The 451,465-nt window shown below is 70.5% G+C and carries 428 protein-coding genes, 9 tRNA genes, 1 other RNA gene and 2 pseudogenes (2 of these 440 only partly in view); 217 read left to right on the plus strand and 223 right to left on the minus strand.

What is annotated here, in order from left to right; translation table 11 throughout:
- The 4 genes in view from NFX31_RS07230 to NFX31_RS07245 are tightly spaced (at most 4 nt apart) and all read left to right on the plus strand, a layout consistent with a single transcriptional unit that may run on beyond the window.
- Nucleotides 1-838: the 3' portion of an ABC transporter substrate-binding protein gene (locus NFX31_RS07230; protein WP_262957080.1), read on the plus strand. 782 nt of this gene lie to the left of the window's left edge; 838 of the gene's 1,620 nt are visible here — the last part of the coding sequence; the start codon falls outside the window, past its left edge; it ends in the stop codon at nucleotides 836-838.
- Nucleotides 839-842: 4 nt separating this feature from the next.
- Nucleotides 843-1,814, plus strand: a complete 972-nt coding sequence (locus tag NFX31_RS07235; RefSeq protein ID WP_091475872.1) for an ABC transporter permease — start codon at nucleotides 843-845, stop codon at nucleotides 1,812-1,814.
- Complete coding sequence (locus NFX31_RS07240) at nucleotides 1,811-2,623, plus strand: ABC transporter permease (RefSeq protein ID WP_091475877.1); 813 nt, start codon at nucleotides 1,811-1,813, stop codon at nucleotides 2,621-2,623. The genes NFX31_RS07235 and NFX31_RS07240 overlap by 4 nt, the downstream gene beginning before the upstream one ends.
- Nucleotides 2,620-4,143: an ATP-binding cassette domain-containing protein gene (locus NFX31_RS07245; protein ID WP_045252287.1), complete on the plus strand. Its 1,524-nt coding sequence runs from the start codon at nucleotides 2,620-2,622 to the stop codon at nucleotides 4,141-4,143. The genes NFX31_RS07240 and NFX31_RS07245 overlap by 4 nt, the downstream gene beginning before the upstream one ends.
- Here the strand turns inward: NFX31_RS07245 and NFX31_RS07250 are convergent.
- Nucleotides 4,140-4,784 carry a pentapeptide repeat-containing protein gene (locus tag NFX31_RS07250; RefSeq protein ID WP_262957081.1) on the minus strand — a complete coding sequence of 215 codons (645 nt, stop codon included), beginning with the start codon at nucleotides 4,782-4,784 and terminating at the stop codon, nucleotides 4,140-4,142. The two genes, NFX31_RS07245 and NFX31_RS07250, sit on opposite strands and share 4 nt — an antisense overlap.
- 430 nt (nucleotides 4,785-5,214) lie before the next feature.
- Between NFX31_RS07250 and ileS the strand changes: the two genes are divergently transcribed.
- The 4 genes from ileS to ndk are packed head-to-tail and all read left to right on the plus strand — an operon-like array spanning nucleotide 5,215 to nucleotide 10,745.
- Complete coding sequence (gene ileS, locus NFX31_RS07255) at nucleotides 5,215-8,550, plus strand: isoleucine--tRNA ligase (protein WP_262957082.1); 3,336 nt, start codon at nucleotides 5,215-5,217, stop codon at nucleotides 8,548-8,550.
- Nucleotides 8,547-9,902 (plus strand): bifunctional folylpolyglutamate synthase/dihydrofolate synthase, encoded by a 1,356-nt coding sequence (locus tag NFX31_RS07260; RefSeq protein WP_262957083.1) that lies wholly within the window; start codon nucleotides 8,547-8,549, stop codon nucleotides 9,900-9,902. The genes ileS and NFX31_RS07260 overlap by 4 nt, the downstream gene beginning before the upstream one ends.
- Nucleotides 9,899-10,327 (plus strand): DUF4233 domain-containing protein, encoded by a 429-nt coding sequence (locus NFX31_RS07265; protein ID WP_374703405.1) that lies wholly within the window; start codon nucleotides 9,899-9,901, stop codon nucleotides 10,325-10,327. The genes NFX31_RS07260 and NFX31_RS07265 overlap by 4 nt, the downstream gene beginning before the upstream one ends.
- Before the next feature lies 1 nt (nucleotide 10,328).
- Nucleotides 10,329-10,745: a nucleoside-diphosphate kinase gene (gene ndk, locus NFX31_RS07270; protein WP_045252282.1), complete on the plus strand. Its 417-nt coding sequence runs from the start codon at nucleotides 10,329-10,331 to the stop codon at nucleotides 10,743-10,745.
- Between the two features lie 74 nt (nucleotides 10,746-10,819).
- On the opposite strand, the gene NFX31_RS07275 is transcribed toward ndk, so the two are convergent.
- Nucleotides 10,820-11,446 carry a vitamin K epoxide reductase family protein gene (locus NFX31_RS07275; protein ID WP_045252281.1) on the minus strand — a complete coding sequence of 209 codons (627 nt, stop codon included), beginning with the start codon at nucleotides 11,444-11,446 and terminating at the stop codon, nucleotides 10,820-10,822.
- 262 nt (nucleotides 11,447-11,708) lie between these two features.
- Here NFX31_RS07275 and NFX31_RS07280 point away from each other — a divergent pair, with 262 nt between their 5' ends.
- Complete coding sequence (locus NFX31_RS07280; protein WP_262957084.1) at nucleotides 11,709-14,069, plus strand: Rne/Rng family ribonuclease; 2,361 nt, start codon at nucleotides 11,709-11,711, stop codon at nucleotides 14,067-14,069.
- Between the two features lie 33 nt (nucleotides 14,070-14,102).
- Here NFX31_RS07280 and NFX31_RS07285 read toward each other — a convergent pair whose 3' ends face one another.
- The gene (locus NFX31_RS07285; protein ID WP_262957085.1) at nucleotides 14,103-14,723 is read right to left on the minus strand and encodes a TMEM175 family protein; all 621 of its coding nucleotides are present in this window, start codon (nucleotides 14,721-14,723) and stop codon (nucleotides 14,103-14,105) included.
- Nucleotides 14,720-15,019: a DUF4031 domain-containing protein gene (locus tag NFX31_RS07290; protein WP_091475897.1), complete on the minus strand. Its 300-nt coding sequence runs from the start codon at nucleotides 15,017-15,019 to the stop codon at nucleotides 14,720-14,722. The genes NFX31_RS07285 and NFX31_RS07290 overlap by 4 nt, the downstream gene beginning before the upstream one ends.
- Before the next feature lie 269 nt (nucleotides 15,020-15,288).
- On the opposite strand from NFX31_RS07290, the gene rplU reads away from it, so the two are divergent.
- From rplU to rsfS, 9 genes are all read left to right on the plus strand, one after another.
- Entirely contained in the window at nucleotides 15,289-15,597 is a 309-nt protein-coding gene (gene rplU, locus NFX31_RS07295; protein WP_045252277.1) for a 50S ribosomal protein L21, read from the plus strand.
- A 20-nt stretch (nucleotides 15,598-15,617) separates the two neighbouring features.
- Complete coding sequence (rpmA, locus tag NFX31_RS07300; RefSeq protein ID WP_045252276.1) at nucleotides 15,618-15,875, plus strand: 50S ribosomal protein L27; 258 nt, start codon at nucleotides 15,618-15,620, stop codon at nucleotides 15,873-15,875.
- A gap of 126 nt (nucleotides 15,876-16,001) precedes the next feature.
- Nucleotides 16,002-17,537, plus strand: coding sequence for a GTPase ObgE (gene obgE / locus NFX31_RS07305; protein WP_045252275.1), 1,536 nt, complete (start codon nucleotides 16,002-16,004; stop codon nucleotides 17,535-17,537).
- On the plus strand, nucleotides 17,534-18,316 hold the full coding sequence (proB, locus tag NFX31_RS07310) for a glutamate 5-kinase (protein WP_045252274.1): 783 nt from the start codon (nucleotides 17,534-17,536) through the stop codon (nucleotides 18,314-18,316). Before obgE ends, proB begins: the two co-directional genes overlap by 4 nt.
- A gap of 63 nt (nucleotides 18,317-18,379) precedes the next feature.
- Nucleotides 18,380-19,678 (plus strand): glutamate-5-semialdehyde dehydrogenase, encoded by a 1,299-nt coding sequence (locus NFX31_RS07315; protein ID WP_082072500.1) that lies wholly within the window; start codon nucleotides 18,380-18,382, stop codon nucleotides 19,676-19,678.
- 48 nt (nucleotides 19,679-19,726) lie between these two features.
- Entirely contained in the window at nucleotides 19,727-19,954 is a 228-nt protein-coding gene (locus NFX31_RS07320) for a hypothetical protein (RefSeq protein ID WP_045252273.1), read from the plus strand.
- Between the two features lie 9 nt (nucleotides 19,955-19,963).
- Nucleotides 19,964-20,560 carry a nicotinate-nucleotide adenylyltransferase gene (gene nadD, locus NFX31_RS07325; protein ID WP_045252272.1) on the plus strand — a complete coding sequence of 199 codons (597 nt, stop codon included), beginning with the start codon at nucleotides 19,964-19,966 and terminating at the stop codon, nucleotides 20,558-20,560.
- On the plus strand, nucleotides 20,557-21,909 hold the full coding sequence (locus tag NFX31_RS07330) for a hypothetical protein (protein WP_045252271.1): 1,353 nt from the start codon (nucleotides 20,557-20,559) through the stop codon (nucleotides 21,907-21,909). Before nadD ends, NFX31_RS07330 begins: the two co-directional genes overlap by 4 nt.
- The gene (rsfS, locus tag NFX31_RS07335) at nucleotides 21,909-22,295 is read left to right on the plus strand and encodes a ribosome silencing factor (RefSeq protein ID WP_045252270.1); all 387 of its coding nucleotides are present in this window, start codon (nucleotides 21,909-21,911) and stop codon (nucleotides 22,293-22,295) included. Before NFX31_RS07330 ends, rsfS begins: the two co-directional genes overlap by 1 nt.
- 8 nt (nucleotides 22,296-22,303) lie before the next feature.
- Here rsfS and NFX31_RS07340 read toward each other — a convergent pair whose 3' ends face one another.
- The gene (locus NFX31_RS07340) at nucleotides 22,304-22,777 is read right to left on the minus strand and encodes a DUF1772 domain-containing protein (protein WP_045252269.1); all 474 of its coding nucleotides are present in this window, start codon (nucleotides 22,775-22,777) and stop codon (nucleotides 22,304-22,306) included.
- A gap of 67 nt (nucleotides 22,778-22,844) precedes the next feature.
- On the opposite strand from NFX31_RS07340, the gene NFX31_RS07345 reads away from it, so the two are divergent.
- The 3 genes from NFX31_RS07345 to NFX31_RS07355 all read left to right on the plus strand — a co-directional run bounded on the left by NFX31_RS07345 (nucleotide 22,845) and on the right by NFX31_RS07355 (nucleotide 26,740).
- The gene (locus NFX31_RS07345; protein ID WP_045252268.1) at nucleotides 22,845-23,411 is read left to right on the plus strand and encodes a TetR/AcrR family transcriptional regulator; all 567 of its coding nucleotides are present in this window, start codon (nucleotides 22,845-22,847) and stop codon (nucleotides 23,409-23,411) included.
- A 102-nt stretch (nucleotides 23,412-23,513) separates the two neighbouring features.
- A complete protein-coding gene (gene fdhD, locus NFX31_RS07350; RefSeq protein ID WP_045252267.1) occupies nucleotides 23,514-24,398 on the plus strand; it encodes a formate dehydrogenase accessory sulfurtransferase FdhD in 885 nt (294 codons plus the stop codon).
- Nucleotides 24,395-26,740 carry an FdhF/YdeP family oxidoreductase gene (locus tag NFX31_RS07355; RefSeq protein WP_262957086.1) on the plus strand — a complete coding sequence of 782 codons (2,346 nt, stop codon included), beginning with the start codon at nucleotides 24,395-24,397 and terminating at the stop codon, nucleotides 26,738-26,740. The genes fdhD and NFX31_RS07355 overlap by 4 nt, the downstream gene beginning before the upstream one ends.
- 26 nt (nucleotides 26,741-26,766) lie before the next feature.
- Here the strand turns inward: NFX31_RS07355 and lysA are convergent, their stop codons facing one another.
- From lysA to NFX31_RS07375, 4 genes are all read right to left on the minus strand, one after another.
- A complete protein-coding gene (gene lysA, locus NFX31_RS07360) occupies nucleotides 26,767-28,026 on the minus strand; it encodes a diaminopimelate decarboxylase (RefSeq protein ID WP_262957087.1) in 1,260 nt (419 codons plus the stop codon).
- Nucleotides 28,027-28,069: 43 nt separating this feature from the next.
- Complete coding sequence (locus NFX31_RS07365) at nucleotides 28,070-28,972, minus strand: universal stress protein (protein WP_262957088.1); 903 nt, start codon at nucleotides 28,970-28,972, stop codon at nucleotides 28,070-28,072.
- Nucleotides 28,969-30,471, minus strand: a complete 1,503-nt coding sequence (locus tag NFX31_RS07370) for an amino acid permease (protein WP_091475913.1) — start codon at nucleotides 30,469-30,471, stop codon at nucleotides 28,969-28,971. The genes NFX31_RS07365 and NFX31_RS07370 overlap by 4 nt, the downstream gene beginning before the upstream one ends.
- Before the next feature lie 62 nt (nucleotides 30,472-30,533).
- Nucleotides 30,534-32,102 carry an aminotransferase class I/II-fold pyridoxal phosphate-dependent enzyme gene (locus tag NFX31_RS07375; protein ID WP_262957089.1) on the minus strand — a complete coding sequence of 523 codons (1,569 nt, stop codon included), beginning with the start codon at nucleotides 32,100-32,102 and terminating at the stop codon, nucleotides 30,534-30,536.
- 120 nt (nucleotides 32,103-32,222) lie between these two features.
- Here NFX31_RS07375 and NFX31_RS07380 point away from each other — a divergent pair, with 120 nt between their 5' ends.
- The gene (locus tag NFX31_RS07380; protein WP_262957090.1) at nucleotides 32,223-33,158 is read left to right on the plus strand and encodes a LysR family transcriptional regulator; all 936 of its coding nucleotides are present in this window, start codon (nucleotides 32,223-32,225) and stop codon (nucleotides 33,156-33,158) included.
- Between the two features lie 121 nt (nucleotides 33,159-33,279).
- A tRNA-Ala gene (locus NFX31_RS07385) sits at nucleotides 33,280-33,352 on the plus strand.
- 305 nt (nucleotides 33,353-33,657) lie between these two features.
- Here NFX31_RS07385 and NFX31_RS07390 read toward each other — a convergent pair.
- Nucleotides 33,658-34,314, minus strand: coding sequence for a response regulator transcription factor (locus tag NFX31_RS07390; RefSeq protein ID WP_091475923.1), 657 nt, complete (start codon nucleotides 34,312-34,314; stop codon nucleotides 33,658-33,660).
- Nucleotides 34,295-35,581, minus strand: a complete 1,287-nt coding sequence (locus NFX31_RS07395) for a sensor histidine kinase (protein WP_045252262.1) — start codon at nucleotides 35,579-35,581, stop codon at nucleotides 34,295-34,297. Before NFX31_RS07395 ends, NFX31_RS07390 begins: the two co-directional genes overlap by 20 nt.
- 261 nt (nucleotides 35,582-35,842) lie before the next feature.
- On the opposite strand from NFX31_RS07395, the gene lanKC reads away from it, so the two are divergent.
- From lanKC to NFX31_RS07415, 4 genes are all read left to right on the plus strand, one after another.
- Nucleotides 35,843-38,461: a class III lanthionine synthetase LanKC gene (gene lanKC, locus NFX31_RS07400; RefSeq protein ID WP_262957091.1), complete on the plus strand. Its 2,619-nt coding sequence runs from the start codon at nucleotides 35,843-35,845 to the stop codon at nucleotides 38,459-38,461.
- A gap of 147 nt (nucleotides 38,462-38,608) precedes the next feature.
- On the plus strand, nucleotides 38,609-39,331 hold the full coding sequence (locus tag NFX31_RS07405; RefSeq protein WP_262957092.1) for an ABC transporter ATP-binding protein: 723 nt from the start codon (nucleotides 38,609-38,611) through the stop codon (nucleotides 39,329-39,331).
- Entirely contained in the window at nucleotides 39,328-41,256 is a 1,929-nt protein-coding gene (locus NFX31_RS07410) for an FtsX-like permease family protein (RefSeq protein WP_045252259.1), read from the plus strand. Before NFX31_RS07405 ends, NFX31_RS07410 begins: the two co-directional genes overlap by 4 nt.
- Entirely contained in the window at nucleotides 41,253-42,980 is a 1,728-nt protein-coding gene (locus tag NFX31_RS07415; protein WP_045252258.1) for an ABC transporter ATP-binding protein, read from the plus strand. Before NFX31_RS07410 ends, NFX31_RS07415 begins: the two co-directional genes overlap by 4 nt.
- An 11-nt stretch (nucleotides 42,981-42,991) precedes the next feature.
- Here the strand turns inward: NFX31_RS07415 and NFX31_RS07420 are convergent, their stop codons facing one another.
- Complete coding sequence (locus NFX31_RS07420; protein WP_045252257.1) at nucleotides 42,992-43,210, minus strand: hypothetical protein; 219 nt, start codon at nucleotides 43,208-43,210, stop codon at nucleotides 42,992-42,994.
- 85 nt (nucleotides 43,211-43,295) lie between these two features.
- Between NFX31_RS07420 and NFX31_RS07425 the strand changes: the two genes are divergently transcribed.
- Nucleotides 43,296-44,315, plus strand: coding sequence for a helix-turn-helix domain-containing protein (locus NFX31_RS07425; protein WP_262957093.1), 1,020 nt, complete (start codon nucleotides 43,296-43,298; stop codon nucleotides 44,313-44,315).
- A 35-nt stretch (nucleotides 44,316-44,350) separates the two neighbouring features.
- The gene (locus NFX31_RS07430) at nucleotides 44,351-45,421 is read left to right on the plus strand and encodes a flavin-containing monooxygenase (RefSeq protein WP_045252255.1); all 1,071 of its coding nucleotides are present in this window, start codon (nucleotides 44,351-44,353) and stop codon (nucleotides 45,419-45,421) included.
- 14 nt (nucleotides 45,422-45,435) lie between these two features.
- On the opposite strand, the gene NFX31_RS07435 is transcribed toward NFX31_RS07430, so the two are convergent.
- Nucleotides 45,436-46,725 (minus strand): threonine/serine exporter family protein, encoded by a 1,290-nt coding sequence (locus NFX31_RS07435; protein ID WP_045252254.1) that lies wholly within the window; start codon nucleotides 46,723-46,725, stop codon nucleotides 45,436-45,438.
- A gap of 125 nt (nucleotides 46,726-46,850) precedes the next feature.
- Here NFX31_RS07435 and NFX31_RS07440 point away from each other — a divergent pair, with 125 nt between their 5' ends.
- The gene (locus tag NFX31_RS07440) at nucleotides 46,851-48,056 is read left to right on the plus strand and encodes a glycoside hydrolase family 3 N-terminal domain-containing protein (RefSeq protein WP_262957094.1); all 1,206 of its coding nucleotides are present in this window, start codon (nucleotides 46,851-46,853) and stop codon (nucleotides 48,054-48,056) included.
- A 27-nt stretch (nucleotides 48,057-48,083) separates the two neighbouring features.
- Here NFX31_RS07440 and NFX31_RS07445 read toward each other — a convergent pair whose 3' ends face one another.
- Nucleotides 48,084-48,974 carry a 3-methyladenine DNA glycosylase gene (locus NFX31_RS07445; protein ID WP_420847434.1) on the minus strand — a complete coding sequence of 297 codons (891 nt, stop codon included), beginning with the start codon at nucleotides 48,972-48,974 and terminating at the stop codon, nucleotides 48,084-48,086.
- 23 nt (nucleotides 48,975-48,997) lie between these two features.
- Nucleotides 48,998-50,044: an App1 family protein gene (locus tag NFX31_RS07450; RefSeq protein ID WP_045252253.1), complete on the minus strand. Its 1,047-nt coding sequence runs from the start codon at nucleotides 50,042-50,044 to the stop codon at nucleotides 48,998-49,000.
- Nucleotides 50,045-50,256: 212 nt separating this feature from the next.
- Here NFX31_RS07450 and leuS point away from each other — a divergent pair, with 212 nt between their 5' ends.
- Nucleotides 50,257-52,785, plus strand: coding sequence for a leucine--tRNA ligase (leuS, locus tag NFX31_RS07455; RefSeq protein WP_420847435.1), 2,529 nt, complete (start codon nucleotides 50,257-50,259; stop codon nucleotides 52,783-52,785).
- 52 nt (nucleotides 52,786-52,837) lie between these two features.
- Nucleotides 52,838-54,568, plus strand: coding sequence for an SGNH/GDSL hydrolase family protein (locus tag NFX31_RS07460; RefSeq protein WP_181022825.1), 1,731 nt, complete (start codon nucleotides 52,838-52,840; stop codon nucleotides 54,566-54,568).
- A gap of 32 nt (nucleotides 54,569-54,600) precedes the next feature.
- On the opposite strand, the gene NFX31_RS07465 is transcribed toward NFX31_RS07460, so the two are convergent.
- The gene (locus NFX31_RS07465) at nucleotides 54,601-55,203 is read right to left on the minus strand and encodes an HD domain-containing protein (RefSeq protein ID WP_045252251.1); all 603 of its coding nucleotides are present in this window, start codon (nucleotides 55,201-55,203) and stop codon (nucleotides 54,601-54,603) included.
- Nucleotides 55,204-55,367: 164 nt separating this feature from the next.
- Here NFX31_RS07465 and NFX31_RS07470 point away from each other — a divergent pair, with 164 nt between their 5' ends.
- From NFX31_RS07470 to holA, 3 genes and pseudogenes are all read left to right on the plus strand, one after another.
- Nucleotides 55,368-56,015, plus strand: a complete 648-nt coding sequence (locus tag NFX31_RS07470; RefSeq protein ID WP_082072495.1) for a ComEA family DNA-binding protein — start codon at nucleotides 55,368-55,370, stop codon at nucleotides 56,013-56,015.
- 80 nt (nucleotides 56,016-56,095) lie between these two features.
- Nucleotides 56,096-57,988, plus strand: a pseudogene (locus NFX31_RS07475) (ComEC/Rec2 family competence protein); the annotation flags it as partial.
- Nucleotides 57,989-58,465: 477 nt separating this feature from the next.
- Complete coding sequence (holA, locus tag NFX31_RS07480; RefSeq protein WP_045252249.1) at nucleotides 58,466-59,518, plus strand: DNA polymerase III subunit delta; 1,053 nt, start codon at nucleotides 58,466-58,468, stop codon at nucleotides 59,516-59,518.
- 101 nt (nucleotides 59,519-59,619) lie between these two features.
- Here the strand turns inward: holA and rpsT are convergent, their stop codons facing one another.
- Nucleotides 59,620-59,880: a 30S ribosomal protein S20 gene (gene rpsT, locus NFX31_RS07485; RefSeq protein WP_045252248.1), complete on the minus strand. Its 261-nt coding sequence runs from the start codon at nucleotides 59,878-59,880 to the stop codon at nucleotides 59,620-59,622.
- 236 nt (nucleotides 59,881-60,116) lie between these two features.
- Between rpsT and NFX31_RS07490 the strand changes: the two genes are divergently transcribed.
- Both NFX31_RS07490 and NFX31_RS07495 read left to right on the plus strand, forming a co-directional pair.
- Nucleotides 60,117-61,472, plus strand: coding sequence for a GH1 family beta-glucosidase (locus NFX31_RS07490; RefSeq protein WP_262957096.1), 1,356 nt, complete (start codon nucleotides 60,117-60,119; stop codon nucleotides 61,470-61,472).
- Nucleotides 61,469-62,761, plus strand: a complete 1,293-nt coding sequence (locus NFX31_RS07495) for an MFS transporter (protein WP_262957097.1) — start codon at nucleotides 61,469-61,471, stop codon at nucleotides 62,759-62,761. The genes NFX31_RS07490 and NFX31_RS07495 overlap by 4 nt, the downstream gene beginning before the upstream one ends.
- On the opposite strand, the gene NFX31_RS07500 is transcribed toward NFX31_RS07495, so the two are convergent.
- The 5 genes from NFX31_RS07500 to NFX31_RS07520 form a co-directional block, all read right to left on the minus strand.
- Nucleotides 62,712-63,446: an alpha/beta fold hydrolase gene (locus NFX31_RS07500; protein WP_262957098.1), complete on the minus strand. Its 735-nt coding sequence runs from the start codon at nucleotides 63,444-63,446 to the stop codon at nucleotides 62,712-62,714. The two genes, NFX31_RS07495 and NFX31_RS07500, sit on opposite strands and share 50 nt — an antisense overlap.
- Nucleotides 63,447-63,547: 101 nt before the next feature.
- The gene (locus tag NFX31_RS07505; protein WP_045252245.1) at nucleotides 63,548-65,251 is read right to left on the minus strand and encodes an ABC transporter family substrate-binding protein; all 1,704 of its coding nucleotides are present in this window, start codon (nucleotides 65,249-65,251) and stop codon (nucleotides 63,548-63,550) included.
- Nucleotides 65,252-65,372: 121 nt separating this feature from the next.
- Nucleotides 65,373-67,427: an ABC transporter ATP-binding protein gene (locus tag NFX31_RS07510; protein ID WP_045252244.1), complete on the minus strand. Its 2,055-nt coding sequence runs from the start codon at nucleotides 67,425-67,427 to the stop codon at nucleotides 65,373-65,375.
- Nucleotides 67,424-68,344: an ABC transporter permease gene (locus tag NFX31_RS07515; RefSeq protein ID WP_045252243.1), complete on the minus strand. Its 921-nt coding sequence runs from the start codon at nucleotides 68,342-68,344 to the stop codon at nucleotides 67,424-67,426. Before NFX31_RS07515 ends, NFX31_RS07510 begins: the two co-directional genes overlap by 4 nt.
- A gap of 1 nt (nucleotide 68,345) precedes the next feature.
- Entirely contained in the window at nucleotides 68,346-69,329 is a 984-nt protein-coding gene (locus NFX31_RS07520) for an ABC transporter permease (RefSeq protein WP_045252242.1), read from the minus strand.
- A 340-nt stretch (nucleotides 69,330-69,669) separates the two neighbouring features.
- Here NFX31_RS07520 and lepA point away from each other — a divergent pair, with 340 nt between their 5' ends.
- Nucleotides 69,670-71,523: a translation elongation factor 4 gene (gene lepA, locus NFX31_RS07525; protein WP_045252241.1), complete on the plus strand. Its 1,854-nt coding sequence runs from the start codon at nucleotides 69,670-69,672 to the stop codon at nucleotides 71,521-71,523.
- A gap of 8 nt (nucleotides 71,524-71,531) precedes the next feature.
- Here lepA and NFX31_RS07530 read toward each other — a convergent pair whose 3' ends face one another.
- Entirely contained in the window at nucleotides 71,532-72,353 is an 822-nt protein-coding gene (locus NFX31_RS07530; RefSeq protein ID WP_262957099.1) for a LysR family transcriptional regulator, read from the minus strand.
- A 98-nt stretch (nucleotides 72,354-72,451) separates the two neighbouring features.
- Between NFX31_RS07530 and NFX31_RS07535 the strand changes: the two genes are divergently transcribed.
- Genes NFX31_RS07535 through hemW form a run of 3 tightly spaced genes read left to right on the plus strand, consistent with a single transcriptional unit; the run spans nucleotide 72,452 to nucleotide 75,342 of the window.
- Nucleotides 72,452-73,387 carry a DMT family transporter gene (locus NFX31_RS07535; protein WP_262957100.1) on the plus strand — a complete coding sequence of 312 codons (936 nt, stop codon included), beginning with the start codon at nucleotides 72,452-72,454 and terminating at the stop codon, nucleotides 73,385-73,387.
- Nucleotides 73,388-73,433: 46 nt separating this feature from the next.
- Nucleotides 73,434-74,084 carry a DUF1990 family protein gene (locus NFX31_RS07540; RefSeq protein ID WP_045252239.1) on the plus strand — a complete coding sequence of 217 codons (651 nt, stop codon included), beginning with the start codon at nucleotides 73,434-73,436 and terminating at the stop codon, nucleotides 74,082-74,084.
- A 13-nt stretch (nucleotides 74,085-74,097) separates the two neighbouring features.
- Nucleotides 74,098-75,342, plus strand: a complete 1,245-nt coding sequence (gene hemW, locus NFX31_RS07545) for a radical SAM family heme chaperone HemW (protein WP_262957101.1) — start codon at nucleotides 74,098-74,100, stop codon at nucleotides 75,340-75,342.
- 27 nt (nucleotides 75,343-75,369) lie between these two features.
- Here the strand turns inward: hemW and NFX31_RS07550 are convergent, their stop codons facing one another.
- The gene (locus NFX31_RS07550; protein WP_262957102.1) at nucleotides 75,370-76,809 is read right to left on the minus strand and encodes a carboxylesterase/lipase family protein; all 1,440 of its coding nucleotides are present in this window, start codon (nucleotides 76,807-76,809) and stop codon (nucleotides 75,370-75,372) included.
- A gap of 98 nt (nucleotides 76,810-76,907) precedes the next feature.
- On the opposite strand from NFX31_RS07550, the gene hrcA reads away from it, so the two are divergent.
- From hrcA to NFX31_RS07595, 9 genes are read left to right on the plus strand one after another with little or no spacing between them, the layout of a single operon-like run.
- The gene (gene hrcA, locus NFX31_RS07555) at nucleotides 76,908-77,942 is read left to right on the plus strand and encodes a heat-inducible transcriptional repressor HrcA (RefSeq protein ID WP_045252236.1); all 1,035 of its coding nucleotides are present in this window, start codon (nucleotides 76,908-76,910) and stop codon (nucleotides 77,940-77,942) included.
- Between the two features lie 46 nt (nucleotides 77,943-77,988).
- Entirely contained in the window at nucleotides 77,989-79,095 is a 1,107-nt protein-coding gene (gene dnaJ, locus NFX31_RS07560; protein WP_045252433.1) for a molecular chaperone DnaJ, read from the plus strand.
- A 4-nt stretch (nucleotides 79,096-79,099) separates the two neighbouring features.
- Nucleotides 79,100-79,828: a 16S rRNA (uracil(1498)-N(3))-methyltransferase gene (locus NFX31_RS07565; protein WP_091475977.1), complete on the plus strand. Its 729-nt coding sequence runs from the start codon at nucleotides 79,100-79,102 to the stop codon at nucleotides 79,826-79,828.
- 39 nt (nucleotides 79,829-79,867) lie between these two features.
- Complete coding sequence (locus NFX31_RS07570; RefSeq protein ID WP_262957103.1) at nucleotides 79,868-80,215, plus strand: HIT domain-containing protein; 348 nt, start codon at nucleotides 79,868-79,870, stop codon at nucleotides 80,213-80,215.
- 52 nt (nucleotides 80,216-80,267) lie between these two features.
- Complete coding sequence (locus NFX31_RS07575; RefSeq protein ID WP_258955323.1) at nucleotides 80,268-81,290, plus strand: PhoH family protein; 1,023 nt, start codon at nucleotides 80,268-80,270, stop codon at nucleotides 81,288-81,290.
- Complete coding sequence (gene ybeY / locus NFX31_RS07580; protein WP_045252232.1) at nucleotides 81,287-81,751, plus strand: rRNA maturation RNase YbeY; 465 nt, start codon at nucleotides 81,287-81,289, stop codon at nucleotides 81,749-81,751. Before NFX31_RS07575 ends, ybeY begins: the two co-directional genes overlap by 4 nt.
- Complete coding sequence (locus NFX31_RS07585) at nucleotides 81,748-83,064, plus strand: hemolysin family protein (protein WP_262957104.1); 1,317 nt, start codon at nucleotides 81,748-81,750, stop codon at nucleotides 83,062-83,064. The genes ybeY and NFX31_RS07585 overlap by 4 nt, the downstream gene beginning before the upstream one ends.
- On the plus strand, nucleotides 83,054-83,971 hold the full coding sequence (gene era, locus NFX31_RS07590; protein ID WP_045252230.1) for a GTPase Era: 918 nt from the start codon (nucleotides 83,054-83,056) through the stop codon (nucleotides 83,969-83,971). Before NFX31_RS07585 ends, era begins: the two co-directional genes overlap by 11 nt.
- A 2-nt stretch (nucleotides 83,972-83,973) precedes the next feature.
- Nucleotides 83,974-84,915, plus strand: coding sequence for an NADP-dependent oxidoreductase (locus NFX31_RS07595; protein WP_262957105.1), 942 nt, complete (start codon nucleotides 83,974-83,976; stop codon nucleotides 84,913-84,915).
- A 16-nt stretch (nucleotides 84,916-84,931) separates the two neighbouring features.
- Here NFX31_RS07595 and NFX31_RS07600 read toward each other — a convergent pair whose 3' ends face one another.
- Nucleotides 84,932-86,719: a DUF2207 domain-containing protein gene (locus NFX31_RS07600; RefSeq protein ID WP_262957106.1), complete on the minus strand. Its 1,788-nt coding sequence runs from the start codon at nucleotides 86,717-86,719 to the stop codon at nucleotides 84,932-84,934.
- A gap of 44 nt (nucleotides 86,720-86,763) precedes the next feature.
- On the minus strand, nucleotides 86,764-88,185 hold the full coding sequence (gene thrC / locus NFX31_RS07605) for a threonine synthase (protein WP_262957107.1): 1,422 nt from the start codon (nucleotides 88,183-88,185) through the stop codon (nucleotides 86,764-86,766).
- Between the two features lie 263 nt (nucleotides 88,186-88,448).
- On the opposite strand from thrC, the gene leuA reads away from it, so the two are divergent.
- Entirely contained in the window at nucleotides 88,449-90,203 is a 1,755-nt protein-coding gene (leuA, locus tag NFX31_RS07610; protein WP_045252227.1) for a 2-isopropylmalate synthase, read from the plus strand.
- Between the two features lie 169 nt (nucleotides 90,204-90,372).
- Here the strand turns inward: leuA and NFX31_RS07615 are convergent, their stop codons facing one another.
- Complete coding sequence (locus NFX31_RS07615; RefSeq protein ID WP_045252226.1) at nucleotides 90,373-91,059, minus strand: trimeric intracellular cation channel family protein; 687 nt, start codon at nucleotides 91,057-91,059, stop codon at nucleotides 90,373-90,375.
- Nucleotides 91,060-91,094: 35 nt separating this feature from the next.
- On the opposite strand from NFX31_RS07615, the gene recO reads away from it, so the two are divergent.
- Together recO and NFX31_RS07625 are read left to right on the plus strand one after the other, a co-directional pair.
- Nucleotides 91,095-91,823, plus strand: coding sequence for a DNA repair protein RecO (gene recO / locus NFX31_RS07620; RefSeq protein WP_045252225.1), 729 nt, complete (start codon nucleotides 91,095-91,097; stop codon nucleotides 91,821-91,823).
- Nucleotides 91,820-92,629, plus strand: coding sequence for an isoprenyl transferase (locus NFX31_RS07625; protein WP_262957108.1), 810 nt, complete (start codon nucleotides 91,820-91,822; stop codon nucleotides 92,627-92,629). Before recO ends, NFX31_RS07625 begins: the two co-directional genes overlap by 4 nt.
- Before the next feature lie 90 nt (nucleotides 92,630-92,719).
- Here the strand turns inward: NFX31_RS07625 and NFX31_RS07630 are convergent, their stop codons facing one another.
- Complete coding sequence (locus NFX31_RS07630; RefSeq protein ID WP_262957109.1) at nucleotides 92,720-94,192, minus strand: HNH endonuclease signature motif containing protein; 1,473 nt, start codon at nucleotides 94,190-94,192, stop codon at nucleotides 92,720-92,722.
- Between the two features lie 289 nt (nucleotides 94,193-94,481).
- Here NFX31_RS07630 and NFX31_RS07635 point away from each other — a divergent pair, with 289 nt between their 5' ends.
- A complete protein-coding gene (locus tag NFX31_RS07635) occupies nucleotides 94,482-95,483 on the plus strand; it encodes a TerC/Alx family metal homeostasis membrane protein (RefSeq protein ID WP_045252223.1) in 1,002 nt (333 codons plus the stop codon).
- A 34-nt stretch (nucleotides 95,484-95,517) separates the two neighbouring features.
- Here the strand turns inward: NFX31_RS07635 and NFX31_RS07640 are convergent, their stop codons facing one another.
- The 3 genes from NFX31_RS07640 to NFX31_RS07650 form a co-directional block, all read right to left on the minus strand.
- Nucleotides 95,518-96,372, minus strand: a complete 855-nt coding sequence (locus NFX31_RS07640) for a hypothetical protein (protein WP_045252222.1) — start codon at nucleotides 96,370-96,372, stop codon at nucleotides 95,518-95,520.
- A gap of 69 nt (nucleotides 96,373-96,441) precedes the next feature.
- Nucleotides 96,442-97,755, minus strand: a complete 1,314-nt coding sequence (locus NFX31_RS07645) for an LLM class flavin-dependent oxidoreductase (RefSeq protein ID WP_045252221.1) — start codon at nucleotides 97,753-97,755, stop codon at nucleotides 96,442-96,444.
- Nucleotides 97,752-99,047: an O-acetylhomoserine aminocarboxypropyltransferase/cysteine synthase family protein gene (locus NFX31_RS07650; RefSeq protein ID WP_045252220.1), complete on the minus strand. Its 1,296-nt coding sequence runs from the start codon at nucleotides 99,045-99,047 to the stop codon at nucleotides 97,752-97,754. Before NFX31_RS07650 ends, NFX31_RS07645 begins: the two co-directional genes overlap by 4 nt.
- A gap of 270 nt (nucleotides 99,048-99,317) precedes the next feature.
- Here NFX31_RS07650 and leuC point away from each other — a divergent pair, with 270 nt between their 5' ends.
- The 8 genes from leuC (at nucleotide 99,318) to NFX31_RS07690 (ending at nucleotide 107,400) form a co-directional block, all read left to right on the plus strand.
- Complete coding sequence (leuC, locus tag NFX31_RS07655; protein WP_045252219.1) at nucleotides 99,318-100,757, plus strand: 3-isopropylmalate dehydratase large subunit; 1,440 nt, start codon at nucleotides 99,318-99,320, stop codon at nucleotides 100,755-100,757.
- A 2-nt stretch (nucleotides 100,758-100,759) separates the two neighbouring features.
- On the plus strand, nucleotides 100,760-101,392 hold the full coding sequence (leuD, locus tag NFX31_RS07660) for a 3-isopropylmalate dehydratase small subunit (protein WP_045252218.1): 633 nt from the start codon (nucleotides 100,760-100,762) through the stop codon (nucleotides 101,390-101,392).
- A gap of 75 nt (nucleotides 101,393-101,467) precedes the next feature.
- Nucleotides 101,468-102,826 (plus strand): UDP-N-acetylglucosamine 1-carboxyvinyltransferase, encoded by a 1,359-nt coding sequence (gene murA, locus NFX31_RS07665; protein WP_045252217.1) that lies wholly within the window; start codon nucleotides 101,468-101,470, stop codon nucleotides 102,824-102,826.
- A 2-nt stretch (nucleotides 102,827-102,828) separates the two neighbouring features.
- Nucleotides 102,829-103,581 carry a lysophospholipid acyltransferase family protein gene (locus tag NFX31_RS07670; RefSeq protein ID WP_045252216.1) on the plus strand — a complete coding sequence of 251 codons (753 nt, stop codon included), beginning with the start codon at nucleotides 102,829-102,831 and terminating at the stop codon, nucleotides 103,579-103,581.
- Entirely contained in the window at nucleotides 103,571-104,722 is a 1,152-nt protein-coding gene (locus tag NFX31_RS07675; protein ID WP_045252215.1) for an NAD(P)H-dependent glycerol-3-phosphate dehydrogenase, read from the plus strand. The genes NFX31_RS07670 and NFX31_RS07675 overlap by 11 nt, the downstream gene beginning before the upstream one ends.
- Complete coding sequence (locus NFX31_RS07680; protein WP_262957110.1) at nucleotides 104,628-105,710, plus strand: D-alanine--D-alanine ligase family protein; 1,083 nt, start codon at nucleotides 104,628-104,630, stop codon at nucleotides 105,708-105,710. The genes NFX31_RS07675 and NFX31_RS07680 overlap by 95 nt, the downstream gene beginning before the upstream one ends.
- A gap of 73 nt (nucleotides 105,711-105,783) precedes the next feature.
- Nucleotides 105,784-106,707, plus strand: a complete 924-nt coding sequence (locus NFX31_RS07685) for a LysR family transcriptional regulator (protein WP_262957111.1) — start codon at nucleotides 105,784-105,786, stop codon at nucleotides 106,705-106,707.
- 129 nt (nucleotides 106,708-106,836) lie between these two features.
- The gene (locus tag NFX31_RS07690) at nucleotides 106,837-107,400 is read left to right on the plus strand and encodes a hypothetical protein (RefSeq protein ID WP_091476028.1); all 564 of its coding nucleotides are present in this window, start codon (nucleotides 106,837-106,839) and stop codon (nucleotides 107,398-107,400) included.
- A 28-nt stretch (nucleotides 107,401-107,428) separates the two neighbouring features.
- On the opposite strand, the gene NFX31_RS07695 is transcribed toward NFX31_RS07690, so the two are convergent.
- Entirely contained in the window at nucleotides 107,429-107,953 is a 525-nt protein-coding gene (locus tag NFX31_RS07695; protein ID WP_175491160.1) for a DUF3515 domain-containing protein, read from the minus strand.
- 23 nt (nucleotides 107,954-107,976) lie between these two features.
- Between NFX31_RS07695 and thiL the strand changes: the two genes are divergently transcribed.
- Entirely contained in the window at nucleotides 107,977-109,011 is a 1,035-nt protein-coding gene (gene thiL, locus NFX31_RS07700) for a thiamine-phosphate kinase (RefSeq protein ID WP_045252211.1), read from the plus strand.
- Nucleotides 109,012-109,064: 53 nt separating this feature from the next.
- Here the strand turns inward: thiL and rsmD are convergent, their stop codons facing one another.
- Nucleotides 109,065-109,655 (minus strand): 16S rRNA (guanine(966)-N(2))-methyltransferase RsmD, encoded by a 591-nt coding sequence (gene rsmD, locus NFX31_RS07705; protein WP_045252210.1) that lies wholly within the window; start codon nucleotides 109,653-109,655, stop codon nucleotides 109,065-109,067.
- An 80-nt stretch (nucleotides 109,656-109,735) separates the two neighbouring features.
- Here rsmD and NFX31_RS07710 point away from each other — a divergent pair, with 80 nt between their 5' ends.
- The 7 genes from NFX31_RS07710 (at nucleotide 109,736) to mutM (ending at nucleotide 115,812) form a co-directional block, all read left to right on the plus strand.
- Nucleotides 109,736-110,506 carry an alpha/beta fold hydrolase gene (locus NFX31_RS07710; RefSeq protein WP_091477420.1) on the plus strand — a complete coding sequence of 257 codons (771 nt, stop codon included), beginning with the start codon at nucleotides 109,736-109,738 and terminating at the stop codon, nucleotides 110,504-110,506.
- Between the two features lie 58 nt (nucleotides 110,507-110,564).
- Entirely contained in the window at nucleotides 110,565-112,739 is a 2,175-nt protein-coding gene (locus NFX31_RS07715; protein WP_262957113.1) for an ATP-dependent DNA helicase RecG, read from the plus strand.
- A gap of 90 nt (nucleotides 112,740-112,829) precedes the next feature.
- Entirely contained in the window at nucleotides 112,830-113,327 is a 498-nt protein-coding gene (gene coaD / locus NFX31_RS07720; protein ID WP_045252207.1) for a pantetheine-phosphate adenylyltransferase, read from the plus strand.
- Between the two features lie 146 nt (nucleotides 113,328-113,473).
- The gene (locus NFX31_RS07725; protein WP_045252429.1) at nucleotides 113,474-113,941 is read left to right on the plus strand and encodes a YceD family protein; all 468 of its coding nucleotides are present in this window, start codon (nucleotides 113,474-113,476) and stop codon (nucleotides 113,939-113,941) included.
- Nucleotides 113,942-113,973: 32 nt separating this feature from the next.
- Nucleotides 113,974-114,183, plus strand: coding sequence for a 50S ribosomal protein L32 (gene rpmF, locus NFX31_RS07730; RefSeq protein WP_045248451.1), 210 nt, complete (start codon nucleotides 113,974-113,976; stop codon nucleotides 114,181-114,183).
- Nucleotides 114,184-114,197: 14 nt separating this feature from the next.
- On the plus strand, nucleotides 114,198-114,911 hold the full coding sequence (gene rnc, locus NFX31_RS07735) for a ribonuclease III (RefSeq protein ID WP_262957115.1): 714 nt from the start codon (nucleotides 114,198-114,200) through the stop codon (nucleotides 114,909-114,911).
- Entirely contained in the window at nucleotides 114,904-115,812 is a 909-nt protein-coding gene (gene mutM / locus NFX31_RS07740) for a bifunctional DNA-formamidopyrimidine glycosylase/DNA-(apurinic or apyrimidinic site) lyase (protein ID WP_262957116.1), read from the plus strand. Before rnc ends, mutM begins: the two co-directional genes overlap by 8 nt.
- 22 nt (nucleotides 115,813-115,834) lie before the next feature.
- Here the strand turns inward: mutM and NFX31_RS07745 are convergent, their stop codons facing one another.
- The 5 genes from NFX31_RS07745 to NFX31_RS07765 form a co-directional block, all read right to left on the minus strand.
- Nucleotides 115,835-116,296: a phage tail protein gene (locus NFX31_RS07745; RefSeq protein WP_262957117.1), complete on the minus strand. Its 462-nt coding sequence runs from the start codon at nucleotides 116,294-116,296 to the stop codon at nucleotides 115,835-115,837.
- 127 nt (nucleotides 116,297-116,423) lie between these two features.
- On the minus strand, nucleotides 116,424-117,740 hold the full coding sequence (locus NFX31_RS07750; RefSeq protein WP_262957118.1) for an ABC transporter permease family protein: 1,317 nt from the start codon (nucleotides 117,738-117,740) through the stop codon (nucleotides 116,424-116,426).
- Complete coding sequence (locus NFX31_RS07755) at nucleotides 117,737-118,432, minus strand: ABC transporter ATP-binding protein (protein ID WP_045252203.1); 696 nt, start codon at nucleotides 118,430-118,432, stop codon at nucleotides 117,737-117,739. Before NFX31_RS07755 ends, NFX31_RS07750 begins: the two co-directional genes overlap by 4 nt.
- A 149-nt stretch (nucleotides 118,433-118,581) precedes the next feature.
- Nucleotides 118,582-119,703, minus strand: a complete 1,122-nt coding sequence (locus NFX31_RS07760) for a GNAT family N-acetyltransferase (RefSeq protein WP_262957119.1) — start codon at nucleotides 119,701-119,703, stop codon at nucleotides 118,582-118,584.
- Nucleotides 119,703-119,981: a hypothetical protein gene (locus NFX31_RS07765; RefSeq protein ID WP_262957120.1), complete on the minus strand. Its 279-nt coding sequence runs from the start codon at nucleotides 119,979-119,981 to the stop codon at nucleotides 119,703-119,705. Before NFX31_RS07765 ends, NFX31_RS07760 begins: the two co-directional genes overlap by 1 nt.
- Before the next feature lie 512 nt (nucleotides 119,982-120,493).
- On the opposite strand from NFX31_RS07765, the gene smc reads away from it, so the two are divergent.
- From smc to NFX31_RS07780, 3 genes are all read left to right on the plus strand, one after another.
- Entirely contained in the window at nucleotides 120,494-124,072 is a 3,579-nt protein-coding gene (smc, locus tag NFX31_RS07770; protein WP_262957121.1) for a chromosome segregation protein SMC, read from the plus strand.
- A 60-nt stretch (nucleotides 124,073-124,132) separates the two neighbouring features.
- On the plus strand, nucleotides 124,133-125,008 hold the full coding sequence (ftsY, locus tag NFX31_RS07775) for a signal recognition particle-docking protein FtsY (RefSeq protein WP_045252200.1): 876 nt from the start codon (nucleotides 124,133-124,135) through the stop codon (nucleotides 125,006-125,008).
- A gap of 68 nt (nucleotides 125,009-125,076) precedes the next feature.
- On the plus strand, nucleotides 125,077-125,577 hold the full coding sequence (locus NFX31_RS07780; protein ID WP_045252199.1) for a DUF2004 domain-containing protein: 501 nt from the start codon (nucleotides 125,077-125,079) through the stop codon (nucleotides 125,575-125,577).
- A gap of 76 nt (nucleotides 125,578-125,653) precedes the next feature.
- Here NFX31_RS07780 and lipA read toward each other — a convergent pair whose 3' ends face one another.
- Nucleotides 125,654-126,643, minus strand: coding sequence for a lipoyl synthase (gene lipA, locus NFX31_RS07785; protein ID WP_262957122.1), 990 nt, complete (start codon nucleotides 126,641-126,643; stop codon nucleotides 125,654-125,656).
- Complete coding sequence (gene lipB, locus NFX31_RS07790; protein ID WP_045252197.1) at nucleotides 126,640-127,278, minus strand: lipoyl(octanoyl) transferase LipB; 639 nt, start codon at nucleotides 127,276-127,278, stop codon at nucleotides 126,640-126,642. Before lipB ends, lipA begins: the two co-directional genes overlap by 4 nt.
- Nucleotides 127,279-127,363: 85 nt before the next feature.
- Here lipB and NFX31_RS07795 point away from each other — a divergent pair, with 85 nt between their 5' ends.
- The gene (locus NFX31_RS07795) at nucleotides 127,364-127,951 is read left to right on the plus strand and encodes a TetR/AcrR family transcriptional regulator (protein ID WP_045252196.1); all 588 of its coding nucleotides are present in this window, start codon (nucleotides 127,364-127,366) and stop codon (nucleotides 127,949-127,951) included.
- A 46-nt stretch (nucleotides 127,952-127,997) separates the two neighbouring features.
- On the plus strand, nucleotides 127,998-129,548 hold the full coding sequence (gene ffh, locus NFX31_RS07800) for a signal recognition particle protein (protein ID WP_262957123.1): 1,551 nt from the start codon (nucleotides 127,998-128,000) through the stop codon (nucleotides 129,546-129,548).
- 53 nt (nucleotides 129,549-129,601) lie between these two features.
- On the opposite strand, the gene NFX31_RS07805 is transcribed toward ffh, so the two are convergent.
- Nucleotides 129,602-130,003, minus strand: a complete 402-nt coding sequence (locus NFX31_RS07805; protein ID WP_045252194.1) for a hypothetical protein — start codon at nucleotides 130,001-130,003, stop codon at nucleotides 129,602-129,604.
- Nucleotides 130,004-130,317: 314 nt separating this feature from the next.
- Between NFX31_RS07805 and NFX31_RS07810 the strand changes: the two genes are divergently transcribed.
- Nucleotides 130,318-132,318 carry an endo-beta-N-acetylglucosaminidase gene (locus NFX31_RS07810; protein WP_262957124.1) on the plus strand — a complete coding sequence of 667 codons (2,001 nt, stop codon included), beginning with the start codon at nucleotides 130,318-130,320 and terminating at the stop codon, nucleotides 132,316-132,318.
- A gap of 73 nt (nucleotides 132,319-132,391) precedes the next feature.
- Here the strand turns inward: NFX31_RS07810 and glpK are convergent, their stop codons facing one another.
- The 3 genes from glpK to NFX31_RS07825 form a co-directional block, all read right to left on the minus strand.
- The gene (glpK, locus tag NFX31_RS07815) at nucleotides 132,392-133,906 is read right to left on the minus strand and encodes a glycerol kinase GlpK (RefSeq protein WP_091476078.1); all 1,515 of its coding nucleotides are present in this window, start codon (nucleotides 133,904-133,906) and stop codon (nucleotides 132,392-132,394) included.
- Nucleotides 133,907-133,935: 29 nt separating this feature from the next.
- Entirely contained in the window at nucleotides 133,936-134,691 is a 756-nt protein-coding gene (locus tag NFX31_RS07820) for an MIP/aquaporin family protein (protein WP_091476082.1), read from the minus strand.
- 87 nt (nucleotides 134,692-134,778) lie between these two features.
- Nucleotides 134,779-136,488 (minus strand): glycerol-3-phosphate dehydrogenase/oxidase, encoded by a 1,710-nt coding sequence (locus NFX31_RS07825; RefSeq protein ID WP_262957125.1) that lies wholly within the window; start codon nucleotides 136,486-136,488, stop codon nucleotides 134,779-134,781.
- A gap of 108 nt (nucleotides 136,489-136,596) precedes the next feature.
- Here NFX31_RS07825 and NFX31_RS07830 point away from each other — a divergent pair, with 108 nt between their 5' ends.
- Nucleotides 136,597-137,559, plus strand: coding sequence for a sugar-binding transcriptional regulator (locus tag NFX31_RS07830; protein ID WP_045252189.1), 963 nt, complete (start codon nucleotides 136,597-136,599; stop codon nucleotides 137,557-137,559).
- A gap of 42 nt (nucleotides 137,560-137,601) precedes the next feature.
- On the opposite strand, the gene NFX31_RS07835 is transcribed toward NFX31_RS07830, so the two are convergent.
- Nucleotides 137,602-138,741, minus strand: coding sequence for a glutamate--cysteine ligase (locus NFX31_RS07835; protein ID WP_091476117.1), 1,140 nt, complete (start codon nucleotides 138,739-138,741; stop codon nucleotides 137,602-137,604).
- A gap of 259 nt (nucleotides 138,742-139,000) precedes the next feature.
- On the opposite strand from NFX31_RS07835, the gene rpsP reads away from it, so the two are divergent.
- Genes rpsP through trmD form a run of 4 tightly spaced genes read left to right on the plus strand, consistent with a single transcriptional unit; the run spans nucleotide 139,001 to nucleotide 140,980 of the window.
- Nucleotides 139,001-139,435 (plus strand): 30S ribosomal protein S16, encoded by a 435-nt coding sequence (gene rpsP, locus NFX31_RS07840; protein ID WP_091476122.1) that lies wholly within the window; start codon nucleotides 139,001-139,003, stop codon nucleotides 139,433-139,435.
- Between the two features lie 6 nt (nucleotides 139,436-139,441).
- Nucleotides 139,442-139,672 (plus strand): RNA-binding protein, encoded by a 231-nt coding sequence (locus NFX31_RS07845; protein ID WP_045252186.1) that lies wholly within the window; start codon nucleotides 139,442-139,444, stop codon nucleotides 139,670-139,672.
- A gap of 2 nt (nucleotides 139,673-139,674) precedes the next feature.
- Entirely contained in the window at nucleotides 139,675-140,289 is a 615-nt protein-coding gene (gene rimM, locus NFX31_RS07850; RefSeq protein WP_091476126.1) for a ribosome maturation factor RimM, read from the plus strand.
- Nucleotides 140,279-140,980 (plus strand): tRNA (guanosine(37)-N1)-methyltransferase TrmD, encoded by a 702-nt coding sequence (gene trmD / locus NFX31_RS07855; protein WP_045252184.1) that lies wholly within the window; start codon nucleotides 140,279-140,281, stop codon nucleotides 140,978-140,980. The genes rimM and trmD overlap by 11 nt, the downstream gene beginning before the upstream one ends.
- A 55-nt stretch (nucleotides 140,981-141,035) precedes the next feature.
- Here the strand turns inward: trmD and NFX31_RS07860 are convergent, their stop codons facing one another.
- From NFX31_RS07860 to map, 3 genes are all read right to left on the minus strand, one after another.
- Entirely contained in the window at nucleotides 141,036-141,563 is a 528-nt protein-coding gene (locus tag NFX31_RS07860; RefSeq protein WP_262957126.1) for a hypothetical protein, read from the minus strand.
- A gap of 88 nt (nucleotides 141,564-141,651) precedes the next feature.
- Nucleotides 141,652-142,245 carry a histidine phosphatase family protein gene (locus NFX31_RS07865; RefSeq protein ID WP_262957127.1) on the minus strand — a complete coding sequence of 198 codons (594 nt, stop codon included), beginning with the start codon at nucleotides 142,243-142,245 and terminating at the stop codon, nucleotides 141,652-141,654.
- A gap of 48 nt (nucleotides 142,246-142,293) precedes the next feature.
- A complete protein-coding gene (gene map, locus NFX31_RS07870; protein WP_045252136.1) occupies nucleotides 142,294-143,076 on the minus strand; it encodes a type I methionyl aminopeptidase in 783 nt (260 codons plus the stop codon).
- Between the two features lie 102 nt (nucleotides 143,077-143,178).
- Here map and NFX31_RS07875 point away from each other — a divergent pair, with 102 nt between their 5' ends.
- The 9 genes from NFX31_RS07875 (at nucleotide 143,179) to NFX31_RS07915 (ending at nucleotide 150,471) form a co-directional block, all read left to right on the plus strand.
- Nucleotides 143,179-143,706, plus strand: a complete 528-nt coding sequence (locus tag NFX31_RS07875; RefSeq protein ID WP_045252135.1) for a hypothetical protein — start codon at nucleotides 143,179-143,181, stop codon at nucleotides 143,704-143,706.
- Nucleotides 143,707-143,891: 185 nt separating this feature from the next.
- A complete protein-coding gene (gene rplS / locus NFX31_RS07880) occupies nucleotides 143,892-144,242 on the plus strand; it encodes a 50S ribosomal protein L19 (RefSeq protein ID WP_045252134.1) in 351 nt (116 codons plus the stop codon).
- A gap of 120 nt (nucleotides 144,243-144,362) precedes the next feature.
- Nucleotides 144,363-145,145 (plus strand): signal peptidase I, encoded by a 783-nt coding sequence (gene lepB / locus NFX31_RS07885; RefSeq protein WP_045252133.1) that lies wholly within the window; start codon nucleotides 144,363-144,365, stop codon nucleotides 145,143-145,145.
- On the plus strand, nucleotides 145,126-145,785 hold the full coding sequence (locus tag NFX31_RS07890) for a ribonuclease HII (RefSeq protein ID WP_045252132.1): 660 nt from the start codon (nucleotides 145,126-145,128) through the stop codon (nucleotides 145,783-145,785). Before lepB ends, NFX31_RS07890 begins: the two co-directional genes overlap by 20 nt.
- A gap of 68 nt (nucleotides 145,786-145,853) precedes the next feature.
- On the plus strand, nucleotides 145,854-146,180 hold the full coding sequence (locus tag NFX31_RS07895) for a DUF2469 family protein (protein ID WP_045252131.1): 327 nt from the start codon (nucleotides 145,854-145,856) through the stop codon (nucleotides 146,178-146,180).
- Nucleotides 146,181-146,302: 122 nt separating this feature from the next.
- Nucleotides 146,303-146,665, plus strand: coding sequence for a YraN family protein (locus NFX31_RS07900; protein ID WP_420847430.1), 363 nt, complete (start codon nucleotides 146,303-146,305; stop codon nucleotides 146,663-146,665).
- The gene (locus NFX31_RS07905) at nucleotides 146,662-148,191 is read left to right on the plus strand and encodes a YifB family Mg chelatase-like AAA ATPase (protein ID WP_045252129.1); all 1,530 of its coding nucleotides are present in this window, start codon (nucleotides 146,662-146,664) and stop codon (nucleotides 148,189-148,191) included. The genes NFX31_RS07900 and NFX31_RS07905 overlap by 4 nt, the downstream gene beginning before the upstream one ends.
- Nucleotides 148,192-148,268: 77 nt before the next feature.
- The gene (gene dprA, locus NFX31_RS07910) at nucleotides 148,269-149,438 is read left to right on the plus strand and encodes a DNA-processing protein DprA (protein WP_262957128.1); all 1,170 of its coding nucleotides are present in this window, start codon (nucleotides 148,269-148,271) and stop codon (nucleotides 149,436-149,438) included.
- A gap of 130 nt (nucleotides 149,439-149,568) precedes the next feature.
- Entirely contained in the window at nucleotides 149,569-150,471 is a 903-nt protein-coding gene (locus NFX31_RS07915; RefSeq protein WP_045252128.1) for a tyrosine recombinase XerC, read from the plus strand.
- 12 nt (nucleotides 150,472-150,483) lie between these two features.
- Here NFX31_RS07915 and NFX31_RS07920 read toward each other — a convergent pair whose 3' ends face one another.
- Nucleotides 150,484-151,086 carry a murein hydrolase activator EnvC family protein gene (locus NFX31_RS07920; RefSeq protein WP_262957129.1) on the minus strand — a complete coding sequence of 201 codons (603 nt, stop codon included), beginning with the start codon at nucleotides 151,084-151,086 and terminating at the stop codon, nucleotides 150,484-150,486.
- A 284-nt stretch (nucleotides 151,087-151,370) separates the two neighbouring features.
- On the opposite strand from NFX31_RS07920, the gene rpsB reads away from it, so the two are divergent.
- From rpsB to NFX31_RS07965, 9 genes are all read left to right on the plus strand, one after another.
- On the plus strand, nucleotides 151,371-152,252 hold the full coding sequence (gene rpsB / locus NFX31_RS07925) for a 30S ribosomal protein S2 (protein WP_045252126.1): 882 nt from the start codon (nucleotides 151,371-151,373) through the stop codon (nucleotides 152,250-152,252).
- Nucleotides 152,253-152,331: 79 nt separating this feature from the next.
- Nucleotides 152,332-153,159 carry a translation elongation factor Ts gene (gene tsf, locus NFX31_RS07930; RefSeq protein ID WP_045252125.1) on the plus strand — a complete coding sequence of 276 codons (828 nt, stop codon included), beginning with the start codon at nucleotides 152,332-152,334 and terminating at the stop codon, nucleotides 153,157-153,159.
- A 108-nt stretch (nucleotides 153,160-153,267) separates the two neighbouring features.
- Nucleotides 153,268-153,984: a UMP kinase gene (pyrH, locus tag NFX31_RS07935; RefSeq protein ID WP_045252124.1), complete on the plus strand. Its 717-nt coding sequence runs from the start codon at nucleotides 153,268-153,270 to the stop codon at nucleotides 153,982-153,984.
- 98 nt (nucleotides 153,985-154,082) lie between these two features.
- The gene (gene frr, locus NFX31_RS07940; RefSeq protein ID WP_091476199.1) at nucleotides 154,083-154,637 is read left to right on the plus strand and encodes a ribosome recycling factor; all 555 of its coding nucleotides are present in this window, start codon (nucleotides 154,083-154,085) and stop codon (nucleotides 154,635-154,637) included.
- 8 nt (nucleotides 154,638-154,645) lie between these two features.
- Nucleotides 154,646-155,689 carry a phosphatidate cytidylyltransferase gene (locus NFX31_RS07945; protein ID WP_045252122.1) on the plus strand — a complete coding sequence of 348 codons (1,044 nt, stop codon included), beginning with the start codon at nucleotides 154,646-154,648 and terminating at the stop codon, nucleotides 155,687-155,689.
- Nucleotides 155,686-156,267 carry a DivIVA domain-containing protein gene (locus NFX31_RS07950; protein WP_091476202.1) on the plus strand — a complete coding sequence of 194 codons (582 nt, stop codon included), beginning with the start codon at nucleotides 155,686-155,688 and terminating at the stop codon, nucleotides 156,265-156,267. The genes NFX31_RS07945 and NFX31_RS07950 overlap by 4 nt, the downstream gene beginning before the upstream one ends.
- A gap of 94 nt (nucleotides 156,268-156,361) precedes the next feature.
- Nucleotides 156,362-157,012, plus strand: coding sequence for an aggregation-promoting factor C-terminal-like domain-containing protein (locus NFX31_RS07955; RefSeq protein ID WP_045252120.1), 651 nt, complete (start codon nucleotides 156,362-156,364; stop codon nucleotides 157,010-157,012).
- A 13-nt stretch (nucleotides 157,013-157,025) separates the two neighbouring features.
- On the plus strand, nucleotides 157,026-157,310 hold the full coding sequence (locus NFX31_RS07960; protein WP_045252119.1) for a hypothetical protein: 285 nt from the start codon (nucleotides 157,026-157,028) through the stop codon (nucleotides 157,308-157,310).
- 1 nt (nucleotide 157,311) lies between these two features.
- Complete coding sequence (locus tag NFX31_RS07965) at nucleotides 157,312-158,025, plus strand: alpha/beta hydrolase (RefSeq protein ID WP_082072483.1); 714 nt, start codon at nucleotides 157,312-157,314, stop codon at nucleotides 158,023-158,025.
- Nucleotides 158,026-158,056: 31 nt separating this feature from the next.
- Here NFX31_RS07965 and NFX31_RS07970 read toward each other — a convergent pair whose 3' ends face one another.
- A complete protein-coding gene (locus NFX31_RS07970; protein WP_262957130.1) occupies nucleotides 158,057-159,115 on the minus strand; it encodes an AI-2E family transporter in 1,059 nt (352 codons plus the stop codon).
- A gap of 186 nt (nucleotides 159,116-159,301) precedes the next feature.
- Here NFX31_RS07970 and NFX31_RS07975 point away from each other — a divergent pair, with 186 nt between their 5' ends.
- Entirely contained in the window at nucleotides 159,302-161,173 is a 1,872-nt protein-coding gene (locus tag NFX31_RS07975) for a DUF8094 domain-containing protein (protein ID WP_262957131.1), read from the plus strand.
- A complete protein-coding gene (locus NFX31_RS07980) occupies nucleotides 161,170-162,114 on the plus strand; it encodes a tetratricopeptide repeat protein (protein ID WP_262957132.1) in 945 nt (314 codons plus the stop codon). Before NFX31_RS07975 ends, NFX31_RS07980 begins: the two co-directional genes overlap by 4 nt.
- A gap of 17 nt (nucleotides 162,115-162,131) precedes the next feature.
- Here the strand turns inward: NFX31_RS07980 and NFX31_RS07985 are convergent, their stop codons facing one another.
- Nucleotides 162,132-162,701 (minus strand): AAA family ATPase, encoded by a 570-nt coding sequence (locus tag NFX31_RS07985; RefSeq protein ID WP_262957133.1) that lies wholly within the window; start codon nucleotides 162,699-162,701, stop codon nucleotides 162,132-162,134.
- Nucleotides 162,702-162,755: 54 nt separating this feature from the next.
- Here NFX31_RS07985 and NFX31_RS07990 point away from each other — a divergent pair, with 54 nt between their 5' ends.
- The gene (locus NFX31_RS07990) at nucleotides 162,756-163,439 is read left to right on the plus strand and encodes a DsbA family oxidoreductase (protein WP_045252113.1); all 684 of its coding nucleotides are present in this window, start codon (nucleotides 162,756-162,758) and stop codon (nucleotides 163,437-163,439) included.
- Between the two features lie 33 nt (nucleotides 163,440-163,472).
- Here the strand turns inward: NFX31_RS07990 and NFX31_RS07995 are convergent, their stop codons facing one another.
- Nucleotides 163,473-163,964: a glutathione peroxidase gene (locus tag NFX31_RS07995; RefSeq protein ID WP_045252112.1), complete on the minus strand. Its 492-nt coding sequence runs from the start codon at nucleotides 163,962-163,964 to the stop codon at nucleotides 163,473-163,475.
- Between the two features lie 77 nt (nucleotides 163,965-164,041).
- On the opposite strand from NFX31_RS07995, the gene NFX31_RS08000 reads away from it, so the two are divergent.
- Nucleotides 164,042-164,371, plus strand: a complete 330-nt coding sequence (locus NFX31_RS08000) for a hypothetical protein (protein ID WP_026095586.1) — start codon at nucleotides 164,042-164,044, stop codon at nucleotides 164,369-164,371.
- Here the strand turns inward: NFX31_RS08000 and NFX31_RS08005 are convergent.
- Nucleotides 164,352-165,198, minus strand: a protein-coding gene (locus NFX31_RS08005) for an IS5 family transposase (protein WP_233449959.1) whose coding sequence is annotated in 2 segments (ribosomal slippage) — nucleotides 164,352-164,891 and nucleotides 164,893-165,198 — 846 coding nt in all. Because the reading frame shifts where the segments join, the coding sequence is not laid out codon by codon here. The genes NFX31_RS08000 and NFX31_RS08005 overlap by 20 nt on opposite strands.
- A gap of 137 nt (nucleotides 165,199-165,335) precedes the next feature.
- Here NFX31_RS08005 and dusB point away from each other — a divergent pair.
- The 5 genes from dusB (at nucleotide 165,336) to NFX31_RS08030 (ending at nucleotide 171,050) form a co-directional block, all read left to right on the plus strand.
- Nucleotides 165,336-166,490, plus strand: coding sequence for a tRNA dihydrouridine synthase DusB (gene dusB / locus NFX31_RS08010; protein WP_045252111.1), 1,155 nt, complete (start codon nucleotides 165,336-165,338; stop codon nucleotides 166,488-166,490).
- Nucleotides 166,480-167,895: a deoxyguanosinetriphosphate triphosphohydrolase gene (locus tag NFX31_RS08015; RefSeq protein ID WP_045252110.1), complete on the plus strand. Its 1,416-nt coding sequence runs from the start codon at nucleotides 166,480-166,482 to the stop codon at nucleotides 167,893-167,895. The genes dusB and NFX31_RS08015 overlap by 11 nt, the downstream gene beginning before the upstream one ends.
- Nucleotides 167,895-169,775 (plus strand): DNA primase, encoded by a 1,881-nt coding sequence (gene dnaG / locus NFX31_RS08020; RefSeq protein ID WP_045252109.1) that lies wholly within the window; start codon nucleotides 167,895-167,897, stop codon nucleotides 169,773-169,775. Before NFX31_RS08015 ends, dnaG begins: the two co-directional genes overlap by 1 nt.
- A gap of 54 nt (nucleotides 169,776-169,829) precedes the next feature.
- Nucleotides 169,830-170,600: an ATP-binding cassette domain-containing protein gene (locus NFX31_RS08025; protein WP_045252108.1), complete on the plus strand. Its 771-nt coding sequence runs from the start codon at nucleotides 169,830-169,832 to the stop codon at nucleotides 170,598-170,600.
- Nucleotides 170,601-170,672: 72 nt separating this feature from the next.
- Nucleotides 170,673-171,050, plus strand: coding sequence for a VOC family protein (locus NFX31_RS08030; RefSeq protein WP_045252107.1), 378 nt, complete (start codon nucleotides 170,673-170,675; stop codon nucleotides 171,048-171,050).
- Between the two features lie 57 nt (nucleotides 171,051-171,107).
- Here the strand turns inward: NFX31_RS08030 and NFX31_RS08035 are convergent, their stop codons facing one another.
- Entirely contained in the window at nucleotides 171,108-171,998 is an 891-nt protein-coding gene (locus tag NFX31_RS08035) for a helix-turn-helix domain-containing protein (protein WP_045252106.1), read from the minus strand.
- Nucleotides 171,999-172,417: 419 nt separating this feature from the next.
- Here NFX31_RS08035 and NFX31_RS08040 point away from each other — a divergent pair, with 419 nt between their 5' ends.
- Nucleotides 172,418-173,155: a hypothetical protein gene (locus tag NFX31_RS08040; protein WP_045252105.1), complete on the plus strand. Its 738-nt coding sequence runs from the start codon at nucleotides 172,418-172,420 to the stop codon at nucleotides 173,153-173,155.
- Nucleotides 173,156-173,386: 231 nt separating this feature from the next.
- On the opposite strand, the gene NFX31_RS08045 is transcribed toward NFX31_RS08040, so the two are convergent.
- The 6 genes from NFX31_RS08045 to def all read right to left on the minus strand — a co-directional run bounded on the left by NFX31_RS08045 (nucleotide 173,387) and on the right by def (nucleotide 178,987).
- A complete protein-coding gene (locus NFX31_RS08045) occupies nucleotides 173,387-175,102 on the minus strand; it encodes a DUF2334 domain-containing protein (RefSeq protein ID WP_262957134.1) in 1,716 nt (571 codons plus the stop codon).
- Between the two features lie 64 nt (nucleotides 175,103-175,166).
- Nucleotides 175,167-176,342 (minus strand): non-hydrolyzing UDP-N-acetylglucosamine 2-epimerase, encoded by a 1,176-nt coding sequence (gene wecB / locus NFX31_RS08050; protein ID WP_262957135.1) that lies wholly within the window; start codon nucleotides 176,340-176,342, stop codon nucleotides 175,167-175,169.
- Entirely contained in the window at nucleotides 176,339-177,685 is a 1,347-nt protein-coding gene (locus tag NFX31_RS08055) for a glycosyltransferase family 2 protein (RefSeq protein WP_262957136.1), read from the minus strand. Before NFX31_RS08055 ends, wecB begins: the two co-directional genes overlap by 4 nt.
- A complete protein-coding gene (locus tag NFX31_RS08060; RefSeq protein ID WP_156156832.1) occupies nucleotides 177,682-177,876 on the minus strand; it encodes a hypothetical protein in 195 nt (64 codons plus the stop codon). The genes NFX31_RS08055 and NFX31_RS08060 overlap by 4 nt, the downstream gene beginning before the upstream one ends.
- Before the next feature lie 368 nt (nucleotides 177,877-178,244).
- Nucleotides 178,245-178,317, minus strand: a tRNA-Asn gene (locus tag NFX31_RS08065).
- A gap of 103 nt (nucleotides 178,318-178,420) precedes the next feature.
- Nucleotides 178,421-178,987, minus strand: coding sequence for a peptide deformylase (def, locus tag NFX31_RS08070; protein ID WP_082072480.1), 567 nt, complete (start codon nucleotides 178,985-178,987; stop codon nucleotides 178,421-178,423).
- Between the two features lie 43 nt (nucleotides 178,988-179,030).
- Between def and NFX31_RS08075 the strand changes: the two genes are divergently transcribed.
- Nucleotides 179,031-180,203: a DMT family transporter gene (locus NFX31_RS08075; RefSeq protein WP_420847431.1), complete on the plus strand. Its 1,173-nt coding sequence runs from the start codon at nucleotides 179,031-179,033 to the stop codon at nucleotides 180,201-180,203.
- Nucleotides 180,204-180,254: 51 nt separating this feature from the next.
- Here NFX31_RS08075 and pgl read toward each other — a convergent pair whose 3' ends face one another.
- Genes pgl through tkt form a run of 6 tightly spaced genes read right to left on the minus strand, consistent with a single transcriptional unit; the run spans nucleotide 180,255 to nucleotide 188,404 of the window.
- A complete protein-coding gene (gene pgl, locus NFX31_RS08080; RefSeq protein WP_045252101.1) occupies nucleotides 180,255-181,034 on the minus strand; it encodes a 6-phosphogluconolactonase in 780 nt (259 codons plus the stop codon).
- Between the two features lies 1 nt (nucleotide 181,035).
- A complete protein-coding gene (locus NFX31_RS08085; RefSeq protein WP_045252100.1) occupies nucleotides 181,036-181,971 on the minus strand; it encodes a glucose-6-phosphate dehydrogenase assembly protein OpcA in 936 nt (311 codons plus the stop codon).
- Nucleotides 181,968-183,515 carry a glucose-6-phosphate dehydrogenase gene (zwf, locus tag NFX31_RS08090; RefSeq protein WP_045252099.1) on the minus strand — a complete coding sequence of 516 codons (1,548 nt, stop codon included), beginning with the start codon at nucleotides 183,513-183,515 and terminating at the stop codon, nucleotides 181,968-181,970. Before zwf ends, NFX31_RS08085 begins: the two co-directional genes overlap by 4 nt.
- Before the next feature lie 34 nt (nucleotides 183,516-183,549).
- Nucleotides 183,550-185,169, minus strand: a complete 1,620-nt coding sequence (locus tag NFX31_RS08095) for a hypothetical protein (protein WP_045252098.1) — start codon at nucleotides 185,167-185,169, stop codon at nucleotides 183,550-183,552.
- A complete protein-coding gene (tal, locus tag NFX31_RS08100; protein WP_045252097.1) occupies nucleotides 185,166-186,278 on the minus strand; it encodes a transaldolase in 1,113 nt (370 codons plus the stop codon). The genes NFX31_RS08095 and tal overlap by 4 nt, the downstream gene beginning before the upstream one ends.
- 23 nt (nucleotides 186,279-186,301) lie before the next feature.
- On the minus strand, nucleotides 186,302-188,404 hold the full coding sequence (gene tkt / locus NFX31_RS08105) for a transketolase (protein ID WP_262957137.1): 2,103 nt from the start codon (nucleotides 188,402-188,404) through the stop codon (nucleotides 186,302-186,304).
- A gap of 262 nt (nucleotides 188,405-188,666) precedes the next feature.
- Between tkt and NFX31_RS08110 the strand changes: the two genes are divergently transcribed.
- The gene (locus tag NFX31_RS08110; protein ID WP_091476244.1) at nucleotides 188,667-189,599 is read left to right on the plus strand and encodes a heme o synthase; all 933 of its coding nucleotides are present in this window, start codon (nucleotides 188,667-188,669) and stop codon (nucleotides 189,597-189,599) included.
- On the opposite strand, the gene NFX31_RS08115 is transcribed toward NFX31_RS08110, so the two are convergent.
- Nucleotides 189,545-189,994, minus strand: coding sequence for a dinucleotide-utilizing enzyme (locus NFX31_RS08115; protein WP_262957138.1), 450 nt, complete (start codon nucleotides 189,992-189,994; stop codon nucleotides 189,545-189,547). The two genes, NFX31_RS08110 and NFX31_RS08115, sit on opposite strands and share 55 nt — an antisense overlap.
- 249 nt (nucleotides 189,995-190,243) lie before the next feature.
- On the opposite strand from NFX31_RS08115, the gene NFX31_RS08120 reads away from it, so the two are divergent.
- Nucleotides 190,244-191,209 carry a hypothetical protein gene (locus NFX31_RS08120; protein ID WP_262957139.1) on the plus strand — a complete coding sequence of 322 codons (966 nt, stop codon included), beginning with the start codon at nucleotides 190,244-190,246 and terminating at the stop codon, nucleotides 191,207-191,209.
- Nucleotides 191,210-191,228: 19 nt separating this feature from the next.
- Here the strand turns inward: NFX31_RS08120 and NFX31_RS08125 are convergent, their stop codons facing one another.
- A complete protein-coding gene (locus tag NFX31_RS08125; RefSeq protein WP_262957140.1) occupies nucleotides 191,229-192,116 on the minus strand; it encodes a COX15/CtaA family protein in 888 nt (295 codons plus the stop codon).
- Nucleotides 192,117-192,447: 331 nt separating this feature from the next.
- On the opposite strand from NFX31_RS08125, the gene sufB reads away from it, so the two are divergent.
- The 7 genes from sufB (at nucleotide 192,448) to NFX31_RS08160 (ending at nucleotide 199,265) form a co-directional block, all read left to right on the plus strand.
- Entirely contained in the window at nucleotides 192,448-193,866 is a 1,419-nt protein-coding gene (gene sufB, locus NFX31_RS08130) for a Fe-S cluster assembly protein SufB (RefSeq protein WP_045252092.1), read from the plus strand.
- A 1-nt stretch (nucleotide 193,867) separates the two neighbouring features.
- The gene (gene sufD / locus NFX31_RS08135) at nucleotides 193,868-195,067 is read left to right on the plus strand and encodes a Fe-S cluster assembly protein SufD (RefSeq protein WP_262957141.1); all 1,200 of its coding nucleotides are present in this window, start codon (nucleotides 193,868-193,870) and stop codon (nucleotides 195,065-195,067) included.
- Nucleotides 195,064-195,399 (plus strand): non-heme iron oxygenase ferredoxin subunit, encoded by a 336-nt coding sequence (locus tag NFX31_RS08140; protein WP_045252090.1) that lies wholly within the window; start codon nucleotides 195,064-195,066, stop codon nucleotides 195,397-195,399. The genes sufD and NFX31_RS08140 overlap by 4 nt, the downstream gene beginning before the upstream one ends.
- A gap of 76 nt (nucleotides 195,400-195,475) precedes the next feature.
- Complete coding sequence (gene sufC, locus NFX31_RS08145; protein ID WP_091476256.1) at nucleotides 195,476-196,246, plus strand: Fe-S cluster assembly ATPase SufC; 771 nt, start codon at nucleotides 195,476-195,478, stop codon at nucleotides 196,244-196,246.
- 10 nt (nucleotides 196,247-196,256) lie between these two features.
- Complete coding sequence (locus NFX31_RS08150) at nucleotides 196,257-196,586, plus strand: metal-sulfur cluster assembly factor (RefSeq protein WP_045252088.1); 330 nt, start codon at nucleotides 196,257-196,259, stop codon at nucleotides 196,584-196,586.
- Nucleotides 196,587-196,662: 76 nt separating this feature from the next.
- Complete coding sequence (locus NFX31_RS08155; RefSeq protein ID WP_262957142.1) at nucleotides 196,663-197,832, plus strand: MalY/PatB family protein; 1,170 nt, start codon at nucleotides 196,663-196,665, stop codon at nucleotides 197,830-197,832.
- On the plus strand, nucleotides 197,829-199,265 hold the full coding sequence (locus NFX31_RS08160) for an MFS transporter (RefSeq protein ID WP_045252086.1): 1,437 nt from the start codon (nucleotides 197,829-197,831) through the stop codon (nucleotides 199,263-199,265). The genes NFX31_RS08155 and NFX31_RS08160 overlap by 4 nt, the downstream gene beginning before the upstream one ends.
- Here NFX31_RS08160 and NFX31_RS08165 read toward each other — a convergent pair.
- The gene (locus NFX31_RS08165; RefSeq protein WP_045252085.1) at nucleotides 199,228-199,800 is read right to left on the minus strand and encodes a TetR family transcriptional regulator; all 573 of its coding nucleotides are present in this window, start codon (nucleotides 199,798-199,800) and stop codon (nucleotides 199,228-199,230) included. The genes NFX31_RS08160 and NFX31_RS08165 overlap by 38 nt on opposite strands.
- A gap of 95 nt (nucleotides 199,801-199,895) precedes the next feature.
- On the opposite strand from NFX31_RS08165, the gene NFX31_RS08170 reads away from it, so the two are divergent.
- The 5 genes from NFX31_RS08170 to NFX31_RS08190 all read left to right on the plus strand — a co-directional run bounded on the left by NFX31_RS08170 (nucleotide 199,896) and on the right by NFX31_RS08190 (nucleotide 204,127).
- A complete protein-coding gene (locus NFX31_RS08170; protein ID WP_262957143.1) occupies nucleotides 199,896-200,465 on the plus strand; it encodes a biotin transporter BioY in 570 nt (189 codons plus the stop codon).
- Nucleotides 200,455-201,135, plus strand: coding sequence for an energy-coupling factor ABC transporter ATP-binding protein (locus NFX31_RS08175; RefSeq protein WP_175491163.1), 681 nt, complete (start codon nucleotides 200,455-200,457; stop codon nucleotides 201,133-201,135). Before NFX31_RS08170 ends, NFX31_RS08175 begins: the two co-directional genes overlap by 11 nt.
- 10 nt (nucleotides 201,136-201,145) lie before the next feature.
- Complete coding sequence (locus NFX31_RS08180) at nucleotides 201,146-201,751, plus strand: CbiQ family ECF transporter T component (RefSeq protein WP_045252083.1); 606 nt, start codon at nucleotides 201,146-201,148, stop codon at nucleotides 201,749-201,751.
- Nucleotides 201,752-201,857: 106 nt separating this feature from the next.
- Nucleotides 201,858-203,456: an ABC-F family ATP-binding cassette domain-containing protein gene (locus NFX31_RS08185; protein ID WP_045252082.1), complete on the plus strand. Its 1,599-nt coding sequence runs from the start codon at nucleotides 201,858-201,860 to the stop codon at nucleotides 203,454-203,456.
- Between the two features lie 50 nt (nucleotides 203,457-203,506).
- Nucleotides 203,507-204,127 (plus strand): HAD family hydrolase, encoded by a 621-nt coding sequence (locus tag NFX31_RS08190; protein WP_045252081.1) that lies wholly within the window; start codon nucleotides 203,507-203,509, stop codon nucleotides 204,125-204,127.
- 45 nt (nucleotides 204,128-204,172) lie between these two features.
- Here the strand turns inward: NFX31_RS08190 and NFX31_RS08195 are convergent, their stop codons facing one another.
- From NFX31_RS08195 to NFX31_RS08210, 4 genes are read right to left on the minus strand one after another with little or no spacing between them, the layout of a single operon-like run.
- Nucleotides 204,173-205,003 carry an SURF1 family cytochrome oxidase biogenesis protein gene (locus NFX31_RS08195; RefSeq protein WP_045252080.1) on the minus strand — a complete coding sequence of 277 codons (831 nt, stop codon included), beginning with the start codon at nucleotides 205,001-205,003 and terminating at the stop codon, nucleotides 204,173-204,175.
- Complete coding sequence (locus NFX31_RS08200) at nucleotides 205,000-205,218, minus strand: hypothetical protein (protein ID WP_045252079.1); 219 nt, start codon at nucleotides 205,216-205,218, stop codon at nucleotides 205,000-205,002. Before NFX31_RS08200 ends, NFX31_RS08195 begins: the two co-directional genes overlap by 4 nt.
- Nucleotides 205,215-205,571, minus strand: coding sequence for a DUF3099 domain-containing protein (locus NFX31_RS08205; protein ID WP_262957144.1), 357 nt, complete (start codon nucleotides 205,569-205,571; stop codon nucleotides 205,215-205,217). Before NFX31_RS08205 ends, NFX31_RS08200 begins: the two co-directional genes overlap by 4 nt.
- 52 nt (nucleotides 205,572-205,623) lie before the next feature.
- Entirely contained in the window at nucleotides 205,624-206,241 is a 618-nt protein-coding gene (locus NFX31_RS08210; protein WP_052674477.1) for a DUF4190 domain-containing protein, read from the minus strand.
- Between the two features lie 117 nt (nucleotides 206,242-206,358).
- Between NFX31_RS08210 and NFX31_RS08215 the strand changes: the two genes are divergently transcribed.
- A complete protein-coding gene (locus NFX31_RS08215; RefSeq protein WP_262957145.1) occupies nucleotides 206,359-207,069 on the plus strand; it encodes a beta-ketoacyl-ACP reductase in 711 nt (236 codons plus the stop codon).
- Between the two features lie 23 nt (nucleotides 207,070-207,092).
- Here NFX31_RS08215 and NFX31_RS08220 read toward each other — a convergent pair whose 3' ends face one another.
- From NFX31_RS08220 to NFX31_RS08230, 3 genes are all read right to left on the minus strand, one after another.
- Nucleotides 207,093-207,785: an alpha/beta fold hydrolase gene (locus NFX31_RS08220; RefSeq protein ID WP_045252077.1), complete on the minus strand. Its 693-nt coding sequence runs from the start codon at nucleotides 207,783-207,785 to the stop codon at nucleotides 207,093-207,095.
- Nucleotides 207,786-207,845: 60 nt separating this feature from the next.
- Nucleotides 207,846-208,481 (minus strand): phosphoserine phosphatase SerB, encoded by a 636-nt coding sequence (serB, locus tag NFX31_RS08225; protein WP_262957146.1) that lies wholly within the window; start codon nucleotides 208,479-208,481, stop codon nucleotides 207,846-207,848.
- A gap of 62 nt (nucleotides 208,482-208,543) precedes the next feature.
- Nucleotides 208,544-209,788, minus strand: coding sequence for a glucose-1-phosphate adenylyltransferase (locus NFX31_RS08230; protein ID WP_045252075.1), 1,245 nt, complete (start codon nucleotides 209,786-209,788; stop codon nucleotides 208,544-208,546).
- A 46-nt stretch (nucleotides 209,789-209,834) separates the two neighbouring features.
- On the opposite strand from NFX31_RS08230, the gene glgA reads away from it, so the two are divergent.
- The 3 genes from glgA (at nucleotide 209,835) to NFX31_RS08245 (ending at nucleotide 212,209) form a co-directional block, all read left to right on the plus strand.
- Nucleotides 209,835-211,019, plus strand: coding sequence for a glycogen synthase (glgA, locus tag NFX31_RS08235; protein WP_091477434.1), 1,185 nt, complete (start codon nucleotides 209,835-209,837; stop codon nucleotides 211,017-211,019).
- A 16-nt stretch (nucleotides 211,020-211,035) separates the two neighbouring features.
- Nucleotides 211,036-211,821 carry an ABC transporter ATP-binding protein gene (locus NFX31_RS08240; protein WP_045252074.1) on the plus strand — a complete coding sequence of 262 codons (786 nt, stop codon included), beginning with the start codon at nucleotides 211,036-211,038 and terminating at the stop codon, nucleotides 211,819-211,821.
- A 130-nt stretch (nucleotides 211,822-211,951) separates the two neighbouring features.
- Nucleotides 211,952-212,209 carry a type B 50S ribosomal protein L31 gene (locus NFX31_RS08245; RefSeq protein ID WP_045252073.1) on the plus strand — a complete coding sequence of 86 codons (258 nt, stop codon included), beginning with the start codon at nucleotides 211,952-211,954 and terminating at the stop codon, nucleotides 212,207-212,209.
- 72 nt (nucleotides 212,210-212,281) lie between these two features.
- Here NFX31_RS08245 and NFX31_RS08250 read toward each other — a convergent pair whose 3' ends face one another.
- Complete coding sequence (locus NFX31_RS08250) at nucleotides 212,282-212,575, minus strand: hypothetical protein (protein WP_045252072.1); 294 nt, start codon at nucleotides 212,573-212,575, stop codon at nucleotides 212,282-212,284.
- Nucleotides 212,576-212,616: 41 nt separating this feature from the next.
- Nucleotides 212,617-213,363: an exonuclease domain-containing protein gene (locus NFX31_RS08255; RefSeq protein WP_262957147.1), complete on the minus strand. Its 747-nt coding sequence runs from the start codon at nucleotides 213,361-213,363 to the stop codon at nucleotides 212,617-212,619.
- Between the two features lie 115 nt (nucleotides 213,364-213,478).
- Between NFX31_RS08255 and NFX31_RS08260 the strand changes: the two genes are divergently transcribed.
- A complete protein-coding gene (locus NFX31_RS08260; RefSeq protein WP_262957148.1) occupies nucleotides 213,479-214,405 on the plus strand; it encodes an alpha/beta fold hydrolase in 927 nt (308 codons plus the stop codon).
- Here NFX31_RS08260 and NFX31_RS08265 read toward each other — a convergent pair.
- On the minus strand, nucleotides 214,365-214,850 hold the full coding sequence (locus tag NFX31_RS08265; protein WP_045252070.1) for an Lrp/AsnC family transcriptional regulator: 486 nt from the start codon (nucleotides 214,848-214,850) through the stop codon (nucleotides 214,365-214,367). The genes NFX31_RS08260 and NFX31_RS08265 overlap by 41 nt on opposite strands.
- Nucleotides 214,851-215,009: 159 nt before the next feature.
- Between NFX31_RS08265 and NFX31_RS08270 the strand changes: the two genes are divergently transcribed.
- The 3 genes from NFX31_RS08270 to NFX31_RS08280 are packed head-to-tail and all read left to right on the plus strand — an operon-like array spanning nucleotide 215,010 to nucleotide 218,513.
- Nucleotides 215,010-216,119, plus strand: coding sequence for a thiamine pyrophosphate-dependent dehydrogenase E1 component subunit alpha (locus NFX31_RS08270; protein WP_262957149.1), 1,110 nt, complete (start codon nucleotides 215,010-215,012; stop codon nucleotides 216,117-216,119).
- Between the two features lies 1 nt (nucleotide 216,120).
- Nucleotides 216,121-217,131, plus strand: a complete 1,011-nt coding sequence (locus NFX31_RS08275) for an alpha-ketoacid dehydrogenase subunit beta (protein ID WP_175491166.1) — start codon at nucleotides 216,121-216,123, stop codon at nucleotides 217,129-217,131.
- Nucleotides 217,128-218,513 (plus strand): dihydrolipoamide acetyltransferase family protein, encoded by a 1,386-nt coding sequence (locus NFX31_RS08280; RefSeq protein ID WP_045252068.1) that lies wholly within the window; start codon nucleotides 217,128-217,130, stop codon nucleotides 218,511-218,513. Before NFX31_RS08275 ends, NFX31_RS08280 begins: the two co-directional genes overlap by 4 nt.
- 14 nt (nucleotides 218,514-218,527) lie before the next feature.
- On the opposite strand, the gene NFX31_RS08285 is transcribed toward NFX31_RS08280, so the two are convergent.
- From NFX31_RS08285 to NFX31_RS08295, 3 genes are all read right to left on the minus strand, one after another.
- Complete coding sequence (locus NFX31_RS08285; protein ID WP_262957150.1) at nucleotides 218,528-219,841, minus strand: MFS transporter; 1,314 nt, start codon at nucleotides 219,839-219,841, stop codon at nucleotides 218,528-218,530.
- A 92-nt stretch (nucleotides 219,842-219,933) separates the two neighbouring features.
- Nucleotides 219,934-220,518, minus strand: a complete 585-nt coding sequence (locus NFX31_RS08290; protein ID WP_045252066.1) for a histidine phosphatase family protein — start codon at nucleotides 220,516-220,518, stop codon at nucleotides 219,934-219,936.
- Nucleotides 220,515-221,339, minus strand: coding sequence for a Sir2 family NAD-dependent protein deacetylase (locus NFX31_RS08295; protein ID WP_045252172.1), 825 nt, complete (start codon nucleotides 221,337-221,339; stop codon nucleotides 220,515-220,517). Before NFX31_RS08295 ends, NFX31_RS08290 begins: the two co-directional genes overlap by 4 nt.
- 100 nt (nucleotides 221,340-221,439) lie before the next feature.
- Between NFX31_RS08295 and NFX31_RS08300 the strand changes: the two genes are divergently transcribed.
- Nucleotides 221,440-222,261 (plus strand): TrmH family RNA methyltransferase, encoded by an 822-nt coding sequence (locus NFX31_RS08300; RefSeq protein ID WP_045252065.1) that lies wholly within the window; start codon nucleotides 221,440-221,442, stop codon nucleotides 222,259-222,261.
- A gap of 15 nt (nucleotides 222,262-222,276) precedes the next feature.
- Here NFX31_RS08300 and NFX31_RS08305 read toward each other — a convergent pair whose 3' ends face one another.
- The gene (locus tag NFX31_RS08305) at nucleotides 222,277-223,101 is read right to left on the minus strand and encodes an SGNH/GDSL hydrolase family protein (protein ID WP_045252064.1); all 825 of its coding nucleotides are present in this window, start codon (nucleotides 223,099-223,101) and stop codon (nucleotides 222,277-222,279) included.
- 134 nt (nucleotides 223,102-223,235) lie between these two features.
- On the opposite strand from NFX31_RS08305, the gene NFX31_RS08310 reads away from it, so the two are divergent.
- The 3 genes from NFX31_RS08310 to NFX31_RS08320 all read left to right on the plus strand — a co-directional run bounded on the left by NFX31_RS08310 (nucleotide 223,236) and on the right by NFX31_RS08320 (nucleotide 227,497).
- Nucleotides 223,236-224,978 carry a DEAD/DEAH box helicase gene (locus NFX31_RS08310; RefSeq protein ID WP_262957151.1) on the plus strand — a complete coding sequence of 581 codons (1,743 nt, stop codon included), beginning with the start codon at nucleotides 223,236-223,238 and terminating at the stop codon, nucleotides 224,976-224,978.
- Between the two features lie 157 nt (nucleotides 224,979-225,135).
- On the plus strand, nucleotides 225,136-226,245 hold the full coding sequence (locus NFX31_RS08315) for a VIT1/CCC1 transporter family protein (RefSeq protein ID WP_082072477.1): 1,110 nt from the start codon (nucleotides 225,136-225,138) through the stop codon (nucleotides 226,243-226,245).
- An 88-nt stretch (nucleotides 226,246-226,333) separates the two neighbouring features.
- Complete coding sequence (locus NFX31_RS08320; RefSeq protein ID WP_262957152.1) at nucleotides 226,334-227,497, plus strand: trypsin-like serine peptidase; 1,164 nt, start codon at nucleotides 226,334-226,336, stop codon at nucleotides 227,495-227,497.
- Between the two features lie 64 nt (nucleotides 227,498-227,561).
- Here the strand turns inward: NFX31_RS08320 and NFX31_RS08325 are convergent.
- A tRNA-Leu gene (locus tag NFX31_RS08325) sits at nucleotides 227,562-227,646 on the minus strand.
- Between the two features lie 109 nt (nucleotides 227,647-227,755).
- Between NFX31_RS08325 and NFX31_RS08330 the strand changes: the two genes are divergently transcribed.
- Both NFX31_RS08330 and NFX31_RS08335 read left to right on the plus strand, forming a co-directional pair.
- Entirely contained in the window at nucleotides 227,756-229,057 is a 1,302-nt protein-coding gene (locus NFX31_RS08330; RefSeq protein ID WP_045252062.1) for a M20/M25/M40 family metallo-hydrolase, read from the plus strand.
- A 62-nt stretch (nucleotides 229,058-229,119) separates the two neighbouring features.
- On the plus strand, nucleotides 229,120-229,944 hold the full coding sequence (locus NFX31_RS08335) for an undecaprenyl-diphosphate phosphatase (RefSeq protein WP_091476295.1): 825 nt from the start codon (nucleotides 229,120-229,122) through the stop codon (nucleotides 229,942-229,944).
- Nucleotides 229,945-229,975: 31 nt separating this feature from the next.
- Here NFX31_RS08335 and NFX31_RS08340 read toward each other — a convergent pair whose 3' ends face one another.
- A complete protein-coding gene (locus NFX31_RS08340) occupies nucleotides 229,976-230,827 on the minus strand; it encodes a PAC2 family protein (RefSeq protein WP_262957153.1) in 852 nt (283 codons plus the stop codon).
- A gap of 124 nt (nucleotides 230,828-230,951) precedes the next feature.
- Here NFX31_RS08340 and NFX31_RS08345 point away from each other — a divergent pair, with 124 nt between their 5' ends.
- The 9 genes from NFX31_RS08345 to lnt are packed head-to-tail and all read left to right on the plus strand — an operon-like array spanning nucleotide 230,952 to nucleotide 240,710.
- Complete coding sequence (locus tag NFX31_RS08345) at nucleotides 230,952-231,605, plus strand: HAD family hydrolase (protein WP_045252169.1); 654 nt, start codon at nucleotides 230,952-230,954, stop codon at nucleotides 231,603-231,605.
- Nucleotides 231,602-232,633: a tRNA (adenine-N1)-methyltransferase gene (locus tag NFX31_RS08350; protein WP_262957154.1), complete on the plus strand. Its 1,032-nt coding sequence runs from the start codon at nucleotides 231,602-231,604 to the stop codon at nucleotides 232,631-232,633. The genes NFX31_RS08345 and NFX31_RS08350 overlap by 4 nt, the downstream gene beginning before the upstream one ends.
- A gap of 10 nt (nucleotides 232,634-232,643) precedes the next feature.
- Nucleotides 232,644-233,531, plus strand: coding sequence for an FKBP-type peptidyl-prolyl cis-trans isomerase (locus NFX31_RS08355; protein WP_091476301.1), 888 nt, complete (start codon nucleotides 232,644-232,646; stop codon nucleotides 233,529-233,531).
- Nucleotides 233,532-234,518, plus strand: a complete 987-nt coding sequence (locus tag NFX31_RS08360) for a helix-turn-helix transcriptional regulator (RefSeq protein WP_045252057.1) — start codon at nucleotides 233,532-233,534, stop codon at nucleotides 234,516-234,518.
- Nucleotides 234,515-235,507, plus strand: a complete 993-nt coding sequence (locus NFX31_RS08365) for a helix-turn-helix transcriptional regulator (RefSeq protein WP_309599095.1) — start codon at nucleotides 234,515-234,517, stop codon at nucleotides 235,505-235,507. The genes NFX31_RS08360 and NFX31_RS08365 overlap by 4 nt, the downstream gene beginning before the upstream one ends.
- A 37-nt stretch (nucleotides 235,508-235,544) precedes the next feature.
- Entirely contained in the window at nucleotides 235,545-235,835 is a 291-nt protein-coding gene (gene tatA, locus NFX31_RS08370; protein ID WP_045252055.1) for a Sec-independent protein translocase subunit TatA, read from the plus strand.
- A gap of 59 nt (nucleotides 235,836-235,894) precedes the next feature.
- The gene (tatC, locus tag NFX31_RS08375) at nucleotides 235,895-236,650 is read left to right on the plus strand and encodes a twin-arginine translocase subunit TatC (protein ID WP_045252054.1); all 756 of its coding nucleotides are present in this window, start codon (nucleotides 235,895-235,897) and stop codon (nucleotides 236,648-236,650) included.
- Complete coding sequence (locus tag NFX31_RS08380) at nucleotides 236,647-239,121, plus strand: DEAD/DEAH box helicase (RefSeq protein ID WP_262957155.1); 2,475 nt, start codon at nucleotides 236,647-236,649, stop codon at nucleotides 239,119-239,121. Before tatC ends, NFX31_RS08380 begins: the two co-directional genes overlap by 4 nt.
- 17 nt (nucleotides 239,122-239,138) lie before the next feature.
- Nucleotides 239,139-240,710 carry an apolipoprotein N-acyltransferase gene (lnt, locus tag NFX31_RS08385; protein ID WP_262957156.1) on the plus strand — a complete coding sequence of 524 codons (1,572 nt, stop codon included), beginning with the start codon at nucleotides 239,139-239,141 and terminating at the stop codon, nucleotides 240,708-240,710.
- Here the strand turns inward: lnt and NFX31_RS08390 are convergent.
- From NFX31_RS08390 to NFX31_RS08405, 4 genes are all read right to left on the minus strand, one after another.
- A complete protein-coding gene (locus NFX31_RS08390) occupies nucleotides 240,707-241,090 on the minus strand; it encodes an RNA polymerase-binding protein RbpA (protein ID WP_045252052.1) in 384 nt (127 codons plus the stop codon). The two genes, lnt and NFX31_RS08390, sit on opposite strands and share 4 nt — an antisense overlap.
- A gap of 153 nt (nucleotides 241,091-241,243) precedes the next feature.
- Complete coding sequence (locus NFX31_RS08395; protein WP_420847432.1) at nucleotides 241,244-241,939, minus strand: glycerophosphodiester phosphodiesterase family protein; 696 nt, start codon at nucleotides 241,937-241,939, stop codon at nucleotides 241,244-241,246.
- Between the two features lie 74 nt (nucleotides 241,940-242,013).
- Nucleotides 242,014-243,009, minus strand: coding sequence for an SPFH domain-containing protein (locus NFX31_RS08400; protein WP_045252050.1), 996 nt, complete (start codon nucleotides 243,007-243,009; stop codon nucleotides 242,014-242,016).
- A gap of 21 nt (nucleotides 243,010-243,030) precedes the next feature.
- Complete coding sequence (locus tag NFX31_RS08405) at nucleotides 243,031-243,507, minus strand: NfeD family protein (protein WP_045252049.1); 477 nt, start codon at nucleotides 243,505-243,507, stop codon at nucleotides 243,031-243,033.
- 134 nt (nucleotides 243,508-243,641) lie between these two features.
- Between NFX31_RS08405 and NFX31_RS08410 the strand changes: the two genes are divergently transcribed.
- A complete protein-coding gene (locus NFX31_RS08410; RefSeq protein WP_262957158.1) occupies nucleotides 243,642-244,406 on the plus strand; it encodes an SDR family oxidoreductase in 765 nt (254 codons plus the stop codon).
- 59 nt (nucleotides 244,407-244,465) lie between these two features.
- On the opposite strand, the gene NFX31_RS08415 is transcribed toward NFX31_RS08410, so the two are convergent.
- Nucleotides 244,466-245,050 (minus strand): HdeD family acid-resistance protein, encoded by a 585-nt coding sequence (locus NFX31_RS08415; protein ID WP_262957159.1) that lies wholly within the window; start codon nucleotides 245,048-245,050, stop codon nucleotides 244,466-244,468.
- Nucleotides 245,051-245,154: 104 nt separating this feature from the next.
- On the opposite strand from NFX31_RS08415, the gene NFX31_RS08420 reads away from it, so the two are divergent.
- The 4 genes from NFX31_RS08420 (at nucleotide 245,155) to NFX31_RS08435 (ending at nucleotide 249,282) form a co-directional block, all read left to right on the plus strand.
- Nucleotides 245,155-245,592, plus strand: a complete 438-nt coding sequence (locus NFX31_RS08420; protein ID WP_091476317.1) for a helix-turn-helix transcriptional regulator — start codon at nucleotides 245,155-245,157, stop codon at nucleotides 245,590-245,592.
- Between the two features lie 10 nt (nucleotides 245,593-245,602).
- A complete protein-coding gene (locus tag NFX31_RS08425) occupies nucleotides 245,603-246,013 on the plus strand; it encodes a VOC family protein (protein ID WP_045252167.1) in 411 nt (136 codons plus the stop codon).
- A gap of 88 nt (nucleotides 246,014-246,101) precedes the next feature.
- Nucleotides 246,102-248,456: an excinuclease ABC subunit UvrA gene (locus NFX31_RS08430; RefSeq protein ID WP_262957160.1), complete on the plus strand. Its 2,355-nt coding sequence runs from the start codon at nucleotides 246,102-246,104 to the stop codon at nucleotides 248,454-248,456.
- Nucleotides 248,457-248,463: 7 nt separating this feature from the next.
- On the plus strand, nucleotides 248,464-249,282 hold the full coding sequence (locus NFX31_RS08435) for a TrmH family RNA methyltransferase (RefSeq protein WP_045252044.1): 819 nt from the start codon (nucleotides 248,464-248,466) through the stop codon (nucleotides 249,280-249,282).
- 37 nt (nucleotides 249,283-249,319) lie between these two features.
- Here the strand turns inward: NFX31_RS08435 and NFX31_RS08440 are convergent, their stop codons facing one another.
- Entirely contained in the window at nucleotides 249,320-249,550 is a 231-nt protein-coding gene (locus NFX31_RS08440) for a hypothetical protein (protein WP_262957161.1), read from the minus strand.
- 294 nt (nucleotides 249,551-249,844) lie between these two features.
- The gene (locus NFX31_RS08445) at nucleotides 249,845-250,198 is read right to left on the minus strand and encodes an ArsR/SmtB family transcription factor (protein WP_262957162.1); all 354 of its coding nucleotides are present in this window, start codon (nucleotides 250,196-250,198) and stop codon (nucleotides 249,845-249,847) included.
- 82 nt (nucleotides 250,199-250,280) lie between these two features.
- On the opposite strand from NFX31_RS08445, the gene NFX31_RS08450 reads away from it, so the two are divergent.
- Nucleotides 250,281-251,603, plus strand: a complete 1,323-nt coding sequence (locus NFX31_RS08450; RefSeq protein WP_262957163.1) for an NAD(P)-binding domain-containing protein — start codon at nucleotides 250,281-250,283, stop codon at nucleotides 251,601-251,603.
- A gap of 14 nt (nucleotides 251,604-251,617) precedes the next feature.
- Complete coding sequence (locus NFX31_RS08455; protein WP_262957164.1) at nucleotides 251,618-252,112, plus strand: GNAT family N-acetyltransferase; 495 nt, start codon at nucleotides 251,618-251,620, stop codon at nucleotides 252,110-252,112.
- 21 nt (nucleotides 252,113-252,133) lie between these two features.
- Here NFX31_RS08455 and NFX31_RS08460 read toward each other — a convergent pair whose 3' ends face one another.
- Nucleotides 252,134-252,808 carry an arsenate reductase/protein-tyrosine-phosphatase family protein gene (locus NFX31_RS08460; RefSeq protein WP_091476329.1) on the minus strand — a complete coding sequence of 225 codons (675 nt, stop codon included), beginning with the start codon at nucleotides 252,806-252,808 and terminating at the stop codon, nucleotides 252,134-252,136.
- Between the two features lie 77 nt (nucleotides 252,809-252,885).
- Between NFX31_RS08460 and NFX31_RS08465 the strand changes: the two genes are divergently transcribed.
- The 3 genes and pseudogenes from NFX31_RS08465 to NFX31_RS08475 all read left to right on the plus strand — a co-directional run.
- A complete protein-coding gene (locus NFX31_RS08465) occupies nucleotides 252,886-253,302 on the plus strand; it encodes an arsenate reductase ArsC (RefSeq protein ID WP_262957165.1) in 417 nt (138 codons plus the stop codon).
- Complete coding sequence (locus NFX31_RS08470) at nucleotides 253,299-253,949, plus strand: arsenate reductase ArsC (RefSeq protein ID WP_091476335.1); 651 nt, start codon at nucleotides 253,299-253,301, stop codon at nucleotides 253,947-253,949. The genes NFX31_RS08465 and NFX31_RS08470 overlap by 4 nt, the downstream gene beginning before the upstream one ends.
- Nucleotides 253,946-254,127: pseudogene (locus NFX31_RS08475) on the plus strand (aquaporin family protein); the annotation flags it as partial. The gene NFX31_RS08470 and the pseudogene NFX31_RS08475, both read left to right, overlap by 4 nt.
- Nucleotides 254,128-254,205: 78 nt before the next feature.
- On the opposite strand, the gene NFX31_RS08480 reads toward NFX31_RS08475, so the two are convergent.
- Nucleotides 254,206-254,853, minus strand: a complete 648-nt coding sequence (locus NFX31_RS08480) for a cation diffusion facilitator family transporter (RefSeq protein ID WP_091477443.1) — start codon at nucleotides 254,851-254,853, stop codon at nucleotides 254,206-254,208.
- Nucleotides 254,850-255,209, minus strand: a complete 360-nt coding sequence (gene cmtR, locus NFX31_RS08485; RefSeq protein WP_082072476.1) for a Cd(II)/Pb(II)-sensing metalloregulatory transcriptional regulator CmtR — start codon at nucleotides 255,207-255,209, stop codon at nucleotides 254,850-254,852. Before cmtR ends, NFX31_RS08480 begins: the two co-directional genes overlap by 4 nt.
- A gap of 182 nt (nucleotides 255,210-255,391) precedes the next feature.
- Between cmtR and NFX31_RS17460 the strand changes: the two genes are divergently transcribed.
- The 4 genes from NFX31_RS17460 to NFX31_RS08500 all read left to right on the plus strand — a co-directional run bounded on the left by NFX31_RS17460 (nucleotide 255,392) and on the right by NFX31_RS08500 (nucleotide 258,035).
- Entirely contained in the window at nucleotides 255,392-255,589 is a 198-nt protein-coding gene (locus tag NFX31_RS17460) for a cation efflux transmembrane domain-containing protein (protein WP_338101515.1), read from the plus strand.
- 65 nt (nucleotides 255,590-255,654) lie between these two features.
- Nucleotides 255,655-256,491: a hypothetical protein gene (locus tag NFX31_RS08490; RefSeq protein ID WP_262957166.1), complete on the plus strand. Its 837-nt coding sequence runs from the start codon at nucleotides 255,655-255,657 to the stop codon at nucleotides 256,489-256,491.
- Nucleotides 256,492-256,718: 227 nt separating this feature from the next.
- Nucleotides 256,719-257,693, plus strand: coding sequence for a hypothetical protein (locus NFX31_RS08495; protein ID WP_262957167.1), 975 nt, complete (start codon nucleotides 256,719-256,721; stop codon nucleotides 257,691-257,693).
- 108 nt (nucleotides 257,694-257,801) lie between these two features.
- A complete protein-coding gene (locus tag NFX31_RS08500; protein ID WP_262957168.1) occupies nucleotides 257,802-258,035 on the plus strand; it encodes a histidine ammonia-lyase in 234 nt (77 codons plus the stop codon).
- Here the strand turns inward: NFX31_RS08500 and NFX31_RS08505 are convergent.
- Nucleotides 258,011-258,688 (minus strand): GNAT family N-acetyltransferase, encoded by a 678-nt coding sequence (locus NFX31_RS08505; RefSeq protein ID WP_262957169.1) that lies wholly within the window; start codon nucleotides 258,686-258,688, stop codon nucleotides 258,011-258,013. The two genes, NFX31_RS08500 and NFX31_RS08505, sit on opposite strands and share 25 nt — an antisense overlap.
- Before the next feature lie 49 nt (nucleotides 258,689-258,737).
- Between NFX31_RS08505 and NFX31_RS08510 the strand changes: the two genes are divergently transcribed.
- Genes NFX31_RS08510 through NFX31_RS08520 form a run of 3 tightly spaced genes read left to right on the plus strand, consistent with a single transcriptional unit; the run spans nucleotide 258,738 to nucleotide 260,802 of the window.
- Complete coding sequence (locus NFX31_RS08510) at nucleotides 258,738-259,343, plus strand: helix-turn-helix domain-containing protein (RefSeq protein ID WP_262957170.1); 606 nt, start codon at nucleotides 258,738-258,740, stop codon at nucleotides 259,341-259,343.
- On the plus strand, nucleotides 259,336-260,298 hold the full coding sequence (locus NFX31_RS08515; RefSeq protein ID WP_338101510.1) for an EamA family transporter: 963 nt from the start codon (nucleotides 259,336-259,338) through the stop codon (nucleotides 260,296-260,298). The genes NFX31_RS08510 and NFX31_RS08515 overlap by 8 nt, the downstream gene beginning before the upstream one ends.
- A gap of 42 nt (nucleotides 260,299-260,340) precedes the next feature.
- Nucleotides 260,341-260,802: an SRPBCC domain-containing protein gene (locus tag NFX31_RS08520; RefSeq protein WP_262957171.1), complete on the plus strand. Its 462-nt coding sequence runs from the start codon at nucleotides 260,341-260,343 to the stop codon at nucleotides 260,800-260,802.
- A 30-nt stretch (nucleotides 260,803-260,832) separates the two neighbouring features.
- On the opposite strand, the gene NFX31_RS08525 is transcribed toward NFX31_RS08520, so the two are convergent.
- Genes NFX31_RS08525 through NFX31_RS08535 form a run of 3 tightly spaced genes read right to left on the minus strand, consistent with a single transcriptional unit; the run spans nucleotide 260,833 to nucleotide 262,534 of the window.
- Nucleotides 260,833-261,192 carry an MmcQ/YjbR family DNA-binding protein gene (locus NFX31_RS08525; protein WP_262957172.1) on the minus strand — a complete coding sequence of 120 codons (360 nt, stop codon included), beginning with the start codon at nucleotides 261,190-261,192 and terminating at the stop codon, nucleotides 260,833-260,835.
- Nucleotides 261,193-261,194: 2 nt separating this feature from the next.
- Nucleotides 261,195-261,731, minus strand: a complete 537-nt coding sequence (locus NFX31_RS08530; protein ID WP_262957173.1) for a GNAT family N-acetyltransferase — start codon at nucleotides 261,729-261,731, stop codon at nucleotides 261,195-261,197.
- A gap of 59 nt (nucleotides 261,732-261,790) precedes the next feature.
- Nucleotides 261,791-262,534, minus strand: a complete 744-nt coding sequence (locus NFX31_RS08535) for a formylglycine-generating enzyme family protein (RefSeq protein ID WP_045252027.1) — start codon at nucleotides 262,532-262,534, stop codon at nucleotides 261,791-261,793.
- A gap of 41 nt (nucleotides 262,535-262,575) precedes the next feature.
- On the opposite strand from NFX31_RS08535, the gene NFX31_RS08540 reads away from it, so the two are divergent.
- The 8 genes from NFX31_RS08540 (at nucleotide 262,576) to NFX31_RS08575 (ending at nucleotide 269,422) form a co-directional block, all read left to right on the plus strand.
- The gene (locus NFX31_RS08540) at nucleotides 262,576-263,088 is read left to right on the plus strand and encodes a DUF2127 domain-containing protein (RefSeq protein WP_052674472.1); all 513 of its coding nucleotides are present in this window, start codon (nucleotides 262,576-262,578) and stop codon (nucleotides 263,086-263,088) included.
- Between the two features lie 9 nt (nucleotides 263,089-263,097).
- Nucleotides 263,098-263,670 (plus strand): dihydrofolate reductase family protein, encoded by a 573-nt coding sequence (locus tag NFX31_RS08545; RefSeq protein ID WP_045252026.1) that lies wholly within the window; start codon nucleotides 263,098-263,100, stop codon nucleotides 263,668-263,670.
- A 54-nt stretch (nucleotides 263,671-263,724) separates the two neighbouring features.
- A complete protein-coding gene (locus tag NFX31_RS08550; protein WP_262957174.1) occupies nucleotides 263,725-265,167 on the plus strand; it encodes an adenosylhomocysteinase in 1,443 nt (480 codons plus the stop codon).
- Nucleotides 265,164-266,471, plus strand: coding sequence for an amidohydrolase family protein (locus NFX31_RS08555; RefSeq protein ID WP_262957175.1), 1,308 nt, complete (start codon nucleotides 265,164-265,166; stop codon nucleotides 266,469-266,471). Before NFX31_RS08550 ends, NFX31_RS08555 begins: the two co-directional genes overlap by 4 nt.
- Nucleotides 266,468-266,899, plus strand: a complete 432-nt coding sequence (locus NFX31_RS08560; RefSeq protein WP_045252024.1) for a cupin domain-containing protein — start codon at nucleotides 266,468-266,470, stop codon at nucleotides 266,897-266,899. Before NFX31_RS08555 ends, NFX31_RS08560 begins: the two co-directional genes overlap by 4 nt.
- Nucleotides 266,900-266,961: 62 nt before the next feature.
- Complete coding sequence (locus tag NFX31_RS08565; RefSeq protein WP_262957176.1) at nucleotides 266,962-267,825, plus strand: ABC transporter substrate-binding protein; 864 nt, start codon at nucleotides 266,962-266,964, stop codon at nucleotides 267,823-267,825.
- Complete coding sequence (locus NFX31_RS08570) at nucleotides 267,822-268,688, plus strand: amino acid ABC transporter permease (RefSeq protein ID WP_045252023.1); 867 nt, start codon at nucleotides 267,822-267,824, stop codon at nucleotides 268,686-268,688. Before NFX31_RS08565 ends, NFX31_RS08570 begins: the two co-directional genes overlap by 4 nt.
- A complete protein-coding gene (locus NFX31_RS08575; protein ID WP_262957177.1) occupies nucleotides 268,685-269,422 on the plus strand; it encodes an amino acid ABC transporter ATP-binding protein in 738 nt (245 codons plus the stop codon). Before NFX31_RS08570 ends, NFX31_RS08575 begins: the two co-directional genes overlap by 4 nt.
- A 21-nt stretch (nucleotides 269,423-269,443) precedes the next feature.
- Here the strand turns inward: NFX31_RS08575 and NFX31_RS08580 are convergent, their stop codons facing one another.
- The 4 genes from NFX31_RS08580 to NFX31_RS08595 all read right to left on the minus strand — a co-directional run bounded on the left by NFX31_RS08580 (nucleotide 269,444) and on the right by NFX31_RS08595 (nucleotide 274,509).
- The gene (locus tag NFX31_RS08580; RefSeq protein ID WP_045252021.1) at nucleotides 269,444-270,370 is read right to left on the minus strand and encodes a carbohydrate ABC transporter permease; all 927 of its coding nucleotides are present in this window, start codon (nucleotides 270,368-270,370) and stop codon (nucleotides 269,444-269,446) included.
- A complete protein-coding gene (locus NFX31_RS08585) occupies nucleotides 270,367-271,449 on the minus strand; it encodes a carbohydrate ABC transporter permease (RefSeq protein ID WP_262957178.1) in 1,083 nt (360 codons plus the stop codon). The genes NFX31_RS08580 and NFX31_RS08585 overlap by 4 nt, the downstream gene beginning before the upstream one ends.
- Before the next feature lie 81 nt (nucleotides 271,450-271,530).
- Nucleotides 271,531-272,856, minus strand: coding sequence for an ABC transporter substrate-binding protein (locus NFX31_RS08590; RefSeq protein ID WP_045252020.1), 1,326 nt, complete (start codon nucleotides 272,854-272,856; stop codon nucleotides 271,531-271,533).
- A 42-nt stretch (nucleotides 272,857-272,898) separates the two neighbouring features.
- Nucleotides 272,899-274,509 (minus strand): GH39 family glycosyl hydrolase, encoded by a 1,611-nt coding sequence (locus NFX31_RS08595; protein ID WP_262957179.1) that lies wholly within the window; start codon nucleotides 274,507-274,509, stop codon nucleotides 272,899-272,901.
- Nucleotides 274,510-274,704: 195 nt separating this feature from the next.
- Between NFX31_RS08595 and NFX31_RS08600 the strand changes: the two genes are divergently transcribed.
- Nucleotides 274,705-275,757: a LacI family DNA-binding transcriptional regulator gene (locus NFX31_RS08600; protein WP_082072472.1), complete on the plus strand. Its 1,053-nt coding sequence runs from the start codon at nucleotides 274,705-274,707 to the stop codon at nucleotides 275,755-275,757.
- A 55-nt stretch (nucleotides 275,758-275,812) separates the two neighbouring features.
- Here the strand turns inward: NFX31_RS08600 and NFX31_RS08605 are convergent, their stop codons facing one another.
- From NFX31_RS08605 to polA, 4 genes are all read right to left on the minus strand, one after another.
- Nucleotides 275,813-276,577 (minus strand): SGNH/GDSL hydrolase family protein, encoded by a 765-nt coding sequence (locus NFX31_RS08605; protein WP_262957180.1) that lies wholly within the window; start codon nucleotides 276,575-276,577, stop codon nucleotides 275,813-275,815.
- 52 nt (nucleotides 276,578-276,629) lie between these two features.
- Nucleotides 276,630-277,664, minus strand: a complete 1,035-nt coding sequence (locus tag NFX31_RS08610) for an LLM class flavin-dependent oxidoreductase (RefSeq protein ID WP_045252017.1) — start codon at nucleotides 277,662-277,664, stop codon at nucleotides 276,630-276,632.
- Nucleotides 277,665-277,749: 85 nt separating this feature from the next.
- Nucleotides 277,750-279,435, minus strand: coding sequence for a DUF885 domain-containing protein (locus NFX31_RS08615; RefSeq protein WP_262957181.1), 1,686 nt, complete (start codon nucleotides 279,433-279,435; stop codon nucleotides 277,750-277,752).
- A 92-nt stretch (nucleotides 279,436-279,527) separates the two neighbouring features.
- Nucleotides 279,528-282,158, minus strand: coding sequence for a DNA polymerase I (gene polA, locus NFX31_RS08620; protein WP_262957182.1), 2,631 nt, complete (start codon nucleotides 282,156-282,158; stop codon nucleotides 279,528-279,530).
- A gap of 94 nt (nucleotides 282,159-282,252) precedes the next feature.
- Here polA and NFX31_RS08625 point away from each other — a divergent pair, with 94 nt between their 5' ends.
- A complete protein-coding gene (locus NFX31_RS08625) occupies nucleotides 282,253-282,654 on the plus strand; it encodes a hotdog fold thioesterase (RefSeq protein ID WP_045252156.1) in 402 nt (133 codons plus the stop codon).
- A 9-nt stretch (nucleotides 282,655-282,663) separates the two neighbouring features.
- Here NFX31_RS08625 and NFX31_RS08630 read toward each other — a convergent pair whose 3' ends face one another.
- The 47 genes from NFX31_RS08630 to NFX31_RS08860 form a co-directional block, all read right to left on the minus strand.
- Nucleotides 282,664-283,215 carry a GNAT family N-acetyltransferase gene (locus tag NFX31_RS08630; RefSeq protein WP_262957183.1) on the minus strand — a complete coding sequence of 184 codons (552 nt, stop codon included), beginning with the start codon at nucleotides 283,213-283,215 and terminating at the stop codon, nucleotides 282,664-282,666.
- Between the two features lie 3 nt (nucleotides 283,216-283,218).
- Nucleotides 283,219-283,836, minus strand: a complete 618-nt coding sequence (locus NFX31_RS08635; RefSeq protein ID WP_045252013.1) for an ANTAR domain-containing response regulator — start codon at nucleotides 283,834-283,836, stop codon at nucleotides 283,219-283,221.
- A gap of 88 nt (nucleotides 283,837-283,924) precedes the next feature.
- Nucleotides 283,925-284,010 (minus strand) — tRNA-Leu (locus NFX31_RS08640).
- Nucleotides 284,011-284,086: 76 nt separating this feature from the next.
- Nucleotides 284,087-285,535, minus strand: a complete 1,449-nt coding sequence (gene pyk, locus NFX31_RS08645) for a pyruvate kinase (protein WP_045252012.1) — start codon at nucleotides 285,533-285,535, stop codon at nucleotides 284,087-284,089.
- Nucleotides 285,536-285,592: 57 nt separating this feature from the next.
- Nucleotides 285,593-287,056, minus strand: a complete 1,464-nt coding sequence (locus NFX31_RS08650; RefSeq protein WP_262957184.1) for a glutamate synthase subunit beta — start codon at nucleotides 287,054-287,056, stop codon at nucleotides 285,593-285,595.
- Nucleotides 287,049-291,566 (minus strand): glutamate synthase large subunit, encoded by a 4,518-nt coding sequence (gene gltB, locus NFX31_RS08655; RefSeq protein ID WP_262957185.1) that lies wholly within the window; start codon nucleotides 291,564-291,566, stop codon nucleotides 287,049-287,051. The genes NFX31_RS08650 and gltB overlap by 8 nt, the downstream gene beginning before the upstream one ends.
- 169 nt (nucleotides 291,567-291,735) lie before the next feature.
- Nucleotides 291,736-292,749 (minus strand): prolipoprotein diacylglyceryl transferase, encoded by a 1,014-nt coding sequence (lgt, locus tag NFX31_RS08660; RefSeq protein ID WP_091476426.1) that lies wholly within the window; start codon nucleotides 292,747-292,749, stop codon nucleotides 291,736-291,738.
- 29 nt (nucleotides 292,750-292,778) lie between these two features.
- Entirely contained in the window at nucleotides 292,779-293,567 is a 789-nt protein-coding gene (gene trpA, locus NFX31_RS08665; protein WP_045252008.1) for a tryptophan synthase subunit alpha, read from the minus strand.
- Nucleotides 293,564-294,793 (minus strand): tryptophan synthase subunit beta, encoded by a 1,230-nt coding sequence (gene trpB, locus NFX31_RS08670; protein ID WP_262957186.1) that lies wholly within the window; start codon nucleotides 294,791-294,793, stop codon nucleotides 293,564-293,566. Before trpB ends, trpA begins: the two co-directional genes overlap by 4 nt.
- Complete coding sequence (trpC, locus tag NFX31_RS08675; RefSeq protein WP_262957200.1) at nucleotides 294,790-295,566, minus strand: indole-3-glycerol phosphate synthase TrpC; 777 nt, start codon at nucleotides 295,564-295,566, stop codon at nucleotides 294,790-294,792. Before trpC ends, trpB begins: the two co-directional genes overlap by 4 nt.
- A 2-nt stretch (nucleotides 295,567-295,568) precedes the next feature.
- Nucleotides 295,569-295,799 (minus strand): DUF6704 family protein, encoded by a 231-nt coding sequence (locus NFX31_RS08680; RefSeq protein ID WP_262957187.1) that lies wholly within the window; start codon nucleotides 295,797-295,799, stop codon nucleotides 295,569-295,571.
- Nucleotides 295,800-295,891: 92 nt separating this feature from the next.
- Nucleotides 295,892-296,470, minus strand: a complete 579-nt coding sequence (locus NFX31_RS08685) for a Trp biosynthesis-associated membrane protein (protein ID WP_045252154.1) — start codon at nucleotides 296,468-296,470, stop codon at nucleotides 295,892-295,894.
- On the minus strand, nucleotides 296,470-296,844 hold the full coding sequence (hisI, locus tag NFX31_RS08690) for a phosphoribosyl-AMP cyclohydrolase (RefSeq protein WP_045252005.1): 375 nt from the start codon (nucleotides 296,842-296,844) through the stop codon (nucleotides 296,470-296,472). Before hisI ends, NFX31_RS08685 begins: the two co-directional genes overlap by 1 nt.
- On the minus strand, nucleotides 296,841-297,602 hold the full coding sequence (gene hisF, locus NFX31_RS08695; RefSeq protein ID WP_045252004.1) for an imidazole glycerol phosphate synthase subunit HisF: 762 nt from the start codon (nucleotides 297,600-297,602) through the stop codon (nucleotides 296,841-296,843). The genes hisI and hisF overlap by 4 nt, the downstream gene beginning before the upstream one ends.
- Complete coding sequence (gene hisG / locus NFX31_RS08700) at nucleotides 297,602-298,444, minus strand: ATP phosphoribosyltransferase (protein WP_045252003.1); 843 nt, start codon at nucleotides 298,442-298,444, stop codon at nucleotides 297,602-297,604. The genes hisF and hisG overlap by 1 nt, the downstream gene beginning before the upstream one ends.
- Nucleotides 298,445-298,480: 36 nt before the next feature.
- Nucleotides 298,481-298,744 carry a phosphoribosyl-ATP diphosphatase gene (locus NFX31_RS08705; RefSeq protein ID WP_045252002.1) on the minus strand — a complete coding sequence of 88 codons (264 nt, stop codon included), beginning with the start codon at nucleotides 298,742-298,744 and terminating at the stop codon, nucleotides 298,481-298,483.
- Nucleotides 298,741-299,436: a ribulose-phosphate 3-epimerase gene (gene rpe, locus NFX31_RS08710; RefSeq protein ID WP_045252001.1), complete on the minus strand. Its 696-nt coding sequence runs from the start codon at nucleotides 299,434-299,436 to the stop codon at nucleotides 298,741-298,743. Before rpe ends, NFX31_RS08705 begins: the two co-directional genes overlap by 4 nt.
- 66 nt (nucleotides 299,437-299,502) lie before the next feature.
- Nucleotides 299,503-300,981 carry an RsmB/NOP family class I SAM-dependent RNA methyltransferase gene (locus NFX31_RS08715; RefSeq protein WP_082072468.1) on the minus strand — a complete coding sequence of 493 codons (1,479 nt, stop codon included), beginning with the start codon at nucleotides 300,979-300,981 and terminating at the stop codon, nucleotides 299,503-299,505.
- Nucleotides 300,981-301,928, minus strand: coding sequence for a methionyl-tRNA formyltransferase (fmt, locus tag NFX31_RS08720; RefSeq protein WP_045252000.1), 948 nt, complete (start codon nucleotides 301,926-301,928; stop codon nucleotides 300,981-300,983). Before fmt ends, NFX31_RS08715 begins: the two co-directional genes overlap by 1 nt.
- Nucleotides 301,929-301,976: 48 nt before the next feature.
- The gene (locus NFX31_RS08725) at nucleotides 301,977-303,977 is read right to left on the minus strand and encodes a primosomal protein N' family DNA-binding protein (RefSeq protein WP_045251999.1); all 2,001 of its coding nucleotides are present in this window, start codon (nucleotides 303,975-303,977) and stop codon (nucleotides 301,977-301,979) included.
- A 29-nt stretch (nucleotides 303,978-304,006) separates the two neighbouring features.
- A complete protein-coding gene (gene metK / locus NFX31_RS08730; RefSeq protein ID WP_045251998.1) occupies nucleotides 304,007-305,200 on the minus strand; it encodes a methionine adenosyltransferase in 1,194 nt (397 codons plus the stop codon).
- A gap of 146 nt (nucleotides 305,201-305,346) precedes the next feature.
- Nucleotides 305,347-305,601 carry a DNA-directed RNA polymerase subunit omega gene (rpoZ, locus tag NFX31_RS08735; protein ID WP_045251997.1) on the minus strand — a complete coding sequence of 85 codons (255 nt, stop codon included), beginning with the start codon at nucleotides 305,599-305,601 and terminating at the stop codon, nucleotides 305,347-305,349.
- An 80-nt stretch (nucleotides 305,602-305,681) separates the two neighbouring features.
- On the minus strand, nucleotides 305,682-306,596 hold the full coding sequence (gene gmk / locus NFX31_RS08740; protein WP_262957188.1) for a guanylate kinase: 915 nt from the start codon (nucleotides 306,594-306,596) through the stop codon (nucleotides 305,682-305,684).
- A complete protein-coding gene (pyrF, locus tag NFX31_RS08745; RefSeq protein WP_045251995.1) occupies nucleotides 306,589-307,461 on the minus strand; it encodes an orotidine-5'-phosphate decarboxylase in 873 nt (290 codons plus the stop codon). The genes gmk and pyrF overlap by 8 nt, the downstream gene beginning before the upstream one ends.
- The gene (gene carB / locus NFX31_RS08750; protein WP_045251994.1) at nucleotides 307,458-310,745 is read right to left on the minus strand and encodes a carbamoyl-phosphate synthase large subunit; all 3,288 of its coding nucleotides are present in this window, start codon (nucleotides 310,743-310,745) and stop codon (nucleotides 307,458-307,460) included. The genes pyrF and carB overlap by 4 nt, the downstream gene beginning before the upstream one ends.
- Complete coding sequence (carA, locus tag NFX31_RS08755; RefSeq protein WP_262957189.1) at nucleotides 310,745-311,917, minus strand: glutamine-hydrolyzing carbamoyl-phosphate synthase small subunit; 1,173 nt, start codon at nucleotides 311,915-311,917, stop codon at nucleotides 310,745-310,747. Before carA ends, carB begins: the two co-directional genes overlap by 1 nt.
- Complete coding sequence (locus NFX31_RS08760) at nucleotides 311,914-312,435, minus strand: PH-like domain-containing protein (RefSeq protein ID WP_045251992.1); 522 nt, start codon at nucleotides 312,433-312,435, stop codon at nucleotides 311,914-311,916. Before NFX31_RS08760 ends, carA begins: the two co-directional genes overlap by 4 nt.
- The gene (locus NFX31_RS08765) at nucleotides 312,432-313,739 is read right to left on the minus strand and encodes a dihydroorotase (RefSeq protein ID WP_045251991.1); all 1,308 of its coding nucleotides are present in this window, start codon (nucleotides 313,737-313,739) and stop codon (nucleotides 312,432-312,434) included. Before NFX31_RS08765 ends, NFX31_RS08760 begins: the two co-directional genes overlap by 4 nt.
- Entirely contained in the window at nucleotides 313,736-314,725 is a 990-nt protein-coding gene (locus tag NFX31_RS08770; protein WP_091476464.1) for an aspartate carbamoyltransferase catalytic subunit, read from the minus strand. The genes NFX31_RS08765 and NFX31_RS08770 overlap by 4 nt, the downstream gene beginning before the upstream one ends.
- A complete protein-coding gene (gene pyrR / locus NFX31_RS08775; protein ID WP_045251989.1) occupies nucleotides 314,722-315,261 on the minus strand; it encodes a bifunctional pyr operon transcriptional regulator/uracil phosphoribosyltransferase PyrR in 540 nt (179 codons plus the stop codon). Before pyrR ends, NFX31_RS08770 begins: the two co-directional genes overlap by 4 nt.
- A gap of 117 nt (nucleotides 315,262-315,378) precedes the next feature.
- Entirely contained in the window at nucleotides 315,379-316,968 is a 1,590-nt protein-coding gene (locus NFX31_RS08780; RefSeq protein ID WP_262957190.1) for a Rieske 2Fe-2S domain-containing protein, read from the minus strand.
- A gap of 101 nt (nucleotides 316,969-317,069) precedes the next feature.
- Complete coding sequence (locus tag NFX31_RS08785; RefSeq protein WP_262957191.1) at nucleotides 317,070-320,036, minus strand: DEAD/DEAH box helicase; 2,967 nt, start codon at nucleotides 320,034-320,036, stop codon at nucleotides 317,070-317,072.
- A gap of 106 nt (nucleotides 320,037-320,142) precedes the next feature.
- The gene (gene nusB, locus NFX31_RS08790; protein WP_045251986.1) at nucleotides 320,143-320,553 is read right to left on the minus strand and encodes a transcription antitermination factor NusB; all 411 of its coding nucleotides are present in this window, start codon (nucleotides 320,551-320,553) and stop codon (nucleotides 320,143-320,145) included.
- Between the two features lie 3 nt (nucleotides 320,554-320,556).
- Nucleotides 320,557-321,120, minus strand: a complete 564-nt coding sequence (gene efp, locus NFX31_RS08795) for an elongation factor P (protein ID WP_045251985.1) — start codon at nucleotides 321,118-321,120, stop codon at nucleotides 320,557-320,559.
- Between the two features lie 105 nt (nucleotides 321,121-321,225).
- The gene (gene aroQ / locus NFX31_RS08800) at nucleotides 321,226-321,684 is read right to left on the minus strand and encodes a type II 3-dehydroquinate dehydratase (RefSeq protein ID WP_045251984.1); all 459 of its coding nucleotides are present in this window, start codon (nucleotides 321,682-321,684) and stop codon (nucleotides 321,226-321,228) included.
- A gap of 12 nt (nucleotides 321,685-321,696) precedes the next feature.
- A complete protein-coding gene (locus NFX31_RS08805) occupies nucleotides 321,697-322,212 on the minus strand; it encodes a GNAT family N-acetyltransferase (RefSeq protein WP_262957192.1) in 516 nt (171 codons plus the stop codon).
- Nucleotides 322,209-323,333 (minus strand): 3-dehydroquinate synthase, encoded by a 1,125-nt coding sequence (aroB, locus tag NFX31_RS08810; protein WP_262957193.1) that lies wholly within the window; start codon nucleotides 323,331-323,333, stop codon nucleotides 322,209-322,211. The genes NFX31_RS08805 and aroB overlap by 4 nt, the downstream gene beginning before the upstream one ends.
- Nucleotides 323,330-323,857: a shikimate kinase gene (locus NFX31_RS08815; RefSeq protein WP_262955501.1), complete on the minus strand. Its 528-nt coding sequence runs from the start codon at nucleotides 323,855-323,857 to the stop codon at nucleotides 323,330-323,332. The genes aroB and NFX31_RS08815 overlap by 4 nt, the downstream gene beginning before the upstream one ends.
- A complete protein-coding gene (gene aroC / locus NFX31_RS08820; protein ID WP_262955503.1) occupies nucleotides 323,844-325,073 on the minus strand; it encodes a chorismate synthase in 1,230 nt (409 codons plus the stop codon). Before aroC ends, NFX31_RS08815 begins: the two co-directional genes overlap by 14 nt.
- A gap of 56 nt (nucleotides 325,074-325,129) precedes the next feature.
- A complete protein-coding gene (locus NFX31_RS08825) occupies nucleotides 325,130-325,951 on the minus strand; it encodes a shikimate dehydrogenase (protein WP_262955504.1) in 822 nt (273 codons plus the stop codon).
- Nucleotide 325,952: 1 nt separating this feature from the next.
- Complete coding sequence (gene mltG / locus NFX31_RS08830; protein WP_045251978.1) at nucleotides 325,953-327,308, minus strand: endolytic transglycosylase MltG; 1,356 nt, start codon at nucleotides 327,306-327,308, stop codon at nucleotides 325,953-325,955.
- A gap of 1 nt (nucleotide 327,309) precedes the next feature.
- Nucleotides 327,310-327,783, minus strand: coding sequence for a Holliday junction resolvase RuvX (ruvX, locus tag NFX31_RS08835; protein ID WP_045251977.1), 474 nt, complete (start codon nucleotides 327,781-327,783; stop codon nucleotides 327,310-327,312).
- A complete protein-coding gene (gene alaS, locus NFX31_RS08840; RefSeq protein ID WP_262955506.1) occupies nucleotides 327,780-330,440 on the minus strand; it encodes an alanine--tRNA ligase in 2,661 nt (886 codons plus the stop codon). The genes ruvX and alaS overlap by 4 nt, the downstream gene beginning before the upstream one ends.
- A gap of 67 nt (nucleotides 330,441-330,507) precedes the next feature.
- Nucleotides 330,508-330,699, minus strand: a complete 192-nt coding sequence (locus NFX31_RS08845) for a hypothetical protein (RefSeq protein ID WP_045251975.1) — start codon at nucleotides 330,697-330,699, stop codon at nucleotides 330,508-330,510.
- A gap of 132 nt (nucleotides 330,700-330,831) precedes the next feature.
- Nucleotides 330,832-331,461 (minus strand): 30S ribosomal protein S4, encoded by a 630-nt coding sequence (gene rpsD / locus NFX31_RS08850; protein ID WP_052674487.1) that lies wholly within the window; start codon nucleotides 331,459-331,461, stop codon nucleotides 330,832-330,834.
- 158 nt (nucleotides 331,462-331,619) lie between these two features.
- Entirely contained in the window at nucleotides 331,620-332,945 is a 1,326-nt protein-coding gene (locus NFX31_RS08855) for an acyltransferase family protein (protein WP_262955508.1), read from the minus strand.
- 5 nt (nucleotides 332,946-332,950) lie between these two features.
- Entirely contained in the window at nucleotides 332,951-334,288 is a 1,338-nt protein-coding gene (locus tag NFX31_RS08860; protein WP_262955509.1) for a replication-associated recombination protein A, read from the minus strand.
- 174 nt (nucleotides 334,289-334,462) lie between these two features.
- Here NFX31_RS08860 and NFX31_RS08865 point away from each other — a divergent pair, with 174 nt between their 5' ends.
- The 3 genes from NFX31_RS08865 to NFX31_RS08875 all read left to right on the plus strand — a co-directional run bounded on the left by NFX31_RS08865 (nucleotide 334,463) and on the right by NFX31_RS08875 (nucleotide 337,044).
- The gene (locus tag NFX31_RS08865; RefSeq protein ID WP_045251974.1) at nucleotides 334,463-334,756 is read left to right on the plus strand and encodes a hypothetical protein; all 294 of its coding nucleotides are present in this window, start codon (nucleotides 334,463-334,465) and stop codon (nucleotides 334,754-334,756) included.
- Between the two features lie 87 nt (nucleotides 334,757-334,843).
- On the plus strand, nucleotides 334,844-336,397 hold the full coding sequence (locus NFX31_RS08870; protein WP_420847406.1) for a DUF349 domain-containing protein: 1,554 nt from the start codon (nucleotides 334,844-334,846) through the stop codon (nucleotides 336,395-336,397).
- An 89-nt stretch (nucleotides 336,398-336,486) separates the two neighbouring features.
- Entirely contained in the window at nucleotides 336,487-337,044 is a 558-nt protein-coding gene (locus NFX31_RS08875; RefSeq protein ID WP_262955510.1) for a type IV toxin-antitoxin system AbiEi family antitoxin, read from the plus strand.
- Nucleotides 337,045-337,080: 36 nt separating this feature from the next.
- Here NFX31_RS08875 and NFX31_RS08880 read toward each other — a convergent pair whose 3' ends face one another.
- From NFX31_RS08880 to pdxS, 11 genes are all read right to left on the minus strand, one after another.
- Nucleotides 337,081-339,342: a RelA/SpoT family protein gene (locus NFX31_RS08880; protein WP_262955511.1), complete on the minus strand. Its 2,262-nt coding sequence runs from the start codon at nucleotides 339,340-339,342 to the stop codon at nucleotides 337,081-337,083.
- Nucleotides 339,343-339,432: 90 nt separating this feature from the next.
- Nucleotides 339,433-340,434, minus strand: coding sequence for a protein translocase subunit SecF (gene secF / locus NFX31_RS08885; RefSeq protein WP_262955512.1), 1,002 nt, complete (start codon nucleotides 340,432-340,434; stop codon nucleotides 339,433-339,435).
- Complete coding sequence (gene secD / locus NFX31_RS08890; protein WP_045251971.1) at nucleotides 340,434-342,161, minus strand: protein translocase subunit SecD; 1,728 nt, start codon at nucleotides 342,159-342,161, stop codon at nucleotides 340,434-340,436. The genes secF and secD overlap by 1 nt, the downstream gene beginning before the upstream one ends.
- A 53-nt stretch (nucleotides 342,162-342,214) precedes the next feature.
- Nucleotides 342,215-342,646, minus strand: coding sequence for a preprotein translocase subunit YajC (locus NFX31_RS08895; RefSeq protein ID WP_045251970.1), 432 nt, complete (start codon nucleotides 342,644-342,646; stop codon nucleotides 342,215-342,217).
- A gap of 76 nt (nucleotides 342,647-342,722) precedes the next feature.
- Nucleotides 342,723-343,751 (minus strand): Holliday junction branch migration DNA helicase RuvB, encoded by a 1,029-nt coding sequence (gene ruvB / locus NFX31_RS08900; protein ID WP_045251969.1) that lies wholly within the window; start codon nucleotides 343,749-343,751, stop codon nucleotides 342,723-342,725.
- A complete protein-coding gene (ruvA, locus tag NFX31_RS08905) occupies nucleotides 343,744-344,361 on the minus strand; it encodes a Holliday junction branch migration protein RuvA (RefSeq protein WP_262955514.1) in 618 nt (205 codons plus the stop codon). The genes ruvB and ruvA overlap by 8 nt, the downstream gene beginning before the upstream one ends.
- A gap of 9 nt (nucleotides 344,362-344,370) precedes the next feature.
- A complete protein-coding gene (ruvC, locus tag NFX31_RS08910) occupies nucleotides 344,371-344,958 on the minus strand; it encodes a crossover junction endodeoxyribonuclease RuvC (protein ID WP_045251967.1) in 588 nt (195 codons plus the stop codon).
- A gap of 35 nt (nucleotides 344,959-344,993) precedes the next feature.
- Nucleotides 344,994-345,584 (minus strand): GrpB family protein, encoded by a 591-nt coding sequence (locus NFX31_RS08915; RefSeq protein ID WP_091476501.1) that lies wholly within the window; start codon nucleotides 345,582-345,584, stop codon nucleotides 344,994-344,996.
- Between the two features lie 20 nt (nucleotides 345,585-345,604).
- Complete coding sequence (locus NFX31_RS08920; RefSeq protein ID WP_045251966.1) at nucleotides 345,605-346,363, minus strand: YebC/PmpR family DNA-binding transcriptional regulator; 759 nt, start codon at nucleotides 346,361-346,363, stop codon at nucleotides 345,605-345,607.
- Nucleotides 346,364-346,548: 185 nt separating this feature from the next.
- Nucleotides 346,549-347,160, minus strand: coding sequence for a pyridoxal 5'-phosphate synthase glutaminase subunit PdxT (gene pdxT / locus NFX31_RS08925; protein ID WP_374700523.1), 612 nt, complete (start codon nucleotides 347,158-347,160; stop codon nucleotides 346,549-346,551).
- Nucleotides 347,154-348,056 carry a pyridoxal 5'-phosphate synthase lyase subunit PdxS gene (gene pdxS, locus NFX31_RS08930; protein ID WP_091476507.1) on the minus strand — a complete coding sequence of 301 codons (903 nt, stop codon included), beginning with the start codon at nucleotides 348,054-348,056 and terminating at the stop codon, nucleotides 347,154-347,156. The genes pdxT and pdxS overlap by 7 nt, the downstream gene beginning before the upstream one ends.
- A gap of 87 nt (nucleotides 348,057-348,143) precedes the next feature.
- Between pdxS and pdxY the strand changes: the two genes are divergently transcribed.
- Entirely contained in the window at nucleotides 348,144-348,998 is an 855-nt protein-coding gene (pdxY, locus tag NFX31_RS08935; protein ID WP_045251963.1) for a pyridoxal kinase PdxY, read from the plus strand.
- A 50-nt stretch (nucleotides 348,999-349,048) separates the two neighbouring features.
- Here the strand turns inward: pdxY and NFX31_RS08940 are convergent, their stop codons facing one another.
- The 8 genes from NFX31_RS08940 to NFX31_RS08975 form a co-directional block, all read right to left on the minus strand.
- Nucleotides 349,049-349,609 carry an HIT family protein gene (locus NFX31_RS08940; RefSeq protein ID WP_091476509.1) on the minus strand — a complete coding sequence of 187 codons (561 nt, stop codon included), beginning with the start codon at nucleotides 349,607-349,609 and terminating at the stop codon, nucleotides 349,049-349,051.
- Nucleotides 349,606-351,534, minus strand: coding sequence for a threonine--tRNA ligase (gene thrS / locus NFX31_RS08945; protein ID WP_052674486.1), 1,929 nt, complete (start codon nucleotides 351,532-351,534; stop codon nucleotides 349,606-349,608). Before thrS ends, NFX31_RS08940 begins: the two co-directional genes overlap by 4 nt.
- Nucleotides 351,535-351,780: 246 nt before the next feature.
- Nucleotides 351,781-353,052, minus strand: coding sequence for a low temperature requirement protein A (locus NFX31_RS08950; protein ID WP_220387404.1), 1,272 nt, complete (start codon nucleotides 353,050-353,052; stop codon nucleotides 351,781-351,783).
- A gap of 39 nt (nucleotides 353,053-353,091) precedes the next feature.
- Nucleotides 353,092-353,712 carry a YdcF family protein gene (locus NFX31_RS08955; RefSeq protein ID WP_262955518.1) on the minus strand — a complete coding sequence of 207 codons (621 nt, stop codon included), beginning with the start codon at nucleotides 353,710-353,712 and terminating at the stop codon, nucleotides 353,092-353,094.
- 91 nt (nucleotides 353,713-353,803) lie between these two features.
- Nucleotides 353,804-353,875: transfer RNA gene (locus NFX31_RS08960), tRNA-Val, on the minus strand.
- Nucleotides 353,876-353,904: 29 nt separating this feature from the next.
- A tRNA-Cys gene (locus NFX31_RS08965) sits at nucleotides 353,905-353,975 on the minus strand.
- A 48-nt stretch (nucleotides 353,976-354,023) separates the two neighbouring features.
- A tRNA-Gly gene (locus NFX31_RS08970) sits at nucleotides 354,024-354,099 on the minus strand.
- 96 nt (nucleotides 354,100-354,195) lie between these two features.
- Nucleotides 354,196-354,597, minus strand: a complete 402-nt coding sequence (locus NFX31_RS08975) for a nuclear transport factor 2 family protein (protein ID WP_175491170.1) — start codon at nucleotides 354,595-354,597, stop codon at nucleotides 354,196-354,198.
- A gap of 138 nt (nucleotides 354,598-354,735) precedes the next feature.
- On the opposite strand from NFX31_RS08975, the gene NFX31_RS08980 reads away from it, so the two are divergent.
- Nucleotides 354,736-355,566 carry a MerR family transcriptional regulator gene (locus NFX31_RS08980; protein WP_262955520.1) on the plus strand — a complete coding sequence of 277 codons (831 nt, stop codon included), beginning with the start codon at nucleotides 354,736-354,738 and terminating at the stop codon, nucleotides 355,564-355,566.
- 116 nt (nucleotides 355,567-355,682) lie between these two features.
- Nucleotides 355,683-356,039: a VOC family protein gene (locus NFX31_RS08985; RefSeq protein WP_211256074.1), complete on the plus strand. Its 357-nt coding sequence runs from the start codon at nucleotides 355,683-355,685 to the stop codon at nucleotides 356,037-356,039.
- 26 nt (nucleotides 356,040-356,065) lie between these two features.
- On the opposite strand, the gene NFX31_RS08990 is transcribed toward NFX31_RS08985, so the two are convergent.
- The 4 genes from NFX31_RS08990 to NFX31_RS09005 form a co-directional block, all read right to left on the minus strand.
- Complete coding sequence (locus NFX31_RS08990) at nucleotides 356,066-356,860, minus strand: SDR family NAD(P)-dependent oxidoreductase (RefSeq protein WP_262955522.1); 795 nt, start codon at nucleotides 356,858-356,860, stop codon at nucleotides 356,066-356,068.
- Between the two features lie 90 nt (nucleotides 356,861-356,950).
- Nucleotides 356,951-357,265, minus strand: a complete 315-nt coding sequence (locus tag NFX31_RS08995; RefSeq protein ID WP_262955523.1) for an ArsR/SmtB family transcription factor — start codon at nucleotides 357,263-357,265, stop codon at nucleotides 356,951-356,953.
- Nucleotides 357,262-357,744, minus strand: a complete 483-nt coding sequence (locus NFX31_RS09000; protein WP_262955524.1) for an SRPBCC domain-containing protein — start codon at nucleotides 357,742-357,744, stop codon at nucleotides 357,262-357,264. The genes NFX31_RS08995 and NFX31_RS09000 overlap by 4 nt, the downstream gene beginning before the upstream one ends.
- A 90-nt stretch (nucleotides 357,745-357,834) precedes the next feature.
- Nucleotides 357,835-357,910: transfer RNA gene (locus NFX31_RS09005), tRNA-Val, on the minus strand.
- A 139-nt stretch (nucleotides 357,911-358,049) separates the two neighbouring features.
- Between NFX31_RS09005 and NFX31_RS09010 the strand changes: the two genes are divergently transcribed.
- Nucleotides 358,050-360,053 carry an ATP-dependent helicase gene (locus tag NFX31_RS09010; protein ID WP_175491172.1) on the plus strand — a complete coding sequence of 668 codons (2,004 nt, stop codon included), beginning with the start codon at nucleotides 358,050-358,052 and terminating at the stop codon, nucleotides 360,051-360,053.
- Between the two features lie 18 nt (nucleotides 360,054-360,071).
- On the opposite strand, the gene NFX31_RS09015 is transcribed toward NFX31_RS09010, so the two are convergent.
- Together NFX31_RS09015 and pta are read right to left on the minus strand one after the other, a co-directional pair.
- The gene (locus NFX31_RS09015) at nucleotides 360,072-361,262 is read right to left on the minus strand and encodes an acetate/propionate family kinase (RefSeq protein ID WP_262955525.1); all 1,191 of its coding nucleotides are present in this window, start codon (nucleotides 361,260-361,262) and stop codon (nucleotides 360,072-360,074) included.
- Nucleotides 361,259-363,391, minus strand: a complete 2,133-nt coding sequence (gene pta, locus NFX31_RS09020) for a phosphate acetyltransferase (RefSeq protein ID WP_091476532.1) — start codon at nucleotides 363,389-363,391, stop codon at nucleotides 361,259-361,261. Before pta ends, NFX31_RS09015 begins: the two co-directional genes overlap by 4 nt.
- Nucleotides 363,392-363,474: 83 nt before the next feature.
- Between pta and NFX31_RS09025 the strand changes: the two genes are divergently transcribed.
- The gene (locus NFX31_RS09025; protein WP_262955526.1) at nucleotides 363,475-364,086 is read left to right on the plus strand and encodes a TetR/AcrR family transcriptional regulator; all 612 of its coding nucleotides are present in this window, start codon (nucleotides 363,475-363,477) and stop codon (nucleotides 364,084-364,086) included.
- The gene (locus NFX31_RS09030) at nucleotides 364,083-364,649 is read left to right on the plus strand and encodes a hypothetical protein (RefSeq protein WP_262955527.1); all 567 of its coding nucleotides are present in this window, start codon (nucleotides 364,083-364,085) and stop codon (nucleotides 364,647-364,649) included. The genes NFX31_RS09025 and NFX31_RS09030 overlap by 4 nt, the downstream gene beginning before the upstream one ends.
- Before the next feature lie 38 nt (nucleotides 364,650-364,687).
- Here the strand turns inward: NFX31_RS09030 and NFX31_RS09035 are convergent, their stop codons facing one another.
- The 3 genes from NFX31_RS09035 to zapE form a co-directional block, all read right to left on the minus strand.
- Complete coding sequence (locus NFX31_RS09035) at nucleotides 364,688-365,263, minus strand: type II toxin-antitoxin system PemK/MazF family toxin (RefSeq protein WP_262955528.1); 576 nt, start codon at nucleotides 365,261-365,263, stop codon at nucleotides 364,688-364,690.
- 40 nt (nucleotides 365,264-365,303) lie between these two features.
- On the minus strand, nucleotides 365,304-366,539 hold the full coding sequence (locus tag NFX31_RS09040; protein ID WP_045251938.1) for an ammonium transporter: 1,236 nt from the start codon (nucleotides 366,537-366,539) through the stop codon (nucleotides 365,304-365,306).
- Nucleotides 366,540-366,686: 147 nt separating this feature from the next.
- Entirely contained in the window at nucleotides 366,687-367,739 is a 1,053-nt protein-coding gene (gene zapE, locus NFX31_RS09045; protein WP_262955530.1) for a cell division protein ZapE, read from the minus strand.
- Between the two features lie 178 nt (nucleotides 367,740-367,917).
- On the opposite strand from zapE, the gene NFX31_RS09050 reads away from it, so the two are divergent.
- Nucleotides 367,918-368,811, plus strand: coding sequence for a sulfurtransferase (locus NFX31_RS09050; RefSeq protein WP_262955531.1), 894 nt, complete (start codon nucleotides 367,918-367,920; stop codon nucleotides 368,809-368,811).
- A 19-nt stretch (nucleotides 368,812-368,830) separates the two neighbouring features.
- Nucleotides 368,831-369,295, plus strand: coding sequence for a SufE family protein (locus tag NFX31_RS09055; RefSeq protein WP_045252144.1), 465 nt, complete (start codon nucleotides 368,831-368,833; stop codon nucleotides 369,293-369,295).
- 25 nt (nucleotides 369,296-369,320) lie between these two features.
- Here the strand turns inward: NFX31_RS09055 and NFX31_RS09060 are convergent, their stop codons facing one another.
- Entirely contained in the window at nucleotides 369,321-370,481 is a 1,161-nt protein-coding gene (locus NFX31_RS09060; protein WP_262955533.1) for an alpha/beta hydrolase family protein, read from the minus strand.
- A 25-nt stretch (nucleotides 370,482-370,506) separates the two neighbouring features.
- Between NFX31_RS09060 and NFX31_RS09065 the strand changes: the two genes are divergently transcribed.
- The 4 genes from NFX31_RS09065 (at nucleotide 370,507) to NFX31_RS09080 (ending at nucleotide 375,750) form a co-directional block, all read left to right on the plus strand.
- The gene (locus tag NFX31_RS09065) at nucleotides 370,507-371,088 is read left to right on the plus strand and encodes a DUF3000 domain-containing protein (protein WP_262955534.1); all 582 of its coding nucleotides are present in this window, start codon (nucleotides 370,507-370,509) and stop codon (nucleotides 371,086-371,088) included.
- Nucleotides 371,081-372,277: an HRDC domain-containing protein gene (locus NFX31_RS09070; RefSeq protein WP_262955535.1), complete on the plus strand. Its 1,197-nt coding sequence runs from the start codon at nucleotides 371,081-371,083 to the stop codon at nucleotides 372,275-372,277. The genes NFX31_RS09065 and NFX31_RS09070 overlap by 8 nt, the downstream gene beginning before the upstream one ends.
- Before the next feature lie 114 nt (nucleotides 372,278-372,391).
- Nucleotides 372,392-373,597 carry a thiolase family protein gene (locus NFX31_RS09075; RefSeq protein ID WP_045251932.1) on the plus strand — a complete coding sequence of 402 codons (1,206 nt, stop codon included), beginning with the start codon at nucleotides 372,392-372,394 and terminating at the stop codon, nucleotides 373,595-373,597.
- Nucleotides 373,598-373,605: 8 nt separating this feature from the next.
- A complete protein-coding gene (locus NFX31_RS09080; RefSeq protein ID WP_262957201.1) occupies nucleotides 373,606-375,750 on the plus strand; it encodes a 3-hydroxyacyl-CoA dehydrogenase NAD-binding domain-containing protein in 2,145 nt (714 codons plus the stop codon).
- A 53-nt stretch (nucleotides 375,751-375,803) separates the two neighbouring features.
- Here the strand turns inward: NFX31_RS09080 and NFX31_RS09085 are convergent, their stop codons facing one another.
- Genes NFX31_RS09085 through NFX31_RS09095 form a run of 3 tightly spaced genes read right to left on the minus strand, consistent with a single transcriptional unit; the run spans nucleotide 375,804 to nucleotide 380,005 of the window.
- Nucleotides 375,804-377,429: a GMC family oxidoreductase gene (locus NFX31_RS09085; RefSeq protein WP_262955536.1), complete on the minus strand. Its 1,626-nt coding sequence runs from the start codon at nucleotides 377,427-377,429 to the stop codon at nucleotides 375,804-375,806.
- Between the two features lie 4 nt (nucleotides 377,430-377,433).
- Nucleotides 377,434-378,330 (minus strand): diacylglycerol/lipid kinase family protein, encoded by an 897-nt coding sequence (locus tag NFX31_RS09090; protein ID WP_262955537.1) that lies wholly within the window; start codon nucleotides 378,328-378,330, stop codon nucleotides 377,434-377,436.
- A gap of 4 nt (nucleotides 378,331-378,334) precedes the next feature.
- A complete protein-coding gene (locus NFX31_RS09095; RefSeq protein WP_248700505.1) occupies nucleotides 378,335-380,005 on the minus strand; it encodes an FAD-binding oxidoreductase in 1,671 nt (556 codons plus the stop codon).
- 20 nt (nucleotides 380,006-380,025) lie between these two features.
- Here NFX31_RS09095 and NFX31_RS09100 point away from each other — a divergent pair, with 20 nt between their 5' ends.
- From NFX31_RS09100 to NFX31_RS09115, 4 genes are all read left to right on the plus strand, one after another.
- Nucleotides 380,026-380,625: a TetR/AcrR family transcriptional regulator gene (locus NFX31_RS09100; protein WP_045251928.1), complete on the plus strand. Its 600-nt coding sequence runs from the start codon at nucleotides 380,026-380,028 to the stop codon at nucleotides 380,623-380,625.
- A complete protein-coding gene (locus NFX31_RS09105) occupies nucleotides 380,622-382,148 on the plus strand; it encodes a glycerol-3-phosphate dehydrogenase/oxidase (protein WP_262955539.1) in 1,527 nt (508 codons plus the stop codon). Before NFX31_RS09100 ends, NFX31_RS09105 begins: the two co-directional genes overlap by 4 nt.
- A gap of 65 nt (nucleotides 382,149-382,213) precedes the next feature.
- Nucleotides 382,214-382,906, plus strand: coding sequence for a TetR/AcrR family transcriptional regulator (locus tag NFX31_RS09110; protein ID WP_091476571.1), 693 nt, complete (start codon nucleotides 382,214-382,216; stop codon nucleotides 382,904-382,906).
- Complete coding sequence (locus NFX31_RS09115) at nucleotides 382,903-383,478, plus strand: hypothetical protein (protein ID WP_045251925.1); 576 nt, start codon at nucleotides 382,903-382,905, stop codon at nucleotides 383,476-383,478. The genes NFX31_RS09110 and NFX31_RS09115 overlap by 4 nt, the downstream gene beginning before the upstream one ends.
- 28 nt (nucleotides 383,479-383,506) lie before the next feature.
- Here the strand turns inward: NFX31_RS09115 and dxs are convergent, their stop codons facing one another.
- Together dxs and NFX31_RS09125 are read right to left on the minus strand one after the other, a co-directional pair.
- Nucleotides 383,507-385,489: a 1-deoxy-D-xylulose-5-phosphate synthase gene (gene dxs, locus NFX31_RS09120; protein WP_045251924.1), complete on the minus strand. Its 1,983-nt coding sequence runs from the start codon at nucleotides 385,487-385,489 to the stop codon at nucleotides 383,507-383,509.
- A 61-nt stretch (nucleotides 385,490-385,550) separates the two neighbouring features.
- The gene (locus NFX31_RS09125) at nucleotides 385,551-386,852 is read right to left on the minus strand and encodes a citrate/2-methylcitrate synthase (protein ID WP_258955297.1); all 1,302 of its coding nucleotides are present in this window, start codon (nucleotides 386,850-386,852) and stop codon (nucleotides 385,551-385,553) included.
- A 129-nt stretch (nucleotides 386,853-386,981) separates the two neighbouring features.
- On the opposite strand from NFX31_RS09125, the gene NFX31_RS09130 reads away from it, so the two are divergent.
- Nucleotides 386,982-388,145 (plus strand): citrate synthase, encoded by a 1,164-nt coding sequence (locus NFX31_RS09130; RefSeq protein ID WP_262955542.1) that lies wholly within the window; start codon nucleotides 386,982-386,984, stop codon nucleotides 388,143-388,145.
- Nucleotides 388,146-388,322: 177 nt separating this feature from the next.
- Here the strand turns inward: NFX31_RS09130 and acnA are convergent, their stop codons facing one another.
- The 4 genes from acnA to dut form a co-directional block, all read right to left on the minus strand.
- On the minus strand, nucleotides 388,323-391,187 hold the full coding sequence (acnA, locus tag NFX31_RS09135) for an aconitate hydratase AcnA (RefSeq protein WP_175491173.1): 2,865 nt from the start codon (nucleotides 391,185-391,187) through the stop codon (nucleotides 388,323-388,325).
- 115 nt (nucleotides 391,188-391,302) lie between these two features.
- Nucleotides 391,303-392,088 (minus strand): DUF3159 domain-containing protein, encoded by a 786-nt coding sequence (locus tag NFX31_RS09140; protein ID WP_045251921.1) that lies wholly within the window; start codon nucleotides 392,086-392,088, stop codon nucleotides 391,303-391,305.
- Nucleotides 392,085-392,693, minus strand: coding sequence for a DUF3710 domain-containing protein (locus NFX31_RS09145; RefSeq protein WP_045251920.1), 609 nt, complete (start codon nucleotides 392,691-392,693; stop codon nucleotides 392,085-392,087). The genes NFX31_RS09140 and NFX31_RS09145 overlap by 4 nt, the downstream gene beginning before the upstream one ends.
- Nucleotides 392,690-393,163 carry a dUTP diphosphatase gene (gene dut, locus NFX31_RS09150; protein ID WP_045251919.1) on the minus strand — a complete coding sequence of 158 codons (474 nt, stop codon included), beginning with the start codon at nucleotides 393,161-393,163 and terminating at the stop codon, nucleotides 392,690-392,692. The genes NFX31_RS09145 and dut overlap by 4 nt, the downstream gene beginning before the upstream one ends.
- A 12-nt stretch (nucleotides 393,164-393,175) precedes the next feature.
- On the opposite strand from dut, the gene NFX31_RS09155 reads away from it, so the two are divergent.
- Nucleotides 393,176-393,673 carry a DUF3093 domain-containing protein gene (locus NFX31_RS09155; RefSeq protein ID WP_045251918.1) on the plus strand — a complete coding sequence of 166 codons (498 nt, stop codon included), beginning with the start codon at nucleotides 393,176-393,178 and terminating at the stop codon, nucleotides 393,671-393,673.
- Between the two features lie 92 nt (nucleotides 393,674-393,765).
- Here NFX31_RS09155 and NFX31_RS09160 read toward each other — a convergent pair whose 3' ends face one another.
- Nucleotides 393,766-394,059 (minus strand): DUF4193 domain-containing protein, encoded by a 294-nt coding sequence (locus NFX31_RS09160; protein WP_045251917.1) that lies wholly within the window; start codon nucleotides 394,057-394,059, stop codon nucleotides 393,766-393,768.
- Between the two features lie 193 nt (nucleotides 394,060-394,252).
- Between NFX31_RS09160 and sepH the strand changes: the two genes are divergently transcribed.
- On the plus strand, nucleotides 394,253-395,317 hold the full coding sequence (gene sepH, locus NFX31_RS09165) for a septation protein SepH (protein ID WP_045251916.1): 1,065 nt from the start codon (nucleotides 394,253-394,255) through the stop codon (nucleotides 395,315-395,317).
- Nucleotides 395,318-395,326: 9 nt separating this feature from the next.
- On the opposite strand, the gene NFX31_RS09170 is transcribed toward sepH, so the two are convergent.
- Complete coding sequence (locus tag NFX31_RS09170) at nucleotides 395,327-396,454, minus strand: alkaline phosphatase family protein (protein WP_082072463.1); 1,128 nt, start codon at nucleotides 396,452-396,454, stop codon at nucleotides 395,327-395,329.
- Between the two features lie 80 nt (nucleotides 396,455-396,534).
- Between NFX31_RS09170 and NFX31_RS09175 the strand changes: the two genes are divergently transcribed.
- Nucleotides 396,535-398,982 (plus strand): DNA gyrase/topoisomerase IV subunit A, encoded by a 2,448-nt coding sequence (locus tag NFX31_RS09175; protein WP_045251914.1) that lies wholly within the window; start codon nucleotides 396,535-396,537, stop codon nucleotides 398,980-398,982.
- Entirely contained in the window at nucleotides 398,979-399,500 is a 522-nt protein-coding gene (locus NFX31_RS09180; protein ID WP_262955543.1) for an AAA family ATPase, read from the plus strand. Before NFX31_RS09175 ends, NFX31_RS09180 begins: the two co-directional genes overlap by 4 nt.
- A 24-nt stretch (nucleotides 399,501-399,524) precedes the next feature.
- On the opposite strand, the gene NFX31_RS09185 is transcribed toward NFX31_RS09180, so the two are convergent.
- Genes NFX31_RS09185 through NFX31_RS09200 form a run of 4 tightly spaced genes read right to left on the minus strand, consistent with a single transcriptional unit; the run spans nucleotide 399,525 to nucleotide 403,555 of the window.
- On the minus strand, nucleotides 399,525-400,457 hold the full coding sequence (locus tag NFX31_RS09185) for a 3-oxoacyl-ACP synthase III family protein (RefSeq protein WP_262955545.1): 933 nt from the start codon (nucleotides 400,455-400,457) through the stop codon (nucleotides 399,525-399,527).
- Nucleotides 400,444-401,763, minus strand: a complete 1,320-nt coding sequence (locus NFX31_RS09190; RefSeq protein WP_045251911.1) for a F390 synthetase-related protein — start codon at nucleotides 401,761-401,763, stop codon at nucleotides 400,444-400,446. Before NFX31_RS09190 ends, NFX31_RS09185 begins: the two co-directional genes overlap by 14 nt.
- Nucleotides 401,763-402,560: an MBL fold metallo-hydrolase gene (locus NFX31_RS09195; protein WP_045251910.1), complete on the minus strand. Its 798-nt coding sequence runs from the start codon at nucleotides 402,558-402,560 to the stop codon at nucleotides 401,763-401,765. Before NFX31_RS09195 ends, NFX31_RS09190 begins: the two co-directional genes overlap by 1 nt.
- Nucleotides 402,557-403,555 (minus strand): NAD-dependent epimerase/dehydratase family protein, encoded by a 999-nt coding sequence (locus NFX31_RS09200; protein WP_091476606.1) that lies wholly within the window; start codon nucleotides 403,553-403,555, stop codon nucleotides 402,557-402,559. Before NFX31_RS09200 ends, NFX31_RS09195 begins: the two co-directional genes overlap by 4 nt.
- A 72-nt stretch (nucleotides 403,556-403,627) precedes the next feature.
- Between NFX31_RS09200 and NFX31_RS09205 the strand changes: the two genes are divergently transcribed.
- Nucleotides 403,628-404,845: a glycosyltransferase gene (locus NFX31_RS09205; protein ID WP_262955546.1), complete on the plus strand. Its 1,218-nt coding sequence runs from the start codon at nucleotides 403,628-403,630 to the stop codon at nucleotides 404,843-404,845.
- Here the strand turns inward: NFX31_RS09205 and NFX31_RS09210 are convergent.
- From NFX31_RS09210 to NFX31_RS09220, 3 genes are read right to left on the minus strand one after another with little or no spacing between them, the layout of a single operon-like run.
- On the minus strand, nucleotides 404,823-405,761 hold the full coding sequence (locus NFX31_RS09210) for an arginase family protein (protein WP_262955547.1): 939 nt from the start codon (nucleotides 405,759-405,761) through the stop codon (nucleotides 404,823-404,825). The two genes, NFX31_RS09205 and NFX31_RS09210, sit on opposite strands and share 23 nt — an antisense overlap.
- 12 nt (nucleotides 405,762-405,773) lie before the next feature.
- On the minus strand, nucleotides 405,774-406,247 hold the full coding sequence (locus NFX31_RS09215) for a GNAT family N-acetyltransferase (protein WP_220387406.1): 474 nt from the start codon (nucleotides 406,245-406,247) through the stop codon (nucleotides 405,774-405,776).
- Nucleotides 406,247-408,355, minus strand: a complete 2,109-nt coding sequence (locus NFX31_RS09220) for a DNA gyrase/topoisomerase IV subunit B (RefSeq protein WP_082072461.1) — start codon at nucleotides 408,353-408,355, stop codon at nucleotides 406,247-406,249. The genes NFX31_RS09215 and NFX31_RS09220 overlap by 1 nt, the downstream gene beginning before the upstream one ends.
- Nucleotides 408,356-408,536: 181 nt before the next feature.
- Here NFX31_RS09220 and NFX31_RS09225 point away from each other — a divergent pair, with 181 nt between their 5' ends.
- The gene (locus NFX31_RS09225) at nucleotides 408,537-408,749 is read left to right on the plus strand and encodes a DUF7455 domain-containing protein (RefSeq protein WP_045251906.1); all 213 of its coding nucleotides are present in this window, start codon (nucleotides 408,537-408,539) and stop codon (nucleotides 408,747-408,749) included.
- 134 nt (nucleotides 408,750-408,883) lie between these two features.
- Here the strand turns inward: NFX31_RS09225 and NFX31_RS09230 are convergent, their stop codons facing one another.
- On the minus strand, nucleotides 408,884-409,933 hold the full coding sequence (locus tag NFX31_RS09230) for an alanine racemase (protein WP_262955548.1): 1,050 nt from the start codon (nucleotides 409,931-409,933) through the stop codon (nucleotides 408,884-408,886).
- Nucleotides 409,921-410,643 carry an alanine racemase gene (locus tag NFX31_RS09235; protein ID WP_258955299.1) on the minus strand — a complete coding sequence of 241 codons (723 nt, stop codon included), beginning with the start codon at nucleotides 410,641-410,643 and terminating at the stop codon, nucleotides 409,921-409,923. The genes NFX31_RS09230 and NFX31_RS09235 overlap by 13 nt, the downstream gene beginning before the upstream one ends.
- Nucleotides 410,644-410,758: 115 nt before the next feature.
- Here NFX31_RS09235 and NFX31_RS09240 point away from each other — a divergent pair, with 115 nt between their 5' ends.
- Nucleotides 410,759-411,781: a sugar-transfer associated ATP-grasp domain-containing protein gene (locus NFX31_RS09240; protein WP_091476612.1), complete on the plus strand. Its 1,023-nt coding sequence runs from the start codon at nucleotides 410,759-410,761 to the stop codon at nucleotides 411,779-411,781.
- 66 nt (nucleotides 411,782-411,847) lie between these two features.
- On the opposite strand, the gene NFX31_RS09245 is transcribed toward NFX31_RS09240, so the two are convergent.
- The 3 genes from NFX31_RS09245 to NFX31_RS09255 all read right to left on the minus strand — a co-directional run bounded on the left by NFX31_RS09245 (nucleotide 411,848) and on the right by NFX31_RS09255 (nucleotide 414,960).
- Complete coding sequence (locus tag NFX31_RS09245) at nucleotides 411,848-412,552, minus strand: coenzyme F420-0:L-glutamate ligase (protein WP_045251903.1); 705 nt, start codon at nucleotides 412,550-412,552, stop codon at nucleotides 411,848-411,850.
- Nucleotides 412,549-413,838, minus strand: a complete 1,290-nt coding sequence (locus tag NFX31_RS09250; protein ID WP_248700515.1) for an RNA polymerase sigma factor — start codon at nucleotides 413,836-413,838, stop codon at nucleotides 412,549-412,551. The genes NFX31_RS09245 and NFX31_RS09250 overlap by 4 nt, the downstream gene beginning before the upstream one ends.
- A 186-nt stretch (nucleotides 413,839-414,024) precedes the next feature.
- Nucleotides 414,025-414,960, minus strand: a complete 936-nt coding sequence (locus NFX31_RS09255) for a proteasome assembly chaperone family protein (protein ID WP_262955550.1) — start codon at nucleotides 414,958-414,960, stop codon at nucleotides 414,025-414,027.
- Nucleotides 414,961-415,070: 110 nt separating this feature from the next.
- On the opposite strand from NFX31_RS09255, the gene NFX31_RS09260 reads away from it, so the two are divergent.
- The 3 genes from NFX31_RS09260 to sucB all read left to right on the plus strand — a co-directional run bounded on the left by NFX31_RS09260 (nucleotide 415,071) and on the right by sucB (nucleotide 419,726).
- On the plus strand, nucleotides 415,071-416,549 hold the full coding sequence (locus tag NFX31_RS09260) for a leucyl aminopeptidase (RefSeq protein WP_045252138.1): 1,479 nt from the start codon (nucleotides 415,071-415,073) through the stop codon (nucleotides 416,547-416,549).
- Nucleotides 416,546-417,919: a dihydrolipoyl dehydrogenase gene (lpdA, locus tag NFX31_RS09265; RefSeq protein ID WP_045251900.1), complete on the plus strand. Its 1,374-nt coding sequence runs from the start codon at nucleotides 416,546-416,548 to the stop codon at nucleotides 417,917-417,919. The genes NFX31_RS09260 and lpdA overlap by 4 nt, the downstream gene beginning before the upstream one ends.
- A gap of 97 nt (nucleotides 417,920-418,016) precedes the next feature.
- Nucleotides 418,017-419,726: a 2-oxoglutarate dehydrogenase, E2 component, dihydrolipoamide succinyltransferase gene (gene sucB / locus NFX31_RS09270; protein ID WP_262955551.1), complete on the plus strand. Its 1,710-nt coding sequence runs from the start codon at nucleotides 418,017-418,019 to the stop codon at nucleotides 419,724-419,726.
- 11 nt (nucleotides 419,727-419,737) lie between these two features.
- Here sucB and NFX31_RS09275 read toward each other — a convergent pair whose 3' ends face one another.
- Nucleotides 419,738-421,204 carry a hypothetical protein gene (locus tag NFX31_RS09275; protein ID WP_262955552.1) on the minus strand — a complete coding sequence of 489 codons (1,467 nt, stop codon included), beginning with the start codon at nucleotides 421,202-421,204 and terminating at the stop codon, nucleotides 419,738-419,740.
- 156 nt (nucleotides 421,205-421,360) lie between these two features.
- Between NFX31_RS09275 and NFX31_RS09280 the strand changes: the two genes are divergently transcribed.
- Nucleotides 421,361-422,071, plus strand: coding sequence for a DUF4191 domain-containing protein (locus NFX31_RS09280; protein ID WP_045250105.1), 711 nt, complete (start codon nucleotides 421,361-421,363; stop codon nucleotides 422,069-422,071).
- A 78-nt stretch (nucleotides 422,072-422,149) separates the two neighbouring features.
- Here the strand turns inward: NFX31_RS09280 and NFX31_RS09285 are convergent, their stop codons facing one another.
- Complete coding sequence (locus NFX31_RS09285) at nucleotides 422,150-423,346, minus strand: RimK family alpha-L-glutamate ligase (protein ID WP_045250104.1); 1,197 nt, start codon at nucleotides 423,344-423,346, stop codon at nucleotides 422,150-422,152.
- A gap of 17 nt (nucleotides 423,347-423,363) precedes the next feature.
- On the opposite strand from NFX31_RS09285, the gene NFX31_RS09290 reads away from it, so the two are divergent.
- Nucleotides 423,364-423,855 (plus strand): ATP-dependent zinc protease family protein, encoded by a 492-nt coding sequence (locus tag NFX31_RS09290; RefSeq protein ID WP_045250103.1) that lies wholly within the window; start codon nucleotides 423,364-423,366, stop codon nucleotides 423,853-423,855.
- 7 nt (nucleotides 423,856-423,862) lie between these two features.
- On the opposite strand, the gene NFX31_RS09295 is transcribed toward NFX31_RS09290, so the two are convergent.
- Entirely contained in the window at nucleotides 423,863-424,291 is a 429-nt protein-coding gene (locus tag NFX31_RS09295; protein WP_262955553.1) for an RDD family protein, read from the minus strand.
- 162 nt (nucleotides 424,292-424,453) lie between these two features.
- Here NFX31_RS09295 and glnA point away from each other — a divergent pair, with 162 nt between their 5' ends.
- Nucleotides 424,454-425,878, plus strand: coding sequence for a type I glutamate--ammonia ligase (glnA, locus tag NFX31_RS09300; protein ID WP_045250101.1), 1,425 nt, complete (start codon nucleotides 424,454-424,456; stop codon nucleotides 425,876-425,878).
- A gap of 104 nt (nucleotides 425,879-425,982) precedes the next feature.
- Here glnA and NFX31_RS09305 read toward each other — a convergent pair whose 3' ends face one another.
- The 7 genes from NFX31_RS09305 to NFX31_RS09335 all read right to left on the minus strand — a co-directional run bounded on the left by NFX31_RS09305 (nucleotide 425,983) and on the right by NFX31_RS09335 (nucleotide 433,561).
- Nucleotides 425,983-426,645, minus strand: coding sequence for a hypothetical protein (locus NFX31_RS09305; protein ID WP_262955554.1), 663 nt, complete (start codon nucleotides 426,643-426,645; stop codon nucleotides 425,983-425,985).
- A 161-nt stretch (nucleotides 426,646-426,806) separates the two neighbouring features.
- Nucleotides 426,807-427,658, minus strand: a complete 852-nt coding sequence (locus NFX31_RS09310; RefSeq protein ID WP_262955555.1) for a transposase — start codon at nucleotides 427,656-427,658, stop codon at nucleotides 426,807-426,809.
- A gap of 79 nt (nucleotides 427,659-427,737) precedes the next feature.
- Nucleotides 427,738-427,920, minus strand: a complete 183-nt coding sequence (locus NFX31_RS09315) for a hypothetical protein (RefSeq protein WP_139168251.1) — start codon at nucleotides 427,918-427,920, stop codon at nucleotides 427,738-427,740.
- Nucleotides 427,921-428,008: 88 nt separating this feature from the next.
- On the minus strand, nucleotides 428,009-428,932 hold the full coding sequence (locus tag NFX31_RS09320) for a diacylglycerol/lipid kinase family protein (protein ID WP_262955556.1): 924 nt from the start codon (nucleotides 428,930-428,932) through the stop codon (nucleotides 428,009-428,011).
- Nucleotides 428,933-428,978: 46 nt separating this feature from the next.
- On the minus strand, nucleotides 428,979-431,960 hold the full coding sequence (locus NFX31_RS09325; protein ID WP_262955557.1) for a bifunctional [glutamine synthetase] adenylyltransferase/[glutamine synthetase]-adenylyl-L-tyrosine phosphorylase: 2,982 nt from the start codon (nucleotides 431,958-431,960) through the stop codon (nucleotides 428,979-428,981).
- Nucleotides 431,961-431,972: 12 nt separating this feature from the next.
- A complete protein-coding gene (locus NFX31_RS09330; RefSeq protein WP_045250096.1) occupies nucleotides 431,973-433,310 on the minus strand; it encodes a glutamine synthetase family protein in 1,338 nt (445 codons plus the stop codon).
- A gap of 5 nt (nucleotides 433,311-433,315) precedes the next feature.
- The gene (locus NFX31_RS09335) at nucleotides 433,316-433,561 is read right to left on the minus strand and encodes a hypothetical protein (protein WP_045250095.1); all 246 of its coding nucleotides are present in this window, start codon (nucleotides 433,559-433,561) and stop codon (nucleotides 433,316-433,318) included.
- Nucleotides 433,562-433,627: 66 nt separating this feature from the next.
- On the opposite strand from NFX31_RS09335, the gene ppgK reads away from it, so the two are divergent.
- Nucleotides 433,628-434,371, plus strand: coding sequence for a polyphosphate--glucose phosphotransferase (gene ppgK / locus NFX31_RS09340; RefSeq protein WP_045250094.1), 744 nt, complete (start codon nucleotides 433,628-433,630; stop codon nucleotides 434,369-434,371).
- A 76-nt stretch (nucleotides 434,372-434,447) separates the two neighbouring features.
- Here the strand turns inward: ppgK and rnpB are convergent.
- Both rnpB and NFX31_RS09350 read right to left on the minus strand, forming a co-directional pair.
- An RNA gene (gene rnpB, locus NFX31_RS09345) (RNase P RNA component class A) lies at nucleotides 434,448-434,801 on the minus strand.
- Between the two features lie 12 nt (nucleotides 434,802-434,813).
- Nucleotides 434,814-436,544, minus strand: a complete 1,731-nt coding sequence (locus tag NFX31_RS09350) for a bifunctional 3'-5' exonuclease/DNA polymerase (protein ID WP_045250093.1) — start codon at nucleotides 436,542-436,544, stop codon at nucleotides 434,814-434,816.
- Nucleotides 436,545-436,692: 148 nt separating this feature from the next.
- Between NFX31_RS09350 and NFX31_RS09355 the strand changes: the two genes are divergently transcribed.
- Entirely contained in the window at nucleotides 436,693-437,532 is an 840-nt protein-coding gene (locus tag NFX31_RS09355; protein ID WP_045250092.1) for an aldo/keto reductase, read from the plus strand.
- A 30-nt stretch (nucleotides 437,533-437,562) separates the two neighbouring features.
- Here the strand turns inward: NFX31_RS09355 and NFX31_RS09360 are convergent, their stop codons facing one another.
- Nucleotides 437,563-438,318 (minus strand): zinc ribbon domain-containing protein, encoded by a 756-nt coding sequence (locus NFX31_RS09360; protein WP_262955559.1) that lies wholly within the window; start codon nucleotides 438,316-438,318, stop codon nucleotides 437,563-437,565.
- A 48-nt stretch (nucleotides 438,319-438,366) separates the two neighbouring features.
- A complete protein-coding gene (locus NFX31_RS09365; protein ID WP_045250090.1) occupies nucleotides 438,367-438,771 on the minus strand; it encodes a YchJ family protein in 405 nt (134 codons plus the stop codon).
- A 70-nt stretch (nucleotides 438,772-438,841) separates the two neighbouring features.
- Here NFX31_RS09365 and NFX31_RS09370 point away from each other — a divergent pair, with 70 nt between their 5' ends.
- Nucleotides 438,842-440,980 (plus strand): copper-translocating P-type ATPase, encoded by a 2,139-nt coding sequence (locus NFX31_RS09370; protein WP_420847407.1) that lies wholly within the window; start codon nucleotides 438,842-438,844, stop codon nucleotides 440,978-440,980.
- Nucleotides 440,981-441,005: 25 nt separating this feature from the next.
- Here NFX31_RS09370 and NFX31_RS09375 read toward each other — a convergent pair whose 3' ends face one another.
- Nucleotides 441,006-442,136, minus strand: coding sequence for an aminotransferase class V-fold PLP-dependent enzyme (locus tag NFX31_RS09375; protein WP_262955560.1), 1,131 nt, complete (start codon nucleotides 442,134-442,136; stop codon nucleotides 441,006-441,008).
- Nucleotides 442,137-442,178: 42 nt separating this feature from the next.
- Here NFX31_RS09375 and NFX31_RS09380 point away from each other — a divergent pair.
- The 7 genes from NFX31_RS09380 to NFX31_RS09410 all read left to right on the plus strand — a co-directional run bounded on the left by NFX31_RS09380 (nucleotide 442,179) and on the right by NFX31_RS09410 (nucleotide 450,013).
- Nucleotides 442,179-442,251: transfer RNA gene (locus NFX31_RS09380), tRNA-Val, on the plus strand.
- A 146-nt stretch (nucleotides 442,252-442,397) separates the two neighbouring features.
- Complete coding sequence (gene aceE, locus NFX31_RS09385; RefSeq protein WP_262955561.1) at nucleotides 442,398-445,121, plus strand: pyruvate dehydrogenase (acetyl-transferring), homodimeric type; 2,724 nt, start codon at nucleotides 442,398-442,400, stop codon at nucleotides 445,119-445,121.
- A 13-nt stretch (nucleotides 445,122-445,134) separates the two neighbouring features.
- Nucleotides 445,135-446,349 (plus strand): PucR family transcriptional regulator, encoded by a 1,215-nt coding sequence (locus NFX31_RS09390; RefSeq protein ID WP_045250087.1) that lies wholly within the window; start codon nucleotides 445,135-445,137, stop codon nucleotides 446,347-446,349.
- 112 nt (nucleotides 446,350-446,461) lie between these two features.
- Nucleotides 446,462-447,382, plus strand: a complete 921-nt coding sequence (locus NFX31_RS09395) for an ACP S-malonyltransferase (RefSeq protein ID WP_262955563.1) — start codon at nucleotides 446,462-446,464, stop codon at nucleotides 447,380-447,382.
- The gene (locus NFX31_RS09400; protein ID WP_045250085.1) at nucleotides 447,379-448,377 is read left to right on the plus strand and encodes a beta-ketoacyl-ACP synthase III; all 999 of its coding nucleotides are present in this window, start codon (nucleotides 447,379-447,381) and stop codon (nucleotides 448,375-448,377) included. The genes NFX31_RS09395 and NFX31_RS09400 overlap by 4 nt, the downstream gene beginning before the upstream one ends.
- A 64-nt stretch (nucleotides 448,378-448,441) precedes the next feature.
- Nucleotides 448,442-448,690, plus strand: coding sequence for an acyl carrier protein (locus tag NFX31_RS09405; protein WP_045250084.1), 249 nt, complete (start codon nucleotides 448,442-448,444; stop codon nucleotides 448,688-448,690).
- A gap of 81 nt (nucleotides 448,691-448,771) precedes the next feature.
- On the plus strand, nucleotides 448,772-450,013 hold the full coding sequence (locus NFX31_RS09410) for a beta-ketoacyl-[acyl-carrier-protein] synthase family protein (RefSeq protein ID WP_045250083.1): 1,242 nt from the start codon (nucleotides 448,772-448,774) through the stop codon (nucleotides 450,011-450,013).
- A gap of 279 nt (nucleotides 450,014-450,292) precedes the next feature.
- On the opposite strand, the gene NFX31_RS09415 is transcribed toward NFX31_RS09410, so the two are convergent.
- A complete protein-coding gene (locus tag NFX31_RS09415) occupies nucleotides 450,293-450,796 on the minus strand; it encodes a DUF3145 domain-containing protein (protein ID WP_045250082.1) in 504 nt (167 codons plus the stop codon).
- A gap of 145 nt (nucleotides 450,797-450,941) precedes the next feature.
- A protein-coding gene (locus NFX31_RS09420) for a hypothetical protein (protein WP_045250081.1) crosses the window boundary here: on the minus strand, nucleotides 450,942-451,465 show its 3' portion. It continues 79 nt past the right edge of the window; the window shows 524 of its 603 coding nt (coding positions 80-603); its start codon lies off the right edge, out of view; the stop codon is at nucleotides 450,942-450,944.

The raw sequence follows: 451,465 nt of genomic DNA on the forward strand, positions 1-451,465 counted from the left end.
GGAGATCGACCTCGCGTCGCAGCTGCCGCCGAATCTCGTCTCCCAGGTCAAGGGGAAGGCGGCCGTGACCTCGGTGCGGGTTCCGGGGCTCCCGTACTCGCTGTTCCTCAACGAGAAGAACGGGGTGTTCTCCGATCAGAAGGTGCGCGAGGCGTTCACGCGCGCGATCGACGTCGACACGGCCGTGGACAAGATCTTCTTCGGTCAGTTCCCCCGCGCGTGGAGCATCCTCGGGCCGACCACCCCGGGGTACGACAAGGGCCTCGAGAAGAGCTGGCCGTTCGACAAGGACCGCGCGAACGCCCTGCTCGACGAGGCCGGCTGGACCCAGCGCGGCGCCGACGGCGTCCGCATGAAGGACGGCCACCGTCTCACGGCGAACTGGATCGCCTGGACCCCGGTCTCGGACGATCACGCCGCCCTCGCGAACGCCGTGCAGTCCGACCTCAAGGCGGTCGGCTTCGAGATCACGCGCGAGACGCTCGAGCCCGGCGCCTACAACGCCAAGTACGGACCGAAGACCTTCGACATCACCGACTGGGACTTCTCCGGCGTCGACCCCGACCTGCTGCGTCCGCACCTGGCCACGGACGGCTTCCAGAACGCGTCCTCGGTGAGCGACCCGAGGCTCGACCAGCTCCTCAAGGACGGCATCGCCACGACCGATGACGCCGCGCGCGCGAAGGTCTACGCGCAGGTCCAGGAGTGGAATGCCGAGCAGGATGCGATCGTGCCGCTCTACGTCACCTCGGCGATCACGGCGGTGGGGGAGCGGGTGTCGGGCCTGACCTTCGACATCTACGGCCGTCCGCTGTTCTTCGGCACCAGCGTCAAGTAGTCGCATGCGGCCCCTGCTGCGCCGGCTCGGCGGCATCGCGCTGTCGATCGCGCTGGTGCTGTGGGGCGCCGCGACGCTGTCCTTCCTCGCCTTCCGAGTGCTTCCCGGCGACCCCGTGAGCGTCATGCTCGGGCCCCAGGCGCAGGTCGGTGAGGCGGTGAAGGACCGGATCCGCGCCGACCTCGGGCTGGACCGCCCGCTCTGGCAGCAGTACCTGTCGATGCTCGGGGATCTGCTGCGCGGAGACCTCGGCACCTCGTATCAGCTGCGGCTGCCGGTGAGCGAGGTGATCGGTCGCCAGCTCGGCGCGACGCTGCAGCTGACCGGCCTGGCGCTGGCCATCGCGGTGCTGCTCGCCTTCGCCGGGGTGCTCCTCGCGCGCCGGCCGTTCGCGCGCGGGCTGATCGCGACGGGCGAGCTGATCGTGCTCTCGTCGCCGGTGTTCTGGATCGGGCTGCTGCTGCTCACCGTCTTCGCGTTCGGTCTGGGCTGGTTCCCCGTCGCCGGCAGCCGTACCGGTGCGAGCCTGGTGCTCCCGGCGCTGACGCTCGCGCTGCCCGTCGCGGCGCTGCTCGGGCAGGTGGTCCGCGACGGGGTGGAGGCGGCGGAGCGCCAGCCGTGGGCTCTGACCGTCCGTGCGCGCGGGGCCGACCACGCCCGGCTCACCCTGCGGCACACGCTGCGCCATGGCTCGATCGGCGCGCTCACCCTCAGCGCCTACCTTGTGGGCTCCCTGCTCGGCGGGGCGGTGCTGGTGGAGACGGTGTTCGCACGCCCGGGCCTCGGCCGGGTCACGCTCGCGGCGATCACCGGCCGCGACCTGCCGGTCGTGACCGGAATCATCCTGTTCAGCGCGCTGGTGTTCGTCGTCGTGAACACCGCCGTGGAGCTCGCGGCGCCGTTCCTGGATCCGCGTCTGCGCGGTGCGCGCGTGCCGGCGGTCCCGGCGCTCGCACGCCCGGAGGAGGTGGAATGACGGCCCTTCGGCGAGCACTGCTCGTCCTCGCGCTGCTCGTGCTGGCCCTCGTCGTGCTCGCGGCCCTCGCACCCGGTCTGCTCGCCCCTGCGGATCCGGTGCAGACCCATGTGCGCGACGCACTGCTCCCGCCCGGCCCCGGGCATCCGTTCGGCACGGATCAGAGCGGGCGCGACGTGTACGCGCGCGTCGTGCACGGCGCGGGGCGCTCGCTCGGGATCGGCCTGCTCGCGACCGTGCTCGCCCTCGTCACAGGCCTGCTCGTGGGATCGGCGGCAGGTATCGCCCCCCGGGTGGTGGACGTCGCGCTCATGCGCACCAACGACGTGCTCATGGCGTTCCCGGAGTTCCTGCTGGCGCTCGTGGTGGTGGCGATCCTCGGTCCGGGTACGGCGAACGTGGCGATCGGCGTGACCCTCGCCGCGATCCCCGTGTACGTGCGCCTCGCGCGCGCCCAGACCCAGGTGCTGCGCCGGGCTGAGCACGTCGAAGCAGCGCGGATCCTCGGCGTGGGCGCCTTCACCGCGTTCCGCCGCCACGTCGCCCCCGGCGTCCTGGGCTCGCTCAGCGTGCTCGCCACGATCGGCCTCGGATCCAGCATCCTCGCGGCCGCAGGGCTCAGCTTCCTCGGCCTGGGTCCGACGGAGCCCGCGCCGGAGTGGGGTCTCATGCTCGCCGGCGGGCGCAACGTGCTGGGGCAGGCCTGGTGGATCGCCGTCTTCCCCGGCGTCGCGATCATGCTCACGGTGCTCTCGGCGACCTTCCTCGGGCGTACTCTGCGCGCCCGCGCAGAAGGGAGGCGCGGATGAGCGGTGCACTGTCCGGCATCCGTCCCGCGCTGCGCGTGGCGGACCTGCGGATCGCGATCGGCGGACGTGCGCTGGTCGACGACGTGTCGTTCGAGGTCGCGCCCGGCGAGTGCGTCGCTCTCGTGGGCGAGTCCGGCGCGGGCAAATCCCTCACCGTGCGGGCACTGCTCGGGCTCAGTCCGGTCGGCGCGGCGGTGTCGGCGGCGACGCTCGACGTGGGCGGGGTGGACGCGAGGGCGCTGCCGGACCGCGCCTGGCGCGCGCTGCGCGGAACCCGGGTCGCCCTCGTCTCGCAGGACGCGCTGGTGTCGCTCGATCCGCTGCGCCGCATCGGCGCCGAGGTCGCAGAACCCCTCGAGATCCACGCGCGCCTCACCCGCGCCGAGCGCAGCGCGCGTGTGCAGGAGCTCCTGACGGATGTCGCGATGCCGGATCCGCTCCGACGCGCACGGCAGCGCCCGCACGAGCTCTCCGGCGGGCTGCGTCAGCGCGCGCTGATCGCGAGCGCTCTCGCGGGGGATCCCGCGCTGCTGATCGCCGACGAGCCGACGACCGCGCTCGACGCGACGGTGCAGGCCCGCGTGCTCGCCCTGCTCCGTCTCATCACGGACGCGGGCACCGCCGTGGTGCTGGTGAGCCACGACATGGCCGCGGTGCGCAGGATCGCCGACCGGGTCGTGGTGCTGCGCGGCGGCCGCGTCGTGGAGCAGGGGACGGCGGCGCAGCTGCTCGCCGCGCCCAGGGAGGACTACACCCGGGAGCTGGTGCGCGCCGCGGCGCCGACGCCGCGAGCGCTCGACGGGGACGACGCCGAGGTGCTCGCCACCGTGACAGGGCTGCGCAAGCGCTTCGACCGGCCGGTGCTGCGGGACGTCGCGTTCTCACTGCGACACGGGCGCACCCTGGGCATCGTGGGGGAGTCGGGATCGGGTAAGACCACCCTCGCCCGCATCCTCATCGGCGTCGAGCGCGCGGACGACGGCGTCATCGCGTGGGCCGGGGGCACGCGGCCCAGGATCCAGCTCGTGCACCAGAACCCGCTCGGCGCGTTCGACCCGCGCTGGACGATCGGACGCTCGCTGCGCGAGGCGCTCGCCGCGGGAGGCGCGCCCCGCACGGTGCGCCGGGAGCGCGTGGCGGCGCTGCTGCGCGAGGTCGACCTCGACCCAGGGCTCGCCGCGCGGCGCCCGGCGGAGCTCTCCGGAGGGCAGCGCCAGCGTGCGGCGATCGCCCGCGCTCTCGCCGCGGATCCGGAGGTCCTCGTGCTCGACGAGCCGGTGTCCGCCCTCGACGCGACCGTGCGCGCACGGATCCTCGCGCTGCTGGACCGTCTGCAGCGCGAGCGCGGCCTGACCATGGTGCTGATCTCGCACGACCTCGCGGTCGTCGCCGCCGCGGCGGAGGACGTGCTCGTCATGCAGGACGGCGCGATCGTCGAGCAGGGACCGTCCGCCGCCGTGCTCCGCGATCCGCAGCACCCGTTCACCCGGGAGCTGGTCGCCGCCTCCGGGCTCGACTAGTCCTGCACGTCGATGCCGGCGGCCTGCGCGAACACGGAGGCGAGCGACTCCACCTGACGGCCGGTCAGCGTGGCGCCGCGCAGAGCCGTCACATCGAGGAACGCCAGGGCGTCGAGCCCGCGCAGATCCAGGGAATCGGCACGCAGACCGCGGGTGTCGACCTCGTCGACCCTGCTGCGCTCGAACCGCACCCGGGTCATCGTGGCGGAGGGGAGATCCAGCGTCACCACGGTGCAGTCGGCGATGAGGGAGTCCTGGACCCTGGCCGCGGCGAGGGAGAGGTAGTCGACGCGGGCGTGCTCGAGGATCAGCTCGGCGACGTGCGCGCCGGAGAGATCCAGCGTGCCGATCCGGCCTCCGGCGATGCGCAGCCGCCGGATCGTCGCGTCCCGGAGCGACAGCACGGGGGTCCTGGCGTCGGCGATCTCGACGTCGAGCAGGGTCGCGCCGGTGAGGTCGACCCGGTCCGCGGAGCCGCACAGCACGCACTGCTCGAACTGCGCGTGCGCGAGATCCTCGGCGAGCGGGATCCGCTGGCCCAGGTGATCGCCGTGCCGGCGGCCCTCGGCCTCGGCGAGCTCCTCCGGCAGGTCCGGGGGCGAGACGCGGGGTGGCAGGGGGCGTTCGGTGCTGCGGGCCATGCCACGACCCTACGGCGGCCCGCCGACAGCCGTACCCGGCCGGCGTGGCCGCAGTGCGGCACCGGGCTCCGCGACGACGCTCCGCAGGAGGCGGATCGACCGGCAGAAGGCGGATCCGCGCGGGATCTCCTCGTCCGGGGGCGATCCGCCTGATCGCGGTCGCCCCGGGAGGACGTAGACTGGGCGCACGAGCATCGATCCGGCCATCACCGGGGAGCTCTCGGAAGAACGCTTCGACACGCTCAGCGCAGGCGCAGCCGGCTGAGCGAGGGAGTCAGTAGAACCGAGCGGGGCAGGCCCGTCACAGCCGCAGTGAGAGTGGTTCTCGGCGCAGGCCGAGAGCAACGCAGGGTGGTACCGCGGTCCTCGGCTCGACGCAGCACGGGATCGTCCCCGCGAGCAGCATCCGCCACCGACACTGCGAGACACGATGACCTACCCGCGCACCTCTCCCACCGGATCCTCCTTCGGCCCGGCCGCCGTGACCCCGAGCCCGCGCTTCCCCGAGATCGAGCGCGAGGTGCTCGCGTTCTGGGAGGCCGACGACACGTTCCGCGCGTCGATCGCGCAGCGCGAGGGCGCAGAGGAATGGGTCTTCTACGACGGCCCGCCGTTCGCCAACGGCCTGCCCCACTACGGTCACCTGCTCACCGGCTACGCGAAGGATCTGTTCCCGCGCTTCCAGACCATGCGGGGCAAGAAGGTCGATCGCGTGTTCGGGTGGGACACGCACGGCCTGCCGGCCGAGCTCGAGGCGATGAAGCAGCTCGGGATCACCGAGAAGGACGAGATCGAGCAGATGGGCATCGACGTCTTCAACGCGAAGGCGCGCGACTCGGTGCTCGCGTACACGCACGAGTGGCAGGACTACGTCACCCGGCAGGCGCGCTGGGTCGACTTCGAGCGCGGGTACAAGACGCTCGACCTGAGCTACATGGAGAGCGTGCTCTGGGCGTTCAAGACGCTCTACGAGAAGGGCCTCGCCTACGAGGGGTACCGCGTGCTGCCGTACTGCTGGCGCGACGAGACCCCGCTCTCGGCGCACGAGCTGCGCATGGACGACGACGTCTACAAGGAGCGCCAGGATCCGTCCGTCACCGTGAGCTTCCCGCTCACCGGGGAGAAGGCGGCCTCCCTGTGCCTCGGAGGCGTGCGCGCCCTGGCCTGGACCACCACGCCGTGGACCCTGCCGACCAACCTCGCGCTCGCCGTGGGGCCGGAGATCGCGTACGCCGTCGTCCCGGCCGGGCCGAACGGAGCGGCCGAGGGTGCGCAGGGCGACCGCTTCCTGCTGGCCCGCGACCTCCTGGGCGGCTACGCCAAGGACCTCGGCTACGAGAGCGCGGAGGACGCGCTCGCCGCGGTGCAGCAGACGGTGACCGGAGCGGAGCTCGGCGGCGTGACCTACGAGCGCCTCTTCGACTACTACGCCGACACCGCGACCTGGGGCACGGAGAACGCCTGGCAGATCCTCGTCGACGACTACGTCACCACGAGCGACGGAACCGGGATCGTGCACCAGGCGCCCGCGTACGGCGAGGACGACCAGCGCGTCGCCGGCGCCGCCGGGATCCCGACGATCCTCTCGCTCGATGAGGGAGGACGCTTCCTGCCGCAGGTGACCGATGTCGCGGGCGAGCTGTGGATGGACGCGAACACGCCGCTCGTGCGGCTGCTCCGTGCGTCCGGACGGCTGCTGCGGCTGCAGAGCTACCTGCACTCGTACCCGCACTGCTGGCGCTGCCGGAACCCCCTCATCTACAAGGCCGTCTCGAGCTGGTTCGTCCGCGTCACCGACTTCAAGGACGAGATGCTCGCGAACAACGAGCAGATCACCTGGGTGCCGGAGAACGTCAAGCACGGCCAGTTCGGCAAGTGGCTCGAGGGCGCGCGCGACTGGTCGATCAGCCGTAACCGCTACTGGGGATCCCCGATCCCGATCTGGAAGAGCGACGACCCCGAGCACCCGCGCGTCGACGCCTACGGCTCGCTCGAAGAGCTCGAGCGCGACTTCGGGCGCCTTCCGCGCAATGCGGAGGGCGAGGTCGACCTGCACCGCCCGTACATCGACGAGCTGACCCGGCCGAACCCCGACGACCCCACGGGGCGGAGCACGATGCGCCGCATCGAGGACGTCTTCGACGTGTGGTTCGACTCGGGATCCATGCCGTTCGCGCAGGTGCACTACCCGTTCGAGAACCAGGAGTGGTTCGACTCGCACTCGCCGGCCGACTTCATCGTCGAGTACATCGGCCAGACGCGTGGGTGGTTCTACCTCATGCATGTGCTGTCGACGGCGCTGTTCGACCGCCCGGCGTTCACGGGTGTGAGCTGCCACGGCATCGTGCTGGGCTCCGACGGCTACAAGATGTCGAAGTCCCTGCGCAACTATCCCGACGTCTCCGAGGTGTTCGACCGGGACGGATCCGACGCCATGCGCTGGTTCCTGATGTCGAGCTCCGTGCTGCGCGGCGGCAACCTGTCCGTGACGGAGGAGGGGATCCGCGCCGGCGTGCGCGAGTTCATCCTGCCGCTGTGGAACTCCTGGTACTTCTTCGCCACCTACGCGAACGCGGCGGGCGGTCCCGACGGCTCCGGGTACGAGGCGCGCTGGCGCACCGACTCGACCGACGTGCTGGACCGGTACATCCTCGCCCGCACCGGCGATCTCGTGCGCGGCGTGCAGGAGGACCTCGAGGGCCTCGACTCGACCACGGCGGCCTCGCGCCTGCGCGACTTCGCCGAGGTGCTGACGAACTGGTACATCCGCCGTTCCCGGGATCGGTTCTGGGTGGGCGTCGACCCGTCCGACCCCACGACGACCGAGGCGTTCGACACGCTCTACACGGTGCTGGAGACGCTGACGCGCGTCGCGGCGCCACTCGTGCCGCTGGTCGGCGAGCGCGTCTGGCAGGGGCTCACCGGCGGGCGCAGCGTGCACCTGGCCGACTGGCCGGATGCCGAGCTGTTCCCGCATGCGGACGACGTGCGCGACGCGATGGACGCGGTGCGCGAGCTCTCCAGCGTCGGCAACGCGCTGCGCAAGAAGGAGAAGCTGCGGGTGCGGCTGCCACTGGCCCGTTTCACCGTGGTCACCCCGCAGGCCGCGGCGCTGGCGCCGTTCGAGGACATCCTCCGCGACGAGCTCAACGTCAAGGCGGTCGAGCTGGTCGCCCAGGGCGAGGGCACCGCCGCGGAGTACGGCATCAGCCACCGCCTCAGCGTCAACGCCCGCGCGGCGGGTCCGCGGCTCGGCAAGGACGTGCAGCGGGTGATCCGCGCCGCGAAGGACGGCTTCTGGACCGAGGAGGGCGGCGTGGTGACCGCCGACGGGATCGCGCTGGAGCCGCACGAGTACGAGCTCGCGCTGGAGACCACGGGGCGGCCCGAGGGCGAGGCGCTCGCCGTCGTGCCGACGGGCGGCTTCGTGCTGCTCGACACCGCGACGACGCCCGAGCTCGAGGCCGAGGGCCTCGCGCGCGACGTGATCCGCGCCGTGCAGGACACCCGCAAGAACGCCGACTTCGACGTGAGCGACCGGATCCGGCTGCAGCTGCGCTTCGACGACGCGGACGACGCCACGGCGGTCCGCAGCGCGTTCGACGCCGCCGGGGTCGCCGAGGAGACGCTCGCCGTCGAGGCGGTCGTCCTCGAGGCGGGGGCGGACTTCGCCGTGGCCGAGTTCGTGGCGGACATCGCCGCGGGCACCTACGCCAACCGCGGCGGGTTCTCCGTCGCCGTGAGCCGGATCGGAGACGCATCGTGAGCGATGATCGCGAACGCGCTGACGCCGTGTACGCCGCGCTGCTGGAGCGCGCGGGGGAGCGGTGGGTGCAGCCCCGCAAGGAGCGCACCGCGCGCCTGCTCGAGCTCCTCGACGACCCGCAGAAGACGTACCGCGTCGTGCATCTCACCGGCACGAACGGCAAGACGTCGACCGCGCGGATGATCGAGAGCCTGCTGCGCGCGCACGGCCTGCGCACCGGACTGTTCACGAGTCCGCACCTGGAGCGCTTCACGGAGCGGATCATGATCGACGGCGAGCCGATCGCCGACGCCGCCGTCGCCGACGCCTGGGAGGAGATCGAGCCCTTCGTGGGGATCGTCGACGCCGAGCTCGACGCGGCCGGGGATGCGCCCCTGACGTTCTTCGAGCTGCTGACGGTGCTCGCGTTCGTCGCCTGCGCCGACGCCCCGGTCGACGTGCTCGTGCTCGAGGTCGGCATGGGCGGATCCTGGGACTCGACGAACACCGCCGACGGCGACGTGGCGGTGTTCACGCCCATCGACCTGGATCACGCGGACCGGCTCGGCGACACGATCGAGAAGATCGCCGAGGTCAAGGCCGGCATCATCAAGGACGGCGCGGCCGTCGTCTCCTCGCGGCAGGCGCCGGAGGCCGAGGCCGTGCTGCGCCGTGCGGCGGCCGAGCGGGACGCCTCCATCGCGTTCGAAGGGCAGGACTTCGCGCTCGTCGAGCAGCGGCTCGCGGTCGGCGGGCAGCAGATCACCGTGCGCGGGCTCGCCGGCGAGTACCGCGAGGAGTACCTGCCGCTGTACGGCGAGCACCAGGGCTTCAACGCCGCGCTCGCGATCGCGGCGGTCGAATCGCTCATCGGCGGGGCGCAGCGCGCCATCGTCGGCGACGTGCTGGCCGAGGGCCTGCAGGGCGCGACCTCGCCGGGGCGCCTGCAGCTGCTCGGCGTCGCGCCGACCGTGATCGTCGATGCCGCGCACAACCCGCACGGCGCCAGGGCGCTCGCCGCGGCTCTGAAGGACAGCTTCGACTTCGACGAGTGGGGGCTCGTGCTCGGCGTGCTCGGCGACAAGGACGCGGCGGGCATCGTGCAGATCCTGCTGCCGGCCGTCGAGCACGTGTTCGCGACAGCGCCCGATTCGGATCGCGCCAGCGATCCGGACGCACTGGCCGATCTCGTCGAGCGCGCGGGAGGGCGGGCGACCGTGCACCCGGCGCTCGCCGAGGCGGCCGACGCGGCCCGCGAGTGGGCGGCGTCGGCGGATCGCCGCGCCGTCATCATCGCCGGATCCGTCGTGCTCGCCGGTGAGGCGATCGCCCTCGCCGAGGACGAGGACTGGAAGAGCGGATGGCGGGCGTGACGGGCGCGCCGCAGGGTCGTCGGCCGGCGGGCCGGCGCGCCCGTGCGCCCCGCGGGCTCGCCCAGAAGCTCGGATCGATCGTGCTCGTGTTCGAGGCCGTCGTCGTGGGACTGGCCGGCCTGACCGTCTTCGGGCTCAAGGCCCTGGGGCCCGACATCGAGCCCTGGTGGGGCATCGTGGGCGGCGCGGTCGTCGCGCTGGCGATGATCGTCGCCGCCGGCCTGATGGGCAGCCGGGCCGGAATCGTGATGGGATGGATCCTGCAGGTCATCGTCCTGCTGTCCGCCTTCCTGGTGCCCGCGATCGGTCTGGTCGCGATCGTCTTCGGCGGCATGTGGACCTACGCGATGATCGTCGGCGGCCGCGCCGACCGCGCCGCGGCCGCACATCCCTCAGCCCCCGCTCATCCGACAGAGAGTGACTGACATGCCCACCGAAGAGACCCTCGTCCTGGTCAAGCCCGACGGCGTCGCTCGCGGCCTCACCGGCGCGATCCTCGCCCGCATCGAGTCCAAGGGCTATGCGCTCGTCGACATCCGCCTGGTGGAGCCGGACCGCGACCTCCTCGCCGCGCACTACGCCGAGCACGAGGGCAAGCCCTTCTACGAGCCGCTGCTCGAGTTCATGCTCTCGGGTCCCTCCGTCGCGATCCGTCTCGCCGGCAACCGCGTCATCGAGGGATTCCGCTCGCTGGCCGGCACGACCGACCCCACCACCGCAGCGCCCGGCACGATCCGCGGCGACTTCGGCCGGGACTGGGGCCTCAAGGTCCAGCAGAACCTCGTGCACGGCTCCGACTCGCCCGAGTCCGCCGCGCGCGAGCTCGGCATCTGGTTCGGCTGAGTCGCCGACACGCAGAACGCCCTGCCGCTCCTTCGCTCTTGAAGGGCCGGCAGGGCGTTCTGCGTCGGTGCGGGTCAGCCGCGCACGAGGCGGACGACCTCGCCGACGAGGTCGACCCCTGCGGACTGCGCGAGCACCACGACGACGGCGAAGGCGAGGATCGAGGCCAGCGGCACCCAGACTCCGAGCTTGCGGGCCGTCTCCTGCGCGCTGCGGCTGATCGGGAATGTGCCGTTCGCGAACAGCTGCTGGATCGTGGCGAGGAAGGTGGGGATCACGACGATGTACGTGAGTCCGCACCAGGGGCACAGGGTGTGCAGTGCGAAGAAGCTCTGCCCGATCAGCCAGGCGATGAACACGAAGGCGCCCGTGATGCCGAGACCGAACAGAGCCCAGAACCAGCGCGGGAAGCGGGCACCCGCGAGGATCGCGACGCCGACCACGAGCGGTGCCATCCACCCGGTGAGTCCGATGAGCGGGTTCGGGAAGCCGAACACCGATCCCTGCCACGACTCCAGGTTCGCCCCGCACTGCACGAAGGCGCTGATGTCGCAGCCCAGGGCCGCCTTGGGGTGGGCCAGGACCTCGAGCTTGTCGAGGGTGAGCTGGAACGCCGCCCACCACCCGACCACGCTCGCCACGATGAGCCAGATGGCGTAGCCGACGGGGCGGTGGCCCGAGAGGTTGCGCTGTGCAGACATGTCGCGATTATGGCAGTCGCCCCTCTGTGCGGGATGCACGGGCGCGCATCCGTTCGCGTCGAGGCAGGCATCCCGCGCAGATGGTGCGATAATGGACGGGTCGCACCGCCAGGACGGCGGACGACGGATACAGACTTCGGGGGCTCCGGCCTCCAGCGATCAGAGCACACGCCGATCGCAGACCGATTGAGTTCGCGGGGCCGAGCGCACCGCACGAGAGAATTCACGACGGCAGGGCCGTCGTGCAGGGAGTACGCCAGAGATGGCCGACGAGAACAATGACAACACCCCTACCCTCGACCTCGACGCGCTGCTGCCGGTAGCGCTCGACTCCGCAGAGCGGACGACGGGGGAGGACGCCGTCGAGGCTGTGCAGTCCGCAACCGACGAGGTCGCACCGGCGCAGCCTGAGGCTGCGGAGGCCCCGGCCGAGTCCGAGGTCGCCGAGACCCCGGCCGAGCCTGAGGTGGCGGCTGTCCCGGCCGAGCCCGAGGCCGCCGACGGCGCATCCTCCGAGGCGAGCACCGAGCCCGCCGCGGACGCTGCGGCCGAGGCCGCGCCGCAGGCGCCGACCGAGCCCGAGGCGGTCACCGCGGTGAGCCTGGGGCTGATCCCCGAGGTGTTCGTGTCGCGGGTGTCCACCCAGCTGCACTTCTACGCGCCCACGATCGTGCCGCTTCCGGCGCGCACGCGGGAGAGCCGGGAGAGCGACGACCGTCGCGCCCGTGGCCGCGGCGAGGGCGGCGAGCCGCGTCAGCGTCAGCGCGTGGTCGAGTACATCACCGAGCCCAAGGCGATCAAGGGATCCACCCGTCTCGAGGCCAAGAAGCAGCGCCGCCGCGACGGCCGGGACGCCGGTCGCCGCCGCCCGGTCGTCACCGAGGCGGAGTTCCTCGCTCGCCGCGAGGCTGTCGACCGCGAGATGATCGTGCGCTCCAAGAACGGTCGCACCCAGATCGCCGTGCTCGAGGACAACGTGCTCGTGGAGCACTACGTCGCCCGCAACCAGGACGCGTCGCTCATCGGCAACGTGTACCTCGGCCGGGTCCAGAACGTGCTCCCGAGCATGGAGGCGGCGTTCGTCGACATCGGCCGCGGCCGCAACGCGGTGCTGTACTCCGGAGAGGTCGACTGGGACGGCGTCGAGACCGGCAACCAGCCGCGACGCATCGAGCTCGCCCTCAAGGCCGGCGACCGCGTGCTCGTGCAGGTCACGAAGGATCCGGTCGGGCACAAGGGCGCCCGTCTGACGAGCCAGATCTCGCTGCCCGGCCGCTACCTGGTGTACGTGCCGAACGGCTCCATGAACGGCATCTCGCGCAAGCTCCCGGACACCGAGCGTGCGCGCCTGAAGCGCATCCTCAAGGAGGTGCTCCCCGAGTCCAGCGGCGTCATCGTGCGCACCGCGGCCGAGGGTGCGACCGAGGAGCAGCTCACCAACGACGTGCAGCGCCTCACCGCGCAGTGGAGCTACATCCAGAAGCAGGTCGAGACCCAGCAGGCTCCTGCACTGCTGCACGCGGAGCCGGATCTGCTCGTCAAGATCGTCCGTGACGTCTTCAACGAGGACTTCACCCGCATGCGCATCCAGGGCGCCGACGCCGGGCGGACCATCCGGTCGTACCTGGAGAGCGTCGCCCCCGATCTGCTCGACCGGGTCGAGGCCTACGAGGACGAGCGCGACCCGTTCGACGCGTACCGCGTGACGGAGCAGATCGAGAAGGCCCTGGATCGCAAGGTCTGGCTGCCCTCCGGCGGATCCCTCGTGATCGACCGCACCGAGGCGATGACGGTCGTCGACGTCAACACCGGCAAGTTCGTCGGATCGGGCGGAAACCTCGAGGAGACCGTCACCAAGAACAACCTCGAGGCGGCGGAGGAGATCGTCCGTCAGCTGCGCCTGCGCGACATCGGCGGCATCATCGTCGTCGACTTCATCGACATGGTGCTCGAGTCCAACCGCGACCTCGTGCTGCGACGCCTCGTCGAGTGCCTGAGCCGCGACCGCACCAAGCACCAGGTCGCCGAGGTCACCTCGCTCGGCCTCGTGCAGATGACGCGCAAGAAGCTCGGCCTCGGCCTGCTGGAGACCTTCAGCGAGCCGTGCGAGGTGTGCGCGGGGCGTGGCGTGATCGTGCACCACGACCCCGTCGTGAAGCACCGTGCGGCCGCCCCCCAGCAGAGCTCCAACCGTCGTCAGCGCGGCGGATCCTCCAACGGCGGATCCTCCAACGGCGGCAACCCGCCGTCCGCCCCGGCGGCGCCGGCGAACGGAGGCACGCACAGCATCCCGGAGGGCGCGAAGTCGGCGCTCGCCCAGATCGCCGCCTCGACCCGACCCGCCGGTGAGGCCCCCGCCCCGGCCGACGCGTCCGAGGACGTCGCCGCGGAGGCTCCCGTCGCCGAGCGGCCCAAGAAGCAGCGCAAGAAGCGCGGATCCGACCGCGCCAAGGCGCCGCGCACCGAGACCGAGCAGCTGCTCGACTCCGTGCTGGACGCGCTGCCCGAGCCCAAGGCGCCCGGCCAGGGCCGCAACCGACGCCGGGTGAGCACGGCGGGCCTCTCCGCGGGCACCGCCGTCGTGCACACGACCGAGGCTGCGCCGCCGCGCGAGCAGGGCTGACCGGCACCCAGACCGTCCGAGGAGGGCTCGACGCTACGGCGTAGGGCCCTCCTCGTCGTCGGGGGAGCCGACGGCCGCGTGGGCGCGCAGGTAGCGCTCGACGCGCCGATCCGGCACGAGCCAGATCACGGCCACGGCGACGAACGGGATCAGGCCCAGCCACGGGGCGACGAAGACCAGCCCGATGCCGGCGAGATAGAGGACGAGAGAGGCGATGCCCTTCACGTCGCGCCCGAAGGCCTCGCGGACCCTGTCGCGATCGGGTCCGCGTGCGATCGTGCGCTGCAGGATCGTGTAGGCGATGGCCGCGCCCAGGAGATTGAGCCCGTACACGATCGTCGGCACCTCGGCGACGTCGGTCTCGGTGAGCCACGCCGTCGTGAACGGGTACAGCGACAGCCACAGCAGCAGGTGCAGATTGGCCCACAGCGCCACGCCGTCGACGGCAGGGCGCAGCTGGAACAGATGGTGGTGGTTGCTCCAGTAGATGCCGACGTACACGAAGCTCAGCAGGTAGGTGAGCAGACCCAGGCCCGAGGTCTGCACGAGGTCGGTCCAGGAGGAGCCCTTCGGCACGGCGAGGCCGAGCACCATGACCGTGATGATGATCGCGAGGACGCCGTCGCTGAACGCCTCGAGGCGCCCTGAGGTCATCGTGCGATCCTCGTGCCGTGGTCATGGCCGCCGACGCGGTCGCGCGCGGGCACGCGCAGCCCCGAGGCGATGAGGCGACGCGTGAGCTCCTTGCCGCCGACGTGCTCCGCGCCGCCGGCGACGAGCCGGGGAAGGGCATCGTCCGGCACGTCGTAGTGGTCCAGGTCGAACGCCCGCGCGGGGATGCCGTGCGCGGCGGCGAACGCGTGCAGCTCCTCGACGTCCGAGTCGCTGACCAGATGCGCCCAGAGCCGGCCGTGCGCGGGCCAGATCGGATCGTCCACGAGTATCGCCATGCGGCGATCCTAGGGCGCGGTGCCGAGGGCGGGTCCGTTTCCGCCGGCAGCGGAGGGAGAAGGCGGACACGGTCGCGCTCGCTTTGCGAGGTCGCCGGGCTTCCGGTAAAGTAGCTCCTTGGTGCACCGCGCCGGACGCCCCACTCGGCCGCCGCGGGATCATGCAACTCGCGCCCGCCACTGCGGATCCCTCTGCTGTGGCGCGATGCAAGCACAGTCTTCCCGTGAGATTACGGAGCAGTCCCGCTCCCCAACGAAACAGGTATGAAGTGGTTTACGCAGTAGTGCGCGCCGGTGGACGCCAGGAGAAGGTCGAGGTCGGCACGATCGTTCAGCTCGACCGTCTGAAGGCGGCCCAGGGCGACAAGGTCGAGCTCGCCGCGGTTCTCCTCGTCGACGGTGACAAGGTCACCACCGACGCCGACAAGCTCGCGAAGGTCAAGGTCACGGCCGAGGTCGTCAGCCACCTCCGCGGCCCCAAGATCGTCATCCAGAAGTTCAAGAACAAGACCGGCTACAAGAAGCGCCAGGGCCACCGTCAGGACCTCACGCGCGTCAAGATCACCGGCATCAAGTAAGCACGAAGAGGAGCTGAGAAATGGCACACAAAAAGGGTGCGAGCTCGACCCGCAACGGTCGTGACTCCAACGCACAGCGACTCGGCGTGAAGCGCTTCGGCGGCCAGACCGTCAACGCCGGCGAGATCATCGTCCGCCAGCGCGGCACGCACTTCCACCCCGGCGTCAACGTCGGCCGTGGCGGCGACGACACGCTGTTCGCCCTCGCCGCCGGCGCGGTCGAGTTCGGCGCGAAGGGCGGCCGCAAGGTCGTCAACATCGTCGCAGCCGCCGAGTAAGGCTTCGGCGGGCCCGGCCGGCGGCCGGGCAGGCTTCGGCAACGGGGCGGGCTTCGGCTCGCCCCGTTTCCATATCCCGGCACGAAACCCGTAGTCCCCACCCCGCAATTCCAGGAGGATCCCCGCATGGTCACGTTCGTCGACAGGGTGACGCTGCACCTGCGCGCGGGCAAGGGCGGCAACGGCTGCGTCTCCGTGCACCGGGAGAAGTTCAAGCCCCTCGGCGGGCCGGACGGCGGCAACGGCGGCGACGGCGGAGACATCGTGCTCGTCGCCGACCCGCAGACCGGCACGCTGCTCTCGTACCACCACTCGCCGCACCGCACGTCGCAGAACGGCGGCTTCGGCATGGGCGACCACCGCTCCGGCTACGACGGGGAGGACCTCGAGCTGCCGGTGCCGGTGGGCACGGTCGTCAAGTCGCCCGAGGGCGAGGTCCTCGTCGACATGGTCACCCCCGGCGAACGATTCGTCGTGGCGGCGGGCGGTCAGGGCGGCCTGGGCAACGCCGCCCTGGCCACGCCGAAGCGCAAGGCCCCCGGCTTCGCGTTGCTGGGTACCCCCGGGTTCGAGGGCGATGTCGTGCTCGAGCTCAAGACGGTGGCCGATGTCGCGCTCGTCGGCTATCCGTCCGCCGGCAAGTCGAGCCTGATCGCCGCGATCTCCGCGGCGCGCCCCAAGATCGCCGACTACCCGTTCACGACGCTCCACCCGAACCTGGGCGTCGTGCAGGCCGGCGACTCGCGCTACACCGTGGCCGACGTGCCCGGCCTCATCGAGGGCGCCAGCGAGGGCCGCGGTCTGGGCCTGCAGTTCCTGCGGCACGTGGAGCGGTGCTCCGCGCTGCTGCACGTGCTCGACTGCGCCACGCTCGAGCCGGGCCGCGACCCGATCAGCGACCTCGAGGTCATCCTCGCGGAGCTCGCGGCCTACGAGGTCCCCGAGGGTCAGGTTCCGCTGCTCGAGCGCCCGCAGGTGATCGCGCTCAACAAGATCGACGTGCCCGAGGCGCGGGAGCTCGCCGACTTCGTGCGCCCGGAGCTCGAGGAGCGCGGCTTCCGCGTGTTCGAGATCTCGACCGTCTCGCACGAGGGGCTCCGCCCGCTCACCTTCGCCCTCGGCGAGCTCGTCGACGCGCATCGCGCGGAGCTGGCCGCCGCCGCGGAGGCGCCGAAGGAGCGCGTCGTCATCCGCCCGAGGGGTGCGAAGCGCGAGTTCGAGATCCGCGTCGAAGGCGGCAGCTACGGCAACATCTACCGGATCCTCGGCGACAAGCCGGTCCGGTGGGTGCAGCAGACCGACTTCCAGAACGAGGAGGCGGTGGGCTACCTCGCCGACCGCCTCGAGAAGCTCGGGGTGGAGGACGAGCTCTTCCGCCTGGGAGCGGTGCGCGGATCCACGGTGGTCATCGGCCCGGGCGAGAGCATCGTCTTCGACTGGGAGCCGCAGCTGAGCTCTGCGGCCGAGCTCATTACGTCCCCGCGCGGTCTCGACTCGCGCTTCGACCCGAACACCCGACGCACCACGAGCGAGCGCCGCGAGCGATACCACGAGCGCATGGACGCGAAGGCGGCCGCGCGCGCCGAGCTCGAGGAGCAGCGCCTCGCCAGTCGTGCGGCGGAGGGCGAGGACGTGGAGGACGCCGGCGAGGACACGCTGTGACGGCGCTCACCCGGGCGGATCTGCCCGGGGCGGCGCGCCTCGTCGTCAAGGTCGGCTCCTCGTCGATCAGCGGCGAGTCCGCGTGGCGCATCCCCGTCCTGGTGGAGGCGCTGGCCGCGGCGCACGCCCGCGGCACCGAGATCGTGCTGGTCTCCTCGGGCGCCATCGCCACGGGGATCCCCTTCCTGCAGCTCGACGCCCGTCCGACCGACCTCGCCACGCAGCAGGCGGCGGCCGCCGTCGGTCAGAACCTGCTGATCTACCGCTACCAGGAGGCGCTGCGCCCGCACGGCATCGTGGCGGGCCAGGTGCTTCTGACGACCGGGGATCTGGAGCATCCCACCTCGCGCAGCAACGCGCGGCGGGCCATGGAGCGGATGCTCGGCCTGCGGGTGCTGCCGATCGTCAACGAGAACGACACCGTTGCCACTCAGGAGATCCGCTTCGGCGACAACGACCGGCTCGGCGCGCTCGTCGCTCAGCTGACCGGGGCCGACGCTCTGGTGCTCCTCAGCGATGTGGAGTCGCTGTACACGCGGCCGCCGTCCGATCCGGCCGCAGAGCCCCTCGACGTGGTCGCCGCGGGAGCCGACCTGTCCGGCCTGGAGTTCGGGGCGTCCGTCGTCAACGGCGTGGGCACCGGAGGAGCGGCGACCAAGGTCTCGGCCGCGCGGCTCGCGGCGGCGAGCGGGATCGGCGTGCTCGTCACGAGCGCGGATCTCGTGGGGGAGGCCCTGTCCGGCGCATCGATCGGCACCTGGTTCGAACCCGCTGTCTGACGCGCACGGGGCGGATCCGTCATCCCGCGCCCCGGCGGTGCGCTGCGTGGGTACACTGACCGCATGTCCACCGTGATCGCCGATTTCGCCGTGCCCGCCGAAGCCTCTGCCGGAACGGATTCCCCGGAGGCGCGCATGCGCGCCGCGAAGGAGGCGGCCCGCGAGACCGCGCGTCTGACGAGCGATCGCAAGACCGCCGCCCTGGAGGCCATCGCCTCGGCGCTCGTCGCAGCATCGGCCGACATCATCGCGGCGAACGCCCGGGACCTGTCCCGCGGGGCGGAGGAGGGCATCGGCGACGCACTGCTGGATCGGCTGCGCCTCGACGAGAAGCGCGTCCAGGCGCTGGCCGCCGCCGTGCGCGAGGTGGCCTCACTGCCCGACCCGGTGGGTCGCGTGGTCGGCGGTCACCGCATGCCCAACGGCGTCGCCCTGGAGCAGGTGCGCGTCCCGTTCGGCGTCGTCGGGGCGATCTACGAGGCCCGGCCCAACGTCACCGTCGACATCGCCGCCCTCGCCCTCCGCTCGGGCAACGCCGCGGTGCTGCGCGGAGGCAGCGCCGCGCGCGAGAGCAACACCGTGCTGGTGCAGGTCATGCGCGACGCCCTCGCCTCAGTCGGGATCACCCCCGAGGCGATCCAGACCGTCGACGACTTCGGGCGCGTCGGGGCCACCGCGATGATGCACGGGCGGGGGCTCATCGACGTCCTCGTCCCGCGGGGCAGTGCGGGACTGATCGAGACCGTCGTCACCGAGTCGACCGTTCCCGTGATCGAGACGGGCGCGGGCGTCGTGCACATCGTCCTCGACGACACTGCACCCCTGGACTGGGCACGCGACATCGTCGTGAACGCCAAGGTGCAGCGTCCGAGCGTCTGCAACGCGGTCGAGACCGTGCTGGTGCTGCGCAGCGCGGCCGATCGCCTGGTCCCCGCGGTGGCCTCGGCGCTGATCGCGCAGGGCGTCACGATCCACGGCGACGACGACATCCGGCGCCTGGTTCCCGACGCCGTCCCGGCCGGCGACGAGGACTGGGCTCTCGAGCATCTGAGCCTGGACCTGTCGATGCGCGTGGTGGACGATCTGGACGGCGCGCTCGCGCACATCCGGCAGTACAGCACCGGCCACACGGAGTCGATCATCAGCACCGACGCCCTCTCCATCGAGCGGTTCCTCGCCGAGGTCGACTCGGCCGTGGTGATGGCGAACGCGTCGACGCGCTTCACCGATGGCGGCGAGTTCGGCTTCGGCGCCGAGGTGGGCATCTCGACCCAGAAGCTGCACGCGAGGGGTCCGATGGGGCTCGCCGAGCTGACCAGCACCAAGTGGCTCGCGCGTGGGGCGGGGCAGACGCGCGCCTGAGGACTAGACTGAGGAGCTGAGATCCACCCTGATCACTCTGGAGAATCGATGAACCTCGTCGCACAGCTCGTGCAGACCGCCGCAGAGAACACCGAGCAGAACGGCAACGTGACGCTGGAGACGCTCCCGTTCTTCTTCATCGCGGCAGGCGTGTTCACGCTGCTCGGCCTGGTCGCGCTCTCCTACCGCAACGTCGCCAACCGCCACGCCGCGAAGGCGGAGGCGTGGGCGGCGGAGCACGGTCACGAAGGACACGGGGCCGGCCACGGTCACTGAGCTGAGCCGATGACGACCACTCCGGCGCCGCGGATCGGCGTGATGGGCGGGACGTTCGACCCCATCCATCACGGTCACCTCGTGGCTGCGAGCGAGGTCGCGCACTCGTTCGGCCTCGACGAGGTGATCTTCGTGCCGACGGGCCAGCCGTGGCAGAAGAGCGGCGTGTCGGACAGCGAGCACCGCTACCTGATGACGGTGATCGCGACGGCGTCGAACCCCTCATTCACGGTCAGCCGCGTGGACATCGACCGCGACGGTCCGACGTACACGATCGACACGCTCCGCGATCTGAAGGCGCAGCGCCCCGACGCCGAGTTCTTCTTCATCACCGGCGCGGACGCCGTGGCGCAGATTCTCAGCTGGAGGGATCATGATGAACTGTGGGATCTGGCCCACTTCGTCGCGGTATCCCGACCGGGGCACGTGCTGAGCACGGACGGTCTTCCCAGCGACGACGTCAGCCAGCTGGAGGTCCCCGCCCTCGCGATCTCGTCGACCGACTGTCGATCCCGTGTCCGTGAGGGAGACCCGGTCTGGTACCTGGTACCGGATGGGGTGGTCCAGTACATCGCGAAGCATCATCTTTATCGGAGCACGTCATGAGCACATCGGATCAGCACGGGCATGTTGCTGATCGGTCAGCGGGCAACGGCCAGCTGACCCGGAAGCAGCTGCGGGAGGCCCGCCTCACCGGATCGACCCCGATCGTCACGGAGGAGGAGGCGGAGGCGGCTCGTCTGCTGAGCGCGGCGAACGCTCAGCCGGTGGCGAAGACCGAAGCCGTCGACGCCGCGCCCGAGGTCGACGCGGTGGAGCCTGAGGCTGAGCCCGAAGCCGTCGAGGACGTCGAGGAGCCGCTCACCCGTCGCCAGATCCGGGAGCAGGAGCGCATCCGCACCGGGTCGCTGCCGGTGACCGATGGCTCGACGCCGTTCGAGCTCCCCGAGCCGGAGGCGCTCCCGGAGCCCGTGGCGCCTCTTGTCCCGGCGGTCGTCCCGGAGCGCCCCGCGCCGCCGGTTCCGTCTGCGACGCCCGCATCGGCCGCCGAGAGCGCACCGCAGGCTGCGCCTGCGCAGGAGGGGATGATCACCGACGTCCCGCGTCCGGCGTACCCGAGTCGTCGTCGTTCGTACGCGCCTGCCGCCCCGCTGACGCCCGAGCCCGCGCGCTCGCTCGATGAGCAGGACGGCGTGGACGATGCCGAGCAGGGTGTCGCCCCCGTGTCCGCCTCGGCAGTGATGCGGGCCGAGGAGGAGACCGGGCGCACCTGGCACGCCACCACCGCTCCGGAGGACTCCGGCGTCGACGCGCCGGCCGCCCAGCCCGAGACGCCTGCCGCCGCCGCGCCCGAGACCGCGCAGCCGGCCGCATGGTCGGCTCTCGTCGCGGAGTCCGAGTCCGTCCGGGCGACCCCGTCGGGCGCCGACGACGACCGCGCCCCGTCCGCGGGATCCGGATCCTCGCTCAACCCCGCCTTCGGCCAGCGGGTGCTGACGGAGGAGCCGAAGGCGCCGGCGATCGAGTCGTTCGACACGCTGATCGGCGATTCCACCGGATCGCACCACGCGGCGCCCAACGCGCTGATCTTCCAGCAGGCGCCCACCGCGCCTTCGCTGTCCGGCCCCGTCGCGTCGACCGGCGAGATCCTCGTGACCGGCAGCTACGAGCTGCCCGCGGGACTGGGCTCTCGCGGTCACGCCGACGGCGTGGCCGACGGCAAGGAGGTGGACGCGATCCTCGTCGACGGCGAGCTCGCCCCGGCGTCCTCGCCCACCCCGATCGCGGCGAGCGCCGCCATCGGCACCATCAAGCCTGCCGGCGAGGTCATCCGACCGCCGGAGCCCGAGAAGGGCAACAAGCTCATGCTCGCGCTGACCATCACCGCCGGCGCACTCGCGGTGGCCCTGGTCGGGGCTCTCATCGTCGCCATCACCACTGGAGCGTTCTCTTGATGCAGTCTCCCTCCGCAGCGGACATGCTGCAGATCGCCGCCGACGCGGCCCGATCCAAGGGTGGAGAGGATCTGCTCGCGCTGAACGTGTCGGAGCCTCTGCCGCTCGTCGACATCTTCCTGCTCGTCACCGGCAACAGCGAGCGCAACGTCGCCGCCATCGCGGACGAGGTCGAGGACAAGATGATCGAGGCGGGGTACAAGCGCGTGCGCCGCGAGGGTCGCAGCGAAGCGCGCTGGGTCCTGCTCGACTTCGGCGACCTGATCGTTCACGTCTTCCACGAGGAGGAGCGCACCTACTACGGCCTCGAGCGCCTCTGGAAGGACTGCCCCGTGGTGCCGATCGCCGAGCCCGCTCCGCTGAGCGCGTCCGTCGACCAGGACTGAGCACCGCGTCAGAGCAGGAAGAGCGTCGCGCACAGCAGGGCGATCGCCGCTCCGAGCAGCCCCGCGCGCAGCGGGATGATCGACTCCCAGCGTGCCTGCAGGGCGCGCGCGTCCGCGGGGATCTCTCCGGCGGCCGCGGCGGCGGTGAACCGTGTGTTGATGGGCTTCGCGACGCCGACGAACAGCACGAGCCACACGATCACCAGCGCGAGCGCGGCGGCGGCGAGCAGTCCGGTCCAGGCGATGCCCCCGAGGAAGGCGAGGAGTGCGGTCGCCGCGGTGGCGATGGTCCCTCCGATGCCGACGACCGGGAAGCGCCGGTCTCCGTAGTGGTGGCCGCGGCCGACGACCTGCACGAGGGTGCGGTCGTCGAGCTCGGCGTAGACGGCGCGCTGCACGACGGCGACGCTCATGTCGGTGCCGAAGATGACGGCGAGGCCGAGCACGGCGAGGACGGCGGTGATGCCGATGACGAGGGACATTGCTTCTCCGATCGAGAGGGATCCTGGTGTTAGCGATGCTAACTGTTAGCAATGCTAAGGTACGACCATGGCCCGATCAGCGCAAGACGCCGAGAGAATTCGCGAGCGCGATGCCCGCATCGTCCGCAGCGCCAGGGAGATCGCCGAGAGCGAGGGCTGGCCGGCGGTGACGGTGCGCCGCCTCGCGGACGCGGTGGGCGTCAGCCAACCGATCCTGTACCGGCACTTCCCGGGCGGACGCGACGACATCGTCGCCCGCGTGGTCGTCGACGGCTACGCGGAGCTGGCCGAGGCGATGGACGTCGCCGCAGACGGTGCGGACCGGCTCCGGGCCCTGGTCTCGGCGTACCTCGACTTCGCCCGCGCGCATCCGGCGGTGTACGAGGCCATGGCGTCCGCGCGCAGCAGCGTCGTCTTCGCGGCGGACGAGACGCCGGCGGTGCTCCGCCGCGGATTCCGGTTGCTGGAGGACGCGGTCGGCGGAGCGGACGCCCGCGAGCGCGCGGTGCGTGCGGAGCTGCTCTGGAGCACACTGCACGGAGTAAGCCAGCTCGACGCGCACGGCCGTCTCGACGCGGAGCTCGACGAGGCCCGGGGAGCCGCGATGGTCGCCTTGTTCGAACGCCGCGGCTGAGATCCGGCGCGCACCGGTGCCGGGCGAGCGCGTCCTTTGTCCTCGCTGACAAAGACGGTCGGGTGACCCCGCCGGACGGCGATCGACGGGTAGGGTCGAGCCGTGGGACGGATCACGACGCTGCGGCCGGTCACTCGGATCGCTCTCGGCGAGGGCGTACGACGCCGCGCCGACACTCTCTCGGTCGAGGAGCCGCTCGAGATCCGCATCGGGGGAGCACCGCTCGCCGTCACGATGCGCACGCCCGGGCACGACGTCGAGCTCGCGATCGGGTTCCTCGTCTCAGAAGGCGTGATCACCGACCGCTCTGACTTCCTCGCCGCGATCCACTGCGGAGGCCCCGGCACGGGCGGCGCGGAGAACACCTACAACGTGCTCGATGCGACGCTCGCGCCCGGAGTGCGCCTTCCGACCGCGGACGAGAGCCGGCGCTTCTACACGACGAGCTCGTGCGGCGTGTGCGGCAAGGCGAGCATCGACGCGGTGCGCACGATCTCGCACCACGATGTGATGCAGGACGACGTCACCGTCGACGCCGAGTGGATCTCCGAGCTGCCGGACCGGCTCCGGGCCGGACAGGCGGCCTTCGCCAAGACCGGGGGACTGCACGCGGCGGGACTGTTCGATGCCGCCACCGGCGCGCAGCTGGTGATCCGTGAGGACGTCGGCAGGCACAACGCGGTCGACAAGGTGATCGGCTGGGCGCTGCAGGAGGGACGGCTGCCGCTGCGCGGCACCGTGCTGCAGGTCTCCGGGCGTGCGAGCTTCGAGCTCGTGCAGAAGGCCGTGATGGCCGGGATCCCGATCCTCTCCGCGGTGTCGGCGCCGTCGTCGCTGGCGGCGGAGCTGGCTGAGGAGTCCGGGCTGACGCTGCTCGGCTTCGTCCGAGGGCGATCCATGAACGTGTACGCGCACGAGCATCGTGTGCGGATCGATGCGGTGACGCGGGGCGACGCCCCCGTTCAGGAAGGACGCGCACAGCGATGAGCGACGACGTGGACGCACGCGGAGGCACGGCCTTCGGCCTCATGCCCGAAGAGCCCCGCCAGGGCGGCTACGGGCCGCGCACGACGGCAGCCTGGTCCCGCAAGCCCTACCACCACCCGGCGGCCGGCTGGGGAGCGGCGATGTCGGTGGGGAAGGTGCTGCTGCGCGAACGCGAGCCGATCGCCGGGTCCGAGGCGATGCTCATCATGAACCACGGGCGCTCGGGCTTCGACTGCCCCGGCTGCGCGTGGCCCGACGATCTCGGCAACCTTCGGCTCGACATCTGCGAGAACGGCATCAAGCACGTCACCTGGGAGATGACGCACAAGCGCGTCGACCGGCAGTTCTTCGCGCAGCACACGGTCGCCGAGCTCGCGCAGTGGACGGACTTCGACCTCGAGGACCAGGGCCGGCTCACCGAGCCGATGAGCTACGACCCGGCCACCGACCGCTACGTCCCGATCTCGTGGGACGAGGCGTTCGCCCTGATCGGCGAGGAGCTGCAGGGGCTGGACAGCCCCGACGAGGCGAGCTTCTACACCTCCGGCCGTCTGAGCAACGAGGCGACCTTCCTGTACCAGCTGATGGTGCGCGAGTACGGCACCAACAACCTCCCGGACTGCTCCAACATGTGCCACGAGGCGTCCGGTCGCGCGCTGAAGGCCTCTCTGGCCACGGGCAAGGGAACCGCCGACCTGCGCGACTGGGAGGAGTGCGACGCGCTGTTCATCCTGGGCGTGAACGCGGCCTCGAACGCTCCGCGAATGCTGACCGCGCTGTCGGACGCGGTGCGCCGCGGAGCGCAGGTCGTGCACGTGAACCCGCTGGTCGAGGCCGGAGCGACCCGCACGATCGTGCCGCACGAGTTCGTCGACATGGCGCTGTTCAAGAGCACCGACACGAGCACCATGAACCTGCAGGTGCGCATCGGCGGCGATCTCGCCCTGATCCGCGGCATCGCCAAGGTCGTGTTCGAGGAGGCCAGGACGGATCCGACCGTGCTGGACACCTCTTTCCTGCGGGAGTACACGAACGGCGTCGAGCAGTACCGCGCGCTCGTCGAGGCGACGCCCTGGGGAGAGCTCGTGCGTCAATCCGGGCTGACCGAGGAGCAGATCCGTGCGGCGGCGGCGGTCTACCTCGGCTCGGAGCGCACCATCATCAGCTGGTGCCTCGGCGTCAGCCAGCACGAGCACGGGGTGGACACGGTGCGCGAGATCGTGAACCTGCTGCTCCTGCGGGGCAACATCGGGCGCCCCGGCACGGGCCCGTCGCCCGTGCGCGGACACAGCAATGTGCAGGGCAATCGCACGTGCGGGATCGACCACCGCCCGCCGGCGTGGACCGACCGGCTCGCCGAGGTCTGCCGCATCGATCCGCCGCGGCACGAGGGGCTGGACACGGTCAAGACGATCCGCGGCATGCACGACGGCACCGTCAAGGTGTTCGTCGGTATGGGCGGCAACTTCGTGCTCGCCGCCCCGGACACCCCGTACACGGCCGAGGGGCTCAGCAAGTGCCGCCTCACGGTGCAGGTCAGCACCAAGCTCAACCGCAGCCATCTCGTGCATGGGGAGAAGGCGGTGATCCTGCCGTGTCTCGGACGCACCGAGCGCGACCAGCAGGAAGCCGGCCCGCAGGGCGTGACGGTCGAGGACGCGATGAGCATGGTGCATCTCTCGATCGGACGCAAGCGCCCGGCGTCGGCCTACCTGCGCTCGGAGCCCGCGATCATCGCCGGGATCGCCAAGGCGACGCTTCCGGACACGCAGACGCCATGGGACGACTACATCGCCGACTACGACCGGATCCGCGACGTGATGGCTCAGGTGCTGCCCGGGTTCGAGGGCTTCAACCAGCGGATCCAGAGTCGGCACGGCTTCCGGATCCCGCAGCCCGCGCGGGAGCGGGTGTTCCAGACGGAGTCGGGTCTGGCCGAGTTCTCGCTCGCGCCGATGCCCGACGTGATCCCCGCCTCGGACGAGACCCTGGTGCTGCAGACGATGCGCTCGCACGACCAGTGGAACACCACCATCTACTCGAACAACGATCGCTACCGCGGCGTGAAGAACCTGCGCGAGCTGATCTTCCTGCACGCGGACGACATGCGCGCGCGAGGCATCGCCGAGGGGGATCTCGTCGACATCCGTTCGACGTCGAAGGACGGATCCACGAGGATCGTGCACGCCTTCCGCGCGGTGCCGTACGACCTTCCGCGAGGGAACGCCGCGGGGTACATGCCCGAGCTCAACGTGCTGATCGGGCATGCCGATTTCAGCGTGCAGAGCGACCAGCCGCTCATGAAGAGCATCCAGGTGACGGTGGCGCCCTCCGCAGCCTGAACCACCGCCGGGGGCGCCGACCGCTCTCAGAGATCCCGGTCGAAGAGGTCGTCCCAGGTCTCGCGGCGGATGACGGCGCGGGCCTGCCCGTCGTGCACGAACACCACCGGCGGGCGACGGTAGCCGTTGTAGTTGTTGGCCATCGTGTGCGTATAGGCGCCCGTCGCGGGGACCGCGAGGAGATCCCCGACGTGCACCTCGGGGAGCTGCAGCGGGTCGATGAGCACATCCCCGGATTCGCAGTGGCGCCCGACGACCACGACGTCCTCCGTGGCCTCCTCGTCGAGGCGGCCGGCGAGCGCGGCCTCGTAGCGCTGCGCGAACAGTGCCACTTCGAGGTTGTCGCCCATCCCGCCGTCGACCGCGACGAACGTGCGCGCGTCGCGCTTGACGGTGGCGACCGAGTAAAGCGTCATCGCCGAGTCGTTCACCATGCTGCGGCCCGGCTCGATGATGAGTTCGGCGTCCGCGGGCAGGTGCTCCCGGGCGGCGGCGAGGAGCGCCTCGACGTACTCGGCGACGGTGGCCGGATGCTCGTCGTAGGTGTAGCGCGCGCCGAGCCCGCCGCCGAGGTCGTACACCGGGAACGTGCCGAGCGCGGCGAGCGGGGCGACGGCGGCGGCCAGCTCGGACGGATCCATGATCTGCGATCCGACGTGGGCGTGCACTCCGCGCATCGAGAGCTTCGGGCTGGCCTCGATCCGAGCGATGAGCTCTTTCGCCGCCGGGATCGTCAGCCCGAACTTGGATCCGACCTGGCCGGTCTGCACGTGCGGGTGCGTCGAGGACTCGACCTCGGGGATGATGCGCACGAGCACGTCCTGCGTGCGGCCTGCGGGCACGAGCTGCTCGAGCCGGTCGACGTCGTCCGCGTTGTCGACCACGACCAGGCCGAGTCCGGCGTCGACCGCGATCTGCAGCTCCTCGGTCGACTTGGCGTTGCCGTGCAGGACGAGCAGAGCGGGATCCACGCCGGCGCGCAGGGCGCCGAGGATCTCGCCGCCGCCCGCGACGTCGAGTCCCAGCCCCTCCTCGACCATGACGCGCTGCACGGCGGTCGCGGGGAACGACTTCGAGGCGAACACCACGCGGGCCTTCGGCCAGCGCGAGGTCAGCTCGGTGCGGTACTCCCGCGCCCGCGCCCGCAGGGCGCCCTCGTCGACGACGATCGCGGGAGTGCCGAACTCGCGTGCCAGGTCGTCGACCCGGCACCCCCCGAAGCGGAGGGTGCCGTCGGCGTCGACGGTCGTCCCCTCGGGGAGGAGCTCGAGGATGGGGTGCGACATGGTCAGGTCCTTCGCGGTCGGGGTGGCCGGGACGACGGCCGGGTCAGGAGGGATCCAGGGCGCGGCGCGGGACGACCACGACGGGAACGGGGGAGTGCCGGACGACCTTGGTCGCGTTGGATCCGAGGAAGACCCGCGCGAGGGGCCCGAGACTGCTCGATCCCACGACGAGCACCTCGTCCGCGTCCCACTCGACGTCGTCCACCGCGGTCTCCCAGGTGTCCCCGATCCCGATCACGGTGCCGGCGAGCTCGGGGGCGCCCGGCAGGGCGGACACCTCCGAGAGGAGTTGCGTGGCGTGCGCCTGGATGTCGGCCGCCCACTGGTCGGCGATGATCCGCTCGGCGTCGAGCCCTGCCCCCGCCGCGCCCGACACGTTCGGCACGACCGCGAACGAGGCGATGCGCAGCGCGGCGCCCACCGAGCCGGCGACGGTCGCGGCGCCGAGCACGAGGTCCGCCGACGAGTCGGTGCCCCGGTAGGCGGCCGTGACGCGGCCCACCCGGGCCTCGCCCCTGGTGCGGAACCCGCGCGGCGCGATCGCGACCGGCACCGCCGAGGCGTGCAGGAGCGCGTCGCTCTCGGACCCCAGCGCGATGCGCCCGAGCGGCGCGGCAGAGGACGAGCCGATCACGATCATGCCCGCGTCGCGAGCCTCGGCCAGCTCGAGCAGCCCGCGCCGCGCGGAGGACGCCTCATGCAGGACGAACTCCGCAGGCACGGTGCCGCCGAGGACGGCGGCGGCGTGGTCGAGCACGGCGTTCGCGGCGTCGCGCGTGAACGCGTGCCACTCCGCGTCGTCGCGGGCGGTCGCCGCGCGCGGCCAGGTCTGCGGGACCACCGTCGTGACGATCAGGTCGGTTTCGGCGGACCGCGCCAGCATCGCCGCGAGGTGCAGAACCGACGCCGAGCGGCTCGCCGGGCTCAGACCGACGAGCAGGCTCATCGTTCGCCGTCCTTGCGGCGCGCGGCTGCGGCCTGGCGCACCTCGCCGGTGCTGGGCTGGGCGACGGCGGTGGTGTACGGCACGTCGGCCGCGGCGACGACCGGGTGCCCGACGGCCAGCGCCGAGTGCGTGCGGCCGTAGAACCAGTAGAAGACGAGGAACACGGCGGCCCACGCCAGGAACACCACGATCGTGATCCAGCGCAGCTGCGTGATGATCGCGATGCAGCCGATGATCGACAGGATCGGGATGGTCCAGCCGAGCGGCAGGCGGAAGCCGCGCTCCAGCTCGGGCTCGCGCACCCGCAGGATGATCACGCCGATCGAGACGACGAGGAACGCGACCAGCGTGCCGATGCTGGTCATCTCGGCGAGGAAGTTGATCGGGACGACGGCGGCGAGGACGCTCGTGGCGATCATCACGATGATCGTGTTGTTCACGGGCGACAGGGTGCGCGGGTCCACCTTCGCGAACACCGGCGGGATCATGCCGTCGCGCGACATCGCGAACAGGATGCGGGTCTGGCCGTAGAGGCAGACCAGCGTGACCGAGAAGATCGAGATGATCGCGCCGATCGCCACGACCGTGCCCGGCCAGGTGGATCCGATGATGTTCTGGAGGATCGCGGCGAGGCCCGCGTCCTGGTTCTCGAACTTCGCCGGGGCCTGCGCGCCGAGGGCCGCGAGGCAGGTGAGCACGTACAGCGTGATGATGATGCCGAGGGCGAAGATGATCGCGAGCGGCAGGTTGCGCTTCGGGTTCTTCGCCTCGTCACCGGCCGTCGAGACGGCGTCCAGACCGACGAACGAGAAGAAGATGATCCCGGCGCCGCCGACGATGCCCGCGAAGCCCGCAGGGGCGAAGTTCTGGAAGTGGTCGGCGTTCCAACCGGTGAAGGCGACGGCGCAGAAGAACAGCACCACCGAGATCTTGATGACCACCATGATGCTGTTCACCAGGGTCGACTCACGGGCGCCGCGCAGCAGGAGCAGGCCGCACAGCACGATCACGATGACGGCCGGCACGTTGATGATGCCGCCCTGCTCGGGGGCCTGCGAGAACTGCACCGGGATCTGCCAGCCGAACAGGTTCTGCAGGAGCTGGTTCACGTACTGCGACCAGCCGACCGCGACCGCCGCCGTGGAGACGCCGTACTCGAGGAGCAGGCACGCGCCGACCGCCATGGCCGTCCCCTCGCCGAGCGTCGCGTAGGCGTAGGAGTAGGTGGATCCGGACACCGGCACGGCGCCCGCCATCTCGGCGTAGCAGAGGGCCGTGAGGCCTGCCACGACGCCGCCGATCACGAACGACCAGATCACCGCGGGGCCGGCGACGGGCACGGCCTGCGACAGGATGAAGAAGATTCCGGTGCCGAGCGTGCCGCCGACGCCGATCATGGTCAGCGAGAACAGCCCGATGCTTCGTTTCAGGTGCACTTCGCCGGCGCCGACCGGCGTGGTCGGCTTCCGGCGCAGCAACTGCTGGGCGATGGTGGTCATTCCAGTCTCCTTTGATTGGATGTGTGATCCTGCGCGCGATGCGGGTTCGGCAGGATCGGGAGTCAGTCTTCTCTCGTCACCCGGAATCGCGCTACGTCCGGATCGACCGCGCCGCGGACGTATCCGCTGGGCGACGCGGCCACGGCCTGGAGGAAGGCCACGGTCTGCTCCGTGATCTCCTCGCCCGGGATGACGTTCGGGATCCCCGGAGGGTAGGCGGCGAGGGTGTCGGCCGAGATGCGGCCGACCGCCTGCGCGGCGGGGACGAGCTCGGTGGCCGCGAAGTACGCGTCACGGGGGAGCATGCGCAGCGCGCCGGAGGGCGGCAGCGGGGGGAAGCCGGCGGCGTCGGCCTGGGCGCGCTCGGCGTGCGCTTCCTCGGAGTCGACCGCTGCCGACAGCACGCGGTGCACGTGCGCGAGATCGGGCGTCTTGCCGGCGCCGATGAGGGCGACGAGCGCCGTGGCGGTCGAGATCTCGAAGTAGATGCCCTCGACCTCGAGCAGGTGCTGACGCAGCCAGTGGCCGCTCACGCCCGTGGCGGAGACGTCGATCGGCACACGGAGAGGATCGGCCCCGACGATGTCGTCGAACGCGCCGAAGCCGTCGCTGACCACCGAGAAGCGCGGATCCTCGCGCAGCGCCGCGCGGAACGCGTCCGCTCCGGCGATCGACCGGCCGATCGCGTCGGCACCGGTCATCAGCGCGTGCCGGGCGATGTCCAGGGATGCCGTCAGAAGCGCGGAGGAGGAGGTCGACGACGTGGTGGAGACGGCGCGTTCGATGAGCGGCTCGAGGCGATCGGCGAACGGTCCGTCGCCGAGGTGCAGCATGGCCGACTGGGTGAGGGATCCGGCGAGCTTGTGCGTGCTCGAGACGACCAGGTCGGCGCCGAGGCGGGTCGGCGACTCCGGCAGATCCGGGTGGAAGCCGAAGTGCGGCCCCCAGGCGCCGTCCACGATCAGCGGGGCGCCGTGCGCATGGGCGACCTCGGCGAGACCGGCGACGTCGGCGACGGACCCGAAGTAGCTCGGCGAGACGATGTAGACGGAGCTCGCCGGCTGCCCGCGGTCGGCGGCCGCCGTCAGGGCGTCGTCGAGCGCGGAGGGGGAGACGCCGTGCGCGATCCCGTACCGCGCGTCGACCGAGGGGAGCACGAACGAGGGGGTGAGCCCTGCCGTGAGCACGCCGTCGCTGAAGCTCGAGTGCGCGCTGCGCTGGGACAGGACGTTCGCGCCGAGACCGCGCACCGCGAGCGCCGCGATCCGATTCGCCTGCGAGGCGCCGCCGGCGAGGAACCAGGTGCGGCGTGCACCCCAGGCCTCGGCGGCGAGCTCGAGCGCCTGCGACAGGGGAGAGTTCTCGCCGAGGTCGATGTCGTCGAGGAGCATCGGCACGTCGAGCTGCAGGACGCGCTCGCCGAAGTAGTCCGCCAGACGACCGCTGATGCCGGAGCCGTTGCCGCTGTGGCCGGGCACCATCAGCTGGATCGGGGATCGGCTCGCGTGCCGTTCGAGGGCGTCGGCGTAGGGGGTCGCCGCGTGCCGGCCGGTGTCGCCGACCCGCGGGGTGCCCGGCTCAGACGCGCCAGTGGGCGACGGTGCGACGAGGACGGACTCGGAAGCGTGCATTCCCCCATGGTGAGGCTGCGGCGTTCGTCGAGGAATCCCCCGAAGTTCGCCCGCCCACAATATCCTGTATGTGACTCAGAGCTTCTGGGAAGCTGGATCAACATAGGAGGTTGGTGTCTCATGGTCGATCTCCGTCAGCTCGAAGCCCTCAGGGCGGTCCACGCGGAAGGCTCCGTCACGGCGGCCGCGCGCCGGCTCGGCTGGGGGCAGCCCACGGTCGACTATCACCTCAAGAATCTGGAGCGCCTGGTCGGCGCCGAGGTGCTCGTGCGCTCGCCGCGGGGGAGTCGGCTGACACCCGTGGGGATGCTCCTGCTGGAGCGGGCGCAGGAGATCCTCACCCTCAGCGAGCGCGCGATCACCGACGCTCGGGAGCTGACGCAGACGGGCCGGACGCGGCTGCGCTTCGGCACCTTCACCTCGGCGGCGCAGCTGCTGCCGCCCGTCGTGCTGCGGCTGAACGGTCAGGGGATCGAGGTCGACGTGGTGCTCGAGGAGGTGCCTTCCCTCGTGGACCGCAGCAACCGCGGCGAGGTCGACGCTGCGCTGGTCTACACGGTGCCGGGGTACGGGCTCGCCTTCCGCTCCACGGTGACGGCGATCGAGGTGCACCGGGAACCGCTCCTGCTGACGCTCCCGGTGGGGCATCCGCTCGCATCGCGCACCTCGATCGACGTCCCCACGCTGCTGACGCTGCACGAGGAGCGGTGGATGTTCGCGGCGGCGGGGGGCGACTCGATGGACACGATCGTCGTCGACACCTTCGCCGCCGCCGGTCACACGATCGAGATCGCGATCCGCACGGACGACTTCCAGGTGATGCTGGCCATGACCGGCGCGCGCATGGGGATCGGCCTGGTGCCCCGCATGGCCGCCGTCGGGGCGCACCCTGGGATCGTGCTGCGACCGATCGACGATCCGGCGTTCGTGCGATCGATCCTCGTGGCCGTGCCGGCGGCAGGGGCCGCCCGGCGTCCGTCTGCGGCGGTGCGCCAGCTCGTCGCCGCGGTCCGCGACGGCTTCACCGCTCTGCGCGCCGAGGCGGAGGCCGAGTGAGGGGCGAGGATGCGGGTCTCCGGACACGCCCGGCCTCCGCGATTCGCCGGGTCGATTCGCATCCGATCGAAGCGGTGTTGTAAGCTGAGGGAGTTGTCGCGGGAAGCCGCGAGCAGCAGATGGGCCTGTGGCGCAGCTGGTAGCGCACCTGCATGGCATGCAGGGGGTCAGGGGTTCGAGTCCCCTCAGGTCCACCGACAAGAAGCCCCGAGCACGCGCTCGGGGCTTCTCTCATTCTCGCTCACGCGCGGGGCGTTCGCAGAGGTGAAGTCGGACTGCGGCGTCGCGTCTGTCGCGCCGCGTCAGCCTCGTCGTCCGAATCGGGCGATCTCCTCATCCGTCGCTCCGGAGGCGGATGATCGGGCTCATCGGGGAGCGATCGGGGAGCGATCGAGCAGATGCTCGGAGAGGAAGGCGACGCGGACGAAGTCCGGCCAGCTCTCGTCCAGGGCGGCCGCCGGGATCGAGCGCCAGCGAACGATTCAACGAGACGTATGGCCTAGGGGGTTCGCGAGGCTTGTAGGTACGTGAGCACAGCCCTGACGCGCCGGTTTTCGTCCACCGGGCTGAGTCCGAGCTTTTGGAAGATGCGCCCGACGTGTTTGCCGACAGCGGGGTCGCTGAGTACGAGCTTCTCCGCGATGGCGGCGTTTGATTGGCCGTCCGCCATCAGGACGAGGACTTCCGTCTCCCGCGGCGTGAGAGTATCCAGTGGGCCTGGATGCGCCGCACTGAGGAGGTGCTGGACGACGTGAGGGTCGATGGTGGTTCCCCCGCTCGCGATGTTCTGCAGGGCGCCGGCGAAGTCGCGGACCCGGTTGATCCGGTCTTTCAACAGGTACCCGACAGCTCCTTCCGGGAGGGTGAGAAGACGGCGGGCATTCGTGTCGGCAAGGTACTGCGAAAGGACCAGGATCGGCTGGTGAGGCTGCAGCTCACGGATACGCAAGGCGGCCTGTAGACCGTCGTCTCTGTTTCCCGGGGGCATGCGGACGTCAGTGATGATGATGTCAGGCGCGCGCTCCAGAGCGGCGAAAGCCTCCTCCAGCTGTGGAGCTGTCTCTGCGGCGCCGACGACGGTGTGGCCGATGCGCTCGAGTAGGGCGATGAGGGCTTCACGCAGAAGCGCCGAGTCCTCAGCGATGAGTATTCGCATGCGACGTGTCTCCTTCGTGGGGGAGGGGCAGGTCCATCCGTACAACGGTGGGCCCACCAGCAGGACTTGTGACCTTTAGGCGACCATTCAGAGCTTCCGCACGGTCGGAGAGTCCTCGAAGGCCAGTCCCGTTGCGCTCGTCGGCACCACCGCTTCCGTTGTCGGTGACCGTGACGATGAAAGACTCTCCATCTGTGCCGGTCGCAACGACAGCGGATGTCGCTGAAGCATGTTTGGCGATATTCGTCAGAGCCTCGGCGACCAGGTAGTAGGCAGTGGTTTCAAGGGCGGCGGGGACGCGGACGCCGGGGCTTCCTTCGAGAGTCACCCGGATGTTGCTCCGCTCGGACAGCTCCTCCAGCGCCGCGCGTAGACCATAGTCGGCGAGCACGGAGGGGTGGATACCGCGAACGGTGTCACGGAGGGTGGACATCGCATGCTCCGCTTGGGCTTGCGCTTCGTCCACGGCTCGCTGAAGGTGAGCGGCGTCGATGCCTCGAGAGGCGAGCTCATCGACTTCTAAACCGATCATCCCGATGCGCGCGCCGAGAGCGATGAGCTCCTGCTGGACGCCGTCGTGGAGGTCGCGTTCGATGCGGCGGCGCTCCGCATCGGACGACTCAGCAAGGGCACGACGTGAATTGAGGAGACGCTGGACATCGGGGTCAAGACCACGCGCACGCGGACCGCACAGCGGTCTCAGAACCCACGCCTGTCCGATGGCCAAACAGGCGTTGATGTACCCGAACAATACGAGCGCGACGAGGGTGATCAGCGCGACCGGCCACCAATTGGTGGGAGTCATGATGCCTTCGGCATCCCCGAAGAACTGCGTCGGCGTCGGCCCGGTGATCCCCGCGACAGCGACCATTGCGAGCGCCAGAAGAGTGATCGTCTCGAAGAACAACACGGTAAGGGCGATGAGCGCGTAGAACAGGTCCCACACGAGCGCAAGCGTCTCCCGCCATGTCGCTCGCTCGGTCAGACGGATGTTGATCCAGTGGTGCCGTTCGCTCGCGTCGATGACACCATGGGCGCTCGCCTGTCGAGGAAACCCGACCAGGCTGGTGCGACGACGTTCAAGCGATCCGAGGATGAGCGCCCAGAACGGCACAAAAAGCAGCGTGAAAACCGCGAGCGGAACGAGAGCCGCGCCGATGAGCACACTCAGCATGAGGTACAGCAGCGCACGCCACGGCCAACCGCTGAGAGCGAAGCGCCAAGGGGGCAGCTTCATCGCCGCCCACACGTGACCCGCCGCCGTCATGGGTCCAGCCTAGGGATTCCCCGTGCCCCGCATCGCGAACGTCGTCAGAAGGTATGGCCAGCCCTACCTCAAAGAGGGGGGTAGGGGACATCGTGCCCACCGCCGCCGCTGGGTTCTATGGGTGTAGGACGCCGAGACCAGGAGGCGATCGGTCCACCACGATGCAGCGGAAGGGGATGCGATGACAACTCATTCGTGTTCCGCATCACCAAGCCTTGCTGCACCGGCGCCAGCATGTCTTGGCGGGCGAGGTGAGCCCTGATGTACCGCAACCGGTCGTTGATCCGGCTGCAGCACTGCGCGCCCGGCAGGGCGTTTTACGAGCAGACTACCTCCAGCGCGTCCACGCGAGGCTTCGTGCACCCCATGCCCGCCTCGTGGTCGTCGACACGATTCGGTCCTTGGACTGTCTTCCACCCGCACGATGGCAGTGCACTCCCTCGCCAAGGGTGGAAGATCCACATAAGCACCCACCCCGGCACCGCCCATGAGGCACTTCGTCTTGTCGCTGACATCTGCGTCGAGCGGCGCGTTCCTTTCAAACACCTCTCGGACGAGGCGGAGCTGCAGCGTACAAGCAATAAGTACGCCAACCGAGGCTCGGCCGGAAAGTTCATCACCGTCTTCCCTCGCACGGATGAGGAGTTCTGCGAGCTTCTGCCGCTGTTCGATATGGCCCTTCGCGGGTTCGACGGTCCGTACATCCTCTCCGACGTGAAGTTCGGCGAAAGCCCGGTCTACTTCCGTTACGGAGCGTTCTTCATGGACCGCCTTGATTACGCCGACGGCTCGACGGGGTACGCCATCCAAGCTCCGGACGGGCAGAAGGTCCACGACAACCGTGCCGCGGTCTTCACGCTCCCCACTTTCGTTGAGCCGCCAGACCTGATCCGTGCGCTCGTCGAGGAGCGCCTGAACCCTGCGCCCGGTGAACTGGAAGAGCTCCTTCACCCGTACGTCGTGCGTTCTAGCCTTCATTTCAGCAACGCCGGTGGCGTGTACCTTGCCGACTCCGACAGGGGTCGGTTCGTGCTGAAGGAGGCTCGGCGCTGGTCTGCTTTCAGCTCAGACTCCACCGACGCCACCGAACGTCTGCGCAACGAACATAGCGCCTTGACCGCGCTCGCCCATGTCGGTGCCGTCGTGGACGCGGTCGACTACCGGGTCCTCGGTGACCACGAGTTCCTCATCGAGGAGTACATCCCCGGTGTCACCGTGCAGGCATGGGTGGCGAGCAACTATCCGTTCAGCACCGATCCCACCGGTCTCAGCGCGTATGCCGTGAGAGCTCTACCGCTTGCCCAGCAAATGGTCGCGGCCCTGACGCAGATCCACGACGCCGGGTGGAGCGTCCTCGACTTGCAGCCGAAGAACATCCTCATCGACGGGAACCGTGTCCGTCTCATCGACATGGAAGCAGCTCGACCCTTGGAAGCGTCGGCTGTCGGCAGCATCGGCACTCCCGGGTTCGTCCCGCACGTGCGTACATCGAACCGCGACCGGGACAGATATGCACTCGCAGCGGTGGTCTTGCACCTCTTTTCGCCATCACTGGCAGGGTCGTTCGACCCGTCCGTGCTCACGTACCGGGCCCGGAAAGTCGAGGAACAGTTCCCCGCAGACGTGTCCGAGCTCGTGAACGCACTTGTCGATGCGGTGCCCGTGGACGCCGTGGCAACCTCGCACCCATTCCGGCACGCCGCAGGTAGCGCGCTCGTGCCGGCGAATCGCCTCGTGGACCAGGTGTGCAATGGCATCGAATGGTCCCGGCGCGACGGCCATCGGCGATACCCGGGCGACGCGACACAGTTCGCGGACGGCGCCGGTGCGCTCCTGAACATCGAGACCGGGGCAGCGGGAGTCATGCTCATGCTCGCGAGAGCGGGCCGCGACGTCACCGAGGACCGTAACTGGTTGAGCGCACGCCTGCGCGATACGGACCACATCCCCTTTCACGGTCTCCTCCGAGGCAGCGCCGGCATCGCGTCCGTCTTCGCCGAACTCGGGGATGCAGACACTGCCGAAGTGATTCTCCTCGCTGGAGCATCAAGCCCCGATCCGGGAGCCGATCTCTCGGTGCGCAGTGGCCTGTCCGGAACCGTCCTCGCCTTGTGCGACCTTGCCGGCGACCGGGATGGTGTGGCCCGCAGCTTGCTCGACCGGTGTGCGGCGTCGCTCGCAGCCCGCATCACGGGGACTGCGGACATCGTCAGCCCGCAGTCGGAGACGGGCAACGCGATCGGGTTGTTCGATGGATGGGTCGGAGTCGGGTTGGCCTGTCGTCGGTTGGCGGAAGTGACGGGAGATGACTCCTGGGAACACCTGATGGATATCTGCTTCCACCGCGAACTCGCCCAGCTCACCACGGCGGATAGCGGGGCCCTTCGCGTTGACTACTCCCGTGTCTCCTACGGCTACCTTTCCGAGGGCGCCGCGGGGATCGCGTTCGCCCTCGCACAATGCGCACCGGCCCGGTACCGGGATGAGATCGCACGGCTCACTCAGGCCGTGGACGGCCTCATCAGCATGAACGGCGGTCTCTTTCGGGGAACGGCGGGCGTCGCCTGTGCGCTCCTTCCCGTATCCGCTTCTGGCGGCGAGCGGGCGAGGCTGATGACATTCACCGCCGACAGCTTCCTGTTCTGCGGAGACGACCCAGAAACACGGATGGTGCTCGGCGACAACGGTCACCATCTCTCGGCAGATTTCTCCACCGGAGCCGCCGGATATGTCGGCGCGCTCCTTTCTCAGCTCGAAGAGGACCCGAACCGGTGGTTTCCGGTGACTCTTCCCACGCCCATCGACGATGACATTGAAGGAGGTGAACACAATGAGCGCATTGCTTTCTCTGCAGGGCCTGTCGAACGAGTCCGAGCCTGAGGCCGGTCTCTTCGGATCCGGCATCAGCATCTGGTGTGACGGCAACAACAGCGGTATCAGCATCTCCTGCGGACCGAACTGATACACGGACGTGTGGGACGCGCATTGATGCGCGTCCCACACGCTTCATCACTGAAAGGGTGAACAATGCTTGCGGCGACTGGACTGGGCCATACGTTCTCGAACGGACAGGTGGAAACGCGTGCTCTCGACGACGTCAGCTGCACGTTCGAACCGGGGTCGTTCACGGCCATCATGGGACCGTCCGGATCAGGAAAGTCGACCCTGCTGTACTGTCTCGCCGGCCTCATCCGCGCGTCCACCGGATCCGTGACGTTCGACGGAACCGAGCTGACCGCTGCGAAGCAACGTCAGCTCGACCTTCTGCGACGCGATCAGTTCGGGTTCATCTTCCAAAGCTTCAACCTCATCGAGGCTCTCACCGCACTGCAGAACGTCACGCTGCCATCCCTGTTCGGGGGAGCCGTGATCAGCCGAGACCAAGCGGAGGCAGCTCTCGCAAGCGTCGGCCTCGCCGGGAAGCTCAACTCGTACCCGGCAGAACTCTCCGGGGGGCAGCAGCAACGAGTGGCAATAGCGCGGGCCCTCGCCCAGACTCGACGGGTCATCTTCGCCGACGAGCCCACCGGAGCCCTCGACCGCAAGAGCGGGTTCCTCGTGATGGATCAGCTTAGGCAGTTCCGTGAGGTCGGCACCGCCGTCGTGATGGTCACCCATGATCCGAAGATTGCCGCATACGCCGACAGCGTCTTGTTCCTCGTTGATGGACGCCTCGTCGACGTCATGGAGGCCCCGAGCGCGGAGGCTGTCAGCTCACGGATGACAGGTCTGGAAAGCGCCGCCCGATGAGCGCGGCTCAGCAGCTGCCCATTTCCGTCGCGTTCGTTCGGCGGCATCGCTCGGCGTACCTAGGTGTTGCCGCCCTCTTGAGCATCGCTACGGTCGTCGCCACAGCGGAGATGGTCCTGTTCACCGGACTGGCGAGCGGACAGGCGCTGCGGGTCGGCGCATTGTCCGAGTTCGATGCGCGCGTCGTACGCGCCGCGGTGAAGGCGTCGCAGGGCATCTTGCAAGTCATGTGCTTCACCACCGTGGTGATTGCACTCGTCCTGGTCTACCTGGGCTTTCGGAACATGCTCGCCCTGCGCCGGCGGGAGCTCGGTCAGCTCCGCCTCGCAGGAGCCAGCGTTCTTCGCGTCCGCGTCATGGTCACCGGCGAGGCGCTCGTGTTTGCGGCGATGGTCGCCGTGCCGAGCGTCGTCATCGGAGGCGTCCTCGCCCATCCGTTTTACCTGCTCCTCCAGAATGTGGGCGTGTTCGGCAAGTCGTTGCGGGTGGACTTCGGGTTCCCCATCCTGACATTGATCGCCGTCGCGACCGGGATGATCCTCTGCTCCATGGTTGCCGCCTGGCTGAGTCTGCGTTCAAAGCAGACGAACGACGTCCTCGCTTCCCTTACCGCATCCGCGACCGGTACGCCCGCGAAGCGGATGAGCGTCGTCCGAGTCATCGTCGCGGGTGGGTCCGTCATCGGACTCGCCACCTTCCTCATCTTCATGCCGGACACCGGCAGCGAGAACCCCATCGCGTCCATCATCGTGCCGCTGCTCATCGTCTTCCCACTCGGAGCGCTCGCGCCGATCCTCGTTCCCGTCGTCGCCCGCGCCTGGGGATGGGTTCTCCGGCCGCTCATCGGAGGCTCCGGAGTCCTCGTCGCACAGCGCGCCTGGCGGGATTCGCAACGATTCGCTTCCAACGTCCTGCCGCTGCTCGTCCTCATGGCGGTGATGGGCGGTTTCGCCATTGGGGCTGGGCCTGATCAGGCCACAATGCAAGCCAGCTTTGAGACGCAGCTCGACGCTGACCTCATCGCCGAACCTGCCACCGTCCAGGAAGCCGACAGCATCGTCGCGCGGATCGTCGACGAGCAGGGTGTCGACGCGGCGATGCGCTCCGCGTCGACGACGCGGCTCATCGAGAAGGGACGTGCTGACGGCACTTTCCTCACCGTATTCAATTTCGTCGACCTCGACTCGTACCGGAGCATTTTCGATACTGGAGCGAAGTCCGGCGACTTCGACAGCGCCGGACACGGGGCCGTCGTCTCCACCCGGGAAGGTGACGAGGTCGGCGACACCGTCACGGTGGAAGCCCCGAACGGGAACACGACGACGCTCACGATCGCCGCCGTCGTCACATCCCGGCTCTACACAGGGCTGCTCATCGATTGGGAGATGCTGAGCACACTTGACCCGGAGGTATGGGACATCCGCGTGTTCGTGAAAGCGGACAAGCACGCTGTGGCGAGCATCGCCGCTTCCGTCGACGACCACGCCCCAACGATGTCGAAGAAGGAGTTCATCGACTCCCGAATCGCCCTTCGTAAGAGCAACGCCGCCACCGGCAACATCGCCTTGTTCGGCACCATCTACGGCCTCACCATCGTCGCCATGATCCAGGGGCTCGCCGCGTCCGTCTTGAATCGGCGAGACGAGTTCCGTTTGCTGAACCTGCTCGGCATCTCTCGTCTGCGCACGGTCGGTACGTTGCTGTCCGAGGCTCTCGTCCTCATCGTCTCCAGCGGCGTGCTGCTTGCCGGTGCATTCGCATTCATCGCGTGGCGTTACCTCGCCCAAGACCCGGAACAGATGGCGACCGCGTTCGGCGCCATCCCGTGGGGCGACATCGCGCTCACGTTCGTGGGAGTGACATGCCTGTTCACCCTCACAGTGCTCGTCGCAGGAATCATCGCGACTCGGAGGGCCAAAAGATGATCCGAAGCGCCACACTCCGGGAGTTCATCCGACGCCACCGCTGGCGACTCGGCGCGCTGGTCGTGTTGTCGCTTCTTGGCGCGGGCTTGGGACTTGCCCAGCCACTCCTTCTGCAGCAGATGTTCGACGGCCTCACCTCCGGCTCCGTCTCGGTGCCAGCGGTGCTGATCCTGACGGCGGTGGTGATCACCCAGGCGCTCCTTGCCGGCGTGGAGTCCTACGCTCTGGCGCGCACCGCGCATGATCTCGTACTCCAGTTGCGCACTCGTGTGGCGGGACGCATCCTCTCACTGCCGATGGTGCACCTGCAGCGTGTGCCGCAGGGAGAGTTCCTCTCCCGCATGGTCTCTGACACGGCTGCATCATCGACCGTCCTCACTACAGGCGTTTTCAAACTGCTGGCTGCGGTCGTCACCTTCGTCGTCGCCGCGACCCTCATGGCAACCATTGACCCGGTGCTGTTCGTGCTTTCGCTGGCGATCACCGTCTTTGCCACCGTGCTCTCCACCGTCATGGGGCGACTGGTGCGCGCGGCATCTGCGCAGACACAGGCCGCCACGGCAACACTTTCCGGCAGTTTTGAACGCACGTTGACCGCGTTACCGCTGATCCGCGCCTACAGCGTCAGCCAACAGCAGCTCGCCCTTGTCGTTGCTGATGCCGGTGACGTGAGGAACAACGCTGTTCGGCTGGCGCGGCTGGGTGCGTACATGCAACCGGTGATGACCCTGGCCGCTCAAGCTCTCCTCATCGTCACTCTCGCAGTAGGAGGCATCCGCGTCGCTGACGGCACCTTGTCGCTGGGTGAGCTCATAGCGTTCCTGATGTACCTGATGATGATGGTCGGGCCTGTATCGCAGGTGGGTTCGACGTTCGTCAGCATTCAGACGGGTCTCGCCGCCGTCGACCGCGTCGAGGAGATCGCCTCGGCGGCCGCGGAGGGAGAAAACCGGGCGGAACCCCTGCGGGGGAGCGTGGACGCGGGGGAGCGGTTGCTCGCGTTGGACCATGTGACTTTCGAGTACCCGCACACGTCCGTCGGAGATGTGACCGGCATCGGCCCGCTCAACCTCACCATTCGCCGGGGTGAACACGTCGCACTCGTCGGGCCGTCCGGGTCAGGGAAGTCCACGATCTTTGCGCTCCTTGAACGGTTCTATGAGCCGAGCAGCGGAAGCGTGCGGCTGCACGGTGTCGCAGCGCGGGACATTTCATTGACCGACTACCGTGACCGCTTGGCATGGGTGCCGCAGAACTCACCACCGCTAGGCGGCACTGTGCGTGAGAATCTGGATATCGAGCAGCGCGGACTGCCGGACGATGTGCTTCGCCAAGCGCTGCAGGACGTTGGCTTGTTCGTCGACCGCGATGCAGACGTGCTCGACCGTCAGCTAACAGCGTCCGGGAACAATCTGTCCGGCGGTGAGCGGCAACGGCTGGGGGTTGCGCGAGCTCTCCTCTCCGGCCGCAGTGTCTTGCTGCTGGATGAACCGACATCGAGCTTGGACGTCATCTCCGCGGAACGACTGTCTTCACTGGTTCGTGATCGTGCACGCGAGAAGACTGTCGTAATGGCGTCCCACCGACTCGCCGAAGTGCGCCACTTCGACAAGATTGTGGTCATCGATCGTGGCAGCATCGTGGACGCTGGAACACACGACGAGCTGATGGACAGGAATGATCTGTACCGCGACCTCGCCGCGCAGCAGAACGTTCGTGCCTGACTACGACTTCCTCACCAGTCGCTGCGGTCGCGGGCGGCCTCCAGGTCGCGGAGGGCGCGTACGTCGTCGCGGGTCGCGATGCCGCCGCGCTGCAGGATCGCGCGGGGGAGCCAGATCGGCAATCCGATCCGCACGCGGCGTGTGGACGTGGGCTGGGGGACGGAGCGAGCGCCGGCGTGCGCGCGGTTCAGGCTCCGGAAGGACGTGTGCGAAGCTGTGGTCTCAGTCATGGCTCTAAAGGTACGAGCGTGCATTTCCTGCCACCAGGTGGCGGAAAGACTTTCGTCATAAAGATCCAGCCACTACGCTGGTCGCATGCTGCACAGCATCACGCTTCCTGTCATCGACGGTCTCGCCGCCTTCGAGTTCGGCCTCCTGAGCGAGGTGTTCGGCCTGGATCGGAGCGTCTACTCCGACGTCCCCGCGTTCGACTTCCGCGTCTGCGGTCTCGAGGCAGATCGCCCGGTCACCACGCAGGTGGGCGCCAAGGTCATTCCCGCCTACGGCCTGGAGGCGATGGAGCACGCCGACGTCATCGCGGTCCCCGCCGCGCAGGTCCGGCCCGCCGAGGAGTACCCGGAAGAACTGCTCGAGGCCCTCCGCCGCGCGGCGGATCGGGGCGCGATCCTGCTCAGCGCCTGCTCGGGCGCTTTCATGCTCGGAGCCGCCGGCTTGCTCGACGGGCGCCCGTGCACGACGCACTGGCGGTACGCCGAGGAGCTTCAGCGCCGGTATCCGACCGCGCGGGTGGATCCGGACGTGCTGTTCGTCGACGACGGCGACCTCGTCACCAGCGCCGGCACCGCCGCCGGCATCGACGCGAGCCTGCACCTCGTGCGCCGGGAGCTCGGCAGCGCGATCGCGAACGTCATCGCGCGGAACATGGTGGTGCCCCCGCAGCGGGACGGCGGGCAGCGGCAGTACATCGAGCGGCCGGTGCCCCAGGTGTCCTCGGACGCTCTGGGCGACGTTCTCGCCTACATGGAGGACCGGCTCGCGGAGGCGCACTCCGTGGCCGCGCTCGCCCAGCGTGCGCACATGTCGAGCCGGACCTTCGCGCGCCGCTTCGTGGCGGAGACGGGCGTGACGCCGATGCAGTGGCTGGCCTCGCAGCGGGTGCTGCAGGCGCGCCTGGCGCTCGAGACCACGGACGCGTCGATCGAGGAGATCGCCGCGTCGTGCGGCTTCGGCAGCGCCACGCTCTTCCGCCATCACTTCACCCGCGAGGTGGGCATCGCGCCGAGCGCCTACCGCCGGTCGTACGCCTGCGAGGCCGCGGAGATGCTCGAGACCATCGCGGCGACGCCCGAACGCGACCTCGTCGCGGCGCACTAGGGAACAGGCGCCGCATTCCGGGCGTTGCACAGCCCGTGGACATCCTCGACAGCATCGTGATCGGCGCAGGGCAAGCGGGCCTGTCGAGCTCGTACCATCTGCGCCGGCTCGGTATCCCGCACCTCGTGCTCGACGCGGACGACGCGCCGGGAGGCGCCTGGCAGCACCGCTGGGACGCGCTCACCATGCAGGACGTGCACGGCGTCGCGGAGCTGCCGGGAGCCGTCCCGCCCCCGCGCACCACGGCGCACGCCAACCGCGCGGTGCCCTCGTACTTCGCGGAGTACGAGCGCGAGCACGAGCTGCCCGTGCTCCGGCCGGTGCACGTGGACCGCGTGACCGACGAGGACGGCGTCCTCCTGGTGCACGCGACCGAGGGCGAGTGGCGGACGCGCACGCTCGTGAATGCGACCGGGACCTGGACGCAGCCGTTCGTCCCGCACTACCCGGGCATGGAGACGTTCCTGGGCGAGCAGTTCCACACCGTCGACTATCCGGGCCCGGAGCACTTCCGCGGCAAGCGGGTGCTCGTCGTCGGCGGCGGAGCGTCCGCGGTGCAGTTCCTGGGTGCGCTCGCGCCGATCGCCGACGTCGTCTGGGCGACACGCCGGCCGCCGGTCTGGCGGACCGACGACTTCACGCCTGAGGCGGGGGCGGCCGCGGTCGCCCTCGTGGAGCAGCGGGTCGCGCAGGGGCTGGCTCCGCAGAGCGTGGTGAGCGTGACCGGCCTGATGCTGAGGCCGCAGGAGCAGGAGGCGGCGCGCCTCGGAGTCTACGACGCGCGGCGGCCGATGTTCGCGCGCATCGAACCGGACGGCGTGCGCTGGGCGGACGGCTCCTTCGAACGGGTGGACGCGATCCTGTGGGCCACGGGTTTCCGGCCCGCGATCGGCCATCTGGCCCCGCTGCACCTGCGCAGCGAGCTCGGCGGGATCCAGCTCGACCACGGGGGTCGAGGGACGACCGCCGTCAAGGATCCGCGGATCCAGCTGGTGGGCTACGGGCCCTCGGCCAGCACGATCGGTGCGAACCGTGCCGGACGCACGGCGGCCCGGGGCGTGCGTCAGTTCCTCACGCGCTCGCGGGTCGCGGCCGACGTCCGGTAGCGGATCCCGGTCGCTCAGCGGATGATGCGGATCGAGCCCGTGGCGGTCGACGGCGACACGGGGCGCGTGACGCGCAGCAGATCCGCGAGGAGGGCACCCACCTTGGTGCCGATGCACAGGCTGATGAAGATCATCGGCGCGGCGGCGAGAGCGGCGGCGTCGAAGGAGGCGAGCGCGACCAGTCCCACGGTCCCCGGCACGAGCAGCAGGAACGCGGGCTGGAACGACACGGTCGCGGGGACGGCCAGCGTCACCCTCTCCAGCACGCGGGCGGCGAAGAAGAGCAGGCCGGCGGTGATGCCGGTGGCGACGGTGCTGCCCGTGAAGGGGCTGAGCAGCATCAGCGCCGCATAGGTGCAGATCATCACGATCACGGTCGCGATGGTGAGCCGGAAGCCGGATCCGAAGCTCAGGCCGATCCCGATCGCGAGCACCACGACCCCGATCCAGCTCCCGGCCAGAGGGGGTACGGCCTCCCATCCGCCGTGGCCGGTGACGAGCGACGTCTCGCCCACCAGCGCCGCAGAATGCGGATCGACGCGGAGCCCGGTCGCGGCGGCGCCGGTGAAGATCCCCGCCGCCATGAACGTGAGCATGATCAGCCCGTAGACGAGCCGCGAGGCGCCGGTGACGATGTCGGCGGCGGTGAGCTCCAGCAGCGCGTTCGTGATGAGCGCCCCGGGGACCAGCAGCGCCACGGGAGCGCAGACGGCGAAGAGGGGCACCGCGCCGAAGTCGAGCCGGTCGGCGACCACTCCGACGACGAGCGTCGAGATCAGCGATGCCACGAACGGGATCACGGCGGCGGCGGCGCGGATGCGCTCGGTGATGAGGACGATCGACGCCACGAGCGCGCCCACGAGCAGCGCCAGCACGACCGCCCACCACGGACAGCGGAACAGCACCGCGAGCCCCGCGGACAGGAGCGCCCCGCCGAGAGCCGTCTGCAGCACCGGATGACGGCGCTCGAGGCCGCGGATGTGGGCGATGTGTGCCGGGACCTGATCCAGAGTGACCCGGCCCGCTTCGAGCCGGCGCGCGAGCAGCGATGCGTGCGCGGTCTGCCGGAACGTCAGACCCGGTCCGCCGCCGGCGGCGATGGTGGTCGCCCGCGGAACTCCGGGGCGGCTCACGAACACGTGCTCGGGGAGCACCGCGAAGGCCAGCTCGGTGTCGGGGGTGACGGCGTCGCGGGCGCGCTCCAGCGTGCCGCGCACGTCGGTGACGGAGACGCCGGAGTCGAGCAGCAGCGCTCCGAGATCGCCGAGCGCGACATCCGCGGAGACGGGTTCGGTAGGGGACATCACAGAGAATCGTAGAACCTGTCGGCTTCCGCCCGCGCGGCGGCCGTCGCGCGGGCGTGCCGCCCCCTCCAGACCGTACGGCTCCTGCCCGATGGCGTGCCGACGAGCCGCATAGGCTGGAAGGCATGCAGGGGCGATCGGACATGGCCGGCGAGCCCAGGCGCGGTCGCCGCATCGTCGCGGCAGGGGCCATCGTCGGGGCTCTGCTCCTCGTCGCGTCGTGCGCCTCTCCGGGGAGCGCGCCCGGGAGTGCGAGCCCATCGGCGCAGCGCACGGCATCGCCCACCCCGGCCGCGACGGCCGTCCCGTCCGTCGACGAGCGGGCCCGGCGGATCGTGGACCGCATGGACGTCGCCCAGCAGGCGGCGGCCGTGGTGATGGGCAACACGGCGGGCACCGACCCCGCGACGCTGCACGCCCTGATGACGGGAGGGTTCGGCGGCTTCATCCTGATGGGAGGCAACGTTCCTCCCACCCCGAACGGGCTCCGCGCCGTGACCTCCGCGCTCACCGTCGATCCGCAGCTGCCTCCGCTGATCGCGACCGACGAGGAGGGCGGGGACGTGGTGCGGCTGCCCTGGGACACCGAGCCCGGGGCCGACGTGCTGAAGTCGGAGCCGGCGAGTGCGGCGGGCACCGCGTTCGCGGCACGCGGGACGCTGCTCGCCCAGGCGGGGGTCTCGGTGAACTTCGGCGTGGTCGCCGATGTGGCGCAGGGGCCGGACTCCTTCATGTACGACCGCTCCTTCGGGACGGATCCGGCCTCGGCGGCGGAGCGCGTCGACGCGGCCGTGCGAGGAGAGGCGCCCTCGGTGCTCAGCACGCTCAAGCACTTCCCGGGCCACGGTGCGGTGGAGGGCGACTCGCACCACGCGGTCCCCGCCACCGGGATGGATCTCGAGACCTGGCGCGCACAGGTGGCGCCGCCGTTCCTCGCCGGGATCAGGGCCGGGGCGCCCCTGGTCATGATGGGGCATCTCGCCTACACGGCCGTCGACGCGCAGCCGGCCTCGCTCTCGCCCCGTTGGCACCGGATCCTGCGCGACGACCTGGGCTTCCACGGAGTGATCGTGACCGACGACCTCGACATGCTGGTCGACTCGGGGGATCCCGCGTATGCCGATGAGGTGGCCGACGCGGTCCGCTCGATCGCGGCCGGCAGCGATCTCGTGCTCGCCCTCGACGGTGCCGGTCCCGACACGGCACGGCGGATCGCCGACGGTGTGACGGCCGCGGTGCACGGCGGCGGGCTGCCGAAGGAGCGGCTCGCCGAGGCGGCGTCGCACACGGTCGCCCTTCGCCTGCAGATCGCGGATCAGCACCCGCGCTGAGCGTCCTTCGGCGCGCCGGCGGCTCGCTCAGGAAGCGGGGAGCGGAGCGGGGCCCCAGGCGTCGAGGATCCGCATCCGCAGGTCGTTGCCCCGCTCGGCGAATCCCCGCTGACGGCGCACGTACTCGGCCTTGCCCTCCGCCGTCTCGATGCGCACCGGTTCGACTCCCCAGTCCGAGAGGTCGTAGGGTGCCGCCTCCATGTCCAGGATCCGGATGTCCCGGGCCAGCTCGAACGCGTCCAGCAGCAGCTCGCCCGGCACGAGCGGGCCGAGCTTCATGGCCCACTTGTACACGTCCATCCCGGCGTGCAAACACCCCGGCTGCTCCAGGTGCGGCTGGCTCTCACGGGTCGGGGCGAGGCGGTTGCGCGGCACCGCCTCGGGCGTGAAGAAGCGGTACGCGTCGATGTGCGTGCAGCGCAGCTCGCCCTGCTCGACCACGGCGTCGGTTCCGGCCTGCCCGAGGCGCAGCGGGACCTCGTGGCGGTGCTCCGGCGTGCGATAGACCATTGCCCACTCGTGCAGGCCGAAGCAGCCGAACTGGCCGGGGCGCGCCGCGGTGCGCGCCAGCATCAGGCGCACGAGGCGCGCGAGCTCCGGCTTCTCCGCCGCGTACGCCGCGGCGTCGGGCGCGAACGCCTCGGATCCCGGGGCGAGGGAGTACCAGCGCCATGCGGCCCGCTCCGGCGCGTCCTCGAGCGTCACGCCCGCTCCCGGGTGCCACCGGCGCAGCTGACCCGGCTTGTAGCCGTAATAGGTGAAGAGGAAGTCGTGCACCGGGTGCTTCTCCCGCCGCGCCTGCCGTGCGCGATGCTCGGCGGTCAACGCGTCGGCGCGCGCGGCATGGGCCTCCGCGCGCTCGGTCCAGGCCGCGCGGTCGAGACGGCCGCGCGGACCCGGTGCGCCGGAATCCGGCATGACCGGCATCCCGGCGACGGAGGTCATGGCTCGGTGCGCACGACGCCGGCGTCGATGAGCTCGTCGAGGATCCCGGCCCCGTCCTCGGCGCTCACCCACGGGGCGAGATCGTCGGGCTCGGCCTGCTCTCCGTCGGCGCGCGCGGCGGCGCGTCGCCCCGCCAGCACTCCTTCGGCGGGAAGCAGGCGGCGGATCGCGACGGCTGCGACGCTGTCCGGGTGCTCGATGAGGAACTGGCCGTAGATCGCCTCGTCGTGCTGGCCGTCGTCGCCGATCAGGAGCCAGCGCACGTGCGGGAACTCCTCGGCGAGGCGGCCGAGGTTCTGCAGCTTGTGCTCGCGGCCGCTGCGGAACCACCGCTCGTGGGTGGGGCCCCAGTCGGTGAGCAGCATGGATCCGGCCGGGAACAGATGCCGGGAGAGGAACCGGTTCAGCGTCGGCGCCACGTTCCACGCGCCCGTGGAGAGGTAGATCATGGGCGAGCCGGGGTTGTCCCGCATCAGCCGCTCCAGGAGCACGGCCATGCCCGGAACCGGGGTGCGGGCGTGCTCGTCGACGACGAACGAGTTCCACGCGGCGATCAGCGGACGCGGCAGAGCGGTCACCATGACGGTGTCGTCGACGTCGGAGACGACGCCGAAGCGCACGTCTTCGGCGACGATGAACACGCGGGCGGGGATCGGATCCTGCCCTTCGACCGACATCGTCACCTCCTGCCATCCCGACGGGAGGTCGGCGTCGATGCGGCAGTCGACCACGCCTCCGCGGTCGGCGGCGACCTCGTGCGCGCGCCCGGCGACCGTGATCGTGACGGTCGCGAAGCTCACCGGGATCCCGACGAAGCTGCGCCAGCCGCGCACGCTCGCATCCCTGCCGCCGCGGCGGGTCTTCGGCAGGATCAGCACGCGTCCGACGACGCGGACCCAGCCCGGGCCGCCGTACCCGGGGAACGGCACGATCGTCGCGGTGCGACCGCGCTTGCGGGCACGCCGTTCGCGCCACGCGTGGAAACGGTGCTCCAGGCGGGCGAACCAGTGGATCCGCTCCGGTCGGGATGAGGAGGAGGGCATAGCGGCTCTAGTCTTTCATGCCCGCCCCGTTCTTTCCTTCCCCGCGGGGGATGGTGGGGGTGGCCGGGTGAGAAGCCCTGCCCGGCACGGCCTGGGATAATCTGGAGGTCGCCCTGTTCGGGGCGCTCTTCTCCGTGCCGTAAAGAATGGTCGTCGTGTTGTCTGAGAACCCGTCCCACACCGCCTCCCCGTCGAATGACGACTCGCTGTCGGTGCGCGAGCTCCAGGACAAGTGGCAGGCGTACTGGGCGCAGAACCAGACGTTCCGCGCCGGCGGCGCCGAGGACGTCCGCCCGCGCAAGTACGTGCTCGCGATGTTCCCGTACCCCTCGGGCGACCTCCACATGGGGCATGCCGAGAACTATCTGTACTCGGACATCGTCGCGCGGTTCTGGCGGCACCGCGGGCACAACGTGCTGAACCCGATCGGCTGGGACTCGTTCGGCCTGCCCGCCGAGAACGCGGCCATCCGCCGCGGCGCGGACCCGCGCGAGTGGACGTATCAGAACATCGCCCAGCAGAAGGCGAGCTTCCAGACGTACGGCGTCTCGTTCGACTGGAGCCGGGAGCTGCACACGTCCGATGAGGAGTACTACCGCTGGAACCAGTGGCTGTTCCTGAAGCTGTACGAGCGCGGTCTGGCGTACCGCAAGAAGAGCCCGGTCAACTGGTGCCCCAACGACCAGACGGTGCTGGCGAACGAGCAGGTCGTCGACGGACGCTGTGAGCGCTGCGGCGCCGAGGTCGTGAAGAAGAACCTCACCCAGTGGTACTTCCGGATCACGGACTACGCCGACCGGCTGCTGGACGACCTGAACCAGCTCGAGGGCTTCTGGCCGCACAAGGTGCTGCAGATGCAGCGCAACTGGATCGGCCGGTCGGTCGGCGCCGACGTCGACTTCGAGATCGAGGGACGAGAGGGCGTCGTGACGGTCTTCTCGACCCGTCCCGACACCCTGCACGGGGCGACCTTCATGGTCGTCGCCCCGGACTCCGACCTGGCGGCGGAGCTCGCCGCGGGGGCGGATGAGGATGTCCGCAAGCGCTTCGCGGACTATCTGACCCAGGTGCAGAAGACCAGCGAGATCGACCGGCAGTCCGCCGACCGTCCGAAGACCGGCGTGTTCCTGGACCGCTACGCGATCAACCCGGTCAACGGCGAGCGCCTGCCCATCTGGGCGGCCGACTACGTGCTCGCCGACTACGGGCACGGGGCGGTCATGGCCGTGCCCGCGCACGACCAGCGCGACCTCGACTTCGCGCGCGCCTTCGACCTGCCCGTGAAGGTGGTCGTGGACACCACGGCCCCGATCACCGGCGCGCTGCCCGTCATCGAGGTGGACGAGGACGGCGTTCCGATCGAGCCGCTGGAGTCGCTCGACGATCAGCACCCCGGCAAGACCGGTGTCGCCCTCACCGGCGACGGTCGCATGATCAACTCCGGCGAGCTGAACGGCCTGTCCAAGCGCAACGCGATCGCCCGTGCGATCGAGCAGCTGGAGGCGGCGGGCACCGGGCGTGCAGCCAAGAACTACCGCCTGCGCGACTGGCTGATCTCGCGTCAGCGCTTCTGGGGCACCCCGATCCCGATGCTGCACACGCAGGACGGCGAGATCGTACCGGTGCCGGAGGCCCAACTGCCCGTGCGCCTGCCCAGCGTCGAGGGCCTGGACCTCTCCCCGAAGGGATCGAGCCCGCTGGGCGCCGCGGAGTCGTGGGTGCGCACTGTCGACCCGACCACCGGGGAGCCGGCGCTGCGCGACCCGGACACCATGGACACGTTCGTGGACAGCTCCTGGTACTTCCTGCGTTTCCTCTCGCCGAACAGCGACACCGTCGCGTTCGACGTCGACGAGGCGCGGCGCTGGGCGCCGATCGACTCCTACATCGGCGGCGTCGAGCACGCGATCCTGCACCTGCTGTACGCCCGGTTCATCACCAAGGTGCTGTTCGACATGGGGCTGATCGACTTCACGGAGCCGTTCTCCAGCCTGATCAACCAGGGCATGGTGATCCTGGACGGCGCCAAGATGTCCAAGAGCAAGGGCAACCTGGTGCTGTTCCAGGAGGAGCTGGATGCCTACGGCGCCGATGCCCTGCGCGTCGCCCTGGCGTTCGCGGGTCCTGTGGAGGACGACAAGGACTGGAAGGACGTCTCCACCACCGGTGCGCAGAAGTTCCTGGCCCGCGCGCTGCGCGTCGCGCACGACGTGGCGAGCCCGGTCGACGTCGTCTTCGCCGGCGGTGACGCGGCCCTCCGCCGCGTCACCCACCACCTGCTGGCGGATGCCCCGGCGCTGGTCGAGCAGACGAAGTTCAACGTGCTCGTCGCGCGTCTGATGGAGCTGGTGAACGCGATCCGCAAGACGATCGACACCGGTGCCGGGGCCGCCGATCCCGCCGTGCGGGAGGCCGCGGAGACCCTGGCCGTGATGCTCGACCTGGTCGCCCCGCACACGGCGGAGGAGATCTGGGAGATCCTCGGCCACCAGCCGTCCGTCGGCCTGGTGACCTGGCGTCAGGCGGATCCGCTCCTGCTCGTCGAGGACACGGCCACCTGCGCCGTGCAGGTCAACGGCAAGGTGCGCGCCACGCTGGACGTCCCCGCCAAGATCGGCGAAGCCGACCTGGAGGCGCTCGCCCGTGCCGACGAGAAGGTGCAGCGCGCCCTCGACGGCAAGGAGATCGTGCGGGTGATCGTCCGCGCCCCGAAGATCGTGAACTTCGCCGTCAAGGGCTGAGTCCGTGCGCTCCGGGGGGAAAGGAGCGCGCGCCCTCCGGGTGATGAGGCGCGTGCTCGGCACGGCGGTGGTGATCGCGGCGCTGGCCGGCGCCGGTCTGCTGCTGGCGTGGCAGCTGCCGCGCCCGGTGAGCGACACCAGTGCGATCGGCGTGCTCTGGCACCGGCACAGCGATGAGCTGGGCGCCGCGTGGAACCGTGAGACATGCAGCGGCGGGGTGTGCTCGCAGGACTATCGCCGAGGGTCGATCTACGCGGGCCCGAGCGGGTTCGCGCACATCGTGCGCGGTGATGCCGTGGGCGAAGCCTTCGACGAGCTCGGCGGGGTCGCGTCCCTGGGCCTGCCGATCGCGGCCGAGAGCGGTTCCGCCGACCGGCCGTGGCAGGCCTTCCAGCGGGCCGGGATCTTCGCGGACGGCGAGGAGACGACCCTTGTGCGCGGCGCGGTCTGGCGGTCGTGGCTGCGGTACTCCGAGGAGCGCGGGGGGCTCGGCTTCCCCACGACGACGGAGCACGCGGATCGGCGCGGCGCCCGGGTGCAGGAGTTCGTGAACGGCGTCGTCTACGTCAGGGACGGGCGAGCCGTGCCGACGGTCTCCGACATCGCCGACGCCCATCGCCGTGCCGGCTCGGCCTCCGGCCCGCTCGGCTATCCGAAGAGCACCCAGCGCGCGTCGGGTGACCGGCTCGTGCAGGAGTTCGACGGCGGCGAGGTGTGGTGGTCGTCGGGCACGGGAGCGCACTCGGTCCAGACGCCGTTCCTGGCGTCGTACCGTGAGCGCGGAGGAGCCGATGGGGCTCTCGGCCTTCCGACGGCCGAGGCGTCGCGCTTCGAGGGCGGCTCGATGCAGTCCTTCCAGGGCGGCGTGCTGTACCGATCGGACAGCGACGGGACGATCCGCGCGACCACGGCGGGGGACATCCAGAACCGCTACGAGGAGCTCGGCGGCCCCGAGGGCGAACTGGGTCCTCCCACGGGCGACAAGGTCGACGTGCCCGGCGGCCGCTATCAGAGCTTCACCGGCGGCGTGCTGCTGTGGCACGAGGGCTCAGGGGTGTTCCGGCTGGATGCGGCGAACTTCGCGGTCTGGACGGCGGATCCGGCGAGGTTCGGCTGGCCGACGAAGGACTCCTGGAGCGACGACCGCGGATCGCACCAGGACTGGCAGAAGGGGCAGACCGTGCTGCGCGCGGGGCGACTGCTCACGATTCCCTCGACTCCGGTCGACGCATCCACGGCGGTGCTGCTGTGCGACTCCCAGTGCGGAGGGAATTCCTGGATCGAGCAGGGAGCGCAGGGAGCCGGGTTCTCCCACATCGTGAAGCTCGGCTTCGGCGGATCCGGCTACCTGGCGCCGATCAGCGGGCTCGGCGCGGGATTCACCGAGAGCGTGTCCAGCAACCGTCTCCTGCTCCCCGAGGGGGATCCTGGTGTCGTGATCGTGACACTGGGAGGCAACGACGCCGCGCAGAAGCGCCCCTCCACCGAGGTGGCGGCGGCCGAGGATCAGCTCATCGGCATGCTGCGCGAGGCCTATCCGAACGCCGCGATCGTGGTCAACGGCGTGATGAGCCGCAGCGACGCGGCCCATGCGGCGCGGCGGGCGATGGACGCGGCGGTGACGGAGGAGGCCCGGCGGATCGGCGTCCACGCCGTGTCGGTCGCGGGGTGGGTGAGCGACTACGCGGCGCCGCAGGCCGACAACGTGCATCTCACGCAGGCAGGGCACGACAGGATCGGCCCGCACTACGCCGACGCGCTGCGCGCCGCGCTGGGGCGCTGAGGGGGCGGCTTCGCGGGGGATCCCGGATCCGCTCAGAGGCGCTCGAGCGGGTTGGCCGCGAGCTTGCCGATCAGACCGCCGTCGATGAGGCGTCGCGCGTGGCTGTGCGGCTTGCGCTCCGACTGCGTGCGCACCGACCCGCCGAACTCGTCGGCCAGATCGAGCCGGGGGTAGGCGGCGAGCACCTCGCGGCGGAACTCCACGGGGATCTCCTCGTCGCGCCGTCCGGACACGTCGAGTCCGGTGGCGGTCTCCAGCAGGTAGCCCTCCACATCGAGATCGGGGTCGACCGAGGGCCAGTTGTGGCGCACGATGACCTCGTTGACGCGCCGCCGCCGCGTGGCCGGCCAGCCGGCGCCGGCGGCCAGCGCCTCCCCGACGAAGCCGCCCGCCTCCTCGTAGCCGAGCACGTGGTTGTCGTACTCGGGGGCGAGGCCGATGTCGTGCAGCAGCGCGGCGGTGTACAGGAGCTCGTGGTCGATGCCGGTGCGTCCCTCGACGAGCGCGAAGGCCTCGGCCCAGAGCCAGCTGCGGTGCACGTGGTTCGACAGCGCGGAGGAGTGGAACTGCGCGACCAGCTCTCGGGCGCCGCGGGCGGCGGCGGTGTGGGGCGGGAGGAAGTCGTGCAGGCGCATGGTCGCTCCGGTCGATCGCGTGTCGGGGGACGGGTTCAGCGTATCCGGTGCGGCACGGGCGGGCGGTCGCCCCTGCGCCCTCCACACGGCAGCACTCGCCGGGGTTGCGCACGGGTTCTGCGGGCGTCCCGCGCCGGACATGTCGCGGAGCCTAACGTCACCGTGTGACAGAGATCGCGGAGTCCGAGAGTACGGAGCCCGTCGTCGTCCCGGGGAGGCGGCGGCTCCGGCTCGGGCTCGGCGCGGCGGTGGTCGTGGCGCTGGCGGCCGTGTCGGTGACCGTCGGGATCGGGTTGGTGAGCCGCTCGACCGGCCCGGCCCAGATCGCCGTCACTGCGGAGCCCAGCGCCGGGGGCCGAGGGATCTCGGCGGGGAGCGTGTATGTGCATGTGCTGGGCGACGTCGCCACGCCGGGACTCTATGTGCTCGACGACGGGGCGAGGGTGGCCGATGCCCTGGCCGCGGCGGGCGGCACGCTGCCGACCGCCGATCTGGCTGCGGTGAACCTCGCGCGGCCCCTCACCGACGGGGAGCAGATCCTGGTGCCCGCGCAGGGCGGGACGCCGGACTCCGCCGGGTCCGCCGGAAGCCCATCGACGGCCGTCCCCGCGACGACGAGTGCGCTGATCGATCTCAACACGGCCGATGCCGCAGCGCTCGAGGAACTGCCCCGGGTGGGTCCGGCGATCGCGCAGCGCATCATCGAGTGGCGCACCGCGAACGGTCGGTTCACCAGCGTCGACGACCTGCTCGGCGTCTCCGGCATCGGCGAGAAGATGCTCGCCGGTATCCGGGATCGAGTGCGCGTATGAGCGCGACGTCGGGCGCCGTCCGCGGGCCGTCGCGGACGGGAGGGGCGCGCACGCCGCCTCGCCGGCTGCGGGATGTGCGGATGGTCCCGGTCGCCGTCACGGCCTGGCTGGCAGGGTTGCTCGTCTCGTTCCTGCCCGCGTCGGGAGGGCCGCTCGCGGGGGCGACGGCTCTCGCCGTGGTGCTGATCTTGTTCGCCCGTCGCCGACCAGGCAACGGCGCCGCGGCCCGGCTGCTCGCGCACGCCGGTCCGCTGGCCGTGGTGTGTCTCGCGGTCGCCGCTGCGATCGGCCTTTCGGCGGCGGGGGACGCTCCCGCACGCGACCGTGCCGCCGCTTTCGCCGGCCATGTGGTGGGCGCCGAGGTGAGCGTGCGCTCGCTGCCCTCGCTCGGCGCCGACGGGCGGCTCTGGGCCGACGCGGATGCGGTGCGGCTCGGCACGGGGGACGATCCGGCGCCCCTGTCGGTGCCCGTGCGCGTCGGAGTGCGGTCGGAGGAGCGCTGGAGCTCCCTCGGACCGGGAACCGTTCTGCGGTTCACGGCGCAGGTCAAGGCGGCCGACGCCGGAGAGCGCGCCGCGGTCGTGCTCTTCGCTCAGCAGCCGGTGGTGCAGGTGTCCCGCGGGGGTCCGGTCGAGACGATCGCCGGCGACGTGCGCGCCGCATTCATCGTCCGTGCCCAGCGGCTGCCGGAGCCCGGGTCGGAGCTGCTGCCGGGCCTGGCCGTCGGCGACGTCCGGTCGGTGAGCGCGGAGCTCGGCGACGCCATGAAGGCGAGCGGTCTCTCGCACCTGACGGCGGTCAGTGGCAGCAACTTGGCGCTCGTCGCGGCAGCCGCCTTCGGAGTCGTCGCGCTGTGCGGAGGGGGACGGAGGACGCGCGTCGCGGTCGCCGCACTCGCTCTGGCCGGCTTCGTCGTGCTGGTCACACCGCAGCCGAGCGTCATCCGGGCGGCGGCGATGGCGGCGGCAGCGATGACGGCGCTTCTGCTCGGCCGGCCGCGTGCGGGCCTGTCGGTGCTGCTGCTCGCCGTGACGGTGCTCCTCCTGACGGATCCCCGTCTCGCCGCGGCACCCGGCTTCGCGCTCTCCGCCGCCGCGACGGCGGGACTGATCGTGCTCGCGCCCCCGCTCTCCGACGGGCTCGCGCGATGGCTGCCCCGTCCTGTCGCGCTCGCCGTCTCGGTGCCGCTGTCGGCGCAGCTCGCCTGCGGGCCGATCATCGCCCTGTTCGCCGCGCAGCAGTCACTGGTCTCGGTCGTCGCGAACCTGCTCGCGGAGCCGGCGTCGCCGATCGCGACCGTGCTCGGTCTCCTCGCCTGCCTCACCCTGCCGATCCCGCCTCTCGCCGACCTGCTGGCGGCGACGGCGTGGCTGCCCTCGGCCTGGATCGCGCAGACCGCCGTCGTCACCGCGGGTCTTCCGATCGCGACCATCGAGGTTCCTGCAGGCATCCTCACGTCTCTCGCCGTGGCGGCGCTCAGCGCGGCGGCGTTCTGGGTGATCGCGCCGCACCGGCCGCTTCCGCACCCCTGGCGTGCGATCGTCGGGGGTGCGGTGGCGGTGCTGCTCGGCGTCTCGGTCGGATGGGGACTCGTCAGCGGACCCGTGGTGCTCCTGCAACGGCCCGCGGACTGGGGCATCGCGATGTGCGACATCGGGCAGGGCGACGCGATCCTGGTGCGCAGCGCAGGGAGCACGATGCTCATCGACACCGGGCCGGATCCGAAGCCGCTGCAGCGATGCCTCACGGATCTCGGCGTCGACAGGCTCGACGTCCTGGTGCTCACGCATTTCGATCACGATCATGCGGGCGCGTCCGACCTGCTTCGAGGACGCGCCGACGTGGTGCTGCACGGACCGGTCGACACTGCCGCGCACCAGGGGCAGCTCGATCGGCTCCGGAACGGGGGAGCGCGCCTCATCGACGCGGCGGCGGGAATGACCGGGCACCTCGGCGGCGCGGACTGGCGCGTGCTGTGGCCGCGCCGAGCCGAGAAGGTGTTCCCGCCCGGAAACGACGTCGGCGTGATCCTCGAGGTCGCCGGGGGAGGCGTGCCCCGGTCGCTCTTCCTCGCCGATCTCTCCGCCGCGTCGCAGGGCATGCTGCGCCGGATGGCGCATCCCCGCCACATGACGGTCGTGAAGGTGGCCCATCACGGCAGTGCAGATCAGGATCCGCAGCTCTACGCGGACCTGGATCCGGCGCTCGCGCTGATCTCCGTCGGGGCGGGAAACGACTACGGTCACCCGCGTGCGAGCACTCTGGAGATGCTCAGCGCCCTGCAGACGCCGGTCCTCCGCACGGATCAGCGCGGGACGATCCTGGTGGCCGAGGGCGAGGACGGCCTGCGCGTCTGGACCGCGCGCCCGGTGCCGGCGGAGACGCCGGGGCCGACCCCGGGGACGACGGCGAGCGCCGTGAAGGTCCGTGCCCGCCGGTACGCTGGTGGCATGCCTGCACCGCGCTCTTCCTCCGCCGCACGACGTGGAGGCAAGGGGACGAACATCCCGCAGGTGTCCTGGCGAGAGCCTCGTCCCGCCCCCATCGTGCTGGTGTCCGGCCCGGAGGAGATCTGCGCCGAGCGCGCGATCGCGGGCGTGCGCGCCTACCTGCGTGCGGAGGATCCGGCGCTCGAGGTGAGCGATCTCCGCGCCGACGACTACGAGTCGGGCAGCCTGCTCGGGCTCGCCTCGCCGTCGCTGTTCGGTGAGCCGCGTCTGCTGCGCATCTCCGGCGTGGAGCGGTGCACGGATGCGTTCCTCGCCGAGGCGGTGGCCTATCTCGAGCACCCGCAGGAGGGCGCGACGGTCGTCCTGCGGCACACCGGTGCGACCGTCCGCGGCAAGAAGCTGCTGGACGCGGTCCGCGCCGGCACCGGCGGCGGGATCGAGATCGCCTGCCCCGCCATCAAGCGCGACGACGAGAAGGCGGACTTCGCTGCGGGAGAGTTCCGGGCCGCAGGGCGCCGGATCGCCCCGCAGGCGCTGCGGGCGCTCGTCTCGGCCTTCTCCGATGACGTCACCGAGCTCGCCGCGGCCTGCCAGCAGCTGATCATCGACGTGCCGGGCGACGTCACCCCCGAGATCGTCGAGCGCTACTACGGCGGGCGCGTCGAGGTCTCGGCCTTCGTGGTCGCCGACACGGCGATCGCCGGACGTCTGGGTGAGGCGCTGGTGGCGCTGCGGCACGCGCTCGCGTCCGGCGCGGATCCCGTGCCGATGGTGGCCGCCTTCGCGATGAAGCTGCGGTCGATGGCGCGCGTCGCCGGATCCCGGGAGTCCAACGCCGCCCTCGCCGCGCGCCTGGGCATGAAGGACTGGCAGGTCGACCGCGCGCGTCGGGACCTCAGCGGCTGGAACGAGCGCACGCTCGGGCTCGCCATCCAGGCCACGGCCCGCGCCGACGCCGACGTCAAAGGCGCGGCGCGCGATCCGATCTTCGCGCTCGAGCGCATGGTCACGGTGATCGCGACCCGCGCGCCCTACGGTGCCGGCGGCCGCTGAGCGACGCCGAGCGACGCCTCCGGAGCCGGACGTGCGCCGGCCTCCGGCGGAAACGACGAAGGCCCGCCCCCAGCGGGGACGGGCCTTCGGAAGAGAATCGCTCAGAGAGCGGAGACCTGCTTCGCGATCGACGACTTGCGGTTCGCCGCCTGGTTCGCGTGGATGACACCCTTGCTGACGGCCTTGTCGAGCTTCTTGGTCGCCGCCTTCAGGGCGGCCTCGGCGGCCGCCTTGTCGCCACCGGCGATCGCCTTGCGGGTGTTGCGGACGGCGGTCTTGAGCTCGCTCTTGACGGCCTTGTTGCGCTCGTGCGCCTTCTCGTTGGTCTTGTTGCGCTTGATCTGCGACTTGATGTTCGCCACGGATGGAAACCTTCGTTCGAGTGATGGATGGTTGTGCCGGCCTGGCGGTAGAGGGGCGCCTCCGGCAGCGTGCAGGGGTGGGACCTGACACGCAAGCCAATCACCGATCTTATCAGGGATCCGCGCAGGAGCCGAACCGGAACACTGCGCAGGGAAGGGCCCGGATCCGGGCGCGTCGCGCGCGGGACGCAGGGACGCGATGGTGCATGCTGGCGAAGGACCCGAAGGAGTCGTCCATGCCCGTACCCCCTGCACACGGCGCACCGCCGCTCGATCGCGCGCTGCTGCGGCGCCTGGGATTCTCCGCGGCGACCGCGGCCTTCCAGATCGAGGGGGCGAGAGCGGAGGACGGACGCTCCCGATCGATCTGGGACGAATTCGTCGACACGCCGGGGCGCGTGCGCGACGGCAGCACGGCCGATCCAGGACCCGACAGCTATCACCGCGTCGCCGAGGACGTGGCGCTGCTCGCGCACCTCGGCGTCGACCAGTACCGGTTCTCGCTCTCCTGGGTGCGCGTGCTGCCGGAGGGCCGTCCGAACCCGCAGGGGCTCGCGTACTACGACCGCCTCGTCGATCGGCTCCTCGACGCCGGCATCACGCCCACCCCCACGCTGTACCACTGGGACCTGCCCTCGCGGCTGGAGGCGGACGGCGGCTGGCTGAACCGCGCGACGGCCGAGCGGTTCGCGCAGTACGTCGAGGTCGTGGCCGACGCCCTCGGCGACCGGGTGCGGCACTGGTACACGATCAACGAGCCCGTCTCGACGACGCTGCAGGGGTATGCGATCGGCGAGCTCGCGCCGGGGCGGACCCTGCTCTTCGACGCACTGCCGACCGCCCATCACCAGCTGCTCGCGCACGGATACGCGGTGCGGATCCTTCGCGGGCATGGCGCGACCCGGATCGGCATCGTCAACAACCACACCCAGGTGCTGCCCGCCTCCCGGTCGGAGGAGGACCTCCAGGCCGCGTACCTGTACGACCTGGTGCACAACAGGATGTTCGCGGACCCTGTGCTGCTCGGGCGCTATCCCGACCTCGAGCCGTACGTCTCCGCGCTGCCCGTGCACGACGGCGACCTTGCCCTGATCAGCGCTCCCTGCGACGTCTACGGCGTCAACTACTACAACCCCACGACGGTCGCCGCGGCCGCCGGCCCCGTGCCCTTCGAGGTGGTTCCGACGCCCGGCGCACCCGTGACCGGGTTCGGTCCGCTGTGGCCGATCGTGCCGGAGGCCCTCACCGCGTTCCTCGTCGACGCGAAGGAGCGCTACGGCGAGGCGCTGCCGCCGGTGGTGATCGCCGAGAACGGGGCGTCGTTCCCCGAGCCGGACCAGGTCGACGGTCCGCTCGACGACGCCGACCGCATCGACTACCTGCGCGGGCACATCGGCGCCGTGCTCGATGCCCTGCGCGCGGGCGTGCGTGTCGACGCCTACACGGTGTGGTCGCTGCTGGACAACTTCGAATGGGCCGACGGGTACACCCAGCGATTCGGGCTCGTGCACGTCGACATGGCCACGGGACGGCGCACCCCGAAGGCCTCTTACGCCTGGTTCCGCGCACTGATCGAGGAGGCACGCTCATGACCGAGCGCTCGGGTGCCGTCACCGGCGTGACTGCGAAGCGCGTCGGACCGGTGTGGATGGTGCTGTTCACACTCGCCTGGCTGGCGGTGTGGACGGTGCAGCTCACCCCGATCCAGCTGCTGCTGCCGCTGCAGCTCGACACCCACAGCACGGGTGACGACTGGATCTCCGGCGTGGTGTGGGCAGGGATCGTGCTCTCGGCCGGCGGGCTGGTCGGTATCGTCGCCGGCCCGGTGTCTGGGCGCTGGTCCGACCGCACCCGCTCGCGCTGGGGCCGTCGTCGTCCGTGGGCGATCGGCGGTTCCGTGCTGGCGGCCGCGGGGCTCGTGCTCACCGGACTCGCACGCGGCCCGATCGCCGTCGGCGGCGCGTGGATCGTGGTGTCGGTGGGCGTCTCGGTCGCGATGGCCGCGCTCACGGCCATGATCGCCGATCAGCTGACGACCCAGCGCGGTTCGGCATCGGCGGCCGCGAGCTCCGCCCAGGCGGTCGGCATCGTCGTGGGGGTCGGCGCCGTCGTGCTGCTCGGGCTCGACGTCTGGCCGGCGTATCTGCTGCTGGCCGCCGTCATCGCCGTCATCGGGATCGGCACCGCGTTGCTGCTGCCGGACGCCCCGGCGCACGAGCTCGCGCTGCCTGCGCCGCGTGCGGCCGGCCGACGCGCGTCCTGGCGCGACCGCGACTTCCTCTGGCTGCTGGTCAGTCGTCTCGTCGTGAACATCGGTAATGCGTTCGGCACGTCGCTGCTGCTGTTCTTCCTGCTCTACGGCGTGAGGGTTCCTTCCGCCGATGCGGAGAACGATCTGCTGCTGCTCATCGTGATCTACACCGTGTTCGTCGTGATCGCCTCGATCGTCGCCGGCATGCTGTCCGACCGCCGCTCGGCCGACCCCCTCCGCCGGCGGCGCACGCTGACAGCTGTGTCGGCCGTGGTGCAGGCGCTCTCCGGCGTGGTGATCCTGATCAGCCCGTCGCTCGTGATGACCTCGGTCGCCGCGGCGATCATGGGTGCCGGCTACGGCGCCTACATGGCGGTGAGCCTCGCCTTCGCGACGGACCTGCTCACGGATCCGGACGACCACGCGCGCGATCTCGGCCTCGTCAACGTGTCCGCGCAGCTCGGGCAGCTGCTCGGCCCGCTGCTGGGCGCCGGCCTCGTGGCCCTCGTCGGCGGATTCTGGCTGCTGTTCGGCGCCGCGGCCGTGCTGTCGGTGGTGGGCGCGGCGATGACCTACGCGGTCAGGACGACGTCTCCAGCGTCGCCAGCGCGAGTTCCAGCACCGCATTGAAGACGCGCGGGCGCATCGCGGTGACGAGGTGCGTGGTGCGCGGCACGATCACGAACTCCGCGTCGGGAGCGAGTCGCCGGTAGAGCGTCTCGTGGGTGCGGAGCTGGTCGAACTGGCCGTTGACGAACCAGGTCGGCACGCCGATACGGGGGACCGCGGCGACCAGGTCCAGCTCGGACAGCGCGCGCAGCGCCGCGTCCTGGGCCGCCATCGCGAACCCGCCCGCGCCGAAGTCGTCGCGCGTCGAGGCCGGGAGCGTGGCGTCGAGCACGCGGCGGCTCAACCACATCCCGCGGTCGGGCATCGCGTTGAGCGCGCCCGCGAGCATGCGGTAGGCGGCGAGTCCTGCGCCACGGGGGAGGGCGGTGCACGAGGCGCCGATGAAGCCGGCGATCGGGGCGGGCTCTTCCGCCCCCGCGTACGCGGTGCTCAGCAGGCCGCCCATCGAGTGCCCCACCAGCAGCACGCGCCCGCTCGCCTCGCGCACTGCGCTGTCGACGGTGCGCATCGCCTCCCCGAGGGTGAACGGCTCGTCCATGCGGGTGCCGTGGCCGGGGAGGTCGACGGCGACCGAGGGAGTGCCGCGTTCGGCGAGATACTCCTGCTGCGAGCGCCACATGGTCGCGGAGGTGCGGATCCCGTGGACGAAGACGACCGAGGCCGGCGGGACGGTACGGCGACGCATGGGCGCCAGTCTAAGCCGCACAACGCGGGTACGGCGCCCGCCCGGCACGCAGAAGCGGGGCCGGTGGCGAACCACCGACCCCGCTCCGGAACGGCGGGTGCTTACTTCTCCCAGCCGACGTTCTCCACCGGCTGGACGCCGAACCCGTCGAGGCCCACGTAGGGCTCCGGGGTCAGGTTCGACAGACCCTTCTTGGCGGTGACGATCCAGGGACCGTTGTAGAGCGGGATGACGCCCCAGGTCTCCTTGACGATCTCCGGCTCGAGCTTCATCGCGGCCTTGGTCCACGCCTCGGCCGTCGTCTGCGACTCGACGTCGCTCTTGATCTTCTCGTCGATCGCCGGCGTGCTCGTGCCGGACAGGTTCAGCGAGCTGTCCGAGCAGTAGAGCTGGCAGAAGTACGCCGGGCCGAACGGGTCGCCGTCGGTGAACTGCAGCGAGAACGCGTCCCAGTTCTTCGTGGTGAAGTCGGTCGAGAAGTCGGACGACGGACGCTGCTCGATCTTGATGTCGATGCCGATGGCCTTCTCCTGCTGCTGCAGGGCCTTCAGCATCGCGATCATGGTCGGCGAGTCGTTGTGGTTGGGGAAGACGACGGAGAGCTTGACGCCGTCCTTCTCGCGGACACCGTCCTTGCCTTCCTTCCAGCCCGCCTCGTCGAGGAGCTTCTTGGCGCCGGCGGCGTCGAACTTCAGGCCGGCCTCCTTGAAGGAGTCGGCGTAGCCGTCCTGGAAGCTGTAGAGGTTCATCGAGCCCACGGCGTTCTCGGAGTAGCCGAGACCGTTCCAGATGACCTTCTTCAGCTCATCGATGTTGGCGCCCAGGAAGAACGCCTGACGCACCTTGATGTCCTTGAACTGCGGCTTGGACGAGTCGACGATCAGCACCGTCTTCGACGTGCGCTGGGCGCGGTAGGTGACGACGTCCTTCATGCCGGCGACCTGCGCGAGAGCGTCCTTGTTGGGGGTCTCGGCGGCGTCGATCTCACCGTTCTTGAAGGCGTTGATGCGCGCGGTCGAGTCCAGCCCCGTGAAGGTGACCTTGTCGAGCAGCGGCTTGTCGCCCCACCACTTCTCGTTGGGCTCGAGCGTCGCGCTCTGGCCCTTCGTGTCGAACTTGGTGAGCTTGTACGGGCCGGCGCCCCACTCGGGGTGCGCGTTCTCCACGTAGGCGGTGTTGAACACGTCGGCCGAGTTGACCTTCGGGTTCAGGATCGTGGAGAAGACGGCCTCGGGCCAGGCGAACTTGCCCTTGAAGGTGACGATGACGTCCTTGTCGGTGGCGCCCTTGGTCACCGACTCGATGTTCTTCCAGTTGTCCGTCGAGCTGACCTTGTAGGCCTCGTCGGTGCCGTTGTTCGCCTTCCAGGTCGCCTCGAAGGCGGTCCAGTCGATCGGCGTGCCGTCGTTCCAGACGGCCTTGTCGTTGATCTTGCCGGTGATGACGGTGTTGCCGTCCTTCTCGCCGATGTCCCACTTGTCGAGGTACGCGGGGTTCGGCGAGACCTTGCCGTCTGCGCTGATCAGCAGCACCTGCGGGGTGTACCAGCTCGCCAGGCGCGTGGTGTCGGCCGACGCGTCCGCCTGGAACGGGTTCATCTGCGGCGTGATCTCGTTGATGCCGAAGTGGACTTCGCCACCCTGCTTGAGGTTCTCACGCGGCTGCGGGTTGTAGTCCGCGGTCTTGGTCTCGGCGGGCTTGTCGGTGCCGCCGTTCGAGCCTCCCGGTGCCGAGCAACCGCTGATGGCGATTGCCAGCGCCCCTGTGAGGGCGACGACGCCCCACAGCTTGTGCTGCCTTTTCATGGTTCTCCTTCGATGCCTTTCGGCGTTTTGGGGACAGGGGACAGTTAACCGGCGTGAACCGGAACCGCCCGGTACATCGACGCAACCGTTACCGTTCCGATGTCAACCGGAATACTCCGACTCAGCGCCAGTGGCAGGCGTTCGCCTGCGCATCCGTCCCGTGCAGGACGGGGACGACCGTCTCGCAGCGGACGCGCTGGTCCTCGGGGAGCATCTTGTACAGCGGGCAGCGGGACGTGAAGGCGCAGCCGTCGCGGCGGTCGGCCGGACTCGGCAGATCGCCCTGCAGCACGATGCGCTCGCGCGTGCGCTCGATGTCCGGATCCGGGACCGGGATGGCCGACAGCAGCGCCTGGGTGTACGGGTGCTGCGGGTTGTCGAAGATCTCGTCCACGTCGCCGTGCTCGACGAACTCGCCCAGGTACATGACTCCGACCCGGTCGGCGATGTGGCGCACCACGGACAGGTCGTGCGCGACGAACAGGTACGACAGCCCCAGCTTGACCTTGAGCTCGTCGAGGAGGTTGATCACGCCGGCCTGGATCGACACGTCCAGCGCGGAGACCGGCTCGTCCAGGACGACGATCTTGGGGTTGGTCGCGAGCGCGCGGGCGATGCCGATGCGCTGGCGCTGGCCGCCCGAGAAGGCTCCGGGGAACCGGCTGGCGTGGGCGGGATCCAGTCCCACGAGGTCCATGAGCTCGTCGACCCGGAGGTCGGCCTCCGCACGCGGCACGCCGATCGCGCGCAGCGGCTCGGCGATCACGTCCGCCACAGTGAGCCGTGGGTCGAGCGCGCCCATCGGATCCTGGAACACGATCTGCAGGTCGCGGCGGACCGTGCGCTCGGCCTTGCCGCCGTGCAGCTCCGAGACCTTGGTGCCGGCGATCGTGATCTCGCCGTCGGTCTGCGTGACCAGATCCATGATCTGCAGCAGGGTCGTGGTCTTTCCGCAGCCGGACTCGCCCACGATCGCCATGGTCTCGCCCTCGCGGATGTCGAAGGTGAGGCCCTTGACGGCGTGCACCTCGCCGACCTTGCGCTTGAGGAACGCGCCCTTGGTGAGCGGGAACGTCTTGCGCATGTTGCGGACGTCGAGCGTGATCGGACGCTCCTCGCGCGGAATGCGATCCAGCGCGCTCGTCGGCAGCTCGGGCACGGGATAGACCGGCACGCCTCCGATGAGGCCGTTCTCGATCTCGTCGGCGCGCACGCACGCGACCCGGTGCTCGCCGCCCTCGCCCGTCGTGATCGGCCGCAGCTCGGGCTCCCTGACCCGGCACGCCTCGGTGGCGATGGGGCAGCGGGCCACGAACGGGCACTCGTCGGGCAGGTTGATCAGCAGCGGAGGATTGCCCTTGATCGGCACCAGCGGCTGCTTCTCCGCCTTGTCCACGCGCGGGATCGCGCCGAGAAGGCCGATCGAGTACGGCATCCGGGTCTCGTGGAAGAGCTCGCGCACGGGCGCCTGCTCGACCGGCTTGCCCGCGTACATGACGAGCACGTCGTCGGCGGTCTTCGCGACCACGCCCATGTCGTGGGTGATCATGATGACGGCGGCGCCGGTCTCGCGCTGGGCCGTGCCGATGAGATCGAGGATCTGAGCCTGGATCGTCACGTCGAGGGCCGTGGTCGGCTCGTCCGCGATGATCAGCTTGGGGTTGTTGGCCATCGCGATCGCGATCACCACCCGCTGGCGCATGCCGCCGGAGAACTCGTGCGGGAACGACTTCAGGCGCCGTTCGGGGCTCGGGATGCCGACGAGGCGCAGCAGCTCGATCGCGCGCGCCGTGGCGTCCGCGGTCGACATGCTGCGGTGCACCGTGAGCGCCTCGATGAGCTGGTCGCCCACCGTGAACACCGGGGTCAGCGACGTCAGCGGATCCTGGAAGATCATCGCGATCCCGTTGCCGCGCAGCGCCGAGAGCTCCTTGTCGTTCTTGCCGACCAGCTCGATGCCGTCGAACATGATCGACCCGGTGACCTTCGCGTTCTCGTCGAGCAGGCCCATGATCGCGAGCGAGGTGACCGACTTGCCCGACCCGGACTCGCCGACGATGCTGAGCGTGCGGCCCGGCTCGAGATCGAAGGAGACGCCGCGGACGGCGTCGACGCGCCCGGACTCGGAGGCGAAGCTGACGTGCAGGTCGCGGACGGAGAGCAGAGGAGCGGTCATGCGCGGCCTCCCGCCGCCGAGGTGGGATCGAGGGCGTCGCGCAGGCCGTCGGCGATGAGCGCCATCGAGACGGTCAGCATCGTGAGCGCGAGCGCGGGGAAGTAGAAGGTCCACGGCGCGCTGGAGACGGAGTTCGCGCCGATTCCGATGAGGGATCCCAGCGAGACGTCGGGGATCTTGACGCCGAAGCCGATGAACGACAGGCCGGTCTCGGAGATCACCGCGCCGACCACGCCGAGGGTGAAGTTGATCACCAGCAGCGAGCCGATGTTGGGCAGCAGGTGCCGCAGCACGATCGTCATGCCGGGCACGCCCATGTAGCGAGCCGCCTGCACGTACTCGCGCTCGCGCAGCGACAGCGCCATCGTCCAGATGACGCGGGCCGGGAAGAACCAGCCGACGAAGATCATCACGAGCGAGATCACGCGCCAGTCGCCGCCCGCGTTGGAGGAGATCAGCGCCAGGATCAGGAACGTCGGCACGACCATCAGGAAGTGGATGATCAGCAGGATGATGCGCTCGGTCATTCCGCCGAAGTAGGCGGCGGCGGTGCCGACGATGGCCGAGAGCACCGTGGTGCCGATCGACACGGTGAGCGCGATCATGAGCGAGCGCTGCAGGCCCACCGCGGTCTGGGCGAACAGGTCGCCGCCGTCCGCCGCGGTCCCGAACCAGTGGGTGCTGTCCGGGGGAGTGCCCAGCGCGGTGAAGTCGAGGTAGATCGGGGTGAACCGGGCGATCAGCGGGCCGACGATGGCGAACACCACGAGCAGCGCGAAGATGATGACCCCGGCGACCGCGGGGCGGTTGCGCACGAAGCGCCGGTAGTAGAGCCGGAACGTGCCGATGCGCTTGCGCGGGATGCGGGCCGCGGTGGTGTCGGGCCCGACCGGGGGCTGAACCGTTGCAGAGGACATGTCAGCTCACTCTCACTCGCGGATCGAGGACCACCACGGCGATGTCGGCGAGGATGGCGCCGATGGCCGTGAGCACGGCGGTGAAGGCGGCGATCGCCACCACGCCGTGCACGTCGTTCTTGCTGATCGTGTCGATGAAGTACCGGCCCATGCCGTTCCACGCGAAGATCGTCTCGGTCAGCACCGCGCCGGTGAACACCGTCGGGATGTTGAACGCCAGCTGGGTCGCGACCGGGATCAGCGACGTGCGCAGCGCGTGCTTGCGGATGGCCTGCTGCTTGGTCAGTCCCTTCGCCCGCGCCGTGCGCACGTAGTCGGCCTTGATGTTGTCCAGCAGCAGGGAGCGCTGCAGGAAGTGGTAGCTGGAGTAGCCGATGAACACCAGCGCGATCGTGGGCAGGATCAGGTGCTGCAGGCTGTCGATCAGGACCGGGAAGAACCCGCTCACGCCGTCCGAGCTGGATCCGGTGACGTAGAAGAGCCGGAAGCCGACGGCGTTGTTGATGCTGATTGCGATCAGGACGATGCCGAGCGCGGCGACGATGATCGGGATGTTCATCGTGACGATCGAGATCCCCTGCCACACCCGGTCCGCGAGCTTGTACTGGCGCGAAGCGGTGTAGACGCCGACCGCGACGCCGAGCACGGCCGCGATGATCGTCGCGCCGAGCACGAGCTCGCCGGAGACCCACATGCGGTAGGCGATCTGGTCGTTCACGGACTGGCCGACCGGGCTCACGCCCCAGTTCCAGTGCAGCACGATGTCGGTGAACCACTTCCACCAGCGCTGCAGGATCGGCGCGCTGTCGTCGAGGTTGCGCGGCTCGAGCAGCCGTGAGATCTGGTCATGGGACAGCGGCGGCTTGCGGCCCACGTAGTTGCTGCGCGGGTCCAGGAAGGCCCATGCCAGGAAGTACGTGACATTGGTCGCCACCACGATCATGAGGAGCCAGCCGAGCGTTCGGCGCAGCAGGTACTTGATCAAGACGGTGTTCTCTCTCTTGTCACAGACGCCGTGCGGGATCTCCGACGCAGCGCTGGGTCGTTGTCATTCAACACGAACCGAACCGGTGACTCGGTGCTCCGCGCGCGCAAGCGGCGAGACGGAGTGCTGCCGACGCTGGGACCCGGTTCCGGATCGCGGCAACTTCGCGAGACTATCACCGCGCGGGCGCTGACCCGTATATCGCGCGCGGCCCCGTCCGAGCCCGTCCTGCGGTCGAGCCGCCTCCGCGCCCGTCCGGCGCTCCCGTAGAATCGTCGGGATACCCGGTTCGCCGGGACAGCCCGATCCGCCCGCCGGACCCCGCATCGTTCAGGACCCCATGTCACCTCGCGCCCTCACTCCGCTGCAGCCGGCCGCCACGCCGCCGCAGCAGATCCGCAACTTCTGCATCATCGCCCATATCGATCACGGCAAGTCGACCCTGGCCGATCGGATGCTCCAGATCACCGGCGTGGTCTCCGACCGCGACATGCGCGCGCAGTACCTGGACCGGATGGACATCGAGCGCGAGCGCGGCATCACGATCAAGAGCCAGGCCGTGCGCATGCCGTGGCAGGTCGACGGCGAGACCGTGGCGCTGAACATGATCGACACCCCGGGCCACGTCGACTTCACCTACGAGGTGTCGCGCTCCCTCGCCGCGTGCGAGGGGGCCATCCTGCTCGTCGACGCCGCGCAGGGCATCGAGGCACAGACCCTCGCGAACCTCTACCTGGCGCTCGAGAACGACCTCACGATCATCCCGGTGCTGAACAAGATCGATCTGCCCGCGGCCGAGCCGGAGAAGTACGCGAAGGAGCTCGCCGACCTCATCGGCGGCAGCCCGGACGACGTGCTGCGCGTGTCCGGCAAGACCGGCGCCGGCGTCGAGGATCTGCTCGACCGGCTCGTGCAGGAGATCCCGGCCCCGGTCGGCGACGCCGACGCCCCGGCCCGCGCGATGATCTTCGACTCGGTGTACGACGCGTACCGCGGCGTGGTGACCTACGTCCGCATGGTGGACGGCAAGCTCTCGCCGCGCGAGCGGATCCAGATGATGTCGACCGGCGCGAACCACGAGCTGCTCGAGATCGGCGTCTCCAGCCCCGAGCCCGTGCCCACCAAGGGCCTCGGCGTCGGCGAGGTCGGCTACCTCATCACCGGCGTGAAGGACGTGCGCCAGTCCAAGGTCGGCGACACCGTGACGAACGCCCGCAAGCCCGCCGCCGAGGCCCTTGCCGGGTACACCGACCCCAAGCCCATGGTGTTCAGCGGCATCTACCCGATCGACGGCAGCGACTACGCGGAGCTGCGTGAGGCTCTGGACAAGCTCAAGCTCTCCGACGCATCGCTTCAGTACGAGCCGGAGACCTCGGTCGCGCTCGGCTTCGGCTTCCGCTGCGGCTTCCTCGGCCTGCTGCACCTGGAGATCATCACCGAGCGCCTCTCCCGCGAGTTCGGGCTCGACCTCATCACGACCGCGCCGAGCGTGATCTACGAGGTCCTCACGAGCGACACGGGGGAGACCGTCACCGTCACCAACCCCAGCGAGTACCCGGACGGGCGGATCGGATCCGTGTCCGAGCCGATGGTCAAGGCGGCGATCCTGCTGCCCAAGGACTACGTGGGCACGGTCATGGAGCTCTGCCAGTCGCGCCGCGGCTCCCTGCTGGGCATGGAGTACTTCTCCGAGGAGCGGGTCGAGCTGCGCTACAACATGCCGCTCGGCGAGATCGTGTTCGACTTCTTCGACCAGCTCAAGTCGAAGACGCAGGGGTACGCGTCGCTCGACTACGAGCCGAGCGGATCCCAGGAGGCCGACCTGGTCAAGGTCGACATCCTGCTCCAGGGCGAGAAGGTCGACGCGTTCAGCTCGATCGTGCACCGCGACAAGGCCTACGCGTACGGCACCATGATGGCCGAGCGCCTGCGCAAGCTCATCCCTCGCCAGCAGTTCGAAGTGCCGATCCAGGCCGCGATCGGCGCCAGGATCATCGCCCGCGAGACCATCCGCGCGATCCGCAAGGACGTGCTCGCCAAGTGCTACGGCGGCGACATCACGCGCAAGCGCAAGCTCCTCGAGAAGCAGAAGGAGGGCAAGAAGCGCATGAAGATGGTCGGCCGCGTCGAGGTCCCCCAGGAGGCGTTCATCGCCGCGCTCTCGGGCGACGTCGAGGGCAAGGACAAGAAGTAGGAGCCGCCTCAGACGCGCGCGACGGCGCGTCGGAGCGCGGTGACCAGGGCACCCCGCGTCTCCGCAGGGATGCGTGACGAGGCGACCATCGTCAACGGCAGCGGCGGCGGCACCGGCAGAGCGAGTTCGCGCAGTTGAGTCTCGGCGCGGTGGAACGCCGGGAGGGCTGTGATCCCCGCACCGGAGCGCACGCCGGCGAGCACGCTGGAGAGGTCGAGGCACTCCCGCACGACCTCGCGTCCTCGGGCCGCCGGTGCCGCGAGGATGGCGTCGCGCAGCGTGCACGGGGCCGAGAAGACGACCAGTCCGGCGTCGGCCGGTGTGTCCGCCGCGCCGAACCACGCGAGCGGGACCGGGCCGATCTCGGTCCGCCCGGGGCCGAGGTCGCCGTAGCCCAGGACGACGTCGGCGGTGTGCGTGCGGACGAAGCGGCGCAGGCTGTCCGTGCGGTGGAACCGGAAGCGCACCCGTCGCTCCGGGTGCCGGGCGAACAGCACTCCGCTCACCGTCTGCAGGACCGAGGCGTTGGCCATGTCGGTCGATGCCACGACGATGTCGTCCTCCGGAGTCCCGAGGATGCGGTCGAGGGCCTCGTCGTGCAGGGCGACGATGCGATGCGCGTCGCGCACGAGGGACTCACCGGCGACGGTGAACGCGATGCTCCGTCCGCGGCGTTCGACGAGCGCGACGCCGAGCGTCGCCTCGAGCCGGCGCAGGTGCGCCGAGACCGTCGGCTGCGACACGTGCAGGGCCGAGGCTGCCCTGCCCACGCCGGCGAACGCGGCGACGGCGACGAGGCTGCGCAGCTCGGCGATCTCCATGCTGCTCATGCGTCCATCCTCCGGCACGTGGCGTCCGGGAGGTGAGTATCCATCAGGATTCGTGATGTGATGCGTGCGCCGTGGTGAGCGCGGGAAAGCCTGACGGCATGACCAGATCGACCATCGCCGTGTCCGCCTGCGCCATGGTGACGCTCTATGCGGTGAACTACGCGCTCACCGCGCTCGCGCTGCGCACGATGAGCCCTTTCCTGCTCCTGCTGCTGCGCTTCGGCATCTCCGTCGTGGTGCTGTTCGTCGTGTGCGCGCTCCTGCGCGCGCCGATACCGCGCGGACGTCTCCTCGGCGCCGCCGCCGGCGCGGGGCTGCTGTCCCAGGCCGGTCAGTTCGTCGGCGCGTACTGGGCGCTCGGGCACGGCGTCGGCGCCGGCTTCACCGCACTTGTGATCGCCATGAACCCCGTCGTCACCGCGGTGCTGTCGCGGCTGATCCTGCGTCGACGCAGCTCGCGCCGTGCTCTGCTCTCGGTCGTTCTCGGCGCGGCGGCGGTGCTCGTCGCCTGCCTGCCGATCGTGCTGTCGGATCCGCGGATCGGCGCGATGATCCTCGCGGTCGGCGGATCCCTGCTCGCGGTCTCGCTCGGTGCCCTCTGGCAGGGACGATCGCTGCGCACCGTGCATCCGGTGATGTTCACGCTGATCGGCGTGCTCGTGTCCGTGCCCGTGACCGGTGCGCTCGTGTGGACCGAACCGCCCCGCCCGCCCGCGGATCCGGCGTCCTGGGCGCTGCTCGGCGGGATCGTGGCGATCGGTCTCGCGGGCACCACTCTGTACTCGGCGCTCGTGCGCGCCGTGGGCGCCGATGCCGCGTCCATCCTGTTCAGTGTGATCCCGGCGGCCACGGCCGTGGCCGCGCTGATCGTGCTGGGGGAGCCGCTCACCGTCGCGGGCGTGATCGGGCTGGTGCTCGGGGCGGCCGCCTCCGTGCTGCGACTCGGCGACGAACGACCCGCCGCGGCGGATCCGCCCGCCGAGGCGGCGGAGGACGAGTCGCGCGTGCCCGCGCGCTCAGCACCTCAGCCTTAGGAGAACCTGAGTGAGTGAGTCGCGCCCGGCCAGTAGTCTGGTTCTCATGCGTCGCGGGACATTCCGAGAAGGAACGGTGGACTATGCCGCCGTGGGCGCGACCCACGCGCCCGACCTGATGCAGTATCCGCCGGAGCACAGCATCCCGGCCGAGGAGTCCTGGCGGCTCGGCAGCGGTGAGGAACGGTTCCGCACGGCGGGCGACGCCCTGCTGTCCTGGACGGCCCAGCGCGCGGCCGGACTGCAGCTCACGGATGTGCGCCCCGCCTCGAGCCCCGGCTATGCCGGCGTGAGCTTCGATGCGGAGGGGCATCCCGTCGCGCCGAGCAGCACCGAGATCGAACCCCGCTACGACGAGGACGGCACGCCCTGGGCGGGTCCCGGTATGACCCTGAAGCTGCACGGCCGTGTCGGCGGCATGCGCGCCGACGCGGAGCTGCGGGTGATCTCCGTGACCGAGCAGACGCATCGGATCGGATTCGTGCTCGGCACGGTCGCCGGCTCCGTGGTGAGCGGCGAGGAGTCCTTCGACATCGAGTGGAACGACGCCGACGAGGTGTGGTTCACGGTGCGCGCCTTCGACCGGCCCAACAGCTTCCTGTACCGGAGCTTTCCCTACCTCGTGAAGCGCCGCCGGCGCGAGCTGTTCGCCCGCTACCTGCGCGCGATCTCCCCGCTGTACGCGACGCCCGTCTGATGGCGCGGTCCTGATGGCCGGCCCGCTCCCGCTCGGGGATCCGGCGCCGGCGGACGGGCGGCTGCCCGCCGACCTGCGGATCGAGCCCGAGTCCGCGTTCTCCGCGTACCTGCACGTGCCGTTCTGCCGGGTGCGCTGCGGCTACTGCGACTTCAACACCTATACGGCGTCCGAGCTGCGCGGGGCGCGCCAGGACGCCTACGCCGACACGCTGATCCAGGAGATCGCCCTCGCCCGCGAGGTCCTCGCGGAGCGCGGCCCGCTGCGTCCTCTGAGCACCGTGTTCTTCGGCGGCGGCACCCCGACGCTGCTGCCGGCGGGTGACCTCGGGCGCATGCTCCGCGCGGCCGTCGACGCGTTCGGCATCGTCGGCGGCGCCGAGGTCACGGTCGAGGCCAACCCGGACACGGTCACCCCCGCGGTCGCGCGCGAGCTCGCCGAGGCCGGGGTCACGCGGATGTCGATCGGAATGCAGTCGGCGGTGCCGCATGTGCTCGCGGCGCTCGACCGCACGCATCGCCCGGAGAACGTCCGCACCGCCGTGGACGCGGCCCGCTCGGCCGGGCTCGCCGTCAGCGTCGACCTCATCTACGGAGCGCCGGGGGAGTCCCTGGACGACTGGCGTGCGTCGCTCACGACCGCCGTCGACCTGGATCCGGATCACATCTCCGCCTACGCGCTCATCATCGAGGACGGCACCAAGCTCGCGCGCCAGATCCGCCGCGGCGAGGTGCCCGCCCCCGACGACGACCTGCAGGCCGACATGTACGAGCTCGCCGACGCCGTGCTGGCGGACGCGGGGTTCGACTGGTACGAGGTGAGCAACTGGGCGCGACGCGCCGTGACGGGCGCTGCTCCGGGGGAGTGGGATCAGCGGTCGCGGCACAACATGGCGTACTGGCGCGGCACCGACTGGTGGGGCTTCGGGCCCGGGGCGCACAGCCACGTCGCCGGACTGCGGTGGTGGAACGTCAAGCATCCCGCGGCGTATGCGCAGCGCCTCGCGATGGGCGAGTCGCCGGCGGCCGGCACCGAGCGCCCCGACGCGGAGGCCGCACAGCTCGAACGGATCCTGCTGCGCTCGCGGATGGCCGAGGGGCTCCCGCTCGACGCGCTCGCGGCCGACGCGCGGACCAGGGTCGCGGGCCTGATCGCCGACGGCCTGGTCGATGCCGGCGCTGCGCTGCGCGGCACCCTCGTGCTCACGCGGCGGGGACGCCTGCTCGCCGACGCGGTGGTGCGCGCCCTGACCGACTGACGCCGTCCCGCGCGGGCGGCGACGCCGTCAGCCCCTCTCGGCCGGAAGCAGATCCACCGCGGCGGTGCGCCGCTGCGGGCCGACGATCGGGCCGTCGCCGAGCCCGTCGAACAGCGCCGTCGTGCGCTGCGCATCGAACGCGGGCCAGCCCGGATCCCCGTCGCGGATGAATCGCACCCAGGCCGCGTGCATCGCCGTGGCGAGCCGCTGCGGCGGGGTCGTGCCCGCGATCTTCGCCGTCTCCGGATCCGCGAGCCCGTCGAACACGAACGGGATCTCCAGCGCGTGCGCCGCGCGCAGGTCGCGCACCGGGCTCGGCCACGAGAACTCGTACAGGAACGTCGGCGCCCTGCGCGCACGCGCCACCCGCGTCGCCGGGGCGCGCAGCAGCAGGTCCGTCGCGAGCTGGCCGAACACCTCGCCCGTGCTCGCGCCGGGGTGGTCCGCGCGAACGGCGCGGACGGCCGCCGCCCGGATCCGCAAGGCGAGCCGGGCCAGCAGCAGCTGGGACGGGCGGATCGCGTCGAGCGCCGCCGGCGGGAACCACAGCCGGTATTCGTCCGTGTTGGTGCCGATCAGGAGGGGCACGTCCGCGTCGGCGAGCGCCTCCTGCGGCGAGCGCGGCAGCGAGTCCTGGTCGAGGATGAGTTGGAAGCCGGGAGCGCCGCCGAGCGGCGAGGAGCCCGCGGACTGGGTCCGGCGCGCGTCGAGCAAGGCCTCCGGCGTGAGCGCGGAGAACGCGGCGCGGGTCGGGGCGACCTCGAGGAGCTTCGCGAGGCGGCGCGTCACCCTGCCGCCGCGCTTCGCGGTCTGCGCCTGCAGCGGTCCGGACTGCACGATCCCGCCCCGGACGAGCGCCCGGGTGTCCTCCCTGGCGAGCAGGGCGGCGACGAGGGCCCCGCCGGCGGATTCCCCCATGAGGGTGATCCGGTCGGGATCCCCGCCGAAGGCGGCGATCTCCGCGCGCACCCAGTGCAGCGCGGCGACCGCGTCCTGCAGGCCGAGGTTGCGCGGGGCGTCGTCGAGCACCGAGAATCCCTCGGAGCCCAGCCGGTAGTTGATGCTGACGAACACGATGCCGTCCCGCGCGAAGCTCGTGCCGTCGTAGAGCGAGAGGGCCGCGGTGCCGCGCTCGAGCGCGCCGCCGTGGATCCACAGCACCACGGGCGCCCCGGTCGCCCCGGCGGGCGACCAGACGTTCGCGGTGAGGATCTCGTCGCCGTCGATGCGGACGGTCCCGAGGATCTCGGCCGTCGCACCGGTGTAGGGCAGCTGCGGGGCGGTGGGCCCGAAGGCGACGGCCTCGCGCGGGCGCGCCCAGGCCTCGGGTGGCTCCGGGGCGCGGAAGCGTCGAAGACCCGACGGCGCCGCCGCGTAGGGGATGCCCAGATAGCGGTCGATCCCGTCGCTGCGGCGACCGACGAGTTCGCCGGCGGAGATCCTGGTGCGGACGGCCTCGTGATCCATGGGCACATCCTAGGGAGTGTCGTGTCTCGGCCTGCACCCGGGTCGACAGGATAGGATTGGCACTCAGGACGTACGAGTGCCAGCGGTGAGGAGGAGCGATGGTCTCAGAACGCGGACTCCAGGTGCTCCGCGCCATCGTCGAGGACTACGTCGAGACGAACGAGCCGGTGGGCAGCAAGTCGATCGTCGAGCGCCATGCGTTCGGCGTGTCCGCGGCGACGATCCGCAACGACATGGCGCAGCTCGAAGACGAGGAGCTCATCGCCGCGCCGCACACCTCGTCGGGGCGCGTGCCCACCGACAAGGGCTATCGCGTGTTCGTCGACCATCTCGCGCAGGTGCGGCCGCTCTCGGCCGCCCAGCGCAGCGCGATCACGGCCTTCCTCGCCGATCCTGCCGACCTCGACGACCTCATGGTGCGCACGGTCCGGGTCCTCACCCGCCTCACCGGTCAGGTCGCGCTCGCGCAGTATCCGTCCTTCGCCCGCGCGCACGTCACGCACGTGGAGCTCGTCGCTCTCGCCCCCAACCGCCTGCTCATCGTGCTGGTCACGGATGCGGGCGGAGTGTCCCAGCGGATCGTGCCCCTGCCGGTCGAGCTCGACGAGTCCGAGGTCGGACTGCTGCGCGCCGGCGTCACCGAGCTCCTCACCGGCCGCTCGGTGCGGCGCGGCGCGGAACGCGTCCAGGACGCGGGCGAGACCGCGTTCGGGCCGCGCGTCGACGCCGCGAGGGCGGCGCTGCTGCGGGCGGTCGCCGAGGAGCTCGCCGAGTTCCGGCAGGAGCGCCTGGTGATGGCGGGCGCCGCGACGCTGGCCCGTCGCGAGCACGACTTCCGCGGGAGCATCCATCCGCTCCTCGAGGCGATCGAGGAGCAGGTGACGCTGCTGCGGCTCATGAGCGAGATGCGCGTCGACGAGCACGGGCTCGCCGCGAGCATCGGCACCGAGAACGCCGCGTTCGGCCTCGGCGAGGCCTCCATCGTGGCGAGCGACTATCTCACCCACTCGGGGACCGCACGCGTCGGCGTGATGGGCCCCACCCGGATGGACTATCAGAGCAACCTCGCGGCGGCACGGGCCGTGGCCCGCTACCTGTCGCGGCTGCTCGAAGAAGACGAGTCCGGCCGCTGATCGGCCGCAGAACACACGCCGCCGCAGGCGGCCCGGAAAGGCGATGGTGACGGATCACTACGAGGTCCTCGGCGTCTCGCGCGATGCGAGCGAGGACGAGATCAAGAAGGCGTACCGGCGGCTCGCGCGGCAGCTGCACCCCGACGTGAACCCGAGCGAGGAGGCGGCGGAGCGGTTCAAGCTCGTGACGCACGCCTACGACGTCCTCAGCGACGCCGACTCCCGGCGCCGCTACGACATGGGCGGCGACCAGAACGGCAACGGCGGCTTCGGCGGGTTCGGAGGCTTCGGCGACATCTTCGAGACCTTCTTCGGGGGCGGCGGGGCGCGTGCAGCGCGTCCCCGGTCGCGTCGGGAGCGCGGCCAGGACGCCCTCGTCCGCGTGACCCTGGACCTCGCCGACGTCGTGTTCGGCGTGCACCGGGACATCGAGGTCGACACGGCCGTGCTCTGCGAGACGTGCCAGGGATCCTGCTGCGCGGAGGGCACCTCGCCCGTCACCTGCGACATCTGCGGCGGATCCGGTCACGTGCAGCAGCAGGTGCGCAGCCTGCTCGGCAACGTCATCACGACCGCGCCGTGCGGCTCGTGCGAGGGCTTCGGAACCACGATCCCGTTCCCGTGCCAGACCTGCAACGGACAGGGCCGGGTGCGTTCGCGCCGGACGGTCGGGCTCGACATCCCCGCCGGCGTCGAGACGGGTCTGCGCCTGCAGCTGCCCGGATCCGGCGAGGTCGGGCGTGCGGGCGGCCCGAACGGAGACCTGTACGTCGAGGTCACGGTCACGCCGCACCCGCGCTTCAGCCGCGAGGGCGACGACCTGCTGGCGACCCTCGAGGTCGCGATGAGCGACGCCATCCTGGGCACCACGACGACGATCGAGTCACTCGACGGCCCGGTGGAGCTCGAGATCCGCCAGGGACTCCAGTCCGGCGATGTGCTGACGATCAAGGGCCGGGGCATCACGCCCTTGCGCGGCAGCCAGCGCGGCGACCTGCGGGTCGGCGTGCAGGTGCTGACGCCCACGAAGCTCGACCACAAGCAGCGGCAGCTCATCGAGGACTTCGCCAAGCGCACCAAGGCTCCCGAGCCGAAGCTGGCCGAGTTCCACCAGGGGCTGTTCTCCAAGCTGCGCGACCGGTTCCGCGGCTGACGCCATGGCGCTGCACTTCGTGACGCCTGAGGCGACCGGGGCGACGGCCGGATCCGTCGTCTCGCTCACCGGCGCCGAGGCCAAGCACGCCGCCGTGGTGCGCCGGGTGCGGGTCGGCGAGCCGATCACCCTCGGCGACGGCGCGGGTGTCTGGCTCGAGGGGGAGGTCGCCTCCGCGGCGCCGTCGCTCGTCGAGGTGCGCGTGGTGGCGCGTCGCGAAGACCCGCGACCGGATCCGCGGATCGTGCTGGTGCAGGCGCTCGCGAAGGGCGACCGCGACGAGCTCGCCGTGCAGGCGGCGTGCGAGCTCGGCGTGGATGAGATCGTGCCGTGGCAGGCGGTCCGCAGCGTCTCCCGCTGGGAGGGCGCGAAGGCGGCCAAGGGGCGCGAGCGCTGGGCGACGATCGTGCGCGAGGCGGCGAAGCAGGCGCACCGGTCGTGGATCCCCGAGGTCGCCGCGGTCGAGGGCACCGCCGACCTCGTGCGACGCGCCGGGGCCCAGCGCGTGCTGATCCTGGATCCGACGGCGACCGTCCGGCTCTCGGCGATCGCACCGGACGAGCGCGACGTCGTGCTCGTCGTCGGCCCCGAGGGAGGCATCGCGCCTGAAGAGGTGGAGCGACTCGTGGCGGCGGGCGCGGAGCGCGTGCTGCTCGGCGACACCGTGCTGCGCACCTCGACGGCCGGCCCCGCCGCGATCGCGGTGCTGAACGTGGCGCGGGGCCGCTGGTAGGTCCGCCGTCCCGCGACATCGCGCGGATAGACTGAGCCCATGAGCGAACCCTCGATCTTCACCCGCATCCTGGACGGGGAGATCCCCGGCGAGATCCTGCTGGAGACCGACGACGTCTTCGCGATCCGCGACATCAACCCGCAGGCGCCGCTGCACGTGCTCGTGATCCCCAAGTCCGAGCAGTACCGCGACGTCACCGAGCTGGCCGCCGGGGATCCCGGCCTGCTGGCGAAGCTCGTCGCCGCGGCCAAGCGGATCGCCGACGACCACGCCAACGGTGAGTACCGGCTGATCTTCAACAACGGCGCGAGCGTCGCGCAATCCGTCTTCCACGTGCACGCCCATGTGCTCGGCAACCTCGGGGAGAACAAGCTCGTTGGCTTCTGACGAAACGGCCGAATCGATCACCACCGCACGCATCGAGGTGGACGGCGTCGCGATGGTGCAGCTGCTCGGTCCGCAGGACCGCCTCCTGCGCATGCTCGAGAAGGAGCACCCCGAGGTCGACGTGCTGGTGCGCGGCAACGAGGTCACCCTGACCGGCGCCCCCGCGGCCGTCCGCGCGGCGCAGAAGCTCGTCGACGAGCTCATCGAACTGACCCGCACCGGGCATTCGCTGCACCCGAGCGACGTCGCGCAGTCCGCGCGCATGCTCGAGCGGGAGGGGGTGCGCCCGAGCGAGGTGCTCGGCGAGGCGATCCTCTCGACCCGAGGTCGCGTCATCCGCCCCAAGACCCTCGGCCAGAAGGAGTACGTCGACGCGATCGACGAGAACACGATCGTGTTCGGCATCGGCCCCGCCGGAACCGGCAAGACGTATCTCGCGATGGCGAAGGCCGTCCAGGCGCTGCAGCGCAAGGAGGTCGAGCGGATCATCCTGACCCGTCCGGCGGTCGAGGCGGGGGAGCGGCTCGGCTTCCTGCCGGGCACCCTGACCGACAAGATCGACCCGTACCTGCGTCCGCTCTACGACGCGCTCAACGAGATGATGGATCCGGAGATCGTGCCCCGTCTCATGGCGAGCGGCACGATCGAGGTCGCGCCCCTCGCGTACATGCGCGGACGCACCCTCAACGACTCCTTCGTGGTGCTGGACGAGGCGCAGAACACCACTCCCGAGCAGATGAAGATGTTCCTCACCCGCCTCGGCTTCGGCACGCGCATGGTCGTCACGGGCGACATCACCCAGATCGACCTGCCGACGGGCGCGTCGGGCCTGCGGGTGGTCACCCGCGTGCTGAAGGACATCGACGACATCCACTTCTCCCGGCTCACCAGCGACGACGTCGTGCGTCACTCGCTGGTCGGCAGGATCGTGGACGCGTACACCGAATACGACGAGCAGCGCACGGCCGCCCGCGCAGAGCGCGAGCAGGCGTCGGAGTTCGCCAACCGGGCCGAGCGCCGTGCCGGGCTCCGCCCCGGCCCCCGAGACCGCATGCCGAAACGAGGCCTGAAGTGATCGAGATCAACAACGAGTCGGCCATCGCGATCGACGAGACCGTGCTCCTGCGCCTCACCGAGCGCAACCTGGCGCAGCTGAACGTCAGCCCCGACGCCGACGTCGCCATCGTCCTCGTCGACGAAGGCGCCATGGAGGCGCTGCACGTGCAGTGGATGGATGAGCCGGGACCCACCGATGTGCTGAGCTTCCCGATGGACGAGCTGCGCCCCGGCACGATGGACCGCCCGACGCCTCCGGGTCTGCTCGGCGACATCGTGCTGTGTCCGCAGGTCGCCGAGACGCAGGCGGCCACCGCGAAGCACACGCTGATGGACGAGCTCATCCTGCTCACCACGCACGGTCTGCTGCACCTTCTCGGATTCGACCACGCCGAGCCCGAGGACGAGAAGGAGATGTTCGGCCTGCAGCGCGAGCTCATCGCCGGCTTCGCGGCCGACGAGCGCTCCCACGGTCGATGACTCCATTCCTGCTGCTCGCCGGCGCGGTCCTGCTCGTCGCCTTCGGCGGCCTCATGGCGGCGATCGACGCCGCGCTGTCGGTGACGTCGCGCGCCGACCTCGAGGAGATGGGATCCGAAGGCCGCAACGCCCCCGCGTTGGCGCGGATCGCCGCGGACCCCGAGCCGCACGCGAACGCGGTCGCGTTCATGCGCGTCTTCGTGGAGACCGCGGCGGCCGTGCTCGTGACCGTGGCGCTGGTGCTGCTGTTCGACGACCAGATCTGGTGGGCGATGCTGGCGGCCGCCGTCATCATGACGGGCATCACGTTCGTCCTCGTCGGCGCCAGCCCCCGCTCCTTCGGACGGCAGCACGCCGACGCGATGCTGCGCGTGTGCGCGCCGACCATCCGCGCCGTGCGCCTGATCCTGGGCCCGATCGCGCAGGGGCTCGCCGTCTTCGGCAGCCGGGTCACGCCCGGCACCGGGCGCAGCACGTTCGCCAGCGAGACGCAGCTGCTCAGCATGGTGGACGAGGCCGCCTCGCACGACCTCATCGAGGCCGACGACCGCGAGCTGATCCACTCCGTCTTCGACTTCACCGACCAGTTCGTGCGGGCCGTGATGGTGCCGCGCACCGACATGGTCACGGTCGACGCCACGGCGACGACGTCGGAGGCCATGGACCTCTTCCTGACCCGAGGGATCTCGCGGATCCCGGTCGTGGACGACGAGGCGGACGACGTCGTCGGCGTGCTCTACCTCAAGGATCTGGTGCAGTTCGCCTACCGCGACGACCGCAGCTGGCGTGCGGCCTCGGTGCGCCAGATCGCGCGCCCCGCCGTCTTCGTCCCCGAGTCGATGCGGGCGGAGACGCTGCTGCAGCAGATGAAGCGCGATGCCGTGCACGTGTGCGTCGTGATCGACGAGCACGGCGGCATCGCGGGGCTCGTGACGCTGGAGGACCTCATCGAGGAGCTCGTCGGCGAGATCTCCGACGAGTACGACCGGCCGAACTCCGAGGTCGTCGAGCTCGAACCGGGTCGCTACCGGGTCAGTGGCCGGATGGATCTCGAGGACGTGGGCGAGCTGTTCGGCGTCGAGCTCGAGGACGACGACGTCGACTCGATCGGCGGTCTGCTCGGCAAGGAGATCGGTCGCATCCCCACTCCCGGCGCGACGGCCGTCGTGCGCGGGCTCCTCCTCACCGGCGGCGCGTCGCGCGGTCGCGGGCGCGGCATCGAATACGTCTTCGTGGAGCGGGCCGAGGAGCCGCTCACGGAGGATCACGACGGGCCCGAGAGGTCCAGCAAGGAGAACCACGATGAGCGATGAGCGCGATGCGAACGAGGGTGTGCACCGCAGCGGCTTCGTGACGTTCGTCGGACGCCCGAACGTCGGCAAGTCCACGCTGACGAACGCCCTGGTCGGCGAGAAGATCGCGATCACGAGCGAGAAGCCGCAGACCACGCGGCGGGCGATCCGCGGCATCGTGAACCGGCCCGACGGGCAGCTCGTGATCGTGGACACCCCCGGGATCCATCGCCCGCGCACGCTCCTCGGCGAGCGGCTCAACGACCTCGTCGAGCAGGTGCTCGGCGATGTGGACGTGATCGGGTTCTGCGTTCCGGCGACCGAGAAGGTCGGCCCCGGCGATCGCCGCATCGCCGCGTCCCTGGACGGCTATCCGCGCGCGAAGAAGATCGCGATCGTCACGAAGGTCGACGTCGCCGAGCGCGACGAGATCACGGAGCGCCTCATGGAGGTCGATTCGCTGCGCGAGGACTGGGCCGCGGTGATCCCGCTGTCCGCGCTCACCCGCGTGCAGCTCGACGTGCTCGCCGATGAGGTGCTCGCGCTCATGCCCGAAGGGCCGTCCCTCTACGAGGACGACGTGGTCACCGACGAGTCCACGGAGGACCGCATCGCCGAGATGATCCGCGAGGCCGCGCTCGAAGGCGTGCGCGACGAGCTCCCGCACTCGATCGCCGTCGTCGTCGACGACATCGCCCCCCGCGAGGACTCGGACCTGACCGACGTGCACGCCTCGATCGTCGTGGAGCGCGACAGCCAGAAGGCCATCATCATCGGTCGCAAGGGCGCACGTCTGCGCGAGGTCGGTGCCACTGCGCGCGCGGGGATCGAGGAGCTCCTCGGCACGCGGGTGTTCCTCGGCCTGCACGTGAAGGTCGCCAAGGAGTGGCAGCGCGACCCGAAGCAGCTCGGGCGGCTGGGGTTCTGACGATGGCACTCGACGCCCGGCACTGGGTGGCCCCCGCGTGGGGGCCGCCGGAGCAGTGGCGGCTGGTCGAGACGATCGTGCCGGATCCGGGGCCCGGAGAGGTCACGATCCGGGTGCGCGCCGCGGGCATGAACCCCGCCGACCGGAAGCACGTCGCGGCTCCCCGCCCCGGCGTCTCGCTGCCGGTGCCGATCGGCTACGAGGTCTCGGGCGAGATCGTCGCGATCGGCCCCGACACGAGGATCGGATCCGGCGAGGCCGAGGTCGGCGTCGAGGCGATCGCCTTCCGCGTGCAGGGCGGATACGCGACCGCGCTCACGCTCGCCGCCGAGAAGGCGTTCCGCAAGCCCGCGCCGTTGTCGCACGCCCAGGCGGCCAACCTGCTCCTGGCGGGCACCACGGCCGCGGAGATGCTCGAGCGGGTGCATGCGCGGTCCGGGGACACCCTCCTGCTGCACGGTGCTTCCGGCGCCGTCGGCGTGATGGTGCTGCAGTTGGCCGCGCTGCGCGGCGTGCGGGTCATCGGCACGACGAGCGAGGCGGGGAGCGAGCGGGTGCGACGCTTCGGGGGCATCCCCGTGGCATACGGCGCTGGACTCGCTGAGCGGGTGCGCGCGCTCGACCTCCCCGTCCGGGCCGCGCTCGACGCCGTCGGCACCGACGAGGCGGTGGACGTCTCCCTCGCCCTCGTGGCGGACCGCGGCCGCATCGTCACGATCGCCGCTCCCGGCCGTGCGGCGGAGCACGGATTCCTCAGCATCGCCGGCTCCCAGCCGGCGAGCGCCGCGTTCCGCGACGGGATCCGCGGCGAGCTCGTCCGCCTCGCCGACGAGGGACTGCTGACGGTGCCGCTCTCGCGCACGTATCCGCTGACCGACGCGCGGGAGGCGACGCGTTTCCTCGCCCGGGAGCATCCCGGCGGAAAGCTCGCGCTGATCCCCTAGAGACGCCCTCGGGGCGTCACCACCCGCCCGAGGAGCCGCCGCCACCGCCGCCCCCGGAGAAGCCCCCGCCGAAGGATCCGCTGGAGCTCGACGACGCGCTGGGCGTGGGGGTGGGGCTGAGGGAGCTGTTCATGCCGCTGAGCGAGTTCGCGAAGCTCGCCCCGGTGTAGCCGTAGTACCAGCCGGGCGTGATGTGGTCGCGCTCGTACTGCACGGCGAGCACCTGACCCCATTCGCGTTCGAGCCCGAACAGCATCGCGTACGGCAGCAGCCGCTCGTACAGCACGATGACGTCGGCGCGACCGTCAGCCCGTCGTTCGGCGCCCCGGTACGACTGCAGCATCCGGATCCGGTCAGCTTCCGCCAGCCGGATGTACTCCTGCACGCCGAGCAGGTACTCGCGGGTCTCGGCGCCGTGCGGTGTGAGCACGGTGCGGCGCGGCAGGGAGACGAGCACCGCGACGAGCGCGACCACAGACGCGACGATGCCGACGACGAACGTCGCGATCGCGGCCGGTCGTCCGACCACCATGCCGGGGACGGCGAGTGCGACGGCGCCGAGGCCCGCCGCGAGTCCGATCGCGCTCAGGACCACGGCGAGCACTGAACGCCGCCGGGTGAGCAGGCCGCGGTCGAACGCCGCCACGTGCGCGGATCCGGAGAGCGCCTTGAGCCTCGTCACCAGGGCGTCGTCCGGCACCTCGAGATGCAGGGTCGTCCCGACCGGGGATCCCGGGAACAGCGCCCCGAGCGCCTCCGCGTCGAGCGCGTCGGGGGCGATCGACGGGTCGACCAGTTCGAGCACGGGTTTGCTCGCGCCGTCCGAGATGCGGATCGCCTTGCGCACCGCGAGGTGCACGATCTCGGCAGAGTCTGCTGCGCTCTTCCGGCCCTCGACCTCCGCGGCGAGCACGGGGGGAAGCCCGTCGGGGACGTCGTACTGCGCGACCACGATGCCGCGGCCGCTGCGGCGGCCCTTCCGGCGCAGCAGGCCGATCCCGAGGAACGGGCCGCCGATGGCCAGCAGCGCGGCGAGACCCGCGAGAGGATACGGCGCCACGTCCGTCATCGGATCCGGCTCCCGGGCGGGGGCCTGCGCGAACGTGCCCGCCTTCATCGGGAACGAGACCGTGACGCCGGAGCCGGCGGGGACGTCATCCTGGGACACCGCGAATCCGCCTCCCGCGGCGGGGGAGAGCGTGCACGGCGTCGTGGAACCAGGGGGGCCGGCGTAACAGGACGGCTCTGCGATCATGGCCGCGCCCACCTCGGGAGCGAAGGAGAGCGCGGCGGAGAAGTGCGCGATCGGCTGCTGCGAGCTCAGCGGCAGCAGGTTCCAGTACCACTCGTCGATCGGCCGGTCCGTGGGGCGGTGCACGACGTCGCGCATCGTGTACCGGATGACGTACGTCGTGCGGCCGTGCGCGAAGACGTCCGGATCGCCGATCTTGAGCTGACGGATCCCGTTGTCGGTCTCGCTGTCGTCGTACGGCAGCGCCTTGCCCGCGCCGTCGGTGATGGAGACGATGTGCAGCCGGAGCGGGGCGCCGTCGTACCAGGTGGGGAGGCCGCGGAGGATGCCGTGGTTCTGATCGAACTCCGGGAAGTCGGCCACGAGCGTCTCGGTCACCTCGAGGGCGGCTCGTCCGTCCGCGTCGCGCCCGAGCCGGTACTGCGCGTCCCAGGACGCGTACGAGAAGTCGTTCGTGTCGGCGTGCGCGGCGGGGGCCGCGAGCAGCGGGGCCAGAACGAGTGCGAGAGCGCCGAGCAGGGCGAGCAGGCGGGCGCGCGGTCGAGCCGTCATGCGGCCAGACTATCCGCCGCCCGCGATCCGGCGCGTCTGCGCGTTCAGTGCAGTGCGCTCGTCTCGATGATCGTGCGCAGCGCGCTCTCGTCGTTGGGGATCTCGGTGACTCGCTGCGGCGCGGCGAGCAGCGCCTTCAGCTCGTCGGAGAGGGGGAGCTCGATGCCGAGCGCCTCCGTGATGGTCTCGCCGAACTTCTCGGGCTTCGCGGTCTCCAGCACGAGCATGGGGACGCCGTCCTCGAGGAACTCGCGGGCGACCTTCACCCCGTCGGCGGTGTGCGGGTCGATCACGGTGCCGCTCTGCTCGTACACGGCACGGATGGTCGAGAGCCGGTCGTCATGGGTGCTGGTGCCGCTCACGATCCCGAACTCGTCGGCGAAGCGCGGCAGATCCGCGGCGAAGTCGAAGGCGCCGGCGAGGGTGAGCTGGTCCCAGGCCGCGACCACGCGCTGCGGCTCGCGTCCCACCAGCTCGAAGATGAAGCGCTCCAGGTTCGACGCCTTGGAGATGTCCATCGAGGGGCTCGAGGTCGCGAGCGTCTGCGCCGCGCTGCGCGGGCGGTACACACCGGTGCGGAAGAACTCGTCGAGCACATTGTTCTCGTTCGCGGCGAGCACGAGGCGGCGGATCGGCAGCCCCATGCCGCGGGCGAAGAACCCGGAGAGGATGTTGCCGAAGTTGCCGGACGGCACGGCGAACGAGACCTCGAAGCCCTCGCGCTCCGCCGGGGCGAGCGCATCGGTGGCGCGCAGCCAGGCCCAGAAGTAGTAGACGACCTGCGCGGTGATGCGTGCGAGGTTGATCGAGTTGACGGCGCCGAGGTGCTGCGCGCGCTTGAAGTCGAGGTCGCTGGCGAGATCCTTCACCAGGTTCTGGCAGTCGTCGAACACGCCCTCGACCGCGATGTTGTGCACGTTCGCGTCCTGCAGGGAGTACATCTGCGCGCGCTGGAAGGCGCTCATCCGGCCCTGCGGCGACAGCATGAAGACGCTGATCCGTTCCTTGCCGCGGAGCGCGTGCTCGGCTGCGGATCCGGTGTCGCCCGATGTCGCGCCGACGATGTTCAGCACGCCGCCGGTGCACTCGAGCGCGTACTCGAGGGCCTGTCCGAGGAACTGCATCGCCATGTCCTTGAACGCGAGCGTCGGTCCCTCGGAGAGCCCGACGAGCGTGATCCCGCCGCCGATCGGCGTGAGCGGCACGGGCGCGGCGAAGGTGTCGGGGGAGTACGCGGCCGCGCACAGGGCGGCGAGGTCGTCGCGCGGGATGTCGGTGGCGAACAGCCCCAGCACCTCGGTGGCCAGGTCCGCGTAGCCGAGGTCGCGCCAGGACTCGAGCGTCGCCGCATCCACCGTCGGCAGCTGTTCGGGCACGAGCAGGCCGCCGTCGACGGCGAGTCCCTCCAGCAGGGCCTCGCTGTAGGTCTTCGGGTCGCCGCCGCCGCGGGTGGAGATGTACTGCACGAGCTGCTCCTCGGAAGTCGGGGTCTCGGATCGGCGTGCACGACGCGGATCCGCGTCCCACGATTCTCGCAGGTTCCGGTCCGCTTCTCGGCCGCGTGACGCGGCGGCGAGGAGTCCGACGCGCCGTGCTAGCATGGCCGCATGCGCGCAGGCGGTCTGCTCCTTCTTAGCTGCCGCGACGAGTCCCGTATCTGAGGGCCCCACTCGTCGCGGTGTTCGTGTTGGCCCGCTCCCACACCTGAAGCGACGAGAAGAGCACCCTCATGAAGAACAACCAGCGCCCCACGACGATGCCGGTCCACAAGTACCGGCCGTTCCACGAGCAGATCGTCGTCGATCTGCCGGACCGCACCTGGCCCTCTGCCCGGATCACCGAGGCGCCGCGCTGGTGCGCGGTCGACCTGCGCGACGGCAACCAGGCCCTCATCGACCCGATGTCTCCCGAGCGCAAGCGCGTGATGTTCGAGCTGCTCGTGAGCATGGGCTACAAGGAGATCGAGGTCGGCTTCCCGTCGGCGAGCCAGACCGACTTCGACTTCGTGCGTCAGCTCATCGACGAGGACCTGATCCCCGATGACGTCACGATCCAGGTCCTGACGCAGTGCCGCGAGCACCTGATCGAGCGCACCTACGAGGCGATCGCCGGCGCGAAGCAGGCCATCGTGCACTTCTACAACTCGACGAGCGTGCTGCAGCGCGAGGTGGTGTTCCGCTCCGACCGCGAGGGCGTGAAGCAGATCGCCCTCGAAGGCGCACGCCTGTGCCGTGAGTTCGAGAAGCGCATCCCCGACACCGAGGTCTACTACGAGTACTCCCCGGAGAGCTACACGGGCACCGAGCTGGAGTACGCCGTCGAGGTCTGCAACGAGGTGCTGGAGATCCTCGAGCCCACTCCGGGCCGCAAGGTCATCATCAACCTGCCCGCGACCGTCGAGATGGCGACGCCGAACGTCTACGCCGACTCGATCGAGTGGATGAGCCGTCACCTCAACCACCGTGAGAACGTGATCCTCTCGCTGCACCCGCACAACGACCGCGGCACCGCGGTCGCCGCCGCCGAGCTCGGCTACATGGCCGGCGCCGACCGCATCGAGGGCTGCCTCTTCGGCAACGGCGAGCGCACCGGGAACGTGGATCTCGTCGCGCTGGGCATCAACCTGTTCACGCAGGGGATCGACCCGCAGATCGACTTCAGCGACATCGATCAGGTCAAGCGCACGGTCGAGTACTGCAACCAGCTGCCGGTGCCGGAGCGCAGCCCCTGGGCGGGCGACCTGGTCTTCACAGCCTTCAGCGGATCCCACCAGGACGCCATCAAGAAGGGCTTCGAGGCGATGGCCGCGAAGGCCGAGGCGCAGGGCGTGAGCGTCGACGACATCGAGTGGGGCGTGCCCTACCTGCCGGTGGACCCCAAGGATCTGGGCCGGTCGTACGAGGCCGTCATCCGGGTCAATTCGCAGTCCGGCAAGGGCGGCGTGGCGTATCTGCTGAAGACCGATCACGCGCTCGACCTGCCGCGCAAGCTCCAGATCGAGTTCTCCGGCGTCGTGCAGGCCAAGACCGACGCCGAGGGCGGTGAGGTCACCAGCGAGCAGATCTGGGACATCTTCACCGACGAGTATCTGCCGGCGTCCGTGGACGACGCGAAGTGGGGCCGCTTCGAGCTGCTCGGCACGCGCACCCACAGCGACATGTCCGGCGAGGTCACGCTCGACGTCGTGCTCCGCGACGACGAGGAGCGCGTCGAGGCCGAGGGGCGCGGGAACGGACCGGTCGCGGCCTTCATCGAGGTGCTGCGCGAGCGCGGCTTCGAGATCTCGCTCTACGACTACGTCGAGCACACGCTCTCGACCGGCGGCGACGCCCAGGCGGCGGCGTACGTCGAACTGCAGGTCGGCGACCAGCGGCTCTGGGGGGTCGGCATCGACGGAGACATCTCCACGGCGTCGCTCAAGGCGATCGTGTCCTGCGTGAACCGCTCCATCCGCGCGCGCCAGGCCGAGCTCGTGGAGGCCTGACCCTCCCACCGAACGTCTCCGCACCGACACCCCGTGTGCGGAGGGCTCGTCCGCGGCGCAACCGTCCGCGTGACTGCACCTGCGCCCCGGCGCCCGGCAGATCCTGCCGTGGCCCGGGGCGCAGGCATGTGCCGACCGTGCGCCTGCCGGCCGCGCGCTCGCCCCGGCCTCAGGGGCGGATGATCGGGATCATCCCGGTCTCCGCCGCCACCCGACGGCGGTACAGGGCGCGCTGCTCGGGGAGGGACAGGTCGAAGACGACGGCGAGCACCCGGATGACGGCCGTCACGACGATGCCGATGATCGCCGCGGGCACGATGCCCAGTCCCATCCCATGCGAGACCACGATGAACGCGCAGCCAGCGCCGGCGGCGACGGCGTACAGCGATCCGACGTGCATGATCGACACGGGCAGGCCCATGAGCATGTCACGAAGTACGCCGCCGCCGGCCGCAGCGCACACGCCGATGAAGACGGCCGGCACCTCCGGGAGGCCGAACGCGATCGCCTTGCTCGTGCCGAAGGCGCCGAACATGCCGATCACGACGGCGTCGAGGCCGACGACCACGGCGTTGAGGCGCTGGAACAGCCCTGCCAGGAGCATGCCGACCAGGGCGGCTCCGGCGGCCGTGAGCAGGTACCAGTTGCTGTGCAGGGACGCGGGCGGCTGGCCGAGCAGGATGTCGCGGATGAGGCCGCCGCCCATGCCGATCATGATCCCGATGATGGCGACGCCGAGCAGGTCCAGGCGGCGCTCACCGCGGAACCCGCTCGCGAACATCGCCCCCTGCACGCCGCCCAGGCCCACGCCCAGCAGATCGGCCCACAGCGGGATGGTGAAGGTCGGTTCGGTCACAGCTCTATTGTCCCTGGGAGTGGGATGATCGAGGAATGCCCACCTACCGAGACGAAGCGGTGATCCTGCGCACCCACAAGCTCGGCGAGGCGGATCGGATCGTCACGATGCTGTCCCGCGCGCACGGCAAGGTCCGTGCTGTGGCGAAGGGCGTGCGCCGCACGTCGTCGAAGTTCGGCTCGCGCCTCGAGCCGTTCATGGTGGCGGACGTGCAGCTGTACCAGGGGCGCTCCCTCGACATCGTGCAGCAGGCGGAGTCGCTGGGCTCCTACGGCGCCGACATCGCCCTGCACTACGACCGCTACACGGCGGCGAACGCGATGGTGGAGACCGCCGACCGTCTCAACGACGCCGAGGCGACGCCGGAGCAGTATCTGCTGCTCGTCGGCGGACTCCGCGCCCTCGCGCGGGGCGAGCATGCCGCTCGCAGCATCCTCGACTCGTACCTTCTGCGCGTGATGGCCCTGTCCGGGTGGGCGCCGTCGTTCACCGACTGCGCACGCTGCGCCAGGCCGGGATCGCACACCGTGTTCGTCGCCCAGATGGGCGGCATCGTCTGCGACGATTGCGCCCCGGTCGGGAGCCCGCGGCTGCCCGCCTCGGCTTTCGAGGTGCTGCGTGCGCTGATCGCGGGGGACTGGGAGCGCGTCGACTCCGCCCCCGACCGCGACACGGCGGCGGCGTCGGGTGTCATCGCCGCCTACGCCCAGTGGCACCTCGAGCGGGGGATCCGCTCGCTCTCGCTCGTGGAAGGAAGCCGGTGAGCCCGAAGCCGTACACCCACAAGGACGCCGTCCCGTATCGCCCGCTGGACTGGACGGGCGTGCAGCCTCCGGTGTTCCCGGTGGTGCCGAACCACGTCGCGATCGTGATGGACGGCAACGGGCGGTGGGCCAACCGCCGCGGCCTGAACCGGATCGAAGGGCACAAGGCGGGCGAGGAGGTGCTGCTCGACGTCGTCGCCGGGGCGATCCAGGCGGGGGTCAAGCACCTCAGCGTGTACGCCTTCTCGACCGAGAACTGGGCGCGTTCGCCGGAGGAGGTTCGCTTCCTCATGGGGTACAACCGCGACGTGCTGCATCGACGCCGCGACCAGCTGAACGAGTGGGGTGTGCGGATCCGGTGGGCGGGTCGCAAGCCGCGGCTGTGGGGCTCGGTCATCAAGGAGCTCGAATACGCCGCCGAGCTCACCCGCGGGAATGACGTTCTCACCCTCACGATGTGCATCAACTACGGGGGCCGGGTGGAGCTCGTCGACGCGATGCGCGCGATCGCCGAGGACGTCAAGGCCGGCCGGATGCGTCCCGGCGCCATCACGGAGAAGGCGATCCGCCGGCACCTCTACATCCCGGACATGCCCGACGTGGACCTCTTCCTGCGGAGCTCGGGGGAGCAGCGCACCTCGAACTTCCTGCTCTGGCAGTCGGCGTACGCCGAGATGGTTTTCCTCGACACGCTGTGGCCCGACTTCTCCCGCGAGGAGCTGTGGCGCGCGATCGGCATCTACCTGTCCCGTGACCGGCGCTTCGGCGGCGCCGTCGACACGCCCGACGCGCTCGACGAGACCTGATCCGTCGGGCCGGACGCTGCACCGGAGGGTCCGGTCGCTGAGCCGGCGTCTCAGACGAACTGGAGGCGCGGCGCTGCTCGCGACAAGGGGTCAGGCGGCGGGGGCGTATCGTCTCGGAGGCGGATCGATGTCGCCCCAGGCGTAGCGAGCGGCAAGCCGGGGCCGGAGGGTGGTCTGTCCGCCGCCCGGGTCGTGCAGCACGAACTCGTCCGTTCCGGCGCGCGTGATCCGCCATCCGCGATGGTGGAGTTGCATGTGGTGGAACCGGCAGAGCAGGATCCCTCGGTCGACGTCGGTGCGCCCGTCGTCGCGCGCCCATTCGTCGATGTGATGCGCTTCGCAGTATGACGCGGGCCGGTCGCATCCGGGCCACCGACAACCGCCGTCGCGAACGGCCAAGCCGATGCGCTGTCGAGGTGTGTACAGTCGGGACTCACGACCGACATCGAGTGGGTTGCCGCTCACGTCTACTGTCACCGGCACGGCGCCGCTTTCGCAGACCCGCCGCTCGGCTACTGCCGCCGGGAGTGTCGTCAGACCGTCTTCGGTGAGCGCGATCGGGGCGGGGACGCCGTGCCGGTCAACGGCCTGCACCAGCCGCAGTCCGGCCTGCCGGGTGCCGAAGACGGACGCCGGTTCGGCGAGCGCGCCGGCGCGGACCAGATCCAGCAACAGGTCGTACGAGAGCTGTTGGTTCGTGCGAGGATCGGCCGCAAGACGTTCAGCCCGCGCATTCTCGTCCTCGTCGACGAAGCGCGGACCGCCCCGGCGTGGACGGAGCGCAGCCGCGAGGATCGTCTCGAGGAAGGCTCCGCCCTCGTCATCGAACACTGCGGACGCATGTCGCACGCCCTCATCGTCGAACCAGGTCCGAAACGAGCGGCGCTCGTACCGGGCGGCGAAGCGGGCCCCGGCACCCTCCGGGTCGACCAGGTCACGGAGGGCGCGCGCCGCCGCCCCCAGCTCTTCCACCGTGCGATGGGATGCCTCGTCGATCAGCTGTGCCGCGGCCGGCGCCCAGGCTTCCGCGGCTCCCTGCGGCGGGTCGCCGAGTCCGCGGCGGATCGCGTCGAACTGCACCGAGGTCAGTACCCCCGTCCGCAGCCCCGTCCGAAGCGTCTCGCGCCATTCGCCCGAGGACGAGAGGGCCGGCGGCGACTGGTCCGGTGCGCCGGAGGCGGTCGCGTCGGCGCTCCCCGTGCCGCTTTCGGGGTGTTCCTCGTCTTCGAGGAGCGCCTGTCCCACGCGCACCTTGCGTGCAGCCTCGCCCTTGGTGGTGCCGGAGAGCTCCTGGATCAGCGACGCCGCGGATCGATGCCCTCGTGACTGTGCCAGACCTGCGTGCCCTGCCGTCCTTCCGGAGCGGCGTGCGATCAGTCCGGCGCAGAGCAGTTGGATCTGCTCGGCGAGACGACCGATCTCGACCGCCGCGCGGCACGTCGCGACCGCGTCCGCATCCCCGAGGCCCGCGATGATCGCCTGCACGTCGGACGTGGTCGCGCCGGCCGAGATCCGCCCTGCCAGGGTCGGGATCTGAGCCGCGATCGCTTCCAACGTGGTCATGAGTCGATTCTCCATCGGGCCACCGACATTTGAATCCCTGATCAGAAGGCTGTTCTGTTCTGTGGAAAACTGCTTCGACCGTTCCGATGTGGAGGGCGATCGGTGCCGAAGTGCCGGAAGGGAACGACGAATCGTCTGCTCGCGTCCGGTAGACTGTCCCCGCGAAGGGGAGTATTCCGACTTCACGCGATCGTCATCACGAGGCCCGCCGCCGGGCCTCCGGGCGCGTGACCGTCTCAGGCGGGGGAAGAGACTTTCGGCCGTTGACCGACCCCCTCGAAAGGCCCTCGTGGACGTTCCCGTCTGGTTCGAAATCGTCTCGCTCGCCGTCCTGCTGCTGATCCTGATCGGCGATCTGCTGATCGTGCGGTGGCGCCCGCACATCCCCTCGACCAAGGAGTCGACCCTCTGGGTCGTCTTCTACGTCGCGCTCGCCCTCGGATTCGCCGGCCTCCTGCTCGCCGTGGCCGGCGGCAGGCACGCGGGGGAGTTCCTCACCGGCTGGGCTCTCGAGTACAGCCTCTCGATCGACAACCTCTTCGTGTTCGTGCTGATCATGGCGCAGTTCTCCGTGCCTCGGAAGCTGCAGCAGGAGGTGCTGATGGTCGGCATCATCATCGCCCTGGTGCTGCGCGGCGTCTTCATCCTGCTCGGCGTCACGATCATCGAGAACTTCGCGCCGGTCTTCTACCTCTTCGGCGCATTCCTCATCTGGACGGCGATCCGTCAGGCGATGCCGGAGAAGGAGCAGGAGGACGAGACCGCCGCGAAGGAGGGCTTCGCCGTCCGTCTCGTGCGCCGCCTCGTCCCGGTCAGCGATGAGTTCGACGGCCCGAAGCTGCGCACCGTCGTCGACGGCAAGCGCGTGTGGACGCCGATGATCATCGTCTTCGTCACGATCGGCGTGACGGATCTGATGTTCGCGATCGACTCCATCCCGGCGATCTTCAGCATCACGCAGAACAGCTTCCTCGTGTTCACCGCCAACATCTTCGCCCTGATGGGCTTGCGCCAGCTCTACTTCCTCCTCGGCGACCTGCTCGACCGGCTCCGCTACCTGCACTACGGCATCGCCGTGATCCTCGCCTTCATCGGCGTCAAGCTCGTGCTGCACGCGATGCACGAGAACACCGTCCCGTTCATCAACGGTGGCAAGCCCATCGAGTGGGCGCCGGACGTGCCGATCTGGCTGTCGCTCACCGTGATCGTCGTCGCGATGCTGGGCGCGACCGGAGCGAGCCTCATCGCCTCCGGCCGCGAGAAGCGCCAGGAGCGCGCGCTCGCGGAGTAGCGGTCGACCGGAGCGGATCAGCCCCGCGGCGCACTCAGCCGAGACGCCATTCGTCGCCCTTGTCGATGGAGCGGCCTCCGCTGCGCACGTTGACGGCGCCGTCGTAGGCGACCATTCCGGGCGCGAAAGTGCCGGGGCCGGGGCGGCCCTGGTCGGGGCCGTACGACGGCAGCGAGGCGCCGTAGCGGTAGAGGGTCTCCTGGATCGGGCGATAGCATGCGCCGCCGTCGGCGGTGATGCCTGCCACCGTACCGAGGGCACGGAGGCCGTTCTCGTCCATGCGCCACACCGGACCCCCGACATCGCCGTACGACGCGGATGCGTCGGTGCACAGGAGCTGCTCGCCGTGCATGCCGTCCGCCGTGCCGAGGATCTGTCCTTCGGTCCACCCGGTGTCGATCCCCATCTTGCCGATCAGCAGACCGACCGGCTGCTGGTCGCTGGGAGTCCACCCCACGATCTGGCCGTTGCCTGGATATGACCCCGTGGTCGGGTCCGCCAGGATCTGGTGGGCGTCGTTGCCATCCCGCATCTGCAACAGGACGACCGGATCATCGGAGCGGCGGTAGAAGCCGTCCGCGTAGTAGCCGGCATCTCCTCGGACCGGCAACGAGATCGGCCAGGGGCTGCAGATGTCGGCCGTGGTGAGGAAGAACCCCGAATCCCCTGCGATCGCGTAGCCTCCCGTGCAGGCTCTGTCGAAATACGCGCCCGCAGTGCCGCCGACGGCCGCCCAGATCGTCGGCTCGCCGGGACTGTAGTCGTATCCGTAGGCATCAGGGACGGGGCGGATCTCCGCGGAGGCGGCAGGAGCCGACGCGAATCCGAGTGCGCAGAGCGAGACGGCGAGCAGCGCCAGGCTTCGCCGGCGGAGGTTCCTGTGCAACATATCGGCATACTATGCCGAGGCTCGTCGGCATGATAGCCCTCCGATCCGTCCGCCCAGGATGCGTCCCGATCAGAACGCGCGCAGGTTCGCCTGCAGGCCTCCGTCGGCGTACTCGCGGCGCAGGATCCCGCGGCGGCGCAGCACCGGTACGAGCTCGTCGAGCGTGCGGTGCAGGGTCACCGGGTGGAAGTCGCCCCACAGCAGCACGCCGTCGTTGCCCCACTCGCCCAGTTCTTCGATGAGATCCGCGAACTCCTCGGCGGTTCCGACGAATCCGCTTCGATCGGCGATGCGGCCGGCGCGCGCCAGCGCGGTGAGGTGGGCGCGCAGCGGCGCGTCCTCGCCCCGGTCGCCGATCAGCCGCTGGATGCTGCCCCGCGAGACGTGCGGGCCGAAGACCGCGGGATCGAGCGGCCGGTCGAGGTCCAGCGCGGTGAGATCGGTCTCCAGGTCGCTCGACTGCTTGCGCGCGATCTGGACGAGGGCCGCGTCGTCGGGATGCGCCGAGGCGGCGACGACGCGGTCGGCCTCTTCGGCCGAGGACGTGATGACCGGCTGGATGGCGAACAGGATCTTGATGTCGGACGGACGACGACCTGCCGCGATCGCGGCATCGTGGATCTTGGCCCGGTAGGCGCGCACGGATTCCTCGTGCAGCGGCGCGAGGGCGAGCTGCACGTCGGAGTTCGCGCCCGCGAAGCCGAGCCCACGTCCGGAGCCGCCGGGGGAGACGATCGCCGGTTCGCCGTTCGGGAACGGGAGGGCGTTCAGCGGACCGTCGAACGCGAAGTACTGGCCGCGATGGCGCACCGCGTTCATCCGAGAGCCGTCGGCGTAGACGTCGGTGTCGCGATCGGCGACGAGCGCATCCGGCTCCCAGCTGCGCCAGAGCGCGCGGACGCCTGCGAGCCATTCCTCGGCCCGGTCGTACGCCTCATCGTGCCCGAGCTGCGCGGCGTCGGAGAAGTGACGCGCGCTGCCGGTGTCGGTCACGACGTTGAGGCCGAGCCGGTGACCGCTCAGGTGCTGAAGGGTCGCGAACTGGCGTGCGGCGGTGTACGGCAGGTACGCCGCCGGGTTGACGGTCGGGACGACGCCGAGGTGGGTCGTCGCCTGGAACAGATACGGCGCGAGCAGAAGCGGATCGTGCTTCGGCCCGCCGAAGGCGTGGCGCACCCGCAGATCGATGGTCTCGGCCGATCCGAGCGAGGGGGCGTCCTCGATGATGACGAGGTCGAACCCGGCCTGCTCGAGCGTGCGAGCAGCCTCCTGGTAGATCTCGGGCCGGGTCCAGTCGTAGTCCCAGTCCAGGGAGGGGTAGCCCCAGCCCTGCGGCCCGAAGCCGCGGGCCAGGAACCAGCCGAAGTGCTGCTGCGTGGTCATCGGACGACCTCCCGTGCCGGCTGCAGAACCTGGGCGAGATCCTCGATGAGATCGTCGATGTCCTCAATCCCGATCGACAGGCGCACCGTGCCGGGCCGGATGCCGAGGCGCTCGCGTTCCTCAGCCGTGCGGAGCACGTGGCTCGTGGACGCGGGGTGCAGCACGAGCGAGCGCACGTCGCCGATGTGCGTCATGTGGGTGAAGACCCGCACCCCCTCCACGAACGACTTCGCGGCAGGGAGTCCGCCGCGCAGGGTGACGGTGAAGACGGATCCGTACCCGCCGTGCAGGTAGCGGACCGCCGTGTCGTGGTCGGGGTGCGAGGGGAGGCCCACGTGGTCGACGCTCTCCACGGCGTCGTGCTCGGCGAGCCAGCGCGCCACCGCGAGGGCGTTGCGGGACTGCCGTTCCACGCGCAGTCCGAGGGTCTCTGCGCCCTGACCGATCAGGAACGCGTTCAGCGGCGACGGCGTGGCGCCGAACCGCGGCGCGACCGACGCCCTCGCGTAGGCGATCCGCGCGAGCCCTCCGTGCCGTGCGGCGACGCTGGGAGCGCCGCCCCGCCCGGGGAGCACGAGGTGCGCCGCGTTGTGACCGGCCTTCGCCGCGTCGAACCGGCCGTCGTCGACGATGACGCCGCCCAGCACCGATCCGTGACCGGCGAGGAACTTCGAGGCGGAGTGCACGACGATCGACGCCCCGCGCTCGAGCGGACGGAGCAGGTACGGAGTCGCGAGCGTGTTGTCGACGATCAGCGGGATCGCCGCGGCGTCCGCGACCGCCGCGATCGCGGACACGTCCAGCACGTCGTTGCGGGCGTTGGCGATCGACTCGGCGAACAGTGCGCGCGTGGAGGGACGGAGGGCGGATCTCCACGCCTCCGGATCCGCGATGTCGTCGACGAAGGTGGTCTCGATCCCGAGCCGTGCGAGGTTGTCGACGAGCAGGCCGCGGCTGCCTTCGTAGATGTGCTCAGAGGCCACGATGTGATCACCGGCGCCCGCGACCGAGAGCAGAGCGGTCGCGACGGCGGCCTGCCCGCTGGCCAGCAGCAGGGCGTCGGCGCCGCCTTCGAGCGCGGCCAGCTGCCGCTCCACCGCGCGCACCGTCGGGTTGCCGGTGCGGCTGTAGCCGAAGCCGTCTCCGCTCCCGAAGTGGTCCGCCGCGTGGTCGAAGTCCTCGAACTCGAATCCCGCGGTGAGGTAGACGGGCGTCGCGCGCGACGCCGCGGGCGCGTGATTCCGGGCGGCGTGCACCGCCGTGGTGGCGAAACGGGCGGTCTCGACGGACATGCGGCACCTCTCGAGCGGATCGTGGACGTTCAGCGTGCCACGGCGGGTCGCCGCGGCGGACGGCGGGGGTAATCCGGCGTCATCCGGACGCGGGATCCGGCGTCCCGCACGGGCCCAGGGTGGGTGGGAAACACCCACCCTGGCCGGGGGTAAACTCGTCCGCATGCAGGCGGTGCTTCTCCTTAGCGGCCGCGGCGAGACCTCGATCTAGGCCTCTCTCGCCGCGGTGTCTCGCGTGGGCCGCACCTTGACCCTCTGGAGAAGCAGCACATGAACGACGCAGCCCCCCGACCCCGCACCCTGGCCGAGAAGGTCTGGGACGACCACCTTGTGGTGAAGGGCGAGAACGGCGAACCCGATCTCATCTACATCGATCTGCACCTCGTGCACGAGGTCACCAGCCCGCAGGCGTTCGACGGTCTGCGCGCCGAGGGGAGGCCGCTGCGCCGGCTCGACCTGACCATCGCCACGGAGGATCACAACACTCCGACCCTCGCGATCGACAAGCCCATCGCCGACCTGACCAGCCGCACCCAGATCGAGACGTTGCGCCGCAACGCCGAGGAGTTCGGCGTGCGGCTGCATTCGCTGGGCGATGCGGAGCAGGGGATCGTGCATGTCGTCGGACCCCAGCTGGGACTGACGATGCCGGGCATCACGGTGGTGTGCGGCGATTCGCACACGTCCACGCACGGCGCGTTCGGCGCGATGGCCTTCGGGATCGGCACCAGCGAGGTCGAGCACGTCATGGCGACGCAGACCCTGCCGCTCAAGCCCTTCAAGACCATGGCGATCAACGTCGAGGGGACCCTGCGCCCCGGGGTCACGGCGAAGGACATCATCCTGGCCGTGATCGCCAAGATCGGCACCGGCGGCGGCCAGGGCTATGTGCTCGAGTACCGCGGCAGCGCGATCAGGGCCCTCAGCATGGAGGGCCGCATGACGATCTGCAACATGTCGATCGAGGCCGGCGCCCGCGCCGGCATGGTCGCCCCGGACGAGACGACGTTCGCGTACGTCCAGGGCAAGCCGCACGCGCCGCAGGGTCAGGACTGGGAGGATGCGGTCGCGTACTGGCGCACGCTCCCCACCGACGAGGGCGCGGTCTTCGACGCCGAGGTCTTCATCGACGCCGATGCTCTGGAGCCCTTCGTCACCTGGGGCACCAACCCCGGCCAGGGCAGCTCGCTGTCGTCGTCGGTGCCGGATCCGGCGGAGATCGCCGACCCGAACGAGCGCAGTGCCGCCGAGCGGGCCCTGGAGTACATGGACCTCACGCCCGGCACGCCCCTGAAGGACGTGAAGGTCGACGCCGTGTTCATGGGCTCGTGCACCAACAGCCGGATCGAGGATCTGCGCGCCTTCGCGTCGGTCATCAAGGGCAAGAAGAAGGCCGAGGGTGTGCGCGTCATGGTCGTTCCCGGCTCGGCCCGCGTACGTCTCGAGGCCGAGGCGGAGGGCCTGGACAAGGTCTTCACCGACTTCGGCGCGGAGTGGCGGTTCGCCGGCTGCTCGATGTGCCTGGGGATGAACCCCGACCAGCTCGCGCCGGGGGAGCGCTGCGCCTCGACCTCGAACCGCAACTTCGAGGGTCGGCAGGGCAAGGGAGGGCGCACCCACCTGGTGTCGCCGCTCGTCGCCGCGGCGACCGCCGTGCGCGGCACGCTCTCGAGTCCGAGCGACCTCGTCGAGAACGGGCAGGAGGCCTGATCATGGAGAAGTTCACCACGCACACCGGAGTCGCCGCTCCGCTCAAGCGCTCGAATGTCGACACCGACCAGATCATCCCTGCGGTGTTCCTCAAGCGCGTCACCAAGACCGGATTCGAGGACGCGCTCTTCCACGCCTGGCGGCAGGACCCCGACTTCGTGCTCAACCAGGCGCCGTTCCAGGGTGCGTCGGTGCTCGTCGCCGGCCCCGACTTCGGCACCGGATCCAGCCGTGAGCACGCCGTCTGGGCGCTGCGCGACTTCGGCTTCAAGGTGGTGCTGAGCCCGCGCTTCGCCGACATCTTCCGCGGCAATTCGGGCAAGCAGGGCCTGCTCGCGGCCACCGTCGACGAGGCCGACGTCGAGCGGATCTGGGCGCTGATCGACGAGGATCCCGGCCGCGAGATCACGGTCGACCTCGAGGCGCGCACCGCCACGATCGGCCCTTCGACACGCTCGGGACAGGCGACGGACCAGCCCGTCTTCCAGACCTCCATCGGGATCGACGATTACACTAGATGGCGGCTCCTCGAAGGGCTCGATGACATCGGGCTCACGCTGCGCAACGAAGACAAGATCGCGCAGTTCGAGGCCCGCCGCGAGTCGTGGCGGCCGCGTACGCTTCCTGTTCTCTGAACCGGACGCGGCCGTGAGCCCAGGGCAACCGCCCGGCGGCTCCGGCCGCGCCCGTTCCACAAGAAGAGGCCCTGAATGACGACACCGCTGCACGAGACCACGCTCGCTTCGAAGCCTTCGGGCGATGTCCTGGCAATCCGCGGCGGGCGTCCACTGCACGGCCGCGTGGACGTGAAGGGGGCGAAGAACCTCGCGACCAAGGCGATGGTCGCGACCCTTCTCGGTGAGACCGCGAGCACGCTCCGCGACGTCCCCGACCTCAGCGACGTCGCCGTGGTGCGCTCGCTGCTCGAGGTGCACGGCGTGCGGGTCACCGAGGGCGACGAGCCCGGCGCCCTGGTGTTCGACCCGAGCGACGTGGAGTCGGCGCACTTCGAGGAGATCGACGCGCACGCGGGGGCCTCCCGGATCCCGATCCTGTTCTGCGGCCCGCTGCTGCACCGCCTGGGCCAGGCGTTCATCCCCGACCTCGGCGGCTGCCGCATCGGCGACCGCCCCATCGACTTCCACCTCGACGCGCTGCGCAAGTTCGGCGCGGTCGTCGAGAAGCTGCCCAGCGGCATCCGCCTGTCGGCTCCGAACGGGCTGAAGGGCGCCAACATCCACCTCCCGTACCCGAGCGTGGGGGCGACCGAGCAGGTGCTCCTCACGGCGGTGCGCGCCCAGGGGCAGACCGAGTTGCGCAACGCGGCCATCGAGCCCGAGATCATGGATCTGATCGCCGTGCTGCAGAAGATGGGCGCGATCATCTCCTACGAGCCGAACCGCGTCATCCTCATCGAGGGCGTCTCCACGTTGCGCGGCTACGACCATCGTTCGATCTTCGACCGCAACGAGGCCGCCTCCTGGGCCTGCGCCGCGCTGGCGACCGACGGCGAGATCTTCGTCGGCGGTGCGAAGCAGCAGGAGATGCTGACGTTCCTCAACGTGTTCCGCAAGGCGGGCGGCTGGTTCGACGTGCGCGAGGACGGGATCCTGTTCCGCCGCGACGGCGAGCTCAAGCCGGTGATCGTCGAGACCGACGTGCACCCCGGCTTCATGACCGACTGGCAGCAGCCACTCGTGGTCGCCCTCACGCAGGCCCACGGGCGCTCGGTCGTGCACGAGACGGTCTACGAGAACCGGATGGGCTTCACCCAGGCTCTCGTGAAGATGGGGGCCGACATCGTCGTGCACCCGCACGGCCTGCAGGACGGTCCGCGTCGTGTGGCCCGTCGCGATCTGGAGCAGGCGGCCGTCATCACGGGCCCGACGCCGCTGCACGGCGCCGACATCGTGGTGCCGGACCTCCGCGGCGGCTACAGCCACGTCATCGCGGCGCTCACCGCGACCGGCGAGTCGAAGGTCTCCGGTGTCGACATCCTCAGCCGCGGCTACGAGAAGTTCCTCGACAAGCTCACCGCGCTGGGCGCCGACTTCGACGTGATCGGCTGAGGATGCGCGCGACCGCCGAGAAGACCCGCCCGAGCCTGTTCTGGTTCCTGGCGGTCTTCGTGGTGCCGTTCGTGTCGTTCCTGGCGAAGATCCGGTTCCGCGGGGGTGAGAAGCTGCCGCGCTCCGGCGCCTACGTGCTGGCACCCAACCACTACTCGGAGTTCGATCCGCTGATCGTCGCGGTCGCCGTGTGGCGGCTGGGTCGTGCGCCGCGCTTCATGGCCAAGGAGAGCCTGTTCCGGGTGCCGGTGCTGGGCTGGGCCCTGCGCGGCACCGGGATGATCCCGGTGGCACGCGCGACATCGGTCGCGGCGGCCAAGCAGACGATCGCCCAGTCCAAGGAGCTCGTCGAGCACGGCCGCGGCGTGATCGTGTACCCCGAGGGCACGCTCACGCGCGACCCCGACCTGTGGCCGATGCGCGGCAAGTCGGGCGCCGTGCGCCTCGCCCTCGCGGGGCGCATCCCGCTCATCCCGATGGCGCAGTGGGGCACCCAGAACATCATGGGCCGCTACCAGAAGGGCCTGAGCCTCTGGCCGCCGCGCAAGAGGATCGACGTCGTGATCGGCGATCCCGTCGACATCTCCGACCTGTACGACCGGGCGGGTGAGAACGCCGCGCTCGTCGAGGCCACCGACCGGCTCATGACGGCGATCACCGCGCTTCTCGAAGAGGTGCGCGGCGAGAAGGCGCCTGCGCAGCGGTGGAATCCCGCTGAGCACGGTCAGAAGGAGACGGGACGCCTTGACTCCTAGGAACGCGGCCCCGCGCACCGCCACGATTCCCCTCGGCCCCCGTGTCACCGTGATCGGCGCGGGCAGCTGGGGGACCACCTTCGGCAAGATCCTCGCCGACGGCGGCGCGCAGGTGACGATGTGGGCCCGACGGCAGGAGCTGGCGCACGAGATCGCGGAGGCGAAGCGCAATTCGCAATACCTCTCCGGGATCAACCTGCCGCGCACGATGACCGCCACGCACCACCTGGACGAGGCGATCCGCGGTGCCGAGCAGGTGTATCTGTCGGTGCCGAGCCAGACGCTGCGGGAGAACCTCAAGGCGCTGCGTCCGCTGCTGCAGAACTCGGACGTGCCCGTGGTCAGTCTGATGAAGGGCGTCGAGAAGCGCACCGGGCTGCGGATGAGCCAGGTCATCGAGCAGGAGCTCGGCTGCGATCCCGACCGGATCGCCGTCGCGAGCGGGCCCAACCTCGCGCTCGAGATCGCCCGCGAGCAGCCGACCGCCGCGGTCATCGCCTCCAACAGCCAGGAGACCGCAGACATCGTGGCGCGCACGGCGCGCAACCGCTACTTCCGCAGCTTCGTGAACACCGACGTGATCGGGACCGAGTTCGGCGGTGTGCTGAAGAATCTGATCGCCGTCGCCATCGGCATCGTCGACGGCGTCGGCTACGGAGAGAACACGAAGGCGTCGATCATTACCCGTGGTCTGGTCGAGATGACCGACTTCGCGGTGGCGAACGGCGCCCAGCCGGGCACCCTGCAGGGGCTCGCCGGGCTCGGCGACCTGATCGCGACGTGCCAGTCGCCGCTCAGTCGCAACAACACGGCCGGGCGTCTGCTCGGCCAGGGGTACAGCTTCCAGGACGTGGTCAAGCAGATGCAGCAGACGGCCGAGGGGCTCGCCTCCGTCGCGCCGATCCTGCAGCTGGCCCGTGCCGCCGGCGTGGAGATGCCGATCGTCGAGCAGGTCAAGATGGTGCTGGACGGCGCCATGGATCCGCGCGACATCGCCCCCCATCTGACCACCGACGACGACACCCCTCAGGGGGAAGGGACGGGCAATGGACAAGCAGACGGTGGTGGTGCTCTTCGGCGGGCGCTCCAGCGAGCATTCGATCAGCTCCGCCACGGCGGGAGGGGTGCTGCGCGCCCTTGACCGGGAGCGCTACGCCGTCATCCCCGTCGGGATCACCCGCGAGGGCGCGTTCGTGCTCGAGGACGACGAGCCGGACAAGTTCCCGCTCGACGCCGCGCATCTGCCCGAGGTGGTCGACAACGGCACGCGGATCCAGTGGCCGGAGCCGGGCGGCGTCCGCACGCTGCGCGTGACGCGCGCCGACGGCACGGGGGAGGACCTCGGCCCGATCGACGTGGTGCTGCCGCTGCTGCACGGCCCGCACGGCGAGGACGGCACGCTGCAGGGGTACTTCGACACCCTCGAGGTGCCGTACGCCGGCGGCGGCGTGCTGGACTCCGCGCTGTGCATGGACAAGCACTTCATGAAGATCGCCCTGCAGGCGGCCGGGATCGCGGTGGCGCCGTGGATCACGGTGCGGGCGCGCCAGTGGTCGCAGGACCCCGACGGCGTGCGGGCGGCGGTCGCCGAGCTCGGCCTGCCGCTGTTCGTCAAGCCTGCCCGTGCCGGCTCGAGCGTCGGCGTCTCCAAGGTCACGGATCCCGCCGAGCTCGACGAGGCCATGCGGATCGCCCTCGCCGAGGACGACAAGGTGCTCGTGGAGACGGGCGTGGTCGGGCGCGAGATCGAGGTCGCCATCCTCGAGGGCGCGGACGGCCCGCGGGCCTCGGTGCCGGGGGAGATCGTGCTGACCTCCCGCGGCTTCTACGACTTCGAGGGCAAGTATCTCGGCGGCGACGGGGTGGACGTGGTGTGCCCGGCCGAGCTCTCGGCCGAGGAGATCGCCGCGATCCAGGACGCGGGCGTCCGTGCGTTCGAGGCGGTGGACGGGCGCGGGCTCGCCCGCGTGGACATGTTCCTGCAGGCGGACGGCTCCCTCGTGGTGAACGAGCTGAACACGATGCCGGGGTTCACGCCGATCTCGATGTTCCCCAAGTGCTGGATCGCCTCCGGGCTCAGCTACCGCGACCTCATCACCGAGCTCATCGAGGCGGGCCTGCGCCGCTGACCCGACGCCTTGCGCGTTCGCCCGCGAAGGAGCATCCTGGCGCTCTGCGACACCGGCGCCGAGGGAGGATGCGGTGGACATCGTCACGCTGACAGCCTTCCTCGCGGTCGTCCGGCACGGCCATTTCGGCCACGCCGCGGCCGAGCTGGGCGTGTCGGTCTCCGCCGTGACCAAGCGGGTGCAGCGGCTGGAGACGGAGCTCGGGATCCCTCTCCTCGAGCGGGACTCCGGAGGTGTGCTGGGGCTCACCCCGGCCGGTCGCCGATTCCTGCAGTTCGCGCCGCGTGTGCTGGAAGCGGTGCAGACCGCTCAGCTCGCGGTGGCCGCGGAGCCCGCGGAGAGGCTCCGCGTGGCCGTCCCCGCCGGGGTGGACGCGGTGGCACCGCTCCTGCCCGCGGCGCTGGCCACCCTCGAGCTGGCCCTGTCCCACGCCCACCCCGGCGTCGGGGTCGTCCTCGCGCCGACCCTGTTCGACCGGCTCGATCCCGACCTCGTCGCGGGACGGGTGGATGCGGTGCTCACGTTCGGCGTCTCGGAGACCGAGGGCATCGTGTCGACGCGTCTCGGGGAGCTGCGGCGAGTCGGGCTGGTTCCCGCGGGGCACCCGTTCGCACGCCGGCGCAGTGTCCCGGTCGCCGAGTTCGCCCGGCAGCCGTTGCTGTACTCGCCCGAGCTGCCGGCGAGCTACATGGATCCGTTCGTCCTGGCCGATGTCCGGCGGCTCGCCGACGCCGTCCTGGTCCGGCTGCCGGCATCGCGCACCTCCGACGTCGCGAGTCAGCTGCTCACCGGACGGGGGATCACGGTCATCCCGGCGGCGCTGGCGGGAGCGCTGCCGCCGGCGCTGCGCCGGGTGGAGCTCGATGGCGTGCCCGCCTGCGGATACCAGATGCATCACCGTGCGGAGGATGTACGGCCCGAGCTCCTGGCGATGGTGCGGCTGTTCTCCGACTTCACGGAGACGATCACGCGTGCGGCGGAACCGGCTCGGCCCTGAGCGTTCCAGATCGCGAGGGGGACCGTTTCCCGCCAGGAAACGGTCCCCCTCGTGGCGGGCTCTCCTGGTAGACCGTGAGCGAGGCCCGGTGACGCGCGGTGCGGCGTCCCCGGGCGGGAAGGAGCGGCGATGTCGTCCTCGTTTCGGCAGGTCCTGCCGGCGATCGGGGCGGGCGCGATCGCCGGCCTGGCCTGGGCCGCGTCGATGCGCGGCATGATGGCGCAGCTGGCCGGCCCCGATTCGGAATTCCACTGGCTCGGCACCTTCGGGTTCATCCTGATCCCCGGGACGGCCATGGGAGCCCTCTTCGGGTGGGCGTTCGCCCGGCGGATCGCGGGCCGGCGGCGGGGCGCTGCATGGCTGGCCCTGGCGCCGTTCGCGATGGTCGCGGACCCCGCGACGCTGCCGCTGCTGGGCGCGTTCGTCGGAGCCGGGTTCCTGTTCTCCCCACGGAGCAGACGGTGGGTGCGGCTGCTGGCGGGCATCCCCTCGCTGATCCTGCTGATCGGGGTGCCGGTCGGCGCGGCCCTCGTCGTCGGTGTCGGGACGCCGCACGGCGCCTGGCTGGCGATCCAGCTCGGCAGCCTCGTCTGGATCCCGGCGCTCGCGGAGATCGCGTTGCAGAGGCCGTGGGGCGATACGTCGGCGGATCAGGAGCGTATCGACGCGACCGTGCACTCGGGCGCGGCCTGAGCCTCCGGCGTGGCCGTGCGACCGTGGGTCAGCCGGCCGGGCTCGGCGCGGGCGTGGTCTCGGCGCCGGGTCGCTCGGTGCACGCGTGGGTGGCCGGGATGGTCGCGATCGCCGCGGCCAGGCTCTTGTTGCCGATGACGTCGTTGGCGCTCACGCCCTTGTTCGGCTCGTCCGGCTTGCTGTTGATGTAGAGCTGCACGGCGGGCTTGCGGCCGTAGGTCGTCAGCGTCAGGTACGGGCTCTTCGAGTCGTCGACGAGCCAGTCGATCCCCTGCAGCGAGATGCACTGGAGGGTGCTGGTGGGCTCCGCCTCGGGCAGGCCGCACGTGAGCAGCACCACCGAGGGATCGCCCCACGCCGCCGTCGCCTGGGCGTCGGTCCAGCGCCGGTCGTGCCCATCGATCGACGGCACGTTCTTCAGGCGCACCGTGACGTCCGCGCAGCGCGGGTCGTTCGCGTCGTCCGCCGCATCGAGATGCACGGTCGAGCTGCATCCGGCCAGCAGTCCGGCCGCGAGCACGAGGACGGGGACGACGGCGAGACGACGGGGCATCCCTCCAGGCTACCGTTGACGTCATGGTGGATCTTTCAGCTCCAGGACCCGTCGGAGCCACGGACGTCGTGGGATCCGAGGATCCGACGGTCGGCGAGGTGAGTGAGGGGCGCGTGCTCCGGACGATCCTCGCGCGGACGCCGGAGGGCCGCGACGCGCTGCTCGGCCCCGGCGACGACGCCGCCGTGGTGGCAGCTCCCTCCGGATCCGTGGTCGCGACCACCGACACCCTGGTCGAGGGGCCGGACTTCCGGGCGGCCTGGTCGAGCGGCTACGACCTGGGCTGGAAGGCGGCGGCGGTCAACCTGGCCGACATCGCGGCGATGGGGGCCCGCCCCACGGCGCTGCTCGTCGCCCTCGCCGTGCCGAAGGACCGGCGGCTGTCGTTCGTCGCGGCGGTGGCCGACGGCCTCCGCGACGCCTGCGAGGCCCTCGCGCCCGGATGCGCGGTGGTGGGAGGCGACTTGACGGCGTCGGCGACGCTGATGATCGCCGTAACGGCCCTCGGCGACCTCGAGGGGCGGGCTGCGGTGACCCGCGCGGGCGCGCGCGTGGGAGAGGACGTCGCGATCGCGGGCGAGATGGGGCACGCGGCGCACGGGCTCTCCGTGCTGTTCGGACGCTTCCATCCCGCGGGGGCGGCGGTGGCGGTCGATCCCGCCGTGCTCGGCGAGGGCGAGGCGGATGCGATCGCGGCGCAGCTGCGGCCCGTGCCTCCGATCGGTCTCGGACCGGTCGCGGCACTGGCCGGCGCGACCGCGATGATGGACGTGTCCGACGGACTGGCACTGGATGCCGGGCGCATGGCGGACGCGTCCGGAGTGACGATCGCCCTCGAGCAGTCGGCCCTCGGCGCACACCCGCGGCGCGCGCTGGCAGGCGGCGAGGACCACGCGCTGCTGGCCACGTTCCCCGCGGGAGCGCTGCCGCCGGGATTCCGACGCATCGGATCGGTCGTGCCGCGGCAGGACGGGGCCGCGGTGCTGTACGACGGCGAACCGGTGGGCGCCCTCGGCTGGGATCCGTACCGTGACGCGGGCGCCGACGTCAGCGACTGAGCGGGACGGCCCGGGTGCGCACGGTCAGCGGGCCTCTGCGCAACACAGCCGCCTCACCGGGTGGACGGCTCCGCCCACCACAGCGCCGTGTCGCCGTAGGAGCGCTCGCGGATCAGCGAGAGGCCCGCGGCGCCCAGGTCCGGAGGGGTCGCCCGGCGTGCCCGCTCGATGACCACGACGGCGTCCGAGGAGAGCAGCGGCGCGACCGCGACGAGGTCGGCCGTCATGTCGGCGTCGGACAGGTCGTACGGCGGATCGGTGAACACCAGGTCGAAGGGGCCGGTCGCGCGAGTGAGGTAGGCATGCACGGCGCTCTCGACGACCGTCGGCTCCCGAGCGCCTGCATCGCTGTCCGTCGACGTCGCGAGGGCTTTCCGCACCGCGGCGACGTTGCGGCGGATCACGGCGGCGGCAGGACGTCCGCGCTCCACGAGCACGGCGCTGCGTGCGCCACGGCTGAGCGCTTCCAGGCCCAGCGCGCCGGATCCGGCGTACAGGTCGAGGACGCGCGCGTTGCCGATCGCGTCCATCGACTCGAGGGCGCCGAAGAGCGACTCGCGCACCCGATCGCTCGTCGGGCGCGTGCCCTGACCGGGGACGTCGAGCCGGGTCCCGCCCGCGGCGCCCGCGATGATTCTCGTCATCCGTTCACCCTATGCGCCGCGGAGGGCGGGGAAGGGAGCAGGATAGGAGCGTGCCCGAGAGCCTCGCCGATCTGACCCGTATGCCGCAGCCCCAGTTCATCGAGGCGGGGGAGGGCGTCGCTATCGCCACCTACGTCTGGGGCGATCTCGAAGGTCCCGTGGTGCTGATCGTGCACGGCTTCGCCTCCAGCACGCGCGACAACTGGGTGCTCACGGGGTGGATCCGCATGCTGCAGCAGGCCGGCTACGGCGTGCTCGGCGTCGATCAGCGCGGGCACGGGGCGAGCGAGAAGCCGCACGAGGCGGCCGGCTACAACGTGCGCACGCTCGCGGCGGATGTCGAACAAGTGCTCGACACCTACCTCGTCGACGACGCGTTCTACGTCGGCTATTCGCTGGGCGCACGCGTGGGGTGGCAGGTGCTGCGCGATCTCGGCGACCGCATCCCGCGAGCCGTCCTCGGCGGCGTGCCGGACGGGATCCCGCTCGGCCGGCTGGATCTGGACCAGGTCCGCCGCTTCATCGATGACGGCACGCCGGTCACGGACCGGGTCACGCAGAACTACATCGCCCTCACGGAGCGGGTGCCGGGCAACGACCTCAGCGCGCTGATCGCGCTCGCCCAGGGGATGCGCGAGTCGGATTCGATGGATCCGGATCCGGCCACCGCGCCGACGCAGCCGGTGCTCTTCGCCACCGGCTCCGAGGACGCGGTGATCGCCGGCTCCGTGCGACTCGCGGAGGCGACGCCGCAGGGGCGGTTCTTCGAGATCCCCGGCCGGCATCACTTCAACGCGCCGGGGGCGAAGGCGTTCCGGGAGGCCGCCCTGGAGTTCCTCCAGGAGGACTGACCCGGCTCCGCCGGCAGCGCGGGGGAGCGGCGTCCGCCCTCCGCCGTAGACTCTGAGCATGCCGCTCCGCCTCGACTCGCCGCTCGCCGACGCGGTCGGCGACGGCAACGCGAAGGCGCTGCAGAAGGCGTTCGGCATGGTCACGGTCGGCGATCTGCTGACGCATTACCCGCGCCGGTACGCCAACCGCGGAGAGCTCACCCCGATCCTGGATCTGCCGAAGGGCGAGACCGTCACGATCGTCGCCGAGGTCATGTCGGTGAGCGTGCGCGACATGAAGAACCGCCGCGGCGCGATGATGACCGTCGACATCGGCGATGGCGTGGGCCGGATGGTCCTCACGTTCTTCGCCAAGTTCCGGGGACAGCTGGAGTGGCGCGAGAAGGAGCTGCGCGTCGGCCGGCGCGGCGTGTTCACCGGCAAGGTCGGCGACTACCGGGGGGTCACCCAGTTCGCGCACCCGCAGTACGAGATGTTCGACGACGAGTTGCGCGCGCGCACCCAGGCCGACGTCCTGGTCTCCACGCCGCTGCCGATCTATCCGGCCACCGCGAGCCTCACCACCTGGCAGATCGAGAAGATGATCGGCACGGTGCTGGATGAGCTCGGCCCGGTCGCCGAACCGCTTCCCGACGAGGTGCGCCGGGAGGAGGGGCTGCTCGACGCGCGCACGGCGCTCGAACGCGTGCACCGGCCGAGCACCAAGGACGAGATCGCGCCCGCCATCCGCACCCTGCGCATGCAGGAGGCGCTGACGCTGCAGACCGCGCTCGTGCAGCAGCGCTACCTGGTGCGGATGCTCGACGCCACGGCCCGTCCGGCGCGACCGGGCGGCCTGCTGGAGCGCTTCGACGCCTCGCTGCCTTTCGAGCTCACCGAGGACCAGCGGTCGGTGGGAGAGACGATCGCGGCGGATCTCATCGGCGGGGCGCCGATGAACCGGCTGGTGCAGGGCGAGGTCGGATCCGGAAAGACGTTGGTGGCGCTGCGGGCGATGCTGCAGGTCGCGGAGTCCGGCGGGCAGGCGGCGCTCATCGCGCCGACCGAGGTGCTCGCCGCACAGCATCTGCGCTCGATCACCAGGATGCTCGGCCCCGCGCTCGCGCCGCTCGTGATGCCGACCCTGCTCACCGGCCAGATGTCGGCGCCGGAACGGCGCAAGGCGGCACTCCGGGTCGCGGCAGGGCAGGCGCTCATCGTGGTCGGCACGCACGCCCTCCTCGGCGAGAAGACCACGTTCGCCGATCTGGGCCTGGTGGTCGTCGATGAGCAGCATCGCTTCGGCGTCGAGCAGCGCGAGGCGCTGCGGGCCAAGGGCACGAGCCCGCACGCGCTCGTCCTCACGGCCACGCCGATCCCGCGCACCGTCGCGATGACCGTGTTCGGCGACCTCGACACCTCGGTGATCCGCACGATGCCGAGCGGCCGAGCGGGCATCGAGACCTTCGTGGCTCCGCTCGCCGATCATCCCGGGTGGTTCGCCCGGGTGTGGGAGCGCGCGGCGGAGGAGATCGCGAAGGGACGCCAGGTCTTCGCCGTGTGCGCCGCGATCGATACCGACAACGGGGCCGAGGAGGCCGACCAGGAGCGGTTCGAGGACGAGGAGGAGAGCCGGGGACCCAAGTGGGGCGTGGTCCAGCTGCTGGCCGCGCTCGCCACGCACCCGAAGCTGGGCTCGCTGCGCGTCGCCGGGCTCCACGGCCGGATGGCGGCGGAGGAGAAGGATGCGATCATGCAGTCCTTCGCCCGCGGCGACATCGACCTGCTCGTGGCGACGACGGTGATCGAGGTCGGCGTGGACGTGCCCAATGCCTCGACCATGATCGTCCTCGAGGCGGACAGGTTCGGGGTCTCGCAGCTGCACCAGCTGCGCGGGCGCATCGGCCGCGGAGGGGTGCCCGGTCTGTGCCTGCTGGTCACCGAGGCGGAGCAGGGCACTCCTGCGCGCGATCGGGTCGACGCGGTCGCCGCGACCCTCGACGGGTTCGTGCTCGCCGAGGTCGACCTCGATCTGCGCGGCGAGGGAGACGTGCTCGGCGCCCGGCAGTCCGGTGCGAAGTCGTCGCTGAAGCTCCTGCGCGTGATCAAGGACGCGGATCTCATCGCGCAGGCCAGGGCCATCGCCGAGGACATCATCGAGGCGGATCCCGCGCTCGAGCGGCATGAGGGCCTCCGCGAGGCGATGGCGCAGCGCCTGAGCATCGAGGATCGTGCGGCGCTCGCCAAGAACTGAGCACTCGGGGCCGGCCGACTCGGCGTCTGCAGAGGATCGCGCCGCTAGGCTGAGGCGCATGCGATGCACTGAGCGACGTGAGGAGACGAAGTGAGCGCTCGGATCGCCGTCGTCCCCGGTTCCTTCGACCCGCCCACCCTCGGGCATCTGGACGTCATCCGACGCGCCGCCGCGCTCTACGATGAGCTCCACGTGCTCGTCGTGCACAACCCTGACAAGCAGGCCATGCTGCCCGTGGCCCAGCGTCTGACCCTCCTCGAGGAGTCGATCGCGGAGGCCGGTGTCGCAGGCACCGTGATCGTCGGATCCTGGAGCATGGGACTGCTCGTGGACTACGCGCGGGACGTGAACGCCGGCGTGCTGGTCAAGGGCATCCGCTCGCAGGTCGACGTGGCGTACGAGTCGCCCATGGCGATCGTGAACCGTCACCTCGCCGACATCGAGACGGTGTTCCTGCTGCCGGATCCGGCGCACGCCCTCGTCTCCAGCTCTCTCGTGCGCCAGGTCGCGGCGCTCGGCGGTGACGTGTCGCCGTTCGTGCCGCCCGCCGTCTCCCGGTTCCTGGACACGGGCGCCCGCGGGATCTGAGCGCGCAGCACGCCGCGCAGGCTCGGCGCGCGGACCGACCCGCCCGGCCCCCGTACAGGTGCAGCCGATAGAGTGGACCGGTGAAAACCCGACGCAATGGACCGTTCGTGCTGCCTGTGCACGACATCGTTCGGCGACCCGGCGAGATGCGAGAGCACCGTCTGACGATCCGTCTCTCGGAGCAGTGGGGCGAGGGCCTCGTCTCCGTCGTGCAGGGCGAGGAGCTCGACCTCGATGTGCGCCTGGAGTCCGTGCACGAGGGCATCCTCGTGACCGGAGAGGCCGATTCCACGTACCGGGGAGAGTGCGGACGATGCCTCAATCCGATCGACGCGCCTGTCGAAGTCGAGTTTCAGGAGCTTTTCGCGTACCCTGGAGAGGAAGCGAACGACTTCGAGGTTCAAGACGACCACGTGGATCTTGAAACTCTGGTCAGGGACGCGGTCGTACTGTCGCTCCCGTTTCAGCCGGTGTGTCAGCCGGATTGCCCTGGTCTCGACCCCGAGACCGGCGAGCGGCTGACCGAAAGCGCCGGGAAAGAGCAGGTCGCTCCCGTCGATCCTCGGTGGGCCGCGCTCCAGCAGATCACAGACCAAGGAAACGCAGCGGAATAGCTGCGCGCCCAGAACACAGAAGGTAAGCAACCATGGCCGGTAACCCCCCGAAGCGCAAGGTCTCCCGTTCCAACACCCGCTCGCGTCGCGCGCAGTGGAAGGCGGAGGCTCCTGCCCTCGTCAAGACCATCGAGAACGGCAAGGTCGTCTACAGCCGCCCGCACCAGGCGAAGGTCGTCACCGACTCGCAGGGCACCGAGCTGTTCCTCGAGTACAAGGGCCGCAAGGTCGCCGACATCTGATCGATCCGTCGATCATGGCAGAAGTCCCCGTCCCGCCCGTCGGCGGGTCCCGGGAGCAGCGCCCCCTTTCTGAGCAGCTCGGAGTCGACATCGACCCCGAGCTGCTTCAGCTTGCGCTCACGCATCGCTCGTACGCGTACGAGAACGGCGGCATCCCGCACAACGAGCGCCTGGAGTTCCTCGGCGACTCGGTACTCGGCCAGGCCGTGACGGTCATGCTCTACACGACGCTGCCCGATCTCGACGAGGGATCGCTGGCGAAGCGTCGCGCCAGCGTGGTGTCGACGGTCGCCCTCGCGGAGGTCGCCCGCGGCATCGGCCTCGGCGCGCACATCCTCCTCGGCAACGGCGAGGAGCGCACGGGCGGACGCGACAAGGACTCGATCCTCGCGGACACGATGGAGGCGGTCTTCGGCGCCACCTACCTGTCGGCGGGGCCGGAGCAGGCGACCTCGCTCGTGCTGCGCCTCATCGAACCGCTGCTCGCGGATCCCGAGCGCTACGGCGCCGCCATGGATCCGAAGACCGCGCTGCAGGAGCTCTCGGCGCGCCAGGGCCTCAGCGCTCCGGCCTACGCTGTGGCGTCGACCGGCCCTGACCACGATCGGCGCTTCACGGCCACGGTGACCGCGGGCGAGCTCTCGGCGACGGGCACGGGCACCAGCAAGAAGACCGCCGAGATGGCCGCCGCCCTGGCCGCCTGGCAGCTGCTCAGCGACCGTGCCTGAACTCCCCGAGGTCGAGGTGGTCCGGGCGGGGCTCGCGCCGGCGATGACCGGCGCGCGCATCCTGTCGGTCGCGGTGCACGACGAGCGCGCGCTGACCAGGCACTCCGCCGGCGCCGCCGACTTCGTCGCGCGCACCGAAGGAGCCGAGGTCGCGACGGTCGCCCGGCGCGGCAAGTTCCTCTGGATGCCGCTCGCCGCGACGGGTGGCGAGGCGCGTTCGGCGATCGTCGGGCACCTCGGGATGTCTGGTCAGCTGCTGCTGCGCCGGCCCGACGCGGCGGCGGAGCGGCACGAGCGGATCCGGCTGTACGTGGAGCATCCGCAGCACGGTGAGCTCGCGGTCGTCTTCGCCGATCAGCGGACGTTCGGCTCGCTCGCCGTCGACGCGCTCGTGCCCACGGGGGACGGGCGCGCAGCGGGCTGGGGGAGCGTGGAGCCGTTGATCCCCTCGCAGGTCGCGCACATCGCGCGCGATCCCATGGACGATGAGTTCCAGGATCGCGCGTTCCGCGCGGCACTGCGCACCCGATCGAGCGCGATCAAGCGCGTGCTGCTGGATCAGGGCGTGATCAGCGGCGTCGGCAACATCTACGCGGACGAGTCGCTCTGGGCGGCGCAGATCCACCCCGAGACACCGGCGTCGGCGCTGTCGACCGTGGCCGTGAACCGGCTGCTCGCCGAGGTGCGGGCGGTGCTCGAGAAGGCTCTCGCGGAGGGCGGCACCAGCTTCGACGCGCAGTACGTGAACGTCAACGGCCAGGCCGGCTACTTCGCGCACTCGCTGAACGCCTACGGGCGGGAGGGCGAGCTCTGTGCACGGTGCGGCGGCCCGATCCGCCGCGAGTCGTTCATGAACCGATCCAGCCACTACTGCCCTCGGTGCCAGCGACGACGAGGCTGAGCGGCCGACAAGGCCCTCCCTGTCAGTGCTCTCCCTTGATGACGAAGTAGGAGCCGCGGATCTCGCCGGCGAGCTTCGAGCGCTGCCGCGCGAACTTGAAGGCCGACAGCTCGGCCGGGACGTCCATGCCGAGCGAGAGCTTGAAGCCGACGGCGCGCTTGCCGCCCTCCGCGAGCGTGTACATGACGTTGACGGCGAGTCCGGAGGCGTAGAACACGTAGCCGAACCGGATCCCGTCCGCTTCGAAGCCGCTGACCTCCAGCGCCGGGCTCTCGATGTCGATGCCGCGCTCGTCGTGCAGGATCCCGGTCACCCAGCGGAGCGTCTCGGGATCCTCGTCGGGCGTGCTGACGGTGAACGGCGTTCCGTACTTGTTGGTGATGTAGCGGGCCTCGTTCGCGCGCAGTCCGGCCAGCGCCTCGGCGACGGGGGAGGACTCGAGCCCGGCGGTCGAGACGGTGACGAAGTCGACGATGGTGCTCATGCAGGGGCTCCTCGGTACGGGCGGCGATGGTCCTGCTCATTCTCTCCCAGCTGTGCCGTGCGGTGACGCTGCGACGTCGGTCGCGGCCGTCGGGATGACGACGACGGCCGCGACCGCACCCCGGGGATCAGCCGGCGAAGGCGCGCAGCAGGATCGGACGGGTCAACCGCGTCGCGATCCAGACGAGGGCCACGCCGGCGGCGAGCACGGCGGCGATCGTGAGGAGCGAGACCGGCGCGGTGATCAGCGCGATCCCGAGGAGCGGGAAGATCAGCACGGCCGCGCACAGCGCCGCCCCGAGCGACGTCACCAGCAGCGGCGACATCACCGCACGGCGTCGCGCGGCATCCACCGTGTCGGCGGGGACGCCGAGGTAGTGCAGGCTCCGGTGCAGGTCGCGCTGGTCGAGGATGTCGGACGCCTGGGTCACCGCCACGGAGCACGCGACCATGAGGAACGACGCCACCAGCGTGATGATCAGACCCGTCCGCATGTCGGCGACGAGGGCGAGGTCGTCGGTCCGTGCGTTCTCGCTGCCGAGCACGTTCATCAGGGCCACGCCGGTGCCGGCGAACACGGCCATGAAGCTCGACATCGCGACGCCGCTCACCTGGCGCCAGGCGCCCTTGGCGTCGTCCAGCACGATGCGCGCGGCGAGCAGGCGCGCGGGGGTCTTCGCGCGGCGCAGCTGCATCCGCGCCCCCACCGTCAGGACCCAGGGGCCGATGAGGTTCAGGACGAGGAGCCCGACCGCGAAGATCGCGGCGAGACCCGTGATGATCGCGATGGTGCCCCCGATGCCGGGGACCACGTTGCCCGCGATGAACCCGGCCGCGATCGCGGCGACCGCCACGACGGCCCGCACCCAGTGCGGCGTGCGGGGCGTGGTCCTGGTGCGCACGCCGAGCGGCGAGATCACCACCCGCCGCAGACCGACGACGGCGCTGACCGTCGCGAGCAGCACGGTGCCGAGAGCGATCGCCGCGGTCGTCAGCGGAGGCAGCATAACGGCGGCGCCCAGCGGCGCGCCGCGGAAGGGGATGAGCCCCACGAGCGGCGCGATCCCGATCGAGAGCACGACGCCGGCGATCACGCCGGCCGCGGCGACGAGGGTGGCCTCGACGACCGCGATCACACCGACGCCGAATCCGCTGACGCCCAGCAGCCGGAGCGTCGAGAGCCGCTCGTCGCGGCGGCGGGCCGACAGTCGCGCCGCCGCGCCGCCGAGCGACGCCAGCGGCAGCACGAGCAGGACGAGGGCCACGGCGGCGAGCACCTGATAGATCGTCGCGTACTCGTCGTCCCATGCCCAGAACGCCTGTGCGCCACCCACGACGGTGAGCACGAGGGCGGACACGATCGCGAAGGCGACGGCGGGGATCACGACCACCCCCGCCGAGCCCGGTGCGGGACGCAGAAGCAGCCGGAGGGTGGCGGCGTTCACGCGGCGACCGCCGAGTTCTGCACGCGGCCGTCGCGGACGGCGATGACACGGGAGCAGCGGGAGGCTACCTGGGGATCGTGCGTGACGACGACCAGCGTGCGGCCCTGACCGGTGGTGGACCACAGGAGGGCGTCCATCACCTCGGACGAGGTCACCGAGTCGAGGGCGCCGGTCGGCTCGTCGGCGAACACCACGCCCGCGCCGGTGACCTGGGACCGGGCGATCGCCACCCTCTGCGCCTGCCCGCCGGACAACTCGCCGATGCGACGATCCTCCATGCCCTGCAGGCCGAGGGCGGCGAGCCAGCCGGCGGCGCGCCGGGTCGCCTCCGCGCGCGAGACACCGGTGATCATCGCGGCGAGTGCGACGTTCTCGACCGCGGTGAGCTCCGGCATCAGCAGGCCCTGCTGGAACACGAAGCCGAACGACTCGCGGCGGAGCCGGGAGCGGGCGGACTCACCGAGCGCGCTGACGTCGACGGGACCACCGGACGGCGGCGTGTAGACGACCTGTCCGGCGTCGGGCCGGGTGATCCCGGCGAGCACATGGAGCAGTGTCGTCTTCCCGGATCCGGATGCGCCCATGATGGCGACCGATTCGCCGACGGCGATGTCCAGGTCGATGCCGGCGAGGGCGCGGGTGGGACCGAAGGCCTTGATCAGGCCGTGTGCGTGGATGACCGTGTTGCTCATGCTTCCAGCCTCGCCGGGCGCGATCTCGGGATCGTCGGCCTGGAGGCGGAGATCCCCGGCGTGCGGTCATCCTTCAGGATGACCGCACGCTCAGAGCGGAGAATGCCCCTTCGCGAGCGCGAGCAGGCGGAGCGGGGCTGACACGGACGTCACGCCAGCGCCTTCTTCCACGCGCCGCCGTAGCCGATCGGCACGAAGCCGATCTGCTCGTTGATGGAGAGCATGGGACGGTTCTCCTCGGCGTTGTACGTGATCACCCGCGTGGAGCGAGGGTGGCCTTCGTGCCAGCTCAGCAGGCCGGCGGTCTTCACGAGCAGGCCGAGTCGATGACCGCGGTGCTCGGCGAGCACCAGGGTGTCGTTCTGCTCGGTGACCGAGTCGTCCGCGCCCTTCAGCGAGAGCTCGTTGTACGCGCAGAGCTCGCCGGTGGCGATGTGTTCCGCCGCGGTCACCTGGACCGTGTATCCCATGTCGAGCCAGCGCTCGTCCTGCTCGCGGACGCGGTCCGCGTCCCAGGTCTCCTCGGGGGAGCCCATGTCCGCGTCCGGAGCGTCCGTGGACATGCGCGACTTCATCCACGCGTAGCCCGCGAGGCGTTCGTCCGGAGTCGGGAGCAGCCACTGCACGACGCGGTAACCGGTCGCGGCGGCCTGCGCGGTCTCGTACTGCGCGCGGAGGGCCGGCACCTGGTCGTCGCCCGTGCTCCAGCGGTATTCGCTGACCCGGTCGACCTGCTCGAGCGTCCAGCCCTGAGCGAGCAGGAACCTCGAGGTGTGATCGCGCGGGATGCTCCCGAATCCGGTGGGCGGCACCAGCACGGGATCCTCCGTGGGCACGTGCTCGGTCCAGACCTGGAGCGTGCGCACGCCCTCGGTGCGGGCGAGGTGCTCCAGGTGAGCCGCGACCGCGGTGCCGATGCCCCGGCCCTGCGCCTGCTTCAGCACGCTGATCACGCTCACCGCGGTCGCGCCGCCGTCATCGTGCAGCACGGTGAAGACGACCACGCCGACCGTGCGCTCTCCGTGGAGGATGCGCCATTGGCGGCGGGTGGTGTGGCTGTCCGAGGTGAGCAGCGGCAGCAGCTCCTCCGCGGAGAAGGCGTCGTCGTCGCGTCCCGACGCCTCCTCGAGGCAGCGGTTGCGGACATCCGCGTAGGCGAGGAGGGCCCCGTCGCGAACTGCATCCGCCCGTGCGGGGAGCACGAGCGGATGCAGGGTCGCGCCGGCGGGAAGGTCGATGACGAACGGGGTCTCGTTCTGAGCGGTCGTCATCAGAGCACCTGCCGGGAGGCGGCGCCGGCCAGCCGGGCGGCCTCGTACTGCTGGAGCACGCGGATGCGCTCGGCGTTCCGGAGCGCGTCCTCGGCACGGTCCTGCGCGGTGTGCCGCGTCCGCACGATGAGATGCAGGGCGACGCGCAGGGCCAGCCGCTGGGACAGAGACAGGTTGCGGAGCTCCTCCTCGCGGGGGAGCTGGATGGACAGGTCGCGCTCGTTCTGAGCGCGCTGCTTCGACTCGGTGGGAGGCGAAGCGTGCAATGCGGTGTTCACGGTGATTCGCTTTCGTTGGTCGTGCCGGAAAGGCGGTTTCGCGCCACGCCGAGGATCGTCCGGTAGGACGCCGCGACGTGTCACGGAGGGGGAGACGGATCCGGCACACGGTGTGCGGACCGGCAGGATCCAGGGACACGGCGTCCCGGATCGGGAGGGCGATCAGTGATCGACGCGCGGTTCGCGGATCGGATCGCAGACGCACGAAGCGTCAGGCCGGCCGGAGGCCGGGGCGAGGGAGGATGCGCCTGCTACGCGGCGTGACGCGCGCGGAGGCCGGCGGAAGTCGCCGAAGACGCATCGATCCCACGGAATGGGGTGAATGCGGTGCGAGTGCTCATCATGTCGGCAACCTCCTTTCTCGGCTCGGGTTTGTCACGCTAGCGGAGGTTCACAGGAAGCGTCAAGCCGACACTCAGAAATCCCTGGACCTCGGGCGTTTCCCGCACCGCCGCGCGAGACGGTCGCGATAGCGTAGACGCCGTGAACTCCGCCGACCACCGAGCGTGCCCATGCATCTGAAGAGCCTGACCCTCAAAGGGTTCAAGTCCTTCGCGCAGCCGACCACGTTCGCCTTCGAGCCCGGCGTCACCTGCATCGTCGGACCGAACGGATCCGGCAAATCCAATGTCGTCGACGCGCTCGCCTGGGTGATGGGGGAGCAGGGAGCCAAGACCCTGCGCGGCGGCAAGATGGAGGACGTCATCTTCGCCGGCACGTCGACGCGCGGCCCGCTCGGACGCGCCGAGGTGCAGCTGACGATCGACAACAGCGACGGCGCGCTGCCGATCGAGTACGCCGAGGTGACGATCAGCCGCACCCTGTTCCGCAACGGGTCGAGCGAGTACGCCATCAACGGGGAGGGCTGCCGGCTCCTCGACGTCCAGGAGCTGTTGAGCGACTCCGGCCTGGGGCGGGAGATGCACGTCATCGTCGGCCAGGGCCGGCTCGACACGGTGCTCCAGGCATCCCCGGAGGACCGTCGAGGGTTCATCGAGGAGGCGGCCGGGATCCTCAAGCACCGGCGCCGCAAGGAGAAGACCCTCCGCAAGCTCGACGCGATGGAGACCAATCTCACGCGCCTCAGCGATCTGGCGGGCGAGATCCGCCGGCAGTTGAAGCCGCTCGGCCGCCAGGCTGAGATCGCGCGCGAGGCGCAGACCATCGCCGCAGTGGTGCGCGATGCGAAGGCGCGCATCTTCGCGGACGACGTGGTGCAGCTGCGCTCGGCGCTGGCCGACCACACGCGCAACGAGCACGAGCGCCATGCCGAACGCGTGGTGCTGAGCGAGCAGGCCGACCGCATCCGCGCCGACGTCACGCGCCTGGAGGCGCTGCAGAACTCGGCCGCCGTCGATGAGGCCCGTCGGATCGCGTTCGGGCTCGAGCAGGTGCAGGAGCGCATGCGAGGGCTGTTCACCCTCGCGAATCAGAGGCTCGCCCTGCTCGGATCCGAGGAGGACGACGCCGCGGTGACGGCCGTGACCGTGACGCAGGCGACGATCGACGAGGCGAAGGACGAGGTCGAGGAGATCTCGTCCGGAATCGGGCGCGCGCAGGACGTGGCGCAGGAGGCGACGCGCGCCGTCGCCGAAGCGCGTGCCGAGCTCGACGCGCTCGACGTGGACATCGCCGAGCAGAGCGCACTCGTCTCGGCTCATGACATGCGCCTGACCACCCTGCGCGGTCAGGCCGAGGCGGCGGCATCGGCGCTGGCCGCGGTGCGCGGCGCGGTGCTGCGGCAGGAGAATGCGCTCGAGGCCGCGCATCAGCGTCGGCGCGAAGCCGCCGAGGCCCGTGAGCGGATCGAGGAGGGCGAGGCTCCCGAGGGCACTGCCGCCGAGCACGCGGAGGCGTACGAGCATGCGCAGGCCCGCGCCGTCGCCGCCGAGACCGAGCTCGAAGGGCTGCGCGAACGGCTGCACGCCGCGGAGCGCGAGTCGGAAGCCCTCACCGCCAAGGCTTCGGCGCTCGGCAGTGCCATCGCCGTGACCGGCGGCGCGGCCGAGATCGTGGCGGCGGGGCTCTCCGGCGTGCGCGGGCTCGTGGGCGACGCCGTGCAGGTCACGCCCGGGTACGAGGCCGCGATCGCGGCGGTGCTCGGACCTCTTGCCGAAGGCGTACTCGTCGACGACGTGGCGGCGGCTTTCGCGCTCGCCGCCGACGACGTGACGGCGGGCGCCTACGACATCGTGATCGCGGAGGGTGCGGCCACCGCGGTGTCCGACGCACGGATCGCCGGTGCCACTCCCGCGACGGACGTGGTGACGGCCCCGGCGGGAGTCCTCGGCGTCCTGTCGCACGTGGTGATCGTGGAGGACCTGACGGCCGCGCGATCGGCGCACGCCGCGGCGGCCGCGGCGGCCGGCGTGCCGCTCACCGTGGTCACGAAGGCGGGCGAGGTGCTCACGGCGCACACCCTGCACACCGGTTCGGGCGGCGAGCGGTCGCGGCTCGAGCTCATCGCCGAGCGCGACGCCGCCGTCGACCGCCTGAGCGAGGTGCGCGTGGTCGTCGACTCCCTGCGCGAGGCACGCGAAGACGGGACGGAGAAGCTGGAGACCGCGCGGCGGACCTCCAGGGACGCACTGCGCACCCTGCGCGAGCACGATGCCGCGCTCGCGGCGCACACCGAGCAGGTGAACCGCGTGACGGTGCAGCACGAGTCGGCGATCGCCGAGTGCGACCGGCTCGAGACCGGCCTCTCGCAGGCGCAGTCCGCGGTGGCGGATGCCGAGCGCAATGCCGACGCTGCGAAGCAGGCCCTGGCCGACGCCGAGGCGGCCCCCCGGCCGGTGCTCGACGCCTCGGCGCGCGACGGGCTCCTGGAGGCCCTCGAAGCGGCCCGGGAGGCGGAGGTCGAGGCGCGCCTGGGTATCGAGACCCTGCGCGAGCGGGTCCGTGCGGCCCAGAGCAGGGTCTCCTCGCTGGAGCGACAGCGTGAGCGCGAGCGCGAGGCAGCGGCGGAGGCCGCCCGCCGTGCCGTGATCCGGCGCGCGCAGCGCGAGACCGCGTCGGGCGTGGCCGCAGAGCTTCCCCGGATCCTCGACTCCCTCGACCGCTCCGTCGCAGAGGCGCGGCTGGCGCTGGCCGCGGCCGAATCGGCCCGCTCCGCGCAGAACGAGGAGCTGAGCGCGCTGCGCCGCCAGGACGCGTCGATCCGCGAGCGTCTGACAGGCCTCACCGAGAGCGTGCACGGCCTCGAGCTGCAGATCCACGAGAAGAAGCTGCACCTGACCAGCCTGCTCGAGCGGGTGCAGTCCGAGCTCGCCCTGGACGAGGACATCCTCATCGCCGAACACGGACCTGATCAGCTCGTTCCCCGCGACGTCCTGGCGGTCGCGGCCGAGCCCGCCGATCTCGTGGACGCGGCGGAGGACGACGCGGTCGAGCAGGACCCGGTCCCGACCGGGATCCCGTACGATCGCCGCATCCAGCAGCGGCGGCTTCAGGAGGCCGAGCGCAAGCTCGGACAGCTCGGGCGCGTGAATCCGCTCGCTCTGGAGGAGTTCGCCGCTCTCGAGCAGCGGCATGCGTTCCTCACCGAGCAGCTGGCAGATCTGACCAAGACCCGGCAGGATCTCCTGACGATCATCGCCGAGCTGGACGAGCGGATGCAGACGATCTTCGCCTCGGCGTTCGAGGACACCCGCCAGGCGTTCGGCGAGGTGTTCCCGCTGCTGTTCCCGGGCGGCGCCGGCAGCATCTCGCTCACGAACCCCGACGACCTGCTGAACACCGGCATCGAGGTCGCCGTCCGTCCCGTGGGCAAGAAGATCGAGAGACTGTCGCTTCTCTCCGGCGGCGAGCGGTCGCTGGCCGCCGTCGCGCTCCTCGTCGCGATCTTCAAGGCCCGCCCCAGCCCGTTCTACATCCTGGACGAGGTCGAGGCGGCGCTCGACGACGCGAACCTCGGGCGCCTGCTCACCGTGTTCGAGCAGCTCCGCGCCAGCTCGCAGCTGCTCGTCATCACGCATCAGAAGCGCACGATGGAGATCGCGGACGCCCTGTACGGCGTCTCGATGCGCCAGGACGGCGTCTCGGCGGTCGTCGGCCAGCGCGTCGGCGATCGCGCCGCCGCCGCGGTCTGACCCGCGCGCCCTCGGCGAACACGACGGATCCGCTCGCGCCCGCCCCGTAGGCTGGGTGCCATGGCGGAGAAGTCCTGGTCCCTCGGTCGCGCGCTGCGCGGCATGTTCGTCAAGCCCACGATCGATGACGACACCTGGGACGACCTCGAGACCGCGCTGCTCACGGCCGACTTCGGGCCCGACATCACGGAGCGCCTCGTCGACGAGCTGCGCGCCAAAGTGGAGCGCTATCGAACGACCGACCCCAAGGATCTGCAGCGCATGCTCCGCGAGACGCTCGAGGAGCACTTCGCGAAGTTCGACACCACCCTGAAGCTCACGGAGCGGCCGGCGGTGGTTCTCGTGGTGGGCGTGAACGGGGTCGGCAAGACGACGACGATCGGCAAGTTCACGAAGTTCCTGCGCGGGTATCAGCGATCCGTCGTCGTCGGAGCGGCCGACACGTTTCGCGCCGCCGCCGTCGAGCAGCTGGGCACCTGGGCGCAGCGGGCAGGGGCCGCGATCGTCCGCCCGCAGCAGCAGGGCCAGGATCCGGCGTCCGTCGCGTTCCAGACGGTCGAGTACGCGAAGAACAACGGCACGGAGATCGCGATCATCGACACCGCCGGCCGGCTGCACACGAAGGGCGGCCTGATGGACGAGCTGTCCAAGATCCGCCGCGTCGTGGAGAAGCAGGCCCCGATCAGCGAGGTGCTGCTGGTGCTCGACGCGACGACCGGGCAGAACGGCGTGATGCAGGCGGAGGCGTTCCTCGAGCATGCCGGCGTGACCGGCCTCGTGCTCACCAAGCTCGACGGTTCCGCCAAGGGCGGATTCGTGCTCGCCGTGCAGGAGCGCACCGGCATCCCGGTCAAGCTCCTGGGGCAGGGAGAGGGCATCGACGACCTCACCGGCTTCACCCCGCACGTCTTCGTGCAGGCCCTGGTCGGCTCCTGATCCGAGCCGTTTCCCGGCGCGCGCCGCGCGGACTACCGCCCCGCGCGCAAGGCTGGTTTTATAGCCCTATGGCGATCGAACACGACTTCTTCGGACTGCTGTCCTCGGGACCGGACGGATCGATCTTCTGGTCCGAGACGGTCGAGTTCGGCGACCACGCCCTGACCGTGGATCTGACCGCGCCGGACCAGGACGACGTGTCGTCCGAGTCGCTCGACATCGCCGCCGCCTTCGTCTCCGGACTCGAGGCCATCGACGACAAGGCCCGTCGCGGGATGCTCGCCGAGGTGGACGACCGCACGAGCGAGGTCACCGAGTACATCCTGCAGCAGCAGGAGGAGTACGGCGACGAGCTGACGGACTATCTCGTCGACGTCAGCGGCGATGCGGCCGTCGACATCATCCGCTCGCTCCGCCTGATGAGCATGACGCTGCTCGTCGATGAGCACGGCGGCAGCGAGCCGTTCGCCGTGCTCGAGTACGCCCTCGACGCCGACGGCGACGACGACGTGCTGCTGGTGAACTTCGGGTCCGACGGCTCCGTGCTGTCGGTCATGAGCGCCGACTGACGCGGGCTCGGGTCCGCGCCTGGGCTCGCTCGGCGACCTCAGGCGCGGACCGCTCGGACGGCCCCGGGCGTGCGTCTCAGACGGCCTGGGCGAAGCCCAGATCCGCACCCTCGGCGATGTGCGCCAGGTGCGGCGGGATCTCGCGACCCTTCGAGATCATCGACTGCGCCCACAGCCGGCCGGCGCGATAGGACGAGCGGACGAGGGGGCCGGCGAGAACTCCGAGGAACCCGATCCGCTCGGCCTCCTGCTTGAACGCGACGAACTCGTCCGGCTTGACCCACCGGGACACCGGCAGGTGCCGTGGCGTGGGCCGCAGGTACTGCGTGATCGTGATGATGTCGCAGCCGGCGTCGTGCAGGTCCTGCAGCGCCTGGACGACCTCCTCCGGCTCCTCGCCCATGCCGAGGATGAGGTTGGACTTGGTGATGAGTCCCGCCTCGTGCCCCTGCGTGATGACGTTGAGCGAGCGCTCGTACTGGAACGCGGGGCGGATCCGCTTGAAGATGCGCGGAACAGTCTCGACGTTGTGCGCGAACACCTCGGGACGGGCGTCGAAGATCTGGCCCAGGAAGGCGGGGTCGGCGTTGTGCTCGTTGGCGAGCAGCTCGACGCCCGTGGTCGGGTTGAGCTCGTGGATCTTGCGGACGGTCTCCGCGTTGAGCCACGCGCCCGTGTCGGGGAGGTCGTCGCGGGCGACGCTCGTGACCGTCGCGTAGCGCAGGCCCATCTGCTGCACGCTCTCCGCCACGCGGCGGGGCTCGTCGGTGTCGTAGTCGGCGGGCTTGCCGGTGTCGATCTGGCAGAAGTCGCACCGCCGCGTGCACTGGGAGCCGCCGATCAGGAAGGTGGCCTCCTTGTCCTCCCAGCATTCGAAGATGTTCGGGCAGCCGGCTTCCTGGCACACCGTGTGCAGGCCCTCGTCCTTGACGAGCGAATGCAGCGCCTTGTACTCGGGGCCCATCTTGGCCTTGGTCTTGATCCACGCGGGCTTGCGCTCGATGGGGATCTCGGCGTTGCGGATCTCCAGACGCAGAAGCTTGCGTCCCTCGGGCGCGGCGCTCATGCGGCCACCTCCGCGTACTCGGCGGCGAACCCCGCGGACACGGCGTCGACGATGTCGGCGGGGGAGATCTCGCGGCCGACGACCTCGCTCACCGTCGTCACGCCGGCGTCCGTGATGCCGCACGGGATGATCCCGCGGAACCCCGCGAGGGTGTTGTCGCAGTTGATCGCGAAGCCGTGCATCGTGACGCCCTGCTGCACGCGGACGCCGATGGCCGCGACCTTGTCCTCGCTGAGCGGACGGCGCACCCAGACGCCGCTGCGCCCGTCGACCTGATAGCCCTCTACGCCCAGCGGATGCAGCACCTCGATGAGCAGCCGCTCCAACCGGCGCACGTGCGCGACCACGTCCATGGGCTCGGGCAGGCGCACGATCGGGTAGCCGACCAGCTGGCCGGGCCCGTGCCAGGTGATCTTGCCGCCGCGGTCGACGTCGACGACGGGCGTGCCGTCCTGAGGCCGCTCCTGCGGCTCGGTGCGCTTGCCCGCGGTGTAGACGGCCTCGTGCTCCAGGAGCAGCAGGGTGTCGGGGCGCGTCCCCGCGACGACGTCGGCATGGATCCGTCGCTGCAGGTCCCATCCCTCGAGGTAGGGGACGAAGTCGGGAGCGAGTCCCGCCGTCTGGATGTCGAGCATGACCGATCCTTCTGATCGAGTTGTTGAATGCAGTTCAATAATAGTGGTGAAACGCGACCCGTGCGCTGCGCGATACGGTGGCGGGGTGAGCACCCCCGCCCGCGGCGTCGGCCGCCCCCGCGTCTCCTCGCGCGCGACCATCGCCGAGGCGGCCTGCGAGCTGTTCCTCGAGTCCGGTTACGAGGGAACGTCGATCGCCGACATCGCACAGCGTGCAGGGGTCAGCCGCTCGAGCTTCTTCAACTACTTCACGTCCAAGAGCAATGTGCTGTGGTCGGGCTTCGACGAGCGCCTCGATCGCGCGGTCGCGGCCCTCGCCGAGCCGTCGGCCGGCGCAGATCCGGAGCGGGTCGAGGCCGTGCTCTCCGCCATCCTCGACGGGGTGGAACCCGATCCGCTCGCGCTCGCCTTCGGCAACGCCCGGGCGATGGGCTTGGAGGAGGAGCTCCAGCGCGAGTCCGCGCTGCGGCAGGGTCGCCTCGCCGCCGCGTTGTCCGACGCCGCGCGCGGCGCGGGCGTCGAGCGCATCCGCGCCGACGTGCTGGGCGCCGCCTACGCGGTCGTCGTGCTGTCCTCCCTGCGAGCGTGGGCCGAGGGCGGCGCGGGGCACGGCTCCCCGCTGGGGCAGCTGCGCCACGCCCTGCCGCGGATCGCCGACCTGCACTGGGGCTGAGCGCCCTGCGCGGGCGGGGGATCGGCTCGCGTAGAATTGCACCACCATGGCTACTTTTGGCACGCTCTCCGATCGGCTCACCGAGACCTTCCGCAATCTGCGCACGAAGGGCAAGCTGTCCGCTTCCGACGTCGACGGCACCGTCCGCGAGATCCGCCGCGCGCTGCTCGACGCCGACGTCGCGCTCCCGGTCGTCAAGGACTTCACAGCGAAGGTGCGCGAGCGTGCGCTGGGCGACGAGGTCAACAAGGCGCTGAACCCGGCGCAGCAGGTCGTGCAGATCGTCAACGAGGAGCTCATCGCCATCCTCGGCGGCGAGCAGCGCCGACTGGAGTTCGCGAAGAACCCGCCGACGGTCATCATGCTCGCGGGTCTGCAGGGCTCCGGAAAGACCACCTTCGCCGGGAAGCTCGCCAAGCAGCTGCAGGGGGAGGGGCACACGCCCCTGCTCGTCGCCGCCGACCTCCAGCGCCCCAACGCCGTCACTCAGCTGACCGTCGTCGCGGAGCAGGCCGGAGCCACCATCTTCGCGCCGGAGCCGGGCAACGGCGTCGGCGATCCCGTGCGCGTCGCGCGCGACGGCGTCGAGCACGCCCGCCGCCAGCAGCACGACATCGTCATCATCGACACCGCGGGACGGCTCGGCGTCGACGCCGAGCTGATGAAGCAGGCCGCCGACATCCGCAAGGCCGTGGATCCGGATGAGGTCCTGTTCGTCATCGACGCGATGATCGGTCAGGACGCGGTCAACACCGCTAAATCGTTCCAGGACGGTGTGGACTTCACCGGCGTCGTGCTCTCCAAGCTCGACGGCGATGCCCGAGGCGGTGCCGCGCTGTCGGTCGCGTCGATCACGGGGCGCCCCATCATGTTCGCGTCGACCGGCGAGCGCCTCGAGGACCTCGAGCCGTTCCACCCGGACCGCATGGCGAGCCGGATCCTCGACCTCGGCGACATCCTCACCCTGATCGAGCAGGCGCAGCAGGCGTTCGACGAGGCCGAGGCGCTCAAGGTCGCGGAGAAGCTCGCCACCGAGACCTTCACCCTCGAGGACTTCCTCGAGCAGATGCAGCAGCTCAAGAAGATGGGCTCGATGAAGAAGATGCTCGGGATGCTCCCGGGCATGGGCCAGATGAAGCAGCAGCTCGAGGACTTCGACGAGCGCGAGATCGACCGCACCGAGGCCATCATCCGGTCGATGACGCCGGGCGAGCGACGCAACCCCAAGGTCCTCAACGGCTCGCGCCGCCTGCGCATCGCGCGCGGTTCCGGGATGACCGTGACCGACGTGAACCAGCTCGTGCAGCGCTTCGAGCAGGCGGCCAAGATGATGAAGACGGTGGCACGCGGCGGAACCCCCAACATCCCCGGCATGGGTCCCATGGCCGGCATGGGGCGTCCGGGCGCCTCGTCCAAGCGGGGGAAGAAGGGCAAGTCCTCCGGCTCCCGCTCCGGCAACCCCGCGAAGCGCGCCGCCGAGAACGCCGGTCTTGCCGCGAACCCGTCCCCGACGGGCACGGGCTTCGGCCTGGGCGGCCAGAAGGCGCCCTCCGAGGCCGACTTGGCCGAGATCCAGAAGCTCTTCGGCAAGAACTGAGGTCGGTCGAGCCCTCTCCGATGAGCGGCTGAGCGCCGCGTCGTCGCCGCGGGTCAGCCCGGGGTCCCAGGCAGCACCAGGTTGCCGAGGGCGGCCCTCGCCCCCGTGAGGGGGTCGGCGCTCGCGCGCACGCTCTCGCCGCGGCGAAGCAGCCGGACGGTCGGCGTCGCATGGTCGCCCGACCAGCCGCGCGCGGCCAGCAGCGAGCGCTCCCAGAGGAGCACGCACTCCAGGGCGACCATGAGGGCGCGATCGTCCCGCGGGCCGAGGAGGCCAATCCGCGGGAGGCCAGCCTGCTGGGCGAGTGCCTCGTGCACCGCTCTCATCTCGCGGCCGGGTTTCGAAGCCGTGCCGGGCCCGAACGTCGCGACGAACAGCCGCGCCGAGACGTCGAACACGTTCGCGCTCAGAAGCTGTTCGAGTGCGTGCACCTCGTCGGAGCTCGGCGTGCTCATCGGCGTACCCCCTGACGTCGTCCGCCGTCGGCGCGGCGAGATCGTGGGTCGCCACTCTATCGCCTCTCGAGTGCCCGGACGAGGAGACGGTTGCTCAGGCTGACTAAAACGCTATAGTCTCTCGGCAAGCCCCTGCATCGCCGGTCGGCACGGGGGGTCGAACGCAATGTCGCGCAACCTTGGAGGGTGCATTCATGGCCGAATTCAGCCGCAGAACATTCCTGACCGTGGGAGGTGCCGGACTCGGAGCGCTCCTCGTCGGGGCCTCGGCCCCGCCCGCGTCCGCCGCGAGCCGTGTCGCGATGGGGCGCCCGATGGCCGAGGCCGCAGCGGCCCCGGTGCCGGCCTCCGGGGGGACGCCGCCGGGACCGTACACCTTCGGATGGGCAGCCGACGACCTGCTCGCTTTCGACCCCGCGGCGACGCCCTGGGGGCCGCACCTGCGCTGCCTGATCCCGCGGGCGACGCGCATCGCGCCGTTCGCGGCGACCCAGGCGCATCCCGATCTGGATCCCGCGACCCGGCTGTCCACATTGACGATCGACGACGCGGGCAGCATCTACGAGGGGCACAACCAGCCGATCGGCCTGGAGCCGCAGGTCTACACGCAGCGGTACTGGTCGTACATCGACATCTGGGGCACGTGGCACGGGCAGGTCAAGGGATCGGCACCGATCGAGATGGTCGACGGCCGGCGCGCGCCCGGGCGTCCCTACGGCGTCATCGACATCCCGAACCCGGGCTGGACCGAGGCGGCGCACAAGAACGGCGCGCGGTCGATCGGGGGCTGGTTCTGGCCCCGTCCAGTCGACTTCGACGCCTTCCTGGTGCAGAACGCGGACGGCTCGTTCCCGGTCGGCGACAAGATGATCGAGATCCGCAGGTACTTCGGCTTCGACGGTCTCTTCATCAACCAGGAGGGGACGGTCACCGCCGCGCAGATCGCGAAGTTCCAGGATCTGCTGCGGTACATCAAGCGCACCGATCCGGACTTCTATCTGCAGGGCTACGACTCCGCGGACTTCGACACCGGCGTCGTCACCTACGAGAACCGGCTGAGCGAGAACAATCTTCGCTGGCTCGGCACGCCGGATGAGCCGATCTACGACTCGATCTTCATGAACTACTGGTGGCAGGCGGAGGGCGGCGGGGCCGATCCGGACCTCAGCCTGAGCGCCGCGTCGGCGCAGGCGGCCGGGCGCGATCCGCACGTGGTCGGCTTCGCCGGCGTGGAGCACCAGAAGGGCGGCTTCCGGCCGGAGGAGGACTTCGGCCGGGTCGCGGGCCCGGGACGCGCGGCGCCCACCTCGGTCGCCCTCTTCGTGGATTCGCAGATCTGGCTCGACGCATCGTGGGACGGGACGACATCGACGGTCGAGGGCCGTCGCACCTACCGGGATCTGGAGCAGCGGTTCTGGTCCGGGCCGACGGGCGATCCGCACTCCTCGGGCCGGCTCGAACCGCGCACGCCGCCGTACCGCACCGATGTGCTGAACTACCGGCAGTGGGACGGCATCGCGCACTGGATCACCGAGCGGTCCCCGTACGGAGAGCTTCCGATCGCCACCGACTTCAACATCGGGGTCGGCTCGGGGTTCTGGCTCGAGGGCGCTCAGGTGCGCAGCTGGGGGTGGGACAACATGGGGTGCGCGGACCGCTCCCTGACCTGGCAGTACTGGACGGAGGGCGGTCTTGCCGTCGCGCTCGACGAGACCGCGTCGTACGGCAGTGGGCACAGCCTGTCCCTGCGCGGATCCGGTGTCGTCCACCTCTTCAAGACGGATCTGACGACCCCCAAGTCGATGGTCGCGGACCTCCGCGCGCAGGGCGTCCAGGCCGTCGAGCTCGGCATCACGTGGAAGGACGCGCCGGCGCAGATCGACTGGCATCGGCTGAACGCCGCGGACGACGGATCCGGGTGGGCTCAGTGGGGCGCGGAGCTGGACGTGCGCGGTCGCGGCATCGCGCGCATCTCCTTGCGCACGAGCGGCGACGGCCGGCTGGGGCGCATCGTCCTGCGGGCCGCGGGGAAGCCTGCCAAGCCCGCGAAGCCCGCCGCGTTCTCCGTCGCGGATGCGGGCGATGCGGGATCGGCGCGCCGCCACCTCACATTCTCCTGGACGCTGCAGGACGACGCGACCGGCTACGACGTGTTCCAGCTGACGGGATCCGGCCAGAACTGGCTGGGCAGGGTGCACCGGGACGTGTTCTTCGCCGAGTCCGTGGACGTCGCCGCCGGGACGCGGTTCCAGCTCGTCGCGTTCGGTGCAGACGGCTCGCGGAGCGCGCCCGTGAAGGCCGCGCTCGGCGGCTGAACCCGAGGATCAGAGGGGAGAGGCCCCAGGTCCCGCCGGAGCGGAGCCTGGGGCCTCTTGTCGGAGAGCGTGCTTACTTGACGTCCTCGTCCACCCAGTCCATCGACTTCGTGACGGCCTTGTGCCACAGGCGCAGCTGGCGATCGCGCTCCGCGGCGTCCATGGTCGGCTCCCAGCGGCGGTCCTCCTGCCAGTTCGCGGACAGGTCGTCCAGACCCGTCCAGAACCCGACGGCGAGGCCGGCGGCGTAGGCCGCTCCCAGCGCCGTGGTCTCGGCGACCACGGGGCGCACGACCGGCACGCCGAGAACGTCGGCCTGGAACTGCATGAGCGCGTCGTTCGCGACCATGCCGCCGTCGACCTTGAGCTCGGTGAGGTCCACGCCGGCGTCGGCGTTGACCGCGTCGAGCACGTCGCGCGTCTGGAAGGCGACGGCCTCGAGCGCCGCGCGGGCGATGTGGTTCTTGTTCGCATAGCGCGTCAGACCGACGATGGCGCCGCGGGCGTCGGGACGCCAGTACGGCGCGAACAGGCCCGAGAACGCCGGGACGATGTACACGCCGCCGTTGTCCTCGACCTTGTCGGCCAGCTCCTCGACCTGCGGGGCCGAGTCGATGATGCCGAGCTGGTCGCGCAGCCACTGGATCAGGGATCCCGTGACGGCGATGGAGCCCTCGAGCGCGTAGTGCGTCGGACCGTCGCCGAGCTTGTAGCCCACGGTGGTGAGAAGACCGTTCTTCGAGTGGACGATCTCCTCGCCCGTGTTGAAGATCAGGAAGCAGCCCGTGCCGTAGGTGTTCTTGCTCTCGCCGGTGTTGAACGCCGCCTGGCCGAACGTGGCCGCCTGCTGGTCGCCGAGGATGCCGGCGATCGGGGTCTCGCGCAGCAGCGAGGAGTCCTCCGCCGCGCCGTACACCTCGGAGGAGGAGCGGATCGACGGCATCATCGACTTCGGCACGCCGAACGCCTCGAGGATGTCGTCGCGCCATTGCAGCGTCTCGAGGTCCATGAACATGGTCCGCGAGGCGTTGGTGACGTCCGTCGCGTGCACGCCGCCGTTCACGCCGCCGGTGAGGTTCCACAGGACCCAGCAGTCGGTCGTGCCGAAGAGCAGGTCTCCCGCCTCGGCCTTCTCGCGCGCGCCCTCGACGTTCTCCAGGATCCAGGCGATCTTGGTGCCCGAGAAGTAGGTCGCCAGGGGCAGACCGACGACCGGCTTGAACCGCTCGACGCCGCCGTCCGCCGCGAGGCGGTCGACGATGGGCTGCGTACGCGTGTCCTGCCAGACGATGGCGTTGTACACCGGCTTGCCGGTCGTCTTGTCCCAGACCACGGCGGTCTCGCGCTGGTTGGTGATGCCGACCGCCGCGATGTCGTGGCGGGTCAGGTGCGCGCGGGTGAGGGCGAGACCGATGACCTCCTGGACGTTGGCCCAGATCTCCGAAGCGTCGTGCTCGACCCAGCCGGCCTGCGGCAGGATCTGCTCGTGCTCCTTCTGACCGGTGGCGATGATGCTGCCCTTGCGGTCGAAGATGATGGCGCGGCTCGAGGTCGTGCCCTGGTCGATGGCGATGACGTAGTCAGCCATGTGCTGTTCTCCTTTGAATCAGGGTCGGGTTACTTCACGAGGTGCAGCAGCACCGGGGCGAGGAGCGCGGCGAGGACACCGCCGATGAGCGGGCCGACGACGGGCACCCAGGAGTACGCCCAGTCGCTCGAGCCCTTGCCCTTGATCGGCAGGATCGCGTGCGCGATGCGCGGGCCGAGGTCACGGGCGGGGTTGATCGCGTAGCCGGTCGGGCCACCGAGGGAGGCGCCGATCGCGACCACGAGGAGGGCGACCGGAAGCGCCGTGAGCGGGCCGAGACCCCCGGGCGTGCCGACCTTGACGTCGCCGTAGTCCGCGAACGCGAAGATCACGAAGACGAGGACGAAGGTGCCGATGATCTCCGTGACGAGGTTCCAGCCGTAGGAGCGGATCGCCGGGCCGGTCGAGAAGACGCCGAGCTTGTTGGCCGGGTCGGGCTCCTCGTCGAAGTGCTGCTTGTACGCGAGCCAGCACAGCACGGCGCCGATGATGGCGCCGAGGAGCTCAGCCCCGGTGGCGACGAGGAACATCGTGAAGGTGATCTTGCCGGCGACCAGCAGGCCGATTCCGACAGCCGGGTTCAGGATCGCACCCGAGTACGCCGAGACGAGCACACCGGCGAAGACCGCCAGGCCCCATCCCCAGTTGACCATCAGGAATCCGCCGCCATTGCCCTTGTTCTTGGCGAGGGCGACGTTCGCGACGACGCCGCAGCCGAGCAGCAGCAGCATCGCCGTTCCGACGAGTTCGGACAGGAAGTACAGTCCGAGATTCGGTTCAGTCATGTCTCCATTGACCTTTCGCAGAGCACCGGCCCCTCTGCCGATGCGGTGTTCGAGATGGACGCCGATGAGGGCGGCGGGGGAACCTCGTTACCCGTGGGTGCGGGCGCTGAGGGACAATCCGTGGCGGGTGTTGAGCAGATCGCGGGTGAGCTCGACCTCACGGGCGGTCCGCGCGCGGTCCCAGCCCTTGAGCGGGGCCAGCGCCTCGGCGACCTCTTCGAGGATGTCCTCGGTGACGTCGCCCGTGAACGCGAGGCTGGTGCGGCGCAGGATGACGTCCTCGAGGCGCACGATCAGCTCGTTCTGCACCATCCACTCGAGCTCCCGGGTGGACAGCTGACCGCCCGCCAGAGGCGCGTCCGGACCCTGCTCGACGTACTGCCACACGTCGGCGGCGCGGGTGCCGTAGCGCTTGAGCAGCGCCTCGGCGCGATCGCCGGCGCCGGGCAGGTTCTGCGAGATCCAGGCGGCGCGGGCGGCGTCGCCCTGGGGGTACCCCTTGCCGCCGCCGATCGCGCGGCCGAGCGTCGAGACGACACGGGTGCGGCCGAGCAGTTCCAGGATCTTGTCCGACAGCGACTCGCCGAGGGCGCGGAACGTCGTCCACTTGCCGCCCACCAGGCTGAGGTGCGGGACGGCGCGGCTGTTGTCCACCTCGACGCGGTAGTCGCGCGAGACGAAGCCCGGGGCGGTGTCCTCGTGGCGGGGGAGCGGACGGATGCCGCTGAAGCGGTAGACGATCTGGTCGCGGTTCACGTCGATGGCCGGGAAGACGTGGTGGACGAGGTCGAAGAAGTAGTCGACCTCCTCCTCGGTGCACAGCGGCACCTCGCGCGGATCCGCGTCGATGTCGGTCGTGCCGACCATGACCTTGCCCTTGAGCGGGTAGATCAGCACGATGCGCCCGTCGGAGTGCTCGAAGAAGATCTCGCGGCCGCGGGTCGCGGCGAGCAGCTCCGGGTTGTCCAGCACGATGTGCGACCCCTTGGTCCCGCCCATGAACCGCGTCAGCTCGCCCATGGCCTCGTTGGTGAGGTCGGTCCACGGGCCGGACGTGTTCACGACGACGTCGGCGGCGATGGAGAACTCGGTGCCGCTCTCGCGGTCGCGCACCAGCACGGCCTCGCCGTCGTGGCCGATCGCCTCGACGTAGTTGAGCGCCCGCGCGCCAGGGTGGGCCGCGCGCCCGTCCTGGAGGACGTCGAGGGCGAGGCGCTCCGGGTCGTGCATCGACGCGTCGTAGTACGTCGCCGTGTACTTGATCTTCGGATCCATCGCGGGCAGCTCGGCGAGCGACTTCTTGCGTCCGAGGAACTTGTGCCGCGGCACCGTTCCGCCGTCACGGGAGAAGGTGTCGTAGATGGTGAGGCCCATCTTGATGAGGAACGCACCGCGCTCCTGCGGCTTGCCCGACTTGTGCGTCAGGAAGCGCAGCGGCGCGGAGAGGATCCCCGAGAACGTCGAGTAGATCGGGATGGTGGTCTGCAGCGGCTTGACGTAGTGGGGCGCGATCTTGATCAGGCCGTTGCGCTCGGTGACCGACTCCTTGACCAGGCGGAACTCGCCGTTCTCCAGGTAGCGGATGCCGCCGTGGATCATGTGGCTCGACGCCGACGAGGCGCCGGAGGCGAAGTCTCCGCGCTCGACCAGCACGACGTCGACGCCCTGCAGGGCGAGATCCCGGAAGGTGGAGATGCCGTTGATCCCTCCGCCGATCACCAGCACCGTGGTGCGTCCGGCCTCGCGGACCTCGGTCACCTCGGGGCGTTCCTCGGCGTTGTGGATGTGGTCGGTCATCATCGTCTCCTTCCCGATTTCTCACAGCTTTCCCCCAGGCGCCCTTATGGTCAAGCAAGCTGCACGAATGTGCAAGAATCGGTCGGATCACTACGCGAAGGGCCGGAAATGTCTGAACGGAAGCGCCAGTCCAAGGCGGCGGCGGCCCTCACCGCGGCGCGCCTGTACTACCTGCAGGACAAGACCATGGATGTCATCGCCGAGGAGCTCGGGACCTCGCGATCGTCGGTCTCGCGCCTGCTCAGCTACGCCCGCGAGGTGGGCCTCGTCGACATCCGGATCAACTCGCCGCTCGAGCATGCGGGAGAGCTCGAGCAGCAGCTGCACGATCGCCTGCAGGTCACCGCGCACGTCGTGCCGATGCCGGAGAGCGTCACCGAGGTGGAGCGCCTCGAGCGGGTGGCGCTGACCGCCGGCCGTCTGCTGACTCAGGTCATCGACTCGAACATGGTGGTCGGACTCGCGTGGGGATCCACCATCAGCGCGGTCAGCCGTGAGCTCGGTCAGAAGGAGACGCGCGGCACGACCATCGTGCAGCTGAACGGCGCGGGCAACACGCTCACGAGCGGTGTGGAGTACTCGAGCGAGATCCTGCAGCGCTTCGGATCCGCGTTCGGCGCGCAGGTGCAGCAGTTCCCCGTGCCGGCGTTCTTCGACGACCCCCGCACCCGCGAGGCGATGTGGCGGGAGCGCAGCACCCTGCGCGTGCTGGACCTGCAGGCGAAGATGGACCTCGCCGTGTTCAGCGTCGGATCGCCCAGCGCCGAGGTGCCCAGCCGCGTGTACGTCGGCGGCTACCTCGGCAGGGAGGACTACCGGAGCCTGCGCGAGGACCGTGCGATCGGCGACGTGGCGACGGTCTTCTTCCGCGCGGACGGCACCTGGAAGGACATCGCGGTGAACGCCAGGGCGACCGGACCGGGGCTCGATCGCCTGCGGCGGGTCGCGCGGAGGTTCTGCGTCGTCGCGGGTGCGCAGAAGCTGCCGTCGCTGCGTGCGGCGATCGGCGCGCGCCTCGTCACCGATGTCGTGCTGGACGAGGGGCTCGCGCGTCAGCTCGTCGAGGGATGACCCGGAGGACTCCTGAGGCGCCGCGCGCGTCGCGCGGGCCCCTCAGAGCGTCTCGGGCCCGGAGCGGAACTCGCGGATGAGGTGACCCACGACCTCGTGCAGATCTCCGCCTGTCGCGTCGGCGACCGAGACCTGGCGCTCGTAGCTGGCGCCTCCGTCGAGGATGTCGGCCACACCGCGGAACTGCGTGGAGCACTGCAGGTCTGCGGCGACGGGGGCGAGACGCTCGAGCTCCTCCGCCAGATGCGCGCGCACGGAGCGCTGCGTGCCGTCGGGGGCCACGATCACCTCGGCGTCGAGTCCGTAGCGGGCGGCGCGCCACTTGTTCTCGCGATGGAACCACGGACTCAGCGTCGGCAGCGCGCGCCCCTCGTCGAGGTCGCGGGAGAACGACTCCACCAGCACCTGGGTGAGCGCCGCCACGGCCGCCAGTTCGCGCAGGGTGGACATGCCGTCGCACGCGCGCACCTCGATCGTGCCCCAGCGCGGGGCGGGCCGGATGTCCCAGCGCACCTCGGTGGCGTCGGTCATCACGCCCGTGCGCACCATGTCGTCGAGGTACGACTCATAGGCCGCCCAGTCGGCGAGGGGCCACGGGAGGCCGGCGGTCGGGAGCTGCTGGAAGACGAGAGCGCGATTCGACGCGTAGCCGGTGCGCTCGCCGGCCCAGAACGGGCTCGAGGCCGCGAGCGCCTGGAGATGGGGGAGATAGGCGGTCAGCGCGCCGACGATCGGGAGCACCTTGTCCCTGTCCTCCACGCCGACGTGCACGTGGATGCCCCAGATCATCATGTTGCGACCCCACCACTGCGTCTTCTCGATGAGCGAGTGGTAGCGCGTCTTGTCCGTCACCTGCTGGTCGTACCACTGCGCGAACGGGTGACTGCCTGCGGAGAGCAGCTCGATGCCGGCCGGATCCGTCGCCGCGCGCACCGCGGCGATCGCGGCGGCGATGTCGCCCACGGCGTCCGCGACGGTGGCTCCGACTCCGCTGGTGACCTCGATCGTGTTGGTCAGCAGCTCGCCCGTGACCGTGTGCCGCTCGTCGGCACTGGCGTGCTCCAGGTCGCGCAGCAGCTCGGGCGCGCGGCCGACGAGATCTCCGGATTCGGGATCGGCGAGCATGAGCTCCCACTCCAGACCCACGGTGGAGCGTCGCGAGGAGGCGAACTCGATCGGCATGTGACCTCGATTCGGGACGGAGATCGTCGGCCAATGATCGCATGACCGGCTCCGGGGCCCTCATTCCGTGTCGCCGCGCGACATGATCGACACGACGCGGTGTCGTTTCGCGGGTTCGGGCCGGATCTGGCAGAATGGACAGCTGGATCGCCGCTCGACCCTCTATCCGGCCGCGATCCACCCGCAGAGCTTCCACCGGGTGTGCACCCCACGCTTCTGGTGATCAGTTCGTCTTCCTTCCACACCATTCAGGAGAATCGTGGCTGTCAAGATCCGTCTCAAGCGCCTGGGCAAGATCCGCGCGCCGTACTACCGCATCGTCGTCGCCGACTCGCGCACCAAGCGCGATGGTCGTGTGATCGAGGAGATCGGCAAGTACCACCCCACCGAGGAGCCCTCGTTCATCGAGGTCGACTCCGAGCGGGCGCAGTACTGGCTGTCGGTCGGCGCTCAGCCGACCGAGCAGGTCGCCGCCATCCTCAAGATCACGGGCGACTGGGGCATCTTCAAGGGCGACAAGGACGCGAAGTCCACCCTCAAGGTCGCCGAGGCCAAGGCCGACTTCCAGGCGGACACCGCCAAGAAGTCCGTCATCAAGCCCAAGGCCGAGAAGAAGGCGGAGGCCCCCGTCGAGGAGGCTGCCGCTGAGGCCCCCGCCGAGGACGCAGCCGAGGCTGCGACCGACGCGGAGTAATCCGTCGTGCTGGCTGCCGCGCTCGAGCACATCGTCTCGGGGATCGTCGATCACCCGGAGGATGTCACCATCACCGCCTCCTCGTCGCCTCGCGGCGAGGTCCTCGAGGTGCACGTGCACCCCGACGACCGAGGACGCGTGATCGGGCGCGGCGGCCGCACCGCCAAGGCCCTGCGCACGCTGATCACCGCGCTCGCGGACGGACGTCGCGTGCGCGTCGACGTCGCGGACGACTGAGCGTGGCCGTCTCCGACCGCGCATCCGGCCGCAACCAGCTGCGGGTGGGGCGCCTCGTCAAGGCGCACGGGCTCAAGGGCGCCCTCAAGCTGGAGCTGTACACCGATGATCCCGCCGGACGGTTCAGGCCCGGCGCGGAGTTCACGTTGCAGGTGCCCGAGGCATCTCCGTGGCACGGCAAGACCATCACGGTCCGCGAGCACCGCGTGATGAACGGCAGCTCCGTCGTCTTCTTCGACGGCGTCGAGGACCGTACCGCGGCCGAGGGCCTCGTCAAGGCGATCCTCTGGATCGACCAGGACGACACCGAGGAGCCCGAGGACGACGCCTGGTACGACCATCAGCTCACCGGACTCGACGTCGTGCGCGACGACGTCGTCGTCGGGCGCGTGGTCCGCGTCGACCATCTGCCCGCGCAGGACCTGCTGATCGTCCGGACCTCGACCGGCGGCGCCGCCTCCGAGATCATGGTGCCTTTCGTGTCCGCGATCGTGCCGACCGTGGACGTCGCCGCAGGCCGGATCGTCGTCACGCCCCCTCCGGGGCTCTTCGAGGAGCTCGCCGACGAGGACGGTCCCGTCGACGTCGCCGACCAGGACGCGCCCGGTGCGGATTGACGTCGTCTCGATCTTCCCGTCGTACTTCGACGGGCTGACGCTGTCGCTGCTCGGCAAGGCGCAGAGCACCGGGATCCTCGATCTGCGGATCCACGACCTGCGTGACTGGACGCACGACCGCCACCGCACGGTCGACGACACCCCGTACGGGGGCGGCGCCGGCATGGTCATGAAGCCCGAGCCCTGGGGGCTCGCCCTGGACCAGCTCGCTGCCGGAGCGGACGGCGGCCCGCGTCCCACCATCATCTTCCCCTCGCCCGCTGGAGAGGTCTTCCACCAGTCCACGGCGCGCGAGCTCGCGGATCGGGAGCACCTGATCTTCGGCTGCGGACGCTATGAGGGCATCGACGAACGGGTCTTCGAGGAGGCGGCCGAGCTCGGCGAGGTGCGGCTGATCAGCCTCGGCGACTACGTGCTCAACGGGGGAGAGGTCGCCGTCATGGCGATGGTCGAGGCGATCGGCCGACTGATCCCCGGCGTGGTCGGCAACCCGGAGAGCCTCGTCGAGGAGTCCCACGAGGACGGGCTGCTGGAGTACCCCTCCTATACCAAGCCCTCCGTATGGCGCGACCGGGAGGTGCCGCCGATCCTGCTCAGCGGCAACCACGGCGCGATCGCGGCCTGGCGGCGCGAGCAGCAGGTCGAACGCACGCGGCGGCGTCGTCCCGACCTGCTCGCCGGCGAGGACTGAACCCGCCGACGACGAAGGCCGGGCACGCACAGCGCACCCGGCCCGGTCTGTGCGCTCAGCCGCAGGTGTAGGTGCTCCCGTTCACCTGCCAGGTGCCGGGGCCGAGCTCGAGGCACATTTGGACGATGTTGCTGAACACCATCACGCCGATGACGATCGCGACGATCTCGACGATGAGGATCACCGCCGCGATGATGATGCCGGCGATGGCGAGCCCCGCCGAGGCGTGCGCCTTGCGCAGCTTGACGGCGGCGACGATGCTCAGGATCAAGCCGAGCAGCGGGAACAGGAACGCCAGGATGAGACCCGCGATCGCGAGTCCCTTCCCCGGCACCGGCGCGGGCACGGCGTAGGGGGCGGGGGCTTGCGGGGCTCCGGGAGCCTGTGCCGATCCGTACGGAGAGGGCTCGGGCTGCGACGGCCCTGGGGGTCCGTAGCCCTGCGGAGCGGCCGGAGCGGCCGCGGGTGCGGAGTACGCGGGTGTCGGCGGGACCGGGGGAGCCGGCGGGGCCGCGGGGGACGGATAGGGCGCCGGCGGTCCGCTCTGGGGAGCGGGCTGGCCGGGCTGTTCGGGGTAGGTCATGCGCTCCTCCTGGGGGGATCCGGTCGGGACAGCTCAGAGTCTAGGGGTGCCGGAACCGCGGGCGGGAGAGCGGTCTGTCCAGGCACGCTCAGATCATGCGCTCCGCGTGTCGCGTGACCTCCAGCACGACACCGTGCGGATGCCGCAGCGCGAGCGTCTCCGCATGCCCGCACCCGCGCATCGCGCCGCGCAGAAGACGCCAGATCATCTCGTGGGTGACGAGCAGCGGGCTGCCGGCGGATGCCCAGAAGGCGGCTTCGAGGGCACGGATGGCACGGGGCCGCGCGGACGCGTAGCTCTCGCCGCCGGGGAAGGCCCAGCCGTAGCGGTTCTCCGAGCGCAGCGCGCGGATCCCGGGATGCGCGCTCTCGAGCTCGTCCCAGGTGTGCCCGGCGAAGCGCCCGTGATCGAGCTCGGCGAGGTCGTCGACCGCGACCACCTCGACCTGCAGGCGCTCGGCGACGATCTCCGCCGTGCGCCGCGCGCGCCCGAGGGGACTCGTGCAGACGACGTCCACTCCCGCGCCTTCGAGACGCTGCGCGATCGCGAGCGCATGCTCGACGCCTGCGGCGGTCAGCGGCGAGTCGAGCTGCCCCTGCAGCCGGTGCTCGCGGTTCCACACGGTCTGGCCGTGCCGGGCGAGGAACAGGCGATCCGGCATCCGCGAGGCGAGACGGGACATGCCGACAGGATGGCACAGCCCACGCGACCGCGCCGAGCGCGGACGGGATCAGTCGACGCCGAGGAAGGAGCGGTCGGTGAGGACGATGGGGCCGTCCTCGGTGATGGCCACCGTGTGCTCGGAGTGCGAGCCGCGCGAGCCGTCCGCGCTGCGCAGCGTCCAGCCGTCGGGATCGGTCACGAGCTCGTCGGTCGTGGCGAGGAACCAGGGCTCGAGCGCCATGACCAGCCCGGCGCGCAGCGGGAAGCCCCGGCCGGCGCGGCCGTCGTTGGGGACGTGCGGGTCGCCGTGCATGATCCTGCCGACGCCGTGCCCGCCGAAGTCGGTGTTGATCGAGTAGCCCTCACCGTGCGCGACGGCGGCGATCGAGGCAGAGATGTCGCCGATGCGGTTGCCGACGACGGCCGCCGCGATCGCGGCGTCGAGCGCGCGCTGCGTCGTGTCGATGAGGCGCAGATCCTCGTCGCGGGGCGTGCCCACCACGAACGAGACGGCGGAGTCGGCGACCCAGCCGTCGACCGAGACCGCGAAGTCGAGGGACACCAGGTCGCCGTCGCGCAGCGTGTAGTCGTGGGGGAGGCCGTGCAGCACGGCGTCGTTCACGGACGTGCAGATGACCTTGCCGAAGGGGCTGGCGCCGAACGACGGGTGGTAGTCGATGTAGCAGGACTCGGCTCCGGCCTTGCGGATCATCTCGTGCGCCCGGTTGTCGATCGAGAGGAGGTTGGTGCCGACCTTCGTCTCCGCGCGCAGCGTCGCGAGCGTCTCCGCCACGAAGCGACCAGCCGCCCTCATCTCCTCGATCTCGGCGGGGGTGCGCAGTTCGATCATTCCCTGTCCTCTCGTCGACTCCATTCTCTCCCACCGTGAGGCGACCGACGCTCACAGCGAACGTGCGGAACCGCGGCAGGGGTCGCGACGTAGCATCTCGGTATGTGGATCCGGCGCGCGTTCTTCTCCTGGCTGTTCCCGGCCGCTCTCGTGCTTCCGCTGTGGCTCTTCGTCGGCTGGGGCGTGTTCCAGGCAGGAGGGTGGGCCTTCCTCTGGGTGCTGTTCGTGGCGTTGCCGTCGGTGCTGGTCGGCGAGGTGGTCCTCGCCCTGCTGGTGCGCGCACGACCGGCCGTCCGCGCGGAGCGGGCCGTGTCGTGGCGGGATGTGGTCGGGTTCACCGTGTGGCACGGGCTGACGATCGCCCTCGGGTTCTTCCCCCAGGGCGCGTTCGGATGGCTCCTGGCCGGCACGATCGTCGCGTTCCTCGGCGTTTTCTGGTCCACCCTGTGGCAGCTCTTCCGTGACATCGCGGACCGCGGACGCGCCGCGCTCGTGATCGCCGAGGAGCAGACGCGGCCCCCGATGTCCGGTTTCGGCGACGGCGCTACGCACGAGCAGGCGCGCCGTCACGGTCAGGTGATCGTCATCACCGAGACCGGGCGTGCCGGCGAGGATCACGAGCCGCGCTGAGCCGCGGCCTCGCGTCGTCCGCGTTTTGGCGCGGCCCGTGATCCATGGCAGAATGGTTCCTTGTGCCGTGACCCGGTTCTGCCTCAGGGGAGCCCGCGGTCGCCTTGCGCGCCGCTCGGCACACACCACACTTTCCATCCTTCCCACTTGCATGCGACCTGAGGCGAGTGCAGAGAGAGACGATCATGCAGATCCTCGACGCCGTCGACGCGGCTTCGCTCCGCTCCGACATCCCCGAGTTCTTCCCCGGCGACACCGTCAAGGTGCACGTCAACATCGTCGAGGGCAGCCGCTCTCGTATCCAGGTCTTCCAGGGCGTCGTCATCGGCCGCTCGGGCGACGGCGTGCGCGAGACCTTCACGGTCCGCAAGATCAGCTTCCAGGTGGGCGTCGAGCGCACCTTCCCGGTGCACTCCCCGGTGATCGACCACATCGAGGTCGTCACCCGCGGTGACGTGCGCCGCGCGAAGCTGTACTACCTGCGCAACCTGCGCGGCAAGAAGGCGAAGATCAAGGAGAAGCGCGAAGCGCGCTGATCCATCGCAGCATCCGAAGAAGCGCCCTGGGACACGCCTCCCGGGGCGCTTCTTCGTGCACCGGGCATGAGAAGCTGGAAGGCGCCGTCGATCGACGGCCGGAGCCGTGAAGGATGGCGCATGACGGAAGAGATCGCGGCCGGGCCCGTCGACGCAGTGCAGGGCCCCGCAGCACCGCGCAGACGCGGGTGGGTGGTCTTCCTCCGCGACGTCGTGGTGATCCTGCTCATCGCCGTGCTCGTGTCCTTCCTCGTGAAGACCTTCGTCGTGCGCAGCTTCTACATCCCGTCGGGATCGATGGAGAACACGCTCCTGATCAAGGACCGCATCCTCGTCGACGAGATCACGCCGCACTGGAACGGCTACCACCGCGGCGACGTCGTCGTGTTCAAGGATCCGGGCGGGTGGCTTCCGCCCACTCCGGCGCCGGCACCGCGCTCGCCCGTCCTCGAGGCCGGCGAGTGGTTCCTGACGCTGATCGGGATCGCCGCCCCCGATTCGGACGACCACCTCGTCAAACGCCTGATCGGCCTGCCGGGCGACCACGTGGTGTGCTGCAACTCGCTGGGACAGATCACCGTGAATGGTGCTCCGATCGACGAGTCCTCGTACCTCAAACGGGGAGTGGGCGACGACCGCGCGTCCAGCATCCCGTTCGACGTCACGGTGCCGAAGAACGCGGTGTGGGTCCTCGGCGACAACCGCACCCGCTCGGAGGACTCCCGCTATCACCAGGACCAGCCGGGCGGCGGATTCGTCCCGATGGACAACGTCGTCGGACGCGCCTTCCTGATCACGTGGCCCTTCGACCGGTTCGGGCTGGTCGACGGGCACTACGCCGTCTTCAACGGCGTCTCGACTCCGAAGCCGCAGGGGCGCCGTCGTGGCGGTCGTCGAGCCTAGCCTGGTCCTCGAGCGGCGACTGCTGCGCGAGCACGCCCACCTCATCGCCCTCGACGAGGTCGGGAGGGGAGCGCTGGCCGGGCCCGTCGCCGTCGGCGCCACCGTCGTGGATGCGGCGGCCGCGCGCCGTCGTGTGCCGCAGGGCCTGCGCGACTCCAAGCTCGTGCCCGAGAAGCGGCGTCCCGAGGTCGCCGCGCGCGCGGGCTCCTGGGCGCCGGCCAGCGCGGTGGGATGGGCGACCAGCGCCGAGATCGACGAGATCGGCATCATGCGCGCGCTCGGCCTCGCCGCGTCGCGGGCGATCACGGCCGCCTGCGGGCAGGACTGGGACGCCTCGGCGGCACTCGTCCTCCTCGACGGGAATCACGACTACGTCTCGGCCGTGCATCCGGCGCCGCTGACGGTGCGCTCGATCATCAAAGCCGACCGCGACTGCGCCTCCGTCGCGGCGGCCTCGGTGCTCGCCAAGGTCGCCAGGGACGCGCTCATGGTGGAGCTGTCCGGCGAGTTCCCCGACTACCAGTGGGAGCGCAACAAGGGCTACGCGAGCCTCGAGCATCGGGATGCCATCCGTCGCGGCGGTCTCACCCGGCATCACCGCGCGTCGTGGGCGATCGCGGACGCCCCGACGCTGTTCTGACCCGGAGCGCGGTGCCGCGACGGCTTTCGCCCTCGCGACCCGACGGCCTCTCGTAGGATGGGGGGACCATGGATGACGACGCCTTCGACGACTATGACCGCGAGCTCGAGCTCGCCCTGTATCGCGAGTACCGCGATGTGGTCCTGCAGTTCCAGTACGTGGTCGAGACCGAGCGCCGCTTCTACCTGGCGAACGAGGTCAACGTCGTGCGCCGCGACACCGAGCACGACTTCTATTTCGAGGTCGCGATGAACGACGTGTGGGTGTGGGACATCTACCGCGCCGATCGGTTCGTCAAGTCTGTGCGCGTGCTCACCTTCAAGGACGTCAACGTCGAGGAGCTCTCCCGGCGTGAGTTCGAACTGCCTCAGGAGCTCTCCCTCGACGGCGAGTGACCCGGCGCTGCCGGCGTCGCCGCGGAGGATGACGTCCTCCACAGGCTGACCTCGCCGACATCTTCACACCGGTTGCAGCCCCGCGCGCTCGTGGAGGTGCGCGTCCGGTCAGGCTGTCGATCATGGCAGCGAAGGACGAACTCGGACGCGCGGGCGAAGAGCGCGCCGTCGCACACCTGACCCGGCTCGGCTACCGGATCCTGGACCGCAACTGGAGGTGCGACCAGGGCGAGCTCGACATCGTCGCGCTGCATCAGGACACGCTGGCGTTCGTGGAGGTGAAGACGCGGCGCACGCTGGACTTCGGCCATCCCTTCGAGGCGATCGACGCATCCAAGCGTCAGCGCCTCTGGCGACTCGCCCATGCCTGGGTGCGGGATCATCGGCGGGAGAGTCTGGGGCGCACGCTGCGCGTCGAGGCGATCGGCATCGTCGGCGCCGATCCGGCGATCGGCGCGCTCGAGCATCTGAGGGACCTGCGATGACGGCGCGCACGTGGGCGGTCGCGCTGACGGGCCTGAACGGCCACATGGTCGATGTGGAGGCCGACCTCGCGCAGCAGACGCCCGGATTCGACCTCATCGGCCTCGCGGATCGCGCACTCGGCGAGGCGGTGCGGCGCGTGCACGGCGCCTGCCGGAACAGCGGTCTGGAGCTGCCCCGGCGCAAGCTGACGGTCAACCTCTCGCCGGCGAGTCTTCCCAAGCACGGATCCGGGTTCGACCTGGCGATCGCGATCGCGGCGTTCGGCACGGCCGGAACGCTCGACCAGGCCTCCATCGCGCGCACCGTGCATCTGGGCGAGCTGGGGCTGGACGGCAGGCTGCGTCCCATCCCCGGCGTGCTGCCTGCGCTGCATGCGGCACGGGAGGCGGGGTTCGATCGCGCCGTCGTCCCGTTCGCGAACGAGGCGGAGGCGCGACTGGTGCCGGGCCTCGAGGTGCACTCCGCGGTGACTCTCGCCCAGGTGGCGCTCCTGCACGGCGCCGACGTGTCCGACCCCGGAGACCCGCAGCCTGTGCTGGCCTCGGCAGCGGCGCAGGTGAGCGAGCCGGTGTGGGAGCTGGCGGATGTGATCGGGCAGGACGACGCCGTCCGCGCCCTGATCGTGGCAGCCGCGGGTGGGCACCACCTGCTGCTCTCCGGCCCGCCCGGCGCGGGCAAGACGATGCTGGCCCGTCGCCTCGCAGGGATCCTGCCCGACCTCGACGACGAACGGGCGCTCGAGGCCGCCTCGATCCGATCGCTCGCGGGCGAGACGCTGACGCGCCTGGAGCGGCGGCCTCCGTTCGTCGCCCCGCATCACAGCGCTTCCGTCGCGGCGATGATCGGCGGAGGATCGCGTGTCGCGCGGCCGGGCGCGATCGCTCGTGCGCACGGAGGGCTCCTGTTCCTCGACGAGGCCGCCGAGGCGCCGGGCGTCGTCGTGGAGGCGCTGCGGCAGCCGCTCGAGTCGGGCGAGATCGAGATCCATCGGGCGGGCTTCACAGCACGGTTCCCGGCTCGTTTCCAGCTCGTCCTCGCCACCAATCCCTGTCCGTGCGGGGCCTACGGCGTCGTGGGCGAGGAGTGCATCTGCCCGCCCTCGGCGATCCGGCGATACGCGGCGAGGCTCTCCGGGCCGATCCGCGATCGTCTCGACATCGAGGTCCGTGTCGCACGCGTGTCCGCCGCCGACGTGACGATGCCGGAAGGCGGGACGACCTCGACGGCGCAGGCCCGCGCGCGGGTCGAGGAGGCACGGGAGCGAGCAGCGTGGCGCTGGCGGGGAACGCCGTGGCGGCTCAACGCGCACGTGCCCGGCACCTGGCTGCGTCAGGGAGATTTCCGCCTGCCCGCCGAGGCGAGGGGGCCGTTGGACCGCGCGCTGCAGCGCGGAGCGCTGACACTGCGCGGCTATGACCGCGTGCTGCGGCTGGCATGGTCGGTCGCCGACCTGGACGGCGCTGCCGCGCCCGGGCTCGCACAGGTGGGGCGGGCCCTTTACCTCAAGAAGGGAGCGGCGGCATGAGACCGCGCGACGATGATCGAGCCGGAGACAGGCCGGAGGACGGGCGGGCGCCGGTCGCAGGGCAGTTCCGTCGGCGTGTGCGTGACCTGCGTGAGGATCCTCGCTTCCTCCGCGAGGCGGGGCGGATCCGGGGCGATCTCGACGACCCTGCCGTGCGCGATGGATTGATCTGGAGTCTGCTGTGCGAGCCCGGAGACGGGATCGCCGGGGCTCTGATCGACGCGCTCGGGCCGACGGCGGCCCTCGACGCCGCGTTCGACGATGTCCGGGCGCCCGCCGCGGCGGATACCGAGCGTCCCGCGGCCGCTGCGCTGCGGGACGCGCGCAGGCGCTGGGGGCCGAGGCTCGCCCCCGAACCGCATCTCGGCGGGCTGCGCACGTCTGCCAGGATCGGCGCGCGGCTGCTGCTGCCCACGGACCCGGACTGGCCCGCGTCGCTGGGCGATCTCGGCGCCCACGCGCCGCGTGCCCTCTGGCTGCGCGGCGACCCCGCGGCGCTGCATGCTCCCGGCGTCGCGATCGTCGGCGCCCGCGCGTCGTCGAGCTACGGCGAGCACGTGGCCGGCGAGCTCGCCGGCGAGCTCGCGACGGACGGGCTCGTGGTCGTCTCCGGCGGGGCCTACGGCATCGACGGCACGGCGCACAGGGCTGCTCTGCGCGCCGGGGGCCGCACCGTCGCGCTCCTCGCCGGAGGCGTCGACCGGCCCTACCCGAGCGGGCATGCGCAGCTGTTCGAGCGCGTGGTCGCGAGCGGCGCGCTCGTGAGCGAGCTGCCCTGCCTGTCGGCGCCCACCAAGTGGCGGTTCCTCGCGCGCAATCGTCTGATCAGCGCTCTCGCACGCGCAACGGTCGTGGTGGAGGCGGGAAGTCGCAGCGGATCCTTGAACACGGCGGCCCACGCCGCCGAACTCGGTCGACCGCTCGGCGCTGTGCCGGGCCCGATCACCTCTACGATGTCCGCGGGCTGCCACCGACTGCTGCGCGACTACGCCGCCCAGTGCGTCACCTCGGCGGCGGATGTGCGGGAACTGCTCGGCGCGGCCCGCACCGGCTCTTCGCGCGTCCCGGAGGAGCCGGATCTGATCCGCCTCGCCGACGCGCTGAACGTGCGCAGGGCGCGCGATCCCCTCGAACTGGCGCGGCGCTGCGGGCTGAGCGAGGACCGGGTCGTGGCGCTCCTCGGAGTCCTGGAGCTGGACGGCAGCGCGATGCGGACCGAGGGAGGATGGCGTGCCGTCCGTCTGTGAGACTCGGGAACCGGTGCGGATGCGGGCGCCGCCGCCACATCGCCGCCCCAACCGTCGTCCGCGCCCGCGCGTGCTCCCGCGCCCGCGCGTGCTCCCGCACTCCGGCCGGGCGAGAGCGCATGCTGGAGCCATGCGCGTATCCGAGGCCGCTGCGGCGTTCACGACGCATCTCACGCAGGTGCGCAGGCTGTCGCCGGCGACCGTGCGCGCCTACCGCTCGGATCTGGCGGACCTGGCCGCCGCCACCGCGGACGCCGAGCTCGCCGCGATCGACCTGGAGAGCCTGCGGGACTGGCTGTGGCGCGCCACGCAGCGCGGGGATGCTCGTTCGACCCTTGCTCGGCGCACCGCCGCGGTGCGCTCGTTCTTCGCGTGGGCCGTCGAGGCGGGGCACGCGCCGGTCGACCCCGCCCTGCGTCTGGTGACCCCGAAGCGCGGGCGGACACTGCCGGCGGTGGCATCGGCCGACGCGATGCGGGTGGTCCTGGACGAGGCGCGCGATGCGGCGCTGGACGGGGATCCGATCCGGCTGCGCGACAGCGCGATCCTCGAGATGCTCTACGGCTCGGGGATGCGCGTGTCGGAGCTCTGCGGACTGGACGTGGACGATCTCGATCTCGACCGCGGCACGGCGCGCGTCGTCGGCAAGGGGGACAAGGAGCGCGTCGTGCCGTTCGGCGCGCCGGCGCGCAACGCCGTCGCGTCGTACCTGCGCAGGGCTCGCCCGGTGCTGGTCGCACGCGCCGAGAGGCCGAGTCCTGCCCTTTTCCGGGGTGCACGCGGGGGAGCGCTGGGCACTCGCACGGTGTACGAGCTCGTCGCCCGAGTGCTGGCCCCCGTCATCGGGGCCGAGACGGTCGGACCGCACGCGTTGCGCCATTCGGCCGCGACGCATCTGCTCGACGGGGGCGCCGACCTGCGGGCGGTGCAGGAGATCCTCGGACACGCCAGCCTCGGCACCACCCAGATCTACACGCACGTGTCCGCCGAGCGACTGGCCGCGAGCTACCGTCTCGCGCACCCGCGCGCCTGATGCGGACAGACGTCAGCATCCGTCGGAGCCGCACGGCAGAAGCACGGCGCGGGGAACGTCCCCGAACAGCAGCATCGGATTGACGTAGACCCCGTTCCAGCGCACTCCGAGATGCAGCGAGCCCGGGGGAGCGTGACCGCCGGCGGCCAGGTGCGCCACGACGTCGCCGCGATGGACGGGGGAGCCGGGCGTCAGCGTCGACGTCGCGGGCTCGAACGTGGTGACGAGGCCGTTGCCGTGGTCGATGGTGAGCAGCGGCCGATCGACCACGGTGCCGGCGAAGGCGACCACGCCGTCGGCCGGGGCGCGCAGATCGCCGGCGGCCGCGATGTCGACCCCGCGATGCCCCGCGCCGTAGGCGTGCGCGGGAGCGCGGAACGGCTCCACCACGGATCGGCTCCCCTCGACCGGCCATAGCCAGTCGCCGTCGGGGAGCGGCGGTCGTGTGGAGCTTCCGACGGCCGGCCCGCCGACGTGCGCGATCGGGTCCGCGGCCTCGGCGGCCGGTGCCGGCGCGGGACCGAGCAGCGGCACGAGGGCGCCGAGCAGCGCCGCCACGAGCGCGAGAACCCATCGCGGTGGCCCGGTGTCGGGTGAGCGGAGAAGACTCGACATGCAGCGATCCTGCGCCGTGCGCGGAGACTCGAGGACGTTCGGTGCATCATCCGTGTGGAGCCCGGACGCGGGCGCAGCTGTGCGGACCGGATGCGCGCGAACCGGAGGCGCGATCCTGATATGCTTGCAGGGCATCCCGTATGTCGGGGTGACTACGCGTGCCCACAGCGTTCAACGTGGCGAACACTCCACAGGTCTCTCGGAAGAGGGCGGAGTGCGCGCCGGGCACCAGGATCGCCGATCGCCGATCGGCAGCACAACCTCAACCAGCAAGGAGTACGACCATGGCCGTCGTCACCATCCGCCAGCTGCTCGACAGCGGCGTTCACTTCGGACACCAGACCCGCCGGTGGAACCCGAAGGTGAAGCGCTTCATCCTCACGGAGCGCAGCGGGATCCACATCATCGACCTCCAGCAGTCGCTCGGCTACATCGACAAGGCCTACGACTTCGTCAAGGAGACCGTCGCGCACGGCGGCACCATCCTCTTCGTGGGCACCAAGAAGCAGGCGCAGGAGATCCTCGCCGAGCAGGCCACCCGCGTCGGCCAGCCCTACGTCAACCAGCGCTGGCTCGGCGGCCTCCTCACCAACTTCTCCACCATCGCGAAGCGCCTCGCCCGCATGAAGGAGCTCGAGGAGCTCGACTACGAGAACCCGGCCGCCTCGGGCTTCACGAAGAAGGAGCTGCTGCTCAAGAAGCGCGAGCTCGACAAGCTGCACAAGTCGCTGGGCGGCATCCGCAACCTCACCAAGACCCCGTCGGCCCTGTGGGTCGTCGACGCGAAGCGTGAGCACCTCGCGATCGACGAGGCCAAGAAGCTGAGCATCCCGGTGATCGGCATCCTCGACACCAACGCCGACCCGGACGACTTCCAGTACCCGATCCCCGGCAACGACGACGCCATCCGCTCGGTCTCGCTGCTGACGCGCATCATCGCCGACGCCGCCGCGGAGGGCCTGCAGGTCAAGCACAACCCCGAGGCCGGCGACGCCGAGCCGCTCGCCGAGTGGGAGCAGGAGCTCCTCGAGGGCGCCGACGCGCAGACCGCCGCGACCGAGTCGGCCGCCGACGAGGCCGGTGCCGCCGCGCACGACGAGGCGATCGCCGCTGCCGCCGACGAGACGGCGACCGAGGTCGCCGACGCCGAGTCCGCCGACAAGTAATTCGCCGACCGGCCAGCCGGCACACGCCGGCTGGCCGGCAATCACCACGCACACACACGAAGCAAGGAGCCACCACAACATGGCCAACTTCACCATCGCCGACATCAAGGCGCTGCGTGAGCAGCTCGGCACGGGAATGGTCGACACCAAGAAGGCGCTCGAAGAGGCCGACGGCGACGTCGACAAGGCCGTCGAGATCCTCCGCCTGAAGGGTGCGAAGGGCAACGCCAAGCGCGCTGACCGTTCCACCAGCGAGGGCCTGGTCGTCGCCCGCGAGCAGGACGGCGCCGTGACGCTCGTCGAGCTCGCCTGCGAGACCGACTTCGTCGCGAAGAACGAGCGCTTCATCGCGCTGGCCGACAAGGTCGCCGACGCGGTCGCCGCCGTCAAGGCGAACACCGTCGAGGAGGCCCTCGCGGCCGACGCCGGCGGCCAGACCGTCGAACAGCTGATCTCGGACGAGGCCGCCATCATCGGCGAGAAGGTCGAGCTGCGGCGCGTGCGCACGCTCACCGGCGACGCGTTCCAGGTGTACCTGCACCGCACCAGCAAGGACCTCCCGCCGCAGGTCGGCGTCGTCGTCGCCTACACGGGTGACGACGCGGAGACCGCGCGCAGCATCGCCCAGCACATCTCGTTCGCGAACCCCTCCTACCTCACCCGTGAGGACGTCCCGGCTGCGGACGTGGAGAAGGAGCGCGAGATCGTCACCGAGATCTCCCGCAACGAGGGCAAGCCGGAGGCCGCCCTGCCGAAGATCGTCGAGGGCCGCGTCACCGCGTTCTTCAAGCAGGTCGCCCTGCTCGAGCAGGACTACGCCAAGGACAACAAGCTGTCCGTGGGCCAGGTCGCGAAGGACGCCGGCATCACCGTGACCGGCTTCGCGCGCTTCAAGGTCGGCGCGTAACAGCATCGAAGGGGTTCGGATCCACCAGGGTCCGGACCCCTTCGTCATGCCCGCATCCGATCCGGGCACCCCGCACGATATCTTTTCCCAGACGAGAGGAAGCACTCCATGACCGAACGACAGGGTCGACGCCGCGTCGTCCTCAAGCTCTCCGGTGAGGCCTTCGGCGGCGGACAGCTCGGGGTCAACCCCGACATCGTGAGCCAGATCGCCCGCGAGATCGCTGCCGCCACCGATCGCGTGGAGATCGCGGTCGTCGTCGGCGGCGGCAACTTCTTCCGCGGCGCCGAGCTCAGCCAGCGCGGCATGGACCGCGCGCGTGCCGACTACATGGGCATGCTCGGCACCGTCATGAACGCGCTCGCCCTGCAGGACTTCCTCGAGCAGGCCGGCGCCTCGCCGCGCGTGCAGTCCGCGATCGCGATGACCCAGGTCGCGGAGCCGTACCTTCCGCTGCGTGCGGAACGGCACATGGAGAAGGGCCGCGTCGTCATCTTCGGCGCCGGAGCGGGCCTGCCGTACTTCTCCACCGACACGGTCGCGGCGCAGCGTGCCCTCGAGATCGGCGCGGATGAGGTGCTCGTCGCCAAGAACGGCGTCGACGCGATCTACACCGCCGATCCCAAGACCGACGCGTCCGCCGAGCGGATCGAGGAGATCACGTTCCAGGACGCGCTCGTCCGCGGCCTCAAGGTCGTGGACTCGACGGCGTTCAGCCTCTGCATGGACAACGGCATGGACATGCGCGTGTTCGGCATGGAGCCGGCCGGCAACATCACCCGGGCGCTGCTGGGCGAGCCGATCGGCACGCGCGTCATCGCCTGACGTCGCCGGATCCCGGGCCGTGCCTGCGGCGTCGAGCCCGGGATCCGCGCTGCGCCACCGATAGACTTGAGACGAAACCCCTGACGATAGGAGCCACCGTGATCGCGGATGTCCTCGCCGACACCACCTCCCGCATGCAGCGCGCCGTCGAGGCCGCCAAGGAGGACTTCAGCACGGTGCGCACCGGCCGTGCCAACCCGCAGATGTTCCAGAAGGTCCTGGTGGACTACTACGGCACGCCGACCCCGCTCGCGCAGCTCGCATCGCTCGCGAACCCCGAGGCCCGTTCGCTCATCGTCACGCCGTATGACAAGTCGGCTCTCAAGGCGATCGAGCAGGCGATCCGGGACATGCCCAACCTGGGCGCGAACCCCTCCAACGACGGCAACATCGTGCGCGTCACGATGCCCGAGCTGACCGCGGAGCGCCGCAAGGAGTACGTCAAGCTCGTCAAGAGCAAGGGCGAGGACGCGAAGGTGCACGTCCGCGGGATCCGCCGCAAGGCGAAGGACGAGCTCGACGCACTGAAGAGCGAGCTCGGCGAGGACGAGATCGCCCGGGGCGAGAAGGAGCTCGACGCTCTCACGCGCCAGCACGTCGACCTCATCGACGAGGCCGTGAAGCGCAAAGAGGCAGAGCTGCTCGAGGTCTGAGAGCGCCGATGAGCAATCCGTCCGGCGGCGACGACGCGTCGACGATCCCGCCACGACCGCCGCTCCCTCCGCATCGCGGTGAGGGCGTGCCTCCGCGACCCGGTGACAATCTGCAGTCGCAGTGGCAGGCGAAGAAGGCTGAGATCGAGACGCACGTCTCCCATGCCCGTGACCAGCTCGACCAGGCGAACGAACGGATCAAGGAGCGGACCGGTCGCGACCTCGTGGTGGCGATCGGCGTCGGACTCCTGATCGGCGGGGTCATCCTCGCGTCGCTGCTGTTCGCCAAATGGTCGTTCGTCGTGATCGGCCTGGCCATCATCCTGCTCGCCGTGTGGGAGCTGGTGCTGGCGCTGCGCGCCGGCGGACGCAAGGTCGACCTCTGGCCTCACCTGGTGCTGGGCGCGCTGCTCGCGGCGAGCGGCTACTTCGCGGACCCGTGGCTGTGCTGGGTCATGCTCTTCGTCGCCGTGTTCGGCGTGACGGTGTGGCGACTCATGGCGCAGATGATCGCGAAGGACGGGCGCACGTACGGGGACGTCCTGACGGACGCCCTCGCGGCCGGGTTCGTCCAGGTCTACGTGCCGTTCCTCGGCGCGATCGTGCTGATGCTCCTGCATCAGCCCCGCGGCGAGTGGTGGGTGCTCGCGCTCATCGTCGTGGTGGTCGTCACCGACACCTGCGCGTACGCCTCCGGGCTGTTGTTCGGCCGGGGCGGGCGCCACCCGATGGCGCCGCGGGTCAGCCCGAAGAAGACCTGGGAGGGTTTCGCGGGCGCAGTCGTCGGCTCGCTGGTCGCCGGGGCCCTCGTCGGCGTCTACATGCTCGGTGTGCCCTGGTGGGCCGGTCTCATCCTCGGTGCCGCGCTGGTCGCCTCGGCCACGATCGGCGACCTGGGGGAGTCCCTCCTCAAGCGCGACCTCGGCATCAAGGACATGAGCTCCTGGATCCCCGGCCACGGCGGGCTCCTGGATCGCCTGGACAGTGTCCTCCCCTCGGGCGTCGTCGCGCTCGCTCTCTACATCCTCCTCACCCCCCTGGTGGCCGCATGACCGACTCCGCACGACCCGCGAGCGCTTCCGCAGCGCCGTCTCCGAGCTTCGCCGTCGTCTCCCGCAGGGAGAAGGGCTATCAGCGCGCCGCGGTCGACACCTTCCTCGCCCGTGCGCGTCGCGCCTTCGAGGAGGAGGCGGATGGCATCGACTCGTCGGACATCCGCGGCGCCTCGTTTCCGTTGGTCCGGGGCGGGTACGACATCGCCGCCGTCGATGCGGCGCTCGCGCGCGTGGAGGAGGCCTTCGCACAGCGCGAGCGTGCCGCGGTGGTGGCCTCCGACGGCGCTTCGGCATGGGTCGGCCGGGCGCGCTCCGACGCCCAGGTCATCCTCGACCACCTCAGCAGGCCGCAGGGTCATCGCTTCGCGCGCACCGGCCTGCTCACCTTCGGGTACCGGGTCGACGAGGTGGATCACGTGGCGAAGCGCATCGTGCGGTTTCTGCGCGACGGCGACGCACTGAGCGCCGAGCAGGTGCGTCAGACGGCGTTCCGCATGCAGCGTCGCGGATACCGCGAAGAGCAGGTCGACGCGCTGCTGGACGCGACCATCGACGTGATCCTGGCGATCCGCTGAGCGATTCTCATGGCGGATTCAGGTTCCCCTGGCTAGAATCGGACCCATTGTGACTCCCGATAACGATTCGATAGCGGCGCGCGCCCGAGGCGCCGTGCAGAACGCAGCAGCCACAGCAGCCCGAGCGGGCGCGAAGTCGACGTCCCGTCGTGCGACGTCCGCGGTCGTCGCAGGCCTCGCCGTCGTGGGCTTCTCGGTCGCCATCGTGGCGCCCGCCGGCCTCGCGATGTCCGCGGGCGAGCCGGCCCATGCCTCGGTCACCACGGCCTACGCCCTGGCCGCGCGCGACGCGCAGAACATCACGGTCTCGGTGCACGGCGTGACGCCGACGGCGCAGGCACGCGACGCGTTCGACGTGTACGTCAAGCCGAAGCCGACCCCGACGCCCGAACCGGTCGTCGCCTCGAGCTCCAGCTCCTCATCGGACTCGGGATCCAGCGATCCGGGGCCGATGTTCTACAGCGGCGGCGGCGCACCAGCCGAATGGATGGCCGCTGCGGGCATCGCGTCCAGCGACTGGGGCTACGTCGACTACATCGTCAGCCGGGAGAGCGGCTGGAACCCGAACGCCACGAACAGCGGTTCCGGCGCGTGCGGACTGGTCCAGGCGCTGCCGTGCAGCAAGGTCCCGGGCAACGGCTATGATCCGGTCGACAACCTCCGCTGGGCGAACGGCTACGCCGTGGGGCGCTACGGCAGCTGGGGTTCGGCCGTCGCGTTCTGGTCGGCCAACAACTGGTGGTGAGCAGCGCTCACCCATGCCACGCTCGCATAGGCGACGTCCGGAGCGCCCACGGGACGACTCGCTCGATCGGCTGATCGCCGGATGGAAGCGCACCGAGGTGCGCGGGGGCGGTGAGTGGTACGTCCAGCCGCTGACCGCGGCGCAGGCGCAGAAGGAATATGTGTGCCCCGGCTGCTCGGGGCTGATCCCAGCCGGGACGGCGCATCTGGTGGTCTGGCGCGCTGACGGCGTGCTCGGAGATGCGGCGGACCTCGCCGCCCGCCGGCACTGGCACAACGGCTGCTGGCGGCGAGGCTGACGTGGAGATCCGCGGACCCCGTCTGCTGCCTGCCCGCCGGGAGGACATCGAGCTGCGTACCGAGGACGGGCTGCGCCTCGTCGGCGAACTCGCACTCCCGGAGGCAGGCGAGCCCGTCGCGACCCTCGTGACCCTGCACCCGCTGCCCACCGCCGGCGGCTTCATGGACTCGCACATCCTGCGCAAGGCGGCCGCCCGTCTTCCGGCTCTCGCCGATCTCGCTGTTCTCCGGTTCAACACGCGGGGGACATCCTCTCCGCGGGGCGCGAGCGAGGGGGTCTTCGACGGCGGAACCAGCGAACGTCTCGATGTCGCCGCCGCCATGGCGTTCGTCCACGAGCGCGGCCTGCCGCGGCCGTGGCTCGTGGGATGGTCCTTCGGCACGGAGCTGGCGCTCAAGTACGGACGTCAGCACGACATCGAAGGCGTGATCCTGCTCTCGCCGCCGCTGCATCGGGCCACGGCGGCGGAGGTCGCCGCCTGGGCGCAGGACGACCGTCAAGTCGTCGTACTGGTGCCCGAGCTCGACGACTACCTGCGCCCGGACGAGGCGACCGAGCGGTTCGCGGCGATCCCGCACGCGCGGCTCATCGCCGTCGACGGCGGGCGTCACCTGTGGGTGGGCGAGAGCCAGACGCGGCGTGTGCTCGATGAGATCGTCTCGGCGGTCAATCCGGCCGCGCTTCCGCTGCGGCGGGAGTGGCCTGCGCTCTGACCCGGTCCGAGCGTGCGATCCGAGGTGCGGCTCAGCGTTCGTTCATCCGGGGGATGAGCACCTGCCGGTAGATGATCAGGATGCTGGCCGCGACCGGGATCGCGATGAGCGCGCCCAGCAGTCCGAGCAGCGCGCCTCCGGACAGAGCGGCGATCACCACGACGGCACCGGGGACGGAGACGGCGCGGTTCATCACGCGCGGCGAGATGACGTACGCCTCGATCTGCATGTAGACGAGGTAGTAGATCGCCGCGACCAGCGCCGTGAGCGGGGTCGAGCTGAGGCCCAGGCACACGAGCACGATGATCGTGGATCCGGTCAGCGTGCCGACGAGCGGGATCAGCGAGAAGAAGAACGCGATCACCGCGAGCACGATCGAGAACGGCGCCTGGATGATCGACAGGAAGAACAGGCTCAGCACGCCGTTGATCACGCCCATCGTCACCTGGCCCATGACGTAGTAGCCGACGGACGCGGTGATCTGCTCGGCGAGATCGATGAAGCGGTCCCGCTTCGATGCGGGCACCACCTGGTACACCGCACCCTTGAGCGAGGGGATCGCCGCGGTGAAGTAGATGGTCAGGATCAGGATGATGAACGTGCCGCTGATCCCGGCGAACAGCGCGCCGCCCACGACGATCACGCCCTGACCGATCGAGCTGCTGATGTCGCCGAGGTTCTTGTTCAGCCAGTCGTTCACGTAGCCGAACACGGCGTCGACGTCAAGGTTGGGGAAAAGGCTCGCGAGCCAGTGCGTGAAATCGGCCATGGCCGTGCCGCTGTTGACGATCTGGGTGATCTGCTGGACGAGCAGCGTGATCTGGTTCACCAGGATCGGGATGACCATCAGCACGATGCCGACGAAGACTCCGAGCACCACGACGACCGTGGTCAGCACCGCCGCCCAGCGCGGCAGGCGGCGGCGTGTCAGCCAGCTGACCATGGGGTCGAGGCCGAGGCTCAGGAACAGTGCTGTGCCGACATACAGCAGGATCGTCGACAGGCTCTGCACGCTCTGGATGAGCAGGATGCCGAGGCCGACGCCCAGCGTCGCCACCAGCGCGGTGCGGAACGGGTTGTGCAGCTTCATGGGATCCTTCGTGATCGGTTTCCCAGCGTAAACCGGCGTGGCTGGCGGGAACCGACGCATCGCCGCAGAATCGGCGCTGAGCCCGTCGAAGGCGCCCTCGTGGCATCCATACAGGTCGTTTCGCTAGTCTGAAACGTCGAGCGGAGATCGCGGGTGACCGCCCGTGGATCGCGGAGGAGACTTTTCGTGCGTTTTGTATGGGCCGTGGTGGCCTTCGTGCTGGCGGCCGTCCTGATCGGGACGGGCATCGCGCAGCGGACCATCTTCCTCGGGCCCAAGGATGTCACGGCCGAAGTGGCGGTGAAGACACCGCAGGCCTACACGGTGATCGACTCCGCGGTGCTCCGCGCCCACCCGGGGGAGCAGACGCTCGTCGCCCAGGGGGACGGCACGATCTTCGTCGCCCAGGCGCGCACCGCCGATCTGCAGGCCTGGCTCAGCGACACCAGCTACAACCGCATCACGCTGGGCAAGGACGGGAAGACGTCCGCGAAGGTGGTCGAGCCCACCGTCTCGCCGGCCGACGGCAAGCAGCTCGAGCGCAACCCCGCGGGTTCCGATCTGTGGCTGGACAGCTTCACCGGCAAGAACTCCCTGAGCGACAGGATGCAGGTGCCCGAGGGCGTCAGCGTGCTCGTCGCCTCCGACGGCAAGGCCGATGCCCCGCGAGACGTCGTCCTGAAGTGGCCGCTGGACACGGCGACGCCGTGGGCCGGTCCTCTCATGGTCGTCGGCGGGATCTTCCTCCTGCTCGGTCTCGTGCTGTATGTGCTGGCGATCCGTCACTCCCGCCGCGGTCGCGGCCCGCGACGCAAGGCGCCGCCGCCCCTTCCGCTCACCGAGCCGATCGACGTCGCCGACCGTGCAGCCGTGGAAGGCACGCGTGCCGATGCTCCCGCGGTCGAAGGCGCCTCGGGGAAGCCCGCGTCCGCCGACGATCCCGGCCAGGAGCCGACGTCGGAGGGCGCCGTGCGTGAGCGCCGTGCCGTGCGCCCGCGCCGTCGGGCTCTGCTGCTGCTGCCCGCCGTCGGTGTGACGGCCGCGCTCCTCACCGGCTGCACGCCGGACATCTGGCCCCAGGGGGCACCCTCGCCGACACCGTCGCCGACCGAGACCCAGGCCGTCGAGGCCGGGCAGCAGGCGCCTGCGGTGACCGAGGCGCAGGCGTCGCGCATCCTGGAAAGTGTCTCCGCGACGCTCGCCGACGCCGACAAGAACCTCGACGCCGCCAAGGCTGCGACGCGCCTGGACGGCGCGGCCCTCGAGGCGCGCAAGACGGCCTACTCGGTCCGCAAGAGCGTGGCGGACTTCGCCCTGCCCGCGACCATCCCCGCGGAGAAGATCAAGATCCTCGTCCCGCAGGCGTACGACTCGTGGCCGCGCACGGTGCTCATGCTCGTCGAGCACGGCACCGACGAGAAGGTCGCCCCGCTCATCATGACGATGACGCAGTCGGATCCGTGGTCGAACTACAAGATCTCGTCCGTCGCGGAGATGCAGGCCTCCGCCAAGCTGCCGAACATGGCACCCGCGTGGCTGGGCGCGAAGCTGACGCCGCCCGATTCCCCGTTCCTCGCCGCCGAGCCGAACAAGCTTGCCTCGGAGTTCGCGGACGTGATCGACAAGGGCGACAAGAGCGAGTTCCACGACAAGTTCGACAAGACCGCGCTCGCGTTCGCGAAGTCGGTGCAGGACAGCCGTGCGACGCTCCAGCAGGCGCTCAAGGACGCGAACGCGGACACGACGTCGAGCCTCACGTTCGCCGCGAGCGCGGGCAAGGAGCCGCCGGTGTCGATGTCCAGCATCGACAGCGGCGCGATCGTCGCGGTCACGCTCGACGACTCCCAGACGATCAAGCCGACATCGGCGGACGCCGTGATCAAGCTCGACAAGAACCCCTCTGCGAAGGCGCTCACCGGTGTGGACCAGTCGGCCACCGGCTTCGTCTCCGTGTACGGCGTGCAGCTGTTCTTCGCCGTGCCGGCGCAGGGATCCGATGACAAGATCACGCTGCTGGCCGCGTCCCAGCAGCTGCAGAGCGTGACGGAGATCAAATGACCGAGATGTCCGCAGCCGCCCTCCGCGGCGCCGTCGACCTGTCCTCGCTGCGCAACCGCCCGGCAGCTCCTGCTCAAGGCGCACCGGCGCCGGTCTCCGGCGAGGGAGGCGCCTTCCCGCTCGTCGTCGATGTGACCGATGCGACGTTCGGCCAGGTGCTGGAGCTCTCGCAGAGCGTCCCTGTCGTGGTCGATCTGTGGGCGGAGTGGTGCGGACCCTGCAAGCAGCTGAGCCCCATCCTCGAGAAGGTCGTGAACGAGCTGGCCGGCCGCCTCGTGCTCGCCAAGGTCGATGTCGATGCCAACCCGCAGCTCGCCCAGGGCTTCCGTGCGCAGTCGATCCCGATGGTGGTCGCGCTCGTCGCGGGGCAGCCGGTGCCGCTGTTCACCGGCGCGGTGCCCGAGGAGCAGGTGCGCGAGGTGTTCGCGCAGCTGCTGCAGCTCGCCGCGCAGCACGGCGTGACCGGGACGATCCCGGTCGGCGACGTCGAGGCCGAGGGTGATGCGCCCGAGCCGGAGGCGCCGCCGCTGCCGCCGCTGCACCAGGCGGCGTTCGACGCGATCGAGCAGGGCGACTACGCCGGGGCCATCGACGCCTACGAGAAGGCGCTGGCCGAGAACCCCCGCGATGAGGACGCGCGCGCGGGCCTCGGGCAGGTGCGTCTGCTGCACCGCACGCAGGGGCTGGATCTGAACGAGGTGCGCGCCGCCGCGGCCGCCGCGCCGACCGACGTCGACGCCCAGTTCGCCGTCGCCGATCTGGACGTCGCCGGTGGTCACGTCGCCGACGCCTTCGCCCGTCTCCTCGATCTGTTCACCGCGGTTCCCGCCGAGGATCAGGGCCGGGTGCGGGAGCGCCTCGTGGAGCTGTTCGGCCTGGTCGGCGACGCCGACCCCCGGGTGACCGAGGCGCGCCGGCGTCTGGCGACCCTCCTGTTCTGAGGACGACGCCGGGCGCGTCAGTGGATGCGGGGGAGCGCCTGGAGCCAGCGCTCCGTCTCGCGCGGGTGCGCCATCCGCAGCACGGGGAGCTCGGGATACTCGGCGCGCACTGCGGGCATCCGCTCGCGCCACTTTCCACGGGTCTCCGTCTGCCAGCGCAGGATGTTCTCCTCGGGGCCGCCGCGGAGCATCGCCCAGAGCGGCTTCTCGCGGTTGCCGTTCCACATCTCGGTGCGCAGGAGACTGCGGGAGACGGTCCGGCGCAGCAGCCTGGCGCGAGCGATCGCATAGGGGTAGTCGAGCCAGACGGCCAGATCGGCGCGTGACGCGAGAATCGGATCGGTGCCCTTGGCGCTGTACTGCCATTCCGTCACCCAGCGCTCGGTCGCCGCGAAGGCGCGCACGTCGGAGAGGAACGACGCGCGCGGCGTCCATCCCGGGCCGTGGAACAGCGCATCCAGCTCGATATGCGGCAGGCCGAGACGCTCCGAGAGACGTCGTGCCAGTGTCGTCTTGCCGCTGCCGGTGATGCCGGCGATGAGGATGCGCTGCGCGGAGAACGACGGCGACGCGGGATCCTCGGGCATCGGACGAGGCTAGCACTCGGAATACCCGCCCGGAATATGCGGTTGAATCGATGTGTGAGCGAACCCATCTCCATCGACATCTGGTCCGACATCGCCTGCCCGTGGTGCTACATCGGCAAGCGCAACCTCGAAGCGGGGCTTGCCGCCACCGCGGGGGACGACGACGCTCCGCAGGTGAACATCACGTTCCACTCGTTCGAGCTCTCCCCGGACACCCCGGTCGACTTCGAGGGCGACGAGGCCGACTTCCTCATGGGTCACAAGGGGATGCCGCGCGCGCAGGTCGAGCAGATGCTCGATCGCGTGACCGGCATCGCGAAGGACGCGGGTCTGGACTACCGCTTCGACTTGTTGCAGCACACCAACACGGTGAAGGCGCACGAGCTGCTCCATCACGCCAAGGCGGAAGGCCGCCAGCAGGACATGGAGGAGCGCCTCATGTCGGCGTACTTCACCGAGGGGCGCCATGTCGGGAGGATCGAGGATCTCGCCGACCTCGCGGCGGAGATCGGACTCGACCGCGATTCCGCACTGGAGGCGCTGCGCAGCGAGCGGCACCTCGTCGACGTGCGCGCCGATCAGGCGCAGGCACAGGCGTACGGCATCCAGGGCGTGCCGTTCTTCGTGATCGACGGCCAGTACGGCGTCAGCGGAGCGCAGCCGCCGGAGGCGTTCGCCGGGGTGCTGCGCGAGCTCTGGGCGAAGCGCGGCCAGGACGCCGAGGTCCTCGAGGGCTGAGCGCGCTGGAAGCTCGCCCCCCCCGGGCGGGCGTCAGGCCAGCGCGTCCTCGATGGCCGCGACGATCTCGGGATCGTCCGGCACCTGGCGGGGACGGAAGCGGCGCACGGATCCGTCGGGAGCCACGAGGAACTTCTCGAAGTTCCACTCGACGCGCCCGGCCTTGCCGTTCCCGTCCGCGGTCTGCTTGAGCGTCTGATAGAGCTCGGCGGCGCTGCGGCCGTTCACCTTGACCTTGTCGTTGATCGGGAACGAGATCCCGTACGTCGTCGAGCAGAACTCGAGGATCTGATCCATCGATCCCGGCTCCTGGCCGAAGAACTGGTTGCACGGGAAGCCGACGACGGTGAGACCGCGTTCGCCGAAGCGGCGCTGCAGCTCCTCGAGTTGTGCGTACTGCGGCGTGAGGCCGCACCTGGACGCGACGTTCACGACGAGCACCGGTCCGGTGCCGTAGTCGTCGAGGGTGCGCGTGGCCCCTTCGGCGTCGGTGAAGGGGATCTGGCGCAGCGGGGTGGCGGGCATGTGCACAAGCCTAGGGCGTGTTGATCAAGAAGGTGCGGGGTGGCCAGCCGCCGCGAGTTGCGCGGGAGAATGGGCGTGTGAAGATCCAGGTGCTGCATATCGAGGATTGCCCGAATTGGCAGGAGGCGGGCGATCGAGTACGGCTGGTGCTCGACTCGATCGGACGGGGCGATGTTCCGGTGGAGTTCGTGTTGATCCGCACCGAGGCTGAGGCGGTGAGCTCTGGTTTCGCGGGCTCGCCCACGATTCTTCTGGACGGTCAGGACTTGTTCCCGTCCCAGGGGAACACTGCCGACTTGGCGTGCAGGGTCTATCTGACCGAGCGCGGCTTTGCGGGTGCGCCGACGGTGGGACAGCTTGAGCGCACGCTGCAGGAGCGCGAAGCGCTCAGCGGAGATCGGTCTTGATCCAGATCAGCGCCGCGGCGAGGCTGACGGCGGCTCGGTAGTTGCGGGCGAGTTTGTCCGAGCGCATCGCGATGCCGCGCCACTGCTTGAGACGGTTGAAGCAGCGTTCTACGACGTTGCGTCCCTTGTAGCGTTCCTTCTGCTTGTCGCCGAAAGCGATCGGCCGGCCCGGCTTCTTGCGGCGGTGCGCGATCTGGTCGTCCCGCTCGGGGATGGTCGCCGCGATCCTCCGGTCGCGGAGCCAGGCGCGGTTCGCCCTTGAGGGGTACCCCTTGTCGGCGAGCACCCGGTCGGGGCGGGTGCGGGGGCGGCCCTTCCCGTCGCGGGGAACGCGGATGTTCTCCAGCACCGCGCTCATCATCGTGGTGTCGTTGATGTTCCCGGCGGTGATCATCATGCTCAGCGGCCGGCCGCGGCCGTCGCAGACCAGGTGCAGTTTGGTCGTCAGCCCGCCGCGGGAGCGTCCGATCCCGTGATCAGGCGGCTCGGACCACGGATTCTTGTGATTCGGCACAGCCCCCTGTGTCCCGGGCGAGGGTCGCGCCGTGCTGATGCACGCGCGCGATCGTGGAGTCGATCGAGACGACCCAATCGATTTCCCCAGCGGCGTCGGCCTGCTTCTGCACCTCGGTGAGCAGCTTCTGCCAGGTGCCGTCCCCGGCCCACCGGTTGAACCGCTTGTAGATCGAGTTCCACTTCCCGAACCGTTCCGGAACGTCACGCCACGGCGCACCGGTCCGGTACTTCCACGCCATCCCCTCGATAGCGAGCCGGTGATCCGTCCACGGCCGCGACCGACCGGTCACCGTCGGCATCAACGGCTCCATCACGGCCCACACCTCGTCAGAGATCTCCTGTCGCGTCACCGTTCAAGACTCACCCACCGAGGAGCGGAACCTCTTGATCAACACGCCCTAGGCGCGGCGGGCATCCCGGGTCCCGGATCTGGGACAATGGAAGGGATATGACTCTCGCCCCTGCTCCCGTCCGGCCCCTGCAGATCGGCCCGCTGCGCATCGACGTCCCCGTCGTGCTCGCCCCGATGGCGGGCATCACCAACACCGCGTTCCGCCGTCTGTGCCGCGAGTACGGCGCCGGCCTGTACGTCAGCGAGATGATCACCTCGCGCGCCCTCGTGGAGCGCAACGCGATCACGATGCGGCTGATCCAGCATCACGAGAGCGAGACGCCGCGATCGATCCAGCTCTACGGAGTGGACCCCGGGACCATCTCCGAGGCCGTGCGCATCATCGTCGCCGAGGACCGTGCCGATCACATCGACCTCAACTTCGGCTGCCCGGTGCCCAAGGTCACCCGCAAGGGCGGTGGCGCGGCGCTGCCGTGGAAGATCGGCCTGTTCTCGGAGATCGTGGAGCGCGCCGTCAAGGCCGCAGGCGACATCCCGCTCACGGTCAAGATGCGCAAGGGCATCAGCAAGGACCACCTGACGTTCCTCGACGCGGGGCGCGCCGCCGAGGACGCCGGCGCCGCGGCGGTCGCGCTGCACGCGCGGACCGCGGGGGAGTACTACTCGGGTCACGCGGACTGGTCGGCGATCGGCGAGCTCAAGCAGGCGGTCACCTCGATCCCGGTGCTCGGCAACGGCGACATCTGGAGCGCCGACGACGCGGTGCGGATGATGGCGGAGACCGGGTGCGACGGCGTCGTGGTCGGTCGCGGCTGCCTGGGACGGCCGTGGCTCTTCGGCGAGCTCGCGGGCGCCTTCGGCGACGAGAACGCCGTGCAGGTCGACGCGACGCTCGGATTCGTGAAGGACGCGTTCCGTCGCCATGCGGAGCTGCTCGTGGAGTTCTTCGAGGATGAGGACCGCGGCTGCAAGGACATCCGCAAGCACGTCGCCTGGTACTTCAAGGGCTATCCGGTCGGCGGTGACATCCGCTCGGCTCTCGCCCGGGTGTCGACGCTTCAGGAGGTCGACGACATCCTGGGAGCGCTCGGCGACGCGCCGTACCCCGGCGCTCCTGCGGAGGGACAGCGAGGCCGCGCCGGCACACCCAAGCGCACGGCGCTCCCCGACGGCTGGCTGGACTCCCGCGAGGTCGCCGCCGAGGTCACCGACATGATGCGCGGCGCCGAGGTCGAGAACAGTGGCGGCTGAGGTGGGGGCCGCGCCGGCGATCGGGATCGTGCCGCTCGCGCCCGGCTATGACGCGCATGACGCGGCCCGCTTCTTCGCCGAGACGCACCGCTCCGAGCGGGACGACTTCGCCCGCGACCGCGCGCGCGTCCTGCACTCCGCCGGCCTTCGCCGTCTGGCCGCCAAGACCCAGGTGCTGAGCCCGGCGTCGACCGCCGATTTCGCCCGCAACCGCCTGACGCATTCGCTCGAGGTCGCCCAGGTGGGTCGCGAGCTCGCCGTCGCGCTGGGCGTCTCCGCCGACGTCGTCGACACCGCCTGCCTCAGCCACGATCTCGGTCATCCGCCGTTCGGTCACAACGGCGAGCGCGCTCTCAACGAGTGGGCCGAGGACATCGGCGGCTTCGAGGGGAACGCGCAGTCGTTGCGGATCCTGACCCGGCTCGAGGCGAAGGTGCTCGACGACCGAGACCGATCCGTCGGCCTCAACCTGACCCGGGCCAGCCTCGACGCGACCTGCAAGTACCCGTGGACGGCGGACAGTCCGATACCGGATCCCGGCGGACGGCTGAAGTTCGGCGTGTACCCCGAGGACGAGGACGTGTTCCGCTGGATGCGCGAAGGCGCCCCGGGGCGGCTGCGTTGCATCGAGGCCGAGATCATGGACCTGTCCGATGACATCGCCTACTCCGTGCACGACTTCGAGGACGCGATCGTCAACGGCTACCTCGACGTGGCGCAGCTCGCCGACCCGGCGGAGCATCACGCGCTGGTCGGACGGATCCAGCAGTGGGTCGGCTACGACTACAGCCGCGAGGACCTGGCCGACGCGCTGTACCGGCTCACGCGTCAGCCGATGTGGCTGACGTCGTTCGACCGGTCCCGGCGCGACCTCGCCCGCTTGAAGAACCTCACGAGCGACATGATCGGGCGTTTCGCGCGCGCCGCGGTGTCTGCGACCCGCGAGGCGTACCCGGGTGCCAACCTCGCGCGCTACAACGCGCACGTCGTGGTGCCGCGGGTGATCGAGGCGGAGATCGCAGTGCTCAAGGGGATCATGGGACAGGCCATCGTCACGATCGACGCCCGCCGCGGCGTCTACAAGGAGCAGCGCCGGGTGCTCAAGCGCCTGGCCGACGCGCTCTGGTCGACCGACGCGCTGTGGACCGCCGGCGCCGACGTGCTCGAGCCGGCGTTCGCCGCCGACTTCCACGATGCCGGATCCGATGCCGAGCGCGCGAGGGTGGTCGTGGACCAGATCGCGAGCCTGACCGATCAGACGGCCGTGGACTGGCACAATCGCCTGGTCGGCGACATCGATCCCGCCGAGGTGGGGATCTGGTCGCCGCGGCACGCCCGGCCGCGCGCCGCGCACGCCGCCCGGTCCGCCGCGCTGCACGCGCTGCCCGGCGACGGCGGGCGCTGATGCCGAGGATCGCGCAGGCCGACGTCGACGAGGTCAAGTCGCGCACCAACATCGCCGACATCGTGGGGGAGAGGGTCTCGCTGAAGTCCGCCGGCGTGGGATCGCTCAAGGGCCTGTGCCCGTTCCACGACGAGAAGAGCCCGAGCTTCCACGTGCGGCCCCAGGTCGGCTACTACCACTGCTTCGGCTGCGGTGCGTCCGGCGACGTGTACTCCTTCCTGCGGGAAATGGATCACGTGAGCTTCACCGAGGCGGTGGAGCGCCTCGCCGCGCGCGTGGGCTACACGCTGCACTACGAGGACGGCGGGCCCGCACCGGAGACGAGCGGGCGGAGTCGTCTGTACGCGGCGAACACCGCGGCGGCGGAGTTCTTCCGCAGTCAGCTGCTCAGCCCCGAGGCCGAGTCGGCGCGCGCCTTCCTGGGGCAGCGCGGATTCGACGCGGGCGCTGCCGCGCACTTCGGCGTCGGCTACGCGCCCCGGGGCTGGGACGGCATGCTCAAGGCGCTCAGCGCGCAGGGATTCACGCGGGACGAGCTCACCGCGGCCGGTCTCGTCTCGGCAGGCCAGCGCGGCGTCTACGACCGGTTCCGCGGCCGCGTCGTATGGCCGATCCGCGACGTGACGGGCCAGACCATCGGCTTCGGCGCGCGCAAGCTCTACGACGACGATCAGGGGCCGAAGTACCTGAACACCCCCGAGACGCCGATCTACAAGAAGGCCCAGGTCCTCTACGGGCTGGACCTCGCCAAGCGGGACATCTCGCGGGGAGACCCGAAGCGCGTCGTCGTGGTCGAGGGATACACGGACGTGATGGCCTGCCATCTCGCCGGCGTCACGACCGCGATCGCCACGTGCGGCACGGCCTTCGGTGCCGAGCACATCAAACTGCTGCGGCGCGTCATGGGCGACGACTCGGCGGCGGGTGAGGTCGTGTTCACGTTCGACGGCGATGAGGCGGGCCAGAAGGCGGCCCTGCGCGCCTTTGCGGAGGACGACCGGTTCAACGCGCAGACGTTCGTCGCGGTGGCGCCCGACGGGCTGGATCCGTGCGACCTGCGCCTGCTGCGCGGCGACCAGGCGGTCCGCGGTCTCATGTCGACGAAGGTGCCGATGTTCGAGTTCGTGATCGATCGCAAGATCGCCTCCTTCGATCTCGGCACCGCTGAAGGACGCGTCGGAGCGCTCAGGGCCGCGGCGCCCATCGTGGCCGAGATCCGGGACCCGCTCCTGCGCCCGGAGTACGAGCGCATCCTCGCCCGCCGCCTCGGCATGGACCCGACCGACGTGCACGCCGAGGTGCGACGCCACGAGCGGCGTCGACGCGACGGCACGCCCGCCTCGCGTGAGCAGTCGTCCACGCCCGTCGCCTCGGCGCCGCAGACGCCGGGTGACGCGCCTTCGGCCGCTCCTGTCGTGACGCTCGCGACGCTGCCGCGCACCGGCGACGCGCCGCTCGAGCGGGACGCCCTGATGGGCGCCCTGCAGTACGGGCACCAGCTGGACGCCGATCTGCTTCAGCGGGCGGTCAGCACGCCGTTCGCGGTGCCCGCACTGGATGCCGTGCGCGACGCGATCGCGCAGGTGGCGGATCGGCAGCGGCCCGGATGGGCGCTGCAGGCGGTCGACGCCGTGCGGGAGCCGTATCGAGGTCTCGCCGGCGAGCTGCTCATGGCGGCGTTCCCCGCGCGAGATGAGCAGGGTGCGCGGGCATCGGCCACGGATCTGTGCCGGCGTCTCATCGTCCGCGGGCTTCAGCGCGAGAAGAGCGAACTGCTGGGGGCGATCCAGCGTCTGCCCGCCGACTCGGACGGAGCCAGGGCGATCGCCCGGCGCCTTGTCGAGATCGACGCCGAGCGGCAGCGCTACATCGAGTCCTGAGGCCCGCCGTGCCGGGCTGTCCTGTCGCCGTCGGATTCAGGCAGGATGGGAGCCATGGCACGTTCGAGCGGGGACCCATCGGCGGCGATCGTCTGCGAGGATCTCGTGATCGACCGCGCGGGGCACTCGGCGCCGACGCGCGCGATCGACGGCGTGACCTTCTCGCTGGACGCCGGCGAGCTCATCTGCATCGCCGGCGCGACCGGATCCGGCAAGTCGACGCTGGTGGGGGCCCTGGCGGGGGTCTCCGATCCGTCGATCAAGGTGGTCGGCGGTTCGGCGACGGTGTGCGGGGTGTCCGTGCGTCACCCGGGGCGTCGGCTTCGCGAGCTCACGTATCGGGCCGGCTACCTGCCGCAGAATGCGGGCGCGCTGCTTACCCCGCAGCTGACGGTGCACGAGATCATCGCCGAGCCGATCCTGCAGCGCGAGCGCCGGGTGAACGTCAAGGCGCTGTCCATCCGCGTGGCGACCCTCCTGGACGAGCTTCACCTGCCGCTCGGGCTCGCGGCGTCGTTCCCGTACGAGCTCAGTGCCGGGATGCGTCAGCGGGTCGCGATCGCCCGCTCGCTCGTCCTCGACCCTCGGGTGCTGATCGCCGACGAGCCTCTCGCGAACCTCGATCTGGAGGTGCGGCCCGTGGTGTTCGACGCGATCACTCGACGTCGATCAGAGCGAGGCATGGCGGCCCTGCTGGTCAGCAATGACGCCGCGTTCGCCCGCGAGCTGGGTGCGGCGACGCTCATGATCAGGGATGGGCACGTGGTCGCGCGGGGTGTCGGCGCCGATCTGCTGTGGACGCCGGGGGCCGATCACGCGATCTGACGCCCGAACGCGGCGACGGCTTCCACGGCCTCGTCTGTTGCCGTGATCGGAGCACGGTGCGAGACTCGGCGCATGAGCTCAGAAGCTGCCATCGCCGTCGCGATGTTCACGGTCGCCGATCAGGATTCCGCCGTCGCGTTCTACACCGGGACCCTTGGCTGGGAGGTCCGGATGGACGTGAACTGGGGAGCGGGTGCCGACGCCGGGCGCTGGGTGGAGGTCGCTCCCGTCGGCTCCACGGCGCGCCTCGCCGTGAACCCGCCGATGGGAGGCGAGCCCGGCGGGGGATCCATCGGCATCGAGGTCGCGGATCTCGTCGCGGAGAAGGCGCGGCTGCAGGCCGTCGGACTCGACGTCGCGAACGAGATGCCGGCCGGTGGCCCCGTGCCGGCGATGTTCTCCGTCAACGATCCCGACGGGAACTGGATCTGGGTCGTTCAGGCCGGTTGAGCCGCCCCTCGCGGAACGCGGACGGGGCGGGGAGAGTTCGCGCCGCCCGCACCCCGGTCAGTGCTGTGGCCGCTGATCTTCGCGGCGCATCGTGTACCGCATGCGCCGCACGGAGGAGAACCCTGAACGGTGTGCGGCGTCCTCCAGCGCCGCCGCGGTGGGGCTCTGCACTGAGGAGAGAAGGGCGAAGGCTCGCTGAGCCCGGCGGCGTTCCAGTTCCCGGGCCGGGGTGGTGCCCACTTCGGCGAACAACCGGTGCAGGTACGACAGCGACATCGCCAGCTCGCGGGCGATGTCCTCGACTTTGACGGTCGGGTCCAGGTACTTGTCGTCGATGAGGCGGATCGCGTCGCGCAGATGGCCCGTTCGATCCTTCGCAAGCTGACGATGCACGGGTCCCGCGGCGTCCGCGAGCGCAGCCGCGATGCTGCTGGCGAGCGCGTAGTCGACGTAGGCGGCGCTCGCATCCCAGGCCGTCGCGGGCGCGAGCGCGATCGCACCTGTCATGGCCGTCAGGAGGTTGAAGTGCGCATCGTTGAGGCTGTGGACGCGCCCCAGCAGTGAGTCGAAGCTCGCCTGTCGCAGGAGCCTGGTCTCGAAGCGCCAGATGATGCGCGCCCACGGCGCGGAGGCACTGCTCTCCGTGGGCTGATCGCCGGGCACCACGAGAAGCTCCTGCGGGCGGATGCGGGACTCCGTCGCTCCGCTCGTCACGGTCCCGACGCCGTCCACCCCGAGAAACGCCCACATGCTTCCGGCAGGGAACGGGGCCGCCTGGAACCGGCCGGGGGTCGTCCACAGCCGCGCGACGCTCCACTGCGAGTCGCCGGCCGCGTCCAGATCGACACGAGGGGCTGGTCGCGTGTCGCAGGTCCAGCCGATCCGGGACAGTTCGCTCTCCGTCGAGGGGCGCCACGCGGTGCCCGTCTCATTCCGCTCCGGGGTCATGGCCCGTTTCCTTCCGCTAGCGCGACACTATGCCTCTCACGGCAGCTGATCCAGTGCCGACCATTCCTCGCGTCAGGTGCCACTTTCCGCTGTTTCGATCGTTCTGCCTGTGGAGACGTGGAAGACGCGGACTCCTTTCGGCATTGTCGTCGTTTGTGGAGAAAGCAGGCTGTGGGCGTTGAGAATCCGGAACGGAGTGTCAGATCCTCGCATCTTGTTGTTCAAGACCTCGCACGATTCCCGTGCGTCGAGATGCCGTCTTTCCGTCGTTCCGTAACCTCATCGAGGCATGCACGGCCGCTGGGGCGGCGAGTGCTGCGCGAATCCCGGAGCGGTCTGCCCTGGCCCGTGACGACGTCATCGCCACGGTGCACAGGTGATCGCCGCATCGGTCTTTCATACACATAAGGGGACATCGAATGAACGACAACGACCACCTGGTCAACGCTCGCACCTCGCGGACGATCACCCGCCGGACCATCATCAAGGGCGCCGCGTGGTCCGTCCCGGTGATCGCCGCGGCGTCGACCCTCCCGCAGGCGGCAGCCAGCGGGCCGTGCCCGTGCGCTGCCTCCACGCCGCTCCTGATGGACTCGGGCAGCTGGCCGGGCGGGATGAAGCAGGACGGCAACTTCGGCGGCGGGCCGTTCCTCTTCGCCGACCAGTCGCCGCTCAACCCGGGCCAGCTCGAGGCCCTTCCCGACCGTGTCGGGATCACCATGCTCTATCAGTACTTCTGGATCTCCACTCCGATCGAGGTCTGCGCCGGTCGCACGTACACCTGGACCTACGAGGTGCAGGGGAGCCGCGGTGACAGCGCCGCAGGTGGTGGCGGCGCAGAGCAGTTCATGGACGTCGGGTGGAGCACCACGGCGAACACGAACGCCCTCGACTACGCGTGGACCAACTCCTTCTACTCGCGGACGACGTCGACGCGCCACGCGGGCGCCGTCCAGGTCACGAGCCCGACGGCACCGGGTCCGGGCGGCTACTACGGCTTCGGTGGCGTCCTGGGTGCCAGCTACACGGCGACCTCCACCTTCGTCGCGCCGATCACGGGGACCGTGTACCTCAAGGTGCGGTGGACCGGTGTGCTCGGCAACGGCGTGAACAACGACGACTACGGCATCGTCTCGCTGGGTCTGGCCTGCGCCTGACCGCCGTCGTCTTCGGCACGCGCGGCGCACGTCGCGCCTGTCGAAGGCCGCCGCAGACGGAGGGGCTGCTCCGCAGCCATGGGGACTCACGTCGGCGGCGGAAGGGGCCCGTCACGGGTTCCGAACCGATCGACCTTTCCCTCCCCGGAGTCGATCGGGAGCCGGCACGGGATCCCGCCCGTGCCGGCTTCATCTGTTCACGGCGAGGACGCGGGCATGGCGGCGACCGCCTCACTGCAAGTCGGTCACGGGTACGAACCGATAGCCGAGGCCTTGGATGCCGGTGACGATCTCATCGACCATGGAGAGCTTCAGGAAGGGATGGAAGAAGAAGCTCGCCGTCGCGTCGGTGACGACCAGATTGCGCTTCGCCCGCCCCACGAGACTCGCGGCCGAGCGGGCCGGGTGATTGTTCTGCGCCGTCAGCGTCGGGTTCTCCAGGTCCTCGGGATAGACGGTGGTGCCGTAGATGTCGTGCACCGTGTAGGGGAAGAACTGTTCGAACGCGTCATCCGGGGTCGCCGCTGCGGATGTCAGTGAACCGGGCCAGTACTCGGCCTGCTCGTACCGTGCGTCGTAGAGTCCTGACATGGCGAGGTAGGCGTTGACGGACGCCGAGTAGTGCGGGGTCTCGAAGATCGTCGGCGCTCCGAGGCCTGCGTCGATCATCGCCTGCCTCCCCTGTTCGAGGCGCTGACGGTTCGCCGCGATCGTGTCGTCGGGGAGGGGACCCTGCTTCTCCACCCAGGAATCGGATCCGCATGGTTCCCAGCGATACGGCGGGGCCGCGGTGGCGCTGCAGCCGTAGCGGTAGAACTCGTAGTCGTCGCCACTGCGGCCGCTGTACGGATTGGGGAGACTCCCGTACTGGTGGGTCGTTCCGTGCTGGATGAGGGTTCCGCCATGATCCTGCATGTACCTCAGGGCGTCGACGACCTCGGGCGCGTCGCTCAGACTGAGCGCGTACGGCGCCTTCCTGCCCGGCGCGTGATCGACCAGGATCGGGATGACAGCGACCTGGAAGGGGATCTTGCGTGCCGCGAAGTAGTCGGCGAAGGCGCGAAGCTCCGAGGGATCCGATTCCGGATTCACGTCCTCGATGCGCACCGCGGCTCGCCGCACCGGTGCCCGCCCCGGAGCGAGAGCCGGGGAGAGCAGGTCTGCGAACACCAGGTACCCGCCGTTCTCGTCGATAAAGGACAGCGGCACTTCCGCGACGTAGGTAAGGTTGTTCGACCGGATCGCCCACGGCACGGATTGCAACCCCGTGCCCGACGGAGGACGGCACCCGGCGGACGACGCGGGGACGGCGCAGGTCGCGGTGGCGACCACGTCCACACCCGGCTGAACGCCACCGGGAATCCAGATCGTGGCATCGGAAGGGTGTGCCCGGGGGAGGTCCTGCCCTTTGTACCGGAGCTTCGTCAGGTCCTTGCTCGTGACATCGAGCGGGGCGTCCGGGCTCCAGCCGTACTGAGCGGCGAAGCTCTCGCCGCCTGAGGGGCTCTGTGCCAGGGTGTCGCTGTTCGCTCCCAGCCAGATGACCGGCACGGTGGCCGCGCGGACGTCGTCGACGAATGCCTGCGGCACGACCGTGTCCGCGGACACCCCGACGTAGATCACCGCGGTGAAGCCCGCCATCCGGCCGGAGGTGTACTCACGGATCGGGACGATCTCTGCTTCGCCGAAGTGCGTCGCCAGGTTGCCGGCGGCGATCGCGGACACCTCGCCGCGGAACTCCCGCGGTGCCGTGTCATCGTAGAGCACGAGTGTCGAAACACCGTTCTGCAGGCCGTACTTCGGGCTGAGCCGGGGCGAGGCCGTCTGCGGTGTCTGGGGTGCCGCGGTCGCGAATTCCCGGGCCAAGGGCGAGCCCTCGCCCGGGACGAGACCGTCGTCCGTGAACGCGAACACGCTCCCGACGCAGACCGTCGGGAGCGCCACCATGAATGCCGCCCACCCGAACCGCCGGATGCGTCTCAGCGATCGTGACCGGGCAGGGAGCCTGAGCTCAGCGTGCATGCGGCACGAACTCGTCGACGGCATCCGCCCGTCCGAAATGTCGCGCGATCGCGGACACCGTCCGGCGTGACGCCTGACCGTCCCCATACGGGTTCACCGCCTGCGCCATCCGGTCGTAGGCAGCCGGATCACGGAGGAGGAGGGTCACGGCGTCGACGATGGCCTCCTCGTGGGTGCCCACCAGCCGCGCCGCTCCAGCGTCGACGGCTTCCTGCCGTTCCGTCGTGTCGCGCATGACCAGGACGGGTTTGCCGAGCGCCGGAGCCTCTTCCTGAACGCCGCCGCTGTCCGTGAGCACCAGGCGGCAGCGCTGCAGCAGCATGCAGAAGTCCGTGTAGGGCAGGGCGTCGACGACGAGGATGTTCGGGCGGTTCTCGAGAATCGGGAGAATCGTCGCGCGCACCAGCGGGTTGCCGTGCGCAGGCAGGACGAGATCATGATCCGGAAACCTGTCCGCGATCCGCGCGAGGGCCGACCCGATCCGGCGGAGAGGCGGGCCCCAGGACTCGCGGCGGTGGGTCGTGACGAGCAGCATCGGGCGGTTCTCGTCGAGGATCCGGGCGAGCGGCGCGGCCAGCGGCTCGCCTCGCGCGACGACATGGAGGAGCGCGTCGATCACCGAGTTGCCGGTGACCGCGATCGTCGCCGGGTCGATGCCTTCGGACAGGAGGTTGCGCCGCGCGAGTGCGGACGGCGCCAGGTGCAGCGCCGCGATCTGCGAGATGAGTCGCCGATTGCCCTCTTCGGGGAAGGGCGAGAGGAGGTCGCCGGTCCGCAGGCCGGCTTCCGCATGGACGACCGGGATCTTCGCGTAGAACGCTGCGAGCGCCCCCGTGAAGCTCGTCGTCGTGTCGCCCTGGACCAGGACGGCGTCCGGCCGCAGCTCGTGCAGTGCGGGCGTCAGGCCGCGCAGCACTCGCCGGCTGATGCTCTCGAGGGTCTGTCCGGGGGAGTGGATGTCGAGGTCGACATCGGGCGCGATGCCGAATGCGCGGTGGACCTGGTCCAGCATCTCCCGGTGCTGGCCGGTGACGACCACGTGCGTGTGGAACCGCGGGTCCGCGCGGAGGGCCGCGATCAGCGGCGCGAGCTTGATCGCCTCGGGGCGGGTGCCGTAGACCGCCATGACGCGGATCTGCGCGAGCGGAAGCGGGTCAGACGTCATGCGTTCATCTCTTTCGGTCGGTCGGTTCCTCGTCCTATTCGTGTGTTCTGCGCGCGACCATGGACCTCGGAGAGCCGAGCGGTCTTCGCCCACGAGCTGCGTCGCAGGAGCGTGCGCCCGAGCGCCCTCCACGCCGCGACGTACCAGAGCAGGGAGTAGAAGACGTAGCCATGGAGCAGGACGACGGCGCGTGACGGCGTGAGCGCATGATCGCGTTCCACCTGCAGGTAGGTCCTCGCATGGAAGAACGACATGCCGAAGGTCAGCAGATAGATCACGAGCCACCACGTGCTGGGGCGCAGTGTTCCCAGCGTCGCCTCGATCGCGTCTGCGCTCACGGCGAGCACCAGGCCTGCCGACAGCACCGAACTGAGGATCTGGAGGAAGGGGCTGGTCACGTGATAGAGCAGATCTGCGCGGCTGAGGCCGTGCGTCGTCTCCAGCAGCTCCGGTACGAGGGGCCAGCTCTGCAGGTGCCCCTGGAACCACCGTGTGCGCTGCCTGATCCACTTCGAGACCTCGACCAGGCCCTGCTGATGGACGAACGCAGTCGGGCAGAACTCCACCTCCCACCCGCGGAAATGCAGCCGGAGGCCGAGGTCGAGGTCTTCGGTCAGGCTGCGGGACCACGGGGCGGCGCCGAGGCTGTCGAGCGCCGCCAGGCGCACGAACTGTCCGTTGCCTCCCAGGCCGACGCTGCCGAGATGCCGACGACCCCGCTGATAGATGTTCGTGTAGAGCACGAATTCGATGTCCTGCATTCGGGCGAGCCAGTTCCTCTCCCTGTTGTTGATGCGGACGCCGATCTGGACGGCGCCCATCGAGGGGTCGTCGAAGAAGGGCAGGACGTCGTCGAGTGCGTGCAGGTCGAGACGCCCGTCCGCATCGACGATGCAGACGATGGTGTCGAAGGGATCCACGTCATCGATCACCGCCCCCGACCTGATGTGCGCGATCGCGGCGTTGAGCGCCTCGCCCTTGCCTTGGCGAGCCTCGGGAAGCGTCCGCCGCAGCAGGTGCAGAGCCGGGTGCGAACGGTGGAGCACGATCGCCGAGGTGTCGTCCGCGGATCCGTCGTCCACGACGAGGATGTGGATCCCGGGTCGCCAGAGCGTGAGCAGCCGATCGATGCTCGCACCGATCACCCGGCCCTCGTTGAGGCAGGGCAGCACGAACACCACGGGGCGCAGGTCGCCGGAACCTCGTCGGCGGCGATGCAATGCCACGAGCGGCTTGCGCAGAGAGAGCGCGTAGAGGAGGAGGTTGTAGACGATGCCGGACAGGATGAAGAGGGTCATGACCGCCAGCACCGCATCGACGACATGACCGTGGACGAGGATCACCGTGTCGGCGCCCCATCGTGAGCGCGTACCGGGTACAGTTCGTCGGTGTGCCCGGCGAATCGCGGTCGGCGCCGCTGCCGCGTGCGGTGACGCAGTGACGCCGTGACGAGCGCGAAAGCGGCGAACAGCCAGTAGGCGAGGAACATGCCGACGCAGAACATCAGCAGGAATCTGGCGCCGCCGTTCACCACGTGAAGAAGGTCGACAAGAACCGTACTTTTAACCACGATGCTGCGTCCCCCCGGCGAGCCCTGGATTGCGGTGCACGGCCCCACGTCTGTCGTGGGACGCGCCGCATTCGATCCTCACGACTATGCCGCGCATCGAGGTCGTGCTCTTCGCCGTCCATGGCGCGGTGATCGAGTTCGACGCATTCACGGACGAGACTGCTCATGCTCGCCTGATTCCACGTTCGCACGCAGACCGTCGGCTCTTGTGCGCGATGCCGTGAGCTCGGATGCGATGAGCATCGTGTCGGCGTCAGTCGTGACGGGCTCATGTCGGCGCTGAGCTCACCAACGACGAAGCCCCGTCGCAAGGACGGGGCTTCGGGGGATTGCTCCCCGGCTTGGACTCGAACCAAGAACCTGCCGGTTAACAGCCGGCTGCTCTGCCAATTGAGCTACCGAGGAATGCTTCCCGCTGCGCGGGCAACTCGTCAACTATAGCAAAGGTTGACCGTTCATCCCGCCTCGGGCCGCCGCCCGGGCGCGTCGCCCGCCGGGGTGGGGTCGGTCACCCTTCGAGGTTGTCCACTCCCGGGAGCCAGCTCGCGCCGGGGCGGCCCCAGCCGCGCTTCCGGGCGATCTTCTGCACGGTCTTCCAATCGCCGTCGTCGAGGCGATCGACGTAGAGGATGCCGTCGAGGTGGTCGAACTCGTGCTGCATGATCCGCGCCCGCCAGCCGTCGACCTCGATGCGGACGTCGTCGCCGTTCAGATCGGTCCCGGTCACGAGCGCGCGCTCGGAACGGCGCAGCGGGAACCGCTCGCCGGGGAACGACAGGCAGCCCTCCGACTCCAGATCGGGATCGGGGGAGCCGGGCTCGAGAGGGGCGATCCAGAGCACAGGGTTGATGATCTCGCCGCGCCAGGGGTTCTCGTCGTCATCGACGTACGAATAGACGTAGATGCGCAGGCCGACGCCGACCTGGGGCGCCGCGAGGCCGACGCCGGGCGCGACGTCCATCGTCTCGTACATGTCCGCCACGAGCGTGCGGATCTCGTCGGTGATCTCGCCGACCGGGTCGGCGGGGGAATGCAGGACGGGGTCGCCCATGATGCGAATCGGAAGCACTGCCACGCGTCAACCCTAGTCGGCGGCGAGGGGCGGGTAGTCTCGAAGGGTGCTTGAGGACCTGACGCGGAACATGGGGGCGGCGGACGTCGGCGAACACCTCGCCGGCGTGTTCGCGAACCCCGGCCTGCTGATGGGCATCCCGCTCGCGTTGGCGGGCGCCGTGTTCATGTCGCTGGGCGCGCAGTATCAGCACCGGGGCGTCGAGAAGGTCGAGCGGCTGAGCGGCTCAGACGCGGCTACGGGACTGAGCTGGCAGCAGGTGAAGGGGCTGCTGACGCGGCCCTCCTGGATCGTCGGCACGCTCATGCTGGTCCTGGCCATCGTCTGTCAGCTCGCCGCCCTCACGAAGGCGCCGCTGATCGTCGTGCAGCCGCTCGGGGCCATCGCGCTCGTGATCACCACGCTGCTCAACGCGCGGGTGAGCGGCGTGGCTCCGACGAAGCGCTCGCTGGTATCGATCTTCGCGTGCGTGGGCGGCATCTTCATCTTCGTGCTGTTCGCCGCGCTGTTCGCCGTCGAGCGCGACATCAGCGAGATCCAGCTGTTCACGATCCTCACGATCCTGCTTCTCGTGATCATCCTTCTCGGCACCTGCTGGCTGATCCTGCGGCACCGCATGCGCGCGCTCTTCTACGTCAGCGGCGCCGGAATCCTGTACGGCTTCGTCGCGACACTGGCCAAGGCGGTGCTGGTCCGGATCCAGTCCGGCCAGTTCGACTGGCTCACGGCGGTGTGCGTGATCGCGCTGATCGCGGCCGGCGCCGCGGGCGCCTACTTCGTACAGACCGCGTACGGATCCGGCCCGCCCGACCTGGTGATCGCCGGATTGACCGTGATCGATCCCATGGTGGCGGTCCTGATCGGGCTGCTCGTGCTCGAGGAGGGTGCGGCGGCCCCGGTCTGGGTCTTCGTCGCCTTCGGGATCTCGGGGGCCATCGCGGGCTGGGGCGTCGTCACGCTGGCGCGATACCACCCGCAGGTGGTCAGCGAGAGTCAGGAACTGCCCATCACCCGCGGCAGCGGCGGCGGAGCCGCCGCCCCGACCGGGTCGGAGGCGAACGGCGAGACGACTCAGGAGCCTTCGCGCTCCGCAGAGCCTCCGGCGCCGGGTGACGATCCGGACGCACCGGAATGGCCCACGAACGTGGCTCCGATCCGGCGGGACGACCTGCCTCGCGGCGGCGCCACCGAGCGCGGAAACGGATCCGACGGCCGCTGATCCGCTCGACTCCGACCGCGGCGCCTTTCGACGACGGCGCCGCGGTGCGGGTCAGTAGTCCACGTCGATGAGGTCGGGTGCGACCTCGGAGGCGGCAGCCTCATCCACGAAGAACACCGTGCGCTTGCGACCCTTGGCGCCGGCCGCCGGGACGTTCTCGTAGTTGGCGCCCGCAAGGGCCAGGCCCAGTGCGGAGGCCTTGTCGGCTCCGGTCAGCACGAGCCAGACCCGCTTGGACGCGTTGATCACCGGGCGGGTCAGAGTGATCCGCTCCGGGGGCGGCTTGGGGGAGTCGCGCACCGGAAGCACGGCCGCATCGATCACGGTGATCTCCGGCCGATCCGGGAACAGCGAGGCGATGTGGCCGTCCGGTCCGACGCCGAGGAAGCAGACCGCGAACGACGGCCAGGCTCGGTCTTCTTCACCGAAACGCGCGAGCTCTGCGGCGTAGGCTGCGGCGCCCTCATCGAGCGTCAGGCCCGCGTCGCTCGCGGCCATCTCGTGCACGTTCTCGGCCGGGACGGAGATCCGATCCAGCAGGGCGGCGCGCGCCTGACCGGCATTGCGATCCGGGTGGTCCCTGGGGACGAAGCGCTCGTCGCCCCACCAGAAGTGCACGAGCGACCAGTCCACCTCGTGGGCGCGAGGATCCTCCGCGACCGCGCGCAGGACGGCGGATCCCATGCTCCCGCCGGTCAGGGCGATGTGCGCGAGGCGCCCGTCCTTGATGCGCGCCTGGACGCGCACGAGGAAGCGGTCGGCGACGCGCCGCGCCAGCGAGACGGGATCCGCGTCGATGACGACGCGCTTGGCGGGGGAGTCGGAGGCCATGTCAGGCGACCGGCTCGGGCGCGCTGAGCTTGGCGAATCCCTCGGTGATCACGCGGCCGTAGAGCACGTCGGGGTCGAGCCGGCGCAGCTCCTCGGCCAGGCACTCCCGCAGCGTCCGACGCGGCAGGTGGAGCTCGTGGTCCGGCTGTCCGGGCTGCGTGAGCATCGCGGATCCCGGTACCGGGCGCTCCAGCAGGATGTCGCCGTTGGCGCGGGTGAGCCGCACCGACTTGATGCCGTGCGCCCAGTGCGCGATCGGCTCGTACGCCCAGCGGACCGGGACGTCCAGCGCGAGGCCCAGCCAGGCGGCGAGCAGCGCGGTGGAGGGGGAATCGGCGGCGCCGCGCACCTCGACCGCGGTCACCTCGTCGAACGGCGGCTGATCGAGGACGGCGGCGAGCTGCTCGCGCCAGTGCGTGAGCCGGGTCCAGGCGAGATCGGTGTCGCCCGGGACGTGTGTGCGTCCGAGCACCTCGAGCTGCGCGCGCACATCGCTCGCGGTCGCCGCGTCGGTGATGCGGCGCTGTGCGATTCGTCCGAGCGGCGATTCCGCCGGCGCTTCCGGCGCCAGCGTCGGCCACCAGACGACCACGGGGGCGTCGGGCAGCAGGAGACCCGTGACCAGGCTCTCCTCGTTGCTGGCGGCGTCGCCGTAGGCGTGCAGCACGACGACCTCGCTCGCGCCGGCGTCGCCGCCGACCCGGATCTGCGCGTCCAGGTGTGCCTCGCCCTCGCTCGTGGTCAGCACGATGACGCGCATCGGGTGCTCGCGGGATGCGTCGTTCGCGGCGTCGACCGCCGCCTCCAGCGCGTCGTCCGGCGCCGCGATGATGAGTGTGAGCACGCGACCGAGCGCGACGACGCCGCCCTCTTCGCGAGCCTTGACCAGGTTCTTCGCGACCTGGCTGGTGGTGGTGTCGGGCAGATCGATGATCACGGGCGCCTCCAGACACGTCCGTCGCGGGCGAGCAGGGCATCGGCGGAGGCCGGGCCCCAGGATCCGGGAGCGTACTGCTCCAGCGGGCCGCCCTCGGCGGCCCAGTACTGCTCGACCGGATCGAGGATCTTCCAGCTGAGCTCGACCTCCTCGTGGCGCGGGAACAGCGGCGGATCGCCGAGGAGGACGTCGAGGATCAGTCGTTCGTACGCCTCAGGGCTGGCCTCGGTGAACGCGTGTCCATAGCCGAAGTCCATGGTCACATCGCGCACGTTGCTGCCGTTGCCCGGAACCTTGGAACCGAACCGCAGCGTCACGCCCTCATCGGGCTGCACGCGGATCACGAGGGCGTTCTGGCCCAGCTCGGAGGTCTGCGCACCACCGAACAGATGCTCCGGAGCGCGCTTGAAGACGACCGCGATCTCGGTCACGCGGCGGCCGAGGCGCTTGCCGGTGCGCAGGTAGAACGGCACGTCGGCCCAGCGCCGGGTGTTGATCTCGAGCTTGACCGCGGCGTAGGTCTCCGTGATGGACTCCGGATCCATGCCGTCCTCGTCGAGGAAGCCGGTGACCTGCTCGCCGCCCTGCCAACCGCCGGCGTACTGTCCGCGGGCCGTGGCGAGCGAGAGGTCGTCGGGCAGCGAGACGGCTGCGAGAACCTTCTCCTTCTCGGCGCGCAGGTGCTCGGCCGACAGGCTGATCGGCTCCTCCATCGCGGTGAGCGCAAGCAGCTGCAGCAGGTGGTTCTGGATGACGTCGCGGGCGGCGCCGATGCCGTCGTAGTAGCCGGCACGGCCCCCGACGCCGATGTCCTCCGCCATCGTGATCTGCACGTGATCCACGTAGTTGCGGTTCCAGATCGGCTCGTACAGCTCGTTCGCGAACCGCAGCGCGAGGATGTTCTGGACCGTCTCCTTGCCGAGGTAGTGGTCGATCCGGAAGATCGAGTCGGCCGGGAACGTGCCCTCCAGGGCGTCGTTGAGCGCCCGTGCGGACGCGAGGTCGTGTCCGAACGGCTTCTCGATCACGACGCGCCGCCAGTGGTCGGCGTCCTCGTGTCCCTCGACGAGTCCCGAGTCGCGCAGCTGCCGTGCGACCAGCGGGAACTGGTTCGGCGGGATCGAGAGGTAGTACGCGTGGTTGCCCATGGTGCCGCGTTCGACGTCGAGCTTCTCGACGGTCTCGCGCAGCCGGCGGAACGCGTCCGGGTCTCCGAACTCACCGGAGACGAAGCGGATGCCCTGCAGCAGCTGCGCCCACGTCTCCTCGCGGAACGGGGTGCGCGCGTGCTCCTTCACCGCGTCGTAGACGACCTGCGCGAAGTCCTGGTCCTCCCAGTCACGGCGGGCGAAGCCGACCAGGGCGAAGCCGGGGGGCAGCAGGCCGCGGTTGGCGAGGTCGTAGACGGCGGGCATCAGCTTCTTGCGCGACAGGTCGCCGGTGACGCCGAAGATCACCAGTGCGCTGGGTCCGGCGATCCGGTTCAGCCGGCGATCGTCGGGGTCACGCAGGGGGTTGTGGCCGCGGGAGACGTGGACAGTCATCAGTGGGGGATTCTCCTGGGGATTGCGGATGGGCCTACTGCGCGGCCTCGAACAGGTCGAGCACGTCGTCCTGCGGTTCGGTGATCGTGAGCGTCACGACGGGACGGCCGTGCGCGGCGAGCACGCCGGCGTCGCCGGCGGCCTGGGCCTCGATGAGCTGGCCGAAGGTGAACGGACGTCCGGGGATCTCCAGATCCACGTCGGTGCGCTCCAGGATCTGCAGGAACACGCCCTGAGCGGGCCCGCCCTTGTGGTACTGCCCCGTCGAGTGCAGGAAGCGCGGGCCCCAGCCGAACGTCGTCGGACGACCGGAGTCCGCAGCCACGAGTTCGCGGAGGCCCTGCAGCTGCGGCATCTCGAGACGATCGACGTAGGCCTGGATGGACACGTAGCCGTCCTCGGGGAGCCGCGCCCAGAGCGCGTCCAGCACGCCGGCGATGGTGCGGGAGGCGAGCAGCGCAGGATCGGAGGCGCGGACCTCGACGCCGTCCTGCTCGAAGGCCGCGGGCGCGGGCGCGGGGCGTGCGTCCAGGAGGCCGCGGGCGGCGACCTTCGCGGACTCCACGTCGGGCTGATCGAACGGGTTGATGCCCAGCAGGTGTCCGGCGATCGCCGTCGCGTACTCCCAGACCAGGAACTGGGCGCCCAGGGTGCCGCTGACGAGGATCTCGCCGGGGTGGCGCTCCCGCAGGTGGAACTCGTCGGCGTCGTCGACGAGACGCACGAGCTGCAGATCGGCGGGACGGCTGTCCACCTCGGGCGACACCGGGAGCAGCACGACGGGAAGGATCCCGGTGCCCTCCTTGCCGGTCGACTCGGCGACCAGCTGCTCGATCCAATCGGGCAGGCCCACGATGTGCGTGCCGTCGGTGATCAGACCCAGCTTGTCGCGACGGGGACCGTCCGGGCTCTGCCGCGAGGCGGCGATCGCCGCGCCGAGGAGCAGCGCCGGGTTCTCCGGGGAGTCGATCGCGACCTGCAGCAGGGTCGCCTCCGCCTCGTCGAGCAGTTCGGCGACGTCGACGCCGGCGAGGCCGGACGGCACCAGGCCGAACGCCGTCAGCGCCGAGTAGCGACCCCCCACGTTCGGGTCCGCGTTGAACACGCGGTATCCGGCTTCCCGGGCAGAGGCGTCGAGCGGCGAGCCCGGGTCGGTGACCACGACGATGCGCTCCACCGGGTCGATCCCGATGTCGCGGAACGCCGTCTCGAAGGTGCGGCGCTGCGAGTCGGTCTCGACGGTCGACCCGGACTTCGACGACACGACGAGCACGACATCGGAGAGCCCGGCGTCGATGGCGGCGAGCACCTGGCCCGGGGAGGTCGAGTCGAGGATGGTGACGTCGATCCCGGCGGTCTGCGAGATGACCTCGGGGGCGAGCGACGATCCGCCCATCCCCGCCAGGACCACGCGCGTGACGCCCTTCGCCGCGAGCTCGTCGCGCAGGGCGACGATCTCGGGGACCAGCGGGCGCGACACGGACACCGCGTCCACCCAGCCGAGGCGGACGGCAGCCTCGGCCTCGGCGGACTCGCCCCACACGGTCGGGTCGCCGTTGGTGATCCGGGAGGCGATCAGCTCGCCCACCAGTCGCGGGACGACCTCGTCGATCGCCGCCTTCGGCGCCCCGGACGTGTGGATCTCGAAGCTCACCGCTGGGCTTCCAGTCCTTCGCGGACCTGGCCGAGCAGCTCGTGCCAGGAGTCGATGAACTTCGCGACGCCCTCATCCTCGAGCACCTGGGTGACGTCGGCGAAGTCGACGCCCACGGCGGCGAGGCCGGCGAAGACCGCGCGCGACTCGTCGTACGTGCCGGTGACGGTGTCGCCGGTAACCACGCCGTGGTCGTAGGTCGCCTCGAGCGTCTTCTCGGGCATGGTGTTGACGACGTCGGCGGCGACGAGCTCGGTGACGTACAGGGTGTCGGGCAGCGCGGGGTCCTTCACGCCGGTGGAAGCCCAGAGCGGGCGCTGGCGGTTGGCGCCGGCGGCGAGCAGGGCGGCGGCGCGGTCTCCGGCGAACGTCTGCTCGTAGAGCTCGTAGGCGAGGCGCGCGTTGGCGAGCCCGGCCTTGCTCTTGAGCGCGAGGGCCTCGTCGGTGCCGATGGCGGTGAGGCGCTTGTCGGTCTCGGTGTCGACGCGCGACACGAAGAACGACGCGACGGACTGGATCGTCGAGAGGTCGATGCCGGCGGCCTGGGCCTGCTCGAGGCCCGCGAGGTAGGCGTCGATCACCTCGGCGTAACGCTCCAGGCTGAAGATCAGGGTCACGTTGACGCTGATGCCCGCTGCGATCGCCGCGGTGATCGCGGGCAGTCCCGCCTTGGTCGCCGGGATCTTCACCAGCAGGTTGGGACGGTCGACCTTGGCCCACAGCTCCTTCGCCTGCGCGATGGTCCCCTCGGTGTCGTGCGCGAGGTCGGGGGAGACCTCGATCGAGACACGGCCGTCGACGTGGCCCGTCTCCTCCCAGACGGGGCGGAAGACGTCGAGCGCGTCGCGCACGTCCTGCGTGGTCGCCTCGAAGATGGCCTCCTCGGGCGTGGCGCCCGACTCGGCGAGCTGAGCGACCTGACCGTCGTACGAGGTGTCGTCCGGGTTGGTGATCGCGTTCGCGAAGATCGTCGGGTTGGTGGTGACGCCGACGACGTTGCGCGAGGCGATGAGGTCGGCGAGGTTGCCCGACGTGATGCGGGTGCGGGACAGGTCGTCCAGCCAGATGCTGACGCCGGCGGCGGAGAGGGCTGCGGTGGGCGTGGTCATGCGGATCTCCTCTTACGGGTTGCTCAAGCGGCCGCGGTGGCGGCGATGGTCTCGTGGGCGGCGGCGACGACGGCCTCCGTGGTGATGCCGAACTTCTGGAACAGGGTCTTGTAGTCGGCCGACGCGCCGAAGTGGTCGATGCCGACCGACCGGCCCGTCGAGCCGACGATGCCGTGCCAGCTCAGCGTGGATCCGGCCTCGACGGAGACACGGGCCTTCACGCCCGAGGGCAGCACGGACTCGCGGTACGCCTCATCCTGCTCGGCGAACCACTCCAGCGAGGGCGCGGAGACCACGCGGGCGTTCACTCCCTCGGCCGCGAGGGTCTCGCGCGCCGCGACAGCCAGCTGCACCTCGGAGCCCGTGGCGATGAGGAGGACGTCGGGGGTGCCGTTCGGCGCCTCGGCGAGGACATAGGCTCCCTTGGCGGTGTTCGAGGCCGCCGCGAACGTCTCGCCGGTCGCCTCGCCGGTGCCGCGCGCGAAGTTCGGCACGTTCTGACGCGTGAGGGCGATGCCGGTGGGCCCGCCGTGACGGCGCAGGATCTCGAGCCAGGCGGCCGCGGTCTCGTTGCCGTCGGCCGGGCGCACCACCGCGAGGTTCGGGATGGCACGGAGCGACGCGAGCTGCTCGATCGGCTGGTGCGTCGGGCCGTCCTCGCCGAGGGCGACGGAGTCGTGCGTCCACACGAACACGCTCGGCACGTTCATCAGGGCGGCGAGACGCACCGGCGGGCGCATGTAGTCGCTGAAGATCAGGAACGTGCCGCCGAACGGGCGGGTGGGCCCGTGCAGCACGATGCCGTTGATGATCGAGCCCATCGCGTGCTCGCGGATGCCGAAGTGCAGCACGCGGCCGTACGGGCTGCCGTCCCAGTCGTGCGTCGACCACGAGGCGGGGATGAAGGACTTCGCACCGGCGATGGTGGTGTTGTTCGAGCCGGCGAGGTCGGCCGAGCCGCCCCACAGCTCGGGCAGCCGGTCGGCGAGGGCGTTGATGACCTTGCCCGAGGCGGCGCGCGTGGCCAGCTCGGTCCCGGCCTCGAACACGGGCAGGGCGTCCTCGATGCCTTCGGGGAGCTCGTGCGCCTCGAGGCGCTCCAGCAGCGCCTTGCGCTCGGGGTTCGCGGCGGCCCAGGCGTCGAACGCCTGCTGCCACTGCGCGCGCTCCGCGGCGGCGCGGGCGCCGAGCTCGCGGGTGTGCTCGATCACCGCATCCTCGACGACGAAGCTCTTGTCGGGGTCGAAGCCGAGGACGACCTTGGTCGCCGCGACCTCGTCCGCGCCCAGCGCGTTGCCGTGCACCGACTCGGTGCCCTTCTTGTTCGGCGCGGGCCAGCCGATGATGGTGTTGAGAATGATCAGCGAGGGCTTCGAGGTCTCGGCCTTGGCCTGCTCGATCGCGTCGAAGAGCTCCTGCACGTCCTCGACGTAGGTGCCGGTGCGCACCCAGTCCACGTGCAGCACCTGCCAGCCGTACGACTCGTAGCGGGCGCGCACGTCCTCGGTGAACGCGACGTTGGTGTCGCCCTCGATCGAGATCCGGTTGGAGTCGTAGATCGCGATGAGGTTGCCGAGCTGCTGGTGGCCGGCGAGCGACGAGGCCTCGCTCGTCACGCCCTCCTGCAGGTCGCCGTCGCCGGCGATCACGTACACGTGGTGGTCGAACGGGCTGGTGCCGGCGGCGGCCTCCGGATCGAACAGCCCGCGCTCGTAGCGCGAGGCGTAGGCGAAGCCGACGGCCGAGGCCAGGCCCTGGCCCAGCGGGCCGGTCGTGATCTCGACGCCCTTGGTGTGTCCGTACTCCGGGTGACCCGGCGTCAGCGAGCCCCAGGTGCGCAGCGCCTCGAGGTCGCTGAGCTCGAGGCCGAACCCGCCGAGGTAGAGCTGGATGTACTGGGTGAGGGAGGAGTGTCCCACGGAGAGGATGAAGCGGTCGCGGCCGATCCAGTGCGTGTCGGCGGGATCGTGTCGCAGAACCCGCTGGTAGAGCAGGTAGGCCACGGGGGCCAGGCTCATCGCGGTTCCCGGGTGGCCGTTGCCCACCTTCTGGACGGCATCCGCCGCCAGGACTCGGGCGGTGTCCACCGCGCGCCGATCGATCTCATCCCACAGCAGTTCCGACACTCCAGAGCCCTTTCGAAGCCAATGAGTGCGCCCGTTCGTCTGCGCGCCGACCGCTACTTCACGGAGGGGCGAGGCACGTTGACGGGCGCGCGAGCAGTTTTCAGCATAGTGGCGTCGCGTGGCCGCGTCGCCGGTCCGGTCGAAGTGTTTCGGCGACAAGCAAGCGCATTCCCGCGTCGCCCCGGCGGCGGGGCCACGACGGCCGTGCGGGCGCCTCGGGCCGTTTCTCCGGATGCCATAGAATGACGGTGTTGCCCTATGCATGAAGGAGGCGGTCAGCATCGCGACCACCATCGAGTCCGTCGCCGCCGAGCGCTCTCTGAAGCGGACCATCAAGGGCTACGTCGAACTGACCAAGCCCCGCGTGCTCGAGCTTCTGCTCGTGTCCACGGTTCCCGTCATGTTCCTGGCGCAGCACGGCCTGCCGAACCTGTGGCTGGTGGCGGCGACCGTCATCGGAGGCTCGATGAGCGCCGGATCCGCCGCGGCGTTCAACATGTACATCGATCGCGACATCGATGCGCACATGCACCGCACGGAGAAGCGGCCGCTCGTGACGGGAGAGGTCTCGCCGCGCGGTGCGCTGGTGTTCTCCTGGGTGCTCGCCGTCCTCTCCACCGCCTGGCTCTGGCTGACGACCAACGGGGTGGCGGCCGCGCTCTCGGCGGCGGCGATCTTCTTCTACGTCGTCGTCTACACCCTGATCCTCAAGCGCCGCACCGAGCAGAACATCATCTGGGGCGGGATCGCCGGGTGCTTCCCGGTGCTGATCGGGTGGGCCGCCGTCACCGGGTCCCTCGACTGGCCGGCGTTCGTGCTGTTCGTGCTCGTGTTCCTGTGGACGCCGGCGCACTACTGGCCGCTGTCGATGAAGTACAAGGACGACTACGAGGACGTGGACGTGCCGATGCTGGGCGTCACCCGCTCCGCCTCGCAGGTGGGGCTCCAGGTCATCCTCTACGCGTGGGCGACCCTGGCGTGCTCGCTGCTGCTCATCCCGGTGGCCGGCATGGGGCTCGTCTACACGGTGTCGGCCCTCGTCTTCGGCGGATGGTTCGTGTACGAGGCGCACCGCCTGTACGCCCAGGCGGTGAAGGGCGCATCGGCGAGGCCGATGCGCGTCTTCCACGCCTCGATCACCTACCTGACGCTGATCTTCGTCGCCGTCGCGGTGGACCCGCTGCTCCCGTTCTGAGCCGACTGGTCGTTCGTCGCGTCCGCGGAGCTCGTTTCCTGCGACGGCGCGTCCTCCGAAACAGGCTCCTCGGACTCCCCATCCTCTTCCGGGGCCTCCGTGCTCGCCGGGCCGGTCTCGACGCGCTCCACGGCCGCGGGCGCGACGAGACCTGAGACGACGAGCAGCGCGAGCGCGAGGAGCACTCCGAGCACTCCGGCGCCGAGCAGCGCCGCGCCGATCACGATCCAGGACTGCCCGGCGTAGACCTCGAGGCCCGTGGCGCTGCCGTTCTTGAGCGTCGTGGTCATCGTGCCGAGATGGTCGAGCACGACCAGGGCGCCCGAGACGACGAGGGCGACCGAGGCGGCCAGGAGGATCCAGAAGGGGATGCTGCGGTTCATTGCGCGTGTCATGCCCCCAGACTCCGCGGCGAACTCGTGCAGGTCGTCTGCATCGCCTATGAGTCGCGTATGGGTCGCGGCGGGACCGGGGGAGAGGTCCCGGATGTTCGGGCACCCGGGACCAGCGTCCCCAGCAGCACGCAGGTCATAGGATCCGTTCCCCAGAACGGGGATCCTCCTGCTAGCGTCCACTTTCATCCAACTGACCTGATCAGGACGATGCAAGGACCGGATCCAGCGTTGTCCGCAAGAGGACACCCGATGAGCGACGACGAACTCCTCGACCTGCTGCACCGCGAGCGCCCGCAGGATCTCGGCGCCGTGGCCGAGCGCACCGCTGTCGACGCCGGGGAGGTGCGCGCTGCGCTCGAGAGGCTGGCCTCTCAGGGGCACCTCTCGCTCCAGGACGAGGTGATCCTGCTCAACCCGCCCGTGCAGGCCGCCGCGATCGCGATCGATCGGCTGCTGCAGGCGGAGCGCGCCGAGGCGGAGGCGCGCAGCGAGCGGCTCGCGCAGATCGTCGACGGCGTCGCCCGCCGCTCCGCGTCCTGGAACTTCGGCGAGGCCCTCGTGCAGGAGCGCCTCACCCTGCAACGGGCGGAGGGCCCGCACGCCGCGGAGGACCTGTGGTTCGCCGTCCAGGCGTCCCGGGTGGGGCCCGGGGGACGGGTGCGCGCCGTGCTGACCGACCTGGACCGCTACCGCCAGAGCAGCCCGGAACGCACGCGCGCGTTCGCGACGGTCATGAGCGGCTACGCCTCGGTGCAGGCGATCATCCCCGCGATGATCCTGGACGAGCGTCTGGCCGCCATGGTCCGCACCTTCCGCGAGTCGGCGGTGGAGTTCCGGATGCTGCCGGATCCGCCGAGCTGGTTCTGGGTCGACGACGCCGACATCACGGGCCTGCCGGTGAGCTGGCCCGACACGGCGCCGCAGAGCGTGGTCGCGGTGTCGAGCCCCGTCATCGCGGGCCTGGCGAAGGAGTACTTCGCCGAGCTGTGGCGGCAGGCGCAGCCGGTGGAGGCGGATCGGATCGGCTATGGCGGGCTGCTGCACCGCATGCGGCGCGGGATGACCCTCGACGCCGCCTCGCGCTCCCTCGGCATCACGCCGCGCACGGGCCGGCGCCGGATCGCGGCCGCCATGGAGCGCTATGGCGTCGCGACCCTGTTCGCGCTCGGGGCGGCGTGGGCGCAGGACGGCAGCCCCGGCGCGGACGCGGAGTGACGGGCGCCGAGCCGCGGGATCAGGACGAGGCGCCGGCGTCCGCGGGGAGCGGCGCCTGCTCCGCCGGGCTCTTGACGCGCAGGACCAGCACCGTGCAGGCCGCTACGAGCACGGCGGCGAGCACCATGTGCACGCCCACCGCGAGCGGCGGAAGGGCGTTGCGTGCCTGGTAGAGCCCGACCGCGATCTGCACGAGCTCGATCGCGAGCAGGCCGATCGCGGCGCTCCGGATCACGGTGAGACTGTTCGCCAGGCTGATCACGAGCAGCGCGAGGGTGAGGCCGAACAGCGCGTAGGCGGGCCACGAGTGCACGTGCTCGAGCACGGTCGCGTCGAAGCCGTTGCGCAGCGTGACCGCGGGGTCGCCCGAGTGCGGCCCGGCACCGGTCGTCAGCACGCCGAAGATCACCGTGAGCGCGAGGACGAAGGACGTGATGTGCACCAGGATCGCGACGGCTTTCGGGACCGCGCGCTCGCGCGGCCCGCTCGGCTGGCCCATCCGCACGAGGAACGCCGCGGATACGGCCACGAGCACGAGCGAGACCAGGTAGTGGAACGCGACCATGTTCGGGTGCAGGTGGAAGATCACCAGGATCCCGCCGACCGCGGCCTGGACGAGGACCCCGGCGAAGACGATCCAGGCCATGGTCCACAGATCACGCCGCTCGGCTCGGAAGCGGGATATCAGGACGATGACGGCGATCGCGGCCAGTCCGACGAAGAAGCTCAGCCCGCGGTTGCCGAACTCGATCAGGGAGTGATAGCTCTGCTCCGCGGTCGGGAACAGCGAGTCCGGGGTGCACAGCGGCCACTCGCAGCCGAGTCCCGAGTCGGTGAGGCGCACCGCGCCGCCGGTGCCGACGATCGCGACCTCGAGCACGAAGGACACCCAGGCGGCGATCTTCACGCGGAGGTCCACCCGATCCGGGAGCCAATCGTGGACTCGGCCCAGAAATCCGGGTCGGGTGCGGGGTGCGGGTGGCGTCACGATCTCGGGCATGGGTCCTCCGGATCCCTGCGCGGGCGGCCGTGAAGGCCCGGACGTCGGAGGGAACCTGTAGAATCGGGGGTGTGTGGTGATGGCCGCGGAATCCGCGGGCAGCATCCTGCACAAGTTTAGGCGCGATTGCTTTGCGTCCATGATGAGGGCCCAGAAGCGGCACCCGTTCCCTGCAGACTCGACGGGATCGGCGGTGTGCCGGGGCGGATGAACCGTTACGGCCCAAGAGGAGAGTGTGATGTCGGATGTGCTGATCGACCGCCCGGAGCTGGATGGTCTGGGGGTGTACGAGTTCGGCTGGCACGACGCGGATGCCGCCGGCGCGAGCGCGCGACGCGGGCTGAGCGAAGCCGTCGTGCGTGACATCTCGGCCCTCAAGAGCGAACCCGAGTGGATGCTGAAGACCCGCCTGAAGGGCCTGCAGCTCTTCGGGCGCAAGCCGATGCCGACCTGGGGCGCCGACCTCAGCGACATCGACTTCGACAACATCAAGTATTTCGTGCGCTCCACGGAGAAGCAGGCGCAGAGCTGGGAGGACCTGCCGGAGGACATCCGGGAGACCTACGAGCGCCTCGGCATCCCCGAGGCCGAACGTCAGCGCCTCGTCGCCGGCGTCGCCGCGCAGTACGAGTCCGAGGTCGTCTACCACCAGATCCGCGAGGACCTGGAGGCGCAGGGCGTCATCTTCATGGACACGGACACGGCGCTGCGCGAGCACCCCGAGTTCTTCGAGGAGTACTTCGGCACGGTGATCCCGGCCGGCGACAACAAGTTCGCCGCACTGAACACCGCCGTGTGGTCCGGCGGATCCTTCGTGTACGTGCCCAAGGGCGTGCACGTGGAGATCCCGCTGCAGGCCTACTTCCGGATCAACACCGAGAACATGGGCCAGTTCGAGCGCACGCTGATCATCGCCGACGAGGACAGCTACGTGCACTACATCGAGGGCTGCACGGCGCCGATCTACAAGAGCGACTCGCTGCACTCGGCCGTCGTCGAGATCATCGTCAAGAAGAACGCCCGCGTGCGCTACACGACGATCCAGAACTGGTCGAACAACGTCTACAACCTGGTCACCAAGCGCGCCGTGGCGCACGAGGGCGCCACCATGGAGTGGGTCGACGGAAACATCGGCTCCAAGGTCACGATGAAGTACCCGTCGATCTACCTCATGGGCGAGCACGCCAAGGGCGAGACGCTGTCCGTCGCCTTCGCGGGTCCCGGTCAGCACCAGGACGCCGGCGCGAAGATGATCCACATGGCGCCCTACACGCAGTCGTCGATCGTGTCGAAGTCGATCGCCCGCGGCGGCGGCCGCGCCGGCTACCGCGGCGAGGTGCGGGTGGATGCGAACGCGCATCATTCCGCGAACACCGTGCGCTGCGATGCGCTTCTCGTCGACACCAAGTCGCGCAGCGACACCTACCCGGCGATCGACATCCGGGTGGACGACGTGCAGCTCGGCCACGAGGCGACGGTCTCGAAGGTCAGCGAGGAGCAGCTCTTCTACCTGCAGTCCCGCGGCATGCCCGAGGACGAGGCGATGGCGATGATCGTGCGCGGCTTCATCGAGCCGATCGCGCGCGAGCTGCCCATGGAGTACGCGATGGAACTGAACAAGCTCATCGAGATGGGCATGGAAGGATCGGTCGGCTGAGATGACGGCCCCCACTGCCGCGCCCGCGGAGGCGCAGGACACGCACGCCCACATCGACCCCGCGGCCCGGCTCGTGGCCGCCGAGAAGGTCGTTCCCGTGCAGACCCGCTCGGAGCGTCCGCACTCGTTCGAGCCCGCCGATTTCGGCGTGCCGACCGGTCGCGAGGTCAACTGGAAGCACACGCCCGTCGCGCAGCTCGCGGGGCTCCTGGCCGACGTGGCCGGTGACGACGCGGCGGTCGCTCTCGACCTGGACGCGGTCGAGGCCTTCCTCGTGCCCGAGGAGGAGGGCGCCCACGGGCAGTTCTTCCGTCCGGAGGATCTGCCGAGCGCTCTCGCGTGGAAGCACGCCGGCCGTCTGCATCTGCGCATCGGCGCGGACGACGAGGTCGACGGCCCGATCGTGCTGCGCATCGACGGCGCGGACGCGGGCAAGCGCGCGTTCGGCCAGATCCTGATCGAGGCGATGCCGAACTCCCGGGCCACCGTCGTCCTCGACCACCACGGCGCCGCGCAGTACGCGCAGAACGTCGAGATCATCGCGCGCGACGGCTCGCGGCTCACCGTGGTGAGCGTGCAGCGCTGGGCGGACGAGGCGATCCACGCCGCGTCGCACCAGGCGCGCGTCGACCGCGACGCGTCGCTGACGCACTTCGTCGTCAGCTTCGGCGGCGGCCTGGTCCGTGTGAACCCCAACGTCGAGCTCGCCGGATCCGGATCCGAGGCCCGTCTGTACGGGCTGTCCTACGCGGACGCCGGCCAGCACCTCGAGAGCCAGGTCTACCTGCATCACAAGGGCGCGCACACCGTCGGAGACGTGCTGTACAAGGGCGCGCTCCAGGGTGAGAGCGCGCACAGCGTGTGGATCGGCGACGTGCTGATCGGCCCCGACGCCACCGGCACCGACTCGTACGAGGCCAACCGCAACCTGGTGCTCACCGAGGGCGCGCGCGCGGACTCGATCCCGAACCTGGAGATCGAGACGGGCGACATCCTGGGTGCCGGCCACGCGAGCGCGACCGGCCGCTTCGACGACGAGCAGCTGTTCTACCTGCAGGCGCGCGGGATCACCGAGGAGGAGGCACGGCGCCTCGTCGTCCTCGGCTTCCTGAGCGACATCGTGCAGCGTCTCGGCGTGCCGTCGCTGGAGGCGGAGCTGCTCGCGGCGATCGAGGCCGAGCTGCAGGCGGTGAACGCGTGACCGCCCAGCGGGCCTGCGCGGTGAGCGACCTGCAGGAGGACACCCCGCTGCGGGTCGAGCTGGACGGCGTGCCGATGGCGGTCGTGCTCGACTCCGAGGGCGAGATCCACGCCATCGGCGACACCTGCACGCACGGCGACATCTCCCTGTCCGAGGGGTTCGTCGAGGGCAAGACGCTGGAGTGCTGGGCCCACGGCTCGGCCTTCTCGCTCTGCTCCGGCAAGCCGCTGAACCTGCCCGCCTACGAACCGGTCCCTGTCTACACCGTCGTCATCGACGGCGATGACGTGATGATCGACCCGTCCGTCACGAAGGACGTCAGCGCTCTCTGAGCCTGCGCCTCCTCGGCGCGGGCCGTCGCACGGCGCCCGCCACGAAAGCTTCCACGAAACCACGAAGGAATCATCCATGTCTGTCCTGGAGATCACCGATCTGCACGTCACCGTCGAGACCGAGGCGGGCACCACGCCGATCCTCAACGGCATCACCCTCACGATCCGCACGGGGGAGACCCACGCGATCATGGGCCCCAACGGCTCCGGCAAGTCCACTCTGGCGTACACGATCGCCGGTCACCCCAAGTACACCGTCACCGGCGGCACCATCACGCTGGACGGCGAGGACGTCCTCGCGATGAGCGTCGACGAGCGCGCCCGCGCGGGCCTCTTCCTGGCCATGCAGTACCCGGTCGAGATCCCCGGCGTGACGGTCACGAACTTCCTCCGCACGGCCAAGACCGCGCTGGACGGCGAGGCCCCCTCGATCCGCCAGTGGACGAAGGACGTCAAGGAGTCCATGGCGAACCTGCGCATGGACCCGAAGTTCGCGCAGCGCAACGTGAACGAGGGCTTCTCCGGCGGCGAGAAGAAGCGCCACGAGATCCTGCAGCTCGAGGTCCTCAAGCCGAAGATCGCCGTGCTCGACGAGACCGACTCCGGCCTCGACGTCGACGCGCTCAAGATCGTCTCGGAGGGCGTCAACCGCGCCAAGGAGCACACGAACCTCGGTGTGCTGCTCATCACGCACTACACCCGCATCCTGCGCTACATCCGCCCGGACTACGTGCACGTGGTCGTCGCGGGCAAGATCGTCGAAGAGGGCGGCGCAGAGCTCGCCGACCGTCTCGAGGACGAGGGCTACGACCGCTTCCTCGACCCCAGCGCTCCCATCGAAGCGTAGGCTGGAAGCCATGACGGCAACGCTGACCGGAGAGAAGTACGACGAGGTCACCGAGGCGCTCAAGGATGTCGTGGATCCCGAGCTCGGGATCAACGTCGTCGACCTCGGTCTCATCTACGATCTCTCCTGGGACGAGGAGAACGACGCCCTCGTCATCCACATGACGCTGACGAGCGCCGGGTGCCCGCTCACCGATGTGCTCGAGGAGCAGACCGGACAGGCGCTGGACGACGTCGTCGACCGCTTCCGCATCAACTGGGTGTGGATGCCGCCGTGGGGTCCCGAGCGGATCACCGATGACGGGCGCGACCAGATGCGCGCACTCGGCTTCGCGATCTGAGACGCCGATACCAAGGGTCTGACGCCGTATGACGGCGTCAGGCCCTTCGTCGTCGCTGCGTGGATAGGGTCGGAGGGTGACCACCGCCGCCCGCACCGCACTGCACGCTTTGCCGCTCGACCAGCTCCGCCGCCGGTCCAGCACGAAGTGGCGGACGTATCCCGACGACGTCCTGCCGCTGTTCGTCGCGGAGATGGACTTCCCGCTGGCAGACGCGATCACGGCGCGACTGCATGAGGCGGTGGAGCTCGGCGACACCGGCTACACGCCGCCCGACCCCGGAATCCGCGCGGCGTTCACGGCCTATGCCCAGCGTCGATTCGGATGGACCGTGCAGCCGGAGCGGATCCGCTCGACCTGCGACGTGATGATGGGCGTCGTGGAGATCCTCCGTGCGGTGCTGGATCCGGGGGATCGCGTGATCGTCGCACCGCCCGTCTACCCGCCGTTCTTCGACTGCATCGAGGAGGCGGGGGGCGTCGCCGAACGCGTCCCTCTCATCGACGTGGACGGCTCCTGGGCGCTCGATCTGGCGGGCATCGAGCGGGCGCTGGCGGGCGGGGCTCGCGCCGTGCTGCTCTGCAACCCGCACAATCCGACCGGCACCGTGCACTCCCGTGCGGCGCTCGCGCGGCTCGCCGAGATCGCGGCGGAGCACGATGCCGTGGTCGTCAGCGATGAGATCCATGCACCCCTGGTGCAGCCGGGCGTCGACTTCACGCCGTTCCTGGCGGCGTCTCCGATCGCCGCGGAGATCGGGTACGTGGTCACGAGCGCGAGCAAGGCGTACAACCTCGCGGGCCTCAAGTGCGCGGTCATGGTGACGGCGAGCGAGCGCACCGCCGCCGTGGTCCGCGCACTGCCGCCCGAGGTCGAGTGGCGCACGGGGCTGCTCGGGGCGCTGGCGGCCGTCGCCGCCTGGGATCCGGACAGCGACGCCTGGCTGGAGGCGCTGCTGGCGGCGCTGGACGACAACCGCCGTCTGCTCGGGCGCCTGCTCGCCGAGTACCTGCCGGAGGCGCGCTACCGGCTGCCCGACGCGGGGTACCTCGCCTGGGTCGACCTGCGCGATCTCGGATGGGGCGACGATCCTGCGAGACGGATCCTGCGCGAAGCACGCGTCGCGCTCAACCGCGGGCCGACCTTCGGGGACGAGGGCCGCGGTCACGTCCGTTTCAACCTGGGCTGCTCTCCCGAGGTGCTGACCGAGGCGGTGCTGCGCATCGCCGCGCTGGTGCGCCGGTGACGTCGCGCGCCTCCGCACCGACCATCTGGGACCGGCGTCGGCTCGGGATCACGGTCGGATCGGTCGTGCTCATCCTGCTCGGCGCCATCGAAGCGCTGGCGGTGACGACGGTCATGCCCCTGGTCGCCGCCGATCTGCGCGGCGATGCGCTGTACGCGGTGGCTTTCGCGGGCACTCTGGCCACCGGCGTGATCGGCATGGTCGCGAGCGGAGCCTGGAGCGACCGGAACGGCCCCCGTGCGCCGCTGTACACCGCGGTCGGGCTTTTCATCGCCGGTCTGGTGATCGCCGGACTCGCGACCGACATGTACACCCTGGTGCTGGGGCGGCTCGTCCAGGGCCTCGGCGGCGGCGGTCAGACCGTCGCGCTGTATGTCGTCGTGGCGCGCGTCTACCCGCCTTCGCTGCACGGACGCATCTTCGCCGCCTTCGCGGCGGCCTGGGTCATCCCGTCGATGATCGGACCGTTCCTGGCCGGCGCGGTCGCGCAGTATCTGCACTGGCGCTGGACGTTCCTCGGCGTCGCGGTGCTGAACGTGATCGCATTCCTCCTCGTCGTCGCGCGACTTCGCACCGTCGATCTGCGTACGCACCCCGACGGTGACGGCGCGCACACGGCGCCGACCGGTGGGCGCATCGGCCTCAGGATCCTGCTCTCCGTGGTCGTCGCGATCGCCGCCGTCGCGGTGGGATTCGCCTCCGACGCCACTCCGGTGATCGGGTGGCCGGTCGCGCTCGTCTCGATCATCGCGATCGCCGTCTCGATCCGGCCGCTCCTGCCGAAGGGGGCGCTGCGCGCCGCGCCGGGGCTCCCGAGCGTCGTGCTGGTGCGCGGTCTCGTCGCCGGAGCCTTCTTCGCCGCCGAGGCCTACGTGCCCCGCATGCTGATGGAGCGGTTCGGGTTCAGTCCGACGATCGCAGGGCTCGCGCTGACCGCGGCGGCGCTCGCGTGGTCGGGCGCCTCCGCGGTGCAGGGACGCTACGGCGAGCGGCTGGGCAGCCGCCGGATGGTGCTCATCAGCGCGACACTGATGACCGCGGGTCTCGTGGGTCTCATCGCCGTCGCACTGACACGGTCCCAGCCGTGGGCCGTCGTGGTGCTCTGGGGGATCGCCGGTGGCGGCATCGGTCTCATCTACCCGCGTCTGAACGTGCTGACCCTGGCCTACTCGACGCCGGTGGACGAGGGATTCAACTCCTCGGCCCTCTCGATCTCGGATTCGACGGGATCGGCGGTCACGATCGCTCTCGCCGGATTGATGTTCGTCAGCCTGCCCGTCGCCGGTTCGGGCTTTCCGACGGTCTTCGCCGTGTCGGTCGTCGCCCTCCTGATCGCGCTGCTCCCGGGCCTGCGGATCGGCGACGGACCGCGGAGCGTCGCGGTGCCGGCGGACCTCAGTGCCGCGACCTCGCCCGATCCGCACCGAGGCTGATCAAGGAGATCCCCGCCTCGAACACGGCGGCGTCGGTGGCCCGGTCGTCCAGGGCGCCTGCGGTGCTGGCGGCGCCATGGCTCTCGCCGTGCATCCGCTGCTGCACGAGCGTCGTGTGGCCGAGCACGAACTGCAGCACGGCAGTGGCGGCGAGATCCGCGTCGTCGACGTCCCCGGGCAGGGCGCTGCGGAGGACGTCCTGTGCGCGCGACGGTCCGGGACGCAGTGCCGCGGAGCTCATCACGACCTCGGCGCCGTCGCGGTGCGTGAGGAGGGCATCGCGCACCGCGCGCGCCGCTGCCAGCAGATCCAGGCCCGCGGAGGGTTCGGGGATGCGCGCCAGGATGCGATCCGAGACCGCGGCGAGGAGATCCTGCTTGCTGTCGAAGTGCCAATAGAGGGCGCTCGCCTGCACGTCCAGCTCGGTGGCGAGCCGGCGCATGGTGAGGTCAGGAAGGCCGAAGCGGTCCAGCAGATCGAGCGCGACGCCGACGATGTGCTCGCGGTCGTGCCGTCCGGTACGCGGGGGAGTCATGATCTGACTATACTGAACGCCGTTCAGGTGAACAGTGTTCAGGAGCGTGCTGCGGCGGAAACGGCCGGCGCGCCGCAGACCCGAAAGAGACTTCCATGACGACGACCACCCGTTCCTGGGGCGCCGACGCCGCCCGCATCGCCGTTTTCGCCGCGCTGATCATCGCACTCGGACTGGTGATCGTCCCGCTGCCCGGGGGCGTCCCCATCACCGGGCAGACCTTCGGAGTGATGCTCGCAGGCCTGGTCCTGGGGCCGCGCATCGCGCCTCTCTCGATTCTCACGGTGCTGGCTCTCGCCGCGGTCGGTCTTCCCGTGCTCGCCGGAGGGCGCGGGGGACTGGGCGTGTTCTTCGGGCCCAGTGCCGGCTATCTGATCGGCTGGATCTTCGGCGTGATCGTGATCGGGCTGATCGCCGGCTCCCGGCGCCTGAGCTGGTGGCGCGCCGGATCCGCCGTGCTCCTCGGCGGCATCGGCACGGTCTACCTGTTCGGGATCCCGGTACAGGCCCTCGTGACGGGGGTGCCGCTCGGAGCGACCGCGCTGTCGAGCCTCGTGTTCCTGCCGGGCGATCTGATCAAGGCCGTCGTCGCGACCGTGCTCGGCGTGGCGCTGCAGCGCGCGTATCCGCGCGCGTTCGCACGGACGTCTCTTCGTGTCGCCTGACGTCGAACTGCGCTCGGTCACGCTGCGCGTCGAGGAGCGCACGATCCTCGACGACGTCTCGCTGCGCCTGACCGCTCGCCGGACCGCGGTGATCGGAGCGAACGGCTCCGGGAAGTCGAGTCTTGCCCGGCTGCTGAACGGCCTGTACGTCGCGACCACCGGGACCGTGCGGGTGGCGGGCATGGATCCGTCCCGGGACCCGCGGGCGGTGCGGCGTCACGTCGGCTTCGTCTTCGCCGACCCGGAGGCGCAGATCCTGATGCCCACGCCCGCCGAGGACCTCGCCCTCTCGCTCCGCGGGCTGACGCCGCGGGAGCGCGACGAGCGCGTCGAGGCGGCGCTCGCGCTGTGCGGACTCGATGCGCTCCGCGACGCGCCCGTATCCGAACTGTCCGGCGGGCAGAAGCAGCTCCTCGCGCTGACCTCGGTGCTCATCGCGCGTCCGGCGCTCGTGATCGCCGACGAGCCGACCACGCGTCTCGACCTGCGCAACGGCCGTCGGATCGGCGACGCCCTGCTCGAGGAGCTCGACGTCCCCCTCATCCTGGTCACGCATGACCTCGACCTCGCGCGGCGCTGCGACGAGGCCGTGCTGGTCGAACGCGGCCGCGTGCACGCGCAGGGTGCGCCGGACGACGTGATCGCGGACTACCTGCAACTGTGCGCGTGAGGGACTCCCCATGATCTCGCTCTATCGCCCCGGAACGGGGTTCCTGCACGGCGCCCCGGCCGGGCTCAAGCTCGCGCTGCTCGCGGTGGTCGCGCTCGGACTGTCGCTGCTCCCGGTGGCGCCGGGCATGATCGTGCCCGTGCTCCTCGCGGTCGTCGCGGTCAGTGCGCTCTACCCGGCGGCGGGTCTCGGCGTGCGCGCGCTGGGCTCGGCCTGGTGGCGTCTGCGCTGGCTGATCCTCATCCTGGGGGTGGCGCTGATCGTCTTCTCCGGAATCCCGGCGGCGATCGTGAGCTGCGGGCGTCTGGTGGCGCTCCTGCTGCTGGCTGAGCTGTTCACGCGCACCACGTCGATGAGCGCCCTGATGACGCTGATCACCCGGATCCTCCGCCCGCTCCGGCGTCTCGGCGTGGACGCCCAGGCCGTCGCGCTCGTGCTCTCGCTCGCCCTGACGATGGTTCCGGTGGTCGGGGGGTTCGTCCGGTCCGTGCGCGAGGCTCAGGATGCTCGCGGTGTGCGGCTGGGGCTGCGCACCGCGCTGCCGATCCTCGTGCGCACCATGCGCCATGCGGACGAGGTGGGGGAGGCGCTGGCCGCACGGGGCCTCGCGTCCTGACCTCCGGGCAGGGCGTGCGCCGGTCAGAGCCCTCACGGCTGCGCCAGCTACACTGGGAGGCTGGCCATCCGGCCGCTCACCCCCTTCTGAAGAACGGACGTCCGCTGTGCTCGCCGTGCACGACCTCGAGATCCGCGTGGGCGCGCGTCTCCTCATGGAGAACGTGTCGTTCCGCGTCGCCGACGGCGACAAGATCGGTCTGGTCGGGCGCAACGGCGCCGGCAAGACCACGTTGACGAAGGTGCTCGCGGGCGACCTCATCCCGTCCGACGGCAAGGTCGAGCGCAGCGGCGAGCTGGGCTACCTCCCGCAGGATCCCCGCTCCGGCGACCCCGAGATGCTCGCACGCACCCGCATCCTGGACGCCCGCGGACTCGGATCCCTCACCCTCCGGATCCGCGAGGCCTCTGAGGCCATGGGATCCGACGACCCGGCGGTCGCGGAGAAGGCCATGCGCCAGTTCGGCAACCTCACCGAGCGGTTCGAAGCCCTGGGCGGCTACGCGGCCGAGGCGGAGGCGGCCTCGATCGCGCACAACCTCTCGCTGCCGGACCGGATCCTCGACCAGCCGCTGAAGACGCTGTCCGGCGGTCAGCGCCGCCGCATCGAGCTCGCCCGGATCCTGTTCTCGGACGCGGAGACGATGATCCTCGACGAGCCGACCAACCACCTCGACGCGGACAGCGTCGTGTGGCTGCGCGAGTTCCTCAAGGGGTACAAGGGCGGGCTGATCGTCATCAGCCACGACGTGGAGCTCGTCGGCGAGACCGTGAACCGCGTGTTCTACCTGGACGCCAACCGCCAGATCATCGACATCTACAACATGAACTGGAAGAACTACCTGCGCCAGCGGGTGGCGGACGAGGAGCGCCGCAAGAAGGAGCGCGCGAACGCCGAGAAGAAGGCCACCTCCCTGCAGCAGCAGGCCGCGCGCTTCGGCGCCAAGGCCAGCAAGGCCGCTGCCGCGCACCAGATGGTCGCTCGGGCGGAGAAGCTGCTCTCGGGGCTGGAGGAGGTGCGGCAGGTCGACCGCGTCGCCAAGCTGCGGTTCCCGAAGCCCGCGCCCTGCGGCAAGACCCCGCTCATGGCGTCGGGGCTGTCCAAGTCCTACGGCTCCCTCGAGATCTTCACCGACGTCGATCTGGCCATCGACCGCGGCTCCAAGGTGGTCGTGCTGGGGCTCAACGGAGCGGGCAAGACCACGCTGCTGCGGATCCTCGCCGGCGTCGATCAGCCCGACACCGGCCAGCTCGAGCCGGGCCACGGTCTCAAAGTGGGGTACTACGCCCAGGAGCACGAGAACCTCGACGTGTCGCGATCGGTGCTGGAGAACATGATGTCCTCCGCCCCGGATCTCAACGAGACCGAGGCGCGCAAGGTGCTCGGATCGTTCCTGTTCACGGGCGAGGACGTGCACAAGCCCGCTGGCGTGCTGTCCGGCGGGGAGAAGACCCGTCTGTCGCTCGCGACGCTCGTCGTCTCGGCCGCGAACATGCTGCTGCTCGACGAGCCCACGAACAACCTCGACCCGGCGTCGCGCGAGGAGATCCTCGGCGCGCTCGCGCACTACGAGGGCGCGGTCGTGCTCGTCTCGCACGATCCCGGCGCGGTGGCGTCGCTCAACCCGGAGCGCGTGCTCATCCTTCCGGACGGCGTCGAGGACATCTGGAGCAAGGAGTATCAGGAGCTCATCGAACTCGCCTGATCCTCGGCCCCGTCCTTCCGGCGTCCGTGCCCGGCCGTAGCATTCGCGTTGTGGAACTGCGCGCGATCTGCTGGGACTGGAACGGCACGCTGCTCGACGACGCCGATGTGTGCCGACGGGTGATGAACCGGGTGCTCGCGCAGTACGGACTTGCTCCCCTCGAGGATCTCGCCGCGTACCGCGCTCTCTTCCGCTTTCCGATCCGGGACTTCTACGCGTCGACCGGGCTGGGGGACGACGTCTTCCGGGCCGCGGCGACGCAGTATCTGGAGTGGCTCGATGAGAGCATCGACGAGGCGGGTCTGCAGCCGGACGTCGAGCGCACCCTGACTCGGATGTCGGATCGTGGCGTTCTTCAGGTGCTCGCCTCTGCGACCCTGCCCGGCCCGCTCGAGAGGCAGCTGCATCCTCATGGCGTCGCCCGGCACTTCGCCCGGATCCTGTCGATCGCCGACCCGTACCAGGCCTCGAAACGGGAGGTGATCGCGGACTGGCTGCGGGAATCCGGCTTCGCGGCCGAGGAGGTTCTCATGGTCGGGGACACGAATCACGATCGCGAGATCGCCGCGGCGCTCGGAACCCGGTTCCTGCATTTCGACCGCGGGCATCAGGCCGCACCTGCTGGGGTGCCCACGATCCAGGCACTCGACGAACTCGTCGCGTGGCTCTGAGCACGCCGGGCTCTGAGCATCGCGGGGCTCTGAACGCCGCGGGGCTCAGCGCGACTCGACGGCGTCGAGGAGAGCGTCCTCATCGTCCATGTCGCGATCGCGGCGGCGCCGCGGCTGCCGCGGGGCCCGGCCCGCGGCTTCGTCGCGGTGCTTCACGACCTCGGTGCGGATCACGTAGCCGATGAAGATGAAGCCCATGATCGCGAACAGGATCCACTGGATCGCGTAGGAGAGGAACGGTCCCGGATCGTCCGACGGCGCGTCGAACGCGTGCGGTCGGGAGGAAGGGGCGGGCGACTCGCTCACCAGCTCGCCGTACGCTCCGGTGTCGACCGCGGATCCGCCGTCGATCTTGTCGGCGACCAGAGGCAGGTTGATGCTGGGCACCTGCCCGGACGGAGCTCCGCGACCCGATGGCGGCAGCGGCTCGTTGGGCCGCAGACGCGCGACGACCGTGGTCTCGCCCGCGGGCGGCGCGGGAATGGAGGTCGGCACGTCGGATCCCTCGCCCGCCACGACCCAGCCGCGGTTCACGATGAACACTCGGCCGCCGTCGGTGCGGAAGGGCACGAGCACCTCGAAGGCGCTGGTGCCGCCGTGCGGGCGATTGCGCACGAGCAGGCTGTCGTCGGGCTCGTACCTGCCGTGCAGGGTGACGGGGTGCCACTGCGCCGACTGCGGCAGCGTCGCGCCGGCCGGCAGCAGATCGTCCAGAGCGACCGGCTTCGCGTCGTAGTTGCGCTGCACGAGCTCGAGCTGCGTCTGTCGTCCGTCGTTGCGGGAGAACTGCCAGTTCGAGAGATAGGCGCAGACGACCGCGAACACGATCGCGACGGCGAGATAGGCGCTCCAGCGGAGCAGGCGCTGCCTCATCATTCGAGTTCGCCCTCTCCGACCGCCGCGTCGATCCGTGCGGGGAAGTCACGCGCGCGCAGATAGTCGTAGAGGAACCGCAGATGCTCGCCGCACGCGAGCCAGACCTTCTCGCGCTCCGGCCCGTGGATGCGCGGGTTGCGCCAGACGATGCGGTGCGTGGCGGCGGCGCGGCATCCCGCCCGGGAGCATTTCAGCTCCGGAGTCGGCGCGTTCATGAGCGCGGCTCGGCGGAGCGTGCGGGCGTCTCGGCGACCGTGATCACCTGCGGGCCGCGCGGACTCTCGTCCTGTTGTGCCGTGGGCGCCTCGAGCTCGATGAGCGGCGATTCCACGTCGGTGGGGACCGAGTCGTCGCCCGCATTGGCGAACACGACGGCGACGTAAGGCAGGACGGCCGCGGCGATCGCGAACACCCACGTCCACCAGCCCATCGGCTGCACCGTGAAGACAAGGATGAAGCAGACGGTGCGGATCCCCATGGTGATCGCGTAATGGCGCACGCGTTCACGCGCCTCGTCGCGCGGAGCGCGCGGCAGGGAGGTCACGGCGGCGTCTGGAGTCCTTCTCACGATGACTCCAGCCTACGCCGCCGCGACCCCCGGGGTCGTCGCGGAGGGCGACTCAGTAGCCGCTGTTGCCCTGGGAGATGCCGTACCCGATGAGCAGCAGGAATCCGATGCCGATGATCAGGTTGATGACCGCTCCGACGTAGCCGAGAACGAGGCCGGTGATCGCGATCCCCTTCCCGCCCAGTCCCGGATCCCGCTTGATCCTGCCGAGGGCGAGGTGGCCCGTGATGATCGCCGTCACCGCGGCCAGGAACGGGAGCACGATGTACGCGAGCCAGAACAGCGCCACGCCCGCGATTCCGCAGATCAGCGCGGTGACTGCGAGGCCGTTCGACTTCGCCGGGACCGGATAGGGCGGGGAGTACGGCTGCGCGTAGCCCGGCGCCGGGTAGCCGGGCGTCGAGGGCGCGGCCCCGGGATAGCCCGGTGCGGCTGAAGGACCGGCCGGGTAAGCGGGCTGCTGCGGTGCCGCGGCCGGATAGGTCGGCGGGGTCTGCTGCGGCGCGGGCTGCTGAGGCGCTGCACCGGGGTAGGCCGGTGCCGGCGGGACGGGCGACGGCGGTGTCGGCGCGCCGGTGGGGTAGGCCGGCTGCTGCGGCGGCACCGGGGCGCCCGGGTATGCGGGGGGCTGCTGCCCCTGGGGCGGAATCCCGCCGTTGTCGTTGCTCATGCGCTTCCTCCTGGTTCATCACAAAGATTTCCGTGCTGTCAGGGCCATGTCAATTCCTGGGCGAAGGTCCGCTCGCTAGGCTTGCGTGCCGTACACCTCGATTCTTGGGAGCCCTGCATGAGCACTGATCGCGTCGTCCTGGTCACCGGCGGAAACCGCGGCATCGGCCGCGCCATCGCCGAGCGCTTCGTGCGCGAAGGCTACCGGGTCGCCGTCACCGCCCGCAGCGGCGAGGGCCCCGAGGGCACGCTGACCGTCCGGGCCGATGTCACCGACGGGGCCGCGGTGGACGCGGCATTCACCGAGGTCGAGCAGAAGCTCGGACCGATCGAGATCGTGGTCGCGAACGCGGGCATCACCAAGGACACGCTGCTGCTGCGGATGTCCGAGGACGACTTCGACAGCGTGGTCTCCACCAATCTCGGCGGGTCGTTCCGAGTGGTCAAGCGCGCCTCCAAGGGGATGCTCAAGGCGCGCTTCGGCCGGGTGATCCTCATCTCCAGCGTCGTCGGCCTGTACGGGTCGGCGGGGCAGATCAACTACGCGGCGTCCAAGAGCGCCCTCGTGGGCTTCGCCCGCTCGCTCACCCGTGAGCTGGGTGCCCGCGGCATCACCGCGAACGTTGTCGCTCCGGGGTTCATCGAGACCGATATGACGGCGGAGCTCCCCGAGGACACCCAGAAGCAGTACAAGGCGAGCATCCCGGCCGGACGTTTCGCCTCCGCCGACGAGGTCGCGGGCGTCGTCACCTGGCTCGCGTCCGATGACGCCGCCTACATCTCCGGTGCGGTGATCCCCGTCGACGGCGGCCTCGGCATGGGGCACTGATCCCGCGATCTCGTCGGGCCGCCTCAGCGCACCGACGAGATCAGCAGCTCTGCGAGGCGCCCGGGTGCGGAGAACTGCGGCCAGTGGCCGGATCCGATCCGCACGACCTCCGCATCGCGGACGCTGCGGTACTCCTCGCCGTAGGAGTCCCACTGCGCGAGGAACGACTCCAGCTGCTCCTGCTCCAGGGAGCCCATCAGCAGCGTGACGGGCACGTCGAACCGGCGCTCGTCGGTGAGGGGGAGGGGATCGGTCGGCACGTGCTTCGGCACGCTTCTGGCCTCGCGCCCGACCGACGCCCTGGTCGCCTCGTCGAGGTCCGCCACGTCCTCGGCGTCGAAGAAGTCCCAGCCCGGGAAGGGGATCACGCCGTCCACGACCGGGAACTCGCTGATCCCGCTGCCGGGCGGTGGCGGGACCGTATCGACGAACACGGCCCGGCGCACGCGATCCGGGCGGGCGTCGACGGCGCCCCAGATGACGTTGCCGCCGCCCGAATGACCCACCAGCACCACCTCGTGCGCCGCCTCGTCGATCGCGGTCACCACGGTGTCGATCCAGTCGGTCAGGCGGACGTCTCCGGATCCGGAAGCGGGCTCGCCGACCCCGGGCAGGGTGAGCGGGCGGGGGTTGTGGCCGGCCGCGCGCAGGGGTTCGATCACGGGCGCCCATGAGGCGGCGTCGAGCCACAGGCCGGGAACGAGGATGATGTCCATGCCCCGACGCTACGGGGCGTCTCCGACATCGCGCCAGCGTCGCCCTGAGTTCTTGTGGGGTCAGGGAAGCAGCGGAACGACCTCGGCGAGATCGACGCGTTCGATCACGAGGGAGGCGGCGGCACGCACCGCGGGCTTGGCGTTGAAGGCGAGTCCGAGGCCGGCGGCCGCCATCATCTGCAGATCGTTCGCTCCGTCGCCGATCGCGATCGTCGCGTGCGGGGCGACGCCGAGCTGCGCGGCCCACTCCTGGAGGGTCGCCGCCTTCGCCGCCGCGTCGATGATCTCGCCGTCGACCCGGCCGGTCAGCGCGCCGTCCTGCACCGCCAGGCGGTTGGCGCGCCACCGGTCGACGCCGAGCGCCGGAGCCACGTGGTCGAGGATCTCGTGGAACCCGCCGGAGACCACACCGACGGCGCCGCCCCGCGCGTGCACCTCGTCGATCAGCGTCCGCACGCCGGGCGTCGGCTCGATGCGGTCGCGCACCCGCGCGAAGGCCTCGATGGGGACGCCTGCGAGGGCCGCGACGCGGGATCGCAGACTCGTCGCGAAATCGACCTCCCCGCGCATGGCGGCCTCGGTCGCCGCCTGCACCTCCGCGCGCCGTCCTGCCTCGTCGGCGAGCAGTTCGATCACCTCGTCGCGGATGAGCGTGGAATCGGCATCGAGGACGACGAGGAAGCGCGCAGAGGTCACCCGACGAGCGTAACCGTCACGACGATGCCGTCCCGGCTCTGTGTCGCGTGCGGGCGCCGCGGTCAGCGCTCGATCCGCACGCCCTTTCCGACCACCGTGAGGCCGGTCTCGGTGATGGTGAATCCGCGGTCGAGATCTCGCTCGCGATCGACGCCGACGGTCGCCCCGTCCAGCAGCACGACGTTCTTGTCCAGGATCGCGCGGTGCACGCGTGCCCCCTGCCCGACGCGCACACCGTCGAACAGCACGGAATCGGTGATCGTCGAGCCCCCGGCCGCGAGCGTCCACGGACCCACCACGCTGCGTTCGAGATGCGTGCCGGAGAGCACCGATCCGAGCGAGACGATCGAGTCGATCGCGTTGCCGATCCGGCCGACGGAGTCCCGCACGAACTTCGCGGGCGGCGAGTTCACCGCCTGCGAGTGGATCGGCCACTCCATGTTGTAGAGGTTGAAGATCGGCAGCGTCGAGATCAGGTCCATGTGTGCGTCGAAGAAGGACTCGATCGTGCCGACGTCGCGCCAGTACGAGCGATCGCGCGGCGAGGACCCGGGGACCTCGTTCTGCTTCATGTCGTAGAAGCCGGCCTCGCCCCGGTTCACGAAGTAGGGCACGATGTCGCCGCCCATGTCGTGATTCGACCCCGCGAGCTCGCCGTCGGCCTCGACGGCTTCGATGAGCGCGTCGGCGTCGAAGACGTAGTTGCCCATCGATGCGAGCACCTCGTGCGGGGAGTCCGGCAGACCTGTGGGGTCGGACGGCTTCTCCAGGAACTGGCTGATGCGTCCCGAGTCGCCGTCCGCGATGTCGATGACCCCGAACTGCGACGCGAGGGCGAGCGGCTGGCGGATGCCCGCGACCGTGGCGCGCGCTCCGGACGCGATGTGCGCGTCGATCATCTGACGGAAGTCCATCCGGTAGACGTGGTCGGCGCCGATGACGACCACGATGTCCGGTTTCTCGTCGAGGATCAGGTTCATGCTCTGCAGGATCGCGTCGGCGGAGCCGGAGAACCAGCGCTTTCCGAGGCGCTGCTGCGCGGGGACCGAGGTGACGTAGGAATCGAGCAGCGCAGACATCCGCCAGGTCTGCGAGATGTGCCGGTCGAGACTGTGGGACTTGTACTGCGTGAGCACCACGATCTGTCTCAGGCCTGAGTTGATCAGGTTCGAGATCGCGAAATCGATCAATCGGTACTGCCCGCCGAACGGCACCGCGGGCTTCGCCCGGTCCGCCGTCAGAGGCATCAACCGCTTGCCCTCGCCGCCGGCGAGGATGATCCCGAAAACCTTCTTTGGTGCCGACATGCGTCCACCATAGAGCCCCGCCGACGCGATGTACTACCTTCAGGACATGCGCGTCGACATCATCACCAAGGAGTACCCGCCGGAGATCTACGGAGGGGCCGGCGTGCACGTCGCGGAACTCGTGAAAGCCCTGCGTTCCGGCCTCGATGTGCAGGTGCGCGCGTTCGGCGCCGACCGGGATGAACAGGGCGTGACGGCTTATCGGACACCTGTCGAACTCGCCACGGCGAACCCGGCGCTGCAGACCCTGGGCACGGATCTCGACATGGTGCCGGACATCGCCGGGGCCGATGTGGTGCACAGCCACACCTGGTACGCGAACTTCGCCGGGCACATCGCCGCGCAGCTGCACGGCATCCCGCACGTGCTGACGGCGCACAGCCTCGAGCCCCTGCGGCCGTGGAAGGCGGAGCAGCTCGGCGGCGGCTACGCCGTGTCGAGCGGGATCGAGCGGCTCGCCTACGAGAACGCCGCGGCGATCATCGCGGTCAGCGGGGGGATGCGCAACGACATCCTGCGCGCCTATCCGCAGGTCGACCCGGCGAAGGTGCGCGTGATCTACAACGGCATCGACGTCGACGCCTGGCATCCCGTCGACGACCCGGCGGTGCTCGCGAAGCACGGGATCGATCCGGCGCGCCCGTCGGTGGTCTTCGTCGGTCGGATCACGCGGCAGAAGGGCCTGCCGTACTTCCTCCGTGCGGCCGAGAAGCTCCCCGCCGACGTGCAGCTCGTGCTCTGCGCCGGCGCGCCGGACACCCCGGAGATCATGGACGAGGTGCGCGGCCTGGTCGCGGAGCTCACGGCGTCGCGCACGGGCGTGGTGTGGATCGAGGAGTTCCTCCCGCGCCACGAGCTCTCGGCGATCCTGACGGCGGCGACCACGTTCGTCTGCCCGTCGGTCTACGAGCCGCTCGGGATCGTGAACCTCGAGGCGATGGCGTGCGGTGCCGCCGTCGTCGGCACGGCGACCGGCGGGATCCCGGAGGTCGTGGTCGATGGGGTGACCGGTCGTCTGGTGCCGATCGAGCAGGTCCAGGACGGCACGGGGACCCCCGTCGACCCCGAGCGCTTCGTCGCGGATCTGGCGGCGGTGCTCACCGAGGTCGTCTCCGATCCGGCGCGTGCGAAGGCCTACGGCGAGGCGGGTCGTGAACGTGCGGCGGCCGACTTCAGCTGGGCGGCGATCGCCGACACGACCAGGGCGCTCTACGAGGAGCTCTCGGCCTGACCGATAGGCTGAGGGCATGTCTGCCGTCCTCGAATTCTCGGATGTCGTGGTGCGCCGCGACGGCCGCAACATCGTCGATCATCTGTCCTGGACCGTCGAGGACGATCAGCGCTGGGTCGTGCTCGGACCGAACGGCGCCGGCAAGACGACGCTGCTGCAGCTCGCCGACACTCTGATGCACCCCACCCAGGGCCGCGTCGACGTGCTGGGGGAGACCCTCGGTCGTGCCGATGTGTTCGAGATCCGTCCGCGCATCGGTTTCGCCTCCTCGGCGATGGCGCGCCGGATCCCCGCCGACGAGACCGTGCTGAACACGGTCATGACGGCCGCGTACTCCGTGATCGGGCGCTGGAACGAGTCGTACGAGTCGCTCGATGAGCGCCGCGCGATGCGCGTGCTGGAGCAGTGGCACCTGGAGCACCTCGCCGAGCGTCACTTCGGCACGCTCAGCGACGGCGAGCAGAAGCGCGTGCAGATCGCGCGTGCAGTGATGACGGATCCCGAGCTGCTGCTGCTCGACGAGCCCAGCGCGAGCCTCGACCTCGGCGCCCGCGAGGAGCTGCTGGGCCTGCTCAGCGGTTTCGCGCAGTCGCCGACCACGCCCGCGATGGTCATGGTCACGCATCACGTCGAGGAGATCCCCGTCGGCTTCACGCACGTGCTGCTGCTGCGCGAGGGTGCGATCGTCGCGGCGGGACCCGTCGAGCAGACTCTCACCGCCGAGGCGCTGAGCGAGGCGTTCGGGATGCCGATCGCGCTCGACCGGGCCGACGGGCGGTACGCGGCCCGCGCCGCATCCTGACCCCGCCACGGCAGCGGACCGCCGGGATCGGCGCGCGCCGTGGGCAGTGCTAGAATCGATCCTTGGTGCATTCCGCACTACAGACTTCCCTCGCCCCTGGCACAATCCAGGGCACCACGTAAGGAATCCCATGAAGACTGACATCCACCCCGAGTACCGCGCCGTCGTGTTCCGCGACCTCGGCTCCGGAGACACGTTCCTGACCCGTTCGACGGTCACGAGCGACAAGACGATCGAGCTCGACGGCGTGGAGTACCCCGTCATCGACGTCGAGATCTCCTCGGCCTCGCACCCGTTCTACACGGGCAAGCAGCGCATCATGGACTCGGCCGGCCGCGTCGAGAAGTTCAACCAGCGCTTCAAGAACTTCGGCGGTTCCAGCAAGTAATCGCTTCCTCGAAGGCCCCGCTCCGGCGGGGCCTTCGTCATATCCGGGCGACGGCCAGCGCGTCCCGGAATGTCAGAGATCGATGCGGATCCGGTCGCCGTCGATGTTCCAGGGCGGCTCTCCCGGCGCCGGCGAGGGGGCCGTGCGACGCGTCTGGCGATCTCGCTCGGATTCGGCCTCGAGCGACGACGGTGCGAACACGCTGTCGAAGGCGCCGCCGATCCCCCCGCCGCGCACGGGGTAGCGCTGCTCGAGTGGACGACGACGGATCAGCGTCCACACGGCGTAGACGACGACGTACAGCGCGGCCGTCACGGGGACGGCGACCGAGATCCAGCCGATCACGGTGTTCGGCGAGACGTCCATAGCGGCACGATACGCCGGTGTGGCCGGATCCGGATCCGCCGTCAGAGGGATCCGGCGGAGGCTCCCTGACGGGCCGCGTCCCCGTCGCGCACCGGCCAGCGTCCGTCGAGGCGCTCCGTGGGCTCGATCCGCCCGATCCGCACGAAGTAGTCGGTGAGGCTCGCCGCCTGAGCGCGTGCCCAGCCGATCTGGCGGGTGTGCAGCTCGGCGGCGCTCGGCGGCAGGGGGAAGCGCTGGGCGAGGGCCTGCGCGACGCGCCCCGCGGCGACGGCGTCGGCGGAGGCGTCGTGAGCGCCCACGAGATCGACCCGGTAATGCGCGGCGACGATCTCCAGAGTGCGCTTGCCGGGCCGGTATCGGTCGTACGCCTTGTCGATCACGAGCGGATCGATCACCGGTGACGGGTTCTCCAGGGGCGCGATGCGGTGGCGTCGCGCTTCGTGCGCGAGCAGGGAGAAGTCGAAGGCGGCGTTGTAGGCGACGACCGGAACACCCTGGTCGAGCAGCGAGCGAAGGGCGGCCACGACGCCGGCGATCACCTGCGGGGCGGGGGCGCCGTCGCGGTACGCCCGCTCGGAGGTGATGCCGTGGATCGCGGTGGCACCGGCGGGGATCGGGATCCCGGGGTCGGCGAGCCAGGTTCGCGCCGCGATCTCGGCTCCGTGGTGGTCGAGGACGCCCACGTGCGCGGTGACGATCCGGTCGCGGGTCACATCGATCCCGGTCGTCTCGAGGTCGAAGACTCCGACGCGTGTCAGCCAGGGCGGCAGCGGCGGAGGCGAGGTCATGACGCCACCGTAGGGCGGGCCGCGGACATCCCGGTGGCGGCGCGCGGCGGGTGGCTGCAGCGCGGCATCCGCCGCGGCGCGAGGCCGGCCGAGGCGGTCCCCGTAGACTCGGAGCATGCCCGTTCCCTCGCCGTACGCCGCCCGTCTGGACCGGATCCCGGTGCAGCGCCGCGAGGCCGAGGTCCTCGGCGGACGCACCGCGTACTGGATCTACGGGCCCGAGGATGCCGAGCTCACCGTCCTGGCCGTGCACGGCTTCCGGGGCGAGCACCACGGGCTCGAGCCCGTGGTCGCGCATCTGCCCGGTGCCGAAGGGACGGGGTCGACGGCGGGGATCCGCGTGATCATGCCGGATCTGCCCGGATTCGGCGAGACGGCGCCCCTGCCGGGCCGCGTGCACGACATCGAGGCCTATGCCGAGTGGCTGTCGGAGTTCGCTGCGGCGGTGGCGCCGGGGGCGGTCGTGCTGGGGCACTCGTTCGGCTCGATCGTCGCCTCCGCAGCCGTCGCGAACGGCCTGGCCACTCCGCGGCTGATCCTCGTCAACCCCATCGGCGCGCCGGCGCTCGAGGGGCCGAAAGCGGTGCTCACCCGGCTGGCGATCCTGTACTACGCCCTGGGGGCACGGCTGCCCGAAGCGCTCGGGACCGAGCTGCTGCGCAATCGGGTCATCGTGCGGGTCATGAGCATCGCGATGGCGAAGACCGCCGATCCGGAGCTGCGCCGCTTCGTGCACGACCAGCACGACACCTACTTCTCACGGTTCTCCGACCGCGACGTGCTCAGCCAGGCGTTCCGCACCAGCGTGTCGCACGACGTCCGCGAGTTCGCGCCGCGAATCGCGGTCCCGACGCTTCTCATCGCCGCGCAGCGCGACGACATCACCCCGATCGAGGCGGAGCGTCACCTGGCGACGCTGTTCCCGGACGCGGAGCTCGTCGAGATCGCGCACGTCGGGCACCTGATCCATTACGAGACTCCGGCCGAGGCGGCCGGAGCGATCAGGCGGTTCCTCCGGCCTCTCGCCGTGCCAGCCCCATGAGGCCCCCGACGCGGAACGGGATGACCTCGCCCATCGCGAGCGACGTCTCGGTCCGCTCGACGCCGTCGATCGACAGGATGCGGGCATCGGTGTCGAACAGGTGCCGTGCATCGCGGCACGCCACTAGCGCGAGCAGGTCGATGGATCCGCTGAGGCCGTGCGCCTGGACGACCTCGGGCACGCGTGCCAGCTCGGCGATGATCCGGGGCAGCTCGGTCTGACGCACGCCGATGCTGATGAACGCCTGCAGCGGATACCCGAGCACTGCGGGGGAGAAGGCGCGCTCGTAGGGGAGGAACACCCCGGTCTGCTCCAGGCGCGCCATCCGCGCCTGGATCGTGTTCCGGGACAGGCGCAGCTTCTCGGCCATCGCGACCACGGTGGTGCGCGGGTCGGCGGAGAGCATCTCGAGGATGTCGAGATCGGTGCGGTCGAGGGTTGCCATGTTGCCAAAGGCTAGCAGCCCGCATGAGGGCCGTACTTGGCAACATGCTCAGGTGACGCGCAAATGCTTGAGCGTCGTGTGAAGCGGACGTACGCTCAACCCAAAGCGAAGACGCACCGGGTCCGCCTCACGAGGGCGGATCCACTGAGGAGGACGAAGATGTCTACCCACCTTGATCCGATCACGGTCACCGGCATCGGGCTCGAGGAGCCCGCCGGGCTCGTCGACTCCCGAGGACATCGCGTCGCGGATGCGCGCCTCGCGCCGTTCGCCGCCGACGTCACCTCCGAGAAGCTTCTCTCATTGCTCCGGGACATGGTCGTGCTGCGCCGGCTCGACAGCGAGGGCGTCGCGCTGCAGCGTCAGGGACAGCTCGGCCTGTGGGCGCCGTGCCAGGGCCAGGAGGCCGCGCAGATCGGCTCGGCGCGTGCCCTCCGCACCGACGACGTCATCTTCCCCAGCTACCGCGAGACGGGCGTGATGCTCGCGCGCGGCGCCCAGCCCGGCGACTACGTGCGCATGTGGCGCGGCGAGGAGGGCGCTGCCTACGACCCTGCCGTGATGCACATGGCCCCGCTGCAGATCATCATCGGCGCGCAGACGCTGCACGCGGTCGGTTACGCGCTCGGGATCCTCCACGACGGCTCCGACCAGGTCGCGGTCACCTACTTCGGCGACGGAGCCACGAGCCAGGGCGATGTCAACGAGGCGATGGTCTTCGCCTCGTCGTACCGTGCCCCGGTCGTCTTCATCTGCCAGAACAACCACTGGGCGATCTCCGAGCCCGTCGCCGTGCAGTCGCAGCACCCGATCGCGGGTCGCGCGCCGGGATTCGGCATCCCGAGCATGCGCGTCGACGGGAACGACGTGCTGGCGGTGTTCGCGGCGACGCGATGGGCGCTCGATCAGGCGCGCAGCGGATCCCCGGCGTTCCTCGAGCTCGTCACCTATCGGATGGGTCCGCACACCACCGCCGACGACCCGACCCGCTACCGTGACCCTGCGGAGCTGGAGTACTGGCGGGGCAAGGATCCGCTGGCGCGCCTCGAGACGCTGCTGCGTGCGGAGGGCGTGCTCACCGACGAGATCGCGGCGGGTTTCGCGGCGGAGGCGGACGAGGCGGCGATGCAGATGCGCAGCGCGTGCCTGAACATGACGACGCGCGAGCCGCTCGCGGTGTTCGACGGTGTCTACGCCGAGCCGCACACCGGTCTCGCGGAGGAGCGCGCCGACTTCGAGCGCTATCTCGCGACCCTCGCGGAGGCGTGACATGGTGCAGATGACGATGGGCAAGGCGCTCGGCGCCGCGCTGAAGCAGTCGCTGGCCGGCGATCCCAAGGTCGTCCTGCTGGGTGAGGACATCGGAAAGCTCGGAGGGGTGTTCCGCATCACCGATGGTCTCCTCGACGAGTTCGGTCCGGAGCGGGTCATCGACACGCCGCTGGCGGAGTCGGGCATCGTCGGCACCGCCGTCGGGCTCGCGATGCGCGGTTACCGGCCCGTCGTCGAGATCCAGTTCGACGGTTTCGTCTACCCCGCGTTCGATCAGATCGTCTCGCAGGTGGCGAAGCTCCACTACCGCACCCAGGGCACCGTGCCGATGCCGATCACGATCCGGATCCCGTGGGGAGGGGGCATCGGGGCCGCCGAGCACCACTCGGAATCGCCCGAGGCGTACTTCGTGCACACCGCGGGCCTGCGCGTCGTGGCCGTGTCGGATCCGCAGGACGCCTACACCTGCCTTCGGCAGGCGATCGCGAGCGACGACCCCGTGATCTTCTTCGAGCCCAAGCGGCTCTACCACGCCAAGGGCGAGGTCGATCTGGAGACGCCGCTCGCCGATGCCGCGCCCATGGGCCTGGCGCGTGTCGTGCGCGAAGGGACCGACGTCACGATCGTGACCTACGGCGCGATGGTGCGCACCGCGCTCGACGCCGCCGAGGCGGCCGAGTCCGAGGGGCGTTCGCTGGAGGTCATCGACCTGCGCTCGCTGTCACCGGTCGACTACGGCACCGTGTGCGCCTCGGTGCGCCGCACCGGCAGAGTGGTGGTCGCGCACGAGGCCGCCCGCGAGGCCGGCGTGGCTGCGGAGGTCATCGCGAGCATCACCGAGAAGTGCTTCACCTGGCTGGAGGCGGCGCCGCTGCGCGTGACCGGCCACGACATCCCGTATCCGCCGGCGAAGCTGGAGAAGTTCCACCTACCCGATCTCGACAGGATCCTGGACGCGGTGGACCGCGTCTGCGACGACGAGCAGCTGCTGGAGGGAGCCGAGCGATGAAGCAGGAGTTCCTTCTCCCGGACCTCGGCGAAGGCCTCACCGAGGCGGAGATCGTGCAGTGGCTGGTCGCCGAGGGCGACACCGTCACGTTGAACCAGACCCTCGCCGAGGTCGAGACCGCCAAGGCGATCGTCGAGCTGCCCTCGCCGCACGCAGGCGTGATCGCCTCGCTGCACGCGGCGGCCGGCGACGTCGTCGCCGTGGGCGCACCCCTCGTCGGCTTCGAGATCGAGGGTGCCGAGCCCACGACGCCCGTGCCGTCCGCCACCGCCGTCGAAGAGGGGTCGGGGCCGAACCTCGTCGGCTACGGGGCCGCGCCGTCCTCGGGACGGCCCCGGCGCAGGGCCCGCCGAGCCGCCGCCGGCACGACGACCGTGGTCGCGGCGGACGCCGACGTGCGCGTCGCGGCCCCGCACGATGCGATCGACGTGCAGCCGTCGCCGCCGGTGCGCGGCGAGCGGCCGAGGTCGACCCCGCCCGTGCGCGCCTATGCGAAAGGCCTCGGGGTCGACCTCGCCCTGGTCGCCGCCGAACTGGGCGACCGGGTGATCACGCGGAGCGATGTGGACGCGTATCGGGAGCGTCTCACCCAGCGGGCGGCGGGCACCGCCGCCGCGCCCGGACCGGCCACGGCAGTGCAGACGTCCGAGCCGGTGCGCCGGCGCACCGAGGCGGGGGAGCGCGCGACAACGCGCATCCCGATCCGAGGCGTCCGCAAGCACACGGCCGAGGCCATGGTGCAGAGCGCCTTCACCGCGCCGCACGTGACGACGTTCCACACGGTCGACGTCACGGCGACGAGCGAGCTCATCGCCTCGCTGCGCGCCACCGCCGCGCCGGACTCGCCGCGCATCGGGGTGCTCACGGTTGTCGCGAAGGCCGTGTGCCTCGCGCTCGCGCATTTCCCGGGTCTGAACGCCCGCTGGGACGGCGAGGCGGGGGAGATCGTGCAGCAGCACTTCGTCGATCTCGGCATCGCAGCCGCCACGGATCGCGGGCTGATCGTGCCGGTCATCCGCGACGCCGAGCGCCTGACGCTGGGCGAGCTCGCCGCCGCGGTCGCGGAGCTGACCCGCACGGCGCGCAGCGGCAAGACGCCTCCCGCCGATCTCCTGGGCGGGACGTTCTCGCTCACGAACATCGGCGTGTTCGGCATCGATGCGGGCACCCCGATCCTGCCTCCCGGACAGACCGGCATCCTCGCCCTCGGCGCGGTGCGCAGGATGCCGTGGGAGCACAGGGGCGAGATCGCGCTGCGCGACGTGATGACGCTGAGCCTGTCGTTCGATCACCGGATCGTGGACGGCGCGGAGGGAGCGCAGTTCCTCAAGGCGGTGGCCGACGTGCTGCAGGAGCCGGGTCGCGCGATGCTGCTCGCCTGAGCGCTCCGCTCTGCTCAATCGTCGCGGGAGCGGCGGTCCAGACCCAGCACGCGCCGGGTCAGACGCCGCTCCCGCACGATGAGCGCCGTGCCGAGGATCCACAGCGGCAGCTGGGTGAGGAACGCCCAGCGGAACGCGTCGAGCGAGTACGTCGACGGCGTTCCGGCGCCCTGCAGATCCAGCGCGAGCCCGATGAGGAAGATCGCGATGAGTGCGGCGAGGAACCCGCCGCCGTTGACGACGCCGGTCGCGGTGCTGAGCCGGTGCTGCGGGTTGTGCGTGCGCGCGTGGTCGAAGGCGACCATGGAGGCCGGTCCTCCCGACGCGAGCGCGACCGCGAGGACGATCAGCAGCCAGAGCGGCGCCGGGCCCGGCCAGAGCACCACGGCGAGCCAGGCGATGACCTGGACCGCGATCGTGGGCAGGACGAGCATGAGGGAGCGGCTGGTCGGATGGCGGGCCGAGAGCGTTCCCAGCACCGGACCGAACAGGATCCCGAACACCACGTAGACCGTCGTCACCAGCGAGGCGGCCCCGATCGAGAGGCCCTCGCCGCTGGTGAGGAACGGGATGCCCCAGAGCATCATGAACGCGGTGCCGGCGAACGGCGTCGTGAAGTGCGTCCAGAATCCGAGGCGCGTGCCGGGATGGGCGAGCGCTTCGCGGAGTGAGACCCGCAGGTCGGCCTGCGAGGTGACGACCCGGATCGCGCCCGTGTCGGTGTTCACCGACACGTCGTGCGTGAGCTCCGGCGGCCGGTTGCGGATCAGTGCGAACACGAGCACCGTGAACAGCACGCCGAGTCCGGCGAGGCTGCCGAAGGCCACCGACCAGGTGGTGGAATGCAGGAGCAGCGGGAGCGGGATCAGGGCGACGAGCTGTCCCAGCTGCCCGACGATGCCCGTCAGCTGCGCCATGAGCGGACCGCGCTGCGCCGGGAACCAGATGGCCACCAGTCGCAGCACACCCGGGAAGATCGCGGCGTCGCCGGCGCCGAGGATCATGCGCGCCACGATCGCGACCCCGACGTTCGGCGCGAGCGCCATGACCAGCTGGCCCACCGACATCAGCAGCATGCCTGCGACCATGATCGGCCGGGATCCGAAGCGATCCAGCAGCAGCCCGACGGGGATCTGCATGAGGCCGTAGACCGCGAGCTGCAGCACCGCGAAGAGCGAGAGTGTCGACGCGTCGGCGTGGAAGAGGTGCGCGGCGTCCACGCCCACAGCGGACAGCGACGTGCGGTTCGTGATGGAGAGCACGTAGGCCGCGACGCCCACGATCCAGATGAGCCAGATCCGCCAGGTCGGTGCAGGGGCGGGATTCACGGCTCTCCTCGGGTCGGCGGCCCTTCGATCCTACGCCCGGACGCGGGCGGAACCCGGCGTGAGCGGCCGGCCGCCGGCGCGCCCGGCGCGGGTCAGACGGCGACCGCGTCGAGCAGCCGGATGCCGCCGCCGTCCATCGCGAAGCGGTGCACCGAGCCGTTGCCGAGGCGCTCGCCGGGCGCGGGCAGCGTGCCGCCCGAGGCGTGCTCGAGGAGGGCGCGGATCACCCCGCCGTGCGTCGCCACCAGCACCGACTCGGTGCGTGGCGCGGAGCGACGGCGGGCGGCGCGGTCGATCCGCTCCAGCGAGGAGAGCGCCCGCTCGGTGAGCTGCGGCACGGTCTCCGCCCCGGGGATCGCGTCCCGGTCCGCACCGAAGCGCTCCCGATAGGCGTCCCAGAGCAGTCCCTCGGCGGCGCCGAACTCGTGCTCGCGCATCCCGACCGTGATCAGGGGCGCCGGCAGTCCGAGCTCGCCGGCGATGATCTCCGCGGTCTCGCGTGCCCGCATCAAGGGGCTGGTGTACACGTGGTCGAACCTCGTGCCGGCGAGCCGCGCTGCGGCGGCGCGCGCCTGCGCACGTCCGGTGTCGTTGAGGGGGATATCGGTGGATCCCTGGATCCTTCCCTCCAGATTCCAGTCGGTCTGGCCGTGGCGGATGAGGGTGATGAGGGTCACGTGAGCAGCTCCTGGAGGGCGGGGAGGACGACGCTGGTGGACGCCGCGATGGTCGCGGACGCCCAGGCGTCGGCCCGTGTGGGCTCGAGATTGACGATGACGATGGGAAGGCCGCGACGCCGGGCGCGCTCGATGATCCGGATGCCGGAGTTCACCACGAGGGACGATCCGGCGACGATCAGGGCGTCGCCGGAGCGCAGCAGCGCCTCCGCCGTGGCGAAGCGCTCCGTCGGGATGAACTCCCCGAAGAACACCACGTCGGGCTTGAGCGGACCCCCGCAGACGGTGCAGATCGGCAGGACGAATCCGTCGGTGCTCTCCGGCCGCACATCGCCGTCGGGCCCGAGGAGCACCTCGTCCGGCACGTCCAGCCAGGGGTTGCGCCGTTCGATCTGCGCGGCCACGGCGTCGCGCGCGAAGGTCTGCCCGCACCGCAGGCACAGCACCGTGCGCATCGTGCCGTGCAGCTCGACCACGCGCTCGGAGCCTGCAGCGAGGTGCAGGCCATCGACGTTCTGGGTGATCACGCCGGCGGATCGCCCGGCCTTCTCGAGTCCGGCGATCGCGCGATGGCCGGCATTCGCCTCCGCGGCGCCGAAGGACCGCCAGCCGAGATGACCGCCCAGCCAGTACCGCCGCTGCGCCTGCGCGGATCCGAGGAACGTCTGGACGGTCATGGGCGCCCGCCGCGGGGAGGAGCCTGCACCGCGGTAGGCCGGGATGCCGGAGTCGGTGGAGAGCCCCGCGCCGGTGAGGAAGGCGATGCGACGGTCCGCGAGCAGTTCGGCGACGGGCTCGAGCTGTGCGCGCAACGACGACATGCTGTTCACGGAACCTCCCCGACCGAGTCTACGGGCGCTGCGCGGGCCGGCGTCCCGCCCCGGGGCGCGGCACCCCGGGGCGACCTGGGAGAGTGGAGGCGTGCACGAGATCCGCATCGACGACCCCGCCGACCCCCGACTCGACGACTACCGCGACCTGACCGACACGGCGCTGCGCAACCGTCGCGACGCCGAGGGCGGGCTGTACATCGCGGAGTCGCTCAAAGTCATCGAGCGCGCGGTGCGGGCGGGACACCGCCCCCGGTCCGTGCTGACCCAGGAGCGCTGGCTGGACGGCATCCGCGGCGTCGTCGGCGACGAGCCGGTGACCGTGTACGTCTGTGCGGACGCCGTGGTCGAGGCCGTGGCGGGGTTCCCCGTGCATCGCGGTGCCCTGGCCGCGATGCACCGCCCGGCGCTGCCTGAGCTCGCGTCGCTGCTGTCCTCTGCACGCACCGTTCTGGTGCTCGAAGACCTCGTCGAGCACCAGAACGTCGGCTCCGCGTTCCGCGCCGCCGCGGCGCTCGGCGCGGATGCCGTGCTCGTCTCCGACCGCTGCGCGGATCCGCTCTACCGCCGCAGCGTCAAGGTCAGCACGGGTACGGTGTTCCAGGTGCCCTGGACGCGCTTCGGGGATTGGCGGGAGCTCGCCCCGCTCCTGCGACGCGAGGGGATCCAGCTCGCTGCGCTCGCGCTGCGCGAGGACGCGACGCCGCTCGAGGCCTACGCCGCCGCACGACCCGACCGCGTCGCGCTGGCCTTCGGATCCGAGGGGCCCGGACTCAGTGCCGAGGCCCTCGGCGCGGCTGAGGCGATCGTGACGATCCCGATGGCGGGCGGCGTGGACTCGCTCAACGTCGCGTCCACGGCCGCCGTGGCCCTCTGGGCGCTGCAGCACGTCCGCGCGCCCTCCGGTCGCTGACGCCCGTCGCGCGCCTCAGTCCTCCCGCCGCAGCAGCACCGGGCTGGGCTCCGGACGCTTCGCCTCGACGTCGTCTCCCGAAGACTGGTGGCGCAGGCGCCTCAGCACCCAGGGCACGAGGTGCGTGCGGGCCCACACCAGGTCCTCGCTGCGCGCCTCGCGCCAGGTGCGCTCCGGGAACGGCTCCGCCTCCATGGCCTGCAGATCGTTCGGCACGTTCAGCGCACGCAGCACGAGACGCGCCACCTCCTGGTGTCCGAGCGGGTTCATGTGCAGCCGGTCGTCGGCGAAGAACCGCGGATCCTGGATCGTCTTCAGTCCCCACTGGTCGGCGACGATGCAGTCGTGCCGCTCTGCGACGGCGCGCACGTTCTCGTTGTAGATCGCGACCTTGCCGCGGAACGGGCGGAACACCGGCGTGAAATTCGTGTCGATGCCGGTGATCAGCACGATCGCCGCGCCGGTGCGGTCCAGGCGGGTCACCATGTCGTCCAGCTGGACGGCGATCGCATCCGGGTCGGTGCCGGGGCGGATCACGTCGTTGCCGCCGGCGCACAGGGTGATCAGGTCGGGGTTCAGCGCGATCGCCGGCGCCACCTGCTCGTCGGCGATCTGTGCGATGAGCTTGCCGCGCACGGCCAGATTCGCGTACGCGAAATCCTCGCTCTGCGCGCTCAGCACCTCCGCGACGCGGTCGGCCCAGCCTCGGTGCCCGCCCGGGGCGCTCGGCTCCGGATCGCCGATGCCCTCGGTGAACGAGTCGCCCAGGGCGACGTAGCGGTGCCAGGGATGCGGCGTGTCGTTGGGGACGTACGGGGTGCGCGGTTCGTGACCGGACATGATCCTCCTCTGCGTGCCGCGCGGTCGGCACGGCGCCGGATCCGAGACTACTCGCGCCGGACGACGAACGGCCGAGCGGGCGGCCGGCGGCGGGTGGTCAGGGATGTCGGCGGGCTCGTCTATCGTGGAATCCCATGCTCTCCCCGTCCTTCCCCCAGCGCGCGCCCTGGGGAACCGCCGATCGGCTGAGGGCATGGCAGCGCGAGGCGCTCGAGGAGTACTTCCGGATCCCGGATCGCCGCGACTTCCTGGTCGCCGCGACGCCCGGCGCCGGCAAGACGACCTTCGCGCTCACGCTCGCGGTCGAGCTGCTGCGCACGAACGAGGTCGACCGCGTGATCGTGGTCGCGCCGACCGAGCACCTCAAGACCCAGTGGGCCGATGCGGCGGCACGCGTGCACATCCGCCTCGACCCGCGCTTCCGCAACAGCCATTGGGCGCCGTCCCGGCAGTATCACGGCGTCGTGGTGACCTACGCGCAGGTGGCGGCGAAGTCGTCGGTGCACAAGCACCTCACCGAAGATGCGCGCACGCTGGTGATCCTCGACGAGGTGCACCACGGCGGCGACGCGCTGAGCTGGGGCGACGCGATCCGCGAAGCTTACGGACCGGCGAAGCGACGCCTGCTCCTCAGCGGAACGCCGTTCCGCAGCGACACCGCGCCGATCCCGTTCGTGGAGTATCTGCCCGACGAGTCCGGTGCGCGTATCTCGAGCACCGACTACGCATACGGCTACGGTCGCGCGCTCCAGGACGGGGTCGTCCGCCCGGTGCTGTTCCACATGTACGCGGGCAAGATGCGCTGGCGCACCAGCGCGGGCGACGAGCTCGAGGCCCACCTCGGCCAGGACAACACCAAGGACGTGACGTCGCAGGCCTGGCGCACGGCGCTGGATCCGGAGGGGGAGTGGATGCCCGCGGTGCTGTCGGCCGCCGATCGCCGCCTCACCGAGATCCGTCACCACGTGCCCGACGCCGGCGGGCTCGTGCTCGCGACCGATCAGACGGTGGCGCGCGCCTACGCCAAGATCCTGCACTCGCTGACGGGGCAGCGGCCCACGGTCGTGCTCTCGGACGACGCCACCGCCTCGGAGCGCATCGAGAAGTTCAGCGCGTCCGACGACCGTTGGATGGTCGCGGTGCGCATGGTGTCCGAAGGCGTCGACGTGCCGCGGCTCGCCGTCGGCGTCTACGCCACCTCGTCGTCCACGCCGCTGTTCTTCGCGCAGGCGATCGGGCGTTTCGTGCGCGCGCGCCGTCGGGGCGAGGCTGCGAGCGTGTTCCTGCCGAACGTGCCGGTGCTCATGAAGCTCGCCAACGAGCTGGAGAAGCAGCGCGACCACGCCCTCGACCGGCAGTCGAAGGACGACGACGGACTCGACGATTCGCTCCTGGAGAGCGCGAACCGCGAAGAGGAGGCCTCGGATGCGCTGACCCAGGAGTTCAGCTACCAGGCGATCTCCTCGCTCGCCCACTTCGACCGCGTCGTCTTCGACGGCAAGGAGTTCGGACAGCTCGCCGAACCCGGCACGCCCGAGGAGGAGGAGTTCATCGGGATCCCCGGGCTGCTCGAGCCCGAGCACGTGCACGAGCTGCTGATGCAGCGCCAGTCCCGGCAGTCTCGGCTGCGGGAGGCGCGCGAGGCGCAGACGCCCGCCGCCACCACCACGCTGCCCGAGCCGTTGCATCGCACGCTCCGCGAGCAGCGCCAGCTCCTCAACAGCCTCGTCGGCGTGTATGCGCGCCAGACGGGGGAGCCGCACGGCGCCGTGCACGCCGAACTGCGACGACTCTGCGGCGGTCCTGCGGTCGCTCAGGCCACCGTCACGCAGCTGCAGTCGCGGATCGACCTGCTCAGGCGGCGCGTCCGCTCCTGAGCCGCCTGGCCCGCTCCCTCGCACGCTCGGTTCCGTCGTCGGACGCGCCTGGGGGATACCGGTTCGGATCCCCGAAATGCTGTCAATCCCCGTCTCCGTGCGGGTCGCGGCCGGACCGATGGATAGCGTGGAACGGCCCCGATCCCGAAGGACGTCGATGAACACCCCCGCTCCCGTGCCCGCAGAACCCACCGCAGCCGACCGCCGTCGCTGGGCCCGCTATCTCGTCGACGAACGCGCAGAGGCCCACGTCTACCAGCAGCTCGCCGGCCGGCGCGAGGGCGAGGAGCGACAGATCCTGCTCGAGCTCGCCGCCGCGGAAGGCCGTCACGAGGCGCACTGGCTCGAGCTGCTCGGCGGCGAGCCGGCCCGGCTGCCGCGTCCCGGCTTGCGCACCCGGATCCTGGGGTGGATGGCGGGACGCTTCGGATCCATCTTCGTGCTGGCGCTCGCGCAGAGCGCCGAGGCACGCTCGCCGTACGACTCCGAGGTGTACGCGACCCCGGCCATGCGGGCCGACGAGAAGGTGCACTTCGAGGTCGTCCGCGGCCTCGCCGCGCGGGGACGGCGGCAGCTGTCCGGGTCGTTCCGCGCCGCCGTCTTCGGCGCGAACGACGGTCTCGTGAGCAATCTCGCCCTCGTGCTGGGCATCGGCGCCACCGGCGCGAGCAGCGGATTCGTGCTCTTCAGCGGCTTCGCGGGACTCCTCGCCGGGGCGCTTTCGATGGGCGCCGGCGAGTTCGTGTCGGTGCGTTCTCAGCGCGAGCTCCTCGAGGCGACGGAGGAGAACGGACACGGCGACGCGACCGCGAGCGACCTGGATCTCGACGAGAACGAGCTCGCCCTGGTCTACCGCGCCCGCGGCATGGACGCCGACGAGTCGCTCGAGCGCGCCCGCCGCGTGGTGAGCGCTGCGAAGGCCGGGCTGGCGCAGCGGGCGACCGGGCCGCTGCGCGTGCCCGTCGAGGACGGCGACGAGCACGAGATCATCGGCAACGCCTGGCCCGCGGCGATCTCGAGCTTCCTCCTGTTCGCATCGGGCGCCATCGTGCCGGTGCTGCCCTGGATCTTCGGCATGCAGGGCACTCCTGCCGTCGTGGTGGCGCTCGTGCTCGTCGGCGTCGCGCTGCTGTCCACCGGAGCCACGGTCGGAGTGCTCTCGGGCGGACCGCCGCTGCGTCGCGGACTGCGTCAGCTGGCGATCGGCTTCGGGGCGGCTGCGATCACGTACGTGCTCGGGCTGCTGTTCGGGGTCAGCGCGGGCTGATCCCGAAGAATCTTCGGCGTGTCGTGTATCTCCGACGCCTCCGACCGCTCCTGAGAGACGGGGGTGGCAGATCGGAGAGGAGAAGGACATGGCGACACGGGGCAAGGGTCCGGACGGTGCAGGAGCGAGCCCGGATCCGCTCGAGTTCCGAGGAAGCAGGGAGGCGCCGGACGAACTGCAGAGGATCGTCGAACGACCGCCGCTGATCGGAGACGCGTCGGCGATGCCGGCGGAGGCGCGCGACGCCGTCACGCGACGGAGGATCTGGCTGCCGGGTTCCGCCCGCACCAGGCCGAAGGTGTCGGTCGAGCGGGACGACGACGGCTGGGAGATCGCCTACGAGGCGACCGACGTGCACCGGATCGGCCGGACGGCGGAGCGGATCGCACCGGACGAGGTGCTCCGCGGAATCGACCCGAGGGTCGGGCCTCACTCCCATCGCCCGGACTGGGTGACCGCGTCGTACTACCCGCGGCCCGCCATCGCCGCGGACGGGCCGAGTGTGCTGCACCGGTTCGACGGCGGCACGACGCAGCCGCTGTGGGTCTTCGGGCCCGACGACCGCGCCGTGTACCGGGATGCGACGTGGCCGTGGGGCCTGGTCGGCAAGGTGTTCAACAGCGACGGCAAGGTCGGCACGGGAGCCCTCATCGGCGACCGTCTCGTCGCGACAGCGGGTCACATGGTGCCGTGGGGCAAGAAGGGCTGGTGGATGCGGTTCGTGCCCGCGTACTTCGACGGAACCTCGCTGCACGGGAGCGGGTTCGAGTCGTACGTCTCGGACGCTCGCGGCTATGACGTGCACGGCGACGTCACCGGCTACGACTGGGCCGTGCTGCGCCTCTATCAGCCGCTGGGCAGCTGGCTGGGCTACTTCGGGTACAACGGCTTCTCGTCCTCGTGGCAGAACCAGAACCGGTGGACCCTGCTCGGGTACCCGGGAGCCGTAGCCGGTGGACAGCGTCCCTCGCGTCAGTTCGGCAGCTCGGTGTTCGACATCGACTCGGACTCCCACGGCGGCAGCGAGCTGGAGACCCGCGCGGACATGACGCCGGGCAATTCCGGCGGACCGTACTTCGGCTGGTTCGACGGCGACCCGCGGCTCGTCGGGGTGGTCAGCGGCCAGGAGACCGAGTGGGCGCCCGGGCCGTGGCCGTGGGAGTGGGGCGACACCGAGAAGGTCAACGTCGTCGCGGGCGGTTCCGGATTCACCGGGATGATGGCCTGGGGTCGGAGCAACTGGCCGCTCTGAGCACGGCGGCCGATGCACGACGAAGGCCCCGGATCCTGTGTGATCCGGGGCCTTCGACCTACCGTGCGCGAGGGGGGACTTGAACCCCCACGCCCTATGCGGGCACTAGCACCTCAAGCTAGCGCGTCTACCTATTCCGCCACCCGCGCTGGTGTTTTCGGCTGTTCCCAACCGAGGAATGACACTATCACGTTCCGGAGGTCGCCTCTAACCGCACCGCACGTCGGGCGCGTCGTGCGGGTTCGATAGCCTTGTCGCATGCCCCAGCCGGATGCCGAACTTCCCGAGGTCGCGCGGATCGCCGCCGACCTCATCCGCTTCGACACCTCCAACTTCGGCGGTGGGGACGCGAAGGGCGAACGCGAGGCGGCCGAGTACGTCGGTGCGTACCTGGAGTCGCTGGGGCTCGAGCCCGAGTACTACGAGCCGATCCCGCGCCGCACCAACGTGATGGCGCGCGTGCCCGGTCGCGATCGCGACAAGCCGGCGCTCGTCGTGCATGGACATCTCGACGTGGTGCCGGCGATGGCGGGCGACTGGAGCGTGGATCCGTTCGCCGGCGTCGTGCAGGACGGCATGCTCTGGGGGCGGGGAGCCGTGGACATGAAGAACATGGACGCGATGATCCTCACGTCCGTGGCCGAGATCCTTCGCGCCGGCGAGCAGCCGGAGCGCGACCTCATCCTGGTGTTCTTCGCCGACGAGGAGAACGGCGGCGTCGAGGGCTCCGCCCTCGTCGTCCAGAACCGGCCGGAATGGTTCGCGGGCGCCACCGAGGCGATCAGCGAGGTCGGGGGGTATTCGATCCCCGTAGGCGACCAGCGCGCGTACCTTCTGCAGGTGGGGGAGAAGGCCCTGCTGTGGATCCGCCTGATCGCGACGGGACGTGCCGGGCACGGCAGTCGCTTCCACCCCGACAACGCCGTGACGAAGCTGGCCGAGGCCGTCGCCGCGATCGGGCGCACGCAGTGGCCGATCCGGCTGACCGACACGACCCGTGAGTTCCTGCAGCGCATGAGCGCGCTCACCGGGCTGCCCGTCGAGGATCCGGACGCCCTCGCCGCCGCGGCGGGCCCCGCGGAGGCGTTCCTCCGCTCCACGCTGCGCACCACGACGAACCCGACCGTGCTGCAAGCCGGCTACAAGCACAACGTGATCCCGGAGCGTGCCGAGGCCCTCATCGACGTGCGGGTCATCCCCGGCATGGAGGACGAGGTGCTGGCGCAGCTCCGCGAGCTCGTGGGGGACGACGTCGAGCTGGAGATGGTCGTGCAGGACATCGGCATGGAGACGCCCTTCGCCGGCGACCTCGTCGACGCGATGGTGGCGGCCCTGGGGCGTCACGATCCGGGCGTGCCGGTGATCCCGTATCTGCTCGGCGCGGGCACCGACAACAAGGCGCTCGCGTTCCTGGGCATCACGGGCTACGGCTTCGCCCCGCTCCGGCTGCCCGCCGACCTCGACTTCACCGGCATGTTCCACGGGGTCGACGAGCGCGTTCCGATCGACTCCCTCGTCTTCGGGCAGCGCGTGCTGACCGATCTCCTGCGCACGTACTGAGACCGCGCCGCCCGCCCACCACGACTGACCGCGCGAGCCCGCGCCCCACGCGAAAGCCAGCCATGCACCTTCTCGAAGCCATCTTCCTCGGGATCGTCCAGGGACTCACCGAGTTCCTGCCGATCTCCTCGAGCGCGCATCTGCGCATCGTCGGCGCGTTCCTGCCGAGCGCACAGGATCCAGGGGCGGCGTTCACCGCGATCACGCAGATCGGCACGGAGGCCGCCGTCGTGGTGTTCTTCTGGCGCGACATCGTCCGCATCGTCAGCCGCTGGTGGTCGGCGCTGATCGGACGGATCCCGAGGAACGACCCCGATGCGCGGATGGGCTGGCTGATCATCATCGGCAGCATCCCGATTGTCGTGCTGGGACTCGTGTTCAAGGACCAGATCGAGACGGTGTTCCGGTCGCTGTGGCTCGTCGCGATCATGCTGATCGTGTTCGGCGTGCTCCTCGGCGTCGCCGACGCAATCGGTGCGCGCAAGCGCACGCTCAAGGATCTGACCCTCGGGCACGGCGTCGTCTACGGTCTCGCGCAGTCGCTGGCGCTCATCCCCGGCGTCTCCCGCTCCGGGGGCACGATCACGGCGGGGCTCCTGCTCGGCTATGAGCGCGAGGCCGCGGCCCGCTACGCCTTCCTGCTCGCGATCCCCGCGGTCTTCGGTTCCGGCGTCTATCAGGCGGTCAAGAGCATCGGCGAGCCGAGCGTGTTCTCGGCGGGCGAGACGCTCGCGGCGACCGGCATCGCTTTCGTCGTGGGCCTGGGTGTCATCGCGTTTTTCATGCGCTGGATCTCGCAGCGCAGCTTCCTGCCGTTCGTGATCTACCGGATCCTGCTCGGCGTCGTGCTGATCGTGCTGCTCGCGATGGGCGTGATCAAGCCCTGACGGGAGCTACCGCCGAGCGCACGGCGGCGAATCAGCGCTTGTGGTCGCCGGGGCCTTCGCCGTTGCGCCGGAAGAACCGCTCGAACGCCTGCGCGATGGCCTCGCCCGACGCGTCCGGCGAGTCCCAGGTGTCGCGCTTGGCCTCGAGCTGCGCGATGTAGGCGGCCATCTCCTCATCCTCGGCCGCGGCGGCGTCGATCGTGGCCTCCCACATGGCCGCCTCGGTGGCGAGGGTGCCCCGGGGCACGTCGACGCCCGTGACCTCGTGCAGGCGGTCCAGCAGCGCCAGCGTCGCCTTGGGCGACGCGCCGCCGGTCTGGACGTAGTGCGGCACGTTCGCCCACAGCGACAGTGCGGGGATGCCGGCCTGCTCCGCGGCGTGGTCGAGCGCGGAGAGGATGCCGATGGGGCCCTCGTAGCTGGATCGCTCGATCCCGAGCGCGTCGCGCACCTCGGCGTTCTCGCTCGAGGCGAAGATCGAGATCGGCCGCGTGTGCGGCACGTCCGAGAGCATGGCTCCGAGCGTGACGAAGCCCGTGATGTCCTCGCTCAGGGCCGAGTCGATGAACTCGGCGCTGAACGCCTGCCAGGCGCGCGCCGGCTCGGTGCCGGTGAGCAGCCAAAGCCGGGGCTCGGCGTCGTCGGCGACGCCCTTCGGCCGCTGCATGCGTGCGGCGGGCCAGCGCAGGCTGCGGTTGCCCTCCTGGTCGCGCTCCAGCGTCGGCCGCGCCCACTGGTAGTCGAAGTACAGCTCGGGGTCCACCGCGTGCACGAGGTCGTATCCGCCGTCGTCGATCTGCTCTGCGGCGGCCGACGCGGCCTCGCCAGCGTCGTTCCAGCCGTCGAAGGCGGCGACGAGGATCCGGGATCCGAGTACCTGCACGGTGTTCCTTCCTGCGGCGACCTGCGCCGCGTGTTCCGTCCAGGCTAGTCCTGCCTCAGGATGAGGGGCGGCACGCCGGTACGATGGGGGAGTGAATCAGCATCCTCGCGCGGTCCTCTGGGACATGGACGGAACCCTTGTCGACACCGAACCGTACTGGATGGACGCCGAGACCGACCTCGTCGAGTCGTTCGGCGGCACCTGGTCTCATGAGCAGGCTCTCCAGCTGGTCGGCAGCGGTCTGATCGACAGCGCGATCATCCTCCAGGGCGCGGGCGTGCGGATGGGCGCGCAGGAGATCGTCGACGAGCTGACCGAGCGCGTCCGTGTGCGCCTCCAGCAGGACGGCGTTCCCTTCCGCCCCGGCGCCAGGGAACTGCTGCAGGACCTGCGCGCGCAGGGCGTCCGCACCGCGCTCGTGACGATGTCGCTGCGCCGGATGGCGGAGGACATCGTGTCGCTGATCGGCTTCGACGCCTTCGATGTGATCGTCGGAGGCGATGACGTGGAGCGGCCGAAGCCTTTCGCGGATCCTTACCTGCAGGCGGCGGAGGCCCTCGGTGTCGACATCGCCGACACGGTGGCGCTCGAGGACTCGCCGACCGGTCTTCAGGCGGCGCTGTCCGCCCGTGCGGTGGCGATCGGCATCCCGCACATCGTCGAGCTGGACGGCCTCGGGGCCGACGCGATCTGGGGAACGCTCGCCGGCCGCGGAGTCGACGATCTCGTCACCGAGTTCGCCCGTGTCCGCTCGCTCCGTGCGGAGGCCGCGCTGTGACCGCGCAGCGGCCGAGCGGGCCGTTCCGCGAGGGCGACCGCGTCCAGCTGACCGGCCCCAAGGGGCGGATGCACACGATCACGCTTCGTGAGGACGGCGAGCTGCACACCCACCACGGCGTGCTGCGGCATCGCGACCTGATCGGCCTCCCCGACGGATCCGTCGTGGAGAACAGCTCGGGCAACGAGTACCTGGCCCTGCGTCCCCTGCTGCGGGACTTCGTGATGTCGATGCCGCGCGGCGCCGCGATCGTGTACCCGAAGGACGCCGCGCAGATCGTGACCCAGGCGGACATCTTTCCCGGCGCGACCGTCGTCGAGGCGGGGGTCGGGTCCGGAGCGCTCTCGCTCTCGCTCCTGCGTGCGGTCGGCCCGACCGGTCGGCTGGTCTCGTTCGAGCGCCGGGACGACTTCGCCGAGGTCGCCAGCGCGAACGTCGAGACGTTCCTGGGCGAGCTCCCCGACTCCTGGCGGATCGTCGTGGGCGATCTGCAGGAGGAGCTCGGCGCCGTGTTCGAGCCGGGAACGGTCGACCGCGTGGTGCTCGACATGCTGGCGCCGTGGGAGTGCATCGACGTCGTCGCCGAAGTGCTCGCCCCGGGCGGCGTCGTGCTCTGCTACGTCGCGACGGCCACGCAGCTGTCGCGCGTCGCGGAGTACGTGCGCGGGACGGGGCTGTTCACCGAGCCCGAGGCGTCGGAGACGATGGTGCGCGGCTGGCACGTCGAGGGCCTCGCCGTGCGTCCGGATCACCGCATGGTCGCGCACACCGGCTTCCTGATCACGGCCCGGCGACTCGCGCCCGGCGCGATCCCGCCCGACGTCAAGCGCCGCGCCGCGAAGAAGGCGTCCTACGGCGACGAGGACGTGGAGCTGTGGACGCCTGGTGCCGTCGGGGATCGCGAGATCACCGACAAGAACCTGCGCAAGCGCGTCCGGGAGGCGCAGCGGGCCGCCGGCGGCGCGCGCCTCGCCGCATCGCGCGACGCGGATGCCGAAGGGGCCGAGGCGGGCGATCCGTCCGCATAGACTGGAGCGCGTGCGTAAGACTGCCGCTGCTCTGATCACCCTCGGCCTCGCCGCCCTCGCGCTGGCCGGCTGCTCCGCAGGCCCCTCGTTCGCCGGGAAGGCCTGCCCGACGCAGCCGACCTCGTCGGGGCTGAAGAGCTCCGTGACGGTCGAAGGAGACTTCGGCTCCGAGCCCAAGGTGAAGCTCGACACCCCGACCAAGGTCCCGAAGCTGAGCGTGGACGACCTCATCGTCGGCAAGGGGACGCAGATCACGGCGACCAGCCAGCCGTTCGCCGCGAACGTCGTCGTCTACAACGGAGCCACGGGGCAGCGGATCGGCGCGTCCTCCGACGTCGCCACCCTCATGTCGCAGTCGAAGGAGTTCGCCTCCGCCGTGCAGTGCGCGACCGAGGGGTCGCGACTTCTCGTCGGCTTCCCCGCCGGCACCTTCGCGGACGCCGCGACGGTCGGCATCGTCGACGTGCAGAAGGTCTTCCTGCCGCACGCCGAAGGCTCGCTGGTGTACAACGACGCCCTGGGGCTGCCCACGGTCGTCCGCGCGCCCGACGGGCGCCCGGGCATCATCATCCCCGACGCCAAGAAGCCCGCCAAGCAGGTCACGCAGACGCTCATCCGCGGCGACGGACCGAAGGTCACCAAGAACGACGTCCTGCGCGTCCAGCTCACGAGCGTGGACTGGGACACCCGCAAGGTGCTCAAGTCCACCTGGGACACGCAGGCGGTCGCGATCTCCGGTGCGGAGCTCGCGGGCCAGACGGTCGGATCCCAGGTCCTCCTCGTGATCCCGCCTGCTGACGCGAGCCAGGGCACCGGGTCGGACGGAGCCGGCACCCAGGCGATCGTCGTCGACATCCTCGGCGTGGACACCTCCGCGTCCGCCTCCTCGGGGCAGTAGATGGCGGCACGGATCCCCGCGGAGGAGCGCCTGACGAACCTCGTCGTGGCGCTGATGGCGACGGAGATCGGCCTCACCAAGCAGCAGATCCTCGCCTCGGTCTCCGGTTACCGGCAGCGTGCCGAAGGCAAGGCGGACGCCCTCGACAAGATGTTCGAGCGCGACAAGGAGGAGCTCCGCGCGCTCGGCATCCCGATCGAGACGCTCGGCGACCACGCCGACCCCAACGACCTCCGCGAGGCCCGCTATCGCATTCCGAAGGCGGAATACGACCTCCCGGTCGACATCGAGTTCACCCCGGCCGAGCTCGCGGTGCTGCGTCTCGCAGGCAGCGTGTGGAGCGAGGAGTCGCTGTCTGCGGACGCGCAGGCCGGCGTCCGCAAGATCCGTGCGCTCGGCATCGACGTGGACGAGCCGATCATCGGCTTCGCGCCCCGCATCACCGCGCGTGACGCCGCCTTCGCGCCGCTGCAGGGTGCGATCGAGCGGAGCGTGGCCGTCGCGTTCGACTATCTGAAGCCAGGGGAGGGGGCGCCCCGGCGCCGTCGCGTGCAACCTCTCGCCCTGGTCGAGTACGAGGCGCGCTGGCACGTCTTCGGGCGCGACATCGACGCCGACGGCGACAGGATGTTCCTGCTCACGCGGATCGTCGGTGATGTGACCGTGACCTCCGAGGGCTTCGCCGCCGAGCTCCGCGAGGGCGCGGGGGAGCGTGCGCTCGCGAGTCTGCAGGCCGTGGCCGACGCGCATTCGGCATTGCTGGAGATCACCCCCGGAACCGAGGCGGCGCTGCGGTTGGGGCGGCGCGCCGAGCCGGCGGTGCAGGGGATCCGCGTCCCGTACGTGGACCTGCACATCCTCGCCGACGAGCTGGCGTCCTACGGACCCGAGGTGCGAGTGGTCGAGCCGGCCGTGCTGCGCGACGCGGTGATCGCGCGCCTGCAGGCGACGGCGTCGGCGCACGCCGATGCGAAGGGCGGTGAATGATGGCGCAGCAGCGCAGGCCCCTCCTCAGCTCGGATCGCGTGCGCGCGTATCTGACCCTCGTGCCGTACCTCCTCGAGCGCGGCGAGGTCTCCCTCGCGGAGGCCGCGGCGGAGTTCGACATGACCGAGGCTCAGATGCGGGCGATGGTCGAGAAGCTCACCGTGATCGGCCTGCCCGGCGATGAGGGCTACTGGCAGGCGCCGCAGGAGCTGTTCGACATCAACTGGGATCTGCTCGACGAGCAGGGCATCATCGAGATCACCAACGATGTGGGCCTGCGCCGGGTGCCGAAGTTCACGGCTCGGGAGGCGGCCGCGCTCGTCGCGGGGCTGCAGCTGGCCTCGGCGGTGCCGGGTGTCGCCTCGTCGGCGGTGGTGCAGGGGCTCATCGCGAAGCTGTCGCGCGGCGCCGCCGGACTCCCTGCCGACGTCATCGTCGCCCCAGGACCGGTGGACGAGGTGCGCACTGTCGTGTCGACGGCCCTGAAGGAGCACGTCGCGGTGGCGTTCACCTACCGTGCGCCCGATGCGGCACCCACGACGCGCACGGTCGATCCGGTCACCGTGCTCATCACCAACGGGCAGTGGTATCTGCAGGGCTGGTGCCATCTGCGGCGGGCGATGCGGACGTTCCACCTCGACCGCGTCAGCGAGCCCCACCTGACCGACATCCCCATCACGCACGGCGACGAGCCCGTCCCGGAGCTGTTCGCGGGGGACGGCGAGAGCGATCAGGCGGTCATCCGCTTCCCCGAGCGCCTGGCTCCGCTGCTGCGGGACTATCTCCTGCGCGCCGAGGCGGTCGTCGACGGGAGCACCATGACGGCGACACTGCACGTCGGGGACCCGCTCAGCCTCAAGCGCCTGGCTGCCCGCTTCGGCGGTGCGGTCGAGATTCTCGAGCCGTCGGCCGCCCGCTGCGCCGCGCGCGAGTGGGCGAACGCAGGTCTTGCGCTGTACTCCGAACAAACCACCCCGCAGTCACGGTAGACTGTGCGGAACACCCGAACCATCAAGGGAGATCATCATGTTCGCCGGGCTCAACGGATGGCACCTCGTCATCATCCTCGCCGTCATCCTGCTCCTGTTCGGCGCGGCCAAGCTTCCCGCTCTCGCGAAGAGCATGGGCCAGTCCGCCCGCGTCTTCAAGGGTGAGATGAAGGCCATGAAGGACGAGGACGCGGCTGCCGCCGCGAACGACGCTCCTGCCGCGCAGACGCAGGCTCCGGCCACGACCGCGCTGCCCACGCCGGTCCAGAACACGTCTGCGGACACCACGGCCGTCACCCCGCCGCACGACGCCGGTACGCAGCGCTGACAGGCGTGACCGACGTGTCACCCGCGACGAAGGGCCGAAAGCCGCGTCGCGACAGCACCATGCCCCTTGCGGGGCATCTCATCGAGTTGCGACGGCGGCTCGTCATCGCCGCCGGGGCGCTGCTCGTCGGCATGATCGTCGCCTTCTTCATCACGGACCCGATCCTCGACTTCGTGACTGCACCGATCCACGAAGTGGCGAAGATCCGTCCTCACGCACTGGTCGGCTTCACCTTCAACTCGGTGACGGCGCCCTTCGACCTGCGCATGAGACTCGCCTTCTCGATCGGAATCTTCCTGTCTGCGCCGATTTGGCTCTGGCAGCTCTGGGCATTCATCATGCCCGGCCTCACGAAGAAGGAGATCCGGTACACGATCGGATTCGTCGGCGCCGCTGTGCCGCTCTTCTTCGCAGGTTGCTGGGTCGGCGTGCTGGTCATGCCGCACATCATTCTGCTGATGGCGGGCTTCACGCCCGAAGGCGCGGACAACCTCTACAGCGCGCAGGAGTACTACGACTTCATCTTCAAGCTGATGATCGTGATCGGCGTCTCGTTCATCATCCCGGTCTTCCTGGTGGCGCTGAACTTCGCCGGCATCATGTCGGGCCGCGCGATCCTGAAGGCCTGGCGGATCGCGATCCTCATCGCCTGCCTGTTCGCCGCGCTCGCGACACCGGCCGCCGACGTCGTCAGCATGCTCATGCTCGCGGGGATCCTGATCGTGCTGTACTTCGCCGCCGCGTGCCTGTCGCTCCTCTTCGACCGTCGCAAGCACAAGCGCCAGCAGGAGTTCCTCGAGGAGTCCACGGTATGACGTCACCGGCGGACCGCTACGCCGCCGCACGTGCCGCCCAGGACCACCCCGCAACGACCGCCTTCGAGGCCATGCAGCGCTTCCGCCTCGACCCGTTCCAGATCGAGGGCTGCCACGCCCTCGAGCGCGGCAGCAGCGTTCTCGTCGCGGCTCCGACGGGAGCGGGCAAGACGATCGTCGGAGAGTTCGCGATCCATCTCGCGATGTCCACGTCGTCGGACAAGGCGTTCTACACGACGCCCATGAAGGCACTGTCGAACCAGAAGTTCCGCGAGCTGGTGGACGTCTACGGCGCCGACCAGGTGGGTCTGCTCACAGGCGACGTCAACATCAACGGATCGGCGCGCATCGTGGTGATGACCACCGAGGTGCTGCGCAACATGATCTACGCGGACTCGCGCGCTCTCGACGACCTCCGCTACGTGATCATGGACGAGGTGCACTACCTCGCGGACCGCTTCCGCGGAGCCGTGTGGGAAGAGGTCATCATCCACCTGCCGCGGAGCGTGCGTCTCGTGGCGCTGAGCGCCACGGTCTCCAACGCCGAGGAGTTCGGCGACTGGCTCGACACCGTGCGCGGCGGCACCGAGGTCATCGTCTCGGAGATCCGCCCCGTGCCGCTCGAGCAGCACGTGCTCGTGCGCGACGATCTGCTGCCGCTCTTCGACGATCGCGCCGGGATCGCCACGGCGCAGGTCAACCAGGAGCTCCTACGGATCCGCTCCTTCGGCGGGGCGAACTACGAGCGCAACCGGGATGCCCAGCAGTATCGCAGCGCCCGGCACGCCGGCGCCCAGGCGCGGCGACCGCAGCGCGGGGGCAAGCGCCCGGTGCGCTCAGCCAATGTGCGCCGGATCGAGCGGCTCGATCGCCCGCAGGTCGTGGAGCTCCTCGATCGTGCGAATCTGCTCCCCGCGATCTTCTTCATCTTCAGCCGCGTCGGCTGCGACGCCGCGGTGACGCAGGTGCGCCGGTCCGGGCTGCGCCTCACGACCGCCGAGGAGCGGCGTGAGATCAGGGCGATCGTCGAGGACCGTGTGCGCACGCTGCGCGACGAGGATCTCGCGGTGCTGGGCTACTGGGACTGGCTCGACAACCTCGAGCGCGGCGTGGCCGCCCATCACGCAGGCTTGCTGCCGGCGTTCAAGGAGATCGTCGAGCAGCTCTTCCAGCAGCGCCTCCTGAAGGTCGTCTTCGCCACCGAGACTCTCGCTCTCGGCATCAACATGCCGGCGCGCACGGTGGTGCTGGAGCGCATGGAGAAGTTCAACGGCGAGGCACGCGTCGCGATCACCTCCGGTGAGTACACCCAGCTGACGGGCCGCGCCGGGCGGCGCGGGATCGACGTCGAGGGGCATGCGGTCGTGCAGTGGACCGAGGGGATGGACCCGCAGGCCGTCGCCGCGCTCGCTTCTCGCCGCACCTACCCTCTGAACTCGAGCTTCCGGCCGACGTACAACATGGCTGTGAACCTGCTCGACCGGTTCGGGCGCAACCGCTCCCGGGAAGTGCTGGAATCGTCGTTCGCACAGTTCCAGGCGGACCGGGCCGTGGTCGGCCTGGCGCGGAACGTCCGCGAAGCGGAGACATCGCTCGCGGGCTATCTCTCGTCGATGACCTGCGATCGAGGGGATTTCGCGGAGTACTCGGGGATCCGCCGGGAGCTGAGCGATCTGGAGAAGAAGAACCGCGCGGATCAGCAGGCGCCCCGGGCCGTGCGTGACAAGCGCCTCCGCCAGATCGAGGGTCTGCGCCGCGCGATGCAGCGCCACGCATGCCATCGCTGCCCCGACCGCGAGATGCACGCGCGCTGGGCGGAGCGGTATTGGAAGCTGAAGCGCGAGACCGACCGGATCCGCAAGCAGATCGAGAACCGCACCGGCACCGTGGCACGCGTGTTCGACCGGGTGCTCGACGTGCTGACCGAGGTCGGGTACGTGGAGGGGAGCGGCGATGCCCTGACGCTCACCGATGCGGGCCGCACGATGCAGCGCATCTACGGGGAGCGCGATCTGCTCGTCGCAGAGTCGCTGCGCCGTGGGCTGTGGGACGGGCTCGACGCCCCGTCTCTGGCGGCGATGGCGTGCGCACTGGTGTACGAGCCTCGCCGTGACGACGGCTCCGTGGATCCGAGGGATCTGCCGCGCGGGCGCTTCCGCATCGCCTGGGAGCGCACGCAGGAGCTGTGGGCAGAGCTCGACGACCTCGAGCACGACAACCGCCTTCCCGGATCCGACCGTCCGTCGGCGGGGCTCGCCGGCGCGATGCACGCGTGGGCGCGGGGCAGCTCTCTGGACGCGGTCCTGGAGGACGCGGACATGGCCGCCGGTGATTTCGTGCGGTGGGCCAAGCAGACTATCGACCTCCTGGATCAGCTCTCCATCGTCGCGCCGGATCCCGACACCGCCCGGACCGCGCGAGCGGCGCTCGATGGCGTGCGCCGCGGCATCGTGGCGTACTCGTCGATGTGAGCGGGCTCCGCATCCGCATGTCCGAACGCCTGCCTGCGCCCCGCGACGCGATCCGTGTCGCCCCGATCGTGCCGCTCTGGGCGGCTGTGATCTGCGCGGCCGTCGCCGGGGGACTCCTCACACTCGCCTTCCCCGCGGTATCGCTGTGGATCGCCGCGTTCCCCGCGATCGGACTCCTGCTGCTGTCGCTGATCGGTCGTCGGGTCTGGTCGGCGCTGCTCGTCGGCTTCGTCTACGGTGCGGTGTTCTTCCTGATCCTGGTCTCCTGGACCGCACGGTATCTGGGGCCGATCCCGTGGCTCGCGCTCGGATTGCTGGAGGCAGCGCTGACCGCCGTCGCGCTGATCCCGGTGACGCTCGCGTACCGATGGATCCCGTCGCTGCCTCTGCGCGGATATGCGCGTTCCGTACTGCTCGCGGTGACGGTCGCCGCGCTCTGGATCGGTCGTGAGCTTTTCGTGGGCAACTGGCCCTACGGGGGATTCCCCTGGGCGCGCATCGCCTACACGCTGGCCGACACGCCCGCGGCACGCGTGAGCAGCTGGATCGGCATCAGCGGGCTCGGCTTCCTCATGGTGCTGCTGGTGGCGCTGCTGCTGGAGCTGGGACGCGCGGGGATGCGGCCTCGCATCCGGGTACTCGTCGCACCGGTCGTGCTCGTGCTGCTCCTTGCCGCGCTGCCCGCGTTCCCGACGACCGGGCATGGCACGATGCGCATCGGCGCCGTCCAGGGGAACGGTCCGACCGGCTACTTCGACCAGCGGGAGCCGCTGTCCGTGCTCGACGCGCAGACCGCGGCGTCGGAACCGCTGTACGGCAAGCGGATGGACCTGCTGGTGTGGCCCGAAGGCGGACTCGACGGCGATCCGTTCCAGTACCCGGAACTCGCAGACGGCCTCGATCGGGTCGCCGCGGGCGTGCGTGCGCCGATCCTCGCGAACGCCGCCACGCAGAAGGGCGAGCTGTTCTACAACACCTCGTTCCTGTGGCCGCAGAGCGATCATGCGCCGCTCGCGCGCGACGACGTGCAGACGCACGCGAAGCGGCACCCCGTCCCCTTCGGCGAGTACGTGCCCGACCGGGCGTTCTTCAACGCGATCGTGCCCGACCTGATCGGGCTCATCGGGCGCGAGTACACCCCGGGAACGGATGCGCCACTCGTGCGGGTCGGCAAGACGCCCGTCGGCCTCGCGATCTGCTTCGACGTGATCTACGACGAGCTCATCGCGCAGGGGATCGACGGAGGCGCTCAGGTCCTGGTCTTCCAGACCAACAACGCCGACTTCCGCGGAACGGTCGAGAACCTCCAGCAGCTCGGCATCGCGCGCATGCGCGCCGTCGAGACGGGCCGCTCGGTGGTGAACATCTCGACGGTCGGCACCAGCCAGGTGATCCGCGCCGACGGGTCGACGCAGGCGTCGCTGGACGAGGATCGCCCCGGTGCGCTGCTCGAAGACGTCGAACTGCGTACCGGGGCGACGGCGGGCGTGGTGATCGGACCCTGGATCGAGCAGCTCCTCCTCTGGGGCGGGCTGCTCGTCGTCGTGGTCGCCGGCATCGGGAGTCGCCGGCGGGGGAGTCGCGGTTAGGCGCCGATCCGCTCGCGGGTGGGATCCTCACCGGCGCCGCGGCGCGCGCGGATGAAGGCGAGGCGCTCCTCCAGGAGCTCCTCGAGCTCGGCACGGGTGCGGCGCTCGAGCAGCATGTCCCAGTGGGTGCGGCCGCCCTTGTCGCCGGAGTCCTCGACCTCGACCGGCTTCCCGTCGACCTGCAGGCGTGCCTCTGCACCGCAGGTGCGGCACTCCCAGGTGGCGGGCGGCTCGGCGTCGGCCGCGAACATCAGGGTGGTCACGTGGCCGCAGGAGTCGCAGGTGTATGCGGTCTGCTGGCGTTCCATGAAGACGACGCCCTCTTCGCTCTGAAGGCTCTGGGCGCCGAGTCGGATTCCTCGAAGGCTGCGATCTGCCATTGTGTGGTCCTCTCGTCGCCCTCAGGTATAGCGGCCTGGGCTGTGCGGAAGGTGCGAAGGGGGCAAACCATGAACGCTTTCACAGTCGATACCCAGGCCCACGCGCCGATCCACCGCAGTGACACCCGGTTCGCTGTGCCGCGCGACTCGGTCTCAGCTCGGGCGGAGCGTGGCGATGGCGAGGTCTGCGCGATCGGTGACGATGCCGTCGGCGCCGCCGTCGACGAGCGCACGCATGCGCTCGGGGTCGTTGATCGTCCACACGTGCACCTCCGCGCCGGCGTCGTGGACAGCGTCGACGAGCCGGGGGGTGAACACCCGCAGAGCGCCGAAGCTCTCGGGGATCTGGACCGCGTCGAGGTTGCGGAGGATGCACCGGGTCCAACGGGTGAGTCGCAGGGCGGAAGCCAGCCTCAGCAGCGCGATCGCCGATCGGCCGCCGGAGGACGCAGGAAGCACCTCGGCGCCGGCGGCGCGTGCCGCGTCGAGGGCGGCCCGCCGATTGCGGTCGTCGAAGCTCGTGAGCAGCACGCGATGCGCGTGTGCGGCGACGGCCCGACCGACGTCCGCCGCAGCGGAGAGATCCTTGACGTCGACATTGAACCGCAGCGCCGGGAAGGCCTCGAGCGCCTCACCGAGCGTGAGGAGGCCGCCGTGCGAGGCGAAGAGCGCGGCGAGCTCCCTCGTGCCGACCTCGGCGACAGGGCGCGGGTCGCCGAGCAGCCGCTGCAGCGTCTCGTCGTGGAACAGGACCGCGTCGCCGTCGGCGGTGGCGCGGCAGTCCGTCTCGACGTACTGCGCCCCTGCGGCATCGGCTGCAGCGAGTGCGAGGGCCGAGTTGTCGAACACGGACGAGTCCTCGCCCACCAGACCGCGGTGAGCGAGGACTCGAGGCGACGCAGCGCCCTGGAAGTACGGGTGCGTCACGCCGCGCCGTCGGACGCCGGGGGCACAGCCGCCGCCGAGGCGGCCGCCCGCGTCGTCGGGGCTGAAGGCGCCTTCGGCGAGAAGGGAGTGGATCCGCCCGACCCCGGCGTGAACGCTCCGCCGAAGTTCTTCAGCGCCTCCGTGAACTCGCTGGGGATGATCCACAGTTTGCTCGACGCGCTCTCGCTGATCTTGGGCAGCATCTGCAGGTACTGGTACGCGAGGAGCTTGTCGTCGGGCTGGCCTTGGTGGATGGCGTTGAAGACGTTCTGGATCGCCTCCGCCTCGCCTTCGGCGCGCAGCACGGCCGCCTGCTTCTCGCCCTCGGCGCGGAGGATGTCCGCCTGCCGCTGACCTTCGGCCTCCAGGATCTGCGACTGCTTGGTGCCCTCCGCGGTGAGGATCGCCGCGCGACGGTCGCGCTCGGCACGCATCTGCTTCTCCATCGAGTCCTGGATCGACACGGGCGGGTCGATGGCCTTCAGCTCGACGCGCCCGACCCGGATGCCCCACTTGCCGGTGGCCTCGTCAAGCACGATGCGCAGCTGACCGTTGATGTTGTCGCGGCTGGTCAGCGCCTCCTCGAGGTTCAGACCGCCGACGACGTTGCGCAGTGTGGTGGTCGTCAGCTGCTCGACCGCGCCGAGGTAGTTGGCGATCTCGTAGGTCGCGGCGCGGGCGTCGGTCACCTGGAAGTAGACGACCGTGTCGATCGACACCACGAGGTTGTCCTCGGTGATCACAGGCTGCGGCGGGAACGAGACGACCTGCTCGCGCATGTCGATGAGGGGGCGCAGACGATCGATGAACGGCACGAGCAGGTTCAGGCCCGGCATCAGGGTCTTGTGGTACCTGCCCAGCCGCTCGACGACGCCTGCAGTGGCCTGCGGGATGATCCTGACCGATCGCGCGATCGTCACCAGCACGAAGATGATGACGGCGATCGCCAGGATCCACCCGATGGCGGTGGGGATGAAGGACGCGCTGTCCATGAAGGGCTGCTCCTGTTTCTCCTAGTCGTGGGCGGAACGGACGTAAGCGGTGGCGCCCTCGATCCTCTCGACGCGCACAGGGGCGCCGGGGGAGAGCGGGGCGAGCACGGGGGAGTCGGAGGCGAGGCGAGCGGTCCAGGTGTCGCCGTTGGAGAGCTTGACCTGGCCGGTGAGGGAGGTCACCTCGAGCAGGACGGTGCCGCGCAGCCCGATGAGGGCGTCGACGTTGGAACGGGTCTGGTCCTCGCCGCGGTGCAGGCGACGCAGCAGCGGCGGGCGCAGCAGGAAGATCAGCAGCACGGCGGCGAGGGCCGCGATGATGACCTGCACCCAGACCGGCCAGCCCGTGAGGGTGGACAGCAGCCCGACGGCAGAGCCCAGGCCGAGCATGAGGAAGGTCATGTCGAGCGTGAAGATCTCGATGACGAAGAACAGGACCATCAGGACCAGCCAGCCGATCCACGCCCAGTCCTGGAACATCTGCAGGATCGTGTCCATACCGCCCCCTCTTTTTGCCAACCTATCACGGGGCCGACGCGCGACATCCGTCCTCCACACCGCGGAATCACGCGGATTGGTAGGGTGATCTGGTCCCACCCGCGCGCTCCGGCGCATGCTCTCGAGGAGTCCTCGTGTCTCAGACCCTTCCCGCCGAATCGCTGACCGGCCAGGTCGCCCTCGTCACCGGATCCTCCCGCGGCATCGGCGCCGACACGATCCGTTATTTCGCGGAGGCCGGCGCGGATGTCGTCATCAACTTCCGCAACAAGGCGCCGCGCGCGGAGAAGCTCGCGAACGAGGTGCGTGCTCTCGGGCGCCGCGCGCTGGTGGTGGGCGCCGACCTGACCGATCCGGCGTCCGTGGCCGAGATGTTCGCTGCTGTGCAGAACGAGTTCGGCGGTCTCGACGTCCTGGTCCTGAACGCCTCCGGCGGCATGGAGGCCAACATGGGCGAGGACTACGCGCTCCGCCTCAACCGCGATGCGCAGGTCAACGTCCTGCAGACGGCGCTTCCGCTGCTGCGCGAAGGCGGCCGCATCGTCTTCGTCACCAGCCACCAGGCGCACTTCATCCGCACGACGCCGACGATGCCCGAGTACGAGCCGGTCGCGCTGTCCAAGCGCGCCGGCGAGGACGCGCTGCGGGAGCTGATCCCGACGATCGAGGCGCAGGGCGCGGAGTTCGTGGTCGTCTCCGGCGACATGATCGAGGGCACGATCACGGCGACGCTGCTCGAGCGTGCGAACCCGGGCGCGATCTCCCAGCGCCGGGAGTCCGCAGGCCGTCTCTACAACGTGTCGGAGTTCGCTGCGGAGGTCGCGCAGGCGGCGATCGACCCGGTCCCCGCCGATCACACGCGTCTGATCGGCGACGTCAGCGGTTTCGTCGCGGAGTAGTCGGAATACGCGGAAGCGGCCCGGAGCATATGCGCCGGGCCGCTTCCTCGTGCGGGGAGTCAGAGACCGGCGGCGTCCGCGACGGCCTTCGCGTCCTTCGCGATCGTGATCGCGCGCACGATCTGCATGACGCCGAGCACCACGAGCGAGATGCCGAGGAACAGCCAGAAGAACGGCACAGCCGCGAGCCCCAGGCTGATCACGGCGATGCCCGCCACGATGCTGAGCAGCGCGTAGAGCAGCGTCCAGGTCTTGGACCCGTCCTGCCCCATGAGGCTCAGCGAGACGACGCCGTCGAAGATCCAGCTGACGCCGATGAAGATCACGGTGACGAGGGCGAGCGCGAGCGCCGCCGTCTGGATGTTCGTAAAGGCGATCACGCCGGCGACGATGTAGAGGAGTCCGAGGGCGATGTGGCCGACTCGGGCCCAGCCGGACTTCGCGGCGCTGAAGATGCCGAGGCCGATGTAGACGACACCGGCGACGATCAGGTAGGCGGCGACGATTCCGGTGAGGACGAAAGCCGTCTTGACCGGCCACACCAGCATCACGATGCCCGCGATGAGTGCGATGATGCCGGACACGGCGAGGAAGATGCGAAGCGACTTCACGAGGCTCTTCGCATCGGCAACTGCTTCGGACATGGGGGACCCTTTCTGAGTAATCCCTGAGAATCTGGGATGGCCTTACTGTACCGCCGAGCACGGAAGGGATCCGCGAACCCGCGCCGCCATGCGAGGATCGGGGGATGAGCCCGGCCGCCGACGAGGATCGCCTGCGCGATCTCGCCGCTCTGCGGAAGGTCCGGGACCGCATCGATCGGGACTACGCCCAGCCGCTCGACGTCGAGGCCCTCGCTGCGGGAGTGCACATGTCGGCGGGGCATCTGAGTCGCCAGTTCAAACTCGTCTACGGCGAGCCTCCATACTCCTATCTGATGACGCGGCGGATCGAGCGCGCGATGGCGCTGCTGCGCCGGGGGGACGTGTCGGTCACCGAGGCGTGCTTCGCCGTCGGCTTCCAGTCGCTGGGCACGTTCAGCACGCGGTTCTCGGAGTTGGTCGGCGTCTCGCCGAGCCGTTACCGGGCGGATCCGGGACTCGGGCCGGGGATCCCGTCCTGGATCGAGAAGCAGGCGACCAGACCGATCAGGAATCGAGAAGCCCCGACGGAGCCGCCCGCGTAGCGTGAGCGGCATGGACATCACGATCAACGCCAGCTTCCTCCCGCACACCGATGCAGAGGAGTCGCTCCGGTTCTATCGCGACGTGCTCGGGTGGGAGCTCCGCAAGGACGTCGGCTATCAGCAGATGCGGTGGCTCACGGTCGGGCCGGTCAACCAGCCCGACACCTCCATCGTCCTGACCCCGCCGGCGGTGGACCCCGGCATCAACGACGACGAGCGCCGCACGATCCTGGAGCTCATGGCCAAGGGGAGCTTCGGCGGCGTCGTGCTCGCCACGGAGAACGTGGACGCCGCGTTCGCGGAGATCGAGGCCCGTGGTGCCGATGTCGTGCAGGAGCCGATCGACCAGCCGTACGGGATCCGCGACTGCGCGTTCCGCGACCCGGCCGGCAACATGATCCGTCTGCAGCAGGTCGCCTGAATCCCTCGCGGTGCCCGCCGGTGCGTCGGCGGGCACCGCTAGTCTGTGTCCCGCCCCTTCCCGCCCGCATGACCAGGAGGCTCTGCCGATGACCGCGTCCCACGTCGCCGACACCCACGACACGATCAGGGTGCAGGGCGCCCGGGAGAACAACCTCAAGGATGTCTCGATCGAGCTGCCGAAACGCAGGCTGACGGTGTTCACGGGGGTTTCCGGATCCGGCAAGAGCTCCCTCGTCTTCGACACGATCGCCGCCGAGTCCCGCCGGATGATCGACGAGACGTACAGCGCGTTCGTGCAAGGGTTCATGCCGTCGGTCCCGCGCCCCGACGTGGATGTGCTCGAGGGCCTGACCACGGCGATCCTCGTGGACCAGGAGCGCCTGGGAGCGAATCCTCGCTCGACCGTGGGCACCGTGACCGACGCGAACGCGATGCTGCGCATCCTCTTCTCGAAGCTCGGAACGCCGTATATCGGCGGACCCACCGCGTTCTCCTTCAACATCCCGACGCAGAAGGCCAGCGGCGTGATGACGGGCCCTGGCGGTGAGAAGAAGATCGTGAAGGACGCGATCTACCTCGGGGGGATGTGTCCGCGCTGCGAGGGCAGGGGAGCGGTGTCGGACCTGGATCTGACGCAGATCGTCGATGAATCGAAGTCCTTGAACGACGGCGCCATCATGGTGCCGGGATACACGGCCGACGGGTGGATGGTGCGCCAGTTCGCCGAATCGGGCTTCTACCCCGCGAACAAGCCGATCGCCGACTTCACGGAGAAGCAGCGCCAGCTCTTCCTCTACGGCGAGGTGACGAAGGTCAAGATCAACGGGATCAACATCACCTACGAGGGCCTCATCCCGAAGATCACCAAGTCGATGCTTTCCAAGGACATCGACGCACTGCAGCCGCACATCCGAGCCTTCGTGGAGCGTGTCGCGACCTTCGCCGTGTGTCCGGAGTGCGACGGCACGCGGCTGACCGAAGGGGCGCGGTCGTCGAAGATCGACGGGGTGAGCATCGCCGACGCGTGCCGCATGCAGGTGACCGATCTCGCTGCCTGGGTTCGCGGGCTCGACCTCCCCGGGGCGGGCCCGCTGCTGGAGGCGCTGCGTGCCAACCTCGACGCGTTCGTGACCCTCGGGCTCGGCTACCTGTCGCTCGAGCGACCGAGCGGCACGCTGTCCGGGGGAGAGGCGCAGCGCATCAAGATGCTCCGCCACCTCGGCTCGTCTCTGACGGACGTGACGTATGTGTTCGACGAGCCGACGATCGGCCTGCATCCGCATGACATCCAGCGCATGAACGGACTGCTGGAGCAGTTGCGAGACAAGGGCAACACGGTGCTCGTGGTCGAGCACAAGCCGGAGACGATCGCCATCGCGGACCACGTGGTCGACCTCGGCCCTGGCGCGGGCAGCGCCGGCGGCGAGATCTGCTTCGAGGGCACGGTCGAGGGGCTGCGTGCGAGCGGCACGCTCACCGGGCGGCATCTGGACGACCGTGCGGCGCTCAAGCCGGCTGTGCGCGGGCGCACCGGGGCGATCGCGGTGCGCGGGGCGAGCACCAACAATCTGCGCGACGTGGATGTGGACGTTCCGCTGGGCGTGCTCACCGTGGTGACCGGTGTCGCCGGCTCCGGCAAGAGCTCGCTGATCCACGGCTCGGTCGCGAAGCACGAGGGCGTCGTCTCGATCGATCAGACGGCGATCAAGGGATCCCGTCGCAGCAACCCCGCCACGTACACCGGGCTGCTCGAGCCGATCCGCAAGGCCTTCGCCAAGGCGAACGGCGTGAAGCCCGCGCTCTTCAGCGCGAACTCCGAAGGGGCGTGCCCGACCTGCAAGGGAGCCGGCGTGATCGTCACCGAGCTCGGCTTCATGGACACCGTCGAGAGTCCCTGCGAGGACTGCGGTGGAAAGCGCTTTCAAGCAGCCGTGCTCGAGTACAAGCTCGCGGGGAAGGACATCACCGAGGTGCTCGACATGCCGGTCGCCGAGGCGCATGAGTTCTTCCGTGGGGGAGAGGCGAAGATCCCCGCGGCCGTGGCGATCCTGAGTCGCCTCGAGGATGTCGGGCTCGGCTATCTGTCGCTCGGCCAGCCGCTGTCGACCCTCTCGGGCGGAGAGCGCCAGCGCATCAAGCTCGCGACGCAGATGGCCGAGGGCGCCGACACGTACGTTCTCGACGAGCCGACGACCGGACTGCACCTCGCCGACGTGCAGAATCTGCTCGGACTGCTGGACCGGCTGGTCGATGCGGGGAAGTCGGTGATCGTGATCGAGCATCACCAGGCGGTGATGGCACACGCGGACTGGATCATCGACGTCGGTCCCGGGGCAGGGCACGACGGCGGCCGGATCGTCTACGAGGGCGCGCCGGCGGATCTCGTCGCGGCGAAGTCCACGGTGACGGGCGAGCACCTCGCGGCCTACGTGGGGGAGTGAGAAGACGATGGCCGATCTGAAGATCACGACGCGCAACTCGCGGTTCCAGCTGCTCGAGGCACTGACCCGCAACCGCTCGCACCGCACTCGCGAGCATCGTTTCGTCGTGCAGGGGGTGCGTCCGATCTCCCAGGCGATCGAGCACGGCTGGAACATCCTGACCGCTGTCTATGACGCCGAGCGCTCTCTGTCGCCGTGGGCCCGGGAGGTCGTCGGGCAGGCGCGCGAGACGATCGCGATGAGCGCGGCGCTCCTCGCCGAGCTCGCGGACAAGGACGAGGGTGCCACGGAGCTCATCGCGGTCGTCGCGATGCCGGACGACGACCTGTCGCGGATCTCGGTTCCGGCGGACTTCCTCGGCATGGTCTTCGACCGGCCGACACAGCCCGGCAACATCGGCGCCATCCTGCGTTCGATGGACGCGCTGGGGGGCAACGGCTTGATCGTCTCGGGCCACGCGGCGGATCCCTACGACCCGAAGTCGGTCCGCGCGTCGACGGGATCGCTGTTCGCGATGCCGACGGTCCGGGCGGCATCGCCGGGGCCGGTACTGGACTGGGTGCGCACCCAGCGTGCTGCGGGAGCGCCGATCACGGTCGTCGCCACCGATGAGCATGGCGATGTGGATGTGTGGGATCACGACTTCACGCAGCCGTCGCTGATCTTGATCGGAAACGAGACCGGAGGACTGGCGCGCGGCTGGCGTGAGGCTGCGGACGTGATGGTGCGCGTGCCGATGGTCGGTGCCGCCAGCTCGCTCAACGCATCGAATGCCGCCACCCTCATGCTCTACGAGGCGGCGCGTCAGCGCGCGGCCGTAAGTTGAGCAGGGAGTCGATAACGGTGCGCGACATTATGTCAGCTCACGCGCATCGCGTCGGCCCACGAACGTCTCGGGGAAAGCGCAGGGTGCGGTCGATGACGCGTTCGCGTTCTTCGGCCAGGGCGATTCTGCGGAGGTTCGCGAGATAGCCGTCCAGCCCCGTCTTGTCGGCGGATGTGTAGAACTGGACCTCGTCGGGCGTGCCGTCAGATCCATCGCCGATGGCGCGATGAACGATCCGCGCGCCGTGATCGAGAAGCAGCCCCAACACAGCGTCTTCGTAGACGTGCAGAGCGGGACGATTGTTCGGAGTGGCCCCAGAGCAGGCAGCAGAGCGTTATCGGCGTGGCTCGATGCTGTCAGCGTTCCTTCCGCGATATCCCCGATAATGCACATTATGTCAGTTCATGGATCGACTGTGCCCTGAGCTCCGAACGCGACTCCCCTCGCGGCAGGCCGGCACCACCGTCGGCTCTCCCCGTGGACGCCGGGCGAGCGGCACGTGGGAACGCGCGGGAGGCGATGCCCCGAATCGTCGGCGGGATGCCCGCGCCGGGCCTCCGCCTTAGGCGGTCGCCAGCATGCGGGTCACGCCGTCAAGGGTTCCCGGCGCCAGGCGGTAGTACGCCCATGTCCCCCGCTGCGAGCGCGTGAGGAACCCGGCGGTGGTCAAGACCTTGAGGTGATGGGATACGGTCGGCTGCGAGAGTCCGACCGGGTCGATCAGGTCGCAGACGCACGCTTCCTGGTCGGCGCTGGAGGCGACGATCGACAGCAGCCGCAGCCGGGCAGGATCTGCGAGAGCCTTCAACCGCACGGCGAGCTGCTCTGCGTCCTGCTGGCCGAGGGGTTCCTTCACAAGCGGCGCGCAACACGGCGCGCCGGCGGACACGTCGGTGACCTCGAGCAACAGGACCATGCATCGATATTAGTCGATATTGACAGGTGTCGATAGATGCGCTCATACTTGCATCGACGTTCATCGATATACGGAGGTTCTGATGGTGACGATGCTGGATCTCACTCCCCGGACGGTCGTGTCGGATCGGCTGGCGACGCTGCCGGTCGTGATCATCGGCGCGGGCCCGGTCGGGCTCGCGGCGGCGGCGAATCTGGTGGAGCGGGGCATCGACTTCACGATCCTCGAGGCCGGGAGCCGGATCGCGGACTCGGTCCAGCTCTGGGGCCACACCCGCCTCTTCTCCCCCTGGAAGCACCTGGTCGACCCCGCATCGCGCCGCCTGCTGGAGGCCTCTGGCTGGGTGCTGTCTGCGGCGGAGGGTCGGGCCCCGACCGGACAGGAGCTCGTCGACGACTACCTGGCGCCGCTGGCCGATCTGCCGGAGATCGGATCGCGGATCCGGTTCGGCGGGTGGGTGATCGCGGTGTCCCGGGAGGGCATGGACCGCACCCGGACGGCCGGGCGTGCCCAGGCCCCGTTCCTGCTGCGCGTCCAGCACGCCGACGGACAGGTCGCTGAGGTCACGGCGCGGGCGGTGATCGACGCGTCCGGCACCTACACGACCCCGAACCCTCTCGCCTCCTCGGGCCTCGTCCCGCTCGGCTTCGACCAGGTCGCAGACCATGTCCTGCACGCCCTCCCCGACGTTCTCGGGGCCGATCGGGCCCGGTTCGCCGGCACGCACACGGTCGTCGTCGGTGCCGGGCATTCGGCAGCGAACACGCTCATCGCGCTCGGGAAGCTCGCACGGGACGAGCCGGGCACACGGGTGTCGTGGGTGATCCGGAACCCGTCCGCGATCCGGGTGTCCTCCTCCCCCGATGACGAGCTGCCGGATCGGGCGAAGCTCGGTACCCGCACCGAACAGCTTGTCGCGTCCGGGGTCGTGTCGGTGGTCGACTCGTTCGAGATCTCCCGTGTCGAGCCCACGGGCTCCGGGATCCGGCTGGTCGGCACCCGCCGCGGTGAACCGGCGACGGTGGAGGCCGATCTGGTCGTGAACGCGACCGGGTTCCGCCCCGACTTGGACATGCTCCGTGAGGTCCGGCTCGAGCTGGACGAGATCGTCGAAGCGCCGAAGCGGTTGGCGCCGCTGATCGACCCGAACCTGCACTCCTGCGGGACGGTCGAACCGCACGGGTTCCGGGAGCTCACGCACCCGGAACAGGGGTTCTTCATCGTCGGGATGAAGTCCTACGGCCGCGCCCCGACGTTCTTGCTCACCACGGGATACGAGCAGGTCCGCTCGGTCACCGCCTGGATCGACGGCGACGTCACCGCAGCATCCCAGGTCGCCCTGACCCTGCCGGCGACGGGGGTCTGCTCCACCGGTGACAGCGCCGGAGCGTCCTGCTGCTCATGACACGGATGCGCCCGATGACGCCTGGTGACTGGGCGCGGGTCGAAGAGATCTTCGCGGCCGGGATCGCCGGCGGTGAGGCCACGTTCGAGACCCGCACCCCCACCTGGGAGCAGTTCGACTCCGGCAAGATCCCCGCACCACGCCTCGTCGCGACCAACGAGGACGGGACGGTCATCGGCTGGGCGGCCGCCTCCCGGATCTCTACGCGAGACGTCTACCGAGGAGTGATCGAGCACTCCGTCTACATCGACCCCGCCCACCACGGTCAGGGCGTCGGGCGGGCGCTGCTGGCAGCGTTCGTCACCGCGGCTGAAGAAGCCGGCTACTGGATGATCCAGTCGAGCATCTTTCCGGAGAACACCGCGAGCCTGCGCCTTCACGAACAGGCCGGATTCCGGGTCGTCGGCACCCGGGAACGCATTTCCCGCTCCCTGCTCGGCCCACATGCCGGCCGATGGCGGGACACAGTGCTCATCGAGCGGCGCTCCACCCGCAACGGCACCGACTGACCCGCCGCGGCGGTCTCGTGTTCAGGCGAGCGCGAGGATGCGCGGGGCGAGCTGGTCGACGCGGCGGCGGAGGTCCTCGAACGCCGCCTCGAACGCGGCATCCGTCCCAACCCGGACCGGGTCGGGTACGGACCAGTGCACGGTCCCGGACGGGTATTCCTCATGCGCGCGGTCGCAGACGGTGATGATGAACGCCCCTTCCGTGTCGAGGTCGTCGACGAGCCGCGGCACCGCACCGGTGAGGTCGAGCCCGTGACGGGCCGCGGTCGCGATCGCCCCCGGCGCGACCCGGTCGGCGGGGTGAGTGCCGGCGGACTGGGCCGGCACCGGGCTGACCGTGTTCCACAGGGCCTCGGCGAGCTGCGAGCGGGCGGAGTTCGCGGAGCAGACGAACACGACCCGCTCCGCGCCCGCGGCGGCGAACGATCCGAGGCCCGTCAGCGCGCCGGGCACGAGCCGCACATAGCTGCGCCGCTTGTCCCCTTCGGAGCGTCCGCGGGTGATGATTCCTTCCCGCTCGAGAACGTTCAGGTGATGCGCGAGCAGGTTCGACGGCACGCCGAGCTCTTCACGCAGCTCGGTCGGCGACAAGTCCCCATACGTCAGCATGTCCAGAATCCGCAGCCGCGCGGGATCCGCGAGAGCCGCGTGCTTGCGGGCCCGCTCCTCCACCGAGAAAATTCGCTCACTGTTCATTGGCTCAATCTTGACTGAGCTATAGTCGGCTCGTCAAGCTGGATGTGACCCAGCGATCCCGAGGAGAGGACCCGACCATGGCTGACAAGCCCACCGTGTTGTTCGTCTGCGTACACAACGCGGGACGGTCGCAGATGGCCGCCGGCTACCTGCAGCACCTCGCCGGCGACCGGATCGACGTCCTCTCGGCCGGGTCCGCACCGAAGGATCAGATCAACCCGGTCGCGGTCGCCGCGATGGCCGAGGACGGCATCGACATCGCCGCCAACACGCCGAAGCTCCTGACCGTCGAGGCGGTGCGGGAGTCGGACGCGGTGATCACGATGGGCTGCGGCGATGCCTGCCCGATCTTCCCCGGCAAGCGCTACGAGGACTGGATGCTGGATGACCCGGCCGGGCAGGACGAGGCCACGGTCCGCCGCATCCGGGACGAGATCCGCGCCCACGTCGAGACCCTGATCAGTGAGCTGCTCCCCGAGGAGAGCACAGCATGAACGCGCAGGGCGGGTTGCAGTCCGCGGATGCGGTGCTGCACCGGGCTGCGGAGCGGCTCGCGCAGCAGTTCACCGGGATGGTCGGTGAGGAGACAGTCGAGCGGGTCGTGTTCGAGTCCTACACGGCGCTGGGTCGCACCGCGACGGTCACGGCATTGCTGCCGACATTGGCGGAGAAGTTCGCGCATGACCGGCTGATTGCGCTTACGCAGTCCCGCGGGCAGGTCGCAAAGACGGTCCCGGAGATCCTCTACGTCTGCGTCCAGAACTCGGGTCGGTCTCAGATGGCCGCGGCGATCACCCGGCAGCTCGCCGGTGACCGCGTCCACGCCCGCTCCGCCGGTTCCCAGCCTACGGCCGACCTGCTCCCCGGTGTCGTGACGGTGCTCACTGAGGCGGGGATCGACCTGTCCGGCGAGTTCCCGAAGCCTCTCACCGACGACGTCGTTCGCGCGGCGGATGCGGTGGTCACGATGGGTTGCGGGGACGCCTGCCCGCTCTATCCGGGCAAGCGCTACCTGGACTGGCAGCTGACCGACTCGGAAGGGCTCGATCTGGACGGGATCCGCGCCGTCCGCGACGAGATCCAGGCACACGTCGAGCAGCTGCTCACCGAACTGCTGCCGTCGACGGGCACCGCCTCATGACCGGCCGTCCTACCCTTGCCCGTCACGCCCTGTCCGAGTTCTCGGGACCGGGCTGCTGGTGACCACCGTGGTCGGGTCCGGGATCGCGGCGCAGCGCCTGTCCACCGATGTCGGGCTGCGGCTGCTGGAGAACTCCCCCGCGACCGTGTTCGGTCTCGCGGTGCTGATCCTGCCGCTGACCTGCTTGACCGATCCCTCGGGAACGATTGCCATCCTGCGCGCCGCCGAGCGATGACGTTCACATCACGACGGACTATCAGTCGTCGTCTTCGAGGTCTTCGAGGACCTCGAAGGGCGACTCCACGTCACCCCGCCACGCTTCAATGCCCTCGCGGATCGCGAGGAAGGCGACCACCAGGGCTGCAATGGAGTCCGCCCACCACCATCCGAAGAGACTGTTCAGGACCAGACCAATGAACACGGTCCCCGACAGATAGATGCAGAGAATCAGCTGCTTCGAGTCCGCCAACACGCTCTTGGACTCGAGCTCTCGCCCCGTCCGCACCTCGAACCAGGCCAGCAGCGGCATGATGATCAAGCTCAACACCGTGATCCCCAATCCGAGAGGGCTGTGTTCCGCGCCCTCCTGACGAATCAAGGTCAACACCGCATCGACAGTCACATACCCGGCCAGCGCAAAGAACGCCACCCCGACCGCCCGGACGGTTACCTTCTCCCAGCGCTCGGGATCCTTACGCGTGAACTGCCACGCGATCGCTGCTGCAGAAAGCACCTCCACGACCGAATCCAGACCGAACCCGATCAGCGCTGCCGAGGAGGCAAGGACACCGGCCCACATTGCCACGACCGCCTCGATGACGTTGTAGCTGATCGTGAACCCAACGATGAACCGCACTCGCCGATGAAGCGTCTTCCTACGCTCATCCGTCAAAGAAGCGCTCATGCTCGCGCCCCGGCCCCACAGCAACCAGGCACCACGCACGCGTCGTCGACGCACGCGGCGTTCTCATCCACGGCCAACGTCACATCAACCAGCGCATTGAGTGCGGCTGCAAGATGCGGATCCGAGATCTCATAACGCGTCTGACGCCCCTCTGGCTCACCCACGACGATCCCGCAGTCCCTCAGGCAGGTCAGATGGTTTGACACGTTGGACCGCGACAGGCCCAACGACCGAGCCAAGACCGCCGGATAGCTCGGACCCTCCAACAGCGTCATCAGAATCCGTGAACGCGTCGGATCGGCCATCGCTCGACCCAACCGATTCATGACATCAAGACGCGAAGCTATAGTCAGCACTCAATGACTATACAGTCGCGGATGAACCATCGCCGACCGGACGAGCTGCCCAGCGAGGTCGCGACACCCGCGCTATCAGCGCGAATACGCCGCCCGAGAATACGCACCCACATCACTAATGGATCGACTGTGCCCTGAGCTCCGAACGCGACTCCCATCGCGGCAGACCGTGCTGATCTTGGCTGTCCTCGCGAACTCTCGGCAACCCGGTCCTGGAACACGAAGCACGCTTCACATTTTTCGATGGGCTGCTCGCCGTCGCAGTGCTCGCAGGAGTCGTCCTCAACACCACCCTCAAGTGGTGGTGGGCCGACGCCGTCGTGAGCCTGGTCATCGTGTTCTACGCCGTCCGCGAACCCATCGGCATCTTCCGCCCCTAGGGTCGCTCCGCGGAGCGCGGGCGCCGTCTCCGTGGCGAGTGCCGCTGGCCCCATATCCTGACGAGGTGAAGGCCCTGCCACGACGAATCCCCGCCGATGCCGAGCTCGACGCCTTGATGCGGGTGTACGGGTACCGTTTCACGCGCACGGGCGGCGTCGCTGGAGCCGACCCGTCCAAGGATCCGGTCCACGTCGCCGAGGCCGAGCAGTTGGGATGGCCTGTGCGCACCCTCGAGCGGCTCGCGCCGACCGAGATCCTCGACCGCTCGGTCGCTGCGGCATCCGCGCTCGACGAGGACGCCGTGCTCGGCGCCTTCGTCGCGGGTCTCGGCAGCGCTCGCCACGGACGGCAGACCGTGATCTCTTTCGCATGGGCGAGATACCTCGCAACCGCGCCTGCGGGCGACGACGGGCTGCCCGATTGCGGACTCAGGGGGTCTCCCGGCGGCGCCTTCGAGATCGACATGACCGAGGCGCTGGTGCGGCTTGCGCTGGGCTGGGCCTGGAACGAGCAGCCGCATCGCTATCTGCCCGATCTCGAAACCGCTGCCGCGGCGGGTCTCCCCTCCCCCACGCCCGACGACAGGGAGCGGCTGCGGGCACTGCTGGAGGTGATCTCGGCCCAACCGTCGGGAACGCGCGTCGGGGAACTGGAGAAGGCGATCGCCCGAGCCAAGATCGTGCCCGAAGCGGACAGATATCAGCGATACGGCATCCTCATCGGACTCGCCGAGTACGGGCTCCTACCAGGCACGCTCGATCCCGGATGGGACCGGTTCGTCTCTCGCGGCGAGTTCGCCGAGGCTTGGTCGGGCGGCCCGCGGTCCGACATCACGCCACCGCTTTCGGGGTGGCGTGGCGGCATCGATGAAAACCGGGCGGCCCGCCTGCGCGCCCTGTGAACGCGTGATGGACGACTGCGGATTCGAGGCGGGACTCTCGCGGGACACGGATGTGCATCTCGAACGCGGGATCATGACCGCCGAGGACCACCGCGTGATCAGCGCGCGGCTGGCGTCGAAGCACCGGCGCACGGTGAGGGCACAGTCCGCGAGTTCCGCGCGAACCGATTGTGGCGCGTCTCCGCGGTTTGACTGAACCTACATTCAATCTAAGCTACGCTCGCAGCGTGGACAGCATCGATATGTATGTGTCATCGCTTCCTCCGCAGCGGGCCGCCGTGTTCGCTCAGCTGGCGGCGGGAGCTTCGGAACTGGCGGCGCAGAAGCCCGACATCCAGGACTTCGTCTTTGTGCCCGGGCATGCGCACCCGACCTGGGATGACGGGCAGAGTGTGCTGTGGCGCGCCATCGAGCAGATGATGCTGGCCTCGCCGGCCGGCGACGACGAACTCCCCGTCATCTGGGTGGGCTACGACGTGGCGACGCGATTCACGAACAAGCGCGAGGCGCAGGGCTTTCTCGTCACCGACCGTCGGCTCATCGTCAAGGACGACGTGGATCTGGTGTTCAGCAAGGGCGAAGCGCGACAGTATCCCTTCGCGGCCGGGGTGGCGGACGCGGCGGATGCGGCCCGCGCGATCGCATCGCAAGGGATCGACGGCTATGACTGGAACGGCGCTGGATCGCTCGTCGACGAAGAGGATGTCGAGTGGTTCCGTGAGTTGCTGGTCGCGGCGATCACCATGACGTTGGAAGCCGGCACGAATGCGGACACGCCGCTCGCCGCCGCCCTCACGACGGCGAGTGACATCCGCGGGCGGGTGAAGGAGCTCGGCCTCTCCCCCGCGGTGAAATACGCGGATGACAAGACGCATGCGAAGCACTTTGCGAAATTCGCGAAGAAGATGCCCCTCGACGCGGGCGAGGAGATCCTCGCGTGCTTCAGCGCCAGCACCCTGGCGGGCCCGTACGGACTCGTGCTCACGGATCGCCGGCTGCGATCGCGTGATCTCGGTGAAGCTCCCGTGACGACCCCGCGGTCTGCGATCGAGCCCGCCGCCGTGCGAGTGAATCCTGCGAACGGGAGCCAGATTCTCGTCGCGCCCGGCGAGGTGCACGATGTGCCGAGTCATCTGAGCGCCCGCGAAGTCAGCGCCCTCGTCACCCTCATCCAGGAGTGGGCCGGCGGTCGCGTCGGCTGAACCACCCTCGCCCGAGTCCGGTTTGGCCCGCCGCTGAGTGGCGGCCGCCCGCGTCGCCTACGCTGATGACGAGACGAGCCGGTCGGGCGCGTAGCGAGGAGGACCACCATGGGCGTCGATTTCCCGTCGGGCATGATCTCGGTTTCGACCACGAGCGGTGACGTGGTCTTGCTGCGCATCTGCGACCTGTGTGGAGCAGCTGTGGTCGAGGTCGAAGGATCCGATCTCGCCTTCCACAAGCGCTGGCACCGAGTGACGGGTTCCGGCAACTGGGTCGATCCCGCGACCGGTCGGGTCCACGGCCCCGGGAGCTCGTCTCATTCCGGAGTTTCGTCGGACTGACGACCTGCCCCGGATCGGGGTTCCCTCCAGTAGGTCTGCACGACGGCACCGGTTTCGAGCTGCACCTTCGAGTATGGCCGATAGCCGAGGAGCTCGTATCTCCTGTCGTTGACGGGGTTCGAGGACTCCAGGTACGTCGGGATGTGGAGCGCGTCGTAGCGCGACAGGGCCGTGCGGAGCAGGTTCATCCCGTGTCCGTGGCCTCGCCATTCCGGCGCCACGCCGAGAAGCGTGAGGTACGCGTGCGGCTCGGCGGGTCGGGCGTCTGCGAACCGCTCCGACGCGCGAGCGAGTGCGGCCGCCGCAGTCGGTCCCAGGAGGTCGAGCACCATCTCGCCGTACGCGTCGTGCGCGGCGTCGGAGACCTCATTCTCCCCCGGCGGCAACCAGACCGAGACGGCCTTGAGGGCCGCTCCCTCCGCCGGCTCGACCAGCGAATCCGGGAAGCGCAGGGCTTGGCTGCACAGGAAGCGCCAGAAGACGTCGGCGACCGAACGTCGACCGTGCGCGGGGAAAGCCGGCCCCCAGACCGGATCCTCCAGAAAGGCGAAGGTGAGGATTCGCGCCATCTCCGCGACGTCGACGGTGCGGGCCGAACGCACCACTCCCCTGCTGTCGTCCTCGACGACGTGCTCCTCGAATCTCTCGTCCATGATCCACATGGTGCCATGACATGCCTCAAGAGGGCACTATGCTGCACTCATGGATTCACAGACAGATCCCCTTGCGCAGGCCATCGGCGTCCGCGTGAAGCGTGAGCGGATCGCACGCGGATGGACGCTCGATCAGTTGGCCGAACGGTCCGGAGTGAGCCGGCGCATGATCATCAACGTTGAGCAGGCGGCCGCCAATCCCAGTCTCGAGACGCTTCTGCGGATCTCCGATGCGCTCGGGATGGGACTGCCCGCGCTCGTCGAGCCACCGGCTGCGAAGACGGTGAAGGTGACGCGCGCAGGAGAAGGCGCGACGCTGTGGCGGGGCGAACGCGGCGGATACGGCATGCTCATGGCCGGGACGGAGCCGCCCAACGTGGTCGAGCTGTGGGAGTGGGTGCTGCCCTCGGGCGATCGCCACGACAGCGATCCTCACGCCGGCGGCACCCGAGAGCTGCTGCACGTGACGGAGGGTTCGATCACCGTGTCGGCCGGCGCCGAAACCTATGACCTCGTCGTCGGCGACACCGTGTCGTTCTACGCCGACGTCGAGCACTCCTACCACAACCCCCACGACGCACAGGCACGATTCGTCCTCTGCGCTTACGAGCCGGGCGTCGGGATCGCCCATGGATCGGACACCGAAAGTGCCTGAGTCCTTCACCTCGTCCGAGCGCGGCTCCGCCGGAGCGGGAGGTCTCGCTTCCCGGATCCCGCCCTGGTCGATGGCGATCGTCGCGATGATCGCCGTCCAGCTGTCCAACGCGCTGTCCGTCCCGGTCATCGAACAGGTCGGTCCGGGCGGCACCGCATGGCTGCGCATGTGCTTCGGGGCAGCCTTCCTCTGGCTGATCGCACGGCCTTCGATCCGTTCGCTGAAGGGCAAGGACATCCCCGCCCTGCTGGGTCTGGGCGTGGTCACCGGGTTCATGACCACCTTCTTCCTCGCGGCTGTCGAGCGCATGCCGCTCGGCACGACGGTGGCGATCGAGTTCCTCGGCCCTCTCACCGTGGCCGGTCTGATGAGCAAGCATCGCCGGGCGCTCGTGTGGCCGCTCCTCGCGTTCATCGGCGTCGTGCTGCTCACCGAGCCGTGGCGCGGGAGCTTCGACGCGATCGGTGTCGGCTTCGCGGTGGCCGCGGGCACATGCTGGGGCCTCTACAACGTGCTCACCCAACATGTCGGCGACCGGTTCTCCGGCATCAGCGGACTGTCGCTGACCATTCCGGTGGCGGCGGTGGCGACGCTGCCCATCGGTCTGCCGCAGGTCATCGGCGGCGCGTTCACCTGGTGGGTGCTGCCGGCCGCCGCGGGGATCGCGTTGATCACGCCGGTGATCGCCTTCGGTCTGGAGATGCTGGCGCTGCGACGTATGTCGCACACGGCGTTCGGCACGCTGCTCTCCGTCGAGCCCGCGTTCAGCGTCATCATCGGGTTGCTGCTGCTCGCACAGATGCCCAGCCCACTGCAGGTCCTGGGGATCGCGATCGTCGTCGTCGCCGGCGCGGCGGCCCAGCGCACCGGATCCCGAGGCGAGCAGCCCGCTCTCGCCGATCCTCCCCTGCCCGCGAACGCCGGCGACGCGTCGGCACGCGCGCGCCGCGAGTAGCGAGGTCGGAATGCCCCGCCGCGTTCAACGGTTCACGACGACATGATCACCGGTGAGTTCTCCGCCGCACGAGTGTTCGCGAGACCGCTTTCGGAGGTCTGGCGCGGGTACAGCGACCCGGCGCTGCGCAAGCGATGGCGGTCGATTCCGGAATCGCGGGGCAGCTTCTCCGTCGACTTCCGCCCCGGCGGACGGGAGCTCGCCGAAGGAATCTTCGCCCCGTCCGGGACGGATGAGACGATCCGGTCGACGACGGAGTTCCTCGACATCGTGGACGGTGAGCGCATCGTGCTCGCCTCTTCCTTGCGCGTGGACGACGTCCTGCGGTGGGCGTCGCTCGTGACTCTCGTGTTCCGCGGCGACGATCTCACGACCTCGGTCACGCACACGGAGCAATACACGTTCCTGGCCTACGACGGCGACGGCGCCGACGACGAGGCGCACCTCCGCGGCAGCCTGAACCTGCAGTGGAACCGCTTCGAGCTCGCACTCGACCAGCGCTGAGCCGAGCGTGCTGCCATCCCGGGCGCTCGGTCAGGCCGGACCGTCCGGGTGGGCGAGGTCGTAGGCGCGCGAGAGCTTCTGCGGGACGACCATCCGCCACGCGTCGACGACGAACTCGCGCGCCTCCCCCGGATCGAGCGCGGCGAGATCCGCTCGCACCCAGTGGAATCGCATGTCGGACGGCGAAGGCAGCTGGAACTTCTCCGGCTGGCCGCCGACCAGTCCCTCGCGCAGCTCCTTGGCGAAGCCGAACTCCATGATCAGCGCATCGGGCGAGAAGGCCACATACACGAGCTGTCCCACCCGGAACTTCAGCCGGCCGCGGACGGAGACCTCGTAGGAGCGCTCGAGCGAGGACCCGAGATCGCGCACATCGTCGATCGTCGCCATGCTCAGCTCGCCGGATCCCGCACCGTCAGCAGTGAGCGTCCGTGCTCGCTCTCCTTCGTCACCTCGCCGGTCTCCACGAAGCCGAGCTTCTCCAGCACGTGGCGCGACGCGAGATTCCAGTCCCAGACGGTCGCCCACAGCCGCGGACGGCCCTTCTCCGCCGCCGATGCGATGACGGCTCGCCCGGCTTCCGTCGCATAGCCGCGACCGTGCACCGTGCGGAGCAGTTCGAACGCCAGTTCCGGCTCGGCGGCGTCTCCATGGCCGTCATAGACGAGTCCGCAGTATCCGATCACCTTTCCGGTGTCGCGGAGCACGACCGTCAGCAAGTCGGTGCGGCCCTCGCCACGCATTTCGAGGATGTGACGGAGGATATCCGCCTCGGTCGGACGGCCATCGCGATCGATGCGGCGATGCTCGGGCACCCGCAGGTCGCGCTCGAGCCACAACTGCCGGAACACCACGGCGTCGGCCGGGTCCTGCGGCCGGAGGATGAGCCTCTCGGTCGTGAGGACAGTCGGGTCGGTCGACTCGCGCATGTCGACATCCTCGCATCGCCGCGTCTCCGAGGGAGCCCGGGACCGTGAGGGGACCGGGGTCAGCGTCTCGGCGTCCAACCGGACGGCAACGGTCCGGCCAGGAGCGCACGATCTTCGTCCGCCGCCTTCGACCAGCCCTGGGCAGCGTCCACGCTGTCGAAGCCGCCGCGCGCGACGCGGAACCCGAGGTCGTCCTGCGCGGTGCGCGGATCCCCGCCCCGTCGCACCGAGGCGCGGACGCTCCACGCGTCGTCGGCGAACCCGCCCCCGCGGAACACCCGGTACTCGCCGTAGCGGGCCGGATCCAGCAGATCCCAGCACCACTCCCACACGTTGCCGAGGGTGTCGAAGAGCCCGTTGAGATTCGGCATCCGCTCCCCCACGCGCTGGGCGTGGCGCACGCCGTCCGCGGCGGTCCAGGCGATCTCCGGGAGAGGCCCGTAGTGCGGAGCCGTCGATCCCGCGCGGCACGCGTACTCCCACTCCGCCTCGGTCGGTAGACGGTAGCCGTCCGCGGTCACGTCCCAGTGCACCTCGGCACCGTCGAAGCGATAGACGGGATCCAGGCCCTCCCATTCGGACGCCGCGTTGCAGAAGCGGATCGCGCGCTGCCAGGAGAGCTCCACCGCGGGGCGATCGGGATGCTCCGCCGCGACGCCGAGCATCTCGGAGACCTGCTCCTCGGTCACCGCGAAGACCCCGATCTCGAACGGCGCCAGGTCCACGGTCCAGCGCCGTCTGGTGCGTGCGTCGTGCAGGGCGACGGCACCGGCCGGCAGGGCACGCATCTCGATCTCACTCATCTCAGGGCAGTCTATGAGGCGCTCTCTCTAGCATCGGATTCATGACGGACGTCTCCGCGTCGCACCGCACCCTGGATCGGGTCTTCGCCGTGAGCATCGTGCTCAAGGGTCTGGACGGCGCGGCCGAGCTGATCGGCGGACTCGCGCTGCTCTTCCTCTCTCCGGCCACGCTGCGCGACTGGCTCGGCGACGTAGTCTCGTTCGTCCTCGTGGGCCACGAGCGCTCCCCCGTCTTCCACTGGGCCATGCACCTCGGGGACTCCTGGGGCACCAGGACGACGCTCTTCGCGGCGGCGTACCTGCTGCTGCACGGCGTCATCAAAGTCGTGCTCGTCTGGGCGCTGCTGCGGCAGCAGCTCTGGGCGTACCCGTGGATGCTCGCGGCCCTCGCCGTCTTCATCGCCCTGCAGTGCTACGAGTTGATCGTCCACTTCAGCTGGTGGATGCTCGCCCTCACGCTCTTCGACGTGTTCATCGTGTTCCTCACCGCGCGGGAGTGGCAGCTGCATCGACATCGCCGCGCCACGGCAGCCGATGTCGGCGGTCCGGCGTAGCCTCCCGGGATGACACGTGCGATCTTCTTCACCGCTTCGACGCTGAACGGCTTCCTCGCCGACCCCGATGACTCGCTCGACTGGCTCCTCACCATCCCGCAGGAGCAGGCCACGGCCGACATCGCCGCGTTCACGGAGAGGGTCGGCGTTCTCGTCGAAGGGTCGTCGACTTACGAATGGGTGCGCGACCACGAGGATCTGATGCGCCATCCGGAACGGTGGCAGCAGTTCTACGGTGAGCGACCGACGTTCGTCTTCACGCGGCGATCCCTGGAGACGGTGCCCGGCGCCGACATCCGATTCGTGCAGGGATCGGTGGCGGATCACTGGTCCGACATCGTCGCGGCGGCTGCGGGAAGAGACGTGTGGATCGTCGGCGGCGGCGATCTCGTGGGCCAGTTCGTGGATGCGGGCCTGCTCGACGAGATCGTGGTCACCTTCGCGCCGGTGACCCTCGCGGCGGGCAAGCCGCTCCTCCCCCGAGACCTCGATCACACTCGGCTCGAGCTCACCGGCGCCCGCCAGGCCGGTCCGTTCGCCGAGCTCACCTACCGGCTGATCGGGCGACCCGATGCGTCGTGATCCGGCGCCGTCGCACGGCGTTCGCGGACCGGCGGAAACCTCTACGCTGATCAGGTGCCCGAAGCCCTCCTGACCGCCGAGCGTCTCGTGCGCCGGTTCGCTCGTGACACCAACCTCCTTGTCGCAGGTCGCAGATTCGCCGTCGTCGGCGGCGGCGCTGTCGCCGACGAACTCGGGGCCCTTCTCCTGCGCCTCGGCGCCCGCGTGGACGCTGGGACCGTCGCGTTCGTCCCGGGAGCCGAGGTCGAGATCCTGCTCGACGGAGCACCGTTCCCGCCGCGCGCGAGCGCCGACGACCGCATCGACTTCGCGGGTGACCACATGCCGGTGTCTCGAGGCATCGCCGCGACGCTGAGGGACGCGCGCGTGGTGCGCGGCGTCCGGATCGGCATCGCCATGGTTCTGGAGCCGAAGACGGCGCAGCTCGCTCTTCTCCTGCGCGACGCCGGCGCCGAGGTCTCGGTGTACGCCCACCCGGACGAGATCGACGTCGAGGTGGCTGCAGCCCTGCGCGCTCGGGGCATTCCGGTCGATGGAGATCCGGCGCTGTCCGGCACCGCCGAGCGCGACGCCGCGCTCGCGTTCCTCCGCCGGGGCCACGACCTGCTGCTGGATGATGGTTCGCACCTGATCCGGCTCGCGCACGAGGCCGATGTCCTGGAGGATCTCCGCGGCGCGGCCGAGGAGACGACGAGCGGGCTGACCCCGCTGCGGCGGATGGCGGCGGAAGGCGCGCTGCGGATCCCCGTGATCGCCGTCAACGACGCGCCCATGAAGACGGCTTTCGACAACCGCTACGGCACCGGCCAGTCCTGCGTGTTCGCCATCGCGGACGTCCTCGACGCGGCGGGGATCGCACTCAGGGACCAGCCCGCGGTGGTGGTCGGCTACGGCCCGGTCGGCGAGGGCGTCGCGGCGCATCTGCGTGCTCTCGGCGCCGTGGTCGGCGTGACGGAGACGGATCCGGTGCGCGCCCTGCGCGCCGCTCACGACGGCTACGCGACCGGGCTGCTGCGCGACCTCGCCCCGGGCGCCCTTGTCGTCTCGGCGACCGGCGTGCCGCACACGATCGACGCGGAGACCCTGCGTGCCGCCCGCATCGTGGCCGTGGCCGGCGGCGTGCCGGAGGAGGTGGATCTCGACCTCGCGGACCTGCACCCGGTCTCACTCGCGGACGCCCCGCTGCCGCACCTGGACCGGATCGGCGATGGCGCGCTCATCGTGGCGCGCGGAGGCTGCATCAACCTGGCCGCCGCCGAGGGCAACCCGATCGAGATCATGGACCTGTCCTTCGCGGTGCAGCTGTCGGCCGTTGCGCAACTGCTCGGCTCCCCTCTCCCGCCCGGAGTGCACCCGTTCCCCGCCGAGGCCGATGCGGCCGTGGCGCGAGCCGCCCTCGCCGCACGGGGCGAGCGCGTCGACGCCCGCAGCGAGGCACAGCAGCGCGCGCAGCAGGACTGGCGCTCGCCCCGCTACCGCGCGGGAGGCCGCGCGTGAACGACGTCACCCTGTATTCCGCCGGCCAGGTGTTCCCCGTGACCGCGCCGCCGATCGCCGAGGGCGCGGTGGCCGTGCAGAACGGACGGATCCTGCACGTGGGCGAACGCGCCTGGGTCCGTCGCTCGCTGGCCGACCGCGGCATCGTCCCTCACGAGGTGCACTGGCCCGGAGTGCTGATCCCGGGGCTCGTCAACGCGCACTCACACCTGCAGTACACCGGGATGGCGGAGGTCGGGCAGGGGCGGTATCACGGGTTCGAGGACTGGGCCCGCGCGTTCGACCCCGTGTACGAGCGAGGCCGGGACTGGGCCGCGGATGCGGCGGACGGCGCCGCCCGCCTGATCCGCACGGGCACCACGGCGGTCGCCGACGTGGTCACCGACGTCGATGCCGCTTCGGCCCTGCACGATGCCCGCCTGCACGGGATCACCTACTGGGAGGTGATGAGCTGGACCAACGCCGACTGGGCCCGCACCGGTCGCCGGCAGGTCGAGGACGCCCTGGACGCGCTTCCCACTCCCCCGGGCACCGGGCTGTCTCCGCACGCTCCGTACTCCCTCGACATCGAGCCGCTGCTGGAGATCCCCGACATCGTCAGGGAGCGCGGCGGACGGATCCACATCCATCTCGGCGAAGCCGCCTTCGAGAGCGAGTTCGCGCACGACCAGGCCCATGCGTGGCACACGGCAGGCCTCGCGAGCTTCCAGGAGCTCCGTGACGCGGGCTTCGGGACCAGCGCCACCGAGTTCGTGGACCAGCTGGGCGTGCTGGGGCCCGACTGCCACATCGCCCACGGCGTGTACATGAGCGCCCGCGACCGGGCGATCCTGCGCGAGCGGCACACGAGCGTGGCGCTGTGCCCGCGCTCGAACGCAGTGATCGGCCTGGAGGAGCCGCCGATCGCCGCCTACCTGCGTGAGGGCAACCCGATCGCGGTGGGCACGGACTCGCTCTCCTCGAGTCCGTCGCTGGACCTGCTCGCCGACGTCGCGGAGCTCGCGCGCATCGCCCGCGCACAGGGGTACACCGATCGTGACCTGCACGCGCGGCTCTTGAACGCCGCGACCCTGGGCGGTGCTCATGCGATGGGGATCGACGTCGGCCCGGATCGCACCGGATACCTCGCTGTCGGAGCGCTCGCCGATCTCGCCTTCTTCGACGTCGAGCCCGGCGAGGACGCGGTCGTCGAACTGGTCGAGCACGGTGCTGGTCGCGCCGCGGCCACCGTGATCGCCGGAGAGGTCCGCCACTCCACCGCGGCGTTCGAGACGCCGCCGTCGCCCCGAGGAGACGCATCATGACCACGTCCGTTCCCGCCACCGCAGCCCGGCTCGGACTCGAACCGCATCCCGAGGGCGGCTGGTTCCGGCGCACCTGGACCAGCGCGCACCCCGTCGAGACGGCGGGCGGAACCCGGCCGGCGGCCACGTGCATCCACTACCTTCTGACGCCGGACGAGTCCAGCGCCTGGCACGTCGTCACGAGCGACGAGCTCTGGCTGTGGCACGGTCCGGGACGCCTCGAACTGCGACGGGGCGGCACGGGGGCGGCGCCGGATGAGACCGACACGATCGTGCTCGGTCCGGGTGAAGCGGCCCAAGCCCTGGTCCCCGCCGGCGTGTGGCAGGCGGCTCGACCCCTCGACGATCTCGAGGTTCTCGTGTCCTGCTTCGTTTCGCCGGGTTTCGACTTCGCCGACTGGCGTCTCGCCGAATCCTCTACGGTATGAACGGGGCACCTGCGCCCGCAGTCTCACCCGTCCGCCCCCGCACCCGCATTCCAGGAGTCCCTGTGTCCCTCGCACCCGCTCTGCGCCGCACCGCGCTCGTCGCGACGGCCGTCGCCGCCGTCCTCACCCTGGCCGCCTGCAGCGGTCCCGCTTCGTCCTCCACGCCGACCGGCGGTGCCGACGCCACCGGCGCCGCCCTGCAGACCGTCACCGCGGGCAAGCTCACCATCGCGACGGGCGACCCCGACTACGAGCCGTGGTTCATCGACAACGATCCGTCGAACGGCAAGGGCTTCGAGGGCGCCGTCGCCCACGCGGTCGCGGCGGAGCTCGGGTTCTCCGACAAGCAGATCCAGTGGACGCGCACCGGCTTCGACGCCGCCATCGCTCCGGGCCCCAAGGACTGGGATCTCAACATCCAGCAGTTCTCCATCTCCGAGGACCGCAAGAAGGCCGTCGACTTCTCGTCGTCGTACTACACCACCACGCAGGCCGTCGTCGCCGCGAAGGGCACGCCCGCCGCCTCGGCGAAGAGCATCGCGGATCTGAAGAAGGCCAAGGTCGGCGTGGCGACCGGCACGACGAGCTACACGGTCGCGAAGGCGCAGCTCGGCACCGGTGACCTCAGCGTCTTCAACTCGGTCGACGACGTCGTGCAGGCGCTCAAGGGCGGCCAGATCGATGCGATGATCACGGATCTGCCCGGTGCGTTCTACGTCACCGCCGCACAGTTCGAGAACGGGACTGTGGTGGGGCAGTTCGCCGATGACAAGGGCGGCGACCAGTTCGCATTCGTGCTCCCGAAGAACTCCCCGCTCACTCCGGCCGTCACCAAGGCCGTCGACGCACTCAAGAAGAAGGGCACGATCGCGGAGCTTCAGAACAAGTGGCTCAGCGAGGCCGTCAACGTCCCCATCCTGAAGTGACCTCTCCCCTCGTCGACGCGGCGTGGCAGCCGAGCCCTCTCGAGCTGTCACGCCGCGCGCTGCGGCGTCGCGCCACGACGCGCTCCGTCCTGCTCGCGCTGCTGAGCACCCTCATCGTCGCGGCGGTGCTCGTCGCCGTCGTCGCGAACACGCCGGGGTGGAAGGTCGTCCGCGAGACGTTCTTCGACCCGAAGGTGGCTCTCGCCAGCATCGGGCCGATCTTCCAGGGCCTTCTCGTCAATCTCCTCGTGCTGGTGATCGCGGCGGTTTGCGTGGCCCTGCTCGGCACGCTTCTCGCCGTGCTCCGGTCGCTGCGCGGAGCGGTGTTCTTCCCGCTCCGTCTGCTCGCCGCCGCGTACACCGACTTCTTCCGTGGCGTCCCCCTGCTGATCGTGCTGTACCTGGTGGGCTTCGGGATCCCCGCGCTCATGATCTTCCCGCGGATGCCGGCGATGTTCTGGGGCACGATCGCCCTCGTCATCAGCTACTCCGCGTACGTCGCCGAGGTGCTCCGCGCAGGTATGGAGGCGGTGCATCCGTCGCAGCGGGTCGCTGCGCGCTCGCTCGGTCTCACGCACGGACAGACCCTGCGGATCGTCGTGATCCCGCAGGGCGTGCGCAAGGTCGTGCCTGCGCTGATGAACGACTTCGTCTCGATGCAGAAGGACGTCGGGCTCATCTCGGTGCTCGGGGCCGTCGACGCCGTGCGGGCGGCGCAGCTCCAGGTGGCGGAGACCTTCAACTTCACGCCATACATCGTCGCCGGGCTCTTCTTCGTGATCCTGAGCTGGCCGATGATCCGCCTCACCGACGTCGTCACCGCGCGGCTCAACAAGCGCGAGCAGGCCGGAGGGATCGTATGACCGCCCCCGTGATCGAGGCGCTCGGCGTCCGCAAACGCTTCGGCGACCACGACGTGCTGCGGGGCATCGACCTCGCCGTGGACGCGCACGAGGTCGTGGTGCTGATCGGCGCCTCAGGATCCGGAAAGTCGACCCTGCTGCGCACGATGAACCTCATCGAACGGGTCGACGACGGGCAGATCCTCTTGTCCGGGACGGACATCACGGATCCCCGCGTGGACGCGGATGCGGTCCGGGCACGGATCGGCGTCGTGTTCCAGCACTTCAACCTCTTCCCGCACCTCACCGTGCTCGACAACGTCACGCTCGCGGCCCGTCGCGTGCACCGCGTGTCGAAGGCGGAGGCCGCGCGCCGCGGCCGGGAGCTGCTGACCGTTCTCGGTCTCGGCGACAAGGCCGGCTCCTACCCGGACCGGCTCTCCGGCGGACAGCAGCAGCGCGTCGCGATCGTGCGTGCCATCCTCACCGACCCCGAGCTGCTGCTCCTGGACGAGATCACGAGCGCCCTGGATCCGCAGCTGGTCGGCGAGGTGCTCGACCTCGTCCGGGAGCTCAAGGGCCGCGGGACGACCATCCTGATGGCGACGCACGAGATGTCGTTCGCTCGCGAGGTCGCCGACCGCGTCGTCTTCCTCAAGGACGGTGTCCTCGTCGAGCAGGGTCCGCCGGAGCAGATCTTCGGAGCTCCCCAGCATCCCGCGACGGCGGAGTTCCTCGCCCGCGTCGGGCACTGAGTCCCGGCGAGGGCGACCCCGTCAGCCTTTCACCGCGCCCGCCATGACCCCGGAGACGAGCTGCTTGCCCGCGGCGATCAGCACGATGAGCAGCGGGCTCGCGACGAGGAACACGCCCGCCATCACCAGTCCCGTATCCGAGGTGTACACACCTTTCAGTTGCGGGACGACCAGCGGCATCGTGAGCTGCGAGCGCAGGACGACGGACGGCCAGAAGAAGCTGTTCCAGGAGCCGATGAACGTGAACAGGGCGAGTGTCGCCGCCGCCGGCCTGGCCGCGGGCAGGGCGATCGACCAGAAGGTGCGGATCATCGACGCGCCATCCACGCGCGCAGCCTCGACGAGCTCGTACGGCAATGCCTCTTCGAGGTACTGAGTCATCCAGAACACGCCGAAGGCGCCCACGAGACCCGGCACGATGAGCGCCGCTACGGAATCCATCCATCCGAAGTCGTTCATCATCACGAAGAGCGGGATGGTACCGACCTGCGCGGGGATCACCATGGTCGCGATCACGGCCACGTACAGACCGCGACGACCGCGGAAGCGCAGCTTCGAGAAGCTGAACCCGGCCAGTGTCGAGAAGAACACGACCGAGACGCTCACGGTCAGCGCGACCAGCAGCGAGTTCGCGAACGCGAGCCAGACGCTGAACTGATCAGAGGAGAAGATCGTCCCGAAGTTCGCGAGCAGCCGCAGCGTCGGCAGCCATCGGGGAAGGCTTCCGACGGACCGGGTGATCTCGGTGGTGGTGGACGAACCGTACATCGCCGCTGCGTAGAGCGGGAAGATCGACAGTACGAAGACCACGGTCAGGGCGCCGTAGGTGAACCAGCCCGGACGACGTGAGGCACCGTGCGCGGCGATCGGGCGCCCGCGGGCGGCGCGCCTCTTCGCGTACCGGGCCGCCGACCGGCCCGCGGTGTTCTCGATGAATGAGCTGCTCATCGTGATGCTCCTTCATTCGTGTCGTCCGCGACGGCGGGCGGTGGCATCGGGCTTGTCTCGGTAGGAGAACCGCTGCGGCGAGGTCGTCCGCGGGCGGGGCGCTCCGCGTGCGGTCCGCCCGAGGACGAGATCGCGCGGGTGAGGACGAAGTTGAGCAGGGAGATCAAGAGGATGATCAGAGCGAAGATCCAGCCGACTGCCGCCGCCTGGCCGAGTCGGTCCTGCCAGTCCCCGAAGCCGAGGTTGTAGAGGTACAGCACCACGGTGGTCCACTGGTTGTCGGCACCGCCCTGACCGCCGCCGGTGCCGCCGCCGTCGAAGAGGCGCGCCTCGTCGAAGACTTCGAGCCCGCCGATCGTCATCGTGAGGATCACGAAGATCAGCGTCGGGCGGATGCCCGGAAGCGTGACCGAGAAGAACTGGCGGATGCGGCCCGCCCCATCCACGGTCGCCGCTTCGTACAGGTCGCGAGGCACCGCCTGCATCGCGGCGAGGAGGATGAGCGCGTTGTAACCCGTCCACCGGAAGACGACCATCGAGCCGATGGCCACATGCGACAGCAGGCGATTCTGGAAGAACGGCGAGGTACTGTCGGTGAGGAGCCCGAGAGTGTGCAGGTTGGGCACGAGAATGCCGAACTGCCCGAAGACCTGGCCGAAGATCATCGAGGTCGCGACAGGCATCACGACGAACGGGATGAGCACGCTCATGCGCCAGAAGGTGCGGGCGCGGAGGTTCTGGTCGAGGATCGTCGCGATGAAGAGCGCGAGGATGAGCTGCGGGATGCCACCCCACAGGAAGATCGAGACCGTGTTCTCGAGAGACTGCCAGAACAAGGGCTGTCGCAGCACCCAGCCGAAGTTGTCGAGTCCGACGAAGGCGCCCATGCCTGCCCGCCGGTCCCACTGGTGGAGAGCGACGACGATGTTGAACAGCAGCGGAAACGCGCCGAAGATGGCGAACGCGATGAAGAACGGCGACACGTAGAGGTAGGGCGACAGCTTGACGTCCCACCGGGACAGTCGCTGCCCCCACCCCCAGCGCCTGACGGGACGCGGCGCACGCAATTCACTGACCATCGATCCAACCTCCCAGGCATGCGGACTGGTTCACGCAGATTGCGGGTCCGGTCTCGAAAGGCCGAGACCGGACCCGTCCCATCACTTCTTCGCCGTGTCGAAGCCGAGTGCGTTGAAGTCGCTCACGACTTTGTCCCAGGCCTGCTGGGGGGTCGCAGCGCCGGATTCGACGAGGCTGATGCCGTTCGTCGCCAGTTTCTGGATGCCGGCGAAGTTCTTGCCCCGGAATCCACCCGCTGCGGAGTCACCGGCTTTGGCCGCCAGATCGCCGTAGATCTTGCCGAGCTGCTGACCGCCGAAGAAGTCGCTCTTGGTGTCAGCGATATCCGGGCTCTTGATGGCGTCGGTCTGCGACGGGAACTGGCCGTTCTTGTGGAACCACTGGATGGCGGCGTCCGAGGAAGTCAGGTAGTCGGCGAGTTTGACCGCCCAGGCGGTGTGCTTCCCGGTCGCGGGTACCGCGAAGAACGATCCGCCCCAGTTGCCGCCACCCTCTGGGAACGTGCTCGAGACGCGCCACCCCGAGACGCCGTCGGCGTTGCTCGCGATGATGCCGGACATCCAGGCGGGGGTGACGACGGTCGCCCACTTCTTGTTCTGGAATCCGGCTCCCCAGTCGGCGTTGCCGATCGGGATGCCGGCCGAGATGTGATCCTGCGCGGCGTCCGCGAACATCATGAAGAGCTTCTTGATCTCCGCGTTGTCTGCCATGTCGTAGGGCTTGCCGGACTTGGGGTCCTCGAACGCGGCGGGCAGCAGGTTGATCGCCGCCTGGAAGGCGCTGGAGAGCGAGTCGATGAAGTAGTTGTCGGAGTGGGCGACGTACTGGCGGCCGGCGTCGAGGAACGACTGCCACGTCGCGTCGTCGCCACCGATGAAGGTGCTGAACGAAGCCTCGTCGGTGGCGACACCGGCGGCGGACAGCATGTCCTGGTTGTACGCGATGCCGAGCGGGCCGATGTCAGTCCCGTAGCCCTTGATCTTGCCGTCGACCGAGCCCTGTGTGACCTTCCAGTCGACCCAGCGGTCGGGGACGGCGGGAAGCGTCACCCAGTCCGAGGGCACGCTCATCGTCTCGGTCCACGAGTCGAGTTCGATCAGGTGGACATCGGACAGTCCTGAGCCGTTCGAGGAGAGTCCGTTGCGCACCACCGTCTGCGCGGACGCGCCATCGGGGTACTTGTTCACGACGACCTTGATGCCGTACTTCTTCTCGAAGGATTGGATGAGCTCCGGAGGGAAATCCATCCATGCGGCGACGGTGAGTTTGGCCGGCTTGTTGGCCTCGGTGGCCGTGCCGCCGCCGCTGCCGTTGCCGCCGCTGCCCCCGCCGCTGCACGAGGCGAGCCCCAGGGTCGCAACGAGGGCGGATGCCCCGATTGCGATGATGCGTGTGCTGATTCTCATGATGAGGTCCTTTCGTGACCGGGCGTTCGTGGAAGACCCGGCTCAGGCGTCTGCCGGGGCGAGGGACATGACAGCCCATGGGGCGAGGGTGATGTCAATCGTCAGCGCTCCGTCGTCGTCGACGCGGAGCGTGGAACGGTCGAGGTCGTCGGCGATCGCCGCGAGGTTGGCGACGTCTCGGCGACTGAGGTTGAGGGGCTCGCCCCGTTCGTGCCAAGCCTGTGCCACGTTGCCGTGATCCTGATCCAGGATCTCGACTGCGTAGGTCTCCCCTGGCACGAGCCCGTCGATACGATGCCGGATGCTGCGGGCGGGTCCCTCCTGTGCCAGATGCAGAGTCTGCGCGTAGCTGTTCGCACCGCCGACGGAGCGCGACCCCATGGAGTCGGGATAGTTGAAGAAGACGGCGGCGACAGCGCGCTCCGCGGTGCGGGTGATGATGCCGTGGTCGGTCTGCAGCGCGATGCGGGATCCGAGGCGGTTGAGCATCGCCATCGCGTGGAAGGTCGGTTTGTGGATCCCGTTCTCGTTCACGAACCCGAAGCCGCCGTGGAACGGTCCGATGCCACCCCCGCCTTCTTCGAAGACGTCGGTGAAAGTCCAGTAGGAGATCGAGTCGGTCAGATCGTGCGACTGCAGGAACGCCCGGACGATGTACGTCGCGGCGAAGACGGTGTCGTGCATGTGGTCGCGGCTCGAGGGCGAGGTGGACCACTCCGTGATGTGCAGTTCGGCGTTCGGGTAGGGCGAGTCTGCGATGATCGCGCGCATCGTGGCGAGGTCGTTCCGGGTCGCATCGCGGTCGCGGCTGATCGCACGCCCGACGCCGTTGGTGTCGAAGGCGTAATCGGTCGGATAGAGGTGTGTCGACAGGAAGTCGATGGGAACGTCGCGTTCGGCGCAATAGGCCAGGAACTCGTGGATCCACACGGGCTTCCACGGCAAGGCGGCCGGATCGGTTGCCTCTGCCGTCGTGTACTCCACGGACTGGTCGTGGTACTCCCCGTCGTAGCGGGCGTCCGGCACGAACACCGACGAGGACGGACCGCCGACCCTGATCCCGGCGTCGATCCTCTTCACTGCGGTGGCGGTTGCGGCGTAGAGCTCGAAGTACTCGGTCCTGGTGCCGGTCCAGAAGTGCGGAACGAGGTTCGGCTCATTCCAGACCTCGAACGGCCAGGTGCGTACTTCGTCACGGCCGTAGCGATCGATCCAATGCTCGACCGTGGCCGTCACCAGGCCCAACCAGGCGCTCATGTCCTTCGGAGGGCTGCAATGGGCGTTCCACCAGAACACGGTCTCCGTGCGGGTCGCCAGTTCGCGCGGCATGAAACCGAGTTCGACGAACGGCCGTGCTCCCGTGTCCAGGATCGCGTCGAACACCTTGTCGACATAGGCGAAGGTGTACACGGGGACTTCCCGCGGCACACTGGGGCCGAACCCGCCGCCATCGGACGTCCGGTACACGAACATGTCGTCGTGGAAGAGCCCGTGGAAGCGGACGTGCCGCGCGCCGAGCGTCGCGACAGCCTCGCGGAAATGTGCCTGCCAATCCGCGCGAAGGGCTTCGTTGGCGCGTCCCGCGCCGATGCACTCACTCCAGACATGGCGCAGCGTCCGGTCGACGGCGACTTGGTCGTCGATGAGCAGCATGGCCGGCATTACCTCCACCGACATTTCGACCTCCCTTGGACGAGAGTGGCAACACCGCCACTCGAAAACGAAATTGTTTCGATCTCGTTTCGTTGGAAATGTAGTGGCTGCCAACGAATGGTGTCAAGAGTGTCGTCTCTGTTCCACTGACACTCGCGATATGATGCACGAAACTTTTTCGTTGAGGAGGCTCTCGTGACTGATTCCCTGCCACACCGTGCAACGCTGGCGGACGTCGCGGAGGCCTTGGGCGTTTCCAAGGCAACGGTCTCGAAAGCGCTCAACGGCCGCGACGGGATCTCGCCGGAGACTCGCGAGCGCGTCCTGGCGACGGTTGCCGCACTCGACTACCGCCCGACGACGAGCCCATCGCCGTCCGCTTCACGCCGCGCGATCGCGGCGGTCTTCGACATCCCCGGATCGCCGTACATCCTCGGTGTGCTCCAAGGGGCGCTGGCGGCGGCGACCGCAGGGCATCTCGACCTGCTGACGCGCCTGGCCCCCGAAGGCTCGTCGCGTCGGAGGCGCGCCGTCGCGCGCAATTGGATCGCCGATCAGCGGGCGGCGGGGGTGGTGGGGATCGTCGGACTCACGCTGTCCGAGCCGGACGGCCTGATCGCGGCGGCGAGCGAGGTGGGCATGCCGTTCGTCATCGTCGACCCGGTGGACACCCACAGCCGCAACCTGGTCAGCATCGGATCAAGCAACTGGGCAGGCGCGCGCAACGCCACGGAGCACCTCCTCACCCTCGGACATCGGCGCATCGCGTGGGTCGGTGGTCCCGCAGCTTCCGACGCGGCGCGCGAACGGCTCTACGGGTACCGAGCCGCGCTCGACGCCGCCGGCATTCCGGTGGACCCTCTCCTCACGAGGACGGGTCGCTTCGATACGACGTCCGGTTCGGAGCATGCACGCGAGCTTCTCGCGCTGGGGCAGCCGCCCACCGCGATCATGGCGGGCGACGACGAGATCGCGGTGGGGGTCCTCGCCACTGCGCACGCCATGGGTATCCGCGTGCCCGAGGATCTGAGTGTCACGGGCTTCGACGACACGCCCCAGTCCGCGTGGACCACCCCGCCCCTGACCACCGTCCACCAGCATCTCGAAGGCATGGGCGAGGTCGCCGTGCAGACGATCCTGGCCATGGGGGACGGCGGTCGCCCGGCTTCTCGACGGATCGAGCTCGCGACCACCCTCACGATCCGCAGCAGCACCGGGCCGGCACCGACTGCCCGGACGCGGGCGTAGGAGTTCCAGGCCTTCCTCGCCCGCGTCGGGCACTGAGAAAAGCGGGGCCGGCCGCTCAGCCCTCGGAGGGGCGGACCTCGGTCCAGTCCGCGAACTTGGGGCGGCGCCCGTCCCCGGAGGAGCGTCGGGTGACGCGCCGCTTGATCCAGGGACCGACGTGCCTGCGGTAGTACGCCGCCGTGCTCAGCGGCTCGGACTCGGGCGCGTCGTGGGCGTGCCACCACTCCCCGGGCGCCCCCGCGCCGACGGCGTCGAGCACCCGGGCCGCGACGCGGTGGTGACCGTTCGCGTTCATGTGCAGGCGGTCCTCGGCCCAGTACTCCGGCCTGCTGAGCTCACGATCCGGCCAGTTCAGCGCCTGCACCACGTCCGGCCTGTCCTGGATGCGCCGCAGCACGGCGGCGGACAGCTCGTCGCCGCGCCGCTGGATCAGCGACGTCAGCGGCAGCTGCGCGGATGGGTTCGCGCCGGACAGCACGATGAGCGTGACACCCGCCTCATCGCAGCGGCGGAGCACGCGCGTGAAGGCGTCGGCGATGTGCTCGATGTCCGCCCTGGGACGCAGCATGTCGTTGCCGCCGGCGTTGAAGGACAGGTGAGTGGGGCTCAACGCGAGCGCCGGCTCGAGCTGCTCCTCGACGACGGGCCATGCGAGGCGTCCCCGGATCGCCAGGTTGGCGTAGGAGATGGGCTCTCCCAGCGCGTCGGCCCAGCCGAGCGCAGCGAGATCGGCCCACCCGCGTACGGTGCCGTCGGGCAGCTCGTCGCCGACGCCCTCACTGAAGGAGTCGCCGATGGCGACGAAGCGGACCTCGGTCATCCTCCCAGCCTACGACGGCCGGGACCGCGGAGCCGGCGCGCGCCACGGGCGTTCAGTCGTCGGCGAGAAGGCGACGCACCCGCGGGATGACCTCGGTGCCGTAGAGCTCGATGCTGCGCATCAGCGCCTCGTGCGAGGTGGTGCCGGTGGCGTACTTGAGGTCGAAACGGCCCAGACCCAGGGTGCGCACGGTGTCCGCGATCTTGGCGGCGACCCGCTCCGGCGATCCCGCGTAGACGGCACCCTCGGGGCCCACCTCGTTCTGGAACTGCGCGCGGCTGTAGCCTGTGCCCCAGCCTCGCTCCGCCCCGATCGTGTTGCGCATCGTCTCGAAGCCCGGATACGCGGTGGACCACGCCTCCTCGTCGGTGTCGGCGATGTGACCGGGCGAATGCACCGCGACCGGAAGCGCGGGGTTGCCGAATGCGTCGACCGAGCGGTGGTACAGATCCACGAACGGACGGAAGCGCGCCGCCGGACCGCCGATGATCGCGAGCATCAGGCCGAGGCCGTGGCGCGCCACCCGCACGACCGACTCGGGCGAGCCGCCGACGCCGACCCAGGTGCGCATGCCCTTCTCCGTCTTCGGGAAGACGTCCGCGTTCTCGAGCGGCGGGCGCACCGTCCCCTGCCAGCTCACCGGCTGCTCCTTGAGGAGTTCCACGAACAGCTCGAGCTTCTCCTCGAAGAGGCGGTCGTAGTCACGCAGGTCGAAGCCGAACAGCGGGAACGACTCGGTGAACGATCCGCGTCCGAGCACCACTTCTGCGCGGCCGCCCGAGAGCGCGTCGAGCGTGGCGAAGCGCTCGTAGACGCGCACCGGATCGTCTGAGCTCAGCACCGTGACAGCCGTGCCCAGGCGCAGCCGCTCGGTGCGGGAGGCGATCGCGGCCAGCACCATCTCGGGGCTGGAGACCGCGAAGTCCTTCCGGTGGTGCTCCCCCACGCCGAAGAAGTCCACTCCGACGCGATCCGCGAGGGCGGCCTGCTCCACGATGTTGCGGATGGTCTGCGCCGCGCTGAGAGCATTGCCCTCTGCATCGACCGTGATGTCGCCGAACGTGTCCAGCCCGAACTCGATGTCCATTCCCGAACCTCTTTCTATTCACTTGAATGAACTGAGGAGGGGTCGCGGACATTCCCGCGACCCCTCCTGGCCGGAGCGAGCGTGCTCAGCCGACCTGGAACACGCTCCGCAGCGTGTCGAGACCGACGCCGCCCATGTCGAGAGCGCGCTTGTGGAACGCCTTGATGTCGAAGGCCGCCCCCTCGCGCGCCTTCACGGCGTCACGCACCTGCTCCCAGATGCGCTGCCCGACCTTGTAGGACGGTGCCTGTCCGGGCCAGCCGAGGTAGCGGTTCACCTCGAACTGACGGAACTCGTCCGACATGTTCACGTTGCGGCGCATCATGTCGAGCGCGTAGTCGTGATCCCAGACGCCGTCGCCGTCGAGACGCGGCTTTCCGAGGTGCACACCGATGTCGAGGACGACGCGCAGCGCGCGCATCCGCTGACCGTCGAGCATGCCGAGGCGGTCGGCCGGGTCGTCCAGGTAGCCGAGCTGCTCCATCAGGCGCTCGGCGTACAGCGCCCAGCCCTCCGCGTGCCCGGAGGTGCCGGCGAGCACCCTGCGCCAGGTGTTGAGCTCGGCGCGGTTGTACGTGGCCTGCGCGATCTGCAGGTGATGTCCCGGAACGCCCTCGTGGTACACGGTCGTGAGCTCGCGCCAGGTGTCGAACTCGGTCACGCCCTCGGGCACCGACCACCACATACGACCCGGACGGGAGAAGTCGTCCGTGGGGCCGGTGTAGTAGATGCCGCCCTCCTGCGTCGGAGCGATCATGCACTCGAGCTCGCGGATCTTCTCGGGGATGTCGAAGTGGGTCGCGCCGAGCTCGGCGATCGCGCGGTCGCTCGTCTCCTGCATCCAGCGCTGCAGCGCATCGGTGCCGACGAGCTTGCGCGAGGGGTCAGCCTCGAGGTGGGCGACCGCCTCCTCGACCGTGGCGCCGGGGAGGATCTCGTGGGCGATGGCCGTCTGCTCGGCGACCATGCGGGCGAGCTCCTCGCGTCCCCACTCGTAGGTCTCGTCGAGGTCGATCGTCGCCCCGAGGAACCGACGCGAGGCGAGTGCGTAGAGCTCTCGCCCGACCGCATCCTGCTCGCCCGCCGCGGGCGCGAGCTCTGCGCTGAGGAAGGTGCGCAGCTCGTCGTACGCGACGCGCGCCGCCGCGGACCGGTCGGCGAGCTCGCGAGCCAGGCTCGCCGGAAGCTGTCCCTCCTCCGTGGCGGCCTCTGCGACGAACGCGGCGAAGAAGCCGTCATCGGCGGTGTACCGGCCGATCTGCGTCGCCACCTCGACGACCTGGCGCCGTGCCGGGACGACGCCGCGCGCGATCCCTTCGCGCAGCGTGGCGGCGTATCCCTCCAGAGCGGCCGGGACTGCACCGAGACGCTCCGCGATCACGGCCCAGTCATCCGCGGTGGCCGTCGGCATGAGGTCGAACGCCTGGCGCACGTCCTGCGCAGCGGAGGCGATCACGTTCAGATCCCGCAGGTGCCATTGCGCGTCGTGCTGCTCGATCGAGAGCCGAAGCTCGGCAGAGAGGTCGGTCTTGGTGACGCGGTCGATCTCGTCGACGGGCTCCTGCGCGTCGAGCTCGGCGAGGACGCGGCGGGTCTCGGCGATCGCGTGCTCGTGTCCTGCCGGGCTGAAGTCGTCGAGACGGCCGTTCACCTCGTTGCGGCCGATGTAGGTGCCGAGGATCGGAGAGAGGTCGGTGAGGGTGTCGACCCAGCCTTCGGCGATCTGGTCGATGGCGGAGGGCGTGCGCGTCGTGGGCTGCTCTGCGGTCATCCTCTGAGCCTATCCACGGAACAGGATCCTCTCCATGGAACGACGCGTGCGCGGAGCGCGCGTCGTCCCACGGAGTCGGTGATCGCCTCAGCTCAGTGCGCGGCTTCGTTCCAGTCGGAGCCTCGGCCGACCTGCACGTCAAGAGGAACGGAAAGGTCCGCCGCACCGCCCATGCGCTCGCGCACGATGCGCTCGGTCGCGTCCCACTCCCCCGGAGCGACCTCCACTACGAGCTCATCGTGGATCTGCAGCAGCACGCGCGACGCGAGGCCCTGCTCGAGCAGGTCGGCATGGATCCGGAACAGCGCGATCTTCATGATGTCCGCCGCGCTGCCCTGGATCGGCGCGTTCAGAGCCGCACGCTCGGCGTTCTCACGGAGCACGCGGTTCGGGCTCACCAGGTCGGGGAACGGGCGACGGCGCCCGAAGATCGTCTCGGTGTAGCCGACCTCCTTCGCGGCGAGGACGGATGCGCGCAGGTAGTCGCGCACGGCGCCGAACCGCGCGAAGTACTCCATCATCAGCTGCTTGGCCTCGGACTGCTCGATCCTCAGCTGCTTGGACAGGCCGAACGCGCTGAGTCCGTAGACCAGGCCGTACGACATCGCCTTGACCTTCGTGCGCATCGCCGCGGTGACGTCCTGCGGATCCACCCCGAACACGCGCGCGCCGACGAAGCGGTGCAGGTCCTCCCCGGAGTTGAACGCCTCGATCAGCCCCTCGTCGCCGGACAGGTGCGCCATGATCCGCATCTCGATCTGGGAGTAGTCGGCCGTGAGCAGCGTCTCGTAGCCCTCGCCCACCTGGAACGCGCTCCGGATCCGCCGTGACTCCTCGGTGCGCACCGGGATGTTCTGCAGGTTCGGGTCGGTGCTGGACAACCGGCCTGTCTGGCTGCCGGTCTGCACGTAGGTCGTGTGGACGCGGTGGTCGGCGCGGATCGCGGTGTCGAGCGACTCGATGATCTGGCGGAGCTTGGTCGCCTCGCGGTGCTGCAGGAGCAGATCGAGGAACGGATGCGGATTGCTCTCCTGCAGGTCGGCCAGCACCGCCGCGTCGGTCGAGTATCCGGTCTTCGTCTTGCGGGTCTTCGGCAGCTCGAGCTGCTCGAACAGCACTTCCTGCAGCTGCTTCGGCGAGCCCAGGTTGACCTCGCGTCCGATGATCTCGAACGCCTCGTGCGCGATCCCGCCGGCCCGATCTCCGAGCTCCTGCGAGAAGCCGGAGAGGATCTCGTGCGACACCGCCACGCCCGCGAGCTCCATGTCGGCGAGCGTGAGGAGCGTCGGGAGCTCGATCTCGCGGAGCACCCGGTCCACGCTCTCCGGCACGTCGCCGCGCAGAGAGGCCGCGACCCGCGCCGTGAACCAGGCGAGCTGCGCGGGCGAGGCACCCTCGGTCTCGGGCACGAGCTGGCTCGGATCGGCTTCCGGGAGCTTCTCCCCGAGGTAGCGGTCGACGAGGTCGGCAAGCGTCTTGTCAGGGTAGCTCGGACGGAGCAGCCAGCCGGCCAGGTTCGTGTCGTACGCGAGTCCGCCCAGGCGCACTCCTGCGGTGCGCAGCGCCTTGACCTGCGGTTTCGCGTCGTGGAACACCTTCGGGGCATCCGATTCCAGCCAGTCGCCCAGGGCCGACTGCACCGCCGGGTCCCAGGAGAGCTCGACCAGATCGTCGCCGTGGGCGAGGCCGACGCGGCGCGGCAGACCGCCCGCGACCGTGACCTCCACGGCCACCTCAGCCGTGGCACCGGCCAGCCAGGCGGCGACGTCGTCCGCGGCGAGCTCGCGCGCGGCCGGGACATCGACGGCCGTGGACTCCTCCTCGGGGGCCTCCTCCCCGACCGCCTCGAACACGCGCGGAAGCAGCGTGCGGAACTCGAGCCGCGCGAAGATGTCGCGCACGGCCTGCGCGTCGATCGGCTTGGTCACCAGATCGGCGGGGCCGACCTCGAGCTCCACGTCCTGCAGGAGCCGGTTGAGCTTGCGGTTGCGCCGCACGTCGTCGAGGTGCTCGCGCAGGTTGCCGCCGACGACGCCCTTGATCTCATCCGCGCGATCGAGCAGCTCGTCGAGCGACCCGAACTGGGTGAGCCACTTCACCGCCGTCTTCTCGCCGACCTTCGGCACTCCGGGCAGGTTGTCGCTGGTCTCGCCGACGAGCGCCGCGATGTCGGGGTACTGGTCAGGACGCACGCCGTAGCGCTCCTGCACCGCGATCGGGTCGTACCGCTTGAGCTGCGACACGCCCTGGACGTTCGGGTACAGCAGCGTGACCTCGTCGTTCACGAGCTGGATCGTGTCGCGGTCACCCGAGACGACGAGCACGTCGTAGCCCTGCGCCGAGCCCTGGGCGGCGAGTGTCGCGAGGATGTCGTCGGCCTCGATGCCCTCCTTGGTGAGCACCGGGATCGACATCGCCGCGAGGCAGTCCTGCAGCAGCGGGATCTGGCCGCGGAACTCCGACGGCGTCTCCGAGCGCGTCGCCTTGTACTCGGGGTACTCGTCGGTGCGGAACGAGTGGCGGGAGGTGTCGAACGCGATCGCCATGTGGGTGGGCCGCTCGGCCTTGATGAGGTTCACCAGCATCGACAGGAAGCCGTAGATGGCGTTCGTGTGCTGGTTGTCCTTGGTGGTGAAGTTCTCCACCGGGAGGGCGAAGAACGCCCGGTATGCGAGCGAATGGCCGTCGACGACCATGAGGGTAGGCTTTGCGGAGTCCGTCACGACTTCAGCCTAACGACACCGGCGGACATCGAATCGAGGAGGATCCCGCGTGAGCGACCCGGCCGACACGAGCACCGCACCGGCCAGCCCCGGCATGGACTGGGCGGCCGAGCGCGGCATGGGCGCACTGGCCGAGAAGATGGGCCTCAGCTGGGTCGAGTTCTCCGTGGACCGGTGCGTCGCGACGATGCCGGTCGAGGGGAACACCCAGCCCGTGGGCCTCATGCACGGCGGCGCCTATGTGGTGCTGGGCGAGTCGCTCGGCTCGATGGCGGCCAACCTGCACGCCGGCCCCGGACGACTCGCGGTGGGCGTCGACATCAACGCCACGCACACCCGTTCGGCCACCAGCGGCCTCGTCACCGGGGTGTGCACGCCCGTGCACCTCGGCCGCAGCATCACCGTGCACGAGATCGCGATCAGCGACGATCAGGGACGCCGCTGCTCCACGATCCGGATCACGAACATGATCAAGGACCTGCCCGGCGCACGCTGATCGACGCGCTCAGGCGTCCGCGTCGACGGGATCCTCCAGGATCCGCTGGAACAGCAGGTGGTCCTGCCACTCCCCCGCGATGCGCAGATAGCGCGGCGCGAGGCCGATCCGGGTGAAGCCGAGCGCGTGCAGGACGTGCTGCGAGGCGGCGTTGTGCACCAGCGTCGCCGCCTGGATGCGGTGCAGGCCGAGGTCGTCCCTGGCCTGCGTGCAGACGCTCCGGACGGCTCGCCGCATGACTCCGCGACCGGCAACCTGCTGGTCGATCCAGTAGCCCAGGTGCGCGCTCCAGAAGGCTCCGCGCACGATGTCGCTGAGATTCACGCGACCGACGATGCGGCCCCGGGCGTCCGTGAGGACGAAGGCCGCGCTGCGGCCCTCCGTCACGCTGCGCAGACTCTCCTCGACGTGCGCCCCTTGCCGCTCCGCGGTGAAGAACGCGTCGGAGCGCAGCGGCTCCCAGGGAGCGAGGTGCTCGCGGTTTCGGGTGTACGCCGCCGCGAGCTCCGCGCCGTCTCCGGGCAGGAGCGGACGGAGACGGATCCCGCCCCCGAGATCCACGCCCTACTTCTTGGGAGCGAGCTGCTCGATGATCGCCTTGGCGACGTCCTGCATGGTGAGCCGGCGATCCATCGACGCCTTCTGGATCCAGCGGAACGCCTCGGGCTCGCTGAGGCCCATCTTCTCGTTGAGCAGGCCCTTCGCCCGATCCACGAGCTTGCGGGTCTCGAAGCGCTCGACCATGTCGGCGACCTCGGCCTCGAGCGTGATGATCTGCTCGTGGCGGGCCAGGGCGATCTCGATCGCGGGCAGCAGGTCGTTCGGCGTGAAGGGCTTCACGACGTAGGCGAGCGCGCCGGCCTCGCTCGCGCGCTCGACGAGCTCCTTCTGGCTGAAGGCCGTCAGGAGCACGACCGGGGCGATGTTGCCCTTGTGCAGCTTCTCCGCCGCGCTGATGCCGTCGAGCTGGGGCATCTTCACGTCCATGATGACGAGGTCCGGCCGCAGCTCGGTGGCCAGCTGCACCGCCGTCTCTCCGTCGCCGGCCTCGCCGACGACATCGAAGCCGTTGTCACGGAGGATCTCGACGATGTCGAGGCGGATCAGCGACTCGTCCTCGGCGACGACGACGCGTCGCGGAGCGGACGAGGCGGGCTGCTCAGGCTGCTGCTCTTCAGTCACGGATCCATCCTATCCGACCGGGGATTCGGATCATGCGAACGCTGGTGCCCGGGTGCGGAACGGCCGTCCGGCCGCCCCGCACCGCTCCTGGTGCCGGCGGTGGGACTCGAACCCACATGCCCTTTCGGACAAAGCATTTTGAGTGCTCCGCGTCTGCCATTCCGCCACGCCGGCCCGGATCGACTGTAGCGCACTCGCGGAGACGACGAACGCCGGCCCCCGTTGCGGGGACCGGCGTTCGCACGTGCGCTCAGTTCGTCGACTGGTAGGCCGGAGCGGCACCGTGCACGGTGTCGCCGACCCGGTGGATGCGCAGGTCGTTGGTGGAGCCGACGATGCCGGGAGGGGATCCGGAGATCACGACGACCTTGTCGCCGACCTCGGCGAGGCCAGAGCCCAGAAGGTGCTCGTCGACCTGGTGGAACATCATGTCCGTGTGCGGGACGAAGTTCACGAGGCTCGTGCGCACGCCCCAGGTGACCGCAAGGCGGCGACGGATGCCCGGGTCCGGGGTGTACGCCAGCATCGGGATGCGCGAGCGCAGCCGCGAGAGGCGTCGTGCCGAGTCGCCCGACTGCGTGAACACGCAGAGGAACTTGGCCTCGACGAACTCGGCGACCTCGAGCGCGGCGAGCGTGATCGCGCCGCCCTGCGTGCGCGGCTTCGTGGTGAGCGGCTGGATGCGCTCGAGTCCGTGGTCCTCGGTGGACTCGATGATGCGCGCCATGGTCTCCACGACGATCACGGGGTACTCCCCCACGCTCGTCTCGCCGGAGAGCATGACCGCATCGGCGCCGTCGAGCACGGCGTTGGCGACATCGGACGTCTCGGCGCGCGTGGGCACCGGGCTGGAGATCATCGACTCGAGCATCTGCGTCGCGACGATGACCGGCTTGGCCATGCGGCGGGCGAGCTCGACGGCCTGCTTCTGCACGATCGGCACGGCCTCCAGCGGGAGCTCCACGCCGAGGTCGCCGCGGGCGACCATGATCCCGTCGAACGCGTCGACGATCTCCTCGAGGTTGGCGACGGCCTGCGGCTTCTCGATCTTCGCGATGACCGGGACCTTCACGCCCTCTTCGGCCATGATCTCGTGCACGCGGGACACGTCGGCGGCGTCACGCACGAACGACAGGGCGATGAGGTCGGCGCCGGTGCGCAGACCCCAGCGCAGGTCGTCCTCGTCCTTCTCGCTCAGCGCAGGGACGCTGACGGCGACGCCCGGCAGGTTGATGCCCTTGTTGTTCGACACCGCCCCGGCCACGACGACCCGGGTGGTGACGACCGTGCCGTCGGTGTCGACGACCTCGACGCGGACCTTGCCGTCGTCGATGAGCAGGAAGTCGCCCGCCTTGACATCCTGCGGGAGACCCTTGAAGGTCGTGCCGCAGATGTCCTTGTTGCCGATGATGTCCTCGGTGGTGATCTTGAAGATGTCACCCACCGCGAGCTCGTAGGGGCCGGCCTCGAACTTGCCGAGACGGATCTTCGGGCCCTGCAGGTCGACGAGCACGGCGACCGCCCGGCCGGAGTCCTCCGCCGCACGCCGCACGTTCGCGTAGTTGTTCTCGTGCACGGAATAGTCACCGTGGCTCAGGTTCAGCCGGGCGACGTCGACGCCTGCATCGATGAGGGCCCGCACCGTCTCATACGTCGAGGTTGCTGGGCCAAGAGTGGCCACGATTTTGGCACGTCTCAATGCGTTCTCCGAAAGGTGTCAGGGGGATGGATGAAGGGCCACGCTGCCTGGGCCAGCCTACGCGGGCTGGACCCCGATCGCGACATCGGTCGGGCGCACCGGCGCCGGCAGCACGGTCTCCCCCATCAGATGACGGTCGACGGCGGCGGCCGCCGCGCGCCCCTCGGCGATGGCCCACACGATGAGCGACTGCCCGCGGCCCGCGTCGCCGGCCACGAACACGCCCGGGATGGTGGAGGCGTAGTCCTCGTCACGCCGGAAGGCGCCGCGGTCGGTGCGCTGAGGCGCCTCCTCGCCGAACGTGTCGTGCTCGGGGCCGGTGAAGCCCATCGCGATGAGCACCAGGTCGGCGGGGATCTCGCGCTCCGTACCGCTGCGCGGGACGCGGCGGCCGTCCACGAACTCCGTCTCGGCCACGCGGAGGGCGCGCACCTCGCCGGCCTCGTTGCCGAGGAACTCGACGGTGGACGCGAGGTACTCGCGCGCGCCGCCCTCCTCGTGCGCCGAGGAGACCTCGAACACGGTCGGCATCATCGGCCACGGCTGGTGGTCCGGCCGGTGCACGGACGGCTGACGGCCGATCGCGAGGTTCGTGACACTGAGCGCGCCCTGACGGTGCGCGGTGCCGATGCAGTCCGCGCCGGTGTCGCCGCCGCCGATCACGATCACGTGCTTGCCCTCGGCCGAGATCTGGTTCGGCACCGGATCGCCCGCGACGGCCTTGTTGGACTCCACGAGGTACTCCATCGCGAAGTGCACGCCGTCGAGGTCGCGCCCGGGGATCGCGAGCTCGCGGGGCAGCGTGGCCCCCGTCGCGATGACCACGGCGTCGTACCGCGCTCGAAGGTCGTCCCATGTGATGTCGACGCCGATGTTCACGCCGGCGCGGAAGCGGGTGCCCTCCTCCGACATCTGGCGCAGGCGCGCGTCGAGGTGCGACTTCTCCATCTTGAAGTCAGGGATGCCGTAGCGGAGCAGGCCGCCGATCCGGTCGTCGCGCTCGAACACGGCGACCGTGTGACCCGCACGGGTCAGCTGCTGTGCGGCAGCGAGCCCCGCGGGGCCGGATCCGACGACGGCGACGGTCTTGCCGGTCAGCCGCTCCGGCGGCTGCGCCTCGACCCAGCCCGACGCGAACGCCTGGTCGATGATCGAGACCTCGATCTGCTTGATCGTGACGGCGGGCTGGTTGATCCCGAGCACGCAGGCGCTCTCGCAGGGCGCCGGGCACAGCCGCCCGGTGAACTCCGGGAAGTTGTTCGTCGCGTGCAGCCGCTCGATGGCGGCGCGGCCCTCGCCGCGCCAGGTGAGGTCGTTCCACTCCGGGATCAGGTTGCCCAGCGGGCAGCCCTGATGACAGAACGGCACGCCGCAGTCCATGCACCGGCTGGCCTGGCGGCGGAGCACGGCCGAGTCACCCGGCTCGTACACCTCCTTCCAGTCCATGATGCGGACCGGAACGGGCCGGCGTGCGGGGAGCTCGCGCTCCGTGACGTTCAGGAAGCCCTTGGGATCAGCCACCGGTCACCTCCAGGATGCGGGTCCAGACGATGGAGCCGTCGGGGTCGATCCCCTCGGCCTCGGCCTCTGCCCTGGTGCGCAGCACGGCCGCGTAGTCCCTGGGCAGGATCTTCGTGAAGGAGGCCGCGAAGTCGTCGTCCTCCAGGATCTCCGCGGCGAGCGGGGATCCGGTGCGCTCCACGTGCTGCACGAGCAGCTCGCGGAGCTCCTGCGCGTCCACCTCGTCGAGCGGGAGCAGCTCCAGCTCGCCGGTGTTCAGCGAGAGAGGGTTCACGCGCTCGGTGTGCAGGTCGCGGACATATGCGATGCCGCCCGACATGCCGGCACCGAGGTTGCGGCCGGTGCTGCCGAGGATCACCGCGACGCCGCCGGTCATGTACTCGAGCGCGTGGTCGCCCACGCCCTCGGCGACCGCCGTCGCCCCCGAGTTGCGCACCAGGAACCGCTCCCCGACGACGCCGGAGATGTGGATGGTGCCGCTCGTCGCGCCGTAGCCGATCACGTTGCCCGCGATCACGTTGCGATGCGGCGCGAAGGTCGCGTCGTGGTGCGGGCGGATCGCGATCTCGCCGCCCGAGAGGCCCTTGCCGACGTAGTCGTTGGCGTCTCCCTCGAGCGAGATCGAGATCCCGCTCGGGAGGAAGGCGCCGAGCGACTGTCCCGCCGTGCCGTGCAGGGCGATGCGGATGGTGCCGGAAGGGAGACCTTCTCCGCCGTGCTGCACCGTCACCTCGTGGCCGAGCATGGTGCCCACGGCGCGCTCGGTGTTGCGGATCGGCAGCTCGAACGAGATCGGCGTGCCGTGCGCGATCGCCTCGCGCGCCTGCTCGAGCAGCGGTGCGTCGAAGTGCTTCTCGAGCTCGTGATCCTGGGTGCGTGCGCTGCGACGCGGCTCGTGGGCCGGGAACGCCGGGCCCTCCAGGACCGGCGCCAGGTCGAGGCCGTCGGCCTTCCAATGCCGGATCGCCGCGTCCGTGCGGAGCAGATCCGCCCGGCCGATGATCTCGTCGAGGCAGCGGAAGCCGAGCGCGGCGAGGTGCTCGCGCACCTCCTCGGCGATGAACTCCATGAAGTTCACGACGAACTCGGGCTTGCCCGTGAAGCGCTCGCGCAGGACGGGGTTCTGCGTCGCAACGCCCACCGGGCAGGTGTCGAGGTGGCAGACGCGCATCATGATGCAGCCGCTGACCACGAGGGGCGCGGTCGCGAACCCGAACTCCTCGGCGCCCAGGAGCGCGCCGATGATCACGTCGCGGCCGGTCTTGAGCTGGCCGTCCACCTGCACCACCACGCGATCGCGCATGCCGTTGAGCATGAGCGTCTGCTGGGTCTCGGCGAGGCCGAGCTCCCAGGGCGTGCCGGCGTGCTTGAGCGAGTTCAGCGGGCTCGCGCCCGTGCCGCCGTCGTGACCGGAGACCAGCACGACGTCGCTGAGGGCCTTGGCCACGCCCGCGGCGACCGCCCCGATCCCCGACTGGCTCACCAGCTTGGTGTGGATCCGCGCGTTCGGGTTGGCTCGCTTCAGATCGAAGATGAGCTGCTTGAGGTCCTCGATCGAGTAGATGTCGTGATGCGGCGGCGGCGAGATCAGGCCGACGCCGGGCGTCGCGTGCCGGGTGCGCGCGATCCACGGGTAGACCTTCTGCGGAGGCAGCTGACCGCCCTCGCCGGGCTTGGCGCCCTGGGCGAGCTTGATCTGGATGTCGTCGGCCTCGGTGAGGTACTGGCTCGTGACGCCGAACCGGCCGGACGCGACCTGCTTGATCGCGCTGCGGCGCTCCGGGTCGACCAGGCGCTCCGGATCCTCTCCGCCCTCGCCGGTGTTCGACTTCGCGCCGAGGCGGTTCATCGCGATGGCGAGCGTCTCGTGCGCCTCCTGGGAGATGGAGCCGTAGCTCATCGCGCCCGTGGAGAAGCGCTTGACGATCGACGAGACCGGCTCGACCTCGTCGATCGGCACCGGAGGACGCTCCCCCGTGCGCAGCTCGAACAGCCCGCGCAGGGTCTTCAGCTCCTTGGCCTGGTCGTCCACGAGCTTGGTGTACTCGCGGAAGACGTCGTAGCGCCGCGTGCGCGTCGAGTGCTGCAGGCGGAACACGGTGTCGGGGTTGAACAGGTGCGGCGAGCCGTCGCGGCGCCACTGGTACTCGCCGCCCGTCCAGAGACGCTCGTGCGCACGCGCCGCCGCGTCCTCCGGGTAGGCGAAGTCGTGCCGGGCCTGGTTCTCGGCGAACAGGTCCTCGATGCCGATGCCGCCGAGCTTGGTCTCGGTGCCGGTGAAGTACGCGTCGACGAGCTCCTGGCTGAGGCCCACGGCCTCGAACACCTGCGCGCCGGCGTAGGAGCCGACGGTAGAGATGCCCATCTTCGACATGATCTTGAGCACGCCCTTGCCGAGCGCGTAGATCAGGTTGCGGACCGCCTTCTCCGGAGTGATGCCGGTGATGTAGCCGGTGCGCACCAGGTGCTCCACCGTCTCCATCGCGAGGTAGGGGTTGACGGCGGAGGCGCCGTAGCCGATGAGTGTCGCGACGTGGTGCACCTCGCGGACATCGCCCGCCTCGACGACGAGACCGACCTTCATGCGGTCCTCACGGCGGATCAGGTGGTGATGCACCGCCGACAGCATGAGCAGCGACGGGATCGGAGCGAGGTCCTTGTTGGAGTCGCGGTCGCTGAGGATGATCAGCTCTGCGCCGTCCTCGATCGCCTCGTCGACCTCGGCGCACATCTCCTCGAGACGGCGGGCCAGCGAGTCGGGTCCGGCGTCGAAGTGGTACAGGCCCCGGATGGTCGCGCTGGAGCGCTCCGGACGCGCCTTGTCGATGTGGCGGATCTTGGCCAGCTCGTCGTTGTCGATGACCGGGAAGTCCAGCACGATCGTGCGGGCGTGGTCGGGACCCCAGTCGAGCAGGTTGCGCTCCGGGCCCAGGCCCAGCGACAGGTTGGTGACGACTTCCTCGCGGATCGCGTCCAGCGGCGGGTTGGTGACCTGCGCGAACTGCTGCACGAAGTAGTCGAAGAGCAGACGGGGGCGCTGGGAGAGCACGGCGATCGGCGCATCGCTGCCCATCGCGCCGAGCGGCTCGGCGCCGGTCTGCCCCATCGGGGTGAGGAGGATCCGGACCTCCTCCTCGGTGTAGCCGAAGGTGCGCTGGCGACGCGTGATCGATGCGACCGGGTGCACGATGTGCTCGCGCTCAGGAAGGTCCGCGAGGCGCACGCGGCCCTCGTCCAGCCACTCCTGCCACGGGTGCAGCTCGGCCAGGTCGCGCTTGACCTCCTCGTCCTCGACGATGCGGCGCTGCGCGGTGTCGACGACGAACATGGTTCCCGGCTGCAGGCGACCCCTGCGCTTGATGCGCTCGGGCTCGAACTCGAGGACGCCGGTCTCGCTGCCGATGACGACGAGGCCGTCGGTCGTCTCCGTCCAGCGGCCGGGGCGCAGCCCGTTGCGGTCGAGCGTGGCGCCGACGACCGTGCCGTCGGTGAAGATCAGGGCGGCGGGCCCGTCCCACGGCTCCATCTGGTTCGCGTGGTACTCGTAGAACGCGCGCAGCTTCGGATCCAGGTCCGTCTGACGCTCCCAGGCGGCGGGCACCATCATCATGACGGCGTGCGGGAGGCTGCGGCCGGTGAGGGTGAGCAGCTCGAGCACCTCGTCGAAGGACGCCGAGTCGCTCGCGCCGTCCGTGCAGATCGGAAGCAGCGGGCGGATGTCGCCGAGCAGCTCGGACTCGAGCTGCGACTGCCGGGCGCGCATCCAGTTGCGGTTGCCCCCGACCGTGTTGATCTCGCCGTTGTGCGCGAGCATGCGCAGCGGCTGCGCGAGCGGCCAGGACGGGAACGTGTTCGTCGAGTAGCGCGAGTGCACCACGGCCAGCTCGGAGGCGAAGCGCTCGTCCTGCAGGTCGGGGTAGAACGGCTCCAGCTGGAGCGTGGTGACCATGCCCTTGTAGCCGAGGGTGCGGGCGGAGAGCGAGACGAAGTACGCGTCGAGCTCGTGACCGGCGCGCTTGCGCAGGCGGTACGCGACGCGATCCAGCGCGATGCTGGTCAGGGCGTCCGCCGATGCGGTCGCGGGACGCGAGACGAAGAGCTGCTCGAACGCCGGGCGCGCCTCGTCGGCGAGCTTGCCGAGGTGCTGGTTCGCCGTGGGCACCTCGCGCCAGCCGAGGACGGTGAGGCCCTCTTCGGCCGCGATGCGCTCGATGCCGGCCTTCTGCTCGCGCCGGGAGCGGGAGTCGAGCGGCAGGAACGCGAGGCCCGCGGCGTACTCCCCCACCGGGGGCAGCTCGAACGTGACGACGGCGCGCAGGAACGCGTCCGGCATCTGGGTCAGGATCCCGGCTCCGTCACCCGTGCCCGCGTCGGATCCGATCGCCCCACGGTGCTCCAGGTTGCGCAGCGCCTCGAGGGCGAGCGCGATGATGTCATGACCCGGCTCTCCGCGGAGCGTCGCGACCATGGCCAGGCCGCAGGCGTCCTTCTCGAACGCGGGGTTGTACATCCCCTGCTTCGGGGGGTAAGCGCCGGAAGCGCCGTAGGGAGGCTGGAAGTACACCAGTCACCGTCCTCAGAATTCGGATGAACCCGGGGACGTCATCGGCCCGCTCGTTCAGTGCGTGTTTCCCGGCGGACGTGCGTCCGCCGCAGCGAGGCTCCTGTCGGCGCCGTTCTCAGGGGCGGGAAGCGGCGCTCGTGGCGTCCGCCTCCGCGCGATCGTCGTCGGTCTGAGGCTCGCTCAGGTCGACGAAATCATCGGGGTTTTGCGATTCTACCCCAGCGTCGCGGGGCGCCCGACCGGGCTGGTACGGCGAGGGCTCGAGGCCGGGGTGGCGACGGGTCTGCACGAAGAGGATCACGATGCCGAGCACGACGCCGAACAGCGCGGCCCAGACGTTGGTGCGCAGCCCGAAGTAGATCTCGCTCGGATCGATGCGGATCGACTCCCAGACCACGCGGCCGGCGCCGTACCAGATGAGGTAGACGGCGAACAGCTTGCCCCACTGCAGGCGCAGCTTGTGGCCGATCCAGAGCAGGAACAGGCAGCCGAGCGTGTTCCAGATCACCTCGTAGAGGAAGGTGGGGTGGAACAGGGTGCCCTCGGCGAGCCCCGGCGGGAAGGCGGAGTTGGTGGACTCGATCTCGAGACCCCAGGGCAGGTCCGTGGGAAGCCCGAACAGCTCGTGGTTGAACCAGTTGCCGAAGCGTCCGAAGGCCTGCGCCAGGATGAGGCCGGGCGCCAGCGCGTCCGCGAACGCCGAGAAGCGCACGCCGGTCCAGCGGCAGCCGAGCCAGGCGCCGATGGCGCCGCCGATGAGGGCGCCGAAGATGGCGATGCCGCCCTCCCAGATGGCCCACACGGACCCGGGCTCGAAGGGGTTCCAGGTGTTCTTGCCCGGGCCGAAGTAGAAGCCGGGGTGCGTGAGCACGTGGAAGATGCGCGCTCCGATGATCGCCAGAGGCACCGCGATGATGCAGATGTCGACGACGACCCAGCGCTCCGCACCGCGCTTCGTGAGGCGGTGGTTGGTCATCAGCGTCGCCACGATGATGCCGGCGATGATGCACAGGGCGTAGAAGTGGATCTGCAGCGTGAGGCCGAAGATGTTCAGCGTGAAGTAGCTGACCGGCGGGCTCGGGATGCTGGCGTGCACGCCGATCAGGGCGTTCTGGAGCGCGAAGGGCATGGTCACGAGTCTACGGCGTCAGAGCGCGATCACCGTGCGCGCGGCGTGCCCGTGGCGAGCTCGCGGGTGACCGCCGCCAACCGCTCCACTCCCCCGTCACGGAGGGCGCGGACGAGGGCGGTGCCCACGATCGCACCGTCGGCGTACTCCAGCACCCCGGCGATCTGGTCGGCCGTGGAGATGCCGATGCCGACGCACGCCCGAGTGGCGCCGTGCTCGCGCAGACGGCTCACGAGGGTGCGCGCGGCCTGGTCGAGCTCGGCGCGCTCCCCTGTGATGCCCATCGTCGAGACCGTGTACACGAAGCCGGTGGAGCGGGACGCGACCAGGTCGAGCCGTTCGTCCGTGGAGGTCGGCGCCGCGAGGAAGATCCGGTCGAGCCCGGTGCGCTCGCTCGCCGCGATCCACTCGGGCGCGGCCTCGGGCGTGATGTCGGGGGTGATGAGCCCGGCGCCGCCCGCGGCGAGCAGGTCGTCGGCGTAGCGGTCGACCCCGTACTGCAGCACGGGGTTCCAGTAGGTCATGACCACGACGGGAGCGTCCACCGCTGCCGTGATCGCCGCGACGGCCGTGAACAGGTCGCGCATCCGGAAGCCGCCGGCGAGAGCCGCCTGCGTCGCCTCCTGGATGATCGCGCCGTCCATCACCGGGTCGCTGTAGGGCGGGCCCAGCTCGATGATGTCGACGCCGTTGCGGGCCAGGGCGATCGCCGCATCGATGCTCGTCTGCAGATCCGGATACCCCACCGGCAGGTAGCCGATGAAGGCGCCGCGCCCGGCCTCGTGCGCGCGCTGGATCGCCTCTTCGACGCGGCTCATGCCGGGGCTCCGTTCTCGGCGGCCGCGGCGTTGTACAGTCCGAAGTAGCGCGCGGCCGTGTCCATGTCCTTGTCGCCGCGGCCGGAGAGGCACACGGCGAGGATCGCGTCCGGGCCGAGCTCCTTCCCGATGCGGATGGCGCCGGCGAGGGCGTGCGCCGACTCGATCGCCGGGATGATGCCCTCGGTGCGGCTCAGGAGTCGCAGCGCCTGCATCGCCTCGTCGTCGGTCGCCGGGATGTACTCGGCGCGACCGATCGCGGCGAGCCAGGAGTGCTCCGGACCCACGCCGGGGTAGTCGAGCCCGGCCGAGATCGAGTGCGACTCGATGGTCTGGCCGTCCTCGTCCTGCAGCACGTACGTGCGCGCCCCGTGCAGCACACCCGGGCGGCCGCGTTCGATCGAGGCCGCGTGCTTGGGCGTGTCGACGCCGTCGCCGGCCGCCTCCACGCCGTAGAGGCGCACGTCGGCGTCGTCGAGGAAGGCGTCGAACATGCCGATCGCGTTGGAACCGCCGCCCACGCACGCGAGCACGGCGTCCGGCAGGCGTCCGGCCTCGTCGAGCAGCTGACGCCGGGCCTCCTCGCCGATGATCTTCTGGAAGTCGCGCACCATCGCCGGGAACGGGTGCGGACCCGCTGCCGTGCCGAAGATGTAGTTCGTCGTCTCGACGGTCGCCACCCAGTCGCGGTAGGCGTCGTTGATCGCGTCCTTGAGGGTGCGCGACCCGGTGGTGACCGGCACGACCTCTGCGCCGAGCAGGCGCATCCGCGCGACGTTGAGCGCCTGGCGCTCGGTGTCGACCTCGCCCATGTAGATGGTGCAGTCCAGCCCGAACAGGGCGGCGGCCGTGGCCGTGGCGACGCCGTGCTGACCGGCGCCGGTCTCGGCGATCACACGGGTCTTGCCCAGCCGCTTGGTGAGCAGCGCCTGACCCAGCACGTTGTTGATCTTGTGCGAACCGGTGTGGTTGAGGTCCTCGCGCTTGAGGAAGATCCGTGCGCCGCCCGCGTGCTCGGCGAAGCGCGGCACCTCCGTGATGGGCGACGGACGCCCCGCGTAGGAGTGCAGCAGGGCGGCGAGCTCGGCCTGGAACGCCGGGTCCGCGATCGCCTCGTGGTAGGCGACGGTGAGCTCGTCGATCGCAGCGATGAGCGATTCGGGCATGAACCGCCCGCCGAAGTCGCCGAAGAACGGCCCCGGCTGTTCGCGCAGACTCTGGGTCATGATCCGGCCTCCAGGAAGGACTGCAGGGTGGCGACGGGGTCGCCGGTGACGAGGGCCTCGCCGATCAGCACCGCATCGGCGCCGGCGGCCCGATAGTGCACGACGTCGGCGGGCGTCAGCACGGCGGACTCGGCGATCTTGACGGACGTCGACGGGATCCGGTCGACGAGGCGGCCGAACAGGTCGCGGTCGAGCTCGAGCGTCTTCAGATCCCGTGCGTTCACGCCGATGAGGTGCGCGCCCAGATCGATGGCGACCTCGAGCTCCTCCGCCGAGTGCGTCTCGACGAGCGGCGTCATCCCGAGCTCGAGGATGAGGGCGTACAGGCGCTCGAGGTTCGCGCGCTCCAGCCCGGCGACGATCAGTAGAGCCAGGGAGGCTCCGGCGGCGCGCGCTTCGAACACCTGATACGGCGTGGCGATGAAGTCCTTGCGGAGCACCGGGATGTCCACGGCCGCCGTGACCGCTTCGAGGTCGGCGAGGCTGCCGCCGAAGCGGCGCTCCTCGGTGAGCACGCTGATCGCGGACGCACCGCCCTGCTGATACAGGGACGCCTGCAGGGCCGGATCCGGGATCTCGGCGAGAGCACCGCGGGACGGGCTCGCGCGCTTCACCTCGGCGATGATCTTCACCCGGTCTGCGGAGGCCAGCGCGGTGCGCACGTCCAGAGCGGGGGCGCGATCGAGGGCGGCGCGCTCCACGATCGCGAGCGGACGCTCCCGCTCGCGACGGGCGGCGTCCTCGACTGCGCCGGCCGTGAGGTCGGCGAGCACCATTAGTGCGCCTTCGGCTGGTACTTCGGGCCGTTCGCGCCGTAGCCGGCCTTGGAGAGCACCCAGCCCGCGATCGCGCCGATGAGGATCAGTGCGACGCCCACCCAGACCACGACCGGGATGTCGAGGAAGAAGGCGGTGGTGCCCACGCTGAAGCCGAGCAGCATGATCACCACGGCGGTCCAAGCCGCAGGCGAGTGTCCGTGGCCGGGATCTGCGATGGGGTTGCTCATGTTCTCCTCCGAGCGTCGGGTGTTCTGGTCAAAGTCTATCGGGATCGCGCTCGGCACAGCGGACGCCGCCCGGCATCCGTCGGCACGGCTCGTCAGCGTGTGGGGTCGGTGCCGCGGCTGAGCTCGTCCCAGCTCTCCACGGCGTCCACGGGGCCCTCATGCGGCGTCGGCGCCGTGCGGTAGCGGCGTCCGCCGCTGCGCCAGCGGCCTGCGGTGACGAGAGCCAGCGCGCCACCGAGCAGCAGGAGAATCCACGCGACGAGCGCGAGCCAGGGCCACACGGTCGTCGCGATGCCGTGGACGAGTGCCGTCAGGGCGGTGTCGCCGGCGAGACCGGTGGCCTTCGTGAGCGCGGGAGCGACCGCGTCGAGCGGATGCTGCCACAGGATCCGCAGGGTCAGCACCAGCAGCAGCCCGCCGACCATGACCGCGATCGCGGCGAACACGCGGCGCAGCACGGGGCCCACGAGCGCGAGGGCGGCGACCACGGCGAGGGCGGTGAGGCTCAGCGGCGCGAGCACCGGGACGGCGGCGTTGCCCGCCACCTCGAGAGCCTCTCCCCCGTCGGCCCGGTCCACGACGAGCCAGGTCTGCGTCGACGACAGGACCCCGAGACCGCCCGCGAGCAGGATCAGCAGCAGGCTCGTCGACTTCGCGCGGCGGGCGAGCATCACTGCCCCGGCTCGGCGTCGGACGAGACGACGGGATCCAGATCCCGTCCGTCGAAGCAGGTGCGGGTGCCCGTGTGGCACGCCACCCCGATCTGATCGACCAGGAGCAGCACCGTGTCGCCGTCGCAGTCGAGGCGTGCCCCGCGCACGTGCTGGACGTGACCCGAGGTGTCGCCCTTGCGCCAGTACTCCCGGCGCGACCGGGACCAGTAGGTGGCGCGTCCGGTGGTCAGTGTGCGGCGCAGGGCCTCCTCGTCGGCCCAGGCCATCATGAGCACCTCGAGGGTGTCCCACTGCTGCACGATCACGGGCACGAGGCCCTGGTCGTTGTAGGTGACGAGGCCCAGGTCGGCCTCGAGTCGGTCTTCGCTCATCGGACCGGCACCCCCGCTTCGCGCAGCGCGGCCTTGACGTCGCCCACCGTGAGCTGGCCGGAGTGGAACACGCTCGCCGCGAGGACCGCGTCCGCACCCGCGGCGATGGCGGGGGCGAAGTCCTCCGCCTTGCCGGCGCCGCCCGAGGCGATCACGGGCACGCTCGAGACCTCCCGCATCAGCCCGGTGAGCTCGAGGTCGAAGCCGTCCTTGGTGCCGTCTGCGTCGATCGAGTTCACGAGCAGCTCGCCCGCGCCCCGCTCGATGGCTTCCCGCGCCCACTCCAGCGCGTCGAGGTCGGTCTCGGTGCGGCCTCCGTGCGTGGTGACCACGAAGCCGGAGGCCGTGCGCGCGCTGCGCTTGACGTCGAGCGAGAGCACCAGCACCTGGGCGCCGAACCGGTCGGCGATCTCGCCGATCAGCTCCGGCCGAGCGATCGCGGCCGAGTTCACGCCCACCTTGTCCGCGCCGACGGCCTGCAGCCGCGCCACGTCATCGACCGAGCGGACGCCGCCGCCGACCGTGAGCGGCACGAAGACCTCCTCCGCGGTGCGTCGGACGACGTCGTAGGTGGTGGCCCGCTCGTCGACGGTCGCGGTGACGTCGAGGAACGTGATCTCGTCGGCGCCCTGTGCGGCATAGTGGCGGGCCAGCTCGACGGGGTCGCCCATGTCGCGGAGGTTCTCGAAGTTGACGCCCTTGACGACGCGGCCGGCGGCGACGTCGAGGCACGGGATGACGCGGGCGGTGAGCGACATCAGAGCCTCGCGGCGTGGATCGCGGTGACCAGGATCGCCCGGGCGCCGAGCGCGTAGAGCTGGTCCATCACCTGGTTCATGCCGCGGCGCGGGATCATCACGCGCACGGCGACCCATGCCGGGTCGCGCAGCGGGGACACGGTCGGCGACTCTCGTCCGGGCGCGATCGCCGCCGCCTCCTCCACGAGGTCGGCGGGCAGGTCGTAGTCCAGCAGCACGAAGCGGTGCGCCACCATGACGCCGCGCAGGCGCCGCAGCAGCGTCTCCGTGCCGTCGGCGTCGCCGGGGCGGCTGATCAGCACGGCCTCGGACTCGATGATCACCGGTCCGAAGATCTCCAGGCCCGCCTGGCGGAGCGTCGTCCCGGTCTCCACCACGTCAGCGATGGCGTCGGCGACGCCGAGGCGCACCGCGGACTCCACGGCGCCGTCGAGCGGCACCAGCTCCGCCTCGACCCCGTGCTCGCGCAGGTAGTCGTCGACGAGCCCGGGATAGGCCGACGCGACGCGCACGCCGTTCAGATCCTCGAGCGCGTGGAAGCGTCCGGGAGGGGCGGCGAAGCGGAACGTCGAGCGGGCGAATCCCAGCTGCTCGATCTCGCGGGCCGCGGGGCGCCGCACGTCGCGCAGCAGATCACGGCCGGTGATGCCCACGTCGAGGGCGCCGGAGGCCACGTACGTGGCGATGTCGCGCGGGCGGAGGAAGAAGAACTCGACGTCGTTCTCGGCGTCGATCACGTGCAGGGTCTTGGTGTCGCGGCGGCCGGCGTATCCGGCTTCGGCGAGCATCTCGGCGGCGGTCTCGGACAGCGATCCCTTGTTCGGGACGGCAATGCGCAGCATGGAAGGTCTTTCGTTCGAAGCGGTCGGGGGACGGCTTCACAGATGTCGGTAGACGTTCTCCAGCGTCAGGCCCTTGGCCAGCATGAGCACCTGCAGGTGGTACAGCAGCTGGGAGATCTCCTCGGCCGCGGCCTCGTCGCTCTCGTACTCGGCGGCCATCCAGACCTCGGCCGCCTCCTCCACGATCTTCTTGCCGATCGTGTGCACGCCTGCGTCGAGCTCGCGCACCGTCCCGGATCCCTCCGGGCGCTCGGCCGCTTTGCGGCTCAGCTCGGCGAACAGTTCGTCGAAGGTCTTCACCCTCCCAGGCTACCGGCTCGCGCGAGCCCCCGGAGCCGCGTGACGGCCGCTTCGATGTCATGGGCGCCGTAGACGGCGGATCCGGCGACGAACGTGTCGGCTCCGGCCGCGGCGGCCTGCCCGATCGTGGCGTCCGAGATGCCCCCGTCCACCTGCAGCCACACATCCGAGCCGCGCCGCTTGGCCTCGTCCGCCAGAGCCCGCAGCTTCGGCATGGTCTCCGGCATGAAGCCCTGGCCGCCGAAGCCCGGCTCGACGGTCATGACCAGGATCTGGTCGAACTCGTCGAGGATGTCGTAGAGCGGCTCCCCCGCCGTGCCCGGCTTGATGGCGACCCCTGCGCGCGCGCCGATGCCGCGGAGCGTGCGCGCGAGACCGACCGGATCCGTGGTCGCCTCCAGGTGGAAGGTGACGCTCGCCGCACCGAGCTCCGCATAGCCGGGCGCCCAGCGCTCGGGATCCGTGATCATGAGGTGCACGTCGAGCGGGATCGGGCTCGTGGCCTGGATGCGCTCCACCATCTGCGGCCCGAACGTGAGGTTGGGGACGAAGTGGTTGTCCATCACATCGACGTGCGCGAAGTCGGCCGTCGCGATCCGCGCGAGCTCGGCCTGCATGTTCACGAAGTCGGCGGCGAGGATCGACGGGTTGATGCGGGGAGCGGCGGGGAGGTCGGCGAGAGGTGCGGGCATGCGCCCATTATCCCGGTCGGTGCGGCCGTGCCGCGTACGCGCGCGGCGCGGTCGGTGCCGCCTCGATCACCCGTCCTTGCGCAGGAGCGACAGGAACATCGCGTCGGTGCCGTGCCGATGCGGCCACAGCTGCGCGTGCCCGGATCCGCTCGTCGGCGCGGGCAGGTCGATCTCGTTCCGGGACACCGCGCGCAGCACCTCGCGGGCATCCAGCTCCCGCACGTCGTCGCGATCACGGAGCACGGTCTGCACGACGGCGGCCGTCTCGGCGAGATGGGGCGAGCATGTCACGTATGCCAGCACGCCGCCCGGCTTCAGCGCGCCGAGAGCTGCGGCGAGCAGCTCCTCCTGGAGCGCCGCCAGCTCCGGCACGTCGGCCGAGGTCTTCCGCCAGCGCGCCTCGGGCCGGCGCCGTAGCGCCCCCAGGCCCGTGCACGGCGCGTCGAGGAGGATCCGGTCGTAGGCCCCAGGACGCTCCGCGGCGAGCTCGCGACCGTCCTCCTCGGCGACGTCGACCGGGAGAGGCACGGGGGCGACCGCTTTGCGGACCAGCCCCGCACGGGCCGGGACGACCTCGTTCGCGTCGAGCGTCGCGCCACCGCGCAACGCCTCGGCCGCAAGCAGTGCCGTCTTGCCGCCCGGCCCTGCGCACAGGTCGAGCCAGCGCTCCCCCGGTGCGATCGGCCGGGCGCCGACGAGGGCGAGAGCCACGAGCTGGGATCCCTCGTCCTGCACGCGCACGCGTCCCTTCGCCGCCGCGACGACCGCGCCGGGGTCGCCGCCCTCGGAGCCGAAGGCGGTCGGGGCGTAAGGACGACGAGGTTCCCGGGGCTCGGCGAGCCCGGGCAGCGCCACGAGGGTGACCTCCGGGGCTGCGTTGTCGGACGCGAGGAGCGCTTCGAGCTCGTCCTCCCGCCCCTCCGCCGCCAGCGCGCGCCGGAGTGCGCGGATGATCCACACGGGGTGCGCGAAGCGCAGACCGAGGCGCTCGTCGTCGGACCGCGCCGCCTCCGTCACGGCGTCGAGCCATTCCTCGTGGGTGCGGGCCGCCACGGTGCGGAGCACGGCGTTCGCGAAGCCCGAGGCGCCGCGCCCGGCGTGCCCCGCCACGAGGTTCACCGTCTCGTTCACCGCGGCGTGCGGCGCGACGCGCGTGCCGAGCAGCTGATGCACTCCCAGGCGCAGCGCGTCGAGCACCGGCGGGTCGATGCTCGCGACATCGCGTCCCGCCGCCCGCGCGATGATCGCGTCGTAGGTGCCGAGCTGGCGCAGCGTGCCGTAGGCGAGCTCCGTCGCGAGGGCCGCATCCGGACCGGACAGGCCCGCGTCGCGGATCGCGCCGGGCAGCAGGAGGTTCGCGTACGCATCGGAGGCGCTCACGGCGCGGATCACGTCGTAGGCGACCCGCCGCGCCGGTTGCACCGTCCGGCTCCGCGCCTGCGGACCGGCGCCGCGGCGTGAGGTCGTCCCGCGTCCGGTGCCCCGCTCGGTCCTGCCCTGCGGCGCCCGACGGTCGTCGCGGTTCCTCTGGTCCTGACCGCCCATCACGCCTCACCCCGCCCGGCGTCCTCGCCCAGCCGCACCGTCTCGCCGTCGGGGACGCGCAGCCCGCGGAACCAGTCGGCGGCGGCCATGGCCGCCTTGCCCGCCGGCTGCACCTGCACGAGCAGCAGAGGGGCGCTCCCGGTGCCGACGAGCACGCCGCCCTTCACCCCGCGGAGCTCGCCGGGCGGGAGTGGATCCGCGTCCTGCGTCCGCGCCAGTTCGCGCACTTTCAGCGGCGCGCCGTCGATGGTCGTGTGCGCACCGGGCTCGCTGGTGACGCCCCGGTAGCGGGCGAACACGGCCTCGGCCGGCTCGTGCCACGAGAGCAGCCCGTCCGCGAGCCCGAGCTTCGCGGCGTGCGTGACCTCTCCGCGCTGAGGCCTCGGACGGGCGCTGCCGTCGGCGATCGCGGCCACCGCCTCCGCCGTGAGGCCGGCTCCGTCGACCGCGAGGGACGCGAGCACGGCGTCGGCGGTCGCATCGTCGGGCACGGAGAAGACCCGCTCCGCGTGCACGTCGCCCGCATCGAGTTCCGGCACGAGCTGGAACACGGTCGCGCCCAGCTCCGCGTCGCCTGCGATGAGTGCGCGCTGCACCGGCGCGGCGCCGCGCCAGGCCGGGAGCAGCGAGAAGTGCAGGTTGATCCAGCCGTGCACGGGCGTGCTGAGCAGCGGCTCGCGAACGAGGCCGCCGTAGGCCACGATGACGCCGAGCTCCGGACGGAGCGCCGCGATGCGCGCCGTCGCCTCATCGTCCAGGCGCGCGGCCTTGATGGTCGGGATCCCCAGGGCTTCCGCCTCCTGCGCGACGGGCGACGGGGTCAGGATCCGCTTGCGCCCGAGCGGAGCGTCCGGGCGAGTCACCACCGCCACGATCTCGTGCTGGGCGGCGAGGAGGCGGAGGGTGGGCACGGCGGCCGCCGGCGTGCCGGCGAAGACGAGGCGCATGAAAGGTCCTTCGGAAGGGGGCGGCGGACGCTCGTGACGAGCGGCCGGTCAGAGGTCGGGTTCGATGACGTCGAGCCTCACCGAGAGCGTAGTCCGTACCGTGCGGCCGCGGCCCCGCCGGCGGCCCATGGCCTCGGCGACCACCGCGGCGCGAAGGGTCGAGGCGACGCGGGTGCCCTCGGCGTACGGGAAGCGCACGAGCGCGCGCTCGCGCTCATCGGGGTCGCCGTCGATCGGCACGGGGCCGAGCACGGCATCCGGCGGCAGGTGCAGCGCGGCCAGGTCATCGAGGGCGCGTCGGACACCCGCTCCGGTGCCCTCCAGCTGCGCCACGCGCACCGTCGGCGGCATCCGCAGCGGCGCGCGCTCGGCGAGCTCGCTGCGCGCATAGGAGGCGTGCGACCAGGTGGCCAGGGCGCGGGCGACGGCGCCGTCGACGCCGACGAGGTGCACGGGCGCGCCCGGCGCGGCCAGCGCCGCGGCGTTGGACCACCAGCGCAGGCACGACTCGCCGATCCGCAGCTCCGGCGCCTGCAGCATCCGGGATCCGTCGAGCAGCACCACGGCGCGGTAGCCCCCGATCGCCAGGGGCTCGGCCCCGCGCGTGGCGACCACGAGCGCGGGCTTCGCATCCACCCGCTCCACCGGGTGCGCGCCGTCCGCGACGATCACCCGGATGCCCGGGAACGCACGGCCCAGCTCCTCCGCCGTCCGCTCGCTGCCCGAGGCCGCCAAGCGCACCTTCTCACTCCCGCAGGCGCTGCACGACCACGCTCGGGCCCCCCGCCCGCACCAGGCGCAGACGGGAGTCGCACCGCGATGGGCGGCACCGAGCGGTCCGCCGCAGGACCGGCACCGGGCGGGTGCGCGGCACGACGCGCACACGAGCGTCGGGGAGAATCCCGGCCGCGCCACCTGCAGCAGCACCGGACCGGTGGCCGCGGCCTCCCGTGCCGTGAGGAATGCGCGGGAGGGGAGCCGCTGTCCGCGCCGATCGAGATCCTCGGTCGAATCGAGCACGACCCGCGGGAGCAGCCGGCGCTCCGCGGCGATCGCCCCGCACCAGCCGCTCTCCACGAGCCTTTCGACGTCGGTCGTCCGGGTGTGGCCGGCGAAGAGGAGGGCGGAACCCTCCTGCTCCTGACGGAGGAGGGCGACATCGCGGGCGTGCACGCCCGGCGCGAGCGGCTCCGCGAGGAGGCTGTCGCCGTCGTCCCACAGCGCGACGAGTCCCGCCCGCACCGGGGCGTAGGCGGCGGAGCGGTTGCCGATCACGATGCACGGGGCATCCTCGAGGGTGCGCAGATAGGCGCGGTAGCGGTCGGGACCGCTCTGGCGGGAGTCCAGGCGGGCGATCGGCGCGTCCGGAGCCAGCGCCTGCAGGGCGGAGATCAGCAGGTCGAGATCCCGGTAGTCCGGCACGACGAGGATCGAGGACTCCCCTGCCTCGAGCGTGTGCGCCGCCGCGGCGGCAAGCAGCCGGGTCCACTCCGGAAGGTCGTCGGGGGCGAGTCGCGGGACGGCCTCGACGGCGGCGCGCCCCTTCTCGGCGATCACCTCCGTCAGGCCCGCGTACTGGGCGAGCGTCGCCGCGACCTGAGACGCAGCTGTGGAATCCTCCGCGGCCGACGCGGGCTGCGCCCCGTCCTCCGCCCGAGACCGCGCGCCCTCGGGGTTCTCCGCGCCTGCCGCGAGCCAGGCCTTCTCGACCCTCACCTGGCGCTTGGGGACGATCAGCCGCAGCACGTCGGACGCGCCGCCCGCGGCCCGATCGGCCACCCGTCGGGCGAGGGCGTGCAGGCGTTCCGGAAGCACCTGTGCGCGGGAGACGACGGCGTCGAGCTCCGCAAGGGTGCGGGCGTCGTCCTCCTCGACCGCGATCTCGACGACGAAGGCGTCCACGACGCGCCCCGCCGAACGCAGCGGCACGCGGACGCGCACGCCGGGAAGGGCGTCGCCGGTCAGCTCCTCGGGGATCGCGTAGTCGAAGAGTCGATCCAGCTGCGGGACCGGCGAGTCGAGCAGCACGCGAGCGATCGGCCGGGGCACGAGCGGGTCCTGCCGTTCCGCGAGCGGGTTCAGAGGCCGGCGGCCCGGCGCAGGTCCTCCGCGCGGGTCGTCTGCTCCCAGGTGAACTCCGGCAGCTCGCGTCCGAAGTGCCCGTAGGCGGCGGTGGCCGCGTAGATCGGGCGCAGCAGATCGAGCTCCTCGATGATCGCCTGCGGCCGCAGGTCGAACACCTCGCGGATGGCCCGGGTGATGGTCTCGTCGTCGACGGCGCCCGTGCCGAACGTCTCCACGTACAGGCCCACGGGCTGCGCGACGCCGATCGCGTAGGCGACCTGCACCTCGAGACGCTCCGCGAGTCCCGCGGCGACCGCGTTCTTGGCCACCCACCGCATCGCGTACGCGCCCGAGCGGTCGACCTTCGAGGGATCCTTGCCGCTGAAGGCACCGCCGCCGTGGCGCGCCGCGCCGCCGTAGGTGTCGATGATGATCTTCCGGCCGGTGAGGCCGGCGTCGCCCTTCGGGCCGCCCGTCACGAACGGTCCCGCGGGGTTGATGTAGTCCTTGACGCCGTCGAGGTCGAGCCCCGTCGTCTCCAGCACCGGGGCGATGACGTGCTCGCGCACGAGCGCACGCAGCTCCTCCTGGGAGATGTCGGGGTTGTGCTGCGTGGACAGCACGATCGCATCGACGGTCTTCGGCGTGAAGCCGTCGTACCCCAGGGTGACCTGCGTCTTGCCGTCGGGACGCAGGAACGGGAGCGTGCCGTCGCGACGCACCTGGGTGAGCCTCTCCGCGAGCCGGTGCGCGGTCCAGGCAGCCATCGGCATGAGCTGAGGCGTCTCGGTCGTCGCGAAACCGAACATGATGCCCTGGTCGCCGGCGCCGAGCAGGTCGCGCGGGTCGCGGGATCCGCCCTCGCGGTGCTCCTGCGCCTGGTCGACGCCGCTCGCGATGTCGGCGGACTGCTCCCCCACCGAGACGCTCACGCCGCAGGACGAGCCGTCGAATCCCGTGTCGCTGGAGGTGTAGCCGATCCCGTTCACCACTTCGCGGACGATGGTGGGGATGTCGACGTAGCCCGAGGTGCGGATCTCCCCGGCGACGTGCACGAGGCCGGTCGTCACCAGCGTCTCGACCGCGACCCGCGCACCGGTGTCCACCGTGAGCAGCCCGTCGAGGATCGAATCGGAGATCTGGTCGCAGATCTTGTCCGGGTGTCCTTCGGTGACGGACTCGGAGGTGAACAGACGCAGCGCGCTCATCGGTGCTCCCTAGGTGTGCGGGGCGGGTGGCGGGGCGGGATCGTGTCCGGGTGCGGACTGGACCGCCCGATCCCAGTATGGACGGAGCCGCCGACATCCTCGGACCGGATGACGGCGGCTCCCTGTCTGAAACCGACGGAGTCAGCTCACTCCGCGTGGCGGATGCGGAGCTTGTCCTCGTTGATCTCGTGCAGCGCGATGGTCAGGGGCTTGTCCTCGACCGAGGAGTCGACCAGCGGACCCACGTTGTCGAACAGGTTGCCCTCGTGCAGGTCGGAGTAGTAGTCGTTGATCTGGCGCGCGCGCTTGGCCGCGTAGATCACGAGCTCGTACTTCGACTCGACGCGCTCGAGAAGGTTGTCGATGGGCGGGTCGATGATGCCCTGGTTGTTTCCGGCCATGGTGGACCTCCTGTGTCTGGCGACGGTGCGTCGCGGAGAAGAATGCGGGCGCGCTGGTCCTTCGACGAGCCCAAGGACTGTCAGCGCGCGGAGTCTGCCGTCAATTCTACGACCTCGCGGGCGGCCGTGGCGACGTCCTCGTTCACGACCCGGTGATCGAACTCGCCCTGCGAGGCCAGTTCGACCTTCGCAGTGCGCAGCCGGCGTGCCCGCTCCTCGGCGTCCTCGGTGCCGCGGCCGACGAGACGCTGCACGAGCTCGTCCCAGGACGGAGGCAGCAGGAAGACGAGATTCGCGGACGGGTCCGCGGCCCGCACCTGGCGTGCGCCCTGCAGGTCGATCTCGAGCAGCACCGTCTTGCCCTCGGCCAGCGCCGCCTCGATCGGCTTGCGCGGCGTGCCGTAGCGGAACTTGTTGTGCACCGTCGCGTACTCGAGCAGCTCGCCCTCGGCGATCATGCGGTCGAACTCGGCGTCGTCGACGAAGAAGTAGTGGACCCCGTCCTGCTCTCCGGGGCGCGGCGCGCGCGTGGTCGCAGAGACGGAGAGGTGGATCTCGGGATGGTTCTCGCGGATGTGGGCGGCGACGGTGCCCTTGCCCACGGCGGTCGGCCCGGCCAGCACGAGCAGGCGGCTGCGCCCCTCCCGCGGCGAAGGCAGCGGGAAGCGCGTGTCCACCCAGGCCCGCAGCGCCTGCTGCTGTCGGGTGCCGAGGCCGCCGAGCCGCTTGACCGGGGAGATCTGCAGGTCGGCCAGGATCCGGTCCCGCTTGCCCGCGCCGATCGCGGGCAGCGCGGTCAGGAAGTCCGGCACGCGCAGGGATCCGGCGGTGGAGTGCGGATCCGCCGCCGCGGCGGCCAGCACGTCCTGCGGCGCGATCACGCGCATGGTGAGATCCCGCTTCAGCGATGCCCGTGCCCGGCGGCGCTCGACCGCTCGACGAGCGGCGGCGACGCGATCGACCTCGGGCACCACGCGCCCTGCCGGTTCAGCCACCCATGACCTCCTGGTATCGCGCGGCGCGCTCTTCGATCGTCGCTGCGATCCGGTCCGGACCTGCGGACAGGATGCTCCGGCTTTCGGAAGCCAGGACGTTACCTGCCAGCGTACCGAATCTCGCGCGCAGATCCTCAGGCGTCGCCCCCTGCGCACCGAATCCCGGGGCGAGCAGGGGCATCGTGCGCAGGGTGTCGTCGTCGAGCGCGAACGCGGAGCGATCGATCGTCGCACCGACGACCAGCCCCACCGATCCGAGGGGCGCGACCGACGGGTCCAGGGCGCGGAGCGCCGTGCTCGACGGGTCGAGGGCGGTGACGTCGCGCGTGACGCGCAGGGCCACGGTCTCCCCCGGCGTGCCGGTGCGCGCCTGCTGCACCGAGGCTCCATCGGGGTTGCTGGTCGCGGCCAGGACGAACACGCCCTTGCCGGCCGGCAGCGCCTGCGTGATCGCCTCGGCCAGGGATCCGCCCCCGAGATAGGGGCTGATGGTCAGCGCGTCCGCCTCCAGCGGCGACCCCGGCTCCAGCCAGGCCTGAGCGTACCCGGCCATCGTGGTGCCGATGTCTCCGCGCTTGGCGTCCGCGATCGTCAGCAGCTCGGCGGAGCGGGCCGCCGCGAGGACGTCCTCCAGCGCGGCGAACCCGGCAGAGCCGAATCTCTCGAAGAAGGCCACCTGGGGCTTGACCGCCGCGACCCTGCCTGCCGCGGCGTCGACCACCGCGAGGCCGAAGGCGCGCACGCCTTCGGCGCTCTGCGGCAGCCCCCAGGAATCCAGGAGCGCCGCATGCGGATCGATCCCGACGCACAGCGGACCGTGTGCGTCGAGCGTCCCGCGCAGCCGGGAGCCGAAGCCGAAGTTCACGCCCGGGCCAGCCGGTCGAGGGCGTACTCCTGGAGGCTCCGCACGTCGAAGCCCTTGTCGGCCGCGTCCATGCCGCTCACCGCGGCACCGAGGGTGGCGATCGTCGTGAACAGCGCCTTGTCGGCCGCGACCGCCGCGGCGCGGATCTCGTAGCCGTCCGCACGCGCGGCACCGCCCGAGGGCGTGTTCACGATGATGTCGATCGCGCCCTGGTCGATGAGGTCGACGATGTTCGTCTCCCCCGAGCCCTGGGTCTCGCTGTACTTCTCCACCACGGTCACCGCGATGCCGTTGCGGGACAGGATCTCGGCCGTGCCCGCGGTGGCGACGATGGTGAACCCGAGCTGGTGCAGACGGTGCGCGGGCAGGATCACGGCGCGCTTGTCCGCATCGGCGACCGAGATGAACACCGTGCCGGACGTAGGCGTGCCGCCGTAGGCCGCGGCCTGGCTCTTGGCGAACGCGGTCGGGAAGTCCCTGTCGATCCCCATCACCTCACCGGTCGAGCGCATCTCCGGGCCGAGCACCGAGTCGACGATGCGGCCGTCGGCGGTGCGGAACCGCTTGAACGGCAGGACCGCCTCCTTCACCGAGACCGGGGAGCCCAGCGGCACGCGCGAGCCGTCGTTCGCGGGGAGGAGCCCCTCGTCCTTGAGCTGCGCGATCGTGGAGCCCGACAGGATGCGGCTCGCGGCCTTGGCGAGCGGGATCCCGAGCGCCTTGGACACGAACGGCACCGTGCGGCTCGCGCGCGGATTCGCCTCGATGACGTAGAGCACGCCCGCGCTGATCGCGAACTGCACGTTCAGCAGGCCCCGCACGCCCACGCCCTCGGCGATCGCGAGGGTCGCCTCGCGCACCCGGTCGATGTCGGTGCGGCCGAGCGAGACCGGCGGCAGGGTGCAGCTCGAGTCGCCGGAGTGGATGCCGGCCTCCTCGAGGTGCTCCATGACGCCGCCGATGTACAGCTCGACGCCGTCGTACAGCGCGTCGACGTCGATCTCGATCGCGTCGTCGAGGAAGCGGTCCACGAGCAGGGGCTTGCCCTCCTCGATCACGACCTCCCCTGCCGTTCGCACGAAGTAGTCGCGCAGCGCCGGGGTGTCGTAGACGATCTCCATGCCGCGGCCGCCGAGCACGAAGCTCGGGCGCACGAGCACCGGGTAGCCGATCTCCTCCGCCACCGCGACAGCGCCCTCGACGTCGATCGCGGTGCCGTTGCGGGGTGCGACCAGACCGGCGTCGTCGAGCAGTCGCGAGAACAGCTCGCGCTCCTCGGCGAGGTCGATCGCCTCGGGGCTGGTGCCGAGCACGGTGTAGCCCGCGGCCTCGATGCCCTTCGCCAGGCCCAGCGGCGTCTGGCCGCCCAGCTGGCAGACCACGCCGAGGATCTGGCCGGACTGCGCCTCGGCGTGCAGCACCTCGAGCACGTCCTCGAGCGTGAGGGGCTCGAAGTACAGCCGGTCCGACGTGTCGTAGTCGGTCGACACGGTCTCCGGGTTGCAGTTGACCATGACGGTCTCGAACCCGGCGTCGGAGAGCGCGAACGACGCGTGCACGCACGAGTAGTCGAACTCGACGCCCTGACCGATGCGGTTCGGGCCGGATCCGATGATGACGACCTTGGTGCGGTCGGAGGGCGTGACCTCCGTCTCGCTGTCGTAGCTGGAGTAGTGGTACGGCGTGAGCGCCGGGAACTCGCCGGCGCAGGTGTCCACCGTCTTGTACACCGGGCGGACGCCGAGCCCGTGCCGCACACCGCGGACCTCGGCCTCGGTGAGCCCGCGCAGCTGCGCGAACTGCACGTCCGAGAAGCCGTGGTCCTTGCCGAGGCGCAGGACGTCGGCGTCGAGCTCGGTCGCGGTGCGGATCTGCTCCGCGACCTCGTTGATGAGCACGATCTGGTCGATGAACCACGGGTCGATCGCGGTCGCCTCGAAGGCCTGCTCGACGGTGGCGCCCTTGCGCAGCGCCTGCTGCAGGACGACGATGCGGCCGTCCGTCGGCGTCTTCGAGATCTCGAGGAGCTCCTCGACCGAGCGGGGCTCGTCGCCCCAGTGGAACGAGGATCCGCGCTTCTCGAGCGAGCGCAGAGCCTTCTGCAGCGCGGTCGTGTAGTTGCGGCCGATCGCCATGGCCTCGCCCACCGACTTCATGGTCGTGGTGAGCGTGGCGTCGGCGGCGGGGAACTTCTCGAACGCGAACCGCGGGGCCTTCACGACCACGTAGTCCAGCGTCGGCTCGAAACTGGCCGGGGTGACGCCGGTGATGTCGTTCGGGATCTCGTCGAGGCGGTATCCGAGGGCGAGCTTGGCGGCGAGCTTGGCGATCGGGAAGCCCGTCGCCTTCGACGCCAGGGCCGAGGAGCGCGACACCCGCGGGTTCATCTCGATGACGATGACGCGCCCGTTCTCCGGGTTGACCGCGAACTGGATGTTGCAGCCGCCCGTGTCCACGCCCACGGCGCGGATGATGTCGATGCCGATGTCGCGGAGGTTCTGGTACTCGCGGTCGGTGAGCGTGAGCGCCGGGGCGACCGTGATGGAGTCGCCGGTGTGCACGCCGACCGGGTCGACGTTCTCGATCGAGCAGACCACGACGGTGTTGTCCGCCGTGTCGCGCATGAGCTCGAGCTCGTACTCCTTCCAGCCGAGGATCGACTCCTCCAGGAGCACCTCGGTGGTCGGCGAGTCGTGCAGGCCTGCTCCGCCGATGCGGCGCAGGTCCGCCTCGTCGAACGCGAAGCCGGATCCGAGTCCGCCCATCGTGAACGAGGGGCGGACGACCAGCGGGTAGCCGAGCTTCTCGGCGCCGGCGAGCAGCTCGTCCATCGTGTGGCAGATGACGGAGGCGGCGACGTCGGCCCCCGCGTCGAGGACGAGCTGCTTGAAGATCTGGCGGTCTTCGCCCTTCTGGATCGCGTCGACCTTCGCGCCGATCAGCTCGACGCCGTACTTCTCCAGGATCCCCCGCTCGTGCAGGGCCATCGCGGCGTTGAGAGCGGTCTGGCCGCCCAGGGTCGGCAGGATCGCGTCCGGCTTCTCCTTGGCGATGATCGTCTCGATGACCTCGGGGGTGATCGGCTCGATGTAGGTGGCGTCCGCGAAGTCGGGGTCGGTCATGATCGTGGCGGGGTTCGAGTTCACGAGGATGACGCGGACGCCCTCCTCGCGCAGCACGCGGCACGCCTGGGTGCCGGAGTAGTCGAACTCGCAGGCCTGACCGATCACGATCGGGCCGGATCCGATGACGAGGACGGAGTGGATGTCGTCGCGCTTGGGCATTACTTGCTGTCCTTCTTTGCGAGGTGGGCGACGACGACGTCGCGGAAGCGGTCGAAGAGGTAGTTGGCGTCGTGCGGGCCGGCGGCGGCCTCGGGGTGGTACTGCACCGAGAAGGCCGGGATGTCGAGGGCGCGAAGCCCCTCGACCACCTGGTCGTTGAGGCCGACGTGGCTGACCTCGACCTTGCCGTAGCCGTGCGGGCTGTCGAAGGAGCCCTCGACGGGCGCCTCGACGGCGAAGCCGTGGTTGTGCGCCGTGATCTCGACCCGGCCCGTGGCCTTGTCGAGCACCGGCTGGTTGATGCCGCGGTGGCCGAACGTCAGCTTGTAGGTGCCGAGGCCGAGGGCGCGGCCGAACAGCTGGTTGCCGAAGCAGATCCCGAAGTACGGCAGACCCGCATCGAGGACCTCGCGGAGCACCGCGACCTGCGCGTCGGATGCGGACGGATCTCCGGGCCCGTTCGAATAGAACACGGCCACGGGCTCGATCGCGGCGATGTCGGCGAAGGTGGACGACTGCGGCAGCACGTGGACGTCGAACCCGCGCGCGGCGAGGTTGTCGAGCGTGGACTGCTTGACGCCGAGGTCGAGCACGGCGAGGTTGCCGATGCGCTCCCCCGTCGCCGGGGTGACCTCGGCGACGGAGACGGACACCCGCGCGGACAGGTTCTGCCCGGCCATCTCGGGCGCCTCCGTGACGCGGCGCAGCTGCTCGTCCGCATCCAGGGCCGCGTCCGCGCCGGAGAAGATGCCGCCGCGCATGGATCCCGCCGAGCGGATGTGCCGGGTGACGGCGCGGGTGTCGATGCCGCTGATGCCGACGATGCCGTCGCGGACCAGGGTGTCGTCCAGCGAGCTGTTCGCCCGCCAGTTCGACACGACCCGCGAGGGGTCTCGAACGATGTAGCCGGCGACCCAGATGCGGCGGGACTCGGGGTCCTCGTCGTTCATGCCCGTGTTGCCGATGTGCGGCGCGGTCTGCAGCACGATCTGTCCTGCGTAGGAGGGGTCCGTCAGGGTCTCCTGGTAGCCGGACATGCCCGTGGCGAAGACGACCTCGCCCAGGGTGGTGCCGCGGGCGCCGTACGCGCGCCCGACGTGGCGGGTGCCGTCCTCGAGGACGAGCACGGCGGCGTCCGCGGCGTGCCCGGACGATGCGATGGGGGTGGTCATGCGGTTTCTCCTGTCTCGGAGGCAGCGCACAGGCGCTGGAGGTCGGTGAGCGCGGCGCCTGCGGCATCGGTGCTGCCCAGGTCGCCGGTGATGCGGAGGTAGCTGTCGACGAGCGTTCCGTCGTCGGTGCGCCAGACGAGGCGGATGAGACCGCCCGGCTCGACGGCGCGGTCGATCGTGACCGTGGCCCGATCGACGCCGAGCAGACGCGAGGAGGCGAGGAACACGGTCGGCGAGCCGTCGAGGCTGAGGGCCGCGCCGCGATCGGTGATCGTGAGCTCGCCCCGCGCCCGGTACACGAGCGGACGGACGGCGAGGCGCTCGAGCGAGTGATCGTGCTTCGTCGTCGCGACGTACAGCGTCTCGTAGCGCGCGCGCACCTCGGCGTGCTCGGGGACGCCGAGCGGAGCCGTGAGCCCGGAGTCGCGTCGCAGCCGCGCGCGCCAGGCCCAGACGCCGGCGAGGATGAGCAGCACCGCGACGCCGAGCACCACGGCGCCGGCGATCTGCTGGCTCACGAGTGCGCTCCGAGGGTCGCGAGCACGCCGTCCTCGAGCGTCAGGTAGCCGCGATGCACGGTCCAGAGGACCTTGCCGGGCAGATCCCGTCCGAGATACGGCGAGTTCGTGCTCTGGCCGTGCAGATCCGCCTCGGCGAAGACGCCCTGGGCTGCCGCGTCGTAGAGAGTGAACTCGGCCGGCTGCCCGGCGGCGATCGGCGTGCCATGGCCGGTCAGCGAGCCGATCCGCGCGGGCGCGGCGCTCATGACGCGTGCGACGTCCTCCCAGCCCAGCAGCCCGGTCTGGACCATGGCCTGGTGCACCACGCGCAGGGCGGACTCCAGCCCGACCATGCCGTTCGCGGCCGCCTGCCACTCGCACGCCTTGGCTTCGCTCGGGTGCGGGGCGTGGTCGGTCGCGACGATGTCGATCGTGCCGTCGGCGAGACCTTCGCGCACGGCGAGGACGTCCTCCTGCGTCCGCAGCGGCGGGTTGACCTTGAACCGCGCGTCGTAGCCGCGAGCGAGCTCGTCGGTCAGCAGGAGGTGATGCGGGGTGACCTCGGCGGTCACGGCCACGCCCCGCTTCTTCGCCCAGCGGATCAGATCGACGGATCCGGCGGTGGACAGATGGCAGACGTGCAGGCGGGATCCGACGTGCTCGGCGAGCAGGATGTCGCGCGCGATGATCGACTCCTCGGCCACCGCGGGCCAGCCGGCGAGACCAAGCTCGGCCGACACGGCGCCCTCGTTGAGCTGGGCCCCCTCGGTCAGCCGCGGATCCTGCGCGTGCTGCGCGATGACGCCGTCGAACGCCTTCACGTACTCGAGCGCGCGGCGCATGATCAGCGGATCCCAGACGCAGAAGCCGTCGTCGCTGAACACGCGCACCTGAGCGCGAGAGGACGCCATCGCGCCGAGCTCGGCGAGGCGCTCGCCCTTCTGCCCGACGGTCACGGCGCCGATGGGCTGCACGGTGGCGTAGCCCGCCGCCTCTCCGAGCGCGAGCTCCTGCTCCACCACGCCGGCCGAGTCGGCGACCGGAGAGGTGTTCGGCATCGCGAAGACGGCCGTGAAGCCGCCGGCGGCGGCGGCGCGGGTGCCCGAGAGCACGGTCTCGCTGGCCTCATAGCCGGGCTCGCGGAGGTGCGTGTGCAGGTCGACGAGCCCCGGCAGGGCGACCAGTCCGTCGGCGTCGATCACGCGCGCACCGGCCGCCGAGAGGCCGGAGCCGAGCTCGGCGATCACGCCGTCCTTCACCAGGATGTCGGCGGACTCGGCTCCGAGAACGCTCGCGCCCCGGAACAGCAGGCTCTCGGTCATCGTTCTCCTCGATTCATCTCGTCGTCCTCGGTCCCCGAGCCCGCGGAAGGGGCTCCGGCCAGCAGCAGGTAGAGCGCAGCCATCCGCACCGAGACGCCGTTCGCGACCTGCTCGAGCACGGTCGAGCGCGCGGAGTCGGCGGCGTCGGAGGAGATCTCCAGTCCCCGGTTCATCGGACCGGGGTGCATGACGATCGTATCGTCGGGAAGGCGGCGCAGCCGCGCGGCGTCGAGGCCCCAGCGACGCGCGTACTCGCGCTCGGAGGGGAAGAACGCCGCGTGCATGCGCTCGAGCTGGATGCGCAGCATCATCACCGCGTCCGGCTCCTCGGCCAGCGCCGCATCGAGGTCGTACAGCACCCGGGCCGGCCAGGCCGTGACGTCCTGCGGGATGAGCGTCGGCGGCGTGACCAGGGTGACGGCGGCGCCGAGCGTCGAGAGCAGCCACACGTTCGAGCGCGCCACGCGGGAGTGCAGCACGTCGCCGACGATGACGACGCGCACCCCGGCGAGGTCGCGTCCGCGGCTGTCCGCGCCGAACCGGCGCTTGCGGATCGTGTAGGCGTCGAGCAGGGCCTGGGTGGGGTGCTCGTGCGTGCCGTCGCCGGCGTTCACGACGCCCGCGGAGATCCATCCGCTCGTGGCCAGCGTGCGCGGGGCCCCCGACGCCGGATGGCGCACGACGACGGCGTCGGCGCCGATCGCCTCCAGGGTCTGCGCCGTGTCCTTCAGGCTCTCGCCCTTGGAGACGCTCGAGCCCTTCGCCGCGAAGTTGATCACGTCGGCGGAGAGGCGCTTCGCGGCTGCCTCGAAAGAGATGCGCGTGCGGGTGGAGTCCTCGAAGAACAGGTTCACCACGGTCTTGCCGCGCAGGGTCGGGAGCTTCTTGACCTCACGGGACTGGGTGTCCGCCATGTCCTCGGCGATGTCGAGGATCCGCAGCGCGTCCGCGCGGGAGAGCGTGCGGGTGTCGAGCAGGTGTCTCATTCCTCGCCCCCCTCGATCGAGACGAACTCCTCGCCGTCGTCCTCGCGCAGGCGCACGTTCACGCGCTCGGCGCGGGAGGACGGGATGTTCTTGCCCACGAAGTCGGGGCGGATCGGCAGCTCGCGGTGCCCGCGGTCGACCAGGATCGCGAGGCGCACCACGGACGGCCGGCCGATGGACTGCAGCGCGTCGAGCGCGGACCGGATGCTGCGGCCGGAGAACAGCACGTCGTCGACGAGGACGACCGTCTTGCCGTCGATGCCGCCCGCCGGGATGTCGGTGCGATGCGGCGACCGCGTCGGGTGCTTGGCGAGATCGTCGCGGAACAGCGTGACGTCGAGAGCCCCGACAGGCACCGCGGTCTGCGCGATCTCGGTGATGAGCAGTGCGAGGCGCTCGGCGAGCGGGACCCCGCGGGTCGGGATGCCCAGGAGCACGAGGTCCTCGGCGCCTCGATTGGACTCGAGGATCTCATGGGCGATGCGCGTCAAGGCGCGCCTGATGTCGGCTTCCTGCAGCACGATGCGTGCGCTCATCCACCGGCTCCCTTCTCCGCCTCACGGGACGGTGTTAAAGGTTGCTTCTGATCTGCGGCTCCAGTCTACCGGAGCCGCTCACCCGCCGACGACGGCGGCCATGCCCTTGGGCGGAGGTCAGCCCGCGGATTGCAGGGCCTCGCGCGCGGCGCGACCGGTCTCGATGATCCGCGAGGCGCGGATCGGGTGCCCGCTCGTCGACAGGCAGCGGCCGGTCTTCAGGTCCCACTTCCAGTCGTGCATGCTGCAGGTCAGCACACCGTCCTCGTCCACGGACCCGGTGCGGGTCAGGTCGGCGCGCAGGTGCGGGCAGCGGCGCTGCACGACCCAGTCCCCGATCTCGGCGTCCTCGGTCTGATCGGTCTGCTCCTGGTACCAGTTCTCGACGTACTCGATGCGATCGACCGAGAGGCACTTCAGGAAGGTCGTGAGGAACTCGTTGAACTTGCCACTGCGCCCCACCGAGAACTGCATGGACAGGAAGATCGAGTTCGACCAGTCGATCTCATGGTCGGCGATGTTCGTGGAGACGAGGTCGGCCGGGATCGTGTACCAGTAGATGCACTCCTCCCCCGCGTACTCGCGCACCTTCGCCTTGGGGAAGTCGACCACCATGTCGAGCTCGCCGATGCGGAAGCGCACATTGCCGCCGACGCCGAGCCGGATCGTGCGCGACTTCTTCAGCAGCGGCTCCCACCACGCCTTGATCGCCGCGAGCATCTCGTCCGGGGGCAGGATCGGGGCGCGGCGGGACTCCTCGTCGCGGAGCTCCTCCTGACGGCTCGCCCGCTGCTCCTCGAGGTAGTCCCACTTCTCGTCGAAGATGTGCCGCAGCTCCTCCTCGGAGTAGAGCGTCTGCTCGACGGAGGCGAGCGCCCGGTTCTCGAGGGTCACGACCGTGCCCGGCACGAACAGGTGCCCGTCGTACTGCGGGGCCAGTTCGTCCATGTGCGCGAGGAACTGCTTCTGGTCCGTGAAGATCGACTCGCCGTGGCGACCGGTGCCGTTGAAGTCGAACAGGTCGTCGCGGAGGAACATCGGCGGGCCGGCCATCGGGAACACGTGCGGCGCGTCGACCTTCTCGATGTAGTACATCGCGCGCTTGTTCTGCGCTTCGCGCTTGAGGCGCGCGAAGTTCTGCTTGGCATCCAGCGGGAGGTCGTAGACCATCGGCCACCAGATCGCGCCGGAGACCTGCGTGAAGTACGCGTCCGGACGGCCGAACGTGAGGAGCTTCTCGAGGTCGAGCGGGTGCGAGTCGTTCTGGTTCAGGACGGATCCGGTGCCGTCGTCGACGCTGAGCGACGAGTCGCCGATCGGACCGTCGCTGGGCGCGCGCAGCGGCGTGATCATGATCTTCAGCTCGCCGCGCTCGATGACCTCGCCGGCGGGTGCGTAGGTGATGTTGTCGTAGCCGAGGGCGCGGAGGTCCTGCTCGAGGTCGTCGGTCGGATACTCCGGCAGGAGCACCTCGATGTCCTTGCGGATGTAGCGCTCGAGCAGGCGCGGATCGAAGTGGTCGCGGTGCCGGTGCGAGACGTAGAGGAAGTCCGCCTCGCGGCCGAAGCGCTCCCAGTCGAGCCCGCGGTTGTCGGGGAACGGGAACCAGGATCCGAAGAAGGACGGGCCGAGCACGGGGTCGCAGATGATGTTCCCGCCGATCGTCTCGATGAACATTCCGGCGTGTCCGAGTCCCGTGATCCGCATGCTTCTCCTCCTGTGTGGACCTGTCGATCCTACCGGGGCGACGCTCGCCCGGCCTGGAGACGGCCCGTGCATAATCAGGATCCGGCCGCGTGCCGCCGCGCTCAGCTCAGCAGCTCCCGGATGTCGTCGGCCGTGAGGGTCTGCGCGGAGAGGTCCTCGTCGTCGAGGACCGCGGAGAACAGCCGCGCCTTGCGCTGCTGCAGGGCGAGCACCTTCTCCTCGATCGTGCCGGCTGCGATCATGCGGTAGACGAACACCGGATTCTCCTGGCCGATGCGGTGCGCGCGGTCGGCGGCCTGCGCCTCCGCGGCCGGATTCCACCAGGGGTCGAGCAGGAAGACGTAGTCGGCCTCGGTGAGCGTGAGCCCGGTCCCGCCGGCTTTGAGGCTCAGCAGGAACGCATCCTGATCCCCCTCGCGGAACTCCTGCACCACGCGGTCCCTGTCGCGCGTCGAGCCGTCGAGGTACGAGACCCGCAGCCCGGCGCGGCGGAGCCGGTCGGCCGCGAGCGTGAGGAACGAGGTGAACTGGCTGAACACGAGCGCCCGATGGCCCTCGGCACGCAGCTCGAGCAGACGTTCGGCGAGCTCCTCGAGCTTGCGCGAGGCGATGCCCGCGTCGTCCTCGTCGATGAGACCGGGCGCGAGGCTCAGCATCCGCAGCATCGTGAGCGAGCGGAAGACGATGAAGCGCTGCCGGTCGAGGTCGGGCAGCAGGCCGAGGATCTTCTGCCGCTCGCGCTGCAGCACGGTGTCGTAGCGATGGCGATGGGCGGGCGCGAGCTCGACGCTGAGCACCTGCTCCTGCCGCTCGGGCAGATCGGGCGCGACGAGGTCCTTGGTGCGGCGGATCAGGTAGGGGCGGATCCTGCGGCGGAGCAGCTCGATGCGCGACCGCCGGAAGGGCGCGCCCTCCGCGTTCTCCGGCACCTTGCCCTGCTCGATCGGCTGGATGAAGTCCTCGCGGAACTTCCGCGCCGAGGCGAACAGTCCCGGTGCAGTGAGGCTCAGGATGGCCCAGAGCTCGCCCAGGCCGTTCTCCAGGGGCGTCCCCGTCGCCGCGTACACGGCACGGGCGTCGAGTGCGGCCACGGCCTGGTGCTGCTTCGTGGCGGGGTTCTTCACGTGCTGCGCCTCGTCGAGCACCACGCCCGCCCAGCGCAGGCGGGCGAACTCCTCCGCGTCCAGGCGGAGCAGCGTGTAGGAGGTGATGACGAGGTCGGCGCCCTCGACGTGCGCGGCCAGGGCCACGCCGTGCGCATCGCGGGTGCGGTCGACCACCGCCACCTTCATGCCGGGGGCGAACCGCTCCGCCTCGCGCCGCCACACGTCCAGGACGGAGGTCGGCGCCACGACAAGCCACGGGACGTCGCCGTGGTCGGAGTCGCCGGTCGCCGGCGCCGTCTCCCGCGCGTGCGCGATCAGTGCGAGCAGCTGCAGGGTCTTGCCCAGGCCCATGTCGTCGGCGAGGACGCCGCCGAGGCGATGCCGCCACAGACGCGCCAGCCGGGTGAATCCCTCCCGCTGATAGGGCCGGAGCTCCGCGATGATGCCGGCCGGCACGGCGATGCGGTCGTCGCCCGGATCCGCCCGGAGATCCTCCACGGCGGCACGCCAGGCCTGCGCGGTGACGGTCTCGTCGGCGAGGTCCTCGAAGTCCTCCCAGAGGGCGAGCTGGGTGCGTGCGATCCGCGGACCGGCCTCCCACTCCGCCAGCTCCGCGGCCTCATCGAGGAGCTCCCTGAGGCGGTCGAACGCCGGATGACGCAGCGAGAACCACGTGTTGTCGACGAGCTTGAGCTTGCCCTGGCGCAGCGCGAGCGCGCGGAACAGCGGCTCGAACGGGATGTTGCGCCCGTCGATCCGCACGACGATGCCGAGGTCGAACCAGTCCGGGTCCGTGCTCTCCACGACGTTGACCGTGATCGCCGGATCGCCGGTGAGCTCGGGATAGGCCCGGGGCGCTCCGGTGCGCTCCACGACGATTCCGCGCTCCTCGAGAGCGGGGGCGAGGACCGCGACGAACTCGGCCGCGTCGGCGTCGCGGAGGGTGCCACCGAGCGTGAAGGGCAGTCCGGTGACCTCCGCCCAGGCGGCGATGACGGACGGCCGGCGCTCGGCCTCCGCGTCCGCGTCGCGGATCGCGGATCCGGTCGCCTGCTCGTCGAGCGGAAACCGACGGTAGCCGGGATAGTCCCAGCACAGCTCATAGGCCACGACATCGGCGGGCCGGAAGTCGATCACGAGGGTCGCCACGGGCCGCGGCGGCTCGGGCAGCGACACTCCGGAGCCGGCGCGGATGTCCGCCGCCCGCCGCAGCACGGGATAGGCCTCCCGGAAGAACACGGCCCTGTCCACCGGCGCCACCGAGAGCCCCTCGGGTGAGGACAGCAGCGCGCGGACGCCGTCCGACAGCGGCGCCGGCGCGAGCACGAGCTCGATGTCCGCGCCGATGACGCGGCGCGCGTACACGCCGCCCGATCCGATCGGCGTGACGGTGGCACCGTCGAGCGCCTCGCCGTCCTCCGTCACGGAAGCCGTGACGCTCAGGCCGCCGCCCCGTGTTCCGGCGAGCCCGACGATCACCCGCACCCGGTCGGACCACCGGAGCCGCGTGCCCCGTTCGGTGGCGACGACGGCGATGCCCGCCTCCGTCGCCGAGGCGAGGTGCGGCCAGAGCAGCGGGGACGCCACCGGATCCAGCAGCAGCCAATCCCCCGCTGTCCCGGACAGCAACGAGTCACGGGAGATGCTCAGCAGATCGGCGAACCACCGCGAGTGCGCCTCTCGGAAGCGGGTGCCTGGTCGCCGCACGGCGTCCCAGTCGGCGTCGGACTGCACCCAGGAGTCACCGGTGTCGTTGCGGCGCAGCGGCCGCGCGGCGAGGAACAGCTCGCCCGGATCCTTCACGAGATCGCGGGCGGTCGCGGTGCGCAGCGGCCGCGCGCCCCAGTGCCGCGCGTCGGCGCGGTCACGACGCCGCAGCTCCAGCCCGAGGGCGAGCGGGGTGCCGGCCGCACGGGCGGGCGGCAGCAGGACGCGCCAGTCGTCGGCTTCGGATGCGGTCATGATCATCCATCCTCCCCCGAGCCGCGGACACCCGCCGCCCGACGACGAGGGGCGCCCCTGGCCGAGCCATGCTCGGGCGGGGGCGCCCCTCGGAGAGCCGAACGGGTCAGGCCGAGCGCGCGACCCGGGCCAGCACGCCGTGCACGAAAGCTCCGGACTCGTCGGTCGAGAACTCCTTCGCCAGCTCGACGGCCTCGTCGATCGCGACCGCGGTGGGCACCTCGTCGTTGTGCAGGATCTCCCACACGCCGATGCGCAGCAGCGCCCGGTCGACGGCGGGCATCCGGTCGAGCTTCCAGTCACGGCTGTGCGTGGTGATCTGCTCGTCGATCTCGTCGCGGTGGTCGATGATCCCGTCCACGATCTCGCGCCCGTACAGCCAGGACGCCTCGCGCGCGGGCTCCGCGGCGGCGCGCTTGGCCTCGGCGGCGAGCGTCACCGCGAGGTCGTCACCGCGCACGTCGGCGGAGAAGAGGATGTCGAGGGCGCGCTTGCGCGCCTTGGTCCGGGCGCCCACGCGTCAGTCGTTGATGCGGCCGAGGTAGCCGCCGGTGCGCGTGTCGACCTTGACCTTGGTGCCGGTCTCCAGGAACAGCGGAACCTGGATCTCGTAGCCGGTCTCGAGCGTGGCGGGCTTGGTGCCGGCCGACGAGCGGTCGCCCTGCAGGCCGGGCTCGGTGTAGGTGACCTCGAGCACGACGGACGCCGGGAGCTCGATGTAGAGCGGGTTGCCGTTGTTCAGCGCGATCTGGACGGACTGGTTCTCCAGCATGAAGTTCTTCGCGTCGCCGACGGTGGCCGCGGGGACGTTGATCTGGTCGTAGTCCTCCTGGTCCATGAAGACGAAGTTGTCGCCGTCGGTGTACAGGTAGGTGAAGTCGCGGCGGTCGACGTTCTCGATGTCGACCTTGGCGCCCGCGTTGTACGTGCGGTCGACGACCTTGCCGCTGACGACGTTCTTCAGCTTGGTGCGGACGAACGCGCCGCCCTTGCCGGGCTTGACGTGCTGGAACTCGATGACGTTCCAGAGCTGGCCGTCGATGGAGAGGACGACGCCGTTCTTGATGTCTGCAGTGGATGCCATGGGTCTGAGAAGTCCGTTCCTGAAGTCTGCGCGGTCGATCGACCGACGTCCCATCCTACGCGATGCCCGCCGGACGACCGGTGGGAGCGACGGGTCGGGCTCGGCTCAGCCGTCGGCCTGGCCCGTGATCACTCGGATCAGGCGGCGCGTCGCCGTGGCGTAGCCCTGCACGCCCTCCCCGACGACGTGCACGGCGGCCACGTCGGTGAGGTACGAGTGGTGCCGGAACTCCTCGCGCGCGTACACGTCCGAGATGTGCACCTCGGCGAACGGCAGTGCGACGCCGGTGAGGGCGTCGCGCAGCGCGACGGACGTGTGCGTGTAGGCGCCGGCGTTGATCACGATTCCCGCGCAGTCCGCTCGTGCGTCGTGGATCGCGTCCAGCAGCACGCCCTCGTGGTTGCTCTGCACCGCACGGACCTCGAACCCGTAGGCGGCGGCCGCCTCGGCCGTGATCCGCTCGACGTCGGCGAGCGTCGCGGATCCGTAGATCCCCGGCTCGCGCGTGCCGAGGAGGTTCAGGTTGGGCCCGTTGACGAGCAGGAGTCGGCGTGGCGTGGTCACGTGCTCACGGTATCAGCGCGCGACGGGGACGAGCGGGCGCATCATGACGTACTCCTGCCCGTTCTCGAGCTCGGTGATCTCGCCCGTCCGGGTGAACCCGCAGCGCTCGTACGCCGCCTGGGCGCGGTGGTTGTCGACGTGCACCTCCAGGATCAGCTCGGTGAAGCCGCCCTCGGTCGCCCAGGCCGCGCACTCGTCGAACAGCGCCTCGACCGCGCCGGCACCCCGGTGCCCCTCGGCCACGTACACGCCGACGACGAGCGCGGATGCGGCCGCATCCCGGTCCCCGATCACGGTCGCGGAGCCGAACCACTCGCCGTCCTCCGCGACCGCGACGAACTGCCCGTTCGGGCCGCCCTGTGCCGCCTGGGCCGCGCGATGCCGCCAGAACGCGTCCGGCTGCGCCGAGGCGCTCTCGAACGTGTCGAGGAAGGCCAGCGCCGCCACCGGATCCCGCAGGGAGCGCAGGCGCAGATCGCGCACCCGCCCCCACTCACCGGCCTGCACGCGGCGCACCGTGAAGGTCATTCGGCGACCTCCTGATAGGCGGCGAACAGCAGCGACTCGTCGGGCGCCTGCAGGACCGTGGGCTTGGCGATGCCGTCGAGCACGATGAAGCGCAGCATGCCGCCGCGGCTCTTCTTGTCGCGCTGCATCGTGGACAGGAGCGTCGGCCAGGCGCCGCCTCGGTACGACGTCGGCAGACCCAGCGACTCCAGCACCGCGCGGTGCCGATTGGCGTCGTCGTCGGACAGGCGGCCCGCCAGGCGCGAGAGCTCGGCCGCGAACAGCATGCCCACCGAGATCGCCGCGCCGTGCCGCCAGCGGTACCGCTCCGCGTGCTCGATGGCGTGCCCCAGGGTGTGCCCGTAGTTGAGGATCTCGCGCTGTCCGGCCTCGCGGAAGTCGTCGGACACCACGGTCGCCTTCATGCCGATCGCGAGCTCGACCGAGCGACGGAACTCCGGAGTGAGCGGATCCACGGCGCGGGCCGGATCGGCTTCGACGATGTCGAGGATCTCCGGCGCCCAGATGAAGCCGGCCTTGACCACCTCGGCGAAGCCCGCGGTCGCCTCATTGGGGCTCAGGCTGGAGAGCTCGTCGAGATCTCCGATCACGGCCTGCGGGGCCCAGAACGCGCCGACGAGGTTCTTGCCCTCGTTGGTGTTGATGCCGGTCTTGCCGCCGACGGCCGCGTCGACGAGGCCGAGCACCGTGGTGGGCACCTGCACCACCTGGACGCCGCGCAGCCACGTCGCCGCGACGAAGCCGGCGAGATCCGTGACGGCCCCGCCGCCGTAGCCCACGACCGCATCCGTGCGGGTGAAGTCGGCCTGGCCCATGATCTGCCAGAGGAACTGGGCGACCTCGATGCGCTTGCCCTGCTCGGCGTCCGGGATCTCGGCCAGCAGCACCTCGCGCGGACCGTGGGCGGTGTCCCCGAGGAGGCGGTCGCGCAGCTCGGCCGCGCGGTCGGCCAGCGTCGGCGGGTGCACGACGAGGACCTTACGCACCGAGGGGGCGAGCGCCGCCGACACCCGATCGAGGATGCCGCGACCGATCGTGATGTCGTACGGGGTGCTTCCCGTGACCGCGATCGTCGTGACAGCGTCCTCCGCCGTCGCCGCCTCGTTCTGCTCGGCGCTCATGCTCGTCCTCTCATCCATTCCACCACCTGGTCCGCGACCCGTGACATCGGCACCCGCGAGGTGTCGAAGCGCGCGTCCGCGACCTCTTCGTACAGCGCCCGCCGCTCGGCGAAGATGCGCTTCCAGCGCTGCAGCGGATCCTCCTCGCCGTGCAGCAGCGGGCGGTCCGTGCCGGCGATCCGCTCCGTGACGGCCTCCGCCGAGACGGTCAGCATCACGACGGGGACCGTGCGCAGCAGCTGCCGCGTCGCCTCGTCCAGCACGGCTCCCCCGCCGAGCGAGATCACGCCGCCGCCGGCGACCGCCTCGGCGACCGACTGCCGCTCCCACTCACGGAACCGCGCCTCGCCGTGCTCGGCGAAGATCGCCGGGATCGGCCCGTGCTCCCGCGCGATCGCCTTGTCGGTGTCGACGAAGCGCAGTCCCGTGGAGCGGGCGACCCGGCGACCAATGCTGGTCTTGCCCGCGCCCATCGGGCCCACGAGCACCAGGGTCTCGGGCGCCGCGGATTCAGCCGAGCTCATCGCGCAGGATCAGCGCCGCCTCGGAGGCAGGCGTGGTGCGCAGCTCCTCCGGGATCGCGGCGACGTACGCCTCGAGGTTGCGCCGGGTCTCGGCGACGTTGTCGCCGCCGAACTTCTCCAGCACCGAGTTCGCCAGCTCGATCGCGACCATGGCCTCGGCCACGACACCCGCCGCGGGCACGGCGCACACGTCGGAGCGCTGGTGGTGGGCGGTGGCCTGCTCCCCCGACGACACGTCGACGGTGCGCAGGGCGTGCGGGACCGTCGCGATCGGCTTCATGCCGGCGCGTACGCGCAGCACGGTGCCGGTCGACATACCGCCCTCGGTGCCTCCTGCGCGGTCGGAGCCGCGCGCGATGCCGTCGCCGGTCGCGAAGAGCTCATCGTGCGCCGCGGATCCCCGTCGGCGGGTCGTCTCGAAGCCGTCGCCGACCTCGACGCCCTTGATCGCCTGGATGCCCATGAGCGCGTACGCGAGGCGTGCGTCGAGCCGGCGGTCCCAGTGCACGTGCGAGCCGAGCCCCGGCGGCAGGCCGTAGGCGAGAACCTCGACGATGCCGCCGAGCGTGTCGCCGTCCTTGCGGGCGGCGTCGACTTCGGCGACCATGCGCGCGGAGGTGGCCGGGTCGAAGCAGCGCAGCGGATCCGCGTCCAGCGCGTCCACGTCGTCCGGGGTCGGCAGCGCCGTCCCCTCCGGGACCTGGATCGGGCCGATCGAGAGCGTGTGGCTGACCAGCCGGATGCCCAGCTCGCCGAGGAAGGCGCGCGCCACGGCGCCGAGGGCCACCCTGGCCGCCGTCTCGCGGGCACTCGCGCGCTCGAGGATCGGGCGCGCCTCGTCGAACCCGTACTTCTGCATTCCGACGAGGTCGGCGTGGCCCGGGCGCGGGCGGGTCAGCGCGGCGCTGCGACCGCGCGACTTCTCGGTCAGCTCGACCGGGTCCGCGCTCATCACCTCGACCCACTTCGGCCACTCGGTGTTGCCGATCCTCATCGCGATGGGGCTGCCCAGGGAGAATCCGTGACGGACGCCCCCGGAGATCGTGAGCTCGTCCTGCTCGAACTTCATCCGGGATCCACGTCCATAGCCGAGCTTGCGGCGCTGCAGATCGGACTGGATCGCCTCGCGGGACAGGGGCACGCCTGCGGGCAGGCCCTCCATGACGGCAATGAGTTCGGGGCCGTGCGATTCGCCGGCCGTGAGCACGCGGAGCATTCCCCTAGTCTCCCATGCGTTCGGCGCCCGCCCGCCCGGATGACTCCCGCAGCGCGTCAGCCCAGCGCCGCCCGCATGGCATCGAGCACGGCGGGTTCGTCCCGCAGCGGCACATCGGGCGTCCCGTGCAGGAAGATCCGGATCTGGGCGACCGCCTGGTGCAGCAGCATCTCGAGCCCGGTCAGCACCGGGGCGTCCGTCCAGGCCTGCGCGAGCGGCGTCGGCCACGGCGCGTACGCCGCGGAGAACAGCGCGCCGCCCGCCGGCACGAGCGCGGCGACGGTCGTCTCGTCCAGGAGCGCATCACCGGGCAGCGTCGACACGGTCAGATCCACCGCGGCGGCGACCCCCTCGTCCAGGGCGTGCGCCTGCACGCGCAGTCCGAGCCGCTCGCCGAAGCCGGCGAGCTCCTGCGCCTGTGCGATCCGGCGTGTGCGGAGCTCGACGTCGGTGACGCCCAGGCGCAGCAGCGAGACCAGGGCCGAGCGCGCGGTCGCACCGCCGCCGAGGACCCTGGCCGTGCGGCTCGCGCCGAGCCCCCCGGCCTGGAGCGCCTCGGTCAGCCCGCGGACGTCCGTGTTGAAGCCGCGGATCCGCTCGCCGAGCAGCAGCGTGTTCACCGCTCCGGTGAGTCGTGCGTCGTCGTCGAGCTCCTCCGAGCGGGCGAAGGCGCGCTCCTTGAGCGGCATCGTCAGGGACAGTCCGCGCCACGCGGAATCGAGGCCGTCGAGCGCGTCGTCGAAGTCCGCGACGTCGACACGGCGCCGGCCGTACTCCCAGTCGAGCCCGAGCACCCGGTACGCGGCGCCGTGCAGATCGGGCGACCGGCTGTGGTCGATCGGGTCGCCCCACACCGCCAGCCGCGAGGATCCGCTCACGTCAGCAGCCCGAATCCGGGTTCGCCTTGCACCAGTCCTGCCACTGCTTGACGGCGGCCTCGTGCTCCGCGTACGTGGTGGAGAACACGGTCTCGCCCGTGTCCAGGTTCACGGTCACGAAGTACAGCCAGGGCCCGTCCGCCGGGTGCATCGCCGCGTCGATCGCCTTGTCGCCGGGGTTCGAGATCGGCGTCTTCGGGAGGCCGTCGATGACGTACGTGTTCCACGGGTTGTCGTCGTTCTGGGCGGCGTCCGACGTACTCGCGGAGCCGCTGTGCAGCTCGCCGTAGCCGTACTGCGCGGTCGAGTCCATCTGGAGCTTCATGCCCTGTGCCACGCGGTTCTGGATCACCCGCGAGACCTTGTAGAAGTCGGCCTCGGCGCGCGCCTCACGCTGGATGATCGAGGCGATCGTGAGGACGCGCTGCTCATCGGCCGCCGGCACGGACGCCGCCGCGAGCGAGTCCCTGGTGCGCTTGACCATGGTCGAGACGATGTCCTTCGCCGTGGCGCCGGGACCGAACTCGTAGAGCGCCGGGAACAGCCAGCCCTCGAGCGACGGGGCGTTCACGCCGTAGTCGGCGGGGGTCTGCACCGCGGCCTGGAGGTCTGCCAGCGGCACGTCCACGCTCTTCGAGATCCGTTCGATGGTCTCGGCCACCGTGTACCCCTCGGGGATCACGGCCGAGTTCTGCATCTTGTTCTTCGGGTCGTTCAGCGCCTTGAGCGCATCCGCCGCCGTCATCTTCTGCTTCAGCTTGTAGACGCCCGGGTAGAACGTGTTGACGATGTTCTCCTTCACCATCATGGTGTAGAACACGTCGGAGGTCTTGGTGACGCCGGCACGGTAGAGCGCCTCGGACACCTGCTGCCCGCCGTCGCCCTTGTTGATCGTGACGAGCGCGTTGCCCGTCGCCTGGCCCGCCTCGTAGTCCTTGGACGGCCCCCAGCCCAGGGTGTCGCTGATCTTGTCGCCGTAGGTGTTCCACACCCACAGGCCGCCCGCAGCGACGCCGCCCACGAGCACGAACACGATGAGGAGCGCGATCAGGCAGCCTCGACGGCGCTTCCGCTTCGGCACCGCGGCCGGCTCCGCCTCATGATGGAACAGCGCCTCGAGGGTCGCATGGACGCCGTGATGCCCGTCCCCCTCGACGGACGCCGTGGATTCCTCGGCCTGCACCGGCGCGGCGGTGCCCGCCGCGGCTGCCGCGCGCGCGGCGCGACGCGATCCGGGGGCGGCGGGCTGTTCCACCGGGCGGGGAGTCTGCACCTGAGGATCCGGCAAGGCGCCGAACAGGTCGTGCAGCTCCGGCTCCCGCTCGGGCGTGGCGGCCGATTCCGATCGGTCGGACATGTCAGCGGTTCTCCTCGTCCAGACTCAGGGTCACGCCGGCGGGCCTGCCCGTCCCCTTCTCCGTGTCGATGGCGTGCTGCAGCAGCACGACGGCGGCCGCCTGATCCACGACGCCGCGGGAGGTGCGCTGCGTGCGCCCGGAGGCGCGCAGCGCCTGGTGGGCGGTGACGGTGCTCAGCCGCTCGTCGATCAGGCGCACCGGGCACCCGCTCGCGCGTCCGAGCGCGACCGCGAAGTCGCGGGCGTCCGTGGTCGAGGCGGTGTCCTCGCCGCGGAGGTTGATCGGCAGGCCCACCACGAGCTCGATCGGCTCGTACTCGGCGACCAGCTGCGTGATCCGCGCCGCAGAGGAGTCGTCGCGGGAGACGGTCTCCACGGGCACCGCGAGCAGGCCGTCGGGATCGCAGCGGGCGACCCCGATCCGGGCCCGTCCGACGTCGATCCCGAGCCGCACACCACGTCGGAAACCGGTCACGCGCGTCGCAGCTCCTGCTCGATCGCGGCGAAGGCCGATGGCAGTGCGGCCGCATCGGATCCGCCGCCCTGCGCGACGTCGTCACGGCCCCCTCCTCCGCCGCCGAGCACACCGGCGGCGATCTTGGCGAGGGCGCCGGCCTTGACGCCTGTGGCGCGAGCGGCGTCGTTGACGGCGACGACGACCATGGGCCGTCCGTTCGCGACGCCGGAGATCGCCACGACCGCGGCCGTGGACCCGAAGGTGTCGCGCACGCCGGTCGCGATCTCGCGCACGTCGTCCGCTCCGGACACAGTGCCGAGGTCGTGCGCGACGAACTGGACCGAGCCCAGCGAGGTCGCGGTCTGCGCGATCGCCGGCACACGGCCCGCGCGCTCCGCGGCCTCGAACTGCGCGATGCGCTTCTCGGCCGCCTTGAGCTGCGCGGCCATGTCCGCGACGCGCTCGGTCAGCTGCTCGCGCGGCGTCTTCAGCGCCGAGGTGAGCTGCGAGACGAGCGCGCGCTCGGCGGCGAACTCGCGGAACGCGTCCTGACCGACCAGGGCCTCGACGCGACGGTTCGACGCGCCCACCGAGGATTCGCCGACGAGGTTGATGAGGCCGATCTCGGCACTCGACGAGACGTGCGTGCCGGCGCACAGCTCGCGCGACCAGGGACCGCCGATGTCGACCATGCGCACCGTGGAGCCGTACTTCTCGCCGAACAGCGCCATCGCCCCGGCGGCCTTCGCGTCGTCCAGCGACATGATGCGCGTCGTGACCTCGAGCCCCTCCTGCACGGCGCGGTTGGCGATCTCCTCGATCTCCGTCTTGGTCTCGGCGGAGAGCGCCTGTCCCCACGAGAAGTCGAACCGGAGATAGCCCGCACGGTTCAGCGATCCGGCCTGCGTGGCGGTCTTGCCCAGGGTGTCGCGCAGCGCGGCGTGCACAAGGTGGGTGGCGGAGTGCGCCTGACGGGCCGCACGCCGATTGGCGGCGTCGACGGTCGTCGTCGCGGGCGCGTCGACCGACACCACACCGCTGGTGACCTCGACCGTGTGACTGATCAGGCCCGGGACCGGGCGCTGCACGTCGAGCACCTCGAGGGAGTAGCCGGGGCCGGTGATGACGCCCTTGTCGGCGACCTGGCCGCCGGACTCGGCGTAGAGCGTGGTCTCGGCCAGCACGATCTCGGCCACCTGGCCCTCGGCGGCGCTCGCGACCGATGCCCCGTCGACGAGGATGCCCAGCACCGTGGTCCCCGTCTCCAGCTCGTCGTAACCGAGGAAGGCGGTCTCGCCCCTCGCGCGCAGGTCGCCGTACACCGACACGTCCGCGATCTGGCGCTTGCGGCTGCGCGCGTCGGCCTTTGCCCGCGCGCGCTGCTCCTGCATCAGGGAGTCGAACGCCGCGCGGTCGACGCTCAGTCCGGCCTCCTCGGCGATCTCGAGGGTGAGGTCGATCGGGAAGCCGTAGGTGTCGTGCAGCAGGAACGCCTCGGAACCGTTCAGCGTCTCGGATCCGGACTTCTTGGTGTCGGCCAGAGCCAGGTCGAGGATCGTGGATCCGGCGTCGAGTGTGCGGCGGAAGGTCTCCTCCTCCGCGTTCGCCGCGGCGGAGAGCTGCGCCCAGTCCTGCTCGAGGATCGGGTACGCCGACTTCATCGCGTCCTTGGAGGCGGCGAAGAGCTCGCCGAACACGGGCTCGTCGACCCCCAGCAGACGCATCGAGCGCACGGTGCGGCGCATGAGGCGGCGCAGGATGTAGCCGCGGCCCTCGTTCGAGGGACGCACGCCGTCCGACAGCAGCATGAGCGAGGAGCGCACATGGTCGGCCACGACGCGGAAGCGCACGTCGTCGGCGTGCTCTGCGCCGTAGGCACGGCCGGAGAGCTCCACCGCACGATCCAGCACAGGACGGACCTGATCCGTCTCGTACATGTTCTCGACGCCCTGCTTCAGGAACGCGACGCGCTCGAGGCCCATGCCGGTGTCGATGTTCTTCATCGGCAGCTCGCCGACGATGTCGAACTCGGTCTTGCCCTGGATGTTGTCGATGAAGTCCTGCATGAACACGAGGTTCCAGATCTCCAGGAACCGGGTGTCGTCGACCGCGGGGCCGCCGTCCTTGCCGTAGGCCGGACCGCGGTCGAAGAAGATCTCACTGTCCGGACCGCCGGGACCGGGCTGGCCGGTGTTCCAGTAGTTGTCCGCGCGCCCCAGGCGCTGGATGCGGTCGGGCTTCAGGCCGATGACATCGCGCCAGATGGCCTCCGCCTCGTCGTCGGTCTCGAAGACGGTGACCCAGAGGTCCTTCTCGTCGAAGCCGAGCCCGCCGTCGCTCTCGGAGCCGGTCAGCAGCTCCCAGGCGTAGCGGATCGCGCCCTCCTTGAAGTAGTCGCCGAACGACCAGTTGCCGAGCATCTGGAAGAAGGTGCCGTGCCGGGCGGTACGACCGACCTCCTCGATGTCGTTGGTGCGGATGCACTTCTGCAGGTCGGCGATGCGGGGGTGCGGCGCCGGGACCAGTCCGGTGAGGTACGGGATCATCGGCACCATGCCGGCCACGGTGAACAGCAGGGAGGGGTCGTCGCTCACGAGGGACGACGAGGGGACGATCAGGTGATCGTTCTTCTCGAAGTAGCTCAGGTAGCGCTGCGCGATCTCCGCGGTCTTCATGCTCGTCGGGGGGTCCTTGCTGTCAGGGCGCGCCGGAGCGCGAATTCGGGAGAGGGAGGGTCCCGCGTCAGTCCGCGGTGCTGTCCTGGGTGAGACGGGCCTCCTGCGCGCGGAACGCGTCGGCGAAGATCCCCGTGATCTCGTTGATCCGGTCGTCGACGGCGGCCAGCACATCGTGGCCGCGCGGGTCCTTGTTCAGGAAGTGCGCGGCGACGAAGCCGCCGATCACACCGATGAGGAACCACAGCAGGCTCTTCATGTCACCACCTCCGGGTCGGGCCGCTCGTCACAACGGTCTCCATCGTATGCGCAAACGCCGAGGAGGCGCCGGGGATGCCCCCGACGCCTCCTCGGCGTGTTCGCAGAGTTCGCTGAACTCAGCGGGACTCGATCAGCGCGCGGCGTAGTACTCGACGACCAGCTGCACGTCACAGGTCACGGGGACCTCGGCGCGCTTCGGGCGACGGACCAGACGGGCCTCCAGCTTGTCGAGCTCGACCTCGAGGTAGCCCGGAACGGGGGGCAGGACCTCGGCGTGACCGCCGGCAGCCGCCACCTGGAAGGGCTCGAGGCCCTCGCTCTTGGCCTTGACGTGGATGAGCTGACCCGGCTTCACGCGGAACGACGGGCGGTCGACGAGCTGGCCGTCGACGAGGATGTGACGGTGCACGACGAGCTGGCGGGCCTGCGCGGTGGTACGCGCGAAGCCGGCACGGAGCACGAGCGCGTCCAGACGCATCTCGAGCTGCTCGACGAGGTTCTCACCGGTCAGACCGTCCTTGCGACGGGCCTCGTTGAACTGGATGACCAGCTGCTTCTCGCGGATGCCGTACTGCTCGCGGAGACGCTGCTTCTCGCGCAGACGGACGGCGTAGTCGCTGTCGGCCTTGCGCTTGGTGCGGCCGTGCTCGCCCGGAGCGTAGGGACGCTTCTCGAGGTAGCGGGCGGCCTTCGGGGTGAGCGCGACGCCGAGGGCGCGCGACAGACGCACCTTGCGGCGGTCCTGGGACTTCGTGACCACGAAGTGTTCCTTTCGATACGCGGCCGTGTCCGTCACGGCTCGCGGACGTATCGTCTCGATTCCGCCCCTCACGAACGCACGCCGGGGCGGACGAGAGGGTGGTGCAGGAGTGGAGAGATGCCCGAAAACTCTGTTTCGAGCCGATCCATGCTATCAGATCAGGCCTGAGCGCCCGGTCCGGGACGCGGGGCGCCGGCGCGCACCTCCGCCGGGCCGCCCGCCGCGCCGGGCTGAGGCTCGGACGAGGATCCGGGACCGCCCGCCGTCAGCCACGCGATCGCCGCGGCGAGCAGGGCGATCGCGACCCCGGTGCCCCATGAGAGGTACCCCTGGGTCAGCACCCACCCGACGCTCACGACGAGCACGGCGGCGCAGGTCACGGCTCCCGCCAGCGACATCGATCGTCTGCGCTCCGGCGGCCAGACGCGTTCGAGGCGAGGGACGACGAGGCAGAGCAGCGCGATCACGACGACGATCGCGAGCACCCACGGGACGCGGGTGATCCACCAGGTGGGCGTGAGCACGGGAGGGAAAGGCAGGCCGAGCGCCAGCTGCACGCCGACGACGACGGCCATCGCCACGGTGTGCCAGAGATAGACGACCATGCCGAACGTGCCCAGCGCGCCGATCGTCACCAGCACGGGCCGCATCCGCATCGCCGCGCGGATCGTCGGCTGCAGCAGCGTGAAGAGATACACCTGCGCCAGGCCGAGCAGGAGCAGCAGCACGGTCGGCGGATTGAGGTTCGCGATCATGTCGGGGTCGTAGCCCATCCCGAAGACTGCGACGGCCATCAGGCCGTATGCGACGAGCGCGAGGAGCAGGAGCAGCCACCGAGGACGCCGCGAGTACCACTGATCCCGCACGCCGAAGCCGAGCTGCTGCACGAACAGCCAGACGAAGAGCCAGTTCAGCGCACCGATCGGCACGTGCAGGTACCGGTCGGCGAGATCGACGGCGACGGCTCCTCCGGCCAGCGCGAAGTAGGTGGCCCATGCCGCACGGCGGTGCAGCGCGGCCATGAGCGGCACGAAGGAGGTGCAGATCGCGTACACCGCGATGAACCACAGCGGCTCGGCGAGACGGAAGGCGAAGGAGCGGAGGAACCCGGGATCCGCCCCGCACAGCGCGAGCACGCCGAGGGTCAGGAGCACGGCCAGCATCGCCAGCAGCACGGGACGCGCGAGCCTCAGCATGCGCCCGCGGATGTACTCCGCCGCCGACCCGCCGGCGCCGTGCACGCGACGCCAGGTGGTGATCCCGGCGAACCCTCCCGCGATGAAGAACGTGGGCATGATCATCCCGACCCAGGTGATCGCCGTCAGCGGCTTCCACTCCGCGAGGGCGTTGAAGGCCCGGAGCGGATCGCCGGCGATGCCCATCTGGAGAGCATGCAGCAGCACGACGACCGGCAGGCAGATGGCCCGGACGAAGTCGATGGACAGGTCGCGATCCGGCGGAATCCGCGGAACGGCACGGGCCATGTCGTCTACCCCTCCCCCAGGATGCGCCTGATCCTCTCCAGACGAGCCTGCACCTCTCGCTCTGCGCCGAGCGCCTTGGGCTGATAGTAGCGACGTCCGCGCAGCTCGTCGGGGAGATACTGCTGCGGCACGATCCCCGCGTCGTTGTCATGCGGGTAGCGGTAGCCCTTGCCATGGCCGAGCCGCTTGGCGCCGGGGTAATGGGCATCGCGCAGGTGCACGGGCACACGGCCGAAACCCCCGGCGCGGATGTCGGCGATCGCCGCATCGATCGCGAGGTAGGCCGCGTTCGACTTCGCCGTCGTCGCGAGGTAGACGGTGGCCTCCGCGAGCGGGATCCGCCCCTCGGGCATGCCGATGAACGCGACCGCATCGGCCGCGGCGGTCGCGATCACGAGCGCCTGCGGGTCGGCGAGACCGATGTCCTCCGAGGCGGAGATCACCAGGCGCCGAGCGATGAACCGCGGATCCTCCCCCGCCTCGATCATGCGCGCCAGGTAGTGCACGGCCGCGTCGACATCCGATCCGCGGATCGACTTGATGAACGCGCTGATCACGTCGTAGTGCTCGTCGCCCTGACGGTCGTAGCGCAGCAGGGCGCGGTCCACGGCCTGTGCCACGTCGTCGTCGGTGACCGTCGCCGTCTCGTCCTCGGTGAGGCGATCGGGCGCGGTGGCGACGGCCGCCGCCGCCTCCAGCCCGGTGAGTGCGCGGCGGGCGTCGCCGGACGCCAGGCGGATGAGAGCCGCGCGGGCGCTCTCGTCGAGATCGACCGCGCCGTTCAGACCCCGCGGATCCGCGACCGCACGGTCGATCAGGAGCCCGATGTCGTCGTCCGTGAGCGGCTGCAGCGTGAGCAGGAGCGATCGGGAGAGCAGCGGAGAGATCACCGAGAACGACGGGTTCTCCGTCGTCGCGGCGATGAGGATCACCCAGCCGTTCTCCACGCCCGGCAGCAGCGCGTCCTGCTGCGCCTTCGTGAAGCGGTGGATCTCGTCGAGGAAGAGGATCGTGGACTGACCGTACAGGTCTCGCTGGTTCAGGGCCTCCTGCATGACCTCGCGGACGTCTTTCACGCCGGCGGTGATGGCGGAGAGCTCGACGAAGCGACGCCCGGACGAGCGGGCGATGGCCTGGGCCAGGGTGGTCTTGCCGGTTCCCGGCGGCCCCCACAGGATCATCGACACGCTCGACGCCGTCTTCGCGGACGCGTCCGCCAGCGTTACGATCGGCGAGCCCGGTCGCAGCAGATGCTGCTGCCCCGCGACCTCGTCGAGCGAGATCGGGCGCATCCGCACCGCGAGCGGCGTCTGGCCGCTCATCAGCGGGGCTCCACGAGTCATGACCACAAGGCTATCCGCGCCGTCGGACACTTCGACTCGCTCCGCTCGCTCAGCACGCGGCACTTCGACTCGCTCCGCTCGCTCAGCACGGCGCACTTCGTCCGCTCCGCTCCGGCTGTGCTCGACGGCGCACCGCGCGCGGTAGGCTCTCTCCTCGACATCCCGGGAGGATCCATGGCCGCTCGCCGTCCGACGAACGCCCGTGCGCAGCAGGCGCGCGTCCAGCAGGAGCGTGCCCGCCTGCACGCGGCGCGCCAGGGCCTGCACGCCGCAGCCGTCCGCCGCCGGGTGCGCGACAACACGATCGCCGTCGTCGTGGGCGCGCTCATCGTCGTGGGGGCGATCGTGAGCCAGGTCGTCCACGCCGAGGCGACCGCCCCCGTACCCACGCCGTCACCCTCGGTCAGCCCTGCCGTGACGCCCGCCACGTCTCCGGCGCCGTCCCCCACGGACACGCCCGCCGGCTGAGCCGCTCCCCTCTCGCGGCAGCACGCGGCGTACTAGGCTGAGGCTGTCCTTTCCGCCTCCCGCGGCCCGCCGCGCAAGGAGTTCACCGTGTCCATCGAAGAGCACACCCCCGAAGACCCCGCGACCGAGCAGCCGTCCGAGCAGAACGCGGCGCCGGCGACAGACGACGCGCCCGAGACGCACGCCGCAACCACTGCGGCCGAGGCGCCCGCCGCCGAATCCGAGGCTCCCGCCGAGAATGCCGAGGTTCCCGCCGAGGAGCCCGCTGAGCGCACGGCCGCCGCCGCGCCCGCTGTGCCGGCGCCGCGTCCTCCTGCGACGCCGCGCCCGCCGGCCATGCCGCGTCCGCCGGCATCGGCGATCCGGCCGGCCGCACCGGCCGCACCAGCCGCCCCTGTCGTGGTGGACACCGCCGCCGCCGCGGAGTGGGGTCGCGTGACCGACGACGGCACCGTCTCCGTCCGCGAGGGCGAGACCTGGCGCGAGGTCGGGCAGTACCCCGACGGCACTCCGGCGGAGGCGCTCGCCTACTTCGCCCGCAAGTACGAGGACCTCGCGTTCAAGGTCAACACGCTCGAGCAGCGGGTGCAGGCCGGAGGCTCCGGCGCCGGCGATCTCGCCAAGCAGGCCCAGCACCTCGTCACCGAGGTGACCGACGCCGCAGCCGTCGGCGACCTCGCCGGTCTCCGCGCGCGCCTCGACGCGCTCGCCGGATCCCTCGCCGAGGCCTCGGCCGCGGAGGCGCAGGAGGCGAAGGCCGCCGTCGACGCCGCGATCGCCGAGCGCACCGCGCTCGTCGAGCGTTCGGAGGCCATCGCCGCGCAGGACCTCTCCTCCGTGCAGTGGAAGACGGTCACCGAGGAGATGGGCGCGCTGTTCGACGCGTGGCAGAGCCACCAGCAGAACGGCCCCCGGCTGCCGAAGGGCGTGGCGAACCAGCTCTGGAAGCGCTTCCGCGACGCGCGTGCCACGGTCGATCGCCAGCGCCGCGCGTTCTACGCCGAGCTCGACGAGACGCACAAGGCCGCGCGAGACCGCAAGTCCCGCCTGGTCGAGCGCGCCGAAGCCCTCGCACCGAAGGGCGTGGACGGCATCCCCGCCTACCGCGGACTCCTCGACGAGTGGAAGGCTGCAGGGCGCGCCGGACGCAAGGCCGATGACGCGCTGTGGGCGCGGTTCAAGGCGGCCGGAGACGCCCTCTACTCGGCCCGCGCGGAGCAGGCTGCCGCGACCGAGGCCGAGTCAGCGCCGCGCATCGAGGCGCGCACCGCGCTGCTCGAGGAGGCGAAGGCCGTCGCCGACGAGCCCAACCTCGCCAAGGCCCGCGCGCTGCTGACCCGGATCCAGCGGCAGTGGGACGAGGTCGGACGCATCTTCCCCCGCGAGAAGGAGCGCGCGCTGGATGACCGGCTGCGCGTCATCGAGCAGGAGCTGAAGGCCCGCGAGGACGTGGACTGGAAGCGCAACAACCCCGAGACCAAGGCCCGCGCCGGCGCGATGAGCGAGCAGCTCCAGCAGGCGATCGCCAAGCTCGAGGCCGAGCGCGACGCCGCGGAGAAGTCGGGCAACGCGAAGGCCCTGAAGGAGGCGACGGAGGCTCTCGAGGCCCGTCGCGCCTGGCTCGACGCCCTCGGCGGCTGAGCCGGCTGCGACGCCCCGCACGCGGGAGTTGTCCACAGGGCGGGGATCTTCGGATCCCCGCCCTGTGTCGTGTGCCGCACACTGGAGCGATGCGCGGTTTCTTCCTGCATGTGCCCGGCGATCGGCTCTCGGTGTCGGAGCTCTCGGCCGCGCGCCTCGACGGCGACGTCGTGGATCTCGGCGAGTCGTATGCTCCGGCAGACCTGGTGGAGACCGCCGCCCTCCGCGCCTCCTCCCTCCTGCCCCTGACCGCCGGGATCAGAGGAGCGGCCTTCGCCGGGATGAGCGCCGCCTGGATCCACGGCGCCGGGGATGCCCCGCCCGAGGTGCACGAAGTGCAGAGCGCGACCGGTCGGCGCCTTCGGGTGCCCGCTACTCGGCGTCTGATCGTCCACGATCCTGTGCCGGATCCCGTCGACCTCCAGGTCGTGGGCGGTGTGACGGTGACGACGCCGGAGCGCACCGTCATCGACCTGCTGCGCTGGCCGGTCACCCACCCGAGGAGGCACGAGTGGGCGCGTCTGCTCGTGCAGGTCGATCCCCAGCTCGCGCACCGCGCCGCGATCCGCTTGTCCGCGCTGCACCACGGCCCCGGCCATCACCGTGCCGTGCGCTTCCTCGCGGCGCGCGGAGCCGGTGCCGCCTGACGCCGCGGCGACGGCCCGAGGCGCCAGGCTCCGCTCTCAGGACGAGGTGACCCGGTACACGTCGTAGACGGCGTCGATCCGTCGCACGGCGTTCAGCACCCGATCGAGATGCACGGTGTCGCCCATCTCGAAGACGAAGCGGCTCAACGCCAGACGGTCGTTCGTGGTCTGCACCGTCGCGGAGAGGATGTTGACGTGGTGCTCGCTGAGCACCCGCGTCACATCGGACAGCAGCCCTGACCGGTCCAACGCCTCGACCTGGATCTGCACCAGGAACACGCTGCGGGTGGTGGGCGCCCACTCGACGTCGACCATGCGGTCCTTCTCGACCGCGAGAGCCTTCACGTTGACGCAGTCGGAGCGGTGCACGGAGACGCCGCTCCCCCGCGTCACGAAGCCGACGATTTCGTCCCCCGGAACCGGCGTGCAGCACTTCGCGAGCTTGACCAGGATGTCGGCCGCGCCGCGGACCAGCACACCCGAGTCTCCCTCGCGCGGGATCCGGCTGCGCCCGTGGGGCGGCACGTCGATCGCCCCGGTGGAGGTGTCCTCGGCCGTCGAGACGAGCGCGGTGACCTTCTCCAGCACCGACTGGGTGGAGACGTGTCCTTCGCCCACGGCCGCGTACAGCGCGGAGACGTCCTCGTAGCGCAGCTGATGGGCGACCTCGGTGAACGACTCCTGGCTCATCAGGCGCTGCAGCGGCAGGTTCTGCCGGCGCATCGCGCGGGCGATCGCCTCCTTGCCCTGCTCGATCGCCTCTTCGCGGCGCTCCTTGGTGAACCAGCCGCGGATTTTGTTCCGCGCGCGGGTGCTCTTGACGAAGGTCAGCCAGTCCTGGCTGGGACCGGCGTCGGGGTTCTTCGAGGTGAAGACCTCGACCACGTCGCCGCTGTTGAGCGCGGTCTCCAGGGGCACGAGGCGCCCGTTGACCTTCGCGCCCATCGTGCGGTGGCCGATCTCGGTGTGCACCGCGTACGCGAAGTCGACCGGCGTCGCGCCGGACGGCAGCCCGATCACACGGCCCTTGGGCGTGAAGACGTAGACCTCCTTCGCACCGATCTCGAAGCGCAGTGAGTCCAGGAACTCGCTGGGGTCGGCGGTCTCCGCCTGCCAGTCCGAGATGTGCGCCAGCCACGTCATGTCGGCATCGGCGGTGGAGCCCTTGCCCCCGCCGTTCATCCGCTCCTTGTACATCCAGTGCGCCGCGACGCCGAACTCGGCCTGCTGGTGCATCTCGTGCGTGCGGATCTGGATCTCCACCGTGCGCCCGCCGGGGCCGATCACCGTCGTGTGCAGCGACTGGTAGAGGTTGAACTTCGGAGTCGCGATGTAGTCCTTGAACCGGCCGGGCAGCGGCGTCCAGCGCGCGTGGATCGCGCCGAGGACCGCGTAGCAGTCACGCACCGTGCTGACCAGCACCCGGATCCCGATGAGGTCGTAGATGTCGTCGAACTCACGGCCCCGGACCACCATCTTCTGGTAGACGGAGTAGAGCTGCTTGGGGCGACCGGCGACCTTGCCGCGCACGCGCAGGTCGCGCAGGTCGCTCTCGACCGCGTCGACGACCTCGCGGATGTACTTCTCGCGCTGAGGAGTGCGCTGCTTGATGAGGCTGTCGATCTCCGCGTAGATCTTCGGGTGCAGCACGGCGAACGAGAGGTCCTCGAGCTCCGACTTGATCGCCTGGATTCCGAGGCGATGCGCGAGCGGAGCGTAGATCTCCAGCGTCTCGGTCGCCTTCTTGGCCGCCTTCTCCGGCGGGACGAAGCCCCAGGTGCGCGCGTTGTGCAGGCGGTCGGCGAGCTTGATGATCAGCACGCGGATGTCCTTCGACATCGCCACGATCATCTTGCGGACGGTCTCGGCCTGCGCGCTGTCGCCGTACTTGACCTTGTCGAGCTTGGTGACGCCGTCGACGAGCATCGCGACCTCGTCGCCGAACGTCGCGGTCAGCTCGGTGAGCGCGTATCCGGTGTCCTCGACCGTGTCGTGCAGCAGGGCCGCCGCGATGGCGCGGGGACCGAGCCCGAGGTCGGCCAGGATCTGCGCCACCGCGAGCGGGTGCGTGATGTACGGCTCGCCGCTCTGGCGCTTCTGCCCCTGGTGCTTCTCCGCGGCGACGGCATAGGCGCGCTCGATGATCGCGAGATCGCCGCGCGGATGGTTCTGCCGCACCGTGCGGATGAGGTTGTCGAGATCGTTGATCCGCGGCGCGCGCGAGAAGATGCGGGGCACGAGCCGTCGCAGACTCGAACCCTGCGCCGGCGCCCCCGGCGTCGTCCCGACCTCGCTCATCCGACCTCCAGGCAGATCATCCTACAAGTGCCCAGGAGGGCAGGCTCCGTCGCACGTCGGAGACCCGGGGTCCGCCGATCGTCCGCGACATCAGACCTCGACGGCGCTGAGGGTCGCGCGGTCGCGCGCCGCCAGGACCCGCTTGTCGTGCTCGCGGATCGCCGGCTCGTTCTCGCGGAACAGCGAGTACAGCGGCGCGGCCACGAACAGGGTCGAGTAGGCGGCGACGATGATGCCGACGAAGATCGACAGCGAGATGTCCGTCAGCGTCTGCGCGCCGAGCCAGAACGCACCGATGAAAAGGATCGCGCCGACCGGGAGCGCGGCGATCACCGCAGTGTTGATCGATCGGATCAGCGTCTGGTTCACGGCGAGGTTGACCGACTCCCCGAAGGTGCGGGACGACTTGGCCCCCTCCTCCGTGGTGTTCTCGCGGATCTTGTCGAAGACGACCGTGGTGTCGTACAGCGAGTAGGCGAGGATCGTCAGGAAGCCGATCACGGCCGCCGGCGAGATCTCGAAGCCCGCCAGCGCGTACACGCCGATGGTGATGACCAGCACGTCCAGGAGGCCCAGGATCGAGGCCGCCGACATCTTCCAGGTGCGGAAGTAGATCGCCAGGATGAGGAACGTCAGGGCGAGGAAGATCGCGAGGCCCCAGAGCGACTGCCGGGTCACGCCCTCTCCCCAGCTCGGGCCGATGAATGAGGTGTTCACCTTGTCCTCGGCGACGTCGTAGGCCTTCGCCAGCGCCGCGGCGACGTCGTGGGACTGCTGCTCGCTCTTGAGCTGAGCCGTCTGCACGCGGATGTCGCGGTTGTTGACCGTCGTCACCTTGGTGGTGACGTTCGGCAGCACCGAGCGCACCGCCGTCGTCGCGAGGCCCTGGTCGCGGTTCGCGGGCGCCTCGACCGTGAACTGCGAACCGCCGGTGAACTCGATCGAGAACTGCACCGGGCGGAACAGCGGCACGAGCGCCGAGCCCACGACGAGCAGGATCGCGATGATGAACCAGATCCGCCGCTTTCCGACGAACGGGAAGGAGGTCTTGCCGGAGTAGAGGTCGTTGCCGAACTCGTTCATGGAGCGCATCAGTCGTTCTCCCCGTTCCGGCTCGCGCCCTTGGATGCTTCGGCGAGTGCCTCCGCCCGCTTTCGTTCGGCGATGGTCTGGCGGCGCTCCGCCTCACCGCGGGAGCGGCTGGCGCGCGCGGCCTTGCCCTGGGACGAGGTGACCACCTCCCGGTATTCGCTGCGTCCGCGGTAGACGGCGCCGAGAGCCTCCGGATCCATGCCCGACAGCGGGTGTCCGTTCCCGAAGAACCGCGTGCGCGCCAGGATCTGCATGACGGGGTGCGTGAACACCACGAAGATCAGCACGTCGATGATCGTCGTGAGACCGAGCGTGAACGCGAAGCCCTTCACCGTCGCGTCGGCGAGGATGTACAGCACGACCGCAGCCAGGATGTTGATCGACTTCGAGATGTAGATCGTGCGCTTGGCGCGGCTCCAGCCGTCCTCGACGGCGCCGGTGATCGACTTGCCGTCGCGCAGCTCGTCTCGGATGCGTTCGAAGTACACGATGAACGAGTCCGCGGTGAATCCGATCGACACGATCAGGCCCGCGACGCCGGCGAGCGACAGGCGGAAGCCCATGCGCCAGCCGAGGATGCAGATCAGTGCATAGGTGATGACCGCCATGACGGCGATCGACGCGATGATCACGAAACCCAGCGCCCGGTAGCTGAGGAGCGAGTAGATCGCCACCAGCCCGAGGCCGATCAGGCCTGCGAGCAGACCGATCTGCAGCTGCTGGGATCCGAGGGTCGCCGAGATCGTGTCCGAGCTCTGGACCGTGAAGCTCAGCGGCAGGGCGCCGAACTTGAGCTGGTCGGCGAGGCTCTTCGCCGTCTCCTGGGTGAACGAACCGCTGATCGAAGGGCGGCCGTCGAGGATGACGCCGTTCATGGACGGCGCCGAGATGACCGATCCGTCCAGCACGAACGCGAACTGGTTGCGCGGCGTCTGGTTCTGCTGCGTGAACGCGTAGAGACGCTGGCTCACCTTGCCGAATGCATCGGTGCCCTTGCCGTCGAAGGTGAGGTTGACCTCCCACTGGCCGTTCTGCTGGTTGAGACCGGCGGCGGCGTCCTTGATCGAGGTCCCGTCGAGCTCGACCGGGCCGAGCAGGTACTTCGCCTGACCGCTGGTGTCGCAGGCGATGAGCGGCTGGTCGGCGGGCTGCTTCGCGGCGTCGCGCTTGGTCTTGCAGTCGTAGGAGAGGAACTCCGCCTGCAGCTTCGGCGTCACCCACGACATGTCACTGCCGTCGGTGGGCGACGGCGAGGGTGTCGAGGCGAGGCCGGGCGCCGGAGTCGGGTACGGCGTGGACTTGCCGTCGTCGCCCACGAAGGACGTCGCGGGGCTCGTCGCTGCCAGCACCGAGCGCAGCTCCATCTTCGCGCTCGCCTGGATGCGGTTGCGCGTCGCCTCGTCCGCCTTGCCGGCGATCTGCACGACGATGTTCCGGCCGCCCTCGGTGGTGATGTCGGACTCGCCGACGCCCGAGGCGTCCACGCGCTGACGGATGATCTGCGAGGCCTGCGTGAGCTGCTCGGCGTTCGGGTCCTTGCCGTCGGCCGTCTGCGCGCTGAGGATGATCTGCGTGCCGCCCTGCAGGTCGAGGGCGAGCTGAGGCGTCCAGGAGCTCTTGCCGAAGCCGTACACGCCGAGGGCGTTCAGTCCGAACAGCACGCCGATGGCGATGAGCAGGCCGAGCAGGACCCGCCAGGCGTGCTTGACGGGAGAAGACGATGCCACGAAGGTTCTTCGCTTTCTGAGGGGTCGGGAGTGCGTCGAGCGCGGAGCGCTCGTCAGTTCTTGTCGTCGGCGTCGCGCTCCAGGCGCGCGCGGGTCTCCTCGGCCGACTCGATCGTGATGTCCTTGGCGCGCTCGTCCAGTGGCGTCTGCTCGTCCAGCGGGGTGTGCGCGGTCTCATCGACCGGAGCGCTCTGCTCCTCGTCCACGATGCGCAGGATCGCCTGCGAGTGCACCTCGATGACCACGCCCGGGGCGATCTCCACCTTCGCGGGGCGATCCAGGTTGTCGGCGTCGAACTCGACGATCGTTCCGTACAGTCCGCCCTGCAGCAGCACCTTCGCGCCGGGGACGGTCTCCTTGGCCTTCTTCTCCTGCTCCTCCTTCATCCGCTTGTTGCGACGGCGGGTCGAGAGAACCATGAAGACGAGCAGGATGGCCAGGACGAAGAACAGGCCGTACTGCGAGAAGAAGGTCGCGATATTCATGCGAGAAGAGAGCCTTTCGGGCGTTCACGCCACCAGCGGCGTGCGGAAAGAGGGGGACGGTGAAAGTCTCCAGCGATTATAGGTCATCGAACAACGCGGCCCCCTCGGGGTGCGCGATGCCCAGGTGCGCATACGCCTCCGGCATCGCGATCCGGCCGCGCGGCGAACGGCCGAGGAAACCGATCCGCACCAGGTACGGCTCCACGACGCTCTCGATCGTGTCGGCCTCCTCGCCGACGGAGACGGCGAGCGTGCTGAGCCCCACCGGCCCTCCGCGGAACCGCCGCACGACCGCGTCGAGCACGGCCCGGTCCAGGCGGTCCAGCCCGATGCGGTCGACGTCGTAGAGCTCCAGCGCGGCGCGCACGTCCTCGACGGCGGCCGATGCGCCCGCTCCGTGCACGAGCGCGTAGTCGCGCACGCGCCGCAGCAGGCGGTTGGCGATGCGCGGCGTGCCCCGGGAGCGCCGCGCGATCTCCGCGCGCGCGATCGGAGGGATGTCGACGCCGAGCACGATCGCCGAGCGTTCCACGACCCGTTCGAGCTCGCCCGGGTCGTAGTACTCGAGATGCGCGGTGAACCCGAACCTGTCGCGGAGCGGGTTGGGCAGCAGCCCCGAACGCGTCGTGGCGCCGACCAGGGTGAACGGCGCGAGCTCGAGCGGGATGCTCGTCGCCCCCGCGCCCTTGCCGACCATGATGTCGATCCGGAAGTCCTCCATCGCGAGATAGAGCATCTCCTCCGCGGAGCGCGCCATCCGATGGATCTCGTCGATGAACAGCACCTCGCCGGGCGTGAGGCTGCTGAGCAGCGCGGCGAGATCGCCGGCGTGCTGGATCGCGGGGCCGCTCGACATGCGCAGGGGGCGTCCGCTCTCGTGCGCCACGATCATCGCCAGGGTGGTCTTGCCCAGTCCGGGCGGGCCGGAGAGCAGGATGTGGTCGGCGGGCCGATCCTGGATCCTGGCGGCGTCCAGCAGCAGCTTCATCTGCCCGCGGACCTTGTGCTGCCCCACGAACTCGTCCAGGCTCGACGGGCGCAGCGCGCCCTCGATCGCGAGCTCGGCCGCGTCGACGACCTCGCCCGAGTCGCGGAACTCAGCCACGGGCGCCTCCGCCCTGGGCAGGGCCGAGGGCGGCCAGCGTGCGCCGCAGGAGCAGCGCGACGGATCCGCGCTCGGTCGCGCTGGCATCGGCCGTGCTGCGCTCCGCCGCCTCGGCCGCAACCCGCTCGGACCACCCCAGGCCGATCAGTGCGGCGATGAGCTGGGTGCTGATCTCATCGGGGATCGAGGCCGCCGAGGGCGCAGCCACCGGCGCCTGCAGCTTGCCGGTGAGCTGCACGACGATGAGCTTGGCGGTCTTCGGGCCGATCCCGGAGACCCGGCGGAACGGCGCGTCGTCGTCGGCCGCCACGGCCGCGGCGATCTGGTCCACGGACAGGTGCGAGAGCACTCCCAGTGCGGACTTGGGCCCGACGCCCGTCACCGACAGGAGGTGTCCGAAGACCTCGAGCTCCGCCGCATCCGCGAAGCCGTAGAGCGACAGCGCGTCCTCCCGCACGATGAGCGCGGTGTGCAGGCGCAGCTCCTGGCCGACTCGCGCCGTGTGCGCGACGTCACCGGGGACCGCGACGGAGAAGCCGACTCCCCCGACCTCGATGACGACGGAGTCCGTGGTCGTGGACAGCACGGTGCCGCGCAGGGAGGAGATCATGTCAGCAGTCTACGCACGTGCTCGTAGGTATGTTCGAGCGACACGCTCCGCGTCCGCCCATGCCCGCTGCGCGGGCGTCTGCGGGCCGGCGTCCGCGCCCGCCGCGCCGAGTCCCGGGCCTCGCCAGGCATGGCACAGCGCGATCGCGAGCGCGTCGGCGGCGTCCGCGGGCTGAGGCGGCGCGTCCAGACGCAGGATGCGGGCGATCATCGCCTGCACCTGCTTCTTGTCGGCGGAGCCGTATCCGGTGACGGCGGCCTTCACCTCGCTCGGCGTGTGGGTCGCGGCGGGCAGGCCGTGCTCCGCGGCCACGAGCAGCGCGACGCCGCTCGCCTGCGCGGTGCCCATGACGGTGTGGCTGTTCTGCTGGGCGAACACCCGCTCGACGGCGACGGCATCGGGGGCGTGCTCGGCGATGACGGCGCGGATCCCCGCCGCGACCGCCGCGAGCCGCTCGCCGATCGGCGCGTCCACAGGGGTGCGGATCACGCCGACGTGCACGAGGGTGCCGCGGCGCATCGGATCGACGTCGACGACCCCGACGCCGCAGCGGGTGAGGCCGGGATCGATGCCCAGAACGCGTCGCACTCCCGTCATGACTCCAGGCTATGCGCGGATCGGATCCGGGATGCTCAGGCGCGCGGCCAGCCCATCGCGTGCTGGGCCCGATCCATGAAGTCACTCTTGGCGCGGGTGTAGTCGTCGTAATCGGCCGCGCCCGCGTGCTGCTCGGCGAGGGCACGCTTCAGGCGCTCGTACTCCCCCGCGGCCGCCGGGTCCGCGCGCAGCCAGTCGCGGAAGGACAGCACGAAGTCGGCGAAGGAGGAGCCCGCGCGGCGTACGTGGAGGATGATGCCGCGCACGGACGGCTCGGACTCCGTCTCCTGGACGTAGAGGAGCTTCTCGTGGTGCTGCGGATCCGATCCCGGGCGCGGGATGTCGAAGTCCACGCCCGGCGAGTCGGCGCGAGACCCGCGGGCGCGCGAGAACCCCGCGGGGGCGAGCGCCGCGGTCGTCGCCTCCTCGTCCGGGAGCCGCGGCACGAGCACCTGGATGTCGACGTACGGCTTCGCAGCGAGCCCGGGCACCGCGGTCGATCCGATGTGCTCCACGGCCAGGGCGTGGACGCCCGACGCTGCCAGGTCGGACGCGATCCGCTGCATCCACCGCTGAGCGACCGATGGCCACGACGGGTCGTACGAGACGATCTCCGGCGCGGCCATCGGCGGTGGTCCTGCGGGTCTTACTCGTCGTTCTCGAGCTCGGCCTGCACCTCGGCGGTGAGGTCGAAGTTCGCGTAGACGTTCTGCACGTCGTCGCTGTCCTCGAGCGCGTCGATGAGACGGAAGATCTTGCGTGCGGCCTCGGCGTCGATCTCGACCTTGAGGTTCGGCACGAACTCGACGTCGGCCGACTCGTACTCGATCCCGGCCTCCTGCAGCGCGGTGCGCACCGCGACCAGATCCGAGGCGTCGGTGATGACCTCGTAGCCCTGCGCGTGCGGCTCGATCTCCTCGGCCCCGGCCTCGAGCGCCGCCATCATGACGTCGTCCTCGGTGGTGTTCTCGCCGTCGACGACGATGACGCCCTTGCGCGTGAAGTTGTAGGCGACGCTGCCCGGATCCGCGAGCGTCCCGCCGTTGCGGCTGAGCGCGGTGCGGACCTCGGCGGCCGCGCGGTTCTTGTTGTCGGTCAGGCACTCGATCATCAGGGCCACGCCGTTGGCGCCATAGCCCTCGTACATGATCGAGCTGTACTCGACCGACTCGCCCCCGATGCCGGCGCCGCGCTTGATGGCGCGGTCGATGTTGTCCTTCGGGACCGAGGTCTTCTTCGCCTTGAGCACGGCGTCGAACAGCGTCGGGTTGCCCGCCTGGTCAGGTCCGCCGAGCTTCGCGGCGACCTCGATGTTCTTGATGAGCTTGGCCCAGGACTTGGCACGGCGCGCGTCGATGACGGCCTTCTTGTGCTTGGTCGTGGCCCACTTGGAATGCCCGGACATATGTCTCCCGCTCGTATCCGCCCCGGGGTTCATCCCGCCAGGGCATCGTCCATTCTAACGAATCAGCCATCCCCGTCGTTGCCGGGCCCTCTGCCCAGGACACAACGCAGGAGTCTCCCGTCGTCGGAACCGCCAGGGAACGGCATTCCGACCGGAACTCCTGCGTTGTGCGTCGGCGGGGCCGATCAGGCGGCGACGGCGGACCGGCGTGCCTCGACGAGCTGCAGCAGCCGGGCGTGCAGACGCGTCTCGCCGTTCATCTCCGGATGGAAGCTCGTGCCGAGCAGACCGCCCTGCTCCACCGCCACGACGCCGCCGTCGGGGAGCGAGGCGATCGCCTTCGCCCGTGGGCCCACGCGGGTGATCAGAGGTGCGCGGATGAAGGTCGCGGCGACCTCGCCGTCGATGCCCTGCACGGCGAGCGTCGTCTCGAACGACTCGACCTGCCCGCCGAAGGCGTTGCGCGCGACGGTGACGTCGAGGCCACCGAAGGTCAGCTGGCCGTCGATCGCACCCTGGATCTCGTCCGCGAGCAGGATCAGCCCGGCGCAGGTGCCGTAGACGGGAAGCCCGTCGGCGATCAGCGCGCGCAGAGGCTCGCGCAGCCCGAAGATCCGGGAGAGCTTGTCGATCACGCTCGACTCGCCGCCCGGGATGACGAGCCCGTCCAGGTCGGCCAGCTGCTCGGGGCGGCGGACGAGGACCGCCTCCGCCCCGAGCGCGGTGAGGATCGCCGCGTGCTCGCGCACATCGCCCTGCAGCGCGAGCACTCCGATCCGCACAGGCGATCTCACCAGCCGCGCTCCGCGAGACGGTGCGGTGCGGGCAGGTCGGAGACGTTGATGCCGACCATGGCCTCGCCGAGGCCGCGCGAGACCTGCGCGATCACCGCGGGGTCGTCGTAGGCGGCGGTCGCCTTCACGATCGCCGCGGCGCGGGCGGCCGGGTCACCGGACTTGAAGATCCCGGATCCGACGAACACGCCGTCTGCGCCGAGCTGCATCATCATCGCCGCGTCGGCGGGCGTCGCCACTCCCCCGGCCACGAACATCACGACCGGCAGCGCGCCCTTCTCCGCCACCTCGGCGACGAGCTCGTACGGCGCCTGCAGCTCCTTCGCCGCGACGTACAGCTCGTCCTTCGACAGCGACGTCAGGCGGGCGATCTCGCCGCGGATGGTGCGGATGTGCTTCATCGCCTCGGAGACGTCGCCGGTGCCCGCCTCGCCCTTGGAGCGGATCATGGCCGCGCCCTCGGTGATGCGACGCAGCGCCTCGCCGAGGTTGGTGGCGCCACAGACGAAGGGAACGGTGAAGGCCCACTTGTCGATGTGGTTCACGTAGTCGGCCGGCGAGAGCACCTCGGACTCGTCGATGTAGTCGACGCCGAGCTCCTGCAGCACCTGGGCCTCCACGAAATGCCCGATGCGCGCCTTCGCCATGACCGGGATCGACACCGCCGAGATGATGCCGTCGATCATGTCCGGGTCGCTCATGCGCGACACGCCGCCCTGCGCGCGGATGTCTGCGGGCACCCGCTCCAGGGCCATGACCGCGACGGCGCCGGCGTCCTCGGCGATCTTCGCCTGCTCCGGGGTGACGACGTCCATGATGACGCCGCCCTTGAGCATCTCTGCGAGGCCGCGCTTGACGCGACCGGTGCCGGTGGTGGGCTCGGGTGCAAGTTCTGTCATAGGACAGAGCATACGCTGTCTGCAACGGAGACTCACACTCGGGAGACAGTGGCCGGATCCGCTCGCGGCAGGTGAGAGGATCGAGGAATGCTCACCGTGCTCTCGATCCAGTCCGCCGTCGCGTACGGCCATGTCGGCAACTCCGCGGCGGTCTTCCCCCTCCAGCGCATCGGCGTCGAGGTGCTCCCCGTCTACACCGTGAACTTCTCCAACCACACGGGCTACGGGGCGTGGCGCGGGCCGCTGATCGCACCGGAGGACGTGCGCGAGGTCGTCACCGGCATCGAGGAGCGCGGCGTGCTCGGCGAGATCGACGCCGTGCTCAGCGGCTACCAGGGCGGAGAGGGCATCGGCGACGTCATCATCGACGCCGTGGCGCGTGTGAAGGCCGCCAACCCGAACGCCGTGTACGCGTGCGACCCGGTCATGGGCAACGCGAAGTCCGGCTGCTTCGTGGCGCCCGCGATCCCCGTGCTGCTGCGCGACCGCGTCGTCCCGGTCGCCGACATCATCACCCCCAACCAGTTCGAGCTGGGCTTCCTCACCGGCACCGAGCCCGACACGCTGGAGTCCACCCTGGCCTCCGTCGACGCCGCGCGCGCCATGGGCCCGAACACCGTGCTCGTCACGAGCGTCGAGCGTCCGGATCGGGAGGAGGGCACGATCGAGATGCTCGCCGTCGACGACAAGGGCGCGTGGCTCGTGGCCACGCCGCACCTGCCCATGAAGGCGAACGGATCCGGCGACGTCACCGCGGCGCTGTTCACGGCGCACTACGTCGAGACCGGCGACGCCAAGGTCGCGCTCGAGCGCACCGTGTCCAGCGTGTACGAGCTGCTGCGCCTCACGCTCGATTCCGGCGCGCGCGAACTGCAGCTCATCCCGGCGCAGGAGTTCTACGCGAACCCGCCGCTGCAGTTCACCGCTCGCCAGGTGCGCTGAGCCCCGCGGTGCACGGGCCGCTCAGGCGCGTGCACCGCTCGTGGCAAGGATCAGGCGGGCCAGGCCGCGGCGATGGTGTTGCGCACGTCGCCGAGCAGCTGCGGCAGAGCCTTCGTCTTCGCGATGATCGGGAAGAAGTTGGCATCGCTGTTCCAGCGCGGAACCACGTGCTGGTGCAGGTGCGCATCGACGCCCGCGCCGGCGACGGCGCCCTGGTTCATCCCGATGTTGAAGCCGTCGCAGCGCGACGTGGCCTTCAGCACCCGCATGGCCGTCTGGGTGAGGGCCCCGATCTCGGCGACCTCCTCCGCCGTCGCCTCGTCGTACGTCGCGATGTGGCGGTACGGGCACACGAGCAGATGGCCGGAGTTGTACGGGAACAGGTTCAGCAGCACGTACGCCGTGCGACCGCGCGCCACGATCAGCCGCTCCTCGTCGGGGTGCTTGGGCGCCTCGCAGAACGGGCACTCCTCGCGCAGCGGCTCCGGGCCCGCCTGGATGTAGGTCATCCGGTGCGGCACCCAGAGGCGCTGGAACTCGTCGGGGACGCCGGCCAGATGCGCGGCGTCCTCCAGACGCGCCTCGCCTGCGGCGTCCCCGACGTCGGTCATGCCAGATCGCCCGCCGTCTGGATCAGGGCGTGGCTCTCGACCGCGCGACGCACGCGCTCCACGGCCTCGGCGAGGGGCACGCCGTTCTCCTGCGTTCCGTCGCGGAACCGGAACGAGACCGTGCCCGCGGCCCGGTCCTGCTCCCCCGCGATCAGGATCAGCGGCACCTTGCCGGTGGTGTGGTTGCGGATCTTCTTCTGCATGCGCTCGTCGGAGTGGTCGACGTCGGCACGGATGCCGGCCTCGCGGAACGCCGCGACGGCGTCGTCCAGATACTCGGCGAACTCCTCGGCCACGGGGATCCCCATGACCTGGACCGGCGAGAGCCAGAGCGGGAAGTCGCCCGCGTAGTGCTCGAGCAGGATCGCGAAGAAGCGCTCGATCGAGCCGAACAGGGCGCGGTGGATCATGATCGGGCGCTTCTTCTGCCCGTCCTTGTCCGTGAACTCCAGGTCGAAGCGCTCCGGCAGGTTCGGGTCGACCTGAACCGTGGAGAGCTGCCACACGCGGCCGATCGCGTCGGTCGTCTTGAGGTCGATCTTCGGGCCGTAGAAGGCCGCCTCACCGGGGACCTCGGTCAGCTTGAGCCCGGACGCCAGGGCGACGTTGCGCAGCGCGTTCGTCGAGTACTCCCAGAACTCGTCGGATCCGATCCACTTGTCCTTCTCGTCGTCGCGCATCGAGAGCTCGAGCTCGAAGTCGCTGAGACCGAAGTCGCGGAGCATCGACAGGATGAACTCGAGGACGTTCGTGACCTCCGACTCCAGCTGGTCGGGCGTGACGAACAGGTGCGAGTCGTCCTGGGTGAAGCCGCGCACGCGGGTCAGTCCGTGCAGGGCGCCGGAGAGCTCGTTGCGGTAGACCGTGCCGTTCTCGGCCAGCCGGAGGGGCAGGTCCCGGTAGCTGCGCGCACGCTCCTTGTAGATCAGGATGTGCATCGGGCAGTTCATGGGCTTCAGGTAGTAGTCCTGGCCCTGCTTGGTGATGTGCCCGTCCTCGTCGCGCTCCTCGTCCATGCGGATCGGCGGGAACATGCCGTCGCGGTAGGTGACGAGGTGGTTGGACGTGAGGAACAGATCCTCCTTGGAGATGTGCGGCGTGTACACGTAGTTGTACCCGCCGGCGATGTGCCGACGGCGCGCATGCTGCTCCATCTCCCCGCGGATGATGCCGCCGCGCGGGTGCCACACCGAGAGTCCGGAGCCGATCTCGTCGGGGAACGAGAACAGGTCCAGCTCCTTGCCGAGGCGCCGGTGGTCGCGCTTCGCGGCCTCCTCCAGACGCTGCTGGTAGGCGCGCAGCTCGTCCTTGCTCGGCCAGGCCGTGCCGTAGATGCGCTGCAGCTGCGGGTTCTTCTCGGATCCGCGCCAGTAGGCCGCCGCGATGCGAGTGAGGTCCCAGCCGTTGCCGATCATGCGGGTGTTCGGCAGGTGCGGGCCGCGGCAGAGGTCCTTCCAGACGACCTCCCCGTCCTTGGCGACGTTGTCGTAGATCGTGAGCTCGCCCTCGCCGACCTCGACCGAGGCGCCCTCGGTCTTGTCGGCGCCGGGGCCCTTCAACCCGATGAGCTCGAGCTTGAACGGCTCGTCCGCGAGCTCCGCACGCGCCTCGTCGTCGGTGACCACGCGGCGCACGAAGCGCTGGCCCTCGCGCTGGATCCGCTGCATCTCCTTCGAGATCGCCTTGACGTCCTCCGGGGTGAACGGGGTGTCGACGCCGAAGTCGTAGTAGAAGCCGTCGGTGATGGGCGGACCGATGCCGAGGTTCGCCTGCGGCTTGATCCGCTGCACGGCCTGCGCGAGCACGTGCGCCGTGGAGTGCCGCAGGATGGCGAGGCCCTCGGGGCTGTCGATGGTGATGGGCTGGACGTCGTCGTCCTCATTCACGAGGGCGGCGAGATCCTTCTGCTGCCCGTTGACGAGCATCGCGACGACGGAGCGGTCGCTGTACGGGCCGTTCGCGCCGTACAGGGCGAAACCGTCGCACGGGTAGGACGGCAGTTCAGGGGCGGACACAGGATTCTCAGACAAAGGAAGTTCTCCAGTTTGGCGATGGTCTCGGCTCAGCTTCGGACGCGTCGGCGCCCTGCCCGCTCAGGCCCTGAGAGTTCGCGTGCCGGTGACGGCGACGACGGTCGCGTGCGTCTGCCGGGCGAAGTCCATAGGAGAATCCTACGCCGCCCGGTCCCGCGACCCGACCAGCGAGCCGCCGAGAGCCTCGTCGAGGTGCCTCCATCCGCCGGCCTCGTACACCACGACCAGCAGCACCGGGCCGGCCAGCACGACCAGCAGGCTCGCCCACAGCGGCCATCCGGCCGCGGCCAGGACGATGCCCACGGCCGGCAGCACGCCCGCGAGCAGGTGCAGGGGCAGGCCCCGAGTGCGCCGGCGCACGAGGTACAGGTGCAGCAGCGCGAGCGACAGTACGAACACCATGACCGGGACGGCGATCGCCAGGATGACCGTGACGGTGGAGAGGGCATGCTCGCCGTAGGCGTAGCCGATCAGGTGCAGTCCCGCACCGACCGCGGCGATGCTGGCGAAGACCAGGGCGTGCCCGTACCCCCAGACGAAGGCGCGGTCGCGGTGCGCAGCCAGGACCGCACCGGACGGGAGCATGGTGTAGATCCACCAGAGTGCGAAAGTCATCGCGATGCCCGCGCCGATGACCACGATCGTGTCGACCGTCCACCCCTTGGTCTCGGCGATCTCCTGTGCGGCCGCGAGCGTGCCGATCACCGTCTCGCCGAGGGCGATGATCGCCAGCAGCGAGTAGCGCTCGGCGATGTGATGGGGGTGCCAGGGAGTGCCGCGCTCCTCCCCTTCGCCCTTGCGCTCCGCGACGACAGGCCCGCCCAGCTCGACGAGCCAGCACAGCCCTGCCGCGATGATCGCCGTGCCGAACGGCAGCGGCGCCCAGGCCACGACGACCCAGCCGAGCTGAGCGATCGCGATGAAGACGACGTACGTGAGCGCGTGCCGTCGGAACGCGGGGTCGCGGGCGGCGCGGAGCCATTGGGCCAGCAGCCCGACGCGCATCACGATGTATCCCGACACCATGACACGGTTGTCGAAGACGCCGTGCGACTCGACCGACTCGAACATCTGCGGCAGACCGATCGCGAGCACGATCACGCCGGCCATCTGCACCATCGTGAAGAGCCGGAACAGCCAGTCGTCCGTGTCGAACGCGGACGCGAACCAGGAGAAGTTGATCCACGCCCAGACGACCGCGGCCATCGCGAAGGCGAACGCTCCGACCGCGGCTCCGCCGTGTCCGGCCGCGATGCCGGAGGCGAGCTGCGCTCCCGCCACCCCGAACGATGCGGCGAACACGAGGTCGTACAGGGCCTCGAGGGGCGTCGCCGCGCGGTGCTTCTCGTGCCTGGCCCGGCCGCGCATCGGGCTCAGCCCGTGCCGGTACCTTTCTCCCGCGTTCGTCATGCCGCTCCCCCGTCCCCTCGGATCCGTGCAGCGTCCAACCTAGCGCGGCTGCGGGTCCCGTCTCCTCGCGCCTCCTGCGGTACCGCTTCGCCGCCGCTCGAGGAGGGCGAGGGCCGCCGCGACAGCCTTGATGACGGGGATCTCCCCGAAGCGGTCGTCGTCGGCCCGGATGAGCCGACGGCCCAGGTCTGCGCGGCGTGCGCGCAGCAGCGCGCGGGCCCGCTCGGCATGCAGCGCGTTGGAGACGATCGCGATCTCGTCGGCGTCCTCGAGGAGAGGAATCGTGTTCCGGATGTTCTCCTCGGTCGAACGGCTCTCCGTTTCGAGGAGCAGAGGTCCGGCGTAGCCCCGCTCGGCCGCATAGCGGGCGAGGATCTGCGCCTCCGGCTCGGGGCCGCGCACCGCGCCGCCCGAGAAGATCACCACGTCGTGCTGTGAGCGCAGCGTGCGCAGCCCCGCACGCACTCGGAAGCGGTTCACCGCGTTGGCGCGCGAGGAGCGATTTCCGTACCCGAGGACCAGGACGGTCCGGCGTGCGCCAGGGCGCCCTTCCTCCAGGCCGCGTGTGCTCGCGCGCTGCGACAACAGCTGGCCCCAGACAAGGAACGCGATCCCCACCGAGGCGGGCACGGCCGATACCGCGAGAAGGCGCTTCCGCATGCCTCCAGGTTATGCACGCCCGCCGGCGCCGGTGGGCGGACGGGACGTTCCGGAAACGACGAAACCCCCGGAGGACCGGGGGCTTCTGCTGTGCGCGATACTGGGATCGAACCAGTGACCTCTTCCGTGTCAGGGAAGCGCGCTACCGCTGCGCCAATCGCGCCTGTTCAGGCTATTCAATTGAGAAGAGCGAGGTGGCGACGGGATTCGAACCCGTGTAAACGGCTTTGCAGGCCGGTGCCTAGCCTCTCGGCCACGCCACCATGTGGATTCGAACCCACATGCCGAAGCCCCCGAAGGGGCTCCTGCACTGGAGCGGATGACGAGACTCGAACTCGCGACCCCAACCTTGGCAAGGTTGTGCGCTACCAACTGCGCTACATCCGCGTTTTGTGTTTTCCCCGGTGTCCCGGGCACTTGAAATACATTAGCCGAGGATCCGGCGTGCGCCAAACCGAGGCCCGTTCTCGGGCGTGTCCACGCTCATACCCGGGGGCTTTCCTGCGGCTCGGCACCACCCCAATACACCCACCGCCACCCGTCGGCCCCGAGCGAGAACACCCCGGTCGTCGTGTACGGCACGCGGACCACCCCGCCGCTCTCCGTGACCTCGACGCCGCCGAGGATCTGCGCCCAGGCCACATCCCCGCGGCGCCACACGCGCACCCGCTCGGGCACCCAGACGCGCCCCTGCGCGGCGATCGCCCCGGCGACGGCGATGACCCGCTCGGGACCGTCCATGAGCTCCCCCGCACCCGACCCGGCGACCGTCATGTCGGGGTGACCGAAGATCTCCGCGAAGTCGCTGCCCGGCGTCGACATCGCGGCATAGGTCCGCGCGATCAGAGCGCGGATCGCGTCGGCGGCGTCCGCGTCTGCTTCCATGGCGGTCAGCATAGACCTCGGCCCATGTCGGCGCGCATCGGGCTGCGAACCACGCGGAGGACCGGGCGGCCGAGTGGCCGAGTGGCCGAGTGGCCGAGTGGCCGAGTGGCCGAGTGGCCGAGTGGCAGAATGCCGGGCATGACCCATCACGGCGATGCTCTGCTGAGCATCGGAGACTTCTCGCGCTACGCGCGGATCAGCGTGCGGATGCTGCGTCACTACGACGAGCGCGGGCTTCTCGCACCGGCCGACGTGGACCCGTACACCGGCTACCGCCGATACGCGCCGGAGCAGCTGCGTCTCGCAGGCCGGATCCGATCGCTCCGCGATGCGGGCTGCGGGATCCCCCTGATCGCGGAGCTGCTGCCGCTGTTCCAGGAGTCGCCTGCGACGCTTCACGACCGCCTGGAGGCACACGTCGCGGGACTCGACGAGGCCGCAGAACAGCTCGCCGCGCAGCGGCGACTCGCCCGCTCCCTGATCGCCGGGATCGACGCTGCGCTGCCGGTTGTCGCCGAGCGGACCTTCGCTCCCGCCCGCGTGCTCGCCCTGCAGCGGACGGTGGCCTGCTATCCGGCGGAGGGCGAGCTGTGGTCCGACCTGCGCGACCTTCTCGCATCGCCCGCAGAGGTGGATCCGAGCCTCTTCGGAGACCTGACCGGTGCGACGTACTTCGACGCCGAGTACCGCGACGACGATGTGGAGATGGCCATCTGGCGCGAGTACCGCGGTCCTTTCACCCCGCGACGCGGGTTCGAGATCGTCGACCTCCCTGCCCGCCGGGTCGCCTGGACGACGCACCGCGGCGAGTTCGAGACGATCGGGCGGGCGACGCAGGCGCTCGGCGAGTGGATCGCCCAGCACGGCCGCACGCAGGTCGGGCCGGTCTTCACCGTGTACGTCGTCGGCCCCGGGCGAGTGAGCGATCCGGAGCAGTGGGTGACCGAGGTCAACATCCCGATCGCCTGATCACCGCTCCGAACCTCCGTGTTCGAAACCCGGGTTTGACTCTGCCACTGTGGCAGGTTCCAGCCTTGAGCTGCAGGCGCCGCGAACGGCCGGCGCCGCGGATCGAGAGGATCGGCATGATGGATGCACCCGAGAACACGGTGAACTACTTCGAGATCGGCACGCCCGACCCCGAGACGGCGAAGGCCTTCTACGGCGGACTCTTCGGCTGGCGGTTCGGTGCCGCGGGGCCGTCCGGCTACGGCATGGTGAACGAGACCGACGGCGGACTCTGGGACACCAGCGGGATCGGATCGGGCACCTGGGCGATCTTCTACGTCGAGGTCTCCGACATCCGGGCGAGCATCGACGCCGCGCTCGCCCGCGGTGCCGAGACCGTCCTGCCCCTGGTGGACAACGGCGTCATCCTGTTCGCCCACCTGGCCGATCCCGCGGGCAACCGGTTCGGCGTGTGGCAGCGCAAGGCTGCCTGAGTCCTGACAGTCCCGCTCGCCCCGGCTCAGTCGACCAGGGCGCCCGCCGTGAGGTTGGCGATCGCCCCGGTCATCGATGAGGCCCGGTCGGACGCGGCGAAGGCGAGGTACTCCCCCACCTCCGCGAGCATCGGCAGCCTGCCGAGCGCGGTGGTACCCGTGAGGCCCTGGATCCACTCGTCCATCCCGATGCCGGAGGCGTCGGCGATGCGGCCGAACATCGCGTTCGTGTAGGAGGTCGCGAGGGCGTCGGAGATCGCGTGCGGGCGCACGCAGACGACCCGGATGCCGTCCGGGCCGAGTTCGCCGGCGAGCGCCCGCGAGAAGCCCTCGAGCCCGGCGGACTGGGCCGCGTTGCCGATCAGGCCGCGTCCGGTCAGCCGGGCTCCGGGGGTCGAGATCGTCAAGATCACGCCGGCGCGCTGCGCGACCATGTGGCGCGCGGCGGCCTTCGCCGTGAGGAAGTTCGTCCTCAGGTAGCCGTCGATCGGATGCAGGTAGTCGTCGACCGTGGTCTCCGCGATCGACAGCCCCTGCACGTGATCGAACCCGACCGCGTTCAGCGTGATGTCGATGCGGCCGGCGGCCTCGGCGACCTGATCCGCGTGCCGTTCGACCACGGCGGGATCCGAGGCGTCGACCACCGCGGTCGTGGCCTCGGCCCCCTCGGCGCGCGCAGTGGCGGCCGCCTCCTCCAGCCGGGACATCGTGCGCCCCGCGAGGAACAGCCGGGCGCCTTCCCGTGCGAAGACCCTGGCGGCGGCCGATCCGATCGAACCGCCGCCGCCGTAGATGACCGCGACCTTGTTCTGCAGCAGCATGATGCGCTCTCCTTTGTCGTTGATGCAACTTAAGCATTGCACTTGACGCTCCGAAGAAGCAACCTATGAGTTGCAGAACAGCAAGGTCAGTCAGAGCCCCTCGGCGATCTCCTTGATCCGGGCCAGCCGGTCCTCCCACTCGCGCCCGATCGCGTCGAGCCGTCGCGCCGTCGCGCTGAGCTCGGAGCCGACGACGCGGTAGCGCACCTCCCGCCCGGCGCGCACCGATTCGACCAGCCCGACCTCGGCCAGCACCGACAGGTGCTTCGCGATCGCCTGCCGCGAGACCGGGAAGCGCGCGGCCAGGGCGGACGCCGAAGCGGCTCCCTCTCCGAGGGCGACGAGGATGCTCCATCGCGTCTCGTCGCCGAGCGCCGCGAAGACCGGGACCAGGGCCTGCGTCATCGCTCCTCCTCGATCAGCGCCACGAGCTTGTCGAGCTCGAAGTCCCAGCCTCGACGATGACTCTCGAGGTTCGCGATCGGATCGGACGTGCGCTCGAAGCCCGATTCCACCACGGTGAGCCGCGTCCCCTCGCCCTGCGCCGCGAGAGTGAAGGTGAAGACGGTCGAGGAGGCGTCGTCGACCTGCGCCGGCAGCACGCCGAGCGCATCGTCGTTGTTCCAGCGATAGGTCACCGAGCGCTCCGGTTCGATCGCCTCGACGCGGATCGGTATCGCCCCGTATCCCTCGAAGCTCATCGTGCCGTGCGCCCCCGCGCCGTCGCCGAGCAGGACTGTGCGCCCGAACCACCGCGACAGGAGCTCCGGATCCGTGACCGCGCGCCAGACCTTCGGCACGGGAGCGGCGATGTCGATGCTGCGCGTGACGCGGAACGCGCCTTCGTCGACGACGGATGCGTTCCTGCCGGTCGTGCTCGCCACGGTCGCCTCCTGCGCATCGGGAGGGGCGTCGGACACCCCTACTGCAACTGCGAGGTTACAACACGACAGATCGCGCAGAGGAGGGAGGAATGGTGGGCGATGCCGGACTCGAACCGACGACCTCTTCCGTGTGAAGGAAGCGCGCTACCAACTGCGCCAATCGCCCTGATGGGTTTTGCGTGCCCTGAGGCACAGGTAAAGAGCATACCCGATGCGGGACGATCCCTCCGACCAGGCCGTCCTCCGGGCGTGGCGCGCCTGATTCGCCGAGGACGATGTCGGCGGGCACGGATACCGTCGCCCGCATGGACACCGCAGAGCTGGTCGAGGATCTGGACGAGGCGCAGCGCCGCGCCGTCGAGCACGGCGACGGACCGCTCGTCGTCGCGACAGGCGCGGGGACCGGGAAGACGCGCGTCCTCACCAGCCGGGTGGCCCGGCTCATCGACGCCGGCGTGCCGCCGGAGCGGATCCTGCTGCTGACGTTCACCCGCCGGGCCGCCGCGGCGATGACCTCCCGCGCGGCCGCGATGGTCGGCGACACCGCGCTCGCACAGCGGATCGCCGGAGGGACGTTCCACTCCGTCGCCCACCGCGTGGTCGCGGAGTACTCGCAGCATCTGGGGCTGACCGACGTGACCGTGCTCGCGCCGGACGACATCGTCGACCTGATCGATCTGCTGCGCAGCGAGCACGGGTTGGACGGCACAGACCGGCGGATGCCGACGAGCAGGGCGATCGCCGACATCGCATCCCGCGCGGTGAGCCTGGAGCGCCCCGGACGCGAGGTGATCTCCGAGCAGTTCCCGTGGGCGCTCGGCCACGTCGACCCGATCATGGCGCTTCTGCGCGCCTACGCGCAGCGCAAGCGGTCGCGCGGCCTGCTCGACCTCGACGATCTGCTGGTCGCGTGGCGTTCGCTGGTGCGGGATCCCGACGTGGGCGCGCGCCTCAGGGCGCGCTGGGACTGGGTGCTCGTGGACGAGTACCAGGACGTCAACCGCGTGCAGGCGGACATCGTCCAGGAGCTCTGCCCCGACGGGCGGGGCCTCACCGTCGTCGGCGACGACGCGCAGGCCATCTACGGGTTCCGCGGTGCCGGCGCGGGGCAGCTGCAGGAGGTGCTCGACCGTCTCCCGCATGCCGACCTGATCCGGCTCGAGCGCAACTTCCGCTCGACGCAGCCGATCCTCGACCTCGCCAACGCGACCCGCCCGGAGGAGTTCCCGATCCGGCTGTTCGCGGACCGCGCGGCTCCGGCGGTGCGTCCCGAGCTCGTACGGTGCGAGAACGCGGACGATGAGGCGCGTGCCGTCGCCGATCGCATCCTCGCCGCCCACGCCGACGGCGTTCCGCTGCGGGAGCAGGCGGTGCTGATGCGGACCGGATCCCACAGCGCGCTGCTCGAGATCGAGCTCACCGTGCGCGACGTCCCGTTCAAGAAGTTCGGGGGGATCGGCTACCTCGAGACCGCCCACGTCCGCGATCTGCTCGCGGCGTTCCGCGTCGTGCTCAATCCTCACGACGAGATCGCGTGGTACCGCCTGCTCACGCGCCACCGGGGGCTGGGGAAAGTCAGCGCCCGGCGCCTCGCCGGGGTGCTCGCCGATCAGGGCATCGCCGGCGGCCCCGAGGCGATCGCCGCAGCTCCGGCGACCGCGCGGGTGGGCCTCGCCACGACGCTGTCGCTGCTCGGCGTGGTCGATGGCGACTCCCCGGTCTCCGAGCTCGTCGAGGCGTGCCACGACGCCGTGTCGACGCTCCTCGAGCAGCACTATCCCGACTGGCAGCGGCGGGCGAGCGACGTCACCGCCGTGGCCGAGGCCGCGGGCCGTCGGAGCGATCTGCGGTCGTTCGTCGGCGAGCAGGCGATCGACCCGGTCGCGGCCTCCGGCGACTGGGCCGGGCAGCCGCACCTCGATGAGGACTGGGTGACGCTCTCCACGATCCACTCGGCCAAGGGCCTGGAGTGGTCGGCCGTGCACCTGCTGCGGGCCACCGACGGCGCCATCCCCTCCGACATGGCGCTCACCTCGCGGGCGGGGCTGGAAGAGGAGCGGCGCCTCTTCTACGTCGGTCTCACCCGGGCGCGCGACACCCTGAGCGTCTACGCCCCCGACACCCTGCCCACGCACCCGACCGCGTTCACGGCCCGCCACGTCCAGGCCAAGCCGAGCCGCTTCCTGACCAGCGCAGCGCTCGCGTGCCTCGACGTCGTCGACACGCGCGTTCAGGCTCCCCTCGCCGCAGCGGCCGCACCCCCGAGCCCCCGGGTGCGCATGGACGGCCTCGACGCCCTGTTCGCCTGAGCGCCGAGCCGCACGCCGTCAGGGCAGGATCTGCGCCGCCTGCCGCGCGATCTCGAGCTCCTCGTTCGTCGGCACTACCAGCACCGTCACGCGCGACTCGTCGGTGGAGATCACCCGGATCCCCCGGCCGGCGGCCTCGTTGCGCAGCGGATCGATCTCCACGCCGGCGAAACCCAGCGTCGCCATGGCCTCCCGGCGCACGAGCGCGTTGTTCTCCCCCACGCCGGCCGTGAAGGAGATCACGTCCACGCCGCCGAGCTGGGCGATGTACGCGCCGGCGTAGCTGCGCAGCCGATGGATGTAGACCTCGAACGCGAGCGACGCGGCCTCGTCCCCCGCCGCGGCGCGCGCGAGCACGTCGCGCATGTCTGAGACGCCGGCCAGCCCCTTCAAGCCGCTGCGGGTGTTCAGCAGCTCGTCCAGGTCCGCGACGGTGAGCGACGCACGCCGCGCCAGCGTGAACAGGACCGCAGGATCGATGTCCCCCGAGCGCGTCCCCATGACGAGCCCTTCGAGGGGCGTCATGCCCATCGAGGTCTCGACGGATCGCCCGCCGCGCACGGCCGTGACCGACGCGCCGTTGCCGAGGTGGAAGACGAGCTGACGCAGGTCTTCGCGGTCACCCCCTACGAACGCGGCCGCGGCCGCCGAGACGTACTTGTGCGAGGTGCCGTGGAAGCCGTACCTCCGGATCCGATACGTCTCGGCGAGATCGCGGTCGATCGCGTAGGTGTACGCGGCGGGAGGGAGCGTCTGGTGGAAGGCGGTGTCGAACACGGCCACCTGGGGCACGTCCGGGAACGCGCGCTCCGCGGCTCGGATGCCCTGCAGGGCGCCCGGGTTGTGCAGCGGGGCGAGGGCCGCGAGCTCCTCGATGTCGGCCTCCACTCGCGGGGTGATCACGGTGGGCTCGAAGAACCGCGCCCCTCCGTGCACCACGCGGTGCCCGACCGCCACCGGCGCCGCGTCCTCCAGGGAGGGGCCGTGCTCGGCGAACGCTTCCAGCATCACCTGGAAGCCGGCGGTGTGGTCCGGGATCGGCAGCGTGCGGTCGGTCTCGGCACCCGTCGCGTCGACATGCACCGCACGGCCCTGACCCTGCCCGATCCGCTCGACGAGACCGGATGCGAGCGCGGAGCCGGATCCGGTGTCGACCAGCTGGTACTTGAACGACGAGGATCCGCTGTTGATCACCAGCACCACGCTCATGCGCGATCCCCCTGGGCCTGGATCGCCGTGATCGCGATCGTATTGACGATATCCTCGACGAGCGCGCCGCGGGAGAGGTCGTTGATCGGCTTGTTCAGCCCCTGCAGGACCGGTCCCATGGCGACCGCGCCCGCGGAGCGCTGCACGGCCTTGTACGTGTTGTTGCCCGTGTTCAGATCCGGGAAGACGAACACCGTCGCCCGCCCCGCCACGGACGATCCCGGCAGCTTCGCCCGGGCCACGGCGGCGTCCGCGGCGGCGTCGTACTGGATCGGCCCCTCCACCGGCAACTCCGGGGCGCGCGTGCGCACCAGCGCCGTCGCCGCGCGCACCTTCTCGACCTCGGCGCCGGAGCCGGAGTCGCCGGTCGAGTACGACAGCATCGCCACGCGCGGATCGATGCCGAACGCCTTCGCGGTCGCCGCGGAGGAGATCGCGATGTCGGCGAGCTGCTCGCTCGTCGGATCCGGGATCACGGCGCAATCCCCGTAGACGAGCACGCGGTCGGCGAGCGCCATGAGGAACACCGACGACACCACCGAGACGCCGGGACGCGTCTTGATGATCTCGAACGCGGGACGGATCGTGTGCGCCGTGGTGTGCGCGGCACCCGACACCATGCCGTCGGCGAGGCCGAGGTGCACCATCAGCGTCCCGAAGTACGACACGTCCGTGACCGTGTCGGCGGCCTGCGCGAGCGTCACGCCCTTGTGCGCGCGCAGACGGGCGTACTCGGCCGCGAAGCGCGGCACGAGCTCGGGATCCGTCGGCGACACCACGCGCGCCGCGTCGAGGTCGACGCCCAGCTCCCGCGCCCTCGCGCGCACGGCCGTCTCGTCGCCGAGGATCACGAGGTCGGCGATGCCGCCGCTCAGCACGGCGCCCGCGGCACGGAGCACACGGTCGTCGCCTCCCTCCGGCAGCACGATCGTGCGGCGCTGGGTGCGCGCGCGGTCGAACAGCTCGTACTGGAACATGAGCGGGGTCACGACGTCGGAACGGGCGACGCCCAGCAGCGCGATGAGCGCAGGCACGTCGACGTGCTGCTCGAACAGCGCCAGGGCGCGCCCGACCCGATGCGGCGCGTCGACCGAGAGGCGCCCGGGCGCGTTCATGATCCGCACGGTCGTGTCGTAGGTCCCGTGGTCGGTCGCGATGATCGGCACCCGCGGGCCGAGGCCGTCCAGCAGCCGCTCGATCGGCTCCGGCAGCGCGAAGGGCCCGTTCAGCACGATCGCCGCGATCGAGGGGAACGTGCCCGCCGCCTGCGCGAGCAGCGTCGCCAGCAGCACCTCCTCGCGATCCGCGGGGATCACGACCACCGCCGACTCGATGAGGCGCGGAAGCACGTTCACCATCGACATGCCGGCGATCACCACGTCCAGCACCTCGCGGTCCAGGAGCTCCTCGTCGCCCCGGGCGAGACGGCCGCCGAGCGCCTGCAGCACGCCGCGCACGGACGGCGCGACCAGGGGCGGATCCTCCGGGACGACCCAGACCGGCACCTCTCCGGCGGACTCGTCCCGGCGCTCTCGGAGCACCGCGGAGACCTCCGCTCGGATGTCGTCGGCCTGCCCCGGCTCCGCCCGGTTCACGATGATCGCGGAGAGCACGGCCCGCTCCTGTGCGAGCTCGGCGACGCCGAGGCGGGCCAGCTGCCCGAGCTGCACAGGAGTGCGCGCCGCCGTCGCCCCGAGCCGTTCGCCGTGCCCCGCGGTGTCGCGTCCGCCGAGGACGAGCAGCACCGGCGCACCCAGGTTCGCCGCGATGCGGGCGTTGACCCCGAGCTCCGCGGGTCCCGCGACGTCGGTGTAGTCGCTGCCGAGGATCACCACGGCGTCGCACTGCGCCTCCACCGCGTGGAAGCGCTCCACGATCCTCCCGAGCGCCGCGTCCGGATCCGCGTGCAGCTCGTCGTAGCCGACGCCGATGCAGTCCTGGGCGGGCAGCCCGATCCGCGTGCGCGAGAGCAGCATCTCCAGGACGTCGTCGCGGTCGCGGGAACGGGTGACGGGGCGGAACACCCCGACGCGAGCGGTCGCCCGGCTCAGCGCGTCGATCACGCCCAGCGCGATCAGAGACTTGCCGGAATGGCCTTCGACGGACGTGATGAGGATGCTCTTCGCCACGCGCTCAGCCTACGGGCCGGAGCGGCGCCGGAGCGCGTCGGAGGAGTCCCGCCAAACTGGCACGCCTGTGCTAGTTTGGACTCATGGTCAATCGGATCGATGCGGCGGAACGCCGCCGAGTGCTCGCCGAGGCGACGTGGCGGATCATCCTCCGCGACGGGCTCCCCGGCGTCTCCGTCCGTGCCGTCGCGGCCGAAGCCGGGCTCGCCGCCGGATCGGTGCGGCACTTCTTCCCCTCGCAGGCCGAGCTGATGAACTTCGCGATGACCGCCCTCGTGGAGACGGTGGCGATGCGGATCCGCGCTGCCACCGAGATCCCCGACCTGCGCGAACGCGTGGCGGCGATGCTCGTCGAGCTCCTCCCGGTCACCGACCGCACCCATGCGGAGTTCGCCGCGTATCTCGAGTTCCTGGATCGGTCCCGCACCGACGCGTCGCTGCAGGCCGTCGCCGACGAGAGCGTCACGGCCGTGCGTGAGCTCATCGTCACCGTGCTGACGGATCTGCGCCGGCTCGGGATGGTCCGCGCCGATCTCGACCTCGACGAGGAGGCGATGCGGCTGCACGCGTTCGTGGACGGGCTCACGCTGCAGCTGCTCGTCGCCCCGGGGCTCAACTCGCGAGACAGGGCCCGCGGCGCGGTGCAGCGCTGGCTGGAGGATCTGGCCCCGCGCCGAGGAGAGGACGACGCATGATCATCGCAGGAATCCTCGGGGCCGAGGCGGGCTTCTGGATCGCGCTCATCCTGGCGCTGGCCGCCCGCTATCTGCTGCGCCGCCGCACCCTCAGCACGGTGCTGCTGTGGTCCCTCCCCGTGATCGACCTCGCACTGCTCGCCTTCGTGGTGATCGACCTCGCCCGCGGATCGGCCCCGACGCCCTCCCACGCACTGGCGGCCTCCTACCTCGGCTTCACGATCGCCTTCGGCCATCCACTGATCCGCTGGGCGGACGCGGCCTTCGCCCGCCGATTCGCTGGGGTCGCGCGCCCTCCGAAGCCGGCCAAGGGCAGCGCCGCGCACGTGCGCGCCTTGTGGGTCGAGTGGCTGCGCGTCGTGCTGGCGGCCGCGATCGCGGCCGCGATCCTCGCGGTCCTCGCGCTCGTCGTCCGACGGGATCCGCTGCCGTCGACGCTGGAAGCGGCAGGGACGAATCCGCTCTGGGCGCAGATGATCACCCTCGCCGTCGTCGTGGCGGTGTGGTTCCTCGCCGGGCCCGCCTTCGCCCGGACGACGCCGGAGACGCGCACCTCGTCCTGAGTTCGACCGCGACCGTCCTCAGCACCGCGAGGCCGGCCTCAGCCGGCGGTCCATCCGAACCGTCGTTCGAGAACACCGGCGACCCTCTCGAAGCGGTCGCGGTCGAGGGCCGCCGCCTCACGGCGCACGCCCGAGACGTGCACGCTGTAGAGCTGGTCCACGTCGACCCAGCTCTCCCTCCCCTGGCCGTCCCAGGGACCGGATCCGAGGGAGAGGAAGTCGCGGTCGCCGTCGTGCGACTTGCTGGTGAGCTTCACCGCGTACACGCGATCCGCGGACTGGGTCGCGATCACGAGCACGGGACGGTCCTTGCCGCGCCCGTCGCGCTCCGCGTAGGGCACCCACGTCCACACGATCTCGCCCGCGTCCGGAGCGCCGTCCCGCTGCGGTGCGTAGCGGACGCGGAGTCCGCGCACCGATCTCGGATCGAGTTCGACCGTCTCGGCGATGCCGCTGTGGCCCGGCTCGAGAGTGGCCGTGCCCGCGGCCGGGCGGTTCCCCGTCGCGGGCCGACGCGCCGCCTCGGTCTTGCCGGAACCACGGGCGAACGACTTGAGGATCGCCGCGCCTGCGGCGACGAGCGCGGACAGGATGCCGTTGCCATTGGTGGTCACAACGACACCCTATCCGCGCGTTCCCGCATCCCCGCGGGTCTCACGAGGTGAGCGCGTAGCCCTCCTCGCCGTGCACCACGAGGTCGACGCCGGCGATCTCGTCCTCGCTGGTGACACGGAAGCCGATGGTCTTGTCGATGACGAGGCCGATGATCAGCGCCACGACGAAGGAGTAGACGAGCACCCCGCCCGATGCCAGCACCTGGACGACGAGCAGACGGAGGTCGCCGCCCGTGAACAGGCCCTGCCCGGTGGCGAAGAAGCCCAGGTAGATCGTGCCGATGAAGCCGCCGACGAGGTGCAGGCCGACGACGTCGAGCGAGTCGTCGAAGCCGAGGTGGAACTTGAGCTCGACGGCCAGCGCGCACACCGCTCCGGTGATGGCGCCCAGCAGCAGCGCCCAGCCCGGCGTCAGGTTGGCGCACGCGGGGGTGATCGCCACGAGGCCCGCGACCGCGCCGCTGGCGGCGCCGATGGAGGTCGCCTTGCCGCCGCGGATCCGCTCGATCAGGATCCAGCCGAGGATGCCGGCCGCGGCCGCGCCGAAGGTGTTGATCGTGATGAGGCCGACGCCGTCCATCCCCTTGGTGGTCCACTGCGCCCCGGCGTTGAAGCCGAACCAGCCGAACCACAGCAGCGCGGCGCCCAGAAGCGTCAGCGGCACGTTGTGCGGCTTCTGGATGCCCTTCTGGAATCCGATCCGCTTGCCGAGCACGAGGGCGAGGGCGAAGGCGGCGGCGCCCGCGTTGATGTGCACCGCGGTGCCGCCCGCGTAATCGATGAACTCGATGCCGCTCTTCTCCCCGAAGAGCATCCCGCCCAGGTGCATGATCCAGCCGCCGCCCCACACCCACGCGGCGATCGGGAAGTACCCGACGGTGGCGAAGACGCCCACGAAGATGAGCCACGGACCGAACTTGGCGCGGTCGGCGATGGCGCCGGAGATGAGCGCCACGGTGATGATGGCGAAGGTCGCGCCGTAGCCCACGGTCAGCAGCGCGACGTTGGAGCCCTTGCCGCTGGCGAGCGACGCGAGCCCGAAGTCGGCGAACGGGTCGCCCGCGAACTGGGTGGGCGACGAGACGCTCGCCATGGACGAGCCGTACAGGATCCACAGCACGGCGACGAGCCCGATCGCGCCGAAGCTCATCATCATCATGCTGATGACGCTCTTGGCCTTCACCAGGCCGCCGTAGAAGAACGCCACTCCCGGCGTCATGAGCAGCACGAGCGCCGTCGCCGTGACTCCCCAGGAGATGTTCCCTGTCGCTTCCATGCCTTACGCCTCCACCTGATCGCGTTGTGCGTTTCAGTGTGTCGACGCTGTGTTTCGTGCGGTCGCGGTGGATGTTGCGGCGGTGTTACAGGACGCGCTCCCGTGTGAACAACGTGTTTCGCAGAGTGCGCGGTCCCGGACGGCGGCTCAGCCGGCCTCGGGTCGCTCCGCGTGCGAGAGCGCGTTCAGACGGGAGATCGCGCGCAGGTACTTCTTGCGGTAGCCGCCGCCGAGCATCTCCTCGCTGAACACCTCGTCCAGCGGGCGTCCGGTCGCGAGGATCGGGATCTGCGCGTCGTAGGCGCGATCCACGAAGGCGACGAAGCGCAGCGCCTCGGACTGGTCGGTGAGCTGGCGCACGTCGCGGATGCCCAGCGCGGCGAGGCCGTCGATGAGGCGGATGTACCGAGAGGGGTGCACCTGCGCGAGGTGCTTGACGATCTCGTCGAACGCGTCGTCCGACACCCGGTGGCTGGCGCTCAGCGCGGCCAGGTCGGCGCTGTACTGCTCCGGCGTGAGCGAGACCGCGTGGCCGTCGAGGGCGCGCTGCCGGAAGTCGACCCCGTCGATCCGGATCGTCTCGAAGCTGTCGGCCATCGCGTGGATCTCGCGCAGGAAGTCCTGCGCGGCGAACCGGCCCTCGCCCAGGGCGTTCGGCGGCGTGTTCGAGGTGGCGGCGAGGCGGGTGCCCGAGCCGACCAGCTCCCCGAGCAGGCGGGTCATCACCATCGTGTCGCCCGGGTCGTCGAGCTCGAACTCGTCGATGCACAGCAGGTCCGATCCGCGCAGCAGGTCGACCGTGTTGCGGTAGCCGAGTGCTCCGACGAGCGCGGTGTACTCGATGAAGGATCCGAAGTACTTCCGGCGGGCCGGCATGGCGTGATAGATCGACGCGAGCAGGTGGGTCTTGCCCACGCCGAACCCGCCGTCGAGATAGACGCCGGGCTTGGTCTCGGGGACCTTGGGCGCGCGGCGGAAGAGCCCTCCGCGCTTGACCGGCTGTGCACCGGTCGAGAAGGCGACGAGCTGCTGCTTCGCCTCCTCCTGCGAGGGGTAGACAGGATCGGAGCGATAGCTCTCGAAGGTCGCGCCGTCGAACTGCGGCGGCGGGACGAGACCCCCCAGCAGTTCGGTGCCGGTCATCTGCGGCTGGCGGTCGATGAGATGGACGACGCCGGCGGAGGCGGCCTGATCGGTCATACGGATCCTGTGTCGAAGTCTTACCCTGCGGATGCGCAGGGGCGCACGGGGTTCTAGTGTCGAAGTGACGGATCAACCCTACGCCGTCGTCGTCCCCGGTTTCACCGCGCGTCATCGCCTGCGGCGGGACCGTTCACGAGCACATCGCCCTGCAACACCATCACCGAGGGAGCCCCCTGTGACCGTCGAGTTCGACACCTCATCCGCTTTGTTCGCCGACTACGCGGAGCCCGGCCGTCTGGTCACCACCGACTGGCTCGCCGCGCACCTCGGCGAGGAGGGCCTCGTCGTGGTGGAGTCCGACGAGGACGTGCTGCTGTACGAGACGGGCCACATCCCGGGCGCGGTGAAGGTGGACTGGCACACCGAGCTCAACGACCCGGTCGTGCGCGACTACGTGGACGGCGCCGGCTTCGCCGAGCTGCTGAGCCGCAAGGGCATCGCGCGGGACGACACCGTGGTCATCTACGGAGACAAGAACAACTGGTGGGCCGCGTACGCGCTCTGGGTGTTCTCGCTCTTCGGCCACGAGGACGTCCGCCTGCTCGACGGCGGCCGCGACCGCTGGATCTCCGAAGGGCGCGAGATCACGACCGACCTCCCGAACCGCGCGGCGACCGAATATCCGGTCGTCGAGCGCGACGACACGGTGCTGCGCGCGTACAAGGACGACGTGCTGGCCCACCTCGGCAACCCGCTGATCGACGTGCGCTCGCCGGAGGAGTACAACGGCTCGCGCACCTCGGCCCCGGCGTACCCCGAGGAGGGCGCGCTGCGGGCCGGACACATCCCGACGGCGCAGAACGTGCCCTGGGCGAAGGCCGTCGCAGAGGACGGAGGGTTCAAGCCGCGCGCGGAGCTCGAGGCGATCTACCTGGACGGCGCGGGCCTCGCCCCCGGGGACGAGGTCGTCGCCTATTGCCGCATCGGAGAACGCTCCGCGCACACCTGGTTCGTGCTGAAGCACCTCCTCGGCTTCGAGAACGTGCGCAACTACGACGGATCGTGGACCGAGTGGGGCAGCGCGGTGCGCGTGCCGATCGTCACCGGCGAGGAGCCCGGTTCGATCTGAGCGTGGGAGAATGGCGGGGATGACCGATCTCCCCGCCTCTCCCCTGCCCGATCCGCACGCCCTCCCCGACCGGCTGGCGCAGATCAGGGACGAGTTCCTGGAGCTTCCCGAGCCGGATCGGCTGCAACTGCTTCTGGAGTTCTCGAACGAGCTCCCGCCGGTCTCGGACGAGGTCGCAGCGCATCCCGAGATGACGGAGCGCGTGGCCGAATGCCAGTCGCCCGTGTACATTTATCTCGAGGTGGCCGATGACGCGGTGACGATGCACGCCACTGCGCCGGCGGAGGCGCCGACGACCCGTGGGTTCGCGAGCATCCTCGCGCAGGGCATCGCCGGGCTGAGCCCGGACGAGGTGCTGGCGATCCCGGACGACTTCCCGCAGTCGATCGGACTCACCCGGGTCGTGTCTCCGCTGCGCATCTCCGGGATGACCGGAATGCTGATGCGCGCCAAGCGTCAGGTGCGCGCCCGCCTCGCCGCCTGAGCGCGTCGTCGCGGGACCGCCGGGCTCAGTCGGCGAATCCGTGCTCTCCGAGCCAGTCCCTGATCGCGTCCGTCCAGCGGGTCTGGTCGTAGTTCCAGAGCTTGGTGTGACGGGCGCCCGTGAACACGGGCATCGTCACCAGATCGGGGCGCGCCGCCGCGAGAGCGTGCGAAGCATCGGACGGCACGAAGCCGTCGTCGTCGCTGTGCAGCAGCAGGATCGGCACGTCCAGCTCGGCCGAGCGGGCGACCATGTCCAGCGCGTCGAAGGCGATCGCCTGGTCCGCGCCGCTGAGCCGTGCCGACCAGGGCTGCTCCAGAGCGTCCATCGCGAGCTGCGGGAGCGGATCCCACAGCCCCATCTCCCGCGCCTGGTACCGCAGCACGGTGCGCCAGTCCACCACCGGCGAGTCCAGGATCATGCCCACGACCGCGCCGCCGTGGTCGGAGGACACGAGGGTCTGCAGCGCGATCGCGCCGCCCATCGACCAGCCCATGAGGAGGATCCGCTCCGCTCCGTGACGCAGCGCATACGCGATCGCGGTGTCCACGTCCCGCCACTCCGTCGCACCGAGGCCGTACGAGCCCGGCCGCGTGCGCGGGCCCTCGCCGTCGTTCCGGTACGACGTGACGAGCACGGGCAGACCCGCGGCGTGCAGGACCGGGACGGCCCGCAGGCACTCCGAGCGCGTCGCGCCGCGGCCGTGCACCTGGATCACCCAGGTGGTCGACGCCGCGGGGAACAGCCACGCCGGACAGGGGCCCGCCGGTGTGCCGATCAGCACGGACTCGTACGGCAGGTGCAGCTCGCTCGGAGCCAGGTAGTAGTAGCCGCTGAACGCCGCATGGCGGCCGATCTCGGCGCCGGGCTCGATCTGCGTCAAGAGCTTGCGGCGCACGGTGCCGCCGTCGGCGTGCAGGACCGCACCGAGCTTGACGTAGCCCGGCGTCCCGTCCACGTAGAGGCCGTAACTCCCCGGAAGTTCCGTGTCGGGTGTGCGCCCGAGTTCGATCGTCTGCGCCCCGGTGTCGACCGCCAGGACCTCGGTGTCGTTCTTGCGTGGCGCTGGGGTGATCACCTCACGCGCGATCCGCAGCACGAGGGCTCCTCCGATCGCGGCGCCGAGAGCCGCGGCCCCCGCGAGTGCGATCGCGCCGACCGTCGCGGCGTGCCTGAGACTCTTCATCGCCTCCTGACTCTAGTCTGTCCGCGTGAGCGCTCATCCCGGACCTGACGGCGCCTTCGCGCACGCCGCCGAGCAGCTGCGGGCGCTGCGATTCCGCACCGACATCGTCGTGCGCGAGATCCCCGCGCCTTCGGGGCTCGCCCCCGACGCCCTGGCGTTCGCCGCCGACGTGCGCCCCGACGAGAACGGCGACTCGCTCTACGGCACGGGCCGGTTCGTGCTGCTGCACGACTCCGCCGCGCCGGACGCGTGGGGCGGGCCGTGGCGCATCGTCGCGTTCGCCCAAGCGCCCCTCGAGCCGGAGATCGGCACGGATCCGCTGCTCGCCGATGTAGCGTGGTCCTGGCTGATCGACGCGCTGGCCTCCCGCGGCGCGACGCACCACTCCGCGTCCGGCACCTCGACGAAGACCCTGTCCAAGGGGTTCGGCGGGCTGGCCGCGGAGGGCGACGGCGCACAGATCGAACTCCGTGCGTCGTGGTCGCCGACGGGCCGGCTCGCGCCGCACGCCGAGGCGTGGGCGGAACTGGTCGGAATGCTGGCGGGACTGCCGCCAGGCTCAGAGGACATCGCCGTGTTCGGCGCCAGGAGAACCATCCGTGACTGACTACGTCGTCATCGACAGCGATGAGGCCTTCGCGTCCGCCGCACACGCGCTCGCCGCAGGACAGGGACCCGTCGCCGTCGACGTGGAACGCGCCTCCGGCTTCCGCTACTCGCAGCGCGCCTACCTCGTGCAGGTGTTCCGCCGCGACGCGGGAGCGTTCCTGTTCGACCCCATCGCGATCACGTCGTTCGCTCCCCTGCAGGAGGCGATCGGCGCCGAGGAGTGGGTCTTCCACGCGGCGAGCCAGGATCTGCCCTCGCTGCACGAGCTGGGCCTCGAGCCCGCGCGCGTGTTCGACACCGAGCTCGCCGCGCGTCTGCTCGGCTACGAGCGCGTCGGACTGGCCGCCGTCGTGGAGCGCGCCCTCGGCATCGTGCTCGCGAAGGAGCACTCGGCGGCGGACTGGTCCACGCGCCCCCTGCCGAACGCGTGGCTCGAGTACGCCGAGCTCGATGTGCTGCACCTCATCGACGTGCGCGACTTCATCGCCGCCGAGCTCGACGCCGCGGGCAAGACCGGGTTCGCGGACGAGGAGTTCGAAGCCGCCCGCGTGCGCCGCCCCAAGCCGCCCAGGGAGGAGCCGTGGCGTCGCCTGAGCGGACTGCACCAGGTGCGCGGCGCCAAGAACCTCGCCGTGGCCCGCGAGCTCTGGGAGGCGCGCGAGGAGTTCGCCCGCGAGTCCGACGTCTCGCCCGGGCGGCTCGTGCCGGATCGTGCGCTCATCGCCGCCGTGCAGGCGAACCCGCAGAGCAAGGGCGCGCTCGCCGCGGTCTCCGCCTTCACCGGACGCGCCAGCCGCAGCCAGATCGATCGATGGTGGGCCGCGATCGAGCGCGGGCGGGAGCGGACGGATCTGCCCCGCGAGCGCGTGCCGAGCGACGCGCCGCCGCCGCCGCGCGCGTGGGCCGACCGCAACCCCGAGGCCGATGCGCGACTGAAGGCCGCGCGCGCGGCCGTGGAGGCGCACGCCGAGGAGCTCGGCATGCCGACCGAGAACCTGCTCACGCCCGACACGCTGCGCCGCATCGCGTGGGAGCCGCCGGTGCCGGTCGACGCCGGCACGATCGGAGAGGCCCTCGCCGCACGCGACGCACGACGGTGGCAGATTGAGGAAACCGCACAGCGGATCGCGGATGCTTTTGTCGAAGCTGCTCAAACGCCGGACGAGGCGCCCGGAACCTCTTCGTAGGTTCAGCCCAACCGATTCGTCCGCGTATCCACCCCCGCTCCTAGGCTGAGGTCAACCCTGAAATCTGGAGGCCCGGCAGCCGCTCGGTCTTCGAACTGGATGTGTGGAGGCAGAGTGGCCGAGATCTCGGACGTCTTCTTCGTCGATGGAGTGCGCACCCCCTTCGGGCGCGCCGGCGAGAAGGGCATGTACTGGAACACCCGCGCGGACGACCTGGCCGTCAAGGCCACGATCGGTCTGATGGAGCGCAACGGCGACGTCCCCCTGGATCGGATCGACGACGTCGCGATCGCCGCGACCTCGCAGACGGGTGACCAGGGTCTGACCCTCGGGCGCTCCGTCGCGATCCTCGCCGGCCTCCCGCAGACCGTGCCCGGCCTCGCCGTCGAGCGCATGTGCGCCGGCGCCATGACCAGCGTCACCACGATGGGCGCATCGATCGGCGTGGGCATGTACGACCTCGCCCTCGCGGGCGGCGTGGAGCACATGGGGCACCACCCCATCGGCGGCAACGCCGACCCGAACCCGCGGTTCGTCGCCGAGAAGATGGTCGACCCGGGCGCCCTCAACATGGGTGTCACCGCGGAGCGCATCTTCGACCGCTTCCCGCACCTGACCAAGGAGCGCTCCGACCGGTTCGGCATGCTGAGCCAGCACAAGGTCCAGGCCGCCTATGACGCGGGCAAGATCCAGCCCGACCTCGTGCCCGTCGCGATCAAGGACGCCGACGGCGCCTGGGGCCTCGCGACCGAGGACGAGGGGCGCCGCCCGCAGACCACGATGGAGGATCTGGCGAACCTCAAGACGCCGTTCCGTCCGCACGGTCGCGTCACCGCCGGCACCTCGTCGCCCCTGACCGACGGCGCGACCATGTCGCTGCTCGCCGGATCGGGCGCCGTCAAGGAGTTCGGGCTCGCCCCGAAGATGCGCATGGTGTCGTTCGCGTTCGCCGGCGTTCAGCCGGAGATCATGGGGATCGGCCCGATCCCGTCCACCGAGAAGGCGCTGAAGAAGGCCGGCCTCACGATCGACGACATCGGCCTGTTCGAGCTGAACGAGGCGTTCGCGATCCAGGTCATCTCCCTGCTCGACCACTTCGGCATCGCGGACGACGACCCGCGCGTCAACGCCTGGGGCGGCGCGATCGCCCTCGGCCACCCGCTCGCCGCGAGCGGCGTGCGACTCATGATCCAGCTCGCCGCGCAGTTCGCCGAGCGTCCCGACGTCCGCTACGGCCTCACCGCGATGTGCGTGGGTCTCGGCCAGGGCGGGTCGGTCATCTGGGAGAACCCCTACTTCGACGGCAAGAAGCGGAAGTGAGCGCAGGAATGACGAACTACGACGCCATCGACTTCACGCCCATCATGGCCCTCACCGAGGGCGAGGTCGTCACGCACTCCCCCGTGCGCGACGTGCGTCTGCCCTCCGGCAAGGTGCTCGCCCTCATCACGCTCGACAACGGACGCGACCACACCCGCCCGAACACGCTCGGCCCGGCCACCCTCACGGAGCTCGGCGAGACGCTCGCGGCGCTGAAGGCGCGCGCCGGCGCCGGCGAGATCGACGCCGTCGGCATCACCGGCAAGCAGTACATCCTCGCCGCGGGCGCCGACCTCTCCGACATCAGCCGGGTCGGATCCCGCGACAACGCCCGCCTCATCGCGCAGCTCGGTCACAAGGTGCTGGGCTCGCTCAGCACGCTGGGCGTCCCGTCGTTCGCCTTCGTCAACGGGCTCGCCCTGGGCGGCGGCGTCGAGATCGCCCTGAACTCGACCTACCGCACGGTCGACGCCTCCGCGGCGGCGCTCGCCCTTCCCGAGGTCTTCCTCGGGATCATCCCGGGCTGGGGCGGCGCGTACCTGCTGCCGAACCTCATCGGCATCGAGAACGCGCTCGAGGTCGTCGTCTCGAACCCGCTGAAGCAGAACCGCATGCTCAAGCCGCAGCAGGCCTTCGAGCTCGGCATGATGGACGCGATCTTCCCCGCCGCGAACTTCCTCGAGGACTCGCTCCGCTGGGCCGACGCGGTCCTCGGCGGCAAGAAGGTCGAGCGCAGGAACGAGCCGGGCAAGATCGAGCGGCTCACCAAGTGGCCGATCGCGATCAAGATGGCCCGCGGCATGCTCGAGTCCAAGATCGGCACCGTCCCCCGTTCGCCCTACGTCGCCCTCGACCTGCTCGACAAGGCCAGGGGCGGAACCCGGGAGGAAGGCTTCGCCCGCGAGGACGAGGCCCTCGCAGACCTCGTCACCGGCGACCAGTTCGCCGCCTCGATGTACGCGTTCGACCTCGTGCAGAAGCGTGCGAAGCGCCCCGTCGGCGCGCCCGACAAGGCCCTCGCCAAGAAGGTCACCAAGGTCGGGATCATCGGCGCCGGCCTGATGGCCAGCCAGTTCGCGCTGCTGTTCGTGCGCAAGCTGCAGGTGCCCGTGCTGATCACCGACCTCGACCAGGCGCGCGTCGACAAGGGCGTCGCCTACATCCACGACGAGATCGGCAAGCTCGAGGCGAAGGGCCGCCTGGACGCGGACAGCGCGAACAAACTGCGCGGCCTCGTGACCGGCACGACCGACAAGAGCCTGTACGCGGACTGCGACTTCGTGATCGAGGCCGTGTTCGAGGAGGTCGGCGTCAAGCAGGCCGTGTTCGGCGAGATCGAGAAGATCGTCGCCGAGGACGCGATCCTCGCGACCAACACGTCGTCGCTCTCCGTCGAGGAGATCGGTGCGAAGCTCGCCCACCCGGAGCGGCTGGTCGGCTTCCACTTCTTCAACCCCGTGGCCGTCATGCCGCTCATCGAGATCGTGAAGACGCCGACGACGACCGAGGCGGCCCTGTCGACCGCGTTCGTGGTCGCGAAGGGCCTGGGCAAGAACGCCGTGCTGACCGCGGACGCCCCCGGCTTCGTTGTGAACCGCCTCCTCGCCAAGGTCATGGGCGAGGCCGCGCGGGCCGTCTACGAGGGCACCCCGGTCGCCGACGTCGAGAAGGCGTTCGCTCCGCTCGGTCTGCCCATGGGACCGTTCCAGCTCATCGACCTGGTCGGCTGGAAGGTCGCCGCGCACGTGCAGGACACGATGGTGCACGCGTTCCCGGACCGGTTCTACGCCAACGAGAACTTCCACGCCCTGGCCGATCTGCCCGAGGTGGTCGAGAAGGACAAGGGCGGTCGCGTGACCGGGTTCACGAAGGCCGCGGAGAAGCTCGTCAAGCAGGCGGCAGGATCGAGCCCGACGCCGGCGGCCGAGATCCTGCGTCGCGTGCAGGACGGCCTCGCACAGGAGATCCGGCTCATGCTCGACGAGGGCGTGGTGCCCGAGGTCGAGGACATCGACCTGTGCCTCATCCTCGGTGCGGGCTGGCCGTTCATCGACGGCGGTGCTTCGCCGTACCTGGACCGCGAGGGCGCGTCGGAGCGCGTCTTCGGCGGCACGTTCCACACGCCGACGATCCGGGGCATCGCCCAGAGCTGATCGTTCGCGTCGCAGACGAGGGCCGTCTCCGGAGGGAGGCGGCCCTCGTCGCGTCAGGACTGCGGCGGGCGCGGATCCGGCTCTCCGCGGCGCGGCCAGTAGGACACCGCACGCTCGGCGAGGGCCGTGATCGTGAGGGACGGGTTGACGCCCGGGTTCGCGGGCACGGCTGCACCGTCGACGACCGAGAGCCCGGGATGCCCCCACACCCGGTGGTACGGGTCGACGACACCGTGCGCGGGCGCGTCGGAGAGCGCCGCACCGCCCAGGAAGTGCGCGGTCAAGGGGATCCCGAAGACCTCGGGCCAGGATCCGCGCGCCGCGGCGGGCACGCCGGTCTCGGCGGTCATCCGCGCCGCGATCGCGGCGGCCGCCCGGTGCGCCTCGGGCAGATGGCTCGGGTTCGGGGCGCCGTGCCCCTGGGCGCTCGTGAGGACATCGCGTCCAAATCGACGACGCAGCGAGAGCGTCAGCGAGTTGTCGGCGTTCTGCATGACGAGCGCGATGATCCCGCGCTCGCTCCACCGGCGCAGCGAGCCGAGGCGGAGCTGGCGGATCGGGTGGCGCACGATCGCCGTCCCCAGAGCCGCCAGGCGCCGGTGAAGGGGCGCCCCTCCCGGAACCAGCACCGTGGCGAGTGCACCCATCAGGTTGGACCCGGGCCCGTAGCGGACGTTCTCGACGTGGGTGCGCTCGTCCACGTGGAACGACGTGGTGATCGCCACGCCGTGGGCGAAGCCGGCACTCTCCGGGACGGACGTGGCGACTGCGCCGTCGAGCGCCTCGGAGTTGGTGCGGGTGAGGCGGCCCAGCGCATCCGGGATCCGCGGCAGCGCGCCCGACGCCTTCATGCGATGCAGCAGCTGCTGCGTGCCCCAGGTGCCCGCAGCGAGCACGACGTGCTCTGCGGTGACGGTACGCCTGCGGCCCCGCCCCCAGGCTCCGCTGCGGCGGGTCGTGACGGCGAACCCGCCTTCGGCGAGCTCCCGCACCTCCACGACCGTGCGCAGCGCCTCGATGACGACGCCGCGGAGCTCGGCGAGGGCGAGATAGTTCTTCACGAGCGTGTTCTTGGCCCCCACGCGGCACCCGACCATGCAGTTGCCGCAGAGCGTGCAGCCGGTGCGCGCGGGTCCTTCCCCGCCGAAGAACGGATCCGGCACGGTCTCGCCCGGGGTGCCGAAGTACACGCCCACCGGGGCGCGGCGGAACGTCTTCGCGACGCCGAGGTCTTCGGCCGCTCCCGCCATGATCCGCTCCACCGGCCCGGTGTGCGGATAGTGCTCCACGACGCCGAGCATGCGCTTGGCGGTGGCGTAGTGCGCGGAGAGCTCCTCCTGCCACGGGGCGATGTGCGCCCACTGCGGGTCGTCGAAGAACGCCGCGCCCGGCTGGTAGAGCGTGTTCGCGTAGTTCAGGGAGCCGCCGCCGACGCCCGCGCCGGCGAGGATCATGACGTGCGGCAGGCGGTGGATGCGCTGCACCCCGAAGCATCCGAGCGCGGGGGCCCACAGGTAGCGGCGCACGTTCCAGTTCGTGGCTGCGAAGTCCTCGTCGGCGAACCGCCGCCCCGCCTCGTAGACCCGCACGCGGTAGCCCTTCTCCGCCAGCCGCAGGGCGGCGACGGAACCGCCGAACCCGGATCCGACCACCACGACATCCTCGTCGAAGCCCGTCATCGCCTCATTCCCCTTCCGGAACCATCATCGTCAGCGCGCCGGGACGCACGCGGATGGCGCACGCGCCCTCGACGATGCGCTCGCCGTCCGCGTACACCACGAGATCGTCGGCCTCGACCGAGATCTCCCGCACGCGGCGATGCGCGACCTCCCTGCGCTGCAGGTGCCGGCCGGTGAGCAGCAGCGGGAACAGGCGCACCAGCGTGCTGCGGTGCAGCGGCGCCACATGCACCACGTCGAGCAGGCCGTCGTCCGGGCGGGCCGCAGGGCTGATCGGCATCCCGCCGCCGTAGCTCGTCGTGTTCCCGACCGCGATGAGCGTGCCCGGCGCATCGTGCATCGCCTCGCCGTCGCACCCGAGCCGGAACCGCACGGGCCTCAGCCGGGCCAGCTCGATGAGGATCGCCAGGTAGTAGCGCGCGGCGCCGCGTGGCCACCGGAGCCGGTTGGTGCGGTCGCTGACCTTCGCATCGAAGCCGAGCGCCGCGACGGTGAGGAAGGGCACCGTGCGCTCCGCGGTGACCACCTCTCCCACGTCGATGCGACGCGGGATTCCGTGCAGGGCGATCCGTGCTGCCGCGGCCGCATCGTGCAGGGGCAGCGCCAGGGCCCGGGCCAGGTCGTTGCCGGTCCCCGCCGGCACCACGGCGAGCGGCACGCTCGCACCGGCGAGCTCCGGCAGGATCCCCGACACGGTCCCATCGCCTCCGACGACGACGAGCACGTCCGGCTGCTCGGCCAGCACGGCGGCGACGAGGGCCCGCGTCTCGGCGGCGGATGCCCCTGCGTGCCGCTGGACGTCGGCGCCTGCGGCACGCAGCGCGGCGACGGCCGCGTCGGCAGCGGCGGCGCCGCGCCCCTTCCCGGAGCGTGGATTGGCGACGAGCGCGATCTTCGGCACTCGCCTATGCCTTCGTGCTCACGGGAGCGGGCGTCGCCGGCCCGAGCACCGCCCCGGGGTTCATCACGCCGTGGGGGTCGAGCTCGCGCTTGACGGCGGCGAGGATCCGGATCCCAGTCTCTCCGATCTCCTCGGAGAGCCACGGGGCGTGATCGCGGCCCACCGCGTGGTGATGGCTGATCGTCCCGCCTGCCGCCATGATGGCGTCGCCGACCCGGTGCTTGACACCCGCCCAGGCGGTGAGGGGATCGCTCCCGAGCGGTGCCAGCACGGTGAAGTACAGCGAGGCGCCGGTCGGATAGACGTGGGAGACATGGCACATCACGAACGCCTTGCGGCCGACCTCCGAGAAGCCGTCCTTGATCGCCGCGGTCACGGCCTCGCGCAGCGCCGGCAGCCGTGACCACGTCGTCGCCGTCTCCAGCGTCTCGCAGAAGACGCCGGCATCCAGCAGCGCGTCGCGCAGATAGGGACCGTCGAAGCGTGTGCGCAGCCAATCCTCGGCGGCGCCTTCGCCGAGCGACGTGCCTCCGGCTCCCTGCAGGAGCTCCGCGGTGCGTGCACGACGGCCTGCGACATCATCGCCCTCGAACACGGTCACCGCGCTCGCGCCCTTCGCGAGCGCCCGGCCGATCCTCCCCACCTGCGCGAGGCTCACGCCGGTCTCGGTCTCGTCCGAGAGGCGGATCACCGTGGGCCCTCCGCCGTGCTGGGCGACCGCGCGCAGGGCCGCCGCGCCCGTGGCGAAGTCGGGGAAGCTCCACGACTCCATGAGCCGTTCGGCGGGCACGGGATGCACCCGCACGCGCACCTCGGTGATCACGCCGAAGATCCCCTCCGACCCCAGGAACAGGCGGATCAGATCGGGGCCGGCGGCGCTCCCCGGCGCACGGCCGAGCTCCAGGTCTCCCGTCGGCGTCGCGACCCTGATCCCCGTGACCATCGCGTCGAAACGCCCGTATCCGGCCGAGTTCTGGCCCGAGGATCGCGCTGCGGCGAAGCCGCCGATCGTCGCGTAACGGAAGCTCTGGGGGTAGTGCCCGAGCTCCATGCCGTGCCCCGCCAGCAGCCGCTCGGCCTCAGGACCAGAGGTGCCGGCGGCGAGCACCGCCTCCGCGCTCACCGCGTCGTACTGCAGAAGCCCGCTCATCCGTCCGAGGTCGAGGCTGACGACGCCCCGGTGCGCGCCGCGCTCCGGCTCGAGCGCTCCGACGACGCTGGTGCCGCCGCCGAACGGGATGACGGCGAGGCCGCGCTCGGTCGCGATCCGCAGGCACGCGGCCACCTCGTCGTGCCCGGCCGGCTGCAGCACCGCATCCGGCGCCGACTGCGCGGTCTGCCTGCGTCGGAGAAGGTCGGGCGTGGATCTGCCGCCCGCATGCCGGATGCGGCTCTCTGCGTCCGTGCGCACATGCTGCGCCCCGAGCAGAGCTGTGAAGGCGGCGATGTCGTCCGGCGTCAGCGCGGTGGCCTCCACGTGCACGTCTTCGAGCACAGGCCCCGCGGGTGGGCGGCGCACGCGGCCCACCACGAGCGGCAGCAGCGATCGCACCGCGAACGGCAGGCTCTCCGCCCGGGCGGGATCGCCCCACCCGTCCCAGCGCATGGGCGCGGCCGGAGCGGACGCGACCTCGACGTTCCTGTCGTTCGGCGCCGTGCCGTTCTCGGGGGTCATGCGTTACAGTGTGACAGATCATGACAAAACGTCAAGCAACTCTCGCCGCGTCGCTGCCGAGCTGGGACGCGACGCAGACCAGGATCCTGGATGCCGCCGACGCACTCATCGCGATGCGCGGCGTGCGCGGCGTGACGATCGCCGAGCTCGCCCGCCGGGCCGGGGTCAGCCGCCCCACGATCTACCGGAACTGGTCCGACGCCGACGACGTGGTGCGCGCGGCCCTGCTGCGACGCGTGATCGGCATCCTCGCCGGATTCGACGAGCCGGCGACGACGCGCACCGCGATCGTCGACGACGTCTTCCGCTTCGCGGCGCGGTTCCGCGCAGACTCCGTCTACCGGCATCTGCTGGCGGAGGAGCCGGAGGCGTTCACCCGCTACACGCTCGAGCGCGTGGGATCCAGCCAGCGCGCGATCCTCGCCTGGCTCGCCGCGGCGATCGACGCCGCACAGGACGACGGCTCCGTGCGCCGCGACGACCCGCAGGCCATGGCCGTGATGATGCTGCTCATCACCCAGTCGGCGCTGCTCTCGCACAGCACCGTGAGCGAGCTCATCGACGAGGCCTCCTGGGAGCGGGAACTGCGGGCCGCGCTGGAAGGGCTGCTCCGGCCGTGACCGGGTCTGCCATGCTCGACGCCGTGCGCCGCCGCCGCGAGCTCGCGCTCGCCGCCGAGCAGACCGCCGATCTGCTCGTGGTCGGCGGGGGCATCACCGGCGTGGGCGTGGCCCTCGACGCCGCGTCCCGCGGGCTGAGCGTGGTGCTCATCGAGGCCGAGGATCTCGCCTTCGGCACGAGCCGGTTCAGCTCCAAGCTCGTGCACGGCGGCCTGCGCTATCTCGCGACCGGTGACGTCGCGACGGCTCGCGAGAGCGCGACCGAGCGGCATCTGCTCATGACCCGGATCGCCCCTCACCTGATCCGCCCCCTGGCTCAGCTGCTTCCCTTCTCCCCCGCCGTGACAGCCCGCCAGCGCGCCACGGGCGCCGTCGGCTTCGCGCTCGGCGACCTCCTGCGGCTCCGCGCGGGCACCGCACGCTCGATCCTGCCGGCACCGCACCCGGTCAGCGCCCGGACCGCACGGTGCCTGGTGCCGGCGCTGGATCCGGCGCGGCTCCGCGGAGCCGTGCTGGCGGCGGACGGTCAGCTCGTCGACGACGCGCGGCTGGTCGTGGCGGTCGCGCGCACCGCGGCGGCGCGGGGCGCACGGATCCTCACCCGCACGCGGGCGCTCTCGCTGCATGGTCGCGGCGCACGGGTCGAGGATGCGCTCTCCGGGGAGACCTTCGATCTCCGCGCACGCGCGGTCGTGAACGCCACGGGCGTCTGGGCCGGCGAGCTCGATGACACGATCCGGATGCGACCGAGCCGCGGCACCCACATCGTGCTCGACGCCGCCGATCTCGGCGACCCGACGGCCGCGCTCACGCTGCCGCATCCCGGCTCGATCAGCCGCTTCGTGTTCGCCCTCCCGCAGCAGCTCGGGCGCGTCGTCGTCGGACTCACCGACGAGGACGCACCGGGACCGGTGCCCGCCGTCGCCGCGCCGACCGAGTCCGAGATCCGCTTCCTGCTCGACACGCTCAACCGCGGTCTACGGGCGCCGATCCGGCGGGATCAGGTACGCGGCGCCTATGCCGGACTCCGCCCACTGGTCGACACAGGAGCGGAGACCACCGCGGACATCTCGCGGCGGCATCTCGTCGCCGTCTCGGAGGGCGGTTTCGTCAACGTGCTCGGTGGGAAGCTCACCACCTACCGCCGCATGGCGCAGGACGCGGTCGATCGCGCCATCGGGCTGGCGGACCTCTCGGCGGGCCCCTGCCGCACCGCCTCGCTGCCTCTCGTCGGCGCGATCGCCGCACCGACGGCGCCCGCCCGCGCCCTGGACTGGCGCTACGGCGCCGAAGCCGGACGCGTCCTCGCACGAGCGCGCTGTCTCGAGCCCGCCACGCCCATCGCCCCGGGGATCGACGTCACGCGGGCCGAGGTCGAGTTCGCGGTGCGCGCGGAGGGCGCGCTCACCGCCGATGACGTGCTCGACCGCCGCACCCGGATCGGGCTGGTCGACGACGACCGCGCGCGGGCGCAGGACTCCGTCGCCGCCCTCGTCGCCGAGACGCTCGCCGACCTCGGCTGAGCTCCCGCCCCGGTACACGGTTCCCACCGTTGGACGTGTCCGCCATCCGGCGCTAGTCTTTGAACATGTTCAGTTCTGAGAAGGACAATCCCCAGAAGCCGCTGACGCCCAAGGCGGAGGCGACGCGAGCACGGATCCGGGACGCGGCGATGGCATCCTTCGTCGAACGCGGCTACCCCGACACGACCATCCGCCTCATCGCCAAGGAGGCCGGGGTCTCGGTCGGCAACGCGTACTACTACTTCCCTTCCAAGGAGCACCTGGTCCAGGAGCTGTACGACCAGCAGCAGCGCGATCACGGCGACGCGGCACGGCCGCGCCTCGCCGGCACGACGGGCCTCGTGGACCGCCTGCGCGTGTTCTTCGAGACGGGCCTGGAGACCGTGAGCGCCTACCGCGCCGTCGCCCCCGGATTCCTCAGCGCGATGGTCTCCCCCGACTCCCCCATCAACCCGCTGTCCGTGGAGTCGTCACCCGCCCGCGACATGACGATCGGGCTCCTGAAGGAGGTCGTCGAGGGCGCCTCGCATCGCGTCCCCGACGACATCGCGGAGCGCCTCCCCGCGGCCATCTTCCCCATGTACCTGGCGCTCATCCTGCGATGGACCTATGACGAGTCCCCCGACCAGGCGAAGACCGCTCGCCTCCTGGACACGGGCCTGCGGCTCTTCGCCGTCGCTCTCCCGTTCCTGCGCGTCCCGGGCGTGCGCGGCGTCACCCGCGACCTCCTCGACCAGATCGCGGACGTGCGGCCATGAGCATCGACGAGGCGGCTCCGCCGCGCACGGCCACGAAGCCCATGGCGTTCGACTCCGGCGAGTTCGCCGCCGGTGCGGCACGGGCCGTCGCCCTGCACCTCGCCCTCTTCCTGATCCTCTCGGGGCTGGCGAGCCTCGTCATGGGGATGTTCCACGACGGGCCGTCGATCGAGGTCTTCCTCTCTGCGCTCTCCGGATCGATCGGGCTCGTGCTCTTCGTCGGCGTCTACGCCGTCCCCATCAGCCTCATCGCCACGGTGCTCGGCATCCTCCCCGCGCTTCTGCTCGGGCAAGTCATGGTCCGGGTCCGGACTTTCCGCACTCACGTGCTCGTCTGGTGCGCATTCGGCGTCGTCTTCTCGGGCGCCGTCTCGCTCGCCGTCTCGCATCTCCTGTTCCGGGACCAGCCCAGCCTGATGAGCGCGTTCCTCGTCACCGGCTTCCTCTCCGGCAGCGCGGCCATCCCGCTCGCATGGGCGAGAACCGCGTCCATCGCGCTGCGCGCCGACCAGGGAATCACGACGCGGCCCTGGTTCCGCCGCCGGCGGCGAACCACGTCTGCCGTTCGGTGAGCCCGGAGAGCGCCTGACGGCAGCCGCCTCAGAGCCGCCTGGGCTCTTCGGCCTCGGTGTCAACGGTGCGGCCGGCGACGATCTCGACTGTGCCGGTGTGCAGGGGCACCTCTCCCGTGGGCCGCGCGATGGGCACACGGGTTCCAAGCACCTGTGCGACCACGTCCTGCGCGATCTTGCCCGCGGTGAGTCCGGCGTCCTCGAGGATCTGCTCGCGGCTCGCGTGATCGATGTACGCATCGGGAAGGCCCAGCTCGTCGACCGCCGTGTCGATGCCCGCCTCGCGCAGCACCTGACGCACGCGCGTGCCGACGCCGCCGACGCGGATCCCGTCCTCGAGCGTGATCACCAGGCGGTGCCGGGCCGCCAGCTCCACCACGGACGGCTGCACCGGGATCGCCCAGCGCGGGTCGATCACGGTCGCGCCGATGCCCTGGGCCTTGAGTCGCTCCGCCACGTCCAGCGCGAGCGTCGCGAACGGCCCGATGCCGACGAGCAGCACGTCCTCGCCCTCGCCGCGGGACAGCACGTCCACCCCGTCGTGCAGGCGCTCCAGGGCGGGGATCTCCGGCGTCACCGCCCCCTTGGGGAATCGGATGACGGTCGGCGCATCGTCGACCGCGACGGCCTCCTCGAGCTCCTCGCGCAGACGCGCGCCGTCCCGCGGTGCCGCGATCCTGATGCCCGGGACGATCTGCAGCATCGACAGGTCCCACAGGCCGTGGTGGCTGGGCCCGTCGGGGCCGGTGACGCCGGCGCGATCCAGGATGAACGTGACGCCCGCGCGATGCAGGCCGACATCCATGAGCACCTGGTCGAACGCTCGCCCCATGAAGGTCGCATAGAGGGCCACGACCGGATGCAGGCCGCCGTACGCGAGTCCCGCCGCCGCCGTGACGGCGTGCTGCTCGGCGATGCCGACATCGTAGACGCGGTCGGGGAAGCGCTCCGCGAACGGGGCCAGCCCCGTGGGGCGCAGCATCGCCGCAGTCATCGCGATGACGTTCGGCGTGCGCCCGCCGACGTCCACCAGCGCCTCTGCGAAGACGTCGGTCCAGCCCGTCCCGGATGCGGCGAGCGGCGCGCCGGTCTTCGGATCGATCTTGTTGACGGCGTGGAACTGGTCGGCCTCGTCGTCGAGCGCCGGCTGATAGCCGCGGCCCTTCTCGGTGATGACGTGCACGATGACCGGAGCGCCGAAGTCCTTCGCGAGCTGCAGCGTCTCGGTGAGCGCCTGGATGTCGTGCCCGTCGACGGGCCCCAGGTACTTGATGTCGAGGTTCGAGTAGAGCTCCTCGTTGTTCGAGAAGCGCGAGAGGAAGCCGTGCGTGCCGCCGCGCACGCCGCGGTAGAACGCGCGCCCGAGTGGTCCGAAGGCACGGAAGAACCGGTCCGACTTCTGATGCAGATCGCGGTAGACCCCCGCGGTGCGCACGCGGTTCATGTAGCGCGCCATCCCGCCGATCGTCGGCGCGTACGAGCGGCCGTTGTCGTTCACGACGATCACGAGGTTGCGCTCGTTGTCGTCGGAGATGTTGTTGAGCGCCTCCCAGGTCATGCCGCCCGTGAGCGCACCGTCACCGACGACGGCGACCACGTGGCGGTCCGCCCGGCCGGTGGCCGTGAACGCCCGGGAGATGCCGTCCGCCCAGCTGAGCGAGCTGGAGGCGTGGGAGGACTCGACCACGTCGTGGGCGCTCTCCGAGCGCTGCGGGTATCCCGCGAGTCCGCCGCGCGAGCGCAGGGCGGAGAAGTCCTGCCGACCCGTCAGCAGCTTATGCACGTAGGACTGGTGACCCGTGTCGAAGATGATCGGGTCCTCGGGCGAGGAGAACACACGGTGCAGCGCGATGGTCAGCTCGACGACGCCCAGGTTCGGCCCCAGGTGCCCGCCGGTGCGCGCGACGTTCTCGATCAGGAAGGAACGGATCTCGGCCGCGAGCTCCGTGAGCTGGTCGGGGGTCAGCCGGTCGAGGTCACGGGGACCGGAGATGCCGGGAAGGATCGCCACCGTATCTGCCTCCTGAAGCGAATCGGATGCACCGGACCAGGGTCCGCCGCACCGATCCAGCCTACCGAGCTATGTTGCCGGGCTGCTGGAGATCCGCCGCATCCGGGCCGACGTAGTGGCCGATCGGCCGCAGACGCAGAGGGGCTCGGCCGTACTCGTCCTGCGCATGCACGCACCATCCCGCCGATCGAGCGACCGCGAACACGATCTCCCCCGCGTCGGCCGGCATGTCCCATGCGAGCGCGATCGTCGCGAGCGCCAGATCCACGGTCGGGAGCAGCCCGGTGCGGGTGCGCACGACGTCGATGACCTCCTCGGCGACCTCCCACGCCGATTCGGCGCGCGGATCCCCGGTCTCCCGCAGAGCCCGGAGCAGGAGCCTGCCACGGGGATCGCCGCCGGGGTAGAGCGGCTGTCCGAAGCCGGGGACGCCCGCACCGCCGAGCCGCGTGGCCGTCGCGATCGCCGCCGTGACGTCGGCGCCCGCCCGCACGGCGCTCAGGAGGGCGTGCACGGACGCGCTGGCAGCACCGTGCAGGGCGGAGTCGAGGGCTCCGAATCCGGCGGTCACCACCGCGTAGGGATGGGCGCGCGCCGAGGCGGCCGCACGTGCAGCGAGCGTGGAGACGGCCATGTCGTGGTCCACGAGCAGCACGAGTGCCGCATCCAGCACTCGCACGCGCTCGGCGGTCGCCGGCAGGGCGCTCAGACGCGGCCAGAGTCGCGCGGCCAGCGGAGTGCTTCCTCCCGCGTCGTCGCGCTCGACGGCGTCCGAGGGGGCCGCCGACGGCAGGGCGTCGACGAGCCCCGCCACGAGCCGCCGGGCGACGCGCGCCACCGTCTCCGGTCGCAGGTCGTATCGCTCCGGATCGCCCGCGGCGAGGGCCGCCACGATCGCGAGCAGCCGACTGAACGCCGGCGACTCCGGCGGCAGTGCGGCGACGACCGCACGAGCGGCGTCGCGGTCGGCCGAGCGGAGAGGTCGCGGATCGGGCAGCGGGAGCGCGGTGCGTTCGAACAGCCAGCGCACCACGCCGTCGAATCGCGGCGCCTCCCCCGGTGGGGCGATCAGCTCGTCGATGGGCACGCCCCGGATCCACAGCTCGCCGTCCTCGATCAGCGCGATGTCCGTATCGATCACGGCGAGGGGACTCCCGTCCGCGCCCGCGGCTCGCGCGCCCCCGTGCGACGGCGAGGTCGTCCTCCGGCGGGTGCGAGCGAAGCGCTCGACCTCCAGGGGATCGAAGAGCGAGCCGTGCGCCGCGCGCTCGCGGGAGATCAGCCCGCGGGACACATACGCGTACAGCGTCTCGGTCCGCACGCCGAGGCGGGCGGCGGCCTGTGCGGCGGTGAGCTGATCCACGGCGGTCCTCCTCGTTGATCCGATCAACATTGACGATATCCGGATCCATGTCGGATCGTGAGCACAGGGCCGCAACGCGGCCCGCAGAGCAGTGAGCCGCCACCCGCGACTCGCCAGAGAGGAGCCGACATGGCCATCACCATCGATCGCAACGACACGCAGCTCATCGACGTCCCCCGAGGCCTCACCAACGTCGTCGTCGCGGAGACGCGCATCGGCGATGTGCGCGGCGCCGAGGGCTTCTTCCACTACCGTGGCGTCTCCGGCGTGGAGCTCGCCGCCGACGCGCGCTTCGAGGACGCCTGGCATCTGGTCGCGCTCGGCGCCCTGCCCGCCGACGACTCGGACGCAGGCCGGTGGCGCACGCGCACGGCCGCGGCCCGCCGAATCCCCGCGCCCGTGTCGGAGACCCTTCCGTCGATCGCGCGCTCGGGCCTGGATGCCATGGCACAGCTGCGCACGGCGCTCGCTCTCGTCTCCGCGGCCGACGGGCGGCGCGCGCTCTACGACGAGGACGAGTCGGAGCGCGTCGACGACGCGGTCCGCCTCGCGGCCGTGGCGCCCGCGCTCATCGCGGCACTGCACCGCCTGGGACGGGGCCTGGATCCGCTCGCCCCCGATCCCGTGCTCGATCCCATCAGCGACTATCTGCGGATGCTCCTCGGCAGCACGCCCGACGCACGTCTGGTCACCGCTCTCGGCACCTACTTGACGGCCGCGATCGACCATGGATTCAACGCCTCCACGTTCACCGCGAGAGTGATCGCCTCCACCGGAGCCGATCTCGCCTCGTGCGTCGGCGGAGCGCTCGGGGCGCTCGCCGGACCTCTGCACGGCGGCGCGCCGGCGCGCACCCTCGACATGCTCGACGAGATCGGCTCCCCCGATCGCGCCGAGGCCTGGGTGCGCGACAGGGTGCACCACGGCGGCCGCATCATGGGGTTCGGCCACGCCGTGTACCGCACGGAGGACCCGCGGTCACGGCTGCTCCGGGGCGTCGCGCAGCGACTGCGCTCGGACGGGCTCGCCTCGGATCGCGTCGACCTCGCCGTGACCGTCGAGCAGACCGTGCTCCGGGTGCTCGACGAGCTCAAGCCCGGTCGATCGCTGCGCACGAACGTCGAGCTCTATGCGGCGGTCGTGATGGAGGCATGCGGGATCCCCCGGGAGCTGTTCACGCCCGCCTTCGCGTCCGCCCGCCTCATCGGGTGGGGCGCACACGCCTGCGAGCAGGTGCAGGACGGCAAGATCCTGCGCCCGTCGTCCCGCTACGTGGGGCCGGCGGCCGGCTGATCCCCGCGGTACGACGGGCCGCGACGCCTGCAGCATCGCGCAACGTCTGCAGGTGCGAATCCCGATTCGGGCCCTGCATCCGTCGCACCGTCCTGCAGACGTCGCACCGGAGACGCAGCGAGGGACGAGAACGGGGCCGATTCCCGAAGGAACCGGCCCCGTCGTCGTGCTCGCGGATCAGACCAGCGAGCGCAGCACGTACTGCAGGATGCCGCCGTTGCGGTAGTAGTCGGCCTCTCCGGGGGTGTCGATGCGGACGACCGCGTCGAACTCGACCGTCTGCTTGCCCTCGGGCGAGAACTCGCTCGGAGCGGCGGTCACGCGGACCGTCTTCGGCGTGGTGCCCTCGTTGAGCTCCTCGAGGCCCGCGATCGAGACGATCTCGGTGCCGTCCAGGCCCAGCGACTCCCAGGACTCGCCCGCGGGGAACTGCAGCGGGACGACGCCCATGCCGATGAGGTTCGAGCGGTGGATGCGCTCGAAGCTCTCGGTGATCACAGCCTTCACGCCGAGGAGGTTGGTGCCCTTCGCCGCCCAGTCACGGGAGGAACCGGATCCGTACTCCTTGCCTCCGAAGATCACCAGCGGAGTGCCCTGCGCCTGGTAGTTCTGCGAGGCGTCGAAGATGTACGCCTGCGGACCGCCCGGCTGGGTGAAGTCGCGGGTGTAGCCGCCCTCGATCTGCTGGCCGTCGTTGACGGCCTTGACCAGTGCGTTCTTCAGACGGATGTTGGCGAACGTGCCGCGGATCATGACCTCGTGGTTGCCACGACGCGAGCCGTAGGAGTTGAAGTCCTTCTGCGCGACGCCGTGCTCCGTGAGGTACTGCGCGGCGGGGGTGCCCGCCTTGATGTTGCCGGCCGGCGAGATGTGGTCGGTGGTGACCGAGTCGCCGAGGGTCGCCAGCACGCGGGCGCCGGCGATGTCGGTGACGGGCGCCGGGGTGCGCTCCATGCCGTCGAAGTACGGCGCCTTGCGCACGTAGGTCGAGTCGGCGTCCCACTCGAAGACCGGTCCGGTCGGGGTGGGCAGGCTGGTCCAGCGCTCGTCGCCGTCGAAGACCGTCGCGTACTGCTTGATGAACTGGTCGCGCGAGATCGACGAGTCGATGATCTGCTGCACCTCGGCGGGGTCGGGCCAGACGTCCTTCAGGAACACCTCGTTGCCCTCGCCGTCGGTGCCGAGCGCCTGGGTGTCGAAGTCGAAGTTCATCGATCCGGCGAGGGCGTAGGCCACCACCAGCGGCGGGCTGGCGAGGTAGTTCATCTTGACGTCGGGGCTGATCCGGCCCTCGAAGTTGCGGTTGCCCGACAGCACCGCGGTGACGGCGAGGTCGTTCTCGTTGATCGCGGCCGAGACCTCGTCGATCAGCGGACCGGAGTTGCCGATGCAGATCGTGCAGCCGTAGCCGACGGTGTAGAAGCCCAGGCCCTCCAGATCCTTGTCGAGACCCGACTTCTCGTAGTAGTCGGTGACGACCTTGGATCCGGGGCCCAGCGTGGTCTTGACCCACGGCTTCTGCTTCAGGCCCTTGGCCAGGGCGTTGCGCGCGAGCAGGCCGGCGGCGATCATGACCGACGGGTTCGACGTGTTGGTGCACGACGTGATGGCCGCGAGCGTGACCGCACCGTTGTCGAGGATGTACTTCTGCCCGTCCGGGGTGGTGACCTTGACCGGCTTGGAGGCGACCTTCGGCGAGCCGGAGGAGAGCGTCGGGATCTCGTTGGTCTCGACCTCCTCGCCCGGCACGGAGCCCGGGTCGGAGGCCGGGAAGGATCCGGCGTCCGCGACGTCGATGGGGCCGGTCGCGTAGTTCAGGATGTCCTTCTCGAACTGCGCCTTCGACTCCGAGAGCAGGATGCGGTCCTGCGGGCGCTTCGGGCCCGCGATGGACGGCACCACGGTCGAGAGGTCGAGCTCGAGGTACTCGCTGAAGCTGGGCTCGTTCGCGGCATCGTGCCAGAGCGACTGCTCCTTCGCGTACGCCTCCACGAGGGCGACGGCCTGCTCGTCGCGACCGGTGAGACGCAGGTAGTCGAGCGTGACGTCGTCGATCGGGAAGATCGCCGCGGTCGAGCCGAACTCCGGCGACATGTTGCCGATCGTGGCGCGGTTGGCGAGCGGCACCGAGGCGACGCCGGCGCCGTAGAACTCGACGAACTTGCCGACCACGCCGTGCTGGCGCAGCATGTCGGTGATCGTCAGCACGACATCGGTCGCGGTGACGCCCGCCGGGATCTCGCCGGTGAGCTTGAAGCCGACGACGCGCGGGATGAGCATCGAGACCGGCTGGCCGAGCATCGCGGCCTCGGCCTCGATGCCGCCGACGCCCCAGCCCAGCACGCCGAGGCCGTTGACCATGGTGGTGTGCGAGTCGGTGCCGACGCAGGTGTCGGGGTATGCGCGGAGCACGCCGTTCACCGTGCGGTCGTAGATGACCTTGGCGAGGTGCTCGATGTTCACCTGGTGGACGATGCCGGTGCCCGGCGGCACGACCTTGAAGTCGTCGAACGCGGTCTGGCCCCAGCGGAGGAACTGGTAGCGCTCGCCGTTGCGCTCGTACTCGATCTCGACGTTGCGCTCGATCGCGTCCGGACGGCCGAACAGGTCGGCGATGACGGAGTGGTCGATGACCATCTCGGCCGGAGAGAGCGGGTTGATCTTGTTCGGGTCGCCGCCGAGAGCCGTGACGGCCTCGCGCATGGTGGCGAGGTCGACGATGCAGGGCACGCCGGTGAAGTCCTGCATGACCACGCGGGCCGGCGTGAACTGGATCTCGGTGTCCGGCTGGGCGGCCGGATCCCAGGAGCCGAGCGCCTCGATCTGGGCCTTCGTGACGTTCGCGCCGTCTTCGGTGCGAAGCAGGTTCTCGAGGAGGACCTTGAGGCTGAACGGGAGCTTCTCGAAGCCCGGGACCGTGTCGATCCGGAAGATCTCGTAGTCGGTGCTGCCGACCGTCAGGGTGCTCTTGGCACCGAAGCTGTTCACCGTGGACACGGATCCGTCTCCTTCTGTTCGGATGGAAGCGACAGGCGACTCCATCTTGCTCGCCCGCTCCCCCGCGCGGCTAGCAAGGCGGGCCTTACCAGTGTGCGCTTCGGTGCGTGTGAGCGAAAGGTGTCGATTTATCTTGACGTCGAGATAAATCTAACACGTCTCAGGAGGTCGGATCGGCCTTCTCGGCAACCGTGTCGGCCTTCGCCTCCGGCGGATAGAGCGCCCTCACCACGAGCCAGGTGAGCGCCACCATGGGGGCGAACAACGGCAGCCCCATCACGAGCTTCAGAGTGCCCAGAGCCTGCACGTTGCCGGCGAAGTAGAGAGGAAGCTGCACCGCGAGGCGGGCGAAGAAGAGCGCCGCCCACGCGACCGTGAGCCAGAAGAAGGCGCGACGCTTGCGGACGTCCTGCCGCCAGCCGCGCACGTCGCCCATCAGGAAGCCGGCCGCGAGCCCGATGAGGGCCCAGCCGACGAGCGCCGAGATCAGCAGCACCGCGCCGTATGCGGCGTTCGTGAAGAACCCAGGGACGAAGTTGTCCTGGCCGCGACCGGTCCACAGGGCGAGCCCGGCGGCGACGGCTACGGCGACGAGCCCGCCGATCGCGGAGGCGGCGGGCGAGCGCTGCAGCAGCCGGATCACGGAGAAGACGGCGGCCAGGCCGACCGAGACGACGAGGGAGAGCCAGAGCGGATCCGGGCGCAGGGTGTAGATGACGAGGAACGCCGCGCTGGGCAGCACCGACTCCAGCACTCCGCGCCAGCCGCCCATCGCACTCCACACGACGCGGCCGGTGCTCGCTCCCGAGTTCGGGTCGATGCCGAGGCGCTGGGCCGCGCCGCCGAGCGCCGCCCCCAGGCTCTGCACCGCGTCGACGGGAGGCGGCGGCGCGTACTGCTCCGACGCCGGCTCGGACGACTGCTCCGGCTCCCCGGAGGTGCTCACGCGGTGCCGGGGGCCGCGGGCATCCGCAGCGGGATCAGGTCTCGCGGCGGCATCGGGGCGCCCCCGCGCACGACCACGATCGAGCGGAACAGGTCTTCCACGGCCGCGGCGGCCGTGTCGTCCGACGTCGCCGCGCCGCCGATCACCCCGCGCAGGAACCAGCGCGGCCCGTCGACTCCCACGAAGCGCGCCAGGCGGGTGACCGCGGTGTCGCCGGCGACGGCAGGGATCTCCGCGAGCAGCTCGGCCCCCAGGGCACCCTCGCGCTCGGTGACCGTGCCGCCCTGCTGCGAGATCTGCTCCTGGATCTGGGCGCGGGTCTCATCCCACAGCCCGCTCGAGCGCGGCGCGGCGAACGGCTGCACCTGCAGCGTGGAGTCGGCGTAGTCCAGACCGACGGCGACGATGCGCTGCGTCTGCTCCTCCACCTCGAGGCGCAGGTTCAGGCCCTCGCGCGGCAGGATCTTGATCGCGCCGAGGTCGATGTACGGGCGGACCGGGTTCGCCTCGCTCTCGTCGAACGGGCCGTCCACCGCGCGGTCACGGACGGGCACCGGTGCGGCGTCGTCGACGGGCTCGATGCGGGACGTGCTGTCGTCAGTCATGCGTTCTCCTCCGCGCCGACGGTGCCGGCGCTCTGCGTCTGATAGCCGGTGGATCCGAACCCTCCCGCACCGCGCGCAGACTCGTCGAGGGTGGAGACCGGGATGAACCGGGCTCGCGTGACGGGCATGACGATCAGCTGGGCGATGCGATCACCGACCGCGACATCGTACGCCGCGTCGCTGTCCGTGTTCAGGAGACTCACCTTGATCTCGCCACGGTATCCGGCGTCGACCGTGCCCGGCGCGTTGACCACGGTGATGCCGTGCTTGGCCGCGAGCCCGCTGCGGGGCACCACGAACGCGGCGAACCCGTCGGGCAGAGCGATGCTCACGCCGGTTCCGACGAGAGCGCGCTGACCGGGCTCGAGGCGCACGGCCTCCGTCGACACGAGGTCGGCGCCGGCGTCTCCGGGGTGGGCGTAGACGGGAGGCTCGGGCGCGATAATGGGAACGTCCACGGATTCGGTCACGGAAAGAGGCTAATGCAGAACGCTCCGGGCGAAGCCCGCCCCGCAACGGTCGCCGTCCGCTATCGCGAGCGTCTCGCGCCGAGCCTGTGGCTGTTCCTGGCGGCGGCGCTCGGCGGTCCGATGCTCGCCCTCGTGTTCGTGCCGGCGGGATCCGCCGTCGCGCTCGTGATCGGCGTCGTCGCGACGATCGCCATCATCGCGCTCATGATTCTCGGCTCCCCCCGCGTCGAGGTGGACGGCCGGCTGCTCCGCGCCGGTCGCGCCTGGATCGACGCGTCCTGGCTGGGCGAGCCCGAGATCCGCACCGGCGAGGAGGCGCGCCAGGCGCGCGGCCCCGCGCTCCCGGCGCGCGGCTGGCACCTCATCCGCGGAGGGATCGACGGGGTGGTGGTCGTCCCGAACATCGACCCGGCGGATCCGGCGCCGAGCTGGACGATCTCCACGCGCACTCCCGACCGGCTCGCAGCGGCGATCGACGCGGCCAGGGCTGCCGCCACGACGTCTGCCTGACCGGACGCCGCCGTCCCGGGCGACGCACGCGGCCCGGAAACGCAGAACGCGCCCGGAACCGATCAGGTCCGGGCGCGAGCAGCGTCGAGATGTCAGGCCGCGCACTCCTTGCAGATGGGGCCTGCAGCGTCCTCGTGGTCGAGCTGCGAACGGTGCTTCACGAGGAAGCAGCTGACACAGGTGAACTCGTCCTCCTGAGGGGGCAGCACGACGACGTCGAGCTCGACGTCGGAGAGGTCTGCACCGGGGAGGTCGAACCCACCGGGGTTGTCCGAGTCCTCGACATCGATCGATCCCGACAGCTTGTCGGGGACGCGCTCCTTGAGAGCCTCGATGGACTCGCTCTCGTCTTCGCTCTTGCGCGGGGCGTCGTAATCGGTTGCCATGGATCTCCACTTTCATCCTGCGAGTGGCGGGAGCCGGGGGTGTTCGGCGGCCCATAGTTTGCATGACGCGCGTTCAAATCGCAAATGCCACTCGGTCCACCCCATCCGAACTCACGGCGCGCCCACGATATTCCCTGCAGCGGCGCCCTGCCGTGACACCATGAATCGACACTCATCCTGAGGGGCTGAAGCCATGGAACACGTCACGATCGTCGGCGCAGAGGACGACGTCCTCGTCCTCGCCACCGAGTCGGGAGAGCGATTCGCGCTGCCCATCGACGAGGTGCTGCGCACCGAACTGCGCCGGGCCAAGGCCGGCCGTGAGGAGAAGCCCGCTCCCCTCGCCGCGAGCCCTCGAGAGATCCAGGCGCACATCCGCGCGGGGATGTCGGCCGCCGAGGTCGCCGAGGTGCTCGGCGTCGACCTCGACGTCGTGCAGCGATTCGAGAGCCCGGTGCTCGCCGAGCGCGAGCACATCGTGGGCCAGGCCCTCGCGGTCCCGGTGCTGATCGGCAGCGAGGTCGAGCCCGACGCCCAGCCCACTTTCGGCGTGGCGATCCGGGCGAAGCTCGCCGAGCTCGCCGCGACCGACGAGCGCTGGGCGAGCTGGAAGGACGACAGCGGCTGGATCGTCAAGCTCGAGTTCTCGGCGAACGACGTCGACCACGACGCGCGCTGGAGCTTCGACCCGCGCCGCAGCGCGCTCGCGCCGCTCAACGCCGACGCCACGCAGCTCTCCCGGCAGGGCTCTCTGCCCGAGGGCCTGATCCCGCGACTGCGCGCCCTGGACACGGAGCGCCCGTCGCCCTACAAGGACGAGACGCGCTTCGACTCGGGCGCATTCGGACCGCGCCTCGTGCCGTCGCCCGCAGAGCCTGCCGACGTCGCGGAGCAGCCCGCCGCCTCGGAGGCGCCCGAGCCGCGGTCGGCCCGCCACCCGCAGTCCTCCTCGAACGCGCAGGAGGCGGCCACCCGGAGCGCGACCTTCGCCCCGGCCACCCCCTCCGACACGGCGGATCTGCTGGAGGCCCTGCGCCGCCGTCGCGGACAGCGCGAGGCTCGCCCCACGGTCGAGGAGGAGACGGACGACTCCCGCCCGCTCGCCTTGTTCGACGCGCTCGAGCCCGGGTACGAACCGGAGCCCGAGCCCGAGGAGGCCGCACCCGCGTCGATGGACAGCGACTCGGGCTCGCGCCGCCGTCGGCGGGGAATGCCGTCCTGGGACGAGATCGTGTTCGGAGCGCGCAGCGAGGACTGACCCGCCCCGTCAGCGGGCGAACGCGCCGAAGCGGATCAACGGCACCCGGAGCTCCTCGGGGCTCAGCGAGCCATGCTGGCCGATCATGCCCTGCGCGCGCTGGTCGGCCGCGGCTCCGTCGTACAGCGCCCACAGTCCGCGCGCCGGAACGACGAGGTCGCCGACGCGACTCTGCGCCTCCACCGTGGGAACCGCGCCGAACAGGCCGCCGTCCACCGCCTGGGTGCGGGTCAGCACGTCCGCCGCGCCCTCGACCCCCGCCGCCCAGCGCGCGGCCGCCTCGACCGCCCGCGCCGGGTCGTCGAGATAGACATGGAGCATGCGGGGCTCCCCCGCGATCGCGACGACGCCCTCTTGAAGCGGGCTTCGCTCGTCGATCACGAGGTGCCGGCTCCGCGGCACGTCGACCATGCCGTGATCGGCGGTCACGAGCACGCCTACGCCGTCGGGCACCGCAGCGGGGATCGCCGCGTCGAGCTCTTCGAGCGCCGCGACCCACGCGCCGGATGCCATGCCGTGCTTGTGCCCCGCCTTGTCCGCCTCGGGCAGATAGCAGTAGACCAGGGCACCCTCGTGCTCCTCGGCGAGGCTCAGAGCGAGGGCGACCCGCTCCGCCGCGGACGTCGCGGAGCGGAACTGTGCGCCGCGGAGCGTCGCCGCGGAGAATCCGCTCCGCGCGTACTCGGCGAGTCCGACGGCGAACGCCGGACGGCCGCCCTCCGTCGCGGTCTCGAACACGGTCGGCGTGCGCTGCCAGGCGAGCGGGTCGACCTTGGCCTTCTCCCAGCCGGCGAGCTGGTTGACGATGACGCCGGTCTGCGGATCCCGGACCTCGTAGCCGACGAGTCCGTGCCGGCCGGGATCGACGCCCGTGAGCAGGCTCGTCAGCGCGGCGGCCGTCGTGGAGGGGAACACGCTCGAGAGCACGTCCTTCTTCGACATGGCGCCCGTGAGCCGTCGAGCGTGCCCGGCGTGCGCCCGCAGCGGGATCGCGCCGAGCCCGTCCATCACGACCAGGACGACCGATCGAGCCCTCGGCAGCGAGTCCCCGACGCCGTCGAGCGCACCGAAAAGGTCGCGCGCCACCCCGGTGATGCTCCGGGTGGACGGCGGGATCGCCGGTAGCATGAGGGTCATCCGAGTCAGTCTCGCACAGAGCCCGGCCCGGACCGGCGTCGAGAAACGCTCCGCCGCCTCCCGAAGACCGCAGGAAGCCCATGCCCCGCACCACGCCGCCCGAGCCGATCGAAGAGCGCATCCAGGACATCGATCTGTCGAGCGAGATGCAGGGCTCGTTCCTGGAGTACGCGTACTCCGTCATCTACTCCCGCGCGCTCCCCGACGCCCGCGACGGGCTCAAGCCCGTGCAGCGGCGCATCCTGTTCCAGATGGCCGAGATGGGCCTGCGCCCCGACCGAGGCCACGTCAAGAGCGCGCGCGTCGTCGGCGACGTGATGGGCAAGCTGCACCCGCACGGCGACTCCGCGATCTACGACGCGCTCGTGCGTCTCGCCCAGCCGTTCTCGCTGCGTCTGCCGCTCGTCGACGGGCACGGGAACTTCGGATCCCTGGACGACGGCCCGGCCGCCTCGCGGTACACCGAGGCGCGCCTCGCTCCCGCGGCCCTCGCGCTCACCGAGAGCCTCGACGAGGACGTCGTCGACTTCGTGCCGAACTACGACGGCCAGTTCCAGCAGCCCTCCGTGCTGCCCGCCGCGTTCCCCAACCTCCTCGTCAACGGCGCAAGCGGCATCGCGGTCGGCATGGCCACCAACATGGCGCCGCACAACCTCATCGAGGTCGTGGCCGCGGCGGTGCATCTGCTCGAGCACCCCGAGGCCACCACCGAAGAGCTCATGGAGTTCGTGCCGGGACCGGACTTCCCCTCCGGCGGGATCGTGATGGGCCTGGACGGCGTGCGCGATGCGTACGCGAACGGCCGCGGTGCGTTCAAGGTGCGCGGCAAGGCGTCGGTCGAGCCGCTCGGCCCCCGTCGCACCGGCATCGTCGTCACCGAGCTGCCGTACATGGTCGGACCGGAGCGCGTGATTGAGAAGATCCGCGACGCCGTGCAGGCGAAGAAGCTGCAGGGCATCAGCGACGTCAACGACCTCACCGACCGCAACCACGGCCTGCGGATCCAGATCGGCGTCAAGAACGGCTTCGACCCGAACGCGGTGCTGGAGCAGCTGTACCGGCTCACCCCGCTCGAGGACTCCTTCAGCATCAACAACGTCGCCCTCGTCGACGGCCAGCCGCGCACCCTCGGGCTCAAGGAGCTGCTGAGCGTCTACGTCCGGCACCGCCTCGAGGTGGTCACGCGCCGCAGCCGTTTCCGTCTCGCCCGCCGCGAGGAGCGCCTGCACCTGATCGAGGGACTGCTCATCGCGATCCTCGACATCGACGAGGTCATCCAGGTCATCCGCTCCTCGGACGACTCCGAGCAGGCCCGCACCCGGCTGCAGAGCGTCTTCGACCTCAGCGAGCGGCAGGCGGAGTACATCCTCGAGCTGCGGCTGCGCCGCCTCACCAAGTTCTCCCGCATCGAGCTCGAGACCGAGCGCGACCAGCTGCTCGCCGAGATCGCGGCGCTGCAGGAGCTGCTCGCGAGCGACGCGCTGCTGCGCGCACAGGTCGCGACCGAGCTCGACGCCGCGGCCGAGGCGTACGGCACGCCGCGGCGCACCATGCTGCTCAACGCGGCGCCGCCCAAGACGCGCGCCGCCAAGGGCCCGGTGGACACGCAGATCGCCGACGCTCCGACGACGGTCGTGCTCTCGACCACCGGTCGCGCGGTGCGCGTGGACCTCGAGCCCGGCCAGGAGCTCTCCCCCGCCACGCGACGCAGCAAGCACGACGCGATCCTCACGACGCTGTCGACCACCACGCGCACCGAGATCGGTGCGGTCACCACCGCGGGACGGGTGCTGCGGTTCACCGCGATGGATCTGCCGTCCGTGCCGCCCGCCTCGGTGCATCTCGCCGCGGGCGTGCCGCTGCGCGACTACATCGGGCTGCTCGACAAGAGCGAGCGGATCCTCGCGCTCGTCCGCTTCGACGACGACACCCCGCTGGCGCTCGGCACGCGCGCGGGCGTCGTGAAGCGGGTCGTGCCGTCCTCGCTCGCGGTGAAGCCCGAGCTCGAGATCATCGGCATGAAGCCGGGCGACGCGGTCGTCGGCGCGGGCACTGCCCCGGACGACACGGAGCTCGTGTTCGTCACGAGCGACGCGCAGCTGCTGCACTTCCCCGCCTCGGGCGTGCGGCCGCAGGGCGCACCGGCGGGAGGCATGGCGGGCATCAAGCTCGGCGCCAAGGCCGAGGTCATCGCCTTCTCGGTGCTGGCCGCCGGCGACGAGGACGCCATCGTGGTGACGGTCTCCGGCGCCACGGGCATGATCGCCGGCACCGACCCCGGCCGCGCCAAGGCGTCCCGCTTCGCGGAGTTCCCCGGCAAGGGCCGGGCGACCGGCGGAGTGCGGGCGCATGCGTTCCTGAAGGGCGAGGACCGCCTGACCCTCGCCTGGGTCGGCTCAGAGCCGGCGCTCGCGGTCGGCCCCGACGGCTCCGCGCGGGTGCTGCCCGAGACGGGGGCCAAGCGCGACGCGTCGGGTCAGCCGATCGACGGTGTGATCGGCTCGATCGGCAGCGCCCTGGGCGCATGACCGGCTCGGTGGTGCTCGTGTCAGGTCTGCCCGGCGTCGGCAAGACGACCGTGGCCCGGCAGCTCGCGGCGCGAGCCACCCGAGGAGCACACCTCGACACCGATCAGATCGGCGAGTCCCTGATCCTCTCCGGACTGGTCGCGCCCGGGCAGGAGCCCGCTGAGGAGGCGGAGCGCCAGCTGGACCTGCGTCGGCGCAACATCGTGGCACTGGCCCGCAACTTCGCCGAGTCCGACTTCGACGTGTCGATCTCGGATGTGGTGCTGTGGCCCGAGCTGCTCGACGAGTACCGCCGGGGGATCGCTCTGCCGCTGCGCTTCGTGCTTCTGACGGCGTCCCCAGACACGATCGACGGCCGCGATGCGGCGCGCGAGAAGCACGTCGCGGATCAGTGGAGTCATCTGCGCGATGATCAGGACCGCTTCCGCGCACCGGGACTCCGCCTCGACACCACCGGCCTGACGCTCGACGACACGCTCGACGCGATCCGCGCCCGGTGGGACGACGCGCTGATCTGACGCTCGACGGCAGGTACGCCGGGGCTAGATCCGCAGGGCCAGCGCGTTCGCGGTGAGGCCCGCGGCGGTTCCGCAGAGCACGACGGTGTCTCCGCGGCGGATCCGGCCCGACTCGAGGGACCGGACGAGCATGAACGGCACCGACGCGGAGACCATGTTGCCGAACGCCGCGACCTCGTCCACACGACGGTCCGCCGGCACACCGATCCGGTCCAGCATCGGGCCGAGCGCCGCGGAGGCCTGATGCGGGATCCACAGCGCGATGTCGTCGTGCGAGAGCCCCGCGCGCTCCAGGAACCGGCTGAAGAACTCCGGGAGGACGCGCATCATGGCCAGCAGCGCGCGACGCCCGTCCATGTCGAACAGGTAGTCGGCCGGATCCGCCTCCGCGTACCGCTGCGCCGGGGAATGCGAGAGCCCGCCGCGGATCTCCGTGTCGTGCGCGTGCGCGGGCCAGGTCTGCTGCAGGCTCGAGACCACGCCGCCTCCGCCGGCCGCCGGGCGCCGCAGCACCACCGCGGCCGCGGCGTCGCTGAAGAGCTCGTAGCTCTCCCGCTGCCCCGGGTTGAGGAAGCGGCTCCCCACGTCTCCCGCGACGATCAGCACCGTGCCGTACTCGCCGTCGTCCAGGTAGCGCGAGGCGACGTCGAGCGCGGTCACGAAGCTCGTGCAGGTGGAGTTCACATCGAACGCGGCCGCGTGCCCCGCCCGCGTCAGCCGCTCCCACACCAGCGCCGCGGTGCACGGGATCGGCTGGATGCCCGCCGCCGATGCGCCGAGCACCAGATCCACGTCGTCGACCGAGAGACCCGCGTGGTCCAGGGCTCGCCGTGCGGCGCCGGCGAGCATGTCCAGATGCGAGACGTCATCCTCGACGCGATAGCGGACGGCGTCCCCGAAGCGCACGACGCGCTCGGGCAGCGTCGTGCCCCAGCCGGCGATCTCACAGTTCCGCATTCCCGTCCCCCCTCCAGCGCCGTTCTACCCGGCGCAGCTTGCGGCCGTCGTCCGGCGCATAGGGTGCGAACCCGAGCTCCGGTCGCACCGCACCGAGGCGGTCGGCCAATGATGCCAGTTCCGCGGCGACGTCGGCGCGCACCGCGTCCTCTCGCGCGTCGTCCGCCACCCGCAGCTGCACCTCGAGCCTGGCGCGGTCCACCTGCACGACGCGGTACTCCGACACGCCGTCGGCGTAGAGCATCGTCCGCGACACCAGGTCGGCGAACACGTCCACGGTGCCGCCGTCGCGTCCCGGCAGCAGAAGCGTGTCGCCCTCTCGACCCTCGATCCGCTCCAGCGCGGCCAGAGCGCTCCCGCAGGGGCAGGCATCGACGCGGGCGCGCAGCACGTCGCCCAACCGGTAGCGCACGATGGGCTGCGCTCGGCGGCGCAGATCCGTCACGATCGGCACGAAACGACCGTCGCCGAGCGGCTCCCGCTCGATCACGATCCCGTCCTCGTTGAGATGCAGCGTGCCGTGCTCGCAGGTGTGCGCGAGGAAGCCCTCGGTGCACTGGTACAGCTGGTGGATCATGCGCTGTCCGAGGGCCGCGGCGATCCGGCGTCCGTCCGCGATCTCCAGCACCTCCGCGACCGCGTACACCTTCTCCGGCCGCACGGACACGGCGCCCCGCTCGACCTCCCGGGCGATCGCGAGGAGCACCGACGGCGGGGCGACCAGGATCGTCGGTGCGAACCGCGCCAGCCGCTGGAGATTCGCGGCACGGTCGGCGAAGACGTCGAAGTAGGAGAACGACACCGCGCGGGACGCCACCGATCCGTACAGCGTGTTCCCGGCGCGAAGGAACAGCGCGATGCGATGCCCGAGGATCCGCCCGCGCGGGAGCGTCCGCGCCAGCATGTATCCGGCCCAGGCGTCCCGCTCCGCGGCGCTGACCAGGAAGAGCCCGCGATGGCCGCTCGTCCCGCTCGAGAGGCCCACGGAGCATCCGTCGATGTCAGCGCTGAAGTCGCGGGACCGCTCGCTCGCCAGGGCCAGGTTCAGGGCCTCGTCGCGGCGCACGCCGACCGTGTTGAGCTCGTCGAAGCGGGCCATCATGATCGCCTTGTCCATCAGGGGCAGTGATCCGAGATCGTCCGCACCCCGCGGGATCAGATCGCGGAAGTACGGGGACCGCCGCCGCAGGAAGTCGAGATGACGGCGCAGCAGCCGACGCTGACGCCGTTCGACGGCGGCGCGGCTCCGCAGCGGACGCAGCCAGCGTGTGGAGGCGAACTCGCCCAGGATGCGCAGGCGGGACATCAGCCGAGCAGCTCCCGGTCGGTCAGGGGATCATGACTGCAGACGACGCGGATTCCCGCACGCGACAGCGCCACGAGCATGCGCGCGGTCTTCCCGTACGCCTCGGGGTCGTTCTGCAGCCGCCGTGGCAGCGCGCGCATGCGCGGCGCCGCGGCGAGCAGATCCGAGCCCCATGCGGCGTCGCCGGCGATCAGCACCCTGTCCTCGATCAGCGCTCCGAGATGCCCGTTCGCATGACCGGGCAGATCCACGAGCCGCAGCAGGCCATCGCCGAACGGATCCGCGACGCGCACGGTCTCACCCGCGACGGGCACGGCCGAGAACCGGTCCGGTGCGAGGACGAGCGGATCCCGCCCCGGGAAGTCCGGAGGGAGCAGGCCGACCAGGATCGCGTCACGAAGCCGCGCACGTCGGTAGGACGCGAGCATCCCGGAGGTCAGGATCAGCCGCGCGCCGGGGAACCGTCCCACGCCGCCGATGTGATCGGGGTGGAGGTGGGACAGCACGAGATGCGTGATGCTCTCCGGCGCGACGCCGTGCGCGGCGAGCTGCACGTCCACCGCCTCCTGGGGATCCACCGTCGGAGGCAGGATCCGCCGGTACACCCGACCGCGCCACCCGGCGTCCCACGGCTCGGGCGCGTACCCGGTGTCGAACAGGATCCGGCGGCCGTCGCCGGGCTCGTAGAGGAAGACGCCCGCGGGGAACGCGCGCACCCCCCGCTCGCCTCCGCGGAAGAGCGCACCCAGGTCATGCGCGGTGCTGCCGCAGACGAAGTGCCGCAGTCGGCCGGTCATCGCACCTCCGGGGACAGGGCGTCCACCGCACGGTCGAGCGCCTCATCGATCGACACCACGGGCCGGTAGCCGAGCTCCGCCCTGGCGCGCGTGATGTCGAGCGTCTGGGAGAAGGCGATGGTGGACAACGTGTAGCGGGTCAGCGGAGGTTCCGGACGACCGGGGAGCACCCCGCACACCGCCTCCATCGCCGCGGCCATCGCCCACGCCGCCCGGCGGGAGACGTGCCGGTACCGCGGCGTCTCCCCCAGCCGCACGAGCAGCTCCTCGAGCAGCACCCGGAACGGACGCGGATCGCCGTTGCTGATGTTGTAGACGCCGCCGCGCGGGTCACCGCTGCGGAGTGCGAGGCGCAGCGCGCTCGCCGCGTTCTCGACGGCGGTGACGTCGACGAGGTTGCGTCCGCCGTCGAAGAGCGGCACGCCGATCCGGCGGTGCACCGCGACGAGCCGCGGCACGAGGCTCGGATCGCCGGCGCCGATGAGCCCCCGAGGCCGCAGGATGACGAGCTCGCGGATCCGGCCCGCGCGCAGCGCCTCCTGCAAGAGGGCCTCGGCGGCGATCTTCGAGCGGATGTACTCGTTCAGCCGGTTGCCGACGTCGACCTCGTCCTCGCGGATCCCCGTGCGGTCCCGTCCCGCGGCGTACACACTCGGCGACGAGACGAAGACGAACCGCCGCGCCCCGTTGCGCTCCGCGAAGGCGAGCGCCGCGGCCGTGCCCGCGACGTTGGCCTCCTCGAAGTCGCGCCGGCGCCCCCAGGGCGAGGAGAGGGCCGCGCAGTGCACCACCGCATCGACGTCGCGACGCACGGCGGGGAGCTCCGCGAGCGGCAGGACGAGTCGATCCTCCGCAGCGGAGATCCGCGCGAGCGCGGTGACGTTCCGCCCCGAGGCCAGGACCGGGATCCCGTGGGCCCGCAGCTCACGCACGACGTGTCCGCCGAGGAAGCCGCTCGCCCCCGTCACGAGCACGGGAGCGTCGGTCGAGGGCATGTCCCGATGCTAGGGCACGCCCGTGCGCGGCTCCCGCGACGACCCGCGCTGACCCCGCCCTACAGTGGGAGCGTGCGCATCGCGATGGTCACCGATTACTACCTGCCGACGCTCGGCGGGGTGCAGACGGCCATCAAGGCGCATCGCGAAGAGCTCGTGCGGGCCGGGCACCACGTCACGGTGTTCGCTCCCCTCGCCGCCCCGTCGCCGGATGCGGCGACCGTGCGCCTGCCGACGGCCCGGCGCTTCGCCCCCGACGGGTATCCGTTCGCGTCGACGCTGCGCGCCGCGACCGCGGTGCTCGAGCAGGAGCTCGTCGGCTTCGACGTCGTGCATGTGCACACGGAGATGTTCGCGGCGCTCGCGGCATACCGCGCCACCCGCGCACGGGGCATCCCCCTCGTCCAGACCATGCACGGGCGCATCGACGTGTACACGCGCTCGGTGCTCCCGCTTCCGGCCGTGACCACGGCGGTGCTCGCCGCGATGCACCGGCGTGGTCTCGGGGCTGCCGACGCCCGCATCGACCCGACGGCGCACTACGCGCGCACCCGCACGGCGCAACGCATGTGGCGGCTCATGGTCGGCCAGGCGCAGCAGGCCGATCACGTCATCGTGCCGTCTGAGCACTTCGCGGGCAAGCTCCGCACCCAGGGCGTGCGGACGCCGCTGACCGTGCTGTCGAACGGACTCGAGAGTTCCGTGCTCGCGGCGATCGGACAGCCGCCTCCGCGACACCTCTCCGCCGGGGAGCCGCTGCGGGTGCTGTGGTGCGGTCGGCTGTCCCCCGAGAAGCGCCCCGAGGTGTTCCTCGATGCGATGGCCCGCACGCCGGGTGCGACGGCCGTCATGCTCGGCGACGGGATCTCGCGCGCCGCGGTCGCACGGCGTGCGGCCGCGATCGGAAAGGGCCGCGTGGACGTCCGCGGCTCGGTCCCCCAGCACGAGGTGCTGTCCGCGATGCAGGACGCGCACGTGCTCGTCTCCTCCTCGTGGGACTTCGACAACCAGCCCATGGTGCTGCTGGAGGCCGTCGCCGCGGGTCTGCCGGTGATCCTCGCCGATCCGGACCTCGCCGAGGCGCTGCCTCCGGACGGATACCTCGTCGCCGCGAGCCCGGATGCCGAAGGACTGTCCGCCGCTCTGACCGCGCTGGCGGGAGCACCGGAACACGTCGCCCGGATGAGCGCCGCAGCGATCGCGCATCGGCCGCAGGTCGCCCAGAGCACGCACCGGGACCGGCTGCTCGCCGTCTACGACGCGGCCATCAGCGCGCGCCGGGCGCGCTGATGGGGGCGTCGTCTCCGATCTCCGCCCCGAGATCCGCGAGCCCTTCCGCGACGATCCCCGCGACCGTGCGCGCGTGCACGCCATCCGGGTCCAGGTCCGGATCGAACACCGTCACCGACGCACCCCAGGCGTGCGGTGCGAGCGCGGCGAGCAGGCCGATGAGCTCCCCCGGCGAGAGCCCACCCGGGTCGGGGCTGTCCACGGCCGGCATGTGCGACGGATCCAGCACGTCCACGTCGACCTGGATCCAGTAGCCGCTCTCGAGGCCGTCCACCGCGCGGACGCGGGACGCCGCCCGCACGCCGCCGTGCAGGATGACCTCGTCGGCGGGCGCGACGAGCGCGATGGTCCGGCGCAGCTCCTCCTCGTGCGGGTCGCCGTAGCGGCAGCCGATGTGCGCGGTGCGCGCCGGAGCGAAATACGGGGAGAGCCCGTCGATGTCGCTGAGCGCAGGCGAGTGCGCACCCACCGCGGCGGCGAGGTCCTCCCCCGCCACGCTCCCGACGCCGTCGCTGTTGCCCGGGTGGCGGAAGTCCGTATGACCGTCGATGTGCACGAGGCCCCCGCCGCCGCTCACGCGAGTCGCGAGTCCGGCGCCGATCAGAAGGCTGCAGTCGCCGCCGAGCACCAGCGGCGCCTGCCCCGATTCCCGGATCTCGAACAGACGATGCGCGAGGCGACTGGCATGGTCGATGATGGCCGCCTGATTGCGCACCGTTCCGGCCGCTCGGCGTCCGTCGTCGTCCACGTATCGGCCCGGCAGCACGACACCGCCGTCGACCGCGCCACGCGCGTGCAGCAGACGGTGCAGTCCCGCCTCGCGGAGCGCTTCGGGTGCCTTGGCGGCTCCCGGCACGCCGCCCGGCACGGGCGGGCGGAGACCGAGGTTCGTGGGGGCGGAGACGACGGCGACCATCGTCTCAGTCTGTCAAGCCGGCGTCGCCGCCGCGCCCGACCCGCCCGGAGCGCGACGCATCCAGACGTCGACGCCGTCCTCGTGCTCGCAGGCGAAGCCGTGACGTTCGTAGAGCCGCCGCGCGGCGGATCCGACGAGCACCTGCAGCCGCAGCTCGCGCTCGCGCGTCTCGGCCAGCACAGCGCGGAGCACCGCGGTGCCGATCCCCCGTCCCTGGTACGCGGCGTCGAGGTAGAACATCTCCAGCCACACCGCCTCCCGTTCCGGACGCAGCGTGATCGTGCCGGCGACCGCGTCGTCGACGAGGATCATGCGCGTGTGCGCGGTCGAGAAGTGCTCGACGACGCGGGCGCGGGAGCGGTCGGGATCCCACCCGACCAGCGGTTCCAGGTCGCGGCGCAGCACTCGCTCCTTGAGCGCGGCGACGAGATCGACGTCCTCGGGCATCGCGGCCCGCAGCGCGAAGCCCTGCGACACCGGGCGCATCAGGCGTCGATGGCCTCGCGGGCCAGCCGGTCCGAGGAGTCGATGATGAACTCGCGACGCGGCGCGACCTCATTGCCCATCAGCAGCTCGAAGACGCGCCCTGCGGCCTCCACGTCCTCCATGCGCACACGGCGCAGGAGACGACCCGAGCGGTCCATCGTGGTCGACGCCAGCTGCTCCGCATCCATCTCACCGAGACCCTTGTACCGCTGGATCGGCTCGTGCCAGCGCTTGTTCTGCTTGCGCAGCTTGGCCAGCAGCGCGTGCAGCTCGCCCTCGCTGTAGGTGTAGATCGTCTCGTTGGGCTTGGATCCGGGGTTCATCACGATCACGCGATGCAGGGGCGGCACGGCGGCGAAGACCCGTCCGTCCTCGATGAGCGGCCGCATGTAGCGGTAGAACAGGGTGAGCAGCAGCGTGCGGATGTGCGCGCCGTCGACGTCGGCGTCGCTCATCAGGATGATCTTGCCGTAGCGCGCCGTCGAGAGGTCGAACGAGCGGCCGGATCCGGCGCCGATCACCTGGATGATCGAGGCGCATTCGACGTTCGACAGCATGTCGCTGACGGACGCCTTCTGCACGTTGAGGATCTTGCCCCGGATCGGCAGAAGCGCCTGGTACTCGCTGGTGCGGGCGTGCTTGGCGGTGCCGAGCGCGGAGTCGCCCTCCACGATGAACAGCTCGGTCTGCGCGACGTCCGTGGAGCGGCAGTCGACGAGCTTGGCCGGGAGGGACGAGGACTCCAGCGCGTTCTTGCGGCGCTGGGTCTCCTTGTGGGCGCGCGCCGAGACGCGGGCCTTCATCTCGGCGACGATCTTGTCCAGAAGCATCGACGCCTGGTTCTTGTCGTCGCGCTTGGTCGACGAGAACCGTTCGCCGAGCGCCTTGCGCACCACCTGGGCGACGATCGTGCGCACCGCGGGCGTGCCGAGCACCTCCTTGGTCTGCCCCTCGAACTGCGGCTCGGGCACCGTCACGGTGAGCACGGCGGTCAGGCCGGCCAGCACGTCGTCCTTCTCGAGCTTGTCGTTGCCGACCTTGAGACGGCGGGCGTTCTGCTCGACCTGCGCGCGGAGGGTCTTCAGGAGCTCCTGCTCGAATCCCTGCTGGTGCGTGCCGCCCTTGGGGGTCGAGATGATGTTCACGAAGGAGCGCAGTGCCGTCTCGTACCCGGTGCCCCACCGCAGCGCGATGTCGACCGCGCACTCACGGTGCACCTCGGTGGCCTTCATCGACCCGTCGGCCTGCAGCACCGGCACCGTCTCGGTGAATCCGCCCGATCCCTGCAGCCGCCAGGTGTCGGTGACCGGCGCATCGGTGGCGAGGTACTCGACGAACTCGCTGATCCCGCCCTCGTAGTGGTAGCTGGTCTCGTTCGCCGCCGGCGCGGCGCCGTCCTCGGCGGTTCCCGCCGCGCCGCGCTCGTCGCGCACGACGATCTCCAGCCCCGGCACCAGGAAGGCGGTCTGCCGCGCCCGCGTCTCGAGCTCGGGGAGCTGGAACGCGGCGTCCTTGGTGAAGATCTGACGGTCGGCCCAGTAGCGCACGCGGGTTCCCGTGACGCCCTTCGCGACCTTCCCGATCACGCGCAGCTCGCTGCGGTCCTCGAACGGCGTGAAGGGGGCGTCCGCCCGCGGCGCGCCGTCGTCGGCGAACGTGCCGGGCTCGCCGCGGTGGAACGACATCGCATAGGTCTTGCCGTTGCGGTCGACCTCGACGTCGAGGCGCTCCGAGAGGGCGTTGACGACGGAAGCGCCGACGCCGTGCAGACCGCCTGAGGCGGCGTAGGAGCCGCCGCCGAACTTCCCACCGGCGTGCAGCTTGGTGTAGACGACCTCCACGCCGGTGAGTCCCGTGCGGGGCTCGACGTCGACCGGGACACCTCGACCGCGGTCGCGCACCTCGACGCTGCCGTCCTCGTGGAGCAGGACATCGATGCGCGTCCCGTTGCCGGCCACGGCCTCGTCGACCGCGTTGTCGATGATCTCCCACAGGCAGTGCATGAGGCCCGGAGAGCCGTTCGAGCCGATGTACATCCCGGGCCGCTTGCGGACGGCTTCGAGACCCTCGAGGACCTGGAGGTGATGGGCGGAGTACTCGGCTGTCACAATCCCCCATCGTATCGAGAGGACCCGACACGGATCCGGCGACACTCCTTGTCGTGACGGGCCTGCGACCCTCTGCGTACGCGCTGAGCGAAACACGCCGTCTCTCGGGCATGACTCTCAGCTCTGCGTGGTTGTATTGAGGACACCTCAAGCGGACCCGAAACACCAAGGAGGCACCGAGATGAACGCGACCACGGAAAGAGACGCCGGTACGGTCATCCCCCGCCTCACGGCGATGGACAGATGCGACGCCTGCGGCGCGCAGGCATACGTCGCCGTCGAGGTGAATGGCTCGGAGCTCCTGTACTGCGCGCATCACGCACGCAAGTACGAGGAGAAGCTGCGGCCGGTGGCCACGAGCTGGCACGACGAGACGTCGCGTCTCAGCGAGTAGCCCCCAAGATCCGGACGACGGCGCTGAGCCGTCCGAGCCGGACCGTCAGCAGCCTGCCGGCCGCCGACCGCACACAGACTGAAGCGCCCGATGCCCTGCGGCATCGGGCGCTTTCGTCGTCTGGACCAGTCGCGTCAGCGGTACTCGCGGTGCACGCGGGGCGTCAGCCGGCAGAGGATCTCCTCGCCGACCGTGCCGATCGCCTCGGCGATGGTCGTGGGCGTCTCCTCGCCGCAGCGGCCGCGCCCGAAAAGCAGCACCTCGTCCCCCGGTGCTGCACCGTCCCAGGCCTCGAGCCGCATCTCGTCGATGCCGATGTCGCGCAGTGGCCGGGGGCCGGCCGGCGTGCCGACCCGGATGCGCCCGGCGAGGGTGCTGGGCAGTCCGTCGAACGATCCGACGGCGATCACCGCGACGTCGCCCTCGATGCGCGTCACCGGCGCGAGCAGCTCGGCCGCCGGGGCGATCCCCGGCAGATCCGGACCGCCCGCAGAGCGCACGCCGAAGCAGAAGGCTCCCACGCGTACGAGCGTTCCGCGCAGCTCGGGGCGCTCCCAGGTGGCGGCCGAGGCGGTCAGGTGCTGGTGCGGGAGCACCGCGCCGAGCTCCTCTGCACGCGCGACGGCGGCGAGGAAGCGCGCCTGCGCAGCGTCGTCCTCCGCGTCGCTGGCCTCGGCGAGATGGCTCCAGGCGCCGACCAGGTCGATCATGCCGCGGTGCTGGGCATCGAGCGCGATGCGCACGCCCTCGTCCCACTCCGCGGCCGACAGGCCGTTGCGGTGCAGCCCGGTGTCGATCTTGAGGTGGATCCGGGCGCGGAATCCGCTGGCGTCCGCCTGCACGATCACGCGCTCGAGGTAGTCGAGGCTGCCGACGCCGAGGTCGACATGGGCGTGCAGCGCGGCGGCGATCTCGTCGTCGGTCGACGTCACCCAGGCGAACAGACGAGGACCGTCGCCGATCTCGGCGCGCAGCTGGATCGCGGTCGGGATGTCGTAGCTGCCGATCCAGCGCACGCCCGCATCGACAGCGACCCGCGCAGCCCAGGCGGCGCCGAGGCCGTAGCCGTCGTCCTTCACGACGATCATCAGCTCAGCCGGCGCGACCCGCGCGGTCACCGCCGCGATGTTCGCCCGCAGCACCGTGGCATCGGCCCGCAGCACCGGTCCCGTCACGCCACCCATGTGCGCTCCGTCCGCTGTCCCACGACCGCGACGAGCTCGCCCGCAGTCATTCCCGTGACCTGCGACCAGTGCGCGAGCCCCGCGGCGAGCGGCCCTGTGCCCCCGAAGTAGGTGACCTCGGCGGACGGCTCCACGTCGGCATCGCCGATGTCGACCACGCACACGTCCATCGCGATCCGGCCGACGATCGGGTGCACGACGCCGTCGATCTCGACCGACGCGCTGCTCCCGAGCGCTCGGACGACGCCCTGGGCGTAACCGCCTGTGACCAGGGCGAGTCGTGAGTCGACCGGCGCCCGATGGATGTAGCCGTAGGACACGCCGGCCCCGGCGGCGATGTCCTTCGTGGACAGCACCCGGCCCACGACCCGCATCGCGGGAGCACCCGTGAGCGCGCCCTCCGCATCGGGGAGACCGTAGAGGAGCCGCGGATCCAGGTCCGCGGCCTCGTCGCACGTCGCCGTGATGCCCTCGGCGGCGAGCAGCGCCACCTCGGGTTCGCCGTCCACCCGCACGGCGCGCGCCCCCGCGGCGGTCGCGACACGGGCGGCCTCGATCAGGCCGTGCCCCCAGGCGTCGCGGCGGAGGTCGGCGATGCCCGCTCCCCCGGCGGCGACGGCACGGACCGCCCCGGACGCGAGGGCCGAGCGAGAGACGAAAGCCCGGAGCATCGCGCTCCGCGAGGGGGAGGCAGGAGGCGGGGCGGTCACCGTCTCACCCTACCGGCGCGACGCGCGAACCCCTTTCGGGACCGGCCGTCCCGGGAGCCTCGGAGCATCGCCGCCTAGAATGGACCGGTTCCACGACCCTCGACCCGGAGTACGCATGCCCTCGAACGGCCTCGGCCTCAAGTCCCGTCTCGGCTATCTCGCCGAGCGCGCCCGTCGCATCAACGTCGGCTCGGTGATCGAGCGCGCGAAGGAGGCCTCGGCGCAGCACGGAAAGGCCGTCCCGGCCGTCGTGGTGGACATGCTCTGGTCGGCCGGCCGGCACAACGTCGGCTTCCAGGACTACATCGACTACGACTTCGCGATCCTGAACCGCGCGGAGCGTGCGACGTACATGACGCACCCGGTGTCGAACCAGATCTCGGAGCGCTATGCGCACCCCGACTTCCGGCACCTGTTCCACGACAAGATCGAGTTCGACGAGAAGTTCAGCGAGTTCCTGCGCCGTGAGTGGATGGTCGTGAAGCCCGGCAACGCCGACGAGCTGCGCGACTTCGTCCAGCGTCAGGGCACGGTGATCGTGAAGACCCCGATGGGCCAGGCCGGATCGGGCGTGTTCCGCTACCACGCCGCCGACATCACGGACTGGGAGGCGTTCCACGCCGAGCTCCTCGGGAAGGGACGCCTCCTCGTCGAGGAGGTCATCCGGCAGCACCCGGACCTCGCCGCCGTCTGCCCCGGCACGGTCAACACCACGCGCGTGACCGCGTTCTTCGACGGGGAGAAGACGCACATCCTCGCGATGGCGCAGAAGTTCGGGCGCGGCGAGGTCAGCGACCAGATGTCGTTCGGCGGCTTCTACACGATGCTCGACGACGACGGCCACGCGGTGAGCGCCGGCTACGACTCGCACGGACACGTCCACGAGCTGCACCCCGACTCGGGCTTCCGCATCGCCGACTTCCAGCTCCCGCTGATCGACGAGGTCAAGGCGTTCGTCGACCAGGTGGCCCGCGTCGTGCCGCAGGTCCAGTACGTCGGCTGGGACATCGTGGTGGGTCCCGACGGACCGGTGCTCGTGGAGGGCAACTGGGGCGCCGGCGTCTACGAGAACAAGCCGAGCGTGTCGGGCATCCGCACCGGGCACAAGCCGCGCTACCAGGCCGCGATCAAGTTCTGAGCGCCGGGCGCAGGAAGAAGCCCGCCCCGTCGTCGTGACGGGGCGGGCTTCTTCGTGTTCACACGGTCAGGCCGGGCGGATGATGCCCATGGGCGTGGACTCCGTGCCCTGGCCGAGCGGATTGTCCTTGAGGATCGCGACGAGCCGCTTCTCCTCGGCTTTGTCGAGCGTGGATCCGAGGATGTTGCCGCCGAGGTCGTTGATGTCCACCACGGCCACGTCGCAGACGCCGCCGAGCAGCGCCTGCATCTCGTGGGCGACCTCGCGCGGACGCGCGGGCCCGAGCACCACCGACCGGTCGTAGGGCGGCATGGTGCCTTCGGTCGGCCCGTCGATCGCGCGCGCCTTCTCGCCGGCGATCCGGTAGAAGTCGCCGCGACGGCCGAAGGCCTTGGTCACGGCGGACACCGCTGCGGCCAGCAGGATGCGCGGGGTGCCGCACTCGCGCAGCGCCATCTCCATGGTCTCGGGCATGCCGAGCCCGATGCCGTAGGGCGTGCGCGTCACGTACTTCGACAGGAAGTGCGCGAGCCGGCGCGGATGGATCTCCTCGAGCAGGAACGAGCGCCCCTGCGTGATGCCGACGATCTTCTCGGTGATGAAGAGAAGGTCGCCCTCCTTCACCTCACCCGCGGCGTACTCGCTCACGACGTCGGCGAGCACGTCGCCCGGCATGACGACCTTCGTCCGGATCGGGATCCGCAGCCAGCGTGTGCCCTCGACGGAGATGTCGAGGTTCTTGCCGTCGTTCGGCTTCGCCTCCGCGCTCACTCGAGGTAGTCCCGCAGCGACTGCGAACGGCTCGGGTGGCGCAGCTTCGCCATCGTCTTGGACTCGATCTGCCGGATCCGCTCGCGGGTCACGCCGAACGTGTCGCCGATCTGGTCGAGCGTCTTGGGCTGCCCGTCACCGAGGCCGAAGCGCATGCGGATGACGCCCGCCTCGCGCTCCGACAGCGAGTCGAGCAGCTGCTCGAGCTGACGCTGCAGCATCGTGAAGCCGACCGCGTCGGCCGGGACCACGGCCTCGGTGTCCTCGATGAGGTCTCCGAACTCGCTGTCTCCGTCCTCACCCAGAGGCGTGTGCAGCGAGATGGGCTCACGCCCGTACTTCTGCACCTCGATGACCTTCTCCGGCGTCATGTCGAGCTCGCGGCTCAGCTCTTCCGGCGTGGGCTCGCGGCCCAGGTCCTGCAGCATCTGACGCTGCACGCGGGCGAGCTTGTTGATGACCTCGACCATGTGCACCGGGATGCGGATCGTGCGCGCCTGGTCGGCCATCGCGCGGGTGATCGCCTGACGGATCCACCACGTCGCATAGGTCGAGAACTTGAAGCCCTTGGTGTAGTCGAACTTCTCCACCGCACGGATGAGACCGAGGTTGCCCTCCTGGATCAGATCCAGGAACTGCATGCCGCGGCCCGTGTAGCGCTTGGCGAGCGAGACCACGAGGCGCAGGTTCGCGCCCAGCAGGTGGCTCTTCGCACGCTGGCCGTCACGGGCGACCCACTGCAGGTCGAGCCCGAGCTGGCTGGTCTTCTCCGCCGCGGACATCGCCGACAGCTTCTCCTCGGCGAACAGACCGGCCTCGATCCGCATCGCGAGCTCGACCTCTTCGGCCGCGTTCAGCAGCGCGACCTTTCCGATCTGCTTGAGGTAGTCCTTGACCGGGTCGGCGGTGGCGCCGGTGATCTGGGTCGAGTAGACGGGGACGTCGTCCTCATCCGTCGAACTGATGCGGATCGCTCCGGTGGGCAGCGGCTCGGCGAAGGCGGGCTTGGCGCCCTCCTCCTCGTCGCTGTCGTCGGCGACCTCGGCGGGCGCGTCCTCGGACGCGGTCTCCTCGACGGCATCCTTCTTCGCCCTGGTCGACTTCTTCGCAGCCGGCTTCTTCGCCGCCGCCTTCGTCGGGGCGGCCTGCTCCGCGGTGCCGTCGGCGTTCGCCGCGACCTCCTCGGGCTCGGTGGCCTCGGTCTTCGTGCGGGTGTTCTTCTTCGTGGCAGTCGTCACGTCTCGCCTCTCAACGGGGCGCTGCGCGGGCGCCCTGTGTTCCTTCAGCCTGTCGGCTTGATCGGCCTGTGCCGTTTCGGGCACTAGTAAGACCCTTGTCAAGTCCTCAACGGTGCAGAGGGTCTTGACAACGGGTCGTCAGATAAGTATCGCACACTCTGCCGCCGACGAGGCCGGATCCGCAGATCCGCGCCGATCCTCGCCGGTTCCTCGTGGGAACCTTCCCGCAGAAGGTCAGATGCGGCCGTTCTTGTCCTCGTCGCCGCTGGGACGCGACGCCAGGAACCGCTCCAGCTCCGCAGCGAGCTCATCGGCACTGGGCAGCGAGCGCTCGTCGAACTCCGCCGGCCCGTCGTCCTCGACGTCGAGGCCCGCCATGTACGCGTCGTAGCGATGCTCGAGCGTGCTCACCATCTGGCCGAGCTCCTCGTTGTCGCGCACCTGCTCGTCCACGCGCTCGAGGTACGACGCGCGCCGGTCGCGCAGGTCGTCGGTCAGCAGCACAAGGCCCGTCGCCGCCATGACCTTCTCTGCGGCGGTCAGCACCGCGTCGGGGTACTCCGTGTCGGCGAGGTAGTGCGGAATCAGCAGCACGAAACTCGCGACGCTCCGCTCCGCCCGCACGAAGCGGTACTCCAGGAGGTGCCCGACCGTGCCCGGGACCTGGGTCCGCGGACGCCAGACCGAGTGCGCCGCGATGAGCTCCGCGCGGTTGCCGCTGACGGTCACGCCGATCGGGCGCGTGTGCGGCACCGGCATCGCGATCGAGTGCACCCAGGTCACGGTCGACACCTCGAACTCCGCCGCGAAGTCGAGCACGACGTCCGCGAAGGCGTTCCAGGCGAAGTCGGGTTCGTAGCCCGCCAGCAGCAGGAACGGGCGGGCCAGCGCGTCGTGCGCGAGCGAGAGCTCCAGCCGCGCGGGCTTGAGATCCGCGATGTGGTCCTGGTCGAACGTCAGCACCGGCCGCCGCGCACGGTAGTCCAGCAGCACGTCGTTGTCGAAGACGAGCACCGGCTCGGGCGCGGTGGTCTCGCCGAGATGGTCGATGAGCCCCGACACCGCGGATCCGGCGTCGGTGAACCCGGTCAGCAGGATGACCAGAGGCAGGCCGGACGGCACGCCGCCGGCACGGGCGACGCGTTCGTGGATCTCTCCGGAGATGGGCATGACTCCATGCTACGAGCCGCTCCGCGCCGAGGATCCGCAGAGCGCTGAGAGCGAACACGCGCGCGCCGCGTCCGCTCCGCCGTGCGCCGTCCGAATCTAGGATGGAGATCATGACGTCACCTGCGCTCGAGCTCTTCACAGGCGCTCCGGCGGACACGAACGCAGATGCGGTCGTGCTCGTCGTCGCCGGTCTCACGGACACCCCGGAAGACCTGTCCCCGTTCTCCTCCACGCACGCGGCGCTGACCGCGGTGGGCTTCACGGGAAAGGCGGGCGCATATGCGCGCATCCCGGCTCCCGAGATCGCCGGCGTCCCGGTCGCCGTGGTGAGCGCCGGCGCCGCTCCCGATGCGAGCAGCGTCCGCGAGGCCGCGGGAGCCGCGCTGCGCACGCTGACCGGGTTCGACCGGGTGTCCGTCCTCCTCGCCGACGCCGTCGCCGGATTCGCGAGCGCGGCTGCGGAGGGCGCGCTGCTCGGCGGCTACCGCTTCGACGACTACCGCTCGGGCGAGAAGCAGAAGCGCGCGAGCGCCGTCGTCCTGCACGCCGAGCTCTCCGCAGAGGACGTCGCGCACGCCACGGCCCTCGCCGAGGCCGTGGCGCTCACCCGCGACCTGGTCACCACGCCCGCCGAATGGCTGGGACCCGCCGACCTCGCCGCGCGCGCCGGCGATGCGGTGGCCGGCCTGGACGTCTCCGTCGAGGTGCTGGACGAGCAGGCGCTCGCCGCCGGGGGGTTCGGAGGCATCCTCGGAGTCGGTCAGGGCTCCGCCCGACCGCCGCGTCTGGTGCGCCTGGACTACTCCCCCGCCGACGCGACCGGGCACATCGCCCTCGTCGGCAAGGGCATCACGTTCGACACCGGCGGTCTCTCGCTCAAGCCGCCGGCCAGCATGGTCGGCATGAAGACCGACATGGCGGGCGCCGCGAGCATCCTCGCCGCGACCAAGGCCGTCGCCGCGCTCGGCCTGCCGATCCGCGTCACGGCCTGGCTGTGCATCGCGGACAACATGCCGTCCGGCACGGCGATCCGGCCGGGCGACGTGCTGCGCTTCGCCGACGGGCAGACCGTGGAGGTGCTCAACACCGATGCGGAGGGCCGCCTCGTCCTCGCGGACGGACTCGTCGCGGCCAGCCGGGAGCACCCGGACGTGATCCTCGACGTCGCGACGCTCACCGGCGCCATCATCGTCGCGCTCGGCATGCGCCACACGGGTGTGTTCGGCGACGACGACACCGTCCAGGAGGTGCTGGCCGCGGCCGCCGCGACCGGCGAGGCCGCGTGGCCGATGCCGCTGCCCGAGCACATGGAGGAGGAGCTGAAGTCGCCGATCGCCGACATGGTGAACGCGAAGATCGGCGACCCGGCCGGCGGCTCGCTCTTCGCCGGCCTGTTCCTGCGGCGGATGGTCGGGCGCGTGTCGGACGAGGACGACGCCCCGCGGATCCCGTGGGCGCATCTGGACATCGCCGGCTCGTCCGAGCACAAGGGCGCCCCCTATGGCTTCACCGACAAGGGCGCGACGGGTGCGATCGTCCGCACTCTGATCGCCTTCGCCGAGACCCGCGCGAAGGGAGGCCGCGCATGACCGCGCACAGCGCCGACGTCGTGATCCTGGGCGGCGGCAGCGGCGGCTACGCCGCGGCGCTGCGCTCCGCCGAGCTCGGGAAGTCCGTCGTCCTGATCGAGAAGGACAAGGTGGGCGGGACCTGCCTGCACCGCGGCTGCATCCCCACCAAGGCGCTGCTGCACTCCGCCGAGATCGCGGAGAACGTGCGCGACGCCGCGAAGTACGGCGTGGGCGCTTCGTTCGACGGCATCGACCCCGCCGGCGTCCGCGCCTATCGCGAGGGGATCGTCGCGAAGAAGTACAAGGGCCTCGAGGGGCTCATCAAGGCCCGCGGCATCACGGTCGTCCACGGCGAGGGCACGCTCCTCGCCGACCGCACGGTGGCCGTCGGCGAGGACGTCTACGCCGGCGCCGACGTGGTCCTGGCGACCGGCTCGTACAGCCGCAGCCTTCCCGGGCTCGAGATCGGCGGGCGGATCCTCACGAGCGAGCAGGCTCTGGCGCTCGAGGAGGTGCCGCAGCGCGTGGTGATCCTCGGCGGCGGCGTGATCGGCGTGGAGTTCGCGAGCGTCTGGCGCTCGTTCGGCGCCGAGGTCACGATCGTCGAGGCGCTCGACCATCTCGCACCGAACGAGGACATCGCTCTCAGCAAGGGCCTCGAGCGCGCGTTCCGCCGCCGCGGCATCGCGTATTCGCTCGGGGTGCGGTTCGCGAGTGCGACCCAGACCGCCGATGCCGTCACCGTCACGCTGGAGAACGGCACCTCGTACGAGGCCGATTACCTGCTCGTGGCCGTCGGCCGCGGCCCCGCCACGGCCGGCCTCGGATTCGAGGAGGCCGGAGTGCAGATGGAGCGCGGATTCGTGCTGACGGATCCCGAGCTGCGCACGAACGTCGCGCACGTCTGGGCCGTGGGCGACATCGTCCCGGGGCTCCAGCTCGCCCATCGCGGCTTCCTGCAGGGCATCGCCGCGGCCGAGCGCATCGCGGGTCTCGCTCCGGCGGTGATCCCGGATGCGCAGGTCCCCCGCGTCACGTACTGCAGCCCGGAGGTCGCCTCGGTCGGCGTCACCGAGGCCGCGGCCGTCGCGGAGCACGGCGCCGACAGCGTCGTCTCCTACGAGTACAACCTCGCCGGCAACGGCAAGAGCGAGATCATCGGCACGGGTGGACTCGTGAAGGTCGTCCGCCTCAAGGACGGCCCGGTGCTCGGTGTTCATCTTCTCGGCGACCGCGTCGGAGAGCTCATCACCGAGGGCCAGCTCGCCGTGAGCTGGGAGGCCCACCCCGAGGACATCGCCCCGTTGATCCACGCGCACCCGACGCAGAGCGAGGCGCTGGGCGAGGCCTTCCTCGCTCTTGCGGGCAAACCACTTCACGCATTGTGAAAACTTTCTTGCACATCGTGGAAATCAAGGCTGGGCTGAACCCCGTGTTGCCCACTAAGCTGATCACCATCACGTACTTCCTTAAGGAGACTCCGTCATGAGCACACCCGTGGTCCTTCCCGCCCTCGGAGAGAGCGTCACCGAGGGCACGGTGACCCGTTGGCTCAAGCAGGTCGGCGACACCGTTCAGGCCGACGAGGGACTGCTCGAGATCTCGACCGACAAGGTCGACACCGAGATCCCGTCCCCCGTCAGCGGCGTGATCGAGGAGATCCTCGTCGCCGAGGACGACACGGTCGAGATCGGCGCGATCCTCGCACGCATCGGCGACGGCTCCGGCACGTCCGCGCCTGCCGCTCCGGCCGCCGAGGCCGCTGAGCCCGCCGCTGCTCCGGCCGCGGAGGCTCCCGCTGCCGAGGCGCCCGCCGCCGAGGCCGCAGCCCCCGCGCCCGCCTCCGCCTCGTCCGACGCGACCGACGTGCGCCTGCCCGAGCTGGGCGAGAGCGTGACGGAGGGCACGGTCACCCGCTGGCTGAAGCAGGTCGGCGATGACGTGGCCGTCGACGAGCCGCTGCTCGAGATCTCCACCGACAAGGTCGACACCGAGATCCCCTCGCCCGTTGCGGGCACCCTGCAGGAGATCGTGGCCGCCGAGGACGAGACCATCGCCGTCGGTGCCGTGCTCGCACGCATCGGCAGCGGCGCCCCGGCAGCTGCTCCCGCGGCCACTCCGGCTCCGGCCGCCGCTCCGGCTCCCGCTGCTGCTCCGGCTCCCGCCGCCGCTCCGGCTCCGGCCGCTGCCCCGGCCCCGGCCGCCGCTCCGGCTCCCGCCGCCGCACCTGCCCCCGCGGCCGCGCCGGCCGCTGCCCCGGCTCCGACGGCCGCTGCCGACACCGGGTCCGACTCGCTGTACGTGACGCCGCTGGTGCGTCGCCTCGCCGCCGAGAAGGGCGTCGACCTCGCATCCGTCGCCGGCACCGGCGTGGGCGGCCGCATCCGCAAGGAGGACGTGCTGAACGCTGCCGCCGCTCCGGCTGCGACCGCTGCGCCCGCCGCCGTTGCGGCTGCGCCGAAGGAGCGCGTGATCTCGCCGCTGCGCGGGACCACGCAGCCGATGTCGCGTCTGCGCAAGGTTCTGGCCGAGCGGGCCGTCGCCTCGATGCAGCAGACCGCGCAGCTGACCACGGTCGTCGAGGTCGATGTCACGAAGCTCGCCGCCTACCGCGATGAGGTCAAGGGCTCGTTCCAGCAGAAGACCGGCGACAAGCTGTCCTTCCTGCCGTTCTTCGCCCTGGCCGCTGCCGAGGCGCTGCAGGAGTTCCCCATCGTGAACTCGACCGTCGACGGCACCGACATCGTGTACCCCGCCTCCGAGAACATCTCGATCGCGGTGGACACCGAGCGCGGCCTGCTCACGCCGGTGCTGCGCGATGCGGGGTCGAAGAACATCGCGCAGATCGCCCACGAGATCGCCGACCTCGCGGCACGCACGCGCGACAACAAGCTGAAGCCGGACGAGCTCGCCGGCGGAACGTTCACGCTGACCAACACCGGTTCGCGTGGGGCCCTGTTCGACACTCCGGTCGTCTTCCTGCCGCAGTCCGCGATCCTCGGCACCGGTGTCGTCGTGAAGCGTCCCGGCGTGGTCACGGTCGACGGTCAGCAGGCGATCTCGATCCGCTCCTACGTCTACCTGGCGCTGTCCTACGACCACCGCACGATCGACGGCGCCGACGCGGCCCGGTTCCTGTCGTCGGTGAAGGCGCGCCTGGAGGCGGCGGACTTCGCCGCGCAGCTCGGGGCCTGACCCGCACGGATTCACGGAGCTCCCGCTCCCTCGGATGGCGGATCTGCGATGTCGTACACATCGCGGATCCGCCATTCGACGTCTCTGCGGATGATCACCACCAGCTGCGCCCCCTCGCCCGCCCCGCTCCGCAGCGCTGCGAGGTCGCCGTAGTCCTCGATCAAGGCGGGCTGCCCGTCCTGGTCCCTGATCTCCTTCGCGCCCGCCGCCTCGCCCTCCCAGAGCGCGTCGCACCCCGCTACCGGCGTTGCACGGCAGCGGCGGGCGGCGGAGAGGAGCTCCTCGGCGGCGGCGCGGGGATCCTGCTGCGCCGAGGGGGCGGGAGGGCGCGGGGCATCCGAGGGCGCGGGAGTCGGCTGCGCCTTCGGGGATGCAGCGGGAGACTCCGCCCCGCGCGGCGCCGCCGATGCCGAGGACGGACGCGGCCGGGGAGCGTGATCGGCCGCGTCCGCGCTGCTCCTCCCGTCGACCGGCCACAGCGCACCGCCCAGCACGATCACGACGGCCGCGGCGACCGCGACCACGGTCGGACCCGCCCACCGGCGACGCGGGTGCGCAGTCGGACGCGGGACGCGCGAACGCGGCTGGGCGGAGCGCGCGAACCGCGACAGGAACGTCGCCGCCCGCCTCGCAGCCGTCTCGCACAACCCGGCGATCGACTCTCGCAGCGGCCCTGCACCTCGCCTCACGCCGTGCGAGGTCCCGTCGGATCGCCGCCTGGGCATCGCATCTCCCGATCTCAGATCCCGCCGCCGTGGTGCCGGAGCCCGCGACGTCTGTTCGCGCCGAGGGACCTCGAGCGACGGGCCCTCACCCACGCCCCCGGACACGTGCAGGGGACGCGGAGCGGCGATCTCGAGCAGCTCCTGCTCCCAGCGCGCCGCCTCGGCGCGGAGACGCCGAGGATCGTGCAGGGCATCCGCCAGTCGGACCAGCAGCCGCCTCAGCGCGCGATCCTCGACGCGCCCCTCGAGCTCTCGCAGCTGATACAGCGCCGCGACGCTCACCGTCTCCTCGGTCGAAGCCGCCGCAGGCGGGATCACGAAGACGGGCCGCCCGTCGTCGGTCAGCCACCATCGGCCGCGGGCCTCCTCGCCCGGTTCGCCCGCTCCGCGCCGCTCGGGCGCGAGCTCCACCACGCCGCGCAGCATGCTGACGGCGAGCGTCACCGCTTCTCCCCGCGAAACGGACGGGCCTTCGCCTCCGCGGACGAGGTGAGCGTCGACCGTCCGCACACACCACGGCAGCAGCGCATCCTGCCCGTCCGCGCCGAGCGCGAGATCGAGCGGGGCCGCGACATGCTCGGCCCCGGCATGCGCCCAGCCCGCCCATCCGGCCAGACGAGCCACCGGCGTCCGCACCGCCACCGTCGCGCCCCGCGAGACGAGCTCGCCGGGGAACGGCCCCTCGCCGTCGGCGAGCACGCGGATCGAACGGTGCGCGCCCGCAACGGCGACGGATCTGGGGCTCTCGGTCATGCCCCTATCCCAGCGCTCCCCTCCCGACTCGGAAGCCTAGGAGGCGCGATCCGTGCACAAACTGCGGCGGAGGCTTGCTGTGCAGGACGGTCATGTTCGCCCAGCGCGAGCAGACCCGCGCCGTCGAGCGCCTGCGGAATCGGTAGGCTGGAAGACATGGCAAAAAGTCCCTCCGCGACGGAGAAGCAGCCCGGCTTCTTCTCCCAGCTGCGTTCGCTCTTCCGCTTCACCCGGGAGATCTACCCGTGGCTGCCCTGGGCCCAGATCGCGATCCTGGTCGCCGGCGTCCTCATCGGTGTGATCGTCGGCTATCTGATCCCCCCGTTCCAGATCTGGAGCGTCGTGCTGTGGGGCATCACAGGCCTGCTCGGCGGCGTGCTCGGCGCGATGTTCCTGATGACACGCCTCTCGACGACGGCGATGTACCGGAAGATCGACGGCATGCCCGGCGCCGCGGGACACGTGATCAGCACCTCCCTGGGCCGCAACTGGCAGGGCTCCGAGATCCCCGTGGGCGTGAACCCCAAGTCGCAGGACGCGGTGTACCGCGCGATCGGGCGCGGCGGGATCGTCGTGGTCGCCGAAGGCGCCCGTGGTCGCCTGACCCGTCTCGTCAAGGATGAGAAGACCAAGGCCATGCGCGTCGCGCAGGGCGTCCCGGTGACGGTGCTCTACGTCGGGCACGGCGAGGACGACGTCTCCATCGACAAGCTCTCCAAGACGATCAAGAAGCTCCCGAAGGCCATCGACAACGCCACCATGGCCGCCGTCATCAAGCGCATGGAGTCCGTGTCGCAGTCGGTCGCCTCGCTGCCGATCCCGAAGGGCATCGACCCGCTCAAGACGCGCGCACCGCGCCCGCGCTGAGCCTCCCTGACACAGAAGCGCCCGTCCCCCGCTCATGCGCGGGGACGGGCGCTTCGTCGTTCCCGTCGGAGGCGATGCTCAGCCCACGGAGTCGGGCAGGTGCTGCTTCGGGAGCTTGCGCACCTTGGCCCGGCGGCGCCGGCGCTCCGGGATCATCGATCGCATCTCGTCGAGCTTGCCGAAGCAGAGCAGACGGTCCTCGTCCTCGAGCACGACGTGCTTGCGCGGATTGGGGATCACGGTGACGCCGCGGTGCAGCGTGAGCACGGTGATGTCGCGATCCCACAGGCCCAGCTCGCCGAGCTGCTTGCCGACCTGCTCCGCGCCCGCATGGATGACGAGCTCCGCGACGCCGTAGCCGGTCGACACGCTCAGCCGCTGCCGGACGTCGATCTCGGGGAAGTTGACCTGGTTCGCGATGAAGTCGATGATGGCCCCGGCGACGTCGAGCCCGGTGGCCGCCTCGATCCCCTGGAGCCCGGGAGACGAGTTCACCTCCATCACGAGCGGGCCGTCCTCGCCTTCGAGCATGTCGACGCCCGCGACCCGCAGGCCCATGATCTGCGCCGCGCGCACGGCCGTCTGCTCGTACACCGGGTCGAGCTGCACAGCTTCGACGGTGCCGCCCCGATGCACGTTGGAGCGGAACTCGTCGCCGTTCGCCACCCGGCGCATCGCCGCGACGACACGGTCACCGACGACGAGCGCACGGATGTCGCGACCGCGGCTCTCCGCGATGAACTTCTGGATGAGGACGTTCTGTTTGGTGGAGTGCAGCGTCTCGATGATCGCCTCGGCGACCTTCACCTGCGGGGCGAGGATCACGCCGATCCCCTGCGTGCCCTCGAGAAGCTTGATGACGACCGGCGCACCGCCGACCCGCTCGATGGCGGGACGGACGTCGGCCCGGTTCCGCACGAACGCCGTGGGGGGCATCGCGATGTTGTGCCGGGACAGGATCTGGTTCGCGCGCAGCTTGTCCCGGGCGCTCGAGATCCCGTTCGCCGTGTTCGGCGTGTACACGTCCATCTGCTCGAACTGACGGACCACCGCGGTGCCGAAGTACGTGATCGAATTGCCGATGCGCGGCAGGATCGCGTCGTAGTCGCTCAATCGGCGACCACGGAAATGCAGATCCGGTTCATCCGCCGTGAGGTCGATCGCGAAGCGCAGGGTGTTCAGCACCTTGACCTGATGGCCGCGCTGCGTCGCGGCGGTTCGGAGACGCTGAGTGGAGTACGACTGCGGGGCGCGCGAGAGCACGGCGAGCTTCACGGTGATTTCCTGCCAGGATGTGTGTTGTGGACCGACCTACTCATTCAAGCACCCTTATCGGGTGGCGGGAGTGGGTGTCCCTCCCCGACGTCGGGATCCCCTGGATCAAGGCGAAGGTCGACACGGGGGCGCGCAGTTCCTCGCTGCACGCTCAGCACATCCGCGAGTTCGAGCGCGACGGCGTCGCCTGGGTGCGCTTCGACGTGCGGCCGTGGCAGGGCGCCCATGAGCTGGTCCCCGTGGAGCTGCCCGTGTTCGACCGCCGCGACGTGCGTTCCTCGTCCGGACACGCCCAGAGCCGGCTCGTCGTGCTGCTCGACCTCGTGCTGGTCGGCCACAGGGTCACCGCCGAAGTCACCCTGAGCAACCGCAGCGAGATGGGGTTCCGGATGCTGATCGGCCGAGAGGCGTTGCGCCAGGGCTTCACGATCGATCCTGCGCGCTCGTTCCTGGGGGGCAAGGCGCCCAAGACGTATCGGCGTCTGAACCGAGGCCACGCCGCCGTCTGACGAGCGCTCAGGCCCGGATCAGGACGGTTCCGACGGCCTTGTCGTGCAGGCCGCGCTGATCGGCGTCGAAGATCACGGCAGGAATGACGAGGATGAGCAGCACGGTGCGCACGACCGGGCGCCAGAGCCCCACCCAGCCGCCGTTCATCATGACGAGCCGCATCCCGACGATCCGATGACCCGGGCTGCCGCCGATGGTCGGGATGAACACGATCTGCAGCACCGCGAACACGATCATCGGCGCGAACTGCGTGAGCCCCGCTTCCTTGGGCAGGTCGAACTGGCGGAAGCCGAAGAACGCGCTGGCGATCAGCGTCGCCGCCGCATAGTCGATCGCGAGGGCCGCGACGCGGCGTCCCAGACGTCCGACGCTGCCGGACCCGGTCTTGGGGAGGCCGAGTCGTTCGCCGGGGTAGGTCTGCGCGGGGTCGGACATCCCTCCAGCCTAGGCGAGCCGGCGCGCAGCACCCGACGCGTGTGCCGCACCCTCCCCCGGGACGTAACACGCCGGAAACATTCCAGACACGGCCGCGTCATCCCTCGCCCGTAACCTGCTTGCAGGTCGCTCGACCGCACCCGTTCCTCCAGGAGTTGATGCATGTTCACCACCCCCGCCGACGTGCTCGCGTACATCCGCGACAATGACGTCAAGTTCCTCGACATCCGCTTCACCGACCTGCCCGGCGTGCAGCAGCACTTCAACATCCCGGCCGCGACGGTCGACGAGGACTTCTTCACCAACGGCCAGCTCTTCGACGGCTCCTCGATCCGCGGCTTCGCGTCGATCCACGAGTCCGACATGCAGCTCATCCCCGACGTGACGACCGCGTACGTGGACCCGTTCCGCGAGGCGAGCACCATCGTCATGGTGTTCGACATCTACAACCCGCGCACCGGCGAGATCTACAGCAAGGACCCGCGCCAGGTCGCCAAGAAGGCCGAGAAGTACCTGGCCTCCACCGGTATCGCCGACACCGCGTACTTCGCGCCCGAGGCGGAGTTCTACATCTTCGACGACGTGCGCTACTCGGTGACCGCGGGCGAGAGCTTCTACAAGGTCGACTCCGAGGAGGCCGCGTGGAACAGCGGTCGCGAGGAGGAGGGCGGCAACCTCGGCAACAAGACGCCGTTCAAGGGCGGGTACTTCCCCGTCGCCCCGGTGGACAAGACCGCCGACCTGCGCGACGACATCACCCTGCGCTTGATCGACGCCGGCTTCCACCTGGAGCGCTCGCACCACGAGGTCGGCACCGCCGGTCAGCAGGAGATCAACTACCGCTTCGACACGATGGTGCACGCGGCCGACGACATCCTGAAGTTCAAGTACATCGTCAAGAACACGGCCGAGGAGTGGGGCAAGACCGCCACCTTCATGCCGAAGCCCCTCTTCGGCGACAACGGCTCCGGCATGCACACGCACCAGTCCCTCTGGCTCGACGGCAAGCCCCTGTTCTTCGACGAGAACGGCTACGGCCAGCTCAGCGACACCGCCCGCTGGTACATCGGCGGTCTGCTCAAGCACGCGCACGCGGTCCTCGCCTTCACGAACCCGACCCTCAACAGCTACCACCGCCTGGTGAAGCACTTCGAGGCTCCGGTCAACCTGGCCTACTCCGCGGGCAACCGCTCCGCCGCGATCCGCATCCCGCTCACCGGCTCGAGCCCGAAGGCCAAGCGCATCGAGTTCCGCGTGCCGGACGCGTCGGGCAACCCGTACCTCGCCTTCGCCGCGCAGCTGATGGCAGGCCTCGACGGCATCCGCAACCGCATCGAGCCGCTCGAGCCGATCGACAAGGACCTCTACGAGCTCCCGCCCGAGGAGGCCAAGAACATCCCGCAGGTCCCGAACTCCCTGCTGGACTCGCTCGAGGCGCTCCGCGCCGACCACGACTTCCTGCTCGAGGGCGGCGTGTTCACCGAGGAGCTCATCGAGACCTGGATCTCGTACAAGTACGAGAAGGAGATCCTCCCGATGGCCCAGCGCCCGCACCCGTACGAGTACGAGCTCTACTACGGCGTGTAAGGATCCCGAGAGATCTCAAGAACCCGCCTCAGCTTCCCCCGGGCTGAGGCGGGTTCTTCCGTGCGTGCGGGCCCCGCGCACACGATCTCGGGTCGTGCCGGAGCTCAGGTGCAGCTGATCGCCGGGACCGACGTGCCGATGTCGTCGGTCGAGACGTTCCCGTTCGCACTGGTCCGCTGATAGGCCGTCCAGGTGTAGCAGACCAGGACGTCACCGGTCGTCTGCGCCGTGTAGAGCACCGTCCAGGTCTGGTCGGTGTAGTTGCTTCCGTTCACGGACGTGGTCAGGAGGTGCGTGTCGGTCCCGCCCGGGTTCGCGCTCTTGCCGGTCGTGCCGACCGTGTATCCGGCCCAGACCTGGGATCCGCCGATCGCGAGCACGAGGTTCGCCGGCGAATCGGGCGCGGGATTGCCCCTGTTGGCCTGCGTCGTGAACGTGATCGAGTACGTCTTGCCTGCGACCATCGCGACGGTCGTGCACTTTGAGAGGGTGTAGTTCGACGTCGTGGTCGCGTCGCACCACTGCCACCACTTCCCGTCGGCCTGAGGCTGCTGACCGCCACAGGTGCCGGAGGTGAACGAGCCGGTGGTGCCGCTGCTCCACGCCTGCCAGCCCGGCACCGCCACGGCACACGCCGTGGAGGCCGTCGCGTTCGGCACAGCGATCGCGGCCGCCACCACGGGCATCGCCCATGCGGCGCCCTTGACGATCGTGCGGCGATCGATGCCGCGCCGTTCGGGCGCGTCGAGTTCTTCAATTGCGGGCATAAGCCCTCCCCAGTGTGTGATTCCCCAGTGCAAGCCCCCCCCCAAGGGGGCAGGGCGAGAAAGCTCGCATCGTGAGAGATGCGACAGGAGCGGATCTATTACGCGACACGAAGACGTGTGCTCCCCCGCGGCACCCGGCGGCGGCGCCGGGGAGCACCGTCTCAGGCGGGCGCGTCTCCGGCCGTTGCTGCACGCGCCTCCGCGACAGCCGTCTCGCGGCGTGCGAGCTCGGCGGCCGCGCGCTGCTCCTCCGCCTCGGCTCCCGTCAGAGTCGTGGCCACGGCGTGCGCGCTCTCCCGGGCGGTCCTCAACTGGTCTTCGAGCTCGTCGATGCGCGCCGCGATCCGCTCGGCGCGTCGCGACACGTCGTCGAGCGCGCGCTGCGTCGCGGCATGATCGCGTTCCGCAGCGTCCCGGGCACGCTCCGCCTCCCTCAACGCCTGCTGAGCCCGCCGGCGCTCCCTCATCGCGGCCAGCTCATCGTCCGGGCGCTCCTGCGTCGCAGGCGCGTCCGCGACGTCGCCGGCGACCACGGTGGACGGATCCAGGGGCGTGCCGTCGCCGATGTCGAGCTCGGTCGTCAGCCTCCCCGAGGCGATTGCGACCGCCGCGCCCGGATCGAAGAACGCCGCGGAGATCGTCCGCTGGACGGCGTCGAGCGTCGCGGCGGTGATGCGTCCTCCGCGCGCGCGGGCGAGCTCGGCCGCGTCCTCGGCGAGCCGCCCGGTCAGCGCGCGTCGATCACGGCCCAGCTTCGCCAGGGTCTGCGCGTCGAGATCGGCCTGCGCCTCGCGCAGCGCCGCGGCGAGCCGGAGCGCCTCCTGCAGCTGCTGCGCGCGCTCCTGCGCGAACAGGTTGACGACCCAGGCCGCTGTCGTTGGCTTCCGCAGCGCCCGGATCTGAGCCGCGACGTCGGCGTCCGCGATCTGCTTCGCACGGGCGTCCCGTGCGGACACGAAGTCGCCCGGCGCGCCTGAATACAGCTCCGCCGCGATGCTGTCGAACTCGGTCACAGTGCGATGTTCGTCCCCGCGGCGCCGACACGCAAACCCGCGTCGCGATCGGTGTCGGCGCGAGGACGGCTCGGGCGGATCAGGCGGAAAGCGGCGGGAAGCTCGGAATCGGGATCGGCTTCTCCGCACGACGCTCGAGAGCATCCATCCGCGCCTTCACCTCGGCGCTGGGCACGTACGGATGCCACTGCCTGGCCGCTTCGCGCTCGCCGTCGGCATCCGCGGGGGCAGGCGCGCCGGGCGCCGGATCCATCGTGCTCATGCCGCCACGCTAACCGCCGCCCGAATGCCGGCGAAGGGGCTTGCGTTCACCGGCGACGTGTGCAGATCGCGCCCGCCGACGCAGACGCTCATGCGCGGACCAGCAGTGCCCCGGGCCGGATGCCGGCTGTGAAGGCGCGCACGGCACCGTGCTCCTCGCCGTCGATCTGGAACGGCTGCGCCGCCTCCAGCTCGACTCGGATCCGCTGTGCCGACGCATGGCGCACGACATCCGTGCTCGTGGTCTCCCCGCCGAGCAGACGGCGCAGCCCGTTGTCCCAGACCACGGTGCGGACGGTCTCGAACCAGTCCGCCACGCCGTCGGCACTGACGAGCAGCAGATCCAGCTCGCCGTCGTCGGGGACAGCATCGGGCAGCAGCGTGATGCCTCCCTGGATCGTGCCGCAGTTGCCGATCATCAGCGTGTGGATCCGCGCGTGGTCCGCCTCCTCATCGTCGAGGGAGAGCGAGGCCCGCACGAGCTCGGTCCCCGCCGCGGCCGCACCCAGCGCCTTCACGTAGGCCAGCCATCCCGCTTTCGCCTTGAGCTCGTCGTCCGTCTCCTCGAGCATGCGGGCATCGAGCCCCAGCCCGGCCATCACCACGAAGACGTGCTCACCCCGGTCGTCGCCGTCGGTCACCTCGATCGTCCCGACATCGATGCGGCGAGGTTCGGCGGCCAGGGCGTGCGCCACTGCGGCCTCCGTGCTGCCGAGGGGAACGCCCAGGTTGCGAGCGAGCAGGTTGCCGGTCCCGTGCGGCAGGATCCCGAGTGCGCTGTCGGTCCCGGCGAGCACGGCCGCGACCGCGCGGACCGTGCCGTCACCGCCGGCGGCCAGCACGAGCTCGCAGCCCGCCTCGACCGCGTCCTGTGCCATCGCACGCCCCGGATCGTCCTCCGTCGTCGTGTAGAACCGGATGTCGGCGTCGGGAGCGTCGCGCAGGATGGCCGCGCGCACCTCCTCCTCGGAACTGAGCTTCACCGGATTGCGGACCACACCGATCGTCGTCATGCCTCCAGCCTGCCTGCTCCCGGCGCGAACGGCGAATCGCCGCCAGTCAGCCGTAGAAGAGCGTCTCGAACACCTTGCGGGCGCGACGCGTGACGCGCAGGTACTCCTCCTCGACCGCGACGGCCGAGCGATCGGGGTAGCCGAGGATGCGGCCGACGCCGTCGAGCTCCCGGGGATCCGACGGGAGCACATCCTTGGTCTGGCCGCTGAGCAGCGTCATCGCCGAGCGCAGCCGGCTCGACAGACGCCATGCCTCGCGCAGCCGCTCCCCCGCATCCACCGGGACGAAGCCGGCTTCCACCGCGACGTCGAGTGCGGCGAGCGTAGAGGTCGTCTGCAGCGCGGGCACCGCGTGCGCGTGCTGCAGCTGCACGATCTGGATCAGCCACTCCACGTCGCTGAGCGTGCCGGGTCCGAGCTTCAGATGGCGCCGCGGATCCATGCCCTGCGGGAGCCTCTCCCCCTCGACACGCGCCTTGATGCGCTTGATCTCCCGCAACGACGCGAGGTCGATCGCCTCCGGATAGCGCACGCCGTCGGCCAGCATCATGAACCGCTCGATGAGCTTGTGACTGCCCGCCACGCCTCTTGCGCGCAGCAGCGCCTGCGCCTCCCACGACAGCGACCAGCGCCGGTAGTACTCGGCGTAGGCGTCCAGGCTGCGCACCAGAGGGCCGTTGCGCCCCTCGGGGCGCAGATCGGCGTCCAGCTCCAGCGGCAGACGGTGATCGGTCAGATGCTCCCTGAGGCCGGCGACCGTGCGCGCCGCGAGCTGCTGAGCGCGCTGCGGCTCGACGCCGTTCGCGTCGTACACGAACAGCACGTCCGCGTCGGATCCGAAACCCAGCTCCGCGCCGCCGAAACGCCCCATCGCGATGACCGAGAAGTCCAGCGCGTCGTCCTCCACCGGCACCACGTCACGGCGCACCGCGCGCAGAGCCGCCTGGATCGTGGCTTCGGTGATCGCGGTGAGGGCGACTGCCACATCGTCGATCGTGAGCACGTCGAGCACGGCGCCCATCGCGGTGCGCAGCAGCTCGCGTCTCCGCAGCGCCCGCACCGAACGCATCGCGTCCAGGATCGTGTCGTGCCGGGTCTGGATGGCACGCGCCTCCTCGTCCAGCGCCTGCCACGGGCGAGGCCGCAGCTGCTCGGTGCTGTCCAGCCACGCGACGGACTCGGGGATCCACTCCATCAGCTCGCCGATGTAGCGAGAGGTCGACAGCACTCGCGTCAGCCGTTCCGCCGCTCCCGAGGAGTCGCGCAGCATCCGCAGGAACCAGGGCGTGTCGCCGAGGCGCTCGCTGATCCGCCGGAACGCGATCAGGCCGTAGTCGGGGTCCGTCCCGTCCGCGAACCAGCGCACCATCACGGGCATCAGATGGCGCTGGATGGTGGCCTTCCGGCTGAGACCGGTGGTGAGGGCGCCGATGTGCCGCAGCGCGCCGGCGGGGTCGCGGAAGCCGATCGCGGCGAGACGATCGTGCGCCTGGTCGGTCGAGAGCGTGCGCTCCTCCTCGGGGAGCGACGCCACCGCGCTCAGCAGCGGACGGTAGAACAGGCGCGTGTGCAGATCGCGGACCTCGCGACGGACGTCCTCCCAGACCCTCCGGATGCCCTCCGCGGTGTCGGCGAGCCCTGTGGCCCGGCCGAGCACGCGCAGCGCCTCCTCCTCGCGGGGAACGAGGTGGGTGCGCTGCATCTCGCGCAGCTGCAGCCGGTGCTCGATGAGGCGCAGCACCCGGTAGTCGCGGCCGAACAGCGCGGCCTCGGCGCGACCGATGTAGCCGCCGTCGACGAGCGCGTCGAGGGACTCGAGCGTTCCCCGGGGGCGGATCTGCGGATCCGTGAGTCCGTGCACGAGCTGCAGCAGCTGCACCGTGAACTCGATGTCGCGCAGCCCACCCGGGCCTAGTTTGAGCTGGTACGGCACGTCCTCCGGCGCGATGTGGTCGGTGACGCGCTCGCGCATGCGCTGCACGCTCCCGACGAAGTCCTCGCGCGCGGCGCTCGACCACACCTTCGGCTGGACGGCCTGGATGTAGTCGCGACCGAGGTCGGGATCGCCGGCGATGGCCCGGGCCTTCAGCAGCGCCTGAAACTCCCAGCTCTTCGCCCAGCGGTCGTAGTACGCCACGTGCGAGGCCAGCGAGCGCACCAGGGCGCCCTGCTTACCCTCGGGGCGCAGCGCCGCGTCGACCTCCCAGAGCGGCGGCTCGGCCTCGATCCCGGAGAGCACCTGCATCGTCTCGCGGGCGAGGCGCGTGGCGAGGTCGATCGCCCGGCTCTCGGAAAGCAGCTCCTCGTCGGCGCTGCCGGCGACGTAGATGACGTCGACGTCGCTCACGTAGTTGAGCTCGCGCGCCCCGGTCTTTCCCATGCCGATGATCGCCAGCCGGGTGGACGAGACCTCTCGGCGCGAGTCCTCCGACGCTCCCGCGACGGCGGTGCGCGCGACGGCGAGGGCGGCCTCCAGGGCGGCCGACGCGGCGTCCGCGAGGGCCGATGCGACCGCGGCGACCGCCTCGACCGGGTCGGTCGTCGAGAGGTCCCACACCGCGATCCGCACCACGGCGCGGCGATACGCGATGCGCAGGCGGATCCGAGCGTCCGCGTCCCCGGTCGCGGCGTAGCCCTCCGTCGCGCCCACGGCGGCGAGCAGCCCGGCCCGCAGCTCATCGGCGGTAGGGAGCCAGGCCGGCGCACTGCGCAGCAGTGCGAGCTCCTCCGGACGGCGTTCGAAGAACCGGCCCAGACCGGGCGAGGCGCCGAACACGGCCCACGCCCTCGCCCGGGCGTCCGGATCGCCGAGCACCGCGGCGACCGCCGCAGGATCACGACGACCGACGCGGATGAGCCCGGCCAGCGCCTCATCGGGGTCGGCGCTGCGCAGCCCCGCGATCAGACCGGCCGGGGGGACCCCCGCGATCTCCGCGAGCTCTCCCAGGCCGGCCGAGGCTGCGGACAGCCCGACGAAGCCCAGGCGGGCGAGCGCGGACAGCGAGAGCGAGTCATCGAACCGGGGCACGCGGCGCCCCGATCAGAGCAGCTCGAGGTTGCTCTTGAGCTCGAACGGCGTGACCTGACCGCGGTACTGCTCCCACTCCCTGCGCTTGTTGAGCAGCACGTAGTTGAAGACCTGCTCGCCGAGGGTCTCCGCCACGAGCTCGGACTCCTCCATGTACTCGAGCGCGTGGTCGAGGCTCGCCGGCAGCGGCGCGTAGCCGAGCGCGCGGCGCTCCGCATCGCTCAGCGACCACACGTTGTCCTCGGCCTCGGGCGGCAGCTCGTACCCCTCTTCGATTCCCTTGAGTCCCGCGGCGAGCATGAGCGCGTACGCGAGATAGGGGTTCGTCGCGGAGTCGAGGGCACGGTACTCGATGCGGGTGGACTGGCCCTTGTTCGGCTTGTACATCGGCACCCGGATCAGCGCGGAGCGGTTCGCATGCCCCCACGTGACGAAGCTCGGCGCCTCGTCCCCGCCCCACAGCCGCTTGTACGAGTTGACGAACTGGTTCGTGACCGCGGAGATCTCGTTGGCGTGCCGCAGGAGACCCGCGATGAACTGCCGTCCGGTGCGCGACAGCTGGTACTTCGCGCCCTCCTCGTAGAACGCGTTCAGGTCGCCCTCGAAGAGCGACATGTGCGTGTGCATGCCGCTTCCCGGGTGGTTGCTCAGCGGCTTCGGCATGAACGTCGCATAGACGCCCTGCTCGATCGCCACCTCCTTCACCACGGTGCGGAACGTCATGATGTTGTCCGCCGTGGTGAGCGCATCCGCGTATCGGAGGTCGATCTCGTTCTGGCCGGGACCGCCCTCGTGGTGGCTGTACTCCACCGAGATGCCGAGGTCTTCGAGCATCCGCACCGAACGACGGCGGAAGTCGTGCGCCGTGCCGCCGGGGACGTTGTCGAAGTAGCCGGCCGAGTCGACCGGCACCGGGCCCTCCGGCCCGAACTGCGACGACTTCAGCAGGTAGAACTCGATCTCGGGATGCGTGTAGAACGTGAAGCCCGCGTCCGCCGCCTTGGCGAGGGTCCGCTTGAGCACGTGCCGCGGGTCGGCCACGGCCGGGCGACCGTCCGGAGTGGTGAGGTCGCAGAACATGCGCGCCGTCGGGTCGATCTCACCGCGCCACGGCAGGATCTGGAACGTGGTCGGATCCGGCTGCGCGAGCAGGTCGGACTCGAACGTGCGCGTGAGCCCCTCGATCGCGGATCCGTCGAAACCGATGCCCTCCGCGAACGCGCCCTCGACCTCGGCCGGCGCGATCGCCACCGACTTCAGGGTGCCGATGACATCGGTGAACCAGAGCCGGATGAACTTGACGCCCCGCTCCTCGATGGTGCGCAGCACGAAGTCGCGCTGCTTGTCCATCCCGCTCATCGAGTGCCGTCCGCCCCGCCCCAGTCGTCCTCCGCGGCGTCCTGCTCAGCCCAGAGCCGCGAACGCTCCTTGAGCACCTGCGGCGCGCGGGCCGCCTCGGCAGCGGTGTCGAACGGGCCGATGCGGTCGAGCGAGGAGGACAGCATGCCGTGCTCGACCTGGCCGGTCTTGCTGTTGAACCAGTACTTCTCGTCGCCGAAGTCCTCGCCGTCGTACTTGTCGTCGCGCTGCGCGTCGCTCATCGCTGCTCCTCCTGTGTGCTTGTCACGATCCTACTGGGGCGTCCGCCTCTCGCTAGGCTGTTGCGCATGGCAAAAGCGATCGGCGTGGACATCGGCGGCACCGGCATCAAGGCGGGAATCGTCGACCTCGAGCACGGCACCCTCGACTCTGACCGGATCCGGATCCCCACTCCGAAGGGCGCCAAGCCCGCGGATGTGCTGGCCACCGTCAAGGAGGTGCTCACCACGCTGGGCGTGCAGGACTCGACGCTGCCCCTGGGCGTCGCCTTCCCCGCGATCGTGAAGCACGGCCGCACGCTGTCCGCCGCGAACGTCGCGAAGGACTGGATCGGCTTCGAGGCCGAGCGCTTCTTCGAGGACGGCCTGGGCCGCCAGATCACCTTCGTGAACGACGCCGACGCCGCGGGTGTCGCCGAGAGCCGGCACGGCGCCGCCCGCGACGCCCGCGGGCTCACGATCCTCGCCACGCTCGGCACCGGAATCGGATCCGCTTTCCTCTACGACGGCGTCCTGGTCCCGAACACCGAGCTCGGCCACCTGGACTTCCGCGGCGAGTCGATCGAGAAGTGGGCCGCGTACTCCGCCATGGAGCGGGACGAGCTCGACTGGGAGGAGTGGTCCGCACGCCTGCAGGACTTCTTCTCGCACGTCGAGTTCCTGTTCAGCCCCGACCTGTTCGTGGTCGGCGGCGGCGTGTCCAAGCACCCGGAGAAGTTCCTGCCGCTGCTCGACCTGAACACGCCGATCGTCGCGGCGATCCACCGCAACTCGTCCGGCATCATCGGCGCCGCCTCGCTCGCGGCCGACTGAGGCCGCCCTCGACGGGCGCTCCCAGAGAGAAGGCCCGGATCCGCTTCGCAGGGGATCCGGGCCTTCTTCATGCAGGGGAACGGGCCGGCCTGTACGCCGGGTTCTGTTCCGGGGCGAGCCCCTTCGACGGTCATCTCTCTCGGCGACGCGTTGCCGCGCCGCTCCAGCGGCCTACCCGGGGACTCGGCGGGCCGCGTCATCATCCCCTGTCTGGCCTTGCTCCGGGCGAGGTTTACCTGGCGGGCCGTGTCACCACGGCCCCCGGTGGTCTCTTACACCACCCTTTCACCCTTACCCCTTGCGGGGCGGTCTTCTCTCTGTGGCACTTTCTCGCGGATTGCTCCGGGTGGGTGTTACCCACCGCCCTGCCCTGTGGAGCCCGGACGTTCCTCGGGGCGGTCTCCCGCCACGCGACCGTCCGGCCGACCCGTTCTCCCCCAGTCTACGAGGCCTTGCCGGCATCCTCCGCGATGCGCAGGTCGAGGGGGATGTCGATCTCGAAACCGGGGAACAGCCGACGGGTGGCGGCCTCCGCCGACTCCCGCACCGCGCGCGCAGCCTCCTCGGCGAGCTCTGCGGGCGTGTGCACGATCACCTCGTCGTGCAGGAAGAAGGCGAGATGCGCTCTGCGGCCGAACACCGGCCCCGATCCAGTCGCCGGCACGGCGGCCTCGGGCAGCGCGCTCAGCCGATGGCGGATCTCCGCCAGCCACAGCAGCGACCACTCCGCCGCAGTCCCCTGCACGACGAAGTTGCGCGTGAAGCGTCCGCGGTCGCGTGCCCGGCTGCGGGCCGTGCGCTCGTCCGCGCCATCCGCCTCGGGATCGCTCGCCCGGGACTGCGCCGCCGTCCACGCCGCATCCGGGCGCGGTGAGCTGCGTCCGAGCAGCGTCGAGACGACGCCGCCGTCCTCGCCGGTCCTGGCGGCCCCGTCGACGAGCGCCATCGCCCGCGGGAAGACGCTGCGCAGGCGCGGGCCGAGGCGGCCGCTGGGGCCGGTCGTCGCGCCGTACATCGCACCGAGCACGGCGTACTTCGCCTCCTGCCGGGTCTGCACCGCGCCCGAGCGCACCACGCCCTCGTACAGGTCGGCTCCCCGGGCCGCGGCGGCCATCGCCCGATCCTTCGACATCGCGGCCAGCACGCGCGGCTCGAGCTGGGCGACGTCGGCGCACACGAGCGCCCAGCCCTCGTCCGCCCGCACCGCCGGCCGCAGGCTCCGCGGGATCTGCAGCGCTCCCCCGCCACTGGAGGCCCAGCGCCCCGTCACGACGCCCCCGGTCAGATAGACCGGGCGGAACCGCTCATCGCGCACCCACTCGGACAGCCACTGCCAGCCGTTCGCCGAATACAGGCGGGCGAGCTTCTTGTACGCGAGCAGGGGCTCGACGACCGGATGCTCGACCTCGCCGAGCTCCCAGCGCGACGTCGAGTCGACGAGGATCCCGGCCCGTCGCAGGGACTTCAGCAGCCGCGGCGGACTGTCCGGGTTCAGGGACGGATCCTCCAGGGTCGTCGCGATCGTCACGGCCAGCTCGGCCATCCGCGCCGGACGCGCACCCGGGACGGGACGCGGGCCGAGCGCCTCGGCGAGAAGGCCCTCGTGCACCGCCGTGCTCCACGGCAGGCCCGCCGCCGTCATCTCCTCGGCGACGAGAGCACCGGTCGACTCGGCGGCGCAGAGCAGTGCGAGACGCCCGTCCGGCGCCCGGCGCAGCGCCTCCCGCTGGCGCGCGTACTCGGCGAGCAGCTCGTCGATCTCTGCGGGCTCCTCGGCGGCGGTCGACGCCGACACGTCGCTCAGGTCGAACAGACCGGGCGAGGAGATCGGGATCGTGAGCGGATCCGCGCGCACCCACCGGGACGACGCGGCCAGCGGCTCGCGGAGGCTCGCCGTGTCGCGGAGGATCGCGTGACACAGCAGCAGATCGTGCGCGCGCCGGATCCGGATCCCCGCCGCCAGCAGCGGCGGGTAGACCTCACGAAGGCTCCGGACCACCCAGCGCGGCTTCGCCGCCTCCTCGATCTCGGCGAGGACGCCGTGCAGGTCGTCGGCGGCGACCTCTGCCTCGCCCCGGGACGCACCGTCCGTTCCGAAGCCGAGCAGTCGCCAGTGGCCCGACCGTGCGGACCGCCCCAGCACGACCTCGTGCACGGCGGCCGATTCGATCATGCATTCGAATCTACGCCCTCGCGCGCTCCCCGCACGACACAGCGGCCGTACGCGCAGGACCCCGCCGGGTTGTGTCGGCATGTATCGCGGACCTTGGGCGACCCCGGACGACGGCGGTTAGCGTGGAAGCACCGGAGAGGAGACCCCCATGTCCGATGCATCGCCCTTCACCGCCCACAACGGCTTCACCCTGCCGGCGCAGGGCCTCGGCACCTACGGGTTCCGCGGCGAAGCCGGCGCCGACGCCGTGCGCAGTGGGATCGAGACCGGCTACCGCCTGATCGACTCGGCGTTCAACTACGAGAACGAAGGCGCCGTCGGCTGGGGCATCTCGGGCGCCGCCGTCGATCGCACCGAGCTCATCGTGACCTCGAAGCTCGCGGGACGCCACCACGCCAGGGCGCAGGCGCTCGACGCGATCGAGGAGAGCCGATTCCGACTCGGGCTCGACGCGATCGATCTATTCCTCATCCACTGGCCACTGCCGCGGCGGGACACCTACGTCGAGGCCTGGCAGGCGCTGGTCGAGGCGCGCGACCGCGGCCTGGTGCGCGAGATCGGCGTGTCGAACTTCCTCCCGGATCACCTGGAGCGCATCGAGGACGCGACCGGCGTGCGGCCCGTCGTGAACCAGATCGAGCTGCATCCCCGCTTCCCTCAGGACGAGGCGCTCGCCTACCACCGTGCGCACGGCATCATCACCGAGGCATGGAGCCCACTCGGCCGCGCGGGCGACGTGCTCGAGGCCCCCGCCCTCGTCCAGGTCGCTTCGGCCCACGGGATCACGCCGGCACAGGCGGTGCTGGCGTGGCACGCCGCCCGCGGCGTGGTGGCGATCCCGAAGGCGGCGACTGCCGAGCATCAGGCGCTGAACCTCGCCGCCGCCCAGGTGCGCCTGGGCGCGGAGGAGGTGGCCGCCATCACCGCGCTCGGCCGACCGGACGGCCGCCTCTGGGGCGCCGATCCGGCGACCCACGAAGAGTTCTGAGCCGCCCGCGATCCGCGGGCCGGAGCCCGATCAGTCGGCGGCCGGAGCGCTGCTTTTGAGCCCGGACTCCTCCGTGCGGATCAGGATGCAGCCGCACTCCGGGCAGAACACCACGTCGTCGTCGGCAGCCTGCCGGATGACGTTCAGGTCGGTGCCCGAGAGCACCATCCGGCACCCTTCACAGGTGGCGCGACGCAGCAGCGCGGCTCCCGCGGTGCGGCCGACGCGCCGCTGGTACTCCGCCATCAGCGACGGAGAGACGGAATCGACGAGCGCCGTGCGGTCGCGCGCGAGCTGCTCGCTCTCGGTCGTCGCGGCCGCGATCAGAGCCTTTGCCTCGGCCGTCAGCCGGGTGCCCTCGGCCACGGTCTCGTCGATGAGCGCCTGCTGAGCCGCGACCGCGGCCTCGGCCTCCTCCAACCGGCCCATGATCTCGAGCTCCGCGTCCTCCAGGTCGCTGATCCGGCGCACGAGGCTCGCGATCTCCTGCTCGAGGGCGACCGCGTCCTTCGGGTTCTGCGCGGCGGCGAGCCGCTCGGCGTCGCGGTCACGGCGCTGCGCCGCGAGAGCGACGTCGGACTCCAGGCGCTTCAGCTCGACCTGCACGTCGTCGCGGGCGCCGGAGAGCGCCGTCAGCTCGCGCAGCTGCCCCTGCCGCTGCGCTGCGAGCTCGTTGATCCGCTCTCCCTGCGCCGGGTGCGTGCGCGCGTAGTCGGCCTGCAGGATGCGGCGGTCGATGTCGGCGATGTCGAGAAGCACGAGCTGGTGCGCGGGGTTGGCTTTCACGCCCTCAAACCTACGCCAGCGGGACGCCCCCTCGTGAGCCGGAGCCTCTCAGGAGACGTCGCCGTCCAGGTAGAACCACTGCCCGCCCTCGCGCACGAACCTGCTGCGCTCATGGAGGACGCCGCGTGCGAGCGGATCGCGGTGGATCGCCTCGAACTCGACGACACCCTCCCTGTCGAACGGTCCGCCGCCGATGGTCGCGAGGATGTCGAGGCGCAGCCAGCGCAGATCGGCATCGAGCTCGAGCCGGGCCGGCCGCGTGGAGGCGTGCCAGGAGCGGAGCAGGTACCCGGCATCGCCGAGCGCGAACGCGGTGTACCGCGACCGCATCAGCCGCTCGGCGGTCGGCGCCGGGCGGCCGCCGAGGATCGGTCCGCAGCAGGCGTCGAGGATGTCGCCGCTGCCGCACGGGCATCGCTGCAGACCGCGCGCCGTCTTCCCTGCCTCGTCCATCGCGCTCAGCCTATTCGGTTTCAGGAAGCCCTTCAGGAATACCCCCTAGGGGTATATGGTTGGGCCCATCATGGATGAACGAAGCCCGCACGCAGGCCACACCGTCGACCACTCCGCGATGCACGATCGTCGTCCGGAGCACGACGACGCCATGCCGAGGGAACACGAGCACACCGCTCACAGCGACCACGGCGACCACAGCGGCCACGCCGCTCACGGCGGTCATGCCGGCCACGGCGACCACGTCGGCCAGTTCCGCCGCCTGTTCTGGATCATGCTGGTCCTCGCCCTTCCGGTCGTCGCCTTCTCCCCCATGTTCGCGATGCTCATCGGGTATCGGATCCCGGATCTGCTGGTGCTGCGAGCGATTCCGCCCGTCATCGGGTCGGTGCTGTACGTGTGGGGAGGTCGTCCGTTCCTGACCGGGGCCGTCGGCGAGCTCCGCGGTCGCCGTCCAGGCATGATGCTGCTCATCGCCTTGGCGATCACGGTCGCCTTCGTCGCCTCGTGGGGTGCGACCCTCGGGATCCTCGACCACGAGCTCGACTTCTGGTGGGAGCTCGCACTGCTGATCGTGATCATGCTGCTCGGGCACTGGATCGAGATGCGCTCTCTCGCGCAGACCACTTCGGCGCTGGACTCGCTCGCAGCGCTCCTGCCCGACACCGCAGAGCGCGTCGTCGGCGACGATGTCGAGGCCGTCTCCCCCGCCGAGCTCCGCGTCGGCGACGTCGTCCTGATCCGTCCCGGCGGACGGGTCCCCGCCGACGCGACGGTCGTACAGGGATCCGCCGACGTCGACGAGTCGATGATCACTGGCGAATCGCGTGCCGTCGCCCGCACCGTGGGCGACACGATCGTCGCCGGGACCATCGCCACCGATTCGGCCCTGCGCGCCCGCGTGACCGCGATCGGCGACGACACCGCCCTGGCCGGCATCGGGCGCCTGGTCGCCGACGCGCAGGCGTCCTCCTCCCACGCGCAGCGGCTCGCGGACCGCGCGGCGGGATGGCTGTTCTGGTTCGCACTCTCTGCGGGTGTCGTCACCGCGGTCGCCTGGACGGCCCTGGGCCTTCCGGACGCCGCGGTCGTCCGCGTGATCACCGTGCTCGTGATCGCCTGCCCGCATGCGCTCGGCCTCGCCATCCCGCTCGTCGTGTCGATCGCGACCGAGCGCGCCGCCCGCGGCGGGATCCTGGTCACCGATCGCATGGCACTGGAGCGGATGCGCCAGGTCGACGCCGTCCTGTTCGACAAGACGGGCACGCTCACCGAGGGTGCACCCGCGGTGACCGGGATCTCCACGGCCGCCGGCTTCACCGAGGACGACGTGCTGGCCGCCGCCGCGGCGGCGGAGACCGATTCGGAGCACCCGCTGGCAGCGGCGATCCGTTCGGCCGCGGAGAGCCGGGGACTCGCGCCGGCGGACTCCTCGCACTTCCGCTCCGAGCCGGCGCTGGGCGTCCGCGCCGTCGTCGCCGGGCGGGTCGTCGAGGTCGGCGGGCCCGCGCTGCTCGAGCGCGCCGGCGTCGCGGAGCTGGCCGCCGCCGAGGACTGGCGCGCCGAGGGGGCGATCATCCTGCACGTGCTGATCGACGGCGCCGTCGCAGGAGCGCTCCGTCTCGCCGACGCGATCCGCGAGGAGTCCCGCACCGCCGTGCGCGCCCTGCAGCAGCGCGGGATCGACGTGGTGATGATCACCGGCGACGCCGAGACGGTCGCGGCACGCGTGGCCGCGGACCTGGGCATCCCGCGTTACTTCGCCGGAGTGCGCCCCGAGGACAAGTCGGCGCGCGTCGCCGAGCTGCAGTCCTCGGGCCAGGTCGTCGCAATGGTGGGCGACGGCGTCAACGATGCTCCAGCGCTGGCCAAGGCCGATGTCGGCATCGCGATCGGCGCGGGGACGGATGTGGCGATCGGATCCGCCGGAGTCGTGCTCGCGAGCTCGGATCCGCGCTCCGTGGTCGCGACGATCGAGCTCTCCCGGGCGGCCTACCGCAAGATGCGGCAGAACCTGTGGTGGGCGGCGGGCTACAACCTGCTCGCGGTCCCGCTCGCCGCGGGCGTGCTCGCGCCCATCGGCTTCCTGCTGCCGATGTCGGTCGGAGCGATCCTCATGTCGGCGTCCACCGTGGTCGTCGCGCTCAACGCGCAGCTCCTGCGCCGGCTGGACCTGCGCCCCGAGAGCGTCACCGCGTCCAGGCGCTGAGCGCGCGCGGACGACCGGACCGGGCTCAGCGCCCGATCCGGTCCAGCGCGCCGGCGAGCCGCTGCACCGTGCCGTCCACGTCGGCCAGCTTGTCGAGTCCGAACAATCCGATCCGGAACGTGGAGAACGCCTCGGGCTCGCCGCAGTGCAGCGGCACGCCGGCCGCGATCTGGAGCCCCTGCTCGCGGAATCGGGCTCCCGTGCGCAGACCGGGATCCGATGTGTGCACCACCGCGACGGTGGGCGAGGCGAACCCCGCCGCGGCGACCGACGGCAGCCCCCGCTCCGCCAGCAGCGCACGCACCCTGGTGCCCAGGTCCCACTGGGCGGAGCGCAGCGCCTCGAACCCGCGCTCGCGCGTCTCGGCCATCAGGACGGCGTTGTGCCGCAGCGTGTCCGTGGGCATGGTCGCGTGATACGGCGCCCTGCCATCGCGGTACTCCTCCGAGATCCAGAGCCACTTCGCCAGATCCAGCGCGAAGCTCGAGGAGGTCCGCGAGCTCACCGCATCCCGGCCCGCCTCGTTCAGCATCACGTACCCGGCGCCCGGGGATCCGCTCCACCCCTTCTGAGGTGCCGAGATCAGCACGTCGACGCCGAGCGCCGCCATGTCGACCCAGAGCGCGCCGGAAGCGATCGCGTCGAGCACCAGCAGACCGCCGACCTGGTGCACGGCCTCGGCCAGAGTCCGCACGTAGTCGTCGGGCAGCAGGATGCCTGCGGCGGTCTCGACGTGCGGTGCGAAGACGACGTCGCTGCGCTGGGCCCTGATCGCGGCGACGACCTCGTCGATCGGTGCCGGCGCCCAGGCCGCCTGCACGTCGTCCGAGTCCGGACGGGCTGTGCACACGACCGTGCTGCGGGCGATGTCGCCGGCCTCGAGGATCTGCGACCAGCGATAGGAGAACAGCCCGTTGCGGACGATCAGGCAGCGCCGCCCGGTCGCGAGCTGGCGTGCGACGGACTCCATCGCATACGTCCCGCCGCCGGGCACCACCGCGGTCGTGGTCGCACCGTACGCGGCGCGCAGGTCGGCCTGGATGTCCTGCATGACCGCGACGAACCGCGCGGACATGTGGTTGAGGGAGCGGTCCGTGAAGACGACCGAGTACTCCAGCAGGCCGTCGGGATCGACATCGTCGTGCGGAAGGTCCATGGCCCCACCCTGGCACACCGGCCCCGCTAGGCTGGAGGGCACGCGCCTATAGCTCAGTTGGTAGAGCACGTCGTTTACACCGATGTGGTCGGGAGTTCGAGTCTCTCTGGGCGCACCTCGATGCTCGTCACCGCGTGCACCCGCGCATCCCGATCGGGGCTAGGCTGACAGACGCGCGCTCTTGTGCGGAGTCGACAAGCCTCCCCCGCGACGCATCCCGATTTCGTTGGCAAGACCTGCCAGACAGACGAAAGGCCTCCTGTGACTGTTCACGACCAGGATCCGTACTCCCAGGGCCCGCTCGACAGCGATCCCGAAGAGACCAGCGAATGGCAGCAATCGCTCGACGAGCTCGTCGGCGCGAAGGGTCACGGCCGCGGCCGCGAGATCATGCTCAGCCTGCTGAAGCGCTCCAAGGACCTGCACCTGGGCGTGCCGATGGTTCCGACCACCGACTACATCAACACGATCGCCCCGGAGAACGAGCCCGCCTTCCCGGGTGACGAGGAGCTCGAGCGTCGGTACCGCCATTGGATCCGCTGGAACGCGGCGATCACGGTGCACCGCGCGCAGCGCCCGGGCATCGGCGTGGGCGGACACATCTCGACCTACGCCTCGGCCGCCTCGCTGTACGAGGTCGGCTTCAACCACTTCTTCCGCGGCCAGGACCACCCCTCCGGCGGCGACCAGATCTTCTACCAGGGCCACGCCTCCCCCGGCGCCTATGCCCGCGGCTTCCTCGAGGGCCGGATCACCGAGCAGCAGCTCGACGCGTTCCGCCAGGAGAAGTCCGGCGCGCCGAACGGCCTGCCGTCCTACCCGCACCCGCGGATGATGCCGGAGTTCTGGCAGTTCCCGACCGTATCGATGGGCCTCGGCCCGATCAACGCGATCTACCAGGCGATGACCAACAAGTACCTGGCCAATCGCGGCATCAAGCAGAACGACTCGCACGTGTGGGCGTTCCTCGGCGACGGCGAGATGGACGAGGTCGAGTCGCGCGGCCAGCTTCAGGTTGCCGCGAACGAGGGTCTGGACAACCTGACCTTCGTGATCAACTGCAACCTGCAGCGCCTCGACGGCCCGGTGCGCGGCAACGGCAAGATCGTACAGGAGCTGGAGAGCTTCTTCCGCGGAGCGGGCTGGAACGTCATCAAGGTGGTCTGGGGCCGCGAGTGGGACGACCTGCTCGCCCGTGACACCGACGGCGCGCTGCTGAACCTCATGAACGTCACCCCGGACGGCGACTTCCAGACGTTCAAGGCGGAGTCCGGCGCCTACGTGCGCGAGAACTTCTTCGGCCGGGACGAGCGCGCGCTGGCCCTGGTCAAGGATTACTCCGACGACGACATCTGGCACCTGCGTCGCGGCGGCCACGACTACCGCAAGGTGTACGCGGCCTACAAGGCGGCCATGGAGCACAAGGGCCAGCCCACGGTCATCCTGGCGAAGACGGTCAAGGGCTACGGCCTCGGTCCGCACTTCGAGGGCCGCAACGCGACCCACCAGATGAAGAAGATGACGCTGGACGACCTCAAGCTGTTCCGCGACACCATGCATATCCCGATCTCGGACGCGCAGCTCGAGGCCGACCCGTACCGCCCGCCGTACTACCACCCGGGGCAGAACGACGAGACGATCCAGTACATGCTGGACCGCCGTCGCGACCTCGGCGGCTTCCTGCCCGAGCGGCGCACCACGCACGTCGGGCTGGAGCTCCCGCAGGACAAGGACTACGCGCTGCCGAAGAAGGGCTCGGGCAACCAGGAGGTCGCCACGACGATGGCCTTCGTGCGCATGGTCAAGGACCTCATGCGGGTGAAGGGCTTCGGCGAGCGGATCGTCCCGATCATCCCGGATGAGGCGCGCACGTTCGGCATGGACGCGTACTTCCCGACCGCGAAGATCTACAACCCGAACGGCCAGAACTACACCTCGGTCGACCGGGAGCTGCTGCTCGCGTACAAGGAGAGCCCGCAGGGCCAGCTGATGCACGTCGGCATCAACGAGGCGGGAGCCGCCGCCGCGTTCACCGCGACGTCGACCGCCTACGCGACGCACGGACAGCCGCTGATCCCGATCTACATCTTCTACTCGATGTTCGGCTACCAGCGCACCGGCGACGCCTTCTGGGCCGCAGGCGACCAGATGGCCCGCGGCTTCATCATCGGCGCCACCGCCGGCCGCACCACGCTGACCGGTGAGGGAACCCAGCACGCCGACGGCCAGTCGCCGCTGCTCGCCTCGACCAACCCGGCCACGCTCGTGTACGACGCGGCCTACGGCTACGAGGTCGCACACATCGTGCAGGACGGCATCGAGCGGATGTACGGCGGCACTCACCCCGACCCCGACGTCATGTACTACCTCACGGTCTACAACGAGCCGATGCGTCAGCCGGCCGAGCCGGAGGACGTCGACGTCGAGGGCATCCGCAAGGGTCTGCACCGCGTGTCGGTCGGGTCCGGCGAAGGTGAGCGCGTGCAGCTGCTCGCCTCGGGCGTGGGCGTGCCGTGGGCCGTCGAGGCCCAGGAGCTGCTGCTCGCCGACTGGGGCGTGTCGGCGGACGTCTGGTCGGTCACCTCGTGGACCGAGCTGCGCCGCGACGGCCTCGCCGCCGACGAGCACAACTTCCTGCACCCGGAGGAGGAGCCGCGCACGGCCTACCTCACCGAGAAGCTGAAGGATGCGCAGGGCCCGTTCATCGCGACGAGCGACTACATGCACGCCGTGCAGGACCAGATCCGCCAGTGGGTCCCCGGCGCGTACTACACGCTCGGCGCCGACGGCTTCGGCTTCGCCGACACCCGTGCCGCCGCCCGCCGGTTCTTCAAGATCGACGGCCCGTCGATGGTGGTCCGCGCGCTGCAGGCGCTGGCCGACCAGGGCCGCATCGACCGCTCGGTCGTGGGCCAGGCGATCTCGAAGTACGACCTGTACAACGTGAACGCGGGAACCAGCGGCAACGCCGGCGGCGAGAGCTGACCCGCGCAGCACGATGAGCCGACCCCCTGAGATGACCAAGGAGGAGACGCTGGCGTGGCTGCGCCGGATCTCCGGTGATCTCGCCACGGCCACCCTGCAGCGTCTCGAGGACTCGCTGCCGTGGTACGCCGAGATGCCGCCGGCCCGACGCTCCGCCGTCGGGCTGGTGGCGCAGGCGGGCATCACCTCCTTCATCCAGTGGTACGACGATCCGACGTCGACGCCCTGGATCGCCGCCGACATCTTCGCCGCTGCCCCGCGCGAGCTGCTGCGCAGCGTGAGCCTGCAGCAGACCCTGCAGCTCATCCGGGTCACGGTCGAGGTGACCGAGGAGCGGGTCGCCGGCAAGGGACGTCATCTGCGCGACGCGATCCTGCTGTACTCGCGCGACGTGGCCTTCGCCGCCGCCGACGTGTACGCCCGCGCGGCCGAGGCCCGCGGACTGTGGGACGCGCGCCTCGAGGCCCTCGTCGTCGACTCGATCCTCACCGGCGAGGCCGATGAGGAGCTGCCCAGCCGCATCGCGGCGCTCGGCTGGCACGGTCACGGCGAGGTGTGCGTGATCGTCGGCACGACTCCGCCGCAGTTCGACGTCGATCAGGTGCGCCGCACGGCCCGCAAACTGGCGGTCGACGTGCTCATCGGCGTGCAGGGATCCCGCCTGGTGCTGGTCGTGGGACGCGCGAAGCCGGCGACGGCGGAGGACGACGACGCGGACGAGTTCTCGTTCGCCGAGATCGCCCGCACGTTCGAGCCGTCGTTCGGCCCCGGGCATGTCGTGGTCGGCCCCGCCGTGGCGGCACTCGTGGATGCGGGGCAGAGCGCCCGCGCGGCCCTGGCCGGATTCGCCGTGGCGCGCGCGTGGCGGGGCGCGCCGCGTCCTGTGGACGCCGACGAGCTGCTGCCCGAGCGCGCGATCGCGGGCGACCCGCTGGCGAAGCTGACCCTGATCGAGCGCGTCTTCCGGCCGCTGAACGACCACTCCAGCGATCTCGTGACGACGCTGTGGAGCTACCTCGACAACGGCCGCTCCCTCGAGGCCACCGCCCGGGAGCTGTTCGTGCACCCGAACACGGTGCGCTATCGGCTCAAGCGGATCAGCGAGGTGATCGGCTGGGACGCGACCGGTCCCCGCGAGGCGTTCATCCTGCAGACGGCCCTCGTGCTCGGCACGATCGGCACGGCGGATCCGGTCCGCCGCGGGCTGCGTCCGCGTCGCCCCCGCTGATCGGGGTCCCGAGTCCGTTCCGCCCGCGATCTGTGGATCGCGAACAACCGATTTCCGGATTCTTGTGAGGGTTGAGCCACCGAATCCGGCCGATCGTTGGCAGACTGGGAACGTGATCGTCTTCGCATGCCCAGGACAGGGCTCCCAGACCCCCGGCTTCCTCTCCCCCTGGCTCGAGCTCGACGGCGTCGCCGAAGACCTGGCCGCCTACTCGGAGGCCGCCCAGGTCGACCTGATCGAGCACGGGACGCTGTCGGACGCGGACACCATCCGCGACACGCGCATCGCGCAGCCGCTCATCGTGGCCGCGTCGCTCGTCGCGGAGAAGGCCCTGCGCGAGCGCGCCGGGCGCGCGGCGGACGGCATCGCCGGGCACTCCGTCGGCGAGTTCGCCGCGGTGGTCGGCGCCGGCGTCATCGACGCGCCGACCGCCATGCGTCTCGTGGGCATCCGCGGCCGCGCCATGGCCGACGCCGCCGCCAAGACGCCGACCGGCATGAGCGCCGTGCTCGGCGGTGACGAGGAGGCGGTGCTCGCGCTCCTCGCCGATCTCGACCTCACGCCCGCCAACTACAACGGCGGCGGTCAGATCGTCGCGGCGGGCGCGCTGCCCGCCCTCGCGGCCCTCGCGGAGTCGCCGGTGCGCGGCTCCCGGGTGATCCCGCTGCAGGTGGCCGGAGCGTTCCACACCGACTACATGTCCTCCGCCGTCGCCGCTCTGCGCGAGGCCGTGGCGGACGTCGTGCCGGCCGATCCCCGCGTGACCCTGTGGACCAACAAGGACGGTTCCGTGCTCGCCGACGGCGCCACGGCACTGGAGAACCTCGTGACGCAGGTCTCCTCCCCCGTGCGCTGGGACCTGTGCATGGCGTCGTTCGCCGAGAACGGCATCACCGGCCTGATCGAGCTGACGCCGGCAGGCGCGCTCACAGGGCTCGCCAAGCGCGGCCTCCGGGGCGTCCCCGCCGTCGCCGTGAAGACCCCGGAAGACCTCGACGCGGCGGTGGCGCTGCTGAACGGAGAAGCAGCATGACCACACTCAAGCAGGCCACCGGCCCCGCCTACACGCGCATCTACTCCGTCGGCGCCGCGCGCGGCGAGAACGCCGTCCCCAACGAAGACCTCATCGGCCCGATCGACTCGAGCGACGAGTGGATCCGGCAGCGCACCGGCATCGTCACGCGCACCCGCGCGGTCCCCGAGACCGATGCGATCGACCTCTCGACCGCCGCGGCCGCGGAGGCCATCGAGCGCTCCGGCGTGGCCGCGTCCGACATCGACGTGGTCATCGTCGCGACGATCAGCAACCCCAAGCAGACGCCCTCCGTCTCAGCGATCGTCGCCGACCGCGTGGGCGCGAACCCCGCCGCGGCCTACGACATCAACGCCGCATGCGCCGGCTACGCCTACGCGGTGGCCCAGGCCGACGCGCTGATCCGTGCCGGAGCGGCCCGTCATGCCCTCGTGATCGGCGCGGAGAAGCTCTCCGACATCGTGGATCCCACCGACCGGAGCATCTCCTTCCTCCTCGGCGACGGGGCGGGCGCCGTCGTGATCGGCCCGAGCGACACCCCCGGCATCTCCGCGACGGTGTGGGGCTCGGACGGATCGAAGGCCGACGCCGTCGGCATGAACCACACCCTCACCGAGTTCCGCGACGGCAAGGCGCCGTGGCCGACGCTCCGCCAGGAGGGTCCGACCGTGTTCCGGTGGGCCGTCTGGGAGATGGCGAAGGTCGCCAAGCAGGCCCTCGAGCAGGCGGGAGTCGAGGCATCCGACCTCGCCGCCTTCATCCCGCACCAGGCGAACATGCGCATCGTCGACGAGTTCGCGAAGCAGCTGAAGCTGCCGGAGACGACCATCATCGCCCGCGACATCGAGACCACCGGCAACACGTCTGCCGCGTCCATCCCGCTCGCCACGCACCGTCTGCTGGCCGAGCACCCCGAGCTGAGCGGCGGCCTGGCCCTGCAGATCGGCTTCGGCGCCGGTCTCGTGTTCGGCGCGCAGGTGGTCGTGCTCCCCTGACCGGGGCCCGCCGACTCCTAGACTGTTCACCGGTTCCGAAACCACCCCATAGAAAGAGGAAATCATGGCTTTCAGCAACGACGAGGTCCTCGCCGGCCTGGCAGAGCTCATCACCGACGAGACCGGCATCGACGCCTCGGAGGTCGCCCTGGAGAAGTCCTTCACGGACGACCTGGACATCGACTCGATCTCGATGATGACGATCGTCGTCAACGCCGAGGAGAAGTTCGGCGTCACGATCCCCGACGACGAGGTGAAGAACCTCAAGACCGTCGGGGACGCCGTGAACTTCATCGTCGCCGGCCAGGAGTGACACCTGCGGATGCCACCCCCGCAGCCGCGGGGCGTGGCATCCTCCGCTTCCCCCTCCCCCGCTCCCTGAGAAGGATCACGCATGACCAAGCGCATCGTCGTCACCGGCATCGGTGCAACGTCCGCCCTCGGCGGCACCGCCCCGGAGAACTGGGCGAACCTGCTCGCCGGCGTCTCCGGCACGCACACCCTGACCCACGACTGGGTCGCCGAGCACCAGCTCCCGGTGACGTTCGCCGCTGAGGCGTCCGTCCGTCCGGAGGAGGTGCTGCCGCGTCACGAGGCCAAGCGTCTCGACCCGTCGGTGCAGTTCGCCATGATCGCCGCGCGCGAGGCGTGGGAAGACGCGGGAGCACCCGAGGTCGCGCCCGAGCGACTGGGCGTCGACTGGGCCACCGGCATCGGCGGCCTGTGGACGCTGCTCGACGCGTGGGACACGCTGCGCGAGAAGGGCCCGCGCCGGGTGATGCCGCTGACGGTCCCGATGCTGATGCCGAACGCCGGCGCCGGCAACCTCTCGCTCCACTTCGGCGCGAAGGCCTACGCCCGCACCGTGGTGAGCGCGTGCGCCTCGAGCACCGAGTCCATCGCGAACGCCTACGAGCACCTGCAGGACGGGCTCGCCGACGTCGTCATCGCCGGAGGCGCGGAGTCCGCGATCCACCCGATCACGATGGCTGCCTTCGCCTCGGCGCAGGCGCTCTCGCGCCGCAACGACGACCCCGAGCACGCGTCACGGCCCGGGGCGATCGACCGCGACGGCTTCGTGATGGGCGAGGGCGGTGCCGCGCTCGTGCTCGAGACCCTCGAGCACGCCCTGGCTCGCGGTGCCAAGATCTACGCCGAGATCGTCGGCGGCGGTGTCTCCGCCGACGCCTACCACATCACGGCGAACGACCCCAGTGGTGCCGGCGCGACGCGTGCCGTCGAGGCGGCGCTCGCTCAGGCGGGCGCGACCCCCGACGAGGTCACGCACATCAACGCGCACGCGACGTCGACCCCGGTCGGCGACCCGAACGAGTACGAGGCGCTGAAGAGCGTGTTCGGCGACCGGATCGACGAGATCCCCGTGTCGGCCACCAAGGCGTCCACCGGGCACCTGCTCGGCGGCACCGGTGCACTCGAGGCGGTCTTCACGATCCTCGCTCTGCGCGATCGCGTCGCGCCGCCCACGATCAACATGACCGAGCCGGACCCCGCGGTCCCGTTCCGGCTGTCCGTGGAGCCGCAGCCGCTCGGCGACGGTCCGCAGCTCGCGATCAGCAACTCGTTCGGCTTCGGCGGGCACAACGCGGTCGTCGCGATCCGCTCCTACGACGACTGACCCCGCCTCCACGAGCATCGCCCCGGGCGCTTCCCCATCGAAGCGGTCGGGGCGATTCTCGTTCTCTTCGGTTGTGCTGTTCTGTTATCTCCGGTTGCGGATCGGGGATACGCTTTCTCGGTCTCCGGGACACTGCTCTCCGACTTCCGATAATCGCGCCTCCTCCGATCCTCGTCCCTTCGTGTCGCGCTCCGTCGTGACAGGGAGCGCGACACGAGTCCTTCTGCTGTCAGCCGGCCCGCCGGCTCAGCGGCCTATCCCACCTGCCAGCGCAGCGGCCTATCCCACCTTGTGCAGCCACACGACGCGCGCGTCGTCGCTCGCGTGGCGGAACGGCTCCAGCTCCTCGTCCCATGCGGTGCCGAGCGCCACGTCGAGCTCGCGCTGCAGCTCCACCGGGCTGCCCGCGGCGATCTCCATCGCGTAGCGGATCCGATCCTCGCCGACCACGATGTTGCCGGCCGCGTCGGTCTGCGCGTAGTGCACACCCAGGTCGGGCGTGTGCAGCCAGCGCCCGCCGTCACTGCGCGGAGTGGGGTCCTCGGTCACCTCGAACCGGAGGTGCTCCCAGCCGCGGATCGCGGTCGCGAGCGCGGCACCGGTGCCGACGGGGCCGTCCCAGTAGAACTCGGCCCGGCGGGCGCCGTCGAGCACGGGCTGCTCCGACCACTCGAAGTTGACGGCGCGCCCGATAGCGCGCCCGACCGCCCATTCGAGGTGCGGACAGAGCGCGCGCGGTGCCGAGTGGATGTACACCACTCCGCGTGCTTGTGCTGTCGCCATGGGTTTCTCCGTTTCATCAGGTGCGTCTTCCCCTACGACCTGATCCGCGAAGCACGGCGGGTATGCGGTTATGCGCCCATTCTCACCGATGCCCGAAGAAATCACAAGCATGTCATTCCACGGAGGTGTCGGCGATCGGCGGACGTCACCAGTGGTAGGTCTGCTCCGGCCCGTCCTGTCCACGCAACCGCCAGTAGTCGCCGGTCACCTGGGCGCCCGGCAGCGACCGCAGTCCGTCCACGAACAGCGGGTCGTCGTTCGGGTCGGTCGTGGTGCGGGTGTTGACGAACAACTGCCGCCCGTAGTGCCGGCTCTCCAGATCGACGACCCCGCCCGGGACGGCCTTGCACGCAGCCCAGATGAACGAGGCGGTGTCGGCCAGAGCCGTGCGATCCGACTCTCCGTCGACCGCGAGGTGGCAGTCCTCACGCGCGACGGTCACCTTCAGTGCCGCCGCGGGTCGCATGGCGGACTCGACGGCCTCGTGCCAGGTGCGCACCATCGTGAGCAGCTGATCCGACGTGACGTCGTGCGTCGTCGTCACCATCGTCTCGACGGAGGGCTGCCGGTCGAAGGACGCGTCCTGGCTGCGCGTCTGCACGGAGGCCACGCCCGGCAGATCGAGCACCACCTCACGCAGCCGCTGCCCCTCGTCGCTCGTCGACGCCG

Origin of the sequence: Microbacterium azadirachtae, from assembly GCF_025583665.1 — a bacterium.
In the GTDB taxonomy this organism is placed as follows: Bacteria; Actinomycetota; Actinomycetes; order Actinomycetales; family Microbacteriaceae; genus Microbacterium; species Microbacterium azadirachtae.

Coding starts and splice junctions, on each gene's coding strand:
- NFX31_RS07235 (WP_091475872.1), top strand. CDS start 843: ATGCGGCCCCTGCTGCGCCGGCTCGGCGGCATCGCGCTGTCGATCGCG.
- NFX31_RS07240 (WP_091475877.1), top strand. CDS start 1,811: ATGACGGCCCTTCGGCGAGCACTGCTCGTCCTCGCGCTGCTCGTGCTG.
- NFX31_RS07245 (WP_045252287.1), top strand. CDS start 2,620: ATGAGCGGTGCACTGTCCGGCATCCGTCCCGCGCTGCGCGTGGCGGAC.
- NFX31_RS07250 (WP_262957081.1), bottom strand. CDS start 4,784: ATGGCCCGCAGCACCGAACGCCCCCTGCCACCCCGCGTCTCGCCCCCG.
- ileS (WP_262957082.1), top strand. CDS start 5,215: ATGACCTACCCGCGCACCTCTCCCACCGGATCCTCCTTCGGCCCGGCC.
- ndk (WP_045252282.1), top strand. CDS start 10,329: ATGCCCACCGAAGAGACCCTCGTCCTGGTCAAGCCCGACGGCGTCGCT.
- NFX31_RS07275 (WP_045252281.1), bottom strand. CDS start 11,446: ATGTCTGCACAGCGCAACCTCTCGGGCCACCGCCCCGTCGGCTACGCC.
- NFX31_RS07280 (WP_262957084.1), top strand. CDS start 11,709: ATGGCCGACGAGAACAATGACAACACCCCTACCCTCGACCTCGACGCG.
- NFX31_RS07285 (WP_262957085.1), bottom strand. CDS start 14,723: ATGACCTCAGGGCGCCTCGAGGCGTTCAGCGACGGCGTCCTCGCGATC.
- NFX31_RS07290 (WP_091475897.1), bottom strand. CDS start 15,019: ATGGCGATACTCGTGGACGATCCGATCTGGCCCGCGCACGGCCGGCTC.
- rpmA (WP_045252276.1), top strand. CDS start 15,618: ATGGCACACAAAAAGGGTGCGAGCTCGACCCGCAACGGTCGTGACTCC.
- obgE (WP_045252275.1), top strand. CDS start 16,002: ATGGTCACGTTCGTCGACAGGGTGACGCTGCACCTGCGCGCGGGCAAG.
- NFX31_RS07315 (WP_082072500.1), top strand. CDS start 18,380: ATGTCCACCGTGATCGCCGATTTCGCCGTGCCCGCCGAAGCCTCTGCC.
- NFX31_RS07320 (WP_045252273.1), top strand. CDS start 19,727: ATGAACCTCGTCGCACAGCTCGTGCAGACCGCCGCAGAGAACACCGAG.
- nadD (WP_045252272.1), top strand. CDS start 19,964: ATGACGACCACTCCGGCGCCGCGGATCGGCGTGATGGGCGGGACGTTC.
- NFX31_RS07330 (WP_045252271.1), top strand. CDS start 20,557: ATGAGCACATCGGATCAGCACGGGCATGTTGCTGATCGGTCAGCGGGC.
- rsfS (WP_045252270.1), top strand. CDS start 21,909: ATGCAGTCTCCCTCCGCAGCGGACATGCTGCAGATCGCCGCCGACGCG.
- NFX31_RS07340 (WP_045252269.1), bottom strand. CDS start 22,777: ATGTCCCTCGTCATCGGCATCACCGCCGTCCTCGCCGTGCTCGGCCTC.
- NFX31_RS07345 (WP_045252268.1), top strand. CDS start 22,845: ATGGCCCGATCAGCGCAAGACGCCGAGAGAATTCGCGAGCGCGATGCC.
- NFX31_RS07355 (WP_262957086.1), top strand. CDS start 24,395: ATGAGCGACGACGTGGACGCACGCGGAGGCACGGCCTTCGGCCTCATG.
- lysA (WP_262957087.1), bottom strand. CDS start 28,026: ATGTCGCACCCCATCCTCGAGCTCCTCCCCGAGGGGACGACCGTCGAC.
- NFX31_RS07365 (WP_262957088.1), bottom strand. CDS start 28,972: ATGAGCCTGCTCGTCGGTCTGAGCCCGGCGAGCCGCTCGGCGTCGGTT.
- NFX31_RS07370 (WP_091475913.1), bottom strand. CDS start 30,471: ATGACCACCATCGCCCAGCAGTTGCTGCGCCGGAAGCCGACCACGCCG.
- NFX31_RS07375 (WP_262957089.1), bottom strand. CDS start 32,102: ATGCACGCTTCCGAGTCCGTCCTCGTCGCACCGTCGCCCACTGGCGCG.
- NFX31_RS07380 (WP_262957090.1), top strand. CDS start 32,223: ATGGTCGATCTCCGTCAGCTCGAAGCCCTCAGGGCGGTCCACGCGGAA.
- NFX31_RS07390 (WP_091475923.1), bottom strand. CDS start 34,314: ATGCGAATACTCATCGCTGAGGACTCGGCGCTTCTGCGTGAAGCCCTC.
- NFX31_RS07395 (WP_045252262.1), bottom strand. CDS start 35,581: ATGACGGCGGCGGGTCACGTGTGGGCGGCGATGAAGCTGCCCCCTTGG.
- lanKC (WP_262957091.1), top strand. CDS start 35,843: ATGTACCGCAACCGGTCGTTGATCCGGCTGCAGCACTGCGCGCCCGGC.
- NFX31_RS07405 (WP_262957092.1), top strand. CDS start 38,609: ATGCTTGCGGCGACTGGACTGGGCCATACGTTCTCGAACGGACAGGTG.
- NFX31_RS07410 (WP_045252259.1), top strand. CDS start 39,328: ATGAGCGCGGCTCAGCAGCTGCCCATTTCCGTCGCGTTCGTTCGGCGG.
- NFX31_RS07415 (WP_045252258.1), top strand. CDS start 41,253: ATGATCCGAAGCGCCACACTCCGGGAGTTCATCCGACGCCACCGCTGG.
- NFX31_RS07420 (WP_045252257.1), bottom strand. CDS start 43,210: ATGACTGAGACCACAGCTTCGCACACGTCCTTCCGGAGCCTGAACCGC.
- NFX31_RS07425 (WP_262957093.1), top strand. CDS start 43,296: ATGCTGCACAGCATCACGCTTCCTGTCATCGACGGTCTCGCCGCCTTC.
- NFX31_RS07435 (WP_045252254.1), bottom strand. CDS start 46,725: ATGTCCCCTACCGAACCCGTCTCCGCGGATGTCGCGCTCGGCGATCTC.
- NFX31_RS07440 (WP_262957094.1), top strand. CDS start 46,851: ATGCAGGGGCGATCGGACATGGCCGGCGAGCCCAGGCGCGGTCGCCGC.
- NFX31_RS07445 (WP_420847434.1), bottom strand. CDS start 48,974: ATGCCGGATTCCGGCGCACCGGGTCCGCGCGGCCGTCTCGACCGCGCG.
- NFX31_RS07450 (WP_045252253.1), bottom strand. CDS start 50,044: ATGCCCTCCTCCTCATCCCGACCGGAGCGGATCCACTGGTTCGCCCGC.
- NFX31_RS07465 (WP_045252251.1), bottom strand. CDS start 55,203: ATGCGCCTGCACGACTTCCTCCCGCCCCACACCGCCGCCGCCCGCGGC.
- holA (WP_045252249.1), top strand. CDS start 58,466: ATGCCTGCACCGCGCTCTTCCTCCGCCGCACGACGTGGAGGCAAGGGG.
- NFX31_RS07490 (WP_262957096.1), top strand. CDS start 60,117: ATGCCCGTACCCCCTGCACACGGCGCACCGCCGCTCGATCGCGCGCTG.
- NFX31_RS07495 (WP_262957097.1), top strand. CDS start 61,469: ATGACCGAGCGCTCGGGTGCCGTCACCGGCGTGACTGCGAAGCGCGTC.
- NFX31_RS07500 (WP_262957098.1), bottom strand. CDS start 63,446: ATGCGTCGCCGTACCGTCCCGCCGGCCTCGGTCGTCTTCGTCCACGGG.
- NFX31_RS07505 (WP_045252245.1), bottom strand. CDS start 65,251: ATGAAAAGGCAGCACAAGCTGTGGGGCGTCGTCGCCCTCACAGGGGCG.
- NFX31_RS07510 (WP_045252244.1), bottom strand. CDS start 67,427: ATGACCGCTCCTCTGCTCTCCGTCCGCGACCTGCACGTCAGCTTCGCC.
- NFX31_RS07515 (WP_045252243.1), bottom strand. CDS start 68,344: ATGTCCTCTGCAACGGTTCAGCCCCCGGTCGGGCCCGACACCACCGCG.
- lepA (WP_045252241.1), top strand. CDS start 69,670: ATGTCACCTCGCGCCCTCACTCCGCTGCAGCCGGCCGCCACGCCGCCG.
- NFX31_RS07530 (WP_262957099.1), bottom strand. CDS start 72,353: ATGAGCAGCATGGAGATCGCCGAGCTGCGCAGCCTCGTCGCCGTCGCC.
- NFX31_RS07535 (WP_262957100.1), top strand. CDS start 72,452: ATGACCAGATCGACCATCGCCGTGTCCGCCTGCGCCATGGTGACGCTC.
- NFX31_RS07540 (WP_045252239.1), top strand. CDS start 73,434: ATGCGTCGCGGGACATTCCGAGAAGGAACGGTGGACTATGCCGCCGTG.
- hemW (WP_262957101.1), top strand. CDS start 74,098: ATGGCCGGCCCGCTCCCGCTCGGGGATCCGGCGCCGGCGGACGGGCGG.
- NFX31_RS07550 (WP_262957102.1), bottom strand. CDS start 76,809: ATGGATCACGAGGCCGTCCGCACCAGGATCTCCGCCGGCGAACTCGTC.
- hrcA (WP_045252236.1), top strand. CDS start 76,908: ATGGTCTCAGAACGCGGACTCCAGGTGCTCCGCGCCATCGTCGAGGAC.
- NFX31_RS07565 (WP_091475977.1), top strand. CDS start 79,100: ATGGCGCTGCACTTCGTGACGCCTGAGGCGACCGGGGCGACGGCCGGA.
- NFX31_RS07570 (WP_262957103.1), top strand. CDS start 79,868: ATGAGCGAACCCTCGATCTTCACCCGCATCCTGGACGGGGAGATCCCC.
- NFX31_RS07575 (WP_258955323.1), top strand. CDS start 80,268: ATGGTGCAGCTGCTCGGTCCGCAGGACCGCCTCCTGCGCATGCTCGAG.
- NFX31_RS07585 (WP_262957104.1), top strand. CDS start 81,748: ATGACTCCATTCCTGCTGCTCGCCGGCGCGGTCCTGCTCGTCGCCTTC.
- era (WP_045252230.1), top strand. CDS start 83,054: ATGAGCGATGAGCGCGATGCGAACGAGGGTGTGCACCGCAGCGGCTTC.
- NFX31_RS07595 (WP_262957105.1), top strand. CDS start 83,974: ATGGCACTCGACGCCCGGCACTGGGTGGCCCCCGCGTGGGGGCCGCCG.
- NFX31_RS07600 (WP_262957106.1), bottom strand. CDS start 86,719: ATGACGGCTCGACCGCGCGCCCGCCTGCTCGCCCTGCTCGGCGCTCTC.
- leuA (WP_045252227.1), top strand. CDS start 88,449: ATGAAGAACAACCAGCGCCCCACGACGATGCCGGTCCACAAGTACCGG.
- recO (WP_045252225.1), top strand. CDS start 91,095: ATGCCCACCTACCGAGACGAAGCGGTGATCCTGCGCACCCACAAGCTC.
- NFX31_RS07630 (WP_262957109.1), bottom strand. CDS start 94,192: ATGACCACGTTGGAAGCGATCGCGGCTCAGATCCCGACCCTGGCAGGG.
- NFX31_RS07640 (WP_045252222.1), bottom strand. CDS start 96,372: ATGTTGCACAGGAACCTCCGCCGGCGAAGCCTGGCGCTGCTCGCCGTC.
- NFX31_RS07645 (WP_045252221.1), bottom strand. CDS start 97,755: ATGACCACGCAGCAGCACTTCGGCTGGTTCCTGGCCCGCGGCTTCGGG.
- NFX31_RS07650 (WP_045252220.1), bottom strand. CDS start 99,047: ATGTCCGTCGAGACCGCCCGTTTCGCCACCACGGCGGTGCACGCCGCC.
- leuC (WP_045252219.1), top strand. CDS start 99,318: ATGAACGACGCAGCCCCCCGACCCCGCACCCTGGCCGAGAAGGTCTGG.
- leuD (WP_045252218.1), top strand. CDS start 100,760: ATGGAGAAGTTCACCACGCACACCGGAGTCGCCGCTCCGCTCAAGCGC.
- murA (WP_045252217.1), top strand. CDS start 101,468: ATGACGACACCGCTGCACGAGACCACGCTCGCTTCGAAGCCTTCGGGC.
- NFX31_RS07670 (WP_045252216.1), top strand. CDS start 102,829: ATGCGCGCGACCGCCGAGAAGACCCGCCCGAGCCTGTTCTGGTTCCTG.
- NFX31_RS07680 (WP_262957110.1), top strand. CDS start 104,628: ATGGACAAGCAGACGGTGGTGGTGCTCTTCGGCGGGCGCTCCAGCGAG.
- NFX31_RS07690 (WP_091476028.1), top strand. CDS start 106,837: ATGTCGTCCTCGTTTCGGCAGGTCCTGCCGGCGATCGGGGCGGGCGCG.
- NFX31_RS07695 (WP_175491160.1), bottom strand. CDS start 107,953: ATGCCCCGTCGTCTCGCCGTCGTCCCCGTCCTCGTGCTCGCGGCCGGA.
- thiL (WP_045252211.1), top strand. CDS start 107,977: ATGGTGGATCTTTCAGCTCCAGGACCCGTCGGAGCCACGGACGTCGTG.
- rsmD (WP_045252210.1), bottom strand. CDS start 109,655: ATGACGAGAATCATCGCGGGCGCCGCGGGCGGGACCCGGCTCGACGTC.
- NFX31_RS07710 (WP_091477420.1), top strand. CDS start 109,736: ATGCCGCAGCCCCAGTTCATCGAGGCGGGGGAGGGCGTCGCTATCGCC.
- NFX31_RS07715 (WP_262957113.1), top strand. CDS start 110,565: ATGCCGCTCCGCCTCGACTCGCCGCTCGCCGACGCGGTCGGCGACGGC.
- NFX31_RS07725 (WP_045252429.1), top strand. CDS start 113,474: ATGCGAGAGCACCGTCTGACGATCCGTCTCTCGGAGCAGTGGGGCGAG.
- rpmF (WP_045248451.1), top strand. CDS start 113,974: ATGGCCGGTAACCCCCCGAAGCGCAAGGTCTCCCGTTCCAACACCCGC.
- rnc (WP_262957115.1), top strand. CDS start 114,198: ATGGCAGAAGTCCCCGTCCCGCCCGTCGGCGGGTCCCGGGAGCAGCGC.
- NFX31_RS07745 (WP_262957117.1), bottom strand. CDS start 116,296: ATGAGCACCATCGTCGACTTCGTCACCGTCTCGACCGCCGGGCTCGAG.
- NFX31_RS07755 (WP_045252203.1), bottom strand. CDS start 118,432: ATGAGCAACACGGTCATCCACGCACACGGCCTGATCAAGGCCTTCGGT.
- NFX31_RS07760 (WP_262957119.1), bottom strand. CDS start 119,703: ATGACGACCGCTCAGAACGAGACCCCGTTCGTCATCGACCTTCCCGCC.
- smc (WP_262957121.1), top strand. CDS start 120,494: ATGCATCTGAAGAGCCTGACCCTCAAAGGGTTCAAGTCCTTCGCGCAG.
- ftsY (WP_045252200.1), top strand. CDS start 124,133: ATGGCGGAGAAGTCCTGGTCCCTCGGTCGCGCGCTGCGCGGCATGTTC.
- NFX31_RS07780 (WP_045252199.1), top strand. CDS start 125,077: ATGGCGATCGAACACGACTTCTTCGGACTGCTGTCCTCGGGACCGGAC.
- lipA (WP_262957122.1), bottom strand. CDS start 126,643: ATGAGCGCCGCGCCCGAGGGACGCAAGCTTCTGCGTCTGGAGATCCGC.
- lipB (WP_045252197.1), bottom strand. CDS start 127,278: ATGCTCGACATCCAGACGGCGGGACTCGCTCCCGACTTCGTCCCCTAC.
- ffh (WP_262957123.1), top strand. CDS start 127,998: ATGGCTACTTTTGGCACGCTCTCCGATCGGCTCACCGAGACCTTCCGC.
- NFX31_RS07805 (WP_045252194.1), bottom strand. CDS start 130,003: ATGAGCACGCCGAGCTCCGACGAGGTGCACGCACTCGAACAGCTTCTG.
- NFX31_RS07810 (WP_262957124.1), top strand. CDS start 130,318: ATGGCCGAGGCCGCAGCGGCCCCGGTGCCGGCCTCCGGGGGGACGCCG.
- glpK (WP_091476078.1), bottom strand. CDS start 133,906: ATGGCTGACTACGTCATCGCCATCGACCAGGGCACGACCTCGAGCCGC.
- NFX31_RS07820 (WP_091476082.1), bottom strand. CDS start 134,691: ATGACTGAACCGAATCTCGGACTGTACTTCCTGTCCGAACTCGTCGGA.
- NFX31_RS07825 (WP_262957125.1), bottom strand. CDS start 136,488: ATGACCGACCACATCCACAACGCCGAGGAACGCCCCGAGGTGACCGAG.
- NFX31_RS07830 (WP_045252189.1), top strand. CDS start 136,597: ATGTCTGAACGGAAGCGCCAGTCCAAGGCGGCGGCGGCCCTCACCGCG.
- NFX31_RS07835 (WP_091476117.1), bottom strand. CDS start 138,741: ATGCCGATCGAGTTCGCCTCCTCGCGACGCTCCACCGTGGGTCTGGAG.
- NFX31_RS07860 (WP_262957126.1), bottom strand. CDS start 141,563: ATGACCTACCCCGAACAGCCCGGCCAGCCCGCTCCCCAGAGCGGACCG.
- NFX31_RS07865 (WP_262957127.1), bottom strand. CDS start 142,245: ATGTCCCGTCTCGCCTCGCGGATGCCGGATCGCCTGTTCCTCGCCCGG.
- map (WP_045252136.1), bottom strand. CDS start 143,076: ATGATCGAACTGCGCACCCCCGCCGAGATCGAGGAGATGAGGGCGGCT.
- NFX31_RS07875 (WP_045252135.1), top strand. CDS start 143,179: ATGTGGATCCGGCGCGCGTTCTTCTCCTGGCTGTTCCCGGCCGCTCTC.
- rplS (WP_045252134.1), top strand. CDS start 143,892: ATGCAGATCCTCGACGCCGTCGACGCGGCTTCGCTCCGCTCCGACATC.
- lepB (WP_045252133.1), top strand. CDS start 144,363: ATGACGGAAGAGATCGCGGCCGGGCCCGTCGACGCAGTGCAGGGCCCC.
- NFX31_RS07895 (WP_045252131.1), top strand. CDS start 145,854: ATGGATGACGACGCCTTCGACGACTATGACCGCGAGCTCGAGCTCGCC.
- NFX31_RS07900 (WP_420847430.1), top strand. CDS start 146,303: ATGGCAGCGAAGGACGAACTCGGACGCGCGGGCGAAGAGCGCGCCGTC.
- NFX31_RS07905 (WP_045252129.1), top strand. CDS start 146,662: ATGACGGCGCGCACGTGGGCGGTCGCGCTGACGGGCCTGAACGGCCAC.
- NFX31_RS07915 (WP_045252128.1), top strand. CDS start 149,569: ATGCGCGTATCCGAGGCCGCTGCGGCGTTCACGACGCATCTCACGCAG.
- NFX31_RS07920 (WP_262957129.1), bottom strand. CDS start 151,086: ATGTCGAGTCTTCTCCGCTCACCCGACACCGGGCCACCGCGATGGGTT.
- rpsB (WP_045252126.1), top strand. CDS start 151,371: ATGGCCGTCGTCACCATCCGCCAGCTGCTCGACAGCGGCGTTCACTTC.
- tsf (WP_045252125.1), top strand. CDS start 152,332: ATGGCCAACTTCACCATCGCCGACATCAAGGCGCTGCGTGAGCAGCTC.
- pyrH (WP_045252124.1), top strand. CDS start 153,268: ATGACCGAACGACAGGGTCGACGCCGCGTCGTCCTCAAGCTCTCCGGT.
- NFX31_RS07945 (WP_045252122.1), top strand. CDS start 154,646: ATGAGCAATCCGTCCGGCGGCGACGACGCGTCGACGATCCCGCCACGA.
- NFX31_RS07950 (WP_091476202.1), top strand. CDS start 155,686: ATGACCGACTCCGCACGACCCGCGAGCGCTTCCGCAGCGCCGTCTCCG.
- NFX31_RS07960 (WP_045252119.1), top strand. CDS start 157,026: ATGCCACGCTCGCATAGGCGACGTCCGGAGCGCCCACGGGACGACTCG.
- NFX31_RS07970 (WP_262957130.1), bottom strand. CDS start 159,115: ATGAAGCTGCACAACCCGTTCCGCACCGCGCTGGTGGCGACGCTGGGC.
- NFX31_RS07980 (WP_262957132.1), top strand. CDS start 161,170: ATGACCGAGATGTCCGCAGCCGCCCTCCGCGGCGCCGTCGACCTGTCC.
- NFX31_RS07985 (WP_262957133.1), bottom strand. CDS start 162,701: ATGCCCGAGGATCCCGCGTCGCCGTCGTTCTCCGCGCAGCGCATCCTC.
- NFX31_RS07995 (WP_045252112.1), bottom strand. CDS start 163,964: ATGCCCGCCACCCCGCTGCGCCAGATCCCCTTCACCGACGCCGAAGGG.
- dusB (WP_045252111.1), top strand. CDS start 165,336: ATGACTCTCGCCCCTGCTCCCGTCCGGCCCCTGCAGATCGGCCCGCTG.
- dnaG (WP_045252109.1), top strand. CDS start 167,895: ATGCCGAGGATCGCGCAGGCCGACGTCGACGAGGTCAAGTCGCGCACC.
- NFX31_RS08025 (WP_045252108.1), top strand. CDS start 169,830: ATGGCACGTTCGAGCGGGGACCCATCGGCGGCGATCGTCTGCGAGGAT.
- NFX31_RS08030 (WP_045252107.1), top strand. CDS start 170,673: ATGAGCTCAGAAGCTGCCATCGCCGTCGCGATGTTCACGGTCGCCGAT.
- NFX31_RS08035 (WP_045252106.1), bottom strand. CDS start 171,998: ATGACCCCGGAGCGGAATGAGACGGGCACCGCGTGGCGCCCCTCGACG.
- NFX31_RS08040 (WP_045252105.1), top strand. CDS start 172,418: ATGAACGACAACGACCACCTGGTCAACGCTCGCACCTCGCGGACGATC.
- NFX31_RS08045 (WP_262957134.1), bottom strand. CDS start 175,102: ATGGTGGCGCTCCCGACGGTCTGCGTCGGGAGCGTGTTCGCGTTCACG.
- wecB (WP_262957135.1), bottom strand. CDS start 176,342: ATGACGTCTGACCCGCTTCCGCTCGCGCAGATCCGCGTCATGGCGGTC.
- pgl (WP_045252101.1), bottom strand. CDS start 181,034: ATGGCCTCCGACTCCCCCGCCAAGCGCGTCGTCATCGACGCGGATCCC.
- zwf (WP_045252099.1), bottom strand. CDS start 183,515: ATGACTGTCCACGTCTCCCGCGGCCACAACCCCCTGCGTGACCCCGAC.
- tal (WP_045252097.1), bottom strand. CDS start 186,278: ATGACCACGCCCACCGCAGCCCTCTCCGCCGCCGGCGTCAGCATCTGG.
- NFX31_RS08110 (WP_091476244.1), top strand. CDS start 188,667: ATGAAGGAGGCGGTCAGCATCGCGACCACCATCGAGTCCGTCGCCGCC.
- NFX31_RS08115 (WP_262957138.1), bottom strand. CDS start 189,994: ATGACACGCGCAATGAACCGCAGCATCCCCTTCTGGATCCTCCTGGCC.
- NFX31_RS08120 (WP_262957139.1), top strand. CDS start 190,244: ATGAGCGACGACGAACTCCTCGACCTGCTGCACCGCGAGCGCCCGCAG.
- sufB (WP_045252092.1), top strand. CDS start 192,448: ATGTCGGATGTGCTGATCGACCGCCCGGAGCTGGATGGTCTGGGGGTG.
- sufD (WP_262957141.1), top strand. CDS start 193,868: ATGACGGCCCCCACTGCCGCGCCCGCGGAGGCGCAGGACACGCACGCC.
- sufC (WP_091476256.1), top strand. CDS start 195,476: ATGTCTGTCCTGGAGATCACCGATCTGCACGTCACCGTCGAGACCGAG.
- NFX31_RS08150 (WP_045252088.1), top strand. CDS start 196,257: ATGACGGCAACGCTGACCGGAGAGAAGTACGACGAGGTCACCGAGGCG.
- NFX31_RS08165 (WP_045252085.1), bottom strand. CDS start 199,800: ATGACTCCCCCGCGTACCGGACGGCACGACCGCGAGCACATCGTCGGC.
- NFX31_RS08170 (WP_262957143.1), top strand. CDS start 199,896: ATGACGACGACCACCCGTTCCTGGGGCGCCGACGCCGCCCGCATCGCC.
- NFX31_RS08180 (WP_045252083.1), top strand. CDS start 201,146: ATGATCTCGCTCTATCGCCCCGGAACGGGGTTCCTGCACGGCGCCCCG.
- NFX31_RS08195 (WP_045252080.1), bottom strand. CDS start 205,003: ATGATGAGGCAGCGCCTGCTCCGCTGGAGCGCCTATCTCGCCGTCGCG.
- NFX31_RS08200 (WP_045252079.1), bottom strand. CDS start 205,218: ATGAACGCGCCGACTCCGGAGCTGAAATGCTCCCGGGCGGGATGCCGC.
- NFX31_RS08210 (WP_052674477.1), bottom strand. CDS start 206,241: ATGAGCAACGACAACGGCGGGATTCCGCCCCAGGGGCAGCAGCCCCCC.
- NFX31_RS08215 (WP_262957145.1), top strand. CDS start 206,359: ATGAGCACTGATCGCGTCGTCCTGGTCACCGGCGGAAACCGCGGCATC.
- NFX31_RS08220 (WP_045252077.1), bottom strand. CDS start 207,785: ATGGACATCATCCTCGTTCCCGGCCTGTGGCTCGACGCCGCCTCATGG.
- NFX31_RS08230 (WP_045252075.1), bottom strand. CDS start 209,788: ATGTCGGCACCAAAGAAGGTTTTCGGGATCATCCTCGCCGGCGGCGAG.
- glgA (WP_091477434.1), top strand. CDS start 209,835: ATGCGCGTCGACATCATCACCAAGGAGTACCCGCCGGAGATCTACGGA.
- NFX31_RS08240 (WP_045252074.1), top strand. CDS start 211,036: ATGTCTGCCGTCCTCGAATTCTCGGATGTCGTGGTGCGCCGCGACGGC.
- NFX31_RS08245 (WP_045252073.1), top strand. CDS start 211,952: ATGAAGACTGACATCCACCCCGAGTACCGCGCCGTCGTGTTCCGCGAC.
- NFX31_RS08250 (WP_045252072.1), bottom strand. CDS start 212,575: ATGGACGTCTCGCCGAACACCGTGATCGGCTGGATCTCGGTCGCCGTC.
- NFX31_RS08255 (WP_262957147.1), bottom strand. CDS start 213,363: ATGACCTCGCCTCCGCCGCTGCCGCCCTGGCTGACACGCGTCGGAGTC.
- NFX31_RS08260 (WP_262957148.1), top strand. CDS start 213,479: ATGCCCGTTCCCTCGCCGTACGCCGCCCGTCTGGACCGGATCCCGGTG.
- NFX31_RS08265 (WP_045252070.1), bottom strand. CDS start 214,850: ATGGCAACCCTCGACCGCACCGATCTCGACATCCTCGAGATGCTCTCC.
- NFX31_RS08270 (WP_262957149.1), top strand. CDS start 215,010: ATGTCTACCCACCTTGATCCGATCACGGTCACCGGCATCGGGCTCGAG.
- NFX31_RS08275 (WP_175491166.1), top strand. CDS start 216,121: ATGGTGCAGATGACGATGGGCAAGGCGCTCGGCGCCGCGCTGAAGCAG.
- NFX31_RS08280 (WP_045252068.1), top strand. CDS start 217,128: ATGAAGCAGGAGTTCCTTCTCCCGGACCTCGGCGAAGGCCTCACCGAG.
- NFX31_RS08295 (WP_045252172.1), bottom strand. CDS start 221,339: ATGTCGTCGTTGCGCGCACAGCTCGAGCCCGTCGCCGAACTGCTCGCG.
- NFX31_RS08305 (WP_045252064.1), bottom strand. CDS start 223,101: ATGTCCGGTCACGAACCGCGCACCCCGTACGTCCCCAACGACACGCCG.
- NFX31_RS08310 (WP_262957151.1), top strand. CDS start 223,236: ATGCTCTCCCCGTCCTTCCCCCAGCGCGCGCCCTGGGGAACCGCCGAT.
- NFX31_RS08315 (WP_082072477.1), top strand. CDS start 225,136: ATGAACACCCCCGCTCCCGTGCCCGCAGAACCCACCGCAGCCGACCGC.
- NFX31_RS08320 (WP_262957152.1), top strand. CDS start 226,334: ATGGCGACACGGGGCAAGGGTCCGGACGGTGCAGGAGCGAGCCCGGAT.
- NFX31_RS08330 (WP_045252062.1), top strand. CDS start 227,756: ATGCCCCAGCCGGATGCCGAACTTCCCGAGGTCGCGCGGATCGCCGCC.
- NFX31_RS08335 (WP_091476295.1), top strand. CDS start 229,120: ATGCACCTTCTCGAAGCCATCTTCCTCGGGATCGTCCAGGGACTCACC.
- NFX31_RS08345 (WP_045252169.1), top strand. CDS start 230,952: ATGGACGGAACCCTTGTCGACACCGAACCGTACTGGATGGACGCCGAG.
- NFX31_RS08360 (WP_045252057.1), top strand. CDS start 233,532: ATGGCGGCACGGATCCCCGCGGAGGAGCGCCTGACGAACCTCGTCGTG.
- NFX31_RS08365 (WP_309599095.1), top strand. CDS start 234,515: ATGATGGCGCAGCAGCGCAGGCCCCTCCTCAGCTCGGATCGCGTGCGC.
- tatA (WP_045252055.1), top strand. CDS start 235,545: ATGTTCGCCGGGCTCAACGGATGGCACCTCGTCATCATCCTCGCCGTC.
- tatC (WP_045252054.1), top strand. CDS start 235,895: ATGCCCCTTGCGGGGCATCTCATCGAGTTGCGACGGCGGCTCGTCATC.
- NFX31_RS08380 (WP_262957155.1), top strand. CDS start 236,647: ATGACGTCACCGGCGGACCGCTACGCCGCCGCACGTGCCGCCCAGGAC.
- lnt (WP_262957156.1), top strand. CDS start 239,139: ATGTCCGAACGCCTGCCTGCGCCCCGCGACGCGATCCGTGTCGCCCCG.
- NFX31_RS08390 (WP_045252052.1), bottom strand. CDS start 241,090: ATGGCAGATCGCAGCCTTCGAGGAATCCGACTCGGCGCCCAGAGCCTT.
- NFX31_RS08400 (WP_045252050.1), bottom strand. CDS start 243,009: ATGGACAGCGCGTCCTTCATCCCCACCGCCATCGGGTGGATCCTGGCG.
- NFX31_RS08405 (WP_045252049.1), bottom strand. CDS start 243,507: ATGGACACGATCCTGCAGATGTTCCAGGACTGGGCGTGGATCGGCTGG.
- NFX31_RS08415 (WP_262957159.1), bottom strand. CDS start 245,050: ATGTCCGAAGCAGTTGCCGATGCGAAGAGCCTCGTGAAGTCGCTTCGC.
- NFX31_RS08420 (WP_091476317.1), top strand. CDS start 245,155: ATGAGCCCGGCCGCCGACGAGGATCGCCTGCGCGATCTCGCCGCTCTG.
- NFX31_RS08425 (WP_045252167.1), top strand. CDS start 245,603: ATGGACATCACGATCAACGCCAGCTTCCTCCCGCACACCGATGCAGAG.
- NFX31_RS08430 (WP_262957160.1), top strand. CDS start 246,102: ATGACCGCGTCCCACGTCGCCGACACCCACGACACGATCAGGGTGCAG.
- NFX31_RS08435 (WP_045252044.1), top strand. CDS start 248,464: ATGGCCGATCTGAAGATCACGACGCGCAACTCGCGGTTCCAGCTGCTC.
- NFX31_RS08445 (WP_262957162.1), bottom strand. CDS start 250,198: ATGGTCCTGTTGCTCGAGGTCACCGACGTGTCCGCCGGCGCGCCGTGT.
- NFX31_RS08450 (WP_262957163.1), top strand. CDS start 250,281: ATGGTGACGATGCTGGATCTCACTCCCCGGACGGTCGTGTCGGATCGG.
- NFX31_RS08455 (WP_262957164.1), top strand. CDS start 251,618: ATGACGCCTGGTGACTGGGCGCGGGTCGAAGAGATCTTCGCGGCCGGG.
- NFX31_RS08460 (WP_091476329.1), bottom strand. CDS start 252,808: ATGAACAGTGAGCGAATTTTCTCGGTGGAGGAGCGGGCCCGCAAGCAC.
- NFX31_RS08465 (WP_262957165.1), top strand. CDS start 252,886: ATGGCTGACAAGCCCACCGTGTTGTTCGTCTGCGTACACAACGCGGGA.
- NFX31_RS08470 (WP_091476335.1), top strand. CDS start 253,299: ATGAACGCGCAGGGCGGGTTGCAGTCCGCGGATGCGGTGCTGCACCGG.
- NFX31_RS08480 (WP_091477443.1), bottom strand. CDS start 254,853: ATGAGCGCTTCTTTGACGGATGAGCGTAGGAAGACGCTTCATCGGCGA.
- NFX31_RS08500 (WP_262957168.1), top strand. CDS start 257,802: ATGGGCGTCGATTTCCCGTCGGGCATGATCTCGGTTTCGACCACGAGC.
- NFX31_RS08505 (WP_262957169.1), bottom strand. CDS start 258,688: ATGGACGAGAGATTCGAGGAGCACGTCGTCGAGGACGACAGCAGGGGA.
- NFX31_RS08510 (WP_262957170.1), top strand. CDS start 258,738: ATGGATTCACAGACAGATCCCCTTGCGCAGGCCATCGGCGTCCGCGTG.
- NFX31_RS08520 (WP_262957171.1), top strand. CDS start 260,341: ATGATCACCGGTGAGTTCTCCGCCGCACGAGTGTTCGCGAGACCGCTT.
- NFX31_RS08525 (WP_262957172.1), bottom strand. CDS start 261,192: ATGGCGACGATCGACGATGTGCGCGATCTCGGGTCCTCGCTCGAGCGC.
- NFX31_RS08530 (WP_262957173.1), bottom strand. CDS start 261,731: ATGCGCGAGTCGACCGACCCGACTGTCCTCACGACCGAGAGGCTCATC.
- NFX31_RS08535 (WP_045252027.1), bottom strand. CDS start 262,534: ATGAGTGAGATCGAGATGCGTGCCCTGCCGGCCGGTGCCGTCGCCCTG.
- NFX31_RS08540 (WP_052674472.1), top strand. CDS start 262,576: ATGACGGACGTCTCCGCGTCGCACCGCACCCTGGATCGGGTCTTCGCC.
- NFX31_RS08545 (WP_045252026.1), top strand. CDS start 263,098: ATGACACGTGCGATCTTCTTCACCGCTTCGACGCTGAACGGCTTCCTC.
- NFX31_RS08560 (WP_045252024.1), top strand. CDS start 266,468: ATGACCACGTCCGTTCCCGCCACCGCAGCCCGGCTCGGACTCGAACCG.
- NFX31_RS08575 (WP_262957177.1), top strand. CDS start 268,685: ATGACCGCCCCCGTGATCGAGGCGCTCGGCGTCCGCAAACGCTTCGGC.
- NFX31_RS08580 (WP_045252021.1), bottom strand. CDS start 270,370: ATGAGCAGCTCATTCATCGAGAACACCGCGGGCCGGTCGGCGGCCCGG.
- NFX31_RS08585 (WP_262957178.1), bottom strand. CDS start 271,449: ATGGTCAGTGAATTGCGTGCGCCGCGTCCCGTCAGGCGCTGGGGGTGG.
- NFX31_RS08590 (WP_045252020.1), bottom strand. CDS start 272,856: ATGAGAATCAGCACACGCATCATCGCAATCGGGGCATCCGCCCTCGTT.
- NFX31_RS08595 (WP_262957179.1), bottom strand. CDS start 274,509: ATGCTGCTCATCGACGACCAAGTCGCCGTCGACCGGACGCTGCGCCAT.
- NFX31_RS08605 (WP_262957180.1), bottom strand. CDS start 276,577: ATGACCGAGGTCCGCTTCGTCGCCATCGGCGACTCCTTCAGTGAGGGC.
- NFX31_RS08610 (WP_045252017.1), bottom strand. CDS start 277,664: ATGGACATCGAGTTCGGGCTGGACACGTTCGGCGACATCACGGTCGAT.
- NFX31_RS08615 (WP_262957181.1), bottom strand. CDS start 279,435: ATGACCGCAGAGCAGCCCACGACGCGCACGCCCTCCGCCATCGACCAG.
- NFX31_RS08625 (WP_045252156.1), top strand. CDS start 282,253: ATGGACTGGGCGGCCGAGCGCGGCATGGGCGCACTGGCCGAGAAGATG.
- gltB (WP_262957185.1), bottom strand. CDS start 291,566: ATGTACAACCCCGCGTTCGAGAAGGACGCCTGCGGCCTGGCCATGGTC.
- lgt (WP_091476426.1), bottom strand. CDS start 292,749: ATGCCCTTCGCGCTCCAGAACGCCCTGATCGGCGTGCACGCCAGCATC.
- trpA (WP_045252008.1), bottom strand. CDS start 293,567: ATGAGCCGCGTCGAAGAGGCGATCCAGCGCGCGCACGAGGCCGGGCGC.
- trpB (WP_262957186.1), bottom strand. CDS start 294,793: ATGACCCAGAGTCTGCGCGAACAGCCGGGGCCGTTCTTCGGCGACTTC.
- NFX31_RS08680 (WP_262957187.1), bottom strand. CDS start 295,799: ATGAGCAACCCCATCGCAGATCCCGGCCACGGACACTCGCCTGCGGCT.
- NFX31_RS08685 (WP_045252154.1), bottom strand. CDS start 296,470: ATGCTCGCCCGCCGCGCGAAGTCGACGAGCCTGCTGCTGATCCTGCTC.
- hisI (WP_045252005.1), bottom strand. CDS start 296,844: ATGAGCGAAGACCGACTCGAGGCCGACCTGGGCCTCGTCACCTACAAC.
- hisF (WP_045252004.1), bottom strand. CDS start 297,602: ATGTCGCTCACCGCCCGCGTCATCCCGTGCCTCGACGTCGCCGCCGGC.
- hisG (WP_045252003.1), bottom strand. CDS start 298,444: ATGCTGCGCATTGCCGTCCCGAACAAGGGATCGCTGTCCGAGACCGCC.
- rpe (WP_045252001.1), bottom strand. CDS start 299,436: ATGCCCGCACCTCTCGCCGACCTCCCCGCCGCTCCCCGCATCAACCCG.
- NFX31_RS08715 (WP_082072468.1), bottom strand. CDS start 300,981: ATGGGCGGTCAGGACCAGAGGAACCGCGACGACCGTCGGGCGCCGCAG.
- fmt (WP_045252000.1), bottom strand. CDS start 301,928: ATGCGCCTCGTCTTCGCCGGCACGCCGGCGGCCGCCGTGCCCACCCTC.
- metK (WP_045251998.1), bottom strand. CDS start 305,200: ATGAGCGCGCTGCGTCTGTTCACCTCCGAGTCCGTCACCGAAGGACAC.
- rpoZ (WP_045251997.1), bottom strand. CDS start 305,601: ATGGCCGGAAACAACCAGGGCATCATCGACCCGCCCATCGACAACCTT.
- carB (WP_045251994.1), bottom strand. CDS start 310,745: ATGCCCAAGCGCGACGACATCCACTCCGTCCTCGTCATCGGATCCGGC.
- carA (WP_262957189.1), bottom strand. CDS start 311,917: ATGACCACCCCCATCGCATCGTCCGGGCACGCCGCGGACGCCGCCGTG.
- NFX31_RS08765 (WP_045251991.1), bottom strand. CDS start 313,739: ATGACCGAGAGCCTGCTGTTCCGGGGCGCGAGCGTTCTCGGAGCCGAG.
- NFX31_RS08770 (WP_091476464.1), bottom strand. CDS start 314,725: ATGAGACACCTGCTCGACACCCGCACGCTCTCCCGCGCGGACGCGCTG.
- pyrR (WP_045251989.1), bottom strand. CDS start 315,261: ATGAGCGCACGCATCGTGCTGCAGGAAGCCGACATCAGGCGCGCCTTG.
- NFX31_RS08780 (WP_262957190.1), bottom strand. CDS start 316,968: ATGCGGATCACGGGACTCGGACACGCCGGAATGTTCATCGAGACGATC.
- NFX31_RS08785 (WP_262957191.1), bottom strand. CDS start 320,036: ATGACCGCATCCGAAGCCGACGACTGGCGCGTCCTGCTGCCGCCCGCC.
- efp (WP_045251985.1), bottom strand. CDS start 321,120: ATGGCATCCACTGCAGACATCAAGAACGGCGTCGTCCTCTCCATCGAC.
- NFX31_RS08805 (WP_262957192.1), bottom strand. CDS start 322,212: ATGACCTTCACGGTGCGCCGCGTGCAGGCCGGTGAGTGGGGGCGGGTG.
- aroB (WP_262957193.1), bottom strand. CDS start 323,333: ATGAGCGCCGAGCAGAACGAGGCGGCGACGGCGGAGGACGCTGTCACG.
- NFX31_RS08815 (WP_262955501.1), bottom strand. CDS start 323,857: ATGAGCTCGGCTGAATCCGCGGCGCCCGAGACCCTGGTGCTCGTGGGC.
- aroC (WP_262955503.1), bottom strand. CDS start 325,073: ATGCTCCGCGTGCTCACGGCCGGCGAATCGCACGGCCCCGAACTCATT.
- mltG (WP_045251978.1), bottom strand. CDS start 327,308: ATGTCCGACCGATCGGAATCGGCCGCCACGCCCGAGCGGGAGCCGGAG.
- alaS (WP_262955506.1), bottom strand. CDS start 330,440: ATGAAGACCGCGGAGATCGCGCAGCGCTACCTGAGCTACTTCGAGAAG.
- NFX31_RS08845 (WP_045251975.1), bottom strand. CDS start 330,699: ATGAAGAGCCTGCTGTGGTTCCTCATCGGTGTGATCGGCGGCTTCGTC.
- NFX31_RS08855 (WP_262955508.1), bottom strand. CDS start 332,945: ATGGCCCGTGCCGTTCCGCGGATTCCGCCGGATCGCGACCTGTCCATC.
- NFX31_RS08860 (WP_262955509.1), bottom strand. CDS start 334,288: ATGACTCGTGGAGCCCCGCTGATGAGCGGCCAGACGCCGCTCGCGGTG.
- NFX31_RS08865 (WP_045251974.1), top strand. CDS start 334,463: ATGGCCGCTCGCCGTCCGACGAACGCCCGTGCGCAGCAGGCGCGCGTC.
- NFX31_RS08875 (WP_262955510.1), top strand. CDS start 336,487: ATGCGCGGTTTCTTCCTGCATGTGCCCGGCGATCGGCTCTCGGTGTCG.
- NFX31_RS08880 (WP_262955511.1), bottom strand. CDS start 339,342: ATGAGCGAGGTCGGGACGACGCCGGGGGCGCCGGCGCAGGGTTCGAGT.
- secF (WP_262955512.1), bottom strand. CDS start 340,434: ATGCGCTCCATGAACGAGTTCGGCAACGACCTCTACTCCGGCAAGACC.
- NFX31_RS08895 (WP_045251970.1), bottom strand. CDS start 342,646: ATGAATATCGCGACCTTCTTCTCGCAGTACGGCCTGTTCTTCGTCCTG.
- ruvA (WP_262955514.1), bottom strand. CDS start 344,361: ATGATCTCCTCCCTGCGCGGCACCGTGCTGTCCACGACCACGGACTCC.
- ruvC (WP_045251967.1), bottom strand. CDS start 344,958: ATGACGGGAGTGCGACGCGTTCTGGGCATCGATCCCGGCCTCACCCGC.
- NFX31_RS08915 (WP_091476501.1), bottom strand. CDS start 345,584: ATGGCCGCGCCGGAGATCGTCTCGTACGACCCGTCGTGGCCATCGGTC.
- NFX31_RS08920 (WP_045251966.1), bottom strand. CDS start 346,363: ATGTCCGGGCATTCCAAGTGGGCCACGACCAAGCACAAGAAGGCCGTC.
- pdxS (WP_091476507.1), bottom strand. CDS start 348,056: ATGACAGAACTTGCACCCGAGCCCACCACCGGCACCGGTCGCGTCAAG.
- pdxY (WP_045251963.1), top strand. CDS start 348,144: ATGCTCACCGTGCTCTCGATCCAGTCCGCCGTCGCGTACGGCCATGTC.
- NFX31_RS08940 (WP_091476509.1), bottom strand. CDS start 349,609: ATGACCGACGTCGGGGACGCCGCAGGCGAGGCGCGTCTGGAGGACGCC.
- thrS (WP_052674486.1), bottom strand. CDS start 351,534: ATGCTCGTCAACGGGCAGCAGAAGGATCTCGCCGCCCTCGTGAATGAG.
- NFX31_RS08950 (WP_220387404.1), bottom strand. CDS start 353,052: ATGACGAACGCGGGAGAAAGGTACCGGCACGGGCTGAGCCCGATGCGC.
- NFX31_RS08955 (WP_262955518.1), bottom strand. CDS start 353,712: ATGCGGAAGCGCCTTCTCGCGGTATCGGCCGTGCCCGCCTCGGTGGGG.
- NFX31_RS08975 (WP_175491170.1), bottom strand. CDS start 354,597: ATGGAAGCAGACGCGGACGCCGCCGACGCGATCCGCGCTCTGATCGCG.
- NFX31_RS08980 (WP_262955520.1), top strand. CDS start 354,736: ATGACCCATCACGGCGATGCTCTGCTGAGCATCGGAGACTTCTCGCGC.
- NFX31_RS08985 (WP_211256074.1), top strand. CDS start 355,683: ATGATGGATGCACCCGAGAACACGGTGAACTACTTCGAGATCGGCACG.
- NFX31_RS08990 (WP_262955522.1), bottom strand. CDS start 356,860: ATGCTGCTGCAGAACAAGGTCGCGGTCATCTACGGCGGCGGCGGTTCG.
- NFX31_RS08995 (WP_262955523.1), bottom strand. CDS start 357,265: ATGACGCAGGCCCTGGTCCCGGTCTTCGCGGCGCTCGGCGACGAGACG.
- NFX31_RS09010 (WP_175491172.1), top strand. CDS start 358,050: ATGGACACCGCAGAGCTGGTCGAGGATCTGGACGAGGCGCAGCGCCGC.
- NFX31_RS09015 (WP_262955525.1), bottom strand. CDS start 361,262: ATGAGCGTGGTGCTGGTGATCAACAGCGGATCCTCGTCGTTCAAGTAC.
- NFX31_RS09025 (WP_262955526.1), top strand. CDS start 363,475: ATGGTCAATCGGATCGATGCGGCGGAACGCCGCCGAGTGCTCGCCGAG.
- NFX31_RS09030 (WP_262955527.1), top strand. CDS start 364,083: ATGATCATCGCAGGAATCCTCGGGGCCGAGGCGGGCTTCTGGATCGCG.
- NFX31_RS09040 (WP_045251938.1), bottom strand. CDS start 366,539: ATGGAAGCGACAGGGAACATCTCCTGGGGAGTCACGGCGACGGCGCTC.
- zapE (WP_262955530.1), bottom strand. CDS start 367,739: ATGACCGATCAGGCCGCCTCCGCCGGCGTCGTCCATCTCATCGACCGC.
- NFX31_RS09055 (WP_045252144.1), top strand. CDS start 368,831: ATGACCGATCTCCCCGCCTCTCCCCTGCCCGATCCGCACGCCCTCCCC.
- NFX31_RS09060 (WP_262955533.1), bottom strand. CDS start 370,481: ATGAAGAGTCTCAGGCACGCCGCGACGGTCGGCGCGATCGCACTCGCG.
- NFX31_RS09080 (WP_262957201.1), top strand. CDS start 373,606: ATGACGAACTACGACGCCATCGACTTCACGCCCATCATGGCCCTCACC.
- NFX31_RS09085 (WP_262955536.1), bottom strand. CDS start 377,429: ATGACGGGCTTCGACGAGGATGTCGTGGTGGTCGGATCCGGGTTCGGC.
- NFX31_RS09095 (WP_248700505.1), bottom strand. CDS start 380,005: ATGACCCCCGAGAACGGCACGGCGCCGAACGACAGGAACGTCGAGGTC.
- NFX31_RS09100 (WP_045251928.1), top strand. CDS start 380,026: ATGACAAAACGTCAAGCAACTCTCGCCGCGTCGCTGCCGAGCTGGGAC.
- NFX31_RS09110 (WP_091476571.1), top strand. CDS start 382,214: ATGTTCAGTTCTGAGAAGGACAATCCCCAGAAGCCGCTGACGCCCAAG.
- NFX31_RS09115 (WP_045251925.1), top strand. CDS start 382,903: ATGAGCATCGACGAGGCGGCTCCGCCGCGCACGGCCACGAAGCCCATG.
- NFX31_RS09130 (WP_262955542.1), top strand. CDS start 386,982: ATGGCCATCACCATCGATCGCAACGACACGCAGCTCATCGACGTCCCC.
- acnA (WP_175491173.1), bottom strand. CDS start 391,187: ATGGAGTCGCCTGTCGCTTCCATCCGAACAGAAGGAGACGGATCCGTG.
- NFX31_RS09145 (WP_045251920.1), bottom strand. CDS start 392,693: ATGACTGACGACAGCACGTCCCGCATCGAGCCCGTCGACGACGCCGCA.
- NFX31_RS09155 (WP_045251918.1), top strand. CDS start 393,176: ATGCAGAACGCTCCGGGCGAAGCCCGCCCCGCAACGGTCGCCGTCCGC.
- NFX31_RS09160 (WP_045251917.1), bottom strand. CDS start 394,059: ATGGCAACCGATTACGACGCCCCGCGCAAGAGCGAAGACGAGAGCGAG.
- sepH (WP_045251916.1), top strand. CDS start 394,253: ATGGAACACGTCACGATCGTCGGCGCAGAGGACGACGTCCTCGTCCTC.
- NFX31_RS09170 (WP_082072463.1), bottom strand. CDS start 396,454: ATGACCCTCATGCTACCGGCGATCCCGCCGTCCACCCGGAGCATCACC.
- NFX31_RS09175 (WP_045251914.1), top strand. CDS start 396,535: ATGCCCCGCACCACGCCGCCCGAGCCGATCGAAGAGCGCATCCAGGAC.
- NFX31_RS09180 (WP_262955543.1), top strand. CDS start 398,979: ATGACCGGCTCGGTGGTGCTCGTGTCAGGTCTGCCCGGCGTCGGCAAG.
- NFX31_RS09185 (WP_262955545.1), bottom strand. CDS start 400,457: ATGCGGAACTGTGAGATCGCCGGCTGGGGCACGACGCTGCCCGAGCGC.
- NFX31_RS09190 (WP_045251911.1), bottom strand. CDS start 401,763: ATGTCCCGCCTGCGCATCCTGGGCGAGTTCGCCTCCACACGCTGGCTG.
- NFX31_RS09195 (WP_045251910.1), bottom strand. CDS start 402,560: ATGACCGGCCGACTGCGGCACTTCGTCTGCGGCAGCACCGCGCATGAC.
- NFX31_RS09200 (WP_091476606.1), bottom strand. CDS start 403,555: ATGCCCTCGACCGACGCTCCCGTGCTCGTGACGGGGGCGAGCGGCTTC.
- NFX31_RS09210 (WP_262955547.1), bottom strand. CDS start 405,761: ATGGTCGCCGTCGTCTCCGCCCCCACGAACCTCGGTCTCCGCCCGCCC.
- NFX31_RS09215 (WP_220387406.1), bottom strand. CDS start 406,247: ATGCGCCCGGTGTCGCAGGGCTTCGCGCTGCGGGCCGCGATGCCCGAG.
- NFX31_RS09225 (WP_045251906.1), top strand. CDS start 408,537: ATGAACGCGACCACGGAAAGAGACGCCGGTACGGTCATCCCCCGCCTC.
- NFX31_RS09230 (WP_262955548.1), bottom strand. CDS start 409,933: ATGGGTGGCGTGACGGGACCGGTGCTGCGGGCCGATGCCACGGTGCTG.
- NFX31_RS09240 (WP_091476612.1), top strand. CDS start 410,759: ATGCCCTCGAACGGCCTCGGCCTCAAGTCCCGTCTCGGCTATCTCGCC.
- NFX31_RS09255 (WP_262955550.1), bottom strand. CDS start 414,960: ATGCCCATCTCCGGAGAGATCCACGAACGCGTCGCCCGTGCCGGCGGC.
- NFX31_RS09260 (WP_045252138.1), top strand. CDS start 415,071: ATGACGTCACCTGCGCTCGAGCTCTTCACAGGCGCTCCGGCGGACACG.
- lpdA (WP_045251900.1), top strand. CDS start 416,546: ATGACCGCGCACAGCGCCGACGTCGTGATCCTGGGCGGCGGCAGCGGC.
- sucB (WP_262955551.1), top strand. CDS start 418,017: ATGAGCACACCCGTGGTCCTTCCCGCCCTCGGAGAGAGCGTCACCGAG.
- NFX31_RS09275 (WP_262955552.1), bottom strand. CDS start 421,204: ATGACCGAGAGCCCCAGATCCGTCGCCGTTGCGGGCGCGCACCGTTCG.
- NFX31_RS09280 (WP_045250105.1), top strand. CDS start 421,361: ATGGCAAAAAGTCCCTCCGCGACGGAGAAGCAGCCCGGCTTCTTCTCC.
- NFX31_RS09290 (WP_045250103.1), top strand. CDS start 423,364: ATGTGTGTTGTGGACCGACCTACTCATTCAAGCACCCTTATCGGGTGG.
- NFX31_RS09295 (WP_262955553.1), bottom strand. CDS start 424,291: ATGTCCGACCCCGCGCAGACCTACCCCGGCGAACGACTCGGCCTCCCC.
- glnA (WP_045250101.1), top strand. CDS start 424,454: ATGTTCACCACCCCCGCCGACGTGCTCGCGTACATCCGCGACAATGAC.
- NFX31_RS09305 (WP_262955554.1), bottom strand. CDS start 426,645: ATGCCCGCAATTGAAGAACTCGACGCGCCCGAACGGCGCGGCATCGAT.
- NFX31_RS09315 (WP_139168251.1), bottom strand. CDS start 427,920: ATGAGCACGATGGATCCGGCGCCCGGCGCGCCTGCCCCCGCGGATGCC.
- NFX31_RS09320 (WP_262955556.1), bottom strand. CDS start 428,932: ATGACGACGATCGGTGTGGTCCGCAATCCGGTGAAGCTCAGTTCCGAG.
- NFX31_RS09330 (WP_045250096.1), bottom strand. CDS start 433,310: ATGGACAAGCAGCGCGACTTCGTGCTGCGCACCATCGAGGAGCGGGGC.
- NFX31_RS09335 (WP_045250095.1), bottom strand. CDS start 433,561: ATGAGCGACGCGCAGCGCGACGACAAGTACGACGGCGAGGACTTCGGC.
- ppgK (WP_045250094.1), top strand. CDS start 433,628: ATGGCAAAAGCGATCGGCGTGGACATCGGCGGCACCGGCATCAAGGCG.
- NFX31_RS09350 (WP_045250093.1), bottom strand. CDS start 436,544: ATGATCGAATCGGCCGCCGTGCACGAGGTCGTGCTGGGGCGGTCCGCA.
- NFX31_RS09355 (WP_045250092.1), top strand. CDS start 436,693: ATGTCCGATGCATCGCCCTTCACCGCCCACAACGGCTTCACCCTGCCG.
- NFX31_RS09365 (WP_045250090.1), bottom strand. CDS start 438,771: ATGGACGAGGCAGGGAAGACGGCGCGCGGTCTGCAGCGATGCCCGTGC.
- NFX31_RS09370 (WP_420847407.1), top strand. CDS start 438,842: ATGGATGAACGAAGCCCGCACGCAGGCCACACCGTCGACCACTCCGCG.
- NFX31_RS09375 (WP_262955560.1), bottom strand. CDS start 442,136: ATGGACCTTCCGCACGACGATGTCGATCCCGACGGCCTGCTGGAGTAC.
- NFX31_RS09390 (WP_045250087.1), top strand. CDS start 445,135: ATGAGCCGACCCCCTGAGATGACCAAGGAGGAGACGCTGGCGTGGCTG.
- NFX31_RS09400 (WP_045250085.1), top strand. CDS start 447,379: ATGACCACACTCAAGCAGGCCACCGGCCCCGCCTACACGCGCATCTAC.
- NFX31_RS09405 (WP_045250084.1), top strand. CDS start 448,442: ATGGCTTTCAGCAACGACGAGGTCCTCGCCGGCCTGGCAGAGCTCATC.
- NFX31_RS09410 (WP_045250083.1), top strand. CDS start 448,772: ATGACCAAGCGCATCGTCGTCACCGGCATCGGTGCAACGTCCGCCCTC.
- NFX31_RS09415 (WP_045250082.1), bottom strand. CDS start 450,796: ATGGCGACAGCACAAGCACGCGGAGTGGTGTACATCCACTCGGCACCG.